Source organism: Rothia koreensis (genome assembly GCF_004136575.1).
Lineage (GTDB): Bacteria > Actinomycetota > Actinomycetes > Actinomycetales > Micrococcaceae > Rothia > Rothia koreensis.
Window position 1 is genome coordinate 341,073 of the sequence record NZ_NOIQ01000001.1, and the last position, 460,703, is coordinate 801,775.

The following is a 460,703-nucleotide window of genomic DNA, read 5'->3' on the forward strand; positions in this document are numbered from 1 at the left end:
GCGGCCACCACCGTCCGGTCTCCGTTTCCGAGGCCACGGGGTCCATTCCCGTGATCGACGGGTCGTCCGGGGGAGAGGTCCCGATCGAGGAAATTGTCCTCGAGAAGAACTCGGACACCGGAGAGAGCGATGCGTTCGATGCGGAGTACCCGCTGACTGACGATGTTCCGCCGGTTGAAATCCGTCGCAAGACATTTCCCACAGAAAAAATCACCGTTGACCAGGCGGTGGACAGGATGGAGCTCGTGGGGCACGACTTCTACCTGTTCGTCGACGCCGAGTTGGACCAGCCTGCCGCCGTGTACCGTCGCAAGGGGTGGACGTACGGAGTGATCGTCCTGGGCGACGACGCCCCTCCCGAAGGCCTCAATGAGACGCGACTCTACAAGTCGGTTCCCGAGGGATAATTCCTTATCTCATCACCGGAGACGCTTCGCCCGGGCCCACGGCCCGGGCGATTCGTCTGCGGTCCACAAATTTGTTCTCTTCTGAGGCAAAACCCAGCCGGCATGTTTACACTTGCGTAGACTGGGCTGTCGAGGTCGATCCTCCGGTTGCCCTCGGGCGAGCCGCGGATGCGGCCGCCGAACTCGGAATCTCATCAGCTACTAGGAGTAAGTGCACGTGGCATCCTTCTTGGAAAAGGTTCTCCGCACAGGGGACAAAAGACTGCTCAAGAAATTGAGAGTCTATGCCGATGCCATCAACTCGTTGGAAGAGGATTTCAAGGAGTACACGGACGCGGAGTTGCGCGCGGAAACGGACTCCTTCAAGAAGCGTATCGAAGACGGCGAATCTCTCGACGTTCTGCTTCCCGAAGCCTTCGCGGTGGTCCGCGAGGCGGCGAGCAGGACGCTGGGACAGCGTCACTACGATGTTCAGCTGATGGGTGGCGCCGCGCTGCACCTGGGCAATATCGCCGAGATGAAGACCGGTGAGGGCAAGACGCTCGTGGCCACCGCCCCCGCATATCTGAACGCCCTGACCGGCAAGGGCGTCCACGTCGTGACGGTCAACGACTACCTTGCCGAATACCAGGCCAATCTGATGGGCCGTGTCTACCGGTTCCTGGGCTTGGAAACGGGCGTCATCCTGGCCCAGCAGACCCCCGAGGTCCGCCGCAAACAGTATGAGGCGGACATTACGTACGGCACGAACAACGAGTTCGGTTTCGACTACCTCCGCGACAACATGGCCTGGACCGTGGACGAACGCGTCCAGCGGGGCCACAGTTTTGCCATCGTCGATGAGGTCGATTCGATTCTGATCGACGAAGCACGTACTCCGTTGATCATCTCCGGTCCGTCCTCGGGAGAGGCCAACCGCTGGTACAACGAGTTTGCCCGCGTGGCCAAAACACTCGTGAAGGACCAGGACTATGAGGTCGACGAAAAGAAGAAGACCGTCGGCGTGCTCGAGAGCGGCATCGAGAAGGTCGAGGACCACTTGGGAATCGACAACCTCTACGAATCCGAGAACACGCCCCTGATCGGCTTCCTGAACAACGCCATCAAGGCCAAGGAACTGTTCATCAACAACAAGGATTACGTCGTCCTCAAGGGCGAAGTCCTGATCGTGGATGAGCACACCGGGCGTATTCTTCCCGGCCGCCGGTACAACGAAGGCGTGCACCAGTCGATCGAGGCCAAGGAGCAGGTCGAGGTCAAGGCCGAGAACCAGACTCTGGCAACCGTGACTCTTCAGAACTACTTCCGCCTCTACGACAAGCTCTCCGGCATGACCGGTACGGCCGAGACCGAGGCAGCGGAATTCGTCAATACCTACGAGCTCGGCATCGCCGTGATCGACCCCAACAAGCCGCTGATCCGCAAGGACCAGCCTGACCTCGTGTACAAGAACGAGGTCGCGAAGTTCGCGGCTGTGGTCAAGGACATTGCCAAGCGCCATGAAAAGGGCCAACCGGTTCTGGTCGGTACCACGAGCGTCGAGAAATCCGAGTACTTGTCCAAACTGCTGGTCAAGGAAGGCGTTCCGCACGATGTTCTGAACGCCAAGAACCACGCGAGAGAAGCTGCCATCGTCGCCCAGGCGGGCCGCAAGGGCGCCGTGACCGTGGCGACGAACATGGCCGGACGTGGTACGGACATCATGCTCGGCGGCAACGCCGAGTTCGACGCCGTCGACCGGATGACGGAGCTTGGGTACGACTCCCAGGAGCGACCCGAGGAATACGAGGCCAAGTGGCCTGAGATCCTGGCCGAGTGCGAACAGGCGGCCAAGCAGGAGCACGATGAGGTCACCGAGCTCGGCGGCCTGTACGTGCTGGGAACCGAAAGGCACGAATCGCGCCGCATCGACAATCAGTTGCGTGGACGTTCGGGCCGTCAGGGGGATCCCGGTGAATCGCGCTTCTACCTGTCCTTGGCGGACGACCTCATGCGTCTGTTCAACGGTGCGGCCGCGGCGCGTCTCATGGCCGGCGCACCGGATGACACCGCTCTGGAGCATCGTATTGTCACCCGAGTGATTGCATCGGCCCAGAACCAGGTTGAGGCCAGAAACGCCGAGCAGCGCAAGAACATCCTCAAGTACGACGATGTTCTGAACCGTCAGCGCGAGGCCATCTACTCGGATCGCGCCAAGATCCTTGAGGGCGATGACATCCGGGAACAGATCCAGAAGTTCATCGAAGAGGTCCTCACCTCGGCGATCGAGGACAAGACGAAACAGGGGCATGCCGAGGACTGGGACCTCGAACGCCTGTGGGAGTCCTTGGAGACCATCTACCCCGTGAGCATTTCGATCAAGGAGCTCGAGGACTCGGTCGGCGGGCGTTCGAAGATCACCCAGGAGAAACTCATCCAGGAGATCCTCTCCGATGCGAAGGTCATCTACGAGACCCGTGAGGAAGAGGTCGGCTCCGACGCGATGCGCAACATTGAGCGCCGGGTCGTCCTGTCCGTGATCGGTCGTCAGTGGCCCGAACATCTCTACGAGATGGATTATCTCAAGGAAGGCATTGGTCTGCGGGCCATGGCCCAGCGCGATCCGTTGATTGAATACCAGCGCGAGGGCTACGCCATGTTCCAGTCGATGATGGATGCGATCCGTGAGGAAACGGTTGCGTACCTGTTCAACCTGGACCTGACCAAGCAGCGCACCCAGATGTCCTCTCAGGCCCTGACCATTCCGCAGCAGCCCAAGTTCCTCCGTTTCTCAGCACCCAGCGAGGACGGCGGGGAGGAATCACACGTCGAGGCCAACCCGGAGGAGAGCGGCGCGGGCACGAATTCGTCCGGGAAGGATTCGAAGGGCGAGTCGTCGAAGGCCGGAGCGTCCTCCTCGGAGACCGATGCTCCCGCATCGGAAGCACCGCGTAGCGGCGGCGCCAAGAAGAAGGGCCGCAAAAAGCGCAAATAGGCAGCTGGCTCGAGTCGATTCCATCGATCGTCGGGCCGACCATGAGGGCCGGGACCTGTATTATTCGGGTCCCGGCCCTTATGCGTCCTACCCGATTTCCGCTTGAATGATCTGCCACTGGCCTTTGGGCTTGTGGATGCGCAGGGCCAAGGCTCGACTTCTTTCCCCATTGTCCACGACCACGCTGGCCTCGTATTCGTCATTCCCCACCGGAATGGCCCGAACTCTCCGCGGCCTCAGGTTCTCCGGATCGAATCGTCTGCCCCCGAACGGAGGCTCGGAGACGACAGGATGCTCGGCGGTCTCCAGGTGAGCTCGTCTCTCGATGCGGTCAAGAACGTCCGGGTGGACCCACCGACTCAATTGGCTCGAGGACCGTTTGCCTGAGACCACCTCGATGATGGCGACCCCCATGGCGCCAGCAATCGCGTGAACTCGGCGCAATTCTTCACGGTAGTCCGTGGTGCGGTTGCGCCACTTGTAGAACGGTGGCGGACCCTCAGGATGTGCACGAGGCGTACCTCGCAGACTCTCGATGGACAGGACGGTGCCCCTTTTGGTGATTCGCCGTCGTCCATGGTGTTCCGGTCGTGAACTCATCGGAGATCCTTTCGTGATGACAGGAGATGGATGAGGCCCACCCTGCGGGCGAACGCTCAAGGCGTCCCGATCCGTTCGGGACAGCCGCGCAAGAGGTATCTGAGGACGCGTCCGGGCTCACCACACGTATGGTGAGCTCGGGGCGGCCGTTGGTCATGGCGGCACAGTACGGTTCGGGGAGCAGGAGTATCCGTGTGCCGAGACTCAAGACCGGAAGCGTGTAGCGGCACCAGCGGGACGTCGTAGCGCGCGAAGCATCTTTCGCCATGCATGGTGGGACAGGGTTTGGTTCGACATGGCGCCGTGGAGGGCTCGTGGCCATCATGGAAGTCCTTTGATGCCGTTTGGTGCGAGTAGATGCCTTTTATATTTACCGCCCGTCTCGCCCCTCGTAAAGACCTGTGGATAACCAGTAGGCCCGAAAAATCAGAGTGTCACGCAATACAGAATGCGCAACAATGGGTGGTGATTCGCTCCTCGTGGGATACCGGGCAGGGTCGTTCGTTCGGGCGGGTCGGCGTTCAGGCCTGGTCGGGGTCCTGTGACCCCGTGGCCACAGCCGACCGGCGGTAGGCCTCGGCGATGTACTCCTCCAGAACTGCACGCTCGACGCGCCATTGTCCGCGGCCTCCTACCTGGATGGCCGGCAGCTCGCCCGAACGGACCATGGCACGTGTTTGGGACACCGAGACGTTCAGGATCTCGGCGACGTCGACCAGCGTGAGAAAGCGTTGCGCGACCATGAGCGAAATCCCTTCGATGAGAAGTCCTGTGGTTCCGAGTCCATTGCTGAGGTCGTGTATATCTCGGGCCGTGCCGTCCGGCAAGTTGCTGGTTGTGGTCGCGGGGCGGCCCGGCGGCCGGACTCCGGACGGGCGAGGACAGGCGCGGTGCTGGGGACCTAAGATGGAGGCTGACCGCCAGATTTCTATCCCGAGGACGACATGACGCTCGCAGAACCTCTGCTCAAGACCGGCGAATTCGGCCCGGGGGATTCGGAATGGCTCCACCTCTTGGTGGGTGACTGGCAGATGATCGCGGATCTGGCGCAGGGGGACCTGGTCCTCTGGTTCCCGGAAGAGTTCCTGTCGAGCGAGAGGAGCGGGCGGGGGCAAGGCGGCCCGGCCCCGGATGCGGGGTTCTCCGGTATGGCGCACGTCCGGCCATCGACGACGCAGACCGTGTTCCATCGGGACATGGTCGGGTTGCGGATGAGCACGCAGGTGGAGGCGGCCGCTCGCGCGTGTTGGTTCGACCAGGCCACACAGTTTTTGGACCGCGTCGACTGGAATGCGGAGTCGACCATGAGGGTCGTGCTCTACCCGCTGGTCCGCAACGGTCGCACCGTGGCTCTGCTCTCTCTGCACCACGGTGAGCAGTCGGGACGCATGCAAGGTCGGCTCGACACGGTGTTCCGGGAAACCGCACGCGAAATACTCAGCATGGTCGCTCGAGGCGCGTGGCCGGACTTCAGCTCATCCAATGAAGCATCCCGGGGGAACCCTCGAGTCAGCGATGGGGTCATCCGGTTGGACGCGGAGGGTCGAGTCACCTTCGCGTCCCCCAACGCGGTGTCGGTCTATCGGCGGCTCGGGTTTGCCGACGCTCTCACGGGACATTTGTTGGCCGAGCTCACGAGGGATCTGCTTCCTGCGGCCGAAAAAGCGGACGAGACCCTGCCCCTGGTTCTGACGGGTCGCATGCCCTGGAGGGGCGAGGTCAGTACAACAAAGGTCAGCATCACGTTCAGGGCGGTCCCTCTCAGGCGTCAGACTCGTCGAGGCGAAGAGCGATTCGGTGCTCTTCTGCTGTGTCGTGACGTGACCGAACTGCGCCGTCGGGAACTCGAGCTCATGACCAAGGACGCGACGATCCGCGAAATCCACCACAGGGTCAAGAACAACCTGCAAACCGTCTCGGCGCTCCTGCGGCTTCAGGCACGCCGTATGTCCTCACCCGAGGGGAAGCAAGGGCTTGAACAGGCGATGCGACGTGTGGCCACGATTGCCATGGTGCACGAGGCGCTGTCCCAGGGACTGACTCAGAACGTCGATTTCGACGATCTGATCAATCGGCAGTTCCACCTCGCGGCGGAGGTCGCGTCGCCCGGACAGGCAGTCTCGACGGAGATGACGGGGGAGTTCGGGCACCTCCCCAGTGAATTGGCCACTCCTTTGGCACTGATCATCAACGAAGTCGTCGCGAACGCGGTCGAGCACGGGTTGGACGGAGAATCCGGCACCGTCACCTTGGACGGACAGAGGGCCGAGACGGGCGATGGGCAGGAACTCGTGGTCACGGTGGGGGACAACGGCGTCGGCATGGGCGTCAGCTACATCGAGGAGTCAGGGGTCTCCGCGTATCGTCCTACGTCCGACGGCGAGGGACTGGGCATGCAGATCGTTCGCACTCTGGTGGCCAGCGAGTTGAAGGGCTCCATTGTCTGGCGCCCGCGTGCCGGCGGCGGAACAGAGGTCGTCATCACGGCCCACATCCCCGAGGGCTCGGTCGACAGAACATAGCGCGGGGACGGGCCCGAGCTGTCACGCTTGTCCACGCGAGAACGCCCCCGGCAGAAAGGATCTGCCGGGGGCGTTGACTCCCTGAGGAGCGCTGAGGATCTGTTGCAGAGCCTAGGAAGCGCGGCGGGCGCGAGCTGCGCGGCGCTTCAGCGCGCGTCGCTCGTCCTCGCTCATTCCTCCCCAGACTCCTGAGTCCTGGCCGGTTTCCATGGCCCACTGCAAGCAGGTGTCCATGACGGTGCAGCTGCGGCAGACGGCTTTTGCCTCTTCGATCTGCAGGAGGGCCGGACCGGTGTTCCCGACCGGGAAGAAAAGCTCAGGGTCCTTTTCGAGACAGGCTGCGCGACTGCGCCAATCCATCGATGCACGCTCCTTGTTTCACATGTGATGCCTCGCCCTGAGCGGCCAGTGCGGACCCCAGGGCGAGTGATACAAATAAAGAGCCCCCAAGATCAGGGGGCTTGTCCGAGAACTGTTTAAAGGTTCGCACGTAAACTTCTCGTGAACAAGGGAAACCGTCGACAGGTTGACCCCATACGTGATGTTTTATCTCACACGCGACAGTGCTTGACACGGAAAGTTTGTCCGGCGCAATAGATGGGATCCGGTCCCGAAATCTGTGCGGCAGGAGAGGCCGGATGGCCTCGTTAGAATGAGGTTATGACTGACACCCCCTCGGACGGTACCCGGCACGAAACCGGGCCCGAATCACCGGCTTCGCGACGCCCGCCCCTGCCCGTTGTCGTCCTGGCGGGACTCGTCGCGATCGAGGGGCTGGGGCTGGTTGTTGCCGGCCTGGTGCAGACGGTCGAGGTCTTCTTCCAGGACCACGCGATGCCTTTCGGGGCCATCGTGATCATGTCGCTTCTCTACATCGGATATGGCCTGTGGCTCCTCGGAGCTGCGCGGAGTATCACGAAGGGAAGTTTGTGGCCGCGGGCCCTGATTCTGCTCACGCAGGTCTTCCTGATCGTGATCTCGTTGCAAATGATCTCCGCGTGGGGCCTCTTCCTGGCTCTGCTTCCGGTGGCCTACGGCGCGCTCGTGGGGATTCTCCTGTTCAGCTCTCCGGTCCAGAATCATCTGTTGCGGGCCAACGACCTCCCCGAGAGACGCTGACCGGTACGAATGCCTGGGCGCGGGGCCTCCCCTCCGAACAGCGGGAATCCTGAACCTTGTCCAGGATCCGCGTTCGACCAGGAGTCCTTCCGTCTGGTCGAGAGCCAGCCTGTGCGGCGGAACCGTTTCCGACCGGAAGCTCGCGCAGCCATGACTGAGAGGACCCACGAAGATCGCGGAATGTGCACTGCGGATCGTCTCGGTCCAGGGCGAGGCGACGGTGGCGGACGAGTCCATCGGAAAAGTCATGATGCACGCGTCGTGAGAAGCAATGATGTCCGCAATGATGTGGCGAGGCGCCACCGTCCACGCGGGAACATTCCTCACGACGGCCACGCAGGCATCCGCCCTACTGATCGTCTTCGCGTCCGGCCCCGTCGGCTTCGCGTGCCGGTGGTTTTCCGGGGGAACGAAAACTCTGAACTGAAGATGTGGATTGAACGCCTCCAGCGCGTCGATCATTCTTTGCTCACCACCGGACGTCGAGTAGACCAAGGCGGTACCTTCCCCTTGGTGCACCCGGGTGCGGCATTCCTCGCCGAGTGGGGATGAGACCCCGAGCAGGATTTCTGTGCCACGGGGAAATTCGGACGTCGCAGTGGGATCAACGGGCCGATCGTGAAGCGACCGTGAGGGCTGGGCGCGGTCCCGCCCCGCGTCGTCGAACGGAACCCAGGACAGGTCCGAGTCGACCCTCCTGAATCGGGGCAGCTGACACGTGTCCTCTGGTGGAGTGAGGCGTGAACGACGGCGGTGGGCCGCGGTGCGGTCGGCATCGTCTTGGGCAATGATCCTGCTGACGGCCGCGGCAAGATGGGTCAACAAGGATTCGGGCGGAGTATTGAGCCCCACGGGGGCGCGATTTTCACACACCCGTCCGTCCACGATCGACAATTCGGCAAGGATTTCCAGGCTCTCACGCGGATGCGCCGCCCTGTACTCGTTGGTCTCGGCACGGTGGGCAAAAACATGGGACGAGCAGTACGGTCTCAGCTCCGGTGGCACCCTCTTTGCACCGAGCAGGACCACATTGCACGGTGAGTCCCCGGCGGTGAGCAGGTTCAGTATCTCAACGCTCAGGTCGTGTCCGCGTGACAGGAAAGCCTCGAAGAGCCGGTCCACCCCCTGGACGATCACGAGCGCACCGGGCCGACTGCCACCTGAAATGACGGGTGCCAGACGACGCAGGACTTCGAGTACGAAGAGAGGGTCGTCCAGACCCGCAATGCCTCGGAGGTCCGAACCTGCGTGACGAGCACTCACGCACGCAAGCCGAGTCGCCTCGTCCGCGGCAAGCACGTACACCACGGATGAGGCGTGGGAGGCGGACAGGACCAGCCGTGCAACAAATGCTCGCTGCTGGGGGACCGTGCCTACCACCTCGAGGACTCCGTGGTCGCGCGCTCGCCAGAACAGTGGACCCTGCCATGCCCGTGCCGGCGCCTCTCCGAGGCCGAGGAACAGCCCCGATGGGTGCCGGTCCGGATCGGCGCCGGTCGGCGGGGGAAGAAGGGGCTGGGAACAGTCGACCTGCGTGGATCGGGGCGGGACGGCGAAACGCAAGGCAACTCGCCCCGGGGCGATGAGGTCCCCGAAGCGAGCAACGTCGTCGCCTATCGACGACTCTGGGGGAGACCCTCCCACGACCGGGTCGCCCGAGGGGAAAGTCAAGTGACCCTCGACGATGTGCGGAGCGCCAGGAGGAAGGGCCGGCAAACGGTCCACGAACCACGCGCGGAACCCGAGGACGACGCCGTCCACCTTGACGAGACCGGCTCCGGGCCCTTCGGAGCTCAACGACGCCGCCTGGGGCGTGCCGATCACGCTGATGGAATCCGCGTCCGAGGCCACGCGAAAACAGACATTCACGGACACATTCGCCCGAATGTCGGGGGAGATGGCTCCCTGGGGCCTCTGGGTCGACATGATGAGGTGGAAACCAAGCGAACGACCCGTCGTCGCAATGTGGAGGAGCCGGTCCATGGCTCGGGGAAACGAGTCCACGAGGACTCGGAATTCGTCCACGACCACGGCGATCTCGGGGAGCACCTCGTCCCGGCCAGATTTCGTCGCACAGTGCTCGAGATATTCGACCCAATTGCGGGCGCCCACCGTGGCGAAGAGGGCTTCCCTGCGGCGCAGCTCGGCGCGCAAAAAGGCCAAGTCCCTCAAGACAGCTGTTTCATCCAGATCGGTCAGGGTCGCGTGAACATGCCGCAGTCGGCACAAGGGGCCGAAACTCGCCCCGCCCTTGAAATCGATGAGCACGAATCCCAGTCGTTCGGGCGGATAGCGCAAGGCCATACCCAGCACGAGGCTTCGCAGAAACTCCGATTTGCCCGACCCGGTCGCCCCCGCGACCACGCAGTGGGGCCCGACCTCGTTGAGATCGACCACGACGGGAGCACCCGAAACTGGCGCGCGGCCGAGGTCGGCGAGAAGAGCGCGGTCGTAGCGTGTCCTGTTCCACCGCTCCGGGGCCGTTTCCACGGCCAGATCCTCACGCGATGACATGAGGCAGCCGGTATCTCCACCAGCCGACCCATTCGAACGGTGTCCCTGAGCGAGTCGTTCGAGGACCCTCGAATCCGGGACGTCCGGGGCAAGGCACTCGACAGCGGACCCGTTCGCGAGGCCCGGACACCGTCCGCCCGCATTGCCATGAGGTACCAGCCGGAGCCCCCGCTGCGTCGGCACGATCACCATGCCTCGCCAGCCCGGGCCGACGGGGACCGGGTCCCTGTCCGCACCGACATAAACCTTCCAGACGGCGGGCCTCGGGCCTTCCTCGGCGGTACGAACCCCGCGACGCACGCACGTCATCTGGAGGACGGGGCTCGTGCGTGCCGAGCCTCTGCCGGAAGCCGGGACGCAGAGCCGGCCCCACCGACGCAAGAACTCGGTGCAGATCCGGCAGTCCCCGGCGCACCCGACCCATTCGAGCACAAGATGCTCGGCGAGGGCGTGCCCGATGAGCGCAGGCAGACCGTCGGTACGCACGCCATCGCTCATGACCAGGACATGCGGAAGAGACAAGCTGGTCACCAGCGGCATGTCCTTGACCTGAGGCCCGGTCTGAGGGGAATTCGGCGAGATGTGCAGGTGACGGGTCCCTCGACCCCAACGAATCCAGAGCTCGTCGCCCGATAACGGGGACGACGCCGTATCTGTCATTCCAATCGACCGGGCCGGCAACGTTCCTTCGATACGGGCCACCGCATCGGCGAGCCTGAGCCCCACCGGAGGTATCGCCTGCGCGAGGACATTCAGCTCCCTGACTCGTGCGTCATGCAAACGACGACGGTTCCGTGCCGCTCCACCGCCTCTCGTGAGCCAATGGGCCCCACTGACCAGGGCGCTCATGGCGCCGAAGAGCAGCATGAACCACATGCCCCACAGCCACGCGGCCACGGCGCCGAAGGCAATCGGCATCAGGCTCGTCGCGAGCATCACCGCCCACCCCTGGGAAGGAGCGAACAAGCGGACCTCATGGGCCGGGATGGGGCTGCGCGAAGCGGCGTGGGTGGGGTGCCCCTGAGCGTCCTCGATGACCAGCGACGATCCGTGGAGACCGAGACGGTGCCCGGGCAGAAGCCGGATGCCACTGAGCCGGCCCACGGGTCGAAGGGTCACGCTCTCTCCACTGACGGAGAGGTATCCCGCACATGGCGGCAGGTGAGGGTTCTCCAACCGGATGTCGACGTCGTCGCGGCCGACGGCGTGGACCCCTCGACCGATGCGCGCCCTGAAACCTGCCCCGAATCCCTCCGTGCACGCGATGGACAGTCTGGCCGTGTGATCGACGTCCTCGGTGAGCGGACGCGCCCGGACCACGGCTCCGTCGACCAATGGAGCCGTTCCGAGGCTCGTCCCGTCCAGGGGCAGGTCGCCGATGTACCACGAAGCGTTCCTGCCGAGGCGCTCGCTGAGAATTTCCCCGACGAGCGCTCCCGGGGACCCCGTGCGGCCGGAGATCCTGACGGGCCAGCTGAGGGAGGTCTCAGGATCGAACACGGCGAGAGTCAGTTCCATACGGTGATTGAACGCCGAGGCGGCATGAACGGGGGATGAAATCCTGGCAAGGGCGCGAGAATGTGCATTCTCATCCCGCAATCCCCGAGAATTCGGGACTGTGGATGAATCGGTTCGTTACCGCAGGTCGGAGACCGGATGAAAATCATGCTGAGCATCCGCTGGGGATCGAGGCAAGTTCCCTCGCCGTGTTGTAGCTTGGTAGGTCGGGACTCCCGGTGAAGAGGTGTGACGGACCGGCAGATGAATGGCCGTCGCGTGCTTTCTACTAGGATCACAGTCGAGAGGTCCGTGCCCGCACCCCGGTCGGGAACGGACAGGTCAGTCGGGGCCTCCCTCGGGCACCGGCTCAAGAGCAACAGGAGTTTTGCGTGAACGCAGATCTAGTGGTCGTAGGATCTGGTCTTTTCGGATTGACCATCGCCGAGCAAGCGGCGACCGAGTTGGGACTCAAGGTTGCCCTGCTTGACCGTCGCTCGCACATCGGCGGAAACGCCTACAGCGAGAAGGAAGAGAAGACGGGAATCGAGGTCCACCGGTACGGTGCGCACCTGTTCCACACGTCCAACGAGCGGGTCTGGGAATACGTCAACCGGTTCACTCAGTTCACCAACTACGTCCACCGCGTCTACACGCGCCACAACGACGAAGTCTTCCCCATGCCGATCAACCTGGGGACCATCAACCAGTTTTTCCGTTCGGCCTACAGTCCGCAGGAAGCTCGCGACCTGATCAAGGAACAGGCCGGAGAACTCGCCGGAACGGACCCGGAGAACCTCAACGACAAGGGCATCCAGCTCATCGGCCGGCCCCTCTACGAGGCGTTCATCAAGCATTACACCGGCAAGCAGTGGCAGACGGACCCCAAGGACCTTCCGGCCTCGATCATCAATCGCTTGCCCGTCCGGTATACCTACGACAACCGCTACTTCAGTGACACTCACGAAGGACTGCCGGTCGACGGATACACCGCCTGGCTCGAGCGCATGGCCGACCACCCCAATATCGACGTGCGCCTCGACACCGATTTCTTCGACGACAGCCACGAATTCTCGCGGTCCAAGGTCCTGGGTCAGGTGCCCGTGGTCTACACCGGCCCCGTGGACCGGTACTTCGACTTCGCCGAGGGCGACTTGTCGTGGAGGACCATCGACCTGGAGGAAGAAGTTCTGCCGATCGAGGACTTCCAGGGATGCTCCGTCATGAACTACCCGGACGAGGGAGTTCCCTTCACCCGCATCCACGAATTCCGTCACTTCCACCCCGAGCGCGACTACACCAAGGACGCGACGGTCATCATGCGGGAGTTCTCCCGCTTCGCCGACAAGGGCGACGAGCCGTACTACCCGATCAACACCGATCTGGACCGCCAGAAGCTCCTGAAGTACCGGGATCTGGCTCGCGGTGAGAAATCCGTCCTCTTCGGCGGACGCCTCGGCACCTACAAGTACCTGGACATGCACATGGCCATCGGCTCGGCACTGTCCATGTTCGACAACAAGATCAAGCCGCACTTCCAAGGCGGGGCCAAGCTCGAAAGCGGGGGAGTCGACGCATGAGCAATCATCTGACGGAATCCAAGCCCGAAAACCTCAAGACCCTGCAGCGTGTCATCTTCCCGCCGGCTGAGCAGATGGACACCGTTCCGCTGTACGTCGACTCCGGCCAAGCGGCGGGCGTGCAGCTGTCGACCATGAACGGTGCCCTCGGAACCGATGACTCGCTTCCCACGGGAAAGAAGAAGTCCTCGGACCAGGACAGCTCGGGGTCCTCTGCGACTTCTTCGGAAGCCCACGCGGAAGATTTCATCGACCGCAGGTCGACCCTGATTCGCGCAGGCTCTCGACTGTCCTTCGCGACCTACTTCAACGCCTTTCCCGCGTCCTACTGGAAGCGGTGGACGAGCATCGATGACATCCGGCTGTCCGTCCACACTCAGGGCGAAGGCACGGTCATCATCTACAAGTCCAACGCTCGCGGATCGCTCCAGCGGGTGGACTCGCGTCGGGTGACGGGAAAGACCCATTCGACCTTCGACCTGCCGCTCAAGCCCTTCGGCGACGGCGGCTGGTACTGGTTCGACCTCATTGCGGGCAATGACACGCTCACGCTGGAAAAGGCGGACTGGGAGGGATACACGGACTCCACGTCGGCACCGGGCCGGATCACCCTCGAGATCACCACGCTGAACAAGCCTGACTTCTGCCTCAACAACCTCCGGTCTCTGGCCCAGTCTCCCGAGGCCATGGACGCGATCGAAGAGCTGCTCATCGTTGACCAGGGCAACAAGAAGGTCCAGGACGAGGAGGACTTCGAAGAGGTCGCGGCGAGCCTCAAGGGCAAGCTGCGGATCATCAACCAGTCCAATTTGGGCGGTTCGGGCGGGTTCTCCCGCGGAATGTACGAGTCCGTCCAGAACGGCAGCGACTATGCGCTGCTGTTGGACGACGACGTCGTGGTCGAGCCCGAGTCGATCATTCGGTTGCTGACTTTTGCCGACCTGTGCCGGAAGCCGACCATCGTCGGTGGGCACATGTTCGACCTGTACAACCGCACGGTGCTCCACACCTTCGGCGAGATCGTCAACACCTACCGGTTCCAGCCCGATCTGCCGCACGAGGACCAGACGCTCGGCCACGACTTCATGAAGTCGAACCTGCGCAACACCCCGTGGCTGCACCGCCGAGTCGACGTGGACTACAACGGGTGGTGGATGGACCTCATCCCCACCAAGGTCATCAAGGAGCTCGGGCTCGCACTGCCCGTCTTCATCAAGTGGGACGACGCCGAATACGGTCTGCGCGCCAAGAGGGCCGGCTACCACACGGTGTCGTTGCCGGGTGCAGCAGTGTGGCACGTGTCCTGGATCGACAAGGACGACCTGGTCGGATGGCAGGCCTACTTCCATATCCGGAACCGCATCATTGCGGCACTTCTCCACTCGCCGTACGAGCGTGGCGGCCGGCTGCTGCGGGAGTCGTCCTACGCCGACGTCAAGCATCTGATCTCGATGCAGTACTTCACCGAGCACGGTCGCATCATGGCCTTGCGCGATGTTCTGGCCGGTCCGGACCGATTGCACGAAATCCAGCCCCAGCGGCTCCCCGAGATCCGGTCACTGACGAAGCAGTACTCGGATGCCCAGTTCAAGGAGGACATCGAGGAGTTCCCCGAACCCCACATGAACAAGCCTCCGCGCAATGGGCGGGGCTTCAAGGCACCGTCGTACAAGACGCTCGTTCCCTGGGCGCTCAAGACGGTGACCAAACAGTTGGTCAAGCCCGTGGACGAAGAAACTCACGAGCATCCGCAGGCACACATTGCTCACCAGGACAACCGTTGGTGGCGTATGTCCCAATACGATTCGGCCCTGGTCTCCAACGCGGAGGGCACCGCGGTCTCGTGGTACCGTCGCCAGCCGGAGCAGTTGCGCACCAAGCTTTTCGAAGCCACGCGGCTGCACGCCGACATCTTGCGGAACTGGCCTTCCCTGAGGAAGCAGTATCGTGAGGCGGCATCCCGCATCACATCACTCGAAGCCTGGAAACAAACCTTCGATCAGCATACGGATTCCGAACTCAAACGATGACCACAGAAATCGCCAACAGAGACTTCCGGAGGCCCGGTCGTGGCCGAGGCCTCCTGGACGTCCCCAAGCACACCTTCCTCCTGCGACTCCTGGTCGACAAGGAACTCCAGGTTCGATATCGGGGCTCGATCCTCGGCATCCTCTGGTCCTACGTCAAGCCGGGCGTACAGTTCATCGTCTTCTATCTGGCCCTCGGCGTGTTCCTGGACCTCAACAAGGGTCTCGAGAACTATGCGGTCTACCTGTTCTCCGGAATCGTGCTCATCAATTACTTCGGTGAGGCCTTCGGAAACGGTGCCCGCTGTTTCGTGGGCAACGGTGACCTGATCAAGAAGATCTATCTGCCGCGAGAACTGTTCTCGGTCTCGACCATCGGGGTGGGCCTCATCCACTTCGCGCCGCAACTGCTGGTCCTGTTGATCGCCGACTTCGTGGTTGGCTGGCACCCGAACCTGATGCAGCTCGCGTGCGCCGTCGTCGGAATGTGCATTCTCACCGCCTTTGCCTACGGACTGGGGCTCATCTTCGGCGTGGCCAACGTGTTCTTCCGGGACTCGGAGAACCTGGTGGACCTCCTCGTGATGGTTCTGACCTGGGTGTCTCCGATTATGTACGCCTGGGAGCGCGTGGCCGACAAGGCCCCGGAATGGCTCCTGCACCTGTACCTCGCGAACCCGATCACGGTGTCCGTGGAGCTGTTCCACTACGCCTTCTGGTATCCGACCCTGGAATACGAGTGGCACGTGCCCCCGCATCTGCTGTCGATGTGGACGCCACTTGCCGTTGTCATCGCCCTCGTCACCGTCGTTGTCGGCGACTTGCTCTTCCGCAAGTTCGAGGGCAACTTCGCCCAGGAGCTCTGATTCATCGTGTCTTGGCTCGACAATGATCCCGAACTCTCGAAGCCGATGCCGCCGTACGTTCCCTCCACGGAACCGGTGGTCATCAAGATCGACAACCTGGTCAAGCGCTTCGTCCTGCGGCACACGAGGTCGATGAAGGAAGCCTTCGTCTGGCTCCTCAAGGGCCGCAAGGGCGACCTGTCGGAGAAATTCAACGCCCTGGACGGGGTCTCCCTGGACATCCACGAAGGGGAGAGAGTCGCCCTGCTCGGGCTCAACGGCTCGGGCAAGTCGACCCTGCTCAAGCTGATCTCGGGGGTCATGCACGGCGACCAGGGTGAGATCCTCGCCCGCGGTCGGATCGCCGGCCTGATCGAGGTCGGCGCCGGTTTCCACCCGGATCTGACCGGACGCGACAACGTCTACCTCAATGGCGCGATCCTGGGCATGACCAAGAGCGAGATCGACGAGAATTTCGACTCGATCGTGGAGTTCTCCGAGATCGAGCAGTTCATCGACACCGAGGTGAAGTTCTACTCCTCGGGTATGTACCTGCGACTGGCCTTTGCCGTGGCGGTGCACACCGACCCCGAGATCTTCCTGGTCGACGAAATTCTGGCCGTGGGCGACGAACCCTTCCAGAAGAAGTGCATCAAGAAGATCAAGGAACTCTCCCAACGCGGCAAGACCCTGATCGTGGTCAGTCACGACCTGGACATGGTCAAGCGCTTGTGCGAACGCGGCGTGGTGCTCGAGAACGGAAAGATCGTGGAGGACGGCGACATCCGTGACGCCGTCAGCCACTTGCGTCCCGACGGGTAGAGCACGGATCGCAGCGACCCGTGGTGTGGCCCACTGTCATGTCGACAGTGGGCCACTTCTCATTCTGGTGCCAGGCAGGAGTAAAGTATTGGCAATGACGAATGTGCCGGGCCCCGCTGAGATGGTTGTGTACGTGATCGCCGATCCCGGCCTGCCCACCGGCCGAGTCTCGGCGATCCAGGATTCCCTGGAGAGCCGCCTCCAGACCCTTTCCTCTCTGAAGGTCCGGGTCGAGTCTCAGAGCGAGCTCATCAGGATTCGTCCCGACAACACCCTGGAAACCCGGGTCGTGGAACATCTGTCGGAGGGGCGGGTCGACGTCGTCATCCTCCTGACGGAGATCCCGAGGTACCTCGACAAGCGTCCACTCATTGCCGAGGCCTACCCGGAAGAGCGCGTGGCCGTGATTTCCTGCCCCACGCTGGGGGCGTGGGCCACCAAATCCAAGCTGATGAGGGTCGTGACGGACTGCGCGTACCGACTCATGAGCGACGAGCATGTTGCCGAAACATACGTCGATGACGGCTGGGGCAAATGGATCGTCCGCGACGACCGGGCGAGCCAGATCATGCTCGCCGATCCCCGCACGGGCCTGCCACGGACGGTCATGGGTGTGATCATGGCGAACGAACCGTGGCGTACCGTGCCCAAACTGTCCAGAGCACTCGCGGCCGCCTCGGCCACGGGGGCCTTCGGCATTTTCTACAACTCGATCTGGCAGATGTCGGAGGCGCTCAGCACAGGTCGTCTCTTCGTGATCTCGGCGCTGGCCATCATCTCGATGGTCGGTTGGCTGCTCATCAGCAACCGACTGTGGGAGCGACCCAAATACGACAGGCTCTCGGTCATCGTGCTGCTGTACAACCTGTCGACTGTCACGACCCTCGTCTTCTGCGTGGTCACCCTGTACATAGCCCTCTGGGTCTTTATTTTCGTGGCGGGGGTGATCGTCATCGACCCACGGTTCATGGCGACGGTGATCGGTGGCGACGTCGACCTGGTCAACTATTCGGCGATCGCGTGGCTCAGCGCCTCGATGGGCGTGGTGGCGGGCGCGCTGGGCTCCGGATTCGACGATCAGATGGACTTGCGGCACATCACCATGGGAGCCCGGGAGCGGCAGCGGGCATACACGCAACAGGAGCCGCCCGCGGGACCCACCGTGTCCTAACCGAGATTGCGGTAGCGCATGGCGCGCTCGGCCTCGCGCTTGTCCTGTGCCTCGCGCAACGCGTGCCGCTTGTCGTACTCGCGCTTGCCCTTGGCCAGCGCGATCTCGATCTTCGCCTTCCCGTCACGGAAGTACAGCTGCAGGGGCACGATCGTGTAACCGGTCTCCCGGGACTTCTGGTCCAGCTTGTTGAGCTCCTGGCGGTGCAGGAGCAGTTTGCGGCGGCGTCGGGCCTCGTGGTTGGTCCACGATCCGCGGCCGTACTCGGCGATATGGATGTTCTCGACCCAGAGTTCGCCGCGGGTCAGCTGGCAGAAGCCGTCGGCAATCGAGGCCCCGCCATCACGGAGGGACTTCACCTCGGTGCCCATGAGGGCGATTCCGGCTTCGTAGGTTTCGATGATGTGGTAATCGTGTCGGGCCTTGCGGTTGGTCGCGATGACCTTGCGCCCGTCGTCGTTCTTTGTGGCCATGAGTCTAGTTCTGGTTCTTCTGCCCGTTGGGGCATCGGTGAATGGTCTATGAATGATCCGTCTGGCGCCCACTGGCGCGCCAACGGATTCCGGCATCGATGAATTCCTCGATGGATCCGTCGAAGACCGCGCTGGGGTTGCCCTCTTCGTGATTGGTACGCAGGTCCTTGACCATCTGGTAAGGGTTCAGCACGTAGGAACGCATTTGGTCGCCCCACGAGGCCTTGACGTCGCCCGCGAGCTCCTTCTTCTTCGCGTTCTCTTCCTCCTGGCGCTGGAGAAGCAGCCGGGACTGGAGCACGCGCAGGGCCGCGGCCCTGTTCTGGATCTGCGACTTCTCGTTCTGCATCGACACGACGATGCCGGTCGGAATGTGGGTCATGCGCACCGCCGAGTCCGTGGTGTTCACGGACTGTCCACCAGGGCCGGAGGAGCGGAACACATCGACTTTGATTTCGTTCTCGGGGATATCGATGCTGTCCGTCTGCTCGATCAGCGGGATGACTTCGACCGCGGCGAACGAGGTCTGGCGACGTCCCTGATTGTCGAAGGGGGAGATGCGCACGAGCCTGTGCGTCCCCGCCTCCACGGACAGCCGACCGAAGGAGTACGGTGCCTTGACCTCGAAGGTCGCGGATTTGAGTCCGGCTTCCTCGGCGTACGAGGTATCGAGGACCTTGGTGGCGTAACCGTGCTTCTCCGCCCAGCGCAAGTACATCCGCATCAGCATCTCGGAGAAATCGGCGGCGTCGACGCCGCCCGCTCCCGCTCGAATCGTCACCACGGCTTCCCTGGGATCGTATTCTCCGGACAGCAGGGTCACGATCTCCAGGTCTGCCAGGGCCTTCCGCACGGAACCGAGTTCTGACTCCGCCTCCGCGAGGAGGTCGGCGTCCTCTTCCTCCTGGGCCAGCTCGACCATCGTTTCGAGGTCGTCGATCCGGCCGGACAGCTTCTCCAGGCGATCCAGTTCGGATTGCCGGTGGGAGAGCTCGGAGGTCACCTTCTGAGCGGCCTCGAGATCATCCCAGAGGTTCGGAGCGGCCGCGGCCTCGGAGAGGTCCGCGATGGTTGCGCGCAGACCGTCGACGTCGCTGACCTGCTCGATCTGGGCATAGGTGGCGCGGAGATCCTTGAGCGCTGCGGAGAAATCGGTGGAAGCCATATTCATCAAGTCTAGTCGATCCGGAGGCTCCCGGTCTCCGCACGGCTGGGGTCGACGGTTCGAGGCTTGGCGGCGTGGGGTTTTCAAGGGCTCGCGGACAGAGTATAGTGAAGAGGCCCGGAGGGGGCGGGGGCCGGCAGGCAACCCAGTCATCCGATGGGATGTTTGAAAAATGCATATGGGGATGATCGGTTTCGACGATGCCAGTTGCGGCAGGTGAAGCGGGCCGAGAATGCAGGGTCATCTCGTAAACGTTCTCTGCAAAACAATAAGTGCCAAATCTGAAAAGCGCACTGACTTCGCTCTCGCTGCGTAAGCAGCCAGAGCAGTCTGCTAGCCCGGGTTCGCTTTCGACCCGGTTCCTAGTATCAGTTTAGAAAGCCACTGCTCCAGTCCCTCTCCGTAGGGGGCTGGTGAACATTTTGTACGGATAGGTTCGGCGGCAACCCGTTCGTGGGAGTGCCGGAGCCGAGAACACCGTGACACGAACTGCGCCCGGAGAAACCCTGGCAAAGCTGCATCGGACCGGGGTTCGATTCCCCGCATCTCCACTCGCTCAATGCCCGGCTCCCCTTCGGGGGAGCCGGGCATTGTTGTACCCCGGGCCACGGGCCGGTGTGATTGAATAATAAATAGTTGACATATGGAAAGACGGGCGTCGAGCCAACGGAAACGAGGAGAAGTCACCGTGACCAACAACCCCTCATCTGAGAACCACGAACCGGAGTCCGGAGGCAGCAGCTCAGCCCCGCGGTTCGGCCAGAACGACCCCCAGGAATCCACGGGCGGTTCCACCCCGTGGCGCGGTTCGGAAAACCGCGAGCAACCCCAGTACGGCACCTACGGAGATGATGGTTCGCCGTCTGGGCGCAATCAGCCCTCGTACGGTCAGTACGGCGAGTCCGGACAGGCCCAGCCGCAGTATGGCCAGCAGAGCCAGCCCGGCTACGGCCAGCAGGGTGGCTACCAGCCCATTCAGGACAACGGCTACGGTCAGCAGGCCGGTGGCTCATACTACGGCCAGCAGGGCGAGAACGGCTACTACAACCAGCCCCAGTACCAGTCGGGCAATTACGCCCAACCGAATTACCAGCAGTATCCGGCTCGTGCCGGAGACCGGCCGAACGGCTGGGGAATGGGCCTGGCTGCCCTGATCTGCGGTATTGCCAGCGTGGTCCTGTGCTGGCTGGTCCTCCCCGGCCTCGCCGGAATCGTGGCGATCGTCCTCGGCATCGTCGCTATCAGGAAACTGGCCAAGACCCCGGGTGCGGGGAAGGCCATGCCGATCATCGGCATCGTCCTGGGCGCGATCGGCGTGATCCTGTCCGTGCTTCTGGGCGTGATCTTCGCGATCGGCTTCTCGGTCGCCAACGAGGCGGCCGAACACTGCGGCGGCTACTCCGCGGCCAACAGCGCAGGCTTCGAAGAATGCGTGAATTCCTACATGGAATCGGATTACTGATTTTCCGAGCATCCTCTTCTCAGATATGCAACGAGTCCCCGTCACCACTCGGTGACGGGGCCTCGTTGCATATGCGGGGACGGAACGGTGCGAACGGACCGTTTCAGGAAGGGGTCAGACCTCGTCCTCGGCGGCTTCGTCGGAGGAGGCCGGTTCCGGTCCCTCGGCGGCCAGTTTTTCCAGGACGCGATGGTGCAGATGCCCGTTCGTCGCGACGGCGTTTCCTCCATGAGGGCCGTCCGTGCCGTCCAGCGACGTGAACCGGCCCCCGGCCTCGGTCACGATCGGAACCAGCGCGGCCATGTCGTGGAGACTCAGATCCGGCTCGCAGGCTATGTCCACGGCGCCCTCGGCCACGAGGCAATAGGACCAGAAGTCCCCGAAGGCGCGGACCCTCCAGACGTCATCGGCCAGGTCCAGGAATTGCTGGCGTCGGCCGAGGTCCTTCCACCCGGAGAGGGACGAGAAGGACAGGGACGCGTCGCGCATCGAGGTGACCTCGGAGACGCCGATTCGGCGTGCCTTGGCAATCGAACGGCCGGTGAAGGCGCCGCTGCCTTCGGCGGCCCACCAACGACGTTGCAGCGCCGGGGCCGAAACCAGGCCGACGACCGGCTTTCCCTCATCCATCAGGGCAATCAAAGTGGCCCACACGGGGACACCGCGAACGAAGTTCTTCGTTCCGTCGATGGGGTCCACGACCCACTGGCGGGGTGAGGAACCGGTCGAACCGAATTCTTCGCCCACGACGGCGTCCCGCGTGCGTGCCCGGGACAAGTGGGAGCGGATCAGTTCCTCGGCCTCACGGTCCGCATCCGTCACCGGGGTCAGATCCGGCTTGGTTTCGACCGTGAAGTCCTGAGCCTGAAATTTCCCGAGCGTGTAGCGATCGACCGCATCGGCCATGACGTGCGCCAGGCGCATGTCATCGTTGTAGGGGCTCATTGAATTCATAAATTCCAGGCTATCCCATGCGTGGGACACCACCCGGTCAGGTCGTCGTGCCGAGCTCCTTCATCTGGTCCAGCCCGTCCTCCGCCGCGACGCCCAAGAGGCGCCGAAGCGATTCGAGTCGCTGCGCGCCGTACGGCCCTGCGTGCCCCGAATCCACGAGTCGCTGAATGCCGCACCCCGCGGCGTCGGCCGCGTGCGTACACCCCTTGGGGCAGTCGGCATATCCGGGGGCCAGATCCTCGAAGGCCTCGACGATGGACTCCTTGGGAACATGCGCCAGACCAAAGGATCTGACACCGGGCGTGTCCACGACCCAGGTGCCGACGCTGCCCCACGAAGGAGATATGGCGAGGGCGGACGATGAGGTGTGGCGCCCGCGCCCGGTGACCTCGTTGACCCCGCCGGTCGACCGGGATGTTCCGGCCAGAGCGTTGACCAGCGTCGACTTGCCGACCCCCGAATGCCCCAAGAACACGCTGACGTGACCGTCGAGGAGCGACCGCATGGTCTCGACCGTCGTCGGGTCGAGCGGCAGGCTCTCGTGCCGGCCCGCCGGAGCCGCGGCTTCCTCAGGACGTTCGGGCGAGCTCGAAAGGATCCTCAACGAGGTTTCGGCGTAGTAGTCGCGCAGGGGAGCGGCGTCGCCCAGGTCCGTCTTGGTCACGCACAGCACGGGTTCAAGGCCTGCGTCGTAGGCCGCGACGATGCTGCGGTCGATGAACCCCGTCCGAGGCGTCGGGTTGGCCGCCGCGACCACGATGATGAGCTGTCCCGCGTTGGCGACAACGACCCGCTCGACCGGGTCGGTGTCGTCGGCGCTACGACGGAGGACCGTGGCGCGGTCTTCGATCCTGACGAGTCTGGCCAGGGACCCTTCCGCGCCCGAGGTATCGCCCACGAGCCCGACCAGATCGCCCACGACCACAGGGACGCGGCGCAAATCCTTGGCACGGACCGCTGTGACTTCGGTTCCTGGCCCCTCGGAGCCGAGGTCGACGGTGTACCGGCCACGGTCCACAGTCACGACACGACCTATCACGGCGTCCTCGTGGGCCGGCCTGTCCTTGGTCCGCGGCCGAGAGCCCCGCTTGTTGGCACGGATCCGTACATCCGATTCGTCCCAATGGCCCGACGAACGACGACGCATCACACGTCCCCTCCGCGGAGCATGGCCTCCCACATTCCGGTGAAGCCCGGCAGGGTCTTGGAGGTTGTTTCGACGTTCTGGACCACGACGTCGGGAACGACGAGGCCGATGACCGCTCCCGCCGTGGCCATGCGGTGGTCCTCGTAGGTTCTGAACACATCTCCGTGACGTACGGGTGAGGTGATCCGCAAACCATCGGTGGTTTCTTCCGCCTCGCCGCCGAGTCGATTGATTTCGGTGACCAGCGCCTTGAGCCGGTCCGTTTCGTGACCTCGCAGGTGGCCGATGCCCCTCAGCCGCGACGGGCCCGAGGCGACCGCGGCGATGGCCGCGACCGTCGGCGCGAGCTCACCGCACTCGGAGAGGTCGAGGTCGACGCCGCGCACGCGACCCTCCCGAGCGCCGCCTTCCGGGCCGATCACGGCCAGGTCCGAGCCGTCGGTGCGGACCCGGGCGCCGAATTCAGGGAGGATCCGGCGCCATTGGTCGCCACCCTGGGTGGTCTTCGAGGGCCAGTCCGGGATCACGACGCTGTTGCCCGTGACCACGGCGGCGGCAAGGAACGGGCCCGCGTTGGACAGGTCCGGTTCGACGGCGACGTCGTGGGCGTGCGGCACGCCAGGAAGCACGGTCCAGGCGGCCGGTGCCTCGGCGCGCACGTCGATGCCGTATTCGGCAAGCGTCTGAGCTGTCATCTCCACATGGGGGAGGGACGGGACCTCGTCGCCGACATGCTCGAGGCGCAGCCCGCCGGGCAGGAAACAACCCGTCAGCAGGGCCGCGGAAAGGAACTGGCTCGAGGCGCTCGCGTCGATCCGGACCGTCCTCGGTGACGCGGAGGAGTCCTCTGGGCCATGGTCCGCCGGGCGCGGACGAACGGCAAAGGGCAGGGTCCCGGTCCCCGCGTCGTCGACCTCGCACCCCAATTGGCGGAGGGCGTCGATGACCGGGGCCATCGGGCGACGCCGCGCGCCCTCGTCCCCGTCGAAGGCCGCCGGCACGTTCAGGGCCGCGGCCAGAAGGGGTACGAATCTCATGACGGTTCCGGCGAGACCGGTATCGATGTGGAGGATCTCATCACCGCGCGTGCCGGTTCCAACCGGGATCGGCGTGACCCGGACCGTCCCGCCGTCCCTGGAGAACTTTGCTCCGAGGCTCTCCAGGGCGGTCATCATCAGCGCGGAGTCCCTCGAGTCGAGAGCCCCCCGAAGAGTGCTGGGACCATCCGCGGCGGCGGCAAGAAGAAGATACCGGTTCGTCAGCGATTTGGAACCGGGCACGCGGACTCGTGCATTCCAGGAAGTGGTCGGGAAGACCTGGGGAGCGGGCCAATCGCCGGTCGCGGGAAGGGTCAAGAATCTACCTCGGTGTCGATGTCTGCGTCAGGGTACATGGCTTACTTTAAGCACCATCGGGGGCCCGTACGAAGACGGGCCCCCGATGGAATCACGGACAATTACTGCGTCCGAGCACGGCGTGCATCAGTTTCCGAAGACGTCGTCGGACTTCTTCTTCAGATCGTCACCGAATTTGTTGGACTTCTTCTTGACGTCCTCGCTGAGCTTGCCGGCGCGCCATGCGAGAGACGGGTTGCCCTCGGTATCGACCGAGGTCAGTGCGACCGCTCCCACCAGGGACGCGTTCTTGACGCCGTCGGCAATGCGTGCTTCCTTCTGCTCCTTCGTGTCGGCTTCGGCGCTCACGAAATCGATGTAGGCGTTGATCGTGCCGGCGGCCAGCAACAGCGTGGAGGACAGACGCGGGAAGCGGCCCAGGGCGAAGAGTGCCCCCGCACCTACCTGGGTGGCGGCGATGGCCTGACCGACGAGGCGTTCCTGGCCGCGCAACGGAGCGAGCTGCGGGGAGGCCTTCGCCGCGGCATCGATCGCCGGCTTCAGGTGCTGGGTCGATTCGGGGGAGCGAAGGCGGTTGACGCCGTTGTAGATGAAAGAAGCTGCCAGGACGGGACGGGCGAGCTTGCGAACAATGGTCATGTTTCCTCCTCAACGTGGGCTGGCGCGCCCCGGCACCGGTGGGATGCCGCACGCCAACCCGTGGGTTCTCCATCATCCTATGTGATGGGGGTCAACGAACGTACAAGCTGCCATGGCGTTTCTTCTCCTGCGAACATCGGCCGAATGTGTCGGAATACAACGCGGTCCGGAGCCGTTGCAATCCACGACAAGCTCATGGAACCGATCTGAGGGAGGGGTGCCAGGTGGTCGCCACCGTCGAGACGCCGTCGAATCCGACGCGTCGAGCATCTGAACCGCCAAACCTTCTAGACTGGGGTGAATTCATCAGTAGGCCCAAGCGGAAGGAATCCGTGGACTCAGTCGATCTGTCCCGTGAATCGGACGAGGAGCGCAAGGCTCGTTTCGAACGGGAAGCAATGCAGTACATCGATCAGCTCTACGCCGCCGCCTTGCGCATGGCTCGCAATCAGGCGGATGCGCAGGATTTGGTCCAGGAAGCGTACACGAAGGCTTTCTCCGCCTTTCACCAGTACAAGCCCGGGACCAATCTCAAGGCGTGGCTGTATCGGATCCTGACGAACACGTACATCAACCTCTATCGCAAGAGGCAGCGTGAACCGCATCAGGCGAACACCGACTCGGTCGAGGACTGGCAGCTCGTCCAGGCTTCGGCTCACACCTCGTCGGGGCTGAAGTCGGCTGAGTCCGAGGCCCTCGAACACCTGCCTGATTCGGACGTCAAGAGCGCATTGCAGTCCCTGCCCGAGGACTTCAGGATGGCCGTCTACTATTCCGACGTCGAAGGGTTCGCGTACAAGGAGATCGCGGAGATCCTCGACATTCCCATCGGGACCGTGATGTCCAGATTGCACCGGGGTCGGCGACTGCTGCGCGAGCAGTTGGCGGAATATGCCTCCGGATTGGGTTTCAGCACCGAGGGCGGCCGGAAGGCGTCCTCGGGGACCCGGAAGAACAAGAATTCGAGCGGCGCCCAGGGCGCCGAACAGCGGTGAGAACGCCCATCGTGAGGAAGGAAAGGATTATGACAGACTGCCAGGAAAGCGGCGGGTGCCGCGACGAACAGATCCAACGGATCTACGAATACCTCGACGGCGCTCTTTCCGCGGAAGACATCGAAGACATCTGCACCCATCTGAACGAGTGCGAGACCTGTGCGAGGGAATACGACCTCGAGTGCGTGATCCGTTCCGCGGTCAAGCGGTCGTGTTGCGAACCCGCGCCGGACGAGCTCAAGCAGTCGATCCTGCACAGGATCGACTCTCTCCGGGACAGCACCGAGTCCACCGAACATGACCACTCCGGTCTGGGCACGCAGAAGCCGTCCGACCCCACGGATCGCCCGATGGCCTCGTGACAGGGGAACGGACCGGTCCATGACGGGCCCCTCCGGGACTCTCCGGTTCGACCAGGGCAGCATTCGAGCAGGGCAGCAAAGGTGCGGGCCCGTATACAGCGAAGGGCTGAGATGCATTCATGCATCTCAGCCCTTCGCTTTCAACCGGACCGCTCGTCACGAGGTGATCAGCGGCTCCGCGGCTGGCCGGGATCCTGAGGTCAGTGACTCAGGAGTTGGGGCGCTTGCCGTGGTTGGCTGAATTCTTGCGGCGATCCTTGCGCTTGCGTCCACGCTTGCTCATATGAGCCTCCTTCCGCGCATCGTCGCCCGATGGGGCGACGTGCGGCCATGGTGCTGGTCAACCCAGTGCGAATCGTCTCCGTGCGCAGGCACGGACACGGGGCATTGGGCACTGTGTCCAATTGTGCCAGATCCTACGAGCCGGGTGCACATTCTCACCCGGGGTCCGGCTGTGACGTGCGCTCAGTGCTGTTCGGGCAGCTGCAACCAGGAGTACCAACCGCGGTGCAGAACCAGCCACGCCATCAAGCCGTACCCGGCCTGCCCCGGGCGGCCGTCATTCGCCGCCAGGTCCTGGCGCCATTGCTCGTGGTGCTGCAGGGGGTTGAACGTGTCGACGTAGACATGACGACGGCGCGTGGTCACATCCGCGTAGGCCGCGGAAAGATCGGCGATGCGTCGGTTGCGCTCGGAATCGAGGGTCGGCGGGGGGCCGACGACCAGGACCTTGATGTTGTTCTGGGAGGCCAGATCCACCATATTGGCGAGGTTGAGGCGACTGCGTGCGCTGGTCAGGCCCGTGTCGATGTCGAAGGTCGAAGGGGCGACGACGAGACGATTGTCCGCGCCGCTGGCAAACCGCCGGCTTGCCTCCTCGAACCAGCGCTCGTTCAGCGTCTCGCTTCCCTCACCGGGAGCCGCCAGGTTGTATGAGACCACCGGTGCCACATTCTGTGGGGTGCGCGCCATGACACGACCGAACCACCCGAGGGCCCGCGGGTCACCAATACCTGCCAGCAAGTCGTCTCCGACCGCCACGATCCGAATGTTTCGTTGCTCCACGAGAATCTTTCTGTTGTTTCCGGCGTCAGACCGATGGGAACCCGTCGAGGGGGAGTCCAACGATCGCATCTAACGTAACGATAAACGTTCTTTGGGGTCTCCGCATGTCCGAGCCCCCGCTCCCACCATGGAACCACGGCGAGAGCAGGGGCTCGACGGCGACATGCCGGTTACTGCTCGACGGCCTGCTGCACGAGATGCTCGAGTTCGGCCTGGTGGCGCTTGCCGGTACCGGTTGCGGGCGACGCGGAGGCCGCACGGGACACCAGACGGATGTCGCGGTCCAGCAGAGGAAGCAACGACGTCGTCAGGTACGGCCACTGGCCCTGGTTGGCGGGCTCGTCCTGTGCCCACAGAACCTCTGCCTCCGGGTAACGGGACAGCTGCTCCTTGATTTCCTCGAGCGGGAGCGGATAAAGCTGTTCGACCCGGACGATGGCCGTCCGGTTCGCGTTCTTCTTCTCCCGCCGCGCGGCCAGATCGTAGTACAGGCGGCCCGAGACCAGGATGACGCGGTTGACGTCCGCATCGTTGAGTCCCGCCTGGTCCGGAATGACCGTCTGGAAATCGCCTTCCGTGAAGTCCTCGACGCTCGACGTCGCGGCCTTCAGCCTCAGCAGCTGCTTCGGCGTCATGATCACCAGCGGCCGGTGCGGCCTGCTGTACACGTGGCGGCGCAGCAGGTGGAAGTGGTTGGCCGGGGTCGAGGGGACGGCGATCGTCATGTTGTTCTCGGCGCACATCTGCAGGAAACGCTCCATGCGTGCCGACGAATGGTCCGGGCCCATGCCTTCGTAACCGTGCGGAAGCATGAGCACGAGCGAGGAACGCTGCGCCCACTTCTGCTCGGCCGATGAGATGAACTCGTCGATGACGGTCTGTGCGCCGTTGAAGAAGTCGCCGAACTGGGCTTCCCAGATGACCAGCGAGTCGGGTCGCTCGACCGAGTATCCGTACTCGAAGCCCATGGCCCCGTACTCCGAGAGCAGGGAGTTGTAGATCATGAACTTCGCCTGGTCCTCGGAGAGGTTCCGCAGCGGGACCCACTCGTCATTGGACTGGGTGTCATGCAGGACCGAGTGCCTCTGGACGAAGGTTCCGCGCTGGACGTCCTGTCCGGACATGCGAACCTGGATGCCCTCCATGAGCAAGGACCCGAACGCGAGCAGCTCGCCGAAGCCCCAGTCGATGTTTCCGGCGGAGGACATCTCGAAGCGCTTCTTGACCAGTTGGCCCAGCTTCTTGTGAACCTGGAAGCCCTCCGGCATCTCGTTGTGGACCTCGCCCACGCGGGCGACGACGTCCTTCGAGACCGCGGTGGTCTCGGGGGAGTAGACGGAGTCCTCGATCTGCTGGGCCGCGGGGCGTTCGATGTTCGACACCGCGGCGGCGTCCCCGGTGACGAGGGGCGCGGACGAGGTCTGTGCCTCGTGGGTCTCGGTGAAGACCCGCTCGAGACGTTCCTGGTAGTCCTGGAGCGCCCGGTCCGCTTCGTCCTGGGTGATGTCACCGCGACCGACGAGGGATTCCGTGTACAGCTTGCGGGTCGAGCGCTTGGCCTCGATCAGCTGGTACATCATCGGCTGCGTCATCGACGGGTCGTCGGCCTCGTTGTGGCCGCGACGGCGGTAGCACACGAGGTCGATCACGACATCCTTGTTGAACCGCTGACGGTATTCGAAGGCCAGCTGACCCACCCGGACCACGGCCTCGGGATCGTCCGCGTTCACGTGGAAGACCGGGGCCTGGATCATGCGGGCGACGTCGGTCGAGTATGTCGAGGAGCGGCCCTCGCCCGGCGTCGTGGTGAAACCGACCTGGTTGTTGACCACGATGTGCACGGTTCCGCCGACCTTGTAGCCGCGCAGCTGCGACATCTGCATGGTCTCGGCCACGATGCCCTGGCCGGCGAATGCGGCATCGCCGTGGACCAGGATCGGCAGCACGCCGTAGGAGTTCTCCGAGTCGCCGCCCTCGTCCAGGAGATCCTGCTTGGCACGCACGATGCCTTCGAGCACCGGATTCACGGCTTCGAGGTGGGACGGGTTCGCGGCGAGGTAGACCTGTGTTTCGTTGCCGCCGTCGGAGGTGAACACGCCCTCCGTGCCGAGGTGGTACTTGACGTCCCCGGAACCGCCGACAAGGCGGGGATCCTGCTCGCCTTCGAACTCACGGAAGACCTGGGCGTAGGACTTGCCGGCGATGTTGGTCAGCACGTTCAGGCGACCGCGGTGGGCCATGCCGATGCCGACTCCGGCGAGCCCGTCGTCCGCGGCCCCCGAGATGATCGAGTCGAGCAACGGGATCAGGGACTCGCCGCCCTCGAGGGAGAAGCGCTTCTGGCCGATGTACTTGGTCTGCAGGAAGGTCTCGAAGGCTTCCGCCGCATTGAGCTTGCCCAGGATGCGCAGCTGTTCATCGCGACTGGGCTTGGTGTACCCGTGCTCGAGTTGTTGCTGGAACCACTGGCGTTCGCTCGGCGATTCGATGTGCATGTACTCGACGGCCAGCGTGCGGCAATAGGCGTCGCGCAGGAGCTCGAGGATGTTGCGCAGGGAGAGCTTGGGCGCGTCACCGAAGCCGCCCGTGGGCCATTCGCGGTCGAGGTCCCACAGCGTCAGGCCGTAGGTCGCGATGTTGAGGTCCGGATGCTTGCGCATCACGTATTCCAACGGGTTGACCTCGGCGATCAGGTGGCCACGGACCCGGTAGGCGTGGATCAGCTGCTGGATCCGGGCAACCTTGTTGACCTCTTCTTCCGGGTTGACCTGGTTGTCCACGGCCCAACGCACCGGTTCGAACGGGATGCGCAGGACCTCGAAGATTTCGTCGTAGAAGCCGTGCTCGCCGAGCAGGTACTGGTCAATGAGCTTCAGGAACTCGCCGGAGCCCGCACCCTGGATCACGCGGTGATCGTAGGTCGAGGTCAGGGTCAGGATCTTCGAGACCCCTTCCCTGGCCAGGGTCTTGGGGGAGGTTCCGCGGCGCTCGGCCGGGTAATCCAGGGCGCCGACGCCGATGATGCATGCCTGGCCGGCGGAGAGGCGGGGCACCGAGTGGACGGTACCGATTCCGCCCGGGTTGGTCAGTGAAGCGGTGGTTCCCTTGAAGTCCTCGACCGAGAGCTTGTTGTCCCTGGCCCGCTTGACCATGTCCTCGTAGGCGTTCCAGAACTCGGCGAAGTTGAGGTTCTCCGCCTTCTTGATGTTCGGAACCACGAGATTGCGGGAACCGTCCGGCTTGGGCATGTCGATGGCCAAGCCGAAATTGATGTGCGCGGGGTGGATGGCCGCGGGCTTGCCCTTGTCATTCTGGCCGTACACGACGTTCTGCGACGGGAAGGCCTTGAGCGCCTTGACCACCGCATAACCGATGATGTGGGTGAAGGAGACCTTGCCGCCTCGGGAGCGACGGAGATAATCGTTGATCAGCGTGCGGTTGTCGATCAGGACCTTGGCGGGAACGGCGCGGACCGTGGTTGCGGTCGGAACCGAGAGGGACTCCTCCATGTTCGTGACCACGGCCTTGCCGGGGCCCCGGAGGGTCTCGACGCGGTCCTCTTCGGTCTCGACGTCGTTCTTCCCGCCCTCCGGCAACTGGGCCGGGATCGGACGCTTGGTGGTGGGGGACTCCTTGGCGTCCGCACCCGCCTGCTGGGGTGCGTCGGTTTCCTTCTTGGCGCCCGCCTTGGGGGTCTCGGCGCTCTGCGCGGGCTGCGAGGACTTCTGCTCCGACTGGGATGACGCGGCCTGCTTCGCGGCCGCGGGCTTGCTCGGCGCGGCCTGGGGCTTGGCAGCCTGAGACTTGTCCGCCTGGGGTCGTGCGGGAGCCTGCTGTGCGGGCTTCTCAGTCTTCGTCTCGGTACCCGCCGAGGATCCGTTGTCCTGCTCCTGCATGGATTCGAAGATGGGCCACCACTTCTTGTCCACCGAGTTCTTGTCCTGCTGGTACTTTTCGAAGAGCTCGTCCACGAGCCATTCGTTACCCGCAAATTCCTCAGGGATCTGGTGATGTGGCTGATCTGGCACTAGCTTCACGCCTCTTCCATTAGCTGTTTATGCCGGCAGGGCTGAACTGCTCAGCCTTCCGTATCCTCTTGTGGATCCTACCGAATTCCGGATGCCGCCGAAGCGCGGTGGTTCTCGGGGCGAGCAGGCCCCAGGGAGCCGCCGAAGATCTCGCGACAGTGCGAGATGGCGCAACCTCTCGGGTCGAGTCTATTAGGGTTCGCTCGACGTTATCCACCCGAATACGGGCTGTGTCACGACCGAGATCGGGACATCACGGAACCATGTGTCGGCCGACACGGAATGGGCCAGGTTCTCCACAGGGCGGACGGCTCTGTATCGGAAACCGCCGGGCCTGGGTAGCATGGGGCAAGTGCGATTTTTGAATACCCCCACGACCGACCTGACGTACAACGATGTCTTTCTCGTTCCCTCGCGCTCCGAGGTCTCGTCCCGCTTCGATGCCGATCTCGGGACACAGGACGGGACCGGCACCACGGTCCCCCTCGTGGCCGCGAACATGACCGCCGTCTCCGGCGCCAGAATGATGGAAACTCTGGCCCGCCGCGGCGGTCTGGCCATCCTGCCCCAGGACGTTCCCGCCGACGCGGCGCAACGCATCATTGAGGAAGTCAAGGGTGCCGACCCTCTGCTCGAGTCGGCCGTGATCGTCTCACCGGACACATCGATCGATCATGCGCTGCGTCGTCTGGGCGACCGGCGCTTCGACGAGGCCGTCGTCGTCGACGAGGACGGTCGCCCCGTCGGCATCCTCCGGCGGGACGAGAGCCAGAACGAGGACCCGGCCGCCTCGGTGGCGTCGGTCATGCACCCGATTCCCCTTCTTCTCGATGCGTCCGATCTGGCTCCCGACGCCGCATGGGGAAGCGCGGAGCGCACCGCGGCGCTGCGACAAGTATTCGCCGAATGCGAAGAGCTGGGCATCGAGTTGGCCGTCGTCGTGCGCGAGGGTCTCTACGCCGGTGTCATGTCGACCTCCGGTGCAGTTCGTGCCGCCACCTACCGGCCCGCCCTCGATGCCCGGGGTTCCCTGATCGTCGGCGCGGCCGTCGGAATCAACGGCGACGTCGCGGCCAAAGCCGAAGGTCTCCTCCGGGCGGGCGCGGACGTGCTGGTGGTCGACACCGCCCACGGGCACCAGCAGAAGATGTTCGATGCCCTCGCCGCGGTGAAGTCTCTCGACCCCGAGGTGCCGATTGTGGCCGGAAACGTGGTCTCCGCGGACGGAACGCGGGACCTCATCGAGGCCGGAGCGGACATCGTCAAGGTCGGTGTGGGACCGGGGGCCATGTGCACGACCCGGATGATGACGGCCGTGGGGCGTCCGCAGTTCAGCGCGGTTCTCGAATGCGCGACCGCAGCGCGCGAGATGGGCAAACATGTGTGGGCCGACGGCGGGGTCAAGCATCCGCGCGACGTCGCCCTCGCGCTGGCCGCCGGCGCGAGCCAGGTCATGGTCGGCTCATGGCTCGCGGGAACCTTCGAGTCGCCGGGCGAACTGCACCGGGACGACGACGGCCGCCTCTACAAGGAGAGCTTCGGCATGGCCTCGACCAGGGCCGTCAAGCACCGGACCCGGGAGGAAGATCCGTTCACTCGTGCCCGGAAGGCCATGTTCGAGGAAGGGATCTCCAACTCGACGATGTACATCGATGCCGCGAGCCCCAGCGCAGAGGACATCGTCGACAAGATCACGGCGGGTCTGCGATCCTCCATGACCTACGCGGGGGCATCGGACCTGCAAGAGTTCCACGACCGCGCCGTCGTCGGAGTCCAGGCGGCATCCGGGTACGACGAAGGGCGTGCGCGCTCCCAGTCCTGGCTGGTCTGATCTTCGGGCGGCGCCCGAGACACCCGTCTCGGGCGCATCCCGGGCGACTCCAAGTGTCCCCGGAATGTTCGCTCGGATCGAAAACCCCGGGCTCCCAGGTTCTTCCCATACCTTCGCGGGTTTCGTCGCGCTAGACTGAAACCCTTATGGACGACCCTTTCAGTTGCTCTTGCTCCGGGCCGCCTTCAGCGCGCCACCATCACCGCGGGATGGTGAATTGATTCCGTGGAATGGTTACTCATCCTCGCCGGTATCCTCCTGATCCTGGGAACCGGGTTCTTCGTCGCGGTCGAGTTCTCTCTCGTGGCGCTGGACCAGCCGACCGTCGTGCGGCACATCCAGGACGGCGACCGGCGAGCCGAACCACTGCTCCGTTGCCTCAAATCCTTGTCGACCCAGTTGTCGAGTTGCCAGCTGGGCATCACGATCACGACTCTGCTGACCGGCTACACGCTCGACGTCGGCATCCAGGGCCTCCTGCGCGAGACGGTCGATGGGTGGGGAATCCCCACCGGCATCGCCTCCGCCGTGACGCTGGTGGTCTCGATGCTCGTGGCGACCCTGCTCTCGATGGCGTTGGGCGAGTTGATCCCCAAGAACCTGTCGATCGCCGAGTCCTACAGGATCGGACGAGCGCTCGCGAGGTACCAGCTCGCCTTCACCGCCGTCATGAAGCCCTTCGTGGTGGTCATGAACGGGACGGCCAACAAGATCCTGCACCTCATGGGCCTGGAAGCGAAGGAAGAACTCTCCGGCGCACGGTCGCCCGAGGAGCTGTCCTCAATGGTCCGGCGATCCGCTGACCTGGGCACCCTGGATGCCGGAACCGCCAACTTCGTGGCGCGGACCCTGAACTTCTCCGAACACACCGCCTCGGACGTCATGACGGCGCGCCGGCAGGTCGTGATGCTCCCGACCACGGCCACGGTCAACGAGATCATCGACGAAGCCCGTCGGACGGGGCACTCCCGTTTTCCCCTGTACGAAGAGGACCAGGACGACGTCAAGGGCGTCGTCCACATCAAGCGCGCGGTGGGCGTTCCCAATGAGCGGCGGGACACGGTCCAGGCCGGGGCGCTCAAGGACGACGTCCTGCGCGTTCCCGAGACGATTCACCTCGACGCGTTGCTGCGCCAGCTGAGGGAATCGGCCCTGCAGGTCGCCGTCGTCCTGGACGAGTACGGCGGTACCGCGGGGATCACGACGCTCGAGGACCTCGTCGAAGAGATCGTCGGCGAGGTCGCGGACGAGCACGACAGGGCAGTTCCCGGAGTGCTCGAGACCGCCGACGGCCGCTGGCATTTCCCCGGCCTCCTGCGCCCCGACGAGGTGACCGAGAAGGTGACCCCGTTGGACGTCGACGACGATCCGGCCTTCGAGACGATGGGCGGATTCATGATGGACCGGCTCGGACGGATCCCGGAGGTGGGTGACACCGTGCCGATCGAGACCGGAATCCTCGAGGTCGAGCGGATGGACCACCGCCGCGTCGACAGGATCCTGTTCACGCCGTCCTCCCACGACGCCGACGAGACCATCAAGGAAGATCTCGGGCCGCGTCGGGCCGTCGACGGCGCAGACCCCTCGCCCGCAACGAACGGGGGCTCACGATGAACGACTGGGTTTCTCTGGCTCTGCTCGTGGTCCTGCTCGCGGGCAACGCTTTCTTCGTCGGCGGCGAATTCGCCATCATGTCCGCCCGGCGGTCACAGATCGAGCCGCTGGCCGAGAACGGCAACAAGCGTGCACAGACCGCGCTGAGAGCGATGGAGCACGTGTCCCTCATGCTGGCGTGCTGCCAGCTCGGTATTACGGTCTGTTCCCTGCTGATCCTGAACGTGGCCGAACCGGCGGTCCACCACCTCGTGGCCCTGCCTCTGACGCACCTCGGGGTCCCGACCTCGGCGGCGGACGGTATCGGGTTCCTTCTGGCGCTCCTGGTGGTCACGTTCCTGCACGTGATCTTCGGCGAGATGGTTCCGAAGAATATCTCGGTATCGGTGGCCGACAAGGCCGCGTTGTTCCTTGCCCCTCCGCTGGTGATGATCTCGCACGCGGTCAAGCCGGTCATCGTTTTCCTGAACTGGCTGGCCAACGGCGCACTCAGACTCATGAAGATCGAGCCCAAGGACGAGGTCTCCTCGACCTTCACGCTCGAGGAGTTGCAGACCATCGTCGAAGAGTCCACCGCCGAGGGCCTCGTCACCGACGCCGACGGGATGCTCTCGGGCGCCCTGGAATTCTCGGAGAAGAGCGTCGGAGACGTCATGGTTCCGGTGGACCGGCTGGTGACCCTGCCGTCCGACTGCTCCCCGCACGACCTGGAGAAGGCCGTGGGCCGAACCGGGTTCTCGCGGTTCGTGCTCCGGTCCGAGGACGGCAGCTACTTGGGTTACCTGCACGTCAAGGACGTCCTCTCGATCCCGGACGAAAGGTACCGACGGCCCACTCCGCTGACCCGCGTCCGATCACTCATCAACCTCCGCCCGGACACGACCGTCGAAGCCGCGCTCGGGTCGATGCAGCGCACCCACGGGCACGTGGCCCGAGTCATCGCGCGAGGGGGAGACACCATCGGGGTGCTGTTCCTGGAAGACGTCCTGGAAGAGCTGATTGGAGAGATCAAGGACTCGACGCAGGCCATGGATCACCGACGGACGGGCACGCCGTACCGGGGGGAGACCCAGCCCGTCACGGTTTCGGAGGCACCTCGGCCCCGCCGCGGGCGAGGCCGGGGGACCGGGGACAACGGGTCCACCGCCGCTGCGACCAAGAGGCCGCGACCACCGAAGAACACATAAGTCCGCGCTAAATTGTGAACGATTCGCATCTGAGTAGACTTCTTGCAGATGCGATTCGTTCGCTTAACGAACTTCTAGATCAAGGAGACATACATGCGCGGAACGGGCTGGATGAAGACGGTTGCGGTCGCGGCGGCCTGCGGGATCGCACTGAGCGGATGCTCGAGCGCTAACTCGGACCCGAAGAAGGACGACGACAAACTCACCGTGGTGACGTCCACGAACGTCTACTCCGACATCGTCAAGTCGGTCGCGGGTGACGACGTCGACGTCAAACCCGTGATCGACTCGACCAGCCAGGACCCGCACTCCTACGAAGCAACCTCGCAGGACCGCCTGAAGGTCAAGGACGCGGACCTGATCGTCGAGAACGGCGGCGGATACGACGCCTTCATGGACGACATCAGCAAGGATTCGAAGGCGACGAAGATCGACGCGGTCCAGCTGTCCGGCCTGCCCGGTGCGGAGGACGCCGCCGAGCACCATCACCACGACCACGACGCGGACTCGGCCTCCGAGGAACACCACGACCACGATCACGGGTCCTTCAACGAACATGTCTGGTACAACCCCGAAGTCATGGCCAAGGTCAGCCACAAGGTCGCCGAGGAGCTGGGCAGCCTCGACAAGGACCACAAGGATGACTACACCCAGCGCGGAGACCACTTGGCCGACGAGATCGACAAGGTCAAGGACCGGGCCGCAGGGCTCAATGGAGAAGACCGCGAGTACCTGGCCACCGAACCCGTCCCCGGATACCTCTTGGGGGATGCCGGGCTGAAGGATGCCACCTCGAACGACTTCTACGAAGCCATCGAGGGAGACACGGATGCTCCGGCGTCGGTCATCAAGTCCATGAAGGACCAGCTGGCCTCCGGCAACATTGCGATGCTGGGCTTCAACTCGCAGACCGAGTCCTCTCAGACCAAGGACATCAAGACCTACGCCGAGGAACAGGACGTTCCGACCGTCTCCTTCACCGAGACCTTGCCCGATGGCGAGAACTACGTCGACTGGATGAACAAGAACCTCGACAACGTGTCCAAGGCTCTGGAGAAGAAGAACTAGGACAACTATTCACGACGCACGGTGACGCCGTCCCGGACCGGGGCGGCGTCACCGTGTGCCGTTCCCCACCCCGAATCGTCAAGGAGTATTCACCGTGTCCGAACACCGCACGCCGAGCGTCGAGCTCGAGGCGGCCGCCCTGTCCTTCGGGGACCGGACGCTGTGGAAGGATCTGACCCTGGAGATCGACCAGGGGGAGTACTTCGCCGTGCTCGGGCCCAACGGCTCCGGCAAGTCGACATTCCTCAAAACCCTTCTCGGTCTGCTGCCTCTCTCCGAGGGAGCCGTCCGCGTGCTGGGAGACGGTGTCCGGCGGGGAAATCCCCGCATCGGATACGTGCCGCAACAACGTGCCTTCGGGCCGGACACACCCCTCCGGGCCCGAGACCTGGTGGGACTGGGGCTGGATGGCCACCGTTGGGGCCCCGGGTTCCCGTCCCGACGCCGCAGGGCCCGCGTCGACGAACTGCTCGAGCGCGTCGGCGCGACCGAATACGCTGCGGTCCCGGTCGGCCTCCTCTCCGGTGGCGAACAACAACGACTGCGGGTGGCCCAGGCGCTGGCCTCCAGGCCCAGACTCCTGCTCTGTGACGAAGCCTTGCTGTCCCTCGACCTGCGACACCAGAGCGCGGTCAGCCAACTGATCGAGGAGTACCGTCGCGAGTCCGGGGCGACGGTGGTCTTCGTGACCCACGAGATCAACCCCATCATCGACGACGTCGACCGGGTGCTGTACCTGGCCAATGGGCGTTTCACGGTGGGAAGCGTCGAGGACGTCATGACCACCGAAACCCTGAGCCGGGTCTACGGGGCTCCGGTTCAGGTCTTGCGAGTCGACGGGCGCTACGTCGTCGTCGGGTCGCAAGCCGCGTCCGAAGCGCCGGGAAACGACTGCCATGCCCACGACGTCGGAGGGGAAGCCTGATGCCGATCGATACCATCGCCCCCAGCGCGCTCGCCGCAGGAGACTTCCTGGGGCGCATCTTCGTCTTCGACGACTACGGCGCACTGTTCTCCCTGCTCAGCCAGTCCATCGTGGCGGGCGCCGTGCTCGCCCTCATCGGTGGTTTCATCGGAACCTTCGTGATGATGCGCGACGGGTCCTTTGCGGTGCACGGCATCGCGGAGCTCTCCTTCGCGGGAGCCGCGCTGTTCCTTTTCGTCGGTTTGGACGTGATCACCGGTTCACTCGTCGGATCGATCGCGGCGGCGGCCATCATCGGAATCCTGGGAGCGAGAGCGAGCCACAACAGCTCGTTCATCGGGGTGCTGATGCCGTTCGGACTGGGCCTCGGGATCCTGTTCCTGTCCCTGTACCAAGGACGGTCCGCGAACAAGTTCTCGTTGCTCACCGGGCAGATCGTTTCCGTGGACGCGGCCCAGGTCTCCGAGATGGTGATCGGAGCAGTCGTCGTGATCGGCGGACTGCTCGCGGTCTGGAGGCCGCTGACCTTCGCGAGCCTCGACCCGGACGTGGCCACCGCCAAGGGTGTCCCGCTCCGGGGACTGTCCATGGTCTTCATGCTTCTGCTGGGCGTCTCGGTGGCCCTCTCGGTCCAGGTCGTCGGTTCCTTGCTGGTCCTGGCGCTGCTGATCACCCCGGCGGCCGCCGCGATCCAACTGACCGCGTCACCGGTCAAGGCGGTCGTACTGTCCGTCGTGTTCGCCGAATTGTCCACGGTGGGCGGGATCATGCTCGCGCTCGCGGGGTCACTGCCGATCAGTCCCTACGTGACCACGATTTCGTTCCTGATCTACATCGTGTGCCGGGTCATCGCCATGATGCGGCGTCGCCTGACCGGCTCGGGCAGGATCTCGGCTCAGGAGAATCAGGAGGAGCCGGCAACCTCGCGGGTGCACTGAGCGCACAAGCCCGTCAGCTCGATGGTGTGGGCGATCTGGGTGTAGCCGGATGCGGCTCCCACCTGTTCCGCCCAGCGCTCGACGACATCGGCCTCGATGTCCTCGGCCGCGCCACAGCGCCTGCACAGCAAGTGGTGATGGTGATCGTCGGCCGAGCACTTGCGGTACAGGGCCTGGCCGTCGTCGCCCTGCACCACGTCCACGTCTCCGGTGTCCTCGAGGGACTGGAGAATTCGATAGACCGTCGCCAAGGAGACCCGTCCGCCCCGGTCGGCGACGATGCGGTGGAAGTCCTGCGCCGAATGGAAGTCTTCCAGGGTGTCGAGGGCCTCCACCACGGTCCTGCGCTGACGCGTATTCCGGTGCTCCTGGCTGGAGCGCGCGTCGGCGGACCTCTCGCGTCCCTCGTGCGCGGGTCGTTGCGCCGCCATGCTAGTCCCTCTTTCTGCCGGTTCCTGGAGCGGGCTCGTCCCAGCCCGGTCGGTTGCGGTTCACCGCCGCATCCCATTGTGCACATTCTAGGTGCGACGAGGTCGTCCATCGCGCAGGGCGTAACGGCCCCGACAAGCCCCTTCGCCGTGATGGTGCCGGCGAGATAGTCTGGGTGTCATGCGACTCACCAAGTTCACGCATTCGTGCGTACGCCTGGACAAGGACGGTTCCGTCCTGGTCCTCGACCCGGGCAATTTTTCGACCGCCGAGGAACTCAGGGAGGCGCTGGACGGCGTCGACCACATCCTCGTGACCCACGAGCACCCGGACCACTACGACGCCGACGTCGTCAACGAATTCCTCGACCGCCATCCGGACGTCCAGGTCCACGCTCCCGGTTCGATCGCCGACGACATCAAGAGTGCCGTATCGGCCCCCGATCGCGTGCACGAGGTGCGCGGCGAAGAATCCTTCGACCTTTCCCCGTTCTCGGTCCGGACCTTCGGCGGTCAGCACGCCCTGATCCACCCACTGGTTCCGATCGTCGAGAACATCGGTTTCATGATCGACGAAACCCTGTACCACCCGGGGGACAGCCTCATCGTTCCCGACGCCGTCCACGTGGGGAACCTCCTGGTGCCGATTCACGCTCCGTGGAACAAACTGCACGAAGTGGTGGATTTCGTGATCTCCGTCGGCGCCGACCATGCCTATCCCATCCACGACGGTCTCCTCGCGGAGCGCGGCCTCGCGATGCTGACCAACCATCTGAAGACTTTCGGCGGAAAGTACGGAACAACGTACGCGCGCCTGGACCCGTACGAATCAGTCGACCTGGAGGAGACACCGTGAGCACCGTATTCACCAAAATCATTGAGGGAGACCTGCCCGGCCGCTTTGTCTGGAAGGACGACAAGGCCGTGGGCTTCCTGTCCATCGCACCGTTGTCCATGGGTCATGTGCTCGTGGTGCCTCGCGAGGAAATCGACCACTGGGTCGATCTTCCCCAAGACCTTGCCCTGCATCTGATGGCCGTGTGCCGGACCATTGGTCAGGCGATCAACGAGGTCTACGACCCGGTCCGCGTCGGACTCATGATTCAGGGCTTCGAGGTTCCCCACGCGCATCTGCACGTCTGGCCGACCAACTCGATCGAAGAATTCAGCTTCGATCAGGTGGACAACGATCCCGACCAGGACGCCATGGACGAGGCCGCCGCATCGATTCGTGACGCGCTCACCCGTGCGGGGCATTCCGAGGCAGAGGTCGGCTGACGGCCCGAGCCGGAGTCGACACCGAGGGGAGCGGTCGCAAGCCCCCGTCGGGCTGGCCCGACACCGTATTGACCAGCTGGTCGGATGGTCCGGAGGCTCCGATGTCACGACGATGGAACCATGAACGCATGTGCCGATGACATGAGCGAAGAATCCGCCTCCGCGACCGACCCGCGGTGGGGGAATGGAACTGACCCGCAGGGCACGGTCCCGAGAACCCGGGGTGATTCCTGGTTGCGCCGCTGGGGCCGCGCGAGCGTGTATCTGCTGGGCAGTTTTCCCGTGTCCCTTGTTTCCTTCATCGTGGTCGTCACGCTGCTGAGTGCGGGGGTCGGGTTGCTTCCGGTGTTCCTGCTCGGCGTGTTCCTGCTGTGGGGCGCGATCTATTACGGTCGAGGGGTCAGCTGGATTGAGAGGAGCCAGGTCGCGTGGCTCCGGGGCCGGCCACCGCGACGGCCCATCCCGCCGCGTCCCGGCCAGGGTCTGATCGACAGGTTCAAGGCCGACGCCGGCCACGGGCAGTCGTGGATGAATATTGCGTGGATACTGGTGGACTTCGTGGTCTCCACGGTGGTCTTCTGGGTGGTCTTCGCCTGGTGGTGCGTGGTCTTGGCCGGAATCGCCGGTCCGATCACCTTGATGATCCGGTCCGGGTCGGACAATCCGCTGAACTACGGGTCCCTGGCCGACCTGCTCTCCTGGTCGCAGACGGGAATTCCGTTCGTGTCCGATCACCCGTACCTGACCGAAGCGTTCGGTTACATGCTCCTGGCTCTCGTGTTCCTGGTGACCCTGCCGTGGCTGACCCTCGGGCTGGCCAGAATCCGCTCCGAACTGTCCTCGGCCATGTTGTGCTTGCCGGAATCCGCGCGTCACCGGGTCGCCGCGTTGCAAGGGTCCCGTGCCGCTGCCCGGCGGGCCGAAGGAGATGCCCTCCGTCGCCTCGAACGCGACATCCACGATGGACCGCAACAGCGACTGGTTCGACTCGGCATGGATATTTCCAGGGCCCAGCGTTTCGTGTCCACGGATCCGGAGAAGGCCGACCGCATTCTCCGGGAGGCCGGTGCACAGAACCAGGAAACACTCCAGGAGCTTCGTCAGTTGTCTCGAGGCATCGCGCCGGCCCTGCTGGTGGACCGGGGCCTCCGTGCCGCGGTCAGCGAATCCGTGGTCCGTTCCGGGGTTCCCGTGGCCCTCCGGTGGGATGCGGACGAAAACCTCCCGTCCCACGTGGAGATGCCCGCCTACTTCCTGATCTCCGAGGCTCTGGTGAACGTCAACAAGCACTCCGGCGCCTCGGAAGCCCTCGTGGCGGTTCACCGGGAGGCCGACCGCCTCGTCGTCGAAGTGCGCGACGACGGCGTCGGGGGAGCCTCCGTGGCCAAGGGCCACGGCCTGGCCGGTCTGGAGGACCGTCTGCGCGGCGTCGACGGCGAGCTCAACGTCGAATCCCCGGCCGGGGAAGGAACCCTCATCAGGGGAGTCATACCGTGCGAATAGTGATTGCCGACGATTCGGCGCTCTTGCGGCAAGGGCTCCGGCTCATTCTCGAGGACGACGGGCACGAGGTCATCGCCGATGTCGAGGACGGTCCCTCGATGAAGCGGGCCGCGCTCGAGCTGGACCCTGACCTGACGGTGTGCGACATCCGTATGCCGCCCTCCCACACGGACGAAGGGCTGCGCGCCAGCGTGGAGGTGCGCCGTGAACGCCCGAATGCCCCGATCCTGTTGCTGAGCCAGTACGTGGTTCTCGCCTACGCCGAGGACTTGGTCGCTTCGGGCACGGGATCCATCGGCTACGTGCTGAAGGATCGCGTCTCGGACATCGATGCCTTTCTGGACTCGTGCCGCCGGGTTGCCGACGGCGGGACGGTGCTCGATCCGCACGTGGTCCAGCAGCTTCTGCTCCGGGACAAGCATGGAGGCGACGCGCCGCTCGCCTCGCTGACGTCCCGTGAGACCGAGGTGCTCGGACTCATGGCCGAAGGGCACACCAACGCCGGGATCGCCGAGGCTCTCTTCATCGGTGAGGGCGGGGTCGAGAAACACTGCCAGAGAATATTCGCGAAGCTCGGGCTGACCGAGGCCGACGACGTCCACCGGCGGGTCACCGCGGTCCTGCGGTACCTCAAACGAGGCGGGGCCACCTGATGACCGGCCCCGGGCAACGACCGTGACGGCGTCTCAGGCGTGGGCGATCTGCTCGATCGCCTGCTTCTGCGCTTTTCGGACCCTCTGCACGGAGACGGGCCGGGCCGTGCCGAGCTCCTGGGCGAAGTAGCTGACTCGGAGTTCCTCGATCATCCATCCGACATCCGCGAGCGGTGGGGGAACGACTCCGTCGACCGAATACTTCTCCGCAGCGGCGTCGTAGTCGTCTTCCAGGGCCTGGACTTCGAGCATCGACGTCGTGTCCTTGGAGAGGCGCTCGCCCATCTTCTCGATCCTCCGGCTCATCCCGTCGAGGTAGCGGGGCACGTGAACGAGCCGGTCGTACCCTGTGGCGGCCACGAACCCGGGATAGACCAGGCTCTCGAGTTGGGCCTTCATGTCGTTGACGTTGTTGATCACTGCCAACGACGCCGAGGTCTTGAGTTGTTTGCGCACCTGAGTGGCCGTCTTGAGGATGCGTGCGACGAGACTTGTGACCGCGAAGACCGTATCGATCAGTTCGGCGCGGACCTCATGGATCAGCGCCTCGAACTCGGTTCGGGTCTTCGGCGCGGTTGCGGGCGTGAGCTTGTCCAAGGCGGCGACCGTACAGTCCGCGATCAGCGATTCGACCGATCCGTGGGGATTCTGCGTGAAGACAATTTTCTCATCATTCTTCAGGTGGTCGGAGACGTACTTCTGCGGGGACGGCACGCGTAGCGAGAGCAACCGGATCGTGGCTTGTCTCTGGGACCGGTCCCGTTCGTCTTCGGAGGCCATGACCCGCACGGCGACGCTCCGGCCCTCGTCCACGAGACCGGGGTAGCCTTCGACCCGTTGCCCAGCAATGGTGCGGGTAATCCTGGGTGGAACATCCGTTTCCGGCCAGTCGTTCAAACCGGACACCTCCACGACTCCCGAGCCTTCGGCGGATCCCGATCCTGCTCGGTCGTTCCGCGAGGCCACGGCGGCTTCTGACGACGTCCCGGATCCGGGTCCGCCCTTCGCGATGTCGGATGCGCCCTCGCCGGACCCCTGGCTCTGGGAGGCCACCCGGGCCAGTGCGTCCGGCGACGCACCCAGCGATGCGGCCAGCGCGGATCGGATCTGCGGGCGCAGATCCTCCTGGAGCGCCGTCAGGTCCTTCCCTTCGCCGAGAAGCTTGTTCCCGGCATCGCGCACCTGGAACGTCATGCGCAAGTGGTCGGGGACTGCATCCCAATTCCAGGACCCCGGAGGTATCACGTACCCCTTGAGGCGCCGGAGAACGAGCTCGAGGGAAGGGAGAAGCTCGTCGTGCAACGGCTCGAAGTCGGCGTCGAGAGCCTGGACGGCCTGTCTGGCGACGTCGGGCGCGGGTACGAAATTCTTCCGAGAAGCCTTGGGCAACGACTTGATCAGTGCGGTCACGAGTTCGTGGCGGAGCCCCGGGATCATCCACTCGAACGGCTCGGGCCGGATCTGGTTCAGGAAGACGATAGGAACCTGCACGAATACCCCGTCGGCCTCCGGACTGGTTCCTGGGGCCGCCGGTGCGAACTCGTACGTGAGGTCCAGTCGCAACTGCGAATCCGAGGTCGGAAGGACCCAGGTCCTCGGGAACTGGGATTCGTCGTAATCCCGGGCTTCCTCGTCGATGAGGTTCTCGGGATCCAGGTCGAGCAGATGCTCGTTCTGTGGCCGAGTCTTCTTCCACCACCGATCGAAGTGGCGTTCCGAGACCACGTCCGCTGGGATGCGGGCGTCGTAGAAGTCGAAGATGACGTCGTCGTCCACCCGCAGATCACGACGCCGCAACCGGGCTTCGAGCTGGTCGATCTCGGCCAGCCGTTTCTGATTGCGGTGGAAGAACCGGTGCCTGGTCCGCCAGTCACCCTCCACCAGGGCCTTGCGGATGAACAGCTCGCGGGAGAGGACGGGGTCGATGCGCCAGTAGTTGACGGGCCGATCGGTCACGACCGGAACCCCGAAGAGCGTGGCCTTGTCGTAGGCCATGACCGAACCTCGCTTGGCCGACCAGTACGGTTCGGAGTACGTGTGCTTGAGCAGCGACCCGGCGGCTTCCTCGATCCAGCGCGGATCCACCGAGGCATTGACGCGGGCCCACAACTTGGACGTCTCGACGAGTTCGGCGGACACGATCCAGTCCGGATTCTTCTTGAACAAGGACGATCCGGGGAAGATGGAGAAGCGTGTTCCCCGCGCGCCCTGGTATTCGTGCCTGCGCTGGTCCTTCAACCCGATGTGGCTCAACAGGCCGGCCAAGAGGGACCGGTGGACGGCCTCCTCGGTTTCACCCACTCGAATGGTCCGACCGCGGGACACCTTGACCCCGGCCCGCGAGCCCAGGTTCCGCAACTGCTCGTAGAGGTCCTGCCACTCCCGAACCCGCAGGTAGTTGATGTACTCCCGCCGACACATCTTGCGGAACTGGGACGAAGAGAGCTCCGCCTGTTTCTCCTGGAGGTACTGCCACAACAACAGGTACCCGGAGAAATCGGAGGTCTCGTCCTTGAACCGTGCATGTCGTTCATCGGCTTGGGCCCGCTGCTCGGTCGGTCGCTCGCGCGGGTCCTGGATCGTCAGCGCGGCGGCCAGCACCATGACTTCCTTGGCAACGCCCAGTTCCTGAGCCGCAACGATCATGCGTCCGAGCCTCGGGTCCACGGGGAACGCCGAGAGCTTGCGCCCGACCGCGGTCAGGGGAGAGTCAGTCCTGGAACCGCGGGACCGTCCCTTAGTCTTGGTCCTCCCGGCCCGTTCCGCGTCCCGATCGGAGGAATCCTTGAGGGCGCCGAGCTCCCTCAGCACGTTGACGCCGTCGGAGATCGAACGCTTCGCCGGAGGCTGGACGAAGGGGAACCGTTCCATGTCTCCGGGGGAGCGGACGACGCCGATCGACATCGTGTGCAGGATGACCGACGCCAAGTTCGTGCGCAGTATCTCGGGGTCGGTGAACTCGGCCCGGGAGAGGAAATCCTCTTCCGAATAGAGCCGGATCGCGATGCCGTCCGACACGCGACCGCAACGGCCCGAGCGCTGATTCGCGCTGGCCTGCGAAATCCTCTCGATGGGCAGACGCTGGACCTTGGTCCGCACGGAGTAGCGAGAGATTCGGGCGGTCCCCGGATCGATCACGTACTTGATCCCCGGAACCGTCAACGAGGTCTCCGCGACGTTGGTGGCCAGCACGATCCGGGGCTTGCCGGACGGGCGGAACACCTTGTGCTGCTCGGACATCGAGAGCCGCGCGAACAGCGGCAGGATCTCCGTCCCGGCCAGCGACCGGTGCTTCTTCGCGAGGTCCTCGAGGGCGTCGGCCGCGTCCCGGATCTCGCGCTCGCCGGAGAAGAAGATCAGAATGTCGCCTGGGTCCTCATTCTTGAGTTCCAGCACGGCATCGCAGATGGCGTCCAGGGGGTCCCTGTCCTCGGCGTCGAGATCATCGGCGTCGTCGTCGGACTGGGCCGAGCCCTCGAGCGGCCGGTAGCGGATCTCCACCGGATAGGTGCGACCCGAGACCTCGACGACCGGGGCCGCGTCCTCCGGCATCGGCTCGTCCTCCGTGTGCTCGGCAACGGGGTCGAAGCTCGGGGCGAAATGGCGAGCGAAACGGTCCGGGTCGATGGTCGCGGACGTGATGATGACCTTGAGATCGGGCCGCTGCGGCAGGATTCTCTTCAGATACCCCAGGATGAAGTCGATGTTCAGGGACCGCTCGTGCGCCTCGTCGATGATGATGGCGGAATACTTCTTCAGAAGGGGATCGTGGGGGATCTCCGCCAACAGAATGCCGTCGGTCATGAGCTTGATCGAGGTCTGTTCGCTGACTTCGGCGGTGAAACGGACCTGGTAACCGACCGTTTGCCCCAGATCCTCGCCCAATTCCTCGGCGATCCGTTCCGCCACGGATCTGGCCGCGAGCCGGCGGGGCTGGGTGTGCCCGACCATGCCGCCGGCGTCCAGGCCCAGATCGAGGCACATCTTCGGGATCTGCGTGGTCTTGCCGGAACCGGTCTCGCCGGCGATCACCACGACCTGATGGTCCCGAATGGCATTCATGATGTCTTCCCTGCGGGCCGAAACGGGCAGGGACTCGGGGTACGTGATGTGGCGGCGAACGGGGTCGGAATGCACGGGCTGGTCAGACATATTGCTCCCAGTTTACCGGGCGGAGCCCGAGGTGCGATCGGCCCGGTCCGCACGAATATTCGGTCGGCCGGTGCTCGTGGGGCACCCCGAAAACTTCAGGACAGGTTGGCGGCGTTCCGTTCCTCGACCCAACGGACGATTCTGCGCAATCGCTCGTCGTCGTGGAAAATTCGTGCGTCCGAGTGCTCGGCGTCCGGGACGATCTCGAGCGACGTCGGCACTCCGCGGGCACGCAGGGCGCGGTGCGGAGTCCCGGACTGGATCCAGGGAACGCAGGAATCGTCGGCCCCGTGGACGTAGAACACCGGACGGTGACGCGGAGCCAGTTTCTGGTCCTTCGCGTAGTCGACGGGGTGCGCCCACGTCCACGCCTGCTCCGCCGCGCCGGACTCCGGGGCCGGATATCCGGACCCGAGCAGCCTGGCTTCGGCGCCGTCGTCGTCGGGATGATCCTTCGGGAAACCGCAGGCGATCCTGTCGTCGAATATGGTGCGCAGGTCGCTGACCCCGTAGAAGCTCACGGCGCCGGCGACGTCGCTCGAGGCGACGTCGGCATCTGGGCCCTCAAGATAGGCGTTTCCGGAATCGGGAGTCGCCGCGAGCAGCTGGGCGAGATGGCCGCCGGCCGAGGCCCCGGAGACCACGATGCGCTGCGGATCGACGCCGAATTGTTCGGCGTGGGCGCGAAAGTAGCGCACCGCGGACTTGGCGTCGTGCAGCTGCGCGGGAAACAGCGCCCGATGGGACAGCCGGTAGTTGACCGACGCCACGAAATATCCGCTCGCCTGCAGGCGCTCGCGCACCCTGTGCTGCCCGTTGACCGAGAAGAGCATCGAGGATTTGTCCCCGAACCGCCACGCGCCTCCGTGGAAATGAATCACCAGGGGCGCGGGCCCGGGGAGCGGAACAGTGGGGGAGTGAAGATCGAAGGAGCGGTCCTCTTCCTGCGCGGAAGTGTAGAAGCCGCTCATCATGGGTTCGTCTCCGCTCGGTCCGGCTCGGTACGAAACGACCCCGTTCCCGCTCGGGCGGGACGGGGTCTTGACCGTGCCCTCGATAGGATTCGAACCTACGACTTCTTGCTCCGGAGGCAAGCGCTCTATCCACTGAGCTACGAGGGCAACGCAGAACAGCATACCAGGAAATGAGCAGGGGCAAATCCACGCGACGCGCAGTGAAGCCAACAGACCCCGGCACGTCACGAAATCGGCGGCCGCGGCATTCCTTGTAGACTGACCGGGTGACTCCCGAAGAACTCTCCGAAGCAATTTCCGCGTGCCTGCACGAGGCCATCGACGCCGGCCAGCTCGTGCTGTCCGAAGGCCAGACGCTCCCCGAGATGAGGGTCGAACGACCCAAGAATCGGGCGCACGGCGACTGGAGCACCAATATCGCCCTGCAACTCGGCAAGAAGGTCGGCAAGAATCCGCGCGACGTCGCGCAGATCCTCGCGGAACGGATCGCTTCCGTGGACGGTGTCTCGGGCGTGGACATTGCGGGCCCAGGCTTCCTGAATGTGGTTCTCGACGCCGCCGCGGCCGGCGTCCTGGCCAAGAGCATTCTCGCGGCGGGACCAGAGTACGGGCGTTCCTCGAAACTCGAGGGAACGCACATCAATCTGGAGTTCGTCTCGGCCAACCCCACGGGCCCGATCCACCTGGGCGGCACCCGGTGGGCCGCCGTCGGTGATTCGCTGGCGCGCATCCTGGAGGCGAACGGGGCCGACGTGACCCGCGAATACTACTTCAACGACCACGGGACCCAGATCGATCGTTTCTCGAACTCGCTCCTGGCCAAGGCGCGCCAGGAACCGGCACCCGAGGACGGCTACGGCGGCCAGTACATCGAGGACATCGCCCAGCGCGTCCTGCGCGAGGTGCCCGACGCCCTGGACGCGGACGACCCGCAGGAAATTTTCCGGTCCTACGGGGTCGACATGATGTTTGCGGACATCAAGAAGTCCCTGCACGAGTTCGGCGTCGACTTCGACGTCTACTTCCACGAGAACTCGCTGTTCGAATCGGGGCAGGTCGAGAAGATCCTGGAGCAGCTCAAGGGCAGCGACAAGCTCTACCACGCCGATGGCGCGTGGTGGCTGCGCTCGACCGACTACGGGGACGACAAGGACCGGGTGGTCATCAAATCCGACGGCAACGCCGCGTACATCGCCGGCGACATCGCCTACATCGCCGACAAGAGAGCGCGCGGCGCACACCTGGCGATCTACATGCTCGGGGCCGACCACCACGGATACATCGCACGTCTCAAGGCCGCGGCGGCCGCCATCGGGGACGACCCGGACGCCGTCGAGGTCATGATCGGCCAAATGGTCAACCTGGTCAGGGACGGCGAGGCCGTGCGCATGTCCAAGCGTGCGGGAACCGTGGTGACCCTGGAAGATCTGGTCGACGCCGTCGGCACGGACGCCGCACGGTATTCCCTGACCCGGTTCTCGGTCGACTCGAACATCGACATCGATCTCGACCTGCTGACCCGTCGTTCGAACGAGAACCCGGTGTTCTACGTCCAGTACGCTCACGCCCGGACGTGCGCTGTGGCCCGGAACGCGGCCGACGCCGGCGTCGTGCGTTCGGACGAGACCTTCGACGCGGCGCTGCTGAACACCCCGGCGGACGAGGAGCTCCTGGCGGAGCTCGGTCAGTTCCCGAGCGTGATCGCCGAATCGGCCGAATTCCGCGAACCCCACCGAGTCGCCCGCTACCTCGAACGCCTGGCCGGGGCCTACCACCGCTGGTACGACGCCTGCCGGGTGACCCCGAAGGGCACCGAGGACATCACCGACACGCACCGTACGCGGCTTGCACTGAACGACGCCGTGACCCAGGTTCTGGCCAACGGCCTCCATCTGCTGGGTGTGACCGCACCGGAGAGGATGTAAATGGCGAACTCACCATCTGCCGCCGTGCCCGAGTGGCTGCGGCTGCCCTCCGATCCGGCCGCCCTCGACCGCCACATCTGGACCCCGTCCTTCGAACGGTCGACCGGAGGAGAATTGACCATCGACGGGCACACCGTCTCCGATCTGGTCGATGAATTCGGGACTCCCGGATACATCTGGTCCGAGGACACCTTCAGAAGCCGCGCCCGCGAATACCGGCAGGCCTTCGAAGAGGCCTTCGGCGACCACGGGGCGGAAGTCTCCGTCTACTACGCGGGCAAATCCTTTCTGTGTGCCGCGGTCGTCCGGTGGGCCCAGGAGGAGGGCCTCAACCTGGACACCGCGTCGGGCGGCGAGCTCGGTCTCGGTCTGGCCGCGGGCATGCCCGGCCAGCGCATCGCCCTGCACGGCAACAACAAGTCGGAGACGGAAATCCGGCGCGCCCTGGAGAACGGCGTCGGCAGGATCGTCGCGGATTCCGTGCCGGAACTGGTCCAGATCGACCGCATTGCGCGCGACATGGACACAACGGCGCCGGTCATGATTCGAATCACCCCGGGTGTCCACGCAGAGACGCACGACTTCATCGCGACGGCCCACGAGGACCAGAAATTCGGTCTCTCGCTGGCCGACGGGACCGCCGCGCTGGCCGAGGCCGACGTCGATCCCGCGCTCCGGTCGGAAACGGCCGTTTCCTCGTCAGATTCGGTGGCGATGCTGGCGGCCCTGGTCGCGGAGGCGCTGGGCGGGATCGACCTTCGCGGTTTCCATTGCCACATCGGGTCCCAGATTTTCGAGGCCGATGGGTTCGCCCTGGCGGCCGAACGGCTCCTCGCGTTCATCGCCGAGGTCACCGGACGCATCGAGCGGGAGATCCCCGAACTCGACCTGGGCGGCGGATACGGCATCGGATACATTCCCGGGGACGCGCCTCGTCCGGCCCGGGACATTGCCAAAGACCTCGCGGACAGCGTGGCGAAGTCCTGCTCGGCGCTGGGGCTTCGGATTCCGCACCTGTCGATCGAGCCGGGACGTGCTCTGAGCGGGCCCGCGGGAACGACGCTGTACACCGTCGGCACGATCAAGGATGTCGCGATCGACGCCGAGTCCGGCCGCACCCAGGTCAGGCGTTACGTCGCGGTGGACGGCGGCATGTCGGACAATGCTCGTCCGGTTCTCTACGACGCCGACTACAGCGTGGTCCTTGCCAACCGGGAACCGCTGGGCGAACAGGTCCTGTCCCGTGTCGTGGGCAAACACTGCGAATCCGGAGACATTCTGGTCCGCTACTGCTATCTTCCCGCGGATCTGCGCAGCGGCGACATCCTGGCGGTCGCCGCGACGGGGGCATACTGCTGGTCCCTGTCGAGCAACTACAACTACCTGCCGCGGCCCGGAGTGGTCGCGACGTCGTCCGGGCAGACACCGCGCACCATCGTGCGCGGCGAGACCGAGGACGATCTTTTCGCCAGGGACGCCGCCCTCTGAGGACGCATCCCGACGCAATAGGAGAGACTATGACCGAATCGACGATCAAGGTGGCACTCCTGGGTGCCGGAACCGTGGGCTCGCAGGTAGCGAAGGCCCTCACGGAGGATTCCGAGGAACTGTCCCGACGCATCGGTGCCGTTCCGGAGCTGATCGGCATCGCCGTCCGCTCGCTCGACGCCGAGCGGGACTACCAGGCGGACCCGGGCCTCTACACCACGGATGCGGAGACCCTCATCGATGGGGCCGACGTCGTCATCGAACTCACCGGTGGCATGGAGCCCGCCCGGACCCGCATCCTTCGGGCCCTGGAGCAGGGCAAGCACGTGGTTTCGGGCAACAAGGCCCTTCTGGCCGCGCACGGTGCGGAACTCCACCGGGCCGCGGCGGAGAACGGCGCCCAGCTTTCGTACGAGGCCGCGGTGGCCGGCGCGATTCCGATTCTGCGTCCGTTGAGGGACTCTCTCGCGGGGGACCGGGTCACCCGAGTCCTCGGCATCATGAACGGGACCACCAACTTCATGCTGGACGCGATGGATTCCACGGGCGCCCAGTTCGACGACGCCCTGACGGAGGCGCAGAATCTCGGCTACGCGGAGGCGGACCCGACCGCCGACGTCGACGGTCTCGACGCCGCGGCCAAGGCCGCGATCGTCGCATCACTGGCCTTCCACTCCGAGTTCACGATCGACGACGTGCACTGCCAGGGCATCAGGGACATCACGGCCGACGACGTCGCCGCCGCGGCCGAGGACGGCTACGTGATCAAGCTGCTCTCGGTGTGCGAACTCGACGGGGACGGCGTCAACATTCGCGTCAATCCCACGCTCATCCCTCGGTCCCATCCACTGGCCAGCGTCCGGGACGCGTACAACGCGGTCTTCGTGGAATCCCGCGATGCCGGAGAGCTCATGTTCTACGGTCCGGGCGCCGGGGGAGCGCCCACGGCCTCGGCGGTGCTGGGCGATTTCGTCTCGCTCGCCCGCCGATCGGTCCTCGGCGGGCCGGGTGTCCCGGACTCCTCCTATGCCGGGCTGAAGGCGACGTCGCTGTCCAACGTCGTCTCCCGGTACACCGTCGGTCTGCGCGTGAGAGACAAGCTGGGGGTGCTGGCCGCCATCGCGAACGTGTTCGCCGAACACGGCGTCTCGATCCAGACCATGCACCAGACCAAACATCGGGAAAAGGAGGACGTCGAAGGCGATCACGCCACGATCCGCATCGTGACCCACAAGACCAGCGACGAGAGCCTCCGCTCCACGATCGATGAGTTGTCCTCCCTGACCACGGTCTACGACGTCACCTCGGTGATCCAGGTCGAGGGCTGAACACACCGTCCACCAGTCCGACCGGGCACCAACCCGGTTTCGTTCAACACAGAAAAGGAATTCCATGGCACACGTCTGGCGAGGGGTCGTCCACGAGTACCGCGATCGGCTCCCCGTGACCGACGAGACCGAGGTCGTGACGCTCGGCGAAGGCGGAACCCCCCTGATCCGCGCGCCCAAGCTCTCGGAACACACCGGCAACGAGGTCTACATCAAGTTCGAGGGGATGAACCCGACCGGGTCGTTCAAGGACCGCGGCATGACGATGGCCATCACCGCCGCCAAGGAGCAAGGGGCCGAAGCCGTGGTCTGCGCCTCGACAGGAAATACCTCGGCCTCCGCCGCTGCATACGCGACCCAGGCGGGTCTCAAGTGCGGCGTCCTGGTGCCGGACGGAAAGATCGCGATGGGCAAACTGTCGCAGGCGATCGCGCACGGAGCCGAGCTGCTCCAGGTCGAGGGCAACTTCGACAACTGCCTCGAGGTCGCCCGAAAACTCGCGGAGAGCTACCCGGTGTTCTTGGTCAATTCCGTGAATCCCGCCCGCATCGAGGGGCAGAAGACGGGCTCCTTCGAGGTCGTGGACGTGCTGGGCGATGCACCGGACTACCACTTGCTGCCCGTGGGCAATGCCGGGAACATCACGGCCTACTGGAAGGGCTACAAGGAGTACGCGGCTCCGTACGTCAATGACGCCGGCGAGACGATCGCGCCCGTCGCCACGAAGACGCCGGCCATGTGGGGTTTCCAGGCCGAGGGCGCGGCCCCCATCGTGCTGGGCCATCCCGTCAGCGAGCCCGAGACGATCGCCACCGCGATCCGCATCGGCAACCCGGCGTCGTGGGACAAGGCGGAAACCGCACGGGAGGAGTCCGGCGGGCTCATCGAGTCCGTGACGGACGATGAAATCCTCGAGGCACATCGGTGGCTCTCCTCGCGGGAAGGCGTGTTCGTGGAACCCGCCTCCGCGGCGGGGGTCGCAGGTTTGCTCAAGAAGCACCGTGCGGGCCAGGCGCCGACCGGGGCGACGATTGTCATCACGGTGACGGGGCACGGCCTCAAGGACCCCCAGTGGGCGCTTCGTGGTGCGGATGGCGATGACATCGAGCCCACGAAGGTTCCTTTCGACGTCGTGTCCGTGGCCGACGCACTCGGCCTGGAGTAAGGAACCGATCATGGATATCAGCTCATCACCCCTGGTCGACGGCGAATCCGCGGCTTCCTACGGGACGGACCTCATTCCCGTCGGAACGGCGGTCCGGGTGCGTGTCCCGGGATCTACCGGCAACGTCGGGCCCGGGTACGACAGTCTCGGGCTTGCGCTGGGCAGGTACGACGAGCTGACCGTGGAGAGAACCGACGAGCCGCTGGTCCTCGACGTACGGGGCGAGGGCAGCGGATCGGTTCCCCGAACCGAGGAACACCTGGTGATTCGGGCCATGCGCACGGCCTGGCGGGCCATCGGGATGCATGCCCTGCCGGGGCTCCGGGTCGAAGCCGTCAACGGCATCCCCCATTCCCGGGGGATGGGGTCTTCCGCGTCGGCAATCGTCGCGGGCGTCGTTGCGGCCAACGCGATGGTTCCCCAAGACCTTCGATTGTCCGAGAACGCGATGCTCCAGATCTGCTCCCAGATGGAGGGGCACCCCGACAACGTCGCGCCCTCACTCTTCGGCGGCCTGGTGATCTCCTATTCCGGAGCCGATGGTTTCCATTCGGTCTCCGTTCCCGTTCACGACGACGTCGTGCCCGTCGTCGCCGTGCCGGACTACGAGGTCCCGACGCGAATTGCGCGCGGTCTGATCCCGGAATCGGTTCCGCACCGCGAAGCGGCGGTCAATTCCGGCAGGGCCGCGCTCTTGGTCCATGCGATGAAGGATGAGCCCTCCGAGCTGTTTGCCGGGACGGAGGACTCTCTTCATCAGCAGTACCGCGCCAGCGCCATGGGGCCGAGCGCTGCCCTGGTCGCCCACCTGCGGGGCAGGGGGCTGGCAGCTATCGTTTCCGGTGCGGGACCCACGGTCCTGGTGCTCGCAGCTAATGTCTCCGAAGCCGAACGCGCGGCGGAGGCGATGGACGACTTCTACGACACGCCGGCCAACGTCCTCGATGATCGAATCGTGAATTGGGATGTCGAAAGGCTGACCGTGGACGGCAACGGTGTTATAGTTGACCACATTGAGCCCGGAACGCTTCGTTGAAGAACCGGTGCTCGCCGACCGGATGGTCGATCTCCGGGATCGATGTTTTCCTCCGATCGGGACATGAAAATCCGCTGTTCTGGCGGATCGACGCGTCAGTCTCTTGTTCCTGAGCCGTGGTCGTCGCGGAATGACGGCGTGCTCTGCCGTGGGCCGAGTTCGCATGATCAAGCCGCGAGGATCGTTGCACCTCGTCTCGAATTTCTTCGAGTCGACGAGGACTCAGACCGCGTCATTGATTTCCGCACTCTCTGGTGCGGGGATTTCGTACGTATCGCGTTATTTTCTGGCGGTGCGTACTGACCATTAATATTCGGATTCCGCTTCACATGCGGAACCCACGTCGAGGGGGAAGGATCCTTCGTGACCGTATCGACCGACCTATCGGGTGCGGACCAGCCAACCAACGGTTCGGCTGAACAGACTCGCAGCAGCGAGTCCCCAGAATCTCAGAATACGCAGGGCGCCGCTTCTGCCCAGTCCTCCGAGCAGGGCAAGGGCAACGGAGGACTGAGCGCTCTCAAACTGGCCCAATTGCAGGCCCTCGCCTCACAGCTCGGCATCGTCGGAGCCCGCCGGATGCGCAAATCCGCGCTCGTCGACGCGATTTCCGCCCACCAGCGGGGGTCAGCGGTCGCCGATCGCGAGGAGAAGTCGTCCCAGAAGAAGGGCTCGGACCAGAAGGCTTCGGGCCAGGCCCAGGCCGAGGCGGGCTCCGACGACAAGAAGTCCACGGAGAGCGAGTCCGCGTCGGGCAAGAACCAGTCGGAACGCTCCTCACGCGGCCGGTCCCGCAGGGGTGCCTCCGGCGGGGACGCGAAGAACGACGCCGCAGGGACCGGGAGCACCGGCCAGGCCGCCGAGACCGGCGACCAGCAGCAGAATGAGGCCCAGCAGGGAGAGTCCACGAAGGGCGACTCCCAGAAGGGCAATCACAAGGAAGACCGCGAGCAGGACCAGAACCGCGGCAAACGCAACGACCAGCGCGGTCAGAACCAGGGCGGCTCCCAGGACCAGGACGGTCAGAACGACCGTCGCAATGACTCCAAGGGAGACGACAAGGGCAACAACGACCGCAACCGCCGCAACAAGAACAACCGTTCCAAGGACAACAACAACTCCGAGGACGGCGGCAAGAACGACGGCGGCAGGAACAACAACAACGACAAGAACGACGGCGGCAAGAACAACAACGACCGTCGGAACAACCGCAACAAGGGCGGCAACAACGGTCCGGAGGACGACGACAACCGCAAGGGCCGGAATCGTCGGAACCGGAACCGGAACGACCGTCGCGACCGTCGGCGCGGCCGCAACAACGGTCCGGAGGTCGACGACACCGAGGTGACCGAGGACGACGTCCTGCTGCCGGTCGCCGGAATCCTGGACGTCCTGGACAACTACGCGTTCGTGCGGACCTCGGGGTACCTGCCCGGTCCGAACGACGTCTACGTTTCGCTCGCCCAGGTCAAGAAGAACCACCTGCGCAAGGGCGATGCCGTCGTCGGTGCGATTCGTGCGCCGCGCGAGGGCGAGAACCAGAACAACTCGCGCCAGAAGTTCAATGCTCTGGTCCAGCTGACCAGCGTCAATGGCAAGAAGCCGGAAGAGTTGAACGAGCGGGTCGAATTCAACAAGCTGACGCCGCTGTACCCCAACGAGCGTCTGCGCCTCGAGACCGAGCAGAAGAAGATCGGTCCTCGCGTGGTCGACCTCGTTGCCCCGATCGGCAAGGGCCAGCGCGGCCTCATCGTTTCCCCGCCCAAGGCGGGCAAGACGCTGATGCTGCAGTCCATCGCGAACGCGATCACCACCAACAATCCTGAGGTCCACCTCATGATGGTTCTGGTGGACGAGCGTCCCGAGGAAGTCACCGACATGCAGCGCACGGTCAATGGCGAGGTCATCGCTTCGACGTTCGATCGTCCCGCAGACGATCACACGACCGTCGCAGAGCTGGCGATCGAGCGAGCCAAGCGTCTCGTGGAGATGGGGCACGACGTCGTCGTCCTCCTCGACTCGATGACCCGCCTCGGCCGGGCCTACAACCTGGCGGCACCGGCCTCCGGCCGGATCCTCAGCGGTGGTGTGGACTCCGCCGCGCTCTACCCGCCCAAGCGTTTCTTCGGCGCCGCGCGGAACATCGAAGAGGGCGGCTCGCTGACCATTCTCGCGTCGGCGCTGGTCGAGACCGGGTCCAAGATGGACGAGGTCATCTTCGAGGAGTTCAAGGGAACCGGCAACATGGAGCTGCGCCTGTCCCGTCAGCTCGCGGACAAGCGGATCTTCCCGGCCGTGGACGTCAACGAATCCGGCACCCGCCGCGAAGAGAATCTGCTCTCGCAGGACGAGATCAAGATCATGTGGCGTCTGCGTCGCGTTCTGGCGGGCCTGGATCAGCAGCAGGCCCTGGAGGTGCTGACGAGCAAGTTGCGCGACACCCCGACGAACGTGCAGTTCCTGCTCCAGGTGCAGAAGACCACGTTGGGCTCCAAGTCCGACGACTAGCACCCCACGACCGGCGCCCGGATCCACTGTTGGTGGGACCGGGCGCCGGTTTTTCGCGCTCCGTCCGTGCGGCCCGGAGCGAGTGAGACAATGGAGGCCGCACCAGACTTTCGATCACCGAGGACCTCATGCTCGATTCCATCCAATCCTTGTTCGATGAGCACCAGGAGTTGCAGCAGCAGCTCGCCGACCCGGCGGTTCATGCCGACCAGGGAAGAGCTCGTAAGCTCGGGCGTCGGTATTCCGAGCTCAACGGCATCGTCGAGGCATATCGAAGGGTCGAGTCCCTCAAGGGAGACCTCGAGGCCGCACGCGAGATGGCCGAGGAAGAACCGGAATTCGCCGATGAGATTCCGACCCTCGAGGAGTCGCTCGAAGAGGCCGAACAGCGCCTGCACCGGCTGCTCATCCCTCGGGATCCCGACGACGGCCGGAACGTGATCCTCGAGGTCAAGGCCGGCGAGGGCGGTGACGAATCGGCCCTGTTCGCGGGCGACCTGTTGCGCATGTACGCTCGCTACGCCGAACGCAAGGGGTGGAAGACCGAGATCCTGTCGTCGACCGATTCGGACCTGGGCGGATACAAGGATGTCCAGATGGCCGTGAAGACCTCCTCGACCGACCCGGCCGAGGGCGTGTGGGCGCACCTGAAGTACGAAGGCGGCGTGCACCGCGTGCAACGCGTCCCGGTCACCGAATCCCAGGGGCGGATTCATACCTCGGCCGCGGGCGTTCTCGTTTTCCCCGAGGTGGATGAGCCCGAGGAGATCGACATCAGCCAGAACGATCTCAAGATCGACGTGTACCGGTCCTCGGGGCCCGGCGGTCAGTCCGTCAACACGACCGATTCGGCGGTGCGCATCACGCACTTGCCGACCGGAATCGTGGTGGCCATGCAGAACGAGAAGTCGCAGCTGCAGAACCGCGAGGCCGCCATGCGCGTGCTGCGCGCCCGGCTCCTGGCGCACCAGCAGGAGCAGATCGACGCCGAGGCCGCCGAGCACCGAAAGTCCCAGGTCAAGACCATGGACCGTTCCGAGCGGATCCGCACCTACAACTTCCCCGAGAACCGGATCGCCGACCACCGGACCGGGTACAAGGCGTACAACCTGGACACCGTGATGAGCGGTGACCTGGAGGCCGTGATCCAGTCGGCGATCCAGATGGACGAGGAACACCGTCTCGCCGCCCTGGGCCAGGACGCCGAGTAGGCCGTGTCGGAACACTCCTCGGACGCCGAACCCGGAGCGGCCCTCTCGGGACGTGACCTCGACGACCTGCCGCTTGCCGAGGCCCTGCGCGAGGCGGCGCGGCGGCTGAAGACCGTGGGTATCGAATCCGGCAGAGCCGACGCGGAACTGCTGGTCGCCCACCTCGTGGCCACCGACCGCGGTGGGGAGGTCTCGCGGGGAGAGGTCATGGCAGGAGCGGCGGCAGGAACCTTGGACACGCCGAAGGGCTTCGACCAGATCGTCGCCGCCCGGGCCTCACGTGTTCCCCTCCAGCACCTGACCGGGCGGGCCTATTTTCGGAATCTCACGCTGCACGTGGGCCCTGGCGTCTTCATCCCCCGTCCCGAAACGGAAGTTCTCATCGACCACGTCAACGCGCACCTGCGTCGACGTGCTCATGAGAACGAAGCGGCGGGCCGGGACCGACTCGTGGCCGTGGACCTGGCCACCGGGTCCGGAGCCCTCGCCCTCTCGATGTCCCAGGAGAACCCGGGGTGCGAGGTCTACGGCGTGGAGCTGTCCCGCAGCGCGGCGGAATGGGCGACCAGAAACACGGAACTGACGGGCCTGCCGGTATCGATACTGGTCCAGGACGCGACCCGGGCGCTCCCGGGGTGGGAAGGGCGCGTCGACGTCGTCGTGTCCAATCCGCCCTACATCCCGACCACGGCCGTGCCCAAGGACCCCGAGGTCGCCGATCACGACCCGTCCATGGCACTCTACGGCGGGTCCGAAGACGGCCTCGCGATCCCGAAGGACATTGCCCAGCGGGCGTCCGAACTCGTCCGCCCCGGTGGCCTGTTCGTGATGGAGCACGCCGAGGTCCAGGCCGAGGCAGCAGCGCGCATGTTCTCGAAGCTCGGATTCCACGAGGTCGAGACCATCCACGATCTGACCGGGCGGCCACGAGCAACCAAGGGTTACTCTGGTGTCTGAGGATTCCGTCGACCACGGACCGCAACAACCGAAGCAACGAAAGCCGCATCGAACGTGACAGCAACCGTATACACCGTCGCCACCGACGACGAGCGCGAGCAGGCCATCGCCGCCATCGAGAAAGCCGTTCTGGACGGACGGACCGCAGTGATACCCACGGACACGGTCTACGGGATTGCGGCCGACGCCTTCTCGCGCGGGGGCGTGCAGCAGCTTCTCAACGCCAAGGGCAGGTCACGGAGGATGCCGCCTCCCGTGCTGATTGCCGATTCGAGTGTTCTGCCCGGGCTCGCTGATGACCTGAGCGCGGATGCCCACGCCCTGGCCGAGGCGTTCTGGCCCGGAGCCCTCACCCTCATCGTGTTTTCCCAGCCCTCGCTGAATTGGGATCTGGGGGAGACCCAGGGGACCGTGGGGCTGCGGGTTCCGGACGACGAGCTTGCTCGGGAGATCCTCAGACGGACAGGACCGCTGGCGGTATCGAGCGCGAACAGAACCGGGCAGCCGGCGGCGACGAACGGTGACGAGGCCGTTGAACAACTGGGTGAGCGGGTCGAGGCCATCGTCGACGCCGGACCACGGCCGGAGGGTCGCGGAGCCGAAGCCCGCAGCTCCGATGCTGCCCCGTCCACGATCATCGACGTCACGGGTCAGCGCCCGGTCGTGGTGCGGCTCGGTGCCCTGTCCATGGAACGCATCAGGTCCGTGGCACCAACGGCCGTGACGCAGGACGAGCTCGATCGGGAGAAGTCCGCAGAGGCGGAACCCGAGCACAGCCCCGCGGACCCGGACGACGCCGGGGGCGAGGGCGCCTCCGAAACGCGGGAACCGATCAACGGCCCCGGAGATGGCCCCCGGGCCGCGGACGCCGCGGACGGCTCCGTCGAGGCCGGGCTGTTCGCCGCCGGGACCACGGCGGCGACCCCGTCGCGCACGGAACCGGTCGATCAACTCAGACGCAAGGTCACGGACGGAGCCGGGAGCCCCGGCCGCCCGCGGCCCGCTGCGACGCGTCCTCTCGGGGTCGAGGAAGCACGTCATCTGCTCTTCCCCGACCAGGAGCGCGGCGAGGAATGAGCCCCCCCCGAGGGCTCAGAATCTCAGCGGGTCGACCCCGTGGCGGTGTGCGCCTCCCTGAGGACCGAACCGATGCGACGCTCCGGCAGGAGGCCGTTCTCGACGGCCCAGGTATCGTCCTGGGGCTGACCGAACCACATCAACTCCGCGCGCCGCACGGCGCCCTGAAGACGCTCGTTCATCGCGGAGGACAGCAGGTGCCCGAAGGACACCCCCCAGCGGAGGGCGAATGCGGGAATCCTGCGGGGTTCGCGACGTCCGGCATCCCGGATCACGGAGGCAGTCGTGGCACCCTCCCACGGCTGAAGAACGATCGGGGGAAGATCCCCGTCGAACGAGCCGACAGAGACCACGAATTCGGCGAGTGCGTGCACCGAGGTCACCGGCGTCGGACGGTCGCCCCTGCCCGCAACCATGGCGAGGGGCGAGGACGCGACACGCGCGAGGTTCGACGTGGTCTTCCGGCCGGAGCCCTGGACCGACGTGGCACGCAGAATGCACAGTTCGGCGGCATGATTCGGCTCGACCCTGGCCGGGGCGTTGCTGGGAGCGGGCGGGAAATCCGACGCAGCGGAGCCCGGTGCGGCCCCGGCCTGGGCGGTGGCATTGATGAAGTCCCGAAGTCGGAGCACGCAGTCCTCGCCCAAAGCCTTGGAGAAGGAATACGCGGAGAAGGGCGACGTCGCGTCGGTGGCGTCCAGCTTCGGGCGGGAGCCCTGAACGGCCGAGGAGCTCAGGTGGATCACGCGCCGGACGCCGGTGCGCTGGGCGGCCACGGCGACGATGGTGGGCAGCAAGGCATTCGCTCCGACCAGGGACGGAAGATCGTTCTGGTCCGGTGCCGAGAGACCCGCGGCGTTGACCACGACCTCCGCACCCGCGAAAGAATCGGCCAGGTAGTCGACCACGGATTCGAGGCGGCGTGCCTCGGCGATGACCTGGCCGGACGATTCCGACGACGTGGCCAGCCGTGGCGCCGAGACCGGAGCCGCGCCGATGCCCTCCTGCTGGAGTCTGGTCATGATCGCAGAACCCGCGAAACCCGTGGCCCCGAGAACCCTCCAGGTGCTCTGACTCATGCTTCCTCGCTTTCATCCGCGCGACAGCCCGACGATAGACCGAGTTTGCATCGGGTGCCGGGGTAAACTGTCACGTGCCGTTCCATGGGTGCAATCCTCGCACCTTCTGGACACCACCTTACTGACCGAATCGCCCTAACTTCACCTGACGGGCCTGCGGGCCGCAGGAAGGAAGACCAGCTCGTGCCGTCCGATCGACGAGCACGAGGGGAGAGGAAAGAGTGCAGCCGAACAGCGATGCCGGGCCGGGAGACACCCCGAGCCCACGAGTGGTTGCCGTAGTGGTGACCTACAACCGTCTCCGTCTGCTGAGAACCACTCTCTCGGGTATCGCCGGGGGCCGCGTGGTTCCCGATCAGGTCGTGCTCGTCGACAATGCGTCGACCGACGGCACACCGGAATTCCTCGACGAGCTGGACTACAGCCTGCCGATCGACGTGGTCAGGCTGAGAGACAACCTCGGAGGCGCCGGCGGATTCACGGTGGGCATTGACCGCGCGCTCGCCGTGCACGACGCCGACCTGGTGTGGGTCATGGACGACGACACCGAGCCGTTGGCCGAGACCCTCGCGGAATCCGTGTCCGCCTGGTCCTCCTACGCGGAAGCGCCCGAGGAGCGGCCCGCGTTCGTGGCGAGCAACGTGGTGTGGACGGACGGCCGGGAACACCCCATGAACTCCATGATCCAACGCATCGGGGCCACCCACGAACAGAAGGCGCGGGCTGCTGCGGTCGGCGGGACGACGATTCGCTCGGGATCCTTTGTCTCACTCCTCATGGATGCGGCAGCCATGCGGAGAATCGGCTTGCCCTGGGCGGACTACTTCATTTGGAACGACGATTTCGAGTATTCGACCAGGCTCGCGAGGTTCCGCGACGCCGTGACGCTGCCGGCCTCCGTGGTCGTGCATCACACCAAGACGTTCGGCACGACGGACGCGGACCCCGGGCCCCGGTTCTACAACGACGTCCGGAACAAGCTGTGGGTCTTCACTCGCAGCCAGTCCCTGGCTCCGTGGGAAAAGATTCTGTACGCGGGCGCCACGGGGCGGCTGTGGCTGCGCACCTTCCGCAACAGCGAGGACAGAACGGCGGTACTGCGGTACCTGTCCCAGGGTGTTCGCGATGCCCTGCGCGCGCCCCGGAGCAACGAGGAAGTCCTCGAGGGAAGCTACGACCTGAGCATCCACGCGGCGCCCCATGGTTCCTCGGGTGCGGACCCGGTGCACGGCGTCGAGCCGACCGGAAAAAATAAGTCTGAACTTGAACATGAGGGTTTTACCCTTCTCATGCCGGTCTACCACGGTGATACCCCGGACGGGTTGCGCCGGGCCATTGCCTCCAACGTCCATGAGCAGACCCTGCCCCCGTCCGAGGTGGTGCTGGTCGTCGATGGGCCGGTCGGCTCCGATCTCGAGGAGGCCGTTCGGGAATCCGTCCGGGGCATCGAGCAGAAGGGGATTGCAGTCTCCGTGAAGAGGCTGGGCCGCAACGGCGGGTTGGCCAACGCCCTCAATGTGGGGTTGAAGCTTTGTTCCTATCGCGTGGTGGCGCGGGCCGACGCGGACGACGAGTCCTTGCCGGAACGCTTCGAAACGTTGGTCCCTTCCGTGAGGGATGGGCGATTCCACGCCGTGGGATCGGCGATGTTCGAGATGGATGAATCATTCTCCGAAATTCAATCTGTACGTGAAGTCGAGACTGGGTCGGAGCAGATTCGCCGCATTGCTGCGCTGCGCAACCCGTTGTGTCATCCCACGGTGGTTTTCGATTCCGAAGCGGTGGGTGCCGTGGGGGGATACGAACCAATCCCTGGGGCCGAGGACTACGGGCTGTGGGCCAGGATGCTCGAGGCCGGGTACGCGGTCGGGAACGTCGCCGAGCCGCTCGTGAAGTACAGGGCCGGTCATGCCTCCTGGGATCGCCGGGGAGGCTGGGGCGCCGCGCGGCGGGAACTGGTTCTCCAGAGGCATCTGCGTGCCTCCGGTTTCATCGGCCCCGTCCGGTGGGCGCGTAATGTGGTGGTGCGCGGCGGGTACCGCCTCGTTCCGAGATCGGTGAGGATCGGCGCATACCGCGCGCTCATTGGTTCCCGGGGCTCGCGCGACACCGAAGGCGCCGACGGTCCGTCCCATGGCCCGACCCGGGAGTCGCGGACGTCCCGCGGTGCCCATGACCCGCGACAGGAAGGAAGCCACCTCGAATGAGCGGTTCCGAACAGTATGGTGACCGGTCGAGCACCGGTTACGAACGTCCACGGTTCTGGATCTGGACCCAGATCTTTCTGGACGCCCTGGCGTGGGTCGTGGCGGTTCTGCTGAGTCTTTTCCTTCGGTACGAGATGGACTACAAACTGGTCCACGTGCCGGGACTGGTGCTGGTGTGCGTCGTCGCCGTGGCAGCCCAACTCATGGTCGGCAGCCTCTTCGCGCTGTACCGAGGTCGGTACAGCTTCGGCAGCTTCGACGAGGCCAAGGCGCTCATGCTCGTGACGGTCATCGTCACCTCGCTGGTCCAGATCGTATTGCTGATTTTCGGTGTGTCGTTGCACATGCCCCGGTCGATCCCGCTCATCGCCTTCCCGTTCGCGCTGTTGTTCATGGCCGCGGTGCGCTATCTGAAGCGCATGTACGTCGAGTCCAAGTCGAAGCCCAGCGCGCATGCGCCGCACGCGGTCGTGTACGGTGCGGGGTTCCTGGCCAACACCCTCATCACCCAGATGGTGCAGGACAAGGATTCGCCGTACCTCCCGGTTGCCCTGATCGACGACGACCCCGCGAAGAAGCACCTGCGCATCAACTCTGTTCCGGTGTCCGGCAATATCACGAACCTGCGACAGGTCATGAGGCGCTCCAACGCGAGTGTGCTCATCATCGCCATGGCCAACGTGAAGTCTTCGCTCATGACGCGGGTCAATGAGGAACTCGAGGGCATGGACGTGCGGATCCTGACGGCGCCCCCTCTGCGAGATGTCTTCGGGAACACCACGGGCAGCACCCTCGACCTGCGCGATATCAGGCTCGAGGACATCGTGGGTCAGCGCGCCGTCGACATCAACGTCGAAGGCATTGCCAAGTACCTCACCGACAAGCGGGTCCTGGTGACCGGGGCGGGCGGCTCCATCGGGTCGGAGTTGTGTCGCCAGATCGCGCACTTCTCGCCCGCGGAATTGATCATGCTGGACCGCGACGAGTCGGCGCTCCAGGCGACGCAGATTTCCATGACGGGTCGAGGGCTCCTGGACGGTCAGGACACGGTGCTGGCCGATATCAGGGACCAGGAGGCCCTCTCCGGGATCTTCGCTCTAAGGAGGCCGCAGGTGGTGTTCCATGCCGCGGCCCTCAAGCACGTGTCCTTGCTCGAGCAGTATCCGAACGAGGCCTGGCAGACCAATGTCGAGGGCTCCCGCAACGTGCTCCAGGCGGCGGCGTCGGTCGACGTCGAGGTCTTCGTCAACGTCTCCACGGACAAGGCCGCCGACCCCACCACGGTCCTGGGGCATTCCAAACGCATGGCCGAACAGATGACCGCGTGGATGGGCAATCACACCGACGGCCGGTACGCCTCGGTGCGCTTCGGCAATGTCTTCGGGTCCCGAGGGTCGATGCTGCCCCTGTTTACCGAGCAAATACGCCGTGGCGGCCCGATCACCGTCACCGACAAGGACGCCACCCGATACTTCATGACCATCCCCGAGGCCTGCCAGCTGGTGATTCAGGCCGGCGCCATCGGGGCTCCGGGCGAGGTCCTGATTCTGGACATGGGCCAGCCCGTGCGCATCTACGACGTCGCCCGGCATCTCATCCAGATGAGCGGCAGGAACGACATCGAGATCGTGTTCACGGGATTGCGCCAGGGGGAGAAGTTGCACGAGGACCTCGTCGGCGCCGGAGAGGTCGGTACACACCGCGGGCACCCGCAGATTTCTCACACCCAGTCCGTCCAGCTCGATCCCGAGAGCCTGGACCGCCACGAATGGAAGGTTCGCGGAAACATTCCGACGACGCAGGAGATACCCGTCGTCCCGCCGCCCGAGAAGGGCACGACCTCGAATCCTTCCGACCCGCCGGACGTCGATGCTGACGGCGAGAGGGGAGAGACGGCGTGATCGAGACGACGTCGCCCGGACTGACCCAATTCCTTGTTCCAGGACTCGTGGCCCTGGTGCTCGGGCTCGCCCTTCCACTGGCCATTCTGCCGTTCCTGCGTTGGCTCGGGATCGTGGACGTTCCTGGCCACAGGTCCTCCCACACGGTTCCGACCGTCCGAGGCATGGGGCTGGCAACCGCGCTCGCCGCGCTGCTCTCGCTGGGCGTCAGCGCGGTCATGGCGCTCGTCGACGTCGATCGTTCCGTCATGACCACCGTGGTCGTCGGAATGATCTGTTCCGCGGCCCTCGGCTGGATCGAGGACTACCGAGGGTTGCCGGTGCGGTCCAGGGCGGGTCTCCAGCTGCTCATCGGGCTTGCCATCACCTCGGCCCTGACCTTCGTCCTGGGGACGCCCGCCTGGTGGATTCCGGTGGGAATGCTCGCGATCGCCGGTTACATCAACGTCGCCAACTTCATGGACGGGCTCAACGGAATTTCGGGGCTCCACGGCTTCGTGGTCGGCGCGGCCTACGCCTACGCGGGGTGGGCTACCAATCTGACGTGGCTCGTGGTGTGCGGTATTGCGATCGCGGGCGCCTTCCTGGCCTTTCTCCCCTGGAACCTGCTGGGAAAGCGGGTGTTCCTGGGGGACACGGGCTCGTACTTTCTCGGCGGGGCAATCGCGTGCTGCGCGGTCGGCGCGTTTCTGTCCAACATCTATGTCGAGTACATCCTTTCCCCGCTCATCATCTACCTGGCAGACACCGGATTCACCCTGGTCAAAAGGATCTATCGGGGAGAGGCCTGGTACCAGCCTCATCGGCAGCACGTGTACCAGCAGCTGGCGGATTTGGGCTTCGGGCACATCGGTTCGGCCCTGACTGTGACGGCGGCGACCGTCGCGGTCACCATCATCACCGTGCTGGCCCTGCCCTTCGAGGTCGACGGGCTCATGTGGATGGGGTTGCTCGTGGTCTGCATCGTGGTCCTGTACCTCGCGCTCCCCATCATCATTGGTCGAATCCTGGGCCGCCGGCGATGAAGCCCCTCCCGTGGCTTCGGCATGACAGGCAGACGGACACCCCGGGGCGAGCCCTGAGCGAGGCCGCCCTGGGCAACGTCTGCCTTGCCGCTGTAACGTTCGTCACGATCGCGGCACTTTGTGACGCCCCCCGCGCGGCGCCGGCTGCGGCATTCGGCACAGGGATTGTGGTTCTCGCCTCGGCCGTCGCGTGGCTGCTGAGCGTGGTGGTAGCGCGCCTCGAACAGGACCCCGCGCTGTACCTGCTGATCGGCTACGTCCTCAAGGCCATGGTCGGCGGCGTATTTCTGTTGCTGATTCCGTTCCCGCACGGATGGTCCGGGGGATGGGCTCTGTCCGGCGCGATCATCGGCGTCGTCGTGGTCCTGGGCACTCAACTATGGGTCATCCGCCGACTCCGGATACCATATTTCTCAACGGTCGAATCGTTGCCCGAACGGCACGACGAGGCCTCGGACCACGATGAGGACGGCAGGAATCTATGACCTCGGACCGACAGAACGGTGCTGCGCGCAGCGGCGACCAGCCGGATCGGAAGGACCTGCGCAGCGCAGGCGACCTGGTCCAGCAGGGCGGGCTGTCCGGAGCGGTCATGATTCTCGTTTACCTCGTGATCGGTACGGCCTTCTGGAGTTTGGTAGGCTTTTTGCTGGATCGCTTGCTGGGAACGCACTGGATAGTGTGGCTCGGCGCTGGCATAGGGGCCTCCGCCGGCTTGTACCTGGTGTACCTCCATATGCGGCCGCAGGACGGCGACGAATAGTCGCTAACAGACCTCCCTCAAGCAACTGACCGAATACTTGATCGAGGCCTTGAGCAAGCTCTGGCTTCGAGGACGCTAACCTTCCTGAGAAAGGACACGCCTTGCTGGAAACCGGGCACGTCGTCGCGGAATATCAGGCCCCCACGATCGAGGACATGCATCTGCCTGATCTGTTCCACATCGGCAGCTTCGGCTTCGGCAAGCAGATGCTCCTGATGCTGTTGGCGGTTGCCGTGGTGGCCGTTTTCTTCATGGCCGCCGGCCGGCGCCGCTCGATGGTTCCCGGGAAAATGCAGTTCGCCGGTGAAATGGGCTACGGCTTCGTCAGGAACTCGTTGGCGAAGGACATCATCGGCGTCCATCACTTCAAGCCGTTCGTTCCGCTCCTGTTCGCGTCCTTCTTCTTCATCCTGGTCAACAACCTCTGGGGATCCATCCCGTTCCTGCAGTTGCCCACGTTCTCCCACGCGGGCAGCGCCTACTTCATGGCCGGATTCGCCTACCTCTGCTGGATTGCCGCGGGCATCAAGAACAAGGGCCTCGGCGGCTTCCTCAAGGCCATGACGATGCCCTCGGGAGTTCCCCCGGCCTTTTACGTCATCCTGATTCCGATCGAGTTCCTCTCGAACCTGATCATTCGACCGATCACCCACTCCCTGCGTCTGTTCGCCACGATGTTCGCCGGGCACATGGCCATCATGGTGGCCGCGAGCCTCACTGCCTTCCTGATCCAGGAAGTCGGCGGTTTCGGGATTGTGGCTTCGCTGTTCTCCGGCGTCTTCGGAATCTTCCTGTTCTTCCTGGAGCTGCTCATTCAGGCCATCCAGGCTTACGTTTTCACGCTTCTGTTCGCGGTCTACCTCCAGGGAGCCGTGGCCGAAGCACACTAGAATTCCGGGGAAACCTGGATCTGGGTCCCGCCCTGACATGAGCGGACCCACCGCCATAGACATGCCCTCGCGGCACACAGAGCCCGGCATCGGGCATCACGAAAGGAAAAAGCCAATGGAAATCACAGGTTCGCTCAGCGCCATCGGTTACGGTCTCGCAGCCATCGGCGGCGGTGTCGGCGTCGGCCTCATCTTCGCGGCCTACATGACCTCCGTTGCACGCCAGCCCGAGTCCCAGCGCGTCCTGCAGCCCATGCTGTTCCTGGGCTTCGCCGTGGTCGAGGCTCTCGCGATTCTTGGTCTGGTTCTGGCATTCATCCAGTAGCCCCAACCGGTTGCTCAATCCAAGACAGAACTAGAGAACAGGAATCTCCTTTATGTCACTCTTGATGGCAGCGGAAGAGGGTGCAAGCCCTCTTCGCCCTGACTGGTGGGAAGTTCTCATCACCGGCCTCGGGTTCCTGATCCTTCTGTACATCGTCGTCAAGTTCATCGCCCCGACCTTCGAGAAGATCTACCAGGATCGCAAGGAGGCAATCGAGGGTGGATTGGCCAAGGCCGAAAAGGCCCAGGCCGAGGCTGCGGCTGCTCGTGAGGAGTACAACCAGCAGCTGGAGTCCGCTCGACTCGAAGCGCAGAAGATCCGCGAGGACGCTCGTGCGGAAGGCGAACAGATCGTCGCCGAACACAAGGAGCGTGCCGCTACCGAGGCGGCGAGGATCACCGAGAATGCACAGAAGACCATCCAGGCCGAACGTTCGGCCGCGTTGGTTTCCCTGCGCACCGAGGTGGGCACCCTGGCCACCGAACTCGCCAGCAAGATCGTTGGGGAGTCGTTGAACGACGACGAACGCTCCAACCGCGTGGTGGACCGCTTCCTGGCCGACCTCGAGTCGTCCCAGCAACGAAGTGCAGGTGCGACCAAGTAATGGCAGGCGTATCGACTGAATCACTCACGAAGCTGAGCCGGCTGTTCGAGCAGCGTTTCTCCACCGAGGCCAATGCCTCGATGAGCGAGGAGCTCTTCTCGGTCGCCGATCTGGTGGACAACAACGGCGCACTGCGCCGCGGTCTGACCGACCCCTCGCGAGAGCAGGAAGTGCGCGGCAAGATCGCCTCTTCCGTTCTGGAGGGCAAGGTTTACCCCGCCGTGCGTGAATCCGTGGCGCGCGCGGCGGAGGCTCGTTGGTCTGCCGAGCGGGAACTCGGCGATGCCCTGGAACACCTCGGGGTGCTCGCGGCGGCCTTCGCCGCGGAGAACCGGGCCGGCAAGGATGCACTCTCCGAAGTGATCGACGACGTCCTGGACTTCTCCAAGGCGGTCCAGGCATCTCCGGAGATCCAGACGGCATTGACCGACCAGCGTGCGGACGCATCGGCGAAGAAGCAGTTGGCTGCGCGAATCAGTCCCGCCAGGACCGAGGAAGGCCGCCTGCTGATCGACCAGATCGTGGAGCACCCGCGTGGGGTTCTTCCGGCCGACCTCGCCGAGAAGTTCGCGGGAATCCTGGTGTCGCTTTCGCAGCGTTTCATTGCGAAGGTCACCACCAGTGTTCCCCTCGACGACCAGAGGCTCGATCGCCTCGAGAAGGCCATCTCCGGCGTTTACCAGCGGGACATGACCCTCGACGTCACGGTGGATCCGGACGTCGTCGGCGGTATCAAGGTTCAGGTCGGGGACGAGGTCATCGACGGAACCATGTCCACCCGCATCGCGAATTTGGACCAGACACTGTCTGCCTCGTGACGACCGCCCGCAGCGATTCAGTCTGATACACAGTTGGATCACTCGTGAGGCCGTCCGGAATTCACGGTGCGATCCACCCCCATACACGTACACTCGGTTCCAACAGCACGTGGGACCACCAATCAAGGAGAGCAGGGACACAAGATGGCCGATTTGACCATCAATGCCGATGATGTCCGCAGCGCGCTCGACGAGTTCGCGGCATCGTACGAACCCGGCGACGCACAGCGAGTGGAAGTCGGACGCGTCAGCAGCGCAGCTGATGGCATCGCCCGTGTCGAGGGCCTTCCCTCGGTCATGGCGAACGAGCTTCTTCGCTTCGAGGACGGAACGCTGGGCCTGGCCCAGAGCCTCGATACTCGCGACATCGGAGCGATCGTACTCGGCGATTTCGCCGGCATTGAAGAAGGACAGGAAGTTCATCGAACCGGGGAAGTCCTTTCGGTTCCCGTGGGCGATGCATTCTTGGGCCGCGTCGTCGACCCGTTGGGCCAGCCGATCGACGATCTGGGACCCGTTGAGTCGGAAGGTCGCCGTGCCCTGGAGCTCCAGGCTCCGGGCGTGACCCAGCGCAAGTCGGTTCATGAGCCCCTGCAGACCGGTACCAAGGCCATCGACGCCATGATCCCGATCGGTCGGGGACAGCGTCAGCTGATCATCGGTGACCGCCAGACCGGCAAGACCGCCCTCGGCGTGGACGCCATCCTGAACCAGAAGGACAACTGGGAATCGGGAGACGTCAACAAGCAGGTGCGTTGCATCTACGTCGCCGTCGGCCAGAAGGCATCGACCATCGCCTCGGTTCGCCAGACCCTGGAAGAGAACGGCGCCCTCGAGTACACCACGATCGTTGCCTCCCCGGCATCCGACGCCGCTGGTTTCAAGTATCTGGCTCCCTACGCCGGTTCCGCGATCGGTCAGCACTGGATGTACGGCGGAAAGCACGTGCTCATCGTCTTCGATGACCTCTCCAAGCAGGCCGAGGCCTACCGCGCGGTGTCCCTCCTCCTGCGTCGTCCTCCGGGACGCGAGGCCTACCCGGGTGACGTCTTCTACCTGCACTCCCGTTTGTTGGAGCGTTGCGCGAAGCTCTCGGACGAGCTCGGTGCGGGGTCGATGACCGGTTTGCCGATCATCGAGACCAAGGCGAACGACGTCTCGGCCTTCATCCCGACCAACGTCATTTCGATTACCGACGGTCAGATCTTCCTTCAGTCGGACCTCTTCAACTCGAACCAGCGCCCGGCGGTCGACGTCGGCGTCTCGGTCTCGCGTGTGGGCGGTTCGGCACAGATCAAGGCGATGAAGAAGGTTTCCGGAACGCTCAAGCTGGACCTCGCTCAGTACCGGTCGATGCAGGCATTCGCGATGTTCGCCTCCGACCTGGACGAGGTGTCCCGCCGGCAGCTCGTCCGGGGCGCACGCCTCATGGAGTTGCTCCGTCAGCCCCAGTACACCCCGTACCCCGTCGAGGAGCAGGTCGTCTCGATCTGGGCCGGAACCAAGGGCCATCTCGATGACCTCGAGGTGTCGCAGGTGCTGGACTTCGAGGAGCGCTTCATCGACCACCTGCGTCGGCAGACCAACGTGCTGGACAGCATTCGGGATACCGGAAAGCTCGAGGACGACACCGTCTCCGCGCTGCAGACTGCGGTCGAGAGCGTCAAGCGCGACTTCACGGCGGGCCAGAACAACGCCTCGGGTTCGGTGCAGGCCGGGAACGAGGAGGCCACTCCCGTGAACGATGCGGACGTTGATCAGGAACAGATCGTCAAGCGATAAGACCTGAGGGTGCGCGGTTCCGGAAGGGGCCGCGCACCGTCCGGGCTGAAAGGAAGCTCTATGGGAGCCCAGATCAGGGTTTACCGTCGGAAGATTGCTTCGACGTCGTCCATGAAGAAGATCTTCAAGGCGATGGAGATGATCGCGACTTCCCGCATCAACCGTGCCCGCAGGCGTTCGAACGAGACCGGTCCCTACGCGAACGCCCTGACCAGGGCCGTCAGCGCAGTGGCCACCCAGACGTCGATCACGCACCCGCTCATCAGCGACGGTTCGGAATCACGTCGGTCGGCCGTTCTGGTCATGACGAGTGACATGGGCAAGGCCGGGTCCTACTCCGTCAACGCGATCAAGAAGGCCGAAGGCCTGATTGAGCGGTTGCGCCAGGACGGTCGTGAGGTCGAGCTCTACATCGTCGGGCGCAAGGCCCAGCAGTACTACGATTTCCGCAATCGTACCTACGAGAAGGTGTGGACGGGGGACACGGACAATCCCCACGTCGAGACGGCTCGGGAGATCGGAGAGGTCCTCCTGGACCGTTACTCGACTCCGTACGAGGAAGGCGGCGTGGACGACCTCCACATCGTCTACACCCAGTTCCAGTCGATGGTCTCCCAAGAGCCCAAGATTCTCCGGTTGCTGCCCCTGACCGTCGTGGACGCGAAGGAGATGGGCGAGGAGATCGTACCGGGCGAGGACGTCAGCGACGACGAATTCGACAACGCCGCATCCTTCGAGTTCGAACCGAGCGCGGAGGAAGTCCTCGACCAGTTGTTGCCCAGGTACATCGAAACGCGGATCTTCTCCTGCCTGCTCCAGGCGGCCGCGAGCGAATTGGCTTCCCGCCAGCGCGCGATGAAGTCCGCGGGCGACAACGCCGACGATCTCGTCAAGCAGTACACGCGCCTGATGAACAACGCCCGCCAGGCGGAGGTCACCCAGGAGCTCAGCGAGATCGTAGCGGGTGCCGATTCCTTGGCCGCCTCCTGACCATCCCATCCACAGACACCACGTACAGAACGTGCGCACAGAGATTTCTGCGAAGAGGTAAGTGAAAGAATGACAGCCACCATGAACGAATCGACCAACGCGTCGGTCCAGGGCGGCGTCGGACGCGTAGCTCGAGTGATCGGCCCCGTGGTCGACGTCGAGTTCCCGGCCGGCCAGGTCCCCGACATCTACAACGCTCTGACCACCGAGCTGACCATCGGCGGCCAGACCAAGAAGATCACCTTCGAGGTTGCGCAGCACCTCGGTGACAACCTGGTCCGCGCGATTTCCCTGCAGCAGACCGACGGACTGGTCCGTGGCACCCCGGTCCAGGACACCGGGGCCGCCATCTCCGTTCCCGTCGGTGACGGCGTCAAGGGGCACATCTTCAACGTTCTGGGCAATTCGCTCGACGTCGACGACGACCAGATCGAGGCCAGCGAATTCTGGCCCATCCACCGCAAAGCACCGAACTTCGCGCAGCTCGAGGGCTCGACCCAGATGCTGGAGACCGGCATCAAGGTCATCGACCTGCTGACCCCCTACATCCAGGGCGGCAAGATCGGTCTGTTCGGTGGCGCCGGCGTGGGCAAGACCGTGCTGATCCAGGAAATGATCACCCGTGTTGCCCGCAACTTCGGTGGTACGTCGGTCTTCGCCGGTGTCGGCGAACGTACTCGTGAGGGCAACGACCTCTGGGTCGAGATGGACGAGGCCGGTGTTCTCAAGGACACCGCCCTGGTCTTCGGCCAGATGGACGAGCCCCCGGGAACGCGTCTGCGCGTCGCGCTGAGCGGCCTGACCATGGCCGAGTACTTCCGCGACGTCAAGAACCAGGACGTGCTGCTGTTCATCGACAACATCTTCCGCTTCACCCAGGCGGGCTCCGAGGTTTCGACCCTTCTCGGTCGCATGCCCTCGGCGGTGGGCTACCAGCCGACTCTGGCCGACGAGATGGGCGTGCTCCAGGAGCGCATCACCTCGACCCGCGGGCACTCGATTACCTCGATGCAGGCGATCTACGTTCCCGCGGACGACTACACCGACCCGGCACCGGCCACGACGTTCGCTCACTTGGACGCGACCACCGAGCTGTCCCGTGACATTGCCTCGCGCGGTCTGTACCCGGCCGTGGATCCGCTGACCTCGACGTCGCGAATCCTCGACCCCCAGTACATCGGCCAGGACCACTACGACACCGCCGTGCGCGTGAAGTCGATCCTGCAGGAGAACAAGGACCTGCAGGACATCATCGCGATCCTCGGTGTCGACGAGCTGTCCGAGGAGCAGAAGGTCGTTGTCTCGCGCGCACGCCGCATCGAGCAGTTCCTGTCCCAGAACACCTACACCGCGAAGCAGTTCACCGGTGTCGAGGGCTCGACCGTCAACATCAAGGACACGATCGAGGGCTTCACCGCGATTTGCGACGGCGAACTGGACCACGTCCCCGAGCAGGCGTTCTACAACGTCGGTGGCCTGGACGACGTCGAGCGCCAGTGGGCCGAGCTCAAGGAACAGGGCGGTAACTGATCATGGCATCCGTTCTGAAGGTAGAAGTGGTTTCCCGCGAGGCCGTCGTGTGGAAGGGCGAAGCCAAGTATGTGCGCGCCCGCACCGCCGCCGGTGACATCGGCGTGATGGCGGGCCATGCGCCGACCCTCGCCCTCCTGGCGGAGGACGGGGAACTCGTGATCGACCCCGTTGACGGTGAGCGGAAGACGGCTCGTCTGCAGGAAGGATTCCTCACGGTGTCCAACGACAGCGTCGTGATCGCTGCGACCAGCAGCTCCGACCTGTAGCAGCCCGCGACGCAGAAGTCGTTCGGAACGGACCAAGGGCCCGGCACTGACCACAGTGCCGGGCCCTTGGCGTACCACCGCCGGTGATTCAGAACAGGCGGCCCTCGGAATCGTCGACGCCGCGCATCGCATCGTAATCGAGAGTCACGCAGGCGATGCCGCGGTCCTCCGCGAGTGTCCGGGCCTGGGGCTTGATGAGCTGGGCCGCAAACATTCCGCGCACCGGGGACAGGACGGGGTCGCGGTTGAGCAGTTCGAGGTACCGAGTCAACTGCTCGACGCCGTCTATGTCCCCGCGCCTCTTCAACTCGATGGCCACGGTGTGCCCGGTGGCGTCGCGCGCGAGGATGTCCACGGGACCGATGGCCGTGGGATACTCCCTGCGGATCAGGCTGTACCCGTCGCCCAGCGTCTCGATCTGGTCCGCGAGCAGTCTTTGGAGGTCCGCCTCGACGCCGTCCTTGATGAGCCCGGGATCCACCCCGAGCTGGTGGTCGGACTCGTGGTGTTTGGCAAAGATCCGAACCACGAGCCGGTCATCCGACTTGGCGGCCTGGACGATCCACCGCTCGACGGCATCGTCGTCGAAGTCCTGGTCCTCGCGGGTCTCGATCCGGGTGGTCGCCGGTGGGGACATCCAATTCAGCGGCTTGTAGGAACCACCGTCCGAGTGGACCAGCACGGATCCGTCGGCCTTGACCATGAGAAGACGCGTGGCCAGAGGGAGATGGGCCTTGAGTCGACCTTCGTAATCTACGGAACAATCAGCTATTACTAGACGCACCCGGCTCACTCTACCGGGACGGCCGAACGGGCGCAGTTTCGCCTGTGCCACAATGATGACATGGCACGTTCTCGGAGAAACCCCCGGCGCACCCAGTCGGGGCACGGCAAGGCCGGTCCGAGCAAATGGCAGAGATTCTCCGGGTCCTCGGGAGGGGACATCTCACGTGCCCTGGACCCGGCGCCCCGCATCGAGAGGGATGAGCTCGGCGAATGGTACGTGCGTTACGTCCCGGCGTCGGGAGCGAGGAAGCCGTACACCTGCCCTGGCTGTGGCCGGGGCATCCCCGTAGGGACCGCGCATTACGTCGTGTGGAAGAACGACCATCTCTTTGGGGACCAACGAGCGATCGAGGACCGTCGGCACTGGCACGCCCGGTGCTGGGAGATTCGCTGACTCGCAACGCCGCCTCGGCACGACGACGCGCCCCTCGATCTTCACGGGACGTTCGGGGAAGCGTGCGCCCGTAGAATCGAGAGCATGGCGACTTCACAACCTGCTCAGGCCGATACCCGCACCGACGGCCCCATCGAGATCGGGCCGACGACGGTCCTGCCCGCCCGACGGGAGAACATCGAGTTCACGACGGACGACGGCAAGACCTTGGTCGGTGAGCTGGCCCTTCCGGAACGCGCTGACCCCGCCGCGATTCTGCTGTGCCTTCACCCTCTGCCCACGCACGGAGGCTTCATGGACTCCCACGTGTACAAGAAGGCCTCCTACCGGCTGCCCGCCCTGGCGCACCTCGGCGTGCTCCGCTTCAACACGCGCGGAACGAGCTCGCCGAGGGGGACCAGCGACGGTTCATTCGAGGACGGTGTGGGGGAGCAGGCCGACGTCCTGGCAGCGATGCGGTTCCTCCGCGATCGCGGGTTGTCGAACATCTGGCTCGTGGGGTGGTCCTTCGGAACCGAGCTCGTCCTCCGATACGGATCGAGGGAACCCGTGGTATCGCAGGTCAGCGGCGGCATTCTGCTCTCGCCGCCTTTGCACCGTGCGACCGAGGAAGACCTGGGTGCGTGGGCCGAGAGCGGCCTTCCCCTGACCGTGCTGGTCCCCGAGAAGGACGACTATCTGCAGCCCGACGCGGCCCGCGAACGCTTTGCCGCGATCCCTCAGGCCGAGGTCAAGGGAATCGACGGGGCCAAGCACCTGTGGGTCGGTGAAAAATACGTCCGTCGCGCCCACGACGAGATCGTCTCGAGGGTTGCCGGTCGGCCCGTACGTCTCAAGACCAGTTGGGAAGGCGACGTCGGTACCGAGACCAACGACTGACCAGGCCTGCTGCTACCTGCGGTCCTGGCGGGGGATGAACACCTCGCGGATCAGGAGCATGGCGGAAGCCGCCACCGGAATCGCGATGATGGCACCGAGAACGCCCCACAGCGCTCCGCCTCCCGCGACCGCGATGACCGCGACGGAGCCGGGGACCGCCACGGCCTTGCTCATGATTCGGGGCGAAATGAAATAGGCCTCGATCTGGAGGTATGCGAAATAGCAGATGGCATAGACGGCGGCCGACTGCCACCCGTTCAACAGGGCGATGAACGTGACGAGGATCCCGGCCACGACCCCGCCCACCAGGGGCACGAAGGCGAGCAGCAGCACCACAAACGCGCACAGCAGGGGAAAATTGACGCCGACGAGGGACATGACGATGAGGGCAAAGGTCGCGTTGAGCAGGGCGACGACGGCCTGCCCCATGACGTAGTTGCCCACGGACTGGGTGATCTTTTCCGTGAGTTCGGCGACGCGGCGACGTCGGGACCGGGGCGCCAGGCGGATGCCCCAGGCCTTGATCGTCGGCAATGAGGTCACGAAGTACAGGGCCAGGAACATGACGATGAGTGTTCCCGTGATGACCTGCGCGACGGCAGACCCGGCGTTGATCAGATTATTGAGGAAGTTTCCGATCAGGCTCGAATCGCTGAATGCCGTGTCGAAGAATTTGCCGGCCTCGTTCTCGACCTTGTCCCTGATACCGAATTGGTCGTCCAATTCCCCCATGAAATTCGAGGACAGGAAATCGTCGAAGGTCTGGGGAAAGCCATTGATGAATCCCAGGGCCTGCCGGGCAATGCTCGGAATCACGACCGTCGCCATGAGCACCACGATGCCGGCGAACCCCAGGAGCACGATCGCGACGCCGCCGATGCGCGGCAGCCCCCTGGACTCGAACCACCGGACGATCGGGTCCAGGCCGAGGGCGATGAACATTGCGCCCGTGATCCATCCGCCGAGGGCACCGACGTTGGCCGCGAGGTAGTAGACCAGCAGCGCCAGGCCGACACCCACGGTGACCAGGAAGCCGAATTGGACGGGATTGCGGACCGGCATGGTCTCATCCATCGCTGTGGAGGCTGTCGTCGCGTGCCCAGGGTCGGCCTGGTCCGGACCGGTCCTCGGGGCGTCGTCGAACTCCTCGGACGCTGAATCCTCCGTCCCGGACGGGGCCCCCAGGGGCGCCTCGTTGCTTGCCCCCTGGCCGCTCGGTCCATGCTGAGGTACATCGACGTCGGGCAGGCCGAACCGCGGCCGTGGCTTGGCCCCGGGGAAGGAAGGAGCGCCGCCCTTCTTTCCCAGCAGAGAACGCAACCGGCTCACTGCGCCCCGGCCCTGGGCCTTGTCCGGCCGTTTGCTGCCTGGCATGCAGCTCCTCTCTCCGACGACGGTCCTCCAGGACCGAGATTACCCGGACGGCGTACGTGGTTGGGACCGCTTCCGCGTGTTTGAGATGATTGTGCCAATATCGTGAGTCTCGCAGGGACATCCCACGGCGAAAGGATTGATGACATGACTTCAGGACCGTTCGGCTCGACCGACGCGCAGCCGCAGCCGGAGGAGAACATTCCGGATTCGGTGCGATCGGCTCCCGACCTGTCGCAGATGAGCGGTTCGGCCCAGCCGGAGGGCGCTCCGAGCCAGACCGGCGGAGGGACGACGTACCGTCGCGCGGTCACCACGACCGAAGAGTTCCAGGAAGTCGCGCAGCTGTCCGGGCGGGGCCCCGTTGTTTTCGCCCTGTACAGCGGCAAGGACCAGCAGGCCGTCGACTCGGTCGCCCAGCTCGAGCAACTCGTGAACCAGGCAGGCGGTCGTATTCTGCTGGCGGCCGTGGACATCGACCAGGCCCCCGAGATAGCGCAGGCCTTCCAGATCCAGGGAACACTTGGGGTCGTCGCCATGCTCGGCGGTCGGCCCGCGCCGATGTACAACTCTCCGGTGCCCGCCGAGCAGATCCAGGAGCTGTTGGGCCAGGTTCTGCAACTGGCCCAGCAGTCCCAGCTCACGGGCACCTTCGAACCCGTCGCCGCCGGGGGAACAACCGAGCCGGCCCCCTTGCCGCCCGAACACCAGAAGGCCCAGGCCGCTATCGAGCAGGGCGATTACGAGGCCGCGGCCGATGCCTACAAAGAAGCCTTGCGGGACAAGCCCGCCGATCGGGAAGCCAAGATCGGGCTGGCGCGCGTCGGCCTCCTGCAGCGTGTACAGGACCAGGACCTGGATCAGGCCCGAGAAGCAGCGGCCTCCCGTCCGGACGACGTCGAGGCCCAATTGGCCGTTGCAGACCTCGACGTCTCCGGTGGCCATGTCGAGGACGCCTTCAACCGGTTGATTCGCCTGATCCAGCGGTCCGATGCGCAGACCAAGGACACGGTGCGCGAGCGACTGCTCGAACTGTTCGAGGTCGTCGGTGCGGAGGACGAGCGAGTGGTCAAGGCGCGGGGAGCCCTGATGCGGGCTCTGTTCTGACCGACTGCGGCAACGGAGCCACCGGACTCCTCCTCGCGAGGCGGCAGGATGGTGCAGGATGAGGCGTGAATTCTGCACGAGACTGCCGCCTCGCTCCGTGTCGATCGACATGGCAGGATCCACACGGCGATGCACGTCGGCCTGCGAAGCTCACGGATTCAACCCGTGGGCTGATGACGCCGGGGTGCGCACGTGATGTGATATTTCCATGGACAGAGACACGAATCACCTCAGCACCACGGGGCAGCAACCGGCCTCCGACGCCGGTGGCCCGCCTCCCTTTGATACGACGTCGCCGGATCGCCAGGGGACCGACGCGGCTTCGGCCCCATCCGTCCGAGAAGCGATCCGCATCGACAGCCTGTCGCGGGCCTTCGGCGACCGCGAAGTCGTCCACGGCATCGATCTGACGATCCCGTCAGGATCGATGTACGGCCTCGTCGGCCGCAACGGAGCGGGCAAGACGACAACCCTTTCCATGGCGACGGGCCTGCTGCGGCCCACCAGTGGCAGCGTAAGCATCCGCGGAATCGATGTCTGGCAGAGGCCCCGCGAGGCCAAGAGCCTGGTGGGCGTCCTCCCGGACGGAGTGCATCTTTTCGATCGACTGACCGGCCGGCAACTCATTACCTACGCCGGCTTGCTGCACGGCCTCGACAAGGAAACGGTCTCCGAACGGTCCGAGGACCTGTTGAAAGCGATGGACCTGACGGACTCCGCAAACACGACCGTGACCGATTATTCGGCCGGAATGCGCAAGAAGATCGCGTTGGCTTCCGCGATGGTCCACGCTCCCAAGGTCCTCGTTCTGGACGAACCCTTCGAATCCGTGGACCCGGTCTCGGCCTCCAATATTCGGGACATCTTGGCAGGATTCGTGAGAAACGGCGGGACCGTCGTCGTTTCCAGCCACGTCATGGACCTGGTCCAGCGCATGTGCGACCACGTGGCCATCATGAACCAGGGGTCGATTCTCGCAGCCGGAACGGTCGACGAGGTTCGGGGCGAGTCGAGCCTCGAGGACGTGTTCGTGGACCTGGTGGGCGGTCGCGTCGAGTCGGAAGGGATTTCATGGTTGGGAACCTCCTGAGCCTGAAGTGGGCGCACTTCGTGGCCTCGCTCAAACGCAGTGGCTGGGCGCTCGCCGGAACGATCATCGGAGCGGTGTACGCAGTGCTCGGCCTGTTCGCCGTGTTCGCGGTCTTCATGGCCCAACGCGGTGGCGAGCCCGAGACCGTGCAGGGCCTCGCGGTGATCCTCGGGGCGCTGGTGACGGCTCTGTGGTGCATCGTCCCGGTCGTCATTTCCGGCCAGGACTCGACCCTGGACCCGGACATTCTGGCGCCGTTCCCTCTCAAACCGGGGGAGATCCTCGGGGGCCAGCTGGCGGGGTCCGTGATCAGTATCTTCGGGATGATGACGCTGATCGGATCGTTCTTCCCGGTGCTGGGGTGGGCATCCCCCTTGCCGGCACTGGTGTCGGTGTTCTCCGGATTCCTGGGATTCCTGATCCTCATGATCTGCTCCCGCCTGATGAGCGCGCTCGGCATGGCCATACGCCAGAAACGCTTCTTGGCGGAAGGCATTGGAGCCGTGTTCTTCCTGGCGCTGCTGTGCGCCGGACCCATCGCAGGGTCCTTGACGGAGAGCCTGTTCTCGCCCTCGTGGGTCCACGCCGTCGCTTCGGTTCTGGGATGGACCCCGCTGGGTGTCGCTTGGGCGCTTCCCGGCGACGTGGCACAGGGCCAGTGGCTCGTCCTCGTGCTGCGACTGGTCGTGACGGCCGTGTGCCTGGTCGGGGGCCTTCTGCTGTGGCGGGCGGTCATTGCGCACCAGATCAGCCATGTGGGCGCCGGCGGGGCATCGTCCTCAAGCAGGAGCAAGTCCGGATCCGCGCTCGGACTGTTCTCGAGATTCCCCGCATCACCGGTGGGCGCCGTGGCGGCACGAACCGCCACCTACTACTTCAAGGACCCTCGTCTGAACCTGAACCTGCTGGTCGCCCCTGGTTTCCTGGTGGTGTTCTGGTTCGTGGGGACCGCGAACGGCGGAGCGTCCCTGACCATGGTGGGGCCGCTGGTCGGGTGGATGCTCGCCTGGCAGAGCTCCTACTCCGTCTCCTACGACAACACCGCTTTTGCGCTGCACATGACGGCACCGGTCACGGGGCTCCAGGATCGTTGGGGGCGCACCCTCGGCATGGTCGCGATCTTCGTGCCGCTCGTCGTCGTGGTATCCGCGGTGGCGATGCTCCTTCAGGGCACCCCGGGAGGTATTCCCACCAATCTCGGCGCCTCGATGTGTATGCTCCTGGCCGGTTTGGGCGTGGGCGCCTGCGTCTCGGTTCGCTACGCCCTGCCGGTCGCCGCCCCGGGGGAGAGCCCCTGGAAATCGCGGAAGAACAATTCCGGGATGGCCAACATGCTCATCCAATTCGTCACGAGCTTGCTCATCGTGGGACTGGCGCTCCCGGTCTGGATCCTTCTGGGCGTGGGGGCTCTCACGGGGAACCCCGTCTTCGGCTGGATGGCGCTCGTGGTCGGCTGTCTGTATGGGGGAGCCATGCTCTGGGTCGGCGTTCGCCTCGGGGGAGCCTGGTACGACAAGAGGGCCCCCGAGCTCTATCAGGACCTGGCCAGAATCCGGTAGACGCTCATGGAGCGGTTCTGTGCCCCGGACGAGCGACGACAATTTCGGTTCAGCGCGTCCGGGGCACGAGCGTAGAATGGTCGCATGATGTTTGACCGAGCCCTCGAAGTCCTTGACACGTCCGAGCCGCTGGACGATACCGGTTACGGGACGACCCCCGGCGGCACCGCGACCATCGAACGCGAAGAGACGCGTCAACTCGCCGAGCCCGGAGACCACGAACGGTTCGCGCACTATGTGCGCAAGGAGAAAATCATGGAGTCGGCGCTCTCCGGCGATCCCGTGATCGCGCTCTGCGGCAAGGTGTGGACGCCGGGTCGGGACCCCGAGAGGTTCCCGGTGTGCCCCGAGTGCAAGGAAATCTACGAATCCATGCGCGGCGGCGACGACAACAACGACAACGACGAGTAACCGCTCTCGATCGTGAGTGCCCGACGGCGCGTCATCCCCCGTGACGTGTCCAGCCGGGTGGACGAGTGACGACGCCGCGACAGGACGACGTCGTCACCGGATGCAGTGCGTCCATTCCGCGCAGAACCCGTGACGATCAGGAGTGACCAGACACCAGTGCCCGACGACCTCTCCCAGCCATCGCTTTTCGGCGGATCAGCCGCCGACCTTCCCCCGGCCTATCCAGATCGCGCGGCGTGGGGCACGGCTCCGAAACTGCGTGCCTGGCAGGCCGAAGCGCTGGAGAAGTACTTCGCTGACGAGCCCCGAGACTTCATGACGGTGGCAACACCCGGCGCGGGAAAGACGACCTTCGCACTGCGCGTGGCCAAGCAATTGCTGGACCGGGGGACGGTGTCCCGCGTGACCGTCGTGGCACCGACCGATCACCTGAAGTCCCAATGGGCCGACGCGGCGGCCCGTGTGGGCATCGCGATCGACCCGAACTTCAAGAATTCCGACGGGCACCACGCGCAGGGATACCTCGGCGTCGCCCTGACGTACGCCCAGGTCGCGAACAAGCCCCTGTTGCACAGGGCGCGGACCGAGAACGCCAGGACCCTGGTGATCCTCGACGAGATACACCACGCCGGTGACTCGCTGACCTGGGGCGACGGCCTCCAAGAAGCCTTTGAGCCCGCGCATCGTCGGCTTGCCCTCACGGGCACGCCCTTCCGATCGGACTCCTCGAGAATCCCGTTCGTGAGTTACGAACGGGACCAGGAGGGTTTGCTGCGCTCGCAGTCCGACTATTCCTACGGCTACGGTCCAGCCCTGCAGGACCACGTGGTCCGACCGGTGATCTTCATGGCGTACTCCGGCACGATGCACTGGCGCACGAGCGACGGCGACGAGATGGCGGCCGACCTCGGGGAGGGGTTCACCAAGGACATCACGGCGCAAGCTTGGAGAACCGCGCTCGATCCTCGGGGTGAATGGATCCCGTCGGTGCTGGCCGCGGCCGACCGCAGGCTTTCGGAAGTTCGGCGCACGGTTCCGGACGCCGGTGGTCTGGTCATCGCCTCGAATCACGAGGATGCCCGGGCGTATGCCGAACGGTTGGCGAAGATCACGGGCTCCCAGCCCACGCTGGTTCTCTCCGACGACAAGACCGCTTCGGACCGGATCGACCGGTTCTCCGCCTCCGAGGACCGGTGGATGGTCGCCGTCCGCATGGTGTCCGAGGGTGTTGACGTTCCCCGGCTCGCGGTGGGCGTCTACGCGACCTCGACATCGACCCCATTGTTCTTCGCCCAGGCCATTGGGCGTTTCGTCCGCGCCCGGAAACGTGGCGAAACCGCTTCGGTGTTCCTGCCCTCGGTCCCGATTCTCATGTACCTGGCGCAGGAGATGGAGGCCGAGCGGGACCATGCCCTGGACCTGAAAGACAGTCCGGACGAGGAAGAGATCATCGCGGCCGACGAGGGACTCGACGACCACCTCATTGATGAGGCCAATCAGGAGGAGAACGCGAGTTCGCGGTTGGCCTCGGGCAAGTTCGAGGCCATCGGTTCCCAGGCGTCCTTCCACGGGGTGCTCTACGACGGGGAGGACTACCACGGGTACGAGGTCGGTTCGGACGACCAAGACTTTCTCGGAATTCCCGGTCTGCTCGACGCCGACCAGGTGGGAACCCTGCTCAAGCAGCGTCACCAGCAGTCACGGGGGAAAGCACCTGAACCCGCGGCCGCGTCCGTTCCCGATCATCGGCAGCTGAAGGATCTGCGCCAGAAACTCGCGAAGAATGTCTCGGCGTGGGCGGCCCGGACGGGGGAGCCGCACGGGTCCGTGCACAATGCCCTTCGGCGCGAGTGCGGCGGCCCCCCGGTGGCCCAGGCGACCGCCGAACAGATTCAGGCCCGCATCGACAAATTGCAGAACTGGTTCATCGGCCGACGCTAGCGGACTCGATGACCTCCACTCCGGCGTCTTCCATTTCTTCGACCGCCTCCTCCGCGGAGTCGTCGTGGATGCTGGCGGTCAGGTCGAGGAGCACGCGGGTGTCGTAGCCGGCGTCGATCGCGTCGAGGGCGGTCGCGCGCACGCAGTAATCCGTCGCAATGCCCACGACGTCGACGTCGGTCACCTCCTGCTCCTGCAACCAGTCGTCGAGCGAAACCTTGAGGGTGCCCTCGGCCGTTTCACCGGGCTCGTGTTCTCCCGGCATGACGGACTCCTCGGGCGCCAGAAGACCTTCGAAACCTGAGTAGGCGGCCTCGTGCTCACCCTTCCGGAAGTATGCGGAGACATAGTCCGTTTCGAGATCCGGGTGCAGGGCGGCACCCTGGGTCTCCGCCACGCAGTGCACGGGCCAGGAATCCTGGAAATCGGGGGTCTCGCTGAAATGGTCGCCCGGGTCCACGTGCCAGTCCTGGGCCGTGACGATCACTTCGTAGGCCGCCTGGTGGGTCTGCAGGTAGCCGGAGATCAGGGAAGCGACCTCGGAGCCTCGCGGAGTCGCGAGGGGGCCGCCTTCGCAGAAGTCGTTCTGGACGTCGACGATGAGCAACGCTCTGGTCATGCTGGACCTTTCTGAAGGATTCAGGATCAGTGGTCGGTACGAAGAATTGATTTCAGTGATCGAGGAATTCGGTCGGTACCGCGGGCTCCCCCTCGGAGAGCCGTCGGATGGCCCGCGGGAGTTCCCGAGTCGACTCGTGGTGCCGTGCAACCGCCGACCGCAGTCCTTCGGGCCCCGTGGACCCCGGGAGGATGTCGCCGTCGATCACGAGCGGATGCATCAGCTGCCGGAAGTCGGGCCCGCCCACCAGGTCCGGTGACAGAGCGACCGATTCCGCGATGGCGGTGCCGTCGCGGTCCAGCCGTCGAGCGGCGTGCTTGCGGCCGCCCGTCGAGCCCTTGCCCCGGGAACGTTTGGCCACGGAAACCAAACGGCCGTCCGCGTCCTCGCGTGCGACCATCTTGTAGACCATCGACGATGTGGGGGCTCCCGACCCGGTCACGAGGCGGGTGCCCACCCCGTAGGAGTCCACCGGCGCCGCGGCCAGGCCGGCGATCGCGTACTCGTCCAGGTCGGATGTCACGGTGATCTTCGTGTCCCGGTTGCCGAGGTCGTCGAGGAGCTGCCGCACGGCGACGGCCTGTGCCGCCAAGTCTCCCGAATCGAGCCGGACGGCGCCCAGCTCGGGCCCGGCGAGATCGACGGCGCGCCGGACGGCCTGCTCGACGTCGTACGTGTCGACCAGAAGGGTCGTGCCGCGCCCCAGGGAATCCAGTTGCGCGCGGAACGCGGATTCTTCGTCGTCGAAGAGGAGCGTGAACGCGTGTGCCGACGTGCCGATCGTCTCGACGGCGTAGCGACGGCCCGCTTCCAGATTGGAGGTTCCCGAGAATCCCGCGACGACGGAAGCCCGCGCAGCAGCGACCGCGGCCCGTTCGTGCGCCCGCCGTGAACCCATTTCCAGGCACGGGCGGCCGTTGGCGGCCCCGGTCATGCGCGAAGCCGCCGAGGCGACGGCGGAGTCGTAGTTCAGGATCGACAGCAGCAAGGTCTCCAGGACACAGGCCTCGGCGAAAGGAGCCTCGACCTGGAGAACCGGCGAATGGGGGAAGAAGGCCTCGCCTTCCGCGTAACCACGAATCGACCCGGAGAAACGGAAATTGGCCAGGTACTCGAGGGTCGGACCGTCCACCACGTGGTGGTCCTGGAGGAAACTCAGCTGGGCGTCGTCGAAGACGAAATTGTCCAGTTCCTCGAGGAAGCGTCCGGTCCCCGCGAGCACCCCGTACCGTCGACCGGCCGGCAGGCGACGCGTGAACGTCTCGAAGACGCAACGCCGTTCGTGCACGCCGGCGCGAATGGCGGCCTGCAGCATCGTGAGTTCGTAGTGGTCCGTCAGGAGCGCGGGGGAGTCTGATGTCACCCCCCAAGCCTACCCAGGGCTCCCGACGGAACCAATGGGGAAGGCGTGACCGCGGCGAAACGTCTAGGATTGAGCATTATGGTCAGTCAGTCTGCACAGAATCTGCCCGTGGCCAGTGAGTCCGCCCCGGGAACGTCCCCGGAGACCACGCCATCGGCGGATGTCGGCCTCTTGGACCGGCCCGCCGAAGACAACCCCTGGCGCGTGATCGTGTGGAACGATCCCGTCAACCTCATGAGTTACGTGACCTATGTCTTTCGTGCGCATTTTCATTACTCTCAGGACAAAGCGAGGACCCTCATGATGGCCGTCCACCAGGAGGGTCGCGCCACGGTGTTCACCGGCGGCCGGGAAGACGCGGAACGGCACACGAGTGCTATGCACGGGTACGGTCTGTGGGCGACATTCGAACGGGACGGAGGCTGAGACCATGGCCAAGGAATTCAGGAGCGGGCGCAAGGGCATCACCGGCGGCCTCGAAGGGCCGGAACGCGAGCTGCTCATCAAACTGTTCCAGGACGTCATCACGACCCTGGAGCCCGATACCCCGGAGGACGAGGACCCGCTGGCCTCCTTGGTGGGCATCTCCGAGGATTCGTCGGTCCCGGAGGACCCCGCCCTGGCCCGGTTGCTTCCGCAGGCCAGCGACGACGACGAGGAAGCCGCCGAATTCCGGCGGCTCACCGAGCGTTCCGTCAGGGAAGCAAAAATCGGTCACCTGAGGATGGCCGCGATGGACTGCGAGTCTCCCAAACTTCTTCTTGACCACGAGCACTCCATGGCCTTCGCCTCGGCGCTCAACGACGTCCGGTTGGTCCTGGCCACCCGGCTGGGCATCGAATCCGAGGAGGATGCACAACGCGTTGCCTCCTACACCGATTGGTCCCAGGCGCAGGACGTCGAATCCTATATGTCCCTGGTCTACCAATTCGTCTCCTGGTTGCAGGACTCACTCGTCGAAGCCATGCTTTCCGACCTCGACTGATCTGGCATGACGGTGCAATCAGTCCACCGATCAGCGGATATGCTGTGGTCGGACCGGAGTGAGTTTTCCCGCAATGCCGATCCGATGACCCCGTCGGGCCCCGGTCGAGACCAATAGCCGCTACCCTCGAAAGCACCATGAACAGCCACTTGACTGCCGACGATTCGCAGAAGCTCACCGCGTGGGGCAGTACCGCCCCTTCGGCCCCCACGCCGGGCGCGCCGATCGGCGTCTTCGATTCCGGGGTCGGTGGGCTCACGGTGGCCCGGGCGATCATGGATCAGTTGCCGCACGAGAAGGTCATCTACGTCGGCGACACCGCAAACGGTCCCTACGGGCCCCTGCCGATCGCCCAGGTTCGCGCCAACGCCCTCAGAATCATGGACGATCTGGTGGATTCGGGCGTCAAAGCCCTGGTCATCGCCTGCAATACCGCCTCGGCAGCGGTGCTGCGCGACGCGAGGGAAAGATACACGAGGAAGTACGGCATCCCCGTCGTCGAGGTGATCCAGCCCGCGGTTCGTCGTGCGGTCGCCGCGACCCGCAACGGCAAGATCGGGGTCCTGGGGACTGCGGCCACCATTTCATCCAGAGCCTACGAGGACTCTTTCGCCGCGGCCCCACATCTGACGGTTCGCTCGGAGGCCTGCCCCGAGTTCGTCGATTTCGTGGAACGCGGCGTCACGACAGGCCCGGAGCTGCTCGAGACCGTGGAAAGACACCTCGTTCCCGTTCAGGACGCCGGGGCGGACACCGTGATCCTCGGATGCACCCATTACCCCCTCCTGACCGGCGTGATCTCCTACGTCCTGGGCCACGGGGTGACCCTGGTGACCTCCTCGGAGGAGACGGCCAAGGACCTGTTCCGCGCCCTGACCAACGAAGGGTTGCTCCGAACCGACGGCGCAGCGCCGGAGCACGAGTTCGTGGCCACGGGAGACCCCGAGGCATTCCAGCAGATCGCCCAGCGGTTCTTGGGCCCCGCCGTGACGGGAGTCAGACACACGCGCAGCATCGCGGAATCCTTTCCGACGGCGTCCCTTGCCGTCGTGACACCCGAGCAGCAGGTGCAGGCCAGCGTGACCCTGCCCGCCGAACCACGCGTCCACTCGGCCGCTGACCCGAGCCCGTCACGGAGCAACCCCGATCCGCACGGAGATCCCGACACGCCGAGAGGAACCTCATGGAACTGAAAGTCATCGGGTGCACCGGCTCGTTCGCCGGGCCGCAGTCCCCGGCGTCCTGCTACCTGGTCTCATCCACTGATTCCGCGGGACGGACCTGGCGGGTCCTGCTCGACATGGGAAGCGGCTCGCTGGGGGAGATCCAGAAGCACATCGAGCTCACGGCGATCGACGCCGTGTTCGTGAGTCACCTGCACCCCGATCACTGTGTCGACCTTGCCGGACTGTACATTGCGGCCCGGTGGGACCCTCGTGGCTGGTCCACCGGACCCATCGACGTCTGGTGCCCCAAGGGAACGGACTCCTACCTGGCCCGGACGCACAGCATGCCTCCTGAAGCGACCCTCGGCGACCAGTTCACCTTCCACGAATGGGCGGACGAGGAAATCGTCGAGGTCGGCCCGCTGTCCGTCCAACCCTTCCGAGTCGTGCACCCCATCGAGGACCCCTTCGCACTGCGCGTGACCGAGCACGGCGAGCGTGGCGACGTCGTCCTGACGTATTCGGGAGACTCGGATGCCTGCGAGGGACTGACCCGGGCCGCGGAAGGCTCCGACCTCTTTCTCTGCGAAGCCGCCTACATGGAAGGACGCGATGACGGCCTCCGGGGCATCCACCTGACGGGGGCCAGAGCCGGACAGACGGCCCAGGAGGCCGGAACCCGGCGACTTCTCCTGACCCACTTGCCCATCTGGAACGACAAGGCCACGGTGCTCGCCGAGGCCCGTGATCACTTCGATGGTCCGGCCGACGTCGTCGCTCCGCTGGCCGAATACACACTCGGCCGGTCCTGACCCGCGGAGTGACTCAGCGGGCCTGTCACCGTGGGTCTTTCCCGCCGGGCGGCGGTATGGTGAAGACATGACTTCTCAGACCTCCCCGAACAGCGCCACGACGAGAGCCGACGGGCGAGCCGTCGACGAACTCCGGCCCATTTCCATTACCCGTGGCTGGTCCCGCAACGCGGAAGGCTCCGCGCTCATCGAGTTCGGCAATACCCGAGTCCTGTGCACCGCTTCGCTGACCGAGGGAGTGCCCCGCTGGCTCAAGGGCGAGGGCAAGGGATGGGTCACCGCCGAATACGCGATGCTTCCCCGAGCGACCAACACGCGCTCCGCCCGCGAATCCGTCAAGGGAAAAATCGGTGGACGCACCCACGAGATCTCACGCCTGATCGGACGGTCCCTGCGGGCCGTGATCGATACCGAGGCCCTCGGCGAGAACACGGTGGTTCTCGACTGCGACGTGCTCCAGGCCGACGGCGGAACGCGCACGGCCGCCATCACCGGGGCGTATGTTGCGCTCGCAGAGGCCGTCGCGTGGGCACAACGCGAGGGGATCGTGGACCGGAAGAAGAGCCCGTTGACCGATTCCGTGTCGGCCGTCTCGGTCGGGATCATCGACGGTACCCCCATGCTGGATCTTCCTTACGTCGAGGACGTCCGAGCCGAGACGGACATGAATGTGGTGGTCACCGGATCGGGTTCCTTCGTCGAGGTCCAGGGAACGGCCGAAGGAACCCCCTTCGACCGTGACGAGCTCAACCTCCTGCTGGACCTCGCGTTGGCGGGCACCTCGGAACTGGCCACGATCCAGCAACAAACCCTCGAGGAGTCGGCATGAGCCCCGAGGGACAGCCTGAACCGGTGCTCGTCCTGGCGAGCCACAATGCCGGGAAACTGGTCGAACTGCGTGAAATACTCCGGGGCCGTGTCCGCGGCCTGGACGTTGACACCCAGGTGGTGGACGCCGGCGCCGTCGGCGCGCCCGACGTCGTCGAGACGGGCGTGACGTTCGCGGAGAATTCTCTCCTCAAGGCGCGCGCGGTGGCAGCGGCCACGGGTCTCGTGGCCGTCGCCGATGACTCCGGCCTGTGCGTCGACGTCATGAACGGTGCACCGGGGATCTTCTCGGCACGCTGGTCGGGCCGGCACGGAGACGACGACGCCAACATCGAGTTGCTCCTTGCCCAGTTGGGTGACATTCCCGAGGAACACAGGACGGCCCACTTCGAGTGCGCGGCGGGGCTGGCCGGTCCCGGCGGCGTCGAGGTCGTCGAATACGGGCGCATGCCCGGGCGACTCCTGAGGAGCGTCACCGGAACCAACGGTTTCGGCTACGACCCGATCTTTGCACCCGACGAACTGACGGGTGAGGACGCCGGCCTTTCGGCGGCCCAGATCTCCGCCGAACTGAAGAATGCGATCAGTCATCGGGCGAGGGCCTTCGCGGCGCTCGTCCCGCATATCGACGCTGCGCTCTCATCGGATCTCGCACAGAGGTAGTCATTCGTGTCCCGCATGTCCAGATTCGCCCAGATGCGATACTTCCCCCTCATCAAGGCCGTATTGGACCAGGCAGGTGCTCCCGTCGGGCCCGATGAATGGGACGTGCACTCGAACGGATCCGCGCACATCGTGGTCAACGCTGGCCACCGGCTCAGCGTGAGAGTGGCCAAGAACCTGACGGCCGGCGAGGCCATGGAGACCAGGACCCGATTGCTGCGGGCACTTCCCGACGACCTTCCATTCGCCGTTCCTCGCCCGCTGACCCGGGTGATCTCACGCGCCGGGTACACGGCCGTGGGCCTCAGCTGGATTCCCGGCGAAGCCAGGGACATCGGGCCGGCGCCGGCCCGTCAACTCGGACGAGCCCTGAGGGCCATCGGACGTATGGACCCGGTGCCCCTCGAACCCTATTTGGAGCCGGTCCACCACCACTGGGGCGGGGACGACTGGGAGAAGACGCTGAGAGAGCAGGTCGTGCCGCGGTTGCTCCCCGGCAATCGGCACGTGGCGGAGCGCCTGATCGAGGAAGTCCTGGAGATGGAACCGGTCACGCCGCGAATCATTCATTCGGACTTCTCCGGGCACAACATCCTCTGGAACAAGGACAAATTGACCGGCGTCATCGACTGGGACCATGCGGCCCTCGGGGACCCGTCCTGGGACATTGCCGCCGCGGCGAACTGGTACGGCTGGGATGTGCTGACGAAATGCGTCGGCAAGGAATGGGCGGAACGGGCACGAACCGTCTACCACCTCATGCCCCTCCAATCCGTCGGCTACGCCATCGTGAACGGGGGCGGGGGAGCGATTACGCGTCAGTCCCTGGAGAGAGCCGATGCGTGGTTCGAGGAGCACCGGGGCGAGCTCCCCGCGTGACCCTGCGGCGTCGGCCCGGGCGCTGACGATCTCAGGGTCGCGGTAGAAGGTCATCCCAGGTACGCACGGCGGATGTCCACCGCTCGACGCCGGCATCCACGGCACGCGGCACGACCGAACCGAGACTGGGGGAACCTGCCTGGCCCAGGGAACGCAGGCCGTGCCCTCGGTCCACCGAACGAGCGGCCTCCCTGAGCACCCGCGTGAGGCACCCCGCGACGGTTCCTGATTCGACGGGCGCCTCAGCCTCCATCGCGGACCTGACGGCGTGGACCAGGACCGAAACACATTCGGTTCGGCGGGGGTCTTCCGCCGAAGGGTTCCGAGCCAGACTCTTCACGGCGGCCGTGGTCTCCGGAGCCTCGGCGAACAGGGCGCCGAAGCCTCGGTCGGAGCTCCCCGTCGCCGCATATTGTTGCCGGAGCCCGCGCGGGGCCGGGGCACGTTCGGCGTCGTCGTCGGGCAGGACTGCGGCAACGTCGGCCAGGGCTCGTCCGATTCTCGACGTCGGCGTGGTGGGCCGGGCGGCGTCCTCAGATGAATCAGCGGCGGACGAGGCGAGACACGTCCTCACGAGAAAGACCCAGGCAACCCCGCAGGCAAGGGCCTCGGGCGACCCGTGGGTCAGGCTCGTGACATTGGCGACCAACTGTCCCAGGTGCGGAGTCGAATCCTGCGGGTACAGCGCCAATGGAGTGAGCCGAGGAATGAACGCCGGCGAGACGGCATCCGGAAAATCGTGACGTGCGGGATATTGCATGTCAGCCCGCCCCAGGGCCTGTGCCGTCGTCGGATCGAGATGGGCCAATTCCACATCGCACCCCGAGAGGTCCTGACCGGCCGTCGTCTCCCAATCAGCCCGGGGCGGGAGCGGAGCCGATGGCTCCACCGTGAGTCCAATGACACGTGCCCATCGAAAGTTCTGCAGCCAGATCGACGCCGTTTCGTCGGCGGACTGGCCCCTGCACGCCCACTCGACGATGTCGCTCATGCCCTCCACGGTCGCGATCGTGCCCACCGCCAGGGCGGGGTCGGTACCGGTCGCGGCTTCCAGTACTCGGTGGACCATGTTCCGGTACTCGGTGCTGGCGGGCGACGGCAGGGCCGGAAGGCTGGTTGTTTCGGGCATGGGGATTATTCTAGTCGGCGCCTGGGGGCCGTCCCTCGGGCTGTCTTAACTTGTCGGTCGGGCGGGATAGGTTGAGCGTATGAGAATCCTTCATACCTCGGACCTTCACCTGGGCAGGTCCTTCCACGGTCGCTCTCTGTTCCGGGAACAAGAGGCGTGGGCGCGCGAACTGGTCGCCGTGTGCGAGGCGCAGGAGGTCGGCGCCGTCATCATGGCGGGGGACATCTACGACCAGGCCTCACCCAGGACCGATGTCATCGACCAGTTCTCGCGGCTTCTGACCCGCCTTCGGGATCTCGACGTCGAGGTCGTGCTGACCAGCGGGAACCACGATTCCGCGGCTCGTCTGGGTTTTGCGTCGAACCTTCTCGAGACTGCCGGCGTTCACTTCAGGACGCGTATTGAGGACATCGATCGCCCCGTGCGCCTGGCCGACGGCACGCTGGTGTACGGGATCCCCTATCTGGATCCGCGCTCGTCAGCGGCCGTTCTGGGAACCGGCCCGACGCATCACGAGGTGCTGTCCGCCGCCGTCGAGCGGGCACGCGACGACAGGCTGCGTCAGCCACACCACACCGCCGTGATCGTGGCCCACTGTTTCGCGAGCGGGGCGGAGGGCACGGATTCCGAACGGATCCTCGATACCGGCAACCTCGGCGTCGTCTCCGCGGACATCTTCGATGGGTTCGACTACGCCGCGCTGGGCCACCTGCACGGGAGACAGGCCATACGGGACACGGTCCGGTACAGCGGTTCCCCCTTGCCGTTCTCCTTCTCGGAGGCCAACCACCGGAAGGGATATTGGCTGCTGGATACCTCTGCGGAGACATTGCAGATCGAGGCGGGAGAATGGACCAAGGCGGTCGACTTGGCGTGCATCTCCGGGGAGCTCGAAGATCTCTTGTCCTCGGAGGATGTCGCCTGGGCCGAAAACTGCCTGTGCCAGGTCACCCTGACCGACCGACGCCGGCCGGCCCACCCGATGGAGCGATTGCGCGACCGATTTCCCGAAACCCTCGAACTCAAGTTCTCTGGCCTCGAGGCGACCGAACGGGACACGTACGCCTCACGAATGGCCAGAGCCCAGTCTCCGGCGGAAGCGTGCGCGGCCTTCTACGAACAGGTCAGGGGTCGAGAACTCGATACGAGGGAACACGAAGAAATCACCTCGGCGGTTGCCGAAGCGGAAAGGCTTCGGGCCGCAGGTGACATGGACTCACCGAGCGGGGAAGAGGGGCACGCATGAGGCTGCATCACTTGGAACTGTGCGCGTTCGGACCGTTCCCGTCGAAGGAACGCGTCGATTTCGACGCCTTGAACGAGGCCGGGCTCTTCCTGCTCAGCGGCCCGACCGGGGCCGGCAAGTCGACCGTCTTCGACGCCATATGCTTTGCCCTCTACGGCTCGACCACGCGCCCGGAGAACACGAAGAGCCTCTACTCCGATTTCGCGAAGCCCGGGACCGAACCGTACGTGGACCTCGAGCTGACCGTGGGAGGCCACCGCTACCGAATCCGTCGAACACCCGAATGGGCCCGCCCCTCCACCAGGGCCAAGAGCGGCTGGGTCACGGAACATCCCCAGGTAGCTCTGTATCGCTGCCTCGCGGAGGACGCCGTCGCAGCCTCCGACGCTGACTGGGAAGTCCTCTCGGTACGCAACGACGAGGCCGGCAGGATCGTCGCGGAAGCATTCGGCCTGACCAGGGAGCAGTTTGCGCAGGTCGTGATGCTTCCCCAGGGGCAATTCGCCCGCTTCCTCTCGGCATCATCGGATGAGCGCGAGAAACTCCTGAGACGCCTTTTCCCCGTGGACCTCTACGCCGATGTCCGGGATGTCCTGAAGCAACGCTCCGATGCCGCAGCTCAGCGATTCCGCGACTTGTCGGCCGAAGTCCGGCGGGGCCATGAGGAGGTTGCGGCGCTGCTCGAACGCCTCTCGTTGGCCGAAGGGTCCCAACCCGACCAGGCCGATGGCACGGTGTTCGTCGACATGCAATCCGCGGTGGATCGCCTGGAGCGTGCCCGGTCACAGGCCGCGACGGCCCGTGAGCACGCGGCCGAGCAATCCAGCACAGCCGGTCGGCACGCTGATGCTGTGGAAAGAGGAATCGGGGAATGGCGGGAACACGATCGGCTCGTGGCGCGCAGAACCGCCGTGCAGGACGCCGAACAACGGACTGCCAGGGACAAGCACACGGCCGAACGCGCGGCCGCAGCGACTCCGGTCCATGAAGCGCTGGAGCGACTTCGACAGACACGGCAGCAAGTGGCCGACAAGAAGAAGCAACTCGCGGACCTTCTGGCTCGTGCTCGCACGCTGACCGAGGAGCCGGTTGCAGCGGTGGCGGAATCGGAATCAGAGCGCGACGTCGAGCGTGCCTACTGGTCCTCGGCCGATCAGGCCGAGGGCGAAGAATACGACGCGCTGCTCGAGCGGCGTCGTGAAACCGTGGGGGAACTGCTGCGCAGGATCCGGGACGCCGAAGAACTCGAGAGGGCATTGCTGGAGCCGGTCCGAAGGAAAACCGACGCGGAAGCGCAACTTCTTCGCGTGGTCGAACGAGAGAAAGAGCTCGGGCGGACACGCGAGAGAATGGTTCACGAGCGCGACGAACTCTCCGAGGCGATCTCCGAACTGCCGGAAGCTGCCGCGGCCGAGGCAGAGACCTCCCGAGTGCTCGAGCTGACACGCCGTGCCCAGGGAACCCGAGAGGACTTGGGGAAGGCAACGCAGGAGGCCGAGCGGGCAGAATCACGCCGCAAGGAGGCTTCCGGACACTACGACGACCTGATGAGCAGGCGATTCCGGCAGGCCGTCATGGTTCTTGCGGACGATCTCGAAGCCGAGCAACCGTGCCCCGTGTGCGGGTCCACCGAGCACCCCGACCCCGCCCGTGCCGAAACACCGGGTCGTGACCACATGGTCTCTGAGGAGGACCTCGAACGATCCGCCCGAGAGAGGGACAGAAGCGACGCGCTCGCGAAGGAAACGTTCGCTCGGTGTGCCGAGCTCAGACGCGCGCTCGAGGAGCTGGAGTCCCAAGGTGCACGACCTCGTCTCTCTGAGGCCGAAGACGCCGCGCGCGAGGCTCGAGAACGGCACCGAGAAGTTCACGATCAGAAACAACGGTGTGCGGATATCGAAGGCCGTCTGGACGACTTGTGGCAGGAAATTCGCGACGCCGAATCACGGTCCCAAGAACTCAGAGTGGAGATCAGTGGGCTCGACTCCACGATCCAGGAGCTTCGGGACCGGCGGGCCAACCTCTCGTCCGCCCTCGACGGTGTGCCGGGCCGAGAAGAGCTGGGCAGGATCACGGCGCGAATCGACAAACTTCGTGAGCACCGTTCCGCGGCCGACCGCCTGCGAGGCCACGTGCAGGGTCTGAGAGAAAACGAGCGTGCCGCGGAAACGGATCTCGACCGAGAGGTGGCCGAGAGCGTCTTCGACGATGCAGACGAGGCAGAACGGCACTGGCTTCCCCCGCAAGAGCTCGCGGCAATGCGCGAGAGGCTGCGGGTTTTCGAGGAGGAGCGGGCCCGCATCGACGAGGCCTGGAAAGCCGCGTGGCACGAGGCCATGCTGGAACGCATCGATGCAGGAGAATCCAGGCCGGATCCCGAGGATGCGGAACGGACCCGGAGGGCCGCCGAGGAAGCCAGAAAGATCTATGAGGAGGAGTTGGCCAGGGAAACAACGTTCCGTGAGGGCCTGTCCACGGTGGAACGGATCCGGTCCGGCGACCGGAATCTGCAAGCGGAGGTCCACCAGGCCTCGGATACCGCGCAGATGCTCAAGGACTTGGCGGATGTGGCCTCGGGCCTCGGTGGGGAAAATCTGCAGAGGATGTCCTTGACCACTTTCGTGCTTGCCGCGCAGCTCGAAGACATCGCCGAGGCCGCGACCGTCAGGCTGAAGAACATGACCAATGGCCGGTACAGCCTGAGACATTCCGATGCCACGGCGGGAAGGAACAAGAAGTCGGGCCTGGGGTTGGAGATATTCGACTCCTGGACCTCCGAAACCCGGTCGACGTCGTCGTTGTCGGGGGGAGAGACGTTCATGGCGTCATTGTGCCTGGCCCTGGGCCTGGCGGACGTGGTCCAAGCCCGTGCCGGAGGCATTGAAGTGGATACACTCTTTGTCGACGAAGGTTTTGGATCCCTCGACGAGGACACTCTCGAGGACGTCATGGACGCCATCGACGGCTTGCGCGAGAATGGCCGGGTTATTGGTCTCGTCAGCCACGTCGCCGACATGAAAACCAGAATCCCCGAGCACGTGAGAATCACCAGGTCCCCGAGCGGGTCCTCATTGGAGTCGAAGTCAACATGAGTATGCCGCCAGTGACCGGGCCGCAGCCCCAGCTTCCCGAGCGTGACGAGCGCCGGTCTGCGAACGATCGCTTCAGCGACGACGGCCAGGAGAGCGGCAACAAACGGCCCACCGAGAGCACCATGGACCGGTTGCGGATCCTCACCGGGCTGGCCGGGCTGGGATACTTGGCGATTTCGGTCATTGCACGATTGCCGGTAGCCATGCTTCCGCTCGGAACCCTCATCATGATCGTTTCGTGGACGGACGAGATCCTGCTCGGGGGATTCGCTGCGGGCGCCATGGCGCTGAGCATGGCGGTCATCGTGCCCATCTACGGTGCCATAGCCGAGAAAATCGGCCAGCGTCTCGTCCTCATGTTCTGCGTTCTTTCGAACATCGCGGCCATATTGTGGCTCATCAGCGAATCCGTGGAGCTGCAGAAGCCGTCGGGCGGAAGCGTGACCGGTTTGCTCTCGGCGTGCATCGTGACTGGAGCAACCTCGGCTCCCGTGGCGGCCCTGGCGCGGATCCGTTGGGCCGACGAATCGCACCGCCTCGCCGACCGGTCGCTCCTGAGCTCTTCCCTGGCGTTCGAGTCGGTGGCCGACGTCGTCGCGATCGCGCTGGGAGCCGCGGTGACGGGCGTGGCCTCCCTGCTCTGGCACGCGCACTCGACCCTGCTGCTGGTCGGTGCCATCAACCTCGTTTCGGTGTCGGCCTTCGCCCTGACCAGGCTGAGGCACAGTGCGGCACCGCTGCCCAAGCCCGAACCGCCGAGCCCGGAAAAACAGCGGGACAACGCGGCGCGGCGCAAACTGATGTGGTTTCCCGTGGTCGGAATGGGAACGCTGGGCCTGCTTCTGGGCTCGATGCAGTCGTCCCTCGTGAGCCTGAGCCAGAATTTTGATTCGGTCGAAGGCGTGGGGCTGCTCTACGCGGTGCTCGGTCTCAGTTCCCTGGTCGCGGCGATCACGGCGAATCTTCTGCAGGTCCGGACCTCGACGTGGGGTGCTTGGCTGTTCTGGGCCTGCGCTCTGACGCTGGTGTCCCTGCCCGCTTCGATGCCAGGATCCATCCCGACCATGGCACTGGCGCTCGTCTTCTTGGGATTCGTGGTGGGCATTGCCCTCATTGTGACCGACTCCGTCGCGACCGCGGTCACGCCCAACGGCACCCTCGATGTCGTCATGGCCTCGACATTCGCCGCGCTCCTCAGCGGGACCGCCCTCGGGCTGGTCTGGGGTGCCGTCCTCGGGGATTCCCAGGGATACAACACCGCGCTGTTGTTGCCGGTGCTCAGTGCGACTGCATACCTCATCCTGGGTCATACGTACGGCTACCTCTGGCGCCGATACTTCGAGTCCAGCATTCTCGGCGGCAAGCACAGTGCTCAGCCCTGATGCCGCCGCCGAGATGCCGGACGCGTGATCACTCTCCGCGGTCGATCCACTCCTGCCGATGCGGGGCCTCCGCCCCGATCGTGGTCGAATCGCCATGACCCGTCAGCACCACGGTGTCCTTCGGCAACACGAGCAACCGATCGGTGATCGACGCGATGATGGTCGGAAAATCGCTGTACGACCGACCGGTGGCCCCGGGGCCGCCCTGGAACAGGGTATCGCCCGAGAACACAACGGGAGACGCCCCGTTCCATTCGAGGTCTTGCGAATAAAAGCAGACCGACCCCGGTGAATGCCCCGGAGTATGAATCACGGTGAGCGTAGCGTCCCCCACAGGGAGCTGGAACCCATCGGTCAGCCTGTGGAATGACGGAGCAGGTTCGCTATGAGTCAACTTCCACAGCGGTTGTTCGTCAGGGTGCAGGAAAATCGGGGCGCCGAAGCGGCCTGCCGCCTCCACCGCGAGGCCCGCGTGGTCGTCGTGCGCGTGAGTCAGGAGAATCTTCTCCACGGTCCGCGAACCCACGGCGTCGGCCACCACGTCGAGATCGTGTGCCGGATCGATGACGACACAACCCTGGTCGTCCCCAACGACCCAGACGTTGTTGTCCACATCCCACGTACCGCCGTCGAGACTGAACGTCCCGCTCGTCTCGCGATGTTCGATGGTGCTCTGTGCCATGGTTACGCCTCCGCCACTTCAACGACCGAGCGCAGGACCTTGCCCTGCGTCATCTTCTCGAAGGCCGGTTCGATGTCCCCGAGTCCGATCTTCTCGGACACGAACGCATCAAGGTCCAACCGTCCGAGGAGGTACTGGTCAACGAGCATGGGGAAATCACGGGACGGAAGGGTGTCGCCGTACCACGCGGACTTGATCGAACCTCCCCGCGAGAACACCTCGTCCAACGGCATCTGCAGGGTAGTACCCGGGTCGGGAACACCGACGAGTACCACGCGGCCGGCGAGATCGCGGGCCTGGAAGGCCTGTTCGAAGGTCTTCGCGATTCCGACCGCATCGATGACCAGGTCGGCTCCATAGCCCCCGGTCAGCTCCCGAATGGCCTCGACCGCATCCCGCGACGAGGAATTGACCGTGTGCGTGGCTCCCAGCGACTGGGCGGTGGCGAGCTTGTCGTCGTCGATGTCGACGGCGATGATCTTCGTGGCCCCCGCCAGGGCAGCGCCCGCAACGGCGGCGGTGCCGACGCCTCCGCACCCGATGACAGCGACCGACTCCCCGCGCGCGACTTGGCCCGTGTTGATGGCGGCGCCGATTCCGGCGGTGATGCCGCACCCGAGGAGTCCCACGGCGGCATACTGGTCGGTGTCCAGGTCTCCCTCGATCTTGGTGCACTGACCGGCGGCCACCAAGGTCTTTTCCGCAAAGGCGCCGATACCGAGGGCTGCCTCGAGCTCGGTGCCGTCCTCGAGGGTCATCTTCTGCTCGGCATTGTGAGTGTCGAAGCAGTATTGCGGTTGGCCCTTCTTGCACGCCCGGCATTCGCCGCAGACGGCGCGCCAATTGAGGATCACGTGGTCACCGGGCTCGACGTCGGACACGCCGTCGCCCACCGCCTCGACCACGCCGGAGGCCTCGTGGCCCAACAGATAAGGAAAGTTGTCTCCGACTCCGCCACGCTTGTAATGGAGGTCGGTTTGGCAGACGCCGCACGTCAGAATCTTGACGAGCGCTTCGCCGGGGCCGGGATCGGGAACGTTGATGGTCGTGACTTCGACCGGCGCGTCCTTCTCCCGCGAGATGACGGCCTTGACCTTCTGCATGAGAGCCTCCTTGGAGATCAATGTGTGGTCTGGGCGGCGTCGAAGGACGTCCTTCGGAACCGCTTCGACATCAGTCAATCACAACGGATCGGGGAGACGCCGCGTCGATCTCTTCTCGGCTTAATCCTCGTCAAGGTGGGCGGTGACCGCGCGTGCGAACGCGCCGGAGGTGAGAGCGTTGACGTGTGTGCGACCGGGGAGCTCACGGTAGACGGCGTCCGGACCGAGGTAATCGACCAGGTCGGGGGAGTCCTGGGCCACGTTGTCCTCGCTGCCGGTGACGACCAGCGTGGGCTGAGTCGGAGCATGTTCTGCGGACGGTCCGAATTTGGGGACGGACAGCCGGTCGGCGCACGTCAGGAGGCCGCCTCGATCGAGCTCCGAGGAATCGACGAACTCGAGGACCTCTCGCGCGGCGGGAGACATGGTGGGATCGTTCCGGAGCGAACCTGTGCGTACACCGTGGGCGAATTCGGACAATTCATCGTGAGCCGGCAGGCCTCCCAGAACCAGTCGCCGAATCAATCGGTCCTCCTGGCAGGCGAGATCCCAGGCGAGCCGTGCTCCCAGCGAGTAACCGAACAGGTCGACGACGCCGTGGTCAGAGTCCAGGGAAGCGTTCGCCTCGTGGCCGAGAGACCGGCGAATCGCCTCCGACATCGCATCCAGGACGTCGAGGGAGGTCAGGGCGTGGTCCGAGGAGTCTTCGAGACCGAGGACGCCTTCGGTGACCGATCTCTGTCCGTAGTGGGCGCGAATGCGAGCTGCGGCCGAGGCGTCGTCGTGCCAGGGAAGGTGGAGGAATACGAGGGTTCTCTGGGGCCCGAGACGCCGGAGCCAGCCGGTGGCCAACCAACACTGCGTGACCGTGGTCGCGAAACCGTGGACGAGGACCAGAGGCACCGAACCCGCGCCCTCGGCGTGTTCGCCGGAGACGCGGGTCCATCGAAGATCGGGCACGGGATCAGCCCTGGTCGGAGTAGTCCAGGCGATCGTTCTGGAGCCTCAGTCTGCGCCCTTCGTCCACGAACTTCTGGCGGGATTCCACCAGTTTGTGCGCCTGCCGCGTGTCGCGGGGAGGAAGCTGAAGGTGTTCCTCGGCGCGGATTCCGGCCTCGAGTTCACGGGCCCGTTCCAATTCGGAGTCCAGCACGGCGCCGAAGAGGAGGACGTTGTTCATGATCCAGATGAACAGCAGCATCACGATCACGCCGCCGATGGTCCCGTAGGTCGCGTTGTAGCTTCCGAAATTCGATACGTAGAAGCCGAAGGCCGCGCCCGCGATGGCCATAGCGACGAGTGAGAATGCGGCACCCGGGCTCAACCACTGGAGCTTCGGCTGCTTGACGTTCGGGGTCGCGTAGTAGAGGAGGGCGATGAAGGCCACGGCAAGGATCAGCATGACGATCCACCTGGCCCAGCTCCAGACCTCCACGGCCGTGTCGCCGAGGCCGATCCAGTCGCCCGCGGCGTGAAGAATGCTCCCGGACAGAAGGAGAACCAGCATCATGATCACCACGATCACGACCATGAAAAAGGTGACGACCAGATTGATCGGCCGCAATTTCCAGATCGGCCGTCCCTCGACGACGCCGTAGATCTTGTTCAGGGCACGGCCGAATCCGCCGACGTAGCCGGACGCGGTCCAGAGGGCACCGACGACACCGGTGATCAGGGCGATCACGCCGGCTCCCGTGGAGCTGGTCAGTTGCGTGATGGGTTCCTTGATCAGTGCCATCAGTTCTTCAGGCGCATAAGGCCGGATGAAGTCGAGAATCGCTGTCGTGGTGGTGTCTCCCTCGCCGAACACGCCGAGCAGTGAGACGACGGCCAGCAGACCCGGGAACAGGGACAGCACCGCGAAATACGTCAGCGAGGCGGCGAGGTCGGTCCCGCCATCGGCGGTGAACGAATTCACTGACCTCTTGAACACGTATCCCCACCCGGGTTTGCAGATCTGGGACAAATTCTTCGCTTTGTCCCGATGAGCCGCTTTCGGGGCGTGTTCCGATTTGTGAATTGTCTGTTCCGAAAGATCCATGAATAACGATCCTGTGGTTTCTAGGGGCACGACCTCATCGCGCGGTGCAGTGTGCAGGCAAGGGATATTGCCTTTCTACAACGTACCCGAAAACAAGCCGAACCCCGGCTGGTTGGGGAGAATGTTGCTCAATTCTTGTGGGATGGCCTCGGCTGGCGGGTACCCGGGCAGAGAACGCATCGTGCCCGCCGTCAACGGGTGACGGCGGGCACGATGCGTATCGGTGGCGGACGGGTCCGTCAGTTCCGGATTCCAAGAACCTTCGCCGTGTGGGCCATGATTTCGTCCGCGAGATCGGGTTCGTCATTGAGCCTGTGACCGTACGCCGGGACGAGCTCCTTGATGCGGGGCGACCACGCGTCGAACCGATCAGGGAAGCACTTCTTGACGAGGTTCAGCATGATCGGGACCGCCGTCGACGCGCCGGGAGATGCCCCCAGTAGTGCCGCGATCGAGCCGTCGCCCTTGGTGATGAGTTCCGTGCCGAACTGCAGGACGCCGCCCTTCTTGGCATCCTTGCGCATGACCTGGACGCGTTGTCCGGCCTCGATGAGGTCCCATTCGCCTCCGGCGGCCTCGGGGTAGTACTCCCGCAGGGCGTCGATTTTCGCCTGACGGGTTTTGGTCAGCTCTGTCAGCAGGTACTTGACCAGGCCGAGATTGTCCAGGCCGGCGCGTGCCATCGGGTAGATGTTGTCGGGCTTGACGGACTTGAAGAGGTCCAGCAAGGACCCCTGCTTCAGGAAGTTCGTCTTGAAACCCGCGTAAGGGCCGAACAACAAGGAGCGTTTGCCGTCGACCCATCGGGTATCGAGGTGAGGCACGGACATCGGCGGCGCACCCACGGAAGCCTGGCCGTAGACCTTGGCGTTGTGTCGCGAGGCCGTCTCTTCGTGGGAGTTGCGCAGGAACAGACCCGAGACGGGGAATCCGCCGAATCCCTTGCCCTCCGGTATGCCGGACTTCTGCAGCAGGGGCAGCGCACCGCCACCGGCACCGAGGAACACGAACTTCGCGCGTACCAGGAGATCATCCTCGGCGTTGAGCCGGTTCGTCACGCGAAGGCTCCAGGAGCCATCGGATTCCTGACGGAGGTCCTGGACCTCGTGGCCGAACCGAACGTCGGCCCCCTGTTCCTCGAGGTGATGGGTGAACTGGAGGGCCAGGTTGCCGAAGTTGACGTCAGTACCCTCGCGCGAGTAGTTTGCCGCGACCGTCTCCTTCGGATCGCGCCCCTCCATGGTCAAGGGGGCCCACTCTGCGATCTTCTCCGGATCCTGGGAGAACTCCATTTTCTCGAAGAGCTTCTGGGCGCTCAGGGACTGGTAGCGAGTTTTCAGGTATTCGCTGTGGTCCTTTCCGAATACCAACGACATATGTGGTACCGAATTGATGAAGGAAGGATTCGCAATCTTTCCCTCCTCGACCAGGGTGGACCAGAACTGACGGCTGGTCTGGAACTGCTCGTTGATGTTGAGCGCCTTGGCCGGGTTCACGGTGCCGTCCGACCCCATCGGAGCGTAATTGAGCTCACACAGCGCGGAGTGGCCCGTACCGGCATTGTTCCACGCGTTGGAACTCTCAGCGCCGACTCGATCCAGGCGCTCGAACAGGGTGATGTCCCAATTCGGTTCGAGCTCCTTGAGCAGAACGCCAAGGGTCGCGCTCATGATTCCGCCGCCCACGAGGACGACGTCGGTCGTGTGAGTCTGAGTCACTGTGGATATCTCCTGTGCTGGTTTCCGCGTCGGCGCGCGGTTTGGTTCCCGCCGAGGTACGCCGGGGCGGGCCGCGTCCTGACCGGTTGCAAAGGACGCATTCACTTCTCAGGTTAGCCCTTCCGAATCGCGCCGGTCGAACGGGCGCGTAGCATCCTTCAATGATGCGGGCCGAGGTGGATCATTTCTCCTCGTGTACTTCGATTTTGGAGAAATCGGCCACGCCCGTGGCGGTGAGCGGATACGAGACGACCCGCGAGTTGAGGGCCACCGCAGAGATGGGGAATGCCAACGGGATTGCGGGCATCGCTTCTGCCACGGACTTGTTGATCTTCTTGTACAGCTCGTTCCGTTCCCCGCCGTCGGACATCGAGGAAGCCTTCTGCACCTGGTCGAACAGGTCCGGATCGGAGAACCCGAACTGGGGGTTCTCCTGGCGGAACAGGGGCGACAGGAAGTCGTCGGGATCCCTGTACGCACCCATGTAGCCGGTCAGGGCGAAGGCCCGGTCCGAATTGGCCTGATTGATCTTGCTCAAGTAGTCGTCCGTCCACCGAATCGGGACGGGCTTGATGTTGAAACCGACCGATGTGAGATCTCCCGCGATCTGGGCGAAAACCGCCTCCGGGCTCTGGACGTAGGCCAGGGACACGTCGGTCGGATAGTAGAACTGGAGTTCCTTGCCGTCGTACTCCGACTCTTCGAGGAGCTTCTTGGCGAGGCTCTGGTCCTGCCGATACGCGGATTGCGTGTCGGAGCCGCTGACCTTGAACAATTCCGGGACGAAGTCGTTGGCGACCTTCGTTCCATCGGGATAGTACTTGTCAGCGATGGGGGAGCGCGTGATCGCGTGGGCCGCCGCACGCCGGACTTTGATGTCTGACAAGGGGCCGGCTTGCTGATTCATGCTCACGTAGGCCACCGAGTACGGGTCGCGCTGCTGGATCTGGTATCCGCGGCGCGCGAGATTCACGAAGTCGTCGATGCCGATCTGGTCGTAGGCGTCAACGCCGCCCTCGAGGATCTCGTAGTACCGCTTCTGGGTACTGGTCACCGTCACGAACGTCAGTTTCCCGAGGTGCGCGGCCTCGCCCCAGTAGTCAGGGAAGCGGGTCAGGGTCGCGGTCCGCCCGTCCCAGTCCTTCAGTTCGAAGGGACCCGTACCGACCGGGTGGGAAACGTATTCGCCGTGGTCCTTGAAGGCCCGGGGAGATCCAATACCGAAGGCAGGTTGCGTCAGGGCCTTGATCACGGACGGGTACGGCGTGGAAATGGCCAGTCGGACGGTGTGGTCGTCGACGGCGGTGCATGACCGATAGATCGACTCCCTGGACGAGCCATCGGCCTTGGTCGACCGAAAGATGGTTTGGTACGCGGTCTGATTCACCTGTTCGGTCTGGGTGTTCTCGGACCAACGGCGGAAGTTCTCGCACACGACGTCGGCCGTGAGATCCGTACCGTCGTGGAACGAGACGTTCTTCCGCAACGTGAAGGTGTAGGTGAGGCCGTCGTCGGAGACCGACCAATCCGTGGCCAGTCCTGGGACCGGCTTGCCCGTGTCCTGATCGGCTTTGACCAGAGGCTCGAGAATTTGGGCCGCAATGCGCGAGGTCTCGAGGTTTGAGGTCAGCGACGGATCCAAGGTCGGTGCGGCGGCCGCGTTGCCGAAAACGAATGACGGTCCGGCCGGACTGGCCGAGCCGCTGGACGACGGAGACGGCCCCGACGAGTTGCCGCAACCGGCCAGGGCCACGGCAGCGACTCCCAGAGAACCGGTCAGGAATCCGCGCCGGGTGGTTCTCACGTCTCACTCCTCATGAAGGGTGCCATCTTGGATTCGCCCCGGGATGCGGGGACGTACGGCCGGCCGAACCGGGCGCACGGGGCCGACGCCCACCAAGGGGCCGGCTGTCGGTGCGCGAGGCGGGACTTGAACCCGCACGCCTCCCCGGCACAGGAACCTAAATCCTGCGTGTCTGCCTATTCCACCACTCGCGCATGCCGCTCACTTCGGCGAGTCCACAGTCTACATGAGGGCGCGAAGCGGTTCGGCGCGGTGGGGCCGCGGGCACGGGGCCGGCGGAACGGCGTCGACCGTCAGGCGTCGATGCCGAGATCTCGCCGCAACTTGGCCACATGCCCCTTGGCCCTGACGTTGTATTGGGCGAGCTGGATCGTGCCGGAGCCGTCGATCACGAACGTCGATCGAATCAGGCCGACCGAGACCTTTCCGTAGTTCTTCTTCTCGCCCCAGGCCCCGTAGGCTTCGGCGACCTCGTGGGAGGGATCCGAGAGCAACGGGAAGGTCAGGGACTGGTTGTCCACGAATTTCTGCAGCGCCCCCGGTTTGTCGGGCGAGATTCCCAGGACCCGGTATCCCAGAGACTCCAACGAGTCGAGATTGTCCCGGAAATCGCAGGCCTCGGTGGTGCACCCGGGGGTCGACGCCTTGGGGTAGAAGTAGACAATGACCGTCGAGCCGGCGTAGTCGGCGAGTGAGACCTGCTTGCCCTGGGCGTCCTCGAGGGTGAAGTCCGGGGCAGGGTTTCCCGGCGACAGTCGAGTGGAATCGGTCATGCAAGAACCTCCGGTCGTGACGGCCACGGCGCCCCAGCGTTGTCGGTGCTGGAACACCACGTGGCCTGATTGTTTGTGCTGTTGGCTATTGTACGAGCGTAATATCGGCCGTCGGCTCAGTGCCCGGGTTCCGCGTGGTGCTTATAATTTCAGCCATGCCTCACTTCCAGGAATGGTCCATCAGTCGCCTGATGTCCACCGCAGCAAGGATGCTGGAACACAATTGGAACCGACAGTTGCAGTCTCTCGGACTCACGCACGCCGGTGTCATGGCCCTCGACGTCATTTACCGAGAGGGCAGCCTCACCCAGGCCCAGGTGGCCCACAAGGTCGGCGTCCAAGCGCAGACCATGGGCAAGACCCTGACGCGCCTCGAAGTGCACGGGCATATCGCACGGCAGCGCAGCACTCAGGACCGTCGTAGTTACTTGATGGTCATCACCGACAAAGGGAAGCGCGCCCTGGCCGAGGCCACCGAAGTCGAGGAAGAGCTCGCAGGCACGGGGGTGCTGGAACACGGCGAGCTCCGAGAAGCACTCGAGCAGGTCATCAGAGACCTGTCGAACACGGACACGATGCCGCTCAAGATCGTCCGGGACACCATGGAGAGCCTCCCGCAAGAGGCTCGATGGGTTGCTGAGGGCGTCGCATCCCAGCGCCCGGCGGGGGAGTCGAGCGAGGGAACCCCCGAGAGCGCGGAGGACTGACGACGTCGGGCCGGCGGTCGGCCCGTCTGCCCCATCCGGTGTCTCGTGGGCACGCGCTGCGTCCAGGCCACCGGACCAGGCCCCGACGACGGCTCGTTCATCCCCGAATCTCTGGCCACGTGCATGAATCCTGCCGCAGGGGTTGAGAGCGAGCAGCGCCCGTGGGAAAGAACTGAAGCACACGAAAAAACCCGGTTCGTTGCCGAACCGGGTTATCCATCGTGCGCCCCCCGGGACTCGAACCCGGAACCCATTGATTAAGAGTCAATTGCTCTGCCATTGAGCTAGAGGCGCATGCCGCAGAAGGGGCGAGAAGTGAAGACTTCCGTGCGCCCCCCGGGACTCGAACCCGGAACCCATTGATTAAGAGTCAATTGCTCTGCCATTGAGCTAGAGGCGCATACCTTTTCGCGGCTGGAACCCAGTGTCCCAGCGCGTCGGCAACGAAAAGAAACTATACGCAGAGCCCAGGACCCGTGCAAGTCGAATCGCCCGCTGTGATCAAGCGAACGTCAGACCGAAACCAGCTCGCGGACGTAGCTCAGGAAATCTTCAGAATCTGCTTCCTGTTCGAGCACTTCGGCGCCGTAGGCGGTCTCGATTTCGACCAGGGGCAAGACCTTGAGGTCGAACGCGGTCCGTGACGTGGTCTCGAGGCGCAACCGACCCTGCCCCGAGCTCGAGGCCTCGATCAGGTTGGTGTTGTCGATCGCGTTGGGGAGCCCCAAGGACGCGAGGGCCGCCGGGTCGAACGGGGCCACGATGATCTCCGAAGGGTACCGGCGGTAGCCCACGATGAAGTGGCGTTGGGCCACCCCATGATGCTCCCCGTCCGAGGGCTGGCTCGCGTAGGTCGCACATCCGGTCGCGTAGACCAGGTTGTACGCACCGTAGTTCATGACCTGGCTGTCGAAAACGGTGTGCAGACGTTCTGCCAGGGTCGGCGAGGTTTCCGGTTCGGAGGACATATTTCAAAGTCTATCCAGGTCAGGCTCGTAATCGAATGGGTGTCGAACAACTTGTTGATCGATTGCAACGAGAGGACATCATGTAACGGGAGCAGAGGTCGTTCGGGTCGACCGCCGTGGGCGTGTGGCGCAGATTTCATATTCTGATACATTTTTGACCCCCTCAGGCGGGGACGTCGATCATGAATCCATGGCACATCACGAAGCTCTGGTTCTTACCGGCGTACGCGTCTCGCTCATTATTGCGGGTCGCGCGGCTGGGCTGGCCTAGAACCAGATATTTCGTACCGCGCAGACCCCTCACCGAGACTCAGGTTGAGGGGTTTTTTCGTGTCAGGTCGGATTCCACCGGATCAGGACTGGCTCATGGCGGACCCACAGGACCCGCCGCACCGCAGAACACAGCAGGAACAAAAGGACGATCACATGAGCAACGAAAAGTCGGCGACGCCGGCCACGGTTGCCGCCTCGACTTCCGGGTCGCAGAGCAGCGCCCCAAGAATTACTGGGTCCGAAGCGGTCATTCGTACTTTGGAGAAGCTCGGAGTCACCGATGTCTTCGGCCTTCCCGGCGGCGCCATCCTGCCGACCTACGATCCACTCCTTGATTCGGAGAGCATCAACCACATTCTCGTGCGCCACGAGCAGGGTGCGGGCCATGCGGCCGAGGGGTATGCCCTGGTGACCGGCAAGGTCGGCGTGTGCATCGCGACGAGCGGGCCTGGAGCCACGAACCTCATTACTGCGCTGGCCGACGCGAATATGGACTCCGTGCCGATGGTGGCCATCACCGGGCAGGTGGGGTCCAAGGTCTTGGGCACGGACGCGTTCCAAGAGGCTGACATCGTCGGCATGACCATGCCGGTGACCAAGCACTCCTTCATGGCGACCTCGCCCGAGGACATCCCCCGAATCATCGCGGAGGCGTTCCACATCGCCGCGACCGGTCGGCCCGGACCCGTTCTCGTGGATATCACCAAGGACGCCCAACAGGGGCTCATGACCTTCGAATGGCCCGTGGACATGCAGCTGCGTGGGTACCGGCCGGTGGTCCGCGGGCACAACAAACAAGTCAAGGAGGCCGCCAAGCTGCTGGCCGCGGCCGAACAGCCGGTTCTCTACGTCGGGGGCGGCACGCTCCGTGCCCACGCGAGCGAAGAATTGGCGGGGCTGGTCCGCACGACCGACGCCCCAGTGGTCACGACCTTGACGGCCAGGGGTGCATTCCCCGATTCCGATCCCCATCATTTGGGCATGCCGGGTATGCACGGGTCCGTCCCCGCGGTCACCTCGATGCAGAAGGCGGATCTGATCGTCGCCCTGGGCGCGCGGTTCGACGACCGAGTCACCGGACACGTCGAATCGTTCGCTCCCCACGCGAAGGTCGTCCACGTGGACGTCGACCCGGCAGAGATCTCGAAGATCCGGGTTGCCGACGTGCCGATCGTCGGGGATCTCAAAGCAGTGATCCCCGAGCTCATCGATGCGGTGAGTGAACTGCAACGAGAGAACGGACCCGCGGATCTGAGTGGTTGGTGGGCCATCCTGAACCGGATCAAGGACGAGTATCCGCTGGGTTACGTCCCGACCGAGGACGGCCTCGGCTCGCCCCAGCACGTGATTCAGCGCATCGGAGAGCTGACGGGGCCCGAGGCGGTCTACGTTTCCGGCGTCGGACAGCACCAGATGTGGTCCGCCCAATTCATTGGGTACGAGCGCCCGCACCAGTGGCTCAACTCTGCTGGGCTCGGAACGATGGGTTACTGCGTTCCGGCCGCGATGGGGGCGAAGGTCGGCAACCCGGACAGGGTCGTCTGGGCGATCGACGGCGACGGTTGCTTCCAGATGACGAATCAGGAGTTGGCCACGTGCGTTCTGAATGACATCCCGATCAAGGTGGCCGTGATCAACAACTCCTCGCTGGGCATGGTCCGGCAGTGGCAGACGCTGTTCTACGACGGCCGGTACTCGAACACCCACCTGGATACGGGTCACGATTCCCGCCGAATTCCCGATTTCGTCAAGTTGGCGGAAGCCTACGGTTGCGCGGCCTTCCGCTGCACGAATGACGACGAGGTCGACGAAACCATTCGGAAGGCCCTGGAGATCAACGATCGACCGGTTCTCATCGACTTCACTGTGAGCCCCGATGCCATGGTGTGGCCGATGGTTCCGGCCGGCGTCTCCAACGATGCGATCCAGATTGCCAAAGACACGTCACCTGATTGGGACGGAGAGGAATAACCATGTCTCGTCACACGCTGTCCGTCCTGGTCGAGGACACACCCGGCGTTCTCGCGAGAGTCTCGGGTCTGTTCGCACGTCGCCAATTCAATATTGACTCCCTGGCCGTGGGCGCCACCGAGGTTCCGGGCATATCCCGGATCACCGTGGTGGTCGACGCGGAAGGGGGCCTGCTCGAGCAGGTCACCAAGCAACTCAACAAGTTGATCCATGTTCTGAAAATCGTTGAACTGCCATCGGAAACCTCGGTGCAGCGCGACCACATCATGGTCAAGGTCCGTGCGGATGCGGCGACTCGCATCCAGGTCACCCAGGCCGCGGACCTGTTCCGGGCATCGATCGTCGACGTCTCCACCGAGTCCGTCGTCATCGAGGCCACGGGAGCCCCGGAGAAGCTCCGGGCCTTCCTGGAAATTCTGGAGCCCTTCGGCATACGCGAGATCGTGCGTGCCGGGACCCTTGGCATCGGGCGCGGTGTGCGCTCGATGAGCGAGAGGGCTCTGCGCCATCAGTAATCCACTTCGCACGTGAAGCCATTTCGTGCGAGGCGTTCACAAACCTGTCATGCGCCGGCAGAATCCGGGGCATCGTGGGCCGGGAAGCTAGGCTTTTTATAGCAGTGGCCCGGGCCACCACGACCATAGTCCGCGGGCAAATGCCCGTGGGGAAGATAGAGGAGTTCTCAATCCCATGGCTGAAATCTTTTACGACGACGACGCAAACCTCGCGGCGATCCAGGACAGCTCCGTCGCGATCATCGGTTATGGATCCCAGGGTCACGCGCACGCGCTGAACCTCCGGGATTCCGGCATCGACGTTCGTATTGGCCTCGCCGAGGGCTCGTCCTCGCGCGCCAAGGCCGAAGCTGAGGGCCTGCGTGTCCTGACGGTCGCGGAAGCCGTCGAAGAAGCAGACGTCATCATGATCCTGACCCCGGACCAGGTCCAGGCCGCGATCTACAAGGAATCGATCGAGCCGAACCTCGAGCCGGGGAACACCTTGTTCTTCGCCCACGGGTTCAACATTCGTTTCGACTACATCCAGCCCATCGAGGGCGTGTCCGTGGCCATGGTCGCCCCCAAGGGTCCCGGCCACACCGTGCGTCGTGAGTTCGAGGCCGGACGCGGTGTCCCCGCACTGGTCGCCGTCGAGGTCGATGCCTCGGGCAAGACCTTCGAGCTCGCTCTGGCCTACGCCAAGGGCCTCGGCGCAACCCGCGCCGGCGTCATCAAGACCACCTTCACCGAGGAAACCGAATCCGATCTCTTCGGTGAGCAGACCGTTCTGTGCGGTGGCGTTTCCCAGCTGATCCAGTACGGCTTCGAGACGCTGACGGAGGCCGGCTACCAGCCGGAAATCGCCTACTTCGAGGTGTGCCACGAGCTCAAGCTCATCGTTGACCTGATCAACGAGGGCGGGATCACCAAGCAGCGCTGGTCCTGCTCCGACACCGCCGAATACGGCGACTACGTGTCCGGGCCCCGCGTGGTGACCCCCGAGGTCAAGGACCACATGAAGGCGGTTCTCTCGGACATCCAGGACGGCACCTTCGCCAAGAGGTTCATGGACGACCAGGCCAATGGCGGCAAGGAATTCCAGGAGCTCCGTGAGAAGGGCGCAGCCCACCCGATCGAGAAGACCGGCCAGGAATTGCGCAAGCTCTTCTCCTGGAAGTCCTCCGACGCCGACTACACCGACGGCTCGGCGGCTCGCTGAGAATCAGAACCCGATGACGGTTCGGCAACGGCCGGTCATCCGAACCCCCGGATGGCCGGCCGTTGCACTTGTGAAGTCTTTCCCCATCAGGCATCCAACCATTACCTAGGAATTCGACTGTGACTCAAACGCCCGTTGTCCTCCTCGCGGAGGAACTTTCGCCCGCCACCATCGACGCCCTCGGAGAGGGATTCGAGATCCGCACGACGGACGGATCCGACCGCCAGGCCCTCCTCCGGGACATTGCGGACGTCGACGCGATCATGATTCGCTCCGCGACCAAGCTGGATGCGGAAGCCTTCGCGGCCGCTCGCCGCCTCAAGGTCGTCGCCCGAGCCGGTGTCGGTTTGGACAACGTCGATATTCCCGCTGCCACGGCCGCGGGCGTGATGGTGGTCAACGCCCCCACGTCCAACATCATTTCCGCGGCGGAGCTGACCGTCGGCCACATTCTGGGGCTGTCCCGGAACATCGCCGCCGCCGACGCTTCCATGAGGGAGGGACAGTGGAAGCGCTCCCAGTACACCGGAATCGAACTCTTCGAGAAAAAGGTCGGCATCATCGGCCTGGGCCGGATCGGTGGACTCGTTGCCGAGAGGCTCCGGGCGTTCGGGACCGAGATCCTCGCCTACGATCCGTTCGTGACGAGCGCGCGGGCGGCCTCGCTCGGCGCCCAGATGGTCGAACTGGAGACTCTGTTCCGGGAGTCCGACATCATCACGATCCACATGCCGAAGACCGCAGAGACGACCGGAATGGTCGACGCCGCAGCCTTCGAGCTCATGAAACCTTCCGCCTTCGTGGTCAACGTGGCCCGCGGCGGCCTGGTCGATGAGGAGGACCTGGCGGAGGCGCTCAAGACGGGCAAGATCGGTGGAGCCGCCATCGACGTCTACGTCTCGGAACCGCCGCAGGGCGTCGAATTCGTGGGCATGGACAACGTGGTCACCACGCCCCACCTGGGTGCGTCGACTGCGGAAGCCCAGGAGAAGGCGGGGATCTCCGTGGCCAAGTCGGTCAAACTGGCCCTCGAAGGGGAACTGGTCCCCGACGCGGTCAACGTGGCCGGCGGCCCCATCGACGCCGACGTCCGACCCGGCATCGCGCTCGCCGAGAAGCTCGGCCGAGTACTCACCGCGTTGACCCACGATTCACCGCTGACCAGCGTGGAGGTCAAGGTGGCTGGGGAGATCGCGTCCAAGGACGTCTCGTCGCTGAAACTCGCGGCCCTCAAGGGCGTTTTCACGGACGTCGTTTCCGAGAAGGTCTCCTACGTCAACGCCCCCATGATCGCCGAGCAGCGCGAGATCGAGACCACCCTGGTCACGACGTCCGAGGTGGAGGGTTTCCGCAATGAGACGACCCTCTCGGCCATTCTGGCCGACGGCACGCGCATTGCAGTCTCGGGGACGGTCACCGGACCCAAGCTCGTGGAGAAGCTCACGGGTGTCAACGGCTTCGATTTCGAGGTCGGACTGACGGATCACATGATGATCCTCGACTACCGCGACCGGCCGGGCGTCATCGCTTCGATGGGAACCTTGCTGGGAACCGCAAGCATCAACATCGCCGGCATGCAGGTCTCCCGCGGGGAAGGGCAGGACAAGGACCAGCGGGCCCTGTCCGTCCTGGCCCTCGATTCGCCGGCTTCCCCCGAAATGGTGGCATCGATCAAGTCGACCATCGAGGCCGACCGTACCGCGTTCGTCTCGCTCGTCGACTAGATCCCGACGACCGACCACGACGCCGCCCGGCCCGACTCTCGAGGTGGGCGGCGTCGTGACGGTTCAGTACCGCACTATCCACAGGCCGGCGTCCGGGGCAGGAGGACGCCGGCATCTGCCTTAGAGTAGGAGCCATGACTTCCACTTCAGCCGAGCCCTTCTACATCACCACGGCTATCGTTTACCCGAACGGTGATCCGCATATTGGCCATGCCTACGAGCACATCGCCACGGACGTCATGGCGCGGTTCAAGCGCCTGGACGGATACGACGTGCGGTTCATGACCGGAACCGACGAGCACGGTCAGAAGATGCAGACCTCGGCCGAGAAGCAGGGGGTGACCGCCAAGGTGCTGGCGGACAAGAACTCCGCTCGCATCAAGGCGATGGACGACCTCCTGGGTGTCAGCTACGACCGTTTCATTCGGACCACGGATCCGGACCATGTGGCTTCCTGTCAGGAGATGTGGCGGCGGATGGAAGCCAACGGGGACATCTACCTGGACAAGTACGAAGGCTGGTACTCGGTCCGTGACGAAGCGTTCTACGGCGAGGACGAGACCGAGGTCAGGGAAGACGGAGTCCGTTACGCGATCCCCACGGACACCGAGGTCGAGTGGACCGAGGAGGAGTCGTACTTCTTCCGGCTCTCCAAGTACCAGGACCGGCTGCTCGAGCTCTATTCCTCCGAGGGATTCGCCTACCCCGAATACCGTCGCAACGAAGTCGCTTCCTTCGTGCGGTCCGGGCTGAGGGACCTGTCCATTTCGCGGACGACGTTCGACTGGGGCATCCCCGTTCCGGGCGACGAAAAGCACATCATGTACGTGTGGGTCGATGCTCTGACCAACTACCTCACGGGACTGGGCTTCCCCGACACCGAGGGGGAGTTGTTCCAGAAGTACTGGCCGGCGAATTTCCACGTGATCGGCAAGGACATCACCCGGTTCCACACGATCTACTGGCCGGCTTTCCTCTGGTCCGCGGGGCTGGAACTTCCCCGCGAGGTCTTCGCTCACGGATTCCTGCTGGTGGACGGCGCGAAAATGTCCAAGTCCGTCGGAAACGTGCTCGACCCTGCGCAGTTGGTGGAGAGTTTCGGCGTGGATCCCCTGCGGTTCTTCCTGCTTCGCGAAGTGACCTTCGGCCAGGACGGTTCCTACAGTGCTGCCGCGATCGTTTCTCGCGTCAATTCGGACCTGTCGAACGACCTGGGGAATTTGGCGCAACGATCCCTGTCCATGGTTGCCAAGAACTGCGGATCCGCCGTTCCTGAGCCGGGGGAGTTCACGGCCGAGGACCGCGAGGTGCTGGACGCAGCGGATGCTCTGTACGCTCCGGTGCGCGAGGACTTCGACCGCCTGGACTACCACCGCGCCCTGGAGCGCGTGTGGAAGGTCATTGCCCAGGTCAACCGGTACTTCACGGCGCAGGAGCCCTGGAAGTTGCGGAAGACGGATCCCGCGCGCATGGCGACGGTCCTCTACGTGACCCTGGAATCCCTGCGCATTGTGGCCACTCTCGTCCAGCCCGTCATGCCTGATTCAATGGGTCGACTGTTGGACCAGCTCGGCCAGCCAGAGGGGGAGGCCCGTGCCTTTGCGGCCCTGGACCATCGGATCGTTTCAGGCACGGCCTTGCCGGCGCCCGAAGGCATCTTCCCCAGGTATGAGGCGGCCACAGAATAAAGGTATCCGCCTTGTATCCAGATAAACAAAGTTGGAACCTTGTTATGCGTTTCATCGAGTTCCACCCTTGTATCGAACCGTAGCGGCTGGCAGGATCGACACATGTTCGTTCTGACCGTGGACCAAGTGGGTTCGAGGGAGGCCGCGGATGCCGTGCCTCATCTCGAGCGAGCCCGCGGCGTCGAGGAGGCCGTCCTCCGCTTCGACAGGACGGCCGGGGACGAGGCCCAAGCAGTCTTCGATGCGGCGGATCCTGCGATTGAGTGTCTGCTTGCCCTCGCCTCGAGCGGCGAGTGGCACTGCGGTCTCGGCCAGGGGACTATCGAACCGCCCTGGCCGAAGACCGCCCGGGAGGGGAGGGGCTCGGCCTACATCAACGCGCGGGCTGCCGTCGAGGATGCCAAGCGTCCCGGTGCACATCACGTCGGATTCACCGCAGACTCGGATCTGGGCGCCGGAGTCCGGTCCGGATTGCGGGCAATCGTGACGATGTGGAGCAAGAGAGGGGCAAAAGCCCGAGAGGCCTACGACCTCGCCGTGACCGGAATGACCCAGGCCGACATGGCGCGTCGCCTCGGGATCAGTCAGCAAGCGGTGTCCGGCAGGTTGTCCGCGAGCATGTACCGGGAGACAGAGGATCTCCGCCGCGAGATGATTCGCTGGGCCCAGCACCTGGACTCGACGGACGGTCTCGCGAGGACAGCGGGGTCATCATGACTCTGATCGCCCTCTCGATCATGATCCTGGCGGCCGTGCTCGGCGCCATCGTGTGCTTCCGCGTCCCCGCGGTCAGTGTTCGAACACGCCGCACCTGGGCCCTGGTGTTCCTGATTCTGCTGGTCGCGGCCGCAAGCGCCGCCACGGCCAGTGCCCTTCAGGGGGAGGGCGTCGGGGTCGAACCGTGGGCCGCCGTGGTTGCCATCGTCTCCGGGGTTGCGGCTGCCGCGCTGACCGGGTCGCCCGTGACCGCCGCTGTGCTTCAGTTCTCCCAACGGAGCGGAAAGCTCTACCGATCGGGCAGGCGCCGCGAACCATCGGAGGCGCCCGCAGATCCCGAGCGCGATTCCGACCTGCACGGCGGATTGTGGATCGGGGTCCTGGAGAGGGTCGGTGTGGCCGTCACCCTGATCGCGGGGTGGCCGACAGGGCTCACGGTGCTCGCCGCGATCAAGGCCCTGGGCCGGTTTGCCGAGCTCAAGCAGCCGGACGCCGTCGAACGGTTCATCCTCGGAACCTTCGGCTCATTCCTCTGGGCGGCCGCCTGGGCCGGGGTCGCGATGCTCCTGACTCGAGGGCTGTGATCTTGTTCGAACCGAGGAATGTTGGCCCGGAATCCCGACCGGGCCCGGGCCATGGCTCACATACTGAGATCGCATCCTACTATGTGGGCGTGACGGGCTCCAAGGGGCTACCTTGTCTCTATGAGCGACACCACGGATACCCGCACCCTTGACCTGGCCGTCATCCCCGGAGACGGCATCGGCCCCGAAGTCACGGAACAGGCGTTGGCCGTCCTCACGAAGGCCGCGGGCCGTGCGGGCCTGCGTGTCTCGCCGACTCACTATGAACTCGGTGCCGAGGCCTGGCTTCGCACGGGGGAGACGCTGACGGACGAGAAGCTCGCCTCGCTCCGTGAGCACCAGGCCATCCTCTTCGGCGCAGTCGGGGCCGATCCGCGATCGACTCAGGTTCCTTCGGGGCTCATCGAACGCGAAATCCTGTTGCGACTGCGATTTGCCTTCGACCACTTCATCAACCTGAGGCCGTCACGGCTGTATCCCGGTGCCGTGTCCCCCTTGTCCGCGCCGGGCGACATCGACTTCGTCGTCGTCCGTGAGGGCACGGAGGGGCCGTATGTCGGCAACGGGGGAACGGTCCGCGAGGGCACGGAGCACGAAATCGCGACCGAGGTCTCCGTCAATACGGCCCATGGCGTCGACCGGTTGATCCGCTACGCCTTCGACCTGGCGGCCTCGAGGGACAGGAAGCACTTGACCCTCGTTCACAAACACAATGTGTTGGTCCACGCCGGTGGCCTCTACCGCCGCACCTTTGACCGGATCGCCCAGGAATATCCGCAGGTTTCCACGGACTACATTCACGTCGATGCCGCGACGATCTACATGACCACGGATCCGGCCCGGTTCGACGTGATCGTGACGGACAATCTGTTCGGGGACATCCTCACCGACCAGGCCGGCGCGATTTCAGGCGGCATCGGCTACGCCGCCTGCGGCAACATCAACGCGGAATTCACGGCGCCGTCCATGTTCGAACCCGTACACGGATCGGCGCCGGACATTGCCGGACGGGGAATCGCGGATCCCCGTGCCGCGATCCTAGCCGGAGCTTTGTTGCTTCGTCACCTGGGCCACGAAGACGCAGCGAGTACCATCGAGTCAGCAGTCGAGGACGATATGCGGGACCACGGCGCCGAGCAGCGATCGACCGCAGACATCGGTCGAGCTGTTCTCGCCGGGATCTGAGCCTCTCCTCTCTTCCCCGATAGTCCGGGCGCCGCCGCAAGGACGCGGCGGTCGCGCGGTACAAGACACACACGCACATGCTGGAAACGGAGCCCACGTTGAGCACTTCGACCTTCACCACCACCGAGAACCAGGAACCGACCACACCGGAAAGGCTGGCCGAGATTCTGGCGGCTCCCGGGTTCGGTGAATTCATGACGGACCACGTGGCCAAGGTCGAGTGGAGCGGCGAGAGCCCGGACGGCGGCGAATGGCGGGATGCCCGGATCGAGCCGTACGGCCCCCTGAGCCTCGATCCCGCGACGTCGGTCCTGCACTACGGCCAGGAAGTCTTCGAGGGGCTCAAGGCGTACCGTCACCAGGACGGCTCCGTCTGGTTGTTCCGGCCCGAGGCGAATGCCCAGCGATTCCAGAAATCGGCGAGGCGACTGGCCCTCCCGGAGCTTCCGGTCGACCTCTTCGTCGACGCCGTCCGGAACCTCGTGGAGAAGGACTCGCGGTGGATCCCGGAGGGAGAGGGGACTTCGTTGTACCTCAGGCCCTTCATGATCGCGACGGAAAAATTCCTCGGCGTTCGGCCGACGCACGAGGCGCTGTTCGAGGTCATCGCCTCACCCGCGGCCAACTACTTCGGAACTCCCGAGCCCGTCGACATCTGGTGGGCCCGAGACTACGCCCGAGCTGGCGAAGGCGGCACGGGCGCAGCCAAGTGCGGCGGCAACTACGCGGCCAGCCTTCTGCCTCAGACAGAGGCGGAGGAGAAGGGGTGCAAGCAGGTCATCTTCACCGACCCCCACCGGGACAACGCCGTCGAGGAGCTCGGGGGCATGAACGTCTTCTTCGTGTTCAGCGACGGAACACTGGTGACCCCGGAATTGACCGGAACCATTCTGGAAGGAATCACTCGCACCTCGATCATCCAGCTCGCAGAGGAACAAGGATACCGGGTCGTCGAGCGAAAGATCACAGTCGACGAGTGGCGTGACGGCGTGGAGAGCGGCGAGATCGCGGAAGTCTTCGCGTGCGGCACGGCCGCCGTCGTCGCGCCCATGGGGCGTCTGCTCTGGGAGGACGGCGAGATTCCGGCGGCGAAGAACACCAACGGTGAAGTGACCGAACTGTTGCGGACGCAACTGACCGGGATTCAGACCGGACGGGTCGAGGACCGTTTCGGGTGGTTGACCCGCGTCGTCTGATCCGACCCGTGCTCGTCCTCGCGGCTCTCTTCCGAGGGCCGAACGTCACACCTGTGGATTGCTGAGCTGTGTCTGCGGTATAGGCGCTAACCTGGATTCATGCGCATTGCACGATTTACAGCCGAGGACCAACTGTTCTACGGACGCGTCGACGGCGAGGACGGTCAGGAGACCGTGACCGTACTCGCGGGCGACCCGTTCTACACAGGGATCAACCCCACAGAAAAGACCTTCCCGATGGCCGACGTCCGTCTGGTCGCGCCCATCATTCCCCGTTCCAAGGTCATTGGTGTGGCCAGAAACTGGAACGAGCACGCGAGCGAGCTCGGGAACGAAGCACCCACCTCGCCTCAATTCTTCCTCAAACCGAATACCTCCGTGGTCGGTCCCGGGGATCCCGTGACCCTGCCGGATACCAGTGAGGAAGTTTCCTACGAAGCCGAACTGGCCGTGGTCATCGGGCGCATGTGCAAGTCGGTTCCGGTCGAACGTGTTCCCGAAGTGATCTTCGGATACACCTGCGGCAACGATCTGACGGCGCGTGATCTCCAGGCCACCGACCTCCAATGGACTCGCGCCAAGGGATTCGACGGTTCGTGCCCGCTCGGGCCGTGGATCGAAACGGATCTGGACACAGAGAACCTCAGCGTCAGGTCGTGGGTTGATGGTGAATTGAAGCAGGACGGCTCCACGAGCGACATGATCTTCGGCGTCGCCGATCTGGTGTCCAGGATCTCCGATGCCTTCACCCTGCTGCCCGGTGACGTCATCCTCACGGGCACACCGGCGGGTGTCGGCCTCGTCGAGGACGGGCAGGAAGTCGAAATTGAGGTCGGCGGTATCGGCGCACTCGTCAACCGGATGCGGCGGGCCTGACCACACGACGGCGGGGCCACGCCCCGGAAACCTCTGAGAACGAAAGCGATGAGTATCCAAGAATCATGACAACCGAAGCCATTAAGCCGACGGTGAGCGAAGACCGTCCCGTACGCGTACGCTTCTGCCCCTCACCGACCGGCACACCCCACGTGGGCATGGTCCGGACCGCTTTGTTCAATTGGGCTTATGCCCGTCACACGGGCGGGCGGCTCATCTTCCGCATCGAAGACACGGACGCGCAGCGGGACTCCGAAGAATCCTTCAACCAGGTCATTGAGTCGCTGCGGTGGCTGGGCATCGAATGGGACGAGGGGGTCGGCGTCGGAGGACCTCACGAGCCCTATCGGCAGTCCGAGAGGGGCGAGATCTACCAGGACGTCATCGGCCGCTTGAAGGACGCGGGCTATGTCTACGAGGACTTCTCGACTCCCCAGGAAGTCGAAGAGCGCCATCGTGCCAAGGGCGAGGACCCGAAGCTGGGCTACGACAACTTCGACCGTGATCTCACCGAGGAGCAGAAGGAAGGCTTCCGTGCTGAGGGGCGTGAACCGGTCTTGCGTCTGCGCATGCCGGACGAGGACATCACGTTCAACGATGTCGTTCGCGGGGAGATCACGTTCAAGGCCGGGTCCGTTCCGGACTATGTGGTGGTGCGGGCGAATGGCAACCCGTTGTACACGCTCGTCAACCCCGTGGACGACGCCCTGATGGGCATCACGCACGTGCTCCGGGGAGAGGACCTGTTGTCCTCGACGCCGCGTCAGATCGCCCTGTACAGGGCTCTGGTGGGCGTGGGGATCGCCGAATTCATCCCGGAATTCGGGCACCTGCCGTACGTCATGGGCCAGGGGAACAAGAAGCTCTCCAAGCGGGACCCGGAATCGAATCTCTTCCTCCTGCGGGACGAGGGATTCATCAAAGAAGGTCTGCTCAACTATCTTTCCCTCTTGGGTTGGTCGCTTTCCGCGGACGAAGACATCTTTACCGTGGATCAATTGGTCGAGAATTTCGATGTTCACGATGTCCTCGCCAACCCCGCTCGGTTCGATGTGAAGAAGGCCGAAGCGATCAATGGTCAGCACATTCGCATGCTCGATGCGGCTGATTTCGAAGAGCGTTTGTTGCCCTATCTGAGAGACGCCGGAATCGTTGACGAGGAACTCAGCGACAGGGAACGGCAGATCCTGCACGAGGCGGCCCCCCTGGTCCAGGAAAGGATGCAGCTTCTCGGTGAGGCGCCCGGGCTCCTCGGGTTCCTCTTCCGCGGCGACCAGGAGATCGTCATCGCGGATGATGCGCGGAAGCAGCTCAAGGAATCCGCTCCGGACGTCCTGCGCGCCGCTCACGAGGCGCTGTCGCAGCTCGAGAACTGGGAGAGCGCATCGATCGAGCAGTCGTTGCGTTCGGCCATCGTCGAGGGCCTGGAGATCAAGCCGCGCCTGGCCTTCGGCCCCGTTCGCATTGCCGTCTCGGGCGCGCGGATCTCGCCGCCCCTTTTCGAATCGCTCGAAATCCTCGGAAGGGAGTCCTCGTTGCGTCGGATCGACGCCCTGATCCGGGACCTGGCGGACCGGTCCTGAGGTTCCGGCCAGGCTGTCGCCGGTCGCGCGTCTCTCCGCCGGAGTAGGGGCGCGACCGGGTCGCCTGAGGGTGGCCGAGGCCACGTTGTGCGAGGTTGCGTGGGTCGGGTGGGGGCTGTAGAGTATTTACTCGTTGCGGAGATGAGGCCGGAAGGCCGAAACGCCGCAAACAGTGGGATATGGTGTAATTGGCAACACAGCGGTTTCTGGTACCGTCGTTCTAGGTTCGAGTCCTGGTATCCCAGCGAACATAGCTCTGATATAAAAATCACGTGTTATGATTCACATCGGTCGATTTGGAAACAAACTCCAGAGTGTGTAAGATAAATCGAGCGGTCACGAGGAAGACAGTAATTCCGAAATGACATTCTGGCCCCATCGTATAGCGGCCTAGTACTCCGCCCTCTCACGGCGGCAACACCGGTTCGAATCCGGTTGGGGTCACAGGTCAAAGAGCCCGGCACAACAGTGCCGGGCTCTTTTTATTGTCGGTCAGGGATTCGCCCCGATCATTCTGGATTCATGGACGATCGACGCAGCGTAGGGCCGAGCGGGCGGCGTGACCGAGTCGCAGGAGCGAATATCCTGGGCGAACCGAATTGCCGCTCCGGACCGAAGCCACTCCGCGCCCCGCCCGTCCGGCACGGCACAGACCCGCAAGCAGTGCCACCCAGACAGGCGGTGATGGTCCCGCAGGGACAGATCAGGGTTCCCGGAGGGACAACCGGGCCGCAGGGATCACGGAGTCGCGCAGAATCATGGGGGGAGTGAATTCTCCCGGCAGAGCGCGGATCTACTGAGGAGCCCTGAGCGCTTCGGTCAGCTGACGGGCGGCCTGGGCGACGACGTCGGAATGCAGCCGACCGGGTTGGCGAGTCAGGCGCTCGATGGGTCCCGAGATGGAGACGGCCGCGATGACCTTGCCCGAGGGGTTGCGAACGGGCGCCGACACCGAGGCAATGCCGCGTTCGCGTTCACCGACCGACTGGGCCCAGCCGCGGCGTCGAACCGCGGAGAGAACCGTCGCGGAGAAGCGGGCCTGCCGAAGGCCTTCAAGGAGGCGATTGTGGTCCTCCCAGGCGATGAGCACCTGAGCCGCCGAACCGGCTTTCATGGACAACTGGGTGCCCACGGGGATGGTGTCGCGCAGGCCAATGGGGCGCTCTGCTGATGCGACGCAAATGCGCCATTCGCCCTGGCGTCGATAGACCTGGGAAGATTCGCCCGTCAGATTCCTGAGCTGGTTGAGCACGGGGCCTGCCGCGGCAATCAGGCGGTCCTCGCCGGCGGCGGAGGCCAATTCGCCGAGCCGGGGCCCGAGAACGAACCGTCCCTGAACGTCTCGCGCGACCAGCCGATGATGGGCGAGGGCAACCGCCAGACGATGCGCCGTGGGTCGGGCGAGGCCGGTGGCCTCGACCAGCTGCGACAGGCTGGCCGGACCGGCCTCGAGGCAGTCCAGAATATGGGTGGCCTTGTCCAGAACCCCGACCCCGCTGGGGCGGGCCCGGACGGACATGGGGTTCGCGGTCCCCATGCCACCAAGAATCTCGTCGCTGCCCGACGCGGCCTCGACGGTGGCAGGAGTGGTCTCGGAAAGTTCGCTCATACCCACCATAGTGAGTTCTCAAATACTGGAATGCAAGTCCACGTTCTGGAAGACCTGCGTGTTCGTGGGCAGAATGAGTTTCGCAAGCACACAGGAATTCGGAGGACAACATGACGGATTCATCGGCCCGCCCCAGGACCCTGGCCGAGAAGGTTTGGGCCGACCATCGAGTCGTCGCGGGGCAGGATGGCAAACCCGATCTGATTTACATCGACCTGCACCTCGTTCACGAGGTGACCTCGCCCCAGGCATTCGAAGGGCTCCGCCTGGCCGGACGGCAGCTTCGCCGCCCGGACCTCACGATCGCGACGGAGGATCACAACACCCCGACGCAGGACATCTTTTCCCGCATTGCGGACGAGACCTCACGCCAGCAAATCGAGACCCTGCGCGCGAACGCCGAAGAATTCGGGGTCCGCATCCATTCGCTGGGTGATGAGGAGCAGGGGATCGTCCACGTGGTCGGCCCCCAGCTCGGTCTGACCCAGCCCGGCATGACCGTGGTCTGCGGCGATTCCCACACGTCCACCCACGGGGCCTTCGGTGCCCTGGCCTTCGGTATCGGCACGAGCGAGGTCGAGCACGTCATGGCCACCCAGACGCTCTCGCTGGCGCCGTTCAAGACCATGGCCATCACGGTCAACGGCCACCTCCGCCCCGGGGTCACGGCGAAGGACATCATTCTGGCCGTGATCGCCAAGATCGGCACCGGCGGGGGACAAGGATACGTCCTCGAATACCGCGGAACCGCGATCGAAGAACTGTCGATGGAAGGGCGGATGACGATCTGCAACATGTCCATCGAGGCGGGTGCCAGGGCCGGCATGGTCGCTCCGGACCAGACGACGTTCGACTACGTCCGCGAACGGCCTCACGCGCCACAGGGTGAGGACTGGGACCGGGCCGTCGAGTATTGGCAGTCCCTGCGCACGGACGAGGGCGCAGTCTTCGACCGAGAAGTCACGATCGATGGCAACGAGCTCGAGCCGTTCGTGACGTGGGGGACGAACCCCGGCCAGGGCGTACCCCTGTCGGAATGCGTCCCCGATCCCGAGGACGCTGCCGACGAGGGATCCAAGGCGTCCGCGGCCAAGGCGTTGGAGTACATGGACCTGAAGGCCGGTACCCCGATGAAGGACATCGCTGTGGACACCGTGTTCCTGGGGTCGTGCACCAACTCCCGCATCGAGGATCTGAGGGCCGCGGCCGAGATTCTCAAAGGCCGGTCCAAGGCCGAGAATGTGCGCATGATGGTGGTCCCCGGATCTGCGCGCGTGCGTCTCCAGGCCGAGGAGGAGGGCCTGGACCAGGTCTTCAAGGAATTCGGCGCCGACTGGAGGTTTGCCGGCTGCTCGATGTGCCTGGGGATGAACCCGGACCAGCTCGCACCCGGCGAGCGGTGCGCGTCGACGTCCAACCGAAATTTCGAAGGCCGACAAGGCAAGGGCGGGCGCACGCATCTCGTGTCGCCCCTCGTGGCGGCCGCGACGGCCGTCAGAGGGACACTGAGCTCGCCCTCGGACCTGACCGACGCATAGGAGGAGAACCCGATGGAACCCATCACTACCCATACCGGCGTCGCCGCCCCGTTGCGCGCGTCGAACGTGGACACCGACCAGATCATCCCGGCCGTCTACCTCAAGCGCATCACCAAGACCGGGTTCGACGACGCCCTGTTTGCCGGGTGGCGCAAGGACCCCGAATTCGTGCTCAACCAGGAGCCCTATCGGAATGCCTCCGTGCTGGTCGCAGGGCCGGACTTCGGCACGGGATCTTCCCGTGAGCACGCCGTCTGGGCGCTCAAGGATTACGGCTTCCGGGTGGTGCTCTCGCCCCGATTCGCTGACATCTTCCGAGGCAACTCCGGCAAACAGGGGCTGGTGGCAGCCCAGGTGGATCAGCAGGACATCGAGTTGATCTGGAAGTCCATCGAGGAGAACCCGGGAATGGAGGTGACGGTCGATCTCGAAGGGAGAACCGTCACCTGTGGGTCGCTCGTGGTGCCGTTCCAGATCGATGAGTACACCCGGTGGCGGCTCATGGAAGGACTCGATGACATCTCCCTGACGCTTCAGCAGGAGAGCGACATCACGGAGTTCGAGCAGACGCGCCCCGAGTTCAAACCTCGTACGCTACCGGCGAAGTCCTGAGCGGGGTACGACAGAAACAGCGCTCGGTCCACGCTCACGCCGTGCGTATGACGGGTCGAGACCGCCGATCACGTGATCAACAGCCGGGGTCCGGTATCGTGTTCGCTGCACCATTGAGGCAGCAGAAATTTGACTGCCCGATGGTGCCGTAAAATAGTTCTAGAATGCGTGTCACTTGCGGACACGTAGGAATCACGGGGACCGCTGAGGTCCAAAGACACGAAGATTGGAACTTTATGATCGGCGCATTGCACATTGAAGGCGGCGAACCGCTCCGCGGAGAAGTGACGGTTCGCGGGGCCAAGAATCTTGTCCCCAAAGCCATGGTGGCCGCCTTGCTCGGTGCAACGCCGTCGGTGCTTCGCAGCGTACCGGAGATCAAGGACGTCAACGTCGTGACGGATCTTCTGTCCCTCCACGGGGTCACGGTCGGCAAGGACCCGGAGAACGGCGATCTGAGCCTGGACCCCACGAACGTGTCCGTGGCCCGCCATGCGGACATCGATGCACATGCGGGGGATTCCCGTATCCCGATTCTGCTGTGCGGTCCGTTGCTTCACGCCATCGGCGAAGCCTTCATTCCTGATCTCGGCGGTTGCAAGATTGGCGATCGGCCGATCGATTACCATCTCGAAGTTCTCAGGAACTTCGGTGCAGAGGTCAACAAGCTTCCCTCGGGTATCCGCATGACGGCCCCGAAGGGGCTCAAGGGCGCCAAGATCGACCTGCCCTACCCCTCGGTCGGAGCAACGGAGCAGGTGCTCCTGACGGCGACCCGCGCCGAGGGCAACACCGAATTGCGTGGCGCGGCCACCGAACCCGAGATCATGGATCTCATCGCGATCCTGCAGAAGATGGGCGCCATCATCACGGTCCAGACCGACCGCGTCATCCATATCGAGGGTGTGCCCCATCTGAGCGGATACAACCATCGTGCCCTGCCCGATCGCATCGAGGCGGCTTCCTGGGGGTCGGCAGCGCTGGCGACCGGGGGCGACATCTTCGTCCGGGGCGCCCACCAGTCGGACATGATGGCCTACCTCAACACCTTCCGGAAGATCGGTGGCGGTCTGGACATCACCGACGAAGGAATTCGCTTCTACCACCCGGGCGGCAAGCTGAACTCGCTCATCGTCGAGACCAATGTGCATCCCGGATTCATGACCGACTGGCAGCAGCCGCTCGTCGTGGCCCTGACCCAGGCGGACGGCGTCTCCATCGTCCACGAGACAGTGTACGAGAACCGGTTCGGTTTCACGGGTGCTCTGAACCGGATGGGAGCGTCCATCCAGCTGCACCGCGAATGCCTCGGATCCGTGCCCTGCCGTTTCGGCCAGCGCAACTTCCTGCATTCCGCGGTGATCTCCGGTCCGACGCCGCTGCACGGTTCCGACATCAACATTCCCGACCTCCGCGGCGGCTTCAGCCACCTGATCGCCGCCCTGGCTGCGGAGGGACAGTCGCACGTGACCGGCGTCGAACTGATCAACCGTGGGTACGAGCGATTCGTGGAGAAGCTCGAGGGTCTCGGGGCCCAGTTCGACCTCGAGACGATGGCGGCCAAGTAAGGATGTCGACGGACGAGCGCAAGTCACCGGGCACGTCGCGAAAGACCCGTCCAATCAGGACGACGACGCCGAGCAAGAGCGGCGACCGCCTCTTTCGCTGTGTCGCCTTCGGGGTGCGCCACGTCTTGGACCTCATGTTGTCCAAGACGTGGACCGGCACCGAGAAGCTTCGGCGCGACGAGGGCTACATCGTCGTGGCGAACCACGTGACGGAGATCGACCCCACGTCCGTGGCGTATCCCGTGTACATGACGGGCACGATACCTCGGTTCCTGGCCAAGGAATCGCTGTTCCGCGTCCCCGTGCTCGGAACGGTGCTCAGCCGGACGGCGCAAATTCCCGTGTTCCGAGGGTCGATGGAAGCCAAGAAGTCCTTGGAGAGCGCACGCGCGGTGATCGACGCCGGCGGTGCGGTTCTCATCTACCCCGAGGGGACACTGACCAAGGACCCCGACCTGTGGCCCATGGCGGGGCGGACCGGTGCGGCCCGGCTGGCCATGGCCACCGGCGCTCCCGTGATTCCCATAGCCCACTGGGGTGACCAGGAATTCCTGGCACCGAAGGCGACGCGTCCGCGGCCGTTCCCGCGGAAGCACGTCCACGTTCTGGTCGGTGACCCGCTGGACCTGTCGGATCTGCGCGGTGAGGACCGCACGGATCACGTGAGCCAGCAGGCCCTGGCCGAAGCAACGGACCGTATGATGGACGCACTGACGTCGCTCGTCGAGCAATTGAGGGGCGAAAAGGCCCCGGACGGTCGGTGGGATCCTCGCCTGAAACAGCGGGTGCCCAGAACGCGAACGAACGAGGAATAACGCGGATCCGGCCCACGCCGGCCGTACCGCAACGGCAATCGACCGGAAGGAACATCGTGAGCGAGACCGTTCGAGCCCCAACAGTTCCCCCGACCGTCCCGACGCCGCGCAAGGTTGCGGTCCTCGGTGCGGGCAGCTGGGGGACCGCGTTCGCGAAGATTGCAGCCGACGCCGCGCGAGTCGATGCGGACAGCGACCCTTCCTGGAAGGTCGTGCTCTGGGGGCGTGACGAAGCCGCCATGAACCTCATGGCCGAAACCGGAACCAACGACCGGTATTTTCCCAACGTGCGTCTGCCCGGGAACCTCGAGTTCACCGCGAACCAACGCGAGGCCCTGACCGGCGCCGACGTCGTCGTTCTGGCACTGCCTGCCCAAGTCCTGCGTGACCAACTGGTGTCCGTCGCCGACGCCGTCCCCGAGGAGGCCGTGCTCGTGTCCCTGGCCAAGGGCCTCGAGCGCGGGACGGGGCTGCGCATGTCCGAAGTCATCGCAGAGGCACTGCCCGGAAGCGAGGGGCGGATCGCCGTGCTCTCCGGGCCGAACCTGGCCCGCGAGATCATCCAGGAGCAGCCGACCGCGTCGGTGGTGGCCGCGGTCTCGGACCCCTCTGCCGGCATGGTGAGCCGTGTCTGTGCGACGCCGTACTTTCGCCCTTATACGTCGGCGGACGTGGTCGGCGTCGAGATCGGGGGCCTGGTCAAGAACGTCATCGCCCTGTGCGTGGGAATCTGCGAGGGGCGTGACTACGGGGACAACTCCAAGGCCTCGATCATGACCCGCGGACTCGCTGAGACGACGCGGCTGGCGAGCGCGCTCGGGGGAAGACCTGAGACCCTGGCCGGGCTGGCAGGGATGGGCGACCTCGTGGCGACCTGTTCTTCTCCCTTGTCACGCAACCACACGGCGGGTCGACTCCTTGCCCTGGGACTCAGCGTGGAGGAAGTCTCCGCACGCATGACGCAGACCGCAGAGGGCATCAAATCTGCTCCTGTGGTCAGAGACCTGGCCCGGCGCCACGGCGTCGAAATGCCGATCGTCGAAGCCGTGACCTCCGTGTTGGCCGGCGAGATCACCGTGGACCAGCTCCAGCCGATGCTGCTGGGTCGTCGACTCAAGGCCGAGACCCCGCACGGCGGCCCCGAAGGAACCAACGCTCCCGGCCAGTAGTATGGCCCGAAACTCCTGAGACCATCAGACCCCAAGACCTCGAGAGAGAGCCCATGACCACCAACGCAGACAACGGTCGCACCACCGTCGGGATCCTGTTCGGGGGAGTATCCTCCGAGCACTCGATCTCCCTCATCACCGCCAAGGGCGTCCTCGGGGTCCTCGACCACGAAAAGTATGAGCCCGTGCTCATCGGGATCACCCCGTGGGGAACATGGCATCTCAGCAGCGAGGAAGAACTCGGCCGCCTCATGGACGGCGTCGCTCTTCCGCGGTTCACCGGAGAAGGCCCCCAAGTTTCCCTCCCGATGGGGGACCCGAGCGAGGGGCTCAGCCTGAAGTACGACGATGCGAGTTTCGAGACCGGACCGCACCTCGACGTCGTCTTCCCCCTCCTGCACGGCCCGTTCGGGGAGGACGGAACGGTCCAGGGCCTGCTCGAACTCGCTGGTCTGCGCTACGTCGGTGCGGGCGTGACAGCATCCGCGGTGGGGATGGACAAGCACTTCATGAAGATCGCCTTCGAATCCGCCGGACTCGAGGTCGGTCCGTACACCGTGGTCACGGCCCGAGACTGGGCCAACGATCGGGCCGGCGCGATCGAACGCATCAAGAAACTGCAGCTTCCGGTGTTCGTGAAGCCGGCCCGGGCCGGTTCCTCGATGGGAATCACGAGGATCGAGGACTGGGCGGACCTGGACGAAGCCATCCAGAGCGCCCAGAAGCTCGACCCGAAGCTCGTGGTCGAGGAGGGCATCAGCGGACGCGAAATCGAGTGCGCCGTGCTGGACGGATTCGGCCACGAGATGCCGCAGGCCTCCCACCCCGGCGAAATCGAGATGGTCGGAGACGAACACGTCTTCTACGATTTCGAGGCGAAATATGTGGAGACGGCCTCTTCCGAACTGCGTTGCCCGGCCGATCTCCCGCAGGACGTCCAGGACTCGATACGCGACAAGGCGGTGCAGGCGTTCCTGGCCCTTGACGGGGAAGGGCTGTCCCGGTGCGACTTCTTCTACACGGACGACGGCCGCGTGGTCATCAACGAAGTCAACACGATGCCGGGCTTCACGCCCATTTCCATGTACGGCATGATGTGGGCGGAATCCGGGATCGGGTACGGCGAGCTGGTGGACCGACTGATCCGGCTCGCTCTGGACAGGGAGCCCGGCCTCCGCTGATCTGGAGGATGGGGCCGGTTCGTGCAAGCCGGCCGGCCCTCAGCCGTCCTTCGAGAGGTCCAGGTCGTCGGACACCGAGGTGCACTGCTTGGTCTGGTCGATCCTGCCGACGGCCGACTGGAGATCCACCAGAAGGGTCGAGGAATTGACCTTGGCGGCGTCGAAAGTGACCTGGACGGCGGGGGACCGACCGAAGGACGTGGCCGTCCACGTCCCTTTGCCGTTGAGTGTCTCGCCCTGGTCCTGTCCCGTACCGCCCGACTGAGATCCCTTGCTCTGAGACGTGTCGTCGGTTCCGTCCTCCTGTTTGAGCGTCCAATCGACGTCGTTGACCCGAACGCAGGGGTCGGTGACCGGTTCCTTGACCCGCGCCCCGCACTTGAGAATGATCGAGGCCGGATCGCCCCAGGCGGCGGTGGCCTGGGCCGTGGTTTCCCGCTTGTCCTGCCCGGCAAGAGTGTCCGGCATGGCCACCATGGCACGGGCGCAGTCCGGGTCGGTCGCGTCCGGAGCGGCGTCCACGGTCACTGCCGAGGAGCAACCGCTGATCAGGAGCACTGAGGCAGCCGCGCCGCAGAGTAACGTTCTGCGGGCCGGCCAGCCTTTCTGTACCTTTGCGGCGGGGCGTTCTACACTGGTCGATCGAGAGCGACCGAGACGATGGGGCATCACGTCCTCGAGGATACCCCAGCGTTCCTGGTCAATGCCCGGTGAACCATCCGGGGGAGACACACCACGAGCGGATCTGGACAGCCAGACGGGACCATCCGGAAAGGCCACTATCATTCGCAACAGCGACAGGTCGGACGAGAAGAGCCGAACGGGGCAGCGCGCCGTCTACTACGGCGCGACCTGCGCCGCCGTTATCGGTGTGGCAGGTCTCACCGCCGCGAACGCGGCGCAGGCGTTGGATGGTCCGGAAGACGGAGGCGCCACGCCGGCAGCCCCCACGGCCACTCCCAACCCCTCGGGCGGCACCAACGAGAAGCCGTCGGATGACGGATCACATCGTGAACCCCAACCGGGCCCCTCGCCTTCCTCCACGGAACCGGCCACCGAACCCACCGTGAACCCGACGCAGGATCCGTCCACGGAGCCGACGCAGAATCCGACCACAGACCCGTCCACGGAGCCGACGCAGGATCCTTCGCCGCCACCGACACAGGACCCCGCACCTTCGCACGAGCCGGCACCGGACCCGACCTCGGACTCCGGCACCGGCCAGTCTGACCAGCCCACTGGGGCTCCCACTACCGATCCTTCACCGGCTCCCACGGCCCAGCCGGCGCCCGAACAGACCCAGGATGCCGTCCCGCCTCAAGCGCCGACCGGCAATGCCGGTCATGGCCCTGCCGCAGGAGATCCGGGGACCCAAGGCTCCGGGACCCAAGGCTCTGGGAACCAGGGCTCCTGGAATCAGGGGGACCAGAACCAAGGGAACCAGGAACAAGTTCCTGATTCCCAGGCCGGGAGCGGACAGAACGGTTCCGCACAGGGCTCTCAGGGCGGAACGCGTTCCGAGAACGGAACCGAGACGTCGTCGTCGGACCAGACGGGACGCGGGGGCAACACCACCGAAGGACAGGACGGGAACTCATCCCAGTCCAACGACTCCGTGGGCGATGTCTCGGGCCTGTCGAGCTGGGTCAGCCACTACCTCAACAGCAAGGACTCCGACAAGGACTCGGCCGAGCCCGTGGATTCGGACACCAACGCCGGTGTCAACGACGTCGGTCAGCAGGCAGACGGATCCGGCAAACAGCAGCAGGCGGGGAGCCAACGGAACCTGTCCGCTCTTCGTGGTCCCCTTCCGATCGCCATTTTCACGATCCTCGCCCTCGGTGGCGTCGGAACGGTCGTGGCCAGGGCGTCCAAGGCCCTTTCGCACTCGAAATCCGGGAAGTAGGAGTGGTCGGACCGTGGACGGTCGCTCAGGTGAGCGAGGAAGAGCTTCTCCGTCCCGTTCTCGAGATCTTCGCCGCGCACAATGAGCGGGCGGAAGCCGCACGGTCGGGAAGGCTCCTGCTCGGCCCGGGAGACGATTGCGCCGTCTATGACCTGACCCCCGGCCGGACCGTGGTCACGGTCGATACCCAGACGCAGGGGCAGGACTACCTCAGGACCTACCCCTGCGGGTATACCGTCCGCGGGTGGGAACTCGGGTGGAAGTCCGCGGCGCAGAACCTGGCAGACGTCGCCGCGATGGGTGCCCTGCCCACGGGGCTCGTGATCAGCCTGACCTTGCCCCCGGAGACCCCGGTCGACTGGGTGACCGACATGGCGCGCGGCTATTGCGCGGCCATCCGGACCCTGGGGGCCGCGCACTGCACCGTGGGCGGCGGCGACGTCGGGTCCGGAACGGAACTCTCCGCGACCGTCGCCGCATTCGGCACGGTCCCGGAAGGCGGCCCGTTGGATGCCTCCCATGGTTCGGCCCGCGGTCGCGCCTCCGGTCCGGTGCTCCGATCAGGAGCCCGACCCGGTGACGTCCTGGTGCTTGCGGGAACGGTCGGACGCGCCGCCGCCGGACTGGAAATTCTCATGGACCGCCAGGGGGCCTTTCCGATGCCGGTCCCGGAGCACGCGGAGACAGGGCCCGCGTGGGGAGCGCCCGAGGACGACCCGTCGGCACTTGCGGCCTCGCAATTGCGCCCGCTGCCGCCTCTCCATCTCGGACCGGACCTTGCCGCGGCCGGGGCGACCGCGATGATCGACGTGTCCGACGGACTGCTCAAGGACGCCGAGCGGGTCGCGCGGGCATCAGGAGTTGCCATCGACGTCGATTCCTCCCGGCTGACCCCGCTCGTCGAACCCCTGCGGAGGGCCGCGACGTTCGTCGATGAGGACCCGCTGGAATGGGTACTCCACGGGGGAGAGGATCACGGGATCCTCGCTACGCTGCCATCCACAGCTGACCTTCCTGCAGGTGCGATTGCGATAGGCTCGTGTGGAGAATCTACCGATCGGGCGCCACACATCAGCGTGGACGGAAGGCCCCGAGACCAAAGGGGATGGGATCATTTTGCAGCAAAGGACCGGGTCTAGCGCCGTTTTCATGCGTCGTTGGCTGTCGGACGCGGCCGATGCTCTCGAGAGGCATCAGGAAGAGCTCAATACCCTGAATGTCTTCCCCGTGGCGGACGCCGACACCGGCACGAACCTGGCGATCACCGTGCGGGCCGGCGCCCAGGCGGGCGAAATGGTCAACACCACGCTGGTGGGCGAATTGTTCGAAATCTGCGGCCGTCATTGCCTCGAAGAGGCCAAGGGAAATTCCGGCACACTGTTCGCCGTGATCCTTTCCGGCTTTGCGGACCCCTTGAGGGAAGAATCGAGACTTACCGCCTTCGGTCTGGCCAGAGCCTTGGAACACGCTCGGACACGAGTCTCCGGTGCGCTGCACGATCCGGTTGAGGGAACGATTCTGTCCTTCATCGACGACATCACCCGGGCCGCGGGCGCCTGGGAGGATGCGGAGGACTCGAACAAGAACCTGTGCACGATGCTCGAGCATCTGGTGGGCGTGGGAAACAAGTCGGTGCGGCGGACCAACGCCCAATTGGAGATCTTGCGCGACACCGGATGGGTCGACGCCGGTGCATTGGGGATGCTGATCATTTTCGACGTCCTGGCCCACACGGTTCGGGGCGAGGACTATCCGGGTGGGGAAGCCCGGCCGTATGCCGAATTGCTGACTCCTCAGGATGCGGAGCCGCAGCGTGCGAAGGAGAGGTCCGCCGCGAGCTCGGCGGCCGGATCCTCGGAAGCCGACGACGGCGGCGTCGAATTCATGTGCTCGATCGACCTGGATGCTCTCTCCGCGGCCCAGGTCAGACACGAACTGTCCGAGATCGGGGATTCCGTGATCATGTCCGCGGTGTCCCAGAACGAGGGCGAGAAGATCCGATGGAAAGTGCACGTGCATGTCCGCGAGGCGGCGGAAGCCATGGCCGTTCTGAGCCCTCACGGGAAGCCCCTGGGAATCACCACGGAGCCCCTGACCGCGGAGGACAAGTAGGTCATGGCCGGCGCGCCCGAGCGTCGTGAGGACCAGCCGCTTCGGACGGTTCTCCATCCCAAGACGGCAGACGCCGTGACACGCTATCTCGGCCTGGAAACGGTCGGCGAGGTGCTCGAGTACTTTCCTCGGAGGTATTTGCCGCGGGGCGAGCTGACCCGTTTCTCCGATCTCGTTCTGGGGCAAGAGGTCTCGATCATCTCCCGGATCCTCTCCGTGAGCACCCGCCGCCTGCACACCCGGCGCGGCTCGATCGCCGAGGTCACCGTGACCGACCAGCTCGCTCCGGAGGAGAACGTCGCCTCGACGGGCCAGGCCTCGTCGGGGCAGGGCAGCTTCGCGCCGCGGCTCGACGGCTTGGCCGGGGGCGGCCTCCCCGCTCCGGATGTCGGACCCATCGGGGAAACCATGACGCTGTCCTTCTTCAACGCGTGGACGGCGTCCAAGGACTTGGCCGTGGGGGACCACGTCATGTTCTCGGGAAAGGTCAATGAATACAGGGGCCAATTGACCCTGACGAACCCTCATTACGCGGTTCTCGAGGACCCCGCCCCAGGGGACGCCTCGGAGGACGCCGACATGGCAACTGCGCCCCTGCCCGTCTACCCGGCGACGGCAAAATTCACGACCGACCGCATCGCCACGGTCGTGGGGCGCGTACTGGACTCGATCGATCTGTCACTCCTGGATGACCCGGTACCTGACGACCTCCGGGCCAAACACCGCTTGATGTCCTTGCCCGAAGCTCTCGAGGCCGTGCATCGGCCGCGGGACGAGGACGAGCCCCAGCAGGCCATGCGGTACTTCAGGTACCGGGAGGCGCTGGTCCTTCAGACCCTTTTGGCCAGGAGGTCCGCGGTGCTCGACGCCCAAAGGACGCTGTCCTTCCAACCCCGGGAGGAAGGACTGCGCGAGAGGTTCGACCAGATCCTGCCCTTCCGGCTCACGGACGGGCAGCGGCAGGTCGGCGACGAGATCGCCGGCGACATTGCGCTGGAGAAGCCGATGAATCGCCTGCTCCAGGGGGACGTGGGGTCGGGCAAGACGCTGGTGGCCCTGCGAGCGATGCTCCAGGTCGCCGACGCCGGGGGCCAGTCGGCCATGCTGGCCCCGACCGAAGTGCTGGCATCCCAGCACTACAGATCCGTTATCAAGACCCTGGGCCCGCTCGCCGAGGAGATCGGCGTGGTCGTGCTGACTTCATCGATGCCCACAGGAGCCAAGCGCCAGGCGTTGCTCGACATCGCCAGCGGCAGCGCAGGCATCGTGATCGGAACGCACGCGTTGCTGGGGGACGACGTCGTCTTCGCCGAGCTCGGGCTGGTGGTCGTGGACGAGCAGCACCGATTCGGCGTCCGGCAACGTCATTCGTTGACGGCTCGGGACGGCGGCCCCGTGCACCGACTCGTGATGACGGCCACTCCCATCCCTCGCTCCGTGGCCATGACGGTGTTCGGGGACCTGGCGGTCTCGGTCCTGAACGAGCTTCCGGCAGGAAGGCAGGACGTATCCACGCACGTCGTCTCGCTGGCAGAGCACCCGAAGTGGGAGACCCGTCTGTGGGAGAGGGCCCGAGAAGAGATCGACGCCGGGCACCAGGTCTTCGTGGTGGTCCCGACCATCGGAGAGGACGCTCCCGGACCCCGCCTCCCCGACGGCGACGGCCAGGAGACTCCGCTCCAGTCCGTGGAAGGCATGGTTCGCAAACTGTCTGCTCTGCCGGTTCTTTCGGGGATACGGCTGGGGTCGGTTCACGGACGCATGGATGGCACGGAGAAGGCCGACGTGATGAACCGTATGGCCGCCGGCAGCGTGGACCTGTTGGTGGCCACCACGGTCATCGAGGTCGGCGTGGACGTGCCCAACGCGAGCCTCATGATCATCATGGACGCCGACCGACTCGGTATATCGACGCTGCACCAGTTGCGCGGTCGTATCGGCCGCGGAGAGCTCGAGGGAACGTGTCTGCTGGTCACCGAGCAGGACCACGACGGCCCGTCCATGCCGAGGCTGCAGGCCGTGGCATCGACTCGCGACGGTTTCGAGCTTTCGACCTTGGACCTCGAGCAACGCAGGGAGGGCGATATTCTCGGAGACAACCAGTCCGGCCGACGTTCGACCCTCAAGAACCTTTCCGTGTTGCGCCACGTGAAGACGATCGAACAGGCCCGCGAGGATGCGTGGCGCCTCGTGGACAGGGAGCCGGACCTGTCCGGGCACCCATCACTGCTTCGAGCGGTGCAGGACGCCGGTGAGCAGTCGACGACCGAATATTTGTACCGAGGCTGAATCGCCGCGTCCGTGGTTGGACCGGATCGAGAGCGCGGAACCGTGGGCCGCGGAGCCACAACGGCCGCACAGAAATGAAGAAGGAGACCCGTGATGAGTCGAATCATTGCCGGCCGGGCCGGCGGAAGCCGCCTCGCCTCGGTCAAGGCCAAGAACACCCGGCCCACCACGGACAGGGTCAAGGAAGCGCTCTTCTCCCGGCTCGAGGGCTACAACGTCCTGAGCGGTGCGGACGTGCTGGACCTGTTCGCCGGGACGGGGGCACTGGGGCTGGAAGCGGCGAGCCGAGGAGCGAGGGCAGTGACGCTCGTGGATCGTGACCGGTCGGCGCTCGAGGCGTGCTCCAGGAACAAACGGGCCCTCGAAGCCTCAGGGACGGACGCCCGGATCGACGTCGTGAACTCCCCGGCGGAAAGCTACGTGAAGCGGAGCCAGGGGCCGTGGGACCTGGTATTCGTCGATCCGCCGTACTCGATGACCGATGCAGAGATCGCCCCACTCCTGGCAGCCATGACGCCTGGCCTGCGCGACGGCGCCGTCCTCGTCGTGGAACGTTCCGCGCGCGACCCCGAGCCCACGTGGCCCGCCGGTCTCAGACGATTCGGGCACCGGAGCTACGGCGAGACCGCGTTGTGGTTCGCGGAGCCCGAGGACTGAGCGCCCGCTTCAGAGACCGGAGTCGGAGAGCCGTTGGGTTGCCTGGCGCAGGACCTCGGGCCGTTTGCAGAAAGCAAACCGCACCCAATCGGTGTAGAGGTGACGGTTCTCCGGCGTCGCGAAGGCCTGCAGGGGCACGACGGCGACGCCGGCGTTCGCGGTCAGTCTCTCCGAGATCTCGGTCCCGTCCCGTCCCCAGGAATCCGGAACTTTCTCCGTCGAGGCGACCGAGAAAAAGGTCCCCGCAGGGCTGACCGCATCGAATGAGGTGGCGCCCAAACCGTCGAGCAGTATCTTTCTCTGGTCCTCGTACTGTGCCCTCAACCGGTCGTAGAAGTCGGACTGACGTGCCCACCGCAGGGCCTCGGCCACCGCGGCCTGCAGCGGAGCCGCCGCGGAGTGCGACAAATAGCCCTTGGTCACCCGCAGCCCTCGGGTCAGCTCAGGGGGAGCAATCGCCCAACCGACCCGCCACCCGGTGATCGAGAACGTCTTGGACGCCGAGGACACCCTGATGGTTCTGTCCCGTCCCGCATCCGTAGTGGCCGGGTCGGTACTGGGAGCGTCGAAGGCGAGGTGTTCGTAGACCGAGTCCGTCAGGATGATGGCGTCGTGTTCCCGGGCGAGCTCGGCGATCTGGGACATCTCCGATGGATCGAGCACCGTCCCGGTCGGGTTGTGGGGGTCATTGACCACAATCATCCTGGTCCGATCGGAGAATGCTTCCCTCAACCGGACGGGGTCGGGACGGAACTCCGGGGGCGCCAGGGGTACCGTGACGATGCGGGCGCCGGTCAGCCCGGCAATCGCAGGATAGAGATCGTAGAACGGTTCGAAAAGAATGACCTCGTCGCCGGGGGAGAGGAACGCCAACATCGACGCGCTCAGCGCCTCGGTCGCGCCGGCCGTGACGGTGATTTCGGAGTCGGGGTCGGGGCGACGTCGACCGTTCAATGCCTCGTGCTCAGCCAGCTCCCCGCGCAGATCCGGCGATCCCGCGATCGTCGCGTACTGGTTCTTTCCACCCGATACGGCCTCGGCCAGAGCGCGTGAGAGAACCTCCGGCCCGTCGGTGTCCGGAAAACCCTGCCCCAGGTTGATCGCATCATGGGCGACGGCCAGAGCACTCATCTCTTCGAAAATCGTCGAGGAGAGCCTTCCCGACTCATTCAACAGCCCGGCTGTCTCTGCCAGGCGCTTCCACGGCGGCCCGGCCGGGGTTCGGGACTCCTGAAGGGTTGCCGATGAGGTCAGGGTATGAGTTGAATGATCGCGCATGGTTCCATCGTAGGGTGGATCACACGTTTCCGCCGATCAGTACGTCATGACCCGCATCTGCAGGTCCTGGGCCTGTCATACGTGGCCCCGACTGTTATTTTGGGGACATGAGTCTTGCCGTTTGCCCGGGTTCCTTCGATCCTATTCACAACGGACACGTCGAAATCATCACGCGCGCCACCAAAATCTTTTCCGGCGGAGTGATCGTTGCCGTGTCCAACAACCCCGCCAAGAAATACCGATTCCAGTTGGAAGAGAGACTGGAAATGGTGACCGAGGTTTTCGGGTGGCTCGACGGCGTCGTCGTCCAACCCATGTCGGACGGCCTCCTCGCGGATTTCGTCCGGTCCCAGGGAGCCACCGCGATCATCAAGGGACTCCGGGACTCCAAGGACTTCGAGTACGAAGCACCGATGGCAACGATGAACCGCAATATCAGCGGCGCCGAGACCGTATTCCTGGCCGCGGACCCCAAGAACGGCCACCTTTCCTCTTCCCTCATCAAGGAAGTTGCCTCTTTCGGCGGCGACATCCGAGGTTTCGTTCCCCGTTCGGTGGCCCGGCGGCTGGTTCCCTGACCGGACCGCCTGGTCGCGCGACACGGTACGAATCGCGGCAAGCATGATGTTGCGCACAGCGACACATCGTACCGCTGGCGGGACTTGTGAGCTCACGCGGACCTGGGTAGGCTGGTCAGTCGGTCATGACGTCAGAATCAGGAGTTCATCATCAAGAATGACAATTCATCGTCCCTGAGGATCGAGGTCAGGGACCTGGCCCATCGTCCCGGGACCATGAATGCTCTCGAGAAGACGGTGGCCGCGCCCCAAGACTTCGGGAATGCTCTGATCGGAGCGCCCGAGGGTTCCGACATTGTGCTCGATCTCCGCCTCGAATCGGTTCATGATGGTATCTTGGTCAGTGGTGTTGCCTCCGTGGACGTACATGGGGAGTGCAGCCGTTGTCTGGATCCCATCGATTTTCCGGTTTCGGCTGACATTCAAGAGCTCTATGTTTTTGAACCTGCACCAGAAGGCCCGTCGGAAGACGAAGCAGACGAGCAGTACCGCGTCGAGGACGATTCCATCGATCTCGAGCCGGTTCTGCGGGATGCGGTCATTACGCAACTGCCGTTCCAGCCCGTGTGCCGTGAGGATTGTCAGGGACTGTGCTCCGAGTGCGGAGTGCGACTTGATGAGAATCCCGGTCATCACCACGAGATTCTGGATCCTCGCTGGTCGGCCCTTTCCGGGCTGTTCGGTGCGGAGGCCGCAAACGAGACAACCGAGACGAGAGAAGAGAGATAGCCGTGGCTGTTCCCAAGCGGAAAATGTCCCGCGCCAATACGCGAGCACGTCGCTCCCAGTGGAAGGCATCCGCGCCTCAGCTGGTCAAGACCGTTGAAAACGGCAAGGTGACCTACAGCCTTCCGCACCAGGCGAAGGTCGTCACCGACTCCGCCGGCACCCCGCTGTACCTCGAGTACAAGGGTCGCAAGGTGGCCGACGTCTAAGACGTCCCCATGACTACCGTGGACAACGGAGAGCTCCTGAAGCGTCTCGGCGTCGATATCGATGCCGAGACGCTTCAGCTGGCTCTGACCCACAGATCCTTCGCCTACGAGAACGGTCCGCTCCCTCACAACGAGCGGCTCGAATTCCTGGGCGATTCCGTGCTCGGCCTGGCCGTGACCACGGAGCTCTACACGCGCTTTCCCGACCTGTCGGAAGGCGAACTCGCCAAACGGCGTGCCGCCGTGGTGTCCGAGCGTTCCCTGGCTGCCATTGCCCGGTCCCTCGGCCTCGGGCCGCACATACGGCTCGGCCGCGGCGAATCGATGACCCACGGGGACGACAAGGACTCGATTCTCGCGGACACGATGGAGGCACTGTTCGGTGCCACCTATATCTCGTGCGGGGGAGACCGCGCCCGTGACCTGGTCCTCCGGCTCACCAGTGCCCTGCTCGACGACGACTTCGTCCTCGGAGCAGGTCGTGACTGGAAGACCGAGATCCAGGAGCTGGCTGCGGAGCTCGACCTCGGAGAGATCCAGTACGTGGTCACCGGTACCGGCCCGGACCACGCGCGTGTGTTCGAAGCCGATCTCCGCATCGGGGACAAGACCTACGGCGTCGGGACGGGATCGGCGAAGAAACACGCCGAACGGTCCGCCGCCGAAGCCGCGTACCGGTACCTGACCTCCCAGGAAGACGCCCCGACGACGCTGCTGATCGAGGATTCCTCGGACGGTGCCTGAACTTCCCGAAGTGGAGGTCGTGCGCTCCGGGCTCGCACGGCACATTCTCGGCGCGCGCATTGATGCCGTGGAAGTTCTCGAAACACGGTCTCTGCGGCGGGACCCCGGTACGGCCGCGGAATTCGCGGCCTTCCTGCGCTGCCAGAAGATCGTCGACGTCTGCCGTCGAGGAAAATACATGTGGTTGCGGCTGTCTGCCGGCCCAGAAGACGCGGCCCCGCAGTCAGGCCCGTGCGACCCGACGGCCGTGGTCGTTCACCTGGGCATGAGCGGCCAGGTCCTCCTCACCGAAGCAGGCGCGCCGGACCACCGACATCTGCGCCTCAGGCTGGCCCTGACCGGTCCGGGCGGCAACCGCCTCGACATGCGGTTCGTGGACCAGAGAATCTTCGGTGGGATGTATCGCGATCCCGTGGTCGGCGTCGTCGACACGGAAGGGCAGGCCGTGCCTGCGGCGTCGAGCAGTGTTCTCGACCTGGCCGAAATCCCCGCTACCGTCTCCCACATCGGCCGTGATCCGTTGGACGCGCACTTCGACGAGGCATCCTTCCGGCGTCGTCTGAGCCGGACGAGCAGCGGAATCAAAAGAGTCCTCCTGGACCAGACCACGATCTCCGGGATAGGCAACATCTATGCCGACGAGGCCTTGTGGCGGGCCGGTCTGCACTACGCCACGCCGGCCCGGTCCCTCACCCAGTCCCAAGCGGAAGAATTGCTGGCGGCCTGTACGGAGGTCATGACGGCGGCCCTGGCCGAAGGCGGGACCAGCTTCGACGCGCTGTATGTCAACGTCAACGGCGAGTCCGGGTACTTCGAACGTGGGCTCAACGTGTACGGGCGTTCGGGGGAGCCCTGCAAGCGGTGCGGGGCCTTGGTGGTCAGGGAACGATTCATGAACCGTTCGAGCTACTTGTGCCCTGTGTGCCAGCGGGAGCGTTAGGCGAGCAGAGCGGCAGGGCGTTCGGTGGTCAGGCGGTTCGGTGGAGGTGACGGGCTCGGATGCCTGTCTTTGAGACGACGTTACTCTTGATCGTTGGCGTCAGGCGACCTGGATGCGCTGGTCTCCGACCACGTACTCGATGGCGAGTCCGCCGCCGACGGCTTCGAGGTATCTGCGGACCGTGCCGATCTTGGCGCTGTCGAGGTCACCGTGCTCGATCTTGGAGACCTGACGCTGGCCGACGCCGATGAGCTCGGCGAGCTGTGCCTGGGTGAGGTCGGCCTGTTCTCGCAGCTCGCGCAGTTGGTATGCGCGGACCTCGGAGATCATCCGCTCCTTGTGCGCCTCGACGCGCTTCCGATCTACCGGGTGCTCGGCGACGAAGTGCTTCAGCGTCATGGCCATCTTGGTCGCTCTCCTCTCAGCCTGCGCAGGTGGTCGTCGAATAGGTCGTCGGCCAGTGGGATGTTCTTCTTGTACCAGCGGATCCAGTTGCCTGCCTTGTTGCCGGCGATCAGCAGGATTGCCGATCGCTGGGGGTCGAAGGCGAACAGGATCCGGAGCTCGGAGCGCCCGGAGGACCCGGGCCGAAGCTCCTTCATATTGTGATGCCTGGACGCCGTCACGGTGTCGACGATGGGTCGGCCGAGTTGCGGGCCGCGATCTTCCAGTAGCTCGCGGCAACGACCTGTTCACGCGAATCAACGTCCAGTGAACTGAGCCATCCTGCGATCAGCTCAATGTCCACCCTCCACATGACACGAGTGTAGACCATGGAGGGTCTATCGGCCATGGGCACGTCGGCGTTCGTGTTTCCGATGGTGCTATCGCGTGTCGCTGCCCCCGGCAGATACGTCCCAAGAATCGGGAATCGTCCGGCGTTGCCCATGTCAACGGTTCAGGGCGGTATCATCGCAACTCATACGCCGAACTGAGCCCAGCGGATCTGCCCCAGACCGCTTCGAGGAGCATGCACCATGATGTCGCACCACCCCATCGCCATCCTCGGCGCCGGACTCGGAGGGCTGACCGCCGCCCGCGTTCTCCACGTCCACGGGATCGAGGCCACCGTGTTCGAGCTGGAAGCCGACCGGCACGCTCGAGTGCAGGGCGGCATGCTGGATATTCACGATCACAACGGTCAGCTCGGTATCCGGGAGGCCGGGCTCTGGGATTCTTTTCTTGAAATCGTCCATCCCGGGGGAGAGGCCATGCGCATCCTCGACCACCGTGCGCATATCCTGTACGAGGACAGCGACGACGGTGATCTTACCCGACCAGAGGTCGACCGGGGAGCACTCCGCGATCTGCTCATCGACGCGGTGCCACAGGGCTCCATCGTCTGGGGACACAAAGCCATCAACGTCCGCCCTAACACGGAGGGCCCGGGCAGATTTTCGATCGACTTCAGCAACGGCCAGACCGTAACGACTGACCTCCTGGTTGGGGCGGACGGTGCCTGGTCAAAGGTGAGGCCGCTCCTGACGGACGCCCGGCCGTCCTACACGGGAATATCTTTCGTCGAATCCGACCTCTTCGACGCGTCGGAGCAGCATCCGTCCGAGGCGTTGGCCATGGGTGAGGGCATGCTCATGGCTTTCCGGGGGAGCACCGGCGTCCTCGGGCATGCAGAGCCCGACGGCTCCCTGCACGCTTACGTCGGGTTGCGCGTTTCCGAAGACTGGATCGAGGTTTTCGAAGGGATCGACGAGGCGGCGGCACTAAATCTGGTCCTCGACCGCCTCGATGGCTGGGACGACTCTCTCCGTGGCCTGATTCGCAACGCTGATGTCCCATTGACGCCTCGACGCATCCACGCACTTTCGGTGGGTGTCAGCTGGGATCGCGTGCCGGGAGTGACTCTCCTGGGCGACGCCGCCCACCTCATGAGCCCGTTTGCCGGAGAGGGTGCCAACCTTGCCATGTACGACGGTGCGCGGCTCGCGCTGGCCATCGCTTCGCACCCGGACGACGTCGACGTGGCGATGGCTGAATACGAATCCGAGCTGTTCCCGCGGGCGACCGAGGCCGCAAGAGAGTCCGCAGAGAGCCTGGAAATGATGTTTCGCGCCGATTCGCCTGCTGGTCTGGTGGAGATGTTCGAAGGCATGCAGCTCGACGATGCAGGTGCCGGGCCCAACAGGAATTCCCTTGCACGTGGCCAGGACCCGGAATAGCGTGATCAGAAGATTCCGGACAAGGGAGATGAAACCGTCCATGGCACTCAACGACCAGCCCGGCTATGTCATCAGGATGCGAGCGAAGCCCGGGATGGGTGATCGTCTGTTCGAGCTCGCGACCGAGGGCATGTTCAAGTCCGGTGCCTCCGACCGGTTCATCATGCTGCGCGAGGACGACGACCCCGATGTCCTGTGGAATATCGAGATCTTCCGGTCCCAGGAGGACAAGGACCGCTACGAGAACAGCACCCTGGCGGACGAGCTCCGGGACGAGATCCTCGAGACTCTGGACGGGCCTCCGCTGATGCGCGTGGATGTGCACCCGCACGCGGTGATTCCGGAGCTGCCCGGCGACTCGGCCTGACCCAGTCGTGGACCGGCGTGCCCTCTTTGGGCGCCGCCGTTCGTTCGGTGGGTGAATTTAGTCGAGATCCAAGTGGCTCAGCACGTCGGAAATCTTCGCGCGCTGGCTGGCCGAAAGTGGTTGCAGAGGATCGGGCAGACAGTTGTCGGGCGCCAGGCCCAGATGCTCGGCTATCGCCGCCACCACGCGCAGGCTCCCTCCGAATTCGGCGAACAGATCCCACAGTGGGGCCAGTCGCTCCGACTCGGCGACGGCGTCGGCCGGCCTGCCCTGCTGCACGGCGCGGGTGATGGCGAGCGCGGGTTCGGGCAGCGTCCCGGCGATGACCGAATACCAGGCGTCGCATCCCGCCGCGAGACCGGCCGCACCATACGCATCTCCCGAGACGCCAATGGTCACGTGCTCGGGTACGGCCGCTCGGATGGCTGCGACGTGAGCACGTGCGGCGTCCGGATCGGTGGGAACGCCCGGGATCTTGATCGAGCAGATCCCCGGCAGCTCGGCGATGCGGGCGTAGAGCTCATGGGTGAACGAGAAGTGCGTGGTCCCGGGATTGTCATAGACGATCACAGGAAGATCGGTGTGCTGGGTGACCGCACGATAGAGCTCGACGACGTCGTCGTGCGTCAGAGGCTGATAGGTCATGGGGGCAAGAAGCAGCCCCGAGGCGCCGGCGGCCTGCGCGGCCTCGGCGTTGGCCACAACGTGCGACGTCCGCAGCGCGCCGATGCCGACGACCACGGGTGTCTCCCCGGCGTGCTCGACAGCGATGCGTGCAACGTGGGCACGTTCTTCCGTGGTGAGGTAAGCGTACGAACCCGTCGAACCCAAGGCGGTGATCGCATCGACGCCCGTGGAGGACAAACGTTCCACAAGTCCGGCGAATGAACGATCGTCCACCGCATCATCCCGGAGCGGGGTCAGCGGAAAAGCGCTCAATCCGGTGAATCCAGTCATGACCACTTCCTGTTCCTGTTCATGCCCCTCGCGATCCGGTGGACCACATCGAGTGATTCCTCATCGCCCCCGAAGCGGCGTGCGGACGCCGTCTCAGACGAGCGGGCGCAACGACGCGGTGTTCTCGCTGCTGCGCGGGCGATAGTACCGACGCAGGCTTTCCATGCCCTCGTCGATCGAAACCTCGGGCTTCCAGTCGAGCAATTCGTGCGTCTCGCGCTGATCGAACCAGTGGGAGGTCGACAATTGCTCGGCCAGGAACCGAGTCATGGGAGGTTCGTCCGCACCCGGTCGCCGAGCCCAGATCTTCTCCACCACACTGCCTGCCAGCTTGGCCACGGACGCGGGGACCGTGCGTTGGGGCGGCTGGACTCCGGCGGCCTCGCACATCATCGTCATGAGTTCCCCGACGGTCCGCGGCTCACCGTTGCTGATGACCAGGGGTTTCCCGTGCACGGTCTCGAGGCGTTCGAAATCACGGAGCACGGCCTCGGCCGCGTTGTCGACGTACGTTGAATCGATCAGTGCCGCCCCGGCGTCGAGCAGGGGAATCCCTCCGCGTGAGGCGCGTTCGATGACACGCTCAACGAGTTGGGTATCGCCGGGTCCCCAGACCAGATGCGGACGGACGACGCCCACCAGGAGGTCTTGCGAATCGTAGTCGAGGGCCAGCCGCTCCGCGTATGCCTTGGACCGGGCATAATTGCCGCGCGCATTGTCGGGATCGGCCGGTTGGTTTCCCTGCCCCATGAATGCGGAGCCCGCGTGGGACACGGACGGCGAGGAGACCTGGACGAACCGGCCGATGCCCTCCGCCCGGGCCCCCTCGAGCAGAATGCGGGTACCCGTCACATTGGTCTCGACATATTCTTCCCAAGGGCCCGTGACGGAAACCTTCGCTGCCAAGTGCACGACGGCGTCGGCACCGTCGAGGGCGCGGGACACGTGATCGGGATGGGTGATGGATCCACGATGCTGCTCGAATCGTTCGAGCCCCTTGGGCTGCAGGGATTCCCTCACCGCGACGGCATCCCTGCGCTGGAAGCACCGCACGGTGTACCCGGCCCGGATGAGCTTGAGGGCCACGCGCGACCCGAGGAGGCCGCTCGCACCCGTCACGACGACGGTCCGGTCCTTGGAGTTTTCCAAGGAGCTGTCTGGCAGAATCGCCCGCCGCCCGCTCGGATCGGGAGCCGTCCATGCTGCGGTCTTGCTCATGGTTTCCTGACCTTTCCGCCGGAGAGAACCGAATCCGCCCACGCTGCGAGGCGCGGCCTGTCGATCTTCGAATTGTGCCTGATGTCGGTCGGATGCTCGCGAACCTGCAGAATGGCCGCGACCCGGACCCCCGTGGCCGACTCGACGACCGAGCGCACGGCCCGAGCGAGCGCCTGGGGCGCGGGGCCGTCCTTGATCGCCCGAGAACCGTTCCGGGCCGGCGCCGACTCGCGTTCGACCACGACCACCGGGACCTGGGCCCCCCATGGTCCGACTCCGACGACGGCGGCCCGGCGAACCCCGGAAATCTTTTCGGCGGCCGTTTCCCCGGCCACCGGAGTGAGCAATCCGCTCTCCGTCGAGATGAGGTGCGACAGACGTCCCTCGACCCAGAGACGGCCCGTCGCGTCGAAATGCCCGACGTCGCCCGTCCTGTGCCACCCGGGGATCGAGGCGGAAGTCCGCTCGGTCCACCAGAGGCGGTCATAATGATCCTTCGCGTGGGGTGCGGCGGCGATGATCTCACCGGTGATTCCCGGCGTGTGTGTTGGCTCGCCCGTGGCCGCACCGGTGTCGTCGAGCGGCACCACCTGGACGCGCGCGCCGTACACCGGGGTGCCGACGCACACCCCTGCTCCTGCGCCTTCGACGCCGTCCTGAGGGTCGGCATCGCGTTCCGCCTCGCGGATCTGATCCAGGTTCACGTCGGTCAGGGGGAGGCATTCGGTCATGCCATAGGGGGTGTGCAGTTTGGCGTGGGGACAGATCTCCTCCATGCCCTCGAGGAGGGGGACCGTGATCGGCGCCCCGGCGGAGAGCAGCCGTTCCACGCCCTGCATCGCCGCCTGCTCGTCCTCGTTCATGTCCTCGCGTGTCTCCACGACATTCATGAGCGCCGCCGGGCTGGCGAAGACCACGGTCGCGGAAATGGCCCGGACGGCTTGGGCCAGGGCTTTCGCGGTCAGGGTCTTGGGCTGGGTCACGTCCATGTCGGGGGTGACCGATGTCGCCCCCAGAGCGGGCCCGAGCAGCGCGAAGGGTGCGAAACCGGCCACGAGGCCGGCCCCTTCGCCGAGACCGTAGGTGTTCTGGATCGCGTCACGCATCGACGAGAGCTGACGGTGCGTGTATGCGACTCCCTTGGCCGGGCCGGTCGATCCGGAGGTGTACAGGATCGCGGCGACGTTGTCGGGCTGAGGTGCGTTCCACGGCGTCGTCGGTTGGGCCGCGGAGACCTCGTGCGACTCGATGCCCGTTTCCGCGCCCAGGAGGCGCAGGGTCGACGAATGTGCGGTCCCCGCGAGAACCCGACGCCCGGGCCACCCCGCCGTCTTCGCGGCCAGCAGAGCCTGGGGGATGCCCACCAGGAACTCCGGCGACGCGCCACGGAGGGCTCTGGTGAGCCCCTTGATTCCGAGCCCGGTGTCGGCGACCACGATGACGGCCCCGATCTTGAGGCACGCATAGATCAGCGTGGTGAGTCGTGATCCCGGAGGAACCATGAGATTGACCCGCGTGCCTGCCTGGACACCCAGATCCCTGAGAACCTCCGCGGTACGGTCGACCTGTTCGGCCAGTTCGCGCCAGGACAGTTGGCGGCGGATCGTGGCCTGCCGAGTCCGGGACCGACGCTCCGAGTCGCCGGACCTGTCCTTGAGCCCGCGGCCGGCGGGACCCATATCGACGACGGCCAGCGAGTCGTCGTCGCGGCGTTCCTCCAGCTCGGAGACCATGGGCCTGTAATCCAGGGCCAGGGGAGAGGCCTTCCGGTCCTTCTCGCGGACGACCCGGTGACGTTCCACGACGTCGGGAGCCCCCAGATACGCCTCGTCCAACCAGGTGAACAGGACCGTGGAAATGTCCTCTTCCTCGGCGACCAGGTGCCCTGCCTTGTCGAACCGGTGGAGGGTGGCCTCCGGGTTGCGAGCGAGGATGTCGTCCAGATAGCGCTGTTTGAACACCGGATCGCCGGGCCCCCAGAGGACGAGGCAGGGGAGGTCATCGTCGGCGACGGCTTGCGCAATACGTTGCATCGCGGCGTAGGAACGGTGTCCCTCGTCCACGGGAATGTCCGCGACGAAGTTCTGGATCCCCTCTCTGGCCGCGGGGCTCGTGTAGGGGGACCGGAAGGTTTTCCTGACCTCGGGATCCCAGGTTCCCTTGTGCAGGGAAAGTGTCACGTCGAGGAACGCCGTCGTGGACCGTGTGCCCTTGCCGTGCACGGCCGGGTGCAGAGCCAGACGCAGGGCTCCCGGGATCTCTTCGCCCTGCGCGTGGTGGAGAGCGGTGTTGGTGAAGATACGACCGCGGTGCAGGTCGGGGTGTTTCATTCCCCAACCCTGGGAGATCAGGCCACCCCAGTCATGGCTCAGCGTCACGACGCCTTCAGGGCCCGCGGCGTCGTCGAGGCCCAGGGCTCGCGTGAAGTCCCCGAGGTCCCGGACGCGGTCCTCGAGGCTGCGCTCGAGGCCCGTACGCTCGGAATACCCCATGTCGAGCTGGTCCACTGCGACCACTCGCCAGGGCTGGATTCCCGAGTTCGCACCGGCGGCGACGACGTTCCTCCACAGGTAGGACCATGTCGGATTGCCGTGCACGCAAAGAATCGTGCCCACGGGGTCGAGCCCCTGGCGTTCGAGTTCGGGCCCGTTGTCCAGGAAATGCCAGGTACGCAGCGACCCGGAATCCACGGGGGCGGTCGATTCGGCGTCGATCACCCTGCTGGCGTCCCTGGCCACTCCAGGCCAACGCTTGAGCGGGATCGGCCCAGGTCGTGGTGTGGGGCGAGTTGTCCGGTTCGCGGTGGCCATGAATACCTCTTTACGTGCTGTGGTCCTGTTGCTACCAGTCGATTTCCATGAGGGCGGTGTTCAGACCCGACCCGACACCCATGCACAGGACGCGTTGCCCCGGTTTCAGGCGTTCTGCCTCGAGTGCGAGCGTCATGGGCAGCGCAGCCGCTGCAACATTTCCCCAATAAGGGAAGGTCACGGGGATCCTGTCACGCTCGATACCGACGGCGTCGATGATCGCGTTGGTGTGGGAGGTCGAAATCTGGTGCGTGACATAGGAATCCATGTCCGTCCAGTCCCAACCGTCCTCGTGAGCCTGGTCCCACGCGTCCGTGACGAGTTCGAGACCGTACTTCAGCAGGCCGGTGGCGTCCGTGCTCATTCCCTGGCCGGCTTCGCCACCGATGCAGAGATCCTTGTGCTCCGTCCCGGCGCGGGAGATCGAGCCGAGGATGCGGTGGCCTTCCGGGTGGCGATCCGATCGCCCGACGACGGCGGCAGCGGCCCCCGACCCCAGGGTCAGCGTCGCGAACTGTGCGAGGACGTCGTCACGGGTCGATGCGGACTGGTTGAGCATGTTCAAGGCCGTCTCGTGCCACGGCGAGGGGTCCTCCCCGCACACGATGAGCGCGTAGTCGATCGCACCGGCGTCGATCATGGAGGAGGCGACCGTCAGACCGTTGACGAACCCGAGGCACGCGTTGGTCATGTCGAAATTCAGCGCGTGACGGGGCAGGCCGATCTCGTGGTGCACCCCGACGGCGACGGCCGGCTCGAAGTTGTCGCGGGTCACCGACGTGTTGATGAACAGACCGATGTCCTCCGCCGAGATCCCGGCTTCCTCCAGGGCCGCACGCCCTGCTTGGGCCGCTCCGTGTTCGAAGGAGCTGTCTGCCGACCACGAGCGCCGCTCGCTGATGCCTGCCAGACGTTCCAGAAGACCCTTGGGCATCTTGAGGCGTTTGTACGTGTCAGCCAGCTGTTCGTCGAAGTATGAAGAAGGCAGTACCTCTTCGGCCTCCACCTTCGTCACTGAAAGTAGTGCGGAATTGCGATGGTGGATAGACGAGTTAGCGGTCAATTAAACGAGCCTTCATCCGTGAGTCTGTGGGTCTGTGTCGAGAACACCGAGGGCGGCACTCGAGGTACTACTCTACAACCAGGATTCTGCCTGTCCTGCGATTTCACCCTTGACAGAAAAGTTCCCGGGGTGGGGTCGCGCACGGCCGTCCTGGCAGGGTGGTCCCTGCAGGTCGCGATACAGTGGGCCGTTGTGGCTCAGATGGCGAGACCACGCGGACCTCGGTCGCACCGACAGGAAAAGAGGCGATGTGCACCTCAAGACGTTGACGGTCAAGGGATTCAAGTCCTTTGCATCAGCCACTTCCTTCGAGTTCGAGCCCGGGGTCACCGCCGTCGTCGGGCCCAACGGCTCGGGCAAGTCGAACGTCGTCGACGCCCTCTCCTGGGTCATGGGAGAACAGGGCGCGAAGTCCTTGCGCGGCGGAAAGATGGAGGACGTGATCTTCGCGGGCACGTCCGGTCGCGCACCCCTGGGACGCGCGCACGTATCGCTGACGATCGACAATTCCGACGGCGCCCTCCCGATCGAGTACTCCGAAGTCACGATCTCCAGGACACTGTTCCGCACGGGCGGCTCCGAGTACGCGATCAACGGCAATTCCTGCCGTCTGCTGGACATCCAGGAGCTGCTCTCCGACTCCGGGCTCGGGCGGGAAATGCACGTCATCGTGGGGCAGGGGCAACTGGACCGCATCCTGCATGCCACTCCGGAAGAACGGCGCGGTTTCATCGAAGAAGCCTCTGGCGTGCTCAAGCACCGGCGCCGCAAGGAGAAGACCCTCCGCAAACTGGCCTCCATGGAAACCAATGTGTCCCGCCTGGAAGACCTCACGGGAGAAATCGGTCGTCAGCTGACACCCCTGGGGCGGCAGGCCAAGGTGGCACGCCGGGCCCAGAGGATTCAGCACGACGTCCGAGACGCTCGGGCCAGGCTCTTTGCCGACGACTGGATCCAGGCCTCGACCGCGTTGGATTCGGACGCCGACGAACTCCAGAGGCTCCGCGACCAACTGGCGGAGCGCGAACGGGCCCACGACGAGATCACCCGCATCATCACCGAGCTCGAGGCCGAAGCATCGACGCTGAGCCCCCTCGTCACCCGGGCCCGCGACACCTGGTACTCGTTGTCCCAGATGCGCGAGAGGTTCGAGTCCCTGACCCAGCTGGCCCAGGAACGGCTCCGGACCCAGTCGACGCCGGTGGGCCGGGCACACCTGCGCGACCCGGAGAAACTGCAGGAAAACGCGGACCGCATTGCCCGGGACCTCGAGTCCACCGAGGCCTCCGTGGAAAGAGCCCGCGAAGACCACGAGTCCTCGGGCACGACCAGAGCGCAGAAGGAAGAGGCGGCGTCCGAGGCTGAAGAGCACCACGCCAACCTTCTCGCCGCAGCCGCCGAACGGCGCGAGAACATCGCCTCACTCCGCGGGGCCATGGCCACGGCCCGGTCCGAACACGAAACCCTCGTGGCCCGCCGCGAGGAACAGGAACGCGAAGTCGAGGCCGTCGACCGGCGACTCGAGGAATACCGCGGTCAGTTGGCCCAGCAGACCGAGGCGTCCGGACCGACCGAGGAGGACACCACGGCTGCCTCCGAGGCCTCCGAGGCCGCACATGCCCAGACCGAGTCGACTCAGGCCGCCCTCGACCATGCTGCGTCCCGGTTGAACACCGTGAGACGAGACCACGACGCCGCCCGGGCCCGAGTCGAAGCGCTCGAGGAATCCCTTCCCGCGGCCGACGCGACGGAGGCGATCATGGATCGCTTCCGCGACCACGTGTCCAGGGTCCGGGAGCGCCTGACCGTGGACCCGGAGCACGCCGCCGCCGTCTCGACGGCGATGGGCACAGTCGCGGACGGCCTGGCTCTCTCCGAGGGCGCCGACTTCGAGGCGGTTCTGGAGGAAGCACGCACTTCGGACCTCGGCGTCGTCAGCCTCCTGCTCGAAGCGGAGAAGACACACACCGCGGCGGGCACCGACCCCGAGCCTTCTGACAGTGCCTTCGGCGCATACCTCGAGGAACTCGCCTCGAGCGGCACGGACGTCGTCTGGGCCCCACGAGCCATCACGGGCGGGGCCTCTGCGCAAGAGGTCCAGGCGCTCCTGAGCCGGTGCGCCGTGGTTCCCGACGCCGCATCGGCCGCTCAACTGCGCTCGCGTCTGCTCGCCGACGCCGACGCGCCCGAAGTCCCCGCGGCCTGGAAGATCGTGGCAGCCGACGGAACCGTCCTCGAAGAGCACCAGGCTCGGGGCGGAAGCTCCGGCGGCACGTCCGGCCTGGAAATCAGCGCACGGATCGAGCTGGCCAGGGCCAGGGTCGAAGAGCTCGGTCAAGAATTCAGCGCCGCGGAGAAAGCACACGAGCAGGCCTCCGAAGAACATCGCGCGGCCCGCGAAAAGGCCCGCACCGCCCGCGAGGAGTTCGCACGGATCAGCCGGGAATCGACCGCGAGCGCCGCGGCACTTTCCCGGGCCAGAACGCTGGTGTCCTCGACCGAGGAAGAGGCCGAGCAGGCGCGGGGGCGTCTCGAGGAGCTGAAACGGCAGGAGCCCGACGCCGCCGACAAGCTCAAACAGGCGGTCGGCGCGGTCTCTGCCGCCCTGGAGCTCCAGGACCAGGACGGCGGCGAGGCGCTGGAACGAGCCGAGCGCATTCGCGACGAAGCGGTCGAGGAAGCAAAGGCGGCTCGCACACGAGAGACCGAAGCCTTGCTGAGCCTTCGTGGCGTCGAGGGAGAGATCGATCAACTGCGGCAGAGGCACGACGCCGCCTTGCGGACGGTGGCCTCGGAGCGGGCCGCCCACGCCGAGGTCGAACGGCAGGAGACGCGACGAAAGGCCCAGTACTCGGCCACCAGCAGGGTCTTGTCACTGATCGGCAAGGTCAGCGAGCGTATTGACGCATCCTCCGACCTGGCCAGGGTCGAACGAGAGAGCATGCAGACCAGGCGTGCCGGCGTCGAGACCCGACTGGCGGAGGCCCGCGAGAAGGAGAAGAAGCTCCGCGAGGAGCTGGATTCGACTCGGTCCAAGGCCCATTCGGGTGAGCTCGAACGGGCCACGAGGGAGGCAAAGCTCGAATCCCTGCGCGAGACGATTCTCGAGGAACTGAGCCTCACCGCCGAGACCCTGGTTGCCGACTACGGCCCGCACTTGCCCATCCCTGTCCTCGACGAATCGGGCGAAGTGGTCGGGGAGGAGCCCTTCGTCCGCGCAACGCAGGAGAAACGACTGGGCACGGCGCGCAAGGAATTGAAGTCGCTCGGCAAAGTCAATCCGCTGGCCCTCGAAGAATTCGCAGCCCTCGAGGAGCGACACACCTACCTCGTCCAGCAACTCGAGGACCTCAAGGCCTCGAGGGCGGATTTGGAAGAACTCATCCGCGATCTCGATGACCACGTCCGAGACGTGTTCACCCAGGCGTTCCACGACACCCAGGAGCAGTTCGTCCAAGTATTCTCGACCCTGTTCCCGGGCGGCGAGGGCAAGCTCGTCCTCACGGACCCGAACGACATGCTGTCCACCGGAATCGAAGTCCACGCCAAACCCGCGGGCAAGAAGGTCAAGAGGCTGTCGTTGCTCTCGGGCGGCGAAAGGTCACTGACCGCCATTGCCATGCTCGTGGCGATCTTCAAGGCCAGGCCTTCGCCCTTCTACGTCATGGACGAAGTCGAGGCGGCGCTCGACGACAGGAACCTGGGCCGGTTGCTGACGATTCTGCGCGAGCTGCAGACCAGCTCGCAGCTGATCATCATCACGCACCAGAAAAGAACCATGGAGATCGCGGACGCGCTCTACGGCGTCTCGATGCGGGGCGACGGCATCACCCAGGTCATCTCGCAGAAGCTCGCCGACCTGCGCTGAGCCGAATCCTCAGGCCGACGTCGGAAAAGAGGCCTTGGGAGTCAGCAGGAAAACGACCCCGGCGACCGCCAGGAGACCTCCCGAAATCAGGAACGCGACTCCGAAGCCCGTGACATCGACGACCGTGCCCAGCACGATCGGCGCCACGATCTGACCGACGTCGGCACACGCCTGGTAGGCCGACATCACGTTCCCACCCGACCGGCGGGAACCGACGACGTCGGTCAGGGTCGCCTGCATCGACGGCGTGTAGAGCCCCGTGCTGAGTCCGGCCAGGAGACAGAGGCCCCAGAACGCCCACGGTCCCGGTGAGTACCCGACGAGGCCGGTCAGCACCGCCGACAGGCCGAGACCCGCGACCAACAACGGCTTGCGTCCCCACCTGTCGGACAGCCCTCCGAACACCATCTGCGACACCGCCGACCCGCCGGCAAAAATACCCAGTGCGATCCCCGCAATGCTCGAACCGGACCCGAAGCCTTGCTCCGGTGCGCCGACGGAAACCGCCAGCGCCGCAGCCAAGAGCGGAATCAACGCGACTCGGGCCCCGAGGTTCGCCCAACCGTGGACGAAACTCGTGAGCAGGAGCGAACGGTAGCTCCCGACGCCGAGGGCCTGCGAGAACTTCATCGGCAGAAGCACGGAGCCCGTGCTCGTGACCGGCGGGGCGGGACGAAGCTTCCAGGCGGCGACAACAATCGCCAGGAGAAGGGCAACCGCGTAGACCACGAACGGCGCTCGCAACCCCCACGCGGCCGTGAGACTCCCGATCACCGGTCCCATGATGCTTCCCAGCATGAAGGAGGTCGCGTAGTAGCCAGAGACCTTGGCCCGGATCGTCGGCGGCGCCAGCCTGGCAATGAGACCCATGGCGGACACGGAGAACATGACCGAACCGACCCCACCCAGGCCGCGCAGGACGACCAGGAGACCGTAGTCCGGGGCGAAGGCCGTCGCCGCGGAGGACGCCGCGACAACGCCCAAGCCCGTCAGGTAGGTTCGGCGCTCGCCGATGCGCGACATGATGGGGCCGGCCACCGGAGCCCATGCGACTCGCATGAAGGCGAAGGCTGACATGACGGCCCCGGCCGCGGCCGCACCGACGCCGAAGGACGTCGCGAACTGCGGCAGGACGGGGGCGACGACGCCGTAACCGGCGGCGATCACGAATGCGGCCACCACCAGGACCCTGAGGTCAGCGGGTACGCGCTGACGCCCCGGGGCATCCTTGCTCGGCCGCGGGTTCCCCTCCGATGCGCGGTGGCCGTCGGGGGCATTGTTCTCAGGGGGTGGGGCACTCACCAGAGGCACCTTACTCGCGGCGCACATTTCGGGCGACAGATGAACCGTCCACAGGGCGCTGCTGGGAGCCGAACAGGTATGGCAAGCTGGAAATGTGAATGACACACTCATCCTGATTCTGTACATCCTGGCCGGCGTCGTGGTTCTCGGCGGCCTGGCCTTCGTGTTCCTCAAGGGTCCCAAGGCTCCCAAGGGCGGTTATCCCGAGACGCGGGACGAGGACGACACGGCTCCTCCCGTCGGAGAGAAGGCTGAACCGGGGTACGAAACTCCCGCTCCCGTGGCGGGACGGCTGCAGAGACTCCGCGCCCGTCTCGCCAGGTCCAATTCGATGCTCGGCAAGGGCCTCCTGGCGTTGCTCTCGAGCGAGAAGATCGATCAGGACGTCTGGGACGAGATCGAGGAGACCCTGCTGATGGCGGACCTCGGGTCCGAGCCGTCGCAGCGTTTGGTCGAGGCGCTCCAGACCCGTGTGCGCGTCGAGGGCACCGATGACCCGGTGCGCGTCAAAACGATGTTGCGTGAGGAACTGCTCAAAATCGTCGATCCGACCATGGACCGTGAGCTCGGCCTGGACGGGGAAGGCGAGAATCCCGGCGTCGTACTGGTCGTCGGGGTCAACGGCGTGGGAAAGACCACCACGGTCGGCAAGCTCGCGCGAGTAATGGTCGCAGAGGACAAAACGTTGCTGTTGGGCGCGGCCGATACCTTCCGCGCGGCCGCGGCGGATCAGCTCGAAACCTGGGGCGGACGGGTCGGCGTGGACACCATTCGTTCCGAACAGGAAGGCGCCGATCCGGCGTCGGTGGCCTATGAGTCTGCGGCCGAAGCGAAGAAGCGCGGGGTCGACACCCTGATGGTGGACACCGCGGGCCGCCTGCAGAACAAGGCGGGGCTGATGGACCAGCTCGGCAAGGTCAAGCGCGTCGTCGAGAAAGTGTCGCCGGTCACCGAGGTCCTCCTGGTCATCGACGCGACGACGGGCCAGAACGGCATGGTCCAGGCCAAGGTTTTCGCCGAGGTCGTGGACATCACCGGGATCGTGCTGACCAAGCTGGACGGCACGGCCAAGGGCGGCATCGTGGTCGCGATCCAGAACGAGCTCGGGGTGCCGGTCAAGCTCGTCGGACTGGGAGAGGGGCCGGACGATCTGGCACCCTTCGATCCCGAAGGCTTCGTGGACGCCCTCATCGACTGAACGGACGTGTCTCCTGCGCGCCACGTTCGGCGCGCACCCGGCCCGGCCGATCCGCATCCGTGCGGAATCGGCCGGGCCGTTCTCGTGTCCCGGGGCGGCCCGCGCTGTTACCTCCGGGAAACATGGGCGACAAGACGTAACACGGTGGCAATCCGATCGGAGGCCGGGCGAAACATCGCCGACGCAGACTGAACCCGTATTCCTCCGGGCACGACCCCGGAGAAAGCGCACCGTGAAAGGGAATCGGTCATGAACCAATTGTCCGCAACCGACGTATGGACCGTCGTCGCCGCCGCGCTCGTTCTGCTGATGACGCCGGGACTCGCCTTCTTCTACGGCGGCATGACCAGGGTGACCGCGGCCCTGAACATGATGATGATGAGCTTTGTGTCCATTGGCCTGGTGGGCGTTGTCTGGGTTCTGTGGGGATCCTCGATGTCGGCAGAACCCGGCTGGGTTCCCGGAATCGTCGGAAGCCCGTGGCGGGACTTCGGACTCGGTGAATCATCGGCCAGCGGTGACCTCTTGGCCGCCGGGTTCTCCGGGACCTTTGCGATCATTACCGTCGCCCTGGTCTCGGGCGCGATCGCGGACCGGACCAAATTCGGTTCCTGGTGCGTCTTCGTTCCCGTGTGGATCACCTTCGTCTATGCGCCCCTGGCCTTCATGGTGTGGACGGATGGCGGCCTCTTTGCCGCGGATGGCTGGATCGGCAAGGCCCTCGGCGAAACCATCGACTTCGCCGGAGGACTCGTGGTCCACGTCAACGCGGGCGTCGCCGGGCTCGTGCTGTGCCTGGTGCTCGGGGTGCGTCGCGGGTTCGGCAAGGATGCGGACCACAGGCCGCACAACTTGCCTTTCGTGATGCTTGGGGCCGCACTGCTGTGGTTCGGCTGGTTCGGTTTCAACGCCGGAGCGGCCGCCGATGCCGCGGAAGCGGGCCTGATCTGGATCAACACTCTGGTCTGCCCCGCCGCGGGCATGCTCGGCTGGCTTCTGGTGGAGCGGTTGAGGGACGGACACCCGACCTCGTTGGGATCTGCATCGGGCATCGTCGCGGGCCTGGTGGCCATTACGCCGGCCTGCGCGAACGTGGACCCCGGGTGGTCGATCGTGCTCGGTCTGGTCTCGGGTGCGGCATGCTGCCTTGCCGTCGGGCTCAAATACCGGTTCGGGTACGACGATTCCCTCGACGTCGTGGGCCTGCACCTCGTAGCCGGCGTGATCGGTACGGTGGCGCTGGGATTCATCGCGACGGACGACAACGGTCGTGCCGGCCTGTTCTACGGGGGCGGGGTGGGGTTGCTCGTCGCCCAAGTCGTTGCCACGATCCTGACGGCTGTCTTCACCGCGGTCGTGACCTTCGTCATCGCCATTGCCGTGAAGAAGACGATCGGATTCCGGGTCACGCCGGAGGTCGAGGAGCGAGGAATAGACGCGGTGTCCCACGCGGAGAGCGCCTACGCGTTCCTGTCCGGCGCGTCCGCCTATCCGGGGGACCGGGACCGGGCCGCCGTCGCGGAGCATCGCGTCTCCGACGGAGAGCAGGGAAAACACACGGCGTCGTAGGTCGCCGGCGGTGCGGTCGAGGACGAGTTCGCGCTGTGGAAAAGCTGCCGTCAGTGGGGAGTCGGCGGTGCTAGTCTTGGAGTCCGAGCGACCAACCGTGGCCGGCGGTGCTCCAGGCGCGTCCGGCCCGGAAAGCACAGTACCGATACGACTGCATCGAAAGTAGACCACGTCACGTGTTCAATTCTCTGTCCGACCGCCTAGCATCGACCTTCAAGAACCTGCGCGGCAAGGGCCGCCTGTCCGAGGCCGACGTCGACGCCACCGTCCGCGAGATCCGACGCGCCCTTCTGGATGCCGACGTCGCGGTTCCCGTGGTTCGCGAATTCACGGCATCGATCAAGGAACGCGCAACCGGCAGCGAGGTCTCCGAGGCCCTCAACCCGGCCCAGCAGGTCGTCAAGATCGTCAACGAGGAGCTGCAGGGCATCCTCGGTGGCGAGACCCGACGCATCAACATGGCCAAAACCGGGCCGACCATCATCATGCTTGCCGGTCTGCAGGGTTCGGGCAAGACGACCTTCGCGGGCAAGCTGGGCAAGTGGCTGGCCGCACAGGGACACAAGCCGATCCTCGTCGCTTCGGACCTGCAGCGCCCGAATGCCGTGACCCAGTTGCAGGTGGTGGGGGAGCGAGCCGGCGTCCCGGTCTTCGCCCCGCACCCCGGCACGACCAGCGAGTTCGACGATCCGACCGGGGACCCCGTCCAGGTTGCCCGAGACGGTGTTGCTACCGCACGTGCCAAGCTGCACGACGTCGTCATCGTCGACACCGCGGGTCGACTGGGCGTGGACCAGGAGCTCATGAAGCAGGCGCGCGACATCCGCGATGCCATCGTGCCGAACGAGGTCCTGTTCGTCATCGACGCCATGATCGGTCAGGACGCGGTCAACACGGCCCTTGCGTTCAACGAGGGTGTGGACTTCACCGGCGTCGTCCTCTCCAAGCTGGACGGTGACGCGCGAGGAGGTGCCGCGCTCTCCGTGGCCTCCGTGACGGGCAAGCCCATGATGTTCGCCTCGACGGGCGAGAACGTCGCCGACATCGAGCAGTTCCATCCGGACCGCATGGCCAGCCGCATCCTGGACATGGGCGATGTGCTGACCCTGATCGAACAGGCGGAGGCCAGCTGGGACAAAGCCGAAGCCGATCGGATGGCCAAGAAGTTCCAGGATCGTGAGGACTTCACCTTCGAGGACTTCCTGTCCCAGATGCAGCAGATCCGCAAAATGGGGTCGATGAAGAAGATGCTGATGATGATGCCCGGTGCGGCTCAGATGCGTCAGCAGCTCGAGAACTTCGACGACCGCGAGATCGACAGGGTCGAGGCGATCGTCCGCTCGATGACCCCTCACGAGCGGGTCGCTCCCAAGATCATCAACGGGTCCCGCCGTGCGCGCATTGCCAAGGGCTCGGGCGTCACGGTGTCCGAGGTCAACCAGCTCATGGAGCGGTTCGGTCAGGCGCAGAAGATGATGAAGAAGATGGCCTCCGGTCAGGGCGGTGGCATGCCCGGAATGCCCGGCGGTATGCCCGGGATGGGAAGCGCCGGCGGGGGAAAGAAGAACCGCAAGGGTGCCAAGGGCAAGAACGCCAAGAAGGTCCGGTCGGGCAACCCTGCCAAGCGCGAGGCGGAGCTCAAGGGTCAGGCGCAGAAGCCCAAACAGACGGACGGTTCGAGCTTCGGCAAGCAGCAGGACTTCGACATGGACTCGATGAACCTGCCGAAGGGCTTTGAGAAATTCCTCGGGGACAAGTAGACCTGGGTCCATGGCTAATACTTACTTGTCCGAAGAGGATTTCAGAGCTTTCGTCAATTCGTTGCCGCGACGCCGCATGGCCGCCGGAGCACTGATCACGGACGAGTCCGACCGGTTGCTGGTCGTCAAGCCGAACTACAAGGACGGTTGGGCTCTGCCGGGCGGGACGGTCGAAGCCGGCGAAGCGCCGCAGGACGGGTGCTTCCGGGAGGTCCTCGAAGAGGTCGGCCTGGATCTTCCGCGCGGCCGCATGCTCTTGGTCTTCCATGGCCTGAACATGGGGGACTGGGGAGACTCCGCCTATTTCATCTACGATGGCGGCACGATCCCGGCAGACACGAGGATCACGTTGCAGGAAGAGGAACTGACCGATTACGAATTCGTCGAGCTGAATCAGCTGGACGACTACCTCGGTTCCGGATTCTCCGACAGGCTCAGGCAAGCCCACGGGGTCAGGGGAACGGACGCGGTCATCGAACTCAGCTCCGGCCAATGGAATTGATGTCCCCCGAAGACCCGGGAACCGGTCTCTGACGAGTACCGTGAAAGGAACCGACGCACGAAAGGACAGGCAGACAGTGACCGACGACCGTCGCACCCCCAGGACACCCGACCAGGGCGGTATCACCTGGCAGTGGGTCCCCGTGCGTTTGGACCTCCACCGACGGCTCACCGAGACCCCGGAGGGCGGAGTGGTCGTCACGAGCGCAGGAGCCGAAGCCGAACGGGAACGGATCCTCAAGCTCATCAGGGAGCAGTCGGTCCCGGCCCTGTACACGACGGGTGACCACAACCTGCGACTGATGGTCCCGGTGCACATTCAGGGAGAGGTCACCCACGTGGCCCGCGCGGACGCTTCGGGCGAACTGAGCCTGGGCGGAGAACTCGGCGAATTCATGGAAACCATCCTTGCGTTCCCCGGCCTCGAGTACGCCTCGTGGCAGACGGGCGACGGACTGAGCCACGCACCCAGCGCGGTCGCGATGTTCGAAGGGTCGGCGCGCTCGGTGCGCCACGCCCTCGGATCCGTGCGGCCGCAGGGGTGGTTCGAAATGGCCCCTTCGGGCGACCGGTGGATCGTGGTGACCTGCGAGTTCTACGAAGACCTGCTGGCTTTGGTGGACGAGCTGCCTCGACGCGCCGTCGTCCTGGACACGGACGGCGAACATCGTGCCGCGACCTTCTGTCCTTCGGTGGGTGAACCGGTGTCCCTCGCGTGGGGTCCGGTTCGCGGTGCCGTGGCGACGTATCCTTCGGACTCGCCCGCGGGTGCCCTCCAGTCCGAAATCGCGGGTCAGGAAGAGGCCGAAGTGCGCGAGGCGGCCCGCACCAGGGCGGTCGAGAATCTGACGGAGGCCTTCGGACTCGACGACGTGGGTGCCCGACGTCTCGAAAAGTATGCGGCCGACGACAACGGCCGGTACGCACCCGAATCCGTGTTGCAATTGCTCGGTCTGTCGGACTTGCCCGCGAAGGTCATCGACGGGCGCAAGTCCCTGTCGGATCAGCCTGGTTACGAGAAGTTCGACCCCTCGGCCGAATCCGAGGACGCACCGGATCCGGTGTCCGACCTCCACGCCTCCGTCCGTCTCTCGGAGACGGTCCGGCGCGGGGGATGGGCCCTGGCCACCGCGGCCGGAGTCGGGCTCGGGGCGTGGATCCTGCGCCGGAAGAGATAGGGGATTCCGTGTCCGCCTCAGCGTCGGGAGTCTCGCGTCTCCGTCGGTGGCTGGACGACGACGAGCACCCGAATTGGAGGCGACCCGGTCCCAGCCGGCGCCAGATGCGCAACGACGTCGTGCTGGCCCTGGTGCTCGCGATCGCAGGATTCGCGAGTCTCGTGCTCATGTCGAGTTATGGTCTGGTTGCCGCCGGCGGCCCCGTGAGTCTGCCGGAATACGTCGTCGCGGCAGTCTCCCCGCTGACGCTGGTGGTTCGGCGCCGGTTTCCGCTGAGCACCCTGATCGCCTCCAGTGCGGTCTTCGTTCCCCTGTTCTACACCTCGTTCTCGGTCTCGTTGTCCGTGGTGTTCCAGGCCAGTTACTTCGCGGCCATTTACACCACGGTCGCCTGGGCGGCCCACCGGCGTGCCACCTGGATCACCCTCCTGGTCATCACGATCATCTTCACCTCGTGGCTGGGGATCACGTGGGCCGCTTCCCCAGAAGTCCTGGAAGACCTCCAAAGCAACCTGGCCGAGTCCGCCGGTCCCATCAACCCCGTCGTCGCGTACGCGATCTATGCGACGTTGCTCAACCTCGCGTACCTGTGTGGCGCGGCGGCCTTCGGTCGCGGCGCCTGGCGCGCGGCCTTGCGGCGGGACCGACTCGAGCACCAGGCCCGGACCATCCGCGACCAGGCCCAACGCCTCGCGCGGAACGCCGTGGTCGAAGAGCGGTTGCGTCTGGCCCGGGACCTGCACGACTCGATCGGTCACCACTTCACCGGGGTCGGGCTCCAAGCGGGCGGGGCACGCCGAATTCTGGCCGCGAGCGACGACGGTACGGAGGTCCGGCTCAGCCCTGCCCAGGCCGGCCTGGTCAGAGAATCCATGGCGGCCATCGAAACCAGCACTCGAGAGGGGATCGGTGAACTCCAAACGGTCCTCAGGCTGCTGCGGGACCCGGATGAGGTCGAGACCGTGGCCGGGGGACCGAATGGGACGACGAAGTCCATCCAGGATCTTCCCGACCTCGTGGCCGGCTTCGAGCGCATGGGACTCAGCGCACGGTTGTCGGTTTCGGACCGGGACCGTGCCCACCTCGACAACCTCAGCGAATCCCTCTCCACGGTCTACCATCACGGCGTCTACCGGATGGTCGAAGAATCTCTGACCAACGTGCTCAAGCATTCGGACGCCAACGAAGCCCAGGTGCATCTGTCCGTGAACGAAGAGACCGAGGAACTCTTGGTCGATGTCGTCGAGCACGGCAAGCCGGTGTCGCACGTGGACCAGGGCGTGGTCCCCAGCACCGGATCGGGGCTACGAGGGATGCAGGAACGCGCGTCGGTGCTCGGAGGGCGCGTCGAGAGCACATCGCTGTTCCCCTGGCCGGGGTGGAGAACCAAACTCGTGCTTCCCCTGCCCACCGACCAGCATTCACCTCGGAAGGACACCGTATGACTTCGCCACTGCGTGTATTCCTCGTCGATGACCAACACATGGTTCGCTCGGGGTTCTCCATGGTCCTCTCCGTGGAACCGGGGATCGACGTCGTCGGGGAAGCCTCGAATGCTGCGGAGGCGTTGGAGAAGCTGCGCCGCGAACCGGCCGACGTCGTCCTCATGGACATCCAGATGCCCGGCATGAGCGGACTGACCGCGACTCGCCACGTGGTGGACGAAGGGCTCGGGCAGGTCATCATGCTCACGACCTTCGACCGGTCGGATTACCTCTTCGGGGCCCTCGAAGCGGGCGCGAGCGGGTTCCTGCTCAAGACCGCCAGCGCGGAGGACCTCGTGACGGCGATCGAAGCGGTCGCCGACGGGCAGGCGCTCCTGAGTCCTGAAGTCACGTTGCCGTTGATTCGACGCATCGTGGACCAGAACACGACACACGCTGTGGACCATGGGGACAGTCAAGCGGCGCCCGAGGGCAGCACCAGCGACGGGCCTTCTCAGGTACTACTGTCGAATGACGACGTCGCCGTGCTCGAGACCCTCTCGGAGCGAGAGAAGGAAGTCCTGGCCCTGATGGCCGAGGGAAGGACGAACGGCGAGATCGCTGACGAGCTCTTCCTGGGGCTTGCGACGATCAAGACCCATGTCTCCCGCATTTTCGCGAAGACGGCGAGCCGGGACCGGGTTCAGGCCGTGATTTTCGCCTACCGGACGGGTATCGCCCGACCGGTCTGATCCCGCTCGTGGGGGCGTGACGCACGCGACGCGCAGAGCGGGGAGCGGCGCTGGTCATCGTTGCACGGCTCTGGCATACTTGGTGGGTACTCGATGTGCGTGGCCCCTCTCACCGCGCAGCATTTGGTCCGCAGGTTTCTCGCCGAAAACCCCGCCCCACGGGTGTATCCGAGCGAGAACCGACCTTGTATAGATACAGGAGAGTCCACACAAGTGGCTGTAAAGATTCGTCTGAAGCGTCTGGGCAAGATTCGCGATCCCCGTTACCGCATCGTCGTCGCTGATTCCCGCACCAAGCGGGATGGCCGTGCGATCGAGGAGATCGGCATCTACCAGCCGACCGAGAACCCTTCGCTGGTCGAGCTCAATTCCGAGCGCGCCCAGTACTGGCTGTCCGTCGGTGCCCAGCCGACCGAACAGGTCCTGGCACTGCTCAAGCTGACCGGTGACTGGGCCAAGTTCAAGGGTGAGGGCTCGACCGAATCGACCGTGAAGCCGGTCGAGGGCAAGCCCGAGTTCCAGGTCCCGGAGAAGGATTCCGTGGTCATCCCCGAGGCCATCACTCCCAAGAGCGAGGAGAAGGCCCCGGCCGCCGAATCTTCCGAGGAGAAGGCCGAAGAGGCCGAGACCTCCGAAGAGTCTGCTGAGTAATTATGCTTTCCGAAGCTGTGGAGCACCTCGTCCGTGGGATCGTCGATCATCCCGACGACGTCCAGGTTCGTTCGCGGTCCGGCCGTCGCGGCCAGAACCTCGAGGTCCGGGTCAACCCGGAAGACCTCGGTCGCGTCATCGGGCGTGGCGGTCGGACCGCGAAATCGGTACGGACCGTTATCGGTGCCCTGGCTGACGGCGAACAGGTGAGGGTCGATGTGATCGACACCGATCGTCGTCGATAGCAGGCGCGGCGGTATGATGCCGTGACAACAGGCCCGCTCCCACCTCGTGGTGGGAGCGGGCCTGTTATATTTCCGGTGTACGGTGCGGGTCCTTTCGGCCCGTCAGAAAGGAGTCCAGCCCGGTGCAGGTCCAGGTTGCAAGAATCGGCAAACCCCATGGGATCAAAGGGGAGGTCACGGTCCAGCTCTATACGGACGACCCCTCGACCCGGTTGGTGCAGGGTGCCACCCTGCGGATCGAACCTCCCACGCGATTGGCCCCCTCGGGGCAGGTGCGCATCAGGTCGGCCCGGTGGAACAAGAACATCCTGGTCCTGGGGCTGGAGGAAGCCGCCACACGCAACGATGCCGAAGCCTTGCGGAACCACACGCTCGTGATGGACACCGAAGAGGCGGAGGACACCGAAGGCTACTACGAGCACGAGCTCTTGGGTCTGGACGTCTACTCCGTACCGACCCCCGATGTCACCGAGCTGACGCATCGCATCGGCCGCGTGACCGGACTGACCACAGGCTCCACCCAGGATCTCCTGGCGGTTGAACTCGACAACGGTACCGAATCCCTGATTCCTTTCGTCGAGGAACTCGTACCGGACGTGGATCTGGACCAGGGATTTGTGGTGGTCTGTCCGCCTCCCGGCCTCCTCGAGTTGAACGCCGAGACCGATTCCGACGTCGAGCCCGACGGCGATGCATCAGGCCGAGGGAACGCCGAATGAGACCGCGTTATGACGTCCTGTCGATCTTTCCCGAGTATCTGCAGCCCCTGGAGCTCTCGCTCATCGGCAAAGCCAGAAAATCAGGTCTTCTGAGCCTTACCGTGACCGATCTTCGCGACTTCACTACGGACCGGCACCGGACCGTGGACGACACCCCGTACGGGGGCGGCGCCGGCATGGTCATGAAGCCCGAACCATGGGCGCAGGCCCTCGAATCCGTTCTCGAGGCCCGTGGGGACGCGGACGTCGTGGACGAGCCCCCTGCCGAAGGGGAGGAGCGGCACGACTCGCGTCCGCTGCTCGTGGTTCCGTCTCCCGCGGGCAACGTCTTCACCCAGCGCACCGCCGAGGCATTCGCGCAGGAACGGCACATCGTCTTCGCCTGCGGTCGTTACGAGGGCATCGACGAGAGAGTTCTGGACTGGGCCGGGGAGAGGTTCAGGGTCATGCCCGTGAGCCTGGGAGATTATGTGCTCAACGGCGGGGAAGTCGCCGTCATGGCGATGGTCGAAGCTACCGCGCGGCTGCTGCCCGGCGTCATCGGCAATCCCGAGTCGTTGGTCGAGGAATCGCATTCCGACGGCCTGCTCGAGTACCCGGTCTACACCAAGCCGGCGGTCTGGCGTGACAGGGCGGTCCCGGATGTCCTCCTTTCCGGAAACCACGCGGTCATTGCGCGGGCGAGGAGGGACTGGCAGATCGAGCGGACGGCCCGGCGTCGCCCCGACCTGATCGAGGCCCTGGACGAGTCCGACCTGAACGCGAGAGACCGTAGCGTCCTCGACGCCGCACGGTCCGAAGGTGACGAGGGCAATATCGAATAGTTCGCGACGCCGCCGGATTCTGTGGAAGTTGCATCGGCGGTGTGGCAAAATAAGAAATCGCGCCGTGTTCGGGCACGCCCCTGCCGCAGGGGGAAGAGCGACCAAACGGACACAGGCACCGGGACACCAATCCTGTCCCGGCTGAAACACCACTTCGGAAGCATTCTCGGCGCACGCCGGGAGCCTCCGTCGCAGCAATCGGCCGGTGGCCTGCGGCATTGACCGAGGAGAAAAATCGTCATGCAGACTCTGGATTTCATCGACCAGAAGAACCTCCGCACGGACATCCCGGACTTCGGCCCGGGTGACACGCTGGACGTTCACGTCAACATCACCGAGGGCAACCGCTCCCGTGTTCAGGTCTTCCGCGGCTTCGTGGTCGGCCGGCAGGGTTCGGGCGTCCGCGAGACCTTCACGGTGCGCAAGATTTCCTTCGGTGTCGGCGTCGAGCGTACGTTCCCGCTGCATTCCCCGATCTTCGACAAGATCGAGGTTCGTGCCCGCGGTGACGTTCGTCGCGCCAAGCTGTACTACATGCGCGATCGCCACGGCAAGGCCGCTCGCATCCGCGAGAAGCGCGAATCCGCATAAGGTTCTTGACGAACTCTTCGCAGGCCGCTCCGGCGGCCTCGGACACCAAGCGCCGGCTCCCTCCGAGGAGCCGGCGCTTGGTCGTGGTGGCCCTTGCCATCGCGGTACTGATCGTGATTCTCGTGCGCAGCCTCGTACTGGAGATCTTCTACATACCCTCGGGCTCCATGGATCCGACCCTGCGCAGCCACGACCGTGTCGCCGTCTGGCGGCCGGGAGCCGATGATCCACATCGGGGCGACGTCGTCGTCTTCGACGGGAAAGGGTCGCTCGCCCCGTACGATTCCGGCGCCAACTGGTTGACTGAAACCGTGTCCGACCTCGGCTCGTGGCTCGGCCTGGGCACGCGGCAGGGTGTGTACGTCAAAAGGGTGATCGGGGTTGCTGGGGACCACGTCACGTGCTGCAGCGCTGACGGGCGGATCACGGTCAACGGAGAGCCGTTGGACGAGCCCTACGTTGCGCCGGGCGACAAACCCTCCGAAACCCCGTTCGACGTCGTCGTCCCCGAAGGCCGCATGTGGGTCATGGGGGACCATCGGTCGGATTCCGTGGATTCGAGATCCTTGATCGGGTCGCCTGGTGGCGGGCTGATCAGGACGAACAAAATTATCGGCAGGCCGGTGGCCGTGCTGTGGCCCCTGGACCGGATGACCAGAATTGACCGCTGAGGCGCTGATCGTCAGTAGACTGTTTCAGACCGAAGCACGTGAAAGAAGGACACTTCCATGACACCAGGCCAGCATTCGGCATCGGGCGACTCAGCAGACGGCACCGTGGATCCGGCGTCGTCGTCCTCGCGTGCCTCGCGGCGCAGGAAACCCCAGGAAGAACCTCAGGGCCTGTGGCCCAAGGTCAAGGAAGTTCTTCTGGTCATCGTCTACGCACTGATCATCGCGTTCCTGGTCAAAACCTTTCTGGTCAGAGGGTTCTATATTCCCTCGGGCTCGATGGAGAACACCTTGCAGCTCAATGACAGGATCTTCGTCAACGTCGCGGGCAACTATTTCAAGGACCCGGATCGCGGGGACATCGTGGTCTTCAAGGACTCCCAGCACTGGATTCCGGAGAACCAGAATCCTGCGAGCACCAACCCCGTGCGCGAAGCGCTGTCCTTCGTGGGCGTGCTTCCGGATTCCTCCCAGAATTACCTCATCAAACGCGTGATCGGTAAGGGCGGGGATCACGTGAGCTGCTGCTCGTCGGACGGCAAGGTACAGGTCAACGGCAAGTCCATTGACGAGTCCTCGTATCTGTATCCCGACGCGAAGCCTTCGGACTTTCCCTTCGACGTGACGGTCCCCGACGGCGAGTACTTTGTCATGGGGGACCACCGCAATGCTTCGGCCGACTCCCGGTACCACATTGCCGAAGGCAATGAATTCGTGAAGAACAAGGACATCGAGGGCAGGGCGTTCACAATCGCCTGGCCCATCAGCCGGTGGACGTGGCTCAGTACGCCGGATGACGTCTTCGGCGACATCCCGAGCCCCGAGGCCAGCCACAGCGGTCAGTGACGCCCGACGACGTGACACGCACGGCGAGCGACCTGACCATTGAACAAGGGCTCTTTGAGCGCGGATTCGCGGGCGTCATCGGTATGGACGAGGTCGGACGCGGGGCTTTGGCCGGTCCCGTCACCGTTGGGGCCAGCTGGGTTCCCGCATCGGCCACGCTCGAGGTCCCAGGGCTGACGGACAGCAAAGCCCTGACACCTGCCCGACGCGAGGCCATGGTTCCGGCCATTCTCGAGTGGGTCCACGTCGCCACCGGATCGGCCTCACCCATCGAGATCGATGCCCTCGGGATGACCCAGGCCCTGCGGCTGGCCGGCACGCGGGCCATCCACGCGCTGGCATTGAGGGTCGGTGAACCCCTCATCGAATCCTCGGCCGTCCTCCTCGATGGCAAGCACGATTGGCTGACCCATGTTCCGGATCTGCTGTCCCTGGCCGAACCCGACCCGGTGGACCGTTACCTGAACGCCGCGGATCGGTCGTGGGATCTGCCGGTCACGATGCAGATCAAGGGCGATGATCGGTGCGCGAGCATCGCCGCGGCCAGCGTGGTCGCCAAGGTCGAACGCGACGCCGAAATGATCGACTTGGCGTCGGATCATCCGGCGTACGGGTGGACCGGCAACAAGGGATATGGATCCACGACGCATCGGGAGGCTTTGGTCAGCCAGGGGCCGTGCCCCCTTCACCGGCTCTCCTGGTCCCTCGGTGCTTCCCCTGACACGGTGGACCGCGCCTGGGCCTTGCGGGGCTGATCCCCGCGATGTGATGCTCCTCGAACGAGGCAACCGCCCCGGTGAGGCGTCTCGGTCCGGGGGCTTCCGTTCGGTTGATCCACTGCGCGACAGGCTATGGCCGTTTCCTGGCATCTGTCCACAGCCGTGCGGCGTACCGGGGTTCGGGCTGCGGACCGTGTCGACTCCAGATGCACTCTTGCATCAGGAGGTACACCATGAATTCACGAGCAGCGACCGGCAGGTGGGGAGAAGACCTGGCCGTCGCGGTCATGCACGTCCGTGGGTGGAGCATTCTGCATCGGAATTGGCGGCCGAAAACTGCCGCCCATGGGCTGCGGGGAGAGCTGGACATCATTGCGCGGGAGAACAACTCCTACGTGGCCTGCGAGGTCAAGACTCGGTCCACCGTGGACTTCGGGCATCCGCTGGAGGCCATCGATGAGAACAAGGCTCGTCGCCTCTGCCTCTTGGCCAATGCATGGGCCGTGGAGGAAGGGATCCCGCCTTCGACGATGAGGATCGATGCCATCGCGGTGATCGGCGAGCCGAACACGTTTTCCTTCGAGCATCGCATCGGTGTCCTCTGATGGGTTTCGCACGCACGTACGCCGTCGCCCTGCTGGGCCTGAACGGGCACGTGGTCGAGGTGGAGGCGGACGTCGGAGGGACTCTGCCGTCCTTCGTGCTGCTGGGGCTCCCGGATGCCACGCTCAAGGAGTCGAGGGAGAGAATCCGTTCCGCCGCGAAGAACTCTGGGGCGCCGTTGACTCCCCGGAAGGCAACGGTCAGCCTGACGCCGGCAACGTTGCCGAAGACGGGATCCGGATTCGATCTGGCCATTCTCATTGCAGCCCTTCAGGCCTCGGGGCGGTGCGGTGCTTCCGGGGACTGCGTCTTTCTGAGCGAATTGGGCCTGGACGGTTCGTTGCGGCCGGTCTCGGGGGTTTTCCCCGCGGTGAGCGCCGTCGTCCGGGCGGGTCACCGGAAGGTTGTCCTGGCCTCTGAGAACCTGCCGGAGGCCGAATTGGTTCCTGGAGCAGAGGCACACGGTTTCGAAGCACTGTCCGAGGTCCTCGAGTGGTTGGGCGCCGACCCGACGCCTTTGGTGAAACCTCCGGTGCGGCGCGAGGTGCCGGAAGACGAACCCGTCGTGCGCCCGAGGGCGGACCTGGCCGACGTCGTCGGACAGGCCGAGGGACGATGGGCCCTGGAGATTGCCGCGGCCGGCGGGCACCATCTGGCAATGATCGGGCCGCCGGGTTCCGGAAAGACCATGCTCGCCGAGCGATTGCCGGGAATTCTTCCGCCACTGGAGGCGCAGGCGACCCACGAGGTCACTGCCGTCCACTCGGTCGGAAACCAGAATTCACGGGTCCGCAGGCTGATTACCGAACCCCCGTGGGAGGCGCCCCACCATACGGCCTCGGCGGCGGCGATCGTCGGGGGTGGCAGCGGAATCCCCCAGCCAGGGGCCGCTTCGCGCGCCCACCATGGCGTCCTGTTCCTCGACGAGGCCCCGGAGTTCAGGCGCGGTGTCCTCGATGCCCTGCGCCAACCTCTGGAATCCGGGTGGGTCATGATTGATCGTGCCCGGGCCTCCGCGCGTTACCCCGCACAATTCCAGTTGGTTCTGGCCGCGAATCCGTGCCCGTGTGGCCGGACGGGCGGCATGGGAAGCCGGTGCACCTGTTCTTCACGAGCCCGAAGGGCGTACTTGGCCAAATTGTCCGGCCCCTTGATGGATCGTGTCGATCTCAGGATCGCCGTCCCCAAACTGTCCGCGGCGGACCTCGCGACCCGTCAGCGTGCGGAGACCTCCGCCGAGGTCCTGTCTCGCGTGACCGAGGCGCGTCGAATAGCCCGTGAGCGTCTCGCCCCGTGGGGAATTTCCACGAATGCGCAACTGCGCGGCACACATTTGAGGAATGAACTCAGACTCCCGGATGCGGCGCTGACGTCGCTCACCCGGCTTCTCGATCGCGGTGAGACGACTCTCAGAGGCTGCGACAGGATCCAACGGGTCGCATGGACCCTCGCCGATCTGGACGGCTGCGGAACCCCCAGAGCGGAGCATGTCGATGCCGCCATCGGACTTCGCATGAAGGCAGGAGCGTTCTCCTGACGTCGTTGACGACCCCTGCACACGTTACTGAGAGAGGAAAGCCCATGGCACACCGACCCCCACCAGCAACTCATGACGCCGCCGAAACCCGTCCCGGCACAGCGGTGCCCCAGGATCGAGAGGTCAGGAATGCCAGGATCCAGCTGATGCACCTCCTCGAACCCCAGGATTGCGCCGGCACGGCCTTGGTCGAAGCCTTCGGGCCCACTCATGCGCTTCGTATCGTTATGGAGCACCGGGACTTGGCACCGGAGGAGTACGCGGTCATCAGGGAGACGGGCACGGACGCCCTGCCGACATTGACCGGCAGAGGGTGGCAACGGACCAGAGCCAGGTGGGCCGCACGCACCCCACTGGATGATCCCGAGCGCATCGAGGAGCTCATGGCCGCCCGCGGCGCGTGGCTCGTGACCCCTGAGGACCCGGAGTGGCCCGTGGCGTTCGGTGACCTCGGTGCCCAGCAACCGCTGGCGCTCTGGGGCCGTGGCGACAGGACCGGACTGTCGAAACCCGCGAGGGAGAACGTTGCGATCGTTGGGTGCCGGGACTCGACGCCCTACGGAACCTCCGTGGCCGCTCGATTGGCGGGCGACTTGGCCGCGCAGGGCTACGGGGTGCTTTCGGGAGCGGCCTTCGGGATAGATGCTGCGGCGCACCGTGCCGCCCTGGACTCTTCGGTGCGTCGGCCGTCCACCGTGGCCTTTCTCGCTTGCGGCATTGATCGGTCCTATCCGAGAGCTCACGCGGAGCTGCTCCGCGAAATCTCCGAATCGGGCCTGGTCCTGACGGAAATCGCTCCCGGATGCAGCCCCATGAGGCATCGGTTTCTGCAACGCAATCGGCTCATTGCCGCCCTGGCCTGCATCGTGGTCGTCGTGGAGGCGAGATGGCGATCAGGGGCACTGAACACCGCCCACCACGCTCTGGACATGGGGCACGAAGTCGCCGCTGTCCCGGGGTCCGTCTTCAGCGCCCAGTCGGCAGGATGCCACCGGCTGATTGCCGAGACACCCTCCCGAATCGTGACCTCGGCGAGGGACGTGACCGACCTACTGGACGTGCCCGCCCCGCCAGGGACCCCGGACGGAGCGGGGCAGTCCCATCACGGACATCGAACACCGTGCGAAGAGCGTGGGCCGCAGGAATTCAGTAACAGCTCGATGATGGGCCTGACACAAAGTCAGCAGCTTGTACTCGATGCGCTTCCGGTGGGACACCACGTTCCGGCTGAGAAACTCTGTGCGGTCGCGGGTCTCGGGATCCGCGAGGTCATCCCGGCTCTCGCCCAATTGGAAGCCTACGGGCTCGCGGAAATGCGCGAGAACCGCTGGAGGATGAGGCGACCGTGACGACTCGTGAACAACGCCAGCAGGCGGACCGCGAGGCCCGAGCAGATCGGTACAGTAGAGCAAGTCGCTTGGACACCGTCGAAGGATCACGGAGGAAAGAGAACATGACGTCCGCACCGCCGAAGGACCAGTCGGTCTGCATCCACGTGACGGCTCAACGCAAGGCCGACGAGATCGAAGCCGCTCTTGTCCGCAACGGTCTGAATGTTCACCACTGTCCAACGATCACGACCACTCCCGTGCTCGAGGACCAAGACCTCCTCGAGGTGACCAGGGAGATCATCCGGGTGCACCCGGACCTGCTGGTGGTGACCACCGGAGTAGGATTCCGCGGTTGGATGTCGGCCGCCGAATCGGCGGGGCTGAAGGAGGAGCTGACCAGAAGCCTGCGCGGCGCCATGATTGTTGCCAGGGGAGCCAAGGCCCGGGGCGCGGTGGTCGGCGAGGGCCTGGAAACAGCGTGGGTTTCCCCGGAAGAGACGGCCGCCGACGTCGCTGAGCACCTCCGGGGCCTGGACATGGCCGGTCGCTCCGTCGTGGTCCAGCATCATGGAATGGGCGCGGACGGCCTCGACGACGTCGTACGTTCGCTCGGCGGAACCGTGACTTCCGTGGTGACCTACAGGTACGCTCCGGCGACGAACACCACGGACATCGACCGAAGCATCAGGGAGTCCGTGACCGGCAGGCCCGTGGGAGTTCTGTTCACCTCGGCCGGGGGAGCCGAAGCATGGTTGGATCGAGCGTCGACCGCGGAGATCGATGCTCTGACGAGGCTGTCTGCGGTAGGCACCACTGGCCTTTTCGCGGTCGGCTCGGTCACGGCACAACCGCTCGTCGACGCCGGACTGACCCCCATCATCCCTCACCGATTCCGGCTCGGCACGCTACTGAAGAAGGTCATCGAATGGTCCGAGGGTTTTCCGGGAGAGCACGTTCAAGGAGAAGAGTCGTGAGCACACGCGAGGACCGCACGGACCAGACAGAGCTGAATGAGGATTTTGCCGAGGCCCTCGGCGCCTTCGAGAACTATCTGCTGTACGAAAAAGCGCGCAGCCCAGAAACCGTGAGGGCCTACACCTCCGACCTGCACAGCCTCTTCAGCTCGGCCCAGGCCCGCGGAGCGGCAGGCGTCCGGGAGATTGAGCTCGACCGACTTCGCACCTGGCTGGCCGAAGGCTACGACCGTGACGAATCCCGGGGAACCATGGCGCGCAAGGCGTCGAGTATTCGGTCCTTCTTCTCCTGGGCCGAGGGGAGAGGGCTCGTCGCATCCAACCCGGCCGCCCGGCTCAAATCGCCACAAGGGCGAAGGAGCCTCCCGAAAGTCCTCTCGACCCAGGACATGGGGGAGATCCTTGGCGTCCTGGCCGCCGATCTTTCGGAACGACCTGGCGATGCCCAGGTTCTCCGAACCATCGCCGTGATCGAGCTGCTTTACAGCGCCGGGCTGAGAATTTCCGAGCTGTGTTCGGCGGACCTCAACAGCATCGATCAAGAACGACGAACCGTCAGCGTGGTCGGCAAAGGCAACAAGCAACGGACCGTGCCTCTGGGGATCCCCGCCATGCAGGCCGTTCAGGCCTGGATCACGCAGGGGAGGACCCAATGGGTCCGGGGAAACCAGACCGCACTGTTCCTGGGCCCCCGGGGTCAGAGGGCAGGGCAGAGGCAGATCCGGGAGGACCTCAACGCGATCCTGGCACGGGCAACCAGCACGGGTGCATCCGGGGCACACGTTTTCCGCCATACGGCGGCAACACATATGGTGGACGGCGGCGCGGACATCCGAGCGGTCCAGGAAATGCTGGGGCACTCCACGTTGGCAACCACGCAAATCTACACTCACGTCTCCGTCGACCGTCTGGCCCAGACCTACCGCCGCGCGCATCCTCGGGCCTAGCCGGGCTCGGTCGGACGACCCATGGAGCGAACTGAGAATTCGCCGGGTATCGGTCCGTTCCTCTTTGTGCGGAGAGGCATCATCAGGCACAATGGTGATCGTTGAGAATCTCCTCACACGTGGAATCTCGGGGACAGATCGTAGGGGAAGACGCATCTGTCGATTGCAGGGAGCTACTGTGAGCAAGATATTGACGCAGGGGGTTTTGCACGTTCACGCGGCCCCACAAGCTTTGTGCCCTCACATCCGCTGGGCACTCGAATCCGTGGCTGGACAGTCAACGGATCTTCAATGGTGCGCTCAGACCGCAACCGTCGATGAAGTGCGAACCACTCTGGAATGGGAGGGACCCCAGGGCACTGGCGCCCTGATCGCTTCCGCGCTGGGTCGTTTGAAGAATATCCGGTTCGAGGTCTTCGAAGAAGCCAGTCCGGGTGCGGACGCCGGCCGGTGGGCGTACACCCCCGAATTGGGAATCTTCTATTCCATGATCGATGCCTCCGGAAACACCGTCATCACCGAGGACCGTGTCCGGTACGCCTACGAGGCCGCACGGGGAGACTCGAACGCACTGTTGCGGCAATTCTCCCTGGCCTTGGGAGAAGCCTGGGACACCGAGCTCGAGCCATTGCGGGCCTGCGCCACGGAACCCTCGAACATTCGTTACCTGCATCGGGTGGGGTGAGCCCGAAGGCCAGAAAGGCCCCTCCGGCATCGAATGGAGAGGGCCCCGACCAAGACTTCCCGCGCCGCAACGCTCAAGGGACGACAACGCCCGGACAGGAAACCCTGTCCGGGCGTTGTCGTCAGTGGGCGGGACACCGGTCGTCGAGGACCGGTCGCCACGGGAGCTGTCAGTCGACGGACCGGAAGGCCGCGACCGAGTTGTGACCACCGAACCCGAACGACGTCGAGAGAGCGACGATTTCGCCCGACGGCAGATCACGAGCCTCCGTGACGACGTCGAGGTCGATGTCCGGGTCCTTGTTCTCCAAGTTGATGGTCGCAGGAGCCGTGCGGTCCTTGAGTGCCATCACGGTCATGACGGCTTCCAAGGCCCCGGCGGCCCCCAGAAGGTGCCCGGTCATGGACTTGGTCGCCGAAACCGCGACCTGGTCCGTATGGGACCCGAGAGCGACCTTCAGAGCCGTTGCCTCCGCAGGGTCACCCACGGGTGTCGAGGTCGCGTGGGCATTGACGTGAACCACGGAGCTCGGGTCGATCTCACCTGCCTTCAGGGCTTCGTCGATGCTTCTGGCCGCGCCAGAACCCTCCGGATCGTTGGCCGTGATGTGGTAAGCATCCGAGGACACCCCCGTCCCGGCCAGTTCGGCATAAACGCGGGCACCGCGCGCCTTGGCGTGTTCCTCGGACTCGAGCACCAAAGCTGCCGCGCCCTCACCCATCACGAAGCCGTCGCGATCGACGTCGTAGGGCCTCGACGCACGCTCGGGATCGTCGTTGCGCTTGGAGAGTGCTTGCATCTTGGCGAAGGAGGCCATGGTCATCGGGTGGATCGCGGACTCCGTGCCGCCGGTGATCACGACGTCGGCCTTCCCGCTGCGAATGAGGTCGAGCGCCACGTGCAAGGACTCGGTGCTGGAAGCGCAGGCCGAGACCACGGTCTGGGCCGCCGCACGGGCCTTGTGGTTGAGGGCGATGGCCGCCGTCGAACCGTTGGGCATGAGCATGGGGACCGTCATGGGCAGGATGCGACGAGGTCCGCGTTCACGCAACGTGTCCCAGCTGTCGAGGAGCGTCCACACGCCGCCGATGCCGGTTCCGAAGGAGACCGCCAGGCGTTCGGGGTCGAGCTCGTCGGCCTCTTCGGCGTCTCCCGCGCTGAAACCCGCGTCCTGCCACGCTTGGCGCGCGGAAATGACCGCGAATTGCCCCGAAGGGTCCAGGCGCTTGGTCTCGACCTTGGAAATGAACTCGGAATCCTCGACCGACTGGGCGACCCTGCCGGCGATGTACACGGGCAGATCGTACTGGGAAACCCAGTCGTCGGTGATCGCCTTGATACCGGAGACACCCTTGACGGCGTTCTCCCACGTCTCGGTTGCGGTGCCGCCGATCGGGCTGAATGCCCCGAGGCCGGTGACTACTACTTTCTGACTCATCTCACGTCTTTCTCGTCTCCGCCCGAGTGTACAGGCCGTGGTCCGCACCGGACGGCTTCTCCTCGGGCGGGTAAATACTTGGGGAGAAGCCAGGGCGCGGTGCCACGGAGCACCGCGCCCGAATCAGCACCTCTTAGGAGGCGTTCGCGATGAAGTCGACGGCCTCGCCCACGGTGGTCAGGTTCTTGACCTCTTCGTCCGGAATGGTCACACCGAACTTTTCCTCGGCGTTGACCACGATGGTCATCATCGAGATCGAATCGATGTCGAGGTCCTCGGTGAAGGACTTCTCGAGCTGAACGTCCGAGGTCTCGACGCCGGTCTCTTCGTTGACGATCTCGGCCAGTCCGGCGAGAATCTCGTTCTTGTCAGCCATGATGTGTACTCCTTTGATTCATGATCACGCGAGCTTTCCTGCCGCGTGGGATTCTGGCGGCTCCAGGGGAGCCGGGGTGTTCCCGCGTTCGCGGGCTTGATCCGGTATTCACTGTATCGTTTCGAGACCTGACGCGCCGGTAGATGTCCGCCCCCGACGTGCAGGGATTTGCGTCTCATTGCCCCGCGACGCCGCGGATCCCGGCGTCGGGTTCAGGGAAGGACCACAACCTGGGCGGCGTAGACCAGTCCGGCACCGAAACCGATCTGAAGAGCCAGCCGCCCGGAGAGCTCGGGATGCTCGTCCAGAAGTCGCCGCGCGGCCAGCGGAACGGACGCCGCTGAGGTATTGCCCGCGTCGGCGATGTCCCGACCGACCACGACATGGTCGGGCAGTTTCAGCGTCTTGACGAGTTGGTCGATGATGCGCATGTTCGCTTGGTGGGGTACGAACGCGCCCAAGTCCTCCGCAGAGACGCCGGCTTCGTCGAGCGCTTGTTGGGCGACCTTCGCCATTTCCCAGGCTGCCCAGCGAAATACCGTCGGGCCGTCCTGGTACAGGGTCGGCCACACCTTCTCGTCCTCTCGGACGGGATCGCTGATCCAGTCGCGGTTCCTCACCTCGAGCAACGAATGAGTCATGTTGATGGTTTCCCACTTCGACCCGTCCGATCCCCAGACCGTGGGCCCGATGCCGGCCTCCTCCGAGGGCCCGACGACGACCGCACCGGCCCCGTCACCGAGCAGGAAGGAGATGGAGCGTTCGGAATTGTCGATGAAGTCGGAGAGCTTCTCGACCCCGACGACGAGCACATTCCTTGCCGCCCCGGCCCGGACGAGCGCATCGGCCTGTCCGACCCCATAGCAATACCCGGCGCAGGCCGCCGAGATGTCGTAGGCAGCCGCGGGGGAGACGCCGATCTCGTGGGCCAATTTGGCGGCCAGGGAAGGGGTCGCATAGGGATGCGAGATCGTCGAAACGATCACGCCGTCGATCTCTTCCGGCGGTACGGCCGATCGCTGGAGCGCGTCCCGAGCCGCCGCGATGGCCAAATCCATGGCAGAGGTTTCGGAGTCCGCACGGTGGCGGGTGCTGATGCCGGTCCTCGTGCGGATCCACTCATCGGACGAGTCGATCCACTCGCAGACGTCGTCATTGGTCACGACCACGTCGGGTCGCGCCGTCCCGAGGCCCAGGATCTTCGAGAACTTCTGTAGGGGTCTGGTATTGAGAGTCACCACGATGGTCTCTTTTCCTCGTTGGCCTGGACCCTATTCGGCGACGACGTCGTCCAGCTCGTCGGGTGAATTCAGCGCGGTCGCGGGCACGCCCTTCATCCCGCGCTTGGCCAGCCCGACCAGGGTGCCTGCCGGCGCGAGTTCCACCATGCTGCTCACGCCCTCGTCGACCATGGTCTGCATGCAGAGGTCCCATCGCACCGGACGCGTGACCTGGTCGACCAGGGACTGCAACGCCGCGGCGCCCGAGGTCACCGGCTTGCCGTCCCGGTTGGACAGCAACGTGGTCACGGGTTCGTGGGCGTGGAGTTCGTGGGCGATTTCCTGGAGAGGACCGACAGCAGGGCGCATGTGGGAGGTGTGGAAGGCCCCCGCGACCTTCAGGGGGACCACGCGGGTCTTGGCCGGAGGGTTGTCCACGAGGGACTGGATCTTCTCCGAGGAACCCGCGGCCACGATCTGACCGGGACCATTGGAATTGGCGGCCGTGAGACCTGCTTCTTCGATCGCGGAACGAACTTCCTCTTCCTTGCCGCCGAGGACGGCGGCCATACCGGAAGGCTCGGCCGCCGATGCTTCGGCCATGCCGTTCCCGCGGACCTTGATGAAACGCATCGCGTCCTCGGGCGACATGACGCCGGACAGCGCGGCGGCGGTCACTTCGCCGACCGAGTGCCCGGCCCAGAGCAGTGGGCGTTCCCCGATGCGTTCGACGAGCAGCTCGCCGACCACGATTCCTGCGGCGACGATCAACGGCTGCGCGACGGCGGTGTCCTTGATGGTTTCCTCATCGGCTTCCGTGCCGTAATGAATCAGATCGAGCCCGGCCGCGTGACCCAGGGTCGAGAGCCGCTCGGATACGCCGTCCAATTCCAGCCACGGGGTCAGGAACCCGGGTTTTTGTGAGCCCTGTCCGGGGCAAAGTATCGCTAACACGCTGTCCAGCATTCCAGAATCCTTCTTATCAGTCACGTCACGTCAAAAAAGCGCTGCGGTCGGACTCTGCGAGAGAGACCGGCCGCAGCGCAGTGGTCGTTGATCAGGCGTCGCCGCCGGCGGTACCGCTGGTACCGGCATTGACGTCGAACAGGTCGTACTTGTCGATGGCCTTGGCGGGGATGTCGGCGTCGATCTCTCCGCGTTCCGCCAGCATCTCGAGGGCCCGCACCACCATGGAGTGGGCGTCGATGTGGAAGAACCGGCGTGCACCGGCACGCGTGTCGGAGAATCCGAACCCGTCGGCACCGAGCGTCGCGAACTCGTTCGGGAGGAACTGTCGGATCTGGTCGGGAACCTCGGACACGAAGTCGGAGGAAGCCACGATCGGTCCGACCGCTCCTTCCAGCTGCTGGGTCACGAAGGGAACGCGTGCGTCGTCCTTCGGGTTCAGCATCGACGCGCGTTCGGCCTCGAGGCCGTCACGGCGCAACTCGTTCCAGGAGGTCACCGACCACACGTCGGCGGAAACCTTCCAATCCTTGGCGAGGAGTTCCTGGGCTTCGAGTGCCCAGGGAACGGCCACACCGGAGGCGAGCAACTGGGTCCGCGGCCCGTCGACCTCGGCGGGCTTGAGCAGGTAGATGCCCCGGACAATGCCCTCGACGTCGACGTCGGCCGGTTCTGCGGGCTGCACGACCGGCTCGTTGTACACCGTCAGGTAGTACATGACGTTGTGGTCCTCGTCGCCCGTGCCGTACATGTGTTCCAGGCCGCGCTTGACGATGTGCGCGATCTCGTAGCCGTAGGCAGGATCGTAGTGACGCACGGCCGGGTTGGTCGCAGCGATAACGGGCGAGTGGCCGTCCATGTGCTGCAGGCCTTCGCCGGTCAGGGTGGTCCGCCCCGCCGTGGCGCCAATGATGAAACCACGGGAGAGCTGGTCGGCCGCTGCCCAGAAGGCGTCGCCCGTGCGCTGGAAACCGAACATCGAGTAGAAGATGTACACGGGCACCATCGGAATACCGTGTGTCGAGTAGGATGAACCCACGGCGGTGAACGCCGCGGTCGCCCCGGACTCGTTGATGCCGACGTGCAGCAACTGCCCCTGGGCGGACTCCTTGTACGCGAGCATGAGCTCGCGGTCCACCGACAGGTAATTCTGTCCGTTCGGGTTGTAGATCTTCGACGTCGGGAAGAACGAGTCCATTCCGAAGGTGCGTGCCTCGTCGGGAATGATCGGCACCACGTGCTTGCCGAATTCCTTCTCCCGCATCAGGTCCTTGAGCAGGCGCACGAACGCCATCGTGGTCGCGGCCATCTGCTTGCCGGAACCCTTCTTGGCGACCGAGTAGGCCTTCTCGGACGGGAGCACGAGTTCGCGCTGGGATCCATCCCGGTGGGGCACGAACCCGCCGAGCTCCTTGCGGCGCTCGAGCATGTACTTGATCTCGGGGGAGTCCTTGCCGGGGTGGTAGTAGGGAGCCCCGTAAAGATCCTTCTCGAGCTCTTCGTCGCTGATCGGGATGCGCAGGCGGTCGCGGAAGACCTTCAGGTCATCGAGGGTCAGCTTCTTCATCTGGTGCGTCGCGTTGCGCCCCTCGAAGTGGCTGCCGAGGCCATACCCCTTGACGCCCTGGGCCAGGATGACGGTCGGGCGACCCTTGGTCTCCATGGCCTGCTTGTAGGCGGCGTAGACCTTGCGGTAGTCGTGGGCTCCGCGCTTGAGGGCCCAAATGTCCTCGTCGGACATGTCCGAGACCATTTCCTTGGTCTCGGGGGAGCGGCCGAAGAAGTGCTCGCGGATGAACCCGCCCGATTCGGCCTTGTAGGTCTGGTAATCGCCATCGAGCGTCTCGTTCATGATGCGAACGAGCTCGCCGTTCTCGTCCTTCTCAAGGAGCTGGTCCCACTCGCGGCCCCACAGGACCTTGATGACGTGCCAGCCGGCACCGCGGAAGAACGCCTCGAGTTCCTGAACAATCTTTCCGTTGCCGCGAACCGGCCCGTCCAGGCGCTGGAGATTGCAGTTGACCACGAAGGTCAGGTTGTCGAGCTTGTCGTTGGCGGCCAGCTGGAGCGCGCCGCGCGATTCGGGCTCGTCCATCTCGCCGTCGCCGAGGAACGCCCAGACGTGCTGCTGGCTCGTGTCCTTGATCCCGCGGTTGTGCAGATATTTGTTGAACTGTGCCTGGTGGATCGCGTTCAGAGGGCCGAGACCCATGGACACGGTCGGGAACTGCCAGAAGTCTTCCTTCGACCGGGGGTGGGGATAGGAAGGAAGTCCGTTCTCACCCTTGGTCTTCTCCTGCCGGAAGCCGTCCAGTTGTTCTTCGGTCAGACGACCCTCGAGGTAGGCGCGGGCGTAATTGCCCGGTGAGGAATGGCCCTGGAAGTAGACCTGGTCGCCACCGCCCGGGTGATCCTGGCCGCGGAAGAAGTGGTTCAGGCCGACCTCGTACAGAGTGGCCACACCGGCGTAGCTGGAAATGTGGCCGCCGACGCCGATTTCCGGGCGCTGGGCGCGATGCACCATCACGGCGGCATTCCAGCGGAGCAGCGCACGGTAGCGACGCTCGATTTCCTCGTCGCCCGGGAACTCCGGTTCCTGGTCCACGGGGATGGTGTTGACGTAGTCCGTGGTGGTCACGGTCGGGACCTGGATGCTCTTGGCACCTGCTCGCTGGAGGAGGCGTCGAATGATGAACTGTGCACGTTCCGTGCCCTGGGACTCGACCAAGGCATCGAATGCCTCGATCCATTCCGACGTCTCTTCGTGGTCCTGATCCGACAGGCCCAGGGTGAGGGCGCTGAGGATGTGGTCATTCGTCTCTGAGGGAGCCACGTTGAACCTCTCTTTGTCGATGTGAGGAGAAAGCTCACATCCCGGAAGGGATGATAACGGCAGGCACACTCGACCCACCTGGGCTTTGCTCCTATGGTGTCACACCTCGCCGAATGACAATGACTCCTGACCGGATTCCGGACCGGGCTCCCGGCGTCGTGGAGGCTCCGATCCGCATGGAATGAGGGTTTTTTGCGTCGGACAGTGTTCGGGATCACGCACGCCTACCGAGTACTTGATAGTGTGGGCAATCCAGTGTTGGCTTGGTGTCAACACCATTGCGGTGTACCCATCGCAATGCTCGGTGCGGAGGATGTCCGGACCGATCCGATATTCAGGAGGAAAATACGTGAGCGAGACCAAGACCGCCGGCGATCGCCCGGCTGTCCTGCTTGGTTTCAAGGATGGGGATCTCATCCAAGAGTTCGGCTATGACGACGACGTCGACTTCGCCCTGAGGGACGATCTCGAGGACGTCACCGGTTCCGAACTCCTCGACGAAGAAGACCAGGAAGTCGTGGATGCCGTTCTCTTCTGGTGGAGGGAAGGCGAAGGTGATCTGGTGGACGCCCTCGTCGACTCACTGACCACCCTGGACGAGGGCGGCGTGGTCTGGGTGATGACACCCAAGGCGGGGCGTGACGGACACGTGGCGCCCGCCGACATTCAGGAAGCTGCGCCGACCGCCGGCCTCAAGCTCACGACGAGTGCGCAGGTCAGTGAAGAATGGTCGGCCACGCGTCTGGTGACGACTCGTTTCTGACGCCGACATGGTGTGTCGAAAGACACTGTCTGGACGGGGCCTCTCAAGTTTGGGCCTCTGTTCAGCTCATGTACTGTAATCAATCAGATCGGGTGCTGGCCGCTGTGCAAGCGGCCCACTCGGTTGTCAAGGGTCTTTAGCTCAGCTGGTAGAGCGCCACGTTTACACCGTGGATGTCATCGGTTCGATCCCGGTAGGACCCACCACAGAATCGGCCGGACCCCACCTCAGGGGTTCGGCCGTTGCTCGTTCAACGCGCTGGTCGCGTCGCATGGGGGTTGGGCCCTGGAATGGGGCGCTGCGTCGTCGTCATCTGGGGTCGATCTGTCCGCCAGAGGCGATACCCTCCAGATTTTTGGGAGTGCCCCTGCTCGTCGGACCGGTATTGCGCGTAATCTGGGCTCATGGCAGTTGATAGCACTTCTCCCCAAAATTCCGAGGCACAATCAGGCAAGGCGCAGATCGGTGTCACCGGCCTGGCGGTCATGGGCGCAAATCTGGCGCGCAATCTGGCGCGGAACGGGTACACGGTCGCATTGCACAATCGCACCATTGCGAAGACCGACGAACTGTTGGACAAGCATGGCGGCGACGGAGACTTCATCCGTACCGAGACCCTCCAGGACCTGGTCGACTCCCTGGAGCGCCCGCGGCGCATCCTGGTCATGGTCAAGGCCGGAGCGCCCGTGGATGCCGTGATCGAGAACCTGATCCCGTTGCTGGACACCGACGACATCATCATCGACGGCGGCAACTCCTACTTCAAGGACACGATCCGCCGCGAGAAGGAGTGCGCCGAGCACGGGCTCCACTTCGTCGGCGTCGGCGTCTCCGGTGGCGAGGAAGGTGCGCTCAACGGCCCCTCGATCATGCCGGGCGGATCCAAGCAGTCCTACAAGTCTCTCGGCCCGATGCTCGAAAAGATCTCGGCGAAAGCCGACGACGGCGCCCCGTGCTGCGCCTGGATCGATACCGACGGCGCCGGTCACTTCGTCAAGATGGTTCACAACGGCATCGAGTACGCGGACATGCAGGTGATCGGTGAAGCCTTTGATCTGCTTCGTTCCGTGGCCGGGATCGAGCCCCAGGACCAGGCCGAGGTCTTCCGGACGTGGAATACCACCGACCTGAACTCCTACCTGATCGAGATCACCAGCGAAGTCCTTTCCCAGACGGACGGCAAGACCGGAAAACCACTGGTCGACGTGATCGTGGACCAAGCCGGTCAGAAGGGAACGGGGCGCTGGACGGTCCAGTCCGCATTGGACCTCGGGTCCCCGGTTTCTGCGATTGCGGAGTCCGTCTTTGCCCGTGCGTTGTCCTCCTCGAATCCCGAGGCGCGCGAGGAAGCTCAGCAGAATCTTCCCGCGGGGCTGATCTCGACGACGGGCGTCGCACAGGGAGATCCCGAGTTCGTCGAGGACGTGCGCAGGGCCTTGTACGCATCCAAGCTGGTCTCCTACGCCCAGGGCCTGGACATGCTCTCCGCCGCGGGCGAGGAATTCGGATGGAGCCTGGACCTGGACGTCATCGCGTCGCTGTGGCGCAATGGCTGCATCATCCGGGCGGAGCTTCTCGGCGAAATCATGGAGGCCTACAAGGGCGACAACGCGCCGGTCAACATGCTTCTCGCGCCGGGTTTCCAGAGCATCCTCCAAGACCTGGTCCCCTCGTGGCGCCGCGTGGTCAGCAAGGCGACCGCTCTGGGCGTTCCGGTGCCGGTCTTCTCCTCGGCACTGTCCTACTACGACGGGTTGCGTCGCGACCGTCTGCCGGCCGCACTGATCCAGGGGCAACGCGACTTCTTCGGCGCCCACACGTATCAGCGCGTGGACGAGGACGGCACGTTCCACACTCTGTGGTCCGAGGACCGCTCCGAGGTCAACAGTGCTGGTGAAAAGGCCCCCGCTCCCGTGGACAGGGAAACCAAGTAACCCTACAGGTCAACGACGTCGCCCGCTCGCCTTCTTGACGGCGAGCGGGCGACGTCGTTGTGCCAGAGATGCTCAGTGGCTGAGGCGCCACGCCCCGCGCTCGGGCCACCGGACCAGGCGGTTCACCCGTACGACGCGTTGAACCCGGCCGTGGGGCAGAGGGCTCCCCTCAAGCCACGAGCCGGTATCAGACCCGTACCCTCAGATCCACATGGCCGGGTCGATGTACGTCACGGGGTCAACCAGGGGTTTCTTCTTCTCCGGGGTTCGCGGACGAGCCTCCGCGGGGATGCCCGTGACGATGGAGGAAGCGGGGGCATCGTGCACCACGACGGCGTTGGCCCCGACGGCCGAATCCTCACCGATCGTAATGGGGCCGAGAATCTTCGCACCCGCGCCAACCGTCACACGGTGCCCGAGCGTCGGATGCCTCTTGACCTTCTCCAGGGAACGCCCCCCGAGGGTCACTCCGTGGTACAGCATGACGTCGTCGCCGATTTCGGTGGTCTCTCCGATCACGATGCCCATACCGTGGTCGATGAAGAAGCGACGCCCGATGGTCGCACCCGGGTGAATCTCGACGCCGGTCAACCAGCGCGTCACCTGGGACAGAGACCTGGCCACGGTGCGCAGTCCCTCCGTCTGCCACAAGCGGTGGGTGAGCCGGTGGACCCAGATGGCGTGCAGTCCGGAGTAGTTGAGGATGATCTCGAGGTCGCCCCGGGCGGCCGGATCGTGGGTGCGGGCTGTGGTCAGGTCTTCCCTGAGACGGCTGAGAAAACTCACGGTGTCGCTTTCATCGTGCGTGGGTGAAGTGGGGCAGGGTGCGGCTTTCCCGGTCGCCGGAGGGGGCGTCCGACGAGCAGGCTGTTCACTGTTGGTGCAACCTCGGAACGGTGGGCGCTATTCCCGGGTGTACGTGCGGTGGATCCCACGCACGTGTGCCCACACGATTTCTCGTGCGGGCACAAGCAGCGTTTCCGGGGCGGTGTGGCGTCAGCCGCGGATGTCCTCGTAGAGAACGGTCGAGATGTACCGTTCGGCGAAGTCGCAAACGACCGTCACGATCAGTTTGCCCTCGTTCTCGGACTTCTTCGCCTCCTCGAGAGCGGCCCACACGTTGGCTCCGGACGAGATGCCGCCGAGGATTCCTTCCTTGGCGCCCAGTTCACGGGCAACCCGGACGGCGTCGTCCAGGTTGACGTCGGTCACCGAGTCGTAGATCTCCTGGTCCAGCGTATCGGGAAGGAAATTCGCCCCGAGGCCCTGGATCTTGTGCGGGCCGGCCTTGCCTTCGGTCAGCAGCGGCGAGTCGGAGGGTTCCACGGCGACGATTCTGACGCCGGGCTTCTGCTCCTTGAGGTACTTTCCGGCTCCGGAGATGGTTCCGCCGGTTCCGATGCCGGCAACGAAGAGGTCGACGTCGCCGTCGGTGGCGTCCCAGATCTCGGGTCCGGTGGTGTCGTAGTGGACCTGGGGGTTCGCCTCGTTCTCGAACTGGCGGGCGAGAACGGCATTGTCGGAGTTCTCGACGATCTCGGCCGCCTTGTCGACGGCGCCACGCATACCTTCGGCGCCCGGGGTCAGCACGATCTCCGCACCGTAGGCACGCAACATCACGCGACGTTCGGTCGACATGGTCTCCGGCATGGTCAGAACGACCTTGTAACCGCGTGCCGCGCCGACCATGGCCAGGGCGATACCGGTGTTGCCCGAAGTTCCCTCGACGATGGTCCCTCCCGGACGAAGCTGCCCGGACTTCTCGGCCGCGTCGACAATCGCCTTGCCGATACGGTCCTTGACGGAGTTGGCGGGATTGTAGAACTCGAGCTTGACGGCCACGTTGCCCGGAAGGTCCTTGTCCAGTTGGTTGAGCCTGACCAGAGGGGTCGCCCCAATGGCCTCGGTGACGTTGTCGAGGATTTTAGCCATGGTGTCGCCTTTCTAGAGCTGAGTAAACGGCGGAATCGGGCGTTCCAACCCGTTCTGCCACTACGGTAGTCCGCGAGAGCCTGGTCAGGTGTCCCTGAGCCACATCTTGTAATATTCCCGGGCCTTGCGGAGTTTGGGGTCGATGATCACTTGGCAGTACCCGTTGTAAGGGTTCCGCTGTTCGAAGTCCTGGTGAATGTCCTCGGCAGGGTAGAACGTTCCGAGGGGTTCAAGGGTCGTGACAATGGGCTTGTCGAACATGGCCTGGGCCCGTTCGATCTGTGCGCGGAAGAATTCTTTCTCTTCCTCGTTGCTGTAGAACAGCGCCGAACGGTACTGGGTGCCGACGTCGTACCCCTGACGGTTGAGGCTCGTCGGGTCGTGAGTCGTGAAGAACATGTCCATGATGACGTCTTCGGGGACCACGGTTTCGTCGAAGCGGACTCGTATGGCCTCAGCATGCCCGGTCTCGCCGGTGCACACGGACTCGTACGTGGGCTCGAAGGTGTTGCCACCCGTATACCCGCAGACGGAGGATTCCACGCCGCGAGTTCGTTGGTAGACAGCGTCCAGGCACCAGAAGCATCCGGCGGCTACGGTGAATTCTTTCATGGGCCCCATTGTGGTCCCGGCGGAGCGTCTTCGTCATGGTCTTTCGCTGTTGGGGGAGCCCCTTCCAAGCCGGGCCCTGCCGCGTCCGGCGGGTGCCTGGAGCGCCGCAACCCACGTCCTAGACTGGGTGCATGACTACTCCCAGCTTGAACGACGTCGTCCGTTCGGCCCACGAATTGTGGCCGGTTGCCCTGGCCGAACCGTGGGATGCGAGCGGCCTCGTCTGCGGCCGAGGGGATCAGCCGGTTCGGAGGATTCTGTTCGCGGTCGACGCCGTACAGGCTACGGCGCGCGAGGCGGTGGAATCGGAGTGCCAATTGCTTCTCACTCATCACCCTCTCCTGCTCAGGGGAGCGAAATTCCTGCCGACCTCGAACGACAAGGGCGCGGTGGTGCACACGCTCATCGAGAACGGCTGCGGTCTCTTGGCATCGCACACGAACGCGGACAGCATGATCGGTGGAGTATCGGATGCACTCATGGGTGCGTGCGGCATCACGGAATCCGTGCCCCTCGGGGATGCTGAGGCTTTTACAGGAATCGGCCGCGTCGGGGACCTCGCCGAAGAGATCACTCTGGAGGAGCTGGCACAGCGCCTGGCCACGGCTCTTGTGCCCACGGCGGGCGGTCTGCGAATCGCCGGGCCCAAGGAGGGAACCGTCAAGCGCGTGGCGGTGTGCGGAGGAGCCGGTGATTCTCTGTTCGATGATGTTCGGGCTTCCCGGGCCGACGTGTTCGTGACGGCCGATCTGCGCCATCATCCGGCGTCCGAGGCACGGGAGCGGGCGCTGCTCGACGGCGGCACGCCGTACTTGATCGATTGCTCCCACTTCGCGAGCGAGGAACTGTGGTTGGCGTCCGGGGCCAAGATGCTCAGAGACCATCTGGCTGCCCGTGGCTTCGAGGTCGAGACCCTTCTGAGCAGCCTGAATACCGACCCCTGGGACTTCCGGGTCTCCACGGGTGAGGCACCCGCATCGGCGTCGACCGCTCCGGAAGGCGACGGATACGCCCGCGACCTGTGAGAGTCTTCCACTCGCCCCGGACGAGCGGGTGGGAGACTCATTGCGCCTACTCGATGCGGATGCCGTACTCCATGAAGCAGTACTGAATCTGGCCGGACGGGGCCGTTTCTGGGTCTGCTGCCTTGCACCGTTCGATGTCCTGTTCGTTGCTGCGCACCTCGGCCTGATCGTCAGGGGTCCCGTAGCTTTCTGGGTTCATGGGGTCGGCACCGCCGGCCCAGTCTCCGAGCTGGTTGGCCGAGCAGTACCGGACGAGTTCGTTGTGCAACGCCTCGCTGTATGGAGCGGCTGAATCATTCCAGACGTCGGAGATGCAACCGCCACCATTGTGCAAGTACTGGGCCAGCTGCGGAGAGGCCCCCGCGGCGTCAGCTCCGGGTTGTGCAGAGTCGTCGGCAGGTTGTTGCGAGGGCTCGGCAGAGGGCACCGAGTTTTCCGTGGGCCCGTCGGAGGACGTCTCGTCGGGGGCGTCGGACGATGACGTACTCGGGGACCCGGTGGGTGCAACGCTGGGCGATGAGGACGAAGGGGCTGCTGTGGAGCTCGATGTCGACGGGCTGGGGCTGCTCGAGGACGACGAATCCGAGGAATCGTCTCCCTGCGAGCATCCCGCAAGCGCGAGGCCAGCCATGGCAACGACGGGCAGGACTTTGAATTTCACGTGGTTCTCCTGTGGTTCTGGGATGTACTGGTGAGTATACGGTAGCTGCACCTCGACAACGGTCGGATGAGCGTCCGGGCTCGGAGGGCGGCGGGAGGGGAGAGGGCAGTGGGCGCCGACGAGTGCAGCCGAATCGACTGGATGAAGCCATTCGAACCAGGCGCAAGTCCGCCTGCATTCCTGTCATGGAGCCGACGTGGTCCGGTTTCTGTGGGATGAGGCGGACGGGCCGGTCATAAGCCGGGTTCTGTCGACGCGAGGTTGACCTCGCGCCGTGACGATCATCCATCTAGCCCCTTGGTTGCCCAAGGGGTCGAGCGGCCTACCCGAATGCCTGGGGCGAGCAGCCCTCGTCACGCATTCTGTCTGGCCTTGCTCCGAATGGGGTTTACCGAGCTTCCCGCGTCGCCGCGGGAACTGGTGGTCTCTTACACCACCGTTTCACCCTTGCCTGCCGAAGCAAGCGGTCTGTTTTCTGTGGCACTGGCCTGCGGGTTTCCCCGAGTGGACGTTATCCACCATCCTGCTCTGCGGAGCCCGGACTTTCCTCGGGGCGTCGAACACGCCACGCGATCGTCTCGACCGACCCGTCCGGGGATCAATCCTACACTGGTAAGGATGTTGATTCTGCTTCCTCCTTCCGAGTCCAAGACCGCGCCCAGTGCCGGGCCGAGCGTCGATCTGTCCGATATGAGCTTTCCGCAGCTCACCGAGGCCCGTGAAGCCATGCTTGACCGGTTGATCGAGGTGAGTTCGGGGGAGGATGCAGGTGACCTCCTGAAGACGGGCCCCAGCCTGGCGGCGGAAGTTGAGCGAAACACACGATTGCTCCGGGAGCCGACGGCGCCGGCGCTCGAGGTCTACACGGGGGTCTTGTTCGATGCTCTCGACCACCCGCACCTGAGCCCGAAGGCCCAAGAACGCGCCCGGACCCGTGTCGTGATCATCTCCGCACTCTGGGGCGCCGTGACCCCCGCTGACTTCATCCCCGCGTACCGACTGTCCATGGGTGCCAAGGTTGCGCCCGCGGGTACGCTCGCTGCGTGGTGGAAGGCTGAGCTCGGTCCGGTCCTGGATGCGCATGGTTCCGGACAGGTGATCGTGGACTGCAGGTCCTCGAGCTATGCCGCGGCGTGGAAAGCCCCCGCCGAGAGAACCGTGGGGATCAGGGTCGAGCGCGAGCTCAACGGCAAGAGACAGGTGGTCTCCCACATGGCCAAACATTACCGGGGCGAGGTAGCTCGAATTCTCCTGGAGGCCGAAGTTGAGCCACAGTCTGTCGACGACGTCGTCGAAATCCTTAGACCTCATTGGCAGGTTGAACTTGAGTCGGACCGGACCAAAGGCCATTCGCTGACGCTCGTGGTCCCCTCCGACGGCTGATCATCCGACCGGATTAATCAAGCTGAACTTGAGGTCTACTCTTCGTCCGAATGTCCGAAGGGATCCTCGTCGACCCCGGGCATCCACGTCAGATCGGGCTTGCCCCAGCCTTCCTTCTTGATCGCCTTCCTCGCCTTTTTCGCCCAACGGGCGTTGAGCCGGTCGACGTAGAGCTTGCCGTCAAGGTGGTCGGTCTCGTGCTGCATGACGCGCGCGAACCATCCGGTGGCCTCGAATTCGATCGGGCGTCCGAATTCGTCCTGCGCGCTGACTTTGGCCCAATCCGCCCGCTTGAGCGGGTAGGCAAGTCCGGGCACCGACAGGCAGCCCTCAGCCTCATCCTCCTTGTCCGGCTCGACCTCGGAGATCTTTCCGAGGGTCAGCCGAGGGTTGACGAGGACCCCGCGGTTGGGCGCGTCGTCGTCGTTCTCGTGGACGAAGGTGAAAAGGCGCAGCGGCACGCCGACCTGTGTCGCCGCAAGCCCGACGCCGTGGGCCGCGTCCATGGTCTCGTACATGTCTGCGATGAGACCTCGCAGTTCGTCGTCGAAGTCGGTGACGGGCCGCGTCGGGCTGTGCAGAACGGGGTCGCCGGTAATGACAATCGGGCGAACGGACATGTGGCCTCCTGGGCGGTTAGAGCGGAATACACGCACCACCGTATCGGGAATCTCCGGACATCGACTCACCGCGAACGAAGCGATTCGACGCAACGTGAACGCGTGCTACTAGGATGACGAAAGACAACAGTCGGTGACCAGCAGTGCGACTTCTACGGAGGATCGCTTGTTGCGGCCCTGTCACGGCCGGAAAATCTGGCGCGTGATGATTCTGAAGCAGGGCAGCCGTCGGACCCGGGTCAGCCCGGTGCCGACTTCGACGTCGGCGGAATGGCAATGGTGGTTATGTCCCGAAGGTTTGGGGTTGCCGAGGGGAACTCCCGCGACCCGGACGTCGCGCGAGCGGTTCGTGAAGCGCGCGACGAGCACGAGTTGCTCCAGAACCTCATGGAATGCGCCTCGAACGGCAACCAGAACTGTTTTGAGCAGCTCTACGATGCCCTGGTTCCTCGGATTTACGGCCTCGTTCAGCGGATTCTCCGCAATGTCGCGCACGCCGAGGAAGTGACCCAGGAAGTGTTTCTCGAAGTCTGGCAAAAGGCACCCCAATACGATTCCACGCGAGGGGCAGTGGGATCCTGGGTTACCGTGATCGCCCATCGTCGTGCCGTCGACCGTGTCCGAGCTGCTCAGTCGGCATCGGAGCGGGACATGCGGATGGGGGCAGCCGAGTTCGAGGAAGCCTACGAGCACGTGGAGTCGACGGTTCAGCAAGGTCTCGACAACGCCTCGGTGCATGCGGCTTTGTCCAGGGTTCCTGAATCTCAGGTTGAGGTCGTAACCCTGGCATATTTTGGCGGGCTGTCACAGAGTCGGATTGCGCAGGCCCTGGGTGTCCCGCTGGGTACCGTCAAAACAAGGATGAGGCTTGGTCTCATGCGACTGCGGTCAGAGTTGGGAGGCGAGTATGAAATCGGATGAGAACGCCGTGGACGACGCAGCTGCGTACTCCCTCCATGCACTCGATCCCGAGGAGAACGAACGATTCGAGGCTCGGGCCGGCCGGGCCGAAAAAGATCTCGCCGCGGAATGGGCACTGGTAGGGGCCCGCTTGGGGAAGGCGGTCGCTCCCGAAGAGCCGCCTGCGCGCCTCAAAGAAAATCTCATGCGGCAGGTTGCCCAGACAGAACAGGTCGACCCCTCCGCCCCACCCAAACCTGCCGGGAGTTCGAAAGCGCCCGCATCCGGCGCCCGCGGCCGGGCCCGACGACGCTGGGGCATGGTGCCCGTGACCGTTGCCGCTGCTTGCGCGGTGCTGGCCGTTGTGGCCGGTGTGTGGGGGATGGACCAGAAGCGCCAGGCGGATGAAACGCGGTCCGCACTTTCTGCGGCCGAGTCCGAATCCGGGTCGAAGACCGAGTCGCCATCGATTCTGGACCAGATCTCATCGGCGTCGGACGTCTCCCTGGCCAAGGGAAACATGGACGGGGCGAATATCTCCGTGATGTATTCCGCGTCCCACAACATGGCTGGGGTCTCGACGTCGGACATGCCGCCGTTGCCGGAGGGCAAGGTCTACATGCTCTGGCTCCTGGACAAGGACCACAACGTGGTCGGATCGGGGTCGATCTCGGGGGGTACGAACGGAGAAGGACAGAACGCGGGCGTTGACTTGACGACCATGACGGACCAGGACCTGAGCTCCGTTGCGGCCTTCGGGATCACGGTCGAGAACCGCGATGCCAAGGCGCCCACCGGCGATCCCTTCATGCTGGAATCGGACAGCTGACTCGGCTGCCGCCGTCCGATGCGGCAGAGCCTGGCGCTATCCGATAACCTGAACACTGTTCAAAATCACGCGACGGTCATCGGTGCCCCGGACATCCGGCGATCCGAGCAGACCGCGCACGACAATGGAGGAGACAGTGAATTCAGTACCCGGAGGGGCCCGCCCGGCCGCGACCGTGCAATCGACTTCGGTAGCGCACTCGATCGCCTATATTGCGGTTTTCGCGGCATTGGTCGCCGTCCTGGGGTTGCCGGGAAATATCCCCTTGCCCGGGCTCGTGCCGATTACGGCGCAGACCCTCGGAGTCATGCTGGCCGGCGCGGTTCTCGGGGCGCGCAGGGGAGCCCTGTCGATGATCCTGTTCCTGGCCCTCGTTGCGATGGGCTTGCCTCTGCTCTCCGGGGGGCGCGGGGGACTGGGTGTGTTCGTGGGTCCGAGCGCGGGGTACATGATCGCCTGGGTCGTGGGAGCGGCGGTCGTCGGTCTCGTTGTTCGATCGGGGTCGGGGCGACCGACCTGGTTGAAAGCATTCGCCGGGTGCGTCCTCGGCGGAATGATCACTCTCTACGTCATCGGAATCCCTGTCCAAGCAGCGGTGACAGGGATGTCGCTCGGCCAGACGTTCACTGCCTCACTGCTCTTCCTGCCCGGAGACCTGATCAAGGCCGTCATCGCGAGCATCGTGACCATGGGGCTGTGGAAGGCCTACCCGAGAGCCTTCCACCAGTGACGCACCGGCCAGAACCTGTCCTCGCCGGCCGCGTCCGGCCGCTCCGGGACCGGGACCACGAACGAGTGCTGCGCGAAGCCCTCGCTGTTCGACGCGCAGGCGACATCCCGTTGATCGGAGACGAGCGTTGGAGCGAAGACCAGTGGCGCGGCGTCGTCGAGCACGCGACCGGTGCGATCGTCCCCGACGAGGCGGAATGGGCGGCATTGACGTCAGGAAGCACCGGGCGTCCACGGATCATCCTGAGAACCCAGCAATCGTGGGACATGTCCTATCCGTTCCTGGATGAGTGGGGCGAGCTGACCCCAGCGGACACCATGCTGATCGCGGCCCACCCGGTGTCGTCCATGGCCTCCTACGCCGCCTCCCACGCGGCTCATACCGGATTCCCCTTCAATACGCCGGTGAAGCACCGCATGGGACCTGGAGATATCGCGAGCGCCACGATCCTCCACGGGACGCCGTGGCACCTGCGTGACCTCCTTGATCTGCTCGATGCCGGGCACCCCAGCCCAATGCGTGTGGCGTTCGTGGGAGGAGACCGGTTGCCCCAGCAATTGCGCCACCGGGCAGCACACCGCGGCATCCGGGTGTTGGGGTACTTCGGGGCTGCCGAGCTGTCCATGGTAGCGATCGACGACGGCGACGGCCTGCGAGCCTTCCCGGGTGTGGACCTGCAGACCCGGGACGGCGTCCTCTGGGCGAGAACTGACCAGCGGGCAGTGGCCGTGCTCGGTACCGGCGGCGCCTATCGAGTCCGAGGAGCCTGGGCCACGGTCGGGGACCGTGCTGTCATAGCAGATGGCCGGCTGAGTCTCCGCGGCCGGAGCGACGACGCGATACAGACGGCTGGCGCCACCGTCCTCCCGAACGACATCGAGGAAGTCCTCGCGTCGGTCCATGGGGTGCATGCCGCAACCGTGATCGGCGTTCCGGACGAACGTGCCGGTCAACTCGTCGCCGCCGCCCTCGAAACCGACGGCGGGGACACCACACAGGTTCTGGAACGCGTCAAGAGCATCGCCAGAGCGCAACTGACCCCCGCACACATTCCGCGCCGGTGGAAGACGACAACCCGATTGCCACGTACCGGTTCCGGCAAGATACGCAGACCGACGCCTGAAGAATTCGAGGCACTCCGATGAGACTCCCCAGACTCGCCCCAGGAACACCATGCCCCACGCAGCGCTGACCGCGACCCGCCGAACCCCTGTCACCGCCCGCTCGCGAGCCCTGGCCCACTACCGCGTCGACGAACTCGCGGCCACGGTCCTGGCCGACCTGGCGACGGACTGGGGGCGGGCCCCCGACGGCGTCATGCTCGGCAACTGCACCGGTCCGGGCGGGAACCTGGGACGCAATGCGGCCCTTGCGGCAGGTTTCGGAGGAAGCTGCGTCGGGTGGGGGATAGACGTCCAATGCGGCTCGGGACTGGCGGCCGTGCAGCAGGCCGCCCACCAGGTCGCCGCAACCGGCACCACGATCTTTGCGGGCGGGGCCGAATCGGCCTCGACGGCGCCCACACGTTCCTACAACGGCGTGCCCTTCGACCGGGCCCCCTTCGCACCTCAGGGGTTTCCCGACCCGGACATGATCGAGGCGGCCGACGCTCTGGCCCGCATCACGAGGATCTCCCGGGAAAGGCAAGAAGGCTACGCCGTTCGGAGTCACCGACTCGCCCTGGCTTCGGAGCACCATCGATGGGCGGAAACGAGTTGGATGGTGGGGAACGATCGGGCCGCCCGAGTCGTCGACGACGGTCCGCGACGACTGACCTCAGAAAGCCTGAGGAGGTTTTCACCCATCATCGACGTGGAGAACGCCACCGTGACACCGGGAACGACGGCACGCATCTCGGATGGGGCCGCGGGCGTCGTCGTCGCTCCCCTGGAATCGACGGACGGACCGCATTGGCGCATCATCGCGTCGACCCTGACCGGCGGGGACCCAGCGGTCCCGGGCCTCGCGCCGGTCGAGGCCACTCAGCAGGCCCTTGCCCATGCAGGGCTCGCGATGGACGACATGGACGTCATTGAGGTCGTCGAGGCGTTCGCCGCCCAGGTCATCGCTTTTCTCGAGCCCTTTCACCTCGCAACAGGCGATGCCATCGACCCCCGCGTCAACGCACGCGGAGGGGCGATCGCCCTGGGCCACCCCTGGGGTGCCTCGGGCGCCATCGCCCTGGGCACTCTCATGAATCGGCTCTCGGAAGCAGGGCCGGGAGCCCGAGGGCTCATGACATGTGCCATTGGAGGGGGTATGGGCGCCACCATGATCTTGGAGTACAACGCATGAGCATCACCATCGACAACCTGACGGTCGAAGTTGACGGCCCGGAGGGGCGGACCCTCCTGCTCGACTCGGTTACGGCCGACCTCGACGCGCCCCGCATCGCCATCATCGGGGAGAACGGTTCCGGGAAATCCACGCTGACCAAAGCCATCGCCGGGCTCGTGCAGCCGACCGCCGGAAAGGTCGCCGTCAACGGAATCGACACCGTGGGGCAGGCCAAGCGGCTGCGGCGCGCCGTAGGATTTGTGTTCGCAAACCCCGGGGCGCAGACCATCATGCCCACGGTGCGCGAAGACATCGCCCTGACGCTTCGCGGAAGAAAGCTGTCCCGAGAGGAGATCTCGGCGAGAGTCGAAGAAGCCATCCGAGAACACGAGCTCGAAGATCTGGCGGACCGCCCGTGCCATGCGCTCTCGAGCGGCCAGATGCAGCGTCTGGCTTTGTGCTCCGTGCTGGTCGGCGAACCCGATCTGGTCATCGCTGACGAGCCAACCAGTCTGTTGGATGCACGGCATCGACGCATCATCGCGCGGCGATTGCTCGAACCGGCGGCCCCGCAGGTGCTCCTCGTGACGCATGACCTCGACTTGGCCAGACACTGTGATCAGGCAGTGCTGATCGCCGATGGCTCGCTTGCGGAACAGGGCGACCCGGCGCACGTGATTGATTGCTACGAACGGATTCTGGCGTGATCTCCCTCTACTCTCCGGGAAACAGCCCCGTTCACAGGATGCCCGTGGGCGGCAAGCTTGTCTCCTTCGCACTCGTCGCCCTCGGGCTCTCCTTTGCACCGGCGACGTGGTGGACGATCGGCGTGTGTCTGGTCATCGCGCCCGTTGCATACGCGCTTGCGGGGCTCGGAATGCGGTTGTTGTTCAAGGATCTGCGCGGACTCCTGCTGATCCTTGTTTTCCTGGCGGTGACCCAGGCGATATTCCTCGAACCGATCGACGCCGTCCGCAACACCGTGCGGGTCCTGGCGATTATTCTGCTGGCCCAGGTCGTCACCCGAACCACGCCGGTCCAGGGGATGATCGAAACCTGCGAACGAGTCCTGGGGCCATTTCGACGTTTTGGTGTGAACCCGGAACGCATTGGCCTCGCCATGGCTCTGACCTTGACGTCCGTCAACCAGCTCGGAGCGATCGTCAAGGAGGTCAAGGACGCGCAGAAGGCCAGGGGAGTGCGGATCGCACCGTGGGCATGGGTCATGCCCGTCCTGGTGCTTACTCTGCAGCACGCAGACCAAGTCGGCGACGCCCTGGAAGCAAGGGGTTTGGGCGGGTCGGACGAGGACTGAAGCCCGGGTCACGGAAGAGGCGGCCCGGAAACAAAAACGAGGTGCGAACCCTCACTGGATGACCAGCGGTGGGTACACACCTCGCTTATCTGGGGTGAGCGACGGGGTTTGAACCCGCGACCTCCTGGACCACAACCAGGCGCTCTGCCGACTGAGCTACGCCCACCAAGAATCGGTGCCCGATCAGCAATCGGACAACGAATTAGAGCTTACATGAGCCCCGCCAGGGGTGCCAATCCGAAGCAGTGAGACATCAGTGAGAACTCTCACACCCGCGGGGCCGAGCTCAATCCTCCGCCTGGTCGGGAGAGAAGCGGCGCGAGATCTCGCGGGCGTCGTCGGAACTCGGTCCCGGTTGGGGAACGAAAATCGCTTCCCGGTAGTACTGGAGCTCGACGATCGAGTCCTTGATGTCTCCCAGGGCGCGATGGTTCCCCGTCTTGGCCGGCGCCTGGTAGTAAGCACGCGGGTACCAGCGGCGGGACAACTCCTTGATGGTCGATACATCAATCACCCGATAGTGCAGGTGCTCGATGACCTTGGGCATGTCCCGTGAGAGGAATGTCTTGTCGGTGCCGATGGAATTGCCGCCCAGCTGGGCCTTGCCGGCATCCGGGACGTGCTTGCGAATGTGTTCGAGCACCTGGTGTTCGGCTTCCTCCATGGTCAGCCCCTGGTCGAGCTCCTCGAGCAGTCCCGACGTCGTGTGCATATCCCTCACGAAATCGTTCATCTGCTCCAATGCCTCCGGCTCGGGCCTGATGAGCACATCGAGACCCTCGTCCAGAATGGTGAGCTCGGCATCGGTGATCAGAACCGCGACTTCGATCAGAGCGTCCCGCTCCAGGTCGAGACCCGTCATCTCGCAGTCGATCCATACTATGCGTTCATTCGTTTTTGACACTCTCCCAACCTACCTCCCCGCTTCGATCGTGCCTAAGCGTCCGCGCCGTCAGTGCGGGACCTGTAAAATCGATCGAAGTCTTGCCCGAGTTCCGGCGGACTTCCGGCACGAGACCACAGCACAAAGGGGGAAGCTTGAGCCACAGCGCGATGCTTCGGAAACGGCGCAACCGGGAACCCCGGTTCGTGCAACGAAGCCCGCTCAGGACCGTCATCATGGGCACGATCGGTTCTCTTCTGCTGATGTTCGGGTCTTTCGGCATCGGGTGGCTCGCGCCCATCTCCTCCCTGCGGTTGCACCCGTGGATCATTTCGCTGAGGTACACGGATGGTGCCGTCGTCATGTGCATCATCGTGACTTCGATCGGCGCGATGGCTCTTACCCGCGAGTGGATGCGTTTGAGCCAGAAGGTCGACTGGGCCAGCAAATCCGCGAAGAAGTGGGTCACGGCCGCGATCATTTCCTGGTCCGTCCCACTGATGGCGGCCATACCGCTGTTCAGTCGGGACGTCTATTCGTACTTTGCCCAAGGGCGCGTGTATCAGTCAGGACTCAACCCCTACGAGTCGGGCGTCTCCTCGGTCAACAACTTTCTCCAGAACGGCGCGGACCAGCTGTGGAGCCAGTCTCCACCGCCGTATGGCCCGGTCTTCCTCTGGATCGAGGGTGTGGTCGTCGGGATCGCCGGCGACTCGCCCGACGTCGGGTTCTACCTTTTTCGGTTCGTCGCGCTCCTCGGCGTGGGGCTGATTGCTTACTTCTTGCCCAAGCTCGCCAGATTGCACGGTGTGAATCCCACACGGGCCTGCTGGCTGTGCCTGGCCAACCCCATGTTTCTGGTGCACTTCGTGGTCTCGGCGCACAACGATGCCCTGATGATCGGCCTCATGATGGCCGCTGTCTACGTGGCGGCCCGGTGGCGCACCACGGCAGGGGGACTCGGCGGGATTACGCTCACGACATTGGCCGTCGCGGTCAAGCCGATTGCCTTGCTCATCCTTCCGTTCGTCGGCCTGCTGTGGGCGGGCCGCGGGGCCTCCTGGCCCCGTCGCTTCCTTTTCTGGTTCCTGACCGCCGGGGTGGCCCTGCTCGAACTCTGGCTCATGGGGCTTGCGAACGGTTTCGGTTTCGACTGGGTCGGAGCGCTGACGACGACGGGCGGCGTCTGGATCTGGTACGCCCCCGTCGGACTGGCGGGTTTCCTGATGCGGTTGTGGGGCGATTCTCTGGGGCTGCCCGGTGGCGACTTGCAGTCCCTGGTCCAGAAGGTCGGCCAGATGGCAGGTGTCCTGGGTGCCGCGGTGCTCGCATTCCTCGGCCGGGACGAAAAGCTGATCCGGCGGTTGACCATCGCACTGACCCTCGTCGTCATCCTGAACCCGATGATTCAGGCCTGGTATGTGGTCTGGTTGATCCCGTTCTTTGCCGCCACGGGGATCCGTTCGGACTGGCACGTGGACTTCTTCCTGCTGACCACGCTCTTCTTCATGATGTGGGCCGTATCCGACCAGTTGGATGTTTTCCCGTACTTGAGCCTCGACATCAACATGGGTCGACTCGTGGCGGCCGTGGTGGCACTGCTGTACGGGCTGTACATCATGTTCATCGACCCCTCCACGCGCCGTGTCTTCAGGCGGTCTCGACGGATCGGTACGATCGTGTAGCTTCCGGAAGTGGAGAGCCGAGGCCATCTCGCGGTAGTCTGTACGAGGTCGCGATGGCCAAGCCTCAGTAGCTCAGTGGATAGAGCAGGAGCCTTCTAATCTCTTGGTCGGGGGTTCGACTCCCTCCTGGGGCACCAATAGAAACCGCGGAAAATCAGCGAACAACCTATTGCACATCTTGATACGCAAACGGTTTTCGGGACGATCTGCACACCGTTCTGCACACCATTGACCGAGAAGAGCCTCGCCGGGAACATCTTCGAGCGGGCCTTTCGTATGCCACCACACGGGCGTCTTGCCCATCTCCATCACCCGGCCTACGCTTGCCCCACGACTTTGCCTCGCTGCGCGCTCTGTGATTCGGCCGCCAACGATCTGCCCCACAACAACCGGGCAAGGTGGTTGCCACCGGCCTCCGAGGGAGAACCGAACTAAGCCTTGTTCGGAGTTTCTTATAAGGCCCAATTCGCTGACCGCCCGCAAGCTTGCATACGAAGAAAATGAGACAAACCTTCTGAGACTCGTGGAAGAGAACTGCGGGAATCCGGTCTTGGTGCAAGGGATCTTCTGGTCGGCCGGAGGGCTCATGCCGGAACGCCTGCTTGGTCCCTGAGACCTGTTCAGGCAGTTTCGTTTCTCGCCCGGCCGGTGGTCTCAGAAGCAGCTGAGCATGTGCGGTGATGGCCGTTCTACCCCTTGGGGTCGCTGTTTGCCTTGCCCATAACACGGACTATCTCGGCTTTGGCTGCCCCGCTTTCAGCCGGGATCAGGCGCCACACGATACCAGCCTTGGTTTCACCTTCCTCACGGGGAACGATCCACCCCAGGGTCACCAGGGAAGCGGTCAAAATATCTAACCCATCAGCCAACAGTTCGCCTTCTCCGTCGCAAATCTCACCGGTGGCCGCGCAGAATCGCCATCCCCGTCGGGCGCAAATTTGGCTGGCCCACTGACGTTCATGGTGGACGTACCTTGGTGGGATTGTCAGTAACGTTGCACTGATCGGTTGTGTCTCATAAACCATGGTGGCTCCTTTTGCCCCACCGGAAGCAGCAGCCTCACCACGTCCTGCCTGCTGTCGCGCACGATGTGGTTAAAAGGATCGGGCCGGGGAGTGTGTTGCGGGAATTCTTAAGCGCAACAACTCCGCCGACCCGATCTGCCAGCTAGGAGCAGGAGGACTCAGCTGGACCCGTTGCCGCTGTGGCGGCCGCCTTTTGCCTTGTCCTCTGTGGACTGGGCTTGGGCTCCCTCCTGACCGGCTTCGTGCGGATCGGCAGCATTCTTTTCGCCGAAGCTGCCCGAACTCTGCTCGCCGCCCTTGTGGGCTTGCTCTTCGGTGTCGTTGCGGTTTCCGAACTGTCCGGGATTGTTCTTGTCAGCCATCGTGATACCTCTTTCGCTACGGATTGGGTTCCTTCTTCTTGCCACCGTGTGCTTCAACCCTTGTCGAAGACCGGTAGATTTCATGTGCCGGCGGATTCAGTCGAAGAACACACCTGGACCGGGTCTCTTGGCTCACGTCACGTCCGCGTCCGAAATGAACTCGATCAGTTCTCCGGCGAGATCCTCGGTGCAGTTGCGAGCAACATCGGCTTGAGTGACCATTCCGACCAAGTCATGTCCGTCGATGACTGGAAGCCGGCGTACCTTGTGCTCGCTCATTGTCCGGATGGCTTCTTCGATGCTGTCGTCTGCTCCGACGGTCACGAGCTTCGATTCACCGAGCTCTCCAGCAGTGACCTCGCTGGGGTTGCCTCCTTCGGCGGTGCATCGGACCGTGATATCACGGTCGGTCACCATGCCCTTGAGGCGATTGTCGTTGCCACAGATTGGCACGGCACCAACGCGCAGATCACGCAATAAACGTGCTGCATCGGTCAGGGTGTCCGATTCCCCGATGCACTGGGCATCAGGGGTCATGATGTCGCGTATTGCCACCATGATTGCCTCCTCTCCACCACCTCCCGGTCGTTGGGTGGTGAGGTCCCGTTCCTTGGGCGCTTCACCGCCTGGCCCGTGGGCTGTGCGAAGGTGAAACCATAAGCAACCGAGTCCGCTCGACCGGGACTACCCGTGAAGGTGAAACAGGATAGGACGGTCACGGTTGACGGAAGGGGGCCAATGGCGGGCACAAACCAGCGCATTTGCGGCTATATGCCCGCCCATCGGCCTACCAGCTCATGGTGATTCAGCTGGTCTGGCTGCCGCTGTTGCGGCCACCCTTTGCCTTGTCCTCGGTGGACTGGGCCTGTGCGCCTTCCCGACCTGCTTCGTGGGGGTCAGCCGAGTTCTTCTCACCGAAGCTGCCGGAGCTTTCCTGGCCTGCTTGGTGGGGATCGGCAGCATTCTTTTCGCCGAAGCTGCCCGAACTCTGCTCGCCGCCCTTGTGGGCTTGCTCTTCGGTGTCGTTGCGGTTTCCGAACTGTCCGGGATTGTTCTTGTCAGCCATAATCTTTGCCTTTCCTCTACTGGGAGGCGTTTTTTCTTACGACCGTGCGCTTCATTTATCCACCAAACTCGCCATCAACCCATTTTTCAATCCCTGAACAGAAATTTCACCACATTTTTCTGGTTGCACAGATGGTGGCGAGGGGAAACTGCTCCATTGGCCCGCACAGAGCGGGAAGTTGAGGGGTTGAGTACAAGAAGGGGCTGGCGTGTCGATACTGCGATCGGCTCGCCAGCCCCCGGAAACTTGGGCGAAGCGCACGTTTTTGCATGCCCCAAGGTTCCTCGCTCGGGCGGTTGATGTCATGGGCCCGAGCTGTTTCAAGGATACATCAAATTCCCATGAAGAAAAATGATTATGGTTAACCTGAAAATGAGGTACGGCTTGTTGAGCGTGTTGCCTTTGTTGTGCTGAAACTTTTATGGGCAAATTGTGAATGAGGGGTGCCTTGGTGGCTCCGTCGTGTTCGCTGTGCCGATATGAACGTGTCACTAAGTGCCAGCAATAATCATTTTCCTGATGAATATGATAATGGGATTTGTTTTCTGATTATCCCGATTAAATGGAAATTGCCGTACACTGTGTGGTGTTGGAGGGGACCTCACCTGGCGCAGGGATCGTCGGCCACCGGGCCGATGCGGATGCGCCGAATCGTTGACAGGTCCATGTCCAGACGGAGGTGCCACATGCCCAATAGTGAGCATGACGAACTGCGAACCCTCCTGGCGCGGTATGCCGACGAGGCGAGACGGTCCCAAACGGCACGGAACAACATGATCCGGACTGCGCACACGGCCGGGTTCAGTGTGGACGAGATTGCTGCTTGTTCAGGACTGGACACCCTGACCATCAAGAAAATTCTCTACTGATCGCCACGTTCAGCCCTAGATCAAGGGCTACTGAGGAGAGAAGGTGCCTATGGGGCCCGATCCGTCAGGAAATTCGAAACTGTCGTTGCTGTTTATTGCGGAACCGGGGGTTCCTGCCCACCGACTGCAAAAGATCCGAGCAAACCTGGACGCACGGATCGTGCAGGTCTATGGAGTTTCCCCGGACCTGTATGACAGCTCGGAGGCGCTGGGCATCAATCCCGAGGGCAGCCTCGACATGCAAGTGATCGCGGATATTTCCCACAAGTTCCCGCATACCACGGCGGTGGTGTGCTTGACTGAAATGCCCCGCCACAGCGGTAAGCACCCATTGATCGCAGAAGTCAATACCACCAACTGCCTGGCAGTCATCTCCTGCCCAACCCTGGAGGGGCCTTGCCCCCGACGGCGCCTGGCCCAAACCATCATGGCCTGCTTGGCCCGCATGGACCTGCCGACCAACCCCGGGACCACCCCTCCGACCCGCCTTGCATGGGGTACCTGGGGCAAAAACGAGCACGGGTTCAGCATGCGTGCCCGGGTCTTCACCGGCGAGTTGCGCACTATCACAGGCATGGTGGTCACCAACGAACCGCTTCATACTGCTCCACGATTATCAAGCGTCTTGGCCACTGCTGCGGCCACAGGCGCCTTCGGGATCTTCTACAACTCCATCTGGCAAATGTCCTCCACCTTGAGCACCGGACGGTTGGTCTTCGTTGCGGTCATGGCCATCGCATTGATGGTCCTGTGGCTGATGTACAACAACCGGCTCTGGGACAGACCGGTCAGTAAGAATCGGGCCTGGCTGATCACGCTGTACAACGTCTCCACCGTGGTGACCCTGCTGCTGTGTGTGATCATGCTCTTCGCTGCGTTGCTGGTTTTCACTCTGGTCGGTGGGCTGGTGATCATCAGCCCGGAGTTCATGGAACAGATCCTGGGCTATGAAGTCGGGTTCACCGACTACCTCAGGATCGCCTGGCTCAGTGCATCCATGGGTGTTATCGGTGGGGGACTGGGCAGTAGCTTCGACTCCGAAGAGGACATTCGACGGGTCACTCACGGGCAGAGAGAGCGTCAGAGGATTACGGAGCCTGAAGAGACTGACGAAGGTTCCGCGTAGAGGCACCATGGTGCGGGAAGGAGACGAGCAGTATCTGTAGGAGCGACCATACAGTGGAGATCCATCCCGTGACACGGTCACTGTCTCCAACCGGTTTTGACGTCGTCTGCGCCTGCGGCTGGAGCATACGGGTGACTGACCAAAGTCAGGCGGCTGCCAGGAAACAAGAACATCTTGGCGAGAACGGTGAGGACAGCCCATAGACGCAACGCTCGGACCTTGCTGGACGAGGGCGTGAGAGTCGTTATTGCTGACACGGTCCCGGAGAGGCTCGTGCATACGGTGAAGAGTCTCGACCACGATCGTGTCACCGTTGCAGTTGCGGACCCCACTGACCCGAAAGCGGTCTAGCACGTGGCTGAGGTCGTCCGCGAAGAGGTCGGCGGCCTCAGCATTCTGGTCTGCGAGGCCGAGGCCCATGGCCCGGACGGCGCCTTCCATGAAATTGACGATGCCGGTCGGCCCCAGATTCTCGAGACCAACGTCGTGAGCACCGTGCGTGTGACCCGCGCGGTGCCGCGAGGGTGGTCGAGACCGGTCACCAGGTCATCGACTACGCGAAGCTGTTGCTCGCCACTGGTTCGGCAAACAAGGATCGCCGTCGAGTGGGTACTTCATAGTGATGGTTCTGAACAATCCGGGTGTCGTCGTCGCAGAGTTTGCTGGGTATGGGGCCAGGCACGAAGACAACCCAGGGGCAGTCCAGTGCCTTTCCAGTGTCGGCAGCAGAGACCGCACATCATGTGCGTGGGGACGTTCCTTCTATCGACGGGAAGCGAAGTGGGGCGTATTCTCGGCACCATTCCGATGCGGATGGTGAGGTGGCCGATGACCGAGTCAGCAGAGCTTCGAGCGGTGGATGCCTGGTGGCGTGCCGCAAACTATCTTACGGTGGGACAAATCTACCTGCGGGACAACCCATTGGCCCGGGGTGGGATCGCCGCCGAGCAGATCAAACCGCGTCTTCTCGGCCACTGGGGCACCTCGCCTGGGCTCAATCTGCTCTGGGCGCATCTGAATCGGTTGATTTGCCAACGTGAGTCCGAGGTGCTGTTCGTGTGCGGTCCCGGGCATGGCGGTCCCGCGATGGTTGCCAACGCCTGGCTCGACGGCAGCTACTCCGAACTCTTCCCTGAGGTTGGTGAGAACGAACCGGGAATGGCGCGGCTTTTCCGACAGTTCTCGTATCCCGGCGGGATTCCCTCGCACGCGGCACCTGAGACTCCCGGATCGATCAACGAGGGCGGTGAACTCGGGTACAGCCTCATGCATGCCTATGGGGCGGTGTTGGACAACCCGGACCTGATCGCCGCGTGTGTCATCGGCGATGGCGAGGCTGAGACCGGCCCGCTGGCGACGAGCTGGTTCGGCAATATGTTCGTCGACCCGAGCACCGATGGCGCTGTGCTGCCGATTCTGCACTTGAACGGATACAAGATTGCGAATCCGACAGTACTGGCCCGTCTCGGACAGGACGAGCTGGTCACGTTGATACGTAGTCACGGGTACGAACCGATCGTCGTCGCCGGTGGCGAGGACGGTGAGGCCCCGGACGCCATCCACTCTCGTCTGGCCACGGCCCTGGACACCGCCTTCGATGCTATTGCTGGCATCCAGTCCGAGGCCCGGGCAGGCCGGGGACCGGCGCGTCCGCGGTGGCCGATGATCATACTGCGCACGCCCAAAGGGTGGACTGGTCCTCGTGTGGTGGACAGGACCCGGGTGGAGGGGACCTTTCACTCCCATCAGCTTCCCCTCCCGGAGGTACGAGAGGACCCCGATCACCGGGCTCTGCTGGAGCAGTGGTTGAGTTCGTATGAGCCGGAGTCGTTGTTCCCGGATGGAGAGATTTCTTCCCAGCTGAGGTCGCTGCGACCGAATCCGGAACTGCGGATGAGCGCGAGCCCGCATGCCCATGGCGGAATGGTCTCGGCCCTCGTGAAGCCCGAGATTGCCGGCTATCACGTTCCGCAGGACCGGGCGGGGGAGGTCGAGAGCACTCGAGTTTTCGGTGGCTGGCTTGCCGAGGTGATGAAGGAGAACCCGCAGAGTTTCCGTCTTTTCGGTCCTGATGAGGTGCTGTCCAACCGGCTCGACGAGGTCTTTCGCGTGGCCGAGCGGTCGTGGTCCGGCGAGATCGTGCCCACTGACGAGCACTTGGCGCGGCGTGGTCGTGTCATCGAGATGCTCAGTGAGCACATGATGCAGGGGCTGCTGGAAGGCTATTTGCTGACGGGCCGGCACGGTCTCCTCACGTCGTACGAGGCATTTGTTCACATCGTCGACTCGATGTTCAATCAGCATGCCAAGTGGCTTGAGAGCGCAGCCCATGTCCCGTGGCGTGGTTCGTTGGCCTCACTGACATACCTGCTTTCATCGCACGTGTGGCGGCAGGACCACAACGGCTTCAGTCATCAGGACCCGGGGTTCCTGAACGTGGTCGTGAACAAACAAGCCGACGTGGTGCGTGTTTACCTGCCCCCGGATGCCAACACCTTGCTGGCCACCATGGACCATGCTTTCGGCACCAGCGATTTGGTGAATGTGGTTGTCTCGGGCAAGCAGCCGCAGCCGGTGTGGCTGGCGGGGGAAGAAGCCCAGGCCCATGTAGAAGCCGGTATCGGTATTTGGGACTGGGCGGGCAACGAGCCTCGAGGTCCCGCCACGGAGCCTGGTAGTGAACCCGATGTCGTTGTGGCCTGCGCCGGTGATGTGCCGACTTACGAGACGATCGCGGCGGCCCAACTACTGCGGGAGGAAGCCCCCGAGATCGCGGTGCGGGTGGTCAATGTGGTTGACCTGTTCCGGCTGCAGAGCAGTTCGTTGCATCCCCATGGGATCGACGACGCTTCCTTCGACGCCTTGTTCACCACAACCCGACCGGTGATCTTCGCCTTCCATGGGTATCCTTCACTGATTCACCAATTGACGTATCGCCGGGCCAACGATGCCAGAATCCATGTGCACGGGTTCAAGGAATTGGGCACGACCACCACGCCGTTCGACATGGTCCACCTGAACGACCTTGACCGATACGGGCTCGCGATCGATGCATTGGAACGAGTCCCCGGGGGCACCGAAGCCCACCCGGGACTGACCGAACACTGGCAACAGGCGCGGGATGAGGCGCGATCGTACGCGTACGAGCACGGCGAGGACCCGGAGTTCATCCTGGGGTGGCGGTTCCGGGCTACTGGTTGCTGACGTACGGAATGATCCAGATCGACCAGTATCAGCACGGTCAGCCGCGGTCGGGTTTGAGCAGCACCTTGGTCCAGCCGTCCTCGCGGTCGTCGAAGTGACGATAAGCCCGGGCAGCATCGTCCAATGACAGCTCATGGGAGACGATCCACGAAGGTTTGGCCCGGTCAGCCGCGATCAGATCTCGCAATTGTCGATTGTACCGTTTGACCGGTGCCTGCCCGCTGGCGATCGACTGTCCTTTGAACCAGCTCAATCCGTAGTCCAGGTGCAGGCGGCCGGCGCCGGCGTCTTCGTCCTTGGCTCCGGGATCCGCGGGCAAAAAGATGCCCACTGACCCGATCCCTCCAGTGAACTTCACCGATTCGATCAACTGGTTCAAGGTCGTTGCCGGGTCCTCGTGCCCAGCGTGGTCGTGGGCCTGGTAGCCCACGCATTCACATCCTCGGTCCGCTCCCATGCCATCGGTTTGGTCGAGGACAAACTGCACGGGATCATTCTGTGAATCATCGACGGTGATGGCACCGATTTCCTCGGCCAGTCGGAGACGATCCGGCTGACGGTCCACGACGATGATCTTGGCCGCTCCGCGCAACGACGCCGAGAGGGCCGCCATCAGCCCCACCGATCCGGCTCCGTAGATCACGACCGATTCGCCCGGGTGCAGGCCGGCAAGTTCGGTGGCGTGGAAGCCCGTGGGAAAGATGTCGGAGAGCATGACGTAGTCATTTTCTTTTTCCTCCGCATCTTCACCCAGGATCAGAGCGTTGGAGTCCCCATAGGGTACACGTAGGAGTTCGGCCTGGCCGCCCGCGTAATCGCCCATTTCAGCGAATCCGTAGGCCGCTCCTCCTTTTCCTTCTGCCGGTTGGTTGGTGAGGCAATAACTGGTGTTGCCGGCCTCGCAGTTGGCGCAGAAGCCGCAAGAAATATTGAATGGCAGCACTACGCGGTCGCCTACCTTCACCCGGTCCACACCGGAGCCGATCTCCACGACCTCCCCAAGGTTTTCGTGCCCCAGCGAGCGTCCGGTTTCCATCGAGGTGCGGCCCTCGTACATGTGCAAGTCCGATCCGCAGATATTGGTGGTCGTGATGCGCACCAGGATGTCCGTTGGGCGTTCAACGGTGGCATCGGGAACGTCCTTCACGGCCACGTCTTTTGGTCCTTGGTAGATGACGGCTTTCATAACGAGCTCCTTGTCTCTTCGTGCCCCGGGGATTCGAATGCGCTCACCGGAGCCTGTGGGCGATGGCTGCCGGACATCGAGTGGCTCGTTGTGAGCCATCGTTGCCTGGGCCTCCTAGAGATCGAATCGGTCCCAGACGCGATGCCGACTCAAGGCTTCCGTCACGCCGGCCAGCACCTGCTCCGGCCCGTCATCGATGAAGATGCCCGGATCGTCGTTCGCGTATCCAGCTCGGTATATCGCATCCGTTCCGCCGCCCCAGGCTCCGATCGCCTTGCCGTGCCTCCAGGCCTCGTCGAGCAACAGGTCAACTCGGGGGTCGAAGCCGGAGCCGGCTCGGGCCCCGGACTTGGCGTCCTGGCCCGACGGCTCTGCCGATTGCCTGGATGGCGAACCAGCCAGAACCAGCGCGTCCAGTTCCACGGAACGAACCGTGGCAAGGGTTTTGGTGACGGGTACTCCCGAGACCTCGCCACCGTGAATGGAGATGATGTTCGGGACCATGGAAGAGCCAACGATGCTCTCATGCAATTCCGCCAATCCCGCGGGAGGGTTGGCGGGATCCACGATGATTCCGACGATGCGACCGTCAACTGGCCACGTGCCCCCGAGCTGCGAGAGAGCAGGGCTACGGTCATCACCGGTCTGTTCGCTCCCTCGGACGTCGGGCACCGGTAGACCCAGACTCTCAGCTACTTGCTGGGCCAGCGACTCATCGACTCGGGCCAGGTTCACCACCTGACGTTCACGGACGGCGGGTTCGTAGCACTTCCCGAGTTCGAATGAGTACGCACCCACCACGTGATCTTTTTCGACGTCGGTCAGGCTGTTCCAGAACAGTCTGACCTGACTGAAGTGATCGTCGAAGCTCGCAGGAGCCGCGCGGGTCTTGACTGACTCGGCAACCGTGACGGGCAGGTCCGTGAAGGCCGCATCGGATTCGTTCGCGGTCAATGGATTGTTGCCATCCAGGGAATTCGGTGTGTAGGGTGCGACGCCGGTGTGCCCGGCCTGCTGCCCGTAGCCGTCTCTGAACATGTCGTTGACCGGGGCGTGCGGCCTGTTGATCGGCAACTGGTTGAAATTCGGTCCGCCGAGGCGAGTCAGCTGGGTGTCGATGTACGAGAACAGCCGCCCCTGGAGCAGGGGGTCGTCGGTGACATCAATGCCTGGCGGCAGATGCCCGGGGTGAAAGGCAACTTGCTCGGTCTCTTCGAAATAGTTGCGTGGATTGGCGTTCAGGACCATTCGACCGATGAGCTGAACCGGGACCTTTTCTTCGGGAACAATTTTGGTGGGGTCCAGGAGGTCGATTCCCTCGTACGTCTGTTCCGGGGTGTCTTCGAAGACCTGGATCCCAAGTTCCCATTCGGGACAGGCCCCGGATTCGATGGCATCGGCGAGGTCTCTGCGGTGGAAATCCGGGTCCGTGCCTCCGACGATCTGAGCCTCTTCCCAGGTCAAGGAATGGACGCCCAGCTTTGGCTTCCAATGGAACTTCACCAAGCACGTGTGCCCCTCTTCGTTCTGCAGACGAAAAGTATGGATGCCGAAACCTTCCATCATCCTGTATGACCGGGGAATTCCGCGATCGGACATGTTCCACATCGTATGATGCTGTGCTTCGGTGTGCAGGGAGACAAAATCCCAGAACGTGTCATGCGCGCTCTGTGCCTGGGGGATCTCGCGGTCAGGATGAGGTTTGCCCGCGTGGATGATGTCCGGGAATTTGATGGCGTCTTGGATGAAGAAGACCGGAATATTGTTTCCGACCAGGTCGAAGTTGCCTTCTTCGGTGTAGAACTTGGTTGCGAAGCCGCGGGTGTCTCGCACCGAGTCTGCGGATCCTCGTGATCCCAGAACCGTTGAGAATCTCACGAATACCGGCGTCGTCCGGCCTGGAGCCAAGAATTTCGCTCGAGTCACTGACGCCGCGTTGCCATACGCTTCGAAGTACCCGTGGGCCCCGGCTCCACGGGCGTGCACTACACGTTCCGGTACACGTTCGTGATCGAAATGAGTGATCTTTTCCCTGAAGTGGTGGTCCTGGAGCAGCGATGGGCCGCGTTCGCCGGCCTTGAGCGTATGATCGGTTTCCTGCAACCGGGAGCCGGCGGAGGTTGTCAGGAACGAACCGTGCTGAGCGATCGGGTCAGGATCTTCGTTCGCCACATCTCCGGTCGGGGTACGTGGTGAGACATTCTGCTGGTCCTCGCTTGCTCCCCAGGGAGGATGGGGAGCAGTCGGTTCCTCGACGGAGGGTTCTCCGGCGGCGGGACGGCCCGGAGGCGGAGTCGTATCAGATGGCAAATTCTGCCTCTGAGCCTCTGACACTGTCTTGGATTCGTTTGCTTCCGAAGGATTTTTCTGTGTGTGTGCCATGATATTGCCCGTTCTTAGATGGTGTGTGAGCGTTTTCCCCGACAGTGTGCGGATGAGGAAAGCCGAGAGCCACGAGGGCCGAACATCGGTAAGGTTGCGCGATTCGCTTCCGCATCGTCGGGTTGGGCGCGGACAGCGACCGATCCGCAGGAGCCGGGTTTTCGTCAGTGATGCGTCGCGGAACCCTTTGGCAATGCCCTATAGGGATGCCGGTATGCGTCTCGGTCATGAGCGAGGCAAGGTGTTGAATGGCGAGGAATCGTGGACGGAGTTCTTTCCGGTGATCCCGCCCGATGCGGTGTCTCGGACAGCTACGTTCGGTCGGAGTCGTTACCGCTGTGCCGGCCGCCCTTGCGGGCTTGCCCTCAGATGTCGCGGCGGTTTCCGAGCTGTCCCGGATTGTTCTCGTCAGTCATAATCAGACCTTTCCGCTGTGGGAGTGAGGTTTTCGTTCTTACGACTGTGCGCTTCACTCAAGACTCAACTCCTTCAACCGACCTTTTTCAACCCTCCAAGCTGGGGCCCTTGTTTCTCGCCGGTCCAAGCAAGAAATGGATAGGAGGCAATTCGACGCCTTCTGCGGCATCGAGCTCGTGGGCCGTCAGGGACATAGCTCCGGTGTGGGGTGTCGGACGACCGTCCGCGAGACGGAAAGCAACCTCTGGGACGGTCCTGGTCTCAGTCCTTTGCGGTGCGGCGCAGTCGGGTGTTGACGAATTCGCCCATACCCCACCGTCCGAGTTCACGGCCGAACCCTGAGCGTTTCACGCCTCCGAACGGCAATCCCGGCAATGTGGTGCCGTGCTCGTTGATGTAGGCCATCCCGACATCCAGCCGGTCAGCCACCTGCTGGGCTCGGTCGAGGTCTGGGCTCCACACAGAACCACTGAGTCCGAAGCCCACGTCGTTGGCCAATTCCACTGCTTCGTCGACGGAATCGACACCATAAACCACGGCCACAGGTCCGAAGATCTCTTCAGAGTATGCGTCCATCTTCGGGGTGACCCCGGTCAGTACCGCAGGTTCCATGAATGCGCCCGGCCCGTCAGATGACCGACCACCGGTGTGCAAGGTCGCGCCCTGCTCGACCGCGTCCTGGACCTGGGCGACCACGTTGTCTCGGGCCGTGACCGAGGACAACGGGCCGACCTGGACCTCTGGATCGGTCGGGTCTCCGACGCTAGCCTGGCTGAAAGCAGCGGAGATGGTGGAGACGAAGGAATCCACGTGCCTGTTGGGCACAATGATCCGTTTTGGCGAATTGCACGCCTGCCCGGTATTGGACAGTCGTGCCTTCGCCACGGTCCGGGCCACCTGGTCGATGTCGGCGTCGTCCAGGACGATCAGAGGGTCCGAACCACCGAGCTCGAGCACCACCTTCTTGAGGTTTCGGCCAGCGGTCTCCGCCACGGACGAACCAGCTCGTTCACTGCCCGTCAGCGAAATACCGCGGACCCGTGGGTCGGCGATCATGTCAGCGATCTGTTCCTTCGAAGCGAAGACATTGATGTACGCCTCCTCCGGGACTCCGGCGGTGTGGAGTATCTCAGCCATCACCTCCGACGACCAAGCGCAGATCTCAGCATGCTTCAAAATAATGGTGTTACCGGCCATGAGGTTAGGCGCCGCAAACCTGGCGGCCTGATAATACGGGTAGTTCCACGGCATCACGCCTACCAGCGATCCGATAGGTCGCGTCTGGACGACCGATTCTGCTGCACCTTGCGGATCGAGTTCTTCCCGTTCCAGGAGATCCGGACCGTGCTCGGAATACCAGCGGAAAATCGCGCCCGCCAACTCGGCTTCGTCGACGGCCTCCTGCAACGGCTTTCCCATTTCTGAAGCGATCAGTCGTCCCAACTCGTCCTTGCGGGAATCATAAATATCGGCGGCTTTCGAGAGGATCGATGCGCGTTGTTCCGCTGGGGTGTCTTTCCAGCCGGGAAATGCGGTGGCGGATTGGTCAAGTACTCGCTCGACACCTTCTGCGTCGAGTCCTGGAAATTCGCGTTCTGTGGTTCCTGTGGTGGGATTGGTGGTCGTATATGTAGCCATGTCGTCAGCGTAAGCAATGTGCGACGACGTCGGTCAACCAATTTCGGTCCATTGTGTGCACCGAACTGATTTTTAAAATAAGTGCATATTGAGGGTGTACATACTGACTAGGGAAGTTTCGGACATCAAGAGGTATGAGCACTACTATCTGACGGGGCGCGCCCTCACCGGGGCTGACAACGGGGGCAAAAGTTCCGCTGGCCTGGGCGGTCGGGCGGGTTCCAACCGGAAGGAGGGTACCGGCCGGAATTATTGGGCCAGGATGGCCTCGCTTCGTCCATTCAGCAACATTTCATCGGCGCGAAGGGCGGGATCGAAGCAATCAATCGAGGTGTCCGCCCCTGAGCGACCATCTCTCGCGGCTTGTGCTGGAGACATGCCGTTATTCGATATGGCACAGCGGGCACGTCAAGAATACAGATCGAATAATGCAGGCCAGATCACCTGTCGGCATTACTCAAACCTGATCAATGGGTCGGTGAGTGCTACTGGTGGCCAAAGGGCCAGCATGAGGTGTTGGATGGATATCACGGTTCACCACCTCGAAAGGAGCCGTCATGGACCCGGAACTTGACAAAGCACTGGCGGAAATTCGGCAGGAGCTGGAAGCACTTCATCAGAAGGTGGATCGGCTCCTGCAACAACAACCACCGATTCCCCCGGATGAGCCATTCCCCGCGCACCAGCCACCGGCCGCACCCCCTTCTGCTGACCCCTCACAACCCACCATGGACAACGCAGACAAAACGACCTCCGCTCCGCCCACGGTCTGACCGAGACATCTGCTCAGGCTGGGGGGGGATTCCATAGTTCTCGTCAGGGCGATTGCCCCTACCGAACACAACGCCAACACGGAGTGGATCGTCGATCAACGTCCAGCAACACCCCACGGTCTTGGGGAAGGACTGAAAGTCTTCTGTAGTGTCCCGCGACGAGAAGGAACTCGGCCATCTTGGACATCGATTCGATACTCGACAAAATCTCCGAGGCGCTCCGGAACGTACCGGGCATTCAAGCGATTGTTCTTGGCGGTTCCAGGGCGCGCGGAACGCATTCCTTTGATTCCGATATCGACGTCGGAATCTATTACGATCCCGCCGCACTCGATATCCCGAAACTGAAGACGGTTGCGCATGACATCGACGATGGCCATCGAGATGAGTTGGTCGCCGTTCCGGGAGAGTGGGGCGATTGGGTCAACGGGGGAGGATGGCTCGTCGTCGACGGGCATCATGTCGATCTCATCCTGCGTGAAACGGCACGGGTCGCCGCAGAAATCGACAATTGCCAGACCGGACGCGTGACCGCCCATTACCAGACCGGGCATCCGCACGCGTATCTGAACGTGATGTACGTCGGGGAGCTGGCTGTCAGCCGTCTTCTCTGGGACGGAACGGGCGAGGTGTCGCAGTTGAAACACGTTGCCGAGATCTACCCTTCCGCGCTCAAATCGGCCTTGGCCGGCTTCTCCATGTTCGAGGCCAGATTCTCGGCGAGGTTCGCCGCCGCCAATGCGACCAAGGATGATCCCTACTACGTGCAGGCACATCTCACGCGGTCAGTATCCTGCCTCAACCAGGTCCTCTTCGCTCTGAATGAGCAGTACTGCATCAACGAGAAGAAGGCGGTTCGGATGATCGATGGGTTCCGAATCCGTCCCGTCAACTATGGAGCGCGGATTGGCCAGGTTTTTCGGGAAGCGGGAGATGACCTTCCCTCGGCGTGCGGCCTTCTCGAAGACCTCATCCGAGACACCCAAGCTCTCGTCGACGCGTAACCACGGTCGCCAGGTCCGCCTGTTCCTGCCGATGACTGGATGAATGAACGTGGTGAAAGGCCGGGTCCGAGTGAAAATTCCAATTCCTTCGCGACGTGTTTTGAGGGCCCCGTCGACGCAGCCTTCGACGACGAGGCTTGCATCGTATCCGAGGGCGGTCTGCCCAATCGCAGGGCGGCTACTGGGAGGCCCGATCTCCTCGTCCGCGTTGAACGGGAAGGTTGCGGTCGGCAAGAGGATTCGATCGAAACCAGGGTGTCTGCGTCCGCAAGGATTGATTCCTGGGCCTCTCGGCCGGCGTGGGGAATGTTGGTGGCGGGCAGACGGTGCGGTATCACAAAACTCCTGAGGTCCTTCGAAGAGTTGCCAACGCTGTTGGTTACCGTTGTTGCAAAGACTCCCATAAGGCAAACGCGGTCAGTGCGATGAAGGGACTGCAGGCCAGAGCGTTGAGCCACCGGTGCTGGCTGATAATCGCAACGAATTCGCGAATAAATGCGCTGGGAACAAAATATTTGGCCGTAGCCGAACCGACAACAATTGCCTTTACTCCAGCTTTCCGCGTCAAACTAGCGGCGCGCAGCACGTGATAATTATTGGTAACGACAAAACACTGATCCGACCTGTTGTGCTGCGATATTATTTCTGCGGAAAAATTGATGTTCTCCCAAGTGTTGGCGGACTTCGTCTCCGGCTGCACATCCCGTGGGTCGGCGTCGTGCTCGACCAAATACTCTGCCATTGCCTGACCTTCGGCCCGGTCTTCGTCCGCGCCTTGGCCTCCGGACGGAACCAGCAGGGGGCGATCATCGGCGCAGTCACTGTTGCGATAGATATCGAGGGCGCGATCCAGCCGACTGCGCAATAGCGGTGGAACCTTGCCGTTGATCAGTCCCGACCCCAGAATGACGATCGCCGACGGGCATTGGACGCGCGGCGTACGGCCGTAAACCACTGAATACACGGCAAAAGACACGAACGCGACGCTCAAATAAACAACCACCAGGACAACGAGCAGACTCAAAGCCCTGATGCACACGTTCCACGGGTAAGGAATGGTGTGATACCCAGCGATTCTGAGCAATCCGAGGGGCAGCCCGGGGACCAGGACGCCCATCATGAGCGACAGTAGGTTGCCCAAGCTTCGGCCCTCCCTCCGCAGCATGACCAGCCCATTGGCAATGAGGGCAATGGAAAGAGCCACTACGGTCAGCGGAATCAGCAAAAGGATGAAAGCGACCAAGGTTTCGCCCGCCGGTCCGGTGGACGCCAGAAGGGTCAGTCCGAGGAGGACGCATGTGCCCAGAGCCATCGTCAGGAACACGCCGTTACGGACCATGCGGGGGTCCCGGCGCCGTCCCCACGCGTACAGAGCAAAAAAGAAGCAGGCCAGTACAAGGAGCGCTCGGGCAATAAGCATCCACCTATCCTGGCACAATCCGGGATTCTGCTCCGAGACCTGCCGTTAATCCCGTTTTTCTGTGGATGGCATCGTCAGGTGATATTGAATTTTCCCCTGCAATTTCCTCGCCGGATGTCCGCCCAACGGGAATTCATCAATGACAGGGGGTCGCACGGGTCAGTTCCCGAAATCAGGCACCGGGACAACGATTCCTGTGATCACAACGACCGCGGCGCGAGATGGTTGCCGGCGATCATGCAACGAACCGAGCCTCCCGCCGATTCGATCGTGGATACATCTACCGATTCGATGGTGACGTACCGGGACATGCGATTCAGCTGATCGGGCGTGAGGGCCTTCTCTGCGGTCATGGACATGATCATCGTCGGGCCGTCCGCTCCCACAACTTCGAGACAATTGCCCGCGAATTCATGGATCTGGGATTCCTGGAGGTCGATGATTTCTCTGCCCGTAGACCGCAGCGTTTCGAGGACTTCGGCCCTCTGCTGCTCATCTCTGATCATCTCCGCGCCGATGACCGCGACGTTCGTGCCGACCGACATCAGCACGTTGGTGTGGTACACGGGAGAACCGAATGCATCCACGGCGTCGAAGACCAGGGCTCGAAAACCGAGGTCGTCGCAGAACTTGCCGAGAACGGGCAGTGATGCCCGGTGGGACCGGCATACATAGGCAATCCGGTGAACGTGGTCCAGAACCATGGCACCCGTGCCCTCGAGGTACATGCAGTCCGTTTCGGCGGAGCTGTAATCGATGATTCGCGTGACCACTCCCGACCGGTTGAGGTGGGACACGATGTCTTCCCTGCGCTCCGCCCGACGGTTGGGTGCGTGCATGGGGTAGATGACCACGGTTCCGTCGTCGTGCGTGCTGAACCAGTTGTTGGGGAACACGCTGTCGGGAGTCTCCACGGTTGCGTCCTCGAAGACCGTCACGCCGAGTCCCAGCCGATGCAGAGTGCGCTCCAGATTCGTGACCTCGTCGAAAGCGGCCTGGGCGACCTGATCCGGATCGCCGGAGGGTGTGCTCTGGAATCTGTTGTCCGTCTCCGTGAGCGGATTTGGCGTGAACTGATGAGGGCGTACCAGGATGACGCGTGAAGGGCTCTGCTTCGACTCGAGGTCGCCGTTGCGCTGTGCGCAGACCTTCGTGGGCTCCGGGCCGTGGGCGTGGGTGTCTCGGGTTGCTCCGCGAGTGATGGTGGGGGCCAATGGATCTCCTGTGCGCCGAATGATGGATCGCTTGCCTGGTGAAAACGCTACAAAACAGCACAATCTGTCCGAAATGGGCAAGATGATCACATATTGCTCACTCAATGCGCGAAGTGGCACCGGCCAATTGCCAAAGTGTCGAGTCGGCTGCGCAGGGCATGACGTACACGACTCATCCACAAGGCCTGATTTCGCGGATCGGTCGAGGCGTGCATCCACAGCAGGCCGGGTTATCACCTCTCGCCCCTGAGCCCAGGGGACCGGCTGGGGCACTCTGTTGGTGACATGAGCGATCGCGGTCGACGCGACGCCGACGCCGAGGATCGGAGGACAAGCAATGACAGATCACCTGACAATACGCGGCTTTGTCGCGACCATCCCGGACCTGAGAACACTGCCTGATGGCACACCGGTCTGCTCGTTCCGGGTGGCGTCTACGGCGCGGTGGTTCGACGGCCGGACGGGCGATTGGGCCGAAGGGCATACCAACTGGTTCACCGTGAACTCGTTCCGGACTCTGGCGACCAACGTCGCGGCCAGCGTCAAGGTCGGGCACCCTGTCCTTGTCCGCGGGAAGCTCAAGGTCAGGTATTGGACCACGGCCCAGCAGGAAAAACGCACGAGCGTAGATATCGAGGCCCAATCTGTCGGACCCGATCTGGCCTTCGGCACGGCCACGTATGCCCGGAGTTCGGGGAAGCGTGGCACACGGACGGAGATCAAGTCTCCGGCGAGTGCAGACCCCGAGAACTCGTGGGAGGCGGCGGCCGAGAGGCACGGCCTGTCCACCAACGACAACCCGAGGATCGCCCCGTCCGGTGACCCGCTGGCGGAGGGCCAGGAATCTCTGGACGACATTGGTCTGACGGGCGAATCCGATGTCTCGGGTTTGGCGTGCGAAGGCGCCGGCGTGGGAGGCAGCGAGGAATCGGCCTCCTCGGACCAATGAATCCAGACCGTTCCACCAACCGTGGCTCGGTCGAAGGGAGTGGGCCCGATCCAGAGCGGTCGGCGAAGATATAATTGCCGCCCACAGGCCCTTGAGCGCGCCGCGGGCCGGAGATTCTGCAGACAGTGACCCGAGGGGGATTCGTGGGTGGGGTTCGTGGCCGGTGGCAACGTGCGGTGATGAGGATTTCCGTCTCTGTGGGGGCGATGAGTTTCCTCGCCGGGTGCCACGGGCCGGTCTCCGAGCCTGCCAACAGCAACGCGGATGCCTCAGCCCACATCGCGAGGCAGGAAGCTGGGCATCAGGACACATCAGCCATCGAGAGCGCCGTCTCCGCGGCCGTCGCGGAAGGAGACGTCACGGAATCCCGTGTACGCGAGGCCCTGATCGGCATGGGTTGGGACGCAACGGGCATCGAGACGGGGCAGAACATCACACCGACGGGTCTGGACGTCGATAACGTCGATGCCGCCATCAGGGACCACCAGAACTGTCACATGGTCGACGTGCGGCCGAATCGGACGGTGACCGTCGTGACAGTTCCCACTCTTGGTTCGGGGCGTTGCATGGTCGGACACGTCTACACGGAATAAGCAAAGATAGTAGCCTTGGCCATATGGCTGAATTTATTTACACGATGTCTAAAGCCCGCAAGAAGGTGGGCGACAAGGTCATCCTGGACGACGTCACCATGTCGTTCTACCCAGGCGCCAAGATCGGCGTCGTCGGCCCGAACGGTGCCGGTAAGTCCACCATCCTCAAGATCATGGCCGGCCTTGACGAGCCGTCCAACGGCGAAGCGCGCCTGAGCCCCGGCTATTCAGTGGGCATCCTGTTGCAGGAGCCGCCCCTGAACGAGGAGAAGACGGTGCTCGGCAACGTCGAGGAAGGCGTCGGCGAGATCAAGGAGAAGCTGGACCGCTACAACCAGATCTCCGAAGAGATGGCGAACCCGGATGCCGACTTCGACGCGCTCATGGAAGAAATGGGCAAGTTGCAGGGCGACATCGATGCGGCCAATGCCTGGGACCTGGACAGCCAGCTGGAACAGGCCATGGACGCCCTCCGCTGCCCGCCCGGTGACGCGGAAATCGCTACCCTCTCCGGTGGTGAGCGTCGCCGAGTTGCCCTCTGCAAGCTGTTGCTGCAGAAGCCCGATCTCCTGCTCCTCGACGAGCCGACCAACCACCTCGACGCCGAGTCGGTCCTCTGGCTCGAACAGCACCTTTCCAACTACGAGGGTGCCGTTCTGGCAGTGACCCACGACCGCTATTTCCTCGACCACGTCGCCGAATGGATCTGCGAGGTCGAGCGGGGCCGCCTCTACGGGTACGAAGGCAACTACTCGACCTACTTGGAGACCAAGCGCAAGCGCATGGAGGTCCAGGGCAGGAAAGACGCCAAGCTCGCCAAACGACTGGCAGACGAACTGGACTGGGTCCGTTCCAACTCCAAGGGCCGTCAGACCAAGTCGAAGGCTCGTTTGGCCCGGTACGAGGAAATGGCCGCCGAGGCGGAGAAGACCAGGAAGCTGGACTTCGAGGAAATCCAGATCCCGCCGGGACCCCGACTGGGCAATCTCGTGATCGAGGCGGACAACCTCCAGAAGGGTTTCGGCGACAGAAGCCTGATCAAGGACCTGTCCTTCTCCTTGCCTCGCAACGGCATCGTGGGCGTGATCGGGCCGAACGGCGTCGGCAAGTCGACACTGTTCAAGACCATCGTGGGCATGGAACCGCTGGACGGCGGGGACCTCAAGATCGGTGAATCCGTCAAGATCTCCTACGTGGACCAGAACCGCGCCAACATCGATTCCGAGAAGTCGCTCTGGGAGGTCGTTTCCGACGGACTCGACTTCATCCAGGTCGGTCAGGTCGAAATGCCCTCACGAGCCTACGTGTCGGCCTTCGGTTTCAAGGGACCGGATCAGCAGAAGAAGGCCGGAGTGCTCTCCGGTGGTGAACGCAACCGTCTGAACCTGGCTCTGACCCTCAAGCAGGGCGGCAACCTGCTGCTCCTGGACGAACCGACCAACGACCTCGACGTCGAAACCCTTGCGTCGCTCGAGAACGCGCTGCTCGACTTCCCGGGTTGTGCCGTGGTGGTCTCGCACGACCGCTGGTTCCTGGACCGCGTCGCGACCCACATTCTCGCTTGGGAAGGCACCGAGGAAGAGCCCGACAAGTGGTACTGGTTCGAGGGGAACTTCGAAGCATACGAAGAGAACAAGGTCGAGCGGATGGGCCCCGAAGCGGCCCGCCCGCATCGTCTCACCCACCGCCGGTTGACCCGCGACTGACCCGCAGGACACCACGACGACGGCCGCTCACCCGAGAGGAGAGCGGCCGTCGTCGTGTGTGCTGATCGGGGGACGCGCGATCCGGCCCGAGTCAGGTGCGGTCCGCGCCGGGCCGAACTCGGACCATTGCCTCCTGTGTGGTCGTGGCGACCAGGGCCCCGTGCCGGTCGAAGATCCTTCCACAGGCCAGTCCCCGAGAGCTCGACGCATTGGGGGATGCCTGGGTGTAAAGGAGCCAATCGTCGGCGCGCGCGTCCCGATGCCACCAGATGGCGTGGTCCAAAGAAGCCATCGTCAGGTGGGGATCGATCCAGGCCATGCCGTGCCGCCGGAGAATCGGGTCCATCGGGGTGTAATCGGAGGCGTAAGCGATGGCCGCTCGGTGCACCACGGGATCATCGGGGAGCTTCCGATGGGTTCTGAACCACACCGCATTGACCGGCTCCCGGGACTCCGAGGGTTTGAGGTAAATGGGTTCCGTGACGTATCGGATCTCGAACGGCCTGCCGTGAACGACTCGCTGCGCCAGCGGATGGTCGACGTGACCCCAGAGCTGCTCGGGACTCGGGAGAGTATCCGGGTCGGGAACGTCGTCGGGCATCGGTTCGTGATGCTCGAGCCCTTCGGCGGGAGTCTGGAATGAAGCAATCGAGGAGAGGATGACCTGACCCTCCTGATACGCGTGGATCCGTCGTGCCGAGAAAGACCGACCGTCGCGCATTCTCTCGACGCCGAGGACGATCGGCTGGGTGACGTCCCCCGGACGAAGGAAATAGCCGTGCATCGAGTGGATCGGCCGGTCGTCGTCGACGGTGCGACTGGCCGCCATGGCGGACTGCGCGAAGACTTGGCCGCCGAAGACGCGCGGGGTTTCCGGAGCCAGCGTGTGTCCCACGAAGATGTCCTCCGTGGTTCGCAACGGAGTGCTCGGCTCGAGGTCGAGCATCCTGACCAAGGAATCGGTGGGATCATCGTTCTCGGACGGAAACTGGGAATCCTGGAAAGTGCTCACTCCACGATCTTAGAGCTCGATCAACGACGTGTCACAAGGTGCAAAGCGGCGTCTCGGAATCCGGCGCGGGCAGGGGACGAGGACATAATGGAACAAACGCCCCCTATCGATCGTGGACTCATGACCGTTTCTCCATCTCCGACCGCCCTCCAGTTTGCCGACCTCGGGCAGGCCAAGGATCTCGCAACCCTGATATCCCGCGTCAGGTCGATCGACTCCGGCGCGGCCGTCCGGCTGCAAGCACGCGGCAACGTGTTGGGGGTGTGGGTCCCGGTCATGAGCGCCGAAACGCTCCTTGAACAGATCCCCACCGTCCTGGGCATGCGAGCGATCCACTTGGACGTTGCATCCGAGGCCGACGTGACCGTCGAGTCCGCGGCGCTCCTGGACCGACTGGCCAGGATCGAGAAGACCGACGGCGCTCTCGACATTCCGCCGGTCACGGTTCACGCAGCCTGGTCCGGGATCATTCCTCCGGCCTCCGGATGGAGCCACGTGGGAACCATGAGTTCTGGGGACGTCGACGCCGCGGCGCGCGAAGGCATGAGCGCCGTCGAACAAGCGCTCCCGGCCAACCCCGGTGGGGCCGTGGTCAGTACGGTGAGGGCACGGATCTGGGGGAGTACGACGTCGTTCGACATGGTCACTGGCGCGGCCTTCGGCGCCACGGTGCTCGGGTTCAACGACTCCGGCCAAGACTTCGACGTCTACCAGTCCGGGCCGTGGCACAGGCTGAGCGGGCCGACCGGTCACATTCTGTCCCGTCCGGGAAACACCCTCTGACTCCGTTGCGGAATCCGGGCGAGGAGCCTTGGGGAGCGTGTCCGGCTGATCAGCCCGGAGTGTTGGTCATGGCTCGGGCAGCCCGCTCGAAATAGTCCCACATCATTCCATCGAGGAGCGGCGGCAGGTGGAGGGTATCCATGGATTCCCTCATGTATTTCAGCCACGTCTCCCGCGCCCAAGAATCGATGGCGAAGGGTGCGTGGCGCATCCTGAGCCGGGGGTGTCCTCTGCGGTGACCATAGGTGCTCGGCCCGCCGAAGTACTGCTCCAGAAACATTTCGAGTCGTTCCCGAGCCGGTTCCAGATCATCCTCCGGGTACAGCGCGCGAAAATCAGGATCCGCAGCCACACGGTCGTAGAACTCCGTGGTGAGCTGGTGGAATGCCTCGTGGCCACCCATCTGGTCGTACAGGCTGGAAGCCGATGATGCCGGATTCGTCATAGGTTTCCCACTCTACTCCGAATCCGGCATCCCACAGATGCGTCGAGGGTGGAGGGTCAGGAGATCACGTCGGCCGCCTGAACCCTCAGAGCTCGTTCGATCGCGTCGCGGCCCTCCATGACCTGCCTCTTCAAGGAGTCCTTGCCCTCGCCGAGTTGCACGAGAAATTCTTCTGAAGCCTCGAGAACATCGCGGTCGACGATCTGGGGGAACAATCCACCGATGATCTGCTGTGAGATCTCGTGGGAAAGCTCGGTCCAGACCCGTTCGATCGACTCGAAGTACCGGGAGACGAAGGGCCGAATCAGGGAGTCCTTGGTGGTCATGGTGAAGCCGGTGATGGCCGCACGCTGGATCACATTGGGCAGTTCGTGGCTCTCCACGACCTGCTGCCACACCTTTTCCTTGGCCTCTGCCACGGGAATCGCCGCCCTGGCCTGGGCCGCGCGCTGAGCCCCGGTCGAGGTATTGTCCTTCTCCGCCGCGGCCTCGATGTCCTCCGAGCCTCGGCGCCCCGCGGCCACGAGGGCGGTCAGCAGTTTCCACGCGAGGTCCTTGTCGATGGACAACCCGGGCAGCGTGGTGTTTCCCGCCAGCAGGGCCTCGACGGTGTCGAGCTGTTCGCCGCTGGTCGCGTGGGCGGCGAAGGCCTGGACGAACTGGAGCTGCTGGTCCGACCCTTCCTCGGCACCTTGCGCGATGTCCCACAGGCCGGCCGCGGCCTTTTCTCGGGTTTCCTCCTGTGCATCCGGACGCACGTACATGCGCAACGTCGTCGCGAGGTTCCGAAGCTGGGTCAGGATCGTGGTGGAATCCGTTTCCGCGCCGATGTTGTCCAGAAGGAGGTCGACGAAGTGGCGCGCGGGGATCTGGCCGTCGCGTGTTCCGTTCCACGCGGCACCCCACACGACGGCGCGGGGCAACGAGTTCTCGAAGTCCCGCAGGTGCTTCCGGGCCGTGTCGAAGGAGGCGTCGTCGAGACGGACCTTCGCGTAGGCGAGGTCATCGTCATTGAGGAGAATCAGTGCGGGCCGCTGTCGTCCCGCGGTATCGGGGACCTCGGTGTGCTCGCCGTCGACGTCGAACTCGACGCCGTGCACGCGAACCAGCTTGCCGTCCACGAAGTCGTAGAAGCCGGCGGTCATCCGGTGCGGGCGCAGCGTCGGGTATTCGTTGGGGGCCGTCTGGATGACGTCAAGACGGGTGATCATCCCGGAGTCATCGACCTCAACCGAGGGGGTGAGCGTGTTGACCCCCGCCGTCTCGAGCCATGCCTGGGACCACGACCTCAGTTCGCGACCCGAGGTAGTCTCCAACTCGGCCATCAGATCGGCGAGAGTCGCGTTGCCCCAGGAATGTTTCGTGAAGTAGGAGTTCATGGCCTTCATGAACTCTTCCTGTCCGACCCAGGCCACCAGCTGTCGGAGGACGGAGGCACCCTTGGCGTAGGTGATGCCGTCGAAATTGACCTGCACATCGTGCAGATCCTTGATGTCCGCGACGATCGGATGCGTGGAGGGAAGCTGGTCCTGACGGTAGGCCCACGTCTTTTCCATCGCCGAGAATGTGGTCCATGCGTGTTCGAACCGGGTGTTCTCGGCGGCACTGAGGTGGGACATGAACTCCGCGAAGGACTCGTTGAGCCACAGGTCGTTCCACCATTTCATGGTGACCAGATCGCCGAACCACATGTGCGCGAGTTCGTGGAGAACCGTGATCGCCCGGCGCTCGATCATTGCCTGGGTCGTCTTGGACCGGAAGATGTAGTCCTCGAGAATCGTCACGCAGCCGGCATTCTCCATCGCGCCGGCGTTGAACTCAGGCACGAAGAGCTGGTCGTACTTGTCGAAGGGGTAAGGGACGCCGAACTGGCGCTCGTAGAAGTCGAAGCCCTGCTTGGTGAGTTCGAAGATTTCCTCGTGATCGAGATACTCCATGAGGGACCGGCGCGCGTAGATGTCCAGCGACACATTGCGTCCGTCGGAGGTGGTCAACGAGTCGGAGACCTTCGTATAGGGGCCCGCGACGAGTGCGGTGATGTAGGACGAGATCCGCGGCGTCGTACCAAAATGCCAGACGTCGGAATCCGCCCCTTCGTCACGAACATCCACGGGCTGGTTGGAAATCACGTTCCACGTCTTGGGAGCCCTGACCGTGAACGTGAATTCGGCCTTGAGGTCCGGCTGCTCGAAAACGGCAAAAACCCGGCGGGAATCCGGAACCTCGAACTGGGAATACAAGTAGACCTCGCCGTCGACGGGGTCCACAAAGCGATGGAGGCCTTCACCGGTGTTGGTATAGGCGGCGTCGGCGACGACGGTCAGCGTATTGCTGCTCTCCAGAGCGGGCAGGGAGATTCGTACGCCGTCGGAAACCTCGGACGGGTCGAGTTCCTTGCCGTTGAGCGTCACCGAGTGAACACGCTCGGTGATGGCGTCGATAAAGGTCGAGGTGCCGGGTTCTGCGTCGAATTCGACCGTGGTGGTCGAAGGGAAGCTGGTCTCCGAAGCCGTCAGATCAAGATCCACCCGGTAGGAGTGCACTCTTGTCACGGTCTCCGCGCGTTGGGAAGCTTCCTGGCGCGTCAGATTGAGTCCCGGCATATGGGTCACCTTTCAGAGAGAATTCCGTCTGCCCCTCAGGTTATTACAGGAGCCGGTAGGCTTGAATTCGCCACACTATTCCAGCGCTTAATCTACGAGGACGGTGTACGACGTGCGCGTTCACATTGCCACTGACCATGCGGGGCTCGAGCTCAGCCGCTACCTGGTCGACTCCTTGACGGAACTCGGGTACGAGATGGTCGATCACGGGCCCGAGGCCTACGATCCGCAGGACGACTACCCGAGTTTCTGCATCAACGCCGCCCTGGCCGTCCGGAAGGATCGCGAGAATGGGGAGGACTCCCTGGGCGTCGTCCTCGGTGGATCGGGAAACGGGGAACAGATGGCGGCCAACAAGGTTCCCGGGATCCGTGCCGCATTGGCTTGGAACCACGAGACCGCCGCCCTCGCCCGCGAGCACAATAACGCCCACATTGTTGCGGTGGGTGGCCGCCAGCACACCAACGAAGAAGCGTTGGAGATCATCAAGGTCTTTCTGACCGAAGGATTTCCAGGGGAGGAACGTCACGTCCGCCGCATTGGGCAGATGGAAGAGTTCGAGGCGACCGGACGCATCGAAGGCAAGCATCTGGAAACCGATGACTGAGACGGTCGGCCTGAACTCTGACAGGTCCGCCCGAGGGCGGTCGTCCGGTGCCTGAGGGACATTCGATCCATCGTGTGGCGCGCAGGTTCCAGGACGCCTTCGTGGGGCAGCGCCTGAGTGCGTCGAGTCCCCAGGGCCGGTTCGCGCAGGGCGCGGCGCTCGTGGACGGCGCACGGGCCGTGGAGGCATATGCGCATGGCAAGCATTTCTTCCTGGTCTTCGACAACGACCTGACGCTCAACGTCCATCTGGGGATGTACGGCGCCTGGACCTTTGGTGGTGATGCCACGTTTCGGGCGTCGTCCTCAATAGGCGCTCCGCGGAAAATGGGGGAGGAGGAGTCGTCCGATTCCGAGGAGGCCGAGCGTGAATACGTCGGCCCTCCGGCCCCGAGACCCACGACGCGCGTGCGCCTCGAATCCGACAATGGATGGGCGGACCTGATCGGGGCGACGACGTGCCGCATCCTCGAGCCCACGGGTGTGGCCGAGTTGCGGAAAAAGCTTGGCCCCGATCCCTTGGACCCGGACGCCGACCCCACGCCCTTCTACAGTGCGTGCCAGAAGACTTCCAGACCGATCGGTGCGGTCCTGATGGACCAGCAGGCGATCGCCGGCATCGGGAACATCTACCGGGCCGAGTCCCTCTTCCGTGCCGGACTCGATCCGCATACGCCCGCCCACCGGGTACCCGATGAGACCACGGCCTTGTTGTGGCGGGACAATGTCCGTCTCATGAGTACCGGGGTGGAACTCGGTCGCATCGTGACGACGGCGCCCGAGCACCGTCTCGGTGTCTCGTCCCGCCATGCGTGGCCCACCCATGCGAATTACGTCTATGGCCGTGTGGGCCACACGTGCCGGGTGTGCGGCAACGACGCGATCGTGATGGAAGACATGGGCGGCAGGAAATTGTATTGGTGCACGGTCTGCCAAACGTGAAGGCCGGCTTCGCCCGGGTCGAGGCCTGGACGCATCACCCGCCGACGTGGCAATTCTGAGACGAAAACCGCCTCGATCGTGCACGGCAGTGCCACCTCGCGGAGCCTCGTCCCACGGAGGTGCCGGCTCGCGGGGCCCGGGCTGCGACGGGCAACAAAAAATCCGCCCCCGGACAAGACCGGGAGCGGATTTCTCTGGAGAGGGGATGACGGGAATCGAACCCGCGTAATCAGTTTGGAAGACTGAGGCTCTACCATTGAGCTACATCCCCGTGTGGACCTCGACAATATAACCGCACCTTTTGGCGGTTCGTCAAATCGATCCGGCGCCGTGTCGCCGGAAAGATTCGCACATTTGGCCCATTCACGCATAAACTGGCATATGCCTTACGGGGCGTAGCGCAGTGGCTAGCGCGCCTGCTTTGGGAGCAGGAGATCGCAGGTTCGAGTCCTGTCGCCCCGACGTTGGAACACCGAACCGACCTGTTGCCGGCCGTCAGGCCACGGCAGACGGTCGACCAGGTGTGACTCTGACGCCTGATAATCAGAGGTATTCGACACATCCGCCCGGCACACCGCAGGGCGGTTCCTGACCCCGAATCGTAGGAGATCAACGGAAGTGAAGACCGCCGTCGAGAAGCTGAATCCGACTCTGGCCAAGATCCAGGTCGACGTTCCCTTCGAGGAATTCAAGCCGTTTCTGAACAAGACGTACAAGGAACTGGCCGAGCAGATCCAGATGCCTGGCTTCCGAAAGGGCAAGATCCCCAACCAGCTCATCGAGCAGCGCGTTGGTTACGACTTCGTGGTGGAGAATGCACTCAATGAGGGGCTCAACGGTTTCTACCAGCAGGCCCTGACCGAGAACGAGCTCACCCCGCTGGCACAGCCCGAGGTCGATGTCCAGAAGAAGCCCGAGCAGAACGATCGCGAGGCCGACGTCTCTGTCGCCATCGAGGTCGTCGTGCGCCCCGAGGTTGAGCTGCCCGATTACGAGGGGCTCAAGGTTGAGGTGGACGCCGCAGAGGTCACTCCCGAGGACGAGCAGAAGGCACTCGATGAGTTGCGCGGCCGTTTCGGCACGCTGATCAATGTCGAGCGCCCCGCCGCTCAGGACGACTTCGTGACCCTCGACCTGAACGCCCTGATCGGTGAGGAAGAGGTCGACGCCGCGAACGACCTGTCCTACCAGGTGGGCGCCGGCACCATGCTGGATGGCCTCGACGAGGCCATCACCGGCCTGTCCGCTGGTGAGGACGCCACCTTCGAGACCACTCTCGCCGGTGGTGAGCACTCGGGCGAGGCCGCGACCGTCAAGGTCAAGGTCACTGCCGTCAAGGAGCGTGAGCTGCCCGAGGTCGACGACGAGTTCGCCCAGCTGGCCTCGGAATTCGACACCATCGACGAGCTCAAGGAAGACCTGAAGAAGCAGGCCGCCCAGTCCAAGATTGCCGAGCAGGGCAACGCCGCTCGTGACAAGGTCCTGGACAAGCTCGTGGAACTGGTCGAGGTGCCCGTTCCGGAGAAGGTCGTCGAGGACCAGATCGAGCAGCACTTCAACAACCCCAACGCCGAGGCTGACCACGACTCCGAGGAGCACCGCGCCGAGGTTCGCGAGAACACAGAGCGTGCCTTCCGCAACGAGGTCATCCTGGACGCCGTGGCGGACAAGGAAGAGGTCGGCGTCGAGCAGTCCGAGCTGATCGACTACATCATCTCGATGTCCTCGCAGTACGGCATGGACCCCAACCAGTTCGCCCAGATGCTGGATTCCTCCGGCCAGGCCGGAATGATGGTCGGCGAGGTGCGCCGCTCGAAGGCGCTGGCCGCCGTCCTGGAGAAGGCCGAGGTCGTTGACACCGAGGGCAACGCCGTCGACCTGTCCTCCTACATCAAGCCGCAGGGCGAAGGAGAAACGGTCGAGGCCGAGAAGGACGTCGAGGGCGCCGACGAGGCGTAATCGACGTTTTGCGGACACTGTCCGGGGCGGGTGAATCCGCACCGTCAGTCTGACGACGTACAGGGGCGACCCACCGGTTTCGGTGGGTCGCCCTTTCGCGTCGGGACCGCGTGGAAGCGTGGGCGGTCGAGGTCGCACTGGCACGCCATCAGCGAACGAGGGGCGGTATCCCGGCCGTGAAGGCCGTTCGGATACTAGTGTCGATCCCAGACACCCAGAGGCCGGGTCGGGTCATGGAACCGACCGGGCGACTCCGAAGATCGAAAGAGGTCAGACGCACTATGGCTCACAACCTTCCGTACGATGCGGGCACCCGACAGGGTACCGCGCAGCAACAGCCCGTCATGAGTCGCGAAACCGGCAATGGGCAGGACGACCACGTCTACAACCGGTTGCTCAAGGAACGCATCATCTGGTTGGGCTCCGAGGTCCGCGATGACAACGCCAACCTCATCTGCTCCCAGATGCTCCTGCTCTCGGCCGAAGACCCCAAGTCGGACATTTACCTGTACATCAACTCGCCCGGTGGCTCAATCACCGCGGGCATGGCCATTTACGACACGATGCAGTTGATCCCGAACGACGTCGTGACCATCGCGACCGGCATGGCCGCATCCATGGGCCAGTTCCTGTTGTCCTCCGGGACACCGGGCAAGCGGTACGCTACGCCGAACGCACGCATCCTGATGCACCAGCCGTCGGGTGGCATCGGGGGCACCGCCTCCGACATTCGCACCCAGGCCGAACTGATCCTGTCGATGAAGCGTCGCCTGTCCGAACTGACCGCGCAGCAGACCGGCAAGACCGTCGAGCAGATCCTGGAAGACAACGACCGCGACAACTGGTTCACCGCGGACGAAGGCCTGGAATACGGGTTCTTCGACCACATCGCCCAGAGCGCCGGTTCGGTTTCCGGTGGCGGCGGAACCCTCAAGGACGAGAAGTAGCACCGAGAGGGCCACAGCCCAACGGTCAACGCAGAGACTTTTCAGGAGAAAGAACACATGAACTTCAACGCACCGCAGGCCAAGGGTGACGCCGCAGCCGGCGTCCCCATGCCCTCCAACCGTTACGTCCTCCCCAGCTTCGAGGAGCGGACCCCCTACGGGTACAAGCGCCAGGACCCGTACGCGAAGCTGTTCGAGGACCGCATCATCTTCCTGGGCGTTCAGGTCGACGACGCCAGCGCCGACGACATCATGGCCCAGTTGCTGGTCCTCGAGGCCCAGGACCCGGACCGTGACATCACCATGTACATCAACTCGCCGGGCGGTTCATTCACCGCGATGACGGCGATCTACGACACCATGCAGTACATTCGTCCGGAGATCCAGACGGTGTGCCTGGGGCAGGCCGCGTCCGCGGCGTCGGTTCTCCTGGCGGCAGGAACACCGGGCAAGCGCCTTGCGCTCCCCAACGCGAGGGTCCTGATCCACCAGCCGGCCCTCGCCGGACAGCAGGGCGGCCAGGCATCGGATATCGAAATCCACGCCAACGAGGTCATGCGCATGCGCACGTGGCTCGAGGACACCCTCGCGCTGCACTCCGGCAAGGACTCGAAGACGGTCAACAAGGACATCGAGCGCGACAAGATCCTGACCGCCAAGGATGCCCACGAGTACGGTCTGATCGACCAGGTGCTCGACTCTCGCAAGATCAACAAGCCGCAGATCAATACCCAGGACTGAGGCAGGGCCGGCCGAGAGGTCGGTCGATGGTGATGACGGCCGGTTCAGGGTGACCTGAGCCGGCCGAAGTCATCTCCCACCACTCGGGGGAGGCAGGGGAGATGACGTCCTCTGTCGGGTGCGGCCACAACGGCGGAGACCCGTCGGGCGCGCCTGACAAGGGGCGGCATCTTCGCTCCGAGGGGAGCCAACCTGTAGCCTAGGAAGTGCGAGCCAACCAGGTGTACGGAATCCGTCACGTGGCTTCCACGCAAGACCTTCAGATTTGAGGAGCCAGCATGTCGAGAATCGGTGAGAGTACCGACCTGCTCAAATGTTCTTTCTGCGGAAAGTCTCAGAAACAGGTGCGCAAGCTCATCGCGGGCCCCGGCGTGTACATCTGTGACGAGTGCATCGAGCTGTGCAATGAAATCATCGAGGAAGAGCTTGCGGAAGTCTCGGAAATCACCTCGATGGAGCTTCCTCGGCCCCGCGAGATCTTCGACTATCTCCAGGAATACGTAATCGGTCAGGAGCCCGCCAAGAAGGCACTGTCCGTGGCCGTGTACAACCATTACAAGAGAATCCAGGCCAAGGATTCCGGCCAGCCGCAGAGCGGGCAGTCATTGCTCGCCACGGGCGGGGAAGACGTCGACCTGGCCAAGTCCAATATTCTCCTGGTCGGTCCCACGGGGTCCGGCAAGACCTATCTCGCACAGACCCTCGCCAAGAAGCTCAACGTGCCCTTCGCGATGGCGGATGCCACGAGCCTGACCGAAGCCGGGTACGTCGGGGAAGACGTCGAGAACATCCTCCTCAAGCTCATCCAATCCGCCGATTACGACGTCAAGAAGGCCGAGACGGGCATCATCTACATCGACGAGATCGACAAGATCTCCCGCAAGTCCGAGAACCCCTCGATTACGCGGGACGTCTCCGGCGAGGGTGTTCAGCAGGCTCTGCTCAAAATTCTCGAGGGCACCGTGGCGGCCGTTCCGCCCCAGGGCGGGAGGAAGCACCCCCAGCAGGAGTTCTTGCAGATCGATACGACCAATGTTCTCTTCATCGTGGCGGGAGCCTTCGCCGGCCTCGAGGACATTGTGGGCTCCAGGGTCGGCAAAAAGGGCATCGGCTTCGGGGCGCCCATCGAAGAAGCATCCAAGGAAGCCGACATCCTCCAGAAGCTGCTGCCGGAGGATCTTCTGAAATTCGGGCTGATCCCCGAATTCATCGGTCGGCTTCCCGTGCTGACAAGCTTGTCCACCCTGGACGTGGACACCTTGGGTCGTGTGCTCACGGAACCACGCAACGCACTCGTCAAGCAGTACAAGCGCATGTTTGCCCTGGACGACGTCGAACTCGAGTTCGAGGACGACGCAATCCGGGCGATGGCCGAACTGGCCATGGAGAGAGGCACAGGTGCTCGAGGGCTGCGCGCGATCCTTGAGGACCTGTTGCAGTCCATCATGTTCGACATTCCGTCACGTGAGGACGTCGCCCAAGTGATCATCACGGGGGATGTGGTCCGTCACGGATCCGAGCCGGAGCTCGTCACCAAGGACATGCTGGATGAGCAAAAGAAGGACGCTTCCTGAGGTCCCTCCCGTTCACTGACAGGAGTGGTACTGGCCACCGCTGAAAGATCACGGTTCGGTCTCTGTGACGTGTTTTCGTCCCGTTTGGATCACGGTTTTATCAAGATTTTCCCCACAGTTTGAGGCCCGTGACGGCAGGTGCTTAGCTGGTTTCTGTCACGCACGGAACCACAGGGGAGAACACATGCATCGGACCGTTCGCAAGGCGGTTACTAGCTTCCTCGCTATCACCGGACTCTTCGCGATCACCGTCCTGACCGACTACGGCATGATTGCCCGGGACGAACAGTCCTTGGCCATGATCGGTCTGGTCGTCGTCGCTGTGGCGGTTCGTGGTCTCATGTACCTCGACTCGGTGCGTCACGGCAGAGAACCGGAAATCCAGACCCGGGACACCGTGACGGGAAATCTGATCGTGGTGCTCAGCGCGGTCGCTTACGGATGGTTGCTCATGGGTATCCTCGTGGGTACCGGAGTCGTCAGCTCTGCCTACGAATCGGCGCTCAAGGAATTCTACGGTTGGCTCTCGCTCGCTCTGTTCGTGGTTGCCATCGTGGTCTACACCATCGACACCTTCAAGCTGAGGAAAGGCCGCGGCAACGAGGCCAAGGCCGGCCCGGCCCCGACCGAGACGGCGCAGCCCCGTGAACTGATTCACCAGGGTCGGGCATAAACCCTCCCGGTCGCATGTTGCTATGGGCGGAACCCATTCATGTACGAGCAGCACGACAAGGAGCCGGAACATCATGACCCAGCACGCAGACTTTTGGTTCGACCCGATTTGCCCTTGGGCCTGGATGACGTCTCGGTGGATGACGGAGGTCGAGCGCCTTCGCGACGTCGAGGTGACGTGGCATCCCTTCAGCCTCTCGATCCTGAACGACGGCAAGGACCTCGACCCGGACTATCGGAAGCACATCGAGGCCGCACAGGGCCCCGCCCGCGTTGCCATGGCCGTGCGCGAGGAGCACGGCCAGGAGAAGGTCAAGGCCTTCTACGATGCGGTTGGTACCGCGATCCATCCGGAGAAGACGGATGAGCCGGACGAAGCGCGTCGGTTTCACGAGGCCATCGTCAAGGCGCTGGACGAGACCGGACTTCCGGCCCAGCTCGCCGATCACGCGGACTCGGAAGCCTACGACGAGAAGTTGCGTGCCTCCAACAGGGAGGCCCTGGACCTCGTGGGCGACGACGTGGGAGTCCCGATCATCGCGATCGAGGGGACCGCGTTCTTCGGGCCCGTGATGTCACCGGCACCCAAGGGCGAGGACGCGACCAAGGTCTGGGACGGGGCCGTGGCACTCGCCTCGTACCCGGGATTCTTCGAGCTCAAGCGGTCCCGGACCAGCGGACCGATCTTCGACTAGACGCGTTGGTCCTCGCGCGAGGACCTTTCGCGGGATTGGCGCCGGGCCTTCTTGGCTCGGCGCCTTTCTTGTGAACTGGCCCAGGTGTAGTTGACAGCCTCGTCCGAGGTGTAGGAGAGCATCGCGAAAACCTGGCTCGCCATGAGCACGAAGACCGCGTAGACGTTGCTCGAGTCGGCGGTATCGGTGCCGATCTGGATCGCGACGACGATGAAGCTAATACCCAGGAAAGCCAGATTGAACTGCCGGGCCATGTGGCGTCCGCGAATCACATTGATCGACAGAAGAACTTGGAACACGGCCAGAAGCGTCACGCCGAGGCTCATGAAAGTGAGCACGAAGTTCCACAGGTCGTTGCCGGTGTCGCTCACAAAATTTCTGGCAGAGACGGCCAGGTCATTGTCCAGCTGGTCGACGACCCCGGGGGTCATGAGCCGGTACACCGAGCGAGCGACTTGCAACAGGGCCACGAGTGTCACGAGCCCGCCGGCGAGCCAGACGTCCGGCGGGGCCTTCCTGGCCAGCTCGGACAGGTTGCGGTGCTTCCGTCTCGGGTCCTTCTGTTCCTCCGACAAGTGGTCGCCGGGCACGACGTCGTCCAAGTCCAGGATCGGCATGTCCCCGTCGGTGTTGATGCTGTCGCCGCCGCCATTGCGCGAGTTGTACCCGCCCATGAAGTCGTTCAGAACCTCGTGGGAGACCTCGGGGTTCCTGTACTCGAGGGTCGAGACGACGTAGTCGCGCTCCTGATCCGTGTCAGGATCCACCTTGTGCGTGACCTGGAACGTGAAGAGGGACAGGCCGACGGCGTGGTCGTAGGTCGCGGCTGCCAGCCAGTCGACCTCGATGCCGCCGGGCAGCTTCCAGCCCTTGGGGGTCTTCCAGAAGCGCACGTGGTGGCGTTTGCTGGGATTGCCGTCCACTTCCTGCTGGTACGCGAAGTCCTGTTTCCTGCCGAACAGCATGAGGGGACTGACCGGCGCCTCCGGATAGGACGTCTTGCGGAGGGACGAGACGACGATGCGCCACGAACTCTTCAGCGTCACGTCCTCGGCCTTGGTCCAGCCGGCCTTCTTCATGGCTTCGTGGATGTCGTCCTCTTCGGCCTTGAGCGCCAGGTTGACCGGATCGCCGAGGAGCCCGTCCGCGGTCTGTGTGCGCCCGAAGAAATAGTCCGGAACGTAGATGTTGGTCATGATCCGGTGCATGCGGGGCAACGTCAGGTAGGAGGCGAGGCCCCAGAAAATGAGGATGAACAGAACCGACCACCAGCTCAGATGCACGGCTTCCGTGAGGGAGACGACCGCGAGCCACAGTGAGGCCAACCCGGCAAACACGAAATAGATCTCGTCCGACAGTCCCTCGACCAGCCGCCGGCTGTCGGAGAACTGCTGTTTGATTCGGCTCTCGCCCGCTTTGTCGGTGTCGCCCTGGTAGACAGGGTAGTTGGGGTCGTCTGTCACGTTCGGGATCTTCTCCTCAGGCTCTGCGTCCCGGGCCTTGCTGGTCCAGGCCGCGTTCTCACCCGTTCGGCGGGCCGATGGTTCAGGGGGGGGGAGATGGGCCTCCGGCGGCCGGAGGCCCATCTGATGCCGACTACTCGCCGGGGACGAGCTCGACATTCGTGACGGTGATGTCCTCGTCCGATTCGGTCACATCGATCTTCCGGGCGTTGCCGGCGGCCTTGAGGTCGTCCAGACCAGCATGCAACCGGGGGACGCTCTCCGAAGGAACGGCAACGGTCGCCGAAGCGACTTCGGTGCGCTGCTTGACCTTGGCCTCGGACTTCGACTTGCGGAGCCCGGAGAGAGCGCGCCCGACGACGTCGAGAACCTCGGCGTCTCCCGAAGCGGCGACCTCGGCCCAACCCTGGGTCGTCGGCCACTCGGAGCGATGGACCGATCCGTGACGCCACCAGGACCAGACCTCGTCTGTCGCGAAGGGCAGGAACGGTGCGAAGAGTCGGAGGAGTGCATCCAAGGTCGTGGCCAGGGCCGCGTGCACGGACGCCTGCTCGCTCTCCCCACGAGCGCCGTAGGCACGGTCCTTGACCAACTCGACGTAGTCGTCCGTGAATCTCCAGAAGAACGACTCCGTCAGCTGGAGCGCGCGAGCGTACTCATATTTTTCGAAGGCTTCCGTGGCCGCGGTGACGAGATCGCCCAGCTGGGCCAGCAGCGCCCGGTCGAGCCCGTTCGTGACGGTGGCCGCCGTTGCCCCGTGCCCGATGATCGAGGATTCGTCCACGCCTTGCATGAGGACGAATTTGGACGCATTGAGCAGTTTGATGGCGAGGCGCCGCCCGATCTTCATCTGGCCCTCGTCGTAGGCGGTGTCCGCGCCGAGGCGTGCCGAAGCGGCCCAATAGCGAACCGCGTCCGCCCCGTGCTTGCTCAGGACCTCGTCCGGAACCACGACGTTGCCCTTGGACTTGGACATCTTCTTGCGGTCGGGGTCGAGGATCCAGCCGGAGAGTGCCGTATTGGTCCACGGAATCGTCGACGCGAGCGTTTCGGCGCGGACAACGGAACTGAACAACCATGTCCTGATGATGTCGTGGCCTTGCGGACGCAGGTCCATGGGGAAGGTCTTCTCGTGAAGGCTCGAGTCCACGGCCCATCCCGTGGCAATCTGCGGGGTCAACGACGACGTGGCCCACGTGTCGAGGACGTCGGGATCCGCCGTGAACCCACCGGGCTGGTCACGCTGTGACTCGTCGTACCCCGTGGGGGCCTGCGCCGCCGGGTCCACCGGCAAGAGATCCTCGCTGGGCAGCAAGGGCCTCTCATAGTCTGGTTCGCCGGCGTCGTCGACCGCGTACCACAGCGGGAAGGGCACACCGAAGAATCTCTGGCGGGAAATGAGCCAGTCGCCGTTGAGTCCCTCGACCCAGTTCTCGTAGCGGGATCGCATGAATTCGGGGTGCCATTGGATCTCGCGGCCGCGATTGACCAGGTCCTGCCGGCGGTCCGCGTCCCGGCCGCCGTTGCGGATGTACCACTGGCGTGACGTGACGATTTCGAGGGGCTTGTCGCCCTTCTCGTAGAACTTGACCGGGTGAGTGATCTTCTTGGGATCACCGTCCATTTCCTCGGTCTCGCGAAGCATCTCGACGACGGCCTTCTGTGCCGAGAACACGGTGGCACCGGCCATGCGCTGGTAGCGTTCGCGGGCGTCGTCGGCGGTGATCCACTCGGGGGTTTCCCGAGCGAAGCGACCGTCGCGCCCGATCAGTGCACGGGTGTCCAATTGGAGCTCCCGCCACCAGGTGACGTCCGTGGTGTCGCCGAACGTACAGATCATGGCAATGCCCGACCCCTTGTCGGGTTGCGCGAGCTCGTGAGCCTTGACCGGGACCTCGACCCCGAACAAGGGGGAAGTCACGGTTGTCCCGAAGAGCTCCTGGTAGCGCTCGTCATCGGGATGGGCCACCAGTGCCACGCACGAGGGCAACAATTCCGGCCGCGTGGTTTCGATCCAGACCTTGCCGCCGTCGTGGCGATGGAAGGACACGCGGTGGTAGGCGCCGTCGCGCTCCTTGTCCTCGAGCTCGGCCTGCGCGACGGCGGTCCGGAAGGTCACGTCCCACATCGTCGGGGCCTCGGCCATGTAGGCGTTGCCCGCCTCGAGGTCCTTGAGGAAAGCCAGCTGGGAGACCTTGCGGGAGTGGTCGTCGATCGTGCGGTAGGTGCGGTCCCAATCGACCGAGAGACCGAGAGTCATGAACAGGTTCTCGAAGACCTTTTCGTCCTCGACCGCGAGCTCCTCGCAGAGCTCGATGAAGTTCTGGCGCGAGACCACGTCCCAATCGCGCTGGTTCTTCGCCGGCTTCTCGGGCGGTCGATAGCCCTCGACGTAGGGCTTGGACGGGTCGCACCGCACGCCGTAGTAGTTCTGCACGCGGCGTTCGGTCGGGAGGCCGTTGTCATCCCACCCCAAGGGGTAGAAGACGTTCTTGCCCTTCATTCTCTGGTAGCGCGCGACAACGTCGGTCTGGGTGTAGGAGAACATGTGGCCGACGTGCAACGACCCCGAGGCCGTCGGGGGAGGCGTATCGATCGAGTAGACGGAGCCTCGCTCGGTGTTTTCGTCGAAGGCGTAGGTTCCGGAGGATCGCCAGAGCTGCGAGTACTTCTCCTCCAGACCTTCGAGTCCGGGCTTGTCGGGAACGGAAACTGTGGTGGGCGTGTCTGTGCCCTGATCGAATTCAGCCATGCTGCCCATTCTCTCATGCACCCGGCGAAACCCTCGATGCGGCGCATCACCCATGAAGCACCATCCGCACGGGACGTATTTTGTAATAATGTCCGGACAAATTCCCTCAAGCTGTTCGGCCGCGGGTGGCCTTTGTAGTCTGGTTCCATGACGCAACTCAGCACCCATGATTCAGCCACGAAGAAGCTCTCAGCGAAGGTCGCGGTCGTGACCGGCGCGAGTTCCGGAATCGGCCGGGAATCCGCACGCCAACTCGCAGACGAGGGGTGGACCGTCTACGCCGTCGCGCGTCGTGCCGAGCGACTTGAGGAGCTGGCCAAGGAGACCGGGGTCATTCCCCATTCACTGGACATTACGGACCGAGACGCGGTGGACGATCTCGCCGAGCGTGTCATCGAGGAACAGGGAACCATCGACGCACTGCTCAATATTTCCGGTGCCGCGATCGGCGTCGACCCGGTTGCGGACGGCGACCCCGCGGACTGGGAATCGATGTTCAGGCTCAACGTCATCGGGACCCTCCACGTGACGCAGGCCTTTCTCCCGGCTCTCCGGTCCAACGGGCACGGCACCGTCATGAACCTCACCTCCACGGCGGCAGAGGCCGGTTACGAAGGGGGCGGGGGATACAACGCCGCCAAATTCGGCGAACGGGGCATGACCCAGGCGCTGCGCCTCGAGGAGGCAGAGAACAACCTTCGTGTCATCGAGATCTGTCCCGGCATGGTCCGGACGGAAGAGTTCTCGGTCAAGAGGCTCGGCGGCAACCAGGACGCCGCGGACAGTGTGTACCGCGGTGTCGACGAACCGCTGACCGCTGAAGACGTCGCCCGGGTGGTTACGTTCTCGGTCACCCTGCCTCACCACATCAACCTGGACCAGATCACGATGAGACCCGTGGCGCAGGCATCCCAGTTCAAAGTGATCCGCCGGTCATAGGCGAGAGCGTGGACGCGAACACCTTCTCCGGGGTCAGCCTGATTGCGTGCGGCCACGGCACCCGGAATGCCCAGGGGCAGGAGACCATGGCTGCCCTGGTCGCAGCCATCGGACGTCGAATCGGGCGGCCGGTTCTGGGCGCGTCGGTCGACGTCCAGACCCCCGCGGTCGGCGACGTCGTTGCCGACTTGCCCACGGACCGTCCGGGGATCATCATGCCGCTGCTTCTGTCGACCGGATACCACACGAACATCGACCTGCGTGATGCGGCAGCACGATTCGGGGCCGGGGAGGCGAGCGGGACGGGCGTGCGAACGGATCGGATCCGGATCGCGGATCCGTTGGGTCCCTCTGAGCGACTTGCGCACCTCCAGGCCCGGCGTCTCGACGAAGCCGGGTGGAAGCAGGGCGACGGCGTCGTGATGGCCGTCGTCGGCTCGTCCGTCGCCGCCGGGGGCGAAGACGCCCGGGCGCAGGCGAGGAACCTGGAGCGCGTTCTCGGACAACGGGTGGACGTCGCCTTCGGGGCCGCGGCCGACCCCACGGTTCCGGTCGCGGTCGAGGCATGTCGCCGGCGAGGGGCCCCACGGGTCTTCGTCTCCTCATACATCCTCGCCCCGGGCACTTTCCAGGACCGCTTGCACCAGGCCGGGGCCGACGGCGTCACTCGGACGCTGCTCGACGTCGGCGACCCCGACTCCTTGGGCACCGTGGCGGGCATCGCCCTGGACCGGGCGATTCACTGCACTGTGTGACTCTGCGAGTCCTTGTGTTGATGCGTGTTGAGACGGGACTTTGGATAGAGCGGTAACGTTCCTAGAGTTCCATGCATGGTTGCACAGACACGGGAGAACCAAGAGGGCGGCGCCAGCGCCAAACCTCGTGCGAAAAAGCCGAACGCCCAGTGGAAGATCGACGGCACCGAGCCGATGAACCACAACGAGGAGTTCAAGCTCGAGGACAGCGGGCTCAACGTGCGCCGTCGCATCGAGGAGAAGTACGCCCACGAGGGCTTCGATGCGATCTCCGACGACGACCTTCACGGCCGTTTCCGCTGGTGGGGGCTCTACACGCAACGCATGCCGGGTATCGACGGCGGCCGCACGGCCAAGCTGGAGACCCGCGAGCTCGAAGACCGGTACTTCATGATGAGGATCCGGCTGGACGGCGGGCAGCTGAGCCTCGAACAGCTGCGCACGATCGCCGGAATCTCCGAAGAATTCGCCCGCGGAACCGCGGACGTGTCCGACCGGCAGAACATCCAGATGCACTGGATCTCGGTCGAGGACGTGCCCGAGATCTGGCGACGGCTGGAGAACGTCGGGCTCTCGACCACGGAGGCGTGCGGTGACGTCTCCCGAGTGATTCTGGGTTCCCCTCTGGCCGGTGTGGCCGAGGACGAAATCCTGGATCCGACGCCGGTGATCGAGACCATCAAGGAACGGTTCATCGGTGACCCTGACCTGGCGAATCTGCCGCGCAAGTTCAAGACCGCGGTGTCAGGTCACCCGAGTCAGGACGTCGTCCACGAGATCAACGACATCTCGCTCATCGGCGTCGAACATCCCGAACACGGCCCCGGGTTCGACCTGTGGGTCGGTGGAGGGCTCTCGACCAATCCGAAACTCGCCGTGCGGCTTGGGGCCTTCGTGAGCGAAGAACAGGCCCCCGACATGTGGCACGGGGTCATCCGGATTTTCCGGGACTACGGCTACCGGCGCCTGCGCAATCGCGCAAGACTCAAGTTCCTGATGGCCGATTGGGGGCCCGAAAAGTTTCGCGAGGTACTCGAGCAGGAGTACTTGGGATATGCCCTCGAGGACGGGCCCGAGCCGTCTGCCCCGAAGCACTCCGGCGATCACGTCGGAACGCACCGGCAGAAGGACGGCAATTACTACGTCGGCCTGAGCCCGATGGTCGGTCGAGTCGGAGGGGGACTGCTGACTCGGCTCGCCGACCTGATGGAGAAATACGGTTCCGCGCGATTGCGCACGACGCCGTACCAGAAGCTCGTGGTTCTCGATCTGCCTGCAGAGTCGGTCGAGGACTTCGTCGCCGAAGCGGAGGAGCTCGGTCTGTCGGCGTCACCATCGGTGTTTCGGCGCGACACCATGGCGTGCACCGGCATCGAGTTCTGCAAGCTGGCCATCGTCGAAACGAAGAACACCGCCGAGCGTGTGGTCGGCGAGCTCGAGGAGCGATTGGCCGATGTTCGGGACCAGCTGCCGGAGCAGTTGAGCCTTTACGTCAACGGTTGCCCCAACTCCTGCGCCCGGATCCAGACGGCCGACATCGGTCTGAAGGGACAGATCATTCCCGACGGCGAGGGCGGCCAGACCTCCGGGTTCCAGGTGCATCTGGGTGGCGGACTCGCGAACTACCGCAACGATGCCGAGGGAGAACTCGGACGAACCGTGCGTGGCCTGAAGGTCGCCGCAGATGACGTCTCCGACTACGTGGAGCGTCTGATCCGGCGCTACATCGACACCCGGACGGAGGGCGAGACCTTCGCCCGGTGGGCCAAGAACGCGGAAGAGGAGGAACTGGTATGACCACCGACACCGAGAATGACCTTCGCACTCTGGCGGACCGGGCCGAGGATCGTCTGGACTGGGAAGCCAATGCGGAAGAGGTGATCCGTTGGGTCGCCGAGAACTTCGAGACCTCCGATGTTGCCGTGGCCTGTTCCATGGCCGACGCCGTTCTGCCCGCCCTCGTTGCCAAACACCTTCCCGGCGTCGACGTGCTCTTTCTCGATACCGGGTACCACTTCCCGGAAACCATGGGTACCCGCGACCTGGTGCAGGAATCCCTCGACGTCAACATCGTGGATCTGAAGCCCGAGCTGACGGTTGAGGAACAAGACCGTGAGTACGGGAAGGACCTGTTTGCCTCCGACCCCGCAGCGTGCTGCCGGATGAGGAAAGTCGAACCGCTCAACAAGGCCCTTGCAGGCTACAAGCTGTGGTTCACCGGAGTACGGAGGGAAGAAGCACCCACACGCACCAATACACCATTGGTCACCTGGGACGACTCCCACGGCCTGGTCAAGGCCAACCCGATGGCGACCTGGTCCTTCGACGACCTGGTCGATTACGCGAATGAGAACGGCGTGCCGGTCAACATGTTGCTGACCAACGGATATCCGTCCATCGGATGCCAGCCCTGCACCCGGCCCGTTGCCGAAGGGGAGGACCCGCGCGCCGGTCGTTGGGCGGGTCTGTCCAAGACGGAATGCGGGATACACCTGTGAGCGCGACGAACGAAGGAACGAATCCGTCTATGACCACTGAGATTTCCCCTGGGAGGGGCGGACCCGCCGTGGCACTCGCAGAGTCCGATGCCGATGTCCGTACGCTGACTGACCTGGACATCCTGGAATCGGAGTCAATCCACATCATCCGCGAGGTCGTAGCGGAGTTCGACCGTCCGGCCATGCTGTTCTCCGGCGGCAAGGACTCCGTGGTGATGGCGCACCTGGCGGCCAAGGCGTTCTTCCCGGGACGGGTTCCGTTCCCGTTGGTGCACATCGATACGGGACACAACTTCCCGGAGGTCCTGGAGTTCCGGGACCGCGCCGTCGAAAGGCTGGGAACCCAACTGGTGGTCGGCTCCGTGCAGGAGTACATCGATCGGGGAGAACTTGAGGAACGAGCGGACGGGACGCGCAATCCGTTGCAGACGGTCCCGCTTCTGGACACGATCGCGAGCAACCGTTTCGACGTCGTCTTCGGCGGAGGACGCCGGGACGAGGACAAGGCGCGTGCCAAGGAACGAGTGCTGAGCCTCCGGGACGACTTCGGGCAGTGGGATCCGCGCAGTCAGCGGCCCGAATTGTGGAACCTCTACAACGGCCGTCACACGCCGGGACAGCACGTCCGGGCATTTCCACTGTCCAACTGGACCGAGCTCGACGTCTGGCGCTACATCGAGCGCGAGAACATCGAGATACCGAGTCTCTACTATGCCCACGAGAGGGACACGTTCCTGCGGGACGGGATGATCCGCGCGGTCGGCACGGTGTCCGTGCCGGGCCCCGATGAGACAGTTGAGCGCCGGGTCGTGCGGTACCGCACGGTGGGGGACATGTCCTGCACGGGCGCCGTCGAGTCCTCGGCCGCGGACGCGTCCCAAGTGGTCCAGGAGGTTGCCGTGTCCACCCTGACCGAACGGGGCGCGACTCGTGCGGACGACCGCATTTCGGAGGCGGCCATGGAAGACCGCAAGAAAGACGGGTATTTCTAGATGACGATCACCGACACGCTCGCCGCCTCGACCGGGAGCACCAGGACCCTGTTCCGCTTCGCCACGGCCGGGTCGGTCGACGACGGCAAATCCACCCTGGTGGGAAGGCTTCTCTTCGACTCGAAGGCGATCCTGGCCGACCAGTTGGAAGCCGTTGCCAGGACATCCGCGGAACGAGGCTTCGGCGCCTCGGGCGAAGAGATCGACCTTGCCCTGCTGACCGACGGTCTGCGGGCGGAACGCGAACAAGGCATCACGATCGACGTCGCCTACCGGTACTTCGCGACCGACGCACGCAACTTCATTCTTGCCGATTGCCCCGGTCACGTGGAGTACACGAAGAACACGGTCACGGGTGCCTCGACCGCCGACGCCGTGGTGCTCCTGGTCGATGCGCGGAACGGCGTCCTTGAACAGACCCGACGGCACTTGGCGGTGACCAGGCTCCTGCGGGTCCCGCATGTCATCATCGCGGTGAACAAAATTGACCTCGTCGACTACTCGGAGTCCGTGTACGAGGAGATCTCCGCGGACATTGATCGTGTGGCGAGAGAGCTCGAAATCGACGGCGCACTGACGGTCCCTGTATCGGCGCTGAAGGGCGACAACGTGGTGACCGCATCCTCCAGAACCCCGTGGTACACCGGTCCGACGCTGCTCGAACTCCTGGAGGAGCTGCCCGACCGCGATCGCTCCCTCCAGGCGACTGAACCGTTCCGCATGCCCGTGCAGACCGTGATCCGGCCCCAGGGCTCCCTGGCTCCGGGTCTGGAGGAGGACGACTACCGCGATTTCCGGGGCTACGCGGGGCAAATCTCTGCCGGATCGATCCGGGTGGGGCAGAGCATCGCCGTCGCCGGAACCAGCAGAACCACCCGCGTGACCGGCCTGTGGAGCGGCACGGAACGCGTGGATGAGGCGCGATCGCCGCAGTCGGTCGTCCTGGAGATCGAGGACCAGTTGGACCTGGCCCGTGGGTCGATGCTTGCCGCCGCCGAGTCCGCACCCGCTGGGCACCGTGAATTCGGCGCCAGGATCGCGTGGCTGAACGACAAGCCGCTCACTCCCGGAGCCAAGGTTCTCATCAAACACGGGGCCGCCACGGTCAAGGCTCTGGTCGAGGAGGTGCACGCCCGGCTCGACCTGACCGATCTCACGGACGGTCCGGCCAATGCCCTCGAGCTGAACGACATCGGATCCGTGGCGATCAGAACGGCGACCCCGTTGCCCGTGGAGGACTACGAACACCATCGTCAAACCGGCGCCTTTCTGGTCATCGATCCGCTCTCGGGAGACACCTTGGGGGCAGGCATAGCGGCCCCCGGCGTCGTCGAAGCCGAGGATCCTCTGGAGGACTGGCTCGGGGACGAGGGCTGACGACCCCGGACTCATGACCTATCCACTCGGACTGCAGCTGCGAGGGTTGGATGTGCTCGTCGTCGGCGGCGGACCCGTCGCCACGCGGCGCATCGGCCCGCTCCTCGAGGACGGGGCACGCGTGACCGTCGTCGCACCGACCGTGAGCCCGGAGATCCGCGACTGGACCGGACGCGGCGAACTGCGCTGGCAGGCTCGGGACTTCATGCCTTCGGACCTGGACCAGGTCTGGCTCGTTCTGACCCACACCTCGGATCCGGCGACCCAGGACCTCGTGTCCGAGGAGGCCGCTCGCCGGAAAATCTTCTGTGTCAAGGGCGGAGATCCGGAGGCGGGGACGGCGTGGGTCCCCAGCGTCGCCGAGTCGCACGGCGTCACCGTGGGAGTCAACGCGAACAAGGACCCCCGCCGGGCCAAACGCATCGCGGCATGGCTGGAGGCGGCCCTCGAATCCGGGACGGCCCCCGTGGATCCCCAATCCGAGAGGGTCTCCGTCGACGACGCCCAGAAACCCGGAACCGTGGCCCTCGTCGGTGGCGGACCCGGCGCCGTCGAGCTCCTGACGGTCCGGGGAAGGTTCCTGCTCGCCATGGCCGACGTCGTCGTCGCCGACCGTCTCGGCCCGCGGGACGTGCTGCCGCGGCTCCGGGAAGACACGGTCATCATCGAGGTCGGCAAGAAAGCCGGCCATCACCCGGTGCCTCAGTCCGAGATCAACGAGATCCTGGTGCGCGAGGCCCGCACCGGCGCCCGGGTCGTCCGGCTGAAAGGTGGCGACCCCTTTGTCCTCGGTCGTGGGGGAGAAGAGGTCGAGTACTGCGCGTCCCACGGGATCGAAACCGAAGTCGTCCCGGGGGTGACGTCCGCGATCTCTGTCCCGGCGGCGGCGGGCATCCCGGTGACGCACAGGGGCGCCGCCACAGGGTTCACGGTCATCACCGGGCATCAGCAATTGGATGCCGCGCCATACGGAACGGACCACACCCTGGTGCTGCTCATGGGCGTCACGCGGCTCGCAGAGACCGCCGAACGGCTGATGATGGCCGGGCGTCCCGAGTCGACACCGGCGGCCGTGATCGAGCGCGGCTGGACGCCCGAGCAGAGGACAACCTTCGGAACCCTGTCCGACATTGCCGCTCGCTGCGAAGCGCGCTCAGTGGCCGCGCCCGCGGTCATCGTGATCGGCGACGTCGTTCGCCTGGCACCTGATAGTCCGTGACGTCAGCCGGTACATTCGGCTCAGGCTGCGTGTCGGGCCACGTGCAATCCCGAGGAAATCATCGGCAACTGCAAGGGCAACCGTCCCCAAGCGATCAGTTTCGGAAGCGGGGCCTTGTTGCGGTAGTCCCACGCCATCTGGAAATTGCCCGGCCATACACCGAGGTAGAGGGCAACCGCGGCCCGACCGCCCGTGCGTCGGGTGCGGCGGTTGAGCAAGAGCGCGGCCACCCCCAGCTCGGCCACGCCCGAACCGAGCGTCCAGGCCCTGGCCGACCCCGGAAGGGACGCCGGAATCAGAGCATCGAAATGCTCCGGACGGACAAAATGCAGAGCACCCATGGCAGCCAGCGCGGTCCCCTGGACGAGGGCGGACCGTGTGGCTGTCTTGCGCTGTTGGGGAGTCGTCATGCCCTCGATTCTAGGCCGTTGATCGGCCCCGATGTCACTTGGGGACTCACATCCGTTCCGCCGCGAACGCGCCCCGACGGCGTCATCGAGGGCCTCATGACGGACCGGAACAGCGGCGCAAAATCCGTCGGCGATAGGGGTTAGACAGGGATCGCCCAACTGCTTAGACTGATATGCAGTGCGACGACCCGGCCATCACCGGCGAGCAATCCGGAAGAACGGGCAGTACCTGTGATGTCCCATTCGGCGTTGCGGCGCGGGAGATCACGGAATAGATACAGCCTCACTAGACCCGGACGGGTAGGCCCGAGACAGCCGTCATGAAGCGGCCGTGGCCGCTGAGACACCCCCGCGGTGACCTTCTTTGGTCACCGCGGGTCGTCCCAGTTTTCACGGCAAGTGAGGTGGTACCGCGTCGTCATGGCGTCCTGACGCAAACGAATGTTCGATTTCGAGATCCAGGATGACCACGTGAGCACTCACTACCCCAAGGCCACCACCGACTCCGCCAACGCAGCATCCGGTGGCGTTCCGGCCTCACCTTCCTTCCCGAAACTGGAAGAAGGAGTCCTCGACTACTGGAGCGAGGACGGGACTTTCCAGCGCAGTATCGAGCAGCGCGACAGCGCCGAAGGCACCCCGGACGAGTTCGTGTTCTACGACGGCCCTCCCTTTGCGAACGGCCTGCCCCACTACGGCCATCTCCTGACTGGTTACGTGAAGGATCTCGTCGCCCGGTACCAGACGCAACGCGGCAACAAGGTCGATCGCCGTTTCGGCTGGGATACGCACGGCCTGCCCGCCGAGCTCGAAGTCATGAAACAGCTCGGCATGTCCGAGAAGAAGCAGATCGAAGAAATGGGCATCGACAAGTTCAACGATGCCTGCCGGTCTGCCGTGCTCAAGTACACCGACGAGTGGCAAGAGTATGTGACCCGCCAGGCCCGCTGGGTCGACTTCGAGAACGATTACAAGACGCTCAACGTCGAGTACATGGAGTCGGTGATCTGGGCTTTCAAACGCCTTCACGACCAGGGCCTGACCTACCAGGGATTTCGCGTCCTTCCGTACTGCTGGAAGGACGAGACGCCGCTGTCCAACCACGAGCTCCGGATGGACGACGACGTCTACAAGGACCGTCAGGACCCCACGATCACGACGACGTTCTTTCTCAAGGAAGGAGACACGCCGGCGAGCCGTGAACTCGCCGGAGTCGCCGCCATCGGCTGGACCACGACACCCTGGACGGTTCCCGCCAACCTGGCGCTGGCGGTCGGACCGGAGATCGATTACGTGGCCCTGCCCGCCGGCCCCAACGGAACCTCGGCCAAGGCCGATCGCTTCCTGCTGGCCTCCGAGCGACTCGAGGATTACGCGACGGATCTCGGCTATGAGGACGCCGATTCGGCGCGGGAGGCCATCGAGGCCCATTACCTCGGCAAGGACCTCGAGGGCATCCGGTACGAGCCGCTGTTCGACGCGTTTACCGACACCGAGAAGTTCGGAACCGAGAACGCGTGGAAAATCCTCGTGGCCGATTACGTCACGACCACGGACGGCACCGGAATTGTCCACCAGGCCCCGGCCTACGGTGAGGACGACCAGGCGACGTGCGAGAAGTACGGAATCCCGGTGATCCTGACCGTCGACGAGGGCGCGCGGGTCCTGCCCCTGTTCAACGGGACGGAGCTCGAGGACGTCGTCGGAATGCAGGTCTTCGAATCGAACACCCCGATCGTGCGTCACCTGCGCGCCAAGGGACTGCTCGTGCGTGAGAGCTCGTACGTCCACTCGTACCCGCACTGCTGGCGGTGCCGGAACCCTCTGATCTACCGCGCGATCACGTCCTGGTACGTGTCCGTCACCCAGTTCAAGGACCGGATGGTCGAACTCAATGAGGAGATCAACTGGATCCCTGAGAACGTCAAGCACGGCCAGTTCGGCAAGTGGCTCGAGAACGCCCGTGACTGGTCGATTTCCCGCAACCGTTACTGGGGCTCGCCCATCCCCGTGTGGGTTTCGGACGATCCGAACTATCCCCGTACCGATGTGTATGGTTCGCTGGCCGAGCTGGAGGCCGACTTCGGCCGCCTGCCGCTGAACAAGGACGGCGAACCGGATCTCCACCGGCCGTACATCGACGAGCTGACTCGTCCGAACCCGGATGATCCCACGGGCGCGTCGACCATGCGCCGCGTCCCGGACGTCCTCGATGTGTGGTTCGACTCGGGATCGATGCCTTACGCCCAGGTCCATTATCCGTTCGAGAACAAGGACTGGTTCGAAGGCCATTACCCGGCCGACTTCATCGTCGAATACATCGGCCAGACACGGGGATGGTTCTACACGCTGCACATCCTGGCCACGGCTCTGTTCGACCGTCCGGCGTTCACGAACGTGATCTCCCACGGCATCGTGCTCGGGTCGGACGGGCAGAAGATGTCCAAGTCGCTCCGCAACTACCCGGACGTGACCGAGGTGCTGGACAGGGACGGATCCGACGCGATGCGTTGGTTCCTGATGTCATCGCCGATCCTGCGGGGCGGCAACCTGATCGTGACCGAGCGCGGTATCCGCGAGGGAGTCCGGCAAGTCATGCTTCCCCTGTGGAACGCCTACCACTTCTTCGCGCTGTACTCGAACGCCGCCTTCGACGGTCGGGGCTACGATGCCCGTTTCCGGTACTCGTGCGAGAACGTGATGGACCGCTTCATCCTGGCCAAGACACGGCAACTCATCGAGGAGGTCACGGACGATTTCGACCGGTACGACGTCTGGGCGGCGTGCGAGCACTTGCGGGTCTACGCGGACGCGCTGACCAACTGGTACGTCCGTCGGTCCCGGGAACGTTTCTTCGACGAGGACATCGCGGCCTTCGACGTCCTCTACACGTGCCTCGAAACCGTCTGTCGTGTGGCGGCGCCCCTGCTTCCGATGGAGACCGAAGCCATCTGGCGCGGACTGACCGGCGGCAGGTCGGTGCACCTGACGGATTGGCCGCAGAAGGGTGTGCTGGCCCAGGAATACGATCTCATCGCGTTGATGGAAGCCACCCGTGCCATCTGCTCGGCGGGGTCCGCGTTGCGAAAGTCCGAGAACATCCGCGTGCGGCAGCCCCTGGCGTCCATGACCGTTGCCGTTCCGCGCGGCAAGGAACTCGCGGGCACCTTCTCGAGCATCATCGCCTCCGAGCTCAACATCAAGAGCGTCGAGGTTCTCGATGCCGCGGAGGTCTCGGCGGAGTCCTATGGGATCTCACGGAGCCTCAAGGTCAATGCAAGGGCGGCCGGGCCGAGGCTCGGCAAGCAGGTGCAGGTCGCCATCAAAGCGTCCAAATCCGGTGACTGGGACATCGACGCGGACGGCACGGTCGTCGTCGGTGGCTCAACGCTCGACGAGCCTCTGCCCCTCCATGAAGGGGAGTACGAGCTCGAGACGGTCGTGTCCGAAGGTGAGAACACCGATCGGGCCGTGTCCGTGATCGACGGCGGGTTCATCGTCCTCGACACGAGGCTGACTCCGGCCCTTCGTGCCGAAGGCACCGCGAGAGACATGATCCGCGTAATTCAGCAGGCCCGGAAGGACGCGGGTCTGCAGGTCTCGGACAGGATCCGTACAGTGGTCCGGGACGCTGACGAGGTGCTCGATGCGCTCCGCGAGAACGAACGACTTGTGTCCGGGGAGACGCTGACCCAGGATCTGGTCCTCGAGACGTCGTCCGAATCTTCGGTGACCGTCGAGACGGTCCCGACCGAATCCGCAGAGAGTGATGCATGAGCGACCAGCCTTTCAAAGACGACGACGACCCGCAGGACGGCTCCGAGGAGCTGCCCGACGAACTCAGTCCGCTGACCCCCGAGGACATCGAGGACGCCGAGGAATCGGACCTGGACGAGGAACCGGACGGTCCGCACCCGGCGGCCGATGATTCGGGCGACCTCATGGACGCGGCGTTCTCGGTCGAGTCGATCTATGCCGAACTGAGGGGGCGTGCGCCGGAGACGCAGATGGCGCCACGGCTCGAGGCCATGCGTCTGGCCATGGATTTTCTGGGCGACCCGGCGCACAGCGCACCGGTCATCCAGATCACCGGAACCAACGGCAAGACGTCCACGGCACGTCTCGTCGAGCGGCTGCTCATGGCCCATGACCTCCGGCCCGGGCGGTACACCTCTCCTCACCTCGAGCGTGTCAACGAGCGCATCTGCGTGGACGGGGAGCCCGTCGACGACGCGACCTTCGTGCGCGTCTGGGACGAAATCCGCCCCTACCTGGAGATGGTCGATCGGCAGCTCGGCGAACAGGGGGAAGTCCCTCTGACCGAATTCGAGGCGATGACGGCCTTGGCCTTTGCGGTCTTCGCGGATGCGCCCGTGGACATCATGGTGCTCGAAGTAGGACTCGGCGGGGAATGGGACGCGACCAACGTCTCGGACGCCCAGGTGTCCGTGGTGACTCCGATCGACTTGGACCACACCGACATGCTGGGGGACACGGTGGAGGAGATTGCGGCAGAGAAGGCCGGAATCATCGCTCAGGGTGGCTTCCTGGTCTCGGCTGCACAACGCCCGTCGGTGGCCGAGGTGCTGCTGGACCGGGCCAGGCGCGAAGAGGCGGAGTTCCGCTTCGAGGGGGTCGAATTCGGGGTGACCGAACGGATCCCCGGCGTCGGCGGCCAGGTCATCACGATCCAGGGCCTGGCGGGTCGCTATCCCGAGGTCGCGCTTCCGCTCTTCGGGGAGCACCAGGCGGAGAACGCTTCCCTGGCGGTCGCCGCGGTCGAGGCGCTCCTCGGCGGGGGCGAGAAGGAGCTGTCCATCGACCTGATCCGTACCGCATTCGAAGAGGCGACGTCGCCCGGCCGGCTCGAAACCGTACGGACGGCACCGGTCGTCGTGCTCGACGCCGCTCACAACCCGCACGGGATGAGGGCATCGGCCGCTGCCGTCCGTGAGTCCTTCGACGTGCGCCAACTCAACATCGTCGTCGGGATTCTGCGTGACAAGGATGCCCTCGGGATCTTGGAGGTCATGAGGGAACAGTACGCCGAGTCGACCGAATTCGAGACGCGCTTGTACGTCACCGCGTCGACCTCTCCGCGGGCGATTCCGGCTCAGGAGCTCGCCGACCTGGCCCTGACGGCCGGATTCGACGACGACGCTGTCGAGGTCCACGAACGCATCGACGACGCTTCGGTCGCGGCCATCTCCGATGCGGCTGCCCGCGAGGAGCTCGATGCTGCGGTCCTCATCACCGGGTCGATCACCGTGGTCGGCGAAGCACGTGTACTGCTCGGACAGTAGGAGACTGTGATGGCACGCCTGACCAAGGCACAACGCGAATGGCGCCCCGGACAGATCAAGAAGCCGGGATCGGTCAAGGTCATGTTCGCTTCGACGGTCCTTCTGCTCGAGGCTTTTGTGGTGTTCTTCGGGACTCTCGCGTATTTCGGACTCGAGCATCTTCACTCGGGGACCGGAACCAAGGTCTCCGTCATGATTGGCGGCCTGGTCCTGGCCGCAGCGTTCGTCTACAACTGCGCGGTGCTCCGGAAGCCTTGGGGCTACGCGATGGGGTGGATCCTCCAACTCCTCCTGGTGGCGACCGGCTTCCTGCTTCCGGCCATGTTCGTGATCGGTCTCTGCTTCATGGCGGCCTGGTGGTACTCGATGGTCACCGGCACCAGGATCGACCGCGAGAAGAAGGAGCGCTGGGAGGCCGAACAGGAGTGGGACCGCACGCACGGCCAGGGCTGAGGATGGACTGGGCAGGCGGTGCCGCCGGAACCCCGGATCCGCGGCTGATCGAGACAGACCTCGAGTCGAGAGCGGTTTTCGGCTCGTGGTCCGGCAAGAGGGCCGGCAGCACCCGCGACGTCGGCGCCGCCCTCGAGCTCCTCGAGGCACTTGGCGGATCCCAGCGAACTCCGACCGTGCTCGTCACGGGCTCCAAGGGGAAGGGCCAGGCCGCCGCGGTCGCCGCCGCATACTTGAGCGCAGCGGGATTCAGGACCGGCCTGGTGTCATCGCCCGGAACGGTATCCAACCTCGACCGGTTTGCCCTGGACGGCACGGTGATCGGAGCCGCGGAGTACAACCGGTGGTTGCACCGCGTCGAGCCTGCCGTCTCCGAGGTGGACGTTTCCCCGGGGAACTATCTTGCCCCAACGGGGATCTTCACGATCATGGGACACGCGATGCTCGAAGCCGCTGGCGCAGAGGTGATCGTGCACGAGGCAGGCATGGGTGGCGCCCACGACGAAATCTCTGTCCTGGACCGAATCGCCGTCGGGTTCACGAGTGTCTTTCCGGAGCACCTGGACGTCTTCGGGCCCACTCTGGCCCATGTCGCACGCGAGAAATTCGGCCTCATCCGGGACGGCGACCGCGTGTTCAGCGTTCCCCAGTCGCCCGTTCCATCCGAGATTCTTCGTCGGACGTGTGATCGCATGGACGCTTCGGTCCACCAGGTGCCACCCGGGGACTTCCTGTCCCAGAACCACCACCTGGGAAAGAGCCTGGCCGACGACGTCGCGCGACGACTGGATCGCGAGCCCTGGACCGGGGGCATCGAGCTGTGCCGGCCGGGACGTGCGGAGTTCTGCCGGACGGCGGAAGGCACCGAATTCTTTCTGGATGCGTGCATCGATCCTGTGGGAATGGCCGCTGCACTGAGCGGGGCCGAGTCCCGGTGGGGCGTCGTCGACACGGTGTACTGGTCGATTCCGGCGACCAAGGACATTTCGGGCATCGCGGATTTTCTCGACGGCAGGGGAATCGATCATCGGTTCGTGCCTCTGGATTCCCACCACCTCGACTACGAACTGCCCACCGACCTTCTGCAGAGGTTGCGCTTCGCTCCGCGGGAGACGCTGCTCGACGACATGGGGGATCGGTCCATGGTTGCGGGAACCGTTTCCTTCGGCTCCTCGGTGCTGAATGAGATCGGGGTCATGCCGACGCGCCTGTACGACCCGGATAGGATCGGTAGCGGAGAGATACCCCATATTTAGGAGTGCACAGATGTCCGAACGTTCGCTGGTCCTGGTCAAGCCCGATGGGACGGAGCGCAACCTGATCGGTGCCATCCTGGCCCGTATCGAGACCAAAGGCTACAAGATCACCGATCTACGACTGGTGACACCGTCCCGCGAGGTCCTCGAACAGCACTACGAGGAACACCAGGGCAAGCCGTTCTACGAGCCGCTGCTCGAATTCATGATGTCCGGGCCCGTGGTGGCGGCCGTGGTCGAGGGCGATCGTGTCATCGAATCCGTGCGCACGCTGATGGGTCCCTCCGACCCGACCGCCGCGGCCCCGGGGACCATCCGCGGTGACTTCGCCCGTGACTGGGGAGAAAAGGTCCAGAAGAATCTGGTCCACGGCTCGGACTCCACGGAATCCGCGGAGCGCGAGATCGGCATCTGGTTCGGCTAGACCGACTCCGGGCGCCCAGCCCCGTATGAGGCTGGTTCACGCAGAAGAAAGCCCCATCCGTCATTGACGGATGGGGCTTTCTTGGTCCGAGCGGGTTCATGCCACGGCGTCGTGCTCGCGCATCAGGAGAGCATCGAGAGGATGTTGGAGAAGAACCGGATGAAGATGATGCCGAACAGGACCAACAGGATCATGACGACCAGGAACCACGACCAGGCCGGCAGCGTCTCGGCCACGCGCGGCGACACCGGAATCACCCCGGTTCGGATGTTGCGCATCGTCACGTTGACCGCGAGGGCCGTCTGCACGATCCAGACCACCATGCAGTACAGGCACAGTGCATCGATCTGGAAGGTGGTCTGGTACCAGAGCCAGAAAGTGAACAAGGACCCCAGCACGACGCCGACCTCGATGCTCATCCAGTACCACCTGGCGAACCTGGCACCCGCGAGGATCGCCGCGCCAATGGTCAGAACGATCGCGTAGGCGACGATGCCGATGAACGGGTTCGGGAATCCGAAGAGCTCGGCCTGAGGCGTACGCATCACGGTGCCGCAATTCAGCAGCGCGTTGATGTCACAGCTCGACTTGTGGCCGGCGTCGAGAAAAACCTGGAGCCTCTCGAAGACGAGGGCAGCGGAAGCGATGAAGCCAATGCCGCCCGTGACGATCAACAGCCACGCAAAGCTTCGTTCCTGCGGCTGATTGGTCGACGGAAGCGTGGTCCTGTCGCTGTGCCTCGGCGCGGGGTCGACGCTGGATGTGCTCACAAGTCAGTCCTCGGGGTCGGGTCGGCACAGAACGGGCTGTGCGCGTACTGCATTCATCCTAACGACGCCGGCTCAGAGGTCTGGGCCCGAATTTTCGAATTCGTCTCAAAACTTGCTGTCAATTCGATGAGCAGCAAGCCAGCGCCTAGCTGTGCGATACTGAGAACGGTGAGAGCCGCGCCGCACGCGACTCTTCATCCAATGTGACGCCGACAGGTGCCGTGCACCGCTTCGGGCAACGGAGCGAAGACCACCTTTCACAAGACTTCAGCGGGATGCGAAGCTCGGCGAATCCATTGGCCCGGGTGGTGCCCTTCGCCGGCATATTTCGCCGCCGGCTCGACGAGCCCCCTCGGGTAGGGAACGGACTTCCGGCCGTCGCGCACGTCGCGGCAGGACCGATTGAGAACGGCCGAATCCCGGGTGCGGCCCGGTAACGGCTCCATAGGAGTACTGACTGAATATGAATACGCAGAACGAAGGCACCGCCCCTCAGGGTGGGGCCGAAGAGAACGAACCCACAACACCCCCGACGACACCTCCAGAACCCCAGGGCGAAGAATCGAACACGCCGGAAACAGAAGCGGCCAAGGCTCCGGCGGAGGATGAATCGCCGGCGACCTCGGACTCGGACGAGTCTTCCACGAACCCCGTGACGGCGCCGCTCTCGGCGCCCTCTCTCTTGTTCCACGCTCCCGATTTTGACGAGATCAAGGCGGCCGCCAGCAAAAAGAACTCCGAGGATTCCGAAGACGAGGAACCGTCGGACGACGACGCTGTCGAGGACGGCGAAGTTGTTTCCCGGAGGCGGCGTCGTCGTCGCCGGGGTGGGGAAGACATTGAGCTGACCGGGGGAAGCGATGAGGATCCGCCCAATACGGTCACCAAGGTTCGAACCCCGCGGGTGACCGAGAGCGCCTCATCGAACAAGGTCGCCTCCGTCAAGGGGTCCACCCGTCTCGAGGCCAAGCGCCAGCGTCGTCGTGACTCCCGAGCGTCCGGACGCCGCCGCCACGTCATCACAGAGGCCGAGTTCCTCGCACGCCGCGAATCCGTGGACCGGCAGATGATCGTCCGTCAGAAGGATGACAGGATCCAGATCGGCGTTCTCGAGGACGGCGTGCTTGCGGAGCATTTCGTGTCGAAGACGCAACAGGATTCCCTCATTGGCAACGTCTACCTGGGCAAGGTGCAGAACGTCCTGCCGTCCATGGAAGCCGCCTTCGTGGACATCGGCCGCGGTCGCAATGCCGTGCTCTACGCGGGTGAGGTGAACTGGGACGCTTCTGGTCTCGACGGCCAGCCTCGAAAGATCGAGAATGCGCTGAAGTCCGGTGATTCGGTCCTGGTCCAGGTGACCAAGGACCCCATCGGTCACAAAGGCGCACGGCTGACCTCTCAGGTGTCCTTGCCGGGCCGGTTCCTCGTGTACGTTCCGGGCGGTTCGATGACGGGCATCTCCCGCAAACTTCCGGATACCGAGCGGGCCCGCCTGAAAAAGATCCTCAAGGACAAGCTGCCGGACGGGGCCGGCGTCATCGTGCGCACCGCCGCCGAGGGGGCGGCCGAGGAAGAACTCGCCCATGACATCAACCGGCTCCGCGCCCAGTGGGAGGACATCGAGTCGAAGTCCAAGGGCAAGAAGACCCTTGCCCCCGAGATGTTGTACCAGGAGCCCGACCTGACCATTAAGACCGTTCGAGACGTCTTCAACGAGGACTTCTCCGCAATGGTCGTCCAGGGAGACCAAGCCTGGGACAACATCGAGGCCTACGTCACCTACGTGGCGCCCGACCTGATCGACCGGCTCAAGAAATGGGACGGCGACGAGGACCTGTTCGATCACTACCGGATCGAGGAAGGACTCGCCAAGGCTCTGGACCGAAAGGTATTCCTTCCGTCCGGGGGCTCGCTCGTGATCGACCGGACCGAAGCCATGACCGTCATCGACGTCAACACGGGCAAATTCACCGGTTCTGGCGGAAACCTGGAAGAGACCGTCACGAAGAACAATCTGGAGGCGGCCGAGGAAATCGTCCGCCAACTCAGATTGCGGGACATCGGCGGGATCATCGTCATCGACTTCATCGACATGGTCCTGGAATCCAACCGAGACCTGGTCCTGCGCCGGCTGATCGAATGCCTGGGCCGTGACCGGACCAAGCATCAGGTCGCCGAGGTGACTTCGCTCGGCCTGGTCCAGATGACCAGGAAGCGGATGGGCACCGGTTTGCTCGAGGTCTTCTCGGAGACCTGTGAGCACTGCGCGGGTCGTGGACTCATCGTCCATGACCAGCCGCTCAAGGGCCGTTCCGGGGGAGCCCCGGGGCCGGACAACCACGGCCGTGGCGACCGGAAGCGCAACAAGGACCGGAACAAGCAGCGTCGTCAGGACGAACAGACCAAACAGGACGAAGCCAAAGCCGAGGCGACACGCCACGCACTCGCCAACATCGCCGCGGCGTCCTCGCACCAAGAGGATTCCGAGTCGGAGGCCAAGGAGGACGAAGCCCGCCGCACTCCGGAGTCCGGCGAGTCGAAGTCGGCCAAGAAGCGCAAGCGTCGCAAACGCAACAAGGGTCGTGGCGGAGCCGAGTCGGAATCCAACCAGAGGCCGACCGGAGATGACACAGGGGCGGAGCCGACCAAGGGCGACCACGCCGTTGGCGTGGCCCAGGGGGAGCCCGACGCCGTCGTGACGATCCAGGGCGAGGTCGTGACCCTGCCGCACGGATCGCAGAAGCAGGAAAACCCCAACGGTGGGTCGGAGAAGCAGTCCGAGGAATCCCAGGGGGAGCAGGGGCCGTTCAGCCTCGACTCGCTCGCCGCGGCCTTCGAGCGGAAGCCCGGGGGAGAGCGGCCGGAAGATCGGGAAACTGCAGACACCGACAGGACGACGCCGGAAGATACCTCCGGGGACGAGGCCTCGGACGAGCGACCAGTTCGACAGGGACGCCGCTCGCGCCGGGAGCCCCTCCGCAATCGATCGGGACGTGAAGGCGCCGAAGCGGCCAGGCGGGCCGCGTTGGAGGCGCTGCAGGACATGAAGCCGGGTCGAGGCGGCCGAAAGAAGCCCGCCCAAACAGGCCAGGCGTCCAGCAAGACCCAGGACGGCACATCCGAAGCCGCAACCTCGCAGGGGCCCGCCGCGGATTCATCGTCCGTGGAGTCGACCCCCTCTCGGAAGCCTCGCCGTCAGGCCTCGCGTCGGGCGACCACCGGACCGAGTGCGGAACCGCACACCGAGAAGCCGGTGACCGGCGTCGCAAACCCGGGACAGGGGGCATCCGGTGAGACCACCGAGCCCTCGAAGAGCGAGGCGCCGAAGGAGTCCGCACAGTCCGCACCCAAGAAACGCCGCGGCAGGCGTGCGGCCTCCAGTACGGGTGTGGGCGGGTCGATCCATACTGAGGAAACCGGTTCGGCCCAGGGAGGTTCCGTCTCCACGGCCTCGTACTCCGCTCCGGCATCGGATGCCTCGCCGGCGGAGGACGTCCCCATGCTGGGAGTCGGGGTCAAGGCGTCGGACATCAAACGGCCCGAGTGAGTGTGTGACGCGTGTCGCGCTGACACAGCGGCGACACGCGTCACCTCCACTTGCCCGTCATCGTGCGGTATCGTAGGCTTGATAGCCGGTGCTCATTGCCACCTCATGACGGACGTCAGGGTCCGGGCCGTTCGACACGGGCTGAGTCGGGAGATGAGCATGAGAGCGCAACTACCGCGGGTCATCCCGTTGGAAGCGACACGGACGGCCCTCCCCCTCAACGAGGAGTCGCCTGAGCAGGCGCCCTCCCCAGAAACTTTGTACATATAACGTCGAGAGAAGTGAGTTCCCAAGTGGTGTACGCGATTGTCCGCGCTGGCGGCCGCCAAGAAAAGGTTTCCGTCGGAGACCTCGTGACCCTTGACCGCGTCGCCGGCGAGGCCGGCAGCACCATTGAGCTGCCCGTGCTGATGCTGGTCGACGGCGACAAGGTCACCGCCGACGCCAAGAATCTGGCGTCCGCAAAGGTCACTGCGGAGAAGGTCGAAGACCTCCGTGGTCCGAAGATCGTTATCCAGAAGTACAAGAACAAGACCGGTTACAAGAAGCGCCAGGGCTTCCGCGCTGATCTGACTCGCGTCAAGATCACCGGCATCGACGCCAAGTAACCGACAGCACGGTTTCCGTCAGAACATTTTTACCGAAGGCAGGCAGGTATGGCACACAAAAAAGGTGCAAGCTCAACCCGTAACGGTCGCGATTCGAATCCCCAGTTCCTGGGTGTGAAGCGTTTCGGCGGCCAGGCCGTCAACGCCGGCGAGATCATCGTCCGCCAGCGCGGCACCCACTTCCACCCGGGCGACAACGTCGGCCGCGGCGGTGACGACACGCTGTTCGCTCTGGCCGCCGGCCAGGTCGAATTCGGCCGTCGTCGTGGGCGCAAGGTCGTCAACATCCTGGCAGCGGCCGAGTAGTCGGACCGCAGAGCCAACGCCGGTCCGTGTGACCGTCGAAAGAAAGAGGGCATGTGCTCATGTGCAGCACAGGCCCTCTTTTTTCTTTTAAAGTCGATAGAATCGCCCAAAGGGCACGTGGAGTATTTCGAGGAGTCTGAGTGGCGAATTTCGTGGACCGAGTCGTCGTGCATGCCAGCGGCGGCTCAGGTGGTAATGGTTGTGTGTCCGTGCGCCGGGAGAAGTTCAAGCCCTTGGGAGGGCCTGACGGAGGCAATGGGGGCCACGGCGGCAACGTGGTCCTGCGCGTCGACGGTCAGTCCACGACCCTGCTGGAATACCATCACTCCCCGCACCGTACGGCCCCCAAAGGCGATATCGGCCGAGGAGCCCTTAACCACGGCCGCCACGGGGAAGACCTCATCCTCTCGGTCCCGCAGGGGACCGTCGTCAAAACCAAGGACGGTGACATCCTCGCGGATCTCGTGCGGGAGGGAGACGAGTTCATCGCCGCGCGGGGCGGAATCGGTGGGATGGGCAATGCCGCCTTGGCCTCGGTCAAGCGCAAGGCGCCCGGATTCGCGCTGCTCGGTATCGAGGGGGAAACCCGCGACATCGTCCTGGAGCTCAAGTCCATCGCCGACGTCGCCCTCGTCGGCTACCCCTCGGCCGGCAAGTCCTCGTTGATCGCAGCGATCAGCGCGGCCCGCCCGAAAATCGCGGACTACCCGTTCACGACCCTCGTACCCAACCTGGGCGTGGTGGAAGCCGGGAGCACCCGTTTCACCGTGGCCGACGTCCCGGGGCTGATCGAAGGCGCATCGGACGGCAAAGGGCTCGGACACCGTTTCCTGCGCCACGTCGAACGGTGTGCCGCAATCGTGCACGTGATCGACTGCGCGACCCTCGAACCCCGCCGTGACCCCGTCAGCGACTTCGAGACGATCAACGGCGAGCTCTCGCGGTACGAGGTCGACCCGTCGGCCGGGACGTCGACGCCGTTGGTCGAACGTCCTCACATCGCCGTGCTGAACAAGATCGATGTGCCCGAGGCCCGCGAACTCGCGGATTTCGTCCGCGAGGACTTGGAAGAGCGTGGCATGCGGGTCATCGAAGTCTCCACGGCCTCGCACGAGGGTCTCAAGGAACTGACATTCGCCATGGCCGAACTGGTCGAGGAGTCCAGGGCCAAGCAGGAAGAGGTCGCCGTCGAGGAACCCCAACCAGCAGTCGTCCGGCCCCGCGGACATCGCAGGAAGAAGGAAACCGAGTTCATCATCCGTCATGAAGAGCGGAATCTCGAGCCGTTGTTCCGCGTCCTGGGGGAGAAACCGGAGCGGTGGATTAAGCAAACCGATTTCTCGAATGATGAAGCCGTCGGGTACTTGGCGGATCGTCTGGCTAAGCTCGGTGTGGAAGACGAACTGTTCAAGCAGGGCGCCAAGCCCGGCGATGCCGTGGTCATTGGGAACGAGGCGGATGCCGTGATCTTCGACTGGGAGCCGACCATGCTCTCCGGTGCGGAGAATCTCACGAGTCCGCGCGGTACCGATGTCCGCCTCGAAGAACTGATCCGACCCACACGAGCCGAGAAGCGCGAAGACTACCAGCAGCGCAAGGATGCACGGGCGGCTGCCCGTGACGAGCTGGAAGCCGAGCGACTCGCGGGCAAGTGGACCGAATCGGTTGAAGAGAGGCGCGAGCGCAAAGCCCGGGAAGCGGCCGCAGAGACGAGCGAACCCCAAGGAGACGAATCAGACCATGAGTAAGGCCAGAGGGAAACTCAAACGGACCGAGGTGCAGCGTTCGGCCGAGAACCGGGGAAAGAACCGGATCAGCCCCATCGAGAGCCGAGCCGACATCCCGAAAGCGCGGCGCGTCGTCGTCAAAGTCGGGTCCTCCTCTCTGACCTCCATCGCCAATTCGCTCGATGAGCTTGCGGTCGCGACCATCACCGATGTGCTCGCCAAAGCCCACGAGCGAAACGTCGAGGTGGTGTTCGTGTCCTCGGGCGCCATCGCGGCGGGGCTTGCCCCACTGGGTCTGAGCCGACGCCCCAAGGACCTTGCGACGCAGCAGGCCGCCGCCTCCGTCGGACAGTCCCTGATCATGACCCGATACACCGAGCTCTTCAGCCGGTACAACGTCACCATCTCCCAGGTCCTGGTGACGGCAGAGGACCTGATGCATCGCAGTCGGTATCACAACGCACACCGCCAACTGGAGCGACTGCTCGACCTCAACGTCCTGCCGATCGTCAACGAGAACGACGCCGTCGCGACCCACGAACTCAAATTCGGTGACAACGACCGCATCGCCGCTCTGGTCGCCCACACGATCAAGGCCGATGCGCTTCTGCTGCTGTCCGACGTCGACGCGTTGTACACCAAGCACCCGGCCGAGGGTGGGGAACGGATTCCGGAGGTCACGGACCCCGAGAAGGATCTCGACGGCGTCGAGGTTGGGACCATCGGACGGGCCGGGGTCGGCTCCGGCGGCATGGTCACAAAGGTCGAGGCCGCCAAGATCGCGTCCTCCTCGGGAATTCCCGCCCTGGTCACGTCGACCGCGAACGCATCGGCCGCTCTGGAGGGCCAGGACGTGGGCACGTGGTTCAAGCCCACGGGCGGTCGGCGATCCGTGCGGTTGGTCTGGTTGGCCCAACTGGCGAAGACCAAGGGCGCCCTGACACTGGACGCCGGCGCGGTGAAGGCCATTCGACGGCGGACGTCTCTTCTGGCCGCGGGCGTCACCAAGGTCGAAGGCATCTTCCGCCCCGGCGAACCGGTTGCCCTGAAGGAGCCGAGCGGCAAGACCATCGCGCACGGTATAGCCGCCTATTCCAGCGAGGAATGCGCCAAGACGGCGGGTCAGCATACCGACGACGTCGTGGACGACCTTGGCGAGGGCTTCGACGGGGTCCTGGTCCACGTGGACAATCTGGCCTTGTTGCGGCGTAAGTACTAGGGCGGCGCGGGAGCGTCTCCCGGGTCAACGGCCCGCTGCCGAAAGGACAGATGTCCGCAGTGGTCCGCGCGGCTGAAACTGCGCGGCGCTCCCGCTACAGTGGAATTCATGAGCCAAAACGCACAGGCAAACCAGTCCGCCTTCTCCGTTCCGGAGGACATCCAGTCCGCCGTGACTGCCATGGCCGACGACGCCCGCACGGCGTCGCGCGCTCTCGCAACGGCCGATCGGAGTCGCAAGGATCGAGCCCTCCAGCGAATCGCCGAGGCCATTGATGCGCAACGCGAAGTCATTCTGCGCTCGAACGCCTCGGACGTCTCGCGCGGCAAGGACAAGGGATTGGCCGAGAACCTGGTGGACCGGCTGACCCTGACCGATGAACGTATCGACGGACTCATTGATGCCCTGCACAACTTGGCGTCCCAGGTGGACCCGATCGGCGAGATCCTGGACGGCCAGACGCTCCCGAACGGCCTCCGAGTCTCCCGCGTCAGGGTCCCGCTCGGCGTCGTCGGGGCGATCTACGAGGCACGCCCCAACGTCACGGTCGACATTGCCGGCCTCGCCCTGAAGTCCGGAAACGCCGCCATGTTGCGTGGGGGATCGGCCGCACTGGAGACCAACAAGACTTTGGTGGGCATCATCCGTGACGCCCTGGACAACGCCGGATTCCCCATGGATTGCGTGCAGACGGTCGATGAATTCGGCCGCGACGGGGCCAATGCGCTCATGCTCGCGCGGGGCAAGGTGGACGTACTGATTCCGCGCGGCGGTGGAAACCTGATCCAGTCGGTGGTGAACAACGCCAGGGTGCCCGTCATCGAAACCGGTGAGGGCAACGTCCACATTTACCTGGACAGCACCGCGACCGAGGAACAAGCCGTACCGCTGGTCGTCAATTCCAAGGTCCATCGCCCCTCGGCCTGCAATTCCGCCGAAACCCTGTTGATCCAGCGGGATGCTCCCGCGGCCGGCTCGGTGCTCCAGGGCCTGCTCGACGCCGGCGTTCGCCTCCACGTGGACGACGACGCCGCGGTATTGGCCGGCGGTCTCTCCGACCAGGTGGTTGCAGCGCAGTCAGACGATTGGGACTCCGAGAGCCTGGCCCTCGACATGTCGGTCCGAGTGGTGGACTCGATGGACCAGGCGCTGGACCACATCAGGACGTACTCGACCGGTCACACCGAACTGATCATCACCAACGACCTGGCAAAGGCCGACGCCTTCGTATCGGAGGTGGATTCCGCAACCGTGATGGTCAATGCTTCGACACGTTTCACCGACGGCGGCGAGCTCGGCCTGGGGGCCGAGGTTGGGATCTCCACGCAGAAGCTTCACGCCCGTGGGCCGATGGGCCTCGCACAGTTGACGTCCTCACAATGGGTCGTGCGAGGACAAGGCCACACGAGGGGCTAAACTGGTGGACGACTTCATCGCACCGGATACAATCGGCGGCGGCCACGCGCCGACCGTCGGAAGGGACCAAGGAATATGCTCAGCTCAGCCATTCTGGCCGCCGCTCCCGTAGCGGAAGAAAGCGCCGGTTACGATCTCGGCATCCCGCACTGGCTGGTGGCCGTGATCTTTTTCGTCGCTTTCCTGCTGATGATGATGGTGGTCGTCTCCTTCTCCGGCCGAGGCATTCGGCGCGACGGTCTCACCAACCCCTCGGAACTCTCTCCTGAGGAGCAGGACGCCATGACCCAGTACACCGAAAAGCATCACCGCTAGCCGGCGGTCCGAAGAGGGCGGGGTCCACGCGGGTGTTTCTCCGCGTGCGGCCCCGGTGCCGTATCCCATGAATCCCCAGCTCAAAGCCACAACCAAAGACGGGCTGACCGTTCCACCACGGCGTCCGGGCCGCACACGCCTCGGAGTCATGGGCGGCACCTTCGACCCCATTCACCATGGCCACCTGGTGGCCGCTAGCGAGGTCGCATCCGTGTTCGACCTCGACGAAGTGGTCTTCGTCCCCACCGGCCAACCGTGGCAGAAGGCGGACAAACGGGTATCCGCGGCGGAGCACAGGTACCTCATGACCGTCGTCGCCACGGCGTCGAATCCGCGATTCACCGTCTCCCGGGTGGACATCGATCGGCCGGGGCCGACGTACACGATCGATACGCTGAGGGATCTCCGTCAGCTCAGGCCGAAGGCGGACTTGTTCTTCATCACCGGCGCCGACGCCATGGCGCAGGTCCTGTCCTGGAAGGACGCATCCGAGATGTGGGACCTGGCCTACTTTGTGGGGGTCACACGTCCCGGCCACGAGCTGGCCGCACCGTACCAGGGTGACGGAGTGGGCCTGCTCGAGGTCCCGGCCATGGCAATCTCGTCAACGGACGTGCGGCGTCGTTCGGCGGCCGGAAAACCGGTGTGGTACTTGGTTCCGGACGGGGTCGTGCAGTACATCAACAAGTACGACCTGTATGATCCGCACGAGGACGACGACGCGGACGACGGACGGAGGAATCCCGACCGTCTGCCCAAGGAACACGAAAACGGGCCGACCCCGGTAGACTCGGGAACAGCACGGTAGAGTGCGCGACGAGCGCATACGTCAAGGAGTTTCAGCTGAGTAGCAATATCCCCACCACGACCGATCTGTACGCGGATCCGGACAAGGTGTACGTTGCGGAGGACGGAACACGGGTTCCGCCGCCGCCGGAGCCCTATGGGCCGAGGCGTCTGGCCCGGTACCGTCGCGACCAGTTGTCCGAACTCCGGGGAGAGCCGCCGCTCCACGCCCAAGGCACGCCCGTGGTACCCGTCCAGGAGCCGGCACCGGACGTCCTGGAGATCCAGAAACGATTCCAGGCGCTGTCGGACACTCTGGAAGAACAGGGCGAGTTCATCGAGCTGGGCGAACGGGCGGAATTCGACGCTTTCATCGCCAACGACGCGTCGGCGGTGAAGTTCCAGGAAGAGGATGTCCTCAACGCCGTTCAGCGGCACATTCTGGGCGAGTCCGGAACCGTTGCGGACACCCCGGCCTTGTCCATCAATCCGGCGCATCTGTCCGGGTTCAGCAGCACTGACGTCAAACGGGACTACGACGAACACGTCCTGGGTCCGGTGACCATGGGTGTTCCCGTGGTGCTCGGGCCGGCCAGCACGGAGGCCTCGGACAACGTGCTTTCCGGTGAGTTGCCGGTCCAGGAGGCTCCGTCGACGTCGTCGTCCACCCAGTCGACGTCCCATGCAACGGCCGGCGAGGCCGCAGCCGTTGCTCCGGAGCCTTCCCCGACCACCGAGGCGACCCGGCCAGGGTCGGCCCCAGCGAATCAGGATTCAGGGCCGGACCCCGAAACGGCGAACGCGAAGCCGGTGCGTGCAGTCGATGCGCACGGTTTGGACCTCTCCGGGATGGACCGGAAGGCGCCGAAGTCCGGCGGCCGGATCGCCCTGATCACACTTCTTCTCCTCCTTCTCGTGGCGGCCATTGTCCTGGGAATCATCTTCCTGCTCTGAGCCAGCCGCACTATCCGTTCCGAAAGGACACCATGACCGCAACACAAGAATCGGTCGAAGCCATCAGGCTCGCGGCCCGGGCCGCGGAATCCAAGCAGGGGACTCAGCTCAACGCCTACGACGTCTCCGAGACCATGGGGCTCATCGACGGCTTCCTGGTCGTCTCGGCGTCGAATGAGCGCCTGGTCGACGCGATTGTCGACGAAATCGAGACGCAGCTGAGGGAACAGCTGGATCTGAAGCCGTTGCGCCGCGAAGGCAAGTCGGGCGGCCGGTGGGTCCTCCTCGATTTTGCCGACATCGTGGTGCATGTGCAGCACCAGGAAGAACGAGAGTTCTACGCCCTGGACCGGCTCTGGGCAGAGGCCCCACGCATCCCGCTCGACGTCGAGGGCGAAGTCGACGAAGTGGACGAACTTCCGGACGCCAGCGAACTGGCGCCCGAACCTAGGTCCTAGCAACGACGGGCCGCGGGGTGGGGCAGATCACCTTTCCTCGGTTTGCACCCCGCCCCGGCGTGCTCGTATAGTAAAGGAGTTGCCTCGAGGGGCAACGGAAAAAGCATTGATCTCAATGCTGATATGGGGCTGTGGCGCAGCTGGTAGCGCATCTGCATGGCATGCAGAGGGTCAGGGGTTCGAGTCCCCTCAGCTCCACTCATGACAAGGTCCGGATCCTTGGCCATTTCGATGATGGCCGGGGGTCCGGATTTTTTGTCGGTTCGGCATCGATCGGGCACCGTGGCCTAGAATTCGAACCATCGTGAGTAAGGAGAGTTTCGATGACCGTCGTCAAGATCAATAGGCTGTCCGTTCCCTCAGGTGCCAACGAGGAACTGGAACGCCGATTCGCCGCGCGCAAGCATTCGGTCGATTCCGCCCCGGGGTTCGAAGGATTCGAGTTGTTGCGACCTGCCGGGGAACAGACCGAATATTTCGTGCTGACGCGGTGGGCCGACGAAGAAAGCTTCCGTGCTTGGGCCGCACAGCGGCAGCCGCGCGACCCTCAGTCGACGGTGTCCACGTCCGAGGGAATGCTCGAATTCGAGGTTGTCGACCTGGGATGACAGCCGCACGCCGCCGTCGGATTCGGCGTCCGGCGGCGGGGTCTGCTAAGCTATAACAGTTCTTTGGGGCTGTGGCGCAGCTGGTAGCGCATCTGCATGGCATGCAGAGGGTCAGGGGTTCGAGTCCCCTCAGCTCCACTCCATACGAAAAATTGCCTCGCCACACGGCGGGGCAATTTTTTTGTGTTCGCCATCCTTCCGGCCCATCAGGCCGCAGACACGACACGCTTCAACCACTGCCTCCGGGCGACAACGGCGTCCTTCGACAGTGTTGCTTCAGGGGCCACCGAGTCGAAACCGTGGAATCCACCGGGCCACACGTGCAGTTCGCACGGCCCGCCGGCCTGCCATATGCGCGACGCGAATCGCACGTTCTCGTCACGGAAAGTCTCTGCCGAACCGACCTCGATGAAAGTCGGTGGTAACCCGGAAAGATCGACCGCTCGGGCGGGAGCCGCATAGGGGGAAACATCATCGCGGCCTCGCGAGCTCCCCAGCAATGCGGTCCATCCCGTCAGATTATCGGCCCGATCCCAGACTCCTTGCCCCTCCATCTGCACCGCAGAGAGCGAGTCATTGCGATCGTCAAGCATCGGACACAAGAGCAACTGTCCGATGACCTCGGGGCCTCCGCGATCTCTCGCGAGGAGAGTCGTGGCCGCGGCCAGTCCACCTCCGGCACTCTTTCCCCCAACGATCAGACGATGCGGGTCGATGCCGAGTTCGGAACCATGGGCGTACACCCACGTCAACCCTGAGAAACAATCCTCCACGGGGCCAGGGTGCGGGGTTTCGGGCGCAAGGCGGTATTCCACGGACACTACTGCGGCGCCCACGGTGGACGCGAGGCGCACCATATCGGCCAGGCCCTTGCGTGCGTCCCCGGAGATCATGCCACCACCGTGCATGTAATAGAGCGCCGGCCGGGGCTCTTCCGCGCGTACAGGCCGGCAGACCACCAGCGATACGCCAGGGGCGCCGACGGGGCCCGGGATGACGAGATCGACGACGTCGTAGGTTCCGCCCAGGGTCAGGTCTTCGATATCTGAGTCGCGTACCGCCGCCCTGACTTCCGCGATGTTCTCCAGTGTCCTGTAGGTGGGGATATGAGGCCTCGCGATGTCGAGGGCTCGGGCCAGTTCCGGGTCGAACGGCGGGGGAGGACCCACTGCTTCTCCTGTCGAGGGTGATTCGCGCACTGTGCATCCTTTCCCGGCGCCCGACTGCGGGCCGACCGTTCATGGCTACATTACCGTCCGGAACCCAACCTTCTCCTCCGCTACTTCGGGCGCGACGCCCGGTCCTGGAGTCGAAGGCGCGGGAGATGAGAATGAGGCCAACACATAGATTCGGGATACAAAACTAGAAACTACGGCGCACCGAACATATGATGTACGCAGGCGGGTGGGCCCCGGGGTGCACCTTGATGACGATCCAGCTTCCGTTCCTGGGACCGGCCCACCCGCCGTCCACCGCACCAACAAGAGGCAAAGGACCACCATGCCCGTATTCCACTCTTCCCGGTCGCGCGAGGATGCTGCTGTCGACCGCATTCGCGCGCCACGTAAAAAACTCGCCCGCATCATGTCCCTGTTGGCGATTCCACTGCTTGGAACGTCATGCGCGTACGCAGGCAACGGCGCCTCGGACGCCAAGGAGAAACCGACGGTGCTGACCACGTTCACCGTTCTGGCCGATATGGCGCAGAGTGTCGCCGGCGACCACGTCACGGTCGAATCGATCACCAAACCGGGCGCGGAGATCCACGAATACGAACCGACTCCCGAGGACATCAAGAAAGCCTCAACGGCGGATCTGATCCTCGAGAACGGGATGAATCTCGAAGCCTGGTTCGAGAAATTTACCCAGGATTCGAAGGCGCCCAAGGTGACGGTATCCGACGGAGTGCAACCCATCGACATCGCGGAAGGTGAGGGCCGCGGTGCACCGAACCCGCACGCGTGGATGAGTCCGGTGGCCGGACAGACTTACGTCGACAACATCGAAAAGGCGCTGGCCGAACTGGCCCCCGAGCACAAGGACGACTTCCGAAAGAACGCGGAGGACTACAAGAAGAGACTGCAGGGAATTCACGGTCAGCTCACGGATCGTTTGCACCAGGTCCCCGAGGAGCAGCGCACCTTGGTGACGTGTGAAGGCGCCTTCTCCTATCTCGCCCAGGACGCAGGCCTCAAGGAAAAGTACCTGTGGGGTGTCAATTCCGATGCCGAGCCTTCGGCGCAACGCGTGTCAGCGATTTCCGATGATGTGAAGGCAAGCCGGACTCCCGCAGTGTTCTGCGAGTCCACGGTGTCCGACAAGACGATGCAACAAGTGGTCCGTTCCTCCGGCGCCGATTACGGAGGAACCTTGTACGTGGATTCCCTCTCGGAGTCCGGCGGTCCCGTGCCCACCTATGTGGATCTGTTGAAGTACGACACCGAAACCATTGCCAAAGCCTTGACCGGTGATGCAGCGCAATGAGAGTTCGGGCTCAGCAGGATTCACTGACACGGAACAACCGACAAGACAGCCACGAAGCGGCGCTGCTGATCGAGGGCCTCAGTGTGGACTACGGAAACCTTCGCGCTCTGAGCGACGTGAACCTGAGGCTCGATGCCGGCACGGTATGCGCGGTTCTCGGGATGAACGGCTCGGGCAAGTCCACCCTGTTCAAAGCCATCTCGGGGGTGATCAGGCCTTCCGCCGGAACTGTGAGGATTGGGGGACAGAGCACGAGGCAGGCCCAGCGAGCCGGAATCCTCGGGTACATGCCGCAGGCGGAGTCGGTGGACTGGGACTTTCCGGTGTCCGTGCGCGACGTCGTCCTCATGGGGCGATACGGAGCGATGGGCCCCAGCCGAAGGCCGCGCCGGGAGGACAAGGACCTCACGGAACGTGCGATTCGGATCGTGGGCCTGACCGATCTGGCGGACCGGCAGATCGGAGAATTGTCCGGTGGCCAGAAGAAACGCGCGTTCTTGGCGCGGGCGCTTGCCCAGCAGGCAAAGGTGCTGCTGCTCGACGAACCCTTCGCGGGCGTGGATACGGTCTCGGCCACCACGATGATTCGCGTCCTGCGTGACCTCGCCTCGGAGGGTGTCGCGGTGCTCATCACCGTGCACGACATCGAAAACATCGACCGCCTCGCCGACAGCGCCGTCCTGCTGCGCGGTCGGGTGGTCTACCAGGGGACTCCCACGAGCGTTGTGGAACCGGAGAACCTTGCCCTGGCGTTCGGAGGCGGACAATGAACCTGCTGGAACTGATCACGCAACCCTTCGAATACGGCTTCATGGTGCGGGCGATCGTGGCGACCCTTTTGGCGGCCGTCCTCTGTGCCGTCCTGTCCTGCTGGCTCGTGCTGACGGGCTGGTCGCTGTTGGGAGATGCTGTCTCGCATGCGGTGCTCCCGGGCGTCGTGCTGGCTTACGCGCTGGGCTGGCCCTTCGCGGTCGGTGCATCGATCTTCGGTGTGCTCGCCGTCGCCATGATCGGTGGAGTCAGGGCAACCAGTCGGGTCAAGGAGGACGCCGCCATCGGGATCGTGTTCACGACCTTGTTCGCCCTGGGACTCGTCCTGGTCTCGGTCACTCCGTCCCAGGTGGATCTGAACCACATCATCTTCGGAAATCTTCTGGGCGTTTCCCCTGAGGACCTGGTCCAAGTGGTCGGCCTGGTAGCTGTGTGTCTGGCGGTGCTGTTGTTCAAACGCAAGGACCTGACGCTGTTCGCCTTCGACCCGGGCCATGCGCGGACCATCGGGCTGAGCCCAAGACTTCTTGGCTCGATCCTCTTGGGCGTTCTCGCGCTGACCTGCGTCGTCGCCCTCCAGGCCGTCGGAGTGGTGCTGGTGGTCGCGATGCTCGTGGTCCCCGGGGCCACCGCGCGGCTGTTGAGCCAGAGCATGTCCCGGATGCTGTGGATCGCGCCGTCGGTGTCTGTGATCGGGTCGCTGGTCGGTCTCTACCTGAGCTACTACCTGGACATTTCCTCGGGCGGCTCCGTGGTGCTGTGCCAGGGCTCGATCTTCGCGCTGGTGTATCTCGTCGCCCCGCGCGAGGGCCTGGTATGGCGAATGATTGCACGTCGAGGTCCCAGGCAGCAGCCGCTCGAAGCGGACGCCCCGGAGAAGACCGCTGTCTAGGCCGATTCCGCGACGAAGACGGAGTCGGTGGCCTCGCGCCCGAGGGTGAGGCAGGCCCCGTCGTCGACCGAGATGTCCACCGTGCCCGAGTAGGGCGCACCCTCCGACGTGCTGATCTGTGTCCCGACCGCCAAGCCCTGGGCGGAAAAATACTGGAGCAGGCGAGGGTCGGCGTCGGAGATCCGGACGACGCGGACCGTGGCCCCCGGGCGGACGTCCGTCAGACGCGTGGCGTCGGGGGAGTCCACGATCCCGTCGGCCGATGGAATGGGATCTCCGTGCGGATCGCGGTCGGGATGTCCCAGGAGCTCCGCTATGCGCTCGACCATGAAGTCCGAGACGGAATGCTCCAGGACCTCGGCTTCGTCGTGCACCTGGTCCCACGTGTACCCCAGGGTCTCCACGAGGAAAGTCTCCAAGAGTCGGTGCCGCCGGACCATGGCCACGGCGTGGGCGCGGCCTTCGTCCGTCAGGGCCACGGCGCCATAGGGCGCATGCTTGAGCAGGCCCTGTGTGGTCAGCTTGCGCACGGCATCTGACACGGAAGACAGCCTGAGCCCCGTGGCCGCGGAGATGGCCGACGCGGTGACCGGCGCCTCCGACCACTCATTGAGCGACCAGATGGTCTTGAGATAGTTCTGCGTGCTTTCGGTCAATGAGGAGACGGACATGAGCACCATCGTACGGAATCGGCGATCTCGCCTCGACCCCGCGGGTACGAGAGTACTCCGTCACACCATCCCCTGGATCAGTTCCACAGGCCCATCACGAACATCCACCCGGAGCCGACCACGGTCCAAATGAGGATGTTGACCACCGAAGCAATGAAACCGACCTTGAACCACTCGGCCGTAGTCACATAGCCGGAGCCGTAGATGACCCCCGCAGGACCGGAGGCGTAGTGCGAGATTCCACCAATGAGATTTCCGATGAAGCCGAAGGCCAGGGCGGCGAACAGGGCTGGCGTGCCGGCTCCAATGGCTGCCCCGAGGAAGACGGAGTACATGGCGACGATCTGCGCCGTATTCGAGGCGAAGAAGTAGTGGACGTAGAAGTAGACCAGGGCCAGGATCCCGAAGGCGATCGGCCAGGGCATCCCGCCGACCAGCGAGCTCACCGTGTTGCCGATCCAGTCGATGACGCCCAGCGTATTGAGGTGAGTGGCCATTCCGACCAGGACCGAGAAGAAGATGAGCGTGGACCAGGCACCGGAATTCTTGGCCATGTCCTTCCACGTGAGCACCTTGGTGACCAGAAGGATGGCGACGCCGAGGAAGGCGGCCGCCGTCGCATTGATCCCCAGCGTGCCGCCGAGGACCCACAGGAGGAGAAGAACCACGAAGGTCGCGAGCATGATCCACTCGGCACGACTCATCGGTCCGACCTCGCGCAGTTGCTGACGCGCCTGGGCGGGTGCCTCCGGCGTGCTCCGGAGAGAAGGCGGGTACACCTTGGACATGACCCAGGGCATGGTGGCCAGAGCCACGAGCCCGGGGACGATCGCGGCGAGCGCCCACGTTCCCCACGTAATGGTGACCTGTTGGTGGGAGGCAAAACTGACGGCCAGGGGGTTGCCGGCCATGGCGGTCACGAACATCGCTGACGTCACCGTGTTGACCTGGACCGAGGTCAGGGACAGGTAGGAGCCGAGGCGTCGTCGGGATTCGTCGCTCGTGGGCTCCGAATCGTTGACCGTCGCCAAGGACGTGACGATTGGGTAGACGACGCCGCCGGCCCGCGCGGTGTTCGAGGGGGTGGCCGGCGCGAGCACCAGGTCGGTGAGTGCCATCCCGTAGGAGAGTCCCAAGGACGAACGCCCCAGGACAGAGACGAAGAGCAGTGCGATGCGACGACCCAACCCCGTGATCAGGAAGCCATCGGCAATGAAGAACGCGGCCACGATGAGCCAGATGGTCGCATTTCCGAATCCCTGAAGGGCCTCTTTCTCCGGCGTCATGGTTCCGGTCATCATGGCCGCCGCCAACCCGACCAGCGCCATGGACGCCGTCGGCAGGGGTTGGAGGATCAGGCCCAGAATGGTTCCGACGAAGATGCCGGCCATGTGCATGCCGCGCGGATCGACCCCGTCCGGGACGGGGAGGAAATAGATCACAAGGGTCACGATCACGATCGCGGCGATTTTGATGGGCATGGCCCGGCGCGGACGCGCTGGGCGTGCCTGTGGTTCTTTCGTGCGGGCGGGTGCGCTGCTCACGGTGTTCCTCTGGCGTGTAGAAGATCTGTTGTGACTGGTCAGGCGGCTGTTGGCCGTATCGTGACGACTCCCGATCCTAGAAGGTCGACCTGGGTTTGCAGCCTCGAATCCGTCGATCGGGACGGTTCCGTTCACCACATTTGCCGACTCGTCACGCGCCGTCCGGTGCACCCCGGTGTGACACACTGGACCCATGGCAGATTCCCGGCCTCCGGCCCGACGGTTCCTCCCGAAGAAGCGCCGAACGCCCTCCGTGGGTCGTGAAGCCGTCAATATCGCCTACCGCGTGGCCGACCGCATCCACGAGAGCCGCGAGAAGTCCGCGGTCAGGGCGGGCAACGAACCCGTCATCGTGCCGTTCGTCGGATACGGCAAGACCAGCTGGGTTCGGGTTCTAGGGAGAGCCGTCTACAAGACCATGATGTTCTCCGACATCATCGATTCCTTTGCGGGCGATCAGCGAGCGACGAGCCCGGCCCGGGGGTGGCGGTCCTTCACTTCCGTTCCGATTGCCAACGCCGAGATCGACGTCGTGATCGGCGACCAGCACTTTCAGGTTTCCGCGGACCACGGGGGAGTGATCGACGTCGAGCTCGCCATCGAGCTTGCCCCTGGGGTCCACACGGTCAGGATGAGCACAGCCGGATCCGACGTCGTCTCCTCGACGGTCTACGTGGTTCCCGATGACGAGAAGATCGGGATCATTTGCGACGTCGACGACACGATCATGGTGACTGCCCTTCCGCGCCCGCTCCTGGCTGCGTGGAACTCCTTCGTGCTGAGCGAGCACGCCAGGATGCCGACACCGGGAATGCCGGTCTTCCTCGAACGGTTGCACAGGGCCCACCCGCATGCACCGATCATGTACCTGTCCACCGGCGCCTGGAACGTGGCCCCCACGTTGCGCCGGTTCCTGTCCAGGAACGCCTACCCGGAAGGCACCTTGCTGCTCACGGACTGGGGGCCGACCAGGACGCGATGGTTCCGGTCGGGCGCGGCCCACAAGGTCGATTCGCTCAAGCGACTGGCCAGGGAGTTTCCGGACATGAAATGGATTCTGGTGGGCGACGACGGACAGCGGGACCCCGACATCTACAACGGCTTCGCCCTGCGCTACCCGGAGAACGTGGCCGCCATCGTGATCCGGAACCTCACCGTCGGGGAGTCCGTTCTGGCCTCTGGACGGGTCTGGGGCGACGACCGGGCGCGGGAGATCGCGGCGGGGTCCCTCTGGATGGAGGCCAATGACGGTGGCACGCTCTCGGACAAACTGAGGCACTCTGGGCTGCTCTAGTCGACGGGGTGCGACACGACCGATTCGGACTCCGGAAGAAATTTTTGGACGGATCGTCTGTGGACAATCTGTGGTCGGAGCGCGATGAGGAAAGCATCGTCCGCGTCATTCCGCGCCACGACTACAACGGTGTCATTTGCACAGGGTGGGGATAACTTCTCGGCGAAAAAACCTAATATGTTGTGGGGGCTTTTTCGGTGCGACACTAGATGTAGTATTGAGCGGAACCCTTCAACCGGACCCGCACCGTCATCCCACCCCCGGGAAACGGAGCTCGGGGCAGAGGTTGCCGCCACACTGCAAAAGGAGAATGCATGTCCATCACCGTTTACACCAAGCCCGCCTGCGTCCAGTGCAACGCGACCTACCGTGCCCTGGACAAGCGCGGCATCTCCTACGACGTCGTCGACGTGACCGAGGATGCCCAGGCCCTCGAGCACATCAAGGGCCTCGGATACATGCAGGCCCCGGTGGTGGAGACCGAGGATGACCACTGGTCGGGTTTCCGCCCGGACAAGATCGGGACCCTGGAAGCGGCTCTCGCTTCCTGATCCTCTCGTCCGGTGCCATCCGCGAGAGCGGATGGACCGGGCCGCGGCCGCGGGACACGAGGAACAACATCGACCCCGCGAGTGTTGAACACCTATAGGGTGGCGGTGCATCAGACCCCCACCCGCGGCCGGTCACGCATACCTCGACATCGCCAGATTATTTGGGGGGCGACCACTGTGGAAACCGTCCTTGAAGACCACCGCGACATACCGGCGTCGGCAAACGAGCCCGTGCTCGTCTACTTCTCCTCCGTCTCCGGGAACACGCACAAGTTCGTGGACAAGTTGGACGCCGAATCGATTCGGCTTCCGCTTCGCACCGGCGAGGACACGATCTTGATGGATCGGCCCTTCGTGCTGTGCATTCCGACCTACGGACGTCCTCGCTCCGGCGGGGCCGTGCCGCCTCAAGTCATGAAGTTCCTTCGGGAACCGAAGAACCGGGCTCTGATGCTCGGGGTCATCGGAGCCGGGAACACCAACTTCGGGGAACTGTTCTGCATCGCCGCGGACAAGATCGCGGCAAAGTGCGAGGTTCCCGTTCTGTACAAATTCGAGCTCATGGGCACCAGCGACGATGTTGCCCGCGTCAACGAAGGACTGAAAGCGTTTTGGACACAAAACTTCCAACTCTCGAAGTGAACGCCGAGCGCGGTCACGACGACCCGTCGATCCCCGAGAAGTACAAGGGGCTCGGCTACCACGAACTCAACGCGATGCTGAATCTCTACGACGCGAACGGGATGATCCAGTTCGACGCCGATCGGCAGGCCGCGCGCCAGTACTTTCTGCAGCACGTCAACAACAACACCGTGTTCTTCCACGACCTCGAGGAGAAGCTCAAGTACCTGGTGGAGCACCAGTACTACGAGCCGGAGGTCCTGGAGCAGTACTCGATGGATTTCATCCGGTCGCTCTCCAAGCTCGCATACTCCAAGAAGTTCCGCTTCCCGACCTTCCTGGGCGCCTTCAAGTTCTACACCTCGTACACGCTCAAGACGTTCGACGGGCAACGGTACCTCGAGCGCTTCGAGGACAGGGTGGTCATGGTGGCCCTCGCCCTGGCCAGGGGCGACGAGCGGGTGGCCACGAGCCTCGTGGAGGAGATCATCTCGGGTCGTTTCCAGCCGGCGACGCCGACCTTCCTCAACGCGGGCAAGAAGCAGCGCGGTGAACTCGTGTCCTGCTTCCTGCTGCGCATCGAGGACAACATGGAGTCGATCGGTCGTTCGATCAACTCTGCGCTGCAGCTCTCCAAGCGCGGGGGAGGCGTCGCCTTCGCCCTGACGAACCTGCGCGAATCGGGAGCCCCGATCAAGAAGATCGAGAACCAGTCCTCGGGCGTGATCCCCGTGATGAAGCTGCTGGAGGATTCCTTCTCCTACGCGAACCAGCTGGGTGCCCGCCAGGGTGCCGGGGCCGTATACCTGCACGCCCACCACCCGGACATCTACCGCTTCCTGGACACCAAGCGCGAGAACGCGGACGAGAAAATTCGCATCAAGACCCTCTCGCTCGGCGTCGTCATCCCGGACATCACGTTCGAACTGGCCAAGCGCAATGAGGAGATGTACCTGTTCTCCCCGTACGACGTCGAGCGCGTCTACGGCATGCCGTTCTCGGACATCAGCGTCACCGAGAAGTACTACGAGATGGTCGACGATCCCAGGATCGAGAAGAAGAAGATCAACGCTCGCGAGTTCTTCCAGACTCTCGCCGAGATCCAGTTCGAGTCCGGGTACCCCTACGTCATGTTCGAGGACACGGTGAACCGGGCCAACCCGATCGACGGCAAGGTCATCATGTCCAACCTGTGCTCCGAGATCCTTCAGGTCTCCCAGCCGTCCGAGTACAACCCGGGACTGGACTACGAGAGCATCGGCAAGGACATCTCGTGCAACCTGGGCTCGCTCAACGTTGCCCAGACGATGGACTCCCCGGACTTCGGTCACACCATTGAGACGGCGATCCGTGGGCTCACCGCCGTGTCGGACATGTCCGACATCGAGTCGGTTCCCTCCATCGCGCGCGGCAACTCGATGTCGCACGCGATCGGGCTGGGCCAGATGAACTTGCACGGGTACCTGGCGCGGGAGCGAATCTTCTACGGCTCCGAAGAAGGCATCGACTTCACGAACATGTACTTCTACACGGTGCTCTACCACGCGTTGCGGGCCTCCAACAGGTTGGCGATCGAGCGCGGGGAAACCTTCGCGGGCTTCGAGAACTCGGAGTACGCCTCGGGCGAGTTCTTCGACAAGTACACGAAGCAGACGTGGGAGCCGGCCACGGAGCGGGTTCGGGAACTGTTCGCCGACGTTCACCTTCCGACGCAGTCGGATTGGGAGGATCTCCGGGCGAGCGTGATGGAACACGGTATCTACAATCAGAACCTCCAGGCCGTCCCGCCGACGGGCTCGATCTCGTACATCAACGGTTCGACCTCGTCGATCCACCCGATCGCTTCCAAGATCGAGATCCGCAAGGAAGGCAAGCTGGGTCGCGTCTACTACCCGGCCCCTTACTTGGACAATGACAACCTGGAGTACTTCCAGGACGCGTACGAGATCGGCTACGAGAAGATCATCGACACCTACGCCGCGGCCACGCAGCACGTGGACCAGGGCCTGTCCCTGACGTTGTTCTTCCCGGACACCGCGACGACGCGCGACATCAACAAGGCCCAGATCTATGCGTGGCGCAAGGGGATCAAGACGATCTACTACGTGCGCCTGCGGCAACTCGCCCTCGAGGGAACCGAGGTCGAGGGCTGCGTGTCCTGCATGCTGTAAGGCCGAGGAGCGGCCGGCGGTCGACGTGCCGCCGGCCGCTCCGGGCGACGTCGTGCTCTGATCCGAGCGGACTCGCCGTATCTTCGATACACCCCCACATCCCACGCGACGAGGCGCCGCGAGCGCAAAAGGAGTCATGCCCGTCATGATGAGCGAAAAGGTCGAACTGGTCCACAACGTCGAGGCCATCAACTGGAACCGCATCCCCGACGAGAAGGACCTCGAGGTCTGGGACCGGTTGACCGGCAACTTCTGGTTGCCCGAGAAGGTCCCGCTCTCCAACGACGTCCAGTCCTGGGCGACGTTGAGCGACGAGGAAAAGCAGCTGACGATGAGGGTCTTCACCGGCCTGACCCTTCTCGACACGATTCAGGGGACCGTCGGTGCGGTCGCGCTTCTCCCGGATGCGCTGACACCGCATGAGGAGGCCGTCTACACGAACATCGCGTTCATGGAGTCAGTGCACGCGAAGTCCTACTCTTCGATCTTCTCGACCCTGTGCTCGACCAAGGAGATCGATGAAGTCTTCCGGTGGTCCCGTGAGAACGAGTTCCTTCAGAAGAAGGCGAACATCATCATGGACTACTACCAGGGTGATGACTCGCTGAAGAAGAAGGTCGCTTCGACTCTGCTGGAGTCCTTCTTGTTCTACTCGGGCTTCTACCTGCCGATGTACTGGTCCTCGCACGCCAAGCTGACCAATACCGCGGACCTGATCCGGCTCATCATCCGTGACGAGGCGGTGCACGGCTACTACATCGGTTACAAGTACCAGCGCGGCCTGGAGACCGAGACCGAGGAGCGCCGGCAGGAGCTCAAGGACTACACCTTCGAGCTGTTGTTCGAGCTGTACGAGAACGAGGTCGCCTACACGCACTCGCTCTACGACGGCGTCGGCCTCTCCGAGGACGTCAAGAAGTTCCTCCACTACAACGCGAACAAGGCCCTCATGAACTTGGGCTACGAAGCGATGTTCCCGTCGTCGGTGACCGATGTGTCCCCGGCCATCCTGTCGGCCCTGTCGCCGAATGCCGACGAGAACCACGACTTCTTCTCGGGCTCTGGTTCCTCCTACGTGATCGGCAAGGCCGTCAACACTGAGGACGAGGACTGGGACTTCTGAGGCCCAGAGCTTGCCCTAGGCCCGAAAGGGGCTGATCGGAGGCCCGAACCTGCAGGTTTCTGCAGGTTCGGGCCTAGTTGTGCATCCATCCGGAGGACAACCCGGTGCGGCCATCTGGGCCATCGTGATGAGGAAGACGATCACCGACATCAGCTTCGATACGGTTGGGGCGATGTCGAAGAACTAACATTTCCCGATCCACTCGTGCGTGGCATCCCAGGCCGCGCCCAGAATGCCAGCGGGGCGAGCGCGGCACGGACCAGCCACTGGGATTGACAGATCAGCTAAACGGACTGCACGGAGGCCACCGCACAGACCATGAGCCCGGGGAGGACGATCGCGACCATCGCACTGACGCCGGGAGTGGAGACCATCCACGGTGACTTCCATGTCGGTCATGACAGAGTTGATGAGGGCGATCACGAGAAGTTGTTTGAAGAGAATGCTCTCACGCCGTGGGCGGGAGCTACCGAGCCGTGAATGGACCGCTCGTTAGGTGTCTATGCAGCCCACCCGCTTTCGAGCGTCCACTGAGGGCATTCGGAATACCTCCCGGTCTAAGACTGGAACGGGGCAAGCCTAGAGTTCCTCACTGCGGTCTAAGAGGCAATTTACTCAGGCGATGGAGACCCAGAGACTCCCCTGCGCCCTTTTTGTTGACGGTAAAGAGGCTGGACCGGGCTGAGCGAGGGCGAGATGATTGTGGAGACGATGGTCATCAGCATGGCGAGGTCGAATACGGTGATCAGCACCGGCCTGATCACGATCTTCGAGTTGCCGATGCCTCCGAGCCCCTCGAAGTCAGAGCAAATGGTCAATCGATATTCGGACGAAGACGCGAGCTGGGAGGGGGTATGTTTGTGCGTGGGAAGTCTATACGCCCGAGTGCGTTTTCATGCATCGGACGGGCCACACCTGTAATGCGCAACTTCTAACAGGGAACCTCTGTCCGTCCGGGTTGTGAGGAAGCTGAAACGCTTACTGATTCATGCTAGGCATGACGTATCGCTCGACGTGTATCGTCGAAGTCAAGTATGACACTAAAGCGAAGAAGAGGTGGCAACCGAGATGTCTCAAATATGGGACCTGGCAACTGAAAATCGTGTCGAGAACTACGGTTCTTTCTACACGAGTCTGTTTCTCATGGAAGGGTCTTCTTCTGATCCTGGATTATCCCCAGACGGGTCTATCACGCCAGAGGCAAGAGACATGCTTATGGGGGTCCCAGTCTTGTATTGGGAGCCACCCAGCGACGCCGAAAACAATATCCTGGAGGCGGTCACTCTTGGGCACGCGCGAGCCATTGATGCAGTGGAAGTCGTCAATGGTACGCTACCCCTGAAACGTGATTCTCTTGAAGGGGTTAATTTTTCTCTCACCAATAATAGGCTACGATTGGAATCGAAATCTCGTTGGCTGGGGTTATTTGGGAGTCTTCCATTTGTGGTTGACCCACGTCTTGCTTGGTTTATGGAAGGCGGGAAAACACTGGGGATCTGTATTAAAACATCTAAAACAATAGTAGTGTCTTCCATTACGTCTGATGATTACCCTCCACGTATATCTGTACACAATGGAATTCTTGAAAGTAAGAGCTCCCGAGGCATTATCGACTACTCTGCTCGATGGAAGAATGTCTATCTGTACAACCACAGCCTCTTCTCTGATGCTCAGAGTGCACCTGATCATCATTATCGGGCATATGGAGCGTCTCCGGAGCAGGAAGATTTACCATCTAAAATATCGTACAAAGGCGCGTGCCTCGGGTGCGGGGCAGCTGAAAGAAGCAACGAGCATTGTGTCCCAAATTGGGTGGCGGCGAAGCAAAAATCCAAACCGGTGACTGCGCCCGTTTTTTGTGTATCTTGCAACAATCATTTCGGTGAAGTTTTGGAGCTTCCTCTGGCAAAATCGAGCCCGGACTACGTGACGGCAAAAAGTAGTGATGACCCACTGCTCTTTAGTCGATGGGCGTTGAAGACTGCATTTACGCTCTCGGCGGCAAGCGATATACTAATCCAGCCTGAATGGATGCGAGTTCTTCGAAATGGTGAAATGCCGGAAGGGTTTGAAGTGTTCGCTTCAGGCGATTGTTCTATGCGGCCTGGATACATGTTTGCGGTTACTCACTTCTCACAATCTGAGGTGAAAAATGGGACATTTGTATTCTCCTTCTGGATGAACAACCTTGCGTTTTTTGTTGTGCGCAAAATGAATAGTCTTCACCAGATTCCAGTATTGCCCCGTGTATATCCCAGTAGGATCGCTCCTCAATATTTATCTCACGGCGGAATCGATTTTACGAAACTGCACGCCAAGATTATTGAACGAATTACTGGTGAAGCTCTAGATTTTACCAAATCCAATCCGAAAAAGGTTAAATCTCGTCGGGAATAGTGGGTAAAGATTTTTGCGAATCTGGCAGTTCAGATGTTCGGCTACTCAGTGGCATATCAGCAAAGATCATGTCAGTGAGTCTAGATTTCTTTGACTGCGACGTTGGTGTTGTCTTAGTGGCCACGGTAGATGCCCGATGGTTCGTGCATGTCAACGGCTCCGCAGCTCCACTATCCCCCCCCCCCCCCGTCTTCGTGATTCAGCTCCCAGATGGGGCCTCGCGACATGGAGCTATCGGTTCGGGATCCTGGCATGGTCTCGCAATTAGTTCGCCAAGTCCCATCAGTACTCTATCTAGCGGGGCGAGTGCGGGGTGTTTGCCGATCCGTCGCAGACAGTGATGTCGCGGACTTTGTGCCGGAGCCGTTCGGTCCAACCGGGTTTGAAGGGTCCGCAGAATCATTATCAGTTTCACACTCCCCGGAGTCGCGCCGGTGCCGAAGTTCGAGTTGGGCTCGGGCAGATGGAAGGCGGCATGGTGGGTAATCCACGGGGCGAGGTCGGTGATTCCGCTAGAGGCTCCGTTTTTTGAGGAACTGTTGCTGGAGGTGGGTGCCAGCGCTATACCTGGATAATCTGACCAGGGCGAGCGGCGACGGGACCATGTGAGATTGAATCGACTGGGACTTCTGAGCCGCTGATCTCACCACGCGCACTTCCGCGTGGCGATACGGGCCGGGCACGCAGCCAGTTGCGTGCCCGGCCTTTTGCGTTGGGCTGGGCTCCGACGACGCCAGCGCAATGCAGGGAGCGCAGGTTTTTCAGGTTGCGCGCCGAAGTCGCCATGTTCCGGCGCTGCGTCGTATTCTCGAAGAGGCAGTCACATCGAGTGAGGAGTGCAGAGTGGCACACAGTGCGTCATCAGTGGAAGAAGCCCCAGCCGACAAGAACGCCGAGCAGGCCGCGGGAGAGCCTGCAGGTGACAAGGACCCGTTTGGCCGTCCGGGGGCGCCCAAGCATCCTGCGGACCTTCAGCTCGAGCGCGTATACCGCCAGGTGGGGAACAAAGAGAATCACCACGTGATCGTGGTGGAACAAACCTTCACGAATGCACCGCACGAAATCTGGGCGGCCCTGACGGATCCCGAGAACCTCGCGGTGTGGTTCGAGCCGGTCACAGTCACCTCGAAGGAAGACCGCCGGTTCCGGACCGAGAAGACCGGGACCGAAGGCACTGTCCAGATCTTCGACGCTCCCAGGCTCCTGCAGCTCACGTGGACCAACGATGGTCAGGACAGCGAGTTGCAGATTTCGATCACCCAAACCGCGGCAGGTTCGTCGTTGACCCTTCGGCATCGTGTACCGGCCAATGAACACTGGGACACCTACGGGGCGGGCGCGACCGGCGTCGGCTGGGACGGTGCTTTCCTTGCCCTCCACGCCTTCCTGAGCGGCCGAGCCGCGACGGTCCGCCAGCGGATGGAAGAACTCGAAGGATCCGAACGAGGCAAACGATTCATCGACGCGACCGCGAAGGCCTGGGAGAAAGCCCAGATCGCCGCAGGGTCCGACGAGGACGCCGCCCATGCTCAGGCCGAACGCACCGCCGCGTTCTACAAGGGCGAAGCAACCGCATGACCCCAGTTGCCCCAGGCACCGACTGACCACGTCGATCGCTGAACCGGCCACGAGCTACGACGCATCGAGTCGCGGCACCGATCAGAGGCTGCCGCTCAACCGGCCATGCAAATGAGCGGACGCGGGGTCCAGACCCACCACCTGGACCTCGTGTCCGTTCTTTTCGTATCGGTGGGTGATGGAGTCCACGGAGGCAACCGTTGAGGCGTCCCAGATGCGTGCGTCATTGAAGTCGAGGACCACCTCGTGCGGGTCCTCGGCATACCTGAACGAGTAGTAGAGGTCATTCGAGGACGCGAAGAACAGCGTTCCGTGAATCGTGTAGGTCGCTGTCGTCGGTACGTCGCCTTCCTCGTTGGTCACGGTTCTCTCGACGTGGACCACGTGCGCAACCCTCCGGGCGAAAGCGATCATTGCCGCGACGACTCCGACTCCGACGCCGAGAGCCAGATTGTGCGTCAGCACGGTCACCAGAACCGTGAGCACCATGATCAACGTTTCCGCCACCGGCATTCGACGGAGGAGGCGCGGACTGATCGAATGCCAGTCGAAGGTCGTGAAGGCGACGTAGATCATCACCGCCACCAGGGCCGCCATTGGAATGATCGCCAGGACGCCGTGGAGACTCATGATCAGGGCGAGCACGGAGAGGGCCGCGGCCACGGACGAGAGCCGAGTCCGGGCCCCCGCCTTCACGTTGATCATGGTTTGCCCGATCATGGCGCAACCAGCGGAACAGCCGAACAGCCCGGAAACCGTGTTCGCGATCCCCAGGGCCCAGGATTCTTTGGTCTTGGACGAATGGGAATCCGTCAGATCGTCCACCAGCTTCGCGGTCAGAAGCGACTCGATCAGACCCACGATCGCCATGGCGACCGCAATCGGGGCGATCGTGACGAAGGTTTCCGCCGTCCACGGGACGTCGGGGATGACGGGCACCGGCAGCGCGTCCGGCAGGGAGCCTTTCTGTCCGACCGTGGGCGCGGCGCCGCCGGCCAGCACCGCAACCCCGGTGACGACGACGATCGCAACCAGCGGCGCGGGAATCACCGTCGTGATTCGAGGAAGCACGAAAACGATGACCAGACCCAGGGCCACGAGGGGGTACACGAGCGATGGAACTCCCATGAGTTCAGGCAACTGGGAGCTGAAGATCAGGATCGCCAGGGCGTTGACGAACCCCTTCATGACCGACCGGGGAATGAACCGCATGAGCTTGGCGGCCCCGACGGCTGCCAACAGGATCTGGATGACCCCGGAGAGGACCACCGCGGCCAGATAGTACTGGAGACCGTGGCTCATGATGAGCGGCGCGGCGACCAGAGCCACCGACCCTGCGGCGGCGGAGACCATCGCGGGCCTGCCGCCGAGCACGGAGGTGACCAAAGCGATGATCACAGCACCGAAGAGCCCTGTGCGAGGATCCAGGCCGGTCACGATCGCGAAGGCCGTGGCCTCCGGGATCAGCGCCAGAGAGGTCACGACGCCGGCGAGCAGTTCGGTCACCCCCTGCCGCGGGTGACGGACCGCGCTCATCACGGTACTGGGGCGGGGTGAAGAGGTGGAGGACGATGCCACGGGGAAAGCTCCTGACCTGGAGGTACGACGGATACCAGGGTATAGCAGCCCACGTTGTGCTCATGAATCAGGGTGCGGGCCGATCCAGGTATCCTCGGAGAGTCCGATTCCCAGAGCGGAGGCGCCATGCTGATCGAACGTCACCTCGGGTCCGTCGCGGAAGACTATGAATCGACGCTGTCCCGGCTGCGTCGAGTCGCGTCGGGGGATGAACAGCCCATCCTGAGGTTCTCGAGACCCGGTCCCATCGTGGGATTCGGGCGGCGCGACGAACTCAACCCCGGATTCGACGCAGCCCGCCAGGCGTGCGAGGTGCACGGTTTCGTCCCGTGGGTCCGAAAAGTCGGCGGACGTGCAGCTGCTTACCATTCGGACTGCATGATCGTGGACCACCTGGTCCGTACCCAAGACCCCACCAGCGGGACGATGGCCAGATATCGCAGCTTCGGCCGACTCTGGGCACGCATTCTCGACGGCCTGGGCATGCCGGCCGACGTCGGCGAGTTGCCGGGGGAGTACTGCGCGGGAGAATACAGCGTCCACGGAATCGCGCCGGGCGGTCAGAAGGTCAAAGTGGTCGGCACCGCGCAACGTGTCGTCTCAGGTGCGTGGTGGTTCTCGGCCGGCGTCGTCGTCTCCCGCCCGGAGCCCCTCCGAGCGGTCCTCGATGATGTCTACAGGGCGTTGCACATACCGATGGACCCGCGCACCGTGGGCTCCGTATCGATGGCCGTTCCGGAGGTTCGGTGGGATGATGTGGAGGACGCGGTACTGGAAGCCTACGAGGAATGGGACAAGCGATGTGTGGACGATATGTCATAGCCAGGGCCCAGGGAGATCTGCTCGGCGGCGTCGAACTGGACGAGTCGATCGCCGACTACAACGTCGCTCCGACCCGGACCGTGCCGATTCTGGTCGATCACCAGGAGAACGACTCGTGGACGCGCCGGATCCACTCCGCCCGCTGGGGGCTCCTGCCCCGGTGGGCCAAGGACGAATCCTTTTCGTCGAGGGCATTCAACGCCCGCTCCGAAACCGTGGTCGAGAAGCCAACCTTCCGTCACGCCGTGAAAACCCAACGATGCGCTGTCCCGGCCAACGGATACTACGAATGGGCCAAGCACACCGAGGGGAGCGGGTCGGGTCGTGGCAAGACCCCCAAGACCCCGTACTTCGTCCACCCGCGCGATCCGCAGGACAGCATCTACTTCGCCGGGCTCTACGAATGGTGGAAGATCCCCTCGGGAGAGGACGCAGGCCAATGGTTGCTGTCAACGACGATCCTGACCACCGCCTCACCCGATGACGAGGCCGCACGGAAGGACGAGACGCTCGGCGAACTCGCCCGACTTCACGATCGTTTGCCCATACCGCTGCGATTCACCGGGGACAACGACGACGAACTGACCTCGTGGCTCCGCGCCGAGCACAGCCCGGAGGAAGCCGTCGAGCGGGTTCGTGACAACGCCTACGACGTCGCGAGCCACTGGATCCTCACCGAAGTCGGCCGCGAGGTCGGCTCCGTGGCAAACAACGGGCCGGACCTGATCGAACCCGTCTCTCGGTTGATCTAGTCCGGCCCAGCGTCATCGCGGGAGCCCGCAGGGGACGATCAGAGCTCCGAATCGTCCTCCGGAATCCATCGCTTGAAGTCCAGGGTCAAGTACAGAGCCAGAGCAGGTGAATTGTCCTCCGCGATTCGCAGGGCGACCTCTTCGTGACCCAGACGGTAGAGCTCGTCGATCGCAATACGCAGCAACTGCTCGGCGAAGCCCTCACGCCGCCGGGACGCCGCGGTGAACAATTCGAAGATATAGGGCGCATCCGGAACGTCGTTGCCGACCCGAGAATCCAGGACGAGAGCCGCGGCGACCAGGCGCCCGGAACCATCGACCACCACGGGTGACGCAGACTCGATCAGAGCGCCGAAATCCCCGTTGAAAACCTTGTGAATGATTTCGAGGGCTTCCGCCTGGCTGCCGACGACGGACTGGTCGTCGTAGGAAGCGAAAAAGAGCTTGGCGAGGCCGTCCGCGTCTTCCTCGGTGACCGGTCGCGTGGTGACCTTCAGGGGGCGCGTGTTTGCCCACGTTTTTCCGATAAGTGTGATCGTGCCGCTCACGATAACCTCCCGCGTTCTGCCGTCCGGTCACGCCATGCAACCGGGAACTGTCACTTAACAGCCTAACCGTCAGAAGCCCAATGCGGGATTACTGAGGAAAATGCGCTTCAAAATTCAGCCGGCAGAAACGCCAGAATTGGGGGATGAGCTCATCGTGAAGGAACAGATACGGGTGATTCCGACAAAGCCCCGGATTCGACCAACACTTCGCCCAAACGGCCCAGGACTTCCTCGGTGTTGTGTCCCAAAGCGTCATGGTGCATGGAATTCGAGGTCCACGTCCTCAGATTCGGGATGCTCGCAGCAGTCTCCATGGCGTGGTCGAAATCCACGTACACGTCCGGCCGATAGGCGCTCGCGGCGACCGGAACCTCGTTGCGGGCCAACCGGTCCAGATCGTACAAATGTCCCCAGTCGTCCTTCGCGGCCAGCAGGCGGGCGGCGTCGGCCAAGGGCGTCAGGGCAGGGTCTTCCTCGAAATACCACGGGTGGATCATTTCGCCGGTGAAGAGCAGCGGATCGGCCTCTTCCGAGTAGTCCGGCCGCGTCGCGCGGATCCTGTCCGCTGCCCACTGACTCGAGACGCCGGGGCCATCGCAATAGATCGCTTCGTGCATGAGCGCGTACAACGGCTGCCCCGCGAAGGAGACGGCGCGGCCGACGTCGGTCAGGAAACGTTCCGACGGAAAGCCAGCACCTTCCGCGAAGGCGGACTCGAGCAGATAGTGCAAGCCATGCACCCTGGAGTTTCCGCCCAGATGATTGCCCAGCATTTGGAAACGGTGGGGCGTCAGTCGTTCGCCCGAGGACAGCCGGACCTCGTGGTCTCGGAGAAAAGCAGCAATCTCCACCGCACGCGACCTGTCCTCCGGGTACCAGTCGTAGTACTCGAGGTTGCGTTCGGACACGCGGTCGAACGTCGACCGGTACACATCGGTCGGCGAGCTGTGAATGGGCGCGAGGCCCGCGGTCATCCAGGAATGCAGCAGGGAGTCCGGCGCATAGGACAAATACGAGAGAGTGATGAATCCGCCGAAGCTCTGGCCCAGGCTCGCCCAGCGTTTCTCGGGCTCATCCGCCGTCAGCGTCGCCCGCACGCACTCCGCATCGGCGACGATCGAGTCAGCCCGGAAATGTTCGAGCCAGGCCACCTGCGCCGCTGCGTCTCCCCGGCGCGCGAGCGCGTCCGCGGACAGGGGAGAGGACAGGCCGGTTCCCCGTTGGTCGAGCAACACCACCCGGTAGGCACGGGCCAGGTGCCGGACCCATCCGGAGTCGGTCAGGGGCCGGGGAGACGGCATGCCCGGTCCGCCTTGCAGATACACCAGAAAGGGCCGGTCGTCGGGTTCGCCCCATGACTCGGCGTCGTGCCGCGTCACCACGCGGGCGAATATCTCGATCGTTTCGGAAGCCGACGCCGACGGGGCGGCTTCCCCCTCGTGACTCCACGGCCAGGCGTGGGCCAACGGCACCCGGAACCGGTGCTCGGTCAGCTCCAGCTCACCGATCCGATGGGTCGGGCCGGCGCGGTGGGGGACTGGGGTCGATCCGGGGAATGCCATGCGACCATTCTACGGTCACAGCCCCTCAGGGGCGTGGGGCGTCCTTCAGCGCACCGACGTGATCAACGCGAATCACAGGGGCGCCGACGTCATCAGAGGACAACAGGTCCACGGTCGCCGTGATTCCGTAGTCGAAGTTGTCGGCAGGATCCGAAAAGGCCTGACGTACCTTCCATACCTCAGGATCGGACCTGTCCATGGTCAGGTGGCGTGGCGCCCGGGCATCGGCATCGGTGTAGATGTCGTCGTACTCGTCGAAGTACTCGTCCAGTGCGTCGGCCCACCGGTCGGCGTCCCAGCCGTGCTCTCCGTCCAGCTCACCGAGGAGTTTCTCCTTCTCCTCCGCGAAGAGCTCGACCCGCCTGAACATCGCGTTCCGGACCATGATCGTGAAGGCACGCACATTGTCCGTGACCTTCGGTGCCTGCTCCGCCACCAACTCCTCGAGAGAGTCCTGAGTCGGTTCCGCGTCCTCCCCGGCCGTCATTTTCTCCCACTCGTCGATCAACGAGTTGTCCGTCTGCCGGATCAGCTCACCGAGCCACGCGACTAGGTCCTCCAGTTCCTCGGTCAGAGACGAGACCGGAACCGTCTGCCGAAGCGCCCGGTACGCATCGGACAGATACCTCAGCAGAATCCCTTCGGACCGAGCCAACTGGTAGTACTGCACGAAGTCCCCGAACCCCATCGCCCGCTCGTACATGTCACGGACGATCGATTTCGGTGCCAGATCGAATTCCGCAATCCACGGCGCACCCGAACGGTAGGTTTCGAACGCGTCCTCCAGCATTTCAGCCAATGGTTGCGGGTAGGTGATCTGATCCGCCGCGTTCATCCGCTCCGTGTAGTCGAGGCCCTCGGCCTTCATCGCCGCGATGGCCTCGCCACGGGCCTTCTTCTCTTGGGCATTCAGGACCTGGCGGGGCTTCTCCAGCGTGGACTCGATGACCGATACCGCGTCCAGCGCATAACCGGGGTCTTCCATGTCCAGCAAGGACAAAGCCGCCAACGCGAACGGCGACAACGGCTGGTTCAGAGCAAAATTTTCCTGCAACTGGACCGTCAGCCGCACAGTCCGGCCGTCCTCGTCCGGTTCGTCCAGCTTCTCCACGACGCCCGCCGCCAGCAGCTCCCGGTAAATACCCAGGGCCTTTCTCATCAACTGGCGCTGGCGCGGCCTGGGCTCGTGGTTTTCGGTCAACAGCTTCTTGGCCGCCGCAAAGGGGTCACCCGGCCGTTCCAGCAGGTTCAGGAGCATCGAATGCGACACCGTGAATGACGAGGTCAGCGGCTCGGGCACGGCCTGAACCAGCTGGTCGAAAGTCTTCCGCGACCACGCCACAAACCCCTGCGGCGGCTTCTTCTTCTTTCCGCGGGTCGCCTGCGCGACCTTCTTCTCGTCCCCATCGAATTTCTGCTGGGCTTTTTGTACGATCCGGGCGTTCTCGATGTCGTGTTCCGGGGCCTGGACGACCACGGTCCCCGCCGTGTCGTACCCGGCCCGCCCGGCGCGCCCGGCAACCTGATGGAACTCGCGAGCCTTGAGCCGGCGGGTGCGTTCGCCGTCGAATTTGGACAGCGCGGTGATCAGGACGGTGCGAATCGGTACGTTGATCCCGACGCCGAGAGTATCGGTTCCGCAGATGACCTTGAGCAGCCCGGTCTGGGCCAGCTGCTCGACGAGTCGACGGTATTTGGGAAGCATCCCGGCGTGATGGACACCGACGCCGTGCCTGACCATCTTGTTCAGCACCTTGCCGAAGCCCGAGGAGAAGCGGAACCCCGCGATCGCGTCGGAGACCTGTTGCTTTTCATCTCTGGTCAGGAGATTCAGGCTCATGAGCGATTGGGCCTGGTCCATCGCCTGCAACTGGGAGAAGTGAACCACGTACACGGGAGCTTGGCCGGTTTTCACGAGTTCTTCGATGGCCTCGTGGACGGGTTCCTCGGAGTAGTAGTAGTGCAACGGGATCGGCCGCTCGGAACTGGTCACGTAGGTCGTCTCCCGCCCGGTCAGCTCGGTCAGCTCGCGCTCGAAGCGAGTGACGTCGCCCAGGGTTGCGCTCATCAGGAGAAACTGCGCCTGGGGCAACTCGAGGAGCGGAACCTGCCATGCCCATCCCCGCTGGGGGTCGGAGTAGAAATGGAATTCGTCCATCACCACTTGGGTCACATCCGCACCCTCACCTTCCCGGAGGACCACATTGGCCAGGATCTCCGCGGTGCAGCAGACAATCGGTGCCTGGGCATTGACCGAGGAATCCCCGGTGACCATTCCGACGTTCTCCGCCCCGAAGATCGCGCAGAGGTCGAAGAATTTCTCCGAAACCAGCGCCTTGATCGGTGCCGTGTAATAGGAACGCTGACCCTGGGCGAGTCCGGCGAAGTGAGCCGCCACCGCGACCGTCGATTTGCCGGAACCTGTGGGGGTGGCCAGGATGACGTTCGCCCCGGAGGCTATGCCCAGAACGGCTTCGTCCTGCGCAGGATACAGCTCCATGTCCCGTGATGAGATCCAGTCGGTGAAGCCGTCGTAGATCTCCTCCTGGTTGAGGGGATTGGAAGCGTAGTCCCCACGGAAGTAGTGGTGATCCGATTCCGCGAATTTGGGGTCCAGGGCTTCGAGAAGTTTCATCGTTGACCATCGTACCCGCGGACCATGACATGCCGGTCCCCGGATTCGCCGTTCGGGAAGAGCGCCGGGACATAATGAATACGGCTGTTCCCGGAACACAGGAGTCAATCATGAACCTGCCTTTCCCCTCGGATCTCGAGATCGCCCAGGACGCGAAGCTGGAGCCCATCGCGGCGGTCGCTGCGCGCGCCGGAATACCGGAGGAGAGGCTTGAGCCCTACGGCAAGCACGTGGCCAAGATCGAGTTGGACGCGACCTCCGGCGGAACAGCAACGGGCAGCAAATATGTGGTCGTTACCGCGGTGACCCCCACGCCCCTCGGGGAGGGCAAAACGGCAACGAGCGTGTCTCTGGCCCAGGGGATGGCGGCCAGGGGACGCAATGCCATGCTTGCGCTCCGTCAGCCGTCCATGGGCCCCACGTTCGGCATCAAGGGCGGAACCGCCGGGGGAGGCTATTCCCAAGTCGTTCCGATGGAGAAGCTGAACCTGCACTTGACCGGAGACTTCCACGCGGTCACCGCGGCCCACAACATGCTGGCCGCAATCCTGGACAACCACCTTCATTTCGGCAATGAGCTGGACATCGACGAGCGCTCCATCACGTGGCGCCGAGTGCTCGATGTCAACGACAGATCACTGCGCGACATCGTCGTCGGACTCGGGGAACGCACCGACGGGGTCACCAGGCAAACCGGCTTCGATATCACCTCGGCCAGCGAAGTCATGGTGATCCTCTCCCTGGCCACGAGCCTGAACGATTTGCACGAGCGCCTGGCCCGCATCGTCGTCGGCCTGACGAGGAGCGGAGAACCCGTCACGGCCCGCGACCTCAAGGCCGACGGCGCGATGTCAGTCATTCTGGCCGACGCGATCAAACCCAACCTGATGCAGACCCTCGAACACACGCCCGCGCTGATCCACGCCGGCCCGTTCGGAAACATCGCGACGGGCAACTCGTCGGTCGTCGCCGACTACGTCGGTCTGGAACACGCCGATTACGTCATCACCGAAGCCGGTTTCGGTGCGGATATGGGAGCCGAACGCTTCTTCAACGTCAAATGCCGTACCAGTGGGCTGCGGCCGGACGCCGCCGTTCTCGTGGTCACCGTCCGCGCCCTCAAATCGCACTCCGGCAGATACCGCATCGTCCCGGGACAGCCACTGCCCGAGGGAATGCTCTCCGAAAGCCCCGAGGACGTCCAAGCAGGCGCGGCCAATCTTCGCAAGCACATCGACATCGTCCGGTCCTTCGGCGTATCTCCCGTCGTGGCCATCAACGCATTCCCGACGGACCACGAATCCGAGCACGAGGCAATCCGAACGATCGCCGCAGAAGAAGGAGTCGAAGTCGCGGTGCACAGGGGAGTCTCACAAGGAGGGGCCGGCGCGACCGACCTGGCCGACGCCGTCGTGCGAGCCTGTGACGAGCCAGGGCGTCTCACGTTCACCTATGGCCTCAACGATCCTCTGACCACCAAGATCGAGAAGGTCGCGACCGAGGTGTATGGCGCGGACGGAGTGGATCTCAGCCCAGCGGCCGCACAGCAACTCGAACGCTACGAACGGCTTGGGTTCGGACGGTTGCCGGTCGTGATCGCCAAGACGCATCTTTCACTGTCCTCGGACCCCGGGCTGAAAGGGGCCCCGACAGGGTGGCGGCTTCCGGTGCGCGAGGTCCGGCTCGCGGCCGGAGCCGGATACGTGTACGCCCTCTGCGGAACGATCAGGACCATGCCCGGGCTGTCCCGCCATCCCGCCGCCGAACGGATAGGGTTCGACGAATCAGGGAATATCCAGGGTCTTTTCTGACCCCACCGCCGGGGCCGGACGGGTGAAACAAACCTGCCCCGGAAAACCGGGAAACCGGCGTTCCGGGGCAGAGGAGCCTCTGGCAGGGCGCAGCTTCTACCAGCCTCGCTGGGCCCACTCATCCAGATGGGGCCGCTCGGCGCCCAGAGTGGTGGACTTGCCGTGGCCGGGAAGGATGACGGTGTCGTCGTCGTAGACGTCAAAGATTTTCGTGGTCACATCGTGCAGGAGGGACTCGAAGGCTTCCGGGGAACCGGTCTTGCCCACGCCACCCGGGAACAGAGAATCGCCCGTGAAAATGTAGGTCGGGCCCTCCTCCGGGGTATAAGCCAGGGCAATGGATCCGGGCGTGTGACCGGCCAGGCCGATCACATCCAAGGAGAAACCTTCCAAATCGGCCGTGTCGCCGTCCTCGAAGGTGATGTCCATGGGCACGTCGATGTCGGATTCATCGGCATCGCCGCACGCGGTGAGCGCCTCCGAACGGGACTTGATCTCGGGCAGCGCTCGCACATGGTCCCAATGAGAGTGGGTCGTCACGATCAGCTGAACGTTTCCGCAGCAGGCGCACTGTGCGTCGACGTCGTGGGCACCCGCGGCCACGAGACGTGAAATCGAATCGGGGTCGTCCGCCGCATCGATCAACAGCTGGGTGCCGGTCTGCTTGCACGTCACCAGGTAGACGTTATTGTCCATGTCGGAGACGCTGATATAACGGATGGTGACCTTACCCAGGTCGATCTTTTCGGTAGCGATTGCCATCATGCCTCCGAGTGTAGGTCTTCCGACCCGCTCGCGCGCAACCCGCGCGCGAGAGACGTTCACCCTGGGCCGATTTCTCCACCGCGCGCCGCAGATTCGTTAGAATAAATCTTCGAATGGGGAGTGTTCGCGTCAGTCGCACGACCTCCCGGTCCGGAGCAACCACGCAGACAGGCAGGTCATGACCATTCAGCACGTTGAGGGACACGAACCCGGTATGCCGCAGGACCTCACCAGGATTCTGGTCAAGGGCGCACGGGAAAACAATCTCAGGAATGTGGACCTGGATATTCCGCGCAATGCGATGATCGTGTTCACCGGGCTCTCCGGATCGGGAAAGTCCTCTCTGGCCTTCGACACGATCTTCGCCGAGGGGCAACGTCGGTACGTCGAATCGCTGTCCGCGTATGCGCGCATGTTCCTGGGCCAGGTCGACAAACCGGATGTGGACTTCATCGAGGGCCTCTCGCCGGCGGTGTCGATCGATCAGAAGTCCACGTCGAAGAATCCGCGGTCCACGGTCGGCACTATCACCGAAATCTACGATTACATGCGTCTGTTGTGGGCGCGGATCGGGCACCCCCACTGTCCCATCTGTGGGGAGCCGATCGAGAAGCAGACTCCTCAGGCGATCGTCGACCAGCTCATGTCCTCTCCCGAGCGGACTCGATTGCAGGTTCTGGCGCCTATGGTGCGTTCCAGAAAGGGAGAGTTCGCCGATCTGTTCGCCTCACTGACCCAGCAGGGCTATTCCCGTGCAGTGGTTGACGGTGAGCAGGTCCAGCTCGCGGAGGCGCCCAAGCTCAAGAAGCAGTACAAACATTCCATTTCCGTGGTGGTCGATCGTTTGGTCATCAAGGACTCGATCCACCAGCGCCTGACCGACTCCATCGAGACTGCGCTGGGACTTGCGGACGGAAGGGTCGTCGTCGATTTCGTCGACGACGATTCGGACGCAGGTCAGCGCACATTCAGCGAGAACCTGGCCTGCCCCAACGAGCACCCGATCGAAACCACGGAGATCGAACCGCGCGCCTTCTCCTTCAACAGTCCGTTCGGCGCCTGCCCTGAATGCGACGGCATCGGGTCTCGTCTGGAGGTCGATGAAGACCTGGTCATTCCCGATCCGGACAAGACCTTGGGTGAAGGGGCCATCGCTCCCTGGTCACAGGGCAAGTCCACGACCGAGTACTGGCTGCGCCTTCTGGCGGGCCTCGGCAAAGAAGTGGACTTCGACCTCAACACCCCATGGAAGAACCTGAGCAAAAAGGCCCGTCAGGCGATCCTCAACGGAAAAGACTTCAAGGTCGAGGTGTCCTACCGCAACCGGTTCGGTCGCGAACGCAGGTACACCTCCGGCTTCGAAGGCGTGTACGCCTACATCAAGCGCAAGCATGAGGAAACCGAGTCCGATTGGGCGAAAGATCGCTATGAACAGTACATGCGTCAGGTTGCCTGCCCCGCGTGTGACGGAGCCCGCCTGAACCCGACCATGCTCGCGGTCACCGTCGGCGGGGCATCGATTGCCGAGGTCACGGCAATGTCGATGACGGACACTCAAAAGTTCATGGCCGGTCTGGAACTGTCGGAGCGCGAGTCGAAGATCGCCGACCAGGTTCTGAAAGAGATCAATGCGCGCCTGCAGTTCCTGCTCGACGTCGGGCTCGACTACCTGAATCTGGAGCGAGCTGCAGCCACGTTGTCCGGCGGCGAGGCGCAGCGTATTCGGCTGGCGACGCAGATCGGTTCCGGACTCGTGGGTGTTCTCTACGTCCTCGACGAGCCCTCGATCGGCCTCCACCAGCGGGACAACCGTCGCCTGATCGAAACCCTGAGCAAACTCCGGGACCTGGGCAACACCCTCATCGTGGTCGAGCACGATGAGGACACCATCAAGGAATCGGACTGGATCGTGGACGTCGGGCCGGGTGCCGGCGAGCACGGCGGCGAAATCGTCCACTCGGGCACGTACGAGGATCTCTTGTCGAATCAGCGGTCGCTCACGGGCGCCTACCTCGATCGACGCCGCGAGATCTCTCTGCCCTCGAAACGTCGCCCGATCGACAAGAAACGCACGGTCAAGGTGGTCGGGGCCAAGGAGAACAACCTGACGGGAATCGACGTCGAATTCCCCTTGGGCGTCTTCACCGCCATCACCGGTGTGTCCGGCTCGGGCAAGTCAACCCTGGTCAACGACATTCTCTATACCGCTCTGGCCAACAAACTGAACGGTGCCAAGCAGGTGCCCGGGCGGCATCAGCGCGTCGAGGGATTGGACCATCTGGACAAGATCGTTCACGTGGACCAGAGCCCCATCGGGCGCATGCCGCGATCGAACGCAGCCACGTACACGGGGGTCTTCGACCACATCCGCAAGTTGTTTGCAGAAACCAACGAGGCCAAAGTTCGGGGTTACCTTCCGGGCCGATTCTCCTTCAACGTCAAGGGCGGCCGCTGCGAAGCGTGCCATGGGGACGGCACCTTGAAGATCGAGATGAACTTTCTGCCGGACGTTTTCGTGCCCTGCGAGGTCTGCCACGGTGCCAGGTACAACCGCGAAACCCTCGAGATCCGGTACAAGGGCAAGACCATCGCGGATGTCCTGGACATGCCGGTCGAGGAAGCCGCCGAGTTCTTCTCCGCGTTCACTCCCATTGCCCGGCACCTCAACACCCTCGTCGACGTCGGGCTGGGGTACATTCGCCTCGGCCAACCCGCCCCGACGCTGTCGGGTGGCGAAGCTCAGCGCGTCAAGTTGGCGACGGAACTCCAGCGGCGGTCCAACGGCCGGACCATCTATGTTCTGGACGAACCGACCACTGGCCTCCACTTCGAGGACATCAGCAAGTTGTTGAACGTGCTCCAGGGACTGGTCGACAAAGGAAACACGGTACTGACGATCGAGCACAACCTCGACGTCATCAAGTCGGCCGACTGGATCGTGGACATGGGACCCGAAGGCGGCAGCGGGGGCGGCCAGGTGGTGGCCCAAGGCACCCCCGAACAGGTCGCCCGTGTGGTCGGAAGCCATACCGGGTATTTTCTTTCCGAGATTCTGGAGGACTGATGAGCACATCTCGTACCCCGGCGGTTCTGTTCGATCTGGACGGGACGTTGCTCGACCCCGCTGGTGCGATCACGGACGGGATATCCGATGCGATCGCGGCGCACGGGTTCGATCGCCCCCAGCCGGACACGCTCCGCAAGTTCGTGGGGCCGTCCACGGACGAGTCCCTGACCGCCTACACGGACATTCCGCCCGAATTCCACCGGGACATATTGGCCACGTACCGCGGAGGCTACCTGGAGCGGGCACGGAAGTCTTCGATGTTGTACCCGGGGGTCATGGACTTGTTGCGGGATCTCGCGGAACTCCCCGTTGTCGTCGGCCTGGCGACCCAGAAGCCGCTTCCGACCACGGAAATTCTTCTGCGAGACTTCGGGCTGGTTGAGTATTTCGACGTCGTCTCGGGCTCGAGGGACGAGCTCAAGCCGGAGACCATGGATCTGCCCGCCGACAAGGCCGGGGTCATCGACCGGGCTTTTCGCCTGATTGAGGACCGAGCCGTCAGGGACCCCAGTCTCGGCGTCGTCGATCCCGAGAGGACCGTGATGGTCGGTGACCGGGAGTACGACGTCGCCGGCGCACTGGCCCACGGGATCGACTGCATCGGAGTGTCCTGGGGGTTCGCCTCGGGAACCGAACTCGCGGACGCGGGAGCCGTGAGCATCGTCGACGACATCATGGGGTTGCGTACCGTGATGGCGCGGCAGACCGGGCTGGAGGACCTCATCGGTCCGGCGTGACTGCCTCGGCCTCACCCGTCTCTCCAGAGCGGGATCGTGGTCCGGGAACGGGTACAGTGTTTTCGACGATTCTTTGTGAGGAGAGCAACCCGTGAAGCTGTACCACTTGGCGCAAACCACCGTCACCGGCCTGATGAAAATTGGTTTCCGTGCCCGGGTCACAGGACTCCACCATTTTCCCGAGTCCGGACCGGTGATCGTCGCGTCGAACCACAAGGCGTTCCTGGACAGCGTGATCATTTCCGCGCTCATGCCGCGCCGAGTGGCCTTTCTCGCGAAGGCGGAATACGTGAATTCGCCGGGCCTGAAGGGCCGCGCCATGAAGACCCTGTTCGAACTCATCGACATCATCCCGGTGAATCGATCAGACCAGACCGGACGCCTCAAGGCCCTGGACAAGGGACTGGAACGATTGGAGAACGGACAAGTCTTCGGGATCTACCCCGAAGGCACCCGGTCGAGGGATGGTTTCCTCTACCGGGGAAGAATCGGGGTCGCGTGGTTGGCTCACAAGACCGGCGCACCGGTCGTTCCCATCGGCCTCATCGGCACCGACAGACTCCAGCCCCCGGGGTCCAGGATGATCCGACCGGTTCGTTTCACCGTCCGTGTGGGCGAGCCGCTCTACTTCGACAAGCTGGGGGACCAGCAAACCGGGAAGCAGCGGCGCGAGACCACCGAAACCATCATGGACCGTATCGCGCAGCTTTCCGGCCAGCCCCGCAAGAACGAATACAACACCTCGCCGTCGTTGGACAAGGACGCGGGAAACGACGACTGAACGAAGGAGAAGGAGAAGATGGCGGACCCGGCAAGCTACAGGCCAGGATCGGGCGAGATTCCCACCCAACCGGGCGTGTACCGCTTTCGGGACGAATTCGGCCGGGTCATCTATGTCGGCAAGGCCAAGAACCTCAGAAATCGCCTGAACTCCTATTTCCAGAAACCACAGCAACTCGCACCGAAGACCTACGCCATGGTCCATACGGGGGCGAGCGTGGAGTGGACAGTCGTTGGTTCCGAAATGGAATCGCTCCAACTCGAGTACACGTGGATCAAGCAATACACGCCGCGTTTCAACATCATGTACCGGGACGACAAATCGTACCCGTACATGGCGGTCTCGATGGCGGACCGTTTTCCGCGAGCACAGGTCACACGAGGTGCCAAGAAAAAGGGGACGCGATACTTCGGCCCGTTCTCACAGGCGTGGGCCATCCGTGAGACCCTCGATTCGCTCTTGAGGGTGTTCCCGGTCAGAACGTGCACCCGGTCTGTCTTCAAACGCGCTGAGCAAGCGGGAAGACCCTGCCTGCTCGGATACATCGACAAGTGCTCGGCACCGTGCGTCGGTCGCATCAGCGAGGAGGACCACAAGGACCTTGCGGACCAACTGTGCCGGTTCATGGCAGGGGATTCCGAGAAGTACATCCGGAAGCTCACCTCCACGATGGAGACGGCCGCCGAGAACATGGAGTTCGAGCACGCTGCCCGACTGCGCGATGACATTGCGGCCCTTCGCAAGGCATTCGAGCGCAACGCCGTCGTACTCTCGGACTCCGTGGACGCGGACCTCTTCGCCTTTCACGAGGATGAGCTCGAAGCGGCCGCCCAAGTCTTCCACGTCCGAGGCGGCCGCATTCGTGGACAGCGAGGGTGGATCGTCGAACGGGTCGAGGATCTCTCTGCACCCGAAATGGTCGAGCAACTGCTCCAGCAGGTCTACGGTGAGTCGGCGGTGACCATGGCCAGCGCACCGGTCGACGCCGAGCTCAACCTCAACGAGATCCCGCGGAACGTCCTGGTACCAGTCATGCCCGAGAACGCCGAGCAGCTCCAGGAATGGTTGTCGGGTCTTCGCGGCAGCAAAGTGACCATCTCGGTGCCTCAACGCGGCGAGCGCGTCCAGCTCATGGGAACCGTGGCGGACAACGCCAAGCAGGCATTGAGTCTGCACAAGTCGAGGCGCGCCGGTGACCTGACCACGCGCAGCGCGTCTCTCCAAGAGCTCCAGGAGGCTCTCGATCTCCCCGACGCACTGATGCGCATCGAGTGCTACGACATCTCTCACGTCCAAGGGACCAATGTCGTGGCTTCCATGGTGGTCTTCGAAGACGGACTGCCGCGCAAATCCGATTACCGGAAGTTCTCGATCCGCGGTGAGGCGGCTCGGGACGACACGGCGTCCATGTACGACGTGATCACCCGACGCTTCAAACGTCACCTGGCCGAGCAGCAGGAGCGGGAGAGCTCGCCCCAGGCTTCGGGAGAGGTCGACCAATCGGAGGCGACGGAACCTGCCAAATTCGCGTACCCACCCAACCTGGTGGTCGTCGACGGCGGGCCCCCGCAGGTCGCTGCCGCCCAGCAGGCGCTCGACGACCTGGGTATCACCGACGTCCATGTGGTCGGCCTGGCCAAGCGGCTTGAAGAAATCTGGGTCCCGGATGACGACTTTCCGGTGATCTTGCCGCGTTCATCCCACGGACTGTTCCTGCTGCAGCGCCTTCGGGACGAAGCCCACCGATTCGCTATTACGTTCCACCGGTCGAAACGGGGCAAGGCCATGCTCGCTTCTGCCCTCGACGGCGTCGAAGGACTGGGAAAGGCCAAGAGGGAAGCGCTCCTGAAGGAATTCGGCTCTCTGAAGGCCATCCGCGAGGCCTCCGCGGAGGACCTGACACGCGCCCAGGGGATCGGTCCTCGGCTTGCCGAAAAGATCCGGGCGCACTTGTCCACAGATGCGGAGCACTCCGAGGACTCCGGGCCCGTATCCGAGTAGGCTTGGGTTCAGGACGCATCGCCGAGTCTTGTCCTCGGTGAGGCGGACACGCCGACATCTCGACACTTTGCACCAGCGGGAGCCAGCCTGTGAGCCAAGACAATCCAACGATCGACCCCGAACGATTGACGCCTGAGAAGCCCGAGCAGACGGAAATGCTGGTCATCACCGGAATCTCCGGCGCAGGGCGCTCGACCGCCGCGCATACTCTTGAGGATGCGGGCTGGTACGTCGTGGACAACATTCCGCCGAATCTGTTGGGCCCACTGGTGGACCTGGTGGCCAGAGCCCCGCAGTCGATGCCGAAACTGGCCGTGATCATCGATATCCGTGGCAAAGCGCTGTTTGCTGACTTCAAGGAAGCGCTCGACGTACTGCAGAACGCCCCGGTCGAGTTCACGATGTTGTTCCTGGATGCGACGGACGAGACGATCATTGCCCGCTACGAGGCCCAACGGCGTCCGCACCCGCTCCAAGGGAACGGTCGCATCCTGGACGGCATCCGCGCGGAGAGAGATCTTCTGGCGGATCTCAAGGAGCGGGCCGACGTCGTCCTCGATACCACGAAGTACAACGTGCACGAACTCTCCACGGTCATTTCCCAGACGTACTCGGTGGACGGTCCTTCGATCGTGAACATCACGGTCATGAGTTTCGGGTTCAAGTATGGCGTCCCGGCTGATGCAAACTTCGTCGCGGACGTCCGATTCATCCCGAACCCTCATTGGATCGCCGAACTTCGGCCGCACACCGGCCAAGACGCACCGGTCAGAGACTTTGTGCTCGGCAATGACGGAGCCAATCAGTTCGTGGACTTGTACGTTGAATCCCTGAAGCCGGTCATCGATGGATACCGGACAGAGAACAAGCACTATGCGACCATCGCCGTCGGTTGCACGGGCGGAAAACACAGGTCCGTGGCGGTGACCGAGGAGATCACCAGGCGACTCGGACAGTTGGAGAACGTCACCGTCAACTTCCAGCATCGAGACCTTGGTCGTGAATAGAGGCAGACATGGTTTACTCTTCCCATCGGCTGGACCACCGGGTTCCGGGATCACGACATTCACCCAAAGTTGTGGCGTTGGGCGGCGGACACGGACTGTACGCGTCTCTCAGCGCGCTGAGGCTTGTGACCCCGCACATCACCGCCGTGGTCACGGTGGCGGACGACGGCGGGTCCTCGGGTCGGCTGCGAGACCAATTCAACGTTCTGCCCCCTGGCGATCTCAGGATGGCCCTTTCCGCGCTGTGTGATGATTCCGAATGGGGTCACCTGTGGCGGGAGGCCATCCAGCACCGGTTCTCTGCTCTTCCCGAAGCACCCCGTGAAATCGACGGTCACGCGATGGGCAATCTCCTTCTGGTCAGTCTCTGGCAACTCCTGGGGGACCCTGTTGCCGGTTTGGAATGGGCTTCCCGCCTGGTCGAGGCGCGGGGGCGCGTCCTTCCTATGGCACTGGACCCGCTCGTCATCTCCGGCGAGGCCGTGGCCGAGGACGGCTCGCGCGAGCGACTCATCGGTCAGGCAAAACTCGCCAAGGCCGAGAGGGTCGAGAACCTCGTTCTGGAACCGGTCGATGCCCGCGTGTGCGAGGCGTCCGTACGGGCCATCATGGACGCGGACTGGGTCATTCTCGGCCCGGGCTCATGGTTCACCTCCGTGGTTCCTCATCTTTTGCTCCGGGAGAGTCGTGAGGCACTGTGCGAGACCAAAGCAAAAATCTGCGTGTCCATGAACCTGGGCCTCGAGGAGAAGGAAACCGCGGGCCTCGGTGCTATCGGGCACCTGGAAGCATTGGAAAAGTACGCTCCCGACCTGAGCATTGGGGCCGTCATCGGTGACCCGACGTCCATCCAGGAGCAACAGGCCTTCGAAGAGGCCGTTCGCCGACGCGAGGCCAAAATGGTGTGGAGCGACCTGCGGACCCGACGGGGCGAGAATCTGCACAACCCTCTGCGGCTCGCGGCTGCCTACCAGGAGGCCATGCGAGTGCCCGACAACTCTTTCGGCGTGGAACCTGACTCTCCGAGCGTGTAATCTCGCGTAGGGACCGGCGGCCCCCGAGGCCCGGTCCGTACTCCACATACCATCAGTCCGGAGGAATACTGAATGGCCCTGACGGCTCTCGTAAAGGACGAATTGGCGAAACTCGAGGTACCCAAATCCTCGACTCGCCGGGCCGAGGTAGCAACCGTGCTCCGCTTTGCAGGTGGCCTGCACCTTGTATCGGGCCAGATCGTCATCGAGGCCGAACTGGATCATCGCGAGACCGCGCGACGGGTCCAGACGGCCATCGAAGAGCTCTATGGCCATCATTGTGAACTCATCACCGTCTCCGGCGGTGCGCTCAAGCGCGGCGGCCACTACGTGCTCAGGGTCCAGCGTGGGGGAGAGGCATTGGCGCGGCAGACCGGCTTGCTCGATACCCGCGGTCGTCCGGTGCGAGGGCTTCCTCCCACGGTGGTCAACGGTTCGCTCGCCGAATCCGAAGCCGTGATGCGGGGCGCGTTCATGGCCCATGGTTCGCTCACCGAACCGGGCCGTTCCTCCGCCATGGAGTTCACGTGCCCCGGCCCGGAAGCGGCTCTCGCTCTCGTGGGTTCGGCACGCCGCCTCGACATTTTCGCCAAAGCCCGGGAGGTCCGCGGCGCGGATCGGGTGGTCGTTCGCGATGGCGAGACGATCGGGCAACTCCTGCGCCGTATGGGGGCCAGCGGTGTCCTGTCCCAGTGGCAGGACCGTCGAACACACCGGGAAGTCCGTGCCACCGCGAACCGGCTCGCCAACTTCGACGACGCCAACCTGCGGAGATCCGCACAGGCTGCGGTGGCCGCAGGCGCCAGGGTCGAGCGCGCGCTGGAGATCCTCGGTGACGATGTCCCCGAGCACCTTCACTACGCCGGCCGGCTGCGCCTCGCCCATCGCCACGCGAGCTTGGACGAACTGGGGCGGTTGGCCGATCCGCCGCTGACGAAGGACGCCATCGCGGGCCGCATTCGCCGTCTGCTGGCCATGGCGGACAAACAGGCCGCCGCCGAAGGCATCCCCGGGACAGACACAGCACCACAGGGCACCTCTCGCTGAGGACCTCGACGTCATTGCTGTTTTTCGATGCGGAATGTCCTCGCGCGTCCATGAGCGGACCAACCCGTCGAGTGACTTCAGCTCTGAGCGCAAATTAGCCACACGATCCCACAGAACCACAGGCAGAACCCCGGGAAGCCCCGTCTTCCCGGGGTTTTCGCATGGCTGCACGGGGTGTACGAGGAGCGGAAACGGTCTTCCGTCCCAAAAAATCCCGCAGAAACACACCCAAACACACACAAAATCACCTAAACTGGGATCAGAACCGAACGGACGGTGTCGTCATCGATTCCCAAACCATCCGACGCCTCGCGTTCGGCAGGGTGCATTTCTCCGGAAAGCACTCCCAACGATAAGCACTCAAACTGAGGAGTTTGATCTCAAGTGACTGTACGTATTGGTATCAATGGTTTTGGTCGAATCGGCCGCAACTTCTTCCGGGCCGTTCGTGAGCAGGGCGAGAACATCGAGATCGTTGCGGTCAACGACTTGACCAGCCCCGAGACTTTGGCTCACCTCCTCAAGTACGACTCGATCCTCGGGCCCCTGAAGGCGGACGTCGAGGTTCAGGACGGCAGCATCCTGGTCGACGGCAAGAAGCTTCAGGTTCTCTCCGAGAAGAACCCTGCTGACCTTCCCTGGAAGGACCTCGACATCGACATCGTGCTCGAGTCGACCGGTCTGTTCACGGACGGCGCCAAGGCCAAGGCCCACCTCGACGCCGGCGCCAAGAAGGTCGTTATTTCGGCTCCGGGTTCGAACCTGGACGGTACGTTCGTGATGGGCGTGAACGATGACACGTACGACAACGACACGCACCACGTCGTGTCGAACGCATCCTGCACCACCAACTGCCTGGCACCGCTGGCGAAGGTCCTGGACCAAAACTTCGGAATCAAGGCCGGTCTGATGACCACGATCCACTCCTACACCGCGGACCAGCGTCTGCAGGATGCTCCCCACAAGGACCTGCGTCGTGCACGCGCCGCGGCGGTCAACATGATCCCGACCTCGACCGGTGCCGCCCGCACCGTGGGCAAGGTTTACGAGCCGGTTGCCGGCAAGCTGGACGGCATGGCGTTCCGCGTGCCGACCATCACCGGTTCGATCGTCGACCTCTCGCTGACCCTCGAGAAGGACGTGACCGCGGAAGAGATCAACGCCGCCGTCAAGGAAGCCGCCGAGGGCGACTACGAAGGCATCATCAAGTACACCGAGGACCCGATCGTCTCGACCGACATCGTCGGCGAAGAGATCTCCACGGTCTTCGACGCCGAATTGACCTCCGTGCTCAACGGCCAGGTCAAGGTCTTCGCCTGGTACGACAACGAGTGGGGCTTCACCTCCCGCACCGTGAAGTTCGTCAACAAGTTGGCTGCAGAGCTCTAAGATAGGGAACGGTTCGCTTTCCCTACAACGAGGTTTGGAGAAAAACACCATGGCACATGCTCTGGACGAGCTTTTGGCCGATGGTGTCGAGGGCAGGCACGTTCTGGTCCGTTCGGACCTGAACGTGCCTCTCGACGGCACAACGGTGACAGATGACGGTCGCATCAAGGCGTCCTTGCCGGTCCTGAAGAAGCTGGCCGACGCCGGGGCGAGGGTCGTCGTGATGGCGCACCTCGGCCGGCCCAAGGGCCAGGTCGATCCGCAATTTTCCCTCGCGTCCGTGGCTTCGAGGCTGTCCGAATTGGCGGACTTCCCGGTGACCACCGCGGAGGACACCGTCGGCAGCGACGCGCAGGCGAAGGCCTCCTCGCAGCAGAACGGCGAAGTGCTCGTTCTCGAGAACGTCCGCTTCGACCCGAGGGAGACCAGTAAGGACGATTCCGAACGCGGTGCGTTCGCGGATGAACTGGTTGCCGTGGTCGGGGGCGACGCGGCCTACGTCGACGATGCCTTCGGCGCGGTGCATCGCAAGCACACCTCGGTCTACGACATTGCGACCCGCCTTCCGGCCTTCATGGGAGACCTGGTCAAGACCGAAGTAGATGTGCTGTCCAAGCTCATCGAGAACCCTGAGCGTCCCTTCGTGGTCGTGATGGGCGGATCGAAGGTCTCCGACAAACTCGCGGTGATCGACAACCTGATCGGCAAGGCTGACGCATTGCTCATCGGCGGCGGCATGGGGTACACCTTCACCGCAGCCCAGGGCTACAACGTCGGCAAGTCGTTGCTGGAGAAGGACCAGATCGACACCGTCAAGGAGTACCTGGAGCGAGGCAAAGCCGAAGGAACGGAGTTCGTGCTCGCCACGGACGTCGTCTGGGCATCGGCGTTCGCCGCGGATGCAGACCACGAGGTCCGTCCCGTGGAATCGCTCGAAGACGGGAAGATCGGGGCGGAAGGCCTGGGACTGGACATCGGCCCGGAAACGCAGAAGACCTTCGCGCGATACATCGCCGAAGCCCGGACAGTTTTCTGGAACGGCCCCGTCGGAGTCTTCGAAATGGAAGCTTTCGCGCAGGGTACGAAGACGGTTGCCCAGGCTCTCGCCGACACGGAAGCCATGACCGTCGTCGGCGGTGGCGACTCCGCCTCCGCCGTGCGCAACCTCGGATTCGACGACGACCAATTCGGGCACATCTCGACCGGTGGCGGAGCATCCCTCGAATATATCGAGGGCAAGGATCTGCCGGGTCTGGACGTTCTCGGAGCGTGATTGGTTTCGCGGCGGGTCGAACCACGGACGTGGTCGGCCCGCCGTCTTGCGTCGGAGGATGTGCGGATCCGACGGAAGTTTCGCCCGCACACCAGACATCAGCGACGATGCTCACCGAAAGGACATAGATTTTGACGACTCAGACCAACGGAGCCTTCGATCGAACCCCACTGATCGCCGGCAACTGGAAAATGAATATGGACCACGCGGAGGGCGTCGCGCTGGTGCAGAAGCTCGCGTGGACCCTCGACGACGCCAATTTCGACTACGACCGCGTCGAGGTGGCCGTGTTCCCGCCGTCCACCGACCTGCGATCAGTACAGACCTTGGTCAACGGGGACAAGCTCAAGCTCGAGTATGGCGCCCAGGACCTGTCGGACCAGGACTCGGGAGCATACACCGGTGACATCTCTGGCGCATTCCTGAAGAAGCTCGAGTGCACCTACGTTCTGGTCGGCCACTCCGAGCGCAGAACCATCCACCAGGAAGACGACGAGCTGTGTTCCAAAAAGGTTGATGCCGCATATCGGCACGGTCTGACCCCCATTCTGTGCGTCGGGGAAGGACTGGAGGAGCGCAAGGCCGGGAACCACGTCGGGTTCACCCTCGAACAGCTCCGCGGCTCGCTCAAGGGCCTGTCAGCGTCCAACGCCAAAACTCTGGTCGTGGCGTACGAACCAGTGTGGGCCATCGGTACCGGCGAGGTCGCGGGCCCGGAAGACGCCCAGGAAATGTCCGCTGCCATTCGGGCGGAGCTCGAAAACCTCTACGACGCCGAGACTGCATCCGCTATCAGGATCCTCTACGGGGGTTCGGTCAAGGCGGCCAACGCGGCGGCAACTCTCGCTGAGAAGGATGTCGACGGCGTCCTCGTCGGGGGTGCGTCTCTCAAGGCCGAGGAATTCGCGAACATCGCACGCTTCGAGAAGCACGTGGTCTCCGAATAGGCAGTTGGCGGGGGACAGGCGCGTGCTCTGTTCCCTGTCCACCGGATGCACCAGCCAACGAGGCACCGTCTTGACCCATGGCGTATAGTCGGGTCGGAGGAACAGAGCCCGGCGTCTGCTGAGCAGGCCGGGCTGAGACACGAAGGCACCGAAAGGTCGAAGTGGAAATTGTACGTTGGGTCCTCTTGGGGATCATCGCGCTGACCAGCATCATGACGGTTTTCTTCGTCCTGCTCAACAAGGGCAAGGGCGGCGGACTGTCCGACATGTTCGGCGGGGGAATGAGCACCTCCCTGAATTCATCCGGCGTCGCTTCGAAGAACCTGATACGCCTGACCGTCACCACGGCTGTCATCTGGGTTCTCGCGATTATCGGCTACGCCCTCTTCCTGCGCTTCACGGCCGTCTGAGACGAGTTACGTTCAGGACGTTGCATCGCGGCGAACAGTCGCACCGTAGCGATCAGCTGTCTCGCGGCGATCAGCTGAGCTCAACGTCCTGAACACTTCAAAGGAGCCCGGTTGCCATGCGATATGGCAACCGGGCTCCTTTGTGCGTCGTGTCGGACCATGCGCCACCGGAGAATTCTGGCCGCTGGCCGGCGCCGATCTGGCTCAGTCCAATGAGTCCCGCGAAACCAGGTACAACGTTTCTTCGGTTCCCCGGGCGCCGGACGCGGGTGTCTCCACCAAGGCGTCCGCGGATGGTTGCCGGTCGCGCTGGGACAATACGCGGCGGAAGGCATCCTGTTTGTCCTCTCCGGAAACCAGGAACCAGATCCTGTCCGAGGCATTGATCATGGGGAGGGTCATGCTCACGCGATCCGGCGGCGGCTTGGGGGAGTTCTCGACGCCGACGACGTCGGGCTCATCCAGGCGGATGTCCGGGCCTCCCGGGAACAGGGAAGCCAGATGTCCGTCCGGGCCCATCCCGAGCAAGGAGAGGGCAAACCGTGGTGCCCTGTGGCCGTGCTCGGCGAAGTCGGCGAGCTCGCGAGCGTACGCACGGGCCGCCTCGTGCTGTGTCGAGTACTGGTCCGAAGCACCGATGACGTGCAGGTTCGCCGCAGGCACGGGCCCGTTGTCGAAAAAGGCCTCGAAGACCTGATGCGCGTTGCGCTCAGCATCGCCCGTCGGCAGAAACCTCTCATCCGACCACCAGACGTGCACACACGACCAGTCGACGGTCTCAACCAGAGGGCTCTGACTCACCTTCTCCCAAATCGCGGTCCCGAGGGATCCTCCGGTGATGCTGATGTGGACGGGGTCGCCCCCCACCGTGCGGTCACCGAGCAGCAGCAACAGCCTCGCTGCGGACGCTTGTGCGACGAAATCCTTCGTCGGATAGGGGATGACCGCGGTCCGGTTCTCAGGCATCGTACACCTCCGTGTAGTCGCTGGGGTCTCCTGCCGGGACGGGCGCACTGCCTTGCGTGAATCGCACCTCCGACCGGCTGAGGGCCTCGTTGAGGACCTCCCCGAAGACTTCGTCCGGATCCAGACGGCGAAGTTCTTCCGCCAGGCATTCCGCGAGAGATCGGACGGGCAGGGCGATCTGCTGATCCGCGCTTCCTGGGATGGAAAGCGTCGCGATATTTCGGCCGGGTCGGTAGATGGTGACTTCCCCGTCGTCCCGGCACAGCGTGACCCGGTAGAGGCCTCGAGGCTGCGGGCTCTCACGGATCTCGACCGTGGCCCCCAGCCGATAGCCGATCCATGTGCCCAGGAGCAGGACGGAAGGCGACTTTTCGGAGCCCTCCACGATGACCTTGTTGATGCGATGCTTCTGCGGCTCGTCCATGACCGCGGCCAGCTGAATGCGCCACAGGGTCAACCTGGTCCAGGCAAGATCCGTGTCCCCGGGGGTGTAGCGCTTCCGCAGTTCGTTGAGCGAATCCCACGGGACCTCTGCCCTGGCCGAATCGGTGATTCGACGGTGGGCAATGCGGCCGATGGAGTGGTCAGCCGGGCAGTCGGGAAGCGAATGGGGCCACCATGCGACGATCGGCGCATCGGGAAGCAGCAGTGCCGCAATCAGGGACTCCGAGGCGTGGGCCGATTCGCCCCAGCCGCGAAGGACGACGATCTCGCTGGCGCCGGCGTCGCCACCCATGCTGGCCTCGGCATCCAACCGATTCGCCGCCTTCGGATCGTGGGAGATGTGCACAATGATCCGGCACGGGTGCTCGTGGCTGGCCGCGATTGCGGCTTCGATGGCCCTCTCCGAGTGGCCCATGTCGGCCATGATCACGAGAGTGAGCACGCGTCCGAGTGTCCGGATGCCCGTCTCCTCGCGCATTTTGGCCAGTTCTTTGTCGACGTCCGAACTCGTCGTGTCCTTGAGTGTTCGAATCATTACGGCCTCCTCCAAGCACGTCCGTCACGAGCCAGTAGTCGATGCGCGGATTCCGGCCCCCATGACCCGGGAGCATACTCTTCGGGCGCGACCCCATGGTCTCCCCAGTACTTTTCGAACGGGTCGAGGATCTTCCACGACAGCTCGACCTCTTCGTGCCTGGGGAAGAGCGGAGGTTCGCCGAGCAGAACGTCCAGGATCAGGCGTTCGTAGGCTTCGGGGCTGGATTCGGTGAATGAGTGACCGTACCCGAAGTCCATGCTGACGTCCCGCAATTCCATCTGCGTTCCCGGAACCTTGGACGCAAAACGAATGGTCACGCCTTCGTCGGGCTGAATTCGGATCACGATGGCGTTCTGGCCGAACTCCTCATAGGAATTCTCGCGGAACAACAGGTTGGGGGAGCGCTTGAACACCACGGCGATCTCGGTGACCCTTCGGCCCAAACGCTTTCCGGCACGAAGATAGAACGGGACGCCGGCCCACCGTCGGTTGTTGATGTCCAATTTGATGGCGGCAAAGGTCTCGGTGCGGGAGTCCGACGGAATGTCCTGTTCCTCCTTGAACCCCTTGACCTCTTCTCCGCCCTGGAACCCACCGGCGTACTGTCCGAGGGACGAATAGCTCTCCAAGTCATCGGGCAAAGTGACGGCAGCCAGGACCTTGGCCTTTTCGTCGCGCAAGTACTCGGCGTCGAACCGGATAGGTTCCTCCATGGCGGTCAGCGCCAGCAGCTGCAGAAGGTGATTCTGAATCACGTCACGCGCGGCACCGACGCCTTCGTAATATCCGGCTCGAGAACCGATCCCGATGTCCTCGGCCATGGTGATCTGAACGTGGTCGACGTAGTTCGCATTCCAGAGGGGCTCGAACATTTCGTTGGCGAACCGCAGTGCAAGGATGTTCTGAACCGTTTCCTTGCCCAAGTAGTGGTCGATCCGGAAAACGGAATCGGCGGGGAACACGCTCTCGACGATCTCATTGAGTTCACGTGCGGACTCGAGATCGTGACCGAAGGGCTTTTCAATGACTACGCGCCGCCAGCCCTCGGTCTGCTCCGAGGAGGCCAGACCGTTCTCGGCCAGTTGCGTGCAGACCGCTTCGAAGGCGTTCGGGGGAATGGACAAGTAGAAGGCGTGGTTCCCCAGCGTCCCTCGGGTCTTGTCCAGTTCCTCGAGCGTTTCCTTGAGACGGCCGAAGGCTTCCGCGTCGTCGAAAGCGCCCTGGACGAACCGGATGCCCGCGGTCAGCTGGTTCCAGACATCTTCTCGGAAAGGTGTCCGCGCGTGGTTTTCCACGGCTTCCCGGACTTGGGCCCGGAAGTCGTCGTCCGACCAGTCGCGCCGGCCGAAACCGACGAGGGCGAACCGGGGTGGGAGAAGCCCACGGTTCATGAGGTCGTAAATGGCCGGCAGGAGCTTCTTGCGCGCGAGGTCACCAGTGACGCCGAAAAGTACCAGGGCCGAGGGACCGGCGACCCGCGTCAGTCGGCGATCCTGTGGATCGCGCAGGGGATTTGAATCTTGTGGAGCGGACACACCATTCCTTTGTTCGAAAAATGTGACGGGGTCGCGTCACCGGCCGGGAAGCGCCGTGGAGGACCCACGAGAGGTCCTCCACGGTGCCCGTGTTACTGGCGCAGGGCCGAGGACACGGTATCGAGCAGTTCTTCCCAGGAATCCTCGAATTTCTTGATTCCTTCGGTTTCCAGCTTCTCGACGACGTCGTTGTAGGAGACCCCCACCTTTTCCAGCGCGTTGATGTCGGCTTCCGCCTGATCGTAGGTTCCGGACACGGTGTCTCCGGTGATCTCCGCGTGATCGGCCGTGGCCTCGAGGGTCTTTTCCGGCATGGTGTTGACGGTGTTCTGGACCACGAGCCCGGTCACGTACATCGTGTCCGAGTACGCCGGGTCCTTCGTGCCGGTGGACGCCCACAAGGGGCGTTGCGGCTGGGCGCCAGCTTCTTCGAGACGCTTCCACCGTTCCGTCGAGAATGCTTCCTCGTACACCTGATAAGCGAGCCGCGCGTTGGCGAGACCGGCCTTGCCCTTGAGGCCGAGTGCCTCGTCCGTACCGATCGACTCCAACTGCTTGTCCACCTCGGCATCGACGCGCGACACGAAGAACGAGGCGACCGAGTGAATCTTGCTGAGGTCATGACCGTTCTCCAGAGCACGCTCGAGCCCCACCATGAAAGCGTTGATCACGGCCCGATAGCGTTCGAGGGAGAAGATCAGCGTTACGTTGACGCTGATTCCTGCTGCCAGCGTTGCTGCGATGGGTTCGAGGCCAGCTTCCGTCGCGGGAATCTTGATCATGACGTTCTCGCGACCGACGCTCTCGTGCAACCGCTGGGCCATCGCCACGGTGTCGTCCGCCTTGTGGGCCAGGCGGGGGTCGACCTCAATCGACACGCGCCCGTCGACTCCCTGGGTGGCGTCGTAGATGGTGGCGAAGACATCGCACGCATCACGGACGTCGTCGGTCGTCACGGTGAAGACCGCATCCTCGACGTCAGCTCCGGCCTGAGCGAGTTCCTTCATCTGTTCGTCGTAGGCGTCACCTTGGGACAGCGCCTGAGCGAAGATCGTCGGGTTGGTGGTCACTCCAACGACGTTGCGATTCTCGATGAGCTCGTCCAGATTTCCCGAGCTGAGCCTTTCGCGGGACAGATCGTCCAGCCAGATGGAGACGCCGGCATCCGAAAGCTTCTGAGTTGGTGTTGACATGATGTTCTCCTCTTGACGATGAGTGGGGCCGATGCGACAAGGAAGCGGGGCAACCCGAGACGATGGGCGGCCCCGCTTCGTAATCAGCCCTGTGAAGCGTTGATGGATTCCTTGGCAGCCTCGACGACCGCCTCCGGGGTGATCCCGAATTCCTTGTACAGCGTCTTGTAGTCGGCGGACGCCCCGAAGTGGTCGAGCCCGACGGCGCGACCCGTGCTTCCCAGCAGGTCGTTCCAGGACATCGGCAATCCGGCTTCGACGGCGACCCGAGCGGTGATCCCGGAGGGAATCACGGACTCCCGGTAGGAGGCGTCCTGACGGTCGAACCATTCACGGCAGGGCATCGACACCACGCGAGCCGAGACTCCGTCCTGGCCGAGCGTCTCTCGCGCCTCGAGGGCCAACTCGACCTCGGAGCCTGTCGCAATCAGGATCACGTGAGGCTCTGCCTCGGTATCGGCCAGGACGTAACCGCCGCGAGCCGTGCCTTCGGCGGATGCGAACTTTTCGCCGTCGGCGTCCGGGTGGAGGTCCTCGCGGGCCAAGGTCGGCAGACCCTGGCGAGTCAGAGCGAGACCTGCGGGTCGATCCTTCTGCTCGAGAATCGTGCGCCATGCAACGGCCGTCTCGTTCGCGTCTCCTGGGCGGACGACGTCGAGGTTCGGGATCGCACGAAGCGTCGAGAGCTGCTCGACCGGCTGATGGGTCGGGCCGTCCTCACCCAGGCCGATCGAGTCGTGTGTCCAGACGTAGATCGACGGGATCCCCATCAGCGCCGAGAGGCGGATGGCAGGCCTCTGGTAGTCGCTGAAGATGAGGAAAGTCCCGCTGAATGCGCGAGTCGGGGACGAGAGCACGATGCCGTTGACGATGGCCGCCGCGGCGTGCTCGCGGATGCCGAAGTGCAAAACCCGCCCGTAGGGGTTCGCGGTGAACTTCTTGGTCGAACGAGCCGAAGGGTTGAACGAATCGGCCGATTCGATCGTGGTGTTGTTGGAACCGGCCAGATCGGCAGAACCGCCCCAGAGCTCGGGGAACGTCTCGGCGATCGCATTGATGACCTTGCCGCTGGCCGCGCGTGTGGCCAGTGCAGATCCTGCCTCGAAGACCGGGAAGGAGTCCTTGTAGTTCTCGGGCAGTTCGCCCTGGGAGAGCCGAGCGTACAAGGACGCCGCTTCGGGATTCTTGGCCTGCCACGCCTCGAACGACTTGGTCCATTCCTCACGTTCCCGGCGGCTCCGCTCCTGGACTTGCCGGGTGTGGGAAAGAATGTCCTCCTCGATCTGGAAGGACTTGTCGGGATCGAAGTCGAGAATCTCCTTGACGGCCTTGACCTCGTCGCCGCCCAGTGCCGAACCATGGATTCCGCCGGTGTTCTGCTTGTTCGGGGCGGGCCAACCGATGACGGTCTTGAGCGCGATCAGCGTCGGCTTGTCCGTGACCTTCTTGGCATCGCGAATCTGTGCGTAGAGTTCCTCGACGTCCTCCGAGTAGCCGGTTCCGCCGTTGGTCCAGTCGACCGAGCGAACGTCCCAGCCGTAGGCCGCGTAGCGCTTCTCGACATCCTCGGTGAACGCGACGTCCGTATCGTCCTCGATGGAGATCTGGTTCTGGTCGTAGAAGACGATAAGATTGCCCAGCTGCTGGTGTCCGGCGAGCGAGGATGCTTCGGACGTCACGCCTTCCTCCAGATCGCCGTCCGAGGCAATCGTGTAGATGGTGTGGTCGAAGGGGCTTTCGCCGGCGGGAGCCTCAGGATCGAACATGCCCCGCATCCGACGCTGCGCGTAGGCGAAGCCCACGGCCGAGGAGAGCCCCTGTCCCAGGGGGCCGGTCGTGATTTCGACGCCCTTCGTGTGCTTGTACTCCGGGTGACCCGGCGTCAGCGAACCCCAGGTGCGCAAGGCTTCGAGATCCTTCATCTCGAGGCCGTATCCCGAGAGGAAGAGCTGGATGTAGAGGGTCAACGAGGTGTGGCCGGGGGACAGGATGAAGCGGTCCCGCCCCGCCCAGCGATCATCCGTCGGGTCGTGGCGCATGACCTTCTGGTGCAGCAAATAGGCGAGGGGTGCGAGACTCATGGCCGTTCCCGGGTGCCCGTTTCCGACCTTTTCCACGGCGTCGGCCGCCAGTACCCGCACCGTGTCCACCGCGCGCTGGTCCTCGGTCGTCCATTCGAGCTTTTCATTCAGGTTCGGCACCATTTGCCCCTTTCTCAGAAAACACAGGCGAGGCCGCGCCATCGGATGGCCACGCTTTCGCCATTTCCGATTCCAACCATAATTGACCTGAGCTCATGAGGTCAGGGGTGTGAGCCGACAGCGGAAGAAAGATTCGCATTCGGCGGAAGAGACCGAAATATCATGCGGCCCTCTAGGGCGGTAACCCCCTTCCGTTATATGATGAGAGATGCTTTCGAAACCGCGGACCACGACATTGCGCACCGCTCGCACCGCGGGACCTGGTCTCCATCCGGTCAGCGGAGTCAATCACGAAGGGTCGATGAGTGAAGCGCCAAAGTTCCAGCGACATGAGGCCGGCAGCGACGACGAACGTTGCCGCCGGGGCGGACCATGGGATCCCGAGCCCGTCGCTTCCGACGGGTCCTCCCGAGTCAGCGACTCACGACGCCGCCCCTCACGGCGCCGTCACGAGCGCGGGAAAAGTGGGACTGCGTCGCAAGATCAAGGGATTCGTCCTCCTGACAAAGCCCGGCGTCATCGAACTCCTGCTGGTCACCACGGCCCCCACCATGATCTTCGCCGCGGGTGGCCTGCCGAATCTGTGGCTCATCCTCAACACCATGATCGGCGGCGCCATGGCGGCGGGCGGTGCCGGGGCATTCAACTGTTACATCGACCGCGATGCCGACCGTCTCATGAAGCGCACCGAGCGTCGCCCGCTCGTGACCGGTGAAATCACCGACCGCCAAGGACTCGTGTTCGCGTGGGCGTTGTCCGTCGTCTCCGTGGCGTACCTGACTCTCCTCGTCAACCCTCTGGCCGGCGCGCTCGGCCTCGGCGCGATCTTGCTCTACGTCGTGTTCTACTCGATGTTCCTGAAGCGCCGCACCACCCAGAACATTGTCTGGGGCGGGATCGCCGGTTGCATGCCGGTCTTCATTGCCTGGGCGGCCGTGGAGAACAGGCTGAGCTTCTCCTCGTTGGTTCTGTTCGTCATCATCTTCCTGTGGACGCCGCCGCATTACTGGCCGCTCTCGATGAAGTACGCCGAGGACTACCAGAGAGCCGGAATTCCCATGCTCGGTGCCATCGCCTCTGCGAAGGCCGTATCGGTACAGGTCGTGCTCTACGCGTGGGCCACCGTGATCTGCTCTCTGATGCTCATTCCAGTCGGCGGGGCCGGCTGGGTGTACGGCCTGACGGCGTTGCTCTCCGGCGCGTGGTTCATTTGGAAATGCCATCAGCTGCACCAGCGTGCTCTCGCCGAGGAAGCGACCTCGCGCACGGCCATGGTGGTGTTCCACGCTTCGATTACGTACCTGACGCTCGTCTTCGTGGCCCTGGCCGTGGACCCCTTTGTGGGAGGCCCGGTCCTGTAGCCCGAGTTCGTAACTCGAGCTGATCCGCGGAAGTCACCCCCGCGGGAGTCATGGGCTCACGTGGCCCTCTCGGGTACCGGCACGATGAGGTTCATGGATTCCAGAGCGAACGCATTGGATTCACCCCAGGAGAATAGTCACAGCCGGTCGCTCTGGTCCGGCATGGACCACGGGGGACCAGGAGCGATCCATGTTCCGTATGTGATGTGGCCTGACGGCCGTTCCGACGAGTTGTGGCAGCTCACCAAGCAAGGCATGGTCGCCGGATGCCGGATAGTGTTCGTCGAGGTGCCGACCGGGTCCGGCTCCGTCGCCAGCTCCGGTCAGACGATGCCGTTGGCCTCAGCGATCTCCACGCGACTTTCGGCGAGGTCGCGGAGTGCTGGGGTGCCCAGAACCACCATGCGTTCCAGCAGCGCGGTGACTGACCAGATGAGCAGGCCAGCACCGATGAGGTGGAACCAGACCAGGAACCCGGGCGAACCGGTGAAGTACTGCGTGTAGCCGATGGCACCCTGGAACAGCATCACGAGCACGATGATCCATGCATTCCGGGACACCGCGGGCGCCCAATTCTTGCGCTTGGCCAAGACGAGAGTCGCCATCACGAGAACCAGCAGGACCCAGACGGGGATGCTGTGCAGCCGGGTGACCACCTGGGGATCGAAGGCGTGTCGGGCGCTGTCCGTGTCGCCCGAGTGCGGTCCGGTTCCGGTGACCAGCGTTCCCATGTAGACGGCAACGATGGTGACGGCGGCGATCACGATGCCCAGGAACCTCTGGACGTTGTCCGCTTCCGGACGGTCGCTCAGCCGCTCGGACTCGATGACCTTCCTCATCGAGTACCGCCTGACCCTGGCGTAGAAGATGGCGGCAAGTGCCACCATGAATCCGGACAACATGAAGTGGACGCCGACCATCCAGGGATTGAGTCGCAACCACACGGAAAGCCCTCCGACGACCGCCTGGACAATGACACCCAGGCCGAGGACGAAGGCAATGCCGAACAAATCGGTGTACCGTCCGCGCAACCGCCAGACCGAGATGAAGGTCAGGAGGGCAATGATGCCGACCGCGCCGGTCAGGGTGCGGTTACCGAATTCGATGAACCCGTGAATGCCCATGGCCGGGACGTTGGTCCAGGTATCCGAGGTGCATCGCGGCCAGGTGGGGCAGCCGAGGCCGGATCCCGTGAGCCGAACCAGGCCACCCGTCAGGACCAGAAGGAAGTTCACCAAAATCGAAGCTATGCCGAGGGTCCGGACCCACCCGTTGACGTTCAGCGGAATGAACCGGTCGAGGAACGAGCCCCGACGAATGGCGGATGTGGTGGTCATGAGTGCACCTCGGCTGGAGAACGACGTCGAATACGCAATGCCTTACCCATTATTCGTGGTCAACCGGCTCGAAGCGAATGGAACGGACGTGGTCATGACCACTTGAACCAGCGCCTCGCGGCAAGACCCGCGATGACGATCCACGCGATCAGCACCAGATGCGGGCCCCACGCCACGTGGTGAGCGAGCATTCCCGCCCGCAGCGCTTCGCCCAGTGCGCCCGACGGAAGCAGCTCGATGAACCAGGAACCCCCACCAGGGAAATGGTGGGCGGGTATGAGAGATCCCCCGAGCGCAGCGAGGACGACCCACAGCGTGTTGACGACGGCGAGCGTTGCCTCGGCCCGGACCGTCCCCGCCACCAGCAAGCCCACCGCCGTGAACGCGGCGACTCCCAGGACGAGCGCCGGAAGGGACAGCAGGAATCCCGGAACATCAGGTTTCCACCCCAGGAACAGTCCGACGACGCCCATGACGACGTACTGAATGGCCACGACAGTCAGAACGGCAACGGCCTTTCCTGCAACGAGGCCGCCGCGTCCGAGCGGCGTCGTCGACAAAAACCTGAGAACTCCGTACCGGCGGTCGAACCCCGTGGCAATTCCCTGTCCGGAGAGAGCTGTGGACATCGCGCACAGGGCCAGAACCCCAGGCATCGCGACGTCGATCCGAGAACCTCCGAACTGCTCGGCCCATCCGTCCAGAAAACCGGTGAAAGCGAGTCCGAAGAGCGCCATCAGGGGGAAGAGGATCAAGAGCATGAGCTGCTCGCCGTTCTTGAGCATCGCCAGGGTCTCGTATTTGCCCTGTGCGAGGATTCGGCTCGATACGGAGGCGGGCTCCCGTGCTCCATCGGTCGGCCGGAATGTGTCCGAATCGACCGGTGCGCCGGTCTCGGTGCTGTGGCTCATCGAATGGTCCTCCCAGAAATGTCGAGGAACAGGTCTTCCAGGCTTCGGGGCTTCAGCTCCAGACTCGTGGGAAGTTCTCCGAGCTCTGCCCAGGTTCCGGCCAGGTGGGACAAATGCTCTGGGCGGATCGGACCGGAGATTTCGTAGGACCCGGCATGTTCTTCCCTCAGGGTGAGGCCTTCCGCCAGGGGTGCCGGGAAGACATCAAGCAACTGCATGCCACGCCGTGATACGGCGAATCGAAGGGTCTTCCGGTCCTGGCTGTTGTTGAGCAAGTCGTCGACCTGGCCCTCGACGACATTGCGTCCTTCGTCGACGATGTAGACGTCGTCCGCGAGTCGTTGGGCGTCGTCCATGAGGTGAGTCGTGAGAACGATGCACGTGCCGGATTCCTTGACCTCGCGGACGAGGTCGAAGACGACGTGCCGGGACTGGGGATCAAGGCCGGCGGAGGGTTCGTCCAGGAACAGGACTTCCGGGTCGCCCACGAGGGCAGCCGCCAGTGCCACGCGCTGTCGCTGGCCGCCCGAGAGGCGCCGAATATTGGTGCGGTCGAACCCGTCGATGCCCAGCCGGGATACCAGGGCATCGACGTCGGCAGGTTTGCGATACATCGAGGCCACATGGCGCAGGAGAGGGATGGGGCGTATCGCCTGGGGCAGGCCCCCTTCTTGGAGCATGATGCCGACTCGGGCCCGCAGCGAGGGGCCAGCCCTCCAAGGGTCTTCGCCCAGCAGTCTCACCCGTCCCGCGGTGGGCTTGAGCAGCCCCTGAGCGCACGAGAGGGTCGTGGATTTCCCCGCGCCGTTGGCTCCGAGAAGGGCCGTGACTTTGCCGGGGGCCGCACGTAGACTGATCCCGTCGACGGCCCTCAACGTGGCCTGGCTCTCGGCGCCCGGCGTCGCCCGGTTGCGTTTTCTGCGGGGTAGGGAGAAATCCTTGCGCAGATCGTCGATCAGCAACGCTGGTTCGAACTCTGACGGCGAGACCCGCTGCCGGTTGTCATCATGAAGTGGCACTGTCACAGTCTACGACGCAGCGCGGTCACCTGGGTGCATTGTGATGCAGGCCGCCGCTGGTCACGGGCAAGGTCGCCCTTACTGGATGCGCGGGAATAGATTAGGACATAATTTAGTTGTGTATTTCGTGAAGGAACAAGCCCAAGCCCAGGGCGCCTCTCAGCAGGGAGGTGCCGAAACCGAAGAAAGGACCCGGGATCGGGTCCTCCAGGGAGTGCTGGCACACGGTCCCGTGTCCGCGGCAGATCTCGGTCGACACCTCGGCCTGACGCCCGCGGCCATCCGCAGGCATCTCGAAGCGCTTGAGAAGGACCAGCTGATCGAAATCACGATGGTCCGCAAGCAGGGTGCCGGTGCCGGGCGTCCGGCCCGACGGTACGTCATCGCGCCGCAGGGGCACGCGAGGCTCGGCAACGACTATCTGGACATCGCCATCGACTCGCTCAAGACGTTGCGCGGTGCCATGGGGCACGATGCACTCGAAGAATTTGCTCACCGTCGCTTCAAGGACATGGAGGAACGCTATCGACCAATTGTCGACGCCGCCGGTCCGGACATCTCGGACCGCGCCAAAGCGCTCGGCGACGCCATGACTCGTGACGGCTTCGTGGCCAGCACATCGGTCATGGCCATGGGCGAGGCTGCCAAGACGGTCGAGTTGCCCGAGCACTTGCTCTCCAGCATCCAGTTGTGCCAAGGCCACTGCCCGGTGCGTGACCTTGCCGAAGAATTTCCCGAGTTCTGTGATGAAGAGACCCGAGTCATCGCATCCCTTCTGGGTGTCGATGTCCGAAGGCTCTCCACCATGGCCGGGGGAGCCCACGTTTGCACCACACACATCCCGTTGGCTCGCGGGACACATCAAGCCACCGCTTCCTCCCGGGGAAGCGACACTCAGTAAGGAAAGGTCTCAATGACTGAACAAGTTGAGCGCAATGCCGACGGAAACGTCATTTCAGACGTTCTGGAGAAGAACCCGGAGCTGGAAGGCATCGGGACGTACCAGTACGGCTGGTACGACTCGGACGACGCCGGCCAATCGGCCAAGCGCGGTCTGAACGAGGACGTTGTCCGCGACATCTCCGCAAAAAAGAACGAACCGGAATGGATGTTGAACCTGCGGCTCAAGGCCCTGAAGTTCTTCGATCGCAAGCCGATGCCGACCTGGGGTGCCGACCTCAACGAGATCGACTTCGACAACATCAAGTACTTTGTCCGTTCCACGGAAAGCCAGGCCGAGACCTGGGAAGATCTGCCGGAAGACATCCGCAATACGTACGAGAAGCTCGGCATCCCCGAGGCCGAGAGGAACCGCCTGGTCGCCGGCGTGGCGGCTCAGTACGAGTCGGAGGTGGTCTACCACCAGATTCGTGAGGACCTCGAGCGCCAGGGCGTGATCTTCATGGACACGGATACCGCGCTGAAGGAACACCCCGAATTCTTCGAGGAGTACTTCGGTACGGTCATCCCGGTGGGTGACAACAAGTTCGCCGCGCTGAACACGGCGGTCTGGTCCGGAGGCTCGTTCGTGTACGTGCCCCCGGGAGTCCACGTGGAGATCCCGTTGCAGGCCTACTTCCGGATCAACACGGAGAACATGGGCCAGTTCGAGCGGACCCTCATCATCGCGGACGAGGATTCCTACGTTCACTACATCGAGGGCTGCACGGCACCGATCTACAAGTCGGATTCGTTGCACTCCGCCGTCGTCGAGATCGTGTGCAAGAAGAACGCACGAGTTCGCTACACGACCATCCAGAACTGGTCGAACAACGTGTACAACCTCGTGACCAAGCGTGCTATCGCACACGAGGGCGCGACCATGGAGTGGATCGACGGCAACATCGGTTCCAAGGTCACCCAGAAGTACCCGGCCGTCTACATGACGGGCGAACATGCCAAGGGCGAGACCCTCTCGATCGCTTTCGCGGGCGAGGGCCAGCACCAGGACACTGGTTCCAAGATGGTGCACATCGCGCCGAATACCTCGAGCTCGATCGTCTCCAAGTCCGTGGCCCGCGGTGGCGGGCGCGCGGCCTACCGAGGCCTCGTTCAGGTCAGAGAAGGCGCCAAGCATTCGAAGAACAATGTGGTCTGCGATGCCCTCCTCGTGGACACGATCTCCCGGTCGGACACGTATCCCTACATCGACATCCGCGAGGACGAAGTCACTCTGGGGCACGAGGCGACCGTCTCCCGGGTCTCCGAGGAGCAGTTGTTCTATCTCCAGCAGCGCGGTCTTCCCGAGGACGAGGCCATGGCGATGATCGTGCGCGGCTTCGTCGAGCCGATTGCGCGCGAGCTCCCCATGGAGTACGCCCTCGAGCTGAACCGTCTTATCGAACTCCAGATGGAAGGATCCGTAGGCTAAAAGATGACTGATCAGATCAAACAGGATCAGACGGAGACCCCCGAGAACGTCGGCGGAGTCCACGTTGGTGAGGCTCGCCCGGCAATCCCGGGAATGGACCAGGAGGGTGAGAAGCTATCCCCGGATCTGGCCACGGATGACACCATTGGGGCCAGAAAGTCCGCGAATGCGGGTGAGAACGGATCGCAGGTCATGCACTCCCGCGCCGAGCGGCCCTGGAGTTTCGACGTTGCCGACTTCTCCGTGCCGAACGGGCGTGAGGAAGAATGGCGTTTCACCCCGATCAAGAAGCTCGCCCCGCTGTTCGAGGACGCTGCGACCGATGAGGTCGAGGGTGGCCCGGCCGTCGAAGTGAGTTTCGACGGACCGGAGTCGTGGTTGTCGGGCGAGCTCGCCTCGGGCCAGGCCCCCAGGGACACCGTGCTTCGCCCGGCCGACCGCGCAGCGGTCGTGGGATCGGCCAACGCGCCCCAGGCCACCTACGTCCGGATTCCCGAGAATGCGGAGCACGAAGCTCCCGTCGCGGTCCGGATCGAGGGCAAGTCGGCCTCAGCCAGGTCCAACAGTCATGTGGTCATCGAGGCGGGCGAGAACTCGCACAGCACCTTGGTCATCGAGCACACCGGGTCGGCGATCCACAACGGCAACGTCGAGATCATCGTCGGACAGGGAGCCACGCTCACCGTGATTTCCTTGCAGCGTTGGCAGGATGACACGCTCCACGTGGGTCAGCACGATGCCGAGGTCGGCAAGGACGCGCACTACAAGCACATCAGTGTGACGCTCGGCGGCGACGTCGTCCGCCTGAATTCGAACGTGAGGTTCAGCGACGAGGGCGGCAATGCGCAGCTGTTCGGACTGTACTTCGCCGACGCAGGCCAGCACCTCGAGCACCGCTCCTTCGTGGACCACAATGCTCCCCGCAACACGTCCAACGTGCTGTACAAGGGTGCATTGCAGGGGGAGAAGGCCCACACGGTGTGGGTTGGCGACGTCCTGATCCAGAAGGCCGCCGAAGGCACGGACAGCTACGAGAAGAATCAGAACCTGGTGCTGACCGACGGCGCCCGTGCGGATTCGGTGCCCAACCTCGAAATCGAGACCGGCATCATCGAGGGTGCGGGGCACGCCTCGACCACCGGCCAGCTCGACGACGAGCACCTCTGGTACCTCATGGCTCGCGGCATTCCCGAGAAGCAGGCCCGACGCCTGGTCGTGCGCGGCTTCCTCTACGAGATCATCCAGCAGATCGGCGATGCCGACCTCGAGGACTCCCTGATGGAGGCCCTGGAGGACGAGCTGGCGATCAGCAACAACTAAAGCCCGTCCGGCACTCGAAGAACTTCACAACTTTCAGAGGAGAACAATGTCCACTCTTGAGATCAAGGATCTGCACGTATCCGTCATCCTCGATGATGAGAACACCAAGCCGATCCTCAAGGGCGTCAACCTGACCATCAAGTCGGGCGAGATCCACGCGATCATGGGCCCGAACGGTTCCGGCAAGTCCACCCTGGCCTCGACCATCGCCGGTCACCCGAAGTACACGGTCGATTCCGGCGAGATCCTGCTCGATGGCGAGGACGTGACCGCGATGTCGGTCGACGAGCGTGCTCGTGCGGGTCTCTTCCTGGCCATGCAGTACCCGGTCGAGATCCCCGGGGTCACGATGTCCAACTTCCTGCGTTCCGCGAAGACGGCCGTGTCCGGTGAGGCCCCGGCCCTGCGCACCTGGACCAAGGACGTCAAGGGCGCGATGAACCAGCTGAAGATCGATCCCGACTTCGTCTCGCGCAACGTCAACGAGGGATTCTCCGGCGGCGAGAAGAAGCGTCACGAGATTCTTCAGCTCGAACTCCTGCAGCCGAAGTTCGGAATCCTCGACGAAACCGACTCCGGCCTGGACATCGACGCCCTGCAGGTGGTCTCCGAGGGCGTCAACCGCGCCCACGAGGCCAATGACCTCGGCGTCATGCTGATCACCCACTACACGCGCATCCTGCGCTACATCAAGCCCGATTTCGTCCACGTCTTCGTCGACGGACACGTCGCGGACCAGGGCGGTCCCGAACTGGCCGAACGTCTTGAAGAGGAGGGCTACGTCGGTTACCTCCAAGGAGCCAAGGCATGAGTGAAACCGCAACCGAAGCACCCGAGGGCCAGCCCGGTCGTCAGGAAATCGAGGACGCTCTCGCGAATGTGATCGACCCCGAGCTCGGCGTCAACATCGTCGACCTCGGCCTGTTGTACGGCACGCGATGGGACGACGAGGGCGGTCTGATCATGGACATGACCCTGACGACGGCCGCATGCCCGCTCCAGGACGTCATCGAGGAACAGGTGGCTCAGAACCTCGAGCCGCTCGTGGACGAATGGCACGTCAACTGGGTTTGGATGCCGCCGTGGGGTCCCGAGCGCATCACGGAGGAAGGGCGCGACCAAATGCGCGCCCTCGGCTTCAACATCTGACGGATCTGTCCCAGACAGAACGGAAGGCCCGGTTCCCGCACACCATCATGTGCGGGAACCGGGCCTCTGCCGTGATCAGGCCCCGATCGGGCCGTAGTCCTTCTTCCAGACGACCGCCGTGGACGGACGAGCAGTCGAGGTGCCTCCATCGGGCCAGTGGGACGTCGTGGACTCCACCGTCGCCTCCTCATCCTCACCGGGGTGCTGCACATTGACCAGGACCCGTTTTTCTCGCACGACCGGTCCGCAGGTTTCGGCTCCTTTCGGCACCGTCAGGAATTGTTTGGTCAGTCCGCGCGTGGGTGTCTCCAACGAGACCGCGAACAAGCCGTCGTTGGACTTCAACGCATTGCCGTCCGTCGAAATCCACAGATTGCCGTGCTCGTCGAAGGCGACATTGTCCGGGCAGGAGATGGGGGAGACGGAGGACTTGTCGAAACCGCCGAAGTAGGTTTCGGCGTCGTCCGGATCGCCACAGACCAGCAGCAGGTTCCAGCCGAAGGAAGTGCCGGTGTGGTCATCATCCATCTCGAGGACCATACCGTTCTTGTTCTCCTTGATGGGAGCGTATTCGGCCGTCGGGGCGTCATCCTTGCCCGGCCGGTTGGCGCCTCGATAGGAATTGTTGGTCAAGGCCGCGTAGACCTTGCCGGTTTTCGGGCTGGGCTGGACGTCTTCCGGTCGGTCCATCTTGGTCGCTCCTGCCTGGTCCGCGGCAAAACGTGTGAACACCAGAACCTCTTCGCCGGTCATGCCTTCCACGTGGGAGGTGACGGCGCCGTCGGCGGTGCACGTCGCCAACTCGAGCCATTGGCCGGTGCCGTCGAACGCGCCGTCCTCGGGCAGCGTGCCCTCGGTGAAGTCCGCCGAATTCCCCTCGAAACGGGCGACGTACAGCGTGCCCTCGTCGAGGACCTTCATGTTCTGCTTCCTGGCCTCTTCCGAGGCGCCCTGTGCGATCTTCCGCGCGCTGACGAACTTGTACAGGTACTCGAACCGCGTGTCGTCACCCGAGTAGGCGACCACGGAACCATCGTCCGTCACGTGAATGGCGGCGGCCTCGTGCTTGAAGCGGCCCAGGGCGGTGTGCTTGACCGGGGTCGACGTGGGATCCCAGGGATCCACCTCGATGATGTAATTGAAGCGGTAAGGCTCCTGGGGTTCCTTGCGAATGTCGAACCGGTCGTCGAAGTTTTCCCAGCGCCGCGCGGTCACGGAGTCTTCCATGCCGTATCGCTTGTAACGACTCCTCGCCGTTTCGTCCCGAGCTTCCGCGCCACCGGCGAAGTACTGGTCCACGTTTTCTTCGCCGGAAAGGATTGTTCCCCAAGGGGTGAGGCTGCCGGAGCAATTGTTCAGGGTTCCCCGGACCTTGGTTCCGGAAGGATCCGACGAGGTCTTCACGAGATCCGATCCTGCGGCGGGACCGACGAGGGCGAATTCCGTGGTCGCCGTGATGCGCCGGTTGTATTTGCCCATGACCGGCCGCAGTCTCCCGTCCCGGTCGTTGCCCTGCACCTCGACGATGCTCAATCCGTGGGATTCCCATTCGGTCCGGACTTGTTGTTCTGTGGGGTTCTCGGGGTCGTATCCGGGAAACATCTGTTGCGGCGTCGTGTACTCGTGGTTGCTGACCAGGAGGAACCTGTTGCGTTGCCCCTCGATCGGCAACAGTTCGGCGAAATCGCAGTTGAATCCGAATTGGCCGGCGGCCGATTCGGGGGACTGGTGGTTGAGGTCCCAGTTCGGCGCACCGGGGACCACTGGGTCGCCCCAGCGAATCACGACGTCGCTCGTGTAACCTTGCGGGACTTTGAGTGCGTCTTCCGTGTTGGGGGCCACCGCCTCGAATCGCAGTCCTGGTGGTGTGGAGGACGACGCGCCGGCGGACGCTCCTCCCGACGCGCCACCGGGCGCGCTTGCCTGGGCGTCCGGACCGCGCGCCGCCAGAACGCTGGCGCCGCCAACGGTTACGGCGGCCGCTCCGAATCCCTTGAGGACGGAACGTCGGTCGAATGTGCGTCTCACAACGTCGCGAAAGTATTCGTTGTCCGATGTGTTCGGGACCGGCTTGGCGCAGGCGTTCCCGCACTTGTAGACGCAGGTGCGATGAGAGCGACCGGACGTGAAGTCCAACAAGTTCAACAGAGTACGGCCTTGAGGGGACAAATTTCCTCCTGTGCGGGATCGTGTGATGCATGGGGTGGTCGAAGCCACGCCTAGAACCTAGGCGTGAGCCGTTACTCGGAGCCGGCCGCGCGGTGAAGGACACGGCAACTCAGGGTTAACGGCACGCGGGTCCGCGCGGAGTTCCTCGTCTCACGTCGGCGGAAGGGTTCGTGATGGCGCGCTGTCCCGTAGTATGGAAAGGATGTGCGTGCTCGTCGTGGCAAATGAGCCGGCGTTCGACGCAAACACTCCTCCTTCCCTGACTTTTCGAAAGGCCCGTTCACTCCATTGATTACCGTTTCCAACCTCGAATTGCGCGTCGGCGCCCGTCTCCTCATGGACGAGGTGAACTTCCGGGTGAACAAGGGCGACAAGATCGGCCTCGTCGGGCGCAACGGTGCCGGCAAGACCACCATGACCAAGGTCTTGGCCGGTCAGGCTCTGCCGGCGGACGGTGAGGTCTCGAGAAGCGGGAGCATCGGGTATCTGCCGCAGGACCCCAAGGTCGAGGACATGGAGCAGACGGCGCAGGACCGCATTTTCTCGGCGCGGGGCTTGGCCGGCGTCGTCGGACGGATGCGTCGGGCCCAGGACCAAATGGCTTCGGAGGACCCGAAGATCCAGGCCAAGGGGATGAAATCCTATGACCGGCTCGAGGCCGAGTTCATCTCCGGCGGCGGCTACGCGGCGGAGTCGGAAGCGGCAACCATCACGCACAACCTCAACCTGCCCGACCGGCTCCTCCAACAACCCCTGCGGACGCTCTCGGGCGGTCAACGGCGGCGCGTCGAGCTGGCCAGGATCCTCTTTTCGGATGCCGACACGATGCTCCTCGACGAACCGACGAACCACCTGGATGCCGACTCCGTCGAGTGGCTGCGCGAGTTCCTGAGGAACTACCAGGGCGGACTTCTGGTCATCAGCCACGACGTCGAACTCATGGAGCTCGTGGTCAACAAGGTCCTCTACTTGGACGCCATGCGCTCCACCGTGGATGTCTACAACATGGACTGGAAGCACTATCAGCAGCAGCGCGAGCAGGACGAGCACCGGCGCAAGCGCGAACGGGCCAATGCCGAGAAGAAGGCCGGCGCGCTCATGGAGCAGGCAAACAAGATGCGGGCCAAGGCGACCAAGGCCGTCGCGGCACAGCAGATGATCAAGCGCGCCGAGCGCCTGATGCGGGAAGTCGAGCCGGAACAGGCCCATGACAAGGTCGCTGCCATCCGGTTCCCGGCACCGACGTCCTGCGGCAAAACGCCGCTGCGAGCGAGCGGTCTGTCGAAGTCCTACGGATCGTTGGAGATTTTCAATGACGTGGACCTGGCCATCGACCGTGGTTCGCGAGTCGTGGTCCTGGGGCTCAACGGCGCCGGAAAGACCACGTTGTTGCGTATGCTTGCGGGCGTGACGGAGCCTGATTCGGGCCAGGTCGAGCCCGGCCACGGGCTCAAGCTCGGGTATTTCGCGCAGGAGCACGACACCTTGGATGCCGACCGGACCGTGTTGGAGAACATGAGAACCGCCGCTCCCGATCTTCAGGACACTCAGGTCAGGACCATTCTAGGGTCCTTCCTCTTCCAAGGCGACGACGTCAGCAAGCCTGCGGGGGTCCTTTCCGGCGGGGAGAAGACCCGTCTGGCCCTGGCAACCCTGGTCGCCTCGAGCGCGAATGTTCTGTTGCTGGACGAGCCCACCAACAACCTGGATCCGGCGAGCCGCGAGGAGATCCTCAACGCGCTGAAGACCTACGAGGGCGCGATCGTGATGGTCTCCCACGATGAGGGCGCCGTGGAAGCATTGTCCCCGGAAAGGGTCCTCATGCTTCCGGACGGAATCGAGGACCACTGGACCAAGGAGTACCAGGACCTGATCACCCTGGCGTAGGGCCTCGCCCGGAGTCTTCCGCGCGTGATGCGCGATCCCGCTCGAGGGCGTCCATGTAGGCGTCCTCGAGTTCTTCGTCGGTGACGTGCTTGCGCTGGCGCGGGGGCTTCGGTCGGACGATCGCCTTCATGTGGGAGGGCATGTCGTCCATCATCTCGATCTGACGCAGCACGATCGCCTCGTCGACGTCGCCGATATAGCGGCCCTGCTCGTCGTAGAACTGCCCGTAATACTGCTCGAGTTCCGCCGCAAGCTGCGCATCGAGACGATCATTGCGGACCTTCTGTCGCGCGCACCACCCGTAGGCCACGTAGACCAGGATCGCGAAAGCGTACCACTGCATGGAGTAGGACAGGTTCGGCCCCGCGTCCTGCTCGGGTTCGCCGAGGGCACTGGGAGACGTCGGGGGAGCCGGATCCTCCGAGGCCATGATCCCGTATCCGGACTCGGCCATCGGATAGGAGAGGTCCTTCGCGAAGTCCTTCAGATTGATCGAGGCGATCTGCCCCTCGGGGGCACCCTTGCCGGTGTCGGCCTCGCCGGCCTGGAGCCGAGCCGTCAGCTGGATCTCGCCCTCGGGCGGGGCAGGAACGTCGGACTTGGGCGCCGCGTTCGAATCTCCGGATCCCACCCAGCCACGGTCGATGAGCACCGTCTGGCCGCTCGTGGTGGTGAAGGGGACCAGGACCTCGAAACCGACGCTGCCGTCATGCGGTCTGTTCCGGACCAGCTTCTGGTCCTCCGGGTGATAGCTGCCCTTCATGGACACCGGGGTCCACTGTTTGCTGGACGTGTAATCGGAAAAATACTTGCCGGCCTGATCGAAAGATTCGGGTTCGGCGTTGTAGTTCTGACTGATGCGGCTGTTTCGGTAGTCCAACGCTTCCTTACGATCCATCTGCCATCCGGCCAAGTAGACGCAGATCAGCGAGAACAGAATGCACAGGATGAACGCGCCGATCCACTTGCCGGACAGAAGGAATTTGTACACGAAAGGTCTTTCTCGTATGGGCTCCGGACGAGCCCGGTCAGTCGTGCGTGTCCTCGAACGGCACGACGTCTTTCAGGAACCCGCGTGCCCTGAGGAAATCCGCCAGCCAATCCCGGTGTTCCTGGCACGCCAGCCATACTTTACGCCGTTCGGGTGTGTGGATCTTGGGATTGTTCCATTCGATGCGGAATGAGGCATCTCTCGTGCAACCCTTGCGCGAGCACATCGGGGTGTCGGGTGCCGCGGATGTTCCCATCAGGTCATCGAGATCCACTCAACGCTCCTTGTTCCTCGAATGATCATGGCGACTGCGGTCAGTGGTGGTGACCGTGGTGTCCGGTCCGAAACTCGCCCTCGATGATTTCGTCCTCATACATGGGGGCGTCCCGCGATCCGGCGTCCGAGTCGGCTGTCCGCGTGTCGTTCTCCGCATGGTCCTGATGCTCCGAATCCTGGGAGTCCTCATGGTCCGACGTCGCGGATGAGCCCTGTTCTTCGTCGTAGTCCTTGCCGGGGATCAGTTCGCGCGGAGTCGCCCCTGGGACGTAGGAAACGTCCTTGACCTCGGCTCGATCATTGCCGTTGGCCAGAACCACGGCCACCCAGGGCAGAACAGCGACGCCGACCACCGCAACCCACCGGATCCACCCGTCGAAGACGACGGCAATGATCAGACAGACAATGCGCAGGCCCATTTGCAGTGCATACCGCTTCATGCGGTGATCGATGCCTTCGCTCTGCGGAGCCTGAGCTTCGGTAATCGTGTGGAGATCCTCGGTCTCTTCCTGAGGGACGTGCTGATGGCCGCGTCGAGGCATGATGGGTCCCTCCTGAAACCGTCGATCGATGGGTCGTTGCAGTTGATTCCATTCTTCCACCCCGGTCAAGGTCGAGCGTGCCCGACCGAGGCATTTTCGGGCGGGCCAGGTGTTCTTGGGGCCCAAGGGGTCTCCGATAGGATGAACCACTGGGAAGACTAGGCCACGTCCAGCTGCTTGGCTGGATCGATCCGGAAGGACAGCATGACAGCAGAGAACACGACGGCGGGTTCCGGGGACGAATTCGTACCCAGGACCGTTCTGGTCACGGGCGGAAATCGGGGCATCGGACGCAGCATCGCAGAGGCATATCGTGAGCAAGGTCACCGGGTATGTGTCACATACCGGTCCGGGGAGGCTCCGGAAGGATTTTTTGCGGTCCAAGCCGATGTGACGGACTCCGCGTCCGTTGACCAGGCCTTCACACAGATCGAGGCCGAGTACGGGCCGGTCGAGATTTTGGTGGCCAACGCAGGCGTCACCCGAGACACCCTTCTGCTGCGCATGAAGGAAGAGGACTTCACCGACGTCGTCGACACGAACCTCACGGGCGCCTACCGCGTGGTCCAGCGAGCCGCCAAAGGGTTCCTGCGCAAAAAGTTCGGGCGCGTGGTTCTCATCTCTTCGATCGTCGGCCTCTACGGCTCCCCGGGCCAGATCAACTACGCCGCGTCCAAGGCAGGCCTCGTCGGGATCGCACGGTCGTTGAGTCGCGAACTGGGTTCCCGCAACATCACGGCCAACGTGGTGGCCCCGGGGTTCATCGACACGGACATGACGGCGGTTCTTCCCGAAGAAACTCAGGCGAAGTACTTGGACGCCATCCCCGCGCACCGCTTCGGCCGACCCGAGGAAGTTGCTCGGGCCGTTCGTTGGGTCACGAGCGACGAGGCCGCCTACATTACCGGCGCCGTGATCCCCGTCGACGGCGGCGTCGGGATGGGTCACTGACCCGAAAAGGTTCACGGCGCAGGTCGCGTCGGACAGCACGAGAAACCGCAACCGAACGCGTTGCGACGAGTCGAAAGGACATCATGGGCACGTTGGACAACAAGTCCGCCATCATTACGGGATCCTCCCGCGGGGTCGGAGCCGATACGGCGAAGATCCTCGCTGGTGAGGGCGCGGGCGTCGTCGTCAACTACCGACAGAAGGCTCCCCGAGCGAACAAGGTAGTCAAGGAGATCGAGGAAGCGGGCGGTCGAGCGGTGGCCGTCGGAGCCGATATCACCCAGCACGGCGACGTACAGAACCTGGTCGATGCCGCGGTCGAGGCCTTCGGCGGTCTCGACATCCTGGTGCTCAACGCGTCCGGCGGAATGGAGACGGATCTGGGGGAGGACTACGCACTCCGCCTGAACCGCGATGCGCAGCTCGATCTGATGCGTACGGCCGCCGAGGTCATGAAGCCCGGTTCTCGTATCGTCTACGTGACCTCGCACCAGGCCCACTTCATCAACGATGTCGAGACGATGCCCGAATACGAGGCCGTCGCGCGATCCAAGAGGGCAGGCGAGGATGCCCTGACGGACGAAATCCCGGCCCTGACCGAGAAGGGCATCGAATTCGTGGTGGTCTCGGGGGACATGATTGAGGGCACCGTGACCGCGACCCTGTTGAACCGTGCACGCCCCGGAACCCTCGACGAACGACGCAGCGAGGCCGGCAAGCTCTACTCCGTGGAGGAGTTCGCCCAAGAGGTGGCCGCGATGGTGACCGCCGACGTCGACACCGGGCACGTGGAACTCGTGGGTGGCGCACGAGGATTCGTGGACTGAACGCTTCCCTCCCAAGGCGCGAAAGGGCGGGCAACCGGGCCTCAACGGCCCGTTGCCCGCCCTTTCGTTGTGCCGGGACTTCTCTTCTACAGGTCCACGAAGTGACGCACGGCATCGAGCCGCGGGATGTTGACTTGGGCGTCAGCCGTGCCGCGGAGGGCGTCCTTGGCGTTGAAGGCCACGCCGAGCCCAGCGGCGTCGAGCATCAAACGGTCATTGGCCCCATCGCCCACGGCGACAATATTCTTGGGTCCGACGCCGTACTCTTTGGCCCACTGTCGCAAAGATGTCTGCTTCACGTGCGCATCGACGACTTGCCCGGTGACCCGGCCGGTGAGCATCCCGTCCGCGACGTCGAGGCGGTTGGCGCGGGCATATTCGAGGTCGAGCTGACGGGCAATGGGTTCGAGTATCTGGATGAAACCGCCGGAAACCACACAGACCGGGAAGTCACGCGCGTGGAAAGCGTCGACCAGGTTCTTCGCTCCCGGTGTCAGAGTCAAAGCGCGGGAGACTTCGCCCAGAACGTCCTCGGGGTGTCCTTCGAGGGTCGACACGCGTTCCCGGAGTGACTCGGCGAAGTCCAACTCGCCTCGCATGGCCCGTTCCGTGACCTCCGCGACGTGTTGCCCGACCCCAGCCCGTTCGGCAAGCTCGTCGATCGCCTCCTGGCACAAGAGCGTCGAATCGGCGTCCAGTATCAGCATGAGCTTGTCGGCGCCGCGTAGGGCGGGATCGACCACGTTGATGTCGTAACCGCTCACGGCTTGGTCCAGGGGATCCGGCCGCAACGTGCGCCGCAACTCCGCGAGATCGTTCTTCCACGCGACGTCGATCAGTACCGCGGTGTAGGCAGGCCCCGCCGCCTGCGGAATCCGTGTGCCGTCGGCTTCGACCTGCTGCACCGAGGGCGAAGTCAGGGACAAGGCATTCAGAATCCTGGCGCCCGAACGCTCCACGAACGAGTACAGAGACCGATGGTCGTCTGTTTGGGGGGACGGTGCGAGGGCCACGACGCGGAAAGTTGTGCTCATGGTGTCCATCCTATGAACCCCTCGCGGCATAAGCCCAGGGCATCCGGTGACGCGCCGGTCGATGCGTCACAGCTGGCTCGAGGGCAGGTCCGTGGCTTAAGGTCGTGAGTATGAGTGCAGTTTTGGAGTTGGTCGACGTCTCCGTCGTCCGAGGCGGGCCGAACAACCGATTGATCGATGGGATCACCTGGACCGTCAATGAGGGCGAGCGCTGGGCCGTTCTCGGTCCGAACGGTGCCGGCAAGTCCACGTTGATGAGCGTCTGCGCCGCCCGACTGCACCCGACCACGGGGATGGTGGATATCCTCGACGAAATCCTGGGGGCCGTTGACGTCTTCGAACTTCGGCCTCGCATCGGTCTGACATCCGGTGCCATCTCCCAGCAGATTCCCCGGAGCGAAACGGTGCGCGACGTCGTCGTGACGGCGGCCTACGGCGTCACCGGTCGGTGGCGTGAAGGCTACGATCAGATGGATCACGAACGGGCGTCCGAACTCTTGGGCCAGTGGGGTGTCGAACACCTGGCCGACCGCACGTTCGGCTCCTTATCCGATGGTGAACGCAAACGCGTGCTGACCGCACGGGCCCTCATGACCGACCCGGAACTGATGATCTTGGACGAGCCCGGGGCCGGGATGGACATTGCTGGCCGCGAGGACCTGGTTTCCCGATTGACGGACTTGGCCAGGGACCCGCAGGCGCCCACAACTATTCTGGTCACTCACCACATCGAGGAGCTTCCCGAGGGCCTGACGCACATGCTGTTGCTCAATCACGGTCGCATCGTGGCCAAAGGGCCCATCGATGAGGTCCTGACCAGCGAGAATCTCTCCACCGCATACGAAATGCCCCTGGAGCTGACCAAGATCGGTGGCCGTTACACGGCCTTTGCCGCGCATTCATGACTCCTCTCGAAATAGGAATCATCCTGGTCGCAGGCCTGTGGGCGGGGGCCATCAACACCATCGTCGGGTCGGGCACACTGGTGACCTTCCCGGTCCTGGTGTCCATGGGAGTTCCGCCGGTCACGGCGACGATTTCCAACGCGATGGGCCTCATTGCCGGCAACTTCACCGGTGCTTGGGGCTATCGCAAGGAGTTGCAGGGTCTGGGCAGGACCCTGTGGAAACTCATTCCTTGTTCTCTCGTCGGTGGGATCATCGGCGCCTACCTGCTGCTTCACCTGCCGGAGTCGGTTTTCGAGGCCATCAGCCCCGTGCTCATCGGGGTCGCTCTGTTGTTCGTGATTTTCCAACCCAAGCTGCAGGCCGCGGTGCGCCGGCGCCAGGAACGTTCGGGCGTGCCCAATAACGACGACCAGAAGCAGCCGATCATCCTGTACGCCCTGGTGTTCTTCGCCGGAGTCTATGGAGGTTACTTCGTTGCGGCCCAAGGTGTCTTGCTGCTGGGGATCCTCGGCGTCTTCCTGATGGCCTCGCTGCAAGGCTCCAACGCGATCAAGACCGTCCTCGTCGCCGCGGTCAACCTCATCGCCGGCATCTCGTACCTGCTCTTCGCCTTCGATCGCATCGATTGGTGGGTCGTCCTTCTGATTGCCATCAGCTCGATGGTCGGGTCCCTGGTCGGCGCCAAGATCGGCCGGCGGATGAAGCCCGTGGCTCTTCGCATCGTGATCGTTGTTCTGGGCCTGGCCGCGATCGTCAAAATGGTGTTCTTCGACTGACGAAGAGCGCAAGTAATCTTGGATCCGTGATGAAGAATCCCCAGTACTCCCCGGCCGATCTGGCCCGCCGCCGGGAACATGTCAGCACGATTCCGAGCGTGGTCCGGGTTTCGGGCGAACAGCTCTCCGCGTCGGACGGGCGTTCCGAAGACCGGGTGCTCAGAGACCTTCGTTTCTATCGAGGTCTGACGGACGTGCGGATGCGCACCTCCCGCGAGTCCGAGTGGGGCGTCTACATCGCTGAGTCATCGAAGGTGGTGCGCCGGGCGCTCGACGCCGGCCATGAGCCGCTGTCCTTCCTGACGTCCGACAAGTGGGCGGCCGATCTCGAGGATGTGCTCCGCTCGCACCCTCACGCGCCCGCGTACGTTGCGGACGACGATGTTCTGGAGGCGCTGACCGGCTTCCACCTGCATCGGGGAGCTCTGGCCGTCATGCGGCGGCCTGAGCCGAAGCCGCTCGAGGAAATATTGGACGGTGCGAGGCGCATCGCGGTCCTGGAGGACATCGTTGACCACACCAACGTGGGCGCCGTGTTCCGTTCCGCCGCCGCACTGGGTGTGGACGCGGTCCTCACCACTCCACGGTGCGCGGACCCCCTGTATCGCCGGTCGATCCGGGTCTCGATGGGCACGGTGTTCCAGGTGCCGTGGACTCGGTTGGGGGACTGGCCCGCCGACCTCCAGGAGCTTCGAAGCCTCGGATTCACGACCGCGGCCCTGGCTCTGACCCCTGACTCGATCACGATCGGTGAGCTCGCGCGGAAAAACCCCGAGAGACTGGCCCTGATTCTGGGCACGGAGGGGGACGGCCTGTCCCGGACCACGATTGACGGAGCGGATGAGGCGGTCATGATCCCCATGGGCCACGGAGTCGACTCCTTGAACGTGGCGGCCGCCTCGGCGGTCGCGTTCTATGCGACCCAGTAGACCAACCGTTTTAACGGCGAGACGCGAGTTACACGGGCTTGGCTCGCGGATTCCTTCTGCCCGAGGGCTCTCCGTGGTAGCGTGGTTTGGTCGTCGGTCCTCGACGGCCGAGTTGCGGCGTCGCAATGACCGGCGTCCGAGCTCATTCATCCCAAGACCCAGGGCCTGGCAAAATCCAGTCCACAGAAGAGGCACATTATGCAGACCGATATCCACCCGGACTACCATCCGGTTCTCTTCCGCGACCTCGCGTCCGGAAAGACCTTCCTGACCCGTTCGACCGCTACCAGCTCCAAGACGGAGACCTGGGAAGACGGCAACGAGTACCCGCTCATCGAGGTCGAGATCTCCTCCGAGTCCCACCCGTTCTACACGGGCAAGCAGCGCATCATGGACTCGGCCGGCCGTGTCGAGCGCTTCAACGCTCGCTTCAAGAACTTCGGCAAGACCAGCAAGTAAGGGTCTGCCACACCGAGAGGTGCCGGGAATCATATTTGATTCCCGGCACCTTTTGTATGCGCTCGGGCTAAAATTCAGAGAAGCCCGAGACAGTATGCCCTACGACCCCACGGAGTCAGCCCATGTCGCTCTCGAACGACCTCATGGACCACGAGGAACAGCCCAGGCCGCGTCGCAGGAAGAAGCGCCGCAAAGGTCTGGTCGCCATGGGGATCGCCGGGTCGCTGCTGCTCGTCGCCGTGATCGCGGTCGGCGCCTACTTCGCCAACCTTGCCCACAACTTCGATGCGGGCACACAGAAGTTCAGCAATGCACTGCCCAACGACGACGATCGTCCGGCGGAAACCGGGGCCTACAACGTTCTGTTGCTCGGTAGCGACTCCCGCAAGGGCGAAAAGGACGAAGCCGATGTGTCCGGCGAACGGGCCGACACCATCATGCTCCTCCACGTTCCCGACGACGGGGGACAGGCCTACATCATCTCGATCATGAGGGACACCTGGGTCGATATCCCGGGTCACGGACAAGCCAAGATCAACGCTGCGTTGGATCTCGGAGGCGTGCCGCTCGAGGTCAGGACCATCGAGAACATGCTCGACACCCGCATCGACAATGTCGCGGGCATCAACTTCGAGGGCTTCAGGGATCTGACCAATGCGCTCGGAGGCGTGACGGTCGACGTCCCGGTCGGATTCACCAATGGTGACGGAGAGACCTTCGAACAAGGTCCTCAGAAGATGGATGGTGATCGAGCGCTCACCTTCGTCAGGGAGAGGTACAGCTTCACGGATGGCGACTACCAGCGTGTCAGGGACCAGCGCGCGTACATGCGCGGGGTGCTGAAGGAAATCGGCAGCCCCCAGACGCTCGCCAACCCGGCCAAGGTCAACGATCTGGTCAAGAAGTTCTCGCCCTTCATGCAGGTCGATGATTCGTTGAGCTCGACGCGTGCCGCCAAAATCGCCATGAAAATGGGGCCCAATGGTCTTCGGAACATGAAAATGATGACCCTCCCCAACTCGGGAACCGGCTGGTCTCCCGACGGCCAATCGATCGTGAACCTCGACCAGGACTCTGTCGACAAGTTGGGCAAGGCCATGAAGGACGGCACCATGGAGGACTACTCCAAGAGCGTCGGCACCGACTGAATCAGTCGATTCAAAGGCTCCGCAGGCGACGACGCCGCCCCGGTCTGCGGAGCCTCAGCCCCGCGGTGCTCAGCAGATACCCACCGAGCAGACCGGCACTTCCTGCGCCTGAACCGATGAGGAGAGACTGCCAGTGCCTGAACCGATCAGGCTGGTAGGAGATCACCTTGGCCGACCCATTGATCACGGCGGCCAGGACCGCGCCGGCCACGAGCCTGTTGCCCACGACCTCGACCCGGTCGATGAGCTCTTCGAGCTCGTCGGCGCGCAAATGCACGTCGAAGCCGCCGTTTTCGATCACGCCCATGATTTTCCGGAAGGAACTGGGCACCTCGACGCCGAACTCCACGGCTTCCCGGGTCAAGGAAGACAATCGTTTCGCCAGGGCATCGAGGGATATCCTGCTCGTCACGAAAGCGGACGCGTAGGGGGAGAGCACGGCGATGAAATCGAATTCAGGATCGATCAATTCGCCGAGTGACTCGGCCGTGGCGATCATGCGAATCAGAAGCGCCGCTTCCGGGGGAAGGCTGAGCTGATGGCGATGCAGCATCGCCATGACGTCCGCGAGCACCTTGCCGATGTTGAGATCATCGAGGCTCTGCCCCGAGTAGTGGCTCAGGAGCCGCGCCATCTCCGGCTCGATTTCCTGGGGCGTGACGTTCCGACCGTGCGAATTCGTCAACCGGACCACGGCCCTGCTGCACTGGCGCGCGTTCTCCGTCGTCAGCCCGATGAAGAGGGGGAGCATGTTGTCCCGGAACTCGTCGTCCAGCTCGCCGCACATGCCGAAATCGATGAGATTGATCGTCCCGTCGGGCCGCACGAAAAGGTTCCCGGGATGAGGATCCGCGTGGAACAAGCCGAATTCGAAGACCATCCTGCACATCGCGCCCGTTGCATTCACCGCGAGCCGATGCCGATCGACCCCGTTGGCCTCCAACTGTTCGACATCGCTGATCTTGATACCGCTGACTCGCTCTTGGGTCAGCATGCTCGAGGTCGTGGCTTCCCAGAAGATCGTGGGGATGTGCAGTTCGGGGTCGTCGTCGAAGTAGGTTGCGAAACGGTCGCAGTAAGTGGCCTCGATCGTGTAGTCGAGTTCTTCCCGAAGCGTGCGGGCGAATTGTCGGCTCAGTTCGACGACGTCGTACTGCTTGGCGATAGGTACATAGCGGCTCAACAACGCAGCGATGTCCGAGATGATGTCGAGATCCTGCTGGACGTCCTCCAGGACCCCTGGCTTCCGGAACTTGATCACGACCTGTTCTCCCCGCAGAACACCCGCGTGGACCTGGCCTATTGACCCGGTGGCCAGTGGCTGCTCATCAATGGACGCGAATTGTTCGAGCATGGCCTCTTCCGGCTGGCCCGAGAGCGCATTGACCAGTTCAGCGAACGGTATCTGGGACGAATCGTCCTGAAGCTTGGCCAACTCACGCGTGTATGCCGGCGGCAGGAGATCCTGGCGCGTTGAGACCAACTGGCCGACCTTGATGAAGGTCGGGCCCAACTCTTCCAGGGCCATGCGCAGATGCTCGGGTTGGGTGTGGCGGGCCTGAGGATCCAACCTCCGGACGCGACGCAACGACCCAGCCAACGGACCGCCCAGCCCCTGGACGAGGAAGCCCAGCCCGTGTTTGACGAAGACCTCGCCGATCTGCATCAGCCGATCGGCACGGGTCCTTGCCCGTTCAAGCATGGAAAACCGTCAGTCCCTGGGGTCGCGGTGTGTCGCGTGGTATTGGTCCTGACCTACGGTTTCGTAACCGTCGTTCTCCTCGAAGGCATACTCGTCGTCTTCGTATGCTTCTGTCCCGGGCTCGTCGACGTCGAATTCTTCGACCTCGTCTTCCGGGAAGCTCTCGGTGTCCTCGGCCAAGTACTCCTCGTCGTCCTCGAAGGATGCGGACCCATGGAGCGACGGATCTTCGTCCGCATCGTCGGTCGAGGAGCCGACGTCGTCCACGTCCTGATCGGCCGGGTCCAGCTCGTCATCGTCGACGTCGTCGTCCGGCTCGTCATAGGTGAAGTCCTCGTCCAGCCGTGCCGGTGTGCGCAAGCGACCGAAATAGAGTCCAGCCAGGCCGAGAACCGCTCCGACGATGATCGCCACGACCCCCAGGCCCGGTTTGAAGAAGACGCACACGATGCCCAAAACCAGGATCAGGGCACCAAGAATTCCGAGGCCGAGCAACGCGCGGGAATCATTGCCCAGCGAGCTCCCCGGACCGCGCATGGCGGTACTGCCGTGCGTGGAGGGATACGCCCGATACGGTTCCTCGCCGGGTCTCGGCGGACGCCGCAGATCCGGATCTTCTTCCGCATCCGACGGCACGAAGGCAGGATCCAGTTCGTAGTAATCCTGCTTCGGCCTGAGCTGGGGCAGGGAGTTCGGCAGATCCAGGTACCAGGACCGAGGGAGGTCCTCCGCCCGAACGGCCTGGACGGTCAAGGACAGTTCGAAGGAACTGCCTCGGATCGTGCCCCATACGGCCGTGAGTTTGTTGTTCTCGAAGGCATACCGAACCACTGGGGCCAGTTGTTCGGACATCTGGGTGCTGAGACGGCCGACGATCCTGCGATCGTGCAGAACGTCCACGGTATCCACTTCGCTGCCATCGGCGAGCTTGTGCCGGTTGGCTTCGAGCGTCAGAATCACTCGTCCCTCACCGGAGACCGGCAGGACGTCGTGGAGGTATTCGGCGTGGTCGTTCTCGTTCAGAACCTTGACGCTCGGGCCCTGGGGGAGCAAGGCGGCCCGAGTGGGCGACGTGTTGATCGGGAACAGGAGTTCGGGCCGGGACACGGAAAGAACGGCCTTGGTCTCGAGACGAACCTGCCCCTTGTCCCGACGGAGGGTGGCCCAGTAGCGGATCGGCGCCACCGGCACATATCCGGAGACGACGATGCGTGCCAGAGGCTTCCAGTATCGCTCCGAGTCCTCCTGGGTCATCCGTGCCACCTTGTGACCATTCACCCAGATCGCGACGCTGTCCGGGGAATGGGGGTTATCGGGTTCGGGCACCAGATGAGCCACCGAGTCCACGACCTGCTCCCGGTCCAGGCGATAGTTCTCGAACAAACGCAGAATCTCGGCGTCGTAATAGTCCTCTGTGACAAGCTCCAGGGATCCACGATCATTGAGCGCGTATTCTGTCACGGCGAAACTCCTCCAACGTCCCTTGGTGCTCGAAGCAACTTGTACAAGAATCTCACAGTTTCCCGCCGTGGCACCGGTATTGGCCCTTGAGAAGCGCATGTCGTGTTGCTCTTGACACGAGACTTCCATATCGGAGTCGCTGTTGTGGGACTTGGGCTCACTCCCAAGTCGATCGGATGCTGGCGGCCCGTCGGGCATCTTGGAGCCTCTCGGTCAGCTCCCGCCGCAGCGCACGAGGGGCATCGCCGTGTTCCGCGAGCCAGGTCTCTGCACCCGCCACGGCGTCGACGTCCTCATCCGGCCCCGGGAACAGGCCATTGATGATCCGCGTGGCCATACCGATCGAGTGCTTCTGCCACACATCCTCCAGGCGAGCGAAGTAATCCTCGGCCAGACCCGTGCGGAGCGACGACGGCCCGATGCGGAATCCGCTGGCGGAGGCCGAGAGGAGGTCATTGGAGAGATCGTCGTCGAAAATGCTGGACCAGGCGCGCCTCTTGTCCTCCGCGTGGGGCTGGGCAGCGCGGGATCTGGCTGCCCCGAGGGCAGCATGCTGGCTGGGCGTGGACCCCAGAGAGGATTCGATGTCTTCTCGGGTCAGGGCACCGTGGGCCGCGAGGGCTGTCCTGGCCGACCAGACCAGTTCGTCGCTCAGACTCAGTCCGTTCCAGCGAGGCTGCTCAGGATTCTTCTCGGCAAAGTCCACCAGTTCCTGTGCGAACCGTTGCAGCCGAACATCATGCCTCGCCAGGATGAGTGCGTGACGGGCGAGGATACTCTGTCTGTCGCTCTCTTCCTCGCAGAGCGGCAATTGCTCGGCGACCGCTGTGGCGAAAGCGCTCAGCGGTTCGTGCCTCGCAGTGGGGGACATGTACACCAGGAGCGCCGTTTCGGCATGGAGGAGCATCGTATCGAGCAACGTTGCGGACTGTTCGGCGCCCAGCCCCTTCTCGACGTGGGCCGTGTAATCGCGCGGGTTGAGCGCTCCGCTCCTGACCATGCTCCACAGGGCGCTGCCGAGAACGGCACGATCGATGGGGGCGGCGAGCGTGTGTCCGTGGAGGAGAGCCGTTCGGAGCTCATCCTCACCGAACGAGGTCAGCGCGTACGTCTTGTCGTCCCGGTTGACCAGCACGATGCCCGACCCGGCTTCTACGGGCGGAACCTCATCCGTCGGCGTCGACATGCCCTCGGGCCCCGAGGGGATCTCGATGGACTGCTCGGCGGTTTCGCGCAGGACGCCGCCCTCGAGTCGGAAGGACGCAATGGTGAGCACGTGAGGGCGGCCGAGTGATTCCGAGACGGAATCGGGAAGCCGCTGTTCCAGGACGTGTGGTTGCGGGGCGTACGTCAGCGTGGTGACGCCGTCGGTCTCCAGCCACGCCCGCGACCATTCACGCAGATCCCGTCCGCACGCTTCCTCGAGGACGTCCAGAAAGTCGGAGAACTCGGCCGTCCCGAACTCGTGGCGGGAGAAGTAGGTGCGGGCGGCGTTCACGAATCGGTCGAAACCGACGAATGCGACCAGTTGCTTGAGGACGGCCGCGCCTTTGGCGTAGGTGATTCCGTCGAAATTCTGTTTCGCCGCCTCGACGTCGGTAATGTCGGCAACCACGGGGTGAGTCGTCGAATAGAGGTCCTGGGTGTAGGCCCAACCCTTCCTGCGGTGCGCGAACGTGACCCAGGATTCCTCGAAACCGCAGGCTCGTTCGGCGGCGAGCGCCCCCATGAATTCGGCAAAGGACTCTTTGAGCCACAGGTCCGACCACCAGCGCATCGTCACGAGGTCGCCGAACCACATGTGCGACATCTCGTGCATGATCACGTTGGCACGTCCCTCGCGTTGGGCCAAGGTCGAACCTCCCGGGAAGAGGTACGCCTCGGTGAAGGTCACCAGCCCCGGGTTCTCCATGGCACCCAGGTTGTATTCGGGAACGAAGGCCTGGTCGTACTTTCCCCACGGATAGGGGTAGTCGAAGAGTTCCTGGAAGAAGTCGAGCCCCTTCGATACCAGGTCGAAGATCGCATCGGATTCCATGTGAACGGCCATCGATGCGCGACAGTACAGGGACATCGTGGTCTGCTCAAAGCGATCGTTGTCGGGCCGGTGGAGCGCGCTGACCGTGTGGTACTGGCCCGCGAGGAGCGTGGTGATGTAGGTCGACATGCGCAGGGTCGGAGCGAAGACTCGTTTGCTGACACCCGGTGTCGCCGGGTCCTCGTGGGTTGAGACGATCTCGGTATTCGACGCGACCGTCCAGTCCTCGGGCGCCGTGATCGAAAAGCGGAACACCGCCTTGAGGTCCGGTTGCTCGAAGGCAGGAAACACCCGTCGACAGTCACTCGGCTCATACTGCGTGTACAGGTAGGTGCGCCCGTCCTCGGGATCGATGAATCGGTGCAGGCCTTCCCCGGATCGGGAATAGAGGGAACGCCCACGAACGGTGAGGGTGTTCGTCGGGGCCAGCCCGGGGAGCCGGATCCTGCTGCCTTCCACGACGTCGGACACGCGCAGTCTGCGCCCGTTCAGCTCAACGGAGTCGACGCTGTGATGGATGTACTCGATGAACGTTTCCGCTTCCGTCGTTTCTTCCGTGTCGGCACGGAAGGTGACGGTCGTCGAGGTAGGAAAGGCCTGCATCGACGGGTCTGCGGCATGGGTGAGGTCGATGTCGACGTCGTACCTGTCGACCTCGAGGAGATCGGAACGGAAGCGGGCTTCTTCGGCAGTCAGATTGTCGTTGCGCACCATCAAAGTATAGGTGGCAAAAGTGTTCTGGGTCATTCGGCCAGGGACGAGGGACACGAAAGCGGGCCGCCTGCGCAGAGACGGCCCGCTCCGTGGTGAGTCAGGGAATCCGTCAGCGCTTCTTCCGCGCCGAACCCTTGTTCGATTTTCCTCGGTTCATCTTCTTGAGCGTCTTCTCATCGATCGGAGCATCCGAGGACGCCCTCAGCTTTCTGTAGTACTCTTCGGCATCGGCCTGGCGCACGGCCTCGATGCCGCTCGAGATCTCCGCACGCAGGTGGGCCTGCTTGTAACCGAAGGCTTCCACGAGTTGCAGCGAATACGGCTCGATCTTGTCCAACAACCTGTTGATGTACTCACCGAGAACACGGCCTCGTTGCGTCGAGACCAGGCCATAGGAGATGTACCAGCCGAGATTCTGCTCGATCAGGGTCAGGCCGAACAGGTCTCGCAGAGACGTCATGACCTCCGCGGTCTTGCCTTCCATCGTGCCGACCGCTTCGGTCATGGCTTCCCATTGCAACAGCTCGGCGTGCGAGCGCGCTGCGTCGATGAGTTTGACCTGCTGGGAGTTGAAGAGCTTGGTTGCGACCTCCGGACGCATCTTCCTCGCCGGGCGCAGGGCATCGGCTGCTTCGGAGATCAGGGTGTGCACCCGGTCGCCCAGGAGATCCCGCTGGATCTTGGGATCCTTGAGAGCTTGCGCCGATTTCTTGCTTCCTCCGGTGTCCTGGATGATCTGTGCGGCCCGGCGGAGCCCGGTCCTGTTGACCGCCAGATCTTCGGCCCGCGAGGACACGTACTTCGTGATCGTCCCGAAATCGAGGCCCGCGAACTCCTTGGAATAGTCTCCGAGCAGACGCTTGGCCACCAGCTGCAAGAGAATATGGTTGTCGCCCTCGAACGTCGCGTAGACATCGAGATCCTGGTACAGGGACGTGAACCGGTTCTTGGTCAGGTACCCCGATCCGCCGCACGCCTCGCGGCACACTTGGAGGGTCTCCAGAGCATTCCACGTGGACATGGGCTTGAGGGCGGCCGCCAGGGTCTCGAGCTCGGCCCGGTTCTCCGGGGTATCCTCCCGGCCGGAGAACACACCGTCGAAGGTTTCGAGCAGATCGTGGTGAGCGAAGGCTTGCGCGTACGTGCGAGCCAGCAACGGCAGGAGCCGGCGCCGATGGAGCTGGTAGCTCATCAGCGTGGCCTCGCTGTCTCCGCCCGAAGAGAACTGGCGCCGTTCATAGGCGTACCTGATGGCGATGCTCAGCCCGATCTTGGCGGCATTGACTGACGATCCGTCCAAGGAAACACGCCCCTGCACCAGGGTGCCGAGGGTCGTGAAGAACCGCCGGCCGGGGGAGTCGATGGGAGAGGTGTAGGTCCCGTCCTCGGAGACCTGTCCGTACCGGTTCAAGAGATTGAACCGCGGAATCCGGACGTGGTCGAAAGCCAGGCGTCCGTTGTCGATTCCGTTGAGGCCGCCCTTGCGGCCATCATCCTCGGAGCTGACCCCGGGGAGGTTGTATCCTTCTTCGTCACGAATCGGTACGTAGAAGGCGTGCACGCCGTGATTCACGCCGCGAGTGATGAGTTGCGCAAAGACGACCGCTGCCACGCCGTCCTGGGCCGCATTGCCCAGATAGTCCTTCCACGCCGCCTTGAATGGAGTATGGATCACGAATTCGTCCGTGTCCGGGTCAAAGGTCGCGGTGGTCCCGACCGAGGCGACGTCGGAGCCGTGACCGATCTCCGTCATGGCAAAGGCTCCCGGCGTCTTCAACGACATGATGTCGGGCAACCACGCCCGATGGTGCTCTTCGGATCCCAGCTGATGAACCGCGGCACCGAACAGGCCCCACTGCACTCCGGCCTTGATCTGCAGCGAGGGGTCCGCGGCCACGAGCTCTTCGAATCCGGCAATGTTTCCGCCGGGGTTCTCCTGGCCACCCACATACTCGGGGTAGGCGCGGTGCACTGCTCCCTGGTCGACCAGAATCTTGAGCTGCTCCAGGACGCGTTTCCTCTGGTCCTGGTACGACGCAGTCTCGTCCTTGTGCAGGGCAGGGTCCTCGATCATGTCCCGAGTCGTCTGGCGAATCTCCTGCCACTTGCCCATGAGCTCATCGTGGATTGCCTCAACGTCGATCCGTTCCGTGCCGTGGGGATCCTGAACCGGACTGATCTCCTCGACCGGTCCTTGGGACGACGGCTCCGGGGAGCCCTTGTGCCGAGGCGCTGATTCGGTCTCCTGTGCCGTAGGCGCAACGTTGTCATTGAGCGGCATGGTTCCTCCTGTGGTCGAAATTCTGAAGTGTATTGGTTCGTGTTGGTTCGATGGCCACGGCTCACGGCCCGTACTGGAGCGGCATGAGTATCCACTGGGTCAGCCGGGACACCACGACTTCCCGCGAGGGACCGTCTCCCTGTGCATTCGCGCGGCTCCACTTCTCCGTCACGGAGTTGACCATCCCGACGACGGCCCTGGCCCAGTAGTCCAGCATGAGCTCGTCGTCCATCGACGTCGCCTCAAAACTGTGGGGGACCGATCGCAGAGACGAGATGAGGAGCGCGGCAATGTGGTCGGCGAAGTGCCCCAACGACGCCGTCGGAGCGTCGTCGTTCGTGGTCCTCGACCATCCGAGTCCTGCTTGAGTGGTCACGAATTCGTGGATCGCCGGCGAGCGCTGGACCATCGTCAGATACACATCGATCATTCGTTCGACGACGTCCTGCGGCGTCGAACCGCTCTTGGCCGCCTGAGCGATCTTCGGTTCGATGCCGGCCAGCAGAAACTCTCCCAGAGCCTGGCTCAGGCCGGCCTTGTCGGTGAAGTACCTGTAGAAGACGGATTTTGAGGTTCCGGAATGCTGTGCGATCTCTTCCATCGAAGCTTGCGGTCCGAGCTTGTGGATGGCCTTCCGAGCCTCGCGCAGGAGTTGACGGCGACGTACTCGGCGGTGCGAGTCCCATCGCGCAACTCGTCCGTCCCGGTTGCTTGCCGGAGACGGCGACCTTTCGCGGTCATCGATGTCCTGTTCGGTGTTCACGATACGCAGAGTATCAGGTACTCTTGTCTTTTGTAACCCCAATCACAAGGGCTGCACGTGTTCGGTCATGACCTGCGGTAAACAAGGGCAGGGGCCTCGAACGGCGGCACGCCCCAACAAAGATCCGGAGGATCCATGTCCCAGGCCTACGTACTCGGCGGCAACCGAATTCCATTCGCACGCTCCAATGGGGCCTATGCGTCCTCGAGCAATCTCGAGATGCTGACCACCGCCTTCGACGGACTGGCTGCCCGTTATGGGCTCGCCGGTCAGCCGTTGGGCGAAGTGGCCGCCGGGGCCGTGCTCAAGCACTCGAAGGATTTCAACCTGACACGTGAGGCGGTGCTGGGCTCGGCCTTCGAGTCCTCGACACCCGCATACGACGTCCAGCAGGCCTGTGCGACCGGGCTCGAAACCGTCTGGGGGCTGAGCAACAAGATCAGACTCGGCCAGATGGACTCGGCCGTTGCCGGCGGCGTCGACTCCGCATCGGACGCACCGATCGTGGTCTCCGAGGGCCTTCGTCGCAGCCTTCTCGAGCTGGCCCGGGCCAAAACGCTCAAGCAGCGCCTGGCCGCGGTCTCGAAGCTGCGCCCCGCGGACATCAAGCCAGCTGCTCCGACCACAGGCGAACCCCGCACCGGGTTGTCGATGGGGGAGCACCAGGCCATCACCACAGCGGCCTGGGAAATCTCGCGGGAGGATCAGGACGAGTTGGCTTTGGCCAGCCACAAGAACCTCGCGGCGGCCTACGAGCGCGGATTCTTCGACGACCTGTTGACGGGATTCCGGGGACTGGGCAAGGACAACAACCTGCGCGCCGACTCGACACTCGAAAAACTGGGCGGGCTGAACCCTGTCTTCGGTCGGAACCTCCCCGAAGAAGCGACGATGACGGCTGGCAACTCGACGCCGCTGACCGACGGCGCATCTGCCGTCCTCCTGGGCAACCGAGAGTGGGCGGACGACCACCAGCTCACTCCGCTCGCCCGCGTGGTCGATGCGCAGACCGCCGCGGTCGACTTCGTCCAGGGTGAAGAAGGTCTGTTGATGGCTCCGGCCTACGCCGTCCCCCGTTTGCTCGAGCGAAACAACCTCGAGTTGAAGGACTTCGACTACTACGAAATCCATGAGGCATTCGCATCGACGGTCCTCTGCCACCTCAAGGCCTGGGAGTCGGAAGAATTCGCTCGCGAGAAGCTGGGCCGACAGACCGCGGTCGGAAGCATCGATCGGAGCAAACTCAACGTCAACGGCTCCTCTCTGGCGGCCGGACACCCCTTCGCCGCCACGGGCGGACGGATTGTGGCCACGCTCGCCAAGCAATTGCACGAATCGGCTCAGGAAACGGGCAAGGCCCAGCGCGGTCTGATCTCCGTCTGTGCCGCGGGCGGACTCGGAGTGACGATGATTCTCGAAGCGGATCAGCCCACCCGGTAGAAGAGCGACCCGAACAGGGAGGATATTGCGACAAATGAAGGACTCATACGCACAGATCGTGAACTCGTCCGTCGGCAAGAAAGTCGCGGGGGCCCTCGGCCTTCCGCAGCCGGTTGAGCTCCGGCGCTATGCACCGGGCCAGGACCTGCTGAACGACCGGAAGGTCCTCGTGGTCGGCGGGCAGAGCGCCGACGGACTCGCCGAAACGCTGCTCGATTGGAACCTCGAGGTCCGGAGACATCCCGAGAGCCGGACACGCTACGGGGCGATCATCGCCGACTTCACCGATGCGGCGACGCCGGCCGATCTCCAGAACGGAGCGTTGGCTGTCGGGGCCGCGCTGAGGAGCTTGGGGACATGCGGGCGAGTGATCGTGCTCGGCCGATCCACGGACCATGAGGACGACGAGTCGTCACCCGAGCTGGTGGCGACCCAGAAAGCGGTCGAGGGGTTCATGAGGTCCCTCGCCCACGAGATGCGCAAGGGATCGACGTGCAACCTGCTGAAGCTCGCCCCCGAGCTCGGCCCGGAGCACGAGAGCGTCCAGGGGCCCTTGAAGTTCCTGCTGTCCGCTCGCTCGGCCTACATCAGCGGCCAACCCTTGTCGGTCGACCCTGCCAAACCGCACACGGTGGAAGCCGACGCGCCGGTGGACGGCAAGGTGGCCGTGGTGACGGGCGCCGCCCGCGGAATTGGTGAAGCCATCGTTCGGCGCCTCCACGACGACGGTGCGGAGCTGATTCTGGTTGATGTCCCGGCGGCGGGCGAGGCGCTCTCGAAGGTTGCCAACAGCGTCAACGGCGTTGCCCTCCAGCTGGACATCACCCAGAAGGACGCAGGATCGAAGATCGCCGAGACGGCCCGCAAGCACTTCGGGCACCTCGACATCGTGATCCACAATGCGGGCATCACCCGGGACAAGATGCTTGCAAATATGGACGAGAACAAGTGGGGGTCGGTCCTCGCGGTCAACCTGGCCTCGCAATTGGCGATGAACCGCCAGCTCTTGGACTCCGGAGCGCTCGGCCCGAATCCCAGGGTCGTCTCCTTGGCGTCGACGAGCGGTATCGCCGGCAACCGCGGACAGACCAATTATGGTGCGTCCAAGGCAGGAATCATCGGAATGGTCTCGGCCATGGCCGTCGACTTCGCGCAAGCGGGAGGAACGGTCAATGCGGTGGCCCCAGGTTTCATCGAGACCGAAATGACCAAGGCCATGCCGACCGTGACCAGAGAGGTCGCTCGGAGGCTCAATTCGCTGCAGCAAGGCGGCAAGCCGGAGGACGTCGCCCAGGCCGTGGGTTTCCTGGCCTCGAACGCCGCGGCGGGAATCAACGGTCAGACCTTGCGTGTCTGCGGTCAATCCATGGTGGGAGCGTAATGAAGATTCCTCGCATACCGATCAAGGGCAGCAGGGGACGCGGCGCCAAGGGCGGATTCGCCGATGCCGTTCGGGACAAGGCCGGACCTGCGGGCATGTACGTGAACATTCTGGGCAAGGAAGCGACCTCCCTCGTCGGCAGGCGCCGAACGGACCGCAAGGGCCCGAGCGACGCCGCCATTCCGAGCCCCGCCTCGTTGCCTCCTGTCGAGCGCCGCATTCGCATTGCCGCGACCGACGACGCCGCATTTCGGAGTGTCGTCGCAGCCAGGGAGGGGGAGTACGCCCACGGTGGGTATCTGCACGCCGTGACGTTCCCGATTGCGATGGAACTGATGTCCAAGAAATCATTCCCGCTCCGTCTTCTGGGCCTGATTCATCTCGAGAACTCGGTGACCCAGCATCGGCCGGTCACGTTGGACACCACGGTCAAGGTCAGGGTCCGAGTCAAGGAATTCGGGAGTCACCGTCGGGGGACCACCGTGCGAATCCTGGCCGAGATCTGGGACAGCAGCGGCGAGCTCGCCTACACGGACGAGTCCCTCTATTTGTCCAAGCAGGCGTCTGGAGGAGCGGAGAAGTCGGATCGCGCGACAGCATCCGGAAATTCTGCTCGAGATCACAGGCCGGATCCCAGAGTCGGACTGACTCTGATCGGCCAGTGGCGGTTGCCCTCGACCACGGGTCGCGCCTATGCCAAGGTTTCGGGTGATGCGAACCCGATTCATCTGAGCAATGCCTCGGCGAAGCTGTTCGGCATGAAGGGCGCCATCGCACACGGTATGTATTGCGCGTCGCGGGCTCTGAGCCAGGTGACGTCCGATCCCTCGGCCCCCTGCGAGTGGACCGTGGAATTCGGCGCGCCCGTGCAGTTGCCCTCGACCGTCAGCATCTGGCGTGATCTGTCCTCCGAATCGTCCGGCACGCGCACGCTATTGCGCGGCGTCGGCCCCAAGAAGAGGAAGAATTTCGAGTTCTCGTGGCAGAGCGCAGGCACCTCCGGCTGACCGGAGGAAACAGGGTGTGACAACTGTCACCTGGCGTGGGCTATTCAGGATTTGCGCAGGCCTGAGGCATCAAGTAAGTTATTACTCGTTGCCCGGAAGCAAGCTTCCGAGATCACCTGCGCGGGTGGCGGAATAGGCAGACGCGCTAGCTTGAGGTGCTAGTCCTCGTATTAGAGGGTGGGGGTTCAAGTCCCCCCTCGCGCACCACGGAACCGGTTCGTCGTTCAACTCTCATGGTTGAACGGCGAACCGGTTTTTTCGTTGTTCGAGCGTGTTCCGACGTCGCATGCTCCATCGACAGGCTCCCTCGTGCTGGCAGTGGGACCGGTGGCCGAGCTCGTGACCGGGTGCGATGTGACCAATCCACGCCCTTCCAAGGCGGTGTTTCCCCGAGGGGGAAAGTCGGATAGTTTAGAGGCATGACTACCGATCCGCGCGTCGCGCTCAACTCGCTCATCCAGGCCTTCGAAGAACATCTGACTGCCCTGGCCGCCAAGCGCGGCGAGCAGGACACGGCCGTCGAGAATGCCTACTTGGGCATTGCGGACGCGTTCGAGGTCTACGAGGACGCCATCTACGTCGCCTACAACGAGGTCACACCCCTCGAAGTCTTCGTCGAGGACGAGGATGAGGACGACGAGGATGAGGACGAGTTCGATGAGGACTACGAGGACCTCGACGAGAACGAGGACGACGACCTCGACGAAGACCTGGACGATATCGAGGCGGAAGACCTCAAATAGCGTTTTCGCACGTGGGAGCCGCCTGAACGGAATCGGCAAACTGGCTGTAACTTCACCCACAGCCGGCAATGACTGACACGGTAGCCACCGCCTTTTGGGTAAAGTCGAACCGTGGCATGGTTTCAAGCAATTATTCTCGGCCTTGTTCAAGGCCTGACAGAGTTCATCCCGATTTCGTCATCGGCGCACATCAGCATCGTGGGGCAACTCCTGCCGAATGATCAGGACCCCGGATCGGCCTTCACGGCGGTGACCCAACTGGGCACCGAATTGGCGGTCCTGCTGTTCTTCTGGCGTGACATCGTGCGCATCATCTCGAGATGGTTCGGTTCCCTGTTCGGAAGGGTGGACAAGTCCGATCCGGACGCCAGGATGGGCTGGTTCATCATCATCGGTTCGATCCCGATCGGAGTCCTGGGTCTGCTTCTGCAGGACTACATCGACACCGAATTCCGGAGCCTCTGGATCACGGCGACGATGCTCATCGTCTTCGGCGTGTTCCTCGCGATTGCGGATCGGATCGGTCGGGAACAACTGGAGACCAAGGATCTGACGGTCAAGCACGGCATCTTCTACGGCCTCGGTCAGGCACTGGCTCTGATCCCTGGGGTGTCCCGCTCGGGCGGAACGATCATGACCGGCCTGTTCATGGGATACACCCGTGAAGCCGCTACCCGGTACTCCTTCCTCCTCGCTATTCCAGCCGTCTTTCTGTCCGGCCTCTACAAGTTGGCCACGTCGCTGACCGATGGCTTCGACGATTACTACTCCGTGGGTCCGACTCTTCTCGCCACCGTTATCGCCTTCGTCGTCGGCTACGTGATGATTGGGTGGTTGCTCAAGTTCATCTCGAACCACAGCTACAACATCTTCGTCTGGTACCGGATTGTCCTCGGCGCCGTCGTCTTCGCGCTGTTGGGCACGGGAGTGCTCTCCGCCTGATTCCGCCCCGCAACGCTGCACACGTCTTCACTGAAAGGTACATATGCGCGCCTGGTCCGCCCCCGAAATTCCAGCGCTCCACGACAGAGCCCCCGTACCGTCGATCTTCGACTCCCGCCTCAACGAAATCGTCGGACTTCCCCGGGACACCGACTCGGCAAGGCTCTATGTTTGCGGGATCACACCTTACGACGCGACCCACATGGGTCACGCGGCCACGTACGTGGCTTTCGACCTTCTGAACCGTGCGTGGCGCGATGCGGGGTACCAGGTCACCTTCGTCCAGAACGTGACCGACGTCGACGACCCCTTGATTGAGCGGGCAGAACAAACCGGTGTCGACTGGAAAGCTTTGGCCGAGGACCAGACGGATTTGTTCAGGGCGGACATGGAAGCGCTGTCCGTGATTCCTCCGGAGCACTACATCGGAGCGACCGAGTCCGTCGACTGGATCGTCCCGTGGGTCGAACAAATGGTCGACGACGGCTTGGCCTATCGGGCGGAAGGGTACGTGGACGCTGAGGGAACCGAGCATCCTGCCGGGGATGTCTACTTCAGCGTTCGCAAGGCAGCAGACACGCACAACGACCCCGCTCGCTGGTATCTGGGGTACGTGTCCAATTATTCGGAGTCCGACATGGCCCCGTTGTTTGCCGAGCGCGGGGGAGACCCTGACCGTCCTGGCAAGCACGATCCTTTCGATGCCCTCTTGTGGAGAGCTCACCGCGAGGGGGAGCCCGAATGGGACGGCGGCTCTCTCGGACCCGGGAGGCCCGGCTGGCACATCGAGTGCACCGTGATCGCCGAGAAATACCTGGGTATGCCCTACACCGTGCAGGGCGGGGGCAACGATCTTCGCTTCCCGCACCACGAGATGGGTGCAGGGCACGCCTTCGCGATGACCGGCGAGCTCATGGCCGAACACTATGCTCATACGGGAATGGTCGGGCTCGACGGCGAGAAGATGAGCAAGTCCAAAGGCAACTTGGTGCTCGTTTCCTCCCTGCGTCAGCAGGGCATCGACCCGGCGGCCATCAGGTTGGCGATCCTGTCCAACCATTATCGGGCCGACTGGTCGTGGAGCGAGGCCTTGCTCGGGGAGGCCACCGAGAAGCTCGCCCGGTGGAGGGAAGCGCTTCGGCAGGAACCGACGGAACCCGAGCCGGACACGTCACCGAGCGATCGTTTGGTCTCGGATGTCCGTGACGCACTGGCGGACGACCTCGACGCGCCCTCCGCGGTCCGAGCCATTGACGGGTGGGCCTCGGCCGCCCTGTCCGGGGAACCGGCAGGCAGCAGGGACGACGTCGCCGCCCTCATCACTGCCCGCCTGGGCATTGCGGTGTGATGACTCATGACTTCGGCTGACGGGCTCTCCCTCGGGCGCATCGCGGGCATTCCCGTGCGGCTCTCGCGGTCATGGTTCCTTCTGACTCTTCTGATCGTTTTCGGCTACGGCAGTTTCCTCTCGTCCAGATTCCCGTGGCTGGGGCCGGGTGCCTACGGAGCTGCACTGGTTTTTGCCGTGTTGCTTGCGGTCTCTGTCCTGATCCACGAGCTGAGCCACGGTCTCTCCGCGAAAGCGTTCGGGTGGTCGGTGGCCGGCATCAATCTGACCCTGATGGGAGGTCATACGACCTTCCCCTCGGGCCGCGCCAGCGCGGGCCGCTCGGCGCTGGTCTCGCTGGCTGGTCCGGTTTCGAACCTGGTTCTGGCCGCGATCGGGTGGGCGGTACTTGCCTGGGCCGACGTCGGGGGATGGCCGGCCCTGGTGCTGTACCTGTTGACGACGTCGAACGGTTTCGTCGGCATTTTCAATCTGCTGCCCGGCATCCCACTGGACGGAGGCTACGTTGTGGAAGCCCTCGTCTGGAAGGTCACGGGGTCACGGGATGCGGGGACGCGCGCAGCCGCCGTTCTGGGATTCGTTGCTTCGGCGGGCCTCCTGGTCTGGCTCGTGGCATCAGGCGCGTGGCACAGCCTGGGAATGATCGTCCTGACGGTCATGGTCGCCTTCATCATCCTGTCCGGTTCCCTTCAGGCGTATCGGAACATCGCCATGCGCAAGGCCGTGGGGACCCTCTCCGTGGCGGGACTGGCCAGGCCGACGGTTCCCGTCGACCGGATGCAGCCCCTGAGCGATTTCCCGTCCCTCCCGGATCCTCGGGCCGTGTTCGTCGTCACCGGAACGGACGGCAAGGGACTCGGTGTCGTGGATGGCCAGGCCATGATGGCCGCGGATGCGGCGGGTGACCTGTCTGCGACCGCGGAATCCCTCATGGTCTCCGTCGCGTGGGACAACCCGGTTCCGGGCAACCTGAAGGGACAGGCGCTCGTCTCCCAGATCGCCCGCCTCCCCGGGCGCATTTGGCCCGTAGCATCCTGGCAAGGACGCGGTTCGGTCCTGTTCGAGACCGACGTCATCGACGCCGTCAAACGCGGTCAGTCCGATCGAAACCACCCGTAGTCGCTGGCGGGGCGAGGTCGGCGACGATACCTCGTGAGACAATAGGCGACGATCCTCAAGCCCTACACCAGGAGATCCACTTCCATGGCCTCAGACACCTCGGCATCCCACGACGAAACGGCGACCGGCGCCCACAACCGGCGCGGTCCTTTCCGATCGGGAGACCGTGTCCAGCTGACGGACGAGCGCCGCCGAATGAATACGATCACGCTGGAAGAGGGCGGGGAATTCCACACCCACCGCGGTGTCCTGGTGCACGATGATCTCATCGGTCAGCCCGAGGGCACGGTGATCACCAATTCGGTGGGCGTCCAGTACCAGGCGTTGAGGCCCCTGCTGAAAGACTTTGTTCTCTCGATGCCTCGGGGCGCCGCGGTCGTGTACCCCAAGGACGCGGGCCAGATCATCACCATGGCCGACATCTTCCCTGGGGCCCGCGTCATCGAAGCCGGGGTCGGATCCGGCGCGCTCAGCATTTCGCTGCTCCGCGCGATCGGCGACACGGGTCACCTGCGGTCCTTCGAACGTCGCGAAGAATTCGCTGAGATCGCCCAGGGAAACGTTGAAACCATGTTCGGAGGACCCCACCCGGCCTGGAACCTCACTCTGGGGGACCTCGCCGAGCAACTGGGGGAATATGAGGCCCCGGGCACGGTCGACCGGGCGGTCCTGGACATGTTGGCCCCCTGGGAATGCGTCTCGGCGGTGGCCACCGCGCTCGTTCCCGGCGGCGTCGTCATCTGCTACGTCGCCACGGTGACCCAGCTGTCCCGGGTGGCAGAGGCCTTGCGGGCTGACGGAAGGTTCACCGAACCGGAGTCCTTCGAGACCATGGTCCGTGGGTGGCACGTCGAAGGCCTTGCGGTTCGCCCCGATCACCGAATGGTTGCGCACACCGGCTTCCTCATCTCCGCACGGAGGCTCGCGGACGGATCGGGGCGGCTTGCTCCGAAACGACGGGCGTCGAAGACGGAATTCACCGAGGAGGACATGAACGCCTGGACTCCCATGGCATTGGGTGAGAGAAATGTTTCCGATCGAAAATTGCGGCGGGCTGCGCGAGATGCTCGCAAGCTTGCCGATCGCGCCGCGTACCAAGGCCACGATGCGGACCCGAGTGGAGACTAGCCTGCCCTCAGTGCCATGCTTGATGCATGGCCCAGTCTGACTCCACAGTGAACCAACGAGATTTCGAGATGACCCAGCGACAGGTGAACACGTTGCGCGACCAGCGCGCGGAGCTGAACCGCCGCCTCAAGGACACCACGGAGCGCAACGAGAAGCTCGTTCGTGCGCTGGAAAACGCCAGGGGAGACATCCAGCGCCTGAAGCAGGTCATCGCCCAGGATCTCGAGGCGCCCATGAACCAGGCCAAGGTGGTGAGCGTCAACCGCAGAAACCTCTCCGCGGCGTCGATGGCGGAAGACGCTCCTCCGCTGATCGCCACGCAGGAGAGTCTCGACGTCGTGATGGGTGGACGTCGCGTCCGGGTCCCGGTGAGCCCGGTTCTGGACATTGAGGACGTCCAGGTGGGTATGACCGTGCTGTTGACCGAAACCGTGGGCGCCTGCGCCTGTGTGGGTTTTCAGCAGACCGGCGACATCGCGACAGTCCGCGAACTCCTGGGACACGAACGGCTCGTCCTGGGGACGGGGTCGAATACGCAGGTCGTCGTTCTGCGATCCGGCCAACTGGCCCACCAGGAGATCAGAGTCGGCGACGCCGTCGCCTACGACCCCTCCAGCGGAGTCGCCCTGAGCATGGTTCCCAAGACGGACGCCGAGGATCTGGTGCTGGAGGAAACTCCGGACGTGTCCTACGAGAATATCGGCGGTCTCTCGTCCCAGATCGAGCAGATTCGTGACGCCGTCGAATTGCCCTTCCTTCATCCGGACCTCTACCGCGAATATGATCTCAAGCCGCCCAAGGGCATTCTGCTGTACGGGCCGCCAGGAAACGGCAAGACCATGATCGCCAAGGCCGTGGCCAAGGCCCTGGCAGATCGCATGACCGGGCAGAAGCCTGACGGGACGCTCCGCGGATACTTCTTGAACATCAAGGGGCCGGAACTGCTGGACAAGTTCGTGGGCGAAACCGAACGGCAGATTCGCGCCATCTTCTCCCGCGCCAGGGACAAGGCCACGGCGGGCAATCCGGTGGTCATCTTCTTCGACGAAATGGAATCCCTGTTCCGCACGCGGGGTGCGGGGAAGTCCTCGGACGTGGAGACGACGATCGTTCCGCAGCTCCTGGCCGAGATCGACGGAGTCGAGTCGTTGGACAACGTAATCGTGATCGGCGCGACGAACCGTGAGGACATGATCGATCCCGCCGTCCTGCGCCCCGGTCGCCTGGACGTCAAGGTCCGCGTGGACCGCCCGGACTACCAGGGCACGGCCGAAATTTTCGGCCTCTACGTTCATCCCGGACTCCCTCTCGAGGAACAGGAGCTGGCCCGCCACGCGGGCGACAGGGACGCGACGGTCTCGCGTTTGATCCATGAAGTCGTGGCCGAGATCTTCTCGAGGGACGAGGACCGGCGCTACCTGGATGCCGTGCTTGCCGACGGCCGCCGTATCACCACATACTGGTCGGACTTCCTGTCCGGAGCGCTGATCCGGAACATCGTCGATCGTGCCAAGAAACTCGCGATCAAGGACTACCTGGACCACGGGCGCCGGGGCCTGAGCCTCGAGCATCTGAGGACCAGTGCCCGCGACGAATTCGAGCAGCAGCGTGACTCCGCATCCCGTGGAGACATCGAGGACTGGCTGAACTACATCGGATATTCGGTCCCGCTGACGGGCATCGAACCGCCCGAAAGCGGTACACGCGCTCGGGAGGACGAGAGGGCGGCGTCGTGATTTTCGAGCGCATCATGGGCACCGAAACCGAATACGGCGTCGTGTGCCCGTCCAAGCCATCGGCTCACGAGACGGTCCTCTCGACTCTCGTGGTCGATAGCTATGAGGACGCCGCGGCGGAAGCCGGATGGGACTACGAATCGGAGACCCCACTGGAGGATGCCCGGGGCTACAGCATGGGCGCCGCAGAAGCCCACCCGAGCCAGCTCACCCACCAGGGACATGTGTTGACCAGCGAGGACGTCGCGCGGGAGCTCTACGAGGAATCCCCGGACATGCTCAGCCCAGCGTTCTGGGACAGGGCGGTCATGAACCGTGTCCTCCCCAACGGTGCCCGGTTGTACGTCGACCATGCGCATCCGGAGTATTCGGCTCCCGAGACCACCGACCCGTGGGCGGCGACCGCCTGGGATCTCGCGGGAGACCGCATCGCGGCAGCGGCTGCGGCGTCGGTGACGGACCGATACGGTTCGAGCTGGCCGGAACCCATCAACCTGTACAAGAACAACACCGACAACAAGTCCGTCTCCTACGGTGCCCACGAGAACTATCTCGTCCCGCGCAGCCAAGACTTCCAGAGTCTCGCCAGGGACTTCATCCCGTACCTGGCCACACGCCAGGTCATCGCTGGTGCGGGCCGTGCCGGTATCGGCGCGGACGGAGTGCGGCCCGGCTTCCAAATCAGTCAGCGTGCGGATTTCTTCGAACGGGAGATCGGTCTCGAGACAACGATTCGCCGGCCCATCGTCAATACCCGGGACGAGCCGCACGCGGATTCCGACAAGTACCGCCGTCTGCACGTCATCACCGGGGATTCCAACCTCGCGCACACCTCCGTCCTTCTGAAGCTCGCGAGTGCGGCCGCGGTGCTCACACTCATCGAACACGGTTGCGCACCTGACCTCCGACTCGCCCGGCCGGTTGAAGCAATGCGTATTGTCAGTCATGATCCCGACCTCCGGGCGACGCTCGAACTGCAGGACGGACGTCGCATGACCGCGGTCCAGATGCAGCGCTCCTACGCGGAAGCCGCTCAGGACCTCGCCGACCGCGAAGGGTGGGACTCGGAGTCGAGCCGCAAGACCTTCGGAATATGGTTCGAGGTGCTCGAAGGGTTGGAGAAGGACCCCCTCTCACTCGCCGACCGTTTGGATTGGGTCGCGAAATATTCTCTGATTCGCCAGTACGAGGCGCGCGGCATCGGCGTCGATCATCCGAAGATCCAGGCGCTCGACCTCCAGTATTCGGATCTGCGTCCGGAGAAGAGTCTCTACACCAAGCTGGAATCGCTCGGACGGATCAGAAGACTGATCGAACCGGAGCGGATCGACGCCGCCGTCTCGACGCCGCCGGAAAACACTCGCGCGTATCTGAGAGGAAAACTGATCGGCCGCTGGCCCCAGGAGGTCGTATCGGCCGGCTGGGAGGTCCTGTCCGTCAAGGACCCGAGCACGGACAGAACCCACCGATGGCTCATGGACGAGCCAACGAACTGCACCAGCGAGCAGGTTCAGCACGTGCTCGAATCGAGCAACAACGCGCATCAGGCGCTGAGCCGCATCGGTCTCCGAAGAATCCCCTGATCAGAAAGGACCACAGACATGGCACAATTTCGTGAATCCTCGCAAGACCGTCAGCAGAACCAGGCACGTGAGGAGGACCAGGAACTGATCGGCGCCCAGCAGCCGGTCGATCAGGGTCTCGTCAACGACACCGACGACATCCTCGACGAGATCGACAGCGTCCTGGAGGAGAACGCCGAGGACTACGTGCGCGGTTTCGTCCAGAAGGGCGGCCAGTAGGCCCCATGGAGCAACGAATCTTCGGTATCGAAACCGAATTCGGTATCCGGTACTCAATGACCGGAATGGGGCAGCTCGGCCCGGAGGAGGCTGCGCGCAAGCTGTTTCGCCCCGTCGTCGAGTGGGGGCGGTCCTCCAACGTGTTCCTGGAAAATGGCTCGCGTCTCTACCTTGATGTCGGGTCCCATCCGGAATATGCGACCGCTGAGTGTGCGGATCTGACTGATCTCGTCCGCCAGGACAAAGCAGGGGAGCGGCTCTTCGAAAAGCTCGCAGACCAGGCCGAGGAAGCCCTCAACCGGCAGGGGCTGGAGGGCAAGCTGTATCTGTTCAAGAACAACGCGGATTCGGCCGGCAACTCCTTCGGATCCCACGAGAACTATTTGCTCTCACGCAAGGCCGAATTCTCCAGGCTCGTGCGGTTCCTGGTTCCGTTCCTGGTGAGCCGACAGTTGGTTGTCGGTGCGGGCCGTGTCCATCCGTCGGGTCCTCCCCAGATCAACGGCGCGCCGGAAAGCGGACAACCTTCCTATTCCTTCTCCCAGAGGGCGGACTATGTGTGGGAGGCGGCTTCCTCTGCCACCACGCGATCACGACCGCTCATCAACACGCGGGACGAACCGCATGCCGATGCTGCGCAGTATAGGCGCCTTCACGTGATCGTGGGGGACTCGAACATGTCGGAGACGACCACCTTGGCCCGAGCCGGGATGACCGACCTCATCCTGAGAATGATCGAGGACCGGCAGGGTCTGGACGATCTCGAGCTGGCGAACACCGGTCAAGCGCTCCGAACCTTGTCCCACGACCTGACCGGGCGGACCACCGTCGAGTTGAAGGATGGCCGGAAGATGTCCGGCCTCGACCTGCAGAGGCTGTATCTCGACGCTGCGGTTTCCTACACGGATCAGCAGGGGGCACCTCGCCCGGAGACCGAATACGTCCTGGACCTCTGGGGTCGCACCCTGGACGCGATCGAAACGCAGGACACCTCGGCGATTGATACCGAAATCGACTGGGCCATCAAGAAAAAGCTCCTGGACCGAACCGCAGAGAAGCTCGACGCCGACTATTCTCACCCACGCATCGCACAAGTGGATCTCGCCTACCACGACATCAAGCAGAACCGAGGAGTGTTCTACCTGTTGCAGGCCAAGGGGTTGGCCCGCCGCTGGGTCAGTGAGGAGTCCGTGACCAGGGCGGAGACCGTACCTCCGGAGACCAGGGCTGCTCTTCGCGGGCGGTTCATCGCAGCGGCCCGTGCCGCGGGTCTGGATTACACGGTCGATTGGGTGCATTTCAAGATCAATCAGCAGATTGCGCTGTCTCACTCATGCCAGGATCCCTTCGCGACGGAGGACGCCGAGGTGGAAAAATCGATCCGTGCAATGCAGGACGCGACGCGCCGGGATCAACGGGCCATGCCGCCGTTGATCTGACCGGCCTCTTCGGCTGTGGCTCAGGTGTAATACAGTCATTCAGGGCGGTGGCACGTCACTCACGAGCTCTCACCGCTCACTCACGACGACGAGGAAACCAACAGTGCGCAAATCTCTCAAACTTTCTGCCGCCGCAATCGCTCTCACCCTCGCTCTGGCAGGGTGCGGCGGCAGCAACGATCTCGAATCCGTGGACTTCAAGGATCAGGGCAAAGGCAAGGCCCCCTCGGTGTCCTTCGACACCCCCCTGTCCGTCAAGGACGAAGACAGCCGTGTCCTGGACGAGGGCGACGGCGAGGACGTCAAGGAAGGCGACACGGTGCTCGTGGACGCGGCCGTCTTCAGCGGTGCGGACCAGAAGAGCCAGGGCGATACCTATTCCGGCTCTCCGATCACGATCACCGTCAACGACCAGCTCAAGGAAAAGCTTCCCAAGGTCTACGACATCCTGAAGGACACCAAGGTCGGAACCAGCTTCGCCTATGCCAAGAAACCCGAAGACAACTCATCCCAGGGTTCGTCGGGTGGTTCCGACGACAAGGATGCGAGCGCCGTGGAGATCTACACCGTCTCCAAGAAGCTCAAGAAGTCAGCCGAAGGTTCCGAGGTCCCACCCCAGGAGGGCCTCCCCAAGGTCACGATGAAGGACAGCGGCCCGGAGATCTCGATCCCCGAGGGCCAGGAAGAGCCGAAGAGCGTCACCGCGCAGAACCTCATCGACGGCAGCGGAGACGAGGTCAAGGACGGCGAGAAGGTCTACGTCAAGTACTCGGGCGTGACCTGGTCCGACGGCAAGCAGTTCGATTCGAACTGGACCAAGGACCCCACTGGCTTCCCGCTGGACCAGGTCATCAAGGGGTGGGGCGAAGGTCTCAAGGGCAAGAAGGTCGGCGACCGAGTCCTCCTCGAAGTTCCCACCGACAAGGCCTACGGCAGCAAGGAACAGCTCGGTTCCGAGTCCCAGCAGCCGGCCGGTCCGCTGGTCTTCGTGATCGACATCCTGGGGACCTCCAAGGCGGATCCGCCGGAGGATTCCCAGGGCGGCTCCGGCATGCAACAGGGCGGCCAACAGGGCGGTGCCCAACAAGGCGCGCAACAGGGCGCCCAGTAGCAGCGATTCACGATCCATTTCTGAAAGGAACCCCATGTCATTCGGACAGCGCAATCTCGACCGCACCAAACCCGAGATCGATTTTCCTGAAGGACCTGTGCCCGAGTCGCTGCGCGTGACCGACCTGATCGAGGGATCAGGCCGGGCGGTGGAGCGCGGAGACCAGGTCACGTGCCATTACGTCGGAGTGACATTCGACGGCGGCGAAGAATTCGACGCGTCGTGGAACCGGGGAGAGCCGCTGGCGTTCCGGGCCGGCGTCGGACAGGTCATCCAGGGTTGGGACGAAGGTCTGATCGGAATGAAGGTTGGTGGGCGCCGCCGATTGGAGATTCCGTCCGAGCTCGCATACGGCAAGCGCGGCGCCGGGAACGTGATTGGCCCGGATCAGGCCCTCGTATTCGTGGTCGACCTCGTCGAGGCCCGCTCATCGTGAACTCGAAGTCAGCAGACCCTCAAAGTTAGGCCGATCCTGTGCCCGTCAAGGTTCCCGAGCGCTTGTTCGCGCTGTACGGTTTCATGCTTTCCCACGAGCGGCCGGTTCCGAGGCAGAGGATCCGGGACAGCATCGACGCGTACCGGAGCATCGGTTCGGACTCGGCCTTCGAGCGAACCTTCGAGCGAGACAAGGCTGCCCTGCGACATCTGGGCATGAAGATTGCGGCCATCCAGGATTATGGCGAGACCCTGTATCGGATCGAGCGGGAGAATCTGTGGCTCGGTCGCGAGGAATTCACCCCGGCGGAGAGGCTGACGCTCGGAATTGCGGCACGCCTGTGGTCCGATCCCAATTATGCGAACGACGCCGAGCGGGCCGTCCGGCGGCTCGGCTACGGTGAACAGGATGCTGACGGCGCCGTTGCGCTGACGCACGTGACACCGCGCCTCAGCGGAGGCGGGGGACATCTCGAAACGATTCTCGGGGCGCTGGCGCACGGCTCCGAGGTTTCCTTCTCCTACAGGTCCGCCCATTCCCTGGACACATCACGACGCCGCTTTCGCCCGTGGGGCGTAGGTCAGCGATTCGACCATTGGTATGTCAGCGGGTGGGACGCCGATCGGCAGGCTCTGCGCAACTTCCGTCTGTCGCGAATGACGTCCATGTCGGTGCGCGAATCGAGCCTTCCCGGAGCGCCCGAGGACTTCTCGATGCAGTCCGTGTTGGAGGGCATTTCGGAATCGCCCGCGCCGGAGGTCGTCCTCCGTTGCACGGTGGGTGCAGCCCCCGTGGTCCTGGACTGGTCGGAATCGGGTACGGGATTGCGGCTCCAAGAAGCTTTCCCGGAGACCGACTCCGTGACGCGAATCGTTGAAGCTGCTGTCGATGTTCCGGATGTCCTCGAATTCGTTCGTTGCCTGGCCGAGTTGGGTTCCGGAGTCGAGTTCAGCGTCCCCGAGGGGCAGGAGCTCGATGAGGACTCCGTTCGTCGCGAGGTGGATCGCACCATACAGAGGGCGATCGACCTCCAGGGGCGCGTTTCCGCGGCCGTCACCGACCGGGATACCGAGATCATCGAGCCCAAGCGTGGCAGGAACAGAGAGTCCAACGACCGTCGATTTGTGCGACTCGTGGATCTGGCGTCTTACGTGGGAAGCAACCCGGGGTGCGCAATCCGGGACATCTCTCGGCATCTACATGTCAGTGCGGCCCAGGTCAGGCAGGATATCGACGCCCTTGCCAACGCGAGCGACGAGATTCTCGGCGGAGCGTATCTGCGGGTGACGGCGTACGACGACGAAGTCTTCGTCGAACTTCCCGAGGAGCTCGGGCGTGCACTGAACTTGGCGCCGGACCAGACGATCCGACTATTGCTGGCAATCCAACTGCTGGGCCAGGTTTCCCCGGACCACGCGCGCACCGTTGAAGAGATCTCCCGAAAACTCGTCAGTGGCGCCAACGGCGCGGGCGTGTCCTCCGACCAGCTGTCGATTCGCTTGGAACCACAGATCGCGAAAACCGTGGATGCCCTGCGAGCAGCTGCCGATAGCGGACGGATGGTCGAGATCGATTACCGCTCGCGTGGCCAGACGGCCCCCAGCGAACGACGGGTGAGACCCCACGACGTCTATTCACGAGGAAATACCTGGTACCTCGAGGCGGAAAGTCCTGCTCATGCAGAGATCAGGACCTATCGGATTGAGGCGATTCGTGGTCTTCGGGTGGTCGAGGCCGCTGAGGACGACGTCGTCCCGGCGCAACGGGAGTCTCGCCCTGAGCCCGCTCGAACTCTCGTGTGGGTCGCCGCCGATGCCGAGCCTCTGGCGGAAGTCTTGGGGGGAGAGATCCTCGGTCACGCGGACGTTCCGGGCTCGGCGGACGACGGCGAAACGCCGCAATCCGGACTCGTGATCGAGATCGATGTCATCGACTGGTTCAGCCTGTACCGATTGATGCTCCATCATGCCGGGTCCATGGCATTGTGGAGGGCGCGTCCCTGGACAACGCAGTGGTACGAATCCGCGAAGGCGCGGGGGATCGATGTCGCCGGGTCCTGGTGACCAGTTCAACCCTGCCTGACGGTCAGGGGAGCGGTATCGATGTTTATAATGAACGTATGCCTTGGTGGTTTTGGATACTCTTGTGGACGGTCCTCGTCCTCGTATCCGCGGCGATTCTCGGGTGGTTGGCCTGGCGAACCGTACAGCGGTTCCTGGGTGCTCTCGAGGACGTCGGTTCACTCGGGGAAGATATGACCAACCGGTGGGAGACATCGGCCAGTTCAGTGGCTACGGGAATCCGTGAGGCACCCGTTCCCGGAATACTCGTCCCAATCCACCGAGCTCGTGAAGAGTATCTTCGCGAACGCTCGACGCGACATCAACGAAAAGCAGCCCAGCGCATCGCGCGGCGGGACCGTCTCGGTCAGCCCCAGAACTTCAGGGATCTGATGCGAGGCGACAAGAAAGGAAGAACCCATGCTCGGTAGGCTCTTTGACCACCCCGTCTATCTCCTGATTCTCCTGGTCATCATTCTCTTGCTCTTCGGCGCCCCGAAACTTCCCGGCATGGCGCGCAGCCTGGGCCAGTCGATGAAGATCTTCAAGTCCGAGGTCAAGGACATGAAGGATGACAAGGACGAGACCTCGGCCAAGAATCACGTCGTCAACGGTGAAGTCGTCGACAACGGAACCGGACGGGGCTCGCATTCCACCGAGTCCTCGACCGATGCTTCCGATGTCCGGGATCAGGGCACGACGAAGAATTAGCCGCTGATGCTCCGGCCGCAAGAACCTCCGTCGCAGAGACGGTGAGGTGAGACAGCGGCCGGAGTTCTGCTGACTCGAGGACACGGACCGAAGCATGGCATCCAAATACAGTCGCAAGGGCAACCCCCAGGCGCAGATGGCGTTGCGCGAACACCTCCGGGAGTTTCGCAACCGAGTGATCAAGGCGGCCATAGCCACCGTGTTGGCAGCTGTAGCCGGGTTCTTCTTCTATTACCCGGTCATGCGCGCGATCACTGCGCCGATCGCTGATATTGCTCAGGACCACGGGCGACACGCCAGCATCAACTTCAACGGCGTTGCCTCGGCGTTCGACGTCATGGTCCAGGTTTCACTGGCCATCGGTCTGGTTCTGGCATCACCGGTCTGGCTCTACCAGCTGTGGGCGTACATCACTCCAGCTCTCCACAAGAAGGAAAAGCTGTACGCCGTCAGTTTCGTGTGTGTCTCGGTTCCGTTGTTCCTTCTGGGCATCTGGATCGCTTGGCTGTGCATGCCGACTGCTGTCAAGACCCTGACCGCGTTCACACCCGACGGCCAGTCCAACTTCATTGAGGCGAAGACCTACATCTCCTTCGTCGTCAAGTTGATCATCTCCTTCGGCATCTCCTTCGTTATTCCGGTCGCTCTGGTGGGCGTGAACATGATGGGGCTGATCCGGGGGCGCACCATCCTCAAGTCCTGGCGTTGGGTCGTGGTCGTCGTCGCTCTGCTCGCCGCGATGACGGCCCCGGGCACAGATGTGATGACGATGTTCTATTTGATGGCACCGCTGTTGATCCTGTTCTTCCTCGCCATCGCCATTTGCATGTTCAATGACAAGCGCCGGGACAAGAAGAACGCAAAACTCGTGGAGTCCTACGGCGTCGATTCCCACCAGACCACGGACGAAGAGGGCCTGGAACAGATCGGTCGGTAGGAGAGTCTCAGGCCTGCAGTCCGTAGCCGAGTGCGGCGTAGAGCTGAATCGGTACGTGCGCGTGCGCGCGTGCCGATAGGCTGGTGTCATGCCCAGTTACGCCGAGAAATACGAAGCGGCCAAGGCCCGCAGCGAGTACCTCAAGAGCTCTGTCGGGCTTTTCGAAAGCTCCCTCGACTTTCCGCTCGATGATTTCCAGCGGGAGGCATGCGAGGTATTGCAGGACGGCGACGGCGTCCTGGTCGCCGCGCCCACAGGCGCCGGCAAGACGGTCGTGGGCGAATTTGCGGTATTCCTGGCCCGACGTCAGGGCAAAAAGGCCTTCTACACCACGCCCATCAAGGCTCTGTCGAACCAGAAATTCCATGACCTCAGTCGGATTCACGGAGCCGAGAACGTCGGACTTCTCACGGGGGACATCTCCGTGAACTCGGAAGCCCCCATCATGGTCATGACCACGGAAGTTCTGCGCAACATGCTGTATGCGCAGTCTTCGACCCTTTCCTCGCTCGGTTTCGTGGTGATGGACGAGGTCCATTACCTGGCCGACCGGTTCCGCGGAGCCGTCTGGGAAGAGGTCATGATCCACCTGCCCGAATCCGTGGCCGTCGTATCACTGTCCGCCACCATCTCGAACGCCGAGGAATTCGGACAGTGGCTCGATACAGTGCGTGGGTCCACCCGAGTTGTCGTCTCGGAACATCGTCCCGTTCCGCTCTGGCAGCACGTCATGGCCGGACACCGCCTGTACGACCTGTTTGCGGACAACACGACCATTTCGAAGGCGGCGGACATCGTGCGCCGGGACGGCGCCGAGAAGATCAAGGTCAACACGGATCTGTTGAAGGCCACGTCCCGTCGGGGCCCGGGACCCCGCCGCGGGCCCCGACGCGGCAAAGGAAAGGGCCAAGGCCGCAGCGGTCCGCCGCCCATGCGGCGCGCCCCTCGGCCCGTCGTTCTGAGATCTCTCGACGAGAACGGGCTGCTGCCCGCGATTTACTTCATCTTCTCCCGCGCAGCGTGCGACGACGCCGTGCTGCAATGCATCGCCTCGGATATCCGATTGACCGACCAGCGCCAAGCCCAGATGATTCGTGCCTACATCGCCGAGGCCACGGCGTCGGTGGACCTGAAGGATCTCAGGGTCCTGGGCTTCGACGACTGGCGCGAGGGCCTGTCCCGGGGGATTGCCGCCCACCATGCCGGAATGCTTCCGCTGTTCAAGGAAATCGTCGAACATCTATTCACTCTGGGGCTGGTCAAGGCGGTCTTCGCGACCGAAACCCTGTCCTTGGGCATCAACATGCCGGCCCGGAGTGTGGTGATTGAGAAACTCTCCAAATTCAATGGCGAGCAGCACGTCGATATCACTCCCGGTGAGTACACCCAGCTGACGGGGCGCGCCGGACGCCGGGGCATCGACGTCGAAGGTCACGCCGTGGTGCTCTGGAATGACGGGATGGATGCCAAGGCTATCGCCGGACTCGCTTCTCGACGCACGTACCCGCTCTACTCGAGTTTCAAACCGACCTACAACATGTCGGTGAACCTCCTGGACCAGTTCGGGGTCGACCGCGCGATGAGCATCCTGGAATCCTCTTTCGCCCAGTTCCAGGCAGACAAGTCGGTGGTCAGCCTCGCGTCCAAGGTGAGACGACAAGAGAAGGCCCTGTCCGGCTACGAAGAGTCCATGACCTGTCACTTGGGCGATTACGTCGAATATGCCAACTTGAAGTACAAGTTGAATCAGACCGAGAAGCGTCGCTCCAAGGAGCGGAAGCGCATGACTCGATCCGCCGCGGAGTCAACGATGCAGCTGCTGGTTCCCGGCGACGTCGTCGATATTCCCCGTGGGCGGAACTCGGGACCCGCGGTCGTGGTGGGGAAACCCCAGGGCGGATTCGAGACTCGAATCGGAGTCGTGACGATGTCTGCCCATCTTCGTGTGATCGGCCCGTCCGAATTCGACGGAAGCATTCAACCTATATCCAAGGTAAAGGTTCCCAAGCACTTCACCGGACGGACGCCCCAGGACCGACGCGACATGTCAGCGCGGGTCAAGTCTGCACTCGATGAGGGGAAGCCCGGTCGAACCATCAAGCCGCCGAAATCTCCGGACTTCGAATCCCCGGAGGAAGACCAACGCGAAATCGACAGGCTGAGGCGGGCCGTCGAGTCCCACCCGTGCCACGGTTGTTCGGAACGGGAAGACCACGCTCGATGGTTCAACCGATGGGTCAAGTTGAAGAAGGAAACCGATTCTCTTCGGCATCAGATCGATTCGAGGACCAATACGATCGCCCAACGATTCTCGAATATCCTCGATTTGCTCGCGGATTACGATTACGTCGGTCCGGACGATTCGGGGGAGCCCCAACTGCGCAGCGCGGGTGAGACTTTGCGGAAAATCTACGGCGAACGGGACCTCCTGACGTCGCTGGCGTTGCGTGACGGCTACTTCGAGGGACTGGACCCGGCGGCACTGTGCGCGGCGGCGTCATCCTTGGTCTATTCGGGGAAGCGTGACGAGACCGTCTTCCTCCGGAACTACCCGGCAGGCCTGCAGGAGAGGGCGAACCGACTGCACGGCTTGTGGACGGACCTCGCGGGTCGTGAACGCCATCACCGACTGCCAGAGACTCCCGTACCGGATGTCGGGCTCATGTGGTCCGTCTATCGCTGGGCCAGGGGAGACTCGTTGTCGAAGAGCCTGGAAGGTTCGGGCCTGGTCGCCGGGGATTTCGTGCGCGCGACCAAGCAAGTCATCGACGCCTTGGATCAGTTGGGGCACGCCGTGGACGATCCGATGTGGCGCACCGGATGCGAAGCGGCCACCAATCTCATCAAGCGCGGCGTCATTGTCCACGAATTGGAGACTCCCGCCGGCTCGGACGACGACGTCATCGGCCAGGAATGGGAAGAATCGGAAGAAATATGAGCATGATCACACACAACTACGGTGACGCGACGGTGATGTACAGGAACGGGTCGGTCTACAGCCCCGCCGACCCCTTTGCGACGGCCGTCCTGGTTCAAGGCGACCGCGTCGTTTGGGTCGGAGAAGAAGCAGGGGCCGACTCCCTGACGGATGACAAAGTGACCACGGTGGACCTGGACGGTCTCGTGCTTGTTCCCGGGTTCGTCGGCCGAGCGGACTCGACGCCGGGGGAGAGCGATCGATCGGCCATGATCGCGGCCGGATACACCGCATGCATCGTCGATGACACGCAGCGTTCCATCCAGTTGCATTCCTTTTCGGAGGAACCCGATCGTGAGCTTCCGGCCGAGGTTGTCGTCCGGCGTCAGTCTCAACCAGCCGACTCGTCGGGGAAGAGCGAGATGCTGATCGAGGCCAGTCTGTCGGATACCGGCTGGATTGACCTGGTTCGGGAGGAATTGCGGCTCGGCTCCGCTGTCGGGTTGCTGCCGGGCGGTCAGATGGTGGGCGCGGAGAGCACCGTCAACCCGTGGGCCTGGGCGACCTTGGGCCTCCGGAGCGACGTCGACGAGGTCGGGCTGCCCACCCGTGCTACGTTCACGGCGCAGACTCGTGGCGTGAAGAGGCTGTTTCGCGCAGGAGGTCCCTTCGGCGGTCAGATCGTTCCTGACTCTCTGGCGGAATTCACCGGATGGCGGGCCGAGGCCCTCATGGTTCAAACGGCGGACTCCCGAATTGCCGCATGGAGCACGGACCCTCGTGCGCGGACCCCCTTGCTCCCGGAACTCGTGGGGGAGAAATATCCGGTCTTCGAGCTGTCCCGGATTGGAAGCACCGAGTACCGGATGTGACGGACAAGCCGGAACAGCTCGTCAGGATATTGTGCACGAGTTGGGATAAAGTAGCGCCGGAACTGAATATCACGAAGTGACACGAGGGCGACCTCACTGACTTCAAGACCTCCGCAGGAGCATTCACAGTGGAACTCAAGACCCTGACAGTGATCCCCACGTACAACGAGCTCGAAGCTCTTCCTGTGGTGATCGAGCGCCTGCGTGCCGCACAGCCCGAGGTCCACGTCCTCGTGGTCGACGACAACAGCCCGGACGGAACCGGTGAGCTCGCCGATCGGCTCTCCCACGAGGACGAGAAAATTCATGTGCTCCACCGGAAAGGCAAGGGAGGCCTGGGGGCGGCCTACATCGCCGGATTCACGTGGGGCATGGAGCGAGACTACGATGTGCTCGTCGAGATGGATGCTGACTGTTCCCACCAGCCGGAACAACTGGGGCGTTTGCTCGAGGCCGTCGAGCGAGGCGCGGACCTCGCCATCGGCTCTCGGTACGTACCCGGGGGAAAGACCGTCAACTGGCCCTGGCACCGTCAGTTCCTCTCTCGCGGAGCCAATTTCTATGCTCAGACGATGTTGGGAACTGATGTTCGCGATATCACCGCTGGATACAGGGCATTTCGTCGCGGGACTCTGGAACGCCTCGATCTGGAAACGATCGACTCGGTAGGCTACTGCTTCCAGATCGATCTCGGGTGGCGAGCCGAGTTGGCGGGACTCACCATTACTGAGGTTCCGATCACGTTCGTTGAACGTGAGGTCGGGGATTCGAAGATGGACTCCGGAGTCATCCTGGAATCGATGACGAAAGTGGCCCGTTGGGGGCTCGGGGCTCGCGCCAAGACCCTGTGCAACAAGCTTCGCGCCGTGCGCGCCACGGCGTAGGCGGCGGACCGGGCCCGGGGCACACCGGGCGGAGAGACAAAGATCGGGGCGACACCCAGTGGGTGTCGCCCCGATCTTTGTCGTCTGCTCGTACGGCGTTGCCAGAACTAGGGTCAGCTCTCCTGGTCGGCCGGAATTTCGTGACGTTCACGGTAGTAATCGATGCGCTTCTGCAAGGTCTCCTCAAGCTCTTCCATCGATCGACGCTCGAGCAACATGTCCCAGTGCGTACGTACGGGCTTCTCATTGCTCGTGTCCGGCTTGCTGCCGTCCATGAGCAGAGCCTCCTTGCCCGACTTCGCAGTCCAGGTAGCCGGGATCTCGGCCTCCGCAGCGAAGGTCACGAAAACCTGTTCGCCGTCGTCGGTCCGGTACTCGACCCGCTGGCGCGGAGCAGGCTGCACGCCCTGTTCGGACTCCATGGACTGGGAGCCCAAGCGCATACCTCGAAGGCTGCGGTCACTCATAGATCATTTCCTTCCCGAGTAGGAACGGGGTCACGGCATCATGTTCAGCGACACAACGCCCACGTTTATTCCTGACTATGGTCTCATTCTCCCGAGCGGAGGCTAAATCAGCGCTCCGCAAGGGGAGAGGACCGGTGGCTACTAGCGCCCCGGAATGCCGTAGTCATCGCCGTCGTTCCCGGAATCCTCCGTGGTGGTGGGCGCACCGGAATCCGGGCCGGGCTGATCGTCCATCGCGGGCGAAACCGGCTCGTCCGGATCGATGCTCGAGGGCGGCATCTCGAAGTCGTCAGGGTTGACGCTGGTCTGGTTGACGTCCGGGTTGAGGTCGTCCTCGGTGACCTTGAGATCCGGGGAGTCCACGATGGGTTCTTCCGAATCGTCGGATTCCGTGGACGTTGGTTCTTCCTCCGACGCCGGGGCAAAGGGATTCATCGGGTCGACACCCTGACCGTCCCCGAAGGCCTTGCCGATGCCTCGCAGCGCGTCGCCCAGCTCGGTCGGGACGAACCACAGCTTGTTGGAATCGCCCTCGGCCAGCTTCGGAAGCGTCTGCAAGTACTGGTAGCTGAGGAGTTTCTGCGACGGATTTGCCTTGTGAATGGCGGAAAACACCTTGTGAATGGCCTGCGCCTCACCGTCTGCACGAAGGATGGCTGCTTTCGCGTCACCTTCGGCCGAGAGGATCGAGGCCTGGCGTTCGCCTTCGGCCGTCAGAATCGAGGACTGCTTGGCGCCCTCGGCGGTCAGGATGGCCGCACGACGATCACGCTCGGCGCGCATCTGCTTCTCCATGGAGTCCTGGATGGACACGGGCGGCTGGATTTCCTTGATGTCGACGCGAGAAACGCGAAGACCCCAACGACCCGTGGTGCTGTCCAGAACACCGCGCAACTCGGCGTTGATCTGGTCGCGCGAGGTCAGGGCCTGCTCGAGGTTCAACCCGCCGACGACGTTGCGCAGCGTTGCGCTCGTGAGCTCGTCCACGGCGTGGATGTAGTTCGTGATTTCGTAGGTTGCGGCCCGAGGGTCGGTGACCTGGAAGTACACCACGGTGTCGATGCCGACCACGAGGTTGTCCTCGGTGATAACCGACTGGGACGGGAAGGAAACCACCTGTTCGCGCAAATCGATGAGCGGCAGAACGCGGTCGATGAAGGGGACCACGAAGTGCAATCCCGGGTTGAGAGTCGAATAATATTTTCCAAGTCGCTCAACGATGCCGGCCTTGGCCTGGGGAATGATGCGCACGGCCTTGAACAGTGCGATCACGACCAGCAGGATCAGCAGCACGAGCACAATGATGAGTGGTGCCATGGGGATGTACCTTCCTTGGTGGTGCCTCGAGTCGGGAACGTTTCGCCGGTTATTCGGGCCTGTTTTCTCCGGTGGAAGCATCGACCACGGCGGTTGCCCCGTCAATGCTCTGAACGACCGCGGTCGACCCTGCGGGAAGGACCACGTCATGAGTCGATGTCCGTGCTGTCCAGTGGTCACCCTCGAGTCGGACGAGCCCGGAGACCTGGGAGACGTCTTCGAGCACCTCGACGCGCTGACCGACCAAACGATCGACATTGCTCAGCGTCTGGGGCGTGTTCCGGTTCAGACGCCGCACAATAATCGGTCGAACCAGGAAGATCAGCAGGACCGACGCCACGGCGAAAACCAGAACCTGTATGGTCCAGCTGTCGGTGGCCAACGCAGTCAACGTCGCGGCGAAACTTCCGCCGGCCAGCATGAGACAGAAGAAATCCAGGGACAGCATTTCGACCACCGCGAGAACAATGGCGGCGATCAGCCACACCGCAAAAGGATTTTCCACGATCCAGGTCAGCACGAGCGACGTTCCTTCCATCGGTTGTACTCACCATGTTGCCTGCAAAACTGCTGGGGACCAAGGATCACCGCACCACATCAACCATCCCGCTAACGCCGATAATCTACATTATGTAAAGTAATGCTTTCGGCCCGGCCCCCGATCGCTCCTGATCTCAGCGCTGGGATAGATTCGATACATGCCCTCCATCGAATCAGCTCATACCGCGAACCGCACCGACCAGCGCCAGACGACGTCGGCGTCCGTGTGGCCCTATGTCGCGGCCGACCTCGTGCTCGTCATCCTCTTCGCTGCCATTGGCCGCAGTTCCCACGGCGAAAGTCTCGCGGGAACGGCCCTGACGGCATGGCCATTTCTCGTGGGCGCCATTGTTGGTTGGCTGTTGTCCAAGGCCTGGCGCGCCCCTGCAAGCCTGATCCCTTCGGGTGTGACCATCTGGCTTGCGACGGTCATCGTCGGCATGCTTCTGCGCGCTGCGACAGGAAGCGGGACACATTGGTCCTTCATCATCGTGGCAACCATCGCCAATGCGGTCTTTCTGCTGGGTTACCGCGTGCTGGCACGAGTCATAGCGAAGATCGCCCAGCGGCGGCCGTGAGACCCGGCATCGTCGACTCAGGGTATCACTCATTTACCTTAAAGTATAGGTTTAATCTTTGAGGAACCTGATCCACGACGTCAGGACTTCCTCCGCACGTCCGGAATCCAGCGCATCCTGAGCCCGAGAGATTGCAGCATTGAGGCGATCGGTCAACGGGCTCGATGCTTCCTTCTCGGCAGCGACAAGGCCAGCGGCCGCATTCAGCACGACCGTGTCGCGAATGGGGCCGCTCTCCCCCGCCATGACCCGCTGAATGACTTCGGCATTGAACTGCGCATCCTTGCCGGTGATGTCGGCCAAGGTGTTCGACGGGAGGTCGAGGTCGGCCACCTCAATCACGCTCTCTGTGATGTGACCGTCGTGGGCCTCCCACATCTGAGTCGGCCCGATCAGGCTCAACTCGTCGAGATTCAGCGGTCCCGTGAATACCAGCGCGTGGTCACCACGGCGGGCGAAGACATCCGCCATGAGGGGTGCGATGCGTGTGCTGGACACCCCGATCACGGATGAGGCGACGCGTGCCGGATTGGCCAGTGGTCCCAGATAATTGAAAACGGTGGGAACCCCGAGCGTCTTGCGAATGGGGCCGATGTACCGCATGGCCGGATGGTAGGTGTTGGCAAAAAGGAACGAGATGCCGACCTCGCCGACGGAGGCCTCGACCCTCGCCGCGGGTGCGTCGAGAGGCAGGCCCAGCCGTTCCAGGGCGTCCGCAGATCCTGTTGACGACGACGACGCCCGGTTGCCGTGCTTCACGACCTTGACGCCTGCCCCGGCAATGACGAGAGAAGCCATCGTCGAGATGTTGACCGTGTTGTGCTGATCACCACCGGTTCCCACGATATCCACCGCATCTCGTGGGCCGCCGTATGGCTCGGCCATATCCAGCATCTGCTCCGAAAGTCCGTGGAGCTCCTCCGCCGTCTCCCCCTTGGTGTGCAGTCCAACCAGGAAGGCGGCCACCTGAACGGGGTCAGCCAGGCCGGACATCATCTCTCGCATGGCCCACGCGGCCTCGTCATAACTCAGGTCTTCGTGCCGTTCGATCGCGTTGATCAGACTCTTCCACGTTGGCTGCGCGCCGGCGCTCTCGGTGTTGCTCATACGACAACCCTAGGCGATGAAATACCCCTTCCTGTGGCCCCTACGCCGATGTCCTGTGCGAAAGCTGGATGAACCCTGGGTCTTCGACTGTGGCGGCCGTCCCACCATTACGTGACTTTAAAGGCCAGAACCGAGACGAAGCCCTGCAAATCCGCGCCAGCGAGGCGATCCGCGGGGCTCAGGATGACACGCCGGAGCAACGCGCACCGGCTCCTGTTGGTTCGGCGGGAGTTTTACCGACATAATGTCTATGTGACAACTGCAACCCATACTCCCAGTAAGTCGGCACAACCGACGCTCAATCGCCCCAACATCGTGTCCGTCGGCACGGTGGTATGGCTCGCGAGTGAGCTGATGTTCTTTGCCGGACTGTTTGCCATGTACTTCACCCTGCGGGCTACGTCGCCCGACGTGTGGGCGGAGAACACTCACCACCTGAATATCCCGCTGGCCCTGACGAACACGATCGTGCTCGTCCTGAGCTCGGTCACCTGCCAGTTCGGCGTGTTCAAGGCCGAGCAGCTCAAGGCCCGTCGCACAGGATCGATCTTCCAGGTCGGCCAGTGGGGCATGGTTGAGTGGTTCCTCCTGACCTTCGTCATGGGCGCCTTCTTCGTCAGTGTCCAGGCCATGGAGTACGCGACCCTGGTCTCCGAAGGCGTTTCCATCGCGGCCAGCGCCTATGGTTCGGCGTTCTACATCACGACAGGCTTCCACGCATTGCACGTGACCGCCGGTTTGATCGCGTTCCTCTTCATCATTGGACGCGCGTACGTCGCCAAGCGATTCGGACACTACGAGGCAACCTCGGCAATCGTGGTTTCCTATTACTGGCACTTCGTCGATGTGGTCTGGATCGTGCTGTTCATCGTGGTCTACTTCGTGAAGTAGCTCCGCGGATCGCCCGCCCACACATCAATCACACACAGACAAAGGAACTCTTGACGTGAAGGCACTCTCCCAGAAGCGGCGTCACCCGCTGGCGGCCATCATTCTGTTGGCTGTCGCCCTCGTCCTGACTGGTGGCCTCTATGCAGTTGCCTCCGCCACCAATCAGGCCAAGGCCGACTCGGAACAGAACTACACTGCCGACGACATCGCCGCAGGACAGAAGCTGTTCCAGTCGAACTGCGCAACCTGCCACGGAACCAGCGGCGAGGGCACCGACAACGGTCCGTCGCTGGTCGGCGTCGGCGCCGCTGCGGTTGACTTCCAGGTCGGAACAGGACGTATGCCCATGCAGATGCAGGGCACTCAGGCTCAGATCAAGCCGGGTCAGTTCACTGACGATCAGACCAAGCAGCTGTCCTCCTACGTCGCTTCCCTCGGTGCCGGTCCCGGAGTTCCGGACAAGGAATCCCTGGACACCAGCAAGGGAGATGCCGCCAACGGCGCCAAGGTGTTCCTCGCGAACTGCGCAATGTGCCACAACGCCGCGGGCTCCGGCGGTGCGCTGACGCGCGGCAAGTTCGCTCCCACCCTCATGAATGTCTCCGAGGAGCACATCTACGAGGCCATGGAAACCGGTCCTCAGAACATGCCGGTGTTCAACGACGCCAACATCACCCCGGATGAAAAGCGTGACGTCATTACCTACCTGAAGGCTCAGGAGAGCAACAGCTCCCCCGGCGGTCTGGCGCTCGGCTCGCTCGGCCCCGTGTCGGAGGGCCTGTTCATCTGGACCATTGGTCTGGGTCTGGTCATCGGTTTCACCGTGTGGCTGACCTCGCGGTCCGCGTAAGCCCGACCGCGCATCACACACCTACCAGCAGCTCGTACCAAGGAAGTTAGAGGATCACATGGGCAACCATCGTGACGGAGCACCGGAGCGTTCCGGCGCCGTTGCTACCTCAGGAGACCAGAATCAGGAACAATTCCCGGATCCCGGTCTCCCTCACCACGAACCGCGTCTGACCGATCTGGACCCCAAGCGCGCCAAGCGCGCCGAACGCCAGGTCTCCTGGCTCTTCATCCTGTCCATCGTCGGAGCGTTCGTATTCTGGATCGGCTTCTTCGCCATCAAGGCGGACGGGGACATGTTCAACGTGAACAATCCGGATCCGACCAGCAACCTTCGGCTCCAGAACCTGTTGCTCGGCCTCGGCATTGCGTGCACGATGTTCGGTATCGGCATCGGAATCGTGCAGTGGGCTCGTACCCTGATGCCCGACCACGAAATGGTCGAGATGCGCCACGAGATCAGCTCGGAAGAATCCAGGGCTTCTGCTCAGGAGATCGTCGAGACGATCATCGACGAGTCCGGGATCAAGCGCCGTCCGTTGCTGCGCAACACGATGATCGGCGCGATCATTCTTGCGCCACTGACTTTCATCACGCTGTTCCGCGAGCTCGGCCCCATCGATCCCAAGGTTCTCTCGCACACATTGTGGGACAAGGGTGTCCGGCTGGTCCGTGACCCCTCCGGGACTCCCATCAAGGCCTCGGATGTCACCTTGGGCTCCGCTTACCACGTCTTGCCGGAAAACATCTTGGACATTTCCCATGAGGACGGATACCTCGAGGAGAAGGCCAAGGCAGTGGTTTTGCTGATGCGCATGGACCCCGAAGAGCTCCATGTGTCCGATGACCGCAAGGATTGGAACGTTGACGGGATCATCGCCTACTCCAAGGTGTGCACCCACGTCGGTTGTCCCATCGCCCTGTACGAGCAGCGCACGCACCACTTGTTGTGCCCGTGCCACCAGTCCACGTTCGACGCGGCCAACGAATGCGCTGTCGTGTTCGGCCCCGCCGCGCACGCTCTGCCCCAGTTGCCGATCACCGTCGATTCCGAGGGATACCTCGTGGCGCGCAGCGACTTCCACGAGCCGGTCGGCCCGGCCTACTGGGAGCGGGGCAAGCAGAAGCAAGAGATGGCGAGTGAGGCCTAAACATGTCTAATGCTGTAAACGAATACCAGGCCTCGACCACCCCGGGGCGCATCGCAAACTTTGTGGACACTCGCGTGGGCATGTCCGGCATTGTCCGCGAGTTCGGTCGGAAGATCTTCCCGGACCACTGGACGTTCATGTTCGGCGAGGTTGCTCTCTACAGCCTCGTGATCCTGATCCTGTCCGGGACGTACCTGACCTTCTTCTTCGACCCTTCGATGACGTCGAAGGTCTACGACGGAAGCTATGTCCCGATGAAGGGCGTCGAGATGTCGGCCGCCTACGCTTCCGCATTGCACATTTCATTCGACATACGTGGCGGCCTGTTCATGCGACAGGTTCATCACTGGGCCGCGCTGCTGTTCGTGGTTGCCATTGCCGTGCACATGATGCGCGTGTTCTTCACCGGTGCGTTCCGTCGGCCTCGTGAGCTGAACTGGGTTGTCGGTGGCATGCTCTTCGTGCTGTCCATGGCGGCAGGCTTCACCGGGTACTCCCTCCCCGACGATGTGCTCTCCGGCAACGGTCTGCGCATCATCGACGGCGTCATGAAGGCCATCCCCCTCGTCGGCACTCACTTGTCCCTGTTCTTCTTCGGAGGCGAGTTCCCGGGTCACGCCGTCATCGGGCGCCTGTACACGTTGCACATCATGATCATCCCCGCGCTGATCCTGCTGACCGTGGCCATTCACCTGTTCATGGTGGTTGTTCACAAGCACACCCAGTACCCGGGCCCGGGCCGTACCGAGAAAAACGTGGTCGGGTTCCCCGTGGGGCCGGTGTACGCGGCCAAGGCCGGCGGATTCTTCTTCGTGGTCTTCGGCATCATTGCTCTCATGGCCGGCACGGTGACGATCAACGCGATCTGGAACTACGGCCCCTACGATCCCTCCCCCGTTCAGGCTGGTACGCAGCCCGACTGGTACATCGGTTGGGTCGACGGCGCCCTGCGCCTCATGCCCGGTGCATGGCCCTGGCACTGGCAGGTCCAGGCCGGCGGAACCTGGGTCCTGGCAGTTCTGCTTCCGATGGTTCCGGCCGCAATCCTCCTGGGTCTGTTCTTCACCTGGCCCTGGCTCGAGCGCTGGGTCACCAAGGACAATCGCGAACACCACATCCTGGACCGTCCTCGCAACGCTCCTTTCCGGACGGGTGCGGGCGTCGCGGGCGTCACCTGGTACTCCATCATGATGATGGCTGCGAGCTCTGACCTCATTGCGACCCACTTCCATGTGGCGCTGAACGATGTGGCCTATGTGCTTCGGTTCTTCTTCTTCTTTGGACCGTTCATCGCCTTCGAGATCACTCGCAGAATCTGCCTCTCGCTGCAACGCAAGGACCGCGAACTGGTGCTTCATGGCATCGAAACCGGCCGAGTGGTCCAGTTGCCGCACGGTGAATTCATCGAGGTCCACGAACCGCTCAATGAGTACGACAGGTACCGCCTGGTGAACTTCAATTCGCCCGTGGTCTCCCCGGCTCAGCCCGACAAGAAGGGCAAGATCAGCGGTGGTGAGAGGGTTCGCGGCCGGTTGTCGCGTCTCTTCTTCGAGGACCGTGTTGCCCCGGTTTCGCCCGAGGAACTGGAAGCAGCGCACAAACACCACGAGCTGGAATCCGGTAGCCACTGAGCGTCGGACACAGTGCCTGAGAGCAGGCCCCGCCCCCATGCCAGGGGCGGGGCCTTCGTGCTGTCTGAGCCCTTGGGAGAACGACGTGAACTGCGTGTCTCAAGGCAGGACGGCGTCATTGACGGGTCCAGGTGCCCAAGCGATCTCCCAGCGGTACCCATCAGGGTCGGCAAAATATCCGCTGTACCCGCCCCACTCGCGATGGGCCGCCACAGACACGAAGGGCGCGCCGGTCTCGCGGGCACCTCGCAGGACCCCATCAACTTCCTCTGCTGACCCAACATTGTGAGCGAGTGTGAGTGGCACAAGCCCCGGCCCCGGAGCAGCAGCTCCAACCTCCTCCTCGAACGCTTCCTGACGCCACAGGGACAAGATCAGATGCTCCCCGGCTCGCATCATCAGGACGTCGTCGGCCTCCAGATCAGGGGCCCATCCGAGACCGTCGACATAGAACCGTCGAGACGCGTCCAGATCCGAGGTGGCCAGTGTGATGAGTGATATTCGCTGCTCCATCGGTCCAGCCTACCCATGACGACACTCCGCTCACGGGGGCTCGGTGGCAGGGATATCACCTTGATTGCCAGGTGAGCCGACCATGATGACCCACCGTGCGAAGCACTGAGGGCCACCGCGTGTAGAGTCTGAGGCATGCAGAGTCCCGAATCAGACAAGTCAGGGGTTGTCGGATCAACCGCCAACCCCTTGAACATGTAGATATGCTGTCCGCCGCCTGAAGGCGCGCGCATATCCCTTCCAGGGCGTTGGCCGTGGTCCGAGAAGAGTCATCTTCAGTCATCTCATCTCGGAGTATTCAATGCCTTTCGCTCTCTACATGCTTGCCCTGGCCGTTTTCGTCATGGGCACCTCAGAATTCATGCTCGCGGGTCTTCTGCCCGCCATCGCGGCCGAACTCGATGTGCCGATGGGCACCGCGGGACTACTCAGCTCCGCTTTTGCCCTGGGCATGATCGGCGGGGCGCCGCTCATGGCCGCCTTCAGTCGTAGTTGGCCACGTCGGGTCACGCTGGCCGTAACCCTGCTGCTCTTCGCTGCCAGTCATTGCGTTGGGGCCATGACAACCGCATTCTCGCTCCTCCTCATGTCCCGGGTGCTGAGCGCTGTCGCCAACGCGGGATTTCTCGCCGTAGCATTGAGCGCCTCAACCGCCGTGGTGCCAGAGCAGCAGAAGGGCCGTGCGCTGTCGGTGCTGCTCTCCGGAACGACGATAGCCACCGTCGCTGGAGTTCCCGCAGGAGCACTGCTCGGTTCGCTTGGGGGCTGGCGAATGACGTTCTGGGCGATTGTCGTCTTGTGCGCGCCTGCCCTCTACGGCGTAGTGCGTGGAGTACCAGGTGGTACCGAACAGGATCCTCCCCCCCCCTCGGACTCCCCGAAGTTGCATACCGAACTCCGGCAGCTGACCGACATCCGGGTCATTCTTGCCATGACCCTTGCAGCTTTGGTCAACGCGGGAACCTTCGCGGTTTTCACCTACCTGGCGCCAGTAGTGACCGATCTGGCCGGGCTACCCGAAGCGTGGGTGTCCGTCACCCTGGTGCTTTTCGGCGTCGGGTCATTCATCGGCGTATCGATGTCCGGCCGTCTGTCAGACACTCGATCAGGTCTTGTCCTTTGTCTTGGAGGACCGCTGTTGCTGATGGGATGGACAGTTCTCGCGCTCGTCGCCGCCGATCCTGTTGCCCTCATGGGGATGGTCTTGATCCAAGGCGTACTGTCTTTCGGAGTAGGCAGCACACTCATTGCCCGCGTCCTGTATGTTGCTTCGGGCGCACCGACCATGGCCGGGGCGTACGCCACGACGGCGTTGAATATGGGAGCTGCTGCTGGTCCCGCGCTGGGGGCCTTGGCGCTGGGATCAGGCTTCGGGTTGCTCGGCCCGGTGTGGGTGGCCTGCGGGCTGACGACCGCGGCCCTCATCATCGTCCTGTCCGGGGGGAACCTGATCACGAAGAGCGCGGACGACTCAGAATCCTAAACCCACGAGAACGTGCCGCTGATTGCGTGTACGCGTCGGCAACGCAGGGTCAATGTCGGGGTGGTTCCGGTTCTTCACAGCGGCGGTGGTCGCTGGACGTCAGGGGCCATATGCGCTCACGCCCGGACGGGAAGAATGGGGGCGCACCCCGTGTGGCACGGACCATGGCCTGTGATGGTACGCCGTTGCTTGCATCCACGGTTACTCGGATAGGAAAGAGCCCCGATCCTCGTACGGATCGGGGCTCTTTCCTATCTAATAAGTCGCTGTGCGGTGATCACCTTAGTGGGCGTGGTTACCGCGGCTGTACTCGTAAACCCAGCCGACCAGGCCGATGAGCGCCACCGGTGCGGCCAGCATGAGCATCCACCAACCGATGGCCATCGCGACGACGCCGATCGCGGCAGCGATAGCCAACAGCAACGGCCACCAGCTCCAGGGAGAGTAGAAGCCGTAGTCGCCGGCGGCGTCGACGATCTCACCATCGAGGTTGTCCGACGGCTGGTTCGGGTGCTTCTTCGCGGTGAAGCTGAAGAAGAACCCGAGGAAAGCCGACATCAAAGCCGTCAGGAGCAGGGCCGGGAAGCCGACCCACTCGGTGAACCCCGTCATGAATCCGTACACGATCGTTACCGGAATCAAGAAGATGAACAAGATCCAGAACAGAATGGCATTTTCGCGCATCTACGTGCCTCCTACGAGTTGACCGTGGCGGCCTGGCGGGCTGCCGAGGCGACATCGTGGTTGGTGGACAGCTCCGGATGGTGCAGGTCCAGGGCCGGACGCTCGGAACGGATCCTGGGCAGGGCCGTGAAATTGTGACGAGGCGGCGGGCACGACGTCGCCCACTCCAGCGAGCTGCCGAAGCCCCACGGATCGTCGACCTCGACCTTCTTGCCATTGCGGGTGGTGATGTAGACGTTCCAGAAGAACGGCAGCATCGAGACCGCCAACAGCATCGCACCGATCGTGGAGAACTGGTTCATCCAGGTGAATCCGTCCTCGGGCATGTAGTCCGCGTAACGGCGGGGCATACCGTCCACACCCAGCCAGTGCTGGATCAGGAAGGTTGCGTGGAAGCCCGTGAACAACAACCAGAAGTGGATCTTGCCCAGACGCTCGTTGAGCATCTTGCCGGTGAATTTCGGCCACCAGAAGTAGAGACCGCCGAACATGCAGAACACGACCGTACCGAACACCGTGTAGTGGAAGTGGGCCACCACGAAGTAGGAATCGGAGAGGTGGAAGTCCAACGGCGGGGTGGCGAGGATGATGCCGGTGACGCCGCCGAACAGGAAGGTCAGCAGGAAGCCGAAGATCCACAACAGGGGCGTTTCGAAGGTAATGGATCCTTGCCACATCGTGCCGATCCAGTTGAAGAACTTCACGCCCGTGGGCACGCCGATCATCATCGTCATGAAGGAGAAGAACGGGAGCATGACCGCACCCGTGACGTACATGTGGTGGGCCCACACGGTGACGGACAGCGCGGCAATCGCGATGGTCGCGTAGACCAGGCCCTTGTACCCGAAGATGGGCTTCCGAGAGAACACGGGGATGATTTCCGAAACGATGCCGAAGAATGGCAGCGCCAGGACGTACACCTCGGGGTGTCCGAAGAACCAGAAGAGGTGCTGCCAAAGCATCGCACCACCATTTTCGGCGTCGAAGATGTGGCCGCCGAGCCGGCGGTCCATACCGAGGGCGAACAGCGCCGCCGCGAGCGGCGGGAAGATCATGATCAGCAGAATGGCGGTAATCAGGGTCGTCCACGTGAAGACCGGCATACGCCACATCGTCATGCCCGGAGCACGCATGCACAGGATCGTGGTCAGGAAGTTGACGCCACCCATGATGGTGCCGAAGCCCTGGAGCGCGAGACCGAAGACCCAGAGGTCACCACCCACGCTGGGGCTGTATGTCGTGGAGTTCAACGGCGCGTAGGCGAACCAACCGAAGGATGCCGCGCCCTGCGGGGTGATGAAGCCGGAGATGGCGACCAGCGAGCCGAAGAGGAAGAACCAGAACGCCAGGGCGTTGAGCCGCGGGAAGGCCACGTCGGGGGCACCGATCTGCAGAGGCACGATGACGTTCGCGAAGCCGATGAACATGGGCGTGCCGAACATCAGCAGCATCAGGGTGCCGTGCATGGTGAACAGCTGGTTGAACTGTTCCTTGGTCTCCAGGATCTGCATTCCGGGCTCGAAAAGCTCAAGGCGCATCACGAGCGCCATGATTCCTGCGAGCAGGAAGAAGACGAAAGACGAAATCAGGTACATGTACCCGATGGTCTTGTGGTCGGTCGAAGTCAACCAGCTGACAACGATCCGACCCCGCGAGCGGGGTACGGTGCGTTGCGCAACCGTTGTTTCTTCAGCTGAATACTCGAGTGTTGACACCGGTACTCCCCTACTTCGATTCGTTCATGTTGGGATTGCGGTTGTACTCATCGCCCAGGCGGCCATTGTTGCCCTGGTCCTTGAGGTCCTGCATGTGCTGGTCGTATTCCGCCTGGGACACAACCTTCACGTTGAAGAGCATCTCGGAGTGGTACTCACCGCAGAGCTCGGCGCACTTGCCCTGATAGTCACCGGGGCCGCCGGTCTTGAAGTCCATGTAGTTGGTCTGACCCGGGATGGTGTCGATCTTCTGCAAGAATGCCGGCACCCAGAACGAGTGGTTCACATCGCGGGACTTGAGCTGGAGCTCAACCTGGGTGTTCTCGGGCAGGTAGAGGGTCGGCAATTTGTCTTCCTTGCCGGGTTGGCCGTCAAGACCTGCTTGCGTGCCCGAGGTGTAGGTATCGCTGTCCAGGTAGTTGAAGTCCCACGCCCACTGCTTGCCGTAGACCTCGACTGTGACGCCGGGATCGTCCCAGCGGCTGTCGACGGAACGCTCTGCTTTGTCGGAGAAGGCGAAGAGGCTCACGATCAACACAATCGGGATGACCGTGTACATGATTTCGAGAGGAAGGTGGTAACCCAGCTGGCGCGGGTACCCGGTTTCGCCCTTGCGGCGGCGGTACGCGATGATGCACCAGAGCATGAGGCCCCAGGTAACAAGACCAACGGCCAGTGCAGCGATCCAGGAACCGATCCAAAGATCCATGATCGTGTCGACGTTGTCGGTCGTTCCGCGCTTGGTCGGCAAGAACCCGACCTTGGCAGTGTCCGAACAACCCGTCAACAGCAGCGTGGCGGCCGCGGTCGCGCCAATGGCTACGATGCCCTTGGTGCGGCTGCTACCGGTTCGTTTCTGCGAACTCACAGACTGCCCTTCCTCTAATATCCGTGCGTGTGATGAACACTCGCTCTCCCACCGCTGATGTGTGGTCGGGCCATAGCGTTCCTGTCTCGGTACGAGCTTACTCGCACCTGCGGATTCCCGCTGACAGTGTGTCACCACAGTACCCCGAAAACGGAGTGGGATTCAGCTTCGACATGGCCGCCATGAGCGTGTTGGAGCCCGCATTACCGACTTCTACAAGCCTATGGCCCGGCAGTTCCCCTGCCGGGAACCACCGGGCCATATTACGCATCGACCGGACGCGATCTATGTCACTCAGTTGAAGGAGTCACCGCATGCGCACGATCCCTGAGCATTCGGGTTGTCGATGGAGAACCCTTGCTTCTGGATCGTGTCCTCGAAATCGATCGTGGAGCCCTCGAGGTACGGGGTGCTCATGCGATCAACGATCACCTCGACGCCGTTGAAATCGCGTACGGCGTCGCCGTCGAGCACGCGCTCGTCGAAGTACAGCTGGTAGATGAGACCCGAGCAACCACCGGGCTGGACGGCGACGCGCAGTCGAAGATCCGTGCGTCCTTCCTGCTCCAGAAGTGCGCGGACCTTCTCCGCCGCGCCATCGGTGAGATTCACACCGTGAGTCGGTATCTCGGTCTTCGTATCGGGTGCAACAGTCATATCGCGACCTGCCTTTCTGCTCGCCTCAAGCCTAGCCATTGCTCTCGGGCCAGTGTAACCCCGCAGACAGCGGATCTATTCCTCGGTCTAAGCCGAGGACGATCGGGCCCGCGGTCAGGACGGATTCCCGCGCCAGACGTGGAGCGGGACTACAGTTTTGCGTTCATTCGGGACAGGAAGAGCGCCTCGGACTCGATGGCGCGCTGGAAATCAGGGATGTAGAGAGACTCGTTGGCGCTGTGTGCCCGCGTGTCAGGATCCTCGATGCCCGTGATGAGAATCGCCGCATCGGGGAACGTCCGGGTCAGCGACGCGACGAACGGGATGGATCCTCCCATGCCCATCAACGCGGCGTCGGTGCCCCACGCATCTCGCATGGAATCCAGCACCGCGCGGGCAGGTTCGCTGGTCACGTCCGATTCGAAGGGCTGGCCTGCCTCGCCGCCGTCGTATTCCACGGTCGACCCCCACGGAGCGTGCTCGGACAAGTGCTTTTCGAGGAGTCGATGCGCTTCGTGAGGATCCTGGCCAGGGGCCAGTCTGAGGCTGACGCGGGCGCGGGTACTGGCCGCCATCGTGTTCGAGGACTGATCCACCGAGGTGATGTCTATTCCGATCACGGACAGGGCAGGCTGGTTCCAGAGTCGGGACGAAATACTGCCTCGTCCCGTCAGCCGGAAGTTCTCCAGCGCACCGGCGTCCTCACGGAAATCCTTCTCGGCGTAGTCGAGGTCGGGTTCCTGACCCCGAACCAGTCCTTCGATTGCGACGGCGCCGTCGTCGTCGTGCAAGGAGGCCAGGAGCCGGACCATCGCCGTGTTCGCGTCGACCAGAGGTCCACCGAACATTCCGGAATGCAGGGCATGGTCCAGGGTCCGCACCGTAATCGTTCCGGAGATGACACCGCGCAGGCTCGTGGTCAGAGCAGGGACTCCCGCCCGCCAGTTCGAGGAATCGGCCACGACGATGACATCCGCCTGCAGCTTGTCCCGATACATCTCGAGAAAGTTCACGAAACTCGGCGAGCCCGCTTCTTCCTCGCCCTCGATGAAAAGAGTGATGCCGATCCCGAGATCGTCGCCGAGCACGTCATCGACGGCTTGCACCGATGCCAGGTGGGTCATCAGACCGGCCTTGTCATCCGCGGCGCCCCGTCCGAAGAGTCGGTCCCCCTGTCGCGTCGCGACCCAGGGATCGGTGTTCCAGTCGGCGCCATCGCCCACGGGCTGGACGTCATGGTGCGCGTACAACAGGACCGTGGGGTATCCGGGCTTCGGGTGTTTTCTCGCGACGACCGCGGGCATGCCTTCGCCGCCCTCCGGCTTGGGAGCCGTCAGGATCTCGACGTCGTCGAAGCCGCCGTTGCGGGCCAATTCCGCGACGCGTTCGGCGCTCTCCCGAACGCGGGAGAGATCATGGCTTTCCCAGGCGACCGACGGGATGGACACCAATCCCTCGAGAGTCGAGAGTGTGGCATCGAAATTCGTCTCCACGTGTGCCTTGACCTCGGTTGTGACCGAAGATTGAGGGTTGGCTGCCTCGCTCGTGCTCTTCTCAGCGTTTTTCTCCATATGCGCCACTGTATGCTCCGGGCTGGTCGGAAGATAACAGGGCGCGCCATCAAGTATCCTGGTCGAGTGTTCGGAAGCAAGAAGAAATCCTCAGCCGCAAGTGACGCGGCAGATCAGTCATCGGAGCCGATGAATTCTGCCGATCAGACGATGCCTCAGGGCAAGGGCCGCCCCACTCCCACGCGCCGAGAGCGCGAGGCGGCGCGCAAACGGCCTCTCGTCCCCGACGACCGCAAGGAGGCGAAGCAGAAGGAACGGGAAGCCGCCAGGGAAGCACGCCTTCGCCAGAACCAGGCGATGCAGACCGGCGATGACCGTTACCTTCCGGCTCGCGATCGCGGCCCGCAACGTCGCTACGTTCGCGACTACGTCGACGCCCGGTTCAACGTCGGCGACTACTTCATCATCATTCTGATCGTGATCTTCGTGCTGGGGCTCGTGATGCCCTTGCCGATCCAGCAGTACACGATTTACGTCATGTGGATCTTCATCGCGATCTGGATCCTCGATTTCTTCCTGTTGTGGCGAAAGCTCAAGAAACTCGTCGTGGCCAAGTTCGGTTCGGTCGAACCGGGATCCGCCATGTATGTGTTCAACAGGGTCATGATGATTCGCAAGTTGCGGATGCCGAAGCCCCAGGTCAAGCGCGGGGAATACCCCTCCTGATCGATCTTGAGCAATCCTTGTCGGCGCTGAGGGCGGCGGACCACGAAGAAGTGGTCCGCCGCCCTCAGTCGTGCACGGGTGCCCTCATCGTCAGTGTCCGCGGTGCTTCATCTGCTTCTTGAGACGCCAATTGATGGTGGCGGCCCAGAACGGCCCCTCGTAGAGAAAAGCCGTGTACCCCTGGACCAGAGTTGCGCCTTGTCGGAGGCGTTCTGCCACGTCGTCGCCAGAGGTGACACCCCCGACCGAAATGATCGTCATGTCCGGTCCCACACGGTCCCGCACCATCGCCAGGACCTCCGATGACCGCGCCGCTACCGGTTTCCCGGACAGCCCACCGGCACCGCACGACTCGATCTCCTCGGTTGTTGACCGGAGACCAAGGCCTTCCCTCCGGATGGTGGTGTTCGTCGCAATGATTCCTTCGAGACCGAGCTCGACCGCCAGGTCAGCAATCGCGGCGATGTCCTCGTCCGACAGGTCGGGGGCGATCTTGACCAATACGGGCACATGCCGGCCCGCCGCCTTGTCCGCTTCCTCGGACACGGCGCTCAGCAGCGGCCGGAGAGCATCGATGTGCTGAAGATCGCGCAGGCCGGGCGTGTTCGGCGAGCTGACGTTGACCGCAAGGTAATCCGCCTGGGGCGCCAGGGTTCGAGTGCTGTGGAGATAGTCATCGATGGCTTCGTCGACCGGCACCACCTTGGTCTTGCCGATGTTGACGCCGACGATCGGTCGGGTGCCCCGTTCGTAGTCGTGCCACAGGTCCGCGTGGGCGGCGGCGAGACGAGGGCCGATCTGGTCGGCGCCGTCATTGTTGAATCCCATCCGGTTGATCACGGCTTTGTCCTTGATCAGGCGGTGGAGACGAGGACGAGGATTTCCGGGTTGGGGTCGGCCCGTCACGGTGCCCACCTCCACGTGGCCGAATCCCAGATCGGTCAGCGCGTTGATCCCTGTCGCTCCCTTGTCGAAGCCCGCCGCCAGCCCGAACGGCGAAGGGAAAGTCAGGCCCATGGCTTCCGTTCGCAGGGACGGATCGGGTGCGGTGATGCGACGGAGGATGCGAGACACGCCCGATGCCCGGCATGCCCTGATGGCAGCGAAACCGAGAGCATGTGCCTTCTCGGCGTCCATGCGGGTGAACACTGCTTTGAAAAAGGCTGGATAGAGTTTGGCCACGACGTCTCCTGAACGCACGACGGATGGTTAAACGTTAACTTATAGTTTAAGGATGCGGATTAAACTTATACTTTAGGTTTGGATACGGAATCGATGGCTCCCCCGTATCTGCGATCCCGTTGGGCATATTCTTCGACGGCGTCCCAGAGGACCAACCGATCGACATCCGGCCAGAGGATGTTCATGAACACCATCTCGGCATAGGCGCTCTGCCACAACAGGAAGTTGGAGAATCTCTGCTCTCCCGATGTCCTGAGGAACATGTCCACGTCCGGCAGGTCCGGTTCGTCCAGGTATCGGGCGAACGTCTTCTCGTTCACCTGGCCCGGTTTGATCTTTCCCGCCGCGGCATCCGCGGCGATCGTGGCTGCGGCGTCGGCGATCTCGGCCCTGCCCCCGTAGTTCACGCACATGACCAGGGTGCAGACCGAGTTGCCTGCTGTCTCGCGTTCGCAGACTTCGAGCTGACGGATGACGGATTTCCACAGTTTGGGGCGACGTCCTGCCCATCGGATGCGGACTCCCCACGATTTCAAAGTCTCGAGTTGGCGTTCGAGCACATCCCCGCAGAAGGTCATCAGGAAGTTGACCTCATCCAGGGAGCGCTTCCAATTCTCCGTGGAGAACGCATACGCGCTCACCACAGGTATTCCCATCTCGATCGCTCCCGCCACGACGTCCAGGAGGGCCCGCTCCCCTGCTTTGTGGCCCTCATTGCGCGGGAGCCCCCGTTCGTTGGCCCACCTGCCATTGCCGTCCATGACGACGGCCACGTGCCGTGGAACGAATTTCTGGGGTATAGACGGTGCGCTCTGGCCGGAAGGGTGCGGATAGGGGGTCTGAGCGGTCATGAGGTCCTTTCGAGCAGAGCAAAAGAGCGGAACTCGCGTTCCAGGTGCCACTGTACATAACGCCTCAGGAGGGCTCCGACCCGCTGACCCGCAGTGGGATCTTCGATGCCTTGGAGAACTTCCCAGGACCCTGTGGCGACGCCACGCAAGTACTGCATCATGTCCCCGCTCAGGGGCCGGTCCCCTGCTTGAGCACATTCGGTACAGACGATCCCTCCTCCGGCCATGGACCATGACACAAGACCGTCTTGAGTGCCGCAACGCACGCAGGCCTCCGTCTCGATGTACCAGCCCGCGATCCGCATGGACCGTGCGAGGTAGGAATTCAGCACGTCCTGTGCGGCGTGCGTTCGTCGTGCCAGGGCCGAGAGAGCGCCCGCGGTCAGGGCAAAGATTTCGGAGGCAGTCTCGCCGTCGCCCTGGGCCACGTACTCAGCCACCTCGGCGATCGCAGAGGCGTGGGTGTAGGCATCGTAGTCCGCAACGATCGGGGCGGCGTAGGCCTTGCGGGTCACGGCCTGGGTCACCGTATCCAGATTGCGCCCGTGGACCAGCGACACGTCGCTGATCATGAAGGGCTCGAGACGGGCTCCCAGTTTGGAACTGCTGCGGCGGACGCCCTTGGCCACGGCCCGAAGGAGTCCGTGGCCCGACGACAGGCAGACGACGATCCTGTCCGACTCTCCCAAAGGGTAGGTGCCGAGAACGATCACGGTCTCTCGGTACGTCCTGGAAGCAGCTGTTGTGGTCGGCACGGACCCATTGTCCCACGCCCTGAGGGCAGCAGGACGACGCCGTGGGCACGAGGTTCTCCTCCGACGTCGTCCTGCGGGCCCTGCAAGGACGGGATCTCTTACCTGAGGGCCCTGTTCACGGCCGAGATGAGTGCTTTCAGGCCGGCTCGAGTGGTGTTGGCATCGATACCGATGCCCCACAGGACCCTGTCACCGACGGCGGCCTCGACGTAGCTCGCGGCCTGGGCATTCTCGCCCGCCGACATCGCGTGCTCCGAATAGTCCATGACGCGAACGTCGACTCCCTCGTGGGCCAGGATCCGCGTGAGCGCGTCAATCGGGCCGTTGCCCACCGCCGAACGCTCGACCTGTCGGTCGTTGACGTCCAGCTTGATGCGCAGCGTCGTGTCGCCGGTATCCGTGGCTTCTGTGGTCATCGAGGCGATGCGGAACTTGCCCCAACGACGTTCACCATGGTCTTCCTCGGCGGGCAAGTACTCGTCCTTGAAGATATCCCACAGGGCGACGCTGGTGATTTCGCCGCCCTCGCTGTCGGTGCGATTCTGCACGACGCCCGAGAACTCGACCTGAGCCCGCTTGGGCATGTCCAGGCCCTTCTGCTGCTTGAGCAGGTATGCGACACCGCCCTTGCCCGACTGGGAGTTCACTCGGATCACGGCCTCGTAGTTCCGACCCAAGTCCATGGGATCGATGGGCAGGTACGGGACCGCCCATTCGGTCTCCTCGACCTTCTGGTCCTTGGTCTTCGCATCGGCCTCCATGGCCTCGAAGCCCTTCTTGATGGCGTCCTGGTGCGATCCCGAGAAGGCCGTGAAGACCAGGTCACCGCCGTACGGCGACCGCTCGTGGACCTTGATCTGGTTGCAGTATTCGACGGTCTGACGAATTTCCTCGATGTTCGAGAAGTCGATCTGCGGGTCGATGCCCTGCGTGAACAAATTCAGGCCCAGCGTGACCAAATCGACGTTGCCGGTACGCTCGCCATTACCGAACAGGCAACCCTCGATCCGGTCCGCACCGGCCAAAAAGCCCAACTCGGCGGCGGCAATGCCCGTGCCCCGGTCGTTGTGAGGGTGGAGCGAGAGAATGACGTTGTCCCTGTTGTCCAGGTTCCGGTTCATCCACTCGATCGAATCGGCGTACACGTTCGGTGTCGCCATCTCCACGGTGGCAGGCAGGTTGATGATCACCTGGCGGTCGTCGCCGATACCCAGCTCATGGGTGACGGCGTTGGCAACACGTGCCGCGTACTCGACCTCGGTGCCCGTGTAGGACTCCGGCGAGTACTGGTACGTGATCGGAACCGGGGTGCTCAACTGTTCTTCGTACTTGGTGCACATGCGGGCACCGTTCAGCGCGATGTCCATGATGCCGTCCTGCGACTCCTTGAACACCACGCGGCGCTGGAGCACCGACGTCGAGTTGTAGAAGTGCACGATGGCCGAGGGTGCTCCCTCGATGGCCTCGTAGGTCCTTTCGATCAAATGCTCACGGCACTGGGTCAGAACCTGGATCGTGACGTCGTCGGGGATGTAATGGTCCTCGATCAGGGTGCGCACGAAATTGAAGTCGGTCTGTGAGGCGGCCGGGAAACCCACCTCGATCTCCTTGTACCCCATGGCGACGAGCAGGTTGAACATCGTCAGTTTTCGGTCCGTGTCCATGGGATCGACCAGGGCCTGGTTCCCATCACGGAGATCGACGGCGCACCAGCGGGGCGCGTGCGTCATGACCTTGTCCGGCCAGGTGCGGTCAGGAAGGCTGACGGAAATTTCCTCGTGGTACGGGCGATATTTGTGGATCGGCATGCCCGAGGACTTCTGCGGGTGAATCAACATGAGTGACCTCTCGAAAATGTGTTCAGGGGTTGCGGCCGGCGCAACTGACCTCCGCAGCGAGGTGTCGGCCTTGTGGGATTACGAGGCCTCGCTGCGGCACATAAGGAGGAGGTTCATTGTTGTATGACTCACGAGAATCAAAGTATCACTCGCCTGGGACGCCACGCGCGACCGGCCCCGTGCCGTCCCACAATGTGGACGTCGCGGGGCCGGGTCGGTGTCGGCGGGGATCAGTAGGAGAACGTCTGCTGGCAGGTCTGCTGATCAGCGGTCTGCCCGTTGGCGCCGCCCACGATCGAGGAATCGTCCTTCTTGACGGTATCCCCGGACGTGAAGTCCTGGCCTACCGTCACGCCGATACCCGAGATCGCGGAGCTCTCAACCACCTGCTCCTGGGAGACTCCGAACTTGTTGGCGATCTCCTGGGCCTGATCCTGGTAGCCGGGGGCGTACTGGATGGTCGTGGACTCCGACGGTTGCCCCAGGTCCTGGTAGGTCACGTTGGAGTATCCCATCTCCTCGACCTTGCCGCTCAGGGACTTGGCCCGGCCCTCGGCACCCGAGGCATCCGTCATCGCAACCGGTGCGGAACGGTCGATGTCCTTTTTTTCCTCGTCTCCCCCGCCCTGGGAAGAGTCGTCGTTCTTGTCGGCCAGAGATCCGTCCTTCTGGAGCGTCTTGAACACCTGATCGGATTCGGCGGACAGCTGCAGCTTGTTCTCGTCATTGACGTACGGCTCGGTCGGCGCAGTCGCGAAGACGATGTCGGACAGATCCACGCCCGAGAGAATCTTTCCGATGTCGACGAAGGTCGCAGGATCCGTGAACCCGTTGTCCACGGTGACGTTCTGCGTGATGGCTTCCGCAATGCCGTACATCTTGCCGGGGTTCGACAGCGTTCCCTGCTCCTTGACCTTCCTCATGAGGGAAGCCAGGAAGCCCTGCTGGGCCTGGATGCGGCTGGTATCGGACCCGTCGCCGAAACCATGACGCGACCGCAAGAAGGACAGTGCCTGCTCGCCCTTGACATCGGAATGTCCCGCCGGAAGGTCCAATCCCGAGTACTCGTCCTTGACGGGTCGCGTCACGCACACGTTGACGCCTCCCACGACCGTGCTGAGCTGCTTGACCGCGTTGAAGTCAACGAGCATGAAGTGGTCGATATTGACGCCGGTGATCTTGTTGATCGTCGCCACGGTGCACCCCGGTCCCCCGTTGTTGAGGGACTCGTTGATCTGGGTGTCCTCGGACGGCGGGTACGTCTTTCCGTCGGAGCCCTTGCACTGCGGAATGTCCACCATGAGATCGCGAGGGAAGGAGAGGACGTTGACCTTCTTGTGGTCTTCGCTGATCTGCATCAACATCATGACGTCGGACCTGGCGCCGCCTTCGGCGTCCGCTTGGTCTCCGTAGTCTCCGTTGTTGCCCGTACGGGTGTCCGAACCGATCACGAGGATGTCCAGAGGACCGTCCGAGAGCTCCTTGTCGCCATTCATCCCCGAGCCCAGATTCAACGCTTCGGTCGAGACGTTGGACCGCAAACGCATTGCGGCAAAGCCGCCAGCGCCCATGACGACGATCAACAAGCCTACGCAGCACAGCGAGAGCCAGAGGCCACGCTTCGACTTCTGCGCACGGTTCTTGTAGTGGCGACCGCGGGGATCGACGCGCGGCGTTCGCGCTTCATTCGATGTCTCGGGCGACTGGGGCACAAACATTCCTCTCGAAAAGGCCTCAAAATTCTTAAGACACTGTACGGGGCCGGGTCGTCAGATTCCCAACCCTTCCGCGCAGAGTTTTCTTCCTCTTCCGTGTGAATGTGCTAGAAGCCGAGCCGTCCCAGGGCCCTCGGATCACGTTGCCAATCCTTGGCCACCTTGACGTGGATGCTCAGATAGACTTTGGCGCCCAACAACGGCTCGATACCTTGCCGCGCCTTGGTTCCGATCTCGCGCAACCGCGACCCGCCTTTGCCGATGATGATCGCTTTCTGGGAATCCCGCTCCACGAAGAGGTTCACGTGGACATCCACCATGGGGTCGTCCTCGGGACGGCCCTCGCGGTCGTTCATTTCTTCCACGGTGACGGCCACGGAATGGGGCAACTCGTCGCGGACTCCCTCGAGTGCGGCCTCACGGACGAGTTCGCCGACCATCACGGCCTCGGGCTCATCGGTGAGGTCACCATCGGGGTAGAGCGGCGGAGAATCTGGCAGGTGGTGGCTCAGGACCTCGGACACGCCGTCGACCTGGTAGTCCTTGACCGCCGAGACCGGAATGATGTCGGCCCAGCCGCCCTGGCCGTCGTCGGCGGGCTGCGGGGACGAGACGGCGTCCATGGTCTGTTCGGCGCGATCGTCAACCGTTGTTCCCCCGCGACGACGGGACCGACGCTGGGCACGCTCTGCGCGGGCGCGTCTTTCGGCCGTCATGACCTCATTGCCGAGGGCCGTGACGGCGACGAGCTGTTTGGCAAGACGGTCGGAAGGGACCTTGTCGGCCTTCGTCACGATGGCGACGATCGGCTTGTTGCCTGCAGCCGCGAGTTGGGCGGCAATGTACCGATCGCCGGGACCGATCTTCTCGTCGGCAGGGATGCAGAAACCGATGACGTCCACCTCGGACAGCGTCTCGGCAACGAGGTCGTTCAGACGCTCGCCCAAGAGGGTGCGGGGACGGTGCAGTCCTGGCGTGTCGATCAGGATCAGTTGCGAGTGCTCCCGGTGCACGATGCCGCGAATCGTGTGACGGGTCGTCTGGGGTCGGTTCGATGTGATCGCGACCTTCTGACCTACCAGTGCATTGGTCAACGTGGATTTTCCCGCGTTCGGTCGACCCACCAGGACGGCGAATCCGGCGACGTAGTCCTCCGGTACGCTTGCAAATTCCATGTTCATTCCTCCGGGGTCTCCTGCCCGTCGCTGTCTTCCTCCGAGGGTTCCCGCCACGCGAGCACGGTGCCGACCCGGTTCCGCCGTCCTTCGAGTTTAACCGCTTTGAGCCGGATCCCGTAGATCGCGGCGGTCGATCCGACGATCGGGACTCGTCCCAGCGCCTTGGCCAGAAGGCCCCCGACGGAGTCGACGTCGTCGTCCTCGAGGTCGATATCGAACAGTTCGCCGAGGTCCCCGACGCTCATGCGGGCCGAGACACGGTACGCGTCGCCTTCGGGTGTCACCTCCGGTTCGACCGTGTCGTACTCGTCCACGATCTCCCCGACCAGCTCCTCGATCAGATCCTCGAGCGTGACCAATCCGGCCGTTCCGCCGTATTCGTCGACGACGACGGCCACGTGAGTGCCTTCCCTCTGCATTTGGGGAAGCAGCTCCGAAACCTTCTGGGACTCCGGGACGAATCGCGCCGGCCTGAGCAACTCCTGAACGCTTGCCCCGGTGCGACGGTCCTGCCGGGGCAGGATGGCCTCCGCAACGTCCTTGAGGTACAGAAAGCCCCGGACGTCGTCGAAATCCTCGCCAAGAACCGGTATACGGGAGTAACCCGAACGGAGAAACAGATTGAGGGCGTTCTCCACGGTGTCGTCCAGGTCGAACGTCACGGTGTCCGTCCGAGGGACCATGACCGCGCGGATACGGGTGTCGTCCAGTTCGAAGATCGAATGCAGCATCGCCGCCTCGCTGTCCTCGATGACGTCCGTCCCGCTGGCCCGGTCGACGAATTCGCGCAATTCTTCTTCCGTGAAGAACCCCGCGTTCTCGTCCTCGGGCTGCGAGAATGCCGATCCGCCACGCATGAGCCATCGAGGCAGTGGGCCCAGAATTGCGGTAATCACCAGAAGGAACCCTGAAGTTCTCGCGGCAACGGTCAACGGATGCGATCGTCCGACGTGGCGGGGCGAAACCCCGATCAGCACGAATCCGAGCAACGTTGCAATCACGACGGCGATCAGCGCGGAGAGCCACACCATCGGGATGAATTGCAGGAACAGGATCGTCAGAATCACCGAGACCAGGGACTCGCAGAAAATGCGGGCGAACCTCAGGGCGTGCATGCAGGGTCGGGGATCTTCGAGAACCTTTTTCAGGCTCCGACGCGCGTCGGCCTGCGAGGCCTTTTCGGCATCGTGTCGAGGCAGGTAGGTGAATGCTGATTCCGCGGCTGTCAGGACGAACGCGACGCCCAGCAGCAGCAGTGTCGCCAAGGCGAGAAGTGCCGTGATCATGCCTGGTCAGTGCCTCGTTTCCACGGGTGCCGCGTGGCCCAGGAATTCTTCGAGGATCCCGCGCTGGAGAGCGAACATTTCTTTTTCCTCGTCACGGGTGCCGTGGTCGTAGCCCAGGCAGTGCAGGATACCGTGCACCGTGAGCAGGCACAGTTCGTCGGCCGTACTGTGGCCTGCGGCCTGTGCCTGGCGGGACGCGACCGTGGGGCACACCGCGATGTCGCCCAACGTGCCCTCGGCCGGTTGGTCCGGGGAACCGGGACGCATCTCGTCCATCGGGAAGGACATGACGTCCGTCGGCCCGGCCAGATCCATCCAACGGAGGTGGAGCTCTTCCATCTCTGCTTCCCCGACCAGGGCCACCGAAGCCTCGGTACGGGCAGACACGTGCAATGCGTCGAAGGCAAAAGCGACCAAGGCCCGCAATTGTGCAAGATCTGCCTCGGCGAAGGCGGTCTCCTCCGCCGGGGTCTCAGGTTCGGAGGCTTCTATCTCGACGAACGGCAACCTTTCCTCCGCGTCAGCTTGGTCGGCGTTCACTGCGCGTCTCCTTCCGGACGGTGATCCCGCTGCGAGTCCGTTCCGCGCCGCTCACGGCGGCCTCCCGACCGTCGGTGGGACACGGACTGCTGCTGATCCTCCCACTGCCCGTAAGCCGTCACGATGTCGCTCACGAGCTGGTGCCGAACGACGTCGACGGCCTCGAGCTGCGAGAAGTGGATGTCCTCGACGTCGTTCAGAATGTTGCGCACCTGCCGCAACCCCGACGCCGAACCGGTCGGCAAATCGACCTGGGTCACATCTCCGGTCACAACGATCTTGGAACCGAACCCCAGGCGCGTCAGGAACATCTTCATCTGCTCGGCCGTGGTGTTCTGGGCCTCGTCCAGGATCACGAACGCATCATTCAGGGTGCGACCACGCATGTACGCCAGGGGTGCCACCTCAATGGTTCCGGCCTCCATCAGGCGCGGGATGGATTCGGGTTCCATCATGTCGTGCAGCGCATCGTAGAGCGGCCGGAGGTAGGGGTCGATCTTCTCATTGAGACTGCCCGGCAGGAACCCGAGGTTCTCCCCCGCTTCCACGGCCGGACGGGTGAGGATGATGCGGTTGACTTCTTTCGACTGAAGGGCCTGCACGGCCTTGGCCATGGCCAAATACGTCTTGCCCGTGCCCGCAGGCCCGATGCCGAAGACGATGGTGTTCGAGTCGATGGCCTCGACGTACTTGGACTGGTTGAGGGTCTTCGGTCGGATCTTGCGTCCGCGAGAAGAAAGAATGTTCTGGGTCATGCTCGGAGAGGCCGCCGACATGTTCTTGATCAGCAAGTCCACCAGTCGTTTGACGACCTCAGCACTGATCACACCTTCCTGGGAGGACAGGACCTCCAATTCCTCGAAGAGTCGAATGACCAGGTCGACCTGCGCCGAGGGGCCGGTGACAACGACGTCGAGTTCCTTGGCCGCCACGGAGACCTCCGTGAAGGACTGCTCGATGATCAGCAACGACGAATCCTGCGGTCCGAGGACCTCCACCATCGACTCTCGGCTTCGGAACGTGTAACTCCTCGAAACGGACAGGGGGCGAGAAGAACCTGGTGTGGATGCTGTCATCAAATGCGGAATAACCTCTCCTTCAAAGGGTTGCGAACCCGCCGTGCTGGGGATCCGGTGATTGTTCCAGACTACCGGTCCCGAGTCAGGGTCACCACGAGTCTCCTCTGACAGCTGAGCGACGGGCTCGGAACACACCGAGGCCACCCGGATACCACCCGACACCGTAGACTGGACCCACGGACCCCGCGGCCCAGAGGCCGCGACCTGATCTGGAGGCCGAGGACATGATCTCACGCGCATGGCGCCCCGCCGCCGGGGTTGTCGCGGGCCTCTTCGTGCTCCCCAGTGTGCTGAGCGGTTGTGGTTTGCTCGATGCCGCGAACCAGGTGGGTGAGTCCGAAGAATCGGCGTCCCCGACCTCGGAGGCCTCGCCGTCGGCCCTCAAGGTTCCGCTGTACTGGATCGGCGCCACCGGCAAATCCTCGTTCCTCTACCGGGAATATCACGACTACAAGGCGGACGACGCCGCGTCGAGGGGCGACGTCGTGGCGACCGCGGTGTCCATGCTGACACGGGTCCAGCCTCGCGACCCCGACTACCACAACCCATGGAATCCCGCGGGCTCGGTCGGATCCTCCATGTCGAAGGACGGAACCCTGACGCTGAACCTGTCCTCCGACGCCTTCGACCACTCGATATCTGCCGACGAGGCCAACCTGGCCGTGCAGCAACTGGTGTACACCGCGACCGCCTCAGCCGCCGTGGGCGGAATCTCGGATGCCGGGCCCAGCACCAAGGTCATCGTGCTGGTCGACGGGCACCGCGGATACAAATTCGGAAATCAGACGCTGGGTCAGACCGTCGTCAGGGACGAAGCCGTCGCGGCCCCGCTGTGGATCATCGATCCGGAGCAGAATTCCGTATTCGGCACCACGACCACGGTCAAAATGGTGGCCACCAATGTGGCGTCCCGGGTCTACTGGGACATCCGCAAGAATGGTTCCGAAGTTGCGGCAGGATCGGAAGATCTCTCCGGCGACGACTCCGGGCTCCAGGAGATTCAGTTCAGCCGAAACCTGGCCGAGGGAGACTACACGATCCGCATCTACATCAAGACCGAGGACCTCAAGGACCCCGGGCTGGCCGTATCGGATCAGGAGGTCAGTCTCTACGACGACCACCAGTTCACGGTCAACAAGTAGACGGCTGTCACTGCCACAGGCCGGTCACGGCGTTGATCACCGCGATCGCCGCCGCCCCGGCCGTGGAGCTCCTCAGGACGTCGTGACCCAGAACTGCTGTTCGGGCACCGACGGATTCGAGGCTCCGAAGTTCTTCCGGACCGATTCCACCTTCCGGGCCGACGACGACGAACAAACGTCCGTCTCCTGAGAAGCCGCGCGAGACCTGCAGGTCGTCCAATACAGCGAGAAGACTCTGCCCGGCCTGCTCGTGGAGAACGATCATCGAGTCCTCGGGACCGACGGCCCGCGTCAACTGGGCGGTCGAGACCAGGTGGTCGACATCAGGTACCAGCGAACGCCGGGCCTGCTTCGCGGCGGCCTTCGTGGTCTTGGCCCATTTTGCGTGTGCCTTGGCGGCGCGGTCCTGTTTCCACCTCACGATGCTGCGGTCTGCCTGCCACGGGACAATGGCTCGGACGCCCAGCTCGGTCGCCATTTCCACGGCCATCAGATCCCGGTCGCCCTTGGCGAGGGCCTGTACGAGAATCACCGGACTCCGCGGGTCCCGTTCGGGTCCCTCCTCGACGGTGATCGCGAGTCCGTCCTGGAGGATCTCGCTCACGGTACCGACGATGCGCCGGCCCTCGCCGTCGACCAGGTCGAGGGCCTCGCCCGCCCCGAGTCGTTTGACCGTCTTGGCGTGATGGCCTTCGTCTCCCGTCAGCTCGAACCGGTCCCCCGGGGCCAAGGCCCCGAGGGACTCGGGATCGATGTAGAAAACCGGATGCGTCACGGCGTGCCTCTAGTCCTGGAAGCGGTCGCGCAGGCGGGAGAAGAACCCCTGGCCGGTGTTCTGCAGAGTCTCGCCGACGGCGTCGTCCTCCCCACGCAACTCGGCCAGCCGCTTCAGAAGCTCGCGCTGTTCGTCGTTCAACTTCGACGGGGTCTCGACGTCGAAGTGCACCACGACGTTGCCGCGGCCGTTGCCGCGCAACTTGGTCACGCCCAGGTCGCGGAGCGTAGTGGTCTGGCCGGTCTGCGTACCGGGCTTGACCGTGACGTCCTGAGGGCCGTCGAAGGTCTCGAGGCTGATGGTCGTGCCGAGGGCGGCCGCGGTCATGGGCACCGTCATCGTGGCGTGGAGGTCGTCGCCCTCGCGGGTGAAGGTTTCGTCCGGGTTGACCCGCAGTTCGACGTAGAGGTCGCCATTCGGCCCGCCACCCGTTCCGGCCTCGCCCTGGCCTCCCAGACGGATGCGGGTTCCGGTCGCGACGCCCGCCGGAATCTTGAGGGTCAGGGGCTTGCGCTGGCGAACGCGTCCCTCGCCGTAGCACTCGGGGCAAGGATGCTTGATGACGGTTCCGAAACCGCGGCAGCTCGGGCATTCGGCGGTGGTGACCACGTTGCCCAGAATGGACTGGACCTGGCGCTGAATGTGCCCCTGGCCGTGGCAGACGTCGCAGGTCTCGGGCTCGGTCCCCTTCTCGGTTCCCTGGCCCTCGCACAGCGTGCACGTCACGGCGGTGTCCACCGTGACCTCCTTCTCGGTTCCGAACACGGCATCGCGGAGGCTGACCCGAACGTTGATCAGTGCGTCCTGACCCTGACGGACCCTGCTCTCCGGTCCCCGGGCGCCGCCGGCGCCCTGGAAGAAGGTCTCGAAGATGTCCGAGAATCCGAATCCGCTGCCCGGGAATCCGCCGCCGAAGCCGGTATTGTTTCCGTTCTCGTTTCCGGTCGCGTCGTAGACGCGTCGCTTGTCCGGGTCGGAGAGAACGTCGTGGGCATGCGAGACCCGCTTGAATTCCTCAGCGGCCTCTGGCGAGGGGTTCACGTCCGGGTGGAGCGTTCTCGCCTTCTTGCGATACGCCTTTTTGATCTCTTCCGGGCTGGCGTCCCTGGAGACGCCGAGGGTCTGGTAGTGGTCGCTCACTGAACTTCCTTGATCTGCGGTGGGCACCGCGTGGGTTCCAATTCGTCAACGGCTGTACGTGCCGATTTATTCGTGCAGGATGCGGGAGAGGTACCGCGCGACGGCCCTCACCGCGGACATCGTTCCCGGATAATCCATGCGAGTCGGTCCGACGACGCCCAATTTCGAGGCAAGTTGCGGCCCGTACCCGGTGGCCACCACCGACGCGTCCGACAATGGGCTTTCAGCGTTTTCCCTCCCGATCCTCACGGAGACGCCACGGGCGTCGTCGTCGATCTCGGAGAGCAACCGCAACATCACGACCTGTTCTTCCAGGACATCGAGGATCGGGGCGATGTTGCGATTGAAGTCGTCGGTGGATTCGGCCAGATAGGAGGTGCCTGCCATGAGCAGCCTTTCCTCCTGTTCGTTCCGACCCAGGATAGTCACCATTCCGGCCAGGATCGCGGCGGATTTCTGGTGCATCGGCTCACATCTGGTCACGGCCGGGACCAGTGCTTCCTCGAGTTCGCCGACGGGTTGGTCCAGGATGGCGTCGAGGAACTGCGCGCGCATGGTCTTGAGCGTTTCCTCGGTCAGGTCCTCCGGGACCTCGACCACACGCTGCCCGACTCCGCCACGAGTGGTGATCATCACGACGAGAACGAATTTCGGCGCCATGGTCACCAGCTCCAGGTGACGAACGCGGGCACCGGTCCTGGTCGGATACTGGACGAGAGCAACTTGGCGGGTCAGCTGCGACAACAGCCTGACCGTCTTCTCCATCATCTGGTCGACGTCGTCGGAGGAATCCAGGAAGCTCGAGATCGCACGACGTTCCGCCACGGACAGCGGTTTGACCGACGCGATCTGGTCGACGAATGCCCGGTATCCCTTGTCGGTGGGGATCCTCCCGGCACTCGCATGGGGGGCCATGATCATGCCCGCTTCTTCCAGGGCTGCCATGTCATTGCGAACGGTAGCGCTGGAGACGCCGAGCCGATGCCGATCGACCAATGCTTTGGAGCCGACGGGCTCCCGCGAATGGACGTAGTCCTCGACGATCGCGCTCAGGACGTCGAGCCGGCGCGGCTGATTCACGGTCTCTCTCCCTACTGGCTCGTCCTGGTCATGGTGGCGGAGGGCCATGTGCACTGGCACTCTCCGCGCTCGACTGCTAAGTCTACGCCGCGAAACCGCCGTCGGAAAACGCTTCCGGCGTGCTCAGCTCTCGGCGGAGCGACTATATTGGGTCGGTACCCATGTCCTCGATCCAGGACCGTCATCACACAAGGAGAAGCGCATGGACCGCTACGGATGGGGGCCCCAGGACCTCGGCAGCGCGGGGTTGAGCCACCGTCCCCCTGAGCCGCGGGATCTCGAGGTCAGGCAGGGAATGGTCATCGAAGAGGTCCAATCCGGCTGGGTGGGTGCGGCAGTGTCCCTGCAGTCCGTGGGCGGTCAGCGCGTCGTCGGCCTCGAGGACCGGCACGGCGCCGTACGGTCCTTTCCGCTCGGTGACGGCTTCCTGTATGAAGGCGAGCCGGTGCGTCTGGTGGTCCCGCGGCCGAAGAAGACGACGACGCCGGGGCGCACCCGGTCCGGTTCGGTGGCGGTGCCCGGGGCCAAAGCCCGTACGGCTCGGGCTTCCCGCATGCTGGTCGAGGGACTCCACGACGCCGAGCTGATCGAGAAGGTCTGGGGAGACGATCTCAGGATCGAAGGCATCGTCGTCGAGCCCATGCACGGCCTGGACCACGTCGAAGAAATCATCGAAGAATTCGCGCCCTCCCCTCAAAGACGCCTCGGTATCCTGGCAGACCATCTGGTCGAGGGAAGCAAGGAGTCGCGGTTGGCCGACCAAGCCATGAAACTGGCCGGGGCCCAGGGGAATGTGCTGTTCGTGGGGCATCCCTACGTGGACGTGTGGGAATCGGTCAAGCCCAAGGCGGTGGGACTGCGCGAGTGGCCGTCCGTGCCTCGCGGCGAAGACTGGAAGACCGGAATCCTGCGTCGCATCGGTTGGCCCCACGAGACACCTGCACAGCGGGCCAGAGCGTGGAAAAAGATCCTCGCGAGCGTGAACACCTACGCCGACCTCGATCCGGGGATCCTGGGGCCGGTCGAGCACATCATCGACTTCCTGACGGCGGCGCCCGAGCATTGAGGCGCCGAGGTCCCCTTGGCCCGGAAACGACTTCCGTGACATTGTTTGGGGGAATGCATCCCCTTTTGCGGCGACCAGCCGGTAATATTTGAGTGCGTGTCCCCGACACGCATGTATCTGCCCGAAAGACAAGGCGAGGTTTTGACGATCACTTCCACTGATAAGAAGCCACCGTTCGAGGGTGTGTCCGCGAACCCGGAGCCCCTGAGCGTCAAGGATGACCGCTCGATGGCCACGATGGCCCATTTCGGCGGGGTCATCGGGTGCATTCCGGCCGCCATCATCTACTCGACGTTGCGCACCCGCGGCCGTTTCACGGCCCAGGAAGCGCGCGAGGCACTGAACTTCACGTTGCTGCCGTCGGTGATCATCGTTGTCAGTGTCGGGCTGTCGGTCCTGCCCGGCATCGGCTGGATCTTCGGCCTGATCGCCGCGCTCGTCTGGGTCTACCTCGCCGTGTTCTCGCTCATCGCGGGCATCCGGGTCAACAGGGGGAACCCCTACCAGTACAAGTACAACACGCGCACCTTCGACTGGTTCTCGCACCGGAGGCGCTGACAGGCCGGTGCCCCGCCGGGGCACCGAGACCTTTCATGCAGTGAGCTCTCGGACCACGGCGTCGCCCAACAGACGGCCCTCGAGGGTGAGGCGCACGACGTCGTCATTGAGCGCCTGCGGGTCGATCAGACCCTGTTGCGCGAGCCAAGGCGTCCTGTCTCTGCCCTCAGCTCTCAACCGGTTCAGGGGCAGGCCGTCCCGAATCCTGGCAGCCAGCATGACGTCCTCCATGTAGCGCGTGTCCTCGTCGAGAATCTCTCGGGCCGCAGCCGGCGAGGACCGATCACGCAGACGCTGCGCGTACGGCACGGGATGCTTGACATTCCACCACCGGGTCCCGTTGACGTGGGAGTGTGCGCCCGGCCCGATACCCCACCAGTCCTGGTTGTGCCAGTACGCGAGGTTGTGGGCGGAACGTTTCTCCACGGACGCAGCCCAGTTCGAGACCTCGTACCAGCCGTAACCGGCCTCCTCGAACAGGCGGCTGGCCAAGAGGTACATGTCGGCCTGCTGGTCGTCGTCGACCGGGGTGTGGACGCCGCGCGCTATCTGTGCAGCCAGCTTGGTCCCGGGCTCCACGATGAGTGAATAAGCGGAAATGTGATCCGGCCGGTAACTGATCGCCGCTTCGACCGACGTCTGCCATTCGTCGAGGGTCTCGCCCGGGGCACCGGAAATCAGATCCACGGAGACCTCGAGGCCGATCTCACGGGCCCAGCCGACGACCTTGGGCACGTTCGCCGGCTCGTGAGTCCGTTCCAGAACTTCGAGGACACGGGGAACGGCCGACTGCATCCCGAAGGAGACCCTGGTGAATCCCGCCTCCTTGAGCGCAACGAGATCCTCGCGCTCCACCGAGTCCGGGTTGGCTTCCGTGGTGACCTCGGCGCCCGGTTCCAGTCCGAAGATTTCGATGGCCGTGCCCAGGATCCGCACCAGGTCGTCGGTGGGGATCCGTGTGGGCGTGCCTCCTCCGAAAAAGGCCGAGTGCAGCGGCCGGGCTGGCAAGCCCGATTCCTTGAGCACCTTCTCGGCGAAGCGCAATTCCGCGAGGGCATCCCTCACATAGGTGAGGCGCCCGACGTCGTCGCCGAAGTCTTCCTTGGCGTACGTGTTGAAGTCGCAGTATCCGCAGCGCACGGAACAGTAGGGCACATGGACGTACAGACTGAGGGACCGGCCGTCGGCTCCCTCCAGAACGGAGGCGGGCAACCGCCCGTCGCGGGGTGCGGGGTCTCCCGTGGGTTGGGCCGGGCTCACTTCTTCGCTTTGTCCTTGGTCTCCTCCGAGGAGCTCAGAGCGGCCACGAATGCTTCCTGCGGCACGTCGACCCGTCCGATCGTCTTCATTCGCTTCTTGCCCTCCTTCTGCTTCTCGAGGAGTTTGCGCTTGCGGGAGATGTCGCCGCCGTAGCACTTGGACAAGACGTCCTTGCGGATGGCCCGGATGTTCTCGCGTGCAATGATGCGGGATCCGATGGCCGCCTGGATCGGGACCTCAAATTGCTGCCGAGGAATGAGTTCCTTGAGCTTCGAGGCCATGGAGGTGCCGTAGGCGTACGCCTTGTCCCGGTGCGTGATCGCCGAGAAAGCGTCCACGCGTGCTCCCTGGAGGAGAATGTCGACTTTGACGAGGTCCGATTCCTGCTGCCCGTCGAGCTTCCAGTCCAGGGAGGCGTAGCCGCGAGTCTTGGACTTGAGCTGATCGAAGAAGTCGAACACGATCTCCGCCAACGGAAGCCGATACCGCAGTTCGACGCGCTCCTGCGAAAGATAGTCCATGCCGCCGATCTGACCGCGGCGGGACTGGCACAGTTCCATGATGGCTCCGACGAATTCGCTGGGGGCGATGATCGTGATGGCCACCATGGGTTCCGCGATGGTTTCGAGTTTGCCTTCGGGGAATTCGCTGGGGCTCGTGACCCGCATGGACGAACCGTCCTCCGCGACGACGTCGTAAATGACGTTCGGGGCGGTAGAGATGAGGTCGAGGTTGAATTCCCTCTCCAGCCGCTCGCGCACGATCTCCAGGTGGAGCAGGCCCAGAAAACCGCAACGGAACCCGAATCCGAGCGCACCGGAGGTCTCGGGCTCGTACATGAGGGCGGCGTCGTTGAGCTTGAGCTTGTCCAAAGCATCACGCAGCACGGGATAATCGGACCCATCGATCGGGAACAGCCCCGAGAACACCATGGGTTTGGGGTCCTCGTAGCCACCGAGCGGCTCATCGGCCGGCTTCTTCCCGTCCGTGACGGTGTCCCCGACTCGGGACTGCCGAACGTCCTTCACACCCGTGATCAGATACCCGACCTCCCCCACACCGAGGCCGTCGGTGGCCTTCGGCTCGGGAGATATCACGCCGATCTCCAGAAGTTCGTGTTCGGCACCCGTGGACATCATGGCGATCCGTTGCCTCGGGTTCAGCTTGCCGTCGACCACGCGGACGTAGGTCACCACACCGCGGTAGGAGTCGTACACGGAATCGAAGATCATCGCTCGGGCCGGTGCGTCCGCGTCGCCTTCGGGGGCAGGAATCTCCCGAACGATTCGGTCCAGGAGTTCCTCCACGCCTTCACCGGTCTTGCCGGAGACCCTCAGGACGTCCTCGGGCTCGCCGCCGATCAGGTTGGCGATTTCCTCGGCGTACTTGTCCGGCTGGGCCGCGGGCAGATCGATCTTGTTCAGCACGGGGATGATGACCAGATCGCTCTCCATGGCCAGATACAGGTTGGCCAACGTCTGGGCCTCGATTCCCTGTGCAGCGTCCACGAGAAGGAGGGCGCCTTCGCACGCGTCGAGGGAACGGGATACCTCGTAGGTGAAGTCCACGTGGCCCGGCGTGTCGATCATGTTCAACGCGTAGGAGGTGCCGTCGACCTCCCAGGGCATGCGCACGGCCTGAGACTTGATGGTGATGCCGCGTTCGCGCTCGATGTCCATGCGGTCCAGGTACTGCGCCTTCATCTCCCGCGGGGTCAGGACACCGGTGGCTTGGAGCATCCTGTCGGCGAGGGTCGACTTGCCGTGGTCGATGTGGGCGATGATGCAGAAGTTGCGCAGAATCGCCGGATCGGTTGTGGCGGGCCGTGGGGCCTGACTCGCCTGAGGTGCCACGGATGTCTTCCTTTCCTGGATGGACGCACACGGGTGCAGGTTGTATCCCAGTTTCCCATGTTTTCGCGCGGGGTGCGAAGTTCTCCCCTAAGCTTGGGGGCATGAATGTCGACGCGAACACGATCAGCCGTATTTTCAGGCTGACCAGGAAGGTCTTTCGTCAGGTCAGGAAGGCGCAGAACCCATCCGGACGTCCCGGACACAGCGGCGGCCCGCGAGGTAACCGGCGTGGGGCCGCGCAGGGATACAACGGTGACTACACGGGTCGGGTCAGCGCGACCTACTCCCCCAACCCGGATGGTCGGCCCGATCCAGGAGAGATCGTGTGGACGTGGGTCCCCTTCGAAGAGGATTACTCGAAAGGCAAGGACCGGCCCGTGCTGCTCGTCGGTCGCGACGGTGACGACCTCCTTGCCCTGATGCTGACGAGCAAGGACCACAACAACCCGGCCCACCATGATGAACGGTACATGGATATCGGAACCGGACCTTGGGACCGCCAGGGCCGCCCCTCGGAGGTCAACGTGGACCGGGTCATCCGGGTCCAGGCCGAGAACGTCCGTCGCGAGGGCGCGACCCTCGACCGTCGACGGTTCGACGACGTCGTCGGGCGCCTGAACTCCCGCCGGTAGCGTGCGTATCGAATACTGTGGGTGACGCCCGCGGGGTGGCATACGTCATCGCGTGTCCGCTCTGGCTCGGTCCGCGAGCCTCTGATAAACTCGACAGCTGTGTGTCCGATGGTCATCGGGCACTGCGGGCCGGATTGCCATAGGCATCCCCACGCCGCTCAGTCAAGATCCGGCTCGTTTGCCCTCACTGACCTATTAGACAAAACAGAAAGTTTTTAAGTGGCTAACATCAAGTCTCAGAAAAAGCGCGTCCTGACCAACGAGAAGGCACGCCTCCGCAACAACGCCTACAAGTCGGAGCTGCGGACTGCCGTTCGCAAGGTCAACACCGCTGTGCAGGCCGGCAACAAGGAAGAGGCCGACCAGGCCCTTCGTCTTGCCAGCAAGAAGTTCGACAAGGCTGTGAGCAAGGGTGTTCTGCACAAGAACAACGCTGCGAACAAGAAGTCGGGCCTCAGCAAGCGGGTCAACGCTCTGTCTTAGTCTGCAGCTAGAGAAGTGAGCCGAAGGGCCCCTCCGTTCTCGGAGGGGCCCTTCGTTGTCTCACGCGGGGTTCGTCGGTTTCTCCCGATCCGCCCCTACCTGCGGGATCCGGCGGTGGAAAGATTCAGAACCGCACGTTCCAAGGCATAGACGGGATCCTGCGCCTCTCCTTTGACCTGGGCGTCTGCCGTGGCGAGACCGCGGATGACGTGGCTCAGTGACTCGGAACTGAACCTCCTCGCGTCCCGTTGGGCCTGTTCGACCTGCCACGGGGCCATGCCCAACGATTTCGCCAGAGAATTCGGGTTCTCCCGCCGCCCATGGACCTGGGCGATGTGTCTGACGCGCACCGCGAGGGCCCCGACCAGCGGAACGGGGTCTACCCCGGAGTCCAGGGCCTGCCTCAGTGCCCGGAGCGCAAATCCGCTGTTGCCGCCGACCGCGGCATCCGCAACCTTGAACGCGGTGACCTCGACCCGTCCGCCATAGTACTTTTCGACAACCTGGTCGGTGATCGTGGCCGGGCCATCGGCGATCAACTGGTGGCAGGCGGCCGCAAGTTCGGAGACGTCGCTCCCGGCGGCAGCGATCAGCATGCGGGCGGCATCCGGTTCGATGCGCCTCTGCTCGACCCGGAATGTTTGGTGAACGAAGTCCGTCTTGTCCCGATCCGTTTTGAGAGGCTTGCACTCGACCACCGGGTGCCCTTGCTTCTTCACGGAGTCGATGAGCCTCTTGCCGCGATTTCCGCCACCGTGGTGCAGGATCACGACCGATTCCGGATCCGAGGCTTCCACGTAGGGTACTGCCTCCGCCAGAAAGTCGTCATTCATTTTCTCGACCTCGGAGACGACGACCACCCGTGCGTCTCCGAACAAGGACGGGCTGGTGGCCATCGCCAACGAGCCCGAAGAGTAGTCCTTGGCCGACATCTCGTGAACTTCGACGTCACCACGCGATGCCCGGACCTCGGCCACGATGCGCCGTCGCGCTTGGGCGGCGAAATACTCCTCGGGGCCGTAGAGCAGGATCACGGGCCCGGGCTCGACGTCACGCCACGTGGGTCCCGTGGATTCACGATTGCTTCGGCGAGGTGGCACTGGCATCTCCGGAGGATAGGAACGGTGGAGCGAAACGGACCGATCGGTCACACATCTGAGGCGAGTCGGCGGCCCGGATCGTTTCCATACTATGGCTTCGGGCCGGGTCCAGACGAACAATGATGAGGGCGGAAACTGTGCTGAGCAGCGTGGCGATCGCGACGGGTGCGAGTCCCCCAAGGGCGGGGATGCGAGCCCCAGGCCACCGCGCCACGACCTCTGCTACGCTCTCAATCCAGCCAGCACCCCATCCCGCGCACATCGTCGCGGCGTCGGCCACTAGGGGCAACGGTGTGGCAAGCATCCCGACGATCGCGCAGACCGTGGCGACCGGAACCACGGGTGCGACCGCCACGTTGGCCGCAACCGAATACCCGCTCCAGAACCCACTGACCCACAAGAGAACCGGCGTGCACCACAGGGTCGCCACGATTGTCATGGCCACCACGTCCGCGATGATCTCGGGCAGGACCACGGACAGAATCCTCTGCGCCGAAGGCCCTTGGAGCAGGATTCCGGCGGTGGCCAGAACCGAGAGAATGAACCCCACATTGCCCGCCATCGAGGCATCCGCGCACAGCAATGCGATGATGCTGAACCAGAGAGTCGCACTCGCCGTTCGCCCCCGCCCGAGAACCATCGCAGTTCCGCTCAAAAGTCCCATGGATGTGGCTCGCAGAACGGACGGTTCCGGTCCCACGAGTGCTGCGTAACCACCGACGACGACGACGCCCACCGCGAGCGTCACAGCACGCGGACAGCGTGTCCAGCGCAGTGATTGCACGCCGAGAAGGAACACGAGTGCCACGTTGGATCCGCTGACCGCCGTCAGATGGGTCAGGCCCGCTGTTCTGAGCGCTTCCTTGGCTCCCGCCGAGAGGGCGGAATCTTCGCCGTAGGCCATCCCCGTGACGAGGGCTGCGGTATCCGGTGTCAGCAGGCGGTAGGTTCTAGCGGACATCGTGTCCCGCATTCTTGCTCTCCACCACTGATCCGGACGGGTCCGGGAGTCGTTTCCGGCGGGAGACGTGAGCTGTGCAGAGACAATCCGGAGGTCAGGAGGCCCTGCGTCGTGTCGGAGCGGTATGGCCGTGACCTGGTAGGTGCCCGGCTGAGGCCCACCCATCGCTTCCTGTACACGACCCGTCCCGAACCTCGCGGTATCTCTGTTTGCGTGCGGAGCCCCTTCTCCCCCGGATCTCGCGGATGTCGGCCACCACGTGGTTACCCTCACAGATCCGGAGACCCTTTCGCCCCCTGATTCGATGGCGACCACGCGGGCGTTCACCCCTGGAGCGTGGTCGTACCGTGCCACTCTGGCGCGCTGGTCCGGCTCAACGACGAGGTCCAACCGGGCCGTAGTTGTTGCCTCGGCGGCGACTCGGAGCGCGCGGTGAAGGTCCGAAGCAGGCGGAAGCGTGAACCAGAGGACTGAACCTGCCGCCACGCACATCGTCGACATGGTGGCCAGGCATCCGGACAGGACCTGAGCGCGTGCCCACCCGCGGCTGGCTGTCAGGGCCGCGGCCCCGGCTCCGGCGGCTCCCAGGATCCAGAACATCACGACGACGGGAAACTGATGTCCCGATCCCGTCACGCCGACCCAGGCCGCCGCGCACCACGAGGCGGCCGCGGCAGGCAGCAACCGGAGGTCCAGCACTCCACCCGGCCTCATACCGTGACCAGGGGTTCCAGCGACGCCAAGAGTGTCGGCCCTATCCCGGGCACGGCGTCCAAATCCGAGACGGATCGGAACGGCCCGGACTGATTTCGCCAGTCCACGATGCGCTGAGCCAGTTTCGGACCGACCTTGGGCAGCGTCTGGAGTTCCTCGACGCTGGCCGTGTTCAGGTTGACCTTGCCGTGCGACGTCGCGCCGGGAGCCCCGCTCGACGCAGACGCCCCCGGACCGGGCGCGGTACCCGTCCCCGAGGCCCGAGCGGATTCGGCTTCGGCATGGGTCGGGACGCGAATTTGTTGCCCCCGAGAAACCGTCTCCGCGAGATTCATGGCGTCCAGGTCCGCGTCGCCGGACGGACCGCCCGCTGCCCGGAGGGCATCATCGACGAGAGCGCCCTCCGGCACGTGCACCAGCCCCGGCCGGTTCACGGCACCGATGACATGCACGACAACGTCGCCCTCCCCGTCGCGCTCCGCGCCCTCCCCAGCCCCTCCGGTCCGGCCTGCGTCCGAGCCATGGGACCGATCCGGTGCCGCGCCGGTCGCAGCGGTCGAGGCCCCGGGGTTCCAGGGCACCGGCGTGCCGGAAACCATGACCTTCGCGTCCTCGAAGGACGTGTCACGCGGGCTCACGACACAGGAAACGAGGAGACCGAGGGCCGCCAGACACACCAGGCCGAGCACCGCTCGCGGCGACACGAACCACCGGACGCCGCCGGTATTCCTCGACGCGTCCAGGTCGGTGCCCGGTGCGTCCCGCGGCGAGGCCTCTTCCGCGACGCCGTCGGTTTCGCGTGCCCTGGCACGGGCCATCATCGCTTCGAGTCTCTCTCGTGCTTCGGGCCTTCCGACGCGACGGGCCGTGTGGACGCGGCGCCGACGGACCGAGCCACCGGGTCTGGATGTCCGGGAAGGGTCCACGTGTCCTTGCTGTTGCATGCCGGCATCGTAGGTACACGTTGGGCTCCCGGACGCAGGCGCTTGACGCCATTGTCCCGGAATTGTGGAGGGGCCCGATGGTTTGTTGCCGGCTCAGCGCTCTGTGGAGGACAATCCGGGCACCCAGCGGGACGGAACGCTGACGGCACAGACGGGACCGAGACCCGTGTGCACAGCCAAAACCGGTGGGATGTTCGAGCGAAGAATCTGAATCGACTCCCCGAACTCACTGCGCAGCCTCTCGACCAGCAGGTCGGCCAGGCTGCCACCATAGAAATCCTGCAGGGCGACGACGGCCCGGCCATCACCACGGCTCGACAGGTCGGCGTCCTTCGCCACCGCGGTCGAAGCATCCTCGATCACGAGCTCGATGAGTCTCTTGACCGCCGCTGTTTCCTGGCGGGGCCGCTCAAGGTACTTGAGCTTCCCGTCCGCGATGGTCGCGATCGGGCGAATGCTGAACATCTGCCCGACCATGGCGAGGCTCTTCGGGATTCGCCCGCTCCTGGCGAGGGCATCGAGTCGTGGAACGTAGAAGATGAGTCGGGCAGACTGCGCGGCCTCGATCGCGGCCCGTTGGACCTCGTCCGGCCCGCCGCCGGCCCGTGCGGCGTCCAGGGCCGCAGCCACGGCGAATCCTTGCCCCATGGCCGCGCTGCGGGAATCGACCACGCGCACGGATACGGGCGCCTGACGAGCACTTCCACGAGCCGAGTCGACGGTCCCCGACAGTTCCCCCGAGAGATGGATCGAGACGATGTGTTCGTACCCGTCCGCGGCGAGCGCCTCGTACACGGAGGCGAAGGCACCCGGAGAGGGTCGCGACGTCGTCATGCGCCGGCCCTCGGCCGTGGCGACCACCAGGCGTTCCTGGACGCCGGGGTCGTCATTGTTCGTGTAGATCTGGCTGTCGATCATCAGCGGCAGCGAGATCCGTGCGAACCCACCGTCCTCGGCCCAGCGCTCGGTCACAGACGGATCGAGCCCCGCCGCCGAGTCCGTCACCACGGCGACCCGGCAGCGGGGCTCGATTCCGGTATTCATCGTTTCAGCCTAGACCACGATGTTCACGAGTTTCGGCTCGCGCACGATGACCTTGCGAATCGGCGCTTCGCCGATGTGCTTCCGGACCGCGTCGTCCTCGAGGGCCAGGCGCTCGAGTTCTTCGGCGTCGATATTCTTGGACACCTCGAGGCGGGCGCGAACCTTCCCCTTGATCTGGACCACGGCCGTGACCGTGTCCTCCACCAGGAGCATCGGGTCGACGGTCGGCCAACCGGCCGTCAGGACCGGGGTGTCGTGGCCCAGCTCGTGCCAGAGATCTTCCGCGGTGTACGGAGCGTAGAGCGAGAGCAGGACAGCCACGGCCTCGCTCGCTTCCCGGACTGCAGGATCGGAGGTGCCTGGTCCCGAATCGATCGCCTTGCGGGTCGCGTTGACCAGTTCCATGGTCTTGGCCACGACGACGTTGAACTTGTGCGCATCCACCGCCTGCTCGGCCTCGTGGATGGTCTTGTGGGTGACTCGGCGCAGTGCCTCGTCCCCGCCGTCCGCGGCTGTGTCCGGATCGGACGAAACGTCCTGTCCGAGCCGCCAGGCGCGGGCCAGGAACTTGCCGGCGCCCCCGGGAGAGACGTCTGCCCAGTCGACGTCGTCCTCGGGCGGGGACGCGAAGACCATGGTGGTGCGGACCGCGTCCACCCCGTACTCGTTGAGCTGCTGGCCGAGATCCACCCCGTTGCCGAGGGACTTGGACATGGCCTTGCCCTGGTTGAGCACCTGGCCCTGGTTCAGCAGGGCACGGAACGGTTCGTCGTAGTCCAGGTACCCCAGGTCGCGAATGACCTTGACGAAGAACCTGGAGTAGAGCAGGTGAAGGATCGCGTGCTCGACGCCGCCCACGTACTGGTCGACCGGCTCCCACCGGCGAAGTGCATCGGGGTCGAAGGCGCCTGTCTCGAGATCAGGCGACACGAAGCGGAGGAAGTACCAGGAAGAGTCCACGAAGGTGTCCATCGTGTCCGTGTCGCGCTGTGCGGGTCCCGAGCAGTTCGGGCATTCGACGTTGACCCAGTCCTTGGCCGCGGCCAGAGGCGACTGCCCCTTGGGCGCCAGGTCCTCGCCCTTGAGATCGGACGGAAGCCGCACCGGCAGTTGGTCTTCAGGGACCGGGACCTCACCGCACTGGGCGCAATGGATGATCGGGATGGGCGCGCCCCAGAATCGCTGGCGAGAGAGCAACCAGTCGCGGAGCCGGAAGATGGTCTGGCCCTCGCCGTGCCCCTTCTCCTCGAGAAGAGCGATGGCCCGGGATATGGCTTCTTCCTTGCCCAATCCGTTCAGGGGCCCCGAGTTGACCAGCGTCCCGGCGCCGATCGTGGCCTCTCCCGTGTCCGCCGGGTCGCCTTCCCCTGTGTCCACCACGACCCGCACGGGCAGGTCGAAGGCTCGGGCGAAGTCCAGGTCGCGCTGATCGTGGGCGGGTACCGCCATGATGGCGCCCGTACCGTAGTCGGCGAGCACGTAGTCGGCGGCCCAGATCGGCAGTTCCTCGCCGGTCAGCGGGTTCACCGCGGTGCGGCCGAGGAAGACCCCGGTCTTGGGGCGATCGCTCGACTGACGCTCGATGTCGGAGAAGGCCTTGACCTCTTCCCTGTACGCATCCAGAGCCTCGGCCTGCTCCTCCGCGACCAAGTCCAGAGCGAGCTCGGAATCCGCGGCCACCACGAAGAACGTATTGCCGTACAGGGTGTCGGGACGGGTCGTGAAGACCGAGAGTTCGTCGGCGGGCTTACCGCCACCCGCGTTGATCGTGAAGCGAACCTGGGCGCCCTCGGAGCGGCCGATCCAGTTGCGCTGCATGGCCAGCACCCGATCCGGCCAGTGGCCCTCGAGCTGTTCCATGTCGTCCAGGAGCTGGTCGGCGTACTCGGTGATCCTGAAGTACCACTGGTTCAGGGACTTCTTCGTCACCTGCGTCCCGCAACGCTCGCAGGCCCCGTTGACCACCTGCTCGTTGGCGAGCACCGTCTGGTCCTTGGGGCACCAATTGACCGGCGAATCCTTCCGGTAGGCCAAGCCCTTGGAGTAGAACTGCTGGAACAACCATTGGGTCCACCGGTAGTACTCGGGGTCCGAGGTGTGCAGCCGTCGGGACCAGTCCACCGCGATCCCGTACCGCTTGAACGACGCCGCCTGCGTCTCGATGTTCTTGTAGGTCCACTCCGCCGGGTGAGTGTTGTTCTTGATGGCCGCGTTCTCCGCGGGGAGGCCGAAGGAGTCCCATCCGATCGGGTGCAGGACGTCGTAACCCTTCTGCATCCAGAAGCGGCTGACCACGTCACCCATCGCGAAGGCCTCCGCGTGCCCCATGTGAAGATCTCCCGAAGGGTACGGGAACATGTCCAGGACGTATCGGCGTTCCTTGGAACCGTCGTCGAGCGGGGCGAAGACATTCTCGCGCTCCCAATAGTCCGCCCACGTGGCTTCCATCGAGGCGAAATCGTAGGATTTCTCCTCGGCGTCTCGTGAGGGATTCTCTCCAACCGTCTGCGGCACAGTGTTTCCTTTGCGCTTGTCTGTGGTGAAAGTCCGTGGTCCGGGCACGCTCCCGCCTGGACATCTCATCAGGGTTGCTCACAGTCTAACGTGTCGGCGCGTCCCCGCCCGATTCGCTTGTAAGGTGATGACCGGTTGCCCGTGCCTACGGCGGGCACCGTTTCCCTACCCCAGGAGCCCCAGCGTGCCACGTTCCCGGAGAATTCCTCAGACCCCGGCGCCCTCGCGTCCCACGACAGTCTTCGAGAAGACACCCGTCGGCGGGCTTTTTCCCCACGAGGCGGAATTCGCGAGCAACGGCGCCCGCGTGCGCTACTGGACCTACACGGGGCGTGATTCCCGGGACGAGGACGCCGTGATGTTGCTGGTCCACGGATTCCGCGGAGACCACCACGGCCTCGCCCTGATCGCCGAGGCTCTGGCCTCGCGGTGGGACGTCGTGGTCCCGGACCTTCCCGGGTTCGGAAAATCCGAGCCCCTCACGACACGTGAACACGATGTCGCGGCCTACGCCGACGTCGTCTCCGACCTTGTGCAGCTGATCGGCAGTCGCCCGGTCGTGCTGGTCGGACATTCCTTCGGGTCCGTGGTTGCCGCCGCCGTCGCCGCCCAACGCCCAGCCCCCGTGGCCGGTCTGGCCCTGATCAATCCGATCTGCGAACCCGCGCTGGAATCCTCCGCACGGATCCCTTCCCTGGCCGCGGCCGCGTTCTACCGCGTGTGCGCTGCCCTCCCCGGCCGGTGGGGCAACGCGCTCGTCAGATCGTCCGTCGTGACCCGGATTTCCTCGTTGCTCATGATGAAGACCAAGGACCCGGAGTTGCGGCGCTTCATCAACGGCCAGCACGATGCCTATTTCGGCAGCTTCGCATCCCGCACCGTGGTGCTCGAGGCCTACAGGGCATCGATCCGGGACACCGTTCGGGACTCCGCCCCGCGAGTCGCCGTGCCGACCCTCCTGGTGGCTGCCGAAAAGGACGATCTCGGGTCCATTCCCGGTCAGGAAAGTCTCGCCCAGACGTTCCCGAACGCCCGGCTTGAGGTGATCCCTGACGTCGGCCATCTCATTCACTACGAGACGCCGCGCAGGGCGGCGGCGATGATCGACGGATTCGCCGACGAGCTGGAACTCGCCCAGAACGGCTCGTCCCCGACCACGCGGAGACCGGAGGCCGCACGATGACGCACCAGAATCCCGGCCGCGCAGGTTTGCGCCTGCTCGTGGACGCCCGCTACGTTCGCCCCGTCCACGACGGAATCAGCAGGTACACGGCGAGCCTTCTGCACAGCCTCGCTCGCTGCATCGAGTCGGGCGAGTATCCGGGCCTCGCGGTCGCGATGCTCGTGAGTGACGACGCCCAACTCGACCAGTTGCCGCCCCTTCCGAGCGTGCGCGGTTACTCGCCCACCGGCCCCCTGGAACCACTCAGCGCGCTCGCCGTCAACCGGTTCCGGCCCGACGTCGTCTTCTCTCCGATGCAGACGATGGGGTCGTGGGGCCGAAAGTACAAGCTGATCCTGACCCTGCACGACCTCATCTACTACGACCACCCGGAACCACCCGGTTTCCTTCCGGCGCCCGTGCGTATCGGCTGGCGCTTGTTCCACCGGTCCTACCTGCCCCAGCGGCTGCTCCTCAACCGGGCCGACGCCGTGGCGACCGTGAGCAGGACGACGGCATCACTCATCCGAGAGCACGACCTCACGACCCGCCCGGTCACCGTGATCCCCAACGCTCCGCCGAGAGGGATCGGCGTCACCCGGGAGCAGGCCCTCGACCGAGCTGCACACCGGCGCAAGAGCCTCGTCTACATGGGTTCCGCGATGCCGTACAAGGGAGTCGACCTGCTGATCCGCGGCATCGAGCACCTCCCCGACTATGAGCTCCATCTGCTCTCGAGGTACGACCCGCGCCGGAAGGAAGAGCTCCGGGCGATCGTGCCCCAGGGGGCCTCGGTGACCTTCCACGACGGCGTCACGGACGAAGACTACCGGCGTCTCCTCGGGACCTGCACCGCCCTGGTGACGGCCAGTTCGGCGGAAGGCTACGGGCTGCCCCTCGCGGAGGCCGCGGCGGAAGGAACCGCCCGCATCGTCTCCGACATCCCGATTTTCCGCGAAATAGCCCCGAACGCGGCTCACATCGATTTCTCACACCCCGGAGAATTCGCGGAGGCCGTTCGGAACCTCGAAGACCCGGACACCTACCGAGCGGCGGCTCTAGGCGCGCTCGACGACGCCGCACGATACAGCTGGGACGACTCGGCACGGGAACTCATCGGACTCGCCCAGTCGCTCTGAACTGCGTCAGAGCACATCCAATGCATCGCATCGGATCTGGACGGGCTCGTATTTTCTGGACGCGGAAAATGCCGCCCGGGTTCCGCGAAGGAGCTCCGTGACCCGTGGGGCCAGTCCGTAGGACATGAAGATGATCGCTCGGTATTCGTCGTCCTCGTCGTCGCCGCTCGTCGGAACGGGATCGATCAGGCGCAGTGCGGGAGCCTCGCCCACATCCGACAGGTTCAGGGAACGGACGAATTCTTCGACGGCGACCCTCGGCCCCGTGATCGCCGCCGTCCTCACCGCGGGCGGAAGACCCAACTCCTGCCTCTCCGCCATTTCCCGGGCGGCAAAACCCGCGGGATCCCACCGGACGAGAGCCCCGAGTGCAGCCGAGTCCTCGGCCGTGCAGATCACCTGACCGCCCGAATCCCGGTCGGCCACGAGCGCGCTCGCGTTCATCCACCGCCGCAGAACCTGCTCGGAAACCCGCAGGGAATCGCGCGCGAGCATCCGGTCCCCGTCCAGCAAGAGCGCCGCCCGATAGCCGCCCTGGGCACGCGGTTCCGCACCGGACGTGGCCACGACCAGGGCGGGACGATCACTGACCGAGGCCTTGATGTTCTCGCCGCTCGAATTGACCACCGGAACCTGGGGGAAAGCGCGTCCCAGTTCTTCGGCGGTGCGCAACGCCCCCACCGTGGTGAGCCGCCAGGAATCGTTGCCGCATTCCGAACAGGCCCATTGCGAAACCCCCCGATGGCACCAGCGGCACACCGCCTGGGACCGCGAATCCTTGTGAAGACTGAGGGGGCCCATGCAGTGGGGGCAGCGGGCCGAGGCGCGGCATCTCTGGCACGCGAGAGTCGGGGCGTATCCAGTGCGCGCGACTTGGACCAGTACCGGGCCCGATTGCAGCGCTTCCCGAGCCACCTGATACGCGAGATGCGGAATCCTGGCGATGGCGGCCATCGGGTCCCGTTCACGGGTGAAGCTGTCCGACGTGGCACGGATCAGCGGGGAATTCTTGCGGAGCGCCTCGCGGCTGGGGGCCACGGCTCGGGCCCACCGGGTGTGGACGAGCCGCTGCGCCTCCGGGGTCACGGCGTGACCCATGAATATCGCGGAGCATTCCTGGAGCTGCGACCTGAGCAGCAGGACGTCGCGCGCGTGGCAGTACGGTGCCTGCCGCTCGATGAGGTTCTCGTCGCCGTCGTCGAAGCAGGCGACGAGCCCAAGATTCGGGACCGGTGCGAAGGCCGCCGAGCGGGTTCCGATGACCACCCAGGCCTGCCCGGACAGTCCCCTCAAGAAGGATCCGTAACGGGCGGCGAGTCCGGCGCTGTTGCTCAGCCGCGCGATCCGGTCCGCGTCAAGATACCGGTTCATCGCCGCTTCGAGCCGGTCCAGGGCCGGATTGTCGGGGACGACGACGACCGCCCGCTTCCCGCCGGAAACCGTTGCGGCACACGCGCGGGCCATCAGGGTGGCCCAATCCTGCTCCGCCGACGGCGCGACGGAGACGACGCGTCTCACGATCGGCCCCGCGGGGTCGCTCTGGAGTCGGAGTGTCTCGGGCCCTCCGTCGTAGAGTTCCCAACCGTCCGACTGTTCTTCGCCCTCGGGCGACCATGAGGGATCCGGGATGGGGGTCGGCTCGGGGACGGATTGCTCCTGCGCCGGTGCCCCGTCCTCCTTCGGAGCCTCTGCGGCCCGGCCCAGGCCCAGGACGTCGCGCTCGTACTGTTTCTCGGCGCGTGCGGCGCGCGGCGGCACCGCCAGCCTCAGGACGTCGGAATTGAGCCCGGCGTACCGCGCGGCGACCGCCTGGGCCAGGGACCAGATTTCCGGTGCCAGAGCGCGCACGGGTGAGACGACCCCGCGAAGAGGCTGCAATTGGACGGGAGATTCGGTGCGGTCCACCCGTTCGACGAGCCAGGCAACGGTCTCTCGACCGTGAAAGGCAACGCGCACCCGCGCCCCCGGGCGTGCGGATTCTCCCAGATGCGCGGGAACGGAGTAGTCGAAGAGACGATCCAGGTGAGGAACCCGGGTATCGATCGCGACCCGGGCCACGGGCTTGTCCTCGGCGACGGGCACCGCACCGAGCTGGTCGGCGTCCTTCTCACGCGGTTCCCATCCTTCCAGCCCCGGAAGGACGCCGTCGGGATGGTCGGTCATGACTACAGGGCGGCCCGCAGGGCCTCGGCCCGGTCGGTCCGCTCCCACGTGAATTCGGGCTCGTCACGACCGAAGTGGCCGTGGGCCGCGGTCTTGGCGTAGATCGGACGACGCAAATACAGGTCGTTGATGATGGCCAGTGGCCGGAGGTCGAAGACCTCGTTGATGGCCTTCTCGATGCGAACCGGGTCCTCGTGGTGGGTACCGAAGGTTTCCACGTAGAGGCCGACGGGACGTGCGCGCCCGATCGCGTAGGCGACCTGGACTTCCGCGCGGTCCGCGAGACCGGCCGCGACCACGTTCTTGGCGATCCAGCGCATCGCGTAGGCGGCCGATCGGTCGACCTTGGACGGGTCCTTGCCGGAGAACGCCCCACCACCGTGTCGCGACATGCCGCCGTAGGTGTCCACGATGATCTTGCGTCCGGTCAATCCAGCGTCACCCACCGGTCCGCCCTGGACGAACTGGCCCGCGGGATTCACGATGAAGTCGGCGGACCGCGTGTCCAGGTCGAGATCCTCGAGCACCGGGTCAATCACGAACCGCTGGACCTCCTGCTGGAGGTCCTTGAGCGCGTATTTTTCGTCGTGCTGCGTCGAGAGAACCACGGTGTCCACCGAGACCGGCGTGTGGCCGTCGTATCCGAGTGTCACCTGGGTCTTGCCATCGGGTCGCAGACCCGGCAGGACACCGTCCTTGCGGATTTTGGTGAGTCGTTCCGACAGGCGATGCGCGATCCAGATGGGTGCCGGCATCAGGGCTTCGGTCTCATTCGTCGCGTAGCCGAACATGATGCCCTGGTCTCCCGCGCCCTGGCGGTCCAGTTCGTCTTCGGCGACGCCGGTCCGTTGTTCCAGGGACGTGTACACGCCGGAGTTGATGTCGGGCGACTGCTCCCCGATCGATACAGACACTCCGCAGAAATCGCCGTCGAATCCTCGCGTCGAGTTGTCGTAACCGATGTCCAGGATGGTGTCACGCACGATCTTCGGGATTTCGACGTACGCCGTGGTGGTGACCTCGCCCGCGACCATGACCTGACCGGTGGTCACCATGGTTTCGACGGCGACGTTCGCCAACGGGTCACTGGCCAGCAATGCGTCCAGGATCGAGTCGGAAATCTGGTCGCAGATCTTGTCCGGATGGCCCTCGGTCACAGATTCTGAAGTGAACAGGCGAAGATGCTGATGGTCGTTGGAAGTCACTCGGCTACTCTACTCGTTCGATACTCTCGTTGGACGACTGCGGCGGAATGTTGAAGTGTGACGCGATACGTGTCATCAGGCGACGCGCGAGGTCCGCTTTGGTGCCTCTGACTTCGGATTCCTCACCGGGTTCGGCACCACGGGTCAGCAGTGTGGCCGCGGTCCGGTCCTTCCCGAACACGAGGTCCGTACCGACCTCGTTGACGACCAATACATCGCAACCCTTGGACTCGAGTTTCAGCCGCCCGAGTTCGGCCACGGACTGCTCCGGCGACCCGGTCTCGGCGGCGAACCCGACCAGGAACGCCTGGTGCTTCCCCTCGGATTTCTTCCTCACCAAGGTCTTGAGAATGTCCGGGTTGCGCACCAAATCGATCGTGGGTGCGTCCTGGGCCTCGGGATCCTTCTTGATCTTGGTTTCCGACAGATCACGGGGGCGGAAGTCAGCGACGGCGGCCGTCATGACCACGACATCAGCGCGGTCCTCGATCGCGGCCCTTTCCGTGGCCTCAAGGAGCTCCAAGGCCGACGACACACGAGAAATCCGCAGCTTCTCCGTCTCGTCCGGGTCCGGAACCTCCGTGTGGGCGAGAATCAGGTGGACGTCCGCTCCGCGGTCCGCCGCGGCCAGTGCGATGGCGAGGCCCTGTTTCCCCGAGGAACGGTTTCCCAGGTAGCGCACCGGGTCCAGGGCTTCGCGCGTTCCGCCGGCCGTGACCACAATTTTCTTGCCCGTAAGGTCCGCCGGTTCCGTCTCGTTCTCACGGTGGTCCGCGTGGGCCGCCATGGCTCGACGATGGATTTCGGCGGGCTCGGGCAGACGCCCCGCCCCGCTGTCTCGGCCCGTGAGCCGGCCGACGGCTGGTTCGATCACGGTGTACCCGTAGTCGCGCAGCAGGCCGACATTCCTGACGGTCGCCGGGTTCTCCCACATCTGGGTATGCATCGCAGGAGCGAAGACCACGGGACAGCGCGCGGTCAGGATGGTCGCGGTCAGCAAATCATCCGCCCGGCCGGAGGCGACCCTGGCCATGAGGTCGGCGGTCGCTGGGGCGACGACGATCATGTCAGCCTCTTCGCCCTGGCGCACGTGATTGACCGACTCGACGTCCTCGAACACGGTGGTCCGCACGGGCGATCCGGACAGGGCCTCCCACGTGGGGGCGCCCACGAACTCGAGGGCGGACCGTGTGGGCATGGCCACGACGTCGTGACCGTCCTCGCTGAACAAACGCAGAAGCATCGCGGCCTTGTAGGCCGCGATGCCTCCACCAATTCCCAAAATTACTCGCACGGCCCCAGTCTAACGGTCAGACGGGAACCACGCGGTCACCACGGGTGACGCTGTGGATTACTCGGCGTCGTCCTCCGACGTGGCGGACTCCTCCGATGCGTTCGAGCTGAACTCGACGAACGGGTCCGAGGCCTCGCCCTCGGTCGCGAAAATGTCCGAGCCGAAGAAATTGGCGACGGGCTCGTCGTCGTGGATCAACTGGCCGTTCTCGTTGTACCGGCCGCCTTCGACCTGGTGGGCCTCGAGGACATCCTCTTCGATCTCACGCATGGCAATCGACAGGGACTTCTCGTTCACCGCGGTGTCCACGAGCGGCCCGACGTGCTCAAAGAGCCCTTCCTGGAGCTGGGCATAGTACGCATTGATCTGACGGGCCCGGCGGGCGCCGAAGATGACCAGGCCGTACTTGGAATCGGTCTTCTCGAGGAGCGAATCCACCGAGGGATCGATGATGCCTTCGTGTTCGGAAAGTGCCAAGAAATTCTCCCGTGACGTTGATTGAATACCGCCGGCTCTGCAAGCCAGGCGTTCTTCCGGTGCTCACGCTCAATGGAGCCACCGGGCAAAACTAATACACCATGGTACAGCCGAGGACGGGCGAAAGCACGCTCCCGAGGAGGTCAATCGCCTTTTGTCCGACATCTCACCGTTCCTCGAGGGCCGCCCGATGCCTGCGACGCCGCCCCGACGCTCCCCCTCACACCTCGGTGGGTTGCTGGACAATCCCCATGATGTCCACGAGTTCGCTTGCCGCCTGTTCGACGGTTTCGTTGATGACCGTCTGATCGAATTCCGGTTCTGCCCCCAGCTCTTCCTTCGCGGTGTCCAGGCGAACACGTTGCTCGGTGTCGGTTTCGGTGCCGCGAGTCTGCAGACGGCGCACCAGTTCTTCCCAGCTCGGCGGTGCCAGGAAAACCATCTGGGCCTCCGGCATGGCGTTCCGAACCTGACGTGCCCCCTGGATGTCGATCTCCAACAGGACGTGCCGGCCGGCAGCCAGGGCATCCTCGACCATCGTCTTCATGGTCCCGTACCGGTGATTGTTGTGAACCTTGGCCCACTCGAGCATCTGGCGGTTTTCCACCATGGAGTCGAACTCTTCGTCCGAGACGAAGTAGTAGTGGACGCCGTCCTGTTCACCCGGTCGAGGATCCCTGGTTGTTGCGGATACTGAGAGCCACACCTCGGGGTAGTGATCCCGGATGTATGCAGAGACCGTCCCCTTCCCCACGGCCGTCGGCCCGGCGAGTACGGTCAAATGCGGGGACTGGGTCTCTGTCACTGGATTACCCTTCGAGATGTTCGATGAGATTTCTGCGTTGGTGGGCTCCCAAGCCACGAAGACGCCTGCTGGGAGCGATCCTGAGTTCCCTCATGATCGCCGCTGCCCGGATCTCCCCGATGCTCGGGATGGACTTCAACATATCCTCGACACGGATGCGTTGCAAAGCCTCGTCCGCATCCGCTCGATCAAGAAACTCACTCACGGTGATCTTTCGATTTTTAAGGGCCAATTTGGCATCGGCACGTGCCTGGCGAGACTGCTTGGCCTTTTCGCGGGCCGCGGCGCGTTCTTCGTCGGTCAGAGGGCGCAGAGCCATAGTTACTTCCTCTCCTAGTTCTACGAGGCAATAATCGAGGTCCCCCACTCAATCCTCGTGGATACAGCCCTTAAATTACCTCAGAGTAGCCTTCGAGACCAGTCAATCCATGGTCGAGGACAGAATGTTCCAGAATTCCGGACGTCACATTGTGGGAGATAGTCCGAGGCGCCGTTGGGCCTTCGTGCGTGACGGGGCTGTCCCCCGGTTGCACGGCGACCAAAGGCGATCATTTCTGCAAAAGATATGGCAGACCCCGGGAACACATCAATGTGTATTGATAAGTTCCCGGAGTCTTGTACCGACCGGTAATCGGTGATTCTCAGCTCGAACTTCCGGCTTCCTGGCCCAGGGCCTGGATCAGCTCTTCGTTGCACCGTCGCGCGGCGGAGGACAAAGCGTCCGGATCCGGGCCGTGGCGCAGTACGCCACGTGAATTCGCGACCACGACCCTGTCGCCCGCACCGTTGAATACCCGTGCGAGGTCGTCGGCCGTGGCCCCCTGTGCTCCGTACCCGGGAGCCAGGATCAGGCCGTTGAAGTTCGCGAGGGAAATTCCCAGGGCATCCAGGGCCGGCCCGACGGTTGCACCGACGACCAGGCCGCAGGGGCCCGCATGGGTCCACTCATGTAGCCCGTTCTCCGCGGCCGCCTGGTCGACGACCGACTTCGCCACGGAGTCCTGTCCGCCCCGGTGCTGCACGTCGGCACCTTCCGGATTGGAGGTCAGCGCGAGGACGAAGGTCCCCCGACCGTGCTCCGCGGCGGCGTCCAGCGCGGGCGACAATGAACCGAACCCGAGATACGGGCTCAGGGTGACCGCGTCCCCCGCCAGGCCGGATCGCTCGGACAACCAGGCGTCAGCGTATGCGGCCATCGTCGACCCGATGTCCCCACGCTTGGCGTCGCACACGACCTGTGTCCCCGAGTCCTTGCCCCGGGCAATCACTTGCTCCAGGACACCAAGTCCAGCGGCGCCGTGCCGTTCGAACAAGGCGACCTGAGGTTTGACCGATGCGACCTCTCCCCCGATCGCGTCCATGACCGTCAGGGCGAAGGTTTCGAGCCCTCCGACGTCGTCCGCCAGCCCCCAGGCGTCCAGGAGCCCCGGGTGCGGATCGATCCCGACGCACAGGGGACCCTTCTCCCGCATGGCCAGGTACAGGCGGTCTCCGGCAGGAGATGCCGTGCCCATCACTGCTGGGCCTCACGTTCGGCCGCGGCAGCCGCGGACAACGTCGCCTCGTGATCCTGCAGGCTCATCACGTCCCAGGAGTGACGGCGCTGTGCATCGATGGACTGGATCGTGGCGCCGAACTCGGAGATCGTGGTCATGAGCGGGCACCCGATGCTGGTCGCGGCCGCGCGGATCTCGTACCCGTCTCCGCGTGCCTCGCCGGCGCCGGACGGGGTGTTGAAGATCAGCGCGATCTCACCGTCGGTGATCATGTCGACGATGCTCCGCTCGCCCTCCTTCGCGTCACGAAGTTTGGGGACCACGGTGCACTGGATGCCGTTCCGCCTCATGACCTGCGCGGTTCCGCCGGTCGTGATGATTTCGAAGCCGAGCTCCTGAAGCATCTTGACGTACACGATGGCCGCGCGCTTGTCCCTGTCCGCGACGGTCACGAACACGCGACCTTCCGTGGGGAGCACGTTGCCGACCGATGCCTGTGCCTTCGCGAAGGCGGTGTCGAAGAACGCGTGCAGGCCCATGACCTCGCCGGTCGACCGCATCTCCGGGCCCAGGAGCGAGTCCACGGCCGCCCCCGAATGGGTCCGGAATCGGTTGAAGGGCAGAACGGCTTCCTTGACCGCGATCGCTGTCTCCTCGGGCAGCCTCGCGCCGTCCATGTGAGTCGGCAGGTGGCCGGAGGCCTTGAGGGACTCGATGGTCTCCCCCGTACCGATCAGGGCCGCCGCCTTGGCCAGCTGGACGCCGGTCGCCTTGGAGACGAACGGGACCGTCCGGGAGGCACGAGGGTTCGCTTCGATCACGTACAGAACGTTCGAGGCGACCGCGAACTGGATGTTGATGAGCCCCCGCACCCCGACGCCCTGCGCGATGCCCAGGGTCGCTTCACGGACACGTTCGAGCACGGAGGGACTGAGCGTCACGGGCGGCAAGGTGCAGGCCGAGTCGCCGGAGTGGATGCCGGCCTCCTCGATGTGCTCCATGATGCCGCCCATGTACAGCTCGTTCCCGTCGAACAGGGCGTCGACGTCGATCTCGATGGCGTCCTCGAGGAACTTGTCGATCAGCGCGGGCTGAGAGGGAGACACCTCGGTGGCGTTGGACAGATAACGGGCCAGGTTCTCTTCGTCGTAGACGATTTCCATGCCCCGACCGCCGAGGACGTACGACGGCCGGACCAGAACCGGGTAACCGATCTCGTCCGCGATCACCTTGGCGTCGGTGAAGGTCGAGGCCGTTCCGTTCTTCGGGGTCATGAGTCCCGCGTCCGCGAGGACCTGGGAGAACTCGCCGCGGTCCTCCGCCAGGTCGATGGCCTCCGGCGAAGTACCCAGAATCGGGACGCCGGCCTCCTTGAGCTCGCGCGCAAGTTTGAGCGGCGTCTGCCCGCCCAGTTGCACAAAGACGCCCAGCAATCCGCCGGTGCGGCGCTCCGAGTCGATGACCTCGAGGACGTCCTCCAGGGTCAGAGGCTCGAAGTACAGGCGGGTCGAGACGTCGTAGTCGGTCGAGACGGTCTCGGGGTTGCAGTTGACCATGACCGTCTCGTAGCCGGCGTCGCGCAGAACCATCGAGGCGTGCACGCACGAATAGTCGAACTCGATGCCCTGGCCGATCCTGTTCGGGCCGGACCCGAGAATCATGATCGACTTGCCCTCGTGCGGGGCCACCTCGTCCTCCTGGTCGTAGGAGGAGTAATGGTACGGGGTGAAGGCCTCGAACTCCGCGGCGCAGGTGTCCACCGTCTTGAACACGGGACGGACCCCGAGGGCGTGGCGGACGCCGCGGACCACGTCTTCGCGACTGTGGGTCAGCTCGGCAATCTGCTCATCCGAGAAACCGTGGCGCTTCGCGAGCTCCAGGGTCTCCTTGGTCAGGTTCGTGTCATTGCGGACCTCGTCCGCGACCTCGTTGATCAACTGGAGCTGATCCAGGAACCACGGGTCGATACCGGTGGCATCGTACATCTCGTCGATCGTGGCGCCGGCGGCCAGCGCGCGGCGCACCTGGTGCAGGCGCTCCGTGGTCGGCGTCTTGGTCGCCTCGACCAGCTCCCGCAGGGCCGAAGGCTCGAGGCGGTCGTGCGCGAAGGAGAACGTGCTGTTCTTCTGTTCCAGGGACCGCAAGGCCTTCTGGAGCGCTTCGGTGAAGTTCCTGCCGAGCGCCATGGCTTCGCCCACCGATTTCATGGTGGTGGTCAGCGTCGGGTCGGCCGCCGGGAACTTCTCGAACGCGAACCGCGGAACCTTGACGACCACGTAGTCGAGCGTCGGCTCGAAGGACGCCGGGGTCTTCCGCGTGATGTCGTTCGGGATCTCGTCCAGGGTGTAGCCGAGCGAGAGTTTGGTGGCGATCTTGGCGATCGGGAAACCCGTCGCCTTGGAGGCCAGCGCCGAGGACCGGGACACGCGAGGATTCATCTCGATCACGACCACGCGTCCGGTCTTCGGGTCCACGGCGAACTGGATGTTGCAGCCGCCCGTGTCCACGCCGACCTCGCGGATCACGGCGATCGCGACGTCGCGCATCTTCTGGTACTCGCGATCCGTCAGCGTGAGCGCGGGCGCAACCGTGATCGAATCGCCCGTGTGGACGCCCACCGGGTCGAAGTTCTCGATCGAACAGACGACCACCACGTTGTCGTTCTTGTCCCGCATCATCTCGAGTTCGTATTCCTTCCACCCGAGGATCGACTCCTCGAGCAGGACCTCGGAGGTCGGGCTGTACTGGATCCCGGCGCCGGCGATGCGGTGCAGGTCTTCCTCGTTGTAGGCCATTCCGGATCCCAGGCCACCCATCGTGAACGAGGGCCGGACGACCATGGGGTAGCCCAGCTTCTCCGCGGCGGCCAGGGCCTCGTCCATCGAGTGGACGATTTCCGACCGTGCCGATTCGGCACCACAGCGTTCGACGACGCCCTTGAACGCCTCGCGGTCCTCACCGAGATTGATGGCCGCGATGTTGGCGCCGATGAGCTCGACGTTGTACTTGGCGAGGGTTCCGCGGTCGTCCAGGGCGATCGCGGCGTTCAGCGCCGTCTGACCGCCCAGGGTCGGCAGCACGGCGTCGGGCCGCTCACGATCGATGATGCGTTCGATGGTGTCCGGCGTGATCGGCTCGATGTAGGTCGCATCCGCGAACTCGGGGTCGGTCATGATGGTTGCCGGATTCGAGTTCACCAGAATGACCCGGATGCCCTCTTCCTTGAGCACCCGCAGCGCCTGCGTCCCGGAGTAGTCGAATTCCGCGGCCTGGCCGATGACGATCGGGCCCGAACCGATGACCAGGACGCTCTTGAGATCTTGACGACGAGGCATAGAGTTACTTTCCTGCTTTCTGGCGTGCGGCCGAATCGGTTGAGGTCATGAGTTCGATGAAACGGTCGAACAGGTAGGCGGCGTCGTGCGGTCCGGCCGCGGCCTCCGGGTGGTACTGGACGGAGAACGCGGGGATGTCGAGGCAGCGAAGGCCTTCGACGACGTCGTCGTTCAACCCGACGTGCGAGACCTCGACCCGGCCGAATTCCGACTCGGGAGCGGTCACCGGTCCGTCCAACGGCGCGTCCACCGCGAATCCGTGATTCTGCGCGGTGATCTCGACCCGCCCCGTCGACCGGTCGAGCACCGGCTGGTTGATACCCCGGTGCCCGAAGGGCAGTTTGTAGGTGCCGAAGCCCAGGGCCCGGCCCAGCAACTGGTTGCCGAAGCAGATCCCGAAGAACGGGATTCCCGCGCGCAGGATGCCGCGCAGAACCTCGACCTGATCCGTGGCCGTCTCGGGGTCCCCCGGCCCGTTCGAGAAGAACGCCCCGTCCGGACCGAGCTGCTTGATCTGCTCGAGCGTGGTGTTCGCGGGGACCACGTGCACGCGGATGCCTCGCTCGGCGAAACGTCGGGGCGTCATCGACTTGATGCCGAGGTCGACGGCGACCAACGTCCCGAGGACCTCGCCGTCCCACCCGTGGTCCGCCGGCTCAATGGTCAGGGTGTTCTCCGCCGTGACCTGGTCCGCCAGGCGCTGTCCCTGCATCGGGGAGGACTGACGGACCCGTTCCAGCAGGTCGGACTCCGGGGCCTCGGCCGCCTCACCTGTGAAGATGCCCGACCTCATCGCTCCGGCGCTGCGCAGGTGACGAGTCAGCGCCCGGGTGTCGATGCCCTGGATCCCGACAATGTTCTGCTCGGCAAGTTCTTCGTCCAAGGACTTCTCGGAACGCCAGTTCGAGGGCAGGCGGGCGGCATCGCGCACCACATAACCGCTGACCCAGATGCGGCGCGACTCGGCGTCGTCGGCGTTGACGCCCGTATTGCCGATGTGCGGTGCGGTCTGGACGACGATCTGGCCCGCGTAGGAGGGGTCCGTGAGGGTTTCCTGGTATCCGGTCATGCCGGTCGAGAAAACGGCCTCACCCAGCGATTCGCCGACGGCCCCGTAGGACCGGCCGCGGAACACCGTGCCGTCCTCCAGGACCAGCAGCGCCCGTTCGGATGTTCTGTATGCGTTGGTCATGAATTCACTTCCTCTGTTCTTCGGCGGACGCGTCCGACGAATCGTGCTGGCCCGCTGGGGCCTGAGTGTCTGTGGCGGCGGGGAGCTCGTCTCCGGCCTGAGGCGCGATCTCGCGCAGCTTCTCGATCAGGGCGGGGGTGTCCGAACCGGTTCGCGTTCGGAGCCCGGTGTCGACCAGTCGACCGCCCAGTCGCCAGGAGACGACCGCAAGTCCGCCCTTCTCCACGAACTTCCCGGCCATCCCGGATTCGCGTCGGATCACCTCGATGCCTTCGTCGGGAATCCAGAGGTCCTGAGCGCCGTCCCTGGTCACGATCAAGCCGGTCGGATAAACCATGGCCTGTCCGTTGGCCTTCATGCCCAGGCCGTGGACCGCGATCCGGTCGAGCCAGTCCCCCGCCGTGGTGGTGCACACGTACTGGACGTCGCACGCAAAATCGGCAGTCTCTCCGTCCAGCTCGCGCGGAACCTCGGGGATGTCCGGTATGTCCGATTGGCGTCGGGCGCGTGACCTCCACCCCACGACGATCAGCACGAGAACGAGACCCGCGAGGACCAGCGACGAAATGAGGGTCAGCAGATGATTGGTGGACATGAGTTCCTAGTCTGCCTGGGCGACGAGCGCCCGGGGCGTGTTGATGTGACCGTCGAGCACGGTCGGATGGCCCTTGAAGAACGTGGCCTGGACCGCGCCCGGGATCTCCAGCGAACGGTACGGCGAATTGCGTCCCTTCGACTGGTGCTTCTCGGGTTCGACCACGCGATGGGCCGCCGGGTCCACCAGGACGATGTTTGCGGGTTCCCCCTCGGCCAGAGGTCGGCCCTGGTCATCGATGCGCGCGATCCGTGCGGGTTCCGTGGACATGATGCGGGCGACGTCGCCCCAACCGATCCGGCCCGTCTCGACGAGGGTCTGCTGGACGATGGACAGCGCGGTCTCCAGGCCGGTCATGCCCATCGCGGCGCACGCCCACTCGCATTCTTTGGCTTCCACCGGGTGCGGGGCGTGGTCGGTTCCGACGACGTCGATGGTTCCGTCGGCCACGGCGTCGCGCAGGGCCTCGACGTCCTCCCGGGTCCGCAACGGCGGATTGACCTTGTAGACGGGGTCGTAACTGCGGACGGACTCGTCGGTCAGGAGCAAGTGGTGGGGCGTGACCTCCGCGGTGACATCCACGCCTCGTTGCTTGGCCCAACGGATGATCTCCACGGAGCCCTGGGTCGAGACGTGACAGATGTGCACCCGCGAACCCACATGCTGGGCCAGCAGCACGTCCCTGGCGATGATGGCCTCTTCGGCCACGGCCGGCCACCCTGCCAGTCCCAGATCCGCCGAGACGCTGCCCTCGTTCATCTGGGCGCCGTCGGTCAGCAGCGGTTCCTGGGCGTGCTGGGCGACGACGCCGTCGAAGGTCTTGACGTACTCGAGCGCGCGACGCATGAGCACGGCGTTGTGGACGCACTTGCCGTCGTCGGAGAACATGCGGACTGCGGCGCGGGAGTCGGCCATGGCCCCGATCTCGGAGAGCCTCTCTCCCTCGAGCCCCACGGTCACGGCCCCGATCGGGTGGACGTCGGCCCACCCCGCCTGGCGTCCGAGCTCCCAGACCTGTTCGACGAGTCCGGCCGTGTCCGCGACCGGGTTGGAGTTGGCCATGGCGCACACGGCGGTGTACCCGCCGGCAGCAGCGGCGCGGGTTCCGGTCTCCACGGTCTCGGCGTCCTCGCGTCCGGGTTCCCTCAGATGCGTGTGGACGTCCACCAGGCCGGGCAGGGCAACGAGCCCCTGGGCCTCGACGACGTCCGCGCCGTCCGCCTCGATCCCCTGCCCGATGCGGGCAATGGTTCCGTCCGCCACAAGGATGTCTGCGGTCTCTTCTCCGAGCAGGTTTGCGCCGCGGATGAGATATTTCTGATTGCTCATGATGTCCTTTGGAGTGCCGGGATCCGGTCCTGCTCCTGCGGACCGGTCATCAGGTGGTAGAGAACGGACATGCGGACCGAGACCCCGTTGGTGACCTGGTCCAGAACCAGGGATCGCGGGGAATCCGCGGCGGCGGAGCTGATCTCGAGCCCACGGTTCATCGGGCCCGGGTGCAGGATGGCGGTTTCGGCGCCTCGTGAATCGAGGAGGGCGAGTCGCTCAGGGGTCAGGCCCCAGAGCCGCGCGTACTCCTCCGACGACGGGAAGAACGCCGCGTGCATCCTCTCCCGCTGGATGCGAAGCATCATAATCGCATCCAGCTCCTGGGCCATGGCCTCGTCGAGGCTGTATCGGACCTCCACGGGCCAGTCCTCGATGCCCACGGGCAGCAGCGTCGGGGGCGACACGAGGGTCACGTGGGCTCCGAGCAGGGACAGCAACCACACGTTGGACCTGGCAACCCGGGAATGCAGAACGTCTCCGACCAGGGCGACCCGCATGCCCCGAAGATCGGAGCCTTGGGTCGGCCGCCCGTCGAGGCGGGACCTGTGCTGGCGCAAGGTCATCGCGTCCAGCAGCGCCTGCGTGGGGTGTGCGTGCGTGCCGTCACCCGCGTTGATGACCGGGGACGAGATCCAGCCGCTCGATGCGAGCCGCGCCGGCGCGCCCGAGGCCGGGTGCCGGATCACGATCGCATCGGCGTTGATCGCCTCGAGGGTCTGCGCGGTGTCCTTGAGGGACTCGCCCTTCGATACCGAGGAGCCCTTCGCGGCGAAGTTGATGACGTCGGCGGACAACCGCTTCTCGGCGGTCTCGAACGAGATCCGGGTCCGTGTCGAGTCCTCGAAGAACAGATTGACCACGGTCCGACCGCGCAGGGCGGGAAGCTTCTTGACCTCCCGAGTTCCGACCTCGGCCATCGAATCCGCGGTGTCCAGGACCTGGACGGCTTCCTCGAGGCTCAAGTCCCTGGTGTCCAGGAGATGCTTCATGATTCGACCGTCCCTTCGGCGTCGTTGCCGGTGGTCTCTTGCTTTCCGACGTCGACGGCGTCTGCCCCCGATGCGGCGGGGACCAGAAGAACGCAGTCGCCGAGATCGCGGTCGGCGTCGCCCGCGGCGAGGGCAACGGGCTCATCGGTTTCACGGAGGAATACCTGAACGGATTCGTTCTGGGAGGTGGGGAGGTTCTTTCCGACGTGGTCGGCGCGAATCGGAAGCTGGCGGTGTCCACGATCGGCCAGGACGGCCAAACGGACCACCTCGGGTCGTCCGAAGTCGCCGAGGGCATCGAGGGCGGCCCGAATGGTCCGGCCCGAGTAGAGGACGTCGTCGACGAGCACGACGTTCTTCCCGTCGATTCCGCCCGCGGGAATTCGTGTCGGTTGCGGCGTGCGGGACGTGTTGCGCCGAAGGTCGTCCCGATACATGGTGATGTCGAGCTGCCCGAGACACGATTCGGGGTCGAAATGCGGTTCGGTCGAGGCGATCTTCTGGGCAATGCGCTGTGCCAGAGGATAGCCCCTCCGCGGAATGCCCAACAGGACCAAGTCCTGGGTGCCCTTGTTGGCTTCGACGATCTCATGGGCAATACGGGTCAGAACCCGGTTGACATCCGCAGAATCCAGAATGACGCGCGCGTTCTCGGAAACCCTGTGATGAGGGCTGCCGTGACGGCGTGAGATTTCGGTCATCGCGTTTGCCTCCTTCCCCGCCTCACGGGACGGAATTTAAAGGTCAGCAAGATGTTCTCATCTGCGCCCAAAATTACCACAGGGCGGGTGCGGCCTTCGGCTTCGGGTCGAATTGTGTAGCGGCCGTGACGGCGCAGTCTCCCTCCCCCTCGAAGTGGCGATTTTCCCCCGCGAAGTGGCGATTTTGTGCACTTTTTGGGCCATTTTCCGCTCAAAATTGCCACTTCGGCGGAGAGAACGCCGCGGCGGAGAGAAGACCGCCCGGGCGTACGAAGACGCCGCCGGATCGTCGTCCAGCGGCGTCGTCACGCTCTGATGTGTCCCGGCCCGGAGGCCGCGTCGAGGGCACAACCCCCATCGGTTCGGGCCGAAGACTCAGTCCGTCAGCAAGGTCGGCTTGACCTTCTGCAACCGGCCGAGGACCCCGTTGATGAATCGCGGTGAGTCGTCGGTCGAGTGGGTCCGTGCCATCCCCGTGGCTTCGGAGACGGCGACGGCGTCGGGGATGTCGTCGTTGTACAGCAACTCCCAGGCACCCAGCCGAAGGATCGCACGGTCGACGGCCGGCATGCGGTCCATCGTCCACCCCTTCGAATACGTTTCCACGTACTCGCGGATCTCCTCATCGCGCTCGACGACGCCCCGAACGATGCGCTCGGAGTAGTCCGTAATCAGCGCGGAGGTATGGAGACGGCGCCGGTGCAGGACCTCAAGCGTGTCCTGACCGCGCGACTCCGCCTCGAACAATACTTCCAGGGCGCGAACACGCGCCTTCGTTCTCGAGTTCACTCGTTGACGCGCCCCAGGTAGTCGCCGGAGCGGGTGTCGACCTTGACCTTGGTGCCCTGGTCCACGAACAGGGGAACCTGGATGGTCGCGCCGGTTTCCAGGGTCGCAGGCTTGCTGCCACCGGTCGACCGGTCGCCCTGGAGGCCCGGCTCAGTGTAGGTGATCTCGAGGACCACCGACGGCGGCAACTCGATGTACAGGGGCTCGCCCTCGTGGAGCGCCACGGTCACGGTCTGGTTCTCCAGCATGAAGTTCGCCGAATCCCCGACCACGCTTCCCGGGACGGTGATCTGGTCGTAGGTCTTGTTGTCCATGAAGACGTAGTCGGCACCGTCCTGGTAGAGGTACTGGTACTCCGAACGGTCCACCGTGGTGACATCGACCTTCGAACCGGCGTTGAACGTCTTGTCGACCACCTTGCCGCTGTTCACGTTGCGCAACTTGGTGCGCACGAAGGCACCGCCCTTGCCCGGCTTGACGTGCTGGAACTCGATGACGCCCCAGAGGTTTCCGTCCAGCTTGAGGATGGTCCCGTTCTTGATGTCGTTGGTCGTTGCCACGAACACTCCTTCTGGCATGTTTTCCGACGGCGCGCGTGCACCCTGAAAAATGAATCGCTAATTATTGTAACGCCCTGTCGAGAGGCGGTTCAGGAAGCAATCTCCTGATACGTCGCGAAGAGGATGGACTCGTCCGGGACCTCCATGATCCGCGGCGCCCCGATTCGGTCCAGCACCACGAACCTCAGGAGGTTTCCCCGTGCCTTCTTGTCCCGGTGCATTCCGTCCAACAGCTTCTTCCACTGGTCTCCGCGGTAGGTCGTGGGCAGACCGACCTTCTCCAGGATCGAGCGCGTGCGGTCGACGACGTCGTAGGGAAGGTTCCCCGCCGCGCTGGACAGCTCTGCGGCGAACATCATACCCACGGAAACCGCCGCCCCGTGGCGCCACTGGTACCGCTCGTTCAGCTCGATGGCGTGCCCCAACGTGTGACCGTAGTTGAGGAACTCGCGTCGACCAGATTCCTTGAGGTCCTCGGACACGACCTCCGCCTTGACCCTGATCGACCGCTCGATCAGTTCCCGGATCAGTGCCGATTGGGAATCCTGGACCTTGTCCGGTCGGGCCTCGATCAGATCGAGGATCTCGGGGTCGGCGATGAACCCGCACTTGATGACTTCCGCGAGACCGGTGACGAGCTCGTTGACCGGCAGGGTCCGCAGGGTCCCGATGTCGCACAGGACGGCCGCGGGCGGGTGGAAGGACCCGACCAGGTTCTTGCCCTCCGCGGTATTGATCCCGGTCTTTCCCCCGACGGCGGCGTCGACCATCCCCAGCAGCGTGGTCGGGATGTGCACCACGCGGACGCCACGCAGCCAGGTCGCGGCGACGAATCCGGCGACGTCCGTGACGGCCCCACCGCCCACAGAGATGATGGCGTCCGACCGGGTGAAGTCGTTCTGGCCGAGAACCTGCCAGCAGAAGGCGGCGACCTGAACGTGTTTTCCCTCCTCCGCGTCGGGGATTTCGGCGCTGAAGGACTCGAGGCCCGCGGCCTTCAGGTCGTTCATCACCAATTCGCCGGTGGAACGCAGGGCGCGCGGGTGGATCACGAGCACCCGTTGGACTCTGGGTCCCAGGATCTCGGGCAGGCTGCCGAGCAGGTCGTGGCCCACGTGGACCTCGTAGTTCTCCGACGGCTGCTTGCCCGTCACGGCGATGCGCGTTGCCTCTGTTGGCTCGTCGGCCATGTGTTCCTCCTGGTACGACGCTCGGCGAACGATGGGCCGCGCGTGGGGTTTCCCGCCGGCCCGCATCGTTCAGGCGGAGCGTGTCGAGCGAATGATGTCGTGCAGTTCCTCGGCCATCGTGGAGATTTCTCGATCGCCGCGGGCGTCGAGAATCACGGTGGCCAGCTCTTCGTAGGTCTCGCGGCGTTCGCGGAAGATCTCGTTCCACCGTGCGATGGGGTCCGGTTGGAGCATGGGACGCGTGGTGTTTCCCTCGATCCGGGGTCTGACCGTGTCCACGTCCACCTGGACGTAAACCACCGTATGCTTCCTGAGCAGTTCCTGCACACGCGGGGTCATCGGAGCGCCGCCCCCGACGGAGACCACGGCGTTCTGGTGTTCCGGCGAACGGAGAATGGCCTCGATCGTGTCCGCCTCGATATCCCGGAAGTACTTCTCACCGTACCGGGTGAACAATTCCGCGATCACCCCGTGGCGTTCCACGATCTGCTGGTCCGTGTCCACGAAGCCGTACCCGTGGAACTTGGACAGGTGCAGTGCCAGGAACGACTTCCCCGCCGCCATGGGACCGATCAGGACCACGGGGCCGGCAGGTTCGGAGGAGGGCTGCGGCTCCTGCCCCACCTGGCTCATGCGTCCCAGCCTTCGGTATTCGGCGCGAAATCCAGCTCCTCGGGGATCGAGTCCAGGTACCCCTCGACGTTGCGTCGGGTTTCCTCGATCGAGTCTCCCCCGAATTTCTCGGTGTAGGCGTCCGCGAGGACCAGGGCGACCATCGCTTCCGCAACCACGCCGGCGGCCGGCACCGCGCACACGTCGGAACGCTGGTGGTGCGCGGTGGTTGCCTCGCCGGAGGCCGTGTCCACGGTCTTCAGCGCGCGCGGGACGGTGGCGATCGGTTTCATTCCGGCGCGCACTCGCAGGGCATCACCGATGCTCATGCCGCCCTCGATGCCGCCCGCGCGGTTCGTCGTGCGCCGGACCCGTCCCTGCTCGTCCTGGGTGATCTCGTCGTGCGCCTCCGTGCCGGGACGGGCTGCCGTCAGGAATCCGTCACCGACCTCGACGCCCTTGATCGCCTGGATGCCCATCAGGGCGCCGGCGAGTCTGGAATCCAGGCGACGGTCCCAGTGCACGTAGGATCCGAGCCCCGGGACCAGGCCGTACGCGAGGACCTCGACGACGCCGCCGAGCGTCTCGCCGTTCTTGTGGGCGGCGTCGACCTCCTCGACCATCGAGTCCGAGGTCGGCTTGTCGAAGCAGCGCAGCGGGTCGGCGTCGAGGGATTCGACGTCCCGAGGCAACGGACGTTCGGCGTCTTCGGGGGCCGAGACCGATCCGATGGCGGTGGTATGGCTGACCATCCCGACCCCGAGAGCGGCCAGAATCTGCGCAGCAACCACGCCGAGGGCAACGCGTGTGGCTGTCTCCCTGGCGCTGGCCCTTTCCAGAACGGGCCGGGCTTCGGAGAAACCGTACTTCTGCATCCCGGTGAAGTCTGCGTGGCCGGGGCGGGGGCGAGTCAATGGTGCGTTTCGGGCCCGGCCCTCGATCAGTGACGGGTCCACGGGGTCGGACGACATCACGTCGGTCCACTTGGGCCATTCGGTGTTGGCGATCTCGATCGCGACGGGCCCGCCCTGCGTGAGTCCGTGACGGACTCCGCCGAGGATCCGGACCTTGTCCTCCTCGAATTTCATCCGGGCACCGCGACCGTATCCGAGACGACGGCGGGCCAGTGCGCGACGGATGTGTTCCGAGGTGAGCTCGACGCCGGCGGGAACCCCCTCGATGATTCCGACCAGGGCCTCTCCATGGGACTCTCCGGCGGTCAGCCAACGCAATGTCACGGTTCTACCTCATCTTTCGGTGATCATGTGTGGCGCGCGGCCCCGCAGTTCCGGGCGCAACGACGTGATGGTGTCCTTCATCGTCTCGGTTGGAGCAAGGCGTCGTCGCACACCGTCCGCGGAACGAAGGTGCGCGCCGGGAGGCCGAGGGCAGATGCCATGGCCGAGATGACGTCCTGCTGATGCGGCAGGTCCTCGACGAGGCTCTGTCCGACAAATAGTTTGATCTGGTCCACGGCCTGGTACAAGAGCATTTCACGACCCGAGACCGCGGTGCCCCCGCGGGCTTCCACGGCCGTGGACAGCTCCGACGGCCACGGATCGTAGGAGACGTCCAGCACGGCCGATCCACCGAGGTCACCCGTGATGTTCGGGGCGTATTCGTCGAAGGCCCGGGCCGGAAGAGTCGAGACGACGTGGTCGAAATCCTTCAACCGTTCGGGGGCCCGGTCAAGGGGTTCGAAATCCAGATCCATGCCGATCCGGTCAGCGACGTCGGCCACTCGGTGTGCCCGCGACTCGTCACGGACGAATACCGTGCACCTGGCTGCGCCCAGGACGTGCAGGGCCGCGGCCGCGGCCGTTGCCGTGCCACCACCACCCACGATGGCGGCCCGGGGGTCGGGACCTGCGGACAGGCCGGTCAACGACAACGCGTTGACGATGCCGGCCACGTCCGTGTTGTGTCCGAGCACCCGCCCCTCTCCCCCTGCCGGGTCCTCCTGGGCCGGATCGCCCACGCGGGCGAGGGTGTTGATGACCCCTACCTTCTGCGCGAAACCCGTGAGCCGATCCGCGAACCGGATGGCCTCCGACTTCAGGGGCATCGTCACGGAGAAACCTCTCCATGACGGGTCCCGAAGTGCCGGAAGGACCGTGTCCGCCAACGCGGATTCCTCGACGTCCTCGGACCCGTACCGGATGCCGACGTCCAGGACCTGGTAGGCGGCGCGGTGCATGACCGGTGACAGGCTGTGCCCCACGGGGTGACCGAGAACGCCCGCCCAGGGACCCTGCGTTCCCTCCGTCAGACGCATTTGCCCTCATGTTCGGAGCACCACTGGTCGTACTCGTCCACGTTCTTCTGGTGTTCGTCGTAGGTCTTCGCGAACTTGGTTTCGCCCGTGTCCAGGTTCACCGTCACCCAGTAGTAGTAGTCGTTCTTCTCCGGGTGCGCAGCAGCCTTGATCGCGTTGGACGCCGGCGAGCCGATGGGCCCCTGGGGCAGACCCTTGTTCGCAAAGGTGTTGTACCCGTTGGAGGCGTCCTGCTTCTGTTCGTCGCTGATCTGGTAGGTCTTCTTGCCCAGTCCGTAGGCGACCGTGGCGTCGGACTGCAGGAAGCCCTGGGTCTCTCCGTCCGGGTTGTCGATGCGGTTCTCAATGGCACCGGCAACGCCCTTGTAGTCCTTCGGCGTGCCCTCGAATTCGAGGATCGAGGCGACCGTGACCACGTGGAAGATGCGGTCGTCGCCCTTCACGCCGGCATTCTTCAGGTCCTTCTTGGTCTTGTCGACCATTTCCTGCACCACGTCCTTCGCGGAGGCGTCGGCGTCAAAGCGGTATTCGCCAGGGTGCAGGAATCCTTCGAGGGACGTGAACTTGTCCGGGACGCCGAATTGTCCGGGGTCGTTGTCCAGGGCCTTGAATTCGTCCACGCTGATGCCCGTGCCCTTGGCCAGGGCGTCGAAGGTTTCGTCCTTGCGCTGGTTCTGGCTGATGGCGACGTAATGTTTCGCGCTGCCGGAGCCGATGAGGGAATTCATCGCGGATTCGGAACTCATGTGTTCCTGCAGTTCGAATGTTCCCGGCTGGATGAATTTGTTGGACGCCTTGTCCTCCATGACATCCACGAATTTCTCGGAATTCGCGATGACGCCCTTCTGCTCGAGGCGCTGGCCCACGGATGCGTTCGAATCGCCTTGGCTGACGGTGATGCTGACGTTCTTGCCGTTGCCGTCCCCGTGGTAGTCCTTGACCTCGAACAGACCCATGCGCGGTCCCAGGATCGATGCGGAGACCACGAAAGCGATGACGAAGACGATGGTCGCCGAAACCAGGACCTGACGACGCCGCGCGTAACGACGCCGTGCCTGCTCCGGGGTCAGGTGCTCCTGCTCGATGCGCAGGCCACGAACGCCCGCTCTTCGTTCGGCTTCAGTCGGGGAGAAAAGTCCGTGAAAGGACTCGTTGTCATCGCCCGAAGACTCCCCACGGCGTTGGCGTGATGAATCTTCGCTCACGGAAGTTCTCCATTCTTTTCGACGTCATCGGTCACCGAATCATTGTCAGCGGCGTGCGGTTCCAAGTTAATACAATAACCGGCCACCGCCCGATCGGCTTTGAGCGCGTCGAGCGCCTGCTGAAGAATATTAGCCGCTGCCACCTGATCGACCACGGACTTGAAGTCTCGTGAAGACACGCCCGCGTCGTGGAGGGACCTGTGAGCAGAGACTGTGGTGAGCCTCTCGTCCACGAGCCACACGGGAATGTCTGTAACGCCTTCGTCACGAAGTTCCGCGACCAGGGCGTTGGCGTACTCCTCCGCCATCTGCGTGGAAGCACTCGATCCGCCGCTCATGGTGCGGGGGTGGCCCACGAAGATTTCCGTGACCTCGTGGACCGTGACCAGTTTGCGCAGGACTCGGCGATCCGAATTCGTGTTGGCGTTGCGCTTCAGGGTCTGGAGCGGCGTCGCCAGGATTCCGTCGGGGTCGCTCAGAGCCAGGCCGACGCGGGCATTGCCCACGTCGACCCCCATGCGTTTGCCTCGTTCGAACACGGTCTCTTTACTTGCCCGCCTGGGCTACCTGGCTCTTGACCTGGGTGAAGGCCTCGTCGATCTTCGCGGGGTCCTGTCCACCGCCCTGAGCGAGGTCGTCCTTGCCGCCGCCGCCACCGCCGAGGGCACCGGCCGCGGTCTTGACCAGGGCCCCGGCCTTGACGCCGAGGTCGCGCGCAGCCTGATTGGTGGCCACGACGACCACGGGCCGCCCGTTGTTGGTCCCGGCGACCATGACCGTGGCAGCTTCCTCGCCGAGGCGGTGCCGCAGGTCGGTGGCCAGGTTGCGGACGTCGTCGGCGGCGAGGTCTCCCGCGTTGTGGGCCAGCAGCCGCACTCCCCCGATGAGTTCGGCGGATTCGACGAGTCGCCCCGCTTCCGCCTGGAGCTTCTCCTTGCGCAGCTTCTCGAGCTCCTTCTCCGCCGACTTGAGCCGGTTGAGCGTCGAATTGATCTTCTCCGGCAGGTCGGCCGAGTTCTGGACCTTCATCAGGTCGCTCAGCTGGCTGACCAGGGTCCGTTCTGCCGCCAGGTGGTTGAAGGAATCCAGGCCGACCAGCGCCTCGACGCGGCGGTTGCCGGACCCGACGGACTGCTCGGAGATGAGCGAGAGCGAGCCGATTTCGGACGAGCTGCTCACGTGCGTTCCGCCGCAGAGTTCGCGGGAGAAGTCACCGTTCATTTCGACGACGCGCACGACATCGCCGTACTTCTCGCCGAACAGCCCGATGGCTCCCATCGCCTTGGCCTCGTCGTAGGGCATTTCGCGGGTGATGACCTCGTAGTTGTCACGGATCGCGGTGTTGGACAGCCCCTCGACTTCCTCGCGGACGGTCTGCGAGAGCGAGTCGGTCCAGGCGAAGTCGAAGCGCAGGTAGCCCTCCTTATTGAAGGAGCCGCGCTGCATGGCTTCGGGGCCGAGCACGCTGCGCAGGGCCGCGTGCACGATGTGCGTGCCCGAGTGGGCCTTCTCGGCGTCCTTTCGGCGCTGCACATCAACCTGGGCCTGGGCCTCGACGCCGGCGACGACCTCGCCCTCGGTCACCTCGCCCTTGTGGACGCTGAGCCCACGGACGGGCTGCTGGACGTCATGAACACGGATCGCATAGCCGTTTCCGGTGATCATGCCCGAGTCGGCGGCCTGACCACCGGCTTCGGCGTAGAACGGGGTCTCGTCCAGGACGATCTCGACCTGGGCGCCCTGGGACGCGGCCGGGACGGTCACCCCGTTCTGCAGGATCGCGCGGACGCGGGTGTGACCGCTGAGCTCGGTGTACCCGGTGAACACGGAACCGCGCTCGTCGACCAGCTCACGGAACGCACCGAGGTCCTCGTGCGAGCCCTTCTTTGCCTTGGCATCGGCCTGGGCGCGCTGCCGCTGCTCCTGCATCAGGGAACGGAAGGCCTTTTCGTCCACGCCGACGCCGGCCTCGGAGGCCATCTCCAGGGTCAGGTCGATCGGGAAGCCGTAGGTGTCGTGCAGGGCGAAGGCTTCTTCGCCCGTGACGGATCCGCCGCCGGTCTTGGCGTGCTTGACGGCCTCATTGAGGCGCGTGGTCCCGGACTCGATGGTGTGCAGGAAGGCCCGCTCTTCCGCGTAGGCGATGCGGGAGATGCGGTCGAAGTCGTCGGCGACCTCGGGGTAGGCGCCCTTCATGGCGTCCCGGGAGGTCGGGAACAGCACCGGCAGGCACGGTTCGGTGACTCCGAGCAAACGCATGGCGCGGATCGCGCGGCGCAGCAAGCGACGCAGGATGTAGCCGCGGCCTTCGTTCGACGGCGTCACCCCGTCGGAGATGAGCATCAGGGACGAACGGATGTGGTCGGCGACCACGCGGAGCCGGACGTCGTCCTCGTAGCCTTCGTCCTCGGCGGACTCCGAGCCGAAGTACTTCTTGCCGGACAGCTCCGAGGCGGCGTCGAGCACTGGGCGGACCTGGTCGGTCTCGTAGAAGTTCTCGACCCCCTGGAGGAGCATGGCCAGGCGCTCGAAGCCCAGGCCGGTATCGATGTTCTTCTTGGGGAGCTCGCCGAGGATTTCGAAGTCGTCCTTGCCGATGCCCTCACCACGCTGGAACTGCATGAACACGAGGTTCCAGATCTCGATGTAGCGATCGTCGTCGGCCGCGGGTCCGCCCTCCTTGCCGTAGGCGGGGCCGCGGTCGTAGAAGATCTCCGAGTCGGGGCCGGCGGGTCCGGGCTGGCCCGTGGACCAGTAGTTCTCCTGCATGTTCATGCGCTGGATGCGTTCTTCGGGGAATCCGACGTCGCGCGTCCAGATGTCGAAGGCTTCTTGGTCGCCTTCGTACACGGTGACCCAGAGGCGTTCGGGGTCCAGGCCGAAGCCGCCCTCGGACTGCGGCGAGGTCAGCAGCGTGTAGGCGAAGGGAATCGCCTGTTCCTTGAAGTAGTCGCCGAAGGAGAAGTTCCCGGCCATCTGGAAGAAGGTGCCGTGGCGGGCGGTCTTGCCGACTTCGTCGATATCCAGAGTGCGGATGCACTTCTGGACGGAGGTCGCGCGCTTGTAAGGGGCCTTCTCCCGGCCGAGGAAATACGGGATGAACGGGACCATTCCGGCGATCGTGAACATCGCACCGGCTTCGTTCGAGACCAAGGAGGCGGACGGGACGACGGTGTGTCCGCGTTCTTCGAAGAATTCGATCCAGCGCTGCTTGATTTCCTGAGAGAGCATATCGGCTATTAGTCCTTCGTCCTGAGTGTCTTGAGTGACGTTGTCGTGTCCGTGGGATTGGGGTGCTTGGTGCGCCGCGTGCGGCGCTACTGACCGTTCCTGGGGTCCTTGCCGGATCCCAGGAAGAAGTCGGGTGGGAGTTCTTCGATGGACTCCGCTTCTTGGGCCGAGGCCTGTGGCTCGGTGACTTCCGCGTCCACGGGGCGGCTTTCGAGGGGCTTGTCCCAGGTGTCGAGTGAACCGGGGCGGATGTCCTTCTTTTGGTTCGCGTACTTCTGGGTGAGTTCTTCTTCCCGTTCGGCCATGCCCTGTTTGACGGTGGCCGTGAATTTGAGGGCCTTGAGTGCACCCTGCCGGACCGGTGTCATGGCGCCGGAGAACCAGATCCTGCTGACGGTTCCGTGGCCCTCATCCCTTTTCTCGACCTGCATGGGGTCCCTCACCACTAGTTCCTGTGCGGTCTGGACGATCTGCCCGCCTCGCTTGGACGCGACATATCCTGCGGCCGCCCCAGCGAGCAGCAAACCTGCTTTGGACCACCAGCTCATCGGCCTTCTCCCGTCTCTGAGGTCCGGCCGGCTCCGGTCGCCGTGCCGGCGTCCTGCCCTTGGGCCCGGTGCCCGTTCTGTTTGCCGTCGCTCTCGGTGCGGAAGGCCTTGCGGACGCCGTAGGAGAACGAGGCGACCTTGATCAGGGGCTGTCCGACGGTGGAGGCGACGAGACTCGAGAGAGCGGACACGTTGGCCGAGGCGTCAGAGACGTTGTCGGTGATGCCGTCCACCTTGGCGAGCTGCGAGTTGGTGGTGGTGACGGTTCTGGTGACTTCGTCGATGAGCGGACCGGTTCCGGCATTGATCTGCCGGACGGTCTCACGGATTTCGTCGAAGACCTTGCCGAGTTTGATGATCGGCATCGCGAGGAGGGCCACGAGGATCGCGAATACCCCGGCCGCGATGAGCCCTGCGATTGCTCCGCCCGTCATGAATGCACCGTCTCCTCTGGTGGAATCGATTGGGTCCCGACGGTCGCTGGCTGCTTTTGCCGGGACGAGTGACAGTTTACGGCATGGCACTGTCATTCATTGCCCTATTAAAGCGGCGATGGCCCGGGCATTTGCCCGGGCCATCGGAGCAAGGCTGGACGCCTTAGGACATGCGCGAGTAGTACTCGACGACGAGCTGTTCCTCGCACGTGACGGGAATCTCGCTGCGCTGGGGCTTGCGCTCCAGCTTGGCGTGCAGCTTGTCGATCTCGACATTCAGGTACGCCGGGGTATCCGGGAGGACGTCCTGGTTGGCGCCGGTGGCGGCAACCTGGAACGGGTCCATCTTCTCGGACTTCGGGTGCACGTGAACCAGCTGGCCTTCCTTCACGCGGAAGGAGGGGCGGTCCACGCGGACGCCGTCGACCATGATGTGACGGTGCACGACCATCTGGCGGGCCTGAGCGATCGTGCGGGCGAAGCCCGCGCGGAGGACCAGTGCGTCCAGGCGCGACTCGAGGATCTGGAGCAGGATTTCACCGGTCCGGCCCTCGGTGCGCTTGGCTTCCTGGTATGCGCGGAGCATCTGGGTCTCGCGGATATTGTACTGCGCGCGGAGACGCTGCTTCTCGCGCAGACGGACGGCGTAGTCCGAGTCGGCCTTCTTGCGGGCACGGCCGTGCTGGCCGGGACCGTACGGGCGACGCTCGAAGTACTTCTCGGCCTTCGGAGTCAGCGGGATTCCGAGGGCGCGAGACTTGCGCACCAGGTTACGGGCGCGCTTGCTCTTGGGAGTTGATGCCACAATGTGCCTTTCATGCGGTTGACCGTGCGACGCGGTGGAGCACGATCATTTGTTCTGCTGTTACTGGCCTCCACGGTTCCGTGCACGTTTCGCACGGTGGAGAGCTGTGGGTCAGCCGCAACCCTCACTACAACTGCCCCGGTGATCACCCATGGGGTGCGTTTTGGGGAGCTTGCCAGCCAACGCCCCAGTCTAGCTTCTTCGTGTGCTCCCGACCAGGAGGAACAGAGCCGGGTGCGTCACACCCTCCCGACGAGGAGGGGACGCGCCCGGCTCCTGATACTCAGGCGTGGTTACTCGGCGTGCAAAACGAGACGATAATTCGTCATGGGTTTACGGCTCGCAAGGAGCCCCGTCCAACCTCCGGACAAATCGAACTTCAGGTCAAATATACAGGTGTGGTCCCCATGGTCTGACCAGTTGAACTCGAGAGGGATGGTGACCTGCGCTCCCGTCCAATCCAAACTATCTGAGCCATCAGATTTGCTCCATTGAATGGTCCCAGACAAGGGAATTCCCGCTCTCGCACCCGACTGGGCGCGATTGCCCAAGGTCGACCGGCCGGTGAATCTTTTGCCTCCCGCTCGTGGAAGCACCACGTACGGCCGAGGAACTTGGTGATTAAAACTTCCGCCAGCATAAGTATTGACTTCCATGGGCTGGGCATTCGGCCAACACGTGGCTCGCACGGTGATCGAGTACTGGAGGTTTGCGTTGGCCCACCCTCCAAAGGAAGTGGCGTAGTCCCGAAGGCCGGTGAAGGAGTTGAAGGCTTGAAGGATACGGGCACAATTAATCTTCGGCCCCTGCACCTCATCCTTGGTCAGGCAAGGGTCCGAGGGATCTGCGCCGGGTTGCGAGGCCGCGAGGGCCGGCACGGAAGCGGAGGCGGCCGCCAGGGGGACCGACCATGCCGCGCCCTTGGCCAGGGTGCGGCGAGACAAGTTCTGCTGTGTCATGGGGTGCTTTCATATCGGGCGGACGGGATGTCCGACAGGTCTGCGAGGGGCGTTCCCGGATAGGCAAAAAGGAGTCCACCCGGAAACTCACTCGGTAGCTTAGATGCCATCTTTTCCCATAGCGAGTGAACTATTGCACACGGCGACAACAAAATCTTCGTTCAACTAATCGATTATTCTTTCCATTAGCGCAGACACCGTCGCTCTGCGTCCGAAAATATTTCGATCGAGACACGCCGGGACGACACGAGAAGTCCACTTCATGGACACCACTTCGGGAGGCTCATCATCCCGCCCGTGCCGCCCGCTAGCGGAGCTTCTGGGCCACCTCGGAACCGGAGGCCGATCCGCACTCCCTCGATATGTACCCACGCCAGAACGAATTCATCTCAGATAGTTTTGGATCGAAATACATTCTTGGGAATGACCTGCGAAAACACTGCAGGAGTAGTGGTTGCATATCAAAGAAGGGCACAATATTGATGTGAAAAAGGAATCACACTGGGATTTCCTCCCGATGCAGTCTCGACTCTCGTCAAGGGGCTATTTGACGCCGAAGGTACCCAGAATCCTGCGAATGATCCCCAGCCGCTGCCGGAGGGGTTTCTCCGAGCCGTACTCCGTGGGTCGGTAGTATTCGCGCCCGACCAGCTCATCCGGGGCATACTGCTGGGCCGCCACGGCGTGGGACACGCTGTGCGGATACACGTACCCCTTGCCGTGTCCGTGTTGGGCGGCGCCCGGATAGTGCGCGTCCCGGAGGTGCGGCGGAACCAGGCCGGCTTTGCCGGAACGAACATCGCCCATGGCCTCGTCGATTGCGGTGATCACCGCGTTGGACTTCGGGGCCGTGGCCAAATGGATCACGGCCTGCGCGAGGTTGATTCTCGCTTCGGGAAGACCGATGAGCTGGACGGCCTGCGCCGCGGCAACGGCCGTCTGCAACGCCGTCGGGTCGGCCATCCCGATGTCCTCACTCGCGTGGACCACGAGCCTTCTGGCAATGAACCTCGGGTCCTCACCGGCCTCGATCATGCGTGCCAGGTAGTGCAGGGCGGCGTCGACGTCGGAGCCTCTGATCGACTTGATGAACGCCGAGATCACGTCGTAGTGCTGGTCGCCGCCCTTGTCATAGCGGAGGGCCGCCTTGTCCAACGCCTCTTCCGTGTGCTTCTCGGTGATCTCGACGGCGCCGGACCTGTCCGTGGCCTCACCGTACGCGACGGCGGCCGCCGCCTCGAGGGCGGTCAGAGCCCGGCGCGCGTCTCCCCCGCACAACTCGACCAGGTGGCGTCGGGCGGCGTCGGACAGGGACACCTGATCGCGCAGCCCTCTCTCCTCGGAGACCGCGCGATCCAGGAGGCCACCGATCGCCTCATTGTCCAAGGGTTTGAGCGTGACCAGGATCGAGCGCGAGAGCAACGGGGAAATGACCGAAAAGGACGGGTTCTCGGTCGTGGCCGCGACCAGCACGACCCACCTGTTCTCGACTCCCGGCAGCAACGCATCCTGCTGAGCCTTGGTGAAGCGATGGATCTCGTCGAGGAACAAGACCGTGGTGATGCCCCGCAGGTCACGGTCGTTCAGGGCCTGGTTGATCACGGCCCGGACGTCCTTGACCCCTGCGGTCACGGCCGAAAGCTCGGTGAACTTGCGGGAGGAACCGCGGGCGATCACGTGGGCAATCGTCGTCTTGCCCGTACCAGGCGGGCCCCACAGAATCACCGAGGAAGGCCCCGCCGGGCCGGCGTCCTCCCCCGCCAGCACGCGCAAGGGAGAGCCCGGTTTGAGCGCATGCTCCTGCCCCACGATCTCGTCGACCGTGCGCGGACGCATTCTCACGGCCAAAGGACTCCGGGGGCCGGTCGAGCGGCCACTCGCGGACTCCTCAGGGGAGGATTCGTCGTCGCTGTCGAAAAGAGATTGGGTCACGCACCCAGCCTATCGGAGGGGCCGGCGGCGCGTCAGAGCAGGTCGGCGCTGTCCAGGACGACGGTGAACGGGCCGTCGTTGACCAGCTCGACCTTCATTTCTGCGCCGAAACGACCCGTCTCGACCGTGGCCCCCAAACCGCGGAGGGCTGAAACGTACTGCTCGAACAGTGGTTCGGAGACCGGCCCCGGCGCCGCCTTGGACCACGAAGGACGCCTCCCCTTCCTGGCGTCGCCGTACAGGGTGAACTGGCTGACGGCCAGGATCGGTGCCTGTTCGTCCGCGCAGGACTTCTCCCCGTCCAGGAGGCGCAGATTCCAGGTCTTGTCCGCGAGTTTGGCGATTTCGGCGTCTCCATCCTCATGAGTGATGCCGACCAGCGCCACCAGCCCCGGCTCGTCGATCCGGCCGACGACCTCGCCCGAAACCGTCACCTGTGCACGTTCGACTCTCTGAAGGATCACACGCATGGGGCCAGTCTAGACAATGTCTCTTCCGCGAGCGGCTCACCCGAGATCGACGAGGGCGACCCCGGCAATGATGAGCACGATACCCAGAACCATGCGCTTGGTGAGGGGATCCTTCCAGATCGCGCGGGCCAACAGGGCGATCAGTGCAATACCGATCGCCGTCCAGATCCCGTACGCCACGCCCACCGGCATCCCGGCGTGCAAGGAGAGCCCGAGGAACGTGAATCCCGCCGCGTAGAAGATCATGATGGGCGCAATCCAGCGCTTTTTCCTAAATCCGTCCGATCCGCGCAGACTCAGCGTGGCCGCGACCTCGGAGACTATTGCACAAGCCAACCAGATCCAACTCATGGGCGCTCCTCGGAAACGACCGGGATCGGTACCGTCGCCGGGTAATGGGATTCGGTGCCGGTCTCGATCACCAACACCCCCAGCATGATCAGGCCGATGCCGAAGATTCCGGTCAGTGACAATGCCTCGCCGAAAAGCGCCCAGCCCAGGATCGCGGTCAGGGCGACGCCGACAGAGCTCCAGATCCCGTACGCCAACCCGACCGGCAGGCCCGCGCGCAGCAACGACCCGAGCAACAGGATCGCTCCCACGTATCCGACGACGGCCACGGGCACCCACGCCGGGTTGTCGACGGCACCGCGCAAGGACATGGTTCCGGTGACCTCGGCGAAGATCGCGCTCGTGAGCAACCACCACTTCTTCATCGGTAACCTCCTTGCGCCTCGGCCTGATCGATCAATTCCTGGGCACGGACCCCCACGTCCGCAAGGTTCTCCGCAGGGAACACACCGGTGGCCTCGGACATCCAGGCACCATCCGCGCAGAACCGGGCTGCCGTGAGCAGGGAGCGGGACTCGTCCGCGACGTCGTCGACCGCGAACCACGGCGACAGGAATCTGTGCCATGGCTCCCCGAGCTTCGGGTGGTAGAGCGCCTCCGAAAACACCCAGTAATCCGCGCGGGAAACCTCGGCGCTCGTGGCAACGGCGGCGTAGGCCCGATACCGCTCGAACACGGAGAGGGCTTCCGGTGCAGCGCCCGTGTGGTCTCGCAACAGGCCGTCCCACCGGGCCGCGGCGTGCTCGACCATCCCGAGCATCAGATTTTCCTTGCTCGAGTAGTAGTACATCAGGCCCTGCTTGGTCAGGCCCGCCCGGCGAGAGACGGATTCCAGGGACACCGTGACCCCCTGGACCGACTCCTGTTCCTCCGCAAGTTCCTTGGCCGCGCGCAGGATGCGCGCTCTCGTATCTTCGCTCACCCCGGTCACTTTACCTGCCGGGAGGTAAAGTACGCCAACCAGTCCTCATATGGGGACACGGACGTGTGGACTGCCGGTTCCCGCTCCCCCGCGATCAGGCGCCGGCGAGGCCGGGTACCGAGAGGGCGCCCGGACCCAGAACCACGATGAGAGCGGCCAGCGTGAGCAGAAGGATGTCGTATTCGGGTCCGCCCTTGGTCGCCCAGTACGGGCTGTGCCAGGCCATGACATGCAGGCTCGTGGTGATGATCATCAGGACCACCACGCCCAGTCCTGCCCATTGCGCCAGCACGCCCGTCGCGAAGGCCACGGCGGCCGCCAGTTCCGCAATGGTCACGAACCAGGCCACAGGAACCGCCAGGCCGTCGGCCTTCGCGAACGCCGGAACATCCTTGGCCTTGACCAAGAACTCCCGGACGAAGGCCACGGTGAGTACGGCGCGAACCAACAGAAGAACGATGGAGACGAGGGCGGGTGAGACGGCGAACATGGTCAACGACCCCTTTCGCCACGAGCAACTGCCGTGGTGCGAGTATTCCGGGCCCTCGGATGGTCCGGTGCGGCCATGCTACGCCCATCCGGCCCGGACGCGGCAGGGGCGAGGTCAGGACTTTCCGAGCCGGAAGTCCACCTCAAGCTCTTCCAGGCTCCTGTCCTTCGTTTCGGGGACCCACCGCATCACAATCGGCACGATCACGACGCCGATCACCGCGAAGGCCAGCATGATCGGCCCCGCTCCCACGTGGGACTGCAGCACGGGGAACGACTGCGATACGGCGAATGCGGCCAACCAGTTGAACAGTGTCGCGATTCCCATCGCGAACCCGCGGATGCGCAGCGGAAAGATCTCGGCCAGGATGACCCACAGCACCGGGCCCCACGTTGCGGAGAAGACGTTCGTGAACAGGACGAAGGCCAGAATGGTGACCACGACCTGCACCACCGAGCCGGGCTCACCGAAGATCGTGACGAGGCCGATCGCGGCCGTACTCACGATCAAACCGGCGACACCGGTCAGGAGCAGCGGCTTGCGGCCGCGCCGATCCACGATCTTCATGTGCACGACCACGGCGATCGTGGCGATATTCAGCATCCCGTTGAGGAAGGAGAACAGCAGGGACTGAGTGGGCGTCAGGCCCAGGTCAGTCAACACGCTCGGCGAGTAGTAGACCACCGCGTTGATACCCGTGACCTGCTGGAACACGGCAAGGAGCACGCCGATGACCAAAAGCTTGGCGACCCAGCCCTCGCTCCATCGGCCCGAGGCTTTTCCGCTCCCGGTGCCATCCGGACCCTTGTCGGACCGGTCCTCCATATCCTTCGCAGCAACCGCGCTGATTTCCGCGTATTCGGCGTCCGCCTCTGCGGGATCGTTCCGGATGGTGCGCAGCACGTCGTGTGCCCTCTCGGGATAGCCCCGCCGCGTCAGGGACCGAGGCGTATCCGGCATGAACAGCATTCCGAGCAACAGGACCAACGCCGGGAAGACTCCGATCAGGAGCATCCAACGCCAGGACCCACTGAAGGACAACACGAACCCGACGCCGCCGGCCACGCCCGTGCCGACCACGATGAGGTACTGGTTCATCGAGGTCGCGATCCCCCGGCGGCTTGCCGGCGCCATTTCCGCCAGATAGAGCGGCACCACCACGGAAGAAATACCGATCCCCAGACCCAGGACGAGTCGGGATGCGACCAGGACCTCCGCCGTCGGCGCGGCACCGGCCCCAGCGGCCCCGATCAGGAAGACGACCGCGGCCGCCAGGAGCATGCGCTGCCGTCCGATCTTGTCCGCAAGGGGCCCGCTGGAGATGGATCCGACCATGGCTCCGATGACGCCGGAACTCACGACGAGTCCTTCGACCGTCGGCGACAGCGGGAGTTCGTCCGGGACGAAGAGGATGGCGGCGGCCACGATGCCGTTGTCGTATCCGAACAGGAGCGCCCCCAGTGCCCCCAGCACAAAGACTGTTTTCGTGGTGATCAGGCGATGGTGTTGTCGCACGGTAGAGGCCTTTCTCGGTGTGCCGGCCCCGGCGTCGGCTCGATGCGGGATCCGGACTCTCATGGGCTGCGAGGTGAGTAATCGATTTATTGCCTGCGGCACACCATAGTTGAGGGAACGTGCTCCAACAAGACCTGGATCACATTTTTCGCCCATTCCTCACCGCCTTCGGTTCTTGGTCCCTCTACCCTGTTTTTCCTTGTGTCAGGTGCGCTGGCGGCGTCGTGCTCACCAGATGGAGTATTGACATCACATATCTCCGCTCGTACGGTTTCGGTCAGTAATCGTTTTCCCACGGAAAGCGAATCACGATGCGGTCACCCGTATCGACGAGCTTCGAAGGAGATGCCATGACTGACTCTGCACCCACGACCTACCGGTTCCCACCGCAGGCGCCGTCTCCGGAGGCGCCCGAGCAGACGGTCATCCTGATTCCCAGCGGTGACTTGCGGGAAAGCGCCAACACGGCGAGTTGGTCGGCCCAGCAGGAGCTGGAACGGCTCGTCACCGACGCCGTCGAATCGACCGGATGGTCGGTGCAGCGCGGGTTCGAGCCCGACCAGGAGCGGGGCCACGGCTTCATTCGGTCCCAGAGAATGGGGATCGACGTCTTCCGCGACATCCCCCGCGACGCTCCGCTGATCGTGGCGACCGCCAATTGGCAGTACAGCCACCACGTCCTCGCCGGCCTCCGCACGCACCGCGGCCCCATCCTCACGGTGGCCAATTTCGCCCCCGAGTGGCCCGGCCTGGTGGGTCTGCTCAACCTCAACGGAAGCCTCACCAAGATGGGCCGGGAGTACTCGACCCTCTGGACCGTGGACGGCACCGACGACTGGTTCAGGGACGGCGTTCGGGAATGGCTCTCGACCGGATCGGTCACCCAGGACGCGTCCCATGTTCGCGACCTCCCCGCTTTGGAAGACAGTGAGGAGAAACGTCTCGGCGAGGCCCTCGGCGACCAGTTGCTGACCGACAAGGCGATCATCGGCGTGTTCGACGAGGGGTGCATGGGAATGTACAACGCGATCATCGACGACGAATTGCTCAACCCCATCGGCGTCTACAAGGAACGCCTCTCTCAGTCCGCGCTGGTCGCCGAGATGAGCACGGTGTCCGACGAGGAGGCCGACGCCGTCGGACGGTGGCTCGAGGACGCCGGCATGACGTTCCGCCTGGGCGAGGACGAGGCCACGGAGCTCACCCCGAAGCAGCTTCGTGCGCAGTACAAGATGTACATCGCGGCGATGCGGATCTCCGACGACTTCGGGCTCGACGCCGTCGGGATCCAGTATCAGCAAGGGCTCAAGGACACCTGCCCCGCCTCCGACCTGGTCGAGGGGCTGCTCAATAACGAGTACCGGCCTCCGGTGACCAGTCGCGACGGCTCCCGCGTGCTGTGGGACGGCCAAGCTCTGCCGAACTTCAACGAGGTGGACGAAGGCGTGGCCGTGGACGCGTTGGTCACCAACCGTGTCTGGACCGCGATGGGTATGGACCCGGCCACGACCCTTCACGACGTCCGCTGGGGAGAAGAATTCGACGGAGCATACGTCTGGGTCTACGAGATCTCCGGTTCGGTCCCAGCCTCCCACCTGCCCGGCGGCTACGAGGGCGCGGAAGGCTGGCGGCAGGACCCGGTCTTCTTCCCCGCGGGAGGATCGACGATCAACGGCGTCTCGAAGCCCGGCGAGATCGTCTGGTCCAGGGTCTACATCCAGGACGGTGCCCTGCACGCCGACGTCGGCCGCGGGAGCGTCGTCGAACTCCCGGACGAGGAGACCCAGCGCCGCAAGGAAGCGACCAACCCCGAGTGGCCGGTCGCGAACGTCGTCCTGCACGGGGTCGACCGCAACCAGTTCATGGCTCGCCACAAGGCGAATCACGTGCAGATCGTTTACGGTGACGACGCCGACGCCGCCGACCGCGCCCTGACCGCGAAGGCCGCACTGTTCTCCCGCATCGGTGTCACCGTGCACGTGTGCGGCGACGTCCGGATCGCCTGACCGCGGGCGGGTGCGACGGCAGAGCATGTGCGTCCAGTAAGCTGGCAGATGTCCGTGTGACGCGGGAGGCCACACCGCGGCCTCCCGCGTCCCGCACCCCATCACAACCCCTCGGAGGATCCATGTCCCGGTCCGAACCGACAGTCCGCGACGTCGCAGAGCGTGCGGGAGTCTCGTCGGCCACGGTCTCGCGGGTCATGAACGACGCCCCCAATGTGGACAAGCAACTCGCGCGCCGCGTCCGGGAGGCCGTAAAAGCCACGGGATACGTGCCCAACGCGGCCGGCAGGTCCCTGCGGGCTCGCAGCAGTTCCCAGATCGCCGTGCTGATCCCGGACGCCGACAACCCGTACTTTTCGCAGGTGGTCAGCGAGGTGGAACCTGCGGCCCGAAGCGCCGGCTACTCCGTGATGCTGTGCCACACGGGCAATGAGCCGGACCAAGAACAGACGTACCTCGACCAGATCGTCGCCCGGCGCATGGCCGGCGTGATCGCGATTCCCTCCGACGAGAGCTGGTCGGGCCTGACACCCCTGACGGAGGCCAACATCCCGGTGGTTCTGGTCGACCGGCGCCTGCCCGACGTCGAGGTCGACCGCATCGCCACGGACAACATGGACGCCGGCCGACAGGCCGCGGTTCACCTTCGCGACAAGGGATTCCGCAGGCCGGCGTGCATCACCGGTCCGGAAACCCTGACGACCACCGAGGACAGGCTGCTGGGCTTTTCCCATGCGTGGTCGACCTCAGCCGGTGGCGCGCCGGCCCTCTACCGCGGGGATCTGCACTTCGACTCGGGCTTCACCGCGATGACCGAGATCCTGGACGACGGCGACATCGACTGCGTGTTCGTGACCAACAACCGCATGTCGGCGGGTGCTTTCCAAGCCATCCGTGGGCTTCCCAACCCGCCCGCACTCCTCGCGACCGACGACGACATCTGGACCCGCCTGGTCACCCCTTCGGTCTCCGTGATCCAACAGCCCATCCGCGACACGGGCCGGTTGGCCGCGCAGATGCTCATCGACCGCATCGCTGCACCGAACGAGATGCCCCGGACCACGCTGCTGAGTTCGAAAGTCATCGAGCGAGAATCCACGGCCGGCGGGCCTCCTTCGCGGGGGTGACGTTTGGGTTCGGGCTTGGCGGCGGCGGCGTCGGGCGCTCGGACGCGCTGGGCGCTAGGGCGTCGTCGGAGGCTCGGGTGCGCGGGGTGTGAGGGCGGCGTCGGAGGCTCGGTGCGTGGAGTGTGAGGGCGGCGTCGGGCGCGGGTCACTGCGCGCGCAATTGTGTATTTCCTAGTCAATAGAGATCTTTCGGGCGACGTCAGAAGCTCGTCGCCACCTCCGGCCTTCCTGGTACAGCCCATGACTCCGGTCGAATTCCGTCCGTGGGTGGGGTTTGGCCGATTCGGTGCCGAGTCCCGGCATTTCTCTCGCGTCGTTGTCCCGCGATTCGGGCGCGTTGGGTGGGGTTTGGCCGATTCGGTGCCGAGTCCCGGCATTTCTCTCGCGTCGTTGCCCCGTGTTTCTGGCGCGTTGGGTGGGGGTTGCCCGATTGGGTGCCGAATTCCGGCGTTTCTCTCGGGTTTTTGCCCCCTTAATTCCGGCGCGTTGGGTGGGGGTTGGCCGAACTGGTGGCAGTTGCCGGCGTTAGGAGGCGGCTATAGCACCACCTAACGGCAGGCATCGCCTCGCAATCGGGCAACCTCCTCCCGACCGAGGCCCTTCGCCAACCTGAAGACGACTGTGCCACCACGCGCGCCACCCCACCACCGTTCACAACCGCCTCACGAAGCACGACGCCGTCGCCGCGGGCCATCAAGCGACTCGAGGTGGCAATGGCGTGCGTTTTCGGCCCTGCTCGGCCCGCGAAGTGGCAGATTTGAGCGGTTTTGGGTGCAAAAACCGCACGAAAGTGCCACCTCGCGAAAAGGACCGCACGCGAATGCCACCTCGGGAGAAGGCATCGTCAGGAACGACCTCGAGGTGGCAATGGCGTGCGTTTTCGGCTCTCGCCGACCCGCGAGGTGGCAAGTCCGTGCGGTTTTCAGGGCAAAAACCGCACGAAAGTGCCACCTCGCCAAAAGGACCGCACGGGAGTGCCACCTCGCGAAAAGGACCGCACGAAAGTGCCACCTCGGCAGGTTCGACCGCCGAAACCGCCGAGGCCGCCCGCGGCGCCCGTGGCCCCCGGAAGTAAACGATTTCTCCCACCAGAAGAATACCCCGCCCAAGACGCGCAGTTGCCCTATTGACACCCCGGCCCTCCGCCCGTAGCGTGTCGGTAATCGATTACTCAGATGATGTTCCCCGTCACAAGGAAGTGTGGTGAACCGTGATGGCCGCAGATCTCGCCGGCATCTCTCGCCTCCGCAATGTCTCGACCCGTTCGATCAGTCCCGAAAACTTCGACGGTTCCCCCGGAGGCGGGGGCCGCGCCACGGAAGGGACCGGGGCCGCGGCCGCGCGGGACCTGGGGCCCGGGTGGAAGATTTCGCCCAGCGTCGATATCGCCCCTGGTGAGACGTTCGACCTCGCCAACATCCGCGAACCCGGCCGCATCACTCACGTGTGGATCACCACCCACACCGATCACTGGCGGACACTGCTCCTGCGGGCCTTCTGGGACGGCGCCTCCGAACCTGCCGTCGAGGTCCCGTACGGAGACTTCTTCTGCAACGGGTGGGGCGAGTTCTCACAGGTCAGCTCCCAACCGATCGCGGCCAACCCGCAGGGCGGCTTCAACTCCTACTGGCCCATGCCCTTCAAGGAATCGGCCCGATTGACGCTCGAGAACACCTCCGAGGTCGTGGCGACGGTCTACTTCCAGATCACCTACGAAATCGGTGGCGACTACAGCGACGAGGCCTACTTCCACGCCCAATGGCGGCGCAGCAACCCTCTGCCTGACAAGACAACGCACACGATTCTGGACGGCGTCGAGGGATCCGGGCACTACGCGGGCACCTACATTGCCTGGGGCAGCAATTCCAGCGGCTGGTGGGGCGAAGGCGAGATCAAGTTCTACCTCGACGGCGACGACGCCTACCCCACCATCTGCGGCACCGGCACGGAGGACTATTTCGGAGGCGCCTGGAACTTCGACGTACCCGGCCACGGGTACCAGGAGTTCTCGACCCCCTACCTCGGGATGCCCCAGGTGATTCGGCCCGACGGGCTCTACGCAAGTCAGCAGCGATTCGGCCTGTACCGCTGGCACCTGCCGGACCCGATCCGTTTCCACCAGAACCTGTCGATCGATATCCAGGCCCTCGGATGGCGGAGCGGGTGGCGCTACCTCCCGCTCCATGACGACATCGCCTCGACCGCGGTCTTCTACCTGGACCGCCCCACGGCGTCCAGACCGACGACGCCGGGCTTCGACGACATGGAAGTCCACATCGGCAAAGAACCGGTCCCCGATCTCGGGGCGACTCCCCCGCGGGAACCCCGCAGCTGAACACTTCGACCATCAGAATCGGCCCGTCCTCCAGCGGCGGGCTCGCCGGAGAGGAACACGGCATGAGCCAGACATCGACGTCGCCCCAGAAGACCCTCGACAGAGCCCACGAAAAGATCCCGCCGCGCGTATACCTCATCGCGCTCCTGGCGGGCCTGTCCGGGCTCCTGTACGGATATGACTCCGGGGCCATTTCGGCGGCCCTACCACCCATGATCGAGGACTTCGGGCTCTCGGAGGGCTCGGTCGGAGCGATCACGTCGATGCTCCTGTTCGGGTCCCTTCCCGCGATCGTCGTGGCCTCCGTGGCCGCCCTTCGCTTCGACCGGAGGCACCTGCTGCTCGTGGCCGGAGTGATCTTCGTGGTCGGGTCGATCGGCTGCGGTCTGGCCACCTCGGCGGGCCTGGTCGGCGCCTGGCGGTTCTTCCTGGGCCTCGGCGTCGGAATCGCCAACATGTTCGGGCTGATCTACCTGTCGGAACTGGCGCCCACGAGAATCCGAGGCATGTTGTCCGGCCTGTACCAGCTGGCGGTCAACTGCGGGATCCTCTCGGCGTACGTCGTCGGCGGCGCCCTCGCTCCCTCGGGAGCTTGGGAGTGGATCCTGGCCCTGGGCGCCGTCCCGGCCGTCGTCTTCTTCATTGGCATGTACATTGCGCCCCCGAGCCCCCGCTGGCTGCTGACCCGGGGACGCGAGAACAAGGCACTCAAGGTTCTCCGCACGCTGCGCGGGACACCGCAGATCGCGGAACTCGAAGTCCGCGAGATGAAGGAAATGCTCAACACGACCCGTGGTGGGGTCAAGGACCTTGTCTCGCACGCGCGCAAACCCGTGCTCCTGCTCCTGGGGCTGACCTTCTTCCAGGTCTTCACGGGGATCAACGCCGTGATCTACTACGCCCCGATCATCTTCGGCAAGCTCGAAGGCCTCGGCAGCAACGCGGGCCTGATCGCGAACTACAGCGTCGGCATCGCCCTGGTGGTCTCCACCGCCGTGGCCCTCCCGATGATCGACAGGGTCGGCCGAGTCACGATGCTCGCCTGGTCCATGGCCGGCCAGACCCTGTCGATGGTTGCACTGTGGGTCCTCCCGGAATCGGGATGGATCACGGTGGTGCTCGTCTTCCTCTACACGTTCTCCTTCGGATTCGGCATGGGACCCGTGTTCTGGCTCCTGGTCCCGGAGCTTTTGCCGCTGCGTCTGCGCGCCGTCGGCATGGGCGTGGTCACGTTCGCCCAGTACCTGATGAACGCGATCTTCTCCTCCATGGTTCCCCCGGCCATCGCCTCGTACGGGTCCGTGGTCTTCCTGGTGTTCGGAGTCCTCTCCCTCGCGGCGTTCTTCTACGTGCTGCGCCTCGTCCCCGAGACGAGCGGGCAGTCGCTGGAGAACATCGAGAACTACTGGAAGACAGGGTCCTTCGAGATCTTCAGCGAGCCCGCTCAGCGCAACGGCTCACGCAAAGGCTGAGAGCCCCGTGATGTTCTTGCCCACGATCAGGGTGTTCATCTCGCGGGATCCCTCGAAGGAGTAGATGGCCTCGGCGTCGGCGAACAGCTTGGCGATCTCGTACTCGAGCACGATACCGTTCCCGCCGAACAGCTCTCGGCCCCAGGCGACCGTCTCCCTCATGCGGGTCGTGCAGAAGGCTTTGGCCAGCGCCGCCTGTGCCGAGGTGTCCTCCTTGTTCTCGGCCAATTGGCCCAGACGGATGACCATGCCCAGCATGGCCGTGACGTTGCTGAGCATCTTGACCAAGAGGTCCTGGATCATCTGGAATCCGCCGATCGGTTTCCCGAACTGGACGCGGGTGGTGGCGTACTCGCGGGCCACCTCATAGGCACGCATTGCGACGCCGGTGGCCTGCCAGGCGACGTCGCCCCTCGTGTCCCGCAGGATCTTGGCAACGTCCCGGAACCCGTTGATGTTCTGCAACCGGTTCTTCTCGGGCACCCGAACATTGGTCAGGGTCAGGTCCGCATTCTCCACCGTGCGCAGGGAGATCTTTCCCTGGATCTTCTCGGCGTGGAACCCCTCGGTCCCCTTCTCGACCACGAAGGCCTTGACCTGGTCGTCCGCGGTGTCCCTGGCGTAGACCACCACCAGGTCCGCGAACGTTGCGTTGCCGATCCAGCGCTTGGCGCCGTTGAGCACCCATTCGTCGCCGTCGCGCGTGGCTGTGGTCCGCATTCCGCCGGACACGTCCGATCCGCCCTCCGGCTCGGTCAGTCCGAACGCGCCGATCAGGGACATGTCCACCATGTCCGGCAACCAGCGCTGACGCTGCTCCTCGTCGCCGCCACCGGCCACGGAGCCCATCGCCAGGCCCGTGTGCACACCTGCCGCGACGGCGAAGGAAGGATCGGTCTTGTTCATCTCGATCCGGATGAATCCGGCCAACAATTCGCTGTGGGGCGTGACCTGGACCCTGCTGTACTCGGGGTAGCTTCCCGCTGCGGTTCCCAAGGGTGCCAGCTTCTTGAACAAGTCTTTCGGGAACTCGCTGGCGTCCCATGCTTTCTCGGCCAGGGGCTTGATCTCCGTGGCAAGGTACTCGCGGATACGTTTCAGCTCAGACTGCTCCTCCGGGCTGAGGAGCGAGGCGTAGTCGAGAAAATCGGACGTCGTGTTGGCTGGTTTGGACATGGTTGGTCCTTCTTTCCGTCTGGTCATGGTTCGTTGCGGGTCTGGGTCGCCGTCGTTCGGCCGGGTCGTCGTCGTTCGGCCCGTGGAGATGGATCAGCGTCCCTGCCACTGGGGTTTCCGGCGCTCGGCGAATGCCGCGGCCCCCTCGGCGAAGTCCTCCGACAGCTTCAAGGAATCGACGATCCGCGCCTGACCCGCGAAAGCCTCCTGCTCCGTGGTGTTCTCGGCCATCCTGGCCACATCCTTGACCGCGGCCAGGGCCAGCGGCGCGTTGGCGGATATCACTGCGGCGAGCTCGGTGGCGGTTTCGAGAGCGTGTCCTTCCTCGGTCACCCGGTTGACCAGGCCGATCTCGTGGCCTCTCTCGGCCGTGAAGGTTTGGCCCGTCAGGAGCAGCTCCATCGCCAGGTGGTGCGGGATGCGTTGCGGAACACGAATGGCCCCGCCTCCCCCGGGAATCAGGCCGCGCGTGACCTCGGGCAACCCCAGAGTTGCCGATCCGGCGGCAACGATCAGGTCGCAGTTCAGCGCAATTTCCAGGCCTCCGCCCAGCGCGAAGCCCTCAATTGCGGCGATCATGGGCTTGCTGGTGACCGTCTGCACGAATCCGGCGAATCCGTGCCCCTCGATGCTCACGTTCTCGCCCTTCGCAGCTGCCTTGAGGTCCATCCCCGCGCAGAACGTCCCCGAGGCACCCGTCAGGATGCCGACGCGCAGATCCGGATCGGATTCCAACTTTTCGACCGCGGCTCGCAACTCGCCGGCCACCTCGGCGTTGATGGCGTTCTTCTTCTCCGGCCGGTTCAGGGTGATGACCAGCGCGGAATCCTTGGTTTCGGTCGTGACAACTTGGCTCATGTGATCTAGATCCCTTTCACTCTTCCCCCGACTCTATGCCCGCGGGTCGGTGATTCCAGGATTCCGACTCGGCGGCGTCACACGTGACAAGGACCTACGGACGTTCGGGCCGCGGCGTCGGCCGGCAGGCTCGGAACACGACCGAAAGGCGCGGGGCCGGCATCCGCGGATCGGAAGGGTGGGACAAGCCTTCAGACCGACTGCGCCGTCAGCGGAATGCGTCCGCCCGCCAGAACCATCTCCACCTGACGCTCGGACAGGCTGTGGTGCAGTGTGGTCTCGCGACCGCCGATGGTTGCCTTCACAGTGCGGCCGCCCGTCAACGCGTTGCGCAGATCCTCCAGCACGACGACGTCGCCCTGCTGCGCGGCCTCATAGTCGGCGTCGTCGTCGAACTGAAGCGCGAGGATGCCGAAGTTGGCCAGATTCTGCCAGTGGATGCGGGCGAAGGATTTCGCGATGACCGCGCGCAGGCCGAGGTACCGCGGGGCGATCACGGCGTGCTCGCGGGAGGATCCCTGGCCGTAGTTGTCGCCCGCGATCACCACGTGGCCGCCGTCCACCTGACCGGCACGCTCCGGGTAACTCGGGTCGATCCGCGTGAAACTGAACTCCGAAATCTTCGGAATATTGCTGCGATACGGCAGGACGCGGGACCCGGCGGGCATGATCTCGTCCGTCGACACGTTGTCCCCCATCACCAACAGGGCCGGGGCCTCCAGGCGGTCGTCGAGAGGCTCGAACTCGGGCAGGGAGGAAATGTTCGGTCCCTTCACGAGCTCGACCTGCAACGACTCTTCCTTCTCAGGCGGGGGCAGCAACATGTCGTCGTTGACGCTGTACTTCTCCGGCATTTTCGGCTTGGGGCAGTCGATGCCGTGGCTCTCGCCCAGGGTTCGCGGATCCGTGATCTTGCCCGTCAGCGCGGCCGCGGCGGCCGTCTCCGGAGAACACAGCCACACGGCGTCCTCCTCCGTACCGGAACGACCCGGGAAATTGCGCGGCATCGTGCGCAACGAGTTGCGACCCGTGGCCGGTGCCTGCCCCATACCGATGCACCCCATGCACCCGGACTGGTGAATACGAGCCCCAGCCGACACCAATGACGTCAGCCAACCTCCCGCGATGAGGTCCGCCAGAACTTCGCGGGAGGTCGGATTGGCGTCCACCGAAACCTGCGGGTGGGTCTGCTGTCCGTGAAGAGTCTCGGCGACCACCGCGAAATCCCGCAATCCAGGATTCGCGGACGACCCGACCACCACCTGGAACACGTCCTCGTCCTCGACCTCGGCCACCGGGACCACATTGCCGGGTGAGGACGGCTTGGCGATGAGTGGCTCCAGGGAAGACAGGTCGATGTGCTCTTCGACGTCGTAGGTCGCGCCGTCGTCGGCCTCGATCCGTTGGAAGTCGTCGGGTCGGCCGACGGCGTCGAGATAGTCGCGCACGGCGTCGTCGGCGGGGAAAATGCTCGTCGTGGCGCCGAGCTCGGCACCCATATTGGCGATGACGTGCCGGTCCATCGCCGTCAGCCCCTTCAGACCGGGGCCGTGGTACTCGATCACGCGACCGACGCCGCCTTTCACATCATGACGACGCAGCATTTCCAGGACGACGTCCTTCGCGGAAACCCAATCCGGCAACTCGCCGGTGAGTTCGACGCCCCAAACCTCGGGCATCGAGACGTACAGGGGCTGACCGGCCATGGCCATCGCGACTTCCAGTCCCCCGACGCCGATGGCCAACATTCCCAGGGCACCCGCGGCGCATGTGTGGGAGTCGGAACCGATCATGGTCGCGCCGGGGCGCCCGAAACGCGACTGGTGCACCGGATGGGAGACGCCGTTGCCCGCCTTGGAGAACCACAACCCGAATCGCTGTGCCGCGGATTGGAGGAACAGATGGTCATCGGGGTTCTTCTCGTCGGTCTGCAACAGATTGTGGTCCACGTACTGGACCGACAATTCCGTCTGGATGCGGTCCAGGCCCATGGCCTCGAGTTCGAGCATCACCATGGTCCCCGTGGCGTCCTGAGTCAGGGTTTGGTCGACCTTCACGGCGATCTCCTCGCCCGGGGTCATGGTCCCCTCGACCAGATGGCTCGATATGAGTTTCTGAGCAACGTTCTGTGACACTTCTCTGCCCTCCCGGCTCTGACGAGCACCGGGTCTTCTCTGACCCGGGATCTGATCCCAGGCTATGCCCCACGTCACAAAAGGTTAAGTCGGGGTGGTCGGGATGGCGTCGTGGGTCGGGGGTCGGGGCGGCGT

The 460,703-nt window shown here is 64.0% G+C and carries 399 protein-coding genes, 14 tRNA genes, 2 other RNA genes and 1 pseudogene (1 of these 416 only partly in view); 248 read left to right on the forward strand and 168 right to left on the reverse strand.

Features of this window, described 5'->3' with window-relative positions; translation table 11 throughout:
• Together hpf and secA are read left to right on the forward strand one after the other, a co-directional pair.
• Window positions 1-407, forward strand: partial view of a ribosome hibernation-promoting factor, HPF/YfiA family gene (gene hpf, locus EWU68_RS01605; protein WP_129314119.1) — the 3' portion only. Its footprint begins 295 nt before the window's first position; only the last 407 of its 702 coding nucleotides appear in the window; its start codon lies off the left edge, out of view; the stop codon is at window positions 405-407.
• 217 nt (window positions 408-624) lie between these two features.
• Window positions 625-3,381, forward strand: a complete 2,757-nt coding sequence (secA, locus tag EWU68_RS01610; RefSeq protein WP_129314120.1) for a preprotein translocase subunit SecA — start codon at window positions 625-627, stop codon at window positions 3,379-3,381.
• An 87-nt stretch (window positions 3,382-3,468) separates the two neighbouring features.
• On the opposite strand, the gene EWU68_RS01615 is transcribed toward secA, so the two are convergent.
• Both EWU68_RS01615 and EWU68_RS01620 read right to left on the reverse strand, forming a co-directional pair.
• Window positions 3,469-3,981, reverse strand: a complete 513-nt coding sequence (locus tag EWU68_RS01615) for an Rv3235 family protein (protein ID WP_129314121.1) — start codon at window positions 3,979-3,981, stop codon at window positions 3,469-3,471.
• 521 nt (window positions 3,982-4,502) lie between these two features.
• Window positions 4,503-4,724: a helix-turn-helix domain-containing protein gene (locus EWU68_RS01620; RefSeq protein ID WP_129314122.1), complete on the reverse strand. Its 222-nt coding sequence runs from the start codon at window positions 4,722-4,724 to the stop codon at window positions 4,503-4,505.
• 201 nt (window positions 4,725-4,925) lie between these two features.
• Here EWU68_RS01620 and EWU68_RS01625 point away from each other — a divergent pair, with 201 nt between their 5' ends.
• Entirely contained in the window at window positions 4,926-6,503 is a 1,578-nt protein-coding gene (locus tag EWU68_RS01625; protein ID WP_129314123.1) for a sensor histidine kinase, read from the forward strand.
• 111 nt (window positions 6,504-6,614) lie between these two features.
• On the opposite strand, the gene EWU68_RS01630 is transcribed toward EWU68_RS01625, so the two are convergent.
• Together EWU68_RS01630 and EWU68_RS01635 are read right to left on the reverse strand one after the other, a co-directional pair.
• Window positions 6,615-6,863 carry a WhiB family transcriptional regulator gene (locus EWU68_RS01630; protein WP_030014762.1) on the reverse strand — a complete coding sequence of 83 codons (249 nt, stop codon included), beginning with the start codon at window positions 6,861-6,863 and terminating at the stop codon, window positions 6,615-6,617.
• Window positions 6,864-7,211: 348 nt separating this feature from the next.
• Window positions 7,212-11,654, reverse strand: a complete 4,443-nt coding sequence (locus EWU68_RS01635) for an FtsK/SpoIIIE domain-containing protein (RefSeq protein WP_129314124.1) — start codon at window positions 11,652-11,654, stop codon at window positions 7,212-7,214.
• A gap of 371 nt (window positions 11,655-12,025) precedes the next feature.
• Between EWU68_RS01635 and glf the strand changes: the two genes are divergently transcribed.
• The 5 genes from glf (at window position 12,026) to EWU68_RS01660 (ending at window position 18,078) form a co-directional block, all read left to right on the forward strand.
• Window positions 12,026-13,213: a UDP-galactopyranose mutase gene (gene glf, locus EWU68_RS01640; protein WP_129314125.1), complete on the forward strand. Its 1,188-nt coding sequence runs from the start codon at window positions 12,026-12,028 to the stop codon at window positions 13,211-13,213.
• Window positions 13,210-15,243, forward strand: a complete 2,034-nt coding sequence (locus EWU68_RS01645; protein ID WP_129314126.1) for a glycosyltransferase — start codon at window positions 13,210-13,212, stop codon at window positions 15,241-15,243. The genes glf and EWU68_RS01645 overlap by 4 nt, the downstream gene beginning before the upstream one ends.
• Window positions 15,240-16,106 (forward strand): ABC transporter permease, encoded by an 867-nt coding sequence (locus EWU68_RS01650; RefSeq protein ID WP_129314127.1) that lies wholly within the window; start codon window positions 15,240-15,242, stop codon window positions 16,104-16,106. Before EWU68_RS01645 ends, EWU68_RS01650 begins: the two co-directional genes overlap by 4 nt.
• Before the next feature lie 45 nt (window positions 16,107-16,151).
• Entirely contained in the window at window positions 16,152-16,907 is a 756-nt protein-coding gene (locus EWU68_RS01655) for an ABC transporter ATP-binding protein (RefSeq protein ID WP_129314487.1), read from the forward strand.
• Between the two features lie 94 nt (window positions 16,908-17,001).
• Entirely contained in the window at window positions 17,002-18,078 is a 1,077-nt protein-coding gene (locus EWU68_RS01660) for a hypothetical protein (RefSeq protein ID WP_238692248.1), read from the forward strand.
• Here the strand turns inward: EWU68_RS01660 and smpB are convergent.
• Window positions 18,075-18,551, reverse strand: a complete 477-nt coding sequence (gene smpB / locus EWU68_RS01665; RefSeq protein WP_129314128.1) for an SsrA-binding protein SmpB — start codon at window positions 18,549-18,551, stop codon at window positions 18,075-18,077. The two genes, EWU68_RS01660 and smpB, sit on opposite strands and share 4 nt — an antisense overlap.
• 46 nt (window positions 18,552-18,597) lie before the next feature.
• Window positions 18,598-19,716 carry a peptide chain release factor 2 gene (gene prfB / locus EWU68_RS01670; protein ID WP_129314129.1) on the reverse strand — a complete coding sequence of 373 codons (1,119 nt, stop codon included), beginning with the start codon at window positions 19,714-19,716 and terminating at the stop codon, window positions 18,598-18,600.
• 180 nt (window positions 19,717-19,896) lie between these two features.
• Between prfB and ssrA the strand changes: the two genes are divergently transcribed.
• Both ssrA and EWU68_RS13385 read left to right on the forward strand, forming a co-directional pair.
• Window positions 19,897-20,270: a transfer-messenger RNA gene (gene ssrA, locus EWU68_RS01675) on the forward strand.
• Between the two features lie 134 nt (window positions 20,271-20,404).
• On the forward strand, window positions 20,405-21,178 hold the full coding sequence (locus EWU68_RS13385) for a DUF4190 domain-containing protein (RefSeq protein WP_162421331.1): 774 nt from the start codon (window positions 20,405-20,407) through the stop codon (window positions 21,176-21,178).
• 114 nt (window positions 21,179-21,292) lie between these two features.
• Here EWU68_RS13385 and hisN read toward each other — a convergent pair whose 3' ends face one another.
• From hisN to EWU68_RS01700, 4 genes are all read right to left on the reverse strand, one after another.
• The gene (gene hisN / locus EWU68_RS01685; protein ID WP_129314131.1) at window positions 21,293-22,132 is read right to left on the reverse strand and encodes a histidinol-phosphatase; all 840 of its coding nucleotides are present in this window, start codon (window positions 22,130-22,132) and stop codon (window positions 21,293-21,295) included.
• A 37-nt stretch (window positions 22,133-22,169) separates the two neighbouring features.
• Window positions 22,170-23,279: a ribosome small subunit-dependent GTPase A gene (gene rsgA, locus EWU68_RS01690; protein WP_129314132.1), complete on the reverse strand. Its 1,110-nt coding sequence runs from the start codon at window positions 23,277-23,279 to the stop codon at window positions 22,170-22,172.
• Window positions 23,279-24,634, reverse strand: coding sequence for a 3-phosphoshikimate 1-carboxyvinyltransferase (aroA, locus tag EWU68_RS01695; RefSeq protein WP_129314133.1), 1,356 nt, complete (start codon window positions 24,632-24,634; stop codon window positions 23,279-23,281). Before aroA ends, rsgA begins: the two co-directional genes overlap by 1 nt.
• 126 nt (window positions 24,635-24,760) lie before the next feature.
• Complete coding sequence (locus EWU68_RS01700; protein ID WP_129314134.1) at window positions 24,761-25,273, reverse strand: DoxX family protein; 513 nt, start codon at window positions 25,271-25,273, stop codon at window positions 24,761-24,763.
• 332 nt (window positions 25,274-25,605) lie between these two features.
• On the opposite strand from EWU68_RS01700, the gene EWU68_RS01705 reads away from it, so the two are divergent.
• Entirely contained in the window at window positions 25,606-26,268 is a 663-nt protein-coding gene (locus EWU68_RS01705) for a sigma-70 family RNA polymerase sigma factor (protein WP_238692249.1), read from the forward strand.
• Between the two features lie 29 nt (window positions 26,269-26,297).
• Window positions 26,298-26,543: pseudogene (rsrA, locus tag EWU68_RS01710) on the forward strand (mycothiol system anti-sigma-R factor); the annotation flags it as partial.
• Between the two features lie 295 nt (window positions 26,544-26,838).
• Here the strand turns inward: rsrA and EWU68_RS13495 are convergent.
• The 3 genes from EWU68_RS13495 to EWU68_RS01720 form a co-directional block, all read right to left on the reverse strand.
• Complete coding sequence (locus tag EWU68_RS13495; protein WP_371858574.1) at window positions 26,839-26,913, reverse strand: 50S ribosomal protein bL37; 75 nt, start codon at window positions 26,911-26,913, stop codon at window positions 26,839-26,841.
• 182 nt (window positions 26,914-27,095) lie between these two features.
• Window positions 27,096-27,695 (reverse strand): GDSL-type esterase/lipase family protein, encoded by a 600-nt coding sequence (locus tag EWU68_RS01715; protein ID WP_129314137.1) that lies wholly within the window; start codon window positions 27,693-27,695, stop codon window positions 27,096-27,098.
• A gap of 170 nt (window positions 27,696-27,865) precedes the next feature.
• A complete protein-coding gene (locus EWU68_RS01720; RefSeq protein WP_129314489.1) occupies window positions 27,866-31,723 on the reverse strand; it encodes a multifunctional oxoglutarate decarboxylase/oxoglutarate dehydrogenase thiamine pyrophosphate-binding subunit/dihydrolipoyllysine-residue succinyltransferase subunit in 3,858 nt (1,285 codons plus the stop codon).
• Between the two features lie 352 nt (window positions 31,724-32,075).
• On the opposite strand from EWU68_RS01720, the gene guaB1 reads away from it, so the two are divergent.
• From guaB1 to EWU68_RS01750, 6 genes are all read left to right on the forward strand, one after another.
• A complete protein-coding gene (guaB1, locus tag EWU68_RS01725) occupies window positions 32,076-33,554 on the forward strand; it encodes a GMP reductase (RefSeq protein ID WP_129314138.1) in 1,479 nt (492 codons plus the stop codon).
• Window positions 33,555-33,779: 225 nt separating this feature from the next.
• Entirely contained in the window at window positions 33,780-35,168 is a 1,389-nt protein-coding gene (locus EWU68_RS01730) for a hemolysin family protein (RefSeq protein WP_129314139.1), read from the forward strand.
• Entirely contained in the window at window positions 35,165-36,355 is a 1,191-nt protein-coding gene (locus EWU68_RS01735; protein ID WP_129314140.1) for a hemolysin family protein, read from the forward strand. The genes EWU68_RS01730 and EWU68_RS01735 overlap by 4 nt, the downstream gene beginning before the upstream one ends.
• Window positions 36,356-36,448: 93 nt before the next feature.
• On the forward strand, window positions 36,449-37,423 hold the full coding sequence (locus EWU68_RS01740) for a metal ABC transporter solute-binding protein, Zn/Mn family (protein ID WP_129314141.1): 975 nt from the start codon (window positions 36,449-36,451) through the stop codon (window positions 37,421-37,423).
• 94 nt (window positions 37,424-37,517) lie between these two features.
• Window positions 37,518-38,348, forward strand: coding sequence for a metal ABC transporter ATP-binding protein (locus tag EWU68_RS01745; protein WP_129314142.1), 831 nt, complete (start codon window positions 37,518-37,520; stop codon window positions 38,346-38,348).
• Window positions 38,348-39,286 (forward strand): metal ABC transporter permease, encoded by a 939-nt coding sequence (locus tag EWU68_RS01750; RefSeq protein WP_129314143.1) that lies wholly within the window; start codon window positions 38,348-38,350, stop codon window positions 39,284-39,286. Before EWU68_RS01745 ends, EWU68_RS01750 begins: the two co-directional genes overlap by 1 nt.
• On the opposite strand, the gene EWU68_RS01755 is transcribed toward EWU68_RS01750, so the two are convergent.
• Entirely contained in the window at window positions 39,253-39,717 is a 465-nt protein-coding gene (locus EWU68_RS01755; protein WP_129314144.1) for a Fur family transcriptional regulator, read from the reverse strand. The genes EWU68_RS01750 and EWU68_RS01755 overlap by 34 nt on opposite strands.
• Before the next feature lie 178 nt (window positions 39,718-39,895).
• Here EWU68_RS01755 and EWU68_RS01760 point away from each other — a divergent pair, with 178 nt between their 5' ends.
• The 4 genes from EWU68_RS01760 to EWU68_RS01775 all read left to right on the forward strand — a co-directional run bounded on the left by EWU68_RS01760 (window position 39,896) and on the right by EWU68_RS01775 (window position 43,148).
• The gene (locus EWU68_RS01760; protein ID WP_129314145.1) at window positions 39,896-40,570 is read left to right on the forward strand and encodes an MBL fold metallo-hydrolase; all 675 of its coding nucleotides are present in this window, start codon (window positions 39,896-39,898) and stop codon (window positions 40,568-40,570) included.
• Window positions 40,567-40,992, forward strand: a complete 426-nt coding sequence (locus tag EWU68_RS01765) for an HIT family protein (protein ID WP_129314146.1) — start codon at window positions 40,567-40,569, stop codon at window positions 40,990-40,992. The genes EWU68_RS01760 and EWU68_RS01765 overlap by 4 nt, the downstream gene beginning before the upstream one ends.
• 141 nt (window positions 40,993-41,133) lie before the next feature.
• Complete coding sequence (locus EWU68_RS01770; protein ID WP_162421333.1) at window positions 41,134-42,495, forward strand: sensor histidine kinase; 1,362 nt, start codon at window positions 41,134-41,136, stop codon at window positions 42,493-42,495.
• Window positions 42,486-43,148 (forward strand): response regulator, encoded by a 663-nt coding sequence (locus EWU68_RS01775; RefSeq protein ID WP_129314148.1) that lies wholly within the window; start codon window positions 42,486-42,488, stop codon window positions 43,146-43,148. Before EWU68_RS01770 ends, EWU68_RS01775 begins: the two co-directional genes overlap by 10 nt.
• A 33-nt stretch (window positions 43,149-43,181) precedes the next feature.
• Here EWU68_RS01775 and hrpA read toward each other — a convergent pair whose 3' ends face one another.
• The 3 genes from hrpA to EWU68_RS01790 all read right to left on the reverse strand — a co-directional run bounded on the left by hrpA (window position 43,182) and on the right by EWU68_RS01790 (window position 48,421).
• Complete coding sequence (hrpA, locus tag EWU68_RS01780; RefSeq protein WP_129314149.1) at window positions 43,182-47,300, reverse strand: ATP-dependent RNA helicase HrpA; 4,119 nt, start codon at window positions 47,298-47,300, stop codon at window positions 43,182-43,184.
• A gap of 95 nt (window positions 47,301-47,395) precedes the next feature.
• A complete protein-coding gene (locus EWU68_RS01785; protein ID WP_129314150.1) occupies window positions 47,396-48,274 on the reverse strand; it encodes an alpha/beta hydrolase in 879 nt (292 codons plus the stop codon).
• A gap of 74 nt (window positions 48,275-48,348) precedes the next feature.
• Window positions 48,349-48,421: transfer RNA gene (locus EWU68_RS01790), tRNA-Arg, on the reverse strand.
• Between the two features lie 119 nt (window positions 48,422-48,540).
• Between EWU68_RS01790 and argS the strand changes: the two genes are divergently transcribed.
• From argS to EWU68_RS01835, 9 genes are all read left to right on the forward strand, one after another.
• Window positions 48,541-50,199: an arginine--tRNA ligase gene (gene argS, locus EWU68_RS01795; protein WP_129314151.1), complete on the forward strand. Its 1,659-nt coding sequence runs from the start codon at window positions 48,541-48,543 to the stop codon at window positions 50,197-50,199.
• On the forward strand, window positions 50,200-51,687 hold the full coding sequence (locus EWU68_RS01800) for a diaminopimelate decarboxylase family protein (RefSeq protein WP_129314152.1): 1,488 nt from the start codon (window positions 50,200-50,202) through the stop codon (window positions 51,685-51,687).
• A 29-nt stretch (window positions 51,688-51,716) separates the two neighbouring features.
• Entirely contained in the window at window positions 51,717-53,015 is a 1,299-nt protein-coding gene (locus tag EWU68_RS01805) for a homoserine dehydrogenase (RefSeq protein ID WP_129314153.1), read from the forward strand.
• A gap of 64 nt (window positions 53,016-53,079) precedes the next feature.
• Complete coding sequence (gene thrC / locus EWU68_RS01810) at window positions 53,080-54,180, forward strand: threonine synthase (RefSeq protein WP_129314154.1); 1,101 nt, start codon at window positions 53,080-53,082, stop codon at window positions 54,178-54,180.
• Between the two features lie 10 nt (window positions 54,181-54,190).
• Window positions 54,191-55,216: a homoserine kinase gene (thrB, locus tag EWU68_RS01815; RefSeq protein WP_129314155.1), complete on the forward strand. Its 1,026-nt coding sequence runs from the start codon at window positions 54,191-54,193 to the stop codon at window positions 55,214-55,216.
• A 363-nt stretch (window positions 55,217-55,579) separates the two neighbouring features.
• Window positions 55,580-57,724 (forward strand): transcription termination factor Rho, encoded by a 2,145-nt coding sequence (rho, locus tag EWU68_RS01820; RefSeq protein WP_129314156.1) that lies wholly within the window; start codon window positions 55,580-55,582, stop codon window positions 57,722-57,724.
• 128 nt (window positions 57,725-57,852) lie between these two features.
• Window positions 57,853-58,935 carry a peptide chain release factor 1 gene (prfA, locus tag EWU68_RS01825; protein WP_129314157.1) on the forward strand — a complete coding sequence of 361 codons (1,083 nt, stop codon included), beginning with the start codon at window positions 57,853-57,855 and terminating at the stop codon, window positions 58,933-58,935.
• A gap of 3 nt (window positions 58,936-58,938) precedes the next feature.
• On the forward strand, window positions 58,939-59,892 hold the full coding sequence (prmC, locus tag EWU68_RS01830; RefSeq protein WP_238692250.1) for a peptide chain release factor N(5)-glutamine methyltransferase: 954 nt from the start codon (window positions 58,939-58,941) through the stop codon (window positions 59,890-59,892).
• A gap of 54 nt (window positions 59,893-59,946) precedes the next feature.
• Window positions 59,947-60,969, forward strand: a complete 1,023-nt coding sequence (locus tag EWU68_RS01835; RefSeq protein WP_202976674.1) for an L-threonylcarbamoyladenylate synthase — start codon at window positions 59,947-59,949, stop codon at window positions 60,967-60,969.
• Between the two features lie 23 nt (window positions 60,970-60,992).
• On the opposite strand, the gene EWU68_RS01840 is transcribed toward EWU68_RS01835, so the two are convergent.
• The gene (locus EWU68_RS01840) at window positions 60,993-62,048 is read right to left on the reverse strand and encodes an NAD-dependent epimerase/dehydratase family protein (protein ID WP_129314158.1); all 1,056 of its coding nucleotides are present in this window, start codon (window positions 62,046-62,048) and stop codon (window positions 60,993-60,995) included.
• Between the two features lie 221 nt (window positions 62,049-62,269).
• On the opposite strand from EWU68_RS01840, the gene EWU68_RS01845 reads away from it, so the two are divergent.
• The 13 genes from EWU68_RS01845 to EWU68_RS01905 all read left to right on the forward strand — a co-directional run bounded on the left by EWU68_RS01845 (window position 62,270) and on the right by EWU68_RS01905 (window position 75,152).
• Window positions 62,270-64,255 carry a glycosyltransferase gene (locus tag EWU68_RS01845; protein ID WP_129314159.1) on the forward strand — a complete coding sequence of 662 codons (1,986 nt, stop codon included), beginning with the start codon at window positions 62,270-62,272 and terminating at the stop codon, window positions 64,253-64,255.
• Complete coding sequence (locus EWU68_RS01850) at window positions 64,252-66,156, forward strand: nucleoside-diphosphate sugar epimerase/dehydratase (protein ID WP_129314160.1); 1,905 nt, start codon at window positions 64,252-64,254, stop codon at window positions 66,154-66,156. Before EWU68_RS01845 ends, EWU68_RS01850 begins: the two co-directional genes overlap by 4 nt.
• Entirely contained in the window at window positions 66,153-67,181 is a 1,029-nt protein-coding gene (locus tag EWU68_RS01855; protein WP_238692251.1) for an MraY family glycosyltransferase, read from the forward strand. Before EWU68_RS01850 ends, EWU68_RS01855 begins: the two co-directional genes overlap by 4 nt.
• The gene (locus EWU68_RS01860; RefSeq protein ID WP_129314161.1) at window positions 67,178-67,666 is read left to right on the forward strand and encodes a hypothetical protein; all 489 of its coding nucleotides are present in this window, start codon (window positions 67,178-67,180) and stop codon (window positions 67,664-67,666) included. The genes EWU68_RS01855 and EWU68_RS01860 overlap by 4 nt, the downstream gene beginning before the upstream one ends.
• Window positions 67,663-67,944, forward strand: a complete 282-nt coding sequence (locus EWU68_RS01865; protein ID WP_129314162.1) for a hypothetical protein — start codon at window positions 67,663-67,665, stop codon at window positions 67,942-67,944. Before EWU68_RS01860 ends, EWU68_RS01865 begins: the two co-directional genes overlap by 4 nt.
• A 155-nt stretch (window positions 67,945-68,099) precedes the next feature.
• Window positions 68,100-68,834, forward strand: a complete 735-nt coding sequence (atpB, locus tag EWU68_RS01870) for a F0F1 ATP synthase subunit A (RefSeq protein WP_165162088.1) — start codon at window positions 68,100-68,102, stop codon at window positions 68,832-68,834.
• Window positions 68,835-68,949: 115 nt separating this feature from the next.
• Entirely contained in the window at window positions 68,950-69,159 is a 210-nt protein-coding gene (atpE, locus tag EWU68_RS01875; protein WP_129314164.1) for an ATP synthase F0 subunit C, read from the forward strand.
• A 52-nt stretch (window positions 69,160-69,211) separates the two neighbouring features.
• The gene (locus EWU68_RS01880; protein WP_238692252.1) at window positions 69,212-69,763 is read left to right on the forward strand and encodes a F0F1 ATP synthase subunit B; all 552 of its coding nucleotides are present in this window, start codon (window positions 69,212-69,214) and stop codon (window positions 69,761-69,763) included.
• A complete protein-coding gene (locus tag EWU68_RS01885; protein WP_129314165.1) occupies window positions 69,763-70,581 on the forward strand; it encodes a F0F1 ATP synthase subunit delta in 819 nt (272 codons plus the stop codon). The genes EWU68_RS01880 and EWU68_RS01885 overlap by 1 nt, the downstream gene beginning before the upstream one ends.
• A 144-nt stretch (window positions 70,582-70,725) precedes the next feature.
• Window positions 70,726-72,363, forward strand: coding sequence for a F0F1 ATP synthase subunit alpha (atpA, locus tag EWU68_RS01890; protein WP_129314166.1), 1,638 nt, complete (start codon window positions 70,726-70,728; stop codon window positions 72,361-72,363).
• 60 nt (window positions 72,364-72,423) lie between these two features.
• A complete protein-coding gene (locus tag EWU68_RS01895) occupies window positions 72,424-73,353 on the forward strand; it encodes a F0F1 ATP synthase subunit gamma (protein ID WP_129314167.1) in 930 nt (309 codons plus the stop codon).
• 69 nt (window positions 73,354-73,422) lie between these two features.
• Complete coding sequence (gene atpD / locus EWU68_RS01900; RefSeq protein WP_129314168.1) at window positions 73,423-74,883, forward strand: F0F1 ATP synthase subunit beta; 1,461 nt, start codon at window positions 73,423-73,425, stop codon at window positions 74,881-74,883.
• 2 nt (window positions 74,884-74,885) lie between these two features.
• A complete protein-coding gene (locus EWU68_RS01905) occupies window positions 74,886-75,152 on the forward strand; it encodes a F0F1 ATP synthase subunit epsilon (protein WP_129314169.1) in 267 nt (88 codons plus the stop codon).
• An 88-nt stretch (window positions 75,153-75,240) separates the two neighbouring features.
• Here the strand turns inward: EWU68_RS01905 and nucS are convergent, their stop codons facing one another.
• A complete protein-coding gene (gene nucS, locus EWU68_RS01910; protein ID WP_129314170.1) occupies window positions 75,241-75,936 on the reverse strand; it encodes an endonuclease NucS in 696 nt (231 codons plus the stop codon).
• 60 nt (window positions 75,937-75,996) lie between these two features.
• On the opposite strand from nucS, the gene EWU68_RS01915 reads away from it, so the two are divergent.
• Both EWU68_RS01915 and EWU68_RS01920 read left to right on the forward strand, forming a co-directional pair.
• Window positions 75,997-76,332, forward strand: coding sequence for an ATP/GTP-binding protein (locus EWU68_RS01915; RefSeq protein WP_129314171.1), 336 nt, complete (start codon window positions 75,997-75,999; stop codon window positions 76,330-76,332).
• An 84-nt stretch (window positions 76,333-76,416) separates the two neighbouring features.
• Window positions 76,417-77,211, forward strand: a complete 795-nt coding sequence (locus EWU68_RS01920; protein WP_129314172.1) for an alpha/beta hydrolase — start codon at window positions 76,417-76,419, stop codon at window positions 77,209-77,211.
• Between the two features lie 12 nt (window positions 77,212-77,223).
• Here the strand turns inward: EWU68_RS01920 and EWU68_RS01925 are convergent, their stop codons facing one another.
• Window positions 77,224-78,585 carry an AI-2E family transporter gene (locus tag EWU68_RS01925; RefSeq protein WP_238692253.1) on the reverse strand — a complete coding sequence of 454 codons (1,362 nt, stop codon included), beginning with the start codon at window positions 78,583-78,585 and terminating at the stop codon, window positions 77,224-77,226.
• A 144-nt stretch (window positions 78,586-78,729) separates the two neighbouring features.
• On the opposite strand from EWU68_RS01925, the gene EWU68_RS01930 reads away from it, so the two are divergent.
• The 5 genes from EWU68_RS01930 to EWU68_RS01950 all read left to right on the forward strand — a co-directional run bounded on the left by EWU68_RS01930 (window position 78,730) and on the right by EWU68_RS01950 (window position 84,690).
• Window positions 78,730-79,689, forward strand: coding sequence for a tetratricopeptide repeat protein (locus tag EWU68_RS01930; protein WP_129314173.1), 960 nt, complete (start codon window positions 78,730-78,732; stop codon window positions 79,687-79,689).
• Between the two features lie 208 nt (window positions 79,690-79,897).
• Entirely contained in the window at window positions 79,898-80,779 is an 882-nt protein-coding gene (locus EWU68_RS01935) for an ABC transporter ATP-binding protein (protein WP_129314174.1), read from the forward strand.
• Window positions 80,761-82,338, forward strand: a complete 1,578-nt coding sequence (locus tag EWU68_RS01940) for a hypothetical protein (protein ID WP_129314175.1) — start codon at window positions 80,761-80,763, stop codon at window positions 82,336-82,338. The genes EWU68_RS01935 and EWU68_RS01940 overlap by 19 nt, the downstream gene beginning before the upstream one ends.
• 84 nt (window positions 82,339-82,422) lie before the next feature.
• On the forward strand, window positions 82,423-82,749 hold the full coding sequence (locus tag EWU68_RS01945; protein WP_178979686.1) for a DUF3039 domain-containing protein: 327 nt from the start codon (window positions 82,423-82,425) through the stop codon (window positions 82,747-82,749).
• 156 nt (window positions 82,750-82,905) lie between these two features.
• Window positions 82,906-84,690, forward strand: coding sequence for a DEAD/DEAH box helicase (locus EWU68_RS01950; RefSeq protein WP_129314176.1), 1,785 nt, complete (start codon window positions 82,906-82,908; stop codon window positions 84,688-84,690).
• Here the strand turns inward: EWU68_RS01950 and EWU68_RS01955 are convergent.
• Both EWU68_RS01955 and EWU68_RS01960 read right to left on the reverse strand, forming a co-directional pair.
• Window positions 84,674-85,309: an isochorismatase family protein gene (locus tag EWU68_RS01955; RefSeq protein ID WP_129314177.1), complete on the reverse strand. Its 636-nt coding sequence runs from the start codon at window positions 85,307-85,309 to the stop codon at window positions 84,674-84,676. The genes EWU68_RS01950 and EWU68_RS01955 overlap by 17 nt on opposite strands.
• Before the next feature lie 52 nt (window positions 85,310-85,361).
• The gene (locus EWU68_RS01960) at window positions 85,362-86,624 is read right to left on the reverse strand and encodes a nicotinate phosphoribosyltransferase (protein WP_129314495.1); all 1,263 of its coding nucleotides are present in this window, start codon (window positions 86,622-86,624) and stop codon (window positions 85,362-85,364) included.
• Window positions 86,625-86,750: 126 nt separating this feature from the next.
• On the opposite strand from EWU68_RS01960, the gene clpS reads away from it, so the two are divergent.
• The 7 genes from clpS to EWU68_RS01995 all read left to right on the forward strand — a co-directional run bounded on the left by clpS (window position 86,751) and on the right by EWU68_RS01995 (window position 92,005).
• Entirely contained in the window at window positions 86,751-87,098 is a 348-nt protein-coding gene (gene clpS / locus EWU68_RS01965) for an ATP-dependent Clp protease adapter ClpS (protein WP_129314178.1), read from the forward strand.
• 4 nt (window positions 87,099-87,102) lie between these two features.
• Complete coding sequence (locus EWU68_RS01970) at window positions 87,103-87,657, forward strand: DUF2017 domain-containing protein (protein WP_129314179.1); 555 nt, start codon at window positions 87,103-87,105, stop codon at window positions 87,655-87,657.
• A 137-nt stretch (window positions 87,658-87,794) separates the two neighbouring features.
• Window positions 87,795-88,850 carry a glutamate racemase gene (gene murI, locus EWU68_RS01975; protein WP_129314180.1) on the forward strand — a complete coding sequence of 352 codons (1,056 nt, stop codon included), beginning with the start codon at window positions 87,795-87,797 and terminating at the stop codon, window positions 88,848-88,850.
• Window positions 88,841-89,635 carry an MBL fold metallo-hydrolase gene (locus tag EWU68_RS01980; protein WP_129314181.1) on the forward strand — a complete coding sequence of 265 codons (795 nt, stop codon included), beginning with the start codon at window positions 88,841-88,843 and terminating at the stop codon, window positions 89,633-89,635. Before murI ends, EWU68_RS01980 begins: the two co-directional genes overlap by 10 nt.
• Before the next feature lie 67 nt (window positions 89,636-89,702).
• Window positions 89,703-90,464 (forward strand): ribonuclease PH, encoded by a 762-nt coding sequence (gene rph, locus EWU68_RS01985; RefSeq protein WP_129314182.1) that lies wholly within the window; start codon window positions 89,703-89,705, stop codon window positions 90,462-90,464.
• Window positions 90,461-91,126 (forward strand): non-canonical purine NTP pyrophosphatase, encoded by a 666-nt coding sequence (locus tag EWU68_RS01990; protein WP_129314183.1) that lies wholly within the window; start codon window positions 90,461-90,463, stop codon window positions 91,124-91,126. The genes rph and EWU68_RS01990 overlap by 4 nt, the downstream gene beginning before the upstream one ends.
• Window positions 91,127-91,159: 33 nt before the next feature.
• The gene (locus EWU68_RS01995; RefSeq protein ID WP_162421334.1) at window positions 91,160-92,005 is read left to right on the forward strand and encodes a phosphotransferase family protein; all 846 of its coding nucleotides are present in this window, start codon (window positions 91,160-91,162) and stop codon (window positions 92,003-92,005) included.
• 31 nt (window positions 92,006-92,036) lie between these two features.
• Here the strand turns inward: EWU68_RS01995 and EWU68_RS02000 are convergent, their stop codons facing one another.
• Window positions 92,037-93,134, reverse strand: a complete 1,098-nt coding sequence (locus EWU68_RS02000) for an ADP-ribosylglycohydrolase family protein (RefSeq protein ID WP_129314185.1) — start codon at window positions 93,132-93,134, stop codon at window positions 92,037-92,039.
• A 79-nt stretch (window positions 93,135-93,213) separates the two neighbouring features.
• Here EWU68_RS02000 and EWU68_RS02005 point away from each other — a divergent pair, with 79 nt between their 5' ends.
• Genes EWU68_RS02005 through EWU68_RS02015 form a run of 3 tightly spaced genes read left to right on the forward strand, consistent with a single transcriptional unit; the run spans window position 93,214 to window position 98,854 of the window.
• Window positions 93,214-94,380, forward strand: coding sequence for an exonuclease SbcCD subunit D (locus tag EWU68_RS02005; protein ID WP_129314186.1), 1,167 nt, complete (start codon window positions 93,214-93,216; stop codon window positions 94,378-94,380).
• Window positions 94,377-97,472, forward strand: a complete 3,096-nt coding sequence (locus EWU68_RS02010) for an AAA family ATPase (protein WP_129314187.1) — start codon at window positions 94,377-94,379, stop codon at window positions 97,470-97,472. The genes EWU68_RS02005 and EWU68_RS02010 overlap by 4 nt, the downstream gene beginning before the upstream one ends.
• Window positions 97,469-98,854 carry an MFS transporter gene (locus EWU68_RS02015; protein ID WP_129314188.1) on the forward strand — a complete coding sequence of 462 codons (1,386 nt, stop codon included), beginning with the start codon at window positions 97,469-97,471 and terminating at the stop codon, window positions 98,852-98,854. The genes EWU68_RS02010 and EWU68_RS02015 overlap by 4 nt, the downstream gene beginning before the upstream one ends.
• A gap of 28 nt (window positions 98,855-98,882) precedes the next feature.
• Here the strand turns inward: EWU68_RS02015 and EWU68_RS02020 are convergent, their stop codons facing one another.
• From EWU68_RS02020 to bcp, 8 genes are all read right to left on the reverse strand, one after another.
• On the reverse strand, window positions 98,883-99,536 hold the full coding sequence (locus EWU68_RS02020) for an MBL fold metallo-hydrolase (RefSeq protein WP_129314189.1): 654 nt from the start codon (window positions 99,534-99,536) through the stop codon (window positions 98,883-98,885).
• Between the two features lie 2 nt (window positions 99,537-99,538).
• Entirely contained in the window at window positions 99,539-100,639 is a 1,101-nt protein-coding gene (locus tag EWU68_RS02025) for an S-(hydroxymethyl)mycothiol dehydrogenase (RefSeq protein ID WP_129314190.1), read from the reverse strand.
• A 120-nt stretch (window positions 100,640-100,759) separates the two neighbouring features.
• Window positions 100,760-101,599 carry an alpha/beta fold hydrolase gene (locus tag EWU68_RS02030; protein ID WP_129314191.1) on the reverse strand — a complete coding sequence of 280 codons (840 nt, stop codon included), beginning with the start codon at window positions 101,597-101,599 and terminating at the stop codon, window positions 100,760-100,762.
• A gap of 4 nt (window positions 101,600-101,603) precedes the next feature.
• Entirely contained in the window at window positions 101,604-102,557 is a 954-nt protein-coding gene (locus EWU68_RS02035) for a YihY/virulence factor BrkB family protein (RefSeq protein ID WP_238692254.1), read from the reverse strand.
• Window positions 102,558-102,919: 362 nt separating this feature from the next.
• Window positions 102,920-104,407 (reverse strand): malate:quinone oxidoreductase, encoded by a 1,488-nt coding sequence (locus tag EWU68_RS02040; RefSeq protein ID WP_202976678.1) that lies wholly within the window; start codon window positions 104,405-104,407, stop codon window positions 102,920-102,922.
• 172 nt (window positions 104,408-104,579) lie between these two features.
• Window positions 104,580-106,202 (reverse strand): ABC transporter substrate-binding protein, encoded by a 1,623-nt coding sequence (locus EWU68_RS02045; RefSeq protein ID WP_129314194.1) that lies wholly within the window; start codon window positions 106,200-106,202, stop codon window positions 104,580-104,582.
• Window positions 106,203-106,313: 111 nt separating this feature from the next.
• Window positions 106,314-106,396, reverse strand: a tRNA-Leu gene (locus tag EWU68_RS02050).
• A gap of 99 nt (window positions 106,397-106,495) precedes the next feature.
• The gene (bcp, locus tag EWU68_RS02055; protein ID WP_129314195.1) at window positions 106,496-106,975 is read right to left on the reverse strand and encodes a thioredoxin-dependent thiol peroxidase; all 480 of its coding nucleotides are present in this window, start codon (window positions 106,973-106,975) and stop codon (window positions 106,496-106,498) included.
• Window positions 106,976-107,130: 155 nt separating this feature from the next.
• Here bcp and EWU68_RS02060 point away from each other — a divergent pair, with 155 nt between their 5' ends.
• Window positions 107,131-107,682: a MarR family winged helix-turn-helix transcriptional regulator gene (locus EWU68_RS02060; RefSeq protein WP_238692255.1), complete on the forward strand. Its 552-nt coding sequence runs from the start codon at window positions 107,131-107,133 to the stop codon at window positions 107,680-107,682.
• Between the two features lie 222 nt (window positions 107,683-107,904).
• On the opposite strand, the gene EWU68_RS02065 is transcribed toward EWU68_RS02060, so the two are convergent.
• The 3 genes from EWU68_RS02065 to EWU68_RS02075 all read right to left on the reverse strand — a co-directional run bounded on the left by EWU68_RS02065 (window position 107,905) and on the right by EWU68_RS02075 (window position 108,650).
• Window positions 107,905-107,976: transfer RNA gene (locus EWU68_RS02065), tRNA-Lys, on the reverse strand.
• Between the two features lie 34 nt (window positions 107,977-108,010).
• Window positions 108,011-108,082 (reverse strand) — tRNA-Lys (locus EWU68_RS02070).
• Between the two features lie 112 nt (window positions 108,083-108,194).
• Window positions 108,195-108,650 carry a hypothetical protein gene (locus tag EWU68_RS02075; protein ID WP_129314196.1) on the reverse strand — a complete coding sequence of 152 codons (456 nt, stop codon included), beginning with the start codon at window positions 108,648-108,650 and terminating at the stop codon, window positions 108,195-108,197.
• A 426-nt stretch (window positions 108,651-109,076) separates the two neighbouring features.
• On the opposite strand from EWU68_RS02075, the gene EWU68_RS02080 reads away from it, so the two are divergent.
• From EWU68_RS02080 to EWU68_RS02140, 13 genes are all read left to right on the forward strand, one after another.
• Complete coding sequence (locus EWU68_RS02080; RefSeq protein ID WP_129314197.1) at window positions 109,077-110,894, forward strand: acetolactate synthase large subunit; 1,818 nt, start codon at window positions 109,077-109,079, stop codon at window positions 110,892-110,894.
• Between the two features lie 2 nt (window positions 110,895-110,896).
• Window positions 110,897-111,409 (forward strand): acetolactate synthase small subunit, encoded by a 513-nt coding sequence (gene ilvN / locus EWU68_RS02085; RefSeq protein ID WP_129314198.1) that lies wholly within the window; start codon window positions 110,897-110,899, stop codon window positions 111,407-111,409.
• Between the two features lie 175 nt (window positions 111,410-111,584).
• On the forward strand, window positions 111,585-112,610 hold the full coding sequence (gene ilvC, locus EWU68_RS02090; protein WP_129314199.1) for a ketol-acid reductoisomerase: 1,026 nt from the start codon (window positions 111,585-111,587) through the stop codon (window positions 112,608-112,610).
• A gap of 119 nt (window positions 112,611-112,729) precedes the next feature.
• The gene (gene serA, locus EWU68_RS02095) at window positions 112,730-114,334 is read left to right on the forward strand and encodes a phosphoglycerate dehydrogenase (RefSeq protein WP_129314200.1); all 1,605 of its coding nucleotides are present in this window, start codon (window positions 112,730-112,732) and stop codon (window positions 114,332-114,334) included.
• Between the two features lie 134 nt (window positions 114,335-114,468).
• Window positions 114,469-116,022, forward strand: a complete 1,554-nt coding sequence (gene metG / locus EWU68_RS02100) for a methionine--tRNA ligase (RefSeq protein ID WP_129314201.1) — start codon at window positions 114,469-114,471, stop codon at window positions 116,020-116,022.
• Between the two features lie 102 nt (window positions 116,023-116,124).
• The gene (locus EWU68_RS02105; protein WP_129314202.1) at window positions 116,125-116,739 is read left to right on the forward strand and encodes a hypothetical protein; all 615 of its coding nucleotides are present in this window, start codon (window positions 116,125-116,127) and stop codon (window positions 116,737-116,739) included.
• Window positions 116,736-117,323, forward strand: a complete 588-nt coding sequence (locus EWU68_RS02110; RefSeq protein ID WP_129314203.1) for a hypothetical protein — start codon at window positions 116,736-116,738, stop codon at window positions 117,321-117,323. The genes EWU68_RS02105 and EWU68_RS02110 overlap by 4 nt, the downstream gene beginning before the upstream one ends.
• A 120-nt stretch (window positions 117,324-117,443) precedes the next feature.
• Window positions 117,444-118,508, forward strand: coding sequence for a 3-isopropylmalate dehydrogenase (locus tag EWU68_RS02115; RefSeq protein WP_129314204.1), 1,065 nt, complete (start codon window positions 117,444-117,446; stop codon window positions 118,506-118,508).
• Between the two features lie 77 nt (window positions 118,509-118,585).
• A complete protein-coding gene (locus EWU68_RS02120; protein WP_129314205.1) occupies window positions 118,586-119,704 on the forward strand; it encodes a branched-chain amino acid aminotransferase in 1,119 nt (372 codons plus the stop codon).
• A gap of 99 nt (window positions 119,705-119,803) precedes the next feature.
• Window positions 119,804-120,580, forward strand: a complete 777-nt coding sequence (locus EWU68_RS02125) for a fumarylacetoacetate hydrolase family protein (protein WP_129314206.1) — start codon at window positions 119,804-119,806, stop codon at window positions 120,578-120,580.
• A gap of 65 nt (window positions 120,581-120,645) precedes the next feature.
• Window positions 120,646-122,163, forward strand: a complete 1,518-nt coding sequence (gltX, locus tag EWU68_RS02130; RefSeq protein WP_129314207.1) for a glutamate--tRNA ligase — start codon at window positions 120,646-120,648, stop codon at window positions 122,161-122,163.
• A 173-nt stretch (window positions 122,164-122,336) separates the two neighbouring features.
• Window positions 122,337-122,408 (forward strand) — tRNA-Gln (locus EWU68_RS02135).
• A gap of 126 nt (window positions 122,409-122,534) precedes the next feature.
• Window positions 122,535-122,607: transfer RNA gene (locus EWU68_RS02140), tRNA-Glu, on the forward strand.
• A gap of 349 nt (window positions 122,608-122,956) precedes the next feature.
• Here the strand turns inward: EWU68_RS02140 and EWU68_RS02145 are convergent.
• A complete protein-coding gene (locus EWU68_RS02145) occupies window positions 122,957-123,682 on the reverse strand; it encodes an IclR family transcriptional regulator (RefSeq protein ID WP_129314497.1) in 726 nt (241 codons plus the stop codon).
• 200 nt (window positions 123,683-123,882) lie between these two features.
• On the opposite strand from EWU68_RS02145, the gene leuC reads away from it, so the two are divergent.
• From leuC to EWU68_RS02175, 6 genes are all read left to right on the forward strand, one after another.
• Window positions 123,883-125,310 (forward strand): 3-isopropylmalate dehydratase large subunit, encoded by a 1,428-nt coding sequence (leuC, locus tag EWU68_RS02150; protein ID WP_129314208.1) that lies wholly within the window; start codon window positions 123,883-123,885, stop codon window positions 125,308-125,310.
• A gap of 12 nt (window positions 125,311-125,322) precedes the next feature.
• The gene (gene leuD, locus EWU68_RS02155; RefSeq protein ID WP_129314209.1) at window positions 125,323-125,922 is read left to right on the forward strand and encodes a 3-isopropylmalate dehydratase small subunit; all 600 of its coding nucleotides are present in this window, start codon (window positions 125,323-125,325) and stop codon (window positions 125,920-125,922) included.
• Between the two features lie 236 nt (window positions 125,923-126,158).
• A complete protein-coding gene (gene murA, locus EWU68_RS02160) occupies window positions 126,159-127,490 on the forward strand; it encodes a UDP-N-acetylglucosamine 1-carboxyvinyltransferase (RefSeq protein WP_129314210.1) in 1,332 nt (443 codons plus the stop codon).
• A gap of 134 nt (window positions 127,491-127,624) precedes the next feature.
• Window positions 127,625-128,305 carry a lysophospholipid acyltransferase family protein gene (locus tag EWU68_RS02165; protein WP_238692257.1) on the forward strand — a complete coding sequence of 227 codons (681 nt, stop codon included), beginning with the start codon at window positions 127,625-127,627 and terminating at the stop codon, window positions 128,303-128,305.
• A gap of 56 nt (window positions 128,306-128,361) precedes the next feature.
• Window positions 128,362-129,474 carry an NAD(P)H-dependent glycerol-3-phosphate dehydrogenase gene (locus tag EWU68_RS02170; protein WP_238692258.1) on the forward strand — a complete coding sequence of 371 codons (1,113 nt, stop codon included), beginning with the start codon at window positions 128,362-128,364 and terminating at the stop codon, window positions 129,472-129,474.
• Between the two features lie 53 nt (window positions 129,475-129,527).
• On the forward strand, window positions 129,528-130,655 hold the full coding sequence (locus tag EWU68_RS02175) for a D-alanine--D-alanine ligase family protein (RefSeq protein WP_129314212.1): 1,128 nt from the start codon (window positions 129,528-129,530) through the stop codon (window positions 130,653-130,655).
• Between the two features lie 39 nt (window positions 130,656-130,694).
• Here the strand turns inward: EWU68_RS02175 and EWU68_RS02180 are convergent, their stop codons facing one another.
• Window positions 130,695-131,213, reverse strand: a complete 519-nt coding sequence (locus EWU68_RS02180; RefSeq protein ID WP_238692259.1) for a DUF3515 family protein — start codon at window positions 131,211-131,213, stop codon at window positions 130,695-130,697.
• A gap of 145 nt (window positions 131,214-131,358) precedes the next feature.
• Between EWU68_RS02180 and EWU68_RS12970 the strand changes: the two genes are divergently transcribed.
• The 5 genes from EWU68_RS12970 to rsmD all read left to right on the forward strand — a co-directional run bounded on the left by EWU68_RS12970 (window position 131,359) and on the right by rsmD (window position 137,619).
• The gene (locus EWU68_RS12970; protein WP_162421336.1) at window positions 131,359-132,561 is read left to right on the forward strand and encodes a hypothetical protein; all 1,203 of its coding nucleotides are present in this window, start codon (window positions 131,359-131,361) and stop codon (window positions 132,559-132,561) included.
• A 29-nt stretch (window positions 132,562-132,590) separates the two neighbouring features.
• Window positions 132,591-133,700, forward strand: coding sequence for a thiamine-phosphate kinase (thiL, locus tag EWU68_RS02185; protein ID WP_162421338.1), 1,110 nt, complete (start codon window positions 132,591-132,593; stop codon window positions 133,698-133,700).
• A gap of 10 nt (window positions 133,701-133,710) precedes the next feature.
• On the forward strand, window positions 133,711-134,673 hold the full coding sequence (locus EWU68_RS02190) for a DAK2 domain-containing protein (RefSeq protein ID WP_129314214.1): 963 nt from the start codon (window positions 133,711-133,713) through the stop codon (window positions 134,671-134,673).
• Between the two features lie 3 nt (window positions 134,674-134,676).
• Complete coding sequence (locus tag EWU68_RS02195; RefSeq protein ID WP_129314215.1) at window positions 134,677-136,962, forward strand: ATP-dependent DNA helicase RecG; 2,286 nt, start codon at window positions 134,677-134,679, stop codon at window positions 136,960-136,962.
• 93 nt (window positions 136,963-137,055) lie between these two features.
• Window positions 137,056-137,619, forward strand: coding sequence for a 16S rRNA (guanine(966)-N(2))-methyltransferase RsmD (gene rsmD / locus EWU68_RS02200; protein ID WP_129314216.1), 564 nt, complete (start codon window positions 137,056-137,058; stop codon window positions 137,617-137,619).
• 9 nt (window positions 137,620-137,628) lie between these two features.
• Here rsmD and EWU68_RS02205 read toward each other — a convergent pair whose 3' ends face one another.
• Complete coding sequence (locus tag EWU68_RS02205) at window positions 137,629-138,897, reverse strand: aminotransferase class I/II-fold pyridoxal phosphate-dependent enzyme (protein WP_129314217.1); 1,269 nt, start codon at window positions 138,895-138,897, stop codon at window positions 137,629-137,631.
• 107 nt (window positions 138,898-139,004) lie between these two features.
• Between EWU68_RS02205 and coaD the strand changes: the two genes are divergently transcribed.
• The 5 genes from coaD to mutM all read left to right on the forward strand — a co-directional run bounded on the left by coaD (window position 139,005) and on the right by mutM (window position 142,094).
• Window positions 139,005-139,475, forward strand: a complete 471-nt coding sequence (coaD, locus tag EWU68_RS02210) for a pantetheine-phosphate adenylyltransferase (protein WP_129314218.1) — start codon at window positions 139,005-139,007, stop codon at window positions 139,473-139,475.
• 216 nt (window positions 139,476-139,691) lie between these two features.
• Window positions 139,692-140,204, forward strand: a complete 513-nt coding sequence (locus EWU68_RS02215) for a YceD family protein (protein WP_129314219.1) — start codon at window positions 139,692-139,694, stop codon at window positions 140,202-140,204.
• A gap of 2 nt (window positions 140,205-140,206) precedes the next feature.
• Entirely contained in the window at window positions 140,207-140,410 is a 204-nt protein-coding gene (gene rpmF, locus EWU68_RS02220) for a 50S ribosomal protein L32 (RefSeq protein WP_129314220.1), read from the forward strand.
• Window positions 140,411-140,419: 9 nt separating this feature from the next.
• Window positions 140,420-141,154, forward strand: a complete 735-nt coding sequence (gene rnc / locus EWU68_RS02225; protein WP_129314221.1) for a ribonuclease III — start codon at window positions 140,420-140,422, stop codon at window positions 141,152-141,154.
• On the forward strand, window positions 141,147-142,094 hold the full coding sequence (mutM, locus tag EWU68_RS02230) for a bifunctional DNA-formamidopyrimidine glycosylase/DNA-(apurinic or apyrimidinic site) lyase (RefSeq protein WP_129314222.1): 948 nt from the start codon (window positions 141,147-141,149) through the stop codon (window positions 142,092-142,094). Before rnc ends, mutM begins: the two co-directional genes overlap by 8 nt.
• A gap of 99 nt (window positions 142,095-142,193) precedes the next feature.
• On the opposite strand, the gene EWU68_RS02235 is transcribed toward mutM, so the two are convergent.
• The 3 genes from EWU68_RS02235 to EWU68_RS13130 are packed head-to-tail and all read right to left on the reverse strand — an operon-like array spanning window position 142,194 to window position 142,869.
• Window positions 142,194-142,499, reverse strand: coding sequence for a helix-turn-helix domain-containing protein (locus EWU68_RS02235; RefSeq protein ID WP_129314223.1), 306 nt, complete (start codon window positions 142,497-142,499; stop codon window positions 142,194-142,196).
• Window positions 142,490-142,720 carry a type II toxin-antitoxin system RelE/ParE family toxin gene (locus EWU68_RS02240; RefSeq protein WP_238692260.1) on the reverse strand — a complete coding sequence of 77 codons (231 nt, stop codon included), beginning with the start codon at window positions 142,718-142,720 and terminating at the stop codon, window positions 142,490-142,492. Before EWU68_RS02240 ends, EWU68_RS02235 begins: the two co-directional genes overlap by 10 nt.
• On the reverse strand, window positions 142,717-142,869 hold the full coding sequence (locus EWU68_RS13130; protein WP_202976675.1) for a hypothetical protein: 153 nt from the start codon (window positions 142,867-142,869) through the stop codon (window positions 142,717-142,719). The genes EWU68_RS02240 and EWU68_RS13130 overlap by 4 nt, the downstream gene beginning before the upstream one ends.
• Before the next feature lie 202 nt (window positions 142,870-143,071).
• On the opposite strand from EWU68_RS13130, the gene EWU68_RS02245 reads away from it, so the two are divergent.
• Both EWU68_RS02245 and EWU68_RS13110 read left to right on the forward strand, forming a co-directional pair.
• The gene (locus tag EWU68_RS02245) at window positions 143,072-144,271 is read left to right on the forward strand and encodes an FAD-dependent oxidoreductase (RefSeq protein WP_129314224.1); all 1,200 of its coding nucleotides are present in this window, start codon (window positions 143,072-143,074) and stop codon (window positions 144,269-144,271) included.
• A gap of 40 nt (window positions 144,272-144,311) precedes the next feature.
• A complete protein-coding gene (locus tag EWU68_RS13110; RefSeq protein ID WP_193554023.1) occupies window positions 144,312-144,638 on the forward strand; it encodes a putative quinol monooxygenase in 327 nt (108 codons plus the stop codon).
• Between the two features lie 57 nt (window positions 144,639-144,695).
• On the opposite strand, the gene EWU68_RS02255 is transcribed toward EWU68_RS13110, so the two are convergent.
• The 4 genes from EWU68_RS02255 to EWU68_RS02270 all read right to left on the reverse strand — a co-directional run bounded on the left by EWU68_RS02255 (window position 144,696) and on the right by EWU68_RS02270 (window position 150,686).
• Window positions 144,696-145,595 carry a dihydrodipicolinate synthase family protein gene (locus tag EWU68_RS02255; RefSeq protein WP_129314225.1) on the reverse strand — a complete coding sequence of 300 codons (900 nt, stop codon included), beginning with the start codon at window positions 145,593-145,595 and terminating at the stop codon, window positions 144,696-144,698.
• A gap of 93 nt (window positions 145,596-145,688) precedes the next feature.
• A complete protein-coding gene (locus EWU68_RS02260; protein WP_129314226.1) occupies window positions 145,689-146,813 on the reverse strand; it encodes an NAD-dependent epimerase/dehydratase family protein in 1,125 nt (374 codons plus the stop codon).
• The gene (locus tag EWU68_RS02265) at window positions 146,810-149,530 is read right to left on the reverse strand and encodes an alpha/beta fold hydrolase (RefSeq protein ID WP_238692261.1); all 2,721 of its coding nucleotides are present in this window, start codon (window positions 149,528-149,530) and stop codon (window positions 146,810-146,812) included. Before EWU68_RS02265 ends, EWU68_RS02260 begins: the two co-directional genes overlap by 4 nt.
• A 124-nt stretch (window positions 149,531-149,654) precedes the next feature.
• Window positions 149,655-150,686: a 3-oxoacyl-ACP synthase III gene (locus tag EWU68_RS02270; protein WP_129314228.1), complete on the reverse strand. Its 1,032-nt coding sequence runs from the start codon at window positions 150,684-150,686 to the stop codon at window positions 149,655-149,657.
• A gap of 250 nt (window positions 150,687-150,936) precedes the next feature.
• Here EWU68_RS02270 and smc point away from each other — a divergent pair, with 250 nt between their 5' ends.
• Window positions 150,937-154,554, forward strand: coding sequence for a chromosome segregation protein SMC (smc, locus tag EWU68_RS02275; RefSeq protein WP_129314229.1), 3,618 nt, complete (start codon window positions 150,937-150,939; stop codon window positions 154,552-154,554).
• Window positions 154,555-154,563: 9 nt separating this feature from the next.
• Here the strand turns inward: smc and EWU68_RS02280 are convergent, their stop codons facing one another.
• Window positions 154,564-155,856, reverse strand: coding sequence for an MFS transporter (locus EWU68_RS02280; RefSeq protein ID WP_162421339.1), 1,293 nt, complete (start codon window positions 155,854-155,856; stop codon window positions 154,564-154,566).
• Between the two features lie 94 nt (window positions 155,857-155,950).
• Between EWU68_RS02280 and ftsY the strand changes: the two genes are divergently transcribed.
• The 21 genes from ftsY to EWU68_RS02385 all read left to right on the forward strand — a co-directional run bounded on the left by ftsY (window position 155,951) and on the right by EWU68_RS02385 (window position 175,581).
• Entirely contained in the window at window positions 155,951-157,054 is a 1,104-nt protein-coding gene (gene ftsY, locus EWU68_RS02285) for a signal recognition particle-docking protein FtsY (protein WP_129314231.1), read from the forward strand.
• A gap of 249 nt (window positions 157,055-157,303) precedes the next feature.
• Window positions 157,304-158,623: an ammonium transporter gene (locus tag EWU68_RS02290; RefSeq protein WP_129314232.1), complete on the forward strand. Its 1,320-nt coding sequence runs from the start codon at window positions 157,304-157,306 to the stop codon at window positions 158,621-158,623.
• A gap of 176 nt (window positions 158,624-158,799) precedes the next feature.
• Window positions 158,800-160,383, forward strand: a complete 1,584-nt coding sequence (gene ffh, locus EWU68_RS02295; RefSeq protein WP_129314233.1) for a signal recognition particle protein — start codon at window positions 158,800-158,802, stop codon at window positions 160,381-160,383.
• A 10-nt stretch (window positions 160,384-160,393) separates the two neighbouring features.
• A complete protein-coding gene (locus EWU68_RS02300) occupies window positions 160,394-160,885 on the forward strand; it encodes an NUDIX domain-containing protein (protein ID WP_129314234.1) in 492 nt (163 codons plus the stop codon).
• Between the two features lie 76 nt (window positions 160,886-160,961).
• Window positions 160,962-162,062, forward strand: coding sequence for a hypothetical protein (locus EWU68_RS02305; RefSeq protein ID WP_129314235.1), 1,101 nt, complete (start codon window positions 160,962-160,964; stop codon window positions 162,060-162,062).
• Between the two features lie 8 nt (window positions 162,063-162,070).
• Window positions 162,071-163,507 (forward strand): sensor histidine kinase, encoded by a 1,437-nt coding sequence (locus EWU68_RS02310; protein ID WP_162421341.1) that lies wholly within the window; start codon window positions 162,071-162,073, stop codon window positions 163,505-163,507.
• On the forward strand, window positions 163,504-164,238 hold the full coding sequence (locus EWU68_RS02315) for a response regulator transcription factor (RefSeq protein WP_129314237.1): 735 nt from the start codon (window positions 163,504-163,506) through the stop codon (window positions 164,236-164,238). The genes EWU68_RS02310 and EWU68_RS02315 overlap by 4 nt, the downstream gene beginning before the upstream one ends.
• Before the next feature lie 213 nt (window positions 164,239-164,451).
• Complete coding sequence (gene rpsP / locus EWU68_RS02320) at window positions 164,452-164,889, forward strand: 30S ribosomal protein S16 (RefSeq protein ID WP_129314238.1); 438 nt, start codon at window positions 164,452-164,454, stop codon at window positions 164,887-164,889.
• 2 nt (window positions 164,890-164,891) lie between these two features.
• Window positions 164,892-165,134, forward strand: a complete 243-nt coding sequence (locus tag EWU68_RS02325; protein WP_129314239.1) for an RNA-binding protein — start codon at window positions 164,892-164,894, stop codon at window positions 165,132-165,134.
• 122 nt (window positions 165,135-165,256) lie between these two features.
• Window positions 165,257-165,853, forward strand: coding sequence for a ribosome maturation factor RimM (gene rimM, locus EWU68_RS02330; RefSeq protein ID WP_129314240.1), 597 nt, complete (start codon window positions 165,257-165,259; stop codon window positions 165,851-165,853).
• Complete coding sequence (gene trmD, locus EWU68_RS02335; RefSeq protein ID WP_129314241.1) at window positions 165,850-166,677, forward strand: tRNA (guanosine(37)-N1)-methyltransferase TrmD; 828 nt, start codon at window positions 165,850-165,852, stop codon at window positions 166,675-166,677. The genes rimM and trmD overlap by 4 nt, the downstream gene beginning before the upstream one ends.
• A 240-nt stretch (window positions 166,678-166,917) precedes the next feature.
• Window positions 166,918-167,268, forward strand: coding sequence for a 50S ribosomal protein L19 (gene rplS, locus EWU68_RS02340; RefSeq protein ID WP_129314242.1), 351 nt, complete (start codon window positions 166,918-166,920; stop codon window positions 167,266-167,268).
• A 5-nt stretch (window positions 167,269-167,273) separates the two neighbouring features.
• Entirely contained in the window at window positions 167,274-167,939 is a 666-nt protein-coding gene (gene lepB / locus EWU68_RS02345; RefSeq protein ID WP_156265278.1) for a signal peptidase I, read from the forward strand.
• A 57-nt stretch (window positions 167,940-167,996) separates the two neighbouring features.
• Window positions 167,997-168,785, forward strand: a complete 789-nt coding sequence (lepB, locus tag EWU68_RS02350; protein WP_129314243.1) for a signal peptidase I — start codon at window positions 167,997-167,999, stop codon at window positions 168,783-168,785.
• Window positions 168,782-169,540 carry a ribonuclease HII gene (locus EWU68_RS02355; protein WP_238692262.1) on the forward strand — a complete coding sequence of 253 codons (759 nt, stop codon included), beginning with the start codon at window positions 168,782-168,784 and terminating at the stop codon, window positions 169,538-169,540. The genes lepB (EWU68_RS02350) and EWU68_RS02355 overlap by 4 nt, the downstream gene beginning before the upstream one ends.
• 197 nt (window positions 169,541-169,737) lie before the next feature.
• Window positions 169,738-170,109: a YraN family protein gene (locus tag EWU68_RS02360; protein ID WP_129314244.1), complete on the forward strand. Its 372-nt coding sequence runs from the start codon at window positions 169,738-169,740 to the stop codon at window positions 170,107-170,109.
• Window positions 170,109-171,644: a YifB family Mg chelatase-like AAA ATPase gene (locus EWU68_RS02365; protein WP_129314245.1), complete on the forward strand. Its 1,536-nt coding sequence runs from the start codon at window positions 170,109-170,111 to the stop codon at window positions 171,642-171,644. Before EWU68_RS02360 ends, EWU68_RS02365 begins: the two co-directional genes overlap by 1 nt.
• Window positions 171,645-171,688: 44 nt before the next feature.
• The gene (dprA, locus tag EWU68_RS02370; RefSeq protein WP_162421343.1) at window positions 171,689-172,993 is read left to right on the forward strand and encodes a DNA-processing protein DprA; all 1,305 of its coding nucleotides are present in this window, start codon (window positions 171,689-171,691) and stop codon (window positions 172,991-172,993) included.
• A gap of 104 nt (window positions 172,994-173,097) precedes the next feature.
• Window positions 173,098-173,949 (forward strand): uroporphyrinogen-III synthase, encoded by an 852-nt coding sequence (locus tag EWU68_RS02375; RefSeq protein WP_129314247.1) that lies wholly within the window; start codon window positions 173,098-173,100, stop codon window positions 173,947-173,949.
• On the forward strand, window positions 173,946-174,896 hold the full coding sequence (locus EWU68_RS02380; RefSeq protein WP_274542730.1) for a tyrosine recombinase XerC: 951 nt from the start codon (window positions 173,946-173,948) through the stop codon (window positions 174,894-174,896). Before EWU68_RS02375 ends, EWU68_RS02380 begins: the two co-directional genes overlap by 4 nt.
• A gap of 178 nt (window positions 174,897-175,074) precedes the next feature.
• The gene (locus EWU68_RS02385; protein WP_129314249.1) at window positions 175,075-175,581 is read left to right on the forward strand and encodes a DUF3145 family protein; all 507 of its coding nucleotides are present in this window, start codon (window positions 175,075-175,077) and stop codon (window positions 175,579-175,581) included.
• Window positions 175,582-175,750: 169 nt separating this feature from the next.
• Here EWU68_RS02385 and fabF read toward each other — a convergent pair whose 3' ends face one another.
• The 5 genes from fabF to aceE form a co-directional block, all read right to left on the reverse strand.
• Window positions 175,751-177,019, reverse strand: coding sequence for a beta-ketoacyl-ACP synthase II (gene fabF, locus EWU68_RS02390; protein WP_129314250.1), 1,269 nt, complete (start codon window positions 177,017-177,019; stop codon window positions 175,751-175,753).
• Window positions 177,020-177,152: 133 nt separating this feature from the next.
• Window positions 177,153-177,395, reverse strand: a complete 243-nt coding sequence (locus EWU68_RS02395) for an acyl carrier protein (protein WP_129314251.1) — start codon at window positions 177,393-177,395, stop codon at window positions 177,153-177,155.
• Window positions 177,396-177,607: 212 nt separating this feature from the next.
• Window positions 177,608-178,639 carry a beta-ketoacyl-ACP synthase III gene (locus EWU68_RS02400; RefSeq protein WP_420852869.1) on the reverse strand — a complete coding sequence of 344 codons (1,032 nt, stop codon included), beginning with the start codon at window positions 178,637-178,639 and terminating at the stop codon, window positions 177,608-177,610.
• 27 nt (window positions 178,640-178,666) lie between these two features.
• Window positions 178,667-179,569 carry an ACP S-malonyltransferase gene (locus EWU68_RS02405; RefSeq protein ID WP_129314502.1) on the reverse strand — a complete coding sequence of 301 codons (903 nt, stop codon included), beginning with the start codon at window positions 179,567-179,569 and terminating at the stop codon, window positions 178,667-178,669.
• Window positions 179,570-179,672: 103 nt separating this feature from the next.
• A complete protein-coding gene (aceE, locus tag EWU68_RS02410) occupies window positions 179,673-182,414 on the reverse strand; it encodes a pyruvate dehydrogenase (acetyl-transferring), homodimeric type (RefSeq protein WP_129314253.1) in 2,742 nt (913 codons plus the stop codon).
• Window positions 182,415-182,763: 349 nt separating this feature from the next.
• On the opposite strand from aceE, the gene EWU68_RS02415 reads away from it, so the two are divergent.
• The 3 genes from EWU68_RS02415 (at window position 182,764) to gndA (ending at window position 185,111) form a co-directional block, all read left to right on the forward strand.
• Entirely contained in the window at window positions 182,764-183,177 is a 414-nt protein-coding gene (locus EWU68_RS02415; protein ID WP_238692263.1) for a DUF3052 domain-containing protein, read from the forward strand.
• Window positions 183,178-183,307: 130 nt separating this feature from the next.
• Window positions 183,308-183,383: transfer RNA gene (locus EWU68_RS02420), tRNA-Val, on the forward strand.
• A 198-nt stretch (window positions 183,384-183,581) separates the two neighbouring features.
• Window positions 183,582-185,111: an NADP-dependent phosphogluconate dehydrogenase gene (gene gndA, locus EWU68_RS02425; RefSeq protein ID WP_129314255.1), complete on the forward strand. Its 1,530-nt coding sequence runs from the start codon at window positions 183,582-183,584 to the stop codon at window positions 185,109-185,111.
• A 201-nt stretch (window positions 185,112-185,312) separates the two neighbouring features.
• Here the strand turns inward: gndA and epsC are convergent, their stop codons facing one another.
• From epsC to msrA, 3 genes are all read right to left on the reverse strand, one after another.
• Complete coding sequence (gene epsC / locus EWU68_RS02430) at window positions 185,313-185,897, reverse strand: serine O-acetyltransferase EpsC (RefSeq protein ID WP_129314256.1); 585 nt, start codon at window positions 185,895-185,897, stop codon at window positions 185,313-185,315.
• A 210-nt stretch (window positions 185,898-186,107) separates the two neighbouring features.
• Window positions 186,108-187,043, reverse strand: coding sequence for a cysteine synthase A (cysK, locus tag EWU68_RS02435; protein ID WP_129314257.1), 936 nt, complete (start codon window positions 187,041-187,043; stop codon window positions 186,108-186,110).
• A gap of 84 nt (window positions 187,044-187,127) precedes the next feature.
• A complete protein-coding gene (gene msrA, locus EWU68_RS02440) occupies window positions 187,128-187,655 on the reverse strand; it encodes a peptide-methionine (S)-S-oxide reductase MsrA (protein ID WP_129314258.1) in 528 nt (175 codons plus the stop codon).
• A gap of 131 nt (window positions 187,656-187,786) precedes the next feature.
• Here msrA and EWU68_RS02445 point away from each other — a divergent pair, with 131 nt between their 5' ends.
• On the forward strand, window positions 187,787-188,680 hold the full coding sequence (locus EWU68_RS02445; protein ID WP_129314259.1) for a Nif3-like dinuclear metal center hexameric protein: 894 nt from the start codon (window positions 187,787-187,789) through the stop codon (window positions 188,678-188,680).
• A gap of 46 nt (window positions 188,681-188,726) precedes the next feature.
• Here EWU68_RS02445 and EWU68_RS02450 read toward each other — a convergent pair whose 3' ends face one another.
• Window positions 188,727-189,341 carry a hypothetical protein gene (locus EWU68_RS02450; RefSeq protein WP_129314260.1) on the reverse strand — a complete coding sequence of 205 codons (615 nt, stop codon included), beginning with the start codon at window positions 189,339-189,341 and terminating at the stop codon, window positions 188,727-188,729.
• 221 nt (window positions 189,342-189,562) lie between these two features.
• Window positions 189,563-189,931, reverse strand: an RNA gene (gene rnpB / locus EWU68_RS02455) — RNase P RNA component class A.
• Window positions 189,932-189,959: 28 nt separating this feature from the next.
• Between rnpB and EWU68_RS02460 the strand changes: the two genes are divergently transcribed.
• Window positions 189,960-190,724: a YaaA family protein gene (locus EWU68_RS02460; RefSeq protein ID WP_129314261.1), complete on the forward strand. Its 765-nt coding sequence runs from the start codon at window positions 189,960-189,962 to the stop codon at window positions 190,722-190,724.
• Window positions 190,725-190,759: 35 nt separating this feature from the next.
• On the opposite strand, the gene def is transcribed toward EWU68_RS02460, so the two are convergent.
• Window positions 190,760-191,344: a peptide deformylase gene (gene def, locus EWU68_RS02465; protein WP_129314262.1), complete on the reverse strand. Its 585-nt coding sequence runs from the start codon at window positions 191,342-191,344 to the stop codon at window positions 190,760-190,762.
• 180 nt (window positions 191,345-191,524) lie between these two features.
• On the reverse strand, window positions 191,525-191,881 hold the full coding sequence (locus tag EWU68_RS13220) for a hypothetical protein (protein WP_238692304.1): 357 nt from the start codon (window positions 191,879-191,881) through the stop codon (window positions 191,525-191,527).
• On the opposite strand from EWU68_RS13220, the gene EWU68_RS02470 reads away from it, so the two are divergent.
• The 7 genes from EWU68_RS02470 (at window position 191,786) to EWU68_RS02500 (ending at window position 197,395) form a co-directional block, all read left to right on the forward strand.
• Complete coding sequence (locus EWU68_RS02470; RefSeq protein WP_238692294.1) at window positions 191,786-192,265, forward strand: sigma-70 family RNA polymerase sigma factor; 480 nt, start codon at window positions 191,786-191,788, stop codon at window positions 192,263-192,265. The two genes, EWU68_RS13220 and EWU68_RS02470, sit on opposite strands and share 96 nt — an antisense overlap.
• The gene (locus EWU68_RS02475; RefSeq protein WP_129314264.1) at window positions 192,252-193,073 is read left to right on the forward strand and encodes an anti-sigma factor domain-containing protein; all 822 of its coding nucleotides are present in this window, start codon (window positions 192,252-192,254) and stop codon (window positions 193,071-193,073) included. The genes EWU68_RS02470 and EWU68_RS02475 overlap by 14 nt, the downstream gene beginning before the upstream one ends.
• 124 nt (window positions 193,074-193,197) lie before the next feature.
• Window positions 193,198-193,803 (forward strand): biotin transporter BioY, encoded by a 606-nt coding sequence (locus EWU68_RS02480; RefSeq protein WP_129314265.1) that lies wholly within the window; start codon window positions 193,198-193,200, stop codon window positions 193,801-193,803.
• Entirely contained in the window at window positions 193,800-194,948 is a 1,149-nt protein-coding gene (locus tag EWU68_RS02485) for an AMP-binding enzyme (protein ID WP_156265281.1), read from the forward strand. The genes EWU68_RS02480 and EWU68_RS02485 overlap by 4 nt, the downstream gene beginning before the upstream one ends.
• A 28-nt stretch (window positions 194,949-194,976) precedes the next feature.
• Window positions 194,977-196,098, forward strand: coding sequence for a thiolase family protein (locus tag EWU68_RS02490; protein ID WP_129314267.1), 1,122 nt, complete (start codon window positions 194,977-194,979; stop codon window positions 196,096-196,098).
• On the forward strand, window positions 196,095-196,787 hold the full coding sequence (locus tag EWU68_RS02495) for an energy-coupling factor ABC transporter ATP-binding protein (protein WP_129314268.1): 693 nt from the start codon (window positions 196,095-196,097) through the stop codon (window positions 196,785-196,787). Before EWU68_RS02490 ends, EWU68_RS02495 begins: the two co-directional genes overlap by 4 nt.
• Window positions 196,784-197,395 carry an energy-coupling factor transporter transmembrane component T family protein gene (locus EWU68_RS02500; protein WP_129314269.1) on the forward strand — a complete coding sequence of 204 codons (612 nt, stop codon included), beginning with the start codon at window positions 196,784-196,786 and terminating at the stop codon, window positions 197,393-197,395. The genes EWU68_RS02495 and EWU68_RS02500 overlap by 4 nt, the downstream gene beginning before the upstream one ends.
• A 90-nt stretch (window positions 197,396-197,485) precedes the next feature.
• On the opposite strand, the gene EWU68_RS02505 is transcribed toward EWU68_RS02500, so the two are convergent.
• Window positions 197,486-197,561 (reverse strand) — tRNA-His (locus EWU68_RS02505).
• A 120-nt stretch (window positions 197,562-197,681) separates the two neighbouring features.
• Window positions 197,682-198,299 carry an oligoribonuclease gene (gene orn / locus EWU68_RS02510; RefSeq protein ID WP_129314270.1) on the reverse strand — a complete coding sequence of 206 codons (618 nt, stop codon included), beginning with the start codon at window positions 198,297-198,299 and terminating at the stop codon, window positions 197,682-197,684.
• A 134-nt stretch (window positions 198,300-198,433) separates the two neighbouring features.
• Here orn and mptB point away from each other — a divergent pair, with 134 nt between their 5' ends.
• Entirely contained in the window at window positions 198,434-199,963 is a 1,530-nt protein-coding gene (gene mptB / locus EWU68_RS02515; protein WP_129314271.1) for a polyprenol phosphomannose-dependent alpha 1,6 mannosyltransferase MptB, read from the forward strand.
• Between the two features lie 61 nt (window positions 199,964-200,024).
• Window positions 200,025-200,100, forward strand: a tRNA-Arg gene (locus EWU68_RS02520).
• 552 nt (window positions 200,101-200,652) lie between these two features.
• Here the strand turns inward: EWU68_RS02520 and EWU68_RS02525 are convergent.
• The 4 genes from EWU68_RS02525 to EWU68_RS02540 all read right to left on the reverse strand — a co-directional run bounded on the left by EWU68_RS02525 (window position 200,653) and on the right by EWU68_RS02540 (window position 202,416).
• Window positions 200,653-200,988, reverse strand: coding sequence for a hypothetical protein (locus EWU68_RS02525; RefSeq protein ID WP_129314272.1), 336 nt, complete (start codon window positions 200,986-200,988; stop codon window positions 200,653-200,655).
• A gap of 158 nt (window positions 200,989-201,146) precedes the next feature.
• Window positions 201,147-201,350, reverse strand: coding sequence for a hypothetical protein (locus EWU68_RS02530; RefSeq protein WP_129314273.1), 204 nt, complete (start codon window positions 201,348-201,350; stop codon window positions 201,147-201,149).
• Window positions 201,351-201,482: 132 nt separating this feature from the next.
• Entirely contained in the window at window positions 201,483-201,908 is a 426-nt protein-coding gene (locus tag EWU68_RS02535; RefSeq protein ID WP_129314274.1) for a CBS domain-containing protein, read from the reverse strand.
• A 247-nt stretch (window positions 201,909-202,155) separates the two neighbouring features.
• The gene (locus EWU68_RS02540; RefSeq protein ID WP_129314275.1) at window positions 202,156-202,416 is read right to left on the reverse strand and encodes a stress protein; all 261 of its coding nucleotides are present in this window, start codon (window positions 202,414-202,416) and stop codon (window positions 202,156-202,158) included.
• 686 nt (window positions 202,417-203,102) lie between these two features.
• On the opposite strand from EWU68_RS02540, the gene EWU68_RS02545 reads away from it, so the two are divergent.
• The 3 genes from EWU68_RS02545 to EWU68_RS02555 all read left to right on the forward strand — a co-directional run bounded on the left by EWU68_RS02545 (window position 203,103) and on the right by EWU68_RS02555 (window position 207,615).
• The gene (locus tag EWU68_RS02545) at window positions 203,103-203,285 is read left to right on the forward strand and encodes a hypothetical protein (RefSeq protein ID WP_129314276.1); all 183 of its coding nucleotides are present in this window, start codon (window positions 203,103-203,105) and stop codon (window positions 203,283-203,285) included.
• 49 nt (window positions 203,286-203,334) lie between these two features.
• On the forward strand, window positions 203,335-204,411 hold the full coding sequence (locus tag EWU68_RS02550) for a hypothetical protein (protein WP_129314277.1): 1,077 nt from the start codon (window positions 203,335-203,337) through the stop codon (window positions 204,409-204,411).
• Window positions 204,412-205,239: 828 nt separating this feature from the next.
• Window positions 205,240-207,615 (forward strand): phosphoketolase family protein, encoded by a 2,376-nt coding sequence (locus EWU68_RS02555; protein WP_202976676.1) that lies wholly within the window; start codon window positions 205,240-205,242, stop codon window positions 207,613-207,615.
• Between the two features lie 37 nt (window positions 207,616-207,652).
• Here the strand turns inward: EWU68_RS02555 and EWU68_RS02560 are convergent, their stop codons facing one another.
• From EWU68_RS02560 to EWU68_RS02570, 3 genes are all read right to left on the reverse strand, one after another.
• Window positions 207,653-208,801: a glutathione-independent formaldehyde dehydrogenase gene (locus EWU68_RS02560; protein WP_129314278.1), complete on the reverse strand. Its 1,149-nt coding sequence runs from the start codon at window positions 208,799-208,801 to the stop codon at window positions 207,653-207,655.
• 114 nt (window positions 208,802-208,915) lie between these two features.
• Entirely contained in the window at window positions 208,916-211,111 is a 2,196-nt protein-coding gene (locus EWU68_RS02565; RefSeq protein WP_238692265.1) for a catalase, read from the reverse strand.
• 750 nt (window positions 211,112-211,861) lie between these two features.
• Window positions 211,862-213,238, reverse strand: coding sequence for an NAD-dependent succinate-semialdehyde dehydrogenase (locus EWU68_RS02570; RefSeq protein WP_129314280.1), 1,377 nt, complete (start codon window positions 213,236-213,238; stop codon window positions 211,862-211,864).
• Window positions 213,239-214,190: 952 nt separating this feature from the next.
• Between EWU68_RS02570 and EWU68_RS02575 the strand changes: the two genes are divergently transcribed.
• The gene (locus tag EWU68_RS02575) at window positions 214,191-215,015 is read left to right on the forward strand and encodes a nucleotidyltransferase domain-containing protein (protein ID WP_156265283.1); all 825 of its coding nucleotides are present in this window, start codon (window positions 214,191-214,193) and stop codon (window positions 215,013-215,015) included.
• Between the two features lie 379 nt (window positions 215,016-215,394).
• Here the strand turns inward: EWU68_RS02575 and EWU68_RS02580 are convergent, their stop codons facing one another.
• The gene (locus tag EWU68_RS02580) at window positions 215,395-216,354 is read right to left on the reverse strand and encodes a YdcF family protein (RefSeq protein ID WP_238692266.1); all 960 of its coding nucleotides are present in this window, start codon (window positions 216,352-216,354) and stop codon (window positions 215,395-215,397) included.
• A gap of 281 nt (window positions 216,355-216,635) precedes the next feature.
• Complete coding sequence (gene ctlX, locus EWU68_RS02585) at window positions 216,636-217,649, reverse strand: citrulline utilization hydrolase CtlX (RefSeq protein ID WP_156265284.1); 1,014 nt, start codon at window positions 217,647-217,649, stop codon at window positions 216,636-216,638.
• A gap of 337 nt (window positions 217,650-217,986) precedes the next feature.
• Here ctlX and EWU68_RS02590 point away from each other — a divergent pair, with 337 nt between their 5' ends.
• The 3 genes from EWU68_RS02590 to ettA all read left to right on the forward strand — a co-directional run bounded on the left by EWU68_RS02590 (window position 217,987) and on the right by ettA (window position 220,897).
• Window positions 217,987-218,598 (forward strand): single-stranded DNA-binding protein, encoded by a 612-nt coding sequence (locus EWU68_RS02590; protein ID WP_129314283.1) that lies wholly within the window; start codon window positions 217,987-217,989, stop codon window positions 218,596-218,598.
• 179 nt (window positions 218,599-218,777) lie between these two features.
• Entirely contained in the window at window positions 218,778-219,191 is a 414-nt protein-coding gene (locus EWU68_RS02595; protein WP_129314284.1) for a DUF6993 domain-containing protein, read from the forward strand.
• 23 nt (window positions 219,192-219,214) lie between these two features.
• Window positions 219,215-220,897, forward strand: coding sequence for an energy-dependent translational throttle protein EttA (gene ettA, locus EWU68_RS02600; RefSeq protein WP_129314285.1), 1,683 nt, complete (start codon window positions 219,215-219,217; stop codon window positions 220,895-220,897).
• Window positions 220,898-220,988: 91 nt separating this feature from the next.
• Here the strand turns inward: ettA and EWU68_RS02605 are convergent, their stop codons facing one another.
• Window positions 220,989-221,909, reverse strand: a complete 921-nt coding sequence (locus EWU68_RS02605) for an acyl-CoA thioesterase (RefSeq protein WP_338049670.1) — start codon at window positions 221,907-221,909, stop codon at window positions 220,989-220,991.
• A 120-nt stretch (window positions 221,910-222,029) separates the two neighbouring features.
• On the opposite strand from EWU68_RS02605, the gene EWU68_RS02610 reads away from it, so the two are divergent.
• On the forward strand, window positions 222,030-222,692 hold the full coding sequence (locus tag EWU68_RS02610; RefSeq protein ID WP_129314286.1) for a DUF8185 domain-containing protein: 663 nt from the start codon (window positions 222,030-222,032) through the stop codon (window positions 222,690-222,692).
• Window positions 222,693-222,741: 49 nt separating this feature from the next.
• Here the strand turns inward: EWU68_RS02610 and EWU68_RS02615 are convergent, their stop codons facing one another.
• Complete coding sequence (locus EWU68_RS02615; protein ID WP_129314287.1) at window positions 222,742-223,137, reverse strand: globin; 396 nt, start codon at window positions 223,135-223,137, stop codon at window positions 222,742-222,744.
• A gap of 56 nt (window positions 223,138-223,193) precedes the next feature.
• On the reverse strand, window positions 223,194-225,740 hold the full coding sequence (pepN, locus tag EWU68_RS02620) for an aminopeptidase N (protein ID WP_129314288.1): 2,547 nt from the start codon (window positions 225,738-225,740) through the stop codon (window positions 223,194-223,196).
• A 112-nt stretch (window positions 225,741-225,852) separates the two neighbouring features.
• Between pepN (EWU68_RS02620) and EWU68_RS02625 the strand changes: the two genes are divergently transcribed.
• Window positions 225,853-226,347 carry a ribose-5-phosphate isomerase gene (locus EWU68_RS02625; protein ID WP_129314289.1) on the forward strand — a complete coding sequence of 165 codons (495 nt, stop codon included), beginning with the start codon at window positions 225,853-225,855 and terminating at the stop codon, window positions 226,345-226,347.
• A gap of 47 nt (window positions 226,348-226,394) precedes the next feature.
• Window positions 226,395-227,288, forward strand: coding sequence for an Fpg/Nei family DNA glycosylase (locus EWU68_RS02630; RefSeq protein WP_129314290.1), 894 nt, complete (start codon window positions 226,395-226,397; stop codon window positions 227,286-227,288).
• 200 nt (window positions 227,289-227,488) lie between these two features.
• On the opposite strand, the gene EWU68_RS02635 is transcribed toward EWU68_RS02630, so the two are convergent.
• Window positions 227,489-227,559, reverse strand: a tRNA-Gly gene (locus EWU68_RS02635).
• A 118-nt stretch (window positions 227,560-227,677) separates the two neighbouring features.
• Between EWU68_RS02635 and EWU68_RS02640 the strand changes: the two genes are divergently transcribed.
• The 7 genes from EWU68_RS02640 (at window position 227,678) to EWU68_RS02670 (ending at window position 233,876) form a co-directional block, all read left to right on the forward strand.
• A tRNA-Pro gene (locus tag EWU68_RS02640) sits at window positions 227,678-227,750 on the forward strand.
• A gap of 156 nt (window positions 227,751-227,906) precedes the next feature.
• Entirely contained in the window at window positions 227,907-229,247 is a 1,341-nt protein-coding gene (tig, locus tag EWU68_RS02645) for a trigger factor (RefSeq protein WP_129314291.1), read from the forward strand.
• 344 nt (window positions 229,248-229,591) lie between these two features.
• Complete coding sequence (locus EWU68_RS02650) at window positions 229,592-230,194, forward strand: ATP-dependent Clp protease proteolytic subunit (protein ID WP_129314506.1); 603 nt, start codon at window positions 229,592-229,594, stop codon at window positions 230,192-230,194.
• 57 nt (window positions 230,195-230,251) lie between these two features.
• On the forward strand, window positions 230,252-230,935 hold the full coding sequence (locus EWU68_RS02655; RefSeq protein WP_129314292.1) for an ATP-dependent Clp protease proteolytic subunit: 684 nt from the start codon (window positions 230,252-230,254) through the stop codon (window positions 230,933-230,935).
• 278 nt (window positions 230,936-231,213) lie between these two features.
• The gene (clpX, locus tag EWU68_RS02660; RefSeq protein WP_129314293.1) at window positions 231,214-232,509 is read left to right on the forward strand and encodes an ATP-dependent Clp protease ATP-binding subunit ClpX; all 1,296 of its coding nucleotides are present in this window, start codon (window positions 231,214-231,216) and stop codon (window positions 232,507-232,509) included.
• Between the two features lie 184 nt (window positions 232,510-232,693).
• On the forward strand, window positions 232,694-233,182 hold the full coding sequence (locus tag EWU68_RS02665; protein ID WP_129314294.1) for a hypothetical protein: 489 nt from the start codon (window positions 232,694-232,696) through the stop codon (window positions 233,180-233,182).
• Window positions 233,183-233,255: 73 nt separating this feature from the next.
• Complete coding sequence (locus EWU68_RS02670; protein WP_129314295.1) at window positions 233,256-233,876, forward strand: mycothiol-dependent nitroreductase Rv2466c family protein; 621 nt, start codon at window positions 233,256-233,258, stop codon at window positions 233,874-233,876.
• Here EWU68_RS02670 and EWU68_RS02675 read toward each other — a convergent pair.
• Both EWU68_RS02675 and valS read right to left on the reverse strand, forming a co-directional pair.
• Window positions 233,873-235,339, reverse strand: a complete 1,467-nt coding sequence (locus tag EWU68_RS02675) for an LssY C-terminal domain-containing protein (protein WP_238692267.1) — start codon at window positions 235,337-235,339, stop codon at window positions 233,873-233,875. The two genes, EWU68_RS02670 and EWU68_RS02675, sit on opposite strands and share 4 nt — an antisense overlap.
• Before the next feature lie 133 nt (window positions 235,340-235,472).
• A complete protein-coding gene (gene valS / locus EWU68_RS02680; protein WP_129314296.1) occupies window positions 235,473-238,091 on the reverse strand; it encodes a valine--tRNA ligase in 2,619 nt (872 codons plus the stop codon).
• Window positions 238,092-238,238: 147 nt separating this feature from the next.
• Between valS and EWU68_RS02685 the strand changes: the two genes are divergently transcribed.
• The 7 genes from EWU68_RS02685 to cobA all read left to right on the forward strand — a co-directional run bounded on the left by EWU68_RS02685 (window position 238,239) and on the right by cobA (window position 245,871).
• Entirely contained in the window at window positions 238,239-239,030 is a 792-nt protein-coding gene (locus EWU68_RS02685) for an SDR family oxidoreductase (RefSeq protein ID WP_129314297.1), read from the forward strand.
• Between the two features lie 8 nt (window positions 239,031-239,038).
• Window positions 239,039-239,785: a sirohydrochlorin chelatase gene (locus tag EWU68_RS02690; RefSeq protein ID WP_129314298.1), complete on the forward strand. Its 747-nt coding sequence runs from the start codon at window positions 239,039-239,041 to the stop codon at window positions 239,783-239,785.
• Between the two features lie 75 nt (window positions 239,786-239,860).
• Complete coding sequence (locus EWU68_RS02695) at window positions 239,861-241,582, forward strand: nitrite/sulfite reductase (RefSeq protein WP_129314299.1); 1,722 nt, start codon at window positions 239,861-239,863, stop codon at window positions 241,580-241,582.
• Window positions 241,579-242,283 carry a phosphoadenylyl-sulfate reductase gene (locus EWU68_RS02700; RefSeq protein WP_129314300.1) on the forward strand — a complete coding sequence of 235 codons (705 nt, stop codon included), beginning with the start codon at window positions 241,579-241,581 and terminating at the stop codon, window positions 242,281-242,283. Before EWU68_RS02695 ends, EWU68_RS02700 begins: the two co-directional genes overlap by 4 nt.
• Window positions 242,284-242,312: 29 nt before the next feature.
• Window positions 242,313-243,275, forward strand: coding sequence for a sulfate adenylyltransferase subunit CysD (gene cysD, locus EWU68_RS02705; protein ID WP_129314301.1), 963 nt, complete (start codon window positions 242,313-242,315; stop codon window positions 243,273-243,275).
• Window positions 243,276-244,652 carry a sulfate adenylyltransferase subunit 1 gene (locus EWU68_RS02710; RefSeq protein ID WP_129314302.1) on the forward strand — a complete coding sequence of 459 codons (1,377 nt, stop codon included), beginning with the start codon at window positions 243,276-243,278 and terminating at the stop codon, window positions 244,650-244,652.
• 13 nt (window positions 244,653-244,665) lie between these two features.
• Window positions 244,666-245,871 carry a uroporphyrinogen-III C-methyltransferase gene (cobA, locus tag EWU68_RS02715; protein ID WP_129314303.1) on the forward strand — a complete coding sequence of 402 codons (1,206 nt, stop codon included), beginning with the start codon at window positions 244,666-244,668 and terminating at the stop codon, window positions 245,869-245,871.
• Between the two features lie 20 nt (window positions 245,872-245,891).
• Here the strand turns inward: cobA and EWU68_RS02720 are convergent, their stop codons facing one another.
• Window positions 245,892-246,281: a DoxX family protein gene (locus tag EWU68_RS02720; RefSeq protein WP_129314304.1), complete on the reverse strand. Its 390-nt coding sequence runs from the start codon at window positions 246,279-246,281 to the stop codon at window positions 245,892-245,894.
• A 471-nt stretch (window positions 246,282-246,752) separates the two neighbouring features.
• On the opposite strand from EWU68_RS02720, the gene ileS reads away from it, so the two are divergent.
• The 5 genes from ileS to ndk are packed head-to-tail and all read left to right on the forward strand — an operon-like array spanning window position 246,753 to window position 253,717.
• Window positions 246,753-250,058: an isoleucine--tRNA ligase gene (gene ileS, locus EWU68_RS02725; RefSeq protein WP_129314305.1), complete on the forward strand. Its 3,306-nt coding sequence runs from the start codon at window positions 246,753-246,755 to the stop codon at window positions 250,056-250,058.
• Window positions 250,055-251,584 (forward strand): glutamate ligase domain-containing protein, encoded by a 1,530-nt coding sequence (locus EWU68_RS02730; protein WP_165162086.1) that lies wholly within the window; start codon window positions 250,055-250,057, stop codon window positions 251,582-251,584. The genes ileS and EWU68_RS02730 overlap by 4 nt, the downstream gene beginning before the upstream one ends.
• Before the next feature lie 9 nt (window positions 251,585-251,593).
• Window positions 251,594-252,037, forward strand: a complete 444-nt coding sequence (locus tag EWU68_RS02735; protein ID WP_129314306.1) for a DUF4233 domain-containing protein — start codon at window positions 251,594-251,596, stop codon at window positions 252,035-252,037.
• Window positions 252,038-252,039: 2 nt separating this feature from the next.
• On the forward strand, window positions 252,040-253,293 hold the full coding sequence (locus tag EWU68_RS02740) for a folylpolyglutamate synthase/dihydrofolate synthase family protein (protein ID WP_129314307.1): 1,254 nt from the start codon (window positions 252,040-252,042) through the stop codon (window positions 253,291-253,293).
• A 10-nt stretch (window positions 253,294-253,303) separates the two neighbouring features.
• Window positions 253,304-253,717, forward strand: a complete 414-nt coding sequence (gene ndk / locus EWU68_RS02745) for a nucleoside-diphosphate kinase (protein WP_129314308.1) — start codon at window positions 253,304-253,306, stop codon at window positions 253,715-253,717.
• 122 nt (window positions 253,718-253,839) lie between these two features.
• On the opposite strand, the gene EWU68_RS02750 is transcribed toward ndk, so the two are convergent.
• A complete protein-coding gene (locus tag EWU68_RS02750; protein ID WP_238692268.1) occupies window positions 253,840-254,487 on the reverse strand; it encodes a vitamin K epoxide reductase family protein in 648 nt (215 codons plus the stop codon).
• A gap of 463 nt (window positions 254,488-254,950) precedes the next feature.
• Here EWU68_RS02750 and EWU68_RS02755 point away from each other — a divergent pair, with 463 nt between their 5' ends.
• The 13 genes from EWU68_RS02755 to EWU68_RS02815 all read left to right on the forward strand — a co-directional run bounded on the left by EWU68_RS02755 (window position 254,951) and on the right by EWU68_RS02815 (window position 266,569).
• Window positions 254,951-258,034: an Rne/Rng family ribonuclease gene (locus EWU68_RS02755; protein WP_129314309.1), complete on the forward strand. Its 3,084-nt coding sequence runs from the start codon at window positions 254,951-254,953 to the stop codon at window positions 258,032-258,034.
• 293 nt (window positions 258,035-258,327) lie between these two features.
• Window positions 258,328-258,642 (forward strand): 50S ribosomal protein L21, encoded by a 315-nt coding sequence (gene rplU / locus EWU68_RS02760; RefSeq protein ID WP_129314510.1) that lies wholly within the window; start codon window positions 258,328-258,330, stop codon window positions 258,640-258,642.
• 48 nt (window positions 258,643-258,690) lie between these two features.
• A complete protein-coding gene (gene rpmA, locus EWU68_RS02765; RefSeq protein WP_129314310.1) occupies window positions 258,691-258,948 on the forward strand; it encodes a 50S ribosomal protein L27 in 258 nt (85 codons plus the stop codon).
• Window positions 258,949-259,088: 140 nt separating this feature from the next.
• Entirely contained in the window at window positions 259,089-260,696 is a 1,608-nt protein-coding gene (gene obgE / locus EWU68_RS02770) for a GTPase ObgE (RefSeq protein WP_129314311.1), read from the forward strand.
• Window positions 260,689-261,894 (forward strand): glutamate 5-kinase, encoded by a 1,206-nt coding sequence (gene proB, locus EWU68_RS02775; protein ID WP_129314312.1) that lies wholly within the window; start codon window positions 260,689-260,691, stop codon window positions 261,892-261,894. The genes obgE and proB overlap by 8 nt, the downstream gene beginning before the upstream one ends.
• A gap of 108 nt (window positions 261,895-262,002) precedes the next feature.
• A complete protein-coding gene (locus EWU68_RS02780; protein ID WP_129314313.1) occupies window positions 262,003-263,310 on the forward strand; it encodes a glutamate-5-semialdehyde dehydrogenase in 1,308 nt (435 codons plus the stop codon).
• A 75-nt stretch (window positions 263,311-263,385) separates the two neighbouring features.
• The gene (locus EWU68_RS02785; RefSeq protein ID WP_129314314.1) at window positions 263,386-263,625 is read left to right on the forward strand and encodes a hypothetical protein; all 240 of its coding nucleotides are present in this window, start codon (window positions 263,386-263,388) and stop codon (window positions 263,623-263,625) included.
• Between the two features lie 148 nt (window positions 263,626-263,773).
• The gene (gene nadD, locus EWU68_RS02790) at window positions 263,774-264,433 is read left to right on the forward strand and encodes a nicotinate-nucleotide adenylyltransferase (RefSeq protein WP_238692296.1); all 660 of its coding nucleotides are present in this window, start codon (window positions 263,774-263,776) and stop codon (window positions 264,431-264,433) included.
• A gap of 221 nt (window positions 264,434-264,654) precedes the next feature.
• The gene (locus EWU68_RS12975) at window positions 264,655-265,365 is read left to right on the forward strand and encodes a hypothetical protein (RefSeq protein WP_156265288.1); all 711 of its coding nucleotides are present in this window, start codon (window positions 264,655-264,657) and stop codon (window positions 265,363-265,365) included.
• Between the two features lie 32 nt (window positions 265,366-265,397).
• Entirely contained in the window at window positions 265,398-265,823 is a 426-nt protein-coding gene (gene rsfS / locus EWU68_RS02800; RefSeq protein ID WP_129314316.1) for a ribosome silencing factor, read from the forward strand.
• Between the two features lie 125 nt (window positions 265,824-265,948).
• A tRNA-Ala gene (locus EWU68_RS02805) sits at window positions 265,949-266,021 on the forward strand.
• A 125-nt stretch (window positions 266,022-266,146) separates the two neighbouring features.
• On the forward strand, window positions 266,147-266,431 hold the full coding sequence (locus EWU68_RS02810) for an antibiotic biosynthesis monooxygenase family protein (protein WP_129314317.1): 285 nt from the start codon (window positions 266,147-266,149) through the stop codon (window positions 266,429-266,431).
• 65 nt (window positions 266,432-266,496) lie between these two features.
• A tRNA-Ala gene (locus tag EWU68_RS02815) sits at window positions 266,497-266,569 on the forward strand.
• Between the two features lie 68 nt (window positions 266,570-266,637).
• On the opposite strand, the gene EWU68_RS02820 is transcribed toward EWU68_RS02815, so the two are convergent.
• Window positions 266,638-267,630: an alpha/beta hydrolase gene (locus EWU68_RS02820; protein WP_129314318.1), complete on the reverse strand. Its 993-nt coding sequence runs from the start codon at window positions 267,628-267,630 to the stop codon at window positions 266,638-266,640.
• Window positions 267,631-267,931: 301 nt separating this feature from the next.
• Here EWU68_RS02820 and EWU68_RS02825 point away from each other — a divergent pair, with 301 nt between their 5' ends.
• The 3 genes from EWU68_RS02825 to EWU68_RS02835 are packed head-to-tail and all read left to right on the forward strand — an operon-like array spanning window position 267,932 to window position 270,578.
• The gene (locus EWU68_RS02825) at window positions 267,932-268,915 is read left to right on the forward strand and encodes a metal ABC transporter substrate-binding protein (RefSeq protein ID WP_193554024.1); all 984 of its coding nucleotides are present in this window, start codon (window positions 267,932-267,934) and stop codon (window positions 268,913-268,915) included.
• A complete protein-coding gene (locus EWU68_RS02830; protein WP_129314319.1) occupies window positions 268,912-269,685 on the forward strand; it encodes a metal ABC transporter ATP-binding protein in 774 nt (257 codons plus the stop codon). Before EWU68_RS02825 ends, EWU68_RS02830 begins: the two co-directional genes overlap by 4 nt.
• Window positions 269,682-270,578 (forward strand): metal ABC transporter permease, encoded by an 897-nt coding sequence (locus EWU68_RS02835; protein ID WP_129314320.1) that lies wholly within the window; start codon window positions 269,682-269,684, stop codon window positions 270,576-270,578. The genes EWU68_RS02830 and EWU68_RS02835 overlap by 4 nt, the downstream gene beginning before the upstream one ends.
• Here EWU68_RS02835 and EWU68_RS02840 read toward each other — a convergent pair.
• Together EWU68_RS02840 and EWU68_RS02845 are read right to left on the reverse strand one after the other, a co-directional pair.
• On the reverse strand, window positions 270,575-271,249 hold the full coding sequence (locus tag EWU68_RS02840; protein WP_129314321.1) for a metal-dependent transcriptional regulator: 675 nt from the start codon (window positions 271,247-271,249) through the stop codon (window positions 270,575-270,577). The two genes, EWU68_RS02835 and EWU68_RS02840, sit on opposite strands and share 4 nt — an antisense overlap.
• A gap of 77 nt (window positions 271,250-271,326) precedes the next feature.
• Entirely contained in the window at window positions 271,327-272,730 is a 1,404-nt protein-coding gene (locus tag EWU68_RS02845) for a DASS family sodium-coupled anion symporter (RefSeq protein ID WP_129314512.1), read from the reverse strand.
• A 256-nt stretch (window positions 272,731-272,986) separates the two neighbouring features.
• On the opposite strand from EWU68_RS02845, the gene EWU68_RS02850 reads away from it, so the two are divergent.
• From EWU68_RS02850 to nrdF, 5 genes are all read left to right on the forward strand, one after another.
• Window positions 272,987-274,087, forward strand: a complete 1,101-nt coding sequence (locus EWU68_RS02850) for an App1 family protein (protein ID WP_129314322.1) — start codon at window positions 272,987-272,989, stop codon at window positions 274,085-274,087.
• A gap of 314 nt (window positions 274,088-274,401) precedes the next feature.
• Complete coding sequence (gene nrdH, locus EWU68_RS02855) at window positions 274,402-274,638, forward strand: glutaredoxin-like protein NrdH (RefSeq protein WP_129314323.1); 237 nt, start codon at window positions 274,402-274,404, stop codon at window positions 274,636-274,638.
• A gap of 177 nt (window positions 274,639-274,815) precedes the next feature.
• On the forward strand, window positions 274,816-275,280 hold the full coding sequence (gene nrdI / locus EWU68_RS02860; protein ID WP_238692269.1) for a class Ib ribonucleoside-diphosphate reductase assembly flavoprotein NrdI: 465 nt from the start codon (window positions 274,816-274,818) through the stop codon (window positions 275,278-275,280).
• Complete coding sequence (gene nrdE / locus EWU68_RS02865) at window positions 275,277-277,430, forward strand: class 1b ribonucleoside-diphosphate reductase subunit alpha (protein ID WP_274542732.1); 2,154 nt, start codon at window positions 275,277-275,279, stop codon at window positions 277,428-277,430. Before nrdI ends, nrdE begins: the two co-directional genes overlap by 4 nt.
• 148 nt (window positions 277,431-277,578) lie before the next feature.
• Window positions 277,579-278,553, forward strand: coding sequence for a class 1b ribonucleoside-diphosphate reductase subunit beta (gene nrdF / locus EWU68_RS02870; RefSeq protein WP_129314515.1), 975 nt, complete (start codon window positions 277,579-277,581; stop codon window positions 278,551-278,553).
• A gap of 611 nt (window positions 278,554-279,164) precedes the next feature.
• On the opposite strand, the gene EWU68_RS02875 is transcribed toward nrdF, so the two are convergent.
• Window positions 279,165-279,371: a DUF6112 family protein gene (locus EWU68_RS02875; protein ID WP_129314324.1), complete on the reverse strand. Its 207-nt coding sequence runs from the start codon at window positions 279,369-279,371 to the stop codon at window positions 279,165-279,167.
• 238 nt (window positions 279,372-279,609) lie between these two features.
• Here EWU68_RS02875 and EWU68_RS02880 point away from each other — a divergent pair, with 238 nt between their 5' ends.
• Both EWU68_RS02880 and EWU68_RS02885 read left to right on the forward strand, forming a co-directional pair.
• Window positions 279,610-280,950 carry a hypothetical protein gene (locus EWU68_RS02880; RefSeq protein WP_129314325.1) on the forward strand — a complete coding sequence of 447 codons (1,341 nt, stop codon included), beginning with the start codon at window positions 279,610-279,612 and terminating at the stop codon, window positions 280,948-280,950.
• Between the two features lie 843 nt (window positions 280,951-281,793).
• Entirely contained in the window at window positions 281,794-282,528 is a 735-nt protein-coding gene (locus EWU68_RS02885) for an SRPBCC domain-containing protein (RefSeq protein ID WP_162421345.1), read from the forward strand.
• A gap of 81 nt (window positions 282,529-282,609) precedes the next feature.
• Here the strand turns inward: EWU68_RS02885 and EWU68_RS02890 are convergent, their stop codons facing one another.
• Window positions 282,610-284,064, reverse strand: coding sequence for a SulP family inorganic anion transporter (locus EWU68_RS02890; protein WP_129314516.1), 1,455 nt, complete (start codon window positions 284,062-284,064; stop codon window positions 282,610-282,612).
• A gap of 168 nt (window positions 284,065-284,232) precedes the next feature.
• On the opposite strand from EWU68_RS02890, the gene EWU68_RS02895 reads away from it, so the two are divergent.
• Window positions 284,233-284,928 carry a lipoyl protein ligase domain-containing protein gene (locus tag EWU68_RS02895; RefSeq protein WP_129314327.1) on the forward strand — a complete coding sequence of 232 codons (696 nt, stop codon included), beginning with the start codon at window positions 284,233-284,235 and terminating at the stop codon, window positions 284,926-284,928.
• Window positions 284,907-285,680: an SOS response-associated peptidase gene (locus EWU68_RS02900; protein WP_129314328.1), complete on the forward strand. Its 774-nt coding sequence runs from the start codon at window positions 284,907-284,909 to the stop codon at window positions 285,678-285,680. Before EWU68_RS02895 ends, EWU68_RS02900 begins: the two co-directional genes overlap by 22 nt.
• 38 nt (window positions 285,681-285,718) lie before the next feature.
• Here EWU68_RS02900 and EWU68_RS02905 read toward each other — a convergent pair whose 3' ends face one another.
• From EWU68_RS02905 to EWU68_RS02915, 3 genes are all read right to left on the reverse strand, one after another.
• Window positions 285,719-286,228 carry a GNAT family N-acetyltransferase gene (locus tag EWU68_RS02905; RefSeq protein ID WP_129314329.1) on the reverse strand — a complete coding sequence of 170 codons (510 nt, stop codon included), beginning with the start codon at window positions 286,226-286,228 and terminating at the stop codon, window positions 285,719-285,721.
• Window positions 286,229-286,377: 149 nt separating this feature from the next.
• A complete protein-coding gene (locus EWU68_RS02910; RefSeq protein WP_129314330.1) occupies window positions 286,378-287,790 on the reverse strand; it encodes an alpha/beta fold hydrolase in 1,413 nt (470 codons plus the stop codon).
• Between the two features lie 25 nt (window positions 287,791-287,815).
• Window positions 287,816-290,425, reverse strand: a complete 2,610-nt coding sequence (locus tag EWU68_RS02915) for a DEAD/DEAH box helicase (protein WP_129314331.1) — start codon at window positions 290,423-290,425, stop codon at window positions 287,816-287,818.
• 110 nt (window positions 290,426-290,535) lie between these two features.
• Between EWU68_RS02915 and EWU68_RS02920 the strand changes: the two genes are divergently transcribed.
• A complete protein-coding gene (locus tag EWU68_RS02920) occupies window positions 290,536-292,236 on the forward strand; it encodes a formate--tetrahydrofolate ligase (RefSeq protein WP_129314517.1) in 1,701 nt (566 codons plus the stop codon).
• Between the two features lie 96 nt (window positions 292,237-292,332).
• Here EWU68_RS02920 and EWU68_RS02925 read toward each other — a convergent pair whose 3' ends face one another.
• On the reverse strand, window positions 292,333-293,001 hold the full coding sequence (locus tag EWU68_RS02925; RefSeq protein ID WP_129314332.1) for an MBL fold metallo-hydrolase: 669 nt from the start codon (window positions 292,999-293,001) through the stop codon (window positions 292,333-292,335).
• Window positions 293,002-293,179: 178 nt separating this feature from the next.
• Between EWU68_RS02925 and uvrA the strand changes: the two genes are divergently transcribed.
• The 11 genes from uvrA to secG all read left to right on the forward strand — a co-directional run bounded on the left by uvrA (window position 293,180) and on the right by secG (window position 306,694).
• The gene (gene uvrA, locus EWU68_RS02930) at window positions 293,180-296,065 is read left to right on the forward strand and encodes an excinuclease ABC subunit UvrA (protein ID WP_129314333.1); all 2,886 of its coding nucleotides are present in this window, start codon (window positions 293,180-293,182) and stop codon (window positions 296,063-296,065) included.
• The gene (locus EWU68_RS02935; protein ID WP_129314334.1) at window positions 296,065-296,805 is read left to right on the forward strand and encodes an HAD hydrolase-like protein; all 741 of its coding nucleotides are present in this window, start codon (window positions 296,065-296,067) and stop codon (window positions 296,803-296,805) included. The genes uvrA and EWU68_RS02935 overlap by 1 nt, the downstream gene beginning before the upstream one ends.
• Window positions 296,806-296,938: 133 nt before the next feature.
• Entirely contained in the window at window positions 296,939-297,586 is a 648-nt protein-coding gene (locus EWU68_RS02940; protein ID WP_129314518.1) for a lysophospholipid acyltransferase family protein, read from the forward strand.
• Between the two features lie 18 nt (window positions 297,587-297,604).
• Window positions 297,605-299,587: an excinuclease ABC subunit UvrC gene (gene uvrC, locus EWU68_RS02945; protein WP_129314335.1), complete on the forward strand. Its 1,983-nt coding sequence runs from the start codon at window positions 297,605-297,607 to the stop codon at window positions 299,585-299,587.
• An 89-nt stretch (window positions 299,588-299,676) separates the two neighbouring features.
• Window positions 299,677-300,594, forward strand: coding sequence for an RNase adapter RapZ (gene rapZ, locus EWU68_RS02950; RefSeq protein ID WP_397554720.1), 918 nt, complete (start codon window positions 299,677-299,679; stop codon window positions 300,592-300,594).
• A gap of 8 nt (window positions 300,595-300,602) precedes the next feature.
• The gene (locus EWU68_RS02955; RefSeq protein ID WP_129314336.1) at window positions 300,603-301,628 is read left to right on the forward strand and encodes a gluconeogenesis factor YvcK family protein; all 1,026 of its coding nucleotides are present in this window, start codon (window positions 300,603-300,605) and stop codon (window positions 301,626-301,628) included.
• Window positions 301,629-301,700: 72 nt separating this feature from the next.
• Window positions 301,701-302,675, forward strand: a complete 975-nt coding sequence (gene whiA / locus EWU68_RS02960; protein ID WP_129314337.1) for a DNA-binding protein WhiA — start codon at window positions 301,701-301,703, stop codon at window positions 302,673-302,675.
• A gap of 384 nt (window positions 302,676-303,059) precedes the next feature.
• Window positions 303,060-304,064: a type I glyceraldehyde-3-phosphate dehydrogenase gene (gene gap / locus EWU68_RS02965; RefSeq protein ID WP_129314338.1), complete on the forward strand. Its 1,005-nt coding sequence runs from the start codon at window positions 303,060-303,062 to the stop codon at window positions 304,062-304,064.
• Window positions 304,065-304,113: 49 nt separating this feature from the next.
• Window positions 304,114-305,337 (forward strand): phosphoglycerate kinase, encoded by a 1,224-nt coding sequence (locus EWU68_RS02970; RefSeq protein WP_129314339.1) that lies wholly within the window; start codon window positions 304,114-304,116, stop codon window positions 305,335-305,337.
• Between the two features lie 131 nt (window positions 305,338-305,468).
• A complete protein-coding gene (gene tpiA / locus EWU68_RS02975; RefSeq protein ID WP_129314340.1) occupies window positions 305,469-306,284 on the forward strand; it encodes a triose-phosphate isomerase in 816 nt (271 codons plus the stop codon).
• Between the two features lie 161 nt (window positions 306,285-306,445).
• On the forward strand, window positions 306,446-306,694 hold the full coding sequence (secG, locus tag EWU68_RS02980; protein ID WP_129314341.1) for a preprotein translocase subunit SecG: 249 nt from the start codon (window positions 306,446-306,448) through the stop codon (window positions 306,692-306,694).
• A gap of 204 nt (window positions 306,695-306,898) precedes the next feature.
• Here secG and pgl read toward each other — a convergent pair whose 3' ends face one another.
• From pgl to tkt, 5 genes are all read right to left on the reverse strand, one after another.
• Entirely contained in the window at window positions 306,899-307,660 is a 762-nt protein-coding gene (gene pgl / locus EWU68_RS02985) for a 6-phosphogluconolactonase (RefSeq protein ID WP_129314342.1), read from the reverse strand.
• Entirely contained in the window at window positions 307,653-308,639 is a 987-nt protein-coding gene (locus EWU68_RS02990; protein WP_129314343.1) for a glucose-6-phosphate dehydrogenase assembly protein OpcA, read from the reverse strand. Before EWU68_RS02990 ends, pgl begins: the two co-directional genes overlap by 8 nt.
• A complete protein-coding gene (gene zwf, locus EWU68_RS02995) occupies window positions 308,639-310,150 on the reverse strand; it encodes a glucose-6-phosphate dehydrogenase (protein ID WP_129314520.1) in 1,512 nt (503 codons plus the stop codon). Before zwf ends, EWU68_RS02990 begins: the two co-directional genes overlap by 1 nt.
• 119 nt (window positions 310,151-310,269) lie before the next feature.
• Window positions 310,270-311,370 carry a transaldolase gene (tal, locus tag EWU68_RS03000; protein ID WP_129314344.1) on the reverse strand — a complete coding sequence of 367 codons (1,101 nt, stop codon included), beginning with the start codon at window positions 311,368-311,370 and terminating at the stop codon, window positions 310,270-310,272.
• Window positions 311,371-311,453: 83 nt separating this feature from the next.
• On the reverse strand, window positions 311,454-313,574 hold the full coding sequence (gene tkt / locus EWU68_RS03005) for a transketolase (RefSeq protein WP_129314345.1): 2,121 nt from the start codon (window positions 313,572-313,574) through the stop codon (window positions 311,454-311,456).
• 326 nt (window positions 313,575-313,900) lie between these two features.
• On the opposite strand from tkt, the gene EWU68_RS03010 reads away from it, so the two are divergent.
• Window positions 313,901-314,932 (forward strand): heme o synthase, encoded by a 1,032-nt coding sequence (locus EWU68_RS03010; protein ID WP_129314346.1) that lies wholly within the window; start codon window positions 313,901-313,903, stop codon window positions 314,930-314,932.
• Window positions 314,933-315,255: 323 nt separating this feature from the next.
• Here EWU68_RS03010 and EWU68_RS03015 read toward each other — a convergent pair whose 3' ends face one another.
• The 3 genes from EWU68_RS03015 to EWU68_RS03025 form a co-directional block, all read right to left on the reverse strand.
• Window positions 315,256-316,269, reverse strand: a complete 1,014-nt coding sequence (locus tag EWU68_RS03015; RefSeq protein ID WP_129314347.1) for a COX15/CtaA family protein — start codon at window positions 316,267-316,269, stop codon at window positions 315,256-315,258.
• Window positions 316,270-316,361: 92 nt separating this feature from the next.
• Complete coding sequence (locus EWU68_RS03020; RefSeq protein WP_129314348.1) at window positions 316,362-317,180, reverse strand: ABC transporter permease; 819 nt, start codon at window positions 317,178-317,180, stop codon at window positions 316,362-316,364.
• On the reverse strand, window positions 317,177-318,055 hold the full coding sequence (locus EWU68_RS03025) for an ABC transporter ATP-binding protein (protein ID WP_238692299.1): 879 nt from the start codon (window positions 318,053-318,055) through the stop codon (window positions 317,177-317,179). The genes EWU68_RS03020 and EWU68_RS03025 overlap by 4 nt, the downstream gene beginning before the upstream one ends.
• A gap of 262 nt (window positions 318,056-318,317) precedes the next feature.
• Here EWU68_RS03025 and EWU68_RS03030 point away from each other — a divergent pair, with 262 nt between their 5' ends.
• The 5 genes from EWU68_RS03030 to EWU68_RS03050 all read left to right on the forward strand — a co-directional run bounded on the left by EWU68_RS03030 (window position 318,318) and on the right by EWU68_RS03050 (window position 323,039).
• Window positions 318,318-319,100 carry a helix-turn-helix transcriptional regulator gene (locus EWU68_RS03030; protein WP_238692270.1) on the forward strand — a complete coding sequence of 261 codons (783 nt, stop codon included), beginning with the start codon at window positions 318,318-318,320 and terminating at the stop codon, window positions 319,098-319,100.
• 12 nt (window positions 319,101-319,112) lie between these two features.
• A complete protein-coding gene (gene sufB / locus EWU68_RS03035) occupies window positions 319,113-320,570 on the forward strand; it encodes a Fe-S cluster assembly protein SufB (protein ID WP_129314350.1) in 1,458 nt (485 codons plus the stop codon).
• A 93-nt stretch (window positions 320,571-320,663) separates the two neighbouring features.
• Window positions 320,664-321,890 carry a Fe-S cluster assembly protein SufD gene (gene sufD, locus EWU68_RS03040; protein ID WP_129314522.1) on the forward strand — a complete coding sequence of 409 codons (1,227 nt, stop codon included), beginning with the start codon at window positions 320,664-320,666 and terminating at the stop codon, window positions 321,888-321,890.
• A gap of 46 nt (window positions 321,891-321,936) precedes the next feature.
• Window positions 321,937-322,701, forward strand: a complete 765-nt coding sequence (gene sufC / locus EWU68_RS03045) for a Fe-S cluster assembly ATPase SufC (RefSeq protein ID WP_129314351.1) — start codon at window positions 321,937-321,939, stop codon at window positions 322,699-322,701.
• Window positions 322,698-323,039: a metal-sulfur cluster assembly factor gene (locus EWU68_RS03050; protein ID WP_129314352.1), complete on the forward strand. Its 342-nt coding sequence runs from the start codon at window positions 322,698-322,700 to the stop codon at window positions 323,037-323,039. Before sufC ends, EWU68_RS03050 begins: the two co-directional genes overlap by 4 nt.
• A 75-nt stretch (window positions 323,040-323,114) precedes the next feature.
• Here the strand turns inward: EWU68_RS03050 and EWU68_RS03055 are convergent, their stop codons facing one another.
• On the reverse strand, window positions 323,115-325,067 hold the full coding sequence (locus EWU68_RS03055) for a PhoX family protein (protein WP_238692272.1): 1,953 nt from the start codon (window positions 325,065-325,067) through the stop codon (window positions 323,115-323,117).
• A gap of 429 nt (window positions 325,068-325,496) precedes the next feature.
• Between EWU68_RS03055 and EWU68_RS03060 the strand changes: the two genes are divergently transcribed.
• Window positions 325,497-327,095 carry an ABC-F family ATP-binding cassette domain-containing protein gene (locus tag EWU68_RS03060; RefSeq protein ID WP_129314354.1) on the forward strand — a complete coding sequence of 533 codons (1,599 nt, stop codon included), beginning with the start codon at window positions 325,497-325,499 and terminating at the stop codon, window positions 327,093-327,095.
• Here the strand turns inward: EWU68_RS03060 and EWU68_RS03065 are convergent.
• Genes EWU68_RS03065 through EWU68_RS03075 form a run of 3 tightly spaced genes read right to left on the reverse strand, consistent with a single transcriptional unit; the run spans window position 327,082 to window position 328,904 of the window.
• Window positions 327,082-328,086, reverse strand: coding sequence for an SURF1 family cytochrome oxidase biogenesis protein (locus EWU68_RS03065; RefSeq protein WP_238692273.1), 1,005 nt, complete (start codon window positions 328,084-328,086; stop codon window positions 327,082-327,084). The two genes, EWU68_RS03060 and EWU68_RS03065, sit on opposite strands and share 14 nt — an antisense overlap.
• Before the next feature lie 37 nt (window positions 328,087-328,123).
• On the reverse strand, window positions 328,124-328,360 hold the full coding sequence (locus EWU68_RS03070) for an acetone carboxylase (protein WP_420852865.1): 237 nt from the start codon (window positions 328,358-328,360) through the stop codon (window positions 328,124-328,126).
• Between the two features lie 40 nt (window positions 328,361-328,400).
• Entirely contained in the window at window positions 328,401-328,904 is a 504-nt protein-coding gene (locus tag EWU68_RS03075; RefSeq protein WP_129314355.1) for a DUF3099 domain-containing protein, read from the reverse strand.
• A gap of 204 nt (window positions 328,905-329,108) precedes the next feature.
• On the opposite strand from EWU68_RS03075, the gene EWU68_RS03080 reads away from it, so the two are divergent.
• Window positions 329,109-329,855, forward strand: coding sequence for a beta-ketoacyl-ACP reductase (locus EWU68_RS03080; protein ID WP_129314356.1), 747 nt, complete (start codon window positions 329,109-329,111; stop codon window positions 329,853-329,855).
• An 83-nt stretch (window positions 329,856-329,938) separates the two neighbouring features.
• Window positions 329,939-330,682: an SDR family oxidoreductase gene (locus EWU68_RS03085; protein ID WP_129314357.1), complete on the forward strand. Its 744-nt coding sequence runs from the start codon at window positions 329,939-329,941 to the stop codon at window positions 330,680-330,682.
• Window positions 330,683-330,768: 86 nt separating this feature from the next.
• Here EWU68_RS03085 and serB read toward each other — a convergent pair whose 3' ends face one another.
• Window positions 330,769-331,716, reverse strand: a complete 948-nt coding sequence (gene serB, locus EWU68_RS03090; protein ID WP_129314358.1) for a phosphoserine phosphatase SerB — start codon at window positions 331,714-331,716, stop codon at window positions 330,769-330,771.
• Window positions 331,717-331,826: 110 nt separating this feature from the next.
• Between serB and EWU68_RS03095 the strand changes: the two genes are divergently transcribed.
• From EWU68_RS03095 to EWU68_RS03115, 5 genes are all read left to right on the forward strand, one after another.
• The gene (locus tag EWU68_RS03095; RefSeq protein WP_129314359.1) at window positions 331,827-332,621 is read left to right on the forward strand and encodes an ABC transporter ATP-binding protein; all 795 of its coding nucleotides are present in this window, start codon (window positions 331,827-331,829) and stop codon (window positions 332,619-332,621) included.
• On the forward strand, window positions 332,618-333,400 hold the full coding sequence (locus EWU68_RS03100; protein ID WP_129314360.1) for a sulfite exporter TauE/SafE family protein: 783 nt from the start codon (window positions 332,618-332,620) through the stop codon (window positions 333,398-333,400). Before EWU68_RS03095 ends, EWU68_RS03100 begins: the two co-directional genes overlap by 4 nt.
• A gap of 29 nt (window positions 333,401-333,429) precedes the next feature.
• On the forward strand, window positions 333,430-334,329 hold the full coding sequence (locus EWU68_RS03105) for a TrmH family RNA methyltransferase (RefSeq protein WP_129314525.1): 900 nt from the start codon (window positions 333,430-333,432) through the stop codon (window positions 334,327-334,329).
• Between the two features lie 198 nt (window positions 334,330-334,527).
• Window positions 334,528-334,788, forward strand: a complete 261-nt coding sequence (locus EWU68_RS03110; protein ID WP_129314361.1) for a type B 50S ribosomal protein L31 — start codon at window positions 334,528-334,530, stop codon at window positions 334,786-334,788.
• Window positions 334,789-334,910: 122 nt separating this feature from the next.
• The gene (locus tag EWU68_RS03115; protein ID WP_129314362.1) at window positions 334,911-335,936 is read left to right on the forward strand and encodes an LCP family protein; all 1,026 of its coding nucleotides are present in this window, start codon (window positions 334,911-334,913) and stop codon (window positions 335,934-335,936) included.
• Between the two features lie 10 nt (window positions 335,937-335,946).
• On the opposite strand, the gene EWU68_RS03120 is transcribed toward EWU68_RS03115, so the two are convergent.
• The 5 genes from EWU68_RS03120 to EWU68_RS03140 form a co-directional block, all read right to left on the reverse strand.
• On the reverse strand, window positions 335,947-337,638 hold the full coding sequence (locus EWU68_RS03120) for an ABC1 kinase family protein (protein ID WP_129314363.1): 1,692 nt from the start codon (window positions 337,636-337,638) through the stop codon (window positions 335,947-335,949).
• A 9-nt stretch (window positions 337,639-337,647) separates the two neighbouring features.
• On the reverse strand, window positions 337,648-339,099 hold the full coding sequence (locus tag EWU68_RS03125) for a hypothetical protein (protein WP_156265290.1): 1,452 nt from the start codon (window positions 339,097-339,099) through the stop codon (window positions 337,648-337,650).
• A gap of 157 nt (window positions 339,100-339,256) precedes the next feature.
• Entirely contained in the window at window positions 339,257-341,884 is a 2,628-nt protein-coding gene (gene pepN / locus EWU68_RS03130) for an aminopeptidase N (protein WP_238692274.1), read from the reverse strand.
• Window positions 341,885-341,960: 76 nt separating this feature from the next.
• Window positions 341,961-344,132: an acyl-CoA dehydrogenase family protein gene (locus EWU68_RS03135; RefSeq protein WP_129314364.1), complete on the reverse strand. Its 2,172-nt coding sequence runs from the start codon at window positions 344,130-344,132 to the stop codon at window positions 341,961-341,963.
• Window positions 344,133-344,193: 61 nt separating this feature from the next.
• Window positions 344,194-344,895, reverse strand: a complete 702-nt coding sequence (locus EWU68_RS03140; RefSeq protein ID WP_162421347.1) for a TetR/AcrR family transcriptional regulator — start codon at window positions 344,893-344,895, stop codon at window positions 344,194-344,196.
• Between the two features lie 135 nt (window positions 344,896-345,030).
• On the opposite strand from EWU68_RS03140, the gene EWU68_RS03145 reads away from it, so the two are divergent.
• From EWU68_RS03145 to EWU68_RS03220, 16 genes are all read left to right on the forward strand, one after another.
• On the forward strand, window positions 345,031-346,335 hold the full coding sequence (locus EWU68_RS03145) for an acetyl-CoA C-acetyltransferase (protein WP_129314366.1): 1,305 nt from the start codon (window positions 345,031-345,033) through the stop codon (window positions 346,333-346,335).
• 34 nt (window positions 346,336-346,369) lie between these two features.
• Window positions 346,370-347,716: a 3-oxoacyl-ACP reductase gene (locus EWU68_RS03150; protein WP_129314367.1), complete on the forward strand. Its 1,347-nt coding sequence runs from the start codon at window positions 346,370-346,372 to the stop codon at window positions 347,714-347,716.
• Entirely contained in the window at window positions 347,716-348,723 is a 1,008-nt protein-coding gene (locus EWU68_RS03155) for a MaoC family dehydratase (RefSeq protein ID WP_129314368.1), read from the forward strand. Before EWU68_RS03150 ends, EWU68_RS03155 begins: the two co-directional genes overlap by 1 nt.
• Window positions 348,724-348,841: 118 nt before the next feature.
• Window positions 348,842-348,930: transfer RNA gene (locus EWU68_RS03160), tRNA-Leu, on the forward strand.
• Window positions 348,931-349,142: 212 nt separating this feature from the next.
• Window positions 349,143-349,466, forward strand: a complete 324-nt coding sequence (locus EWU68_RS03165; RefSeq protein ID WP_129314369.1) for a hypothetical protein — start codon at window positions 349,143-349,145, stop codon at window positions 349,464-349,466.
• A gap of 111 nt (window positions 349,467-349,577) precedes the next feature.
• Complete coding sequence (locus EWU68_RS03170) at window positions 349,578-350,408, forward strand: undecaprenyl-diphosphate phosphatase (RefSeq protein WP_129314370.1); 831 nt, start codon at window positions 349,578-349,580, stop codon at window positions 350,406-350,408.
• Window positions 350,409-350,451: 43 nt separating this feature from the next.
• Window positions 350,452-351,756 (forward strand): cysteine--1-D-myo-inosityl 2-amino-2-deoxy-alpha-D-glucopyranoside ligase, encoded by a 1,305-nt coding sequence (mshC, locus tag EWU68_RS03175; RefSeq protein ID WP_129314371.1) that lies wholly within the window; start codon window positions 350,452-350,454, stop codon window positions 351,754-351,756.
• 6 nt (window positions 351,757-351,762) lie between these two features.
• On the forward strand, window positions 351,763-352,875 hold the full coding sequence (locus EWU68_RS03180) for a site-2 protease family protein (protein ID WP_129314372.1): 1,113 nt from the start codon (window positions 351,763-351,765) through the stop codon (window positions 352,873-352,875).
• An 84-nt stretch (window positions 352,876-352,959) separates the two neighbouring features.
• Window positions 352,960-354,003: a tRNA (adenine-N1)-methyltransferase gene (locus EWU68_RS03185; RefSeq protein WP_129314373.1), complete on the forward strand. Its 1,044-nt coding sequence runs from the start codon at window positions 352,960-352,962 to the stop codon at window positions 354,001-354,003.
• A 68-nt stretch (window positions 354,004-354,071) separates the two neighbouring features.
• The gene (arc, locus tag EWU68_RS03190) at window positions 354,072-355,739 is read left to right on the forward strand and encodes a proteasome ATPase (protein ID WP_162421349.1); all 1,668 of its coding nucleotides are present in this window, start codon (window positions 354,072-354,074) and stop codon (window positions 355,737-355,739) included.
• Entirely contained in the window at window positions 355,736-357,322 is a 1,587-nt protein-coding gene (dop, locus tag EWU68_RS03195) for a depupylase/deamidase Dop (protein ID WP_238692275.1), read from the forward strand. The genes arc and dop overlap by 4 nt, the downstream gene beginning before the upstream one ends.
• A gap of 18 nt (window positions 357,323-357,340) precedes the next feature.
• Entirely contained in the window at window positions 357,341-357,541 is a 201-nt protein-coding gene (locus EWU68_RS03200; RefSeq protein ID WP_129314375.1) for a ubiquitin-like protein Pup, read from the forward strand.
• Between the two features lie 5 nt (window positions 357,542-357,546).
• The gene (gene pafA / locus EWU68_RS03205) at window positions 357,547-358,980 is read left to right on the forward strand and encodes a Pup--protein ligase (RefSeq protein ID WP_129314376.1); all 1,434 of its coding nucleotides are present in this window, start codon (window positions 357,547-357,549) and stop codon (window positions 358,978-358,980) included.
• Window positions 358,981-359,083: 103 nt separating this feature from the next.
• On the forward strand, window positions 359,084-360,091 hold the full coding sequence (locus EWU68_RS03210) for an FKBP-type peptidyl-prolyl cis-trans isomerase (protein ID WP_129314377.1): 1,008 nt from the start codon (window positions 359,084-359,086) through the stop codon (window positions 360,089-360,091).
• 34 nt (window positions 360,092-360,125) lie between these two features.
• Window positions 360,126-360,527 carry an FKBP-type peptidyl-prolyl cis-trans isomerase gene (locus EWU68_RS03215; RefSeq protein WP_129314378.1) on the forward strand — a complete coding sequence of 134 codons (402 nt, stop codon included), beginning with the start codon at window positions 360,126-360,128 and terminating at the stop codon, window positions 360,525-360,527.
• Between the two features lie 38 nt (window positions 360,528-360,565).
• Complete coding sequence (locus EWU68_RS03220; RefSeq protein ID WP_129314379.1) at window positions 360,566-362,590, forward strand: helix-turn-helix transcriptional regulator; 2,025 nt, start codon at window positions 360,566-360,568, stop codon at window positions 362,588-362,590.
• A 221-nt stretch (window positions 362,591-362,811) separates the two neighbouring features.
• Here EWU68_RS03220 and EWU68_RS03225 read toward each other — a convergent pair whose 3' ends face one another.
• Entirely contained in the window at window positions 362,812-363,009 is a 198-nt protein-coding gene (locus EWU68_RS03225) for a hypothetical protein (protein WP_129314380.1), read from the reverse strand.
• Here EWU68_RS03225 and tatA point away from each other — a divergent pair.
• From tatA to EWU68_RS03250, 5 genes are all read left to right on the forward strand, one after another.
• Window positions 363,008-363,298 carry a Sec-independent protein translocase subunit TatA gene (gene tatA / locus EWU68_RS03230; protein WP_129314381.1) on the forward strand — a complete coding sequence of 97 codons (291 nt, stop codon included), beginning with the start codon at window positions 363,008-363,010 and terminating at the stop codon, window positions 363,296-363,298. The two genes, EWU68_RS03225 and tatA, sit on opposite strands and share 2 nt — an antisense overlap.
• 94 nt (window positions 363,299-363,392) lie before the next feature.
• Window positions 363,393-364,235, forward strand: coding sequence for a twin-arginine translocase subunit TatC (tatC, locus tag EWU68_RS03235; protein ID WP_129314382.1), 843 nt, complete (start codon window positions 363,393-363,395; stop codon window positions 364,233-364,235).
• Window positions 364,236-364,323: 88 nt separating this feature from the next.
• The gene (locus EWU68_RS03240) at window positions 364,324-367,173 is read left to right on the forward strand and encodes a DEAD/DEAH box helicase (protein WP_129314383.1); all 2,850 of its coding nucleotides are present in this window, start codon (window positions 364,324-364,326) and stop codon (window positions 367,171-367,173) included.
• Between the two features lie 2 nt (window positions 367,174-367,175).
• Window positions 367,176-368,024, forward strand: a complete 849-nt coding sequence (locus tag EWU68_RS03245) for a hypothetical protein (RefSeq protein WP_129314384.1) — start codon at window positions 367,176-367,178, stop codon at window positions 368,022-368,024.
• 128 nt (window positions 368,025-368,152) lie between these two features.
• The gene (locus tag EWU68_RS03250; RefSeq protein WP_129314385.1) at window positions 368,153-368,908 is read left to right on the forward strand and encodes a polyprenol monophosphomannose synthase; all 756 of its coding nucleotides are present in this window, start codon (window positions 368,153-368,155) and stop codon (window positions 368,906-368,908) included.
• Window positions 368,909-369,021: 113 nt separating this feature from the next.
• On the opposite strand, the gene EWU68_RS03255 is transcribed toward EWU68_RS03250, so the two are convergent.
• The 3 genes from EWU68_RS03255 to EWU68_RS03265 form a co-directional block, all read right to left on the reverse strand.
• Window positions 369,022-369,375, reverse strand: a complete 354-nt coding sequence (locus EWU68_RS03255; protein ID WP_129314386.1) for an RNA polymerase-binding protein RbpA — start codon at window positions 369,373-369,375, stop codon at window positions 369,022-369,024.
• Between the two features lie 141 nt (window positions 369,376-369,516).
• Window positions 369,517-370,692: an SPFH domain-containing protein gene (locus EWU68_RS03260; RefSeq protein WP_129314387.1), complete on the reverse strand. Its 1,176-nt coding sequence runs from the start codon at window positions 370,690-370,692 to the stop codon at window positions 369,517-369,519.
• Between the two features lie 49 nt (window positions 370,693-370,741).
• Window positions 370,742-371,230: an NfeD family protein gene (locus tag EWU68_RS03265; protein ID WP_129314388.1), complete on the reverse strand. Its 489-nt coding sequence runs from the start codon at window positions 371,228-371,230 to the stop codon at window positions 370,742-370,744.
• Between the two features lie 160 nt (window positions 371,231-371,390).
• Here EWU68_RS03265 and EWU68_RS03270 point away from each other — a divergent pair, with 160 nt between their 5' ends.
• The gene (locus EWU68_RS03270) at window positions 371,391-371,810 is read left to right on the forward strand and encodes a DUF3054 domain-containing protein (RefSeq protein WP_129314389.1); all 420 of its coding nucleotides are present in this window, start codon (window positions 371,391-371,393) and stop codon (window positions 371,808-371,810) included.
• 51 nt (window positions 371,811-371,861) lie between these two features.
• Here the strand turns inward: EWU68_RS03270 and trpD are convergent, their stop codons facing one another.
• Window positions 371,862-372,917 carry an anthranilate phosphoribosyltransferase gene (gene trpD, locus EWU68_RS03275; RefSeq protein WP_129314390.1) on the reverse strand — a complete coding sequence of 352 codons (1,056 nt, stop codon included), beginning with the start codon at window positions 372,915-372,917 and terminating at the stop codon, window positions 371,862-371,864.
• Window positions 372,918-373,169: 252 nt separating this feature from the next.
• Here trpD and ctaE point away from each other — a divergent pair, with 252 nt between their 5' ends.
• From ctaE to qcrB, 4 genes are read left to right on the forward strand one after another with little or no spacing between them, the layout of a single operon-like run.
• Window positions 373,170-373,808, forward strand: coding sequence for an aa3-type cytochrome oxidase subunit III (ctaE, locus tag EWU68_RS03280; RefSeq protein WP_129314391.1), 639 nt, complete (start codon window positions 373,170-373,172; stop codon window positions 373,806-373,808).
• Window positions 373,809-373,863: 55 nt separating this feature from the next.
• Window positions 373,864-374,658, forward strand: a complete 795-nt coding sequence (qcrC, locus tag EWU68_RS03285; RefSeq protein WP_129314392.1) for a cytochrome bc1 complex diheme cytochrome c subunit — start codon at window positions 373,864-373,866, stop codon at window positions 374,656-374,658.
• Window positions 374,659-374,716: 58 nt separating this feature from the next.
• Window positions 374,717-375,808 carry a cytochrome bc1 complex Rieske iron-sulfur subunit gene (qcrA, locus tag EWU68_RS03290; protein WP_129314393.1) on the forward strand — a complete coding sequence of 364 codons (1,092 nt, stop codon included), beginning with the start codon at window positions 374,717-374,719 and terminating at the stop codon, window positions 375,806-375,808.
• A 2-nt stretch (window positions 375,809-375,810) separates the two neighbouring features.
• Window positions 375,811-377,439 carry a cytochrome bc1 complex cytochrome b subunit gene (gene qcrB, locus EWU68_RS03295; protein WP_129314394.1) on the forward strand — a complete coding sequence of 543 codons (1,629 nt, stop codon included), beginning with the start codon at window positions 375,811-375,813 and terminating at the stop codon, window positions 377,437-377,439.
• 99 nt (window positions 377,440-377,538) lie between these two features.
• On the opposite strand, the gene EWU68_RS03300 is transcribed toward qcrB, so the two are convergent.
• Window positions 377,539-377,952: a VOC family protein gene (locus tag EWU68_RS03300; protein ID WP_129314395.1), complete on the reverse strand. Its 414-nt coding sequence runs from the start codon at window positions 377,950-377,952 to the stop codon at window positions 377,539-377,541.
• 301 nt (window positions 377,953-378,253) lie between these two features.
• On the opposite strand from EWU68_RS03300, the gene EWU68_RS03305 reads away from it, so the two are divergent.
• Window positions 378,254-379,435, forward strand: coding sequence for a Cmx/CmrA family chloramphenicol efflux MFS transporter (locus EWU68_RS03305; RefSeq protein ID WP_129314396.1), 1,182 nt, complete (start codon window positions 378,254-378,256; stop codon window positions 379,433-379,435).
• 282 nt (window positions 379,436-379,717) lie between these two features.
• On the opposite strand, the gene EWU68_RS03310 is transcribed toward EWU68_RS03305, so the two are convergent.
• The 5 genes from EWU68_RS03310 to EWU68_RS03330 form a co-directional block, all read right to left on the reverse strand.
• The gene (locus EWU68_RS03310) at window positions 379,718-380,119 is read right to left on the reverse strand and encodes a cytochrome c oxidase subunit 4 (protein ID WP_129314397.1); all 402 of its coding nucleotides are present in this window, start codon (window positions 380,117-380,119) and stop codon (window positions 379,718-379,720) included.
• An 11-nt stretch (window positions 380,120-380,130) separates the two neighbouring features.
• Entirely contained in the window at window positions 380,131-381,834 is a 1,704-nt protein-coding gene (gene ctaD / locus EWU68_RS03315) for an aa3-type cytochrome oxidase subunit I (protein WP_129314398.1), read from the reverse strand.
• A 10-nt stretch (window positions 381,835-381,844) separates the two neighbouring features.
• Complete coding sequence (ctaC, locus tag EWU68_RS03320; protein ID WP_129314399.1) at window positions 381,845-382,702, reverse strand: aa3-type cytochrome oxidase subunit II; 858 nt, start codon at window positions 382,700-382,702, stop codon at window positions 381,845-381,847.
• Between the two features lie 294 nt (window positions 382,703-382,996).
• Window positions 382,997-383,359, reverse strand: coding sequence for a HesB/IscA family protein (locus EWU68_RS03325; protein ID WP_129314400.1), 363 nt, complete (start codon window positions 383,357-383,359; stop codon window positions 382,997-382,999).
• 149 nt (window positions 383,360-383,508) lie between these two features.
• Window positions 383,509-384,930, reverse strand: coding sequence for a dipeptidase (locus EWU68_RS03330; protein ID WP_129314401.1), 1,422 nt, complete (start codon window positions 384,928-384,930; stop codon window positions 383,509-383,511).
• A 129-nt stretch (window positions 384,931-385,059) separates the two neighbouring features.
• On the opposite strand from EWU68_RS03330, the gene EWU68_RS03335 reads away from it, so the two are divergent.
• A complete protein-coding gene (locus EWU68_RS03335) occupies window positions 385,060-385,596 on the forward strand; it encodes a DUF3043 domain-containing protein (protein WP_238692276.1) in 537 nt (178 codons plus the stop codon).
• 90 nt (window positions 385,597-385,686) lie between these two features.
• Here EWU68_RS03335 and EWU68_RS03340 read toward each other — a convergent pair whose 3' ends face one another.
• From EWU68_RS03340 to EWU68_RS03380, 9 genes are all read right to left on the reverse strand, one after another.
• On the reverse strand, window positions 385,687-386,778 hold the full coding sequence (locus tag EWU68_RS03340; RefSeq protein WP_274542733.1) for a quinone-dependent dihydroorotate dehydrogenase: 1,092 nt from the start codon (window positions 386,776-386,778) through the stop codon (window positions 385,687-385,689).
• 65 nt (window positions 386,779-386,843) lie between these two features.
• Entirely contained in the window at window positions 386,844-387,629 is a 786-nt protein-coding gene (locus EWU68_RS03345; RefSeq protein WP_129314403.1) for an isoprenyl transferase, read from the reverse strand.
• Complete coding sequence (recO, locus tag EWU68_RS03350) at window positions 387,626-388,384, reverse strand: DNA repair protein RecO (RefSeq protein WP_156265294.1); 759 nt, start codon at window positions 388,382-388,384, stop codon at window positions 387,626-387,628. The genes EWU68_RS03345 and recO overlap by 4 nt, the downstream gene beginning before the upstream one ends.
• Window positions 388,385-388,482: 98 nt before the next feature.
• Complete coding sequence (leuA, locus tag EWU68_RS03355; RefSeq protein WP_397554688.1) at window positions 388,483-390,222, reverse strand: 2-isopropylmalate synthase; 1,740 nt, start codon at window positions 390,220-390,222, stop codon at window positions 388,483-388,485.
• Between the two features lie 230 nt (window positions 390,223-390,452).
• On the reverse strand, window positions 390,453-391,934 hold the full coding sequence (locus tag EWU68_RS03360) for an LCP family protein (RefSeq protein ID WP_238692277.1): 1,482 nt from the start codon (window positions 391,932-391,934) through the stop codon (window positions 390,453-390,455).
• 110 nt (window positions 391,935-392,044) lie between these two features.
• Window positions 392,045-393,112, reverse strand: a complete 1,068-nt coding sequence (locus EWU68_RS03365) for a GTPase Era (RefSeq protein WP_420852866.1) — start codon at window positions 393,110-393,112, stop codon at window positions 392,045-392,047.
• Window positions 393,113-393,114: 2 nt separating this feature from the next.
• Entirely contained in the window at window positions 393,115-394,401 is a 1,287-nt protein-coding gene (locus tag EWU68_RS03370; protein ID WP_129314407.1) for a hemolysin family protein, read from the reverse strand.
• Window positions 394,402-394,407: 6 nt separating this feature from the next.
• Window positions 394,408-394,908 carry an rRNA maturation RNase YbeY gene (gene ybeY / locus EWU68_RS03375; protein WP_129314530.1) on the reverse strand — a complete coding sequence of 167 codons (501 nt, stop codon included), beginning with the start codon at window positions 394,906-394,908 and terminating at the stop codon, window positions 394,408-394,410.
• Window positions 394,909-394,937: 29 nt separating this feature from the next.
• Complete coding sequence (locus EWU68_RS03380; protein ID WP_238692301.1) at window positions 394,938-396,017, reverse strand: PhoH family protein; 1,080 nt, start codon at window positions 396,015-396,017, stop codon at window positions 394,938-394,940.
• A 227-nt stretch (window positions 396,018-396,244) separates the two neighbouring features.
• Here EWU68_RS03380 and EWU68_RS03385 point away from each other — a divergent pair, with 227 nt between their 5' ends.
• Window positions 396,245-397,162 (forward strand): GerMN domain-containing protein, encoded by a 918-nt coding sequence (locus EWU68_RS03385; RefSeq protein WP_129314408.1) that lies wholly within the window; start codon window positions 396,245-396,247, stop codon window positions 397,160-397,162.
• 7 nt (window positions 397,163-397,169) lie between these two features.
• Here EWU68_RS03385 and EWU68_RS03390 read toward each other — a convergent pair whose 3' ends face one another.
• The 3 genes from EWU68_RS03390 to hrcA form a co-directional block, all read right to left on the reverse strand.
• A complete protein-coding gene (locus tag EWU68_RS03390; RefSeq protein WP_129314409.1) occupies window positions 397,170-397,937 on the reverse strand; it encodes a 16S rRNA (uracil(1498)-N(3))-methyltransferase in 768 nt (255 codons plus the stop codon).
• A 9-nt stretch (window positions 397,938-397,946) separates the two neighbouring features.
• Complete coding sequence (gene dnaJ, locus EWU68_RS03395; RefSeq protein ID WP_129314410.1) at window positions 397,947-399,077, reverse strand: molecular chaperone DnaJ; 1,131 nt, start codon at window positions 399,075-399,077, stop codon at window positions 397,947-397,949.
• Window positions 399,078-399,143: 66 nt separating this feature from the next.
• The gene (gene hrcA / locus EWU68_RS03400) at window positions 399,144-400,157 is read right to left on the reverse strand and encodes a heat-inducible transcriptional repressor HrcA (protein WP_129314411.1); all 1,014 of its coding nucleotides are present in this window, start codon (window positions 400,155-400,157) and stop codon (window positions 399,144-399,146) included.
• 202 nt (window positions 400,158-400,359) lie between these two features.
• Here hrcA and EWU68_RS03405 point away from each other — a divergent pair, with 202 nt between their 5' ends.
• Both EWU68_RS03405 and EWU68_RS03410 read left to right on the forward strand, forming a co-directional pair.
• Complete coding sequence (locus EWU68_RS03405; protein ID WP_129314412.1) at window positions 400,360-401,223, forward strand: DUF3097 family protein; 864 nt, start codon at window positions 400,360-400,362, stop codon at window positions 401,221-401,223.
• A 141-nt stretch (window positions 401,224-401,364) separates the two neighbouring features.
• Window positions 401,365-401,781, forward strand: a complete 417-nt coding sequence (locus EWU68_RS03410) for a DUF4870 domain-containing protein (RefSeq protein ID WP_238692278.1) — start codon at window positions 401,365-401,367, stop codon at window positions 401,779-401,781.
• A gap of 33 nt (window positions 401,782-401,814) precedes the next feature.
• On the opposite strand, the gene hemW is transcribed toward EWU68_RS03410, so the two are convergent.
• Window positions 401,815-403,041 carry a radical SAM family heme chaperone HemW gene (hemW, locus tag EWU68_RS03415; protein ID WP_129314413.1) on the reverse strand — a complete coding sequence of 409 codons (1,227 nt, stop codon included), beginning with the start codon at window positions 403,039-403,041 and terminating at the stop codon, window positions 401,815-401,817.
• Complete coding sequence (lepA, locus tag EWU68_RS03420; protein WP_129314414.1) at window positions 403,038-404,894, reverse strand: translation elongation factor 4; 1,857 nt, start codon at window positions 404,892-404,894, stop codon at window positions 403,038-403,040. The genes hemW and lepA overlap by 4 nt, the downstream gene beginning before the upstream one ends.
• 101 nt (window positions 404,895-404,995) lie before the next feature.
• On the opposite strand from lepA, the gene EWU68_RS03425 reads away from it, so the two are divergent.
• Both EWU68_RS03425 and rpsT read left to right on the forward strand, forming a co-directional pair.
• Entirely contained in the window at window positions 404,996-405,526 is a 531-nt protein-coding gene (locus EWU68_RS03425; protein WP_129314415.1) for a type II toxin-antitoxin system PemK/MazF family toxin, read from the forward strand.
• A 219-nt stretch (window positions 405,527-405,745) separates the two neighbouring features.
• Window positions 405,746-406,009 (forward strand): 30S ribosomal protein S20, encoded by a 264-nt coding sequence (gene rpsT, locus EWU68_RS03430; protein WP_129314416.1) that lies wholly within the window; start codon window positions 405,746-405,748, stop codon window positions 406,007-406,009.
• 95 nt (window positions 406,010-406,104) lie between these two features.
• On the opposite strand, the gene holA is transcribed toward rpsT, so the two are convergent.
• The 5 genes from holA to leuS all read right to left on the reverse strand — a co-directional run bounded on the left by holA (window position 406,105) and on the right by leuS (window position 413,286).
• Window positions 406,105-407,115, reverse strand: a complete 1,011-nt coding sequence (gene holA, locus EWU68_RS03435; protein WP_129314417.1) for a DNA polymerase III subunit delta — start codon at window positions 407,113-407,115, stop codon at window positions 406,105-406,107.
• Entirely contained in the window at window positions 407,084-408,784 is a 1,701-nt protein-coding gene (locus tag EWU68_RS03440) for a ComEC/Rec2 family competence protein (RefSeq protein WP_129314418.1), read from the reverse strand. Before EWU68_RS03440 ends, holA begins: the two co-directional genes overlap by 32 nt.
• Window positions 408,781-409,728: a ComEA family DNA-binding protein gene (locus tag EWU68_RS13225; RefSeq protein ID WP_238692279.1), complete on the reverse strand. Its 948-nt coding sequence runs from the start codon at window positions 409,726-409,728 to the stop codon at window positions 408,781-408,783. Before EWU68_RS13225 ends, EWU68_RS03440 begins: the two co-directional genes overlap by 4 nt.
• Window positions 409,729-409,821: 93 nt before the next feature.
• Window positions 409,822-410,772 (reverse strand): DegV family protein, encoded by a 951-nt coding sequence (locus tag EWU68_RS03450; protein ID WP_129314419.1) that lies wholly within the window; start codon window positions 410,770-410,772, stop codon window positions 409,822-409,824.
• Window positions 410,773-410,781: 9 nt separating this feature from the next.
• On the reverse strand, window positions 410,782-413,286 hold the full coding sequence (leuS, locus tag EWU68_RS03455) for a leucine--tRNA ligase (RefSeq protein ID WP_420852867.1): 2,505 nt from the start codon (window positions 413,284-413,286) through the stop codon (window positions 410,782-410,784).
• Window positions 413,287-413,470: 184 nt separating this feature from the next.
• Between leuS and EWU68_RS03460 the strand changes: the two genes are divergently transcribed.
• Complete coding sequence (locus EWU68_RS03460; RefSeq protein ID WP_238692280.1) at window positions 413,471-414,469, forward strand: alpha/beta fold hydrolase; 999 nt, start codon at window positions 413,471-413,473, stop codon at window positions 414,467-414,469.
• 26 nt (window positions 414,470-414,495) lie between these two features.
• Window positions 414,496-415,587 (forward strand): glycosyltransferase family 4 protein, encoded by a 1,092-nt coding sequence (locus tag EWU68_RS03465; protein ID WP_129314534.1) that lies wholly within the window; start codon window positions 414,496-414,498, stop codon window positions 415,585-415,587.
• A gap of 6 nt (window positions 415,588-415,593) precedes the next feature.
• Here the strand turns inward: EWU68_RS03465 and EWU68_RS03470 are convergent, their stop codons facing one another.
• The 32 genes from EWU68_RS03470 to EWU68_RS03620 form a co-directional block, all read right to left on the reverse strand.
• The gene (locus EWU68_RS03470) at window positions 415,594-417,750 is read right to left on the reverse strand and encodes a primosomal protein N' family DNA-binding protein (protein ID WP_162421353.1); all 2,157 of its coding nucleotides are present in this window, start codon (window positions 417,748-417,750) and stop codon (window positions 415,594-415,596) included.
• A gap of 2 nt (window positions 417,751-417,752) precedes the next feature.
• Window positions 417,753-418,955, reverse strand: coding sequence for a methionine adenosyltransferase (gene metK / locus EWU68_RS03475; protein WP_129314422.1), 1,203 nt, complete (start codon window positions 418,953-418,955; stop codon window positions 417,753-417,755).
• A gap of 4 nt (window positions 418,956-418,959) precedes the next feature.
• Window positions 418,960-420,249 (reverse strand): bifunctional phosphopantothenoylcysteine decarboxylase/phosphopantothenate--cysteine ligase CoaBC, encoded by a 1,290-nt coding sequence (gene coaBC / locus EWU68_RS03480; RefSeq protein WP_129314423.1) that lies wholly within the window; start codon window positions 420,247-420,249, stop codon window positions 418,960-418,962.
• A gap of 57 nt (window positions 420,250-420,306) precedes the next feature.
• A complete protein-coding gene (gene rpoZ / locus EWU68_RS03485) occupies window positions 420,307-420,726 on the reverse strand; it encodes a DNA-directed RNA polymerase subunit omega (protein ID WP_129314424.1) in 420 nt (139 codons plus the stop codon).
• A 220-nt stretch (window positions 420,727-420,946) separates the two neighbouring features.
• Window positions 420,947-421,531, reverse strand: coding sequence for a guanylate kinase (gmk, locus tag EWU68_RS03490; protein WP_238692281.1), 585 nt, complete (start codon window positions 421,529-421,531; stop codon window positions 420,947-420,949).
• A gap of 4 nt (window positions 421,532-421,535) precedes the next feature.
• Window positions 421,536-421,850 carry an integration host factor, actinobacterial type gene (gene mihF / locus EWU68_RS03495; protein ID WP_129314426.1) on the reverse strand — a complete coding sequence of 105 codons (315 nt, stop codon included), beginning with the start codon at window positions 421,848-421,850 and terminating at the stop codon, window positions 421,536-421,538.
• 322 nt (window positions 421,851-422,172) lie between these two features.
• Window positions 422,173-423,045: an orotidine-5'-phosphate decarboxylase gene (pyrF, locus tag EWU68_RS03500; RefSeq protein WP_129314427.1), complete on the reverse strand. Its 873-nt coding sequence runs from the start codon at window positions 423,043-423,045 to the stop codon at window positions 422,173-422,175.
• Window positions 423,045-426,362, reverse strand: a complete 3,318-nt coding sequence (carB, locus tag EWU68_RS03505) for a carbamoyl-phosphate synthase large subunit (protein WP_129314428.1) — start codon at window positions 426,360-426,362, stop codon at window positions 423,045-423,047. The genes pyrF and carB overlap by 1 nt, the downstream gene beginning before the upstream one ends.
• A gap of 4 nt (window positions 426,363-426,366) precedes the next feature.
• On the reverse strand, window positions 426,367-427,554 hold the full coding sequence (gene carA, locus EWU68_RS03510; RefSeq protein ID WP_129314429.1) for a glutamine-hydrolyzing carbamoyl-phosphate synthase small subunit: 1,188 nt from the start codon (window positions 427,552-427,554) through the stop codon (window positions 426,367-426,369).
• A 4-nt stretch (window positions 427,555-427,558) separates the two neighbouring features.
• The gene (locus EWU68_RS03515) at window positions 427,559-428,149 is read right to left on the reverse strand and encodes a PH-like domain-containing protein (RefSeq protein WP_193554025.1); all 591 of its coding nucleotides are present in this window, start codon (window positions 428,147-428,149) and stop codon (window positions 427,559-427,561) included.
• Window positions 428,150-428,155: 6 nt separating this feature from the next.
• Entirely contained in the window at window positions 428,156-429,478 is a 1,323-nt protein-coding gene (locus tag EWU68_RS03520) for a dihydroorotase (RefSeq protein WP_129314430.1), read from the reverse strand.
• On the reverse strand, window positions 429,475-430,470 hold the full coding sequence (locus EWU68_RS03525; protein ID WP_129314431.1) for an aspartate carbamoyltransferase catalytic subunit: 996 nt from the start codon (window positions 430,468-430,470) through the stop codon (window positions 429,475-429,477). The genes EWU68_RS03520 and EWU68_RS03525 overlap by 4 nt, the downstream gene beginning before the upstream one ends.
• Complete coding sequence (gene pyrR, locus EWU68_RS03530; RefSeq protein WP_129314432.1) at window positions 430,467-431,171, reverse strand: bifunctional pyr operon transcriptional regulator/uracil phosphoribosyltransferase PyrR; 705 nt, start codon at window positions 431,169-431,171, stop codon at window positions 430,467-430,469. Before pyrR ends, EWU68_RS03525 begins: the two co-directional genes overlap by 4 nt.
• A 375-nt stretch (window positions 431,172-431,546) precedes the next feature.
• Window positions 431,547-431,960 carry a transcription antitermination factor NusB gene (gene nusB, locus EWU68_RS03535; RefSeq protein WP_129314433.1) on the reverse strand — a complete coding sequence of 138 codons (414 nt, stop codon included), beginning with the start codon at window positions 431,958-431,960 and terminating at the stop codon, window positions 431,547-431,549.
• The gene (gene efp, locus EWU68_RS03540; RefSeq protein ID WP_129314434.1) at window positions 431,957-432,520 is read right to left on the reverse strand and encodes an elongation factor P; all 564 of its coding nucleotides are present in this window, start codon (window positions 432,518-432,520) and stop codon (window positions 431,957-431,959) included. The genes nusB and efp overlap by 4 nt, the downstream gene beginning before the upstream one ends.
• 89 nt (window positions 432,521-432,609) lie before the next feature.
• Window positions 432,610-433,710 (reverse strand): 3-dehydroquinate synthase, encoded by a 1,101-nt coding sequence (aroB, locus tag EWU68_RS13135; RefSeq protein WP_178979863.1) that lies wholly within the window; start codon window positions 433,708-433,710, stop codon window positions 432,610-432,612.
• A gap of 69 nt (window positions 433,711-433,779) precedes the next feature.
• On the reverse strand, window positions 433,780-434,343 hold the full coding sequence (locus tag EWU68_RS13140) for a shikimate kinase (protein WP_202976677.1): 564 nt from the start codon (window positions 434,341-434,343) through the stop codon (window positions 433,780-433,782).
• Window positions 434,340-435,560 carry a chorismate synthase gene (gene aroC, locus EWU68_RS03550; protein WP_129314435.1) on the reverse strand — a complete coding sequence of 407 codons (1,221 nt, stop codon included), beginning with the start codon at window positions 435,558-435,560 and terminating at the stop codon, window positions 434,340-434,342. Before aroC ends, EWU68_RS13140 begins: the two co-directional genes overlap by 4 nt.
• Window positions 435,561-435,637: 77 nt before the next feature.
• Entirely contained in the window at window positions 435,638-436,597 is a 960-nt protein-coding gene (locus EWU68_RS03555; RefSeq protein ID WP_129314436.1) for a shikimate dehydrogenase family protein, read from the reverse strand.
• The gene (gene mltG, locus EWU68_RS03560; protein ID WP_129314437.1) at window positions 436,588-437,802 is read right to left on the reverse strand and encodes an endolytic transglycosylase MltG; all 1,215 of its coding nucleotides are present in this window, start codon (window positions 437,800-437,802) and stop codon (window positions 436,588-436,590) included. Before mltG ends, EWU68_RS03555 begins: the two co-directional genes overlap by 10 nt.
• Window positions 437,799-438,320, reverse strand: a complete 522-nt coding sequence (gene ruvX, locus EWU68_RS03565; RefSeq protein WP_129314536.1) for a Holliday junction resolvase RuvX — start codon at window positions 438,318-438,320, stop codon at window positions 437,799-437,801. Before ruvX ends, mltG begins: the two co-directional genes overlap by 4 nt.
• A 28-nt stretch (window positions 438,321-438,348) precedes the next feature.
• The gene (alaS, locus tag EWU68_RS03570) at window positions 438,349-441,033 is read right to left on the reverse strand and encodes an alanine--tRNA ligase (protein ID WP_129314438.1); all 2,685 of its coding nucleotides are present in this window, start codon (window positions 441,031-441,033) and stop codon (window positions 438,349-438,351) included.
• An 86-nt stretch (window positions 441,034-441,119) separates the two neighbouring features.
• Entirely contained in the window at window positions 441,120-441,581 is a 462-nt protein-coding gene (locus tag EWU68_RS03575; protein WP_129314439.1) for a hypothetical protein, read from the reverse strand.
• Entirely contained in the window at window positions 441,578-442,015 is a 438-nt protein-coding gene (locus tag EWU68_RS03580) for a DUF948 domain-containing protein (RefSeq protein ID WP_129314440.1), read from the reverse strand. The genes EWU68_RS03575 and EWU68_RS03580 overlap by 4 nt, the downstream gene beginning before the upstream one ends.
• 163 nt (window positions 442,016-442,178) lie before the next feature.
• A complete protein-coding gene (rpsD, locus tag EWU68_RS03585; RefSeq protein ID WP_129314441.1) occupies window positions 442,179-442,820 on the reverse strand; it encodes a 30S ribosomal protein S4 in 642 nt (213 codons plus the stop codon).
• 1,502 nt (window positions 442,821-444,322) lie between these two features.
• Window positions 444,323-445,711, reverse strand: coding sequence for a replication-associated recombination protein A (locus EWU68_RS03590; RefSeq protein WP_238692283.1), 1,389 nt, complete (start codon window positions 445,709-445,711; stop codon window positions 444,323-444,325).
• A 32-nt stretch (window positions 445,712-445,743) separates the two neighbouring features.
• The gene (gene dtd, locus EWU68_RS03595; protein ID WP_129314442.1) at window positions 445,744-446,181 is read right to left on the reverse strand and encodes a D-aminoacyl-tRNA deacylase; all 438 of its coding nucleotides are present in this window, start codon (window positions 446,179-446,181) and stop codon (window positions 445,744-445,746) included.
• Window positions 446,182-446,217: 36 nt separating this feature from the next.
• Entirely contained in the window at window positions 446,218-446,532 is a 315-nt protein-coding gene (locus EWU68_RS03600) for a DMT family transporter (RefSeq protein WP_129314443.1), read from the reverse strand.
• A complete protein-coding gene (locus EWU68_RS03605; RefSeq protein ID WP_129314444.1) occupies window positions 446,529-446,897 on the reverse strand; it encodes a DMT family transporter in 369 nt (122 codons plus the stop codon). Before EWU68_RS03605 ends, EWU68_RS03600 begins: the two co-directional genes overlap by 4 nt.
• Window positions 446,894-447,454 carry a TetR/AcrR family transcriptional regulator gene (locus EWU68_RS03610; RefSeq protein ID WP_129314445.1) on the reverse strand — a complete coding sequence of 187 codons (561 nt, stop codon included), beginning with the start codon at window positions 447,452-447,454 and terminating at the stop codon, window positions 446,894-446,896. The genes EWU68_RS03605 and EWU68_RS03610 overlap by 4 nt, the downstream gene beginning before the upstream one ends.
• A gap of 94 nt (window positions 447,455-447,548) precedes the next feature.
• Complete coding sequence (locus EWU68_RS03615; RefSeq protein ID WP_129314446.1) at window positions 447,549-447,944, reverse strand: DoxX family protein; 396 nt, start codon at window positions 447,942-447,944, stop codon at window positions 447,549-447,551.
• A gap of 114 nt (window positions 447,945-448,058) precedes the next feature.
• On the reverse strand, window positions 448,059-449,459 hold the full coding sequence (locus EWU68_RS03620) for a sugar porter family MFS transporter (protein WP_162421355.1): 1,401 nt from the start codon (window positions 449,457-449,459) through the stop codon (window positions 448,059-448,061).
• A 350-nt stretch (window positions 449,460-449,809) separates the two neighbouring features.
• On the opposite strand from EWU68_RS03620, the gene EWU68_RS03625 reads away from it, so the two are divergent.
• The 4 genes from EWU68_RS03625 (at window position 449,810) to EWU68_RS03640 (ending at window position 456,399) form a co-directional block, all read left to right on the forward strand.
• Window positions 449,810-451,465 carry a fucose isomerase gene (locus tag EWU68_RS03625; RefSeq protein WP_129314448.1) on the forward strand — a complete coding sequence of 552 codons (1,656 nt, stop codon included), beginning with the start codon at window positions 449,810-449,812 and terminating at the stop codon, window positions 451,463-451,465.
• 122 nt (window positions 451,466-451,587) lie between these two features.
• Window positions 451,588-452,592, forward strand: coding sequence for a LacI family DNA-binding transcriptional regulator (locus EWU68_RS03630; RefSeq protein ID WP_129314449.1), 1,005 nt, complete (start codon window positions 451,588-451,590; stop codon window positions 452,590-452,592).
• Between the two features lie 1,213 nt (window positions 452,593-453,805).
• Window positions 453,806-454,927 carry a glycoside hydrolase family 172 protein gene (locus EWU68_RS03635; RefSeq protein ID WP_156265363.1) on the forward strand — a complete coding sequence of 374 codons (1,122 nt, stop codon included), beginning with the start codon at window positions 453,806-453,808 and terminating at the stop codon, window positions 454,925-454,927.
• A 62-nt stretch (window positions 454,928-454,989) separates the two neighbouring features.
• Window positions 454,990-456,399 carry a sugar porter family MFS transporter gene (locus EWU68_RS03640; protein WP_129314451.1) on the forward strand — a complete coding sequence of 470 codons (1,410 nt, stop codon included), beginning with the start codon at window positions 454,990-454,992 and terminating at the stop codon, window positions 456,397-456,399.
• On the opposite strand, the gene EWU68_RS03645 is transcribed toward EWU68_RS03640, so the two are convergent.
• The 3 genes from EWU68_RS03645 to EWU68_RS03655 all read right to left on the reverse strand — a co-directional run bounded on the left by EWU68_RS03645 (window position 456,385) and on the right by EWU68_RS03655 (window position 460,568).
• Window positions 456,385-457,575, reverse strand: a complete 1,191-nt coding sequence (locus EWU68_RS03645; protein WP_129314452.1) for an acyl-CoA dehydrogenase family protein — start codon at window positions 457,573-457,575, stop codon at window positions 456,385-456,387. The genes EWU68_RS03640 and EWU68_RS03645 overlap by 15 nt on opposite strands.
• Before the next feature lie 93 nt (window positions 457,576-457,668).
• A complete protein-coding gene (locus EWU68_RS03650) occupies window positions 457,669-458,433 on the reverse strand; it encodes a crotonase/enoyl-CoA hydratase family protein (protein ID WP_129314453.1) in 765 nt (254 codons plus the stop codon).
• Between the two features lie 191 nt (window positions 458,434-458,624).
• Entirely contained in the window at window positions 458,625-460,568 is a 1,944-nt protein-coding gene (locus EWU68_RS03655; RefSeq protein WP_129314454.1) for an aconitate hydratase, read from the reverse strand.
• Window positions 460,569-460,703: the final 135 nt, after the last annotated feature.

Coding starts and splice junctions, on each gene's coding strand:
- EWU68_RS03270 (WP_129314389.1), top strand. CDS start 371,391: ATGCCCTCCATCGAATCAGCTCATACCGCGAACCGCACCGACCAGCGC.
- EWU68_RS13140 (WP_202976677.1), bottom strand. CDS start 434,343: ATGAGCCAGGTGGGGCAGGAGCCGCAGCCCTCCTCCGAACCTGCCGGC.
- EWU68_RS02940 (WP_129314518.1), top strand. CDS start 296,939: ATGAAAATTGGTTTCCGTGCCCGGGTCACAGGACTCCACCATTTTCCC.
- EWU68_RS02910 (WP_129314330.1), bottom strand. CDS start 287,790: ATGGCATTCCCCGGATCGACCCCAGTCCCCCACCGCGCCGGCCCGACC.
- qcrA (WP_129314393.1), top strand. CDS start 374,717: ATGGGCAACCATCGTGACGGAGCACCGGAGCGTTCCGGCGCCGTTGCT.
- EWU68_RS03385 (WP_129314408.1), top strand. CDS start 396,245: ATGATCTCACGCGCATGGCGCCCCGCCGCCGGGGTTGTCGCGGGCCTC.
- EWU68_RS03625 (WP_129314448.1), top strand. CDS start 449,810: ATGACTGACTCTGCACCCACGACCTACCGGTTCCCACCGCAGGCGCCG.
- EWU68_RS02005 (WP_129314186.1), top strand. CDS start 93,214: ATGAGAATCCTTCATACCTCGGACCTTCACCTGGGCAGGTCCTTCCAC.
- EWU68_RS02235 (WP_129314223.1), bottom strand. CDS start 142,499: ATGGCCATGACGCTGAAGCACTTCGTCGCCGAGCACCCGGTAGATCGG.
- EWU68_RS01865 (WP_129314162.1), top strand. CDS start 67,663: ATGACCTCGGACCGACAGAACGGTGCTGCGCGCAGCGGCGACCAGCCG.
- clpX (WP_129314293.1), top strand. CDS start 231,214: ATGTCGAGAATCGGTGAGAGTACCGACCTGCTCAAATGTTCTTTCTGC.
- EWU68_RS02555 (WP_202976676.1), top strand. CDS start 205,240: ATGACCGAGTCAGCAGAGCTTCGAGCGGTGGATGCCTGGTGGCGTGCC.
- EWU68_RS01660 (WP_238692248.1), top strand. CDS start 17,002: ATGACGAATGTGCCGGGCCCCGCTGAGATGGTTGTGTACGTGATCGCC.
- EWU68_RS01770 (WP_162421333.1), top strand. CDS start 41,134: ATGAGCGAAGAATCCGCCTCCGCGACCGACCCGCGGTGGGGGAATGGA.
- EWU68_RS03105 (WP_129314525.1), top strand. CDS start 333,430: ATGAAGAATCCCCAGTACTCCCCGGCCGATCTGGCCCGCCGCCGGGAA.
- EWU68_RS02475 (WP_129314264.1), top strand. CDS start 192,252: ATGAAATCGGATGAGAACGCCGTGGACGACGCAGCTGCGTACTCCCTC.
- EWU68_RS03200 (WP_129314375.1), top strand. CDS start 357,341: ATGGCACAATTTCGTGAATCCTCGCAAGACCGTCAGCAGAACCAGGCA.
- EWU68_RS01630 (WP_030014762.1), bottom strand. CDS start 6,863: ATGGATTGGCGCAGTCGCGCAGCCTGTCTCGAAAAGGACCCTGAGCTT.
- thrB (WP_129314155.1), top strand. CDS start 54,191: ATGGATATCAGCTCATCACCCCTGGTCGACGGCGAATCCGCGGCTTCC.
- EWU68_RS02955 (WP_129314336.1), top strand. CDS start 300,603: ATGGTTTACTCTTCCCATCGGCTGGACCACCGGGTTCCGGGATCACGA.
- EWU68_RS03335 (WP_238692276.1), top strand. CDS start 385,060: ATGAATTCTGCCGATCAGACGATGCCTCAGGGCAAGGGCCGCCCCACT.
- EWU68_RS02215 (WP_129314219.1), top strand. CDS start 139,692: ATGAATGCTCTCGAGAAGACGGTGGCCGCGCCCCAAGACTTCGGGAAT.
- EWU68_RS03020 (WP_129314348.1), bottom strand. CDS start 317,180: ATGAGCCACAGCACCGAGACCGGCGCACCGGTCGATTCGGACACATTC.
- mshC (WP_129314371.1), top strand. CDS start 350,452: ATGCGCGCCTGGTCCGCCCCCGAAATTCCAGCGCTCCACGACAGAGCC.
- EWU68_RS01885 (WP_129314165.1), top strand. CDS start 69,763: ATGGCAGGCGTATCGACTGAATCACTCACGAAGCTGAGCCGGCTGTTC.
- atpA (WP_129314166.1), top strand. CDS start 70,726: ATGGCCGATTTGACCATCAATGCCGATGATGTCCGCAGCGCGCTCGAC.
- EWU68_RS03365 (WP_420852866.1), bottom strand. CDS start 393,112: ATGGAATTTGCAAGCGTACCGGAGGACTACGTCGCCGGATTCGCCGTC.
- EWU68_RS02445 (WP_129314259.1), top strand. CDS start 187,787: ATGACTACTCCCAGCTTGAACGACGTCGTCCGTTCGGCCCACGAATTG.
- EWU68_RS02560 (WP_129314278.1), bottom strand. CDS start 208,801: ATGAAAGCCGTCATCTACCAAGGACCAAAAGACGTGGCCGTGAAGGAC.
- EWU68_RS03305 (WP_129314396.1), top strand. CDS start 378,254: ATGCCTTTCGCTCTCTACATGCTTGCCCTGGCCGTTTTCGTCATGGGC.
- EWU68_RS02895 (WP_129314327.1), top strand. CDS start 284,233: ATGCTGATCGAACGTCACCTCGGGTCCGTCGCGGAAGACTATGAATCG.
- EWU68_RS01800 (WP_129314152.1), top strand. CDS start 50,200: ATGGCGAACTCACCATCTGCCGCCGTGCCCGAGTGGCTGCGGCTGCCC.
- EWU68_RS02845 (WP_129314512.1), bottom strand. CDS start 272,730: ATGCCCATCAAAATCGCCGCGATCGTGATCGTGACCCTTGTGATCTAT.
- cysD (WP_129314301.1), top strand. CDS start 242,313: ATGACCACTGAGATTTCCCCTGGGAGGGGCGGACCCGCCGTGGCACTC.
- EWU68_RS02920 (WP_129314517.1), top strand. CDS start 290,536: ATGAACCTGCCTTTCCCCTCGGATCTCGAGATCGCCCAGGACGCGAAG.
- EWU68_RS02720 (WP_129314304.1), bottom strand. CDS start 246,281: ATGACGACTCCCCAACAGCGCAAGACAGCCACACGGTCCGCCCTCGTC.
- EWU68_RS03650 (WP_129314453.1), bottom strand. CDS start 458,433: ATGAGCCAAGTTGTCACGACCGAAACCAAGGATTCCGCGCTGGTCATC.
- EWU68_RS02830 (WP_129314319.1), top strand. CDS start 268,912: ATGAGAGTTCGGGCTCAGCAGGATTCACTGACACGGAACAACCGACAA.
- EWU68_RS02970 (WP_129314339.1), top strand. CDS start 304,114: ATGGCACATGCTCTGGACGAGCTTTTGGCCGATGGTGTCGAGGGCAGG.
- tal (WP_129314344.1), bottom strand. CDS start 311,370: ATGTCAACACCAACTCAGAAGCTTTCGGATGCCGGCGTCTCCATCTGG.
- leuD (WP_129314209.1), top strand. CDS start 125,323: ATGGAACCCATCACTACCCATACCGGCGTCGCCGCCCCGTTGCGCGCG.
- EWU68_RS01905 (WP_129314169.1), top strand. CDS start 74,886: ATGGCATCCGTTCTGAAGGTAGAAGTGGTTTCCCGCGAGGCCGTCGTG.
- EWU68_RS03015 (WP_129314347.1), bottom strand. CDS start 316,269: ATGACCACCACATCCGCCATTCGTCGGGGCTCGTTCCTCGACCGGTTC.
- EWU68_RS02075 (WP_129314196.1), bottom strand. CDS start 108,650: ATGTCCTCCGAACCGGAAACCTCGCCGACCCTGGCAGAACGTCTGCAC.
- EWU68_RS01750 (WP_129314143.1), top strand. CDS start 38,348: ATGCCGATCGATACCATCGCCCCCAGCGCGCTCGCCGCAGGAGACTTC.
- prfB (WP_129314129.1), bottom strand. CDS start 19,716: ATGGCTTCCACCGATTTCTCCGCAGCGCTCAAGGATCTCCGCGCCACC.
- rsmD (WP_129314216.1), top strand. CDS start 137,056: ATGAGTCGAATCATTGCCGGCCGGGCCGGCGGAAGCCGCCTCGCCTCG.
- EWU68_RS03260 (WP_129314387.1), bottom strand. CDS start 370,692: ATGGCACCACTCATCATTGTGCTCGTGCTGCTGATCCTGCTGGTCGTG.
- cobA (WP_129314303.1), top strand. CDS start 244,666: ATGACCTATCCACTCGGACTGCAGCTGCGAGGGTTGGATGTGCTCGTC.
- EWU68_RS02935 (WP_129314334.1), top strand. CDS start 296,065: ATGAGCACATCTCGTACCCCGGCGGTTCTGTTCGATCTGGACGGGACG.
- trmD (WP_129314241.1), top strand. CDS start 165,850: ATGAGACCGCGTTATGACGTCCTGTCGATCTTTCCCGAGTATCTGCAG.
- EWU68_RS02535 (WP_129314274.1), bottom strand. CDS start 201,908: ATGGTGGCAATACGCGACATCATGACCCCTGATGCCCAGTGCATCGGG.
- EWU68_RS02730 (WP_165162086.1), top strand. CDS start 250,055: ATGAGCGACCAGCCTTTCAAAGACGACGACGACCCGCAGGACGGCTCC.
- EWU68_RS13130 (WP_202976675.1), bottom strand. CDS start 142,869: ATGGTCTACACTCGTGTCATGTGGAGGGTGGACATTGAGCTGATCGCA.
- EWU68_RS02060 (WP_238692255.1), top strand. CDS start 107,131: ATGCCTCACTTCCAGGAATGGTCCATCAGTCGCCTGATGTCCACCGCA.
- uvrC (WP_129314335.1), top strand. CDS start 297,605: ATGGCGGACCCGGCAAGCTACAGGCCAGGATCGGGCGAGATTCCCACC.
- EWU68_RS02545 (WP_129314276.1), top strand. CDS start 203,103: ATGCCCAATAGTGAGCATGACGAACTGCGAACCCTCCTGGCGCGGTAT.
- metG (WP_129314201.1), top strand. CDS start 114,469: ATGACTTCCACTTCAGCCGAGCCCTTCTACATCACCACGGCTATCGTT.
- EWU68_RS01860 (WP_129314161.1), top strand. CDS start 67,178: ATGAAGCCCCTCCCGTGGCTTCGGCATGACAGGCAGACGGACACCCCG.
- leuA (WP_397554688.1), bottom strand. CDS start 390,222: ATGTTGATTCACCCGCAGAAGTCCTCGGGCATGCCGATCCACAAATAT.
- EWU68_RS02020 (WP_129314189.1), bottom strand. CDS start 99,536: ATGGCACAGAGCACCATCGAACATCGCGAGACGAGCGGGACGTTCAGT.
- EWU68_RS03370 (WP_129314407.1), bottom strand. CDS start 394,401: ATGATCACGGCACTTCTCGCCTTGGCGACACTGCTGCTGCTGGGCGTC.
- EWU68_RS01840 (WP_129314158.1), bottom strand. CDS start 62,048: ATGAGTCAGAGCACCTGGAGGGTTCTCGGGGCCACGGGTTTCGCGGGT.
- EWU68_RS02115 (WP_129314204.1), top strand. CDS start 117,444: ATGAGCGACACCACGGATACCCGCACCCTTGACCTGGCCGTCATCCCC.
- EWU68_RS03155 (WP_129314368.1), top strand. CDS start 347,716: ATGAAGATTCCTCGCATACCGATCAAGGGCAGCAGGGGACGCGGCGCC.
- fabF (WP_129314250.1), bottom strand. CDS start 177,019: ATGAGTCAGAAAGTAGTAGTCACCGGCCTCGGGGCATTCAGCCCGATC.
- pafA (WP_129314376.1), top strand. CDS start 357,547: ATGGAGCAACGAATCTTCGGTATCGAAACCGAATTCGGTATCCGGTAC.
- EWU68_RS02900 (WP_129314328.1), top strand. CDS start 284,907: ATGTGTGGACGATATGTCATAGCCAGGGCCCAGGGAGATCTGCTCGGC.
- EWU68_RS03265 (WP_129314388.1), bottom strand. CDS start 371,230: ATGGAAGGAACGTCGCTCGTGCTGACCTGGATCGTGGAAAATCCTTTT.
- EWU68_RS03115 (WP_129314362.1), top strand. CDS start 334,911: ATGTCGCTCTCGAACGACCTCATGGACCACGAGGAACAGCCCAGGCCG.
- EWU68_RS03605 (WP_129314444.1), bottom strand. CDS start 446,897: ATGAAGAAGTGGTGGTTGCTCACGAGCGCGATCTTCGCCGAGGTCACC.
- EWU68_RS02460 (WP_129314261.1), top strand. CDS start 189,960: ATGTTGATTCTGCTTCCTCCTTCCGAGTCCAAGACCGCGCCCAGTGCC.
- EWU68_RS03245 (WP_129314384.1), top strand. CDS start 367,176: ATGATCACACACAACTACGGTGACGCGACGGTGATGTACAGGAACGGG.
- EWU68_RS02010 (WP_129314187.1), top strand. CDS start 94,377: ATGAGGCTGCATCACTTGGAACTGTGCGCGTTCGGACCGTTCCCGTCG.
- murA (WP_129314210.1), top strand. CDS start 126,159: ATGATCGGCGCATTGCACATTGAAGGCGGCGAACCGCTCCGCGGAGAA.
- EWU68_RS02365 (WP_129314245.1), top strand. CDS start 170,109: ATGGGTTTCGCACGCACGTACGCCGTCGCCCTGCTGGGCCTGAACGGG.
- nrdF (WP_129314515.1), top strand. CDS start 277,579: ATGAGCGAAAAGGTCGAACTGGTCCACAACGTCGAGGCCATCAACTGG.
- pepN (WP_129314288.1), bottom strand. CDS start 225,740: ATGCCGGGACTCAATCTGACGCGCCAGGAAGCTTCCCAACGCGCGGAG.
- trpD (WP_129314390.1), bottom strand. CDS start 372,917: ATGAGCAACACCGAGAGCGCCGGCGCGCAGCCAACGTGGAAGAGTCTG.
- EWU68_RS03150 (WP_129314367.1), top strand. CDS start 346,370: ATGAAGGACTCATACGCACAGATCGTGAACTCGTCCGTCGGCAAGAAA.
- EWU68_RS01760 (WP_129314145.1), top strand. CDS start 39,896: ATGCGACTCACCAAGTTCACGCATTCGTGCGTACGCCTGGACAAGGAC.
- EWU68_RS03520 (WP_129314430.1), bottom strand. CDS start 429,478: ATGAGCAATCAGAAATATCTCATCCGCGGCGCAAACCTGCTCGGAGAA.
- EWU68_RS02700 (WP_129314300.1), top strand. CDS start 241,579: ATGACCACCGACACCGAGAATGACCTTCGCACTCTGGCGGACCGGGCC.
- EWU68_RS02525 (WP_129314272.1), bottom strand. CDS start 200,988: ATGGTTTATGAGACACAACCGATCAGTGCAACGTTACTGACAATCCCA.
- EWU68_RS01700 (WP_129314134.1), bottom strand. CDS start 25,273: ATGACCATTGTTCGCAAGCTCGCCCGTCCCGTCCTGGCAGCTTCTTTC.
- proB (WP_129314312.1), top strand. CDS start 260,689: ATGAGTAAGGCCAGAGGGAAACTCAAACGGACCGAGGTGCAGCGTTCG.
- EWU68_RS03555 (WP_129314436.1), bottom strand. CDS start 436,597: ATGCGTCTGACGGAGGGAACGCAGGGTCCCTGGGCGGGCGTTCTCGGT.
- EWU68_RS02125 (WP_129314206.1), top strand. CDS start 119,804: ATGCGCATTGCACGATTTACAGCCGAGGACCAACTGTTCTACGGACGC.
- EWU68_RS02025 (WP_129314190.1), bottom strand. CDS start 100,639: ATGCAGAAGGTCAAGGCCGTCATCTCGCGGGAGAAGGACGCGCCGGTC.
- EWU68_RS03145 (WP_129314366.1), top strand. CDS start 345,031: ATGTCCCAGGCCTACGTACTCGGCGGCAACCGAATTCCATTCGCACGC.
- EWU68_RS01650 (WP_129314127.1), top strand. CDS start 15,240: ATGACCACAGAAATCGCCAACAGAGACTTCCGGAGGCCCGGTCGTGGC.
- EWU68_RS02825 (WP_193554024.1), top strand. CDS start 267,932: ATGCCCGTATTCCACTCTTCCCGGTCGCGCGAGGATGCTGCTGTCGAC.
- EWU68_RS02580 (WP_238692266.1), bottom strand. CDS start 216,354: ATGGTCCGTAACGGCGTGTTCCTGACGATGGCTCTGGGCACATGCGTC.
- EWU68_RS02290 (WP_129314232.1), top strand. CDS start 157,304: ATGAACCAATTGTCCGCAACCGACGTATGGACCGTCGTCGCCGCCGCG.
- EWU68_RS01620 (WP_129314122.1), bottom strand. CDS start 4,724: ATGGTCGCGCAACGCTTTCTCACGCTGGTCGACGTCGCCGAGATCCTG.
- EWU68_RS01635 (WP_129314124.1), bottom strand. CDS start 11,654: ATGGAACTGACTCTCGCCGTGTTCGATCCTGAGACCTCCCTCAGCTGG.
- EWU68_RS02925 (WP_129314332.1), bottom strand. CDS start 293,001: ATGATGGCAATCGCTACCGAAAAGATCGACCTGGGTAAGGTCACCATC.
- atpB (WP_165162088.1), top strand. CDS start 68,100: ATGCATCTGCCTGATCTGTTCCACATCGGCAGCTTCGGCTTCGGCAAG.
- EWU68_RS01940 (WP_129314175.1), top strand. CDS start 80,761: ATGGTTGGGAACCTCCTGAGCCTGAAGTGGGCGCACTTCGTGGCCTCG.
- EWU68_RS03120 (WP_129314363.1), bottom strand. CDS start 337,638: ATGCTTGAACGGGCAAGGACCCGTGCCGATCGGCTGATGCAGATCGGC.
- hrpA (WP_129314149.1), bottom strand. CDS start 47,300: ATGTCTGACCAGCCCGTGCATTCCGACCCCGTTCGCCGCCACATCACG.
- EWU68_RS01655 (WP_129314487.1), top strand. CDS start 16,152: ATGCCGCCGTACGTTCCCTCCACGGAACCGGTGGTCATCAAGATCGAC.
- rsgA (WP_129314132.1), bottom strand. CDS start 23,279: ATGCGTCGTCGTTCGTCGGGCCATTGGGACGAATCGGATGTACGGATC.
- pepN (WP_238692274.1), bottom strand. CDS start 341,884: ATGACCCAGAACACTTTTGCCACCTATACTTTGATGGTGCGCAACGAC.
- EWU68_RS01930 (WP_129314173.1), top strand. CDS start 78,730: ATGACTTCAGGACCGTTCGGCTCGACCGACGCGCAGCCGCAGCCGGAG.
- EWU68_RS01980 (WP_129314181.1), top strand. CDS start 88,841: ATGGAACTGAAAGTCATCGGGTGCACCGGCTCGTTCGCCGGGCCGCAG.
- EWU68_RS01995 (WP_162421334.1), top strand. CDS start 91,160: ATGCGATACTTCCCCCTCATCAAGGCCGTATTGGACCAGGCAGGTGCT.
- smpB (WP_129314128.1), bottom strand. CDS start 18,551: ATGGCCACAAAGAACGACGACGGGCGCAAGGTCATCGCGACCAACCGC.
- EWU68_RS12970 (WP_162421336.1), top strand. CDS start 131,359: ATGCCCGGTGAACCATCCGGGGGAGACACACCACGAGCGGATCTGGAC.
- carB (WP_129314428.1), bottom strand. CDS start 426,362: ATGCCTCGTCGTCAAGATCTCAAGAGCGTCCTGGTCATCGGTTCGGGC.
- murI (WP_129314180.1), top strand. CDS start 87,795: ATGAACAGCCACTTGACTGCCGACGATTCGCAGAAGCTCACCGCGTGG.
- dprA (WP_162421343.1), top strand. CDS start 171,689: ATGGCACACCGACCCCCACCAGCAACTCATGACGCCGCCGAAACCCGT.
- qcrB (WP_129314394.1), top strand. CDS start 375,811: ATGTCTAATGCTGTAAACGAATACCAGGCCTCGACCACCCCGGGGCGC.
- EWU68_RS02780 (WP_129314313.1), top strand. CDS start 262,003: ATGAGCCAAAACGCACAGGCAAACCAGTCCGCCTTCTCCGTTCCGGAG.
- EWU68_RS02550 (WP_129314277.1), top strand. CDS start 203,335: ATGGGGCCCGATCCGTCAGGAAATTCGAAACTGTCGTTGCTGTTTATT.
- EWU68_RS01990 (WP_129314183.1), top strand. CDS start 90,461: ATGAGCCCCGAGGGACAGCCTGAACCGGTGCTCGTCCTGGCGAGCCAC.
- arc (WP_162421349.1), top strand. CDS start 354,072: ATGACCCAGCGACAGGTGAACACGTTGCGCGACCAGCGCGCGGAGCTG.
- carA (WP_129314429.1), bottom strand. CDS start 427,554: ATGACCAACGCATACAGAACATCCGAACGGGCGCTGCTGGTCCTGGAG.
- EWU68_RS03470 (WP_162421353.1), bottom strand. CDS start 417,750: ATGACCGACCATCCCGACGGCGTCCTTCCGGGGCTGGAAGGATGGGAA.
- EWU68_RS02990 (WP_129314343.1), bottom strand. CDS start 308,639: ATGATTCGAACACTCAAGGACACGACGAGTTCGGACGTCGACAAAGAA.
- EWU68_RS02665 (WP_129314294.1), top strand. CDS start 232,694: ATGCATCGGACCGTTCGCAAGGCGGTTACTAGCTTCCTCGCTATCACC.
- EWU68_RS03630 (WP_129314449.1), top strand. CDS start 451,588: ATGTCCCGGTCCGAACCGACAGTCCGCGACGTCGCAGAGCGTGCGGGA.
- EWU68_RS03440 (WP_129314418.1), bottom strand. CDS start 408,784: ATGAGGCCGGGTGGAGTGCTGGACCTCCGGTTGCTGCCTGCCGCGGCC.
- EWU68_RS03225 (WP_129314380.1), bottom strand. CDS start 363,009: ATGGGTTCTTCCTTTCTTGTCGCCTCGCATCAGATCCCTGAAGTTCTG.
- ndk (WP_129314308.1), top strand. CDS start 253,304: ATGTCCGAACGTTCGCTGGTCCTGGTCAAGCCCGATGGGACGGAGCGC.
- EWU68_RS01960 (WP_129314495.1), bottom strand. CDS start 86,624: ATGCTGCAGGCCGCCATTCGCGCCGGCGTGCACGAACGGCGTTGCGTC.
- EWU68_RS02255 (WP_129314225.1), bottom strand. CDS start 145,595: ATGACTGGATTCACCGGATTGAGCGCTTTTCCGCTGACCCCGCTCCGG.
- uvrA (WP_129314333.1), top strand. CDS start 293,180: ATGACCATTCAGCACGTTGAGGGACACGAACCCGGTATGCCGCAGGAC.
- pgl (WP_129314342.1), bottom strand. CDS start 307,660: ATGCCTGAGAACCGGACCGCGGTCATCCCCTATCCGACGAAGGATTTC.
- EWU68_RS03345 (WP_129314403.1), bottom strand. CDS start 387,629: ATGACCGCTCAGACCCCCTATCCGCACCCTTCCGGCCAGAGCGCACCG.
- EWU68_RS03310 (WP_129314397.1), bottom strand. CDS start 380,119: ATGCGCGAAAATGCCATTCTGTTCTGGATCTTGTTCATCTTCTTGATT.
- EWU68_RS02080 (WP_129314197.1), top strand. CDS start 109,077: ATGAGCAACGAAAAGTCGGCGACGCCGGCCACGGTTGCCGCCTCGACT.
- EWU68_RS03080 (WP_129314356.1), top strand. CDS start 329,109: ATGACAGCAGAGAACACGACGGCGGGTTCCGGGGACGAATTCGTACCC.
- EWU68_RS02755 (WP_129314309.1), top strand. CDS start 254,951: ATGAATACGCAGAACGAAGGCACCGCCCCTCAGGGTGGGGCCGAAGAG.
- EWU68_RS02785 (WP_129314314.1), top strand. CDS start 263,386: ATGCTCAGCTCAGCCATTCTGGCCGCCGCTCCCGTAGCGGAAGAAAGC.
- EWU68_RS02615 (WP_129314287.1), bottom strand. CDS start 223,137: ATGACGAATCCGGCATCATCGGCTTCCAGCCTGTACGACCAGATGGGT.
- EWU68_RS13225 (WP_238692279.1), bottom strand. CDS start 409,728: ATGCAACAGCAAGGACACGTGGACCCTTCCCGGACATCCAGACCCGGT.
- thrC (WP_129314154.1), top strand. CDS start 53,080: ATGGCACACGTCTGGCGAGGGGTCGTCCACGAGTACCGCGATCGGCTC.
- EWU68_RS02175 (WP_129314212.1), top strand. CDS start 129,528: ATGACCACCAACGCAGACAACGGTCGCACCACCGTCGGGATCCTGTTC.
- prfA (WP_129314157.1), top strand. CDS start 57,853: ATGCTCGATTCCATCCAATCCTTGTTCGATGAGCACCAGGAGTTGCAG.
- cysK (WP_129314257.1), bottom strand. CDS start 187,043: ATGGCTAAAATCCTCGACAACGTCACCGAGGCCATTGGGGCGACCCCT.
- serB (WP_129314358.1), bottom strand. CDS start 331,716: ATGAGCACAACTTTCCGCGTCGTGGCCCTCGCACCGTCCCCCCAAACA.
- nrdH (WP_129314323.1), top strand. CDS start 274,402: ATGTCCATCACCGTTTACACCAAGCCCGCCTGCGTCCAGTGCAACGCG.
- ruvX (WP_129314536.1), bottom strand. CDS start 438,320: ATGGGGGTCGACGTGGGCAATGCCCGCGTCGGCCTGGCTCTGAGCGAC.
- EWU68_RS02395 (WP_129314251.1), bottom strand. CDS start 177,395: ATGGCTGACAAGAACGAGATTCTCGCCGGACTGGCCGAGATCGTCAAC.
- EWU68_RS01785 (WP_129314150.1), bottom strand. CDS start 48,274: ATGATGAGCGGCTTCTACACTTCCGCGCAGGAAGAGGACCGCTCCTTC.
- EWU68_RS03010 (WP_129314346.1), top strand. CDS start 313,901: ATGAGGCCGGCAGCGACGACGAACGTTGCCGCCGGGGCGGACCATGGG.
- EWU68_RS03575 (WP_129314439.1), bottom strand. CDS start 441,581: ATGAGCTGGTGGTCCAAAGCAGGTTTGCTGCTCGCTGGGGCGGCCGCA.
- EWU68_RS03075 (WP_129314355.1), bottom strand. CDS start 328,904: ATGCCTCGACGCGGCCATCAGCACGTCCCTCAGGAAGAGACCGAGGAT.
- EWU68_RS03110 (WP_129314361.1), top strand. CDS start 334,528: ATGCAGACCGATATCCACCCGGACTACCATCCGGTTCTCTTCCGCGAC.
- alaS (WP_129314438.1), bottom strand. CDS start 441,033: ATGCTCTCTCAGGAAATCAAGCAGCGCTGGATCGAATTCTTCGAAGAA.
- rsfS (WP_129314316.1), top strand. CDS start 265,398: ATGACCGCAACACAAGAATCGGTCGAAGCCATCAGGCTCGCGGCCCGG.
- EWU68_RS03450 (WP_129314419.1), bottom strand. CDS start 410,772: ATGAATACCGGAATCGAGCCCCGCTGCCGGGTCGCCGTGGTGACGGAC.
- EWU68_RS03095 (WP_129314359.1), top strand. CDS start 331,827: ATGAGTGCAGTTTTGGAGTTGGTCGACGTCTCCGTCGTCCGAGGCGGG.
- EWU68_RS02015 (WP_129314188.1), top strand. CDS start 97,469: ATGAGTATGCCGCCAGTGACCGGGCCGCAGCCCCAGCTTCCCGAGCGT.
- def (WP_129314262.1), bottom strand. CDS start 191,344: ATGTCCGTTCGCCCGATTGTCATTACCGGCGACCCCGTTCTGCACAGC.
- sufC (WP_129314351.1), top strand. CDS start 321,937: ATGTCCACTCTTGAGATCAAGGATCTGCACGTATCCGTCATCCTCGAT.
- rpmA (WP_129314310.1), top strand. CDS start 258,691: ATGGCACACAAAAAAGGTGCAAGCTCAACCCGTAACGGTCGCGATTCG.
- EWU68_RS02695 (WP_129314299.1), top strand. CDS start 239,861: ATGGTTGCACAGACACGGGAGAACCAAGAGGGCGGCGCCAGCGCCAAA.
- dtd (WP_129314442.1), bottom strand. CDS start 446,181: ATGCGTGTGATCCTTCAGAGAGTCGAACGTGCACAGGTGACGGTTTCG.
- EWU68_RS02540 (WP_129314275.1), bottom strand. CDS start 202,416: ATGGCTGACAAGAACAATCCCGGACAGTTCGGAAACCGCAACGACACC.
- clpS (WP_129314178.1), top strand. CDS start 86,751: ATGGTCAGTCAGTCTGCACAGAATCTGCCCGTGGCCAGTGAGTCCGCC.
- EWU68_RS01755 (WP_129314144.1), bottom strand. CDS start 39,717: ATGGCGGCGCAACGACCCGCGCACGAGGGACGCGAGAGGTCCGCCGAC.
- pyrF (WP_129314427.1), bottom strand. CDS start 423,045: ATGGGCACGGCATCTCCTGCCGGAGACCGCCTGTACCTGGCCATGCGG.
- EWU68_RS02360 (WP_129314244.1), top strand. CDS start 169,738: ATGAATTCACGAGCAGCGACCGGCAGGTGGGGAGAAGACCTGGCCGTC.
- rph (WP_129314182.1), top strand. CDS start 89,703: ATGACTTCTCAGACCTCCCCGAACAGCGCCACGACGAGAGCCGACGGG.
- rnc (WP_129314221.1), top strand. CDS start 140,420: ATGACTACCGTGGACAACGGAGAGCTCCTGAAGCGTCTCGGCGTCGAT.
- EWU68_RS02595 (WP_129314284.1), top strand. CDS start 218,778: ATGAGGATTTCCGTCTCTGTGGGGGCGATGAGTTTCCTCGCCGGGTGC.
- EWU68_RS02835 (WP_129314320.1), top strand. CDS start 269,682: ATGAACCTGCTGGAACTGATCACGCAACCCTTCGAATACGGCTTCATG.
- EWU68_RS02105 (WP_129314202.1), top strand. CDS start 116,125: ATGTTCGTTCTGACCGTGGACCAAGTGGGTTCGAGGGAGGCCGCGGAT.
- EWU68_RS03380 (WP_238692301.1), bottom strand. CDS start 396,017: ATGACAGCATCCACACCAGGTTCTTCTCGCCCCCTGTCCGTTTCGAGG.
- tatA (WP_129314381.1), top strand. CDS start 363,008: ATGCTCGGTAGGCTCTTTGACCACCCCGTCTATCTCCTGATTCTCCTG.
- EWU68_RS02110 (WP_129314203.1), top strand. CDS start 116,736: ATGACTCTGATCGCCCTCTCGATCATGATCCTGGCGGCCGTGCTCGGC.
- EWU68_RS01735 (WP_129314140.1), top strand. CDS start 35,165: ATGAACGACTGGGTTTCTCTGGCTCTGCTCGTGGTCCTGCTCGCGGGC.
- EWU68_RS02710 (WP_129314302.1), top strand. CDS start 243,276: ATGACGATCACCGACACGCTCGCCGCCTCGACCGGGAGCACCAGGACC.
- EWU68_RS02810 (WP_129314317.1), top strand. CDS start 266,147: ATGACCGTCGTCAAGATCAATAGGCTGTCCGTTCCCTCAGGTGCCAAC.
- EWU68_RS03425 (WP_129314415.1), top strand. CDS start 404,996: ATGAATGTCGACGCGAACACGATCAGCCGTATTTTCAGGCTGACCAGG.
- EWU68_RS03085 (WP_129314357.1), top strand. CDS start 329,939: ATGGGCACGTTGGACAACAAGTCCGCCATCATTACGGGATCCTCCCGC.
- EWU68_RS13110 (WP_193554023.1), top strand. CDS start 144,312: ATGGCACTCAACGACCAGCCCGGCTATGTCATCAGGATGCGAGCGAAG.
- EWU68_RS03100 (WP_129314360.1), top strand. CDS start 332,618: ATGACTCCTCTCGAAATAGGAATCATCCTGGTCGCAGGCCTGTGGGCG.
- whiA (WP_129314337.1), top strand. CDS start 301,701: ATGGCCCTGACGGCTCTCGTAAAGGACGAATTGGCGAAACTCGAGGTA.
- EWU68_RS01970 (WP_129314179.1), top strand. CDS start 87,103: ATGGCCAAGGAATTCAGGAGCGGGCGCAAGGGCATCACCGGCGGCCTC.
- EWU68_RS01895 (WP_129314167.1), top strand. CDS start 72,424: ATGGGAGCCCAGATCAGGGTTTACCGTCGGAAGATTGCTTCGACGTCG.
- EWU68_RS01955 (WP_129314177.1), bottom strand. CDS start 85,309: ATGACCAGAGCGTTGCTCATCGTCGACGTCCAGAACGACTTCTGCGAA.
- bcp (WP_129314195.1), bottom strand. CDS start 106,975: ATGACCGATTCCACTCGACTGTCGCCGGGAAACCCTGCCCCGGACTTC.
- EWU68_RS01850 (WP_129314160.1), top strand. CDS start 64,252: ATGAGCGGTTCCGAACAGTATGGTGACCGGTCGAGCACCGGTTACGAA.
- EWU68_RS03300 (WP_129314395.1), bottom strand. CDS start 377,952: ATGGAGCAGCGAATATCACTCATCACACTGGCCACCTCGGATCTGGAC.
- valS (WP_129314296.1), bottom strand. CDS start 238,091: ATGGCTGAATTCGATCAGGGCACAGACACGCCCACCACAGTTTCCGTT.
- EWU68_RS01880 (WP_238692252.1), top strand. CDS start 69,212: ATGTCACTCTTGATGGCAGCGGAAGAGGGTGCAAGCCCTCTTCGCCCT.
- EWU68_RS02165 (WP_238692257.1), top strand. CDS start 127,625: ATGTTGTCCAAGACGTGGACCGGCACCGAGAAGCTTCGGCGCGACGAG.
- EWU68_RS03525 (WP_129314431.1), bottom strand. CDS start 430,470: ATGAAGCATCTCCTGGACACCAGGGACTTGAGCCTCGAGGAAGCCGTC.
- EWU68_RS02740 (WP_129314307.1), top strand. CDS start 252,040: ATGGACTGGGCAGGCGGTGCCGCCGGAACCCCGGATCCGCGGCTGATC.
- EWU68_RS03645 (WP_129314452.1), bottom strand. CDS start 457,575: ATGTCCAAACCAGCCAACACGACGTCCGATTTTCTCGACTACGCCTCG.
- EWU68_RS02530 (WP_129314273.1), bottom strand. CDS start 201,350: ATGGCTGACAAGAACAATCCCGGACAGTTCGGAAACCGCAACGACACC.
- gndA (WP_129314255.1), top strand. CDS start 183,582: ATGGCAGTTGATAGCACTTCTCCCCAAAATTCCGAGGCACAATCAGGC.
- EWU68_RS02590 (WP_129314283.1), top strand. CDS start 217,987: ATGACAGATCACCTGACAATACGCGGCTTTGTCGCGACCATCCCGGAC.
- EWU68_RS02840 (WP_129314321.1), bottom strand. CDS start 271,249: ATGTCCGTCTCCTCATTGACCGAAAGCACGCAGAACTATCTCAAGACC.
- EWU68_RS02650 (WP_129314506.1), top strand. CDS start 229,592: ATGAGTCGCGAAACCGGCAATGGGCAGGACGACCACGTCTACAACCGG.
- EWU68_RS02735 (WP_129314306.1), top strand. CDS start 251,594: ATGGCACGCCTGACCAAGGCACAACGCGAATGGCGCCCCGGACAGATC.
- EWU68_RS02655 (WP_129314292.1), top strand. CDS start 230,252: ATGAACTTCAACGCACCGCAGGCCAAGGGTGACGCCGCAGCCGGCGTC.
- EWU68_RS02375 (WP_129314247.1), top strand. CDS start 173,098: ATGACGTCCGCACCGCCGAAGGACCAGTCGGTCTGCATCCACGTGACG.
- EWU68_RS02300 (WP_129314234.1), top strand. CDS start 160,394: ATGGCTAATACTTACTTGTCCGAAGAGGATTTCAGAGCTTTCGTCAAT.
- pyrR (WP_129314432.1), bottom strand. CDS start 431,171: ATGACCGAAATCTCACGCCGTCACGGCAGCCCTCATCACAGGGTTTCC.
- EWU68_RS03600 (WP_129314443.1), bottom strand. CDS start 446,532: ATGAGTTGGATCTGGTTGGCTTGTGCAATAGTCTCCGAGGTCGCGGCC.
- coaD (WP_129314218.1), top strand. CDS start 139,005: ATGAGTCTTGCCGTTTGCCCGGGTTCCTTCGATCCTATTCACAACGGA.
- EWU68_RS01925 (WP_238692253.1), bottom strand. CDS start 78,585: ATGCCAGGCAGCAAACGGCCGGACAAGGCCCAGGGCCGGGGCGCAGTG.
- atpD (WP_129314168.1), top strand. CDS start 73,423: ATGACAGCCACCATGAACGAATCGACCAACGCGTCGGTCCAGGGCGGC.
- EWU68_RS03615 (WP_129314446.1), bottom strand. CDS start 447,944: ATGTTCGCCGTCTCACCCGCCCTCGTCTCCATCGTTCTTCTGTTGGTT.
- EWU68_RS03580 (WP_129314440.1), bottom strand. CDS start 442,015: ATGACGGGCGGAGCAATCGCAGGGCTCATCGCGGCCGGGGTATTCGCG.
- mihF (WP_129314426.1), bottom strand. CDS start 421,850: ATGGCTCTGCGCCCTCTGACCGACGAAGAACGCGCCGCGGCCCGCGAA.
- sufB (WP_129314350.1), top strand. CDS start 319,113: ATGACTGAACAAGTTGAGCGCAATGCCGACGGAAACGTCATTTCAGAC.
- holA (WP_129314417.1), bottom strand. CDS start 407,115: ATGCCAGTGCCACCTCGCCGAAGCAATCGTGAATCCACGGGACCCACG.
- EWU68_RS01915 (WP_129314171.1), top strand. CDS start 75,997: ATGGCACGTTCTCGGAGAAACCCCCGGCGCACCCAGTCGGGGCACGGC.
- EWU68_RS02610 (WP_129314286.1), top strand. CDS start 222,030: ATGACCGTTTCTCCATCTCCGACCGCCCTCCAGTTTGCCGACCTCGGG.
- EWU68_RS03135 (WP_129314364.1), bottom strand. CDS start 344,132: ATGCCGCTCAATGACAACGTTGCGCCTACGGCACAGGAGACCGAATCA.
- sufD (WP_129314522.1), top strand. CDS start 320,664: ATGGACCAGGAGGGTGAGAAGCTATCCCCGGATCTGGCCACGGATGAC.
- rplS (WP_129314242.1), top strand. CDS start 166,918: ATGCAGACTCTGGATTTCATCGACCAGAAGAACCTCCGCACGGACATC.
- EWU68_RS02245 (WP_129314224.1), top strand. CDS start 143,072: ATGATGTCGCACCACCCCATCGCCATCCTCGGCGCCGGACTCGGAGGG.
- EWU68_RS02570 (WP_129314280.1), bottom strand. CDS start 213,238: ATGGCTACATATACGACCACCAATCCCACCACAGGAACCACAGAACGC.
- EWU68_RS02670 (WP_129314295.1), top strand. CDS start 233,256: ATGACCCAGCACGCAGACTTTTGGTTCGACCCGATTTGCCCTTGGGCC.
- EWU68_RS03515 (WP_193554025.1), bottom strand. CDS start 428,149: ATGTCCACCAATCATCTGCTGACCCTCATTTCGTCGCTGGTCCTCGCG.
- EWU68_RS03330 (WP_129314401.1), bottom strand. CDS start 384,930: ATGGAGAAAAACGCTGAGAAGAGCACGAGCGAGGCAGCCAACCCTCAA.
- ilvC (WP_129314199.1), top strand. CDS start 111,585: ATGGCTGAAATCTTTTACGACGACGACGCAAACCTCGCGGCGATCCAG.
- EWU68_RS01805 (WP_129314153.1), top strand. CDS start 51,717: ATGACCGAATCGACGATCAAGGTGGCACTCCTGGGTGCCGGAACCGTG.
- ilvN (WP_129314198.1), top strand. CDS start 110,897: ATGTCTCGTCACACGCTGTCCGTCCTGGTCGAGGACACACCCGGCGTT.
- EWU68_RS02685 (WP_129314297.1), top strand. CDS start 238,239: ATGACGCAACTCAGCACCCATGATTCAGCCACGAAGAAGCTCTCAGCG.
- EWU68_RS01945 (WP_178979686.1), top strand. CDS start 82,423: ATGATGTTTGACCGAGCCCTCGAAGTCCTTGACACGTCCGAGCCGCTG.
- EWU68_RS02120 (WP_129314205.1), top strand. CDS start 118,586: ATGCTGGAAACGGAGCCCACGTTGAGCACTTCGACCTTCACCACCACC.
- atpE (WP_129314164.1), top strand. CDS start 68,950: ATGGAAATCACAGGTTCGCTCAGCGCCATCGGTTACGGTCTCGCAGCC.
- EWU68_RS03215 (WP_129314378.1), top strand. CDS start 360,126: ATGTCATTCGGACAGCGCAATCTCGACCGCACCAAACCCGAGATCGAT.
- EWU68_RS02145 (WP_129314497.1), bottom strand. CDS start 123,682: ATGTCCGTCCGGGCCCGCCCCAGCGGGGTCGGGGTTCTGGACAAGGCC.
- EWU68_RS02490 (WP_129314267.1), top strand. CDS start 194,977: ATGCCCCACGCAGCGCTGACCGCGACCCGCCGAACCCCTGTCACCGCC.
- EWU68_RS03405 (WP_129314412.1), top strand. CDS start 400,360: ATGGACCGCTACGGATGGGGGCCCCAGGACCTCGGCAGCGCGGGGTTG.
- EWU68_RS01645 (WP_129314126.1), top strand. CDS start 13,210: ATGAGCAATCATCTGACGGAATCCAAGCCCGAAAACCTCAAGACCCTG.
- EWU68_RS02205 (WP_129314217.1), bottom strand. CDS start 138,897: ATGCGCGATCATTCAACTCATACCCTGACCTCATCGGCAACCCTTCAG.
- EWU68_RS01920 (WP_129314172.1), top strand. CDS start 76,417: ATGGCGACTTCACAACCTGCTCAGGCCGATACCCGCACCGACGGCCCC.
- lepB (WP_129314243.1), top strand. CDS start 167,997: ATGACACCAGGCCAGCATTCGGCATCGGGCGACTCAGCAGACGGCACC.
- aroB (WP_178979863.1), bottom strand. CDS start 433,710: ATGGCCGACGAGCCAACAGAGGCAACGCGCATCGCCGTGACGGGCAAG.
- tatC (WP_129314382.1), top strand. CDS start 363,393: ATGGCATCCAAATACAGTCGCAAGGGCAACCCCCAGGCGCAGATGGCG.
- ettA (WP_129314285.1), top strand. CDS start 219,215: ATGGCTGAATTTATTTACACGATGTCTAAAGCCCGCAAGAAGGTGGGC.
- EWU68_RS02190 (WP_129314214.1), top strand. CDS start 133,711: ATGCGTCGTTGGCTGTCGGACGCGGCCGATGCTCTCGAGAGGCATCAG.
- EWU68_RS03325 (WP_129314400.1), bottom strand. CDS start 383,359: ATGACTGTTGCACCCGATACGAAGACCGAGATACCGACTCACGGTGTG.
- EWU68_RS02495 (WP_129314268.1), top strand. CDS start 196,095: ATGAGCATCACCATCGACAACCTGACGGTCGAAGTTGACGGCCCGGAG.
- EWU68_RS03635 (WP_156265363.1), top strand. CDS start 453,806: ATGGCCGCAGATCTCGCCGGCATCTCTCGCCTCCGCAATGTCTCGACC.
- EWU68_RS02325 (WP_129314239.1), top strand. CDS start 164,892: ATGCTTTCCGAAGCTGTGGAGCACCTCGTCCGTGGGATCGTCGATCAT.
- EWU68_RS03255 (WP_129314386.1), bottom strand. CDS start 369,375: ATGAGTGACCGCAGCCTTCGAGGTATGCGCTTGGGCTCCCAGTCCATG.
- gltX (WP_129314207.1), top strand. CDS start 120,646: ATGACAACCGAAGCCATTAAGCCGACGGTGAGCGAAGACCGTCCCGTA.
- EWU68_RS03180 (WP_129314372.1), top strand. CDS start 351,763: ATGACTTCGGCTGACGGGCTCTCCCTCGGGCGCATCGCGGGCATTCCC.
- EWU68_RS03165 (WP_129314369.1), top strand. CDS start 349,143: ATGACTACCGATCCGCGCGTCGCGCTCAACTCGCTCATCCAGGCCTTC.
- EWU68_RS02315 (WP_129314237.1), top strand. CDS start 163,504: ATGACTTCGCCACTGCGTGTATTCCTCGTCGATGACCAACACATGGTT.
- EWU68_RS02000 (WP_129314185.1), bottom strand. CDS start 93,134: ATGCCCGAAACAACCAGCCTTCCGGCCCTGCCGTCGCCCGCCAGCACC.
- EWU68_RS02850 (WP_129314322.1), top strand. CDS start 272,987: ATGGCAGATTCCCGGCCTCCGGCCCGACGGTTCCTCCCGAAGAAGCGC.
- EWU68_RS01935 (WP_129314174.1), top strand. CDS start 79,898: ATGGACAGAGACACGAATCACCTCAGCACCACGGGGCAGCAACCGGCC.
- EWU68_RS03640 (WP_129314451.1), top strand. CDS start 454,990: ATGAGCCAGACATCGACGTCGCCCCAGAAGACCCTCGACAGAGCCCAC.
- msrA (WP_129314258.1), bottom strand. CDS start 187,655: ATGAAAGAATTCACCGTAGCCGCCGGATGCTTCTGGTGCCTGGACGCT.
- EWU68_RS02890 (WP_129314516.1), bottom strand. CDS start 284,064: ATGAGCGCGGTCCGTCACCCGCGGCAGGGGGTGACCGAACTGCTCGCC.
- EWU68_RS03240 (WP_129314383.1), top strand. CDS start 364,324: ATGCCCAGTTACGCCGAGAAATACGAAGCGGCCAAGGCCCGCAGCGAG.
- EWU68_RS02915 (WP_129314331.1), bottom strand. CDS start 290,425: ATGAAACTTCTCGAAGCCCTGGACCCCAAATTCGCGGAATCGGATCAC.
- leuC (WP_129314208.1), top strand. CDS start 123,883: ATGACGGATTCATCGGCCCGCCCCAGGACCCTGGCCGAGAAGGTTTGG.
- EWU68_RS02480 (WP_129314265.1), top strand. CDS start 193,198: ATGGAGGAGACAGTGAATTCAGTACCCGGAGGGGCCCGCCCGGCCGCG.
- EWU68_RS03050 (WP_129314352.1), top strand. CDS start 322,698: ATGAGTGAAACCGCAACCGAAGCACCCGAGGGCCAGCCCGGTCGTCAG.
- nadD (WP_238692296.1), top strand. CDS start 263,774: ATGGGCGGCACCTTCGACCCCATTCACCATGGCCACCTGGTGGCCGCT.
- EWU68_RS03185 (WP_129314373.1), top strand. CDS start 352,960: ATGGCCTCAGACACCTCGGCATCCCACGACGAAACGGCGACCGGCGCC.
- EWU68_RS02260 (WP_129314226.1), bottom strand. CDS start 146,813: ATGAGCAAGACCGCAGCATGGACGGCTCCCGATCCGAGCGGGCGGCGG.
- hisN (WP_129314131.1), bottom strand. CDS start 22,132: ATGAATTCAATGAGCCCCTACAACGATGACATGCGCCTGGCGCACGTC.
- EWU68_RS01625 (WP_129314123.1), top strand. CDS start 4,926: ATGACGCTCGCAGAACCTCTGCTCAAGACCGGCGAATTCGGCCCGGGG.
- EWU68_RS01740 (WP_129314141.1), top strand. CDS start 36,449: ATGCGCGGAACGGGCTGGATGAAGACGGTTGCGGTCGCGGCGGCCTGC.
- EWU68_RS02195 (WP_129314215.1), top strand. CDS start 134,677: ATGGCCGGCGCGCCCGAGCGTCGTGAGGACCAGCCGCTTCGGACGGTT.
- tkt (WP_129314345.1), bottom strand. CDS start 313,574: ATGGTGCCGAACCTGAATGAAAAGCTCGAATGGACGACCGAGGACCAG.
- EWU68_RS01615 (WP_129314121.1), bottom strand. CDS start 3,981: ATGAGTTCACGACCGGAACACCATGGACGACGGCGAATCACCAAAAGG.